The 461,373-nt window shown below is 62.3% G+C and carries 397 protein-coding genes, 4 tRNA genes and 5 pseudogenes (2 of these 406 running past the window's edge); 217 read left to right on the top strand and 189 right to left on the bottom strand.

What is annotated here, in order from left to right:
- From N008_RS01165 to N008_RS01190, 6 genes are all read right to left on the bottom strand, one after another.
- Window positions 1–4,179: the 5' portion of a LamG-like jellyroll fold domain-containing protein gene (locus N008_RS01165; protein ID WP_081910538.1), read on the bottom strand. The gene continues 2,043 nt to the left of window position 1, outside the view; 4,179 of the gene's 6,222 nt are visible here — the first part of the coding sequence; its start codon is at window positions 4,177–4,179; its stop codon lies off the left edge, out of view.
- Between the two features lie 74 nt (window positions 4,180–4,253).
- A complete protein-coding gene (locus N008_RS21155) occupies window positions 4,254–5,213 on the bottom strand; it encodes a methionyl-tRNA formyltransferase (protein ID WP_052381059.1) in 960 nt (319 codons plus the stop codon).
- A 122-nt stretch (window positions 5,214–5,335) separates the two neighbouring features.
- Window positions 5,336–5,872 carry a phage tail protein gene (locus tag N008_RS01175; protein WP_044013130.1) on the bottom strand — a complete coding sequence of 179 codons (537 nt, stop codon included), beginning with the start codon at window positions 5,870–5,872 and terminating at the stop codon, window positions 5,336–5,338.
- Window positions 5,873–5,914: 42 nt separating this feature from the next.
- On the bottom strand, window positions 5,915–6,466 hold the full coding sequence (locus tag N008_RS01180; protein ID WP_044013131.1) for a phage tail protein: 552 nt from the start codon (window positions 6,464–6,466) through the stop codon (window positions 5,915–5,917).
- A 36-nt stretch (window positions 6,467–6,502) separates the two neighbouring features.
- The gene (locus tag N008_RS01185; protein WP_044013134.1) at window positions 6,503–7,042 is read right to left on the bottom strand and encodes a phage tail protein; all 540 of its coding nucleotides are present in this window, start codon (window positions 7,040–7,042) and stop codon (window positions 6,503–6,505) included.
- Window positions 7,043–7,872: 830 nt separating this feature from the next.
- Window positions 7,873–8,427 carry a hypothetical protein gene (locus N008_RS01190; protein WP_044013136.1) on the bottom strand — a complete coding sequence of 185 codons (555 nt, stop codon included), beginning with the start codon at window positions 8,425–8,427 and terminating at the stop codon, window positions 7,873–7,875.
- 208 nt (window positions 8,428–8,635) lie between these two features.
- On the opposite strand from N008_RS01190, the gene N008_RS01195 reads away from it, so the two are divergent.
- Together N008_RS01195 and N008_RS01200 are read left to right on the top strand one after the other, a co-directional pair.
- The gene (locus N008_RS01195; RefSeq protein WP_044013138.1) at window positions 8,636–9,172 is read left to right on the top strand and encodes a GNAT family N-acetyltransferase; all 537 of its coding nucleotides are present in this window, start codon (window positions 8,636–8,638) and stop codon (window positions 9,170–9,172) included.
- A 111-nt stretch (window positions 9,173–9,283) separates the two neighbouring features.
- Entirely contained in the window at window positions 9,284–10,819 is a 1,536-nt protein-coding gene (locus tag N008_RS01200) for a malate:quinone oxidoreductase (protein ID WP_044013140.1), read from the top strand.
- A 187-nt stretch (window positions 10,820–11,006) separates the two neighbouring features.
- Here N008_RS01200 and ctlX read toward each other — a convergent pair whose 3' ends face one another.
- Window positions 11,007–11,930 (bottom strand): citrulline utilization hydrolase CtlX, encoded by a 924-nt coding sequence (gene ctlX / locus N008_RS01205; protein ID WP_044013141.1) that lies wholly within the window; start codon window positions 11,928–11,930, stop codon window positions 11,007–11,009.
- A gap of 107 nt (window positions 11,931–12,037) precedes the next feature.
- On the opposite strand from ctlX, the gene N008_RS01210 reads away from it, so the two are divergent.
- Window positions 12,038–12,442, top strand: a complete 405-nt coding sequence (locus tag N008_RS01210; protein WP_044013143.1) for a hypothetical protein — start codon at window positions 12,038–12,040, stop codon at window positions 12,440–12,442.
- Window positions 12,443–12,581: 139 nt separating this feature from the next.
- Window positions 12,582–15,158, top strand: coding sequence for an alpha-amylase family glycosyl hydrolase (locus N008_RS21160; protein ID WP_052381060.1), 2,577 nt, complete (start codon window positions 12,582–12,584; stop codon window positions 15,156–15,158).
- 163 nt (window positions 15,159–15,321) lie between these two features.
- Here N008_RS21160 and N008_RS01220 read toward each other — a convergent pair whose 3' ends face one another.
- Together N008_RS01220 and N008_RS01225 are read right to left on the bottom strand one after the other, a co-directional pair.
- The gene (locus N008_RS01220) at window positions 15,322–15,513 is read right to left on the bottom strand and encodes a cold-shock protein (RefSeq protein ID WP_044013145.1); all 192 of its coding nucleotides are present in this window, start codon (window positions 15,511–15,513) and stop codon (window positions 15,322–15,324) included.
- Between the two features lie 378 nt (window positions 15,514–15,891).
- A pseudogene (locus N008_RS01225) lies at window positions 15,892–16,233 on the bottom strand (BLUF domain-containing protein); the annotation flags it as partial.
- Window positions 16,234–16,508: 275 nt separating this feature from the next.
- Between N008_RS01225 and N008_RS01230 the strand changes: the two are divergent.
- Window positions 16,509–17,453 (top strand): NmrA family NAD(P)-binding protein, encoded by a 945-nt coding sequence (locus N008_RS01230; protein ID WP_052381062.1) that lies wholly within the window; start codon window positions 16,509–16,511, stop codon window positions 17,451–17,453.
- Between the two features lie 60 nt (window positions 17,454–17,513).
- Here the strand turns inward: N008_RS01230 and N008_RS01235 are convergent, their stop codons facing one another.
- Entirely contained in the window at window positions 17,514–17,705 is a 192-nt protein-coding gene (locus tag N008_RS01235) for a DUF2158 domain-containing protein (RefSeq protein ID WP_197062923.1), read from the bottom strand.
- Window positions 17,706–17,887: 182 nt separating this feature from the next.
- Between N008_RS01235 and N008_RS01240 the strand changes: the two genes are divergently transcribed.
- Window positions 17,888–18,730 carry an ion transporter gene (locus N008_RS01240; protein ID WP_044013149.1) on the top strand — a complete coding sequence of 281 codons (843 nt, stop codon included), beginning with the start codon at window positions 17,888–17,890 and terminating at the stop codon, window positions 18,728–18,730.
- Between the two features lie 15 nt (window positions 18,731–18,745).
- Here the strand turns inward: N008_RS01240 and N008_RS01245 are convergent, their stop codons facing one another.
- The 5 genes from N008_RS01245 to hutU form a co-directional block, all read right to left on the bottom strand.
- On the bottom strand, window positions 18,746–19,231 hold the full coding sequence (locus N008_RS01245; RefSeq protein ID WP_044013151.1) for a hypothetical protein: 486 nt from the start codon (window positions 19,229–19,231) through the stop codon (window positions 18,746–18,748).
- 125 nt (window positions 19,232–19,356) lie between these two features.
- Complete coding sequence (locus tag N008_RS01250) at window positions 19,357–19,713, bottom strand: hypothetical protein (RefSeq protein WP_156108948.1); 357 nt, start codon at window positions 19,711–19,713, stop codon at window positions 19,357–19,359.
- Window positions 19,714–20,010: 297 nt separating this feature from the next.
- Window positions 20,011–20,787, bottom strand: coding sequence for an NADPH-dependent F420 reductase (locus N008_RS01255; protein WP_262489713.1), 777 nt, complete (start codon window positions 20,785–20,787; stop codon window positions 20,011–20,013).
- A gap of 159 nt (window positions 20,788–20,946) precedes the next feature.
- Complete coding sequence (locus N008_RS22875) at window positions 20,947–22,161, bottom strand: hypothetical protein (protein ID WP_156108949.1); 1,215 nt, start codon at window positions 22,159–22,161, stop codon at window positions 20,947–20,949.
- Between the two features lie 47 nt (window positions 22,162–22,208).
- Window positions 22,209–23,972 carry a urocanate hydratase gene (gene hutU, locus N008_RS01260; protein WP_197062924.1) on the bottom strand — a complete coding sequence of 588 codons (1,764 nt, stop codon included), beginning with the start codon at window positions 23,970–23,972 and terminating at the stop codon, window positions 22,209–22,211.
- A 439-nt stretch (window positions 23,973–24,411) separates the two neighbouring features.
- On the opposite strand from hutU, the gene N008_RS01270 reads away from it, so the two are divergent.
- On the top strand, window positions 24,412–25,404 hold the full coding sequence (locus N008_RS01270) for an MBL fold metallo-hydrolase (RefSeq protein WP_052381063.1): 993 nt from the start codon (window positions 24,412–24,414) through the stop codon (window positions 25,402–25,404).
- Between the two features lie 103 nt (window positions 25,405–25,507).
- On the opposite strand, the gene N008_RS21165 is transcribed toward N008_RS01270, so the two are convergent.
- On the bottom strand, window positions 25,508–26,347 hold the full coding sequence (locus N008_RS21165) for a DUF4097 family beta strand repeat-containing protein (protein WP_052381064.1): 840 nt from the start codon (window positions 26,345–26,347) through the stop codon (window positions 25,508–25,510).
- Complete coding sequence (locus tag N008_RS01280; RefSeq protein WP_044013159.1) at window positions 26,344–27,291, bottom strand: arginase family protein; 948 nt, start codon at window positions 27,289–27,291, stop codon at window positions 26,344–26,346. Before N008_RS01280 ends, N008_RS21165 begins: the two co-directional genes overlap by 4 nt.
- Window positions 27,292–27,516: 225 nt before the next feature.
- On the opposite strand from N008_RS01280, the gene N008_RS01285 reads away from it, so the two are divergent.
- From N008_RS01285 to N008_RS21180, 25 genes are all read left to right on the top strand, one after another.
- Complete coding sequence (locus N008_RS01285; protein WP_044013160.1) at window positions 27,517–27,885, top strand: STAS/SEC14 domain-containing protein; 369 nt, start codon at window positions 27,517–27,519, stop codon at window positions 27,883–27,885.
- 27 nt (window positions 27,886–27,912) lie between these two features.
- Window positions 27,913–28,344 (top strand): hypothetical protein, encoded by a 432-nt coding sequence (locus N008_RS01290; protein ID WP_044013162.1) that lies wholly within the window; start codon window positions 27,913–27,915, stop codon window positions 28,342–28,344.
- Window positions 28,345–28,499: 155 nt separating this feature from the next.
- The gene (locus tag N008_RS01295) at window positions 28,500–29,234 is read left to right on the top strand and encodes a YebC/PmpR family DNA-binding transcriptional regulator (RefSeq protein WP_044013164.1); all 735 of its coding nucleotides are present in this window, start codon (window positions 28,500–28,502) and stop codon (window positions 29,232–29,234) included.
- Window positions 29,235–29,365: 131 nt separating this feature from the next.
- Window positions 29,366–29,860, top strand: coding sequence for a gliding motility-associated C-terminal domain-containing protein (locus N008_RS22170; protein WP_081910541.1), 495 nt, complete (start codon window positions 29,366–29,368; stop codon window positions 29,858–29,860).
- Window positions 29,861–29,967: 107 nt separating this feature from the next.
- The gene (locus N008_RS01300; RefSeq protein WP_044018158.1) at window positions 29,968–31,035 is read left to right on the top strand and encodes a proline iminopeptidase-family hydrolase; all 1,068 of its coding nucleotides are present in this window, start codon (window positions 29,968–29,970) and stop codon (window positions 31,033–31,035) included.
- 235 nt (window positions 31,036–31,270) lie between these two features.
- A complete protein-coding gene (locus N008_RS21170; protein ID WP_052381065.1) occupies window positions 31,271–31,627 on the top strand; it encodes a hypothetical protein in 357 nt (118 codons plus the stop codon).
- Window positions 31,628–31,750: 123 nt separating this feature from the next.
- A complete protein-coding gene (gene rluF / locus N008_RS23975; RefSeq protein ID WP_044013166.1) occupies window positions 31,751–32,869 on the top strand; it encodes a 23S rRNA pseudouridine(2604) synthase RluF in 1,119 nt (372 codons plus the stop codon).
- Between the two features lie 380 nt (window positions 32,870–33,249).
- On the top strand, window positions 33,250–33,672 hold the full coding sequence (yiaA, locus tag N008_RS01315) for an inner membrane protein YiaA (RefSeq protein WP_044018159.1): 423 nt from the start codon (window positions 33,250–33,252) through the stop codon (window positions 33,670–33,672).
- 124 nt (window positions 33,673–33,796) lie between these two features.
- Complete coding sequence (locus N008_RS01320; RefSeq protein WP_044013168.1) at window positions 33,797–34,342, top strand: sugar O-acetyltransferase; 546 nt, start codon at window positions 33,797–33,799, stop codon at window positions 34,340–34,342.
- 119 nt (window positions 34,343–34,461) lie between these two features.
- Window positions 34,462–35,469 carry a biotin synthase BioB gene (bioB, locus tag N008_RS01325; RefSeq protein ID WP_044013170.1) on the top strand — a complete coding sequence of 336 codons (1,008 nt, stop codon included), beginning with the start codon at window positions 34,462–34,464 and terminating at the stop codon, window positions 35,467–35,469.
- Window positions 35,470–35,603: 134 nt separating this feature from the next.
- Complete coding sequence (locus N008_RS01330; protein ID WP_044013172.1) at window positions 35,604–36,743, top strand: aminotransferase class I/II-fold pyridoxal phosphate-dependent enzyme; 1,140 nt, start codon at window positions 35,604–35,606, stop codon at window positions 36,741–36,743.
- A 227-nt stretch (window positions 36,744–36,970) separates the two neighbouring features.
- A complete protein-coding gene (locus N008_RS01335) occupies window positions 36,971–37,759 on the top strand; it encodes a class I SAM-dependent methyltransferase (protein ID WP_044013174.1) in 789 nt (262 codons plus the stop codon).
- 126 nt (window positions 37,760–37,885) lie between these two features.
- Complete coding sequence (locus tag N008_RS22880; RefSeq protein ID WP_156108951.1) at window positions 37,886–38,296, top strand: hypothetical protein; 411 nt, start codon at window positions 37,886–37,888, stop codon at window positions 38,294–38,296.
- Window positions 38,297–38,336: 40 nt separating this feature from the next.
- On the top strand, window positions 38,337–38,957 hold the full coding sequence (gene bioD / locus N008_RS01340; RefSeq protein WP_044013176.1) for a dethiobiotin synthase: 621 nt from the start codon (window positions 38,337–38,339) through the stop codon (window positions 38,955–38,957).
- 358 nt (window positions 38,958–39,315) lie between these two features.
- Window positions 39,316–40,647: an adenosylmethionine--8-amino-7-oxononanoate transaminase gene (gene bioA / locus N008_RS01345; RefSeq protein WP_052381066.1), complete on the top strand. Its 1,332-nt coding sequence runs from the start codon at window positions 39,316–39,318 to the stop codon at window positions 40,645–40,647.
- A complete protein-coding gene (locus N008_RS01350; RefSeq protein WP_044013178.1) occupies window positions 40,640–41,899 on the top strand; it encodes a beta-ketoacyl synthase N-terminal-like domain-containing protein in 1,260 nt (419 codons plus the stop codon). The genes bioA and N008_RS01350 overlap by 8 nt, the downstream gene beginning before the upstream one ends.
- Window positions 41,900–42,058: 159 nt before the next feature.
- Window positions 42,059–43,417: a M20/M25/M40 family metallo-hydrolase gene (locus N008_RS01355; protein WP_044013180.1), complete on the top strand. Its 1,359-nt coding sequence runs from the start codon at window positions 42,059–42,061 to the stop codon at window positions 43,415–43,417.
- An 88-nt stretch (window positions 43,418–43,505) separates the two neighbouring features.
- Entirely contained in the window at window positions 43,506–44,207 is a 702-nt protein-coding gene (locus N008_RS01360; protein WP_156108952.1) for a hypothetical protein, read from the top strand.
- A 141-nt stretch (window positions 44,208–44,348) separates the two neighbouring features.
- Window positions 44,349–44,747, top strand: a complete 399-nt coding sequence (locus N008_RS21175) for a DUF5958 family protein (protein WP_052381067.1) — start codon at window positions 44,349–44,351, stop codon at window positions 44,745–44,747.
- Window positions 44,748–44,941: 194 nt separating this feature from the next.
- The gene (locus N008_RS01370; RefSeq protein ID WP_044018162.1) at window positions 44,942–45,709 is read left to right on the top strand and encodes a slipin family protein; all 768 of its coding nucleotides are present in this window, start codon (window positions 44,942–44,944) and stop codon (window positions 45,707–45,709) included.
- Window positions 45,710–45,905: 196 nt separating this feature from the next.
- On the top strand, window positions 45,906–46,052 hold the full coding sequence (locus tag N008_RS22885; protein ID WP_156108953.1) for a hypothetical protein: 147 nt from the start codon (window positions 45,906–45,908) through the stop codon (window positions 46,050–46,052).
- Between the two features lie 149 nt (window positions 46,053–46,201).
- A complete protein-coding gene (locus tag N008_RS01375) occupies window positions 46,202–47,527 on the top strand; it encodes an aspartate kinase (protein ID WP_044013184.1) in 1,326 nt (441 codons plus the stop codon).
- Window positions 47,528–47,684: 157 nt separating this feature from the next.
- Window positions 47,685–48,833 carry a diaminopimelate decarboxylase gene (gene lysA / locus N008_RS01380; protein ID WP_044013186.1) on the top strand — a complete coding sequence of 383 codons (1,149 nt, stop codon included), beginning with the start codon at window positions 47,685–47,687 and terminating at the stop codon, window positions 48,831–48,833.
- A 198-nt stretch (window positions 48,834–49,031) separates the two neighbouring features.
- Window positions 49,032–50,519, top strand: a complete 1,488-nt coding sequence (locus N008_RS01385; protein ID WP_044013188.1) for an SDR family oxidoreductase — start codon at window positions 49,032–49,034, stop codon at window positions 50,517–50,519.
- Window positions 50,520–51,069: 550 nt separating this feature from the next.
- Window positions 51,070–52,926: a prolipoprotein diacylglyceryl transferase family protein gene (locus tag N008_RS21180; protein ID WP_052381068.1), complete on the top strand. Its 1,857-nt coding sequence runs from the start codon at window positions 51,070–51,072 to the stop codon at window positions 52,924–52,926.
- Between the two features lie 94 nt (window positions 52,927–53,020).
- On the opposite strand, the gene N008_RS01395 is transcribed toward N008_RS21180, so the two are convergent.
- A complete protein-coding gene (locus tag N008_RS01395) occupies window positions 53,021–53,956 on the bottom strand; it encodes a hypothetical protein (protein WP_044013190.1) in 936 nt (311 codons plus the stop codon).
- Window positions 53,957–53,966: 10 nt separating this feature from the next.
- Window positions 53,967–56,516, bottom strand: a complete 2,550-nt coding sequence (locus N008_RS01400; RefSeq protein WP_044013192.1) for a type IA DNA topoisomerase — start codon at window positions 56,514–56,516, stop codon at window positions 53,967–53,969.
- A gap of 279 nt (window positions 56,517–56,795) precedes the next feature.
- On the opposite strand from N008_RS01400, the gene N008_RS22610 reads away from it, so the two are divergent.
- Window positions 56,796–58,133 (top strand): T9SS type A sorting domain-containing protein, encoded by a 1,338-nt coding sequence (locus tag N008_RS22610; protein ID WP_081910542.1) that lies wholly within the window; start codon window positions 56,796–56,798, stop codon window positions 58,131–58,133.
- A gap of 80 nt (window positions 58,134–58,213) precedes the next feature.
- Here the strand turns inward: N008_RS22610 and N008_RS21185 are convergent, their stop codons facing one another.
- Entirely contained in the window at window positions 58,214–59,161 is a 948-nt protein-coding gene (locus N008_RS21185) for an SUMF1/EgtB/PvdO family nonheme iron enzyme (RefSeq protein ID WP_052381069.1), read from the bottom strand.
- A 191-nt stretch (window positions 59,162–59,352) separates the two neighbouring features.
- Here N008_RS21185 and N008_RS01415 point away from each other — a divergent pair, with 191 nt between their 5' ends.
- The gene (locus tag N008_RS01415) at window positions 59,353–59,781 is read left to right on the top strand and encodes an EamA family transporter (protein ID WP_044013195.1); all 429 of its coding nucleotides are present in this window, start codon (window positions 59,353–59,355) and stop codon (window positions 59,779–59,781) included.
- 84 nt (window positions 59,782–59,865) lie between these two features.
- Here the strand turns inward: N008_RS01415 and N008_RS01420 are convergent, their stop codons facing one another.
- The 5 genes from N008_RS01420 to N008_RS01440 all read right to left on the bottom strand — a co-directional run bounded on the left by N008_RS01420 (window position 59,866) and on the right by N008_RS01440 (window position 65,824).
- Entirely contained in the window at window positions 59,866–60,813 is a 948-nt protein-coding gene (locus N008_RS01420) for an NAD(P)-dependent alcohol dehydrogenase (protein WP_044013197.1), read from the bottom strand.
- 177 nt (window positions 60,814–60,990) lie between these two features.
- Entirely contained in the window at window positions 60,991–61,758 is a 768-nt protein-coding gene (locus N008_RS01425; protein ID WP_316963299.1) for a carbonic anhydrase, read from the bottom strand.
- A gap of 89 nt (window positions 61,759–61,847) precedes the next feature.
- Window positions 61,848–63,464 (bottom strand): SulP family inorganic anion transporter, encoded by a 1,617-nt coding sequence (locus tag N008_RS01430; protein ID WP_081910544.1) that lies wholly within the window; start codon window positions 63,462–63,464, stop codon window positions 61,848–61,850.
- Window positions 63,465–63,627: 163 nt separating this feature from the next.
- The gene (locus N008_RS01435) at window positions 63,628–65,028 is read right to left on the bottom strand and encodes a sensor histidine kinase (RefSeq protein ID WP_044013199.1); all 1,401 of its coding nucleotides are present in this window, start codon (window positions 65,026–65,028) and stop codon (window positions 63,628–63,630) included.
- Window positions 65,029–65,146: 118 nt separating this feature from the next.
- The gene (locus tag N008_RS01440) at window positions 65,147–65,824 is read right to left on the bottom strand and encodes a response regulator transcription factor (RefSeq protein ID WP_044013200.1); all 678 of its coding nucleotides are present in this window, start codon (window positions 65,822–65,824) and stop codon (window positions 65,147–65,149) included.
- Between the two features lie 294 nt (window positions 65,825–66,118).
- Here N008_RS01440 and N008_RS01445 point away from each other — a divergent pair, with 294 nt between their 5' ends.
- From N008_RS01445 to N008_RS21190, 10 genes are all read left to right on the top strand, one after another.
- Window positions 66,119–66,907 (top strand): polysaccharide biosynthesis/export family protein, encoded by a 789-nt coding sequence (locus N008_RS01445; RefSeq protein WP_044013202.1) that lies wholly within the window; start codon window positions 66,119–66,121, stop codon window positions 66,905–66,907.
- Window positions 66,908–67,042: 135 nt separating this feature from the next.
- A complete protein-coding gene (locus tag N008_RS01450) occupies window positions 67,043–69,436 on the top strand; it encodes a GumC family protein (RefSeq protein ID WP_044013204.1) in 2,394 nt (797 codons plus the stop codon).
- Between the two features lie 93 nt (window positions 69,437–69,529).
- Window positions 69,530–70,618: a hypothetical protein gene (locus N008_RS01455; RefSeq protein WP_044013206.1), complete on the top strand. Its 1,089-nt coding sequence runs from the start codon at window positions 69,530–69,532 to the stop codon at window positions 70,616–70,618.
- 90 nt (window positions 70,619–70,708) lie between these two features.
- Window positions 70,709–72,247, top strand: a complete 1,539-nt coding sequence (locus N008_RS01460) for a lipopolysaccharide biosynthesis protein (RefSeq protein WP_044013208.1) — start codon at window positions 70,709–70,711, stop codon at window positions 72,245–72,247.
- 102 nt (window positions 72,248–72,349) lie between these two features.
- Window positions 72,350–73,594, top strand: a complete 1,245-nt coding sequence (locus N008_RS01465; RefSeq protein ID WP_044013210.1) for a glycosyltransferase family 4 protein — start codon at window positions 72,350–72,352, stop codon at window positions 73,592–73,594.
- Window positions 73,591–74,838 carry an O-antigen ligase family protein gene (locus N008_RS01470; RefSeq protein ID WP_044013212.1) on the top strand — a complete coding sequence of 416 codons (1,248 nt, stop codon included), beginning with the start codon at window positions 73,591–73,593 and terminating at the stop codon, window positions 74,836–74,838. The genes N008_RS01465 and N008_RS01470 overlap by 4 nt, the downstream gene beginning before the upstream one ends.
- 79 nt (window positions 74,839–74,917) lie before the next feature.
- On the top strand, window positions 74,918–75,880 hold the full coding sequence (locus tag N008_RS01475) for a hypothetical protein (RefSeq protein WP_052381071.1): 963 nt from the start codon (window positions 74,918–74,920) through the stop codon (window positions 75,878–75,880).
- A gap of 37 nt (window positions 75,881–75,917) precedes the next feature.
- Window positions 75,918–76,916 (top strand): glycosyltransferase family 2 protein, encoded by a 999-nt coding sequence (locus tag N008_RS01480; protein ID WP_044013214.1) that lies wholly within the window; start codon window positions 75,918–75,920, stop codon window positions 76,914–76,916.
- A gap of 44 nt (window positions 76,917–76,960) precedes the next feature.
- Window positions 76,961–77,800, top strand: a complete 840-nt coding sequence (locus tag N008_RS01485; RefSeq protein WP_044013216.1) for a glycosyltransferase family 2 protein — start codon at window positions 76,961–76,963, stop codon at window positions 77,798–77,800.
- Between the two features lie 603 nt (window positions 77,801–78,403).
- Window positions 78,404–80,653, top strand: coding sequence for an Ig-like domain-containing protein (locus N008_RS21190; RefSeq protein ID WP_197062925.1), 2,250 nt, complete (start codon window positions 78,404–78,406; stop codon window positions 80,651–80,653).
- Window positions 80,654–80,754: 101 nt separating this feature from the next.
- On the opposite strand, the gene N008_RS01495 is transcribed toward N008_RS21190, so the two are convergent.
- The 11 genes from N008_RS01495 to N008_RS01545 form a co-directional block, all read right to left on the bottom strand.
- Entirely contained in the window at window positions 80,755–81,957 is a 1,203-nt protein-coding gene (locus N008_RS01495) for a glycosyltransferase family 4 protein (RefSeq protein WP_081910546.1), read from the bottom strand.
- Window positions 81,958–82,206: 249 nt separating this feature from the next.
- Complete coding sequence (locus tag N008_RS01500; protein ID WP_052381073.1) at window positions 82,207–83,436, bottom strand: glycosyltransferase; 1,230 nt, start codon at window positions 83,434–83,436, stop codon at window positions 82,207–82,209.
- A gap of 64 nt (window positions 83,437–83,500) precedes the next feature.
- Window positions 83,501–84,883, bottom strand: a complete 1,383-nt coding sequence (locus tag N008_RS01505; protein WP_197062926.1) for a glutamate-1-semialdehyde 2,1-aminomutase — start codon at window positions 84,881–84,883, stop codon at window positions 83,501–83,503.
- Window positions 84,884–84,901: 18 nt separating this feature from the next.
- A complete protein-coding gene (locus N008_RS01510) occupies window positions 84,902–86,260 on the bottom strand; it encodes a DUF4910 domain-containing protein (protein WP_231569764.1) in 1,359 nt (452 codons plus the stop codon).
- 96 nt (window positions 86,261–86,356) lie between these two features.
- On the bottom strand, window positions 86,357–87,622 hold the full coding sequence (locus tag N008_RS01515) for a class I SAM-dependent methyltransferase (RefSeq protein WP_044013221.1): 1,266 nt from the start codon (window positions 87,620–87,622) through the stop codon (window positions 86,357–86,359).
- A gap of 133 nt (window positions 87,623–87,755) precedes the next feature.
- A complete protein-coding gene (locus tag N008_RS01520; RefSeq protein WP_044013223.1) occupies window positions 87,756–89,099 on the bottom strand; it encodes an NAD(P)H-dependent oxidoreductase in 1,344 nt (447 codons plus the stop codon).
- 96 nt (window positions 89,100–89,195) lie between these two features.
- Window positions 89,196–89,750, bottom strand: coding sequence for a dTDP-4-dehydrorhamnose 3,5-epimerase (rfbC, locus tag N008_RS01525; protein ID WP_044013225.1), 555 nt, complete (start codon window positions 89,748–89,750; stop codon window positions 89,196–89,198).
- A gap of 61 nt (window positions 89,751–89,811) precedes the next feature.
- Complete coding sequence (locus N008_RS01530) at window positions 89,812–90,894, bottom strand: NAD-dependent epimerase/dehydratase family protein (protein ID WP_044013227.1); 1,083 nt, start codon at window positions 90,892–90,894, stop codon at window positions 89,812–89,814.
- Window positions 90,895–91,023: 129 nt separating this feature from the next.
- Entirely contained in the window at window positions 91,024–91,917 is an 894-nt protein-coding gene (gene rfbF / locus N008_RS01535; protein WP_081910549.1) for a glucose-1-phosphate cytidylyltransferase, read from the bottom strand.
- A gap of 270 nt (window positions 91,918–92,187) precedes the next feature.
- Window positions 92,188–92,970, bottom strand: a complete 783-nt coding sequence (locus N008_RS01540; protein WP_052381074.1) for a WecB/TagA/CpsF family glycosyltransferase — start codon at window positions 92,968–92,970, stop codon at window positions 92,188–92,190.
- A gap of 99 nt (window positions 92,971–93,069) precedes the next feature.
- A complete protein-coding gene (locus N008_RS01545; RefSeq protein ID WP_071884459.1) occupies window positions 93,070–94,467 on the bottom strand; it encodes an exopolysaccharide biosynthesis polyprenyl glycosylphosphotransferase in 1,398 nt (465 codons plus the stop codon).
- A gap of 505 nt (window positions 94,468–94,972) precedes the next feature.
- Between N008_RS01545 and N008_RS01550 the strand changes: the two genes are divergently transcribed.
- The 9 genes from N008_RS01550 to N008_RS01585 all read left to right on the top strand — a co-directional run bounded on the left by N008_RS01550 (window position 94,973) and on the right by N008_RS01585 (window position 102,366).
- A complete protein-coding gene (locus N008_RS01550; protein WP_044013229.1) occupies window positions 94,973–95,875 on the top strand; it encodes a helix-turn-helix domain-containing protein in 903 nt (300 codons plus the stop codon).
- Between the two features lie 121 nt (window positions 95,876–95,996).
- The gene (locus N008_RS01555; protein ID WP_044013231.1) at window positions 95,997–96,866 is read left to right on the top strand and encodes an SDR family NAD(P)-dependent oxidoreductase; all 870 of its coding nucleotides are present in this window, start codon (window positions 95,997–95,999) and stop codon (window positions 96,864–96,866) included.
- 33 nt (window positions 96,867–96,899) lie between these two features.
- Window positions 96,900–97,070, top strand: a complete 171-nt coding sequence (locus tag N008_RS22890) for an alpha/beta fold hydrolase (RefSeq protein ID WP_156108954.1) — start codon at window positions 96,900–96,902, stop codon at window positions 97,068–97,070.
- Between the two features lie 395 nt (window positions 97,071–97,465).
- Window positions 97,466–98,335, top strand: a complete 870-nt coding sequence (locus N008_RS21195; RefSeq protein ID WP_052381075.1) for a helix-turn-helix domain-containing protein — start codon at window positions 97,466–97,468, stop codon at window positions 98,333–98,335.
- A 138-nt stretch (window positions 98,336–98,473) separates the two neighbouring features.
- The gene (locus tag N008_RS01565; protein WP_044013233.1) at window positions 98,474–99,277 is read left to right on the top strand and encodes an inositol monophosphatase family protein; all 804 of its coding nucleotides are present in this window, start codon (window positions 98,474–98,476) and stop codon (window positions 99,275–99,277) included.
- Between the two features lie 79 nt (window positions 99,278–99,356).
- Window positions 99,357–99,983 carry an NAD(P)-dependent oxidoreductase gene (locus tag N008_RS01570; protein WP_044013235.1) on the top strand — a complete coding sequence of 209 codons (627 nt, stop codon included), beginning with the start codon at window positions 99,357–99,359 and terminating at the stop codon, window positions 99,981–99,983.
- A gap of 210 nt (window positions 99,984–100,193) precedes the next feature.
- On the top strand, window positions 100,194–101,027 hold the full coding sequence (locus tag N008_RS01575; RefSeq protein WP_044013237.1) for an oxidoreductase: 834 nt from the start codon (window positions 100,194–100,196) through the stop codon (window positions 101,025–101,027).
- Between the two features lie 55 nt (window positions 101,028–101,082).
- Window positions 101,083–101,994 (top strand): helix-turn-helix domain-containing protein, encoded by a 912-nt coding sequence (locus N008_RS01580; protein ID WP_044013239.1) that lies wholly within the window; start codon window positions 101,083–101,085, stop codon window positions 101,992–101,994.
- A 27-nt stretch (window positions 101,995–102,021) separates the two neighbouring features.
- Window positions 102,022–102,366: an antibiotic biosynthesis monooxygenase family protein gene (locus N008_RS01585; protein WP_044000322.1), complete on the top strand. Its 345-nt coding sequence runs from the start codon at window positions 102,022–102,024 to the stop codon at window positions 102,364–102,366.
- Between the two features lie 220 nt (window positions 102,367–102,586).
- Here N008_RS01585 and N008_RS01590 read toward each other — a convergent pair whose 3' ends face one another.
- The 4 genes from N008_RS01590 to N008_RS01605 all read right to left on the bottom strand — a co-directional run bounded on the left by N008_RS01590 (window position 102,587) and on the right by N008_RS01605 (window position 105,618).
- Window positions 102,587–103,534, bottom strand: coding sequence for a zinc-binding alcohol dehydrogenase family protein (locus N008_RS01590; protein ID WP_044013241.1), 948 nt, complete (start codon window positions 103,532–103,534; stop codon window positions 102,587–102,589).
- 144 nt (window positions 103,535–103,678) lie between these two features.
- Window positions 103,679–104,416, bottom strand: coding sequence for an SDR family oxidoreductase (locus N008_RS01595; RefSeq protein WP_044013243.1), 738 nt, complete (start codon window positions 104,414–104,416; stop codon window positions 103,679–103,681).
- 75 nt (window positions 104,417–104,491) lie between these two features.
- Window positions 104,492–105,061, bottom strand: a complete 570-nt coding sequence (locus N008_RS01600; protein ID WP_044013244.1) for a Crp/Fnr family transcriptional regulator — start codon at window positions 105,059–105,061, stop codon at window positions 104,492–104,494.
- Between the two features lie 182 nt (window positions 105,062–105,243).
- Window positions 105,244–105,618 carry a winged helix-turn-helix transcriptional regulator gene (locus tag N008_RS01605; RefSeq protein ID WP_052381076.1) on the bottom strand — a complete coding sequence of 125 codons (375 nt, stop codon included), beginning with the start codon at window positions 105,616–105,618 and terminating at the stop codon, window positions 105,244–105,246.
- Between the two features lie 237 nt (window positions 105,619–105,855).
- Between N008_RS01605 and N008_RS01610 the strand changes: the two genes are divergently transcribed.
- The 5 genes from N008_RS01610 (at window position 105,856) to N008_RS21200 (ending at window position 109,975) form a co-directional block, all read left to right on the top strand.
- Entirely contained in the window at window positions 105,856–106,452 is a 597-nt protein-coding gene (locus N008_RS01610) for an FMN-dependent NADH-azoreductase (protein ID WP_044013246.1), read from the top strand.
- A 390-nt stretch (window positions 106,453–106,842) separates the two neighbouring features.
- Window positions 106,843–107,847: an NADP-dependent oxidoreductase gene (locus N008_RS01615; protein ID WP_044013248.1), complete on the top strand. Its 1,005-nt coding sequence runs from the start codon at window positions 106,843–106,845 to the stop codon at window positions 107,845–107,847.
- Between the two features lie 106 nt (window positions 107,848–107,953).
- The gene (locus tag N008_RS01620; protein WP_044013250.1) at window positions 107,954–108,274 is read left to right on the top strand and encodes a putative quinol monooxygenase; all 321 of its coding nucleotides are present in this window, start codon (window positions 107,954–107,956) and stop codon (window positions 108,272–108,274) included.
- 175 nt (window positions 108,275–108,449) lie between these two features.
- Window positions 108,450–109,346: a helix-turn-helix domain-containing protein gene (locus tag N008_RS01625; protein WP_044013252.1), complete on the top strand. Its 897-nt coding sequence runs from the start codon at window positions 108,450–108,452 to the stop codon at window positions 109,344–109,346.
- 101 nt (window positions 109,347–109,447) lie between these two features.
- Window positions 109,448–109,975, top strand: a complete 528-nt coding sequence (locus N008_RS21200) for a Crp/Fnr family transcriptional regulator (RefSeq protein WP_052381077.1) — start codon at window positions 109,448–109,450, stop codon at window positions 109,973–109,975.
- A 109-nt stretch (window positions 109,976–110,084) separates the two neighbouring features.
- Here N008_RS21200 and N008_RS01635 read toward each other — a convergent pair.
- Window positions 110,085–110,161: transfer RNA gene (locus tag N008_RS01635), tRNA-Ile, on the bottom strand.
- A gap of 125 nt (window positions 110,162–110,286) precedes the next feature.
- On the opposite strand from N008_RS01635, the gene N008_RS01640 reads away from it, so the two are divergent.
- The 4 genes and pseudogenes from N008_RS01640 (at window position 110,287) to N008_RS22185 (ending at window position 113,703) form a co-directional block, all read left to right on the top strand.
- The gene (locus tag N008_RS01640) at window positions 110,287–110,964 is read left to right on the top strand and encodes an HAD family hydrolase (RefSeq protein WP_052381078.1); all 678 of its coding nucleotides are present in this window, start codon (window positions 110,287–110,289) and stop codon (window positions 110,962–110,964) included.
- Window positions 110,918–112,147, top strand: a complete 1,230-nt coding sequence (locus N008_RS01645; protein ID WP_231569765.1) for a site-2 protease family protein — start codon at window positions 110,918–110,920, stop codon at window positions 112,145–112,147. Before N008_RS01640 ends, N008_RS01645 begins: the two co-directional genes overlap by 47 nt.
- A 57-nt stretch (window positions 112,148–112,204) precedes the next feature.
- The gene (locus tag N008_RS01650) at window positions 112,205–112,846 is read left to right on the top strand and encodes a hypothetical protein (RefSeq protein WP_156108956.1); all 642 of its coding nucleotides are present in this window, start codon (window positions 112,205–112,207) and stop codon (window positions 112,844–112,846) included.
- 105 nt (window positions 112,847–112,951) lie between these two features.
- Window positions 112,952–113,703 (top strand): annotated as a pseudogene (locus tag N008_RS22185) (IS5 family transposase).
- Between the two features lie 167 nt (window positions 113,704–113,870).
- Here N008_RS22185 and N008_RS01660 read toward each other — a convergent pair.
- Window positions 113,871–115,062 (bottom strand): annotated as a pseudogene (locus N008_RS01660) (phosphoglycerate kinase).
- A gap of 165 nt (window positions 115,063–115,227) precedes the next feature.
- Here N008_RS01660 and N008_RS01665 point away from each other — a divergent pair.
- From N008_RS01665 to N008_RS01705, 9 genes are all read left to right on the top strand, one after another.
- Window positions 115,228–117,960: a D-alanine--D-alanine ligase gene (locus tag N008_RS01665; RefSeq protein WP_044013256.1), complete on the top strand. Its 2,733-nt coding sequence runs from the start codon at window positions 115,228–115,230 to the stop codon at window positions 117,958–117,960.
- A 94-nt stretch (window positions 117,961–118,054) separates the two neighbouring features.
- On the top strand, window positions 118,055–118,840 hold the full coding sequence (locus tag N008_RS01670; protein WP_044013258.1) for a PASTA domain-containing protein: 786 nt from the start codon (window positions 118,055–118,057) through the stop codon (window positions 118,838–118,840).
- A 217-nt stretch (window positions 118,841–119,057) separates the two neighbouring features.
- Complete coding sequence (locus tag N008_RS01675) at window positions 119,058–120,950, top strand: T9SS type A sorting domain-containing protein (RefSeq protein ID WP_197062927.1); 1,893 nt, start codon at window positions 119,058–119,060, stop codon at window positions 120,948–120,950.
- Window positions 120,951–121,043: 93 nt separating this feature from the next.
- Window positions 121,044–121,343 carry a rhodanese-like domain-containing protein gene (locus N008_RS01680; protein ID WP_044013262.1) on the top strand — a complete coding sequence of 100 codons (300 nt, stop codon included), beginning with the start codon at window positions 121,044–121,046 and terminating at the stop codon, window positions 121,341–121,343.
- 153 nt (window positions 121,344–121,496) lie between these two features.
- Window positions 121,497–121,949, top strand: a complete 453-nt coding sequence (locus N008_RS01685) for a MarR family winged helix-turn-helix transcriptional regulator (RefSeq protein WP_052381079.1) — start codon at window positions 121,497–121,499, stop codon at window positions 121,947–121,949.
- Between the two features lie 43 nt (window positions 121,950–121,992).
- Complete coding sequence (locus N008_RS01690) at window positions 121,993–122,430, top strand: organic hydroperoxide resistance protein (protein ID WP_044013264.1); 438 nt, start codon at window positions 121,993–121,995, stop codon at window positions 122,428–122,430.
- 85 nt (window positions 122,431–122,515) lie between these two features.
- Window positions 122,516–123,511 (top strand): NADP-dependent oxidoreductase, encoded by a 996-nt coding sequence (locus tag N008_RS01695; RefSeq protein ID WP_044013266.1) that lies wholly within the window; start codon window positions 122,516–122,518, stop codon window positions 123,509–123,511.
- Between the two features lie 26 nt (window positions 123,512–123,537).
- Complete coding sequence (locus N008_RS01700; protein ID WP_081910551.1) at window positions 123,538–123,858, top strand: putative quinol monooxygenase; 321 nt, start codon at window positions 123,538–123,540, stop codon at window positions 123,856–123,858.
- Between the two features lie 132 nt (window positions 123,859–123,990).
- Window positions 123,991–124,671 carry a type 1 glutamine amidotransferase domain-containing protein gene (locus N008_RS01705; protein WP_044013268.1) on the top strand — a complete coding sequence of 227 codons (681 nt, stop codon included), beginning with the start codon at window positions 123,991–123,993 and terminating at the stop codon, window positions 124,669–124,671.
- A gap of 245 nt (window positions 124,672–124,916) precedes the next feature.
- Here the strand turns inward: N008_RS01705 and N008_RS01710 are convergent, their stop codons facing one another.
- From N008_RS01710 to N008_RS01720, 3 genes are all read right to left on the bottom strand, one after another.
- Window positions 124,917–126,839 carry an ATP-dependent DNA helicase RecQ gene (locus tag N008_RS01710; protein ID WP_044013270.1) on the bottom strand — a complete coding sequence of 641 codons (1,923 nt, stop codon included), beginning with the start codon at window positions 126,837–126,839 and terminating at the stop codon, window positions 124,917–124,919.
- Window positions 126,840–126,933: 94 nt separating this feature from the next.
- The gene (locus tag N008_RS01715; protein ID WP_044013273.1) at window positions 126,934–127,737 is read right to left on the bottom strand and encodes a hypothetical protein; all 804 of its coding nucleotides are present in this window, start codon (window positions 127,735–127,737) and stop codon (window positions 126,934–126,936) included.
- A 460-nt stretch (window positions 127,738–128,197) separates the two neighbouring features.
- Window positions 128,198–128,860 carry an ABC transporter ATP-binding protein gene (locus N008_RS01720; RefSeq protein WP_044013274.1) on the bottom strand — a complete coding sequence of 221 codons (663 nt, stop codon included), beginning with the start codon at window positions 128,858–128,860 and terminating at the stop codon, window positions 128,198–128,200.
- 183 nt (window positions 128,861–129,043) lie between these two features.
- Here N008_RS01720 and N008_RS01725 point away from each other — a divergent pair, with 183 nt between their 5' ends.
- Both N008_RS01725 and sucC read left to right on the top strand, forming a co-directional pair.
- Window positions 129,044–130,177 (top strand): glycoside hydrolase family 113, encoded by a 1,134-nt coding sequence (locus tag N008_RS01725; protein ID WP_156108957.1) that lies wholly within the window; start codon window positions 129,044–129,046, stop codon window positions 130,175–130,177.
- Between the two features lie 241 nt (window positions 130,178–130,418).
- Window positions 130,419–131,621 carry an ADP-forming succinate--CoA ligase subunit beta gene (gene sucC / locus N008_RS01730; protein ID WP_044013276.1) on the top strand — a complete coding sequence of 401 codons (1,203 nt, stop codon included), beginning with the start codon at window positions 130,419–130,421 and terminating at the stop codon, window positions 131,619–131,621.
- 85 nt (window positions 131,622–131,706) lie between these two features.
- Here sucC and N008_RS01735 read toward each other — a convergent pair whose 3' ends face one another.
- Window positions 131,707–132,189, bottom strand: coding sequence for an Ohr family peroxiredoxin (locus N008_RS01735; protein ID WP_052381080.1), 483 nt, complete (start codon window positions 132,187–132,189; stop codon window positions 131,707–131,709).
- Between the two features lie 145 nt (window positions 132,190–132,334).
- On the opposite strand from N008_RS01735, the gene N008_RS01740 reads away from it, so the two are divergent.
- Window positions 132,335–132,406 (top strand) — tRNA-Arg (locus N008_RS01740).
- A gap of 66 nt (window positions 132,407–132,472) precedes the next feature.
- On the opposite strand, the gene N008_RS22895 is transcribed toward N008_RS01740, so the two are convergent.
- Together N008_RS22895 and N008_RS01745 are read right to left on the bottom strand one after the other, a co-directional pair.
- Window positions 132,473–132,640: a hypothetical protein gene (locus N008_RS22895; protein WP_156108958.1), complete on the bottom strand. Its 168-nt coding sequence runs from the start codon at window positions 132,638–132,640 to the stop codon at window positions 132,473–132,475.
- Between the two features lie 6 nt (window positions 132,641–132,646).
- Window positions 132,647–134,920, bottom strand: coding sequence for a heavy metal translocating P-type ATPase (locus tag N008_RS01745; RefSeq protein ID WP_044013278.1), 2,274 nt, complete (start codon window positions 134,918–134,920; stop codon window positions 132,647–132,649).
- Window positions 134,921–135,241: 321 nt separating this feature from the next.
- On the opposite strand from N008_RS01745, the gene N008_RS01750 reads away from it, so the two are divergent.
- The 13 genes from N008_RS01750 (at window position 135,242) to N008_RS01810 (ending at window position 156,025) form a co-directional block, all read left to right on the top strand.
- Window positions 135,242–135,940 carry a DUF305 domain-containing protein gene (locus tag N008_RS01750; RefSeq protein WP_052381081.1) on the top strand — a complete coding sequence of 233 codons (699 nt, stop codon included), beginning with the start codon at window positions 135,242–135,244 and terminating at the stop codon, window positions 135,938–135,940.
- A 123-nt stretch (window positions 135,941–136,063) separates the two neighbouring features.
- The gene (locus N008_RS01755; protein ID WP_044013280.1) at window positions 136,064–136,855 is read left to right on the top strand and encodes a hypothetical protein; all 792 of its coding nucleotides are present in this window, start codon (window positions 136,064–136,066) and stop codon (window positions 136,853–136,855) included.
- A gap of 147 nt (window positions 136,856–137,002) precedes the next feature.
- Window positions 137,003–139,831, top strand: coding sequence for a substrate-binding domain-containing protein (locus N008_RS01760; protein ID WP_052381082.1), 2,829 nt, complete (start codon window positions 137,003–137,005; stop codon window positions 139,829–139,831).
- Between the two features lie 182 nt (window positions 139,832–140,013).
- Complete coding sequence (locus tag N008_RS01765) at window positions 140,014–140,889, top strand: carbohydrate kinase family protein (protein WP_044013282.1); 876 nt, start codon at window positions 140,014–140,016, stop codon at window positions 140,887–140,889.
- 81 nt (window positions 140,890–140,970) lie between these two features.
- Window positions 140,971–144,186, top strand: a complete 3,216-nt coding sequence (locus N008_RS01770) for a SusC/RagA family TonB-linked outer membrane protein (protein WP_052381083.1) — start codon at window positions 140,971–140,973, stop codon at window positions 144,184–144,186.
- Between the two features lie 13 nt (window positions 144,187–144,199).
- Complete coding sequence (locus N008_RS01775) at window positions 144,200–145,702, top strand: RagB/SusD family nutrient uptake outer membrane protein (protein WP_044013284.1); 1,503 nt, start codon at window positions 144,200–144,202, stop codon at window positions 145,700–145,702.
- A gap of 287 nt (window positions 145,703–145,989) precedes the next feature.
- Window positions 145,990–147,426, top strand: a complete 1,437-nt coding sequence (locus tag N008_RS01780; protein WP_044013286.1) for a glycoside hydrolase family 30 protein — start codon at window positions 145,990–145,992, stop codon at window positions 147,424–147,426.
- 43 nt (window positions 147,427–147,469) lie between these two features.
- On the top strand, window positions 147,470–148,582 hold the full coding sequence (locus tag N008_RS01785) for a T9SS type A sorting domain-containing protein (protein ID WP_044013288.1): 1,113 nt from the start codon (window positions 147,470–147,472) through the stop codon (window positions 148,580–148,582).
- 244 nt (window positions 148,583–148,826) lie between these two features.
- Window positions 148,827–150,182, top strand: coding sequence for a glycoside hydrolase family 30 protein (locus N008_RS01790; protein WP_410471195.1), 1,356 nt, complete (start codon window positions 148,827–148,829; stop codon window positions 150,180–150,182).
- Between the two features lie 86 nt (window positions 150,183–150,268).
- Entirely contained in the window at window positions 150,269–151,744 is a 1,476-nt protein-coding gene (locus tag N008_RS01795) for a glycoside hydrolase family 30 protein (protein WP_044013290.1), read from the top strand.
- A 218-nt stretch (window positions 151,745–151,962) separates the two neighbouring features.
- The gene (locus N008_RS01800) at window positions 151,963–152,637 is read left to right on the top strand and encodes an SOS response-associated peptidase (protein WP_044013292.1); all 675 of its coding nucleotides are present in this window, start codon (window positions 151,963–151,965) and stop codon (window positions 152,635–152,637) included.
- Between the two features lie 364 nt (window positions 152,638–153,001).
- Window positions 153,002–153,517, top strand: coding sequence for a fasciclin domain-containing protein (locus N008_RS01805; RefSeq protein ID WP_052381821.1), 516 nt, complete (start codon window positions 153,002–153,004; stop codon window positions 153,515–153,517).
- Between the two features lie 189 nt (window positions 153,518–153,706).
- Complete coding sequence (locus tag N008_RS01810) at window positions 153,707–156,025, top strand: endonuclease (protein ID WP_044013295.1); 2,319 nt, start codon at window positions 153,707–153,709, stop codon at window positions 156,023–156,025.
- Window positions 156,026–156,109: 84 nt separating this feature from the next.
- Here the strand turns inward: N008_RS01810 and N008_RS01815 are convergent, their stop codons facing one another.
- Window positions 156,110–156,397: a GNAT family N-acetyltransferase gene (locus tag N008_RS01815; protein WP_052381085.1), complete on the bottom strand. Its 288-nt coding sequence runs from the start codon at window positions 156,395–156,397 to the stop codon at window positions 156,110–156,112.
- A gap of 194 nt (window positions 156,398–156,591) precedes the next feature.
- On the opposite strand from N008_RS01815, the gene N008_RS01820 reads away from it, so the two are divergent.
- The 4 genes from N008_RS01820 to N008_RS01835 all read left to right on the top strand — a co-directional run bounded on the left by N008_RS01820 (window position 156,592) and on the right by N008_RS01835 (window position 159,633).
- Entirely contained in the window at window positions 156,592–157,062 is a 471-nt protein-coding gene (locus tag N008_RS01820; RefSeq protein ID WP_044013297.1) for a hypothetical protein, read from the top strand.
- 37 nt (window positions 157,063–157,099) lie between these two features.
- The gene (locus N008_RS01825) at window positions 157,100–157,372 is read left to right on the top strand and encodes a hypothetical protein (protein ID WP_044013300.1); all 273 of its coding nucleotides are present in this window, start codon (window positions 157,100–157,102) and stop codon (window positions 157,370–157,372) included.
- A gap of 190 nt (window positions 157,373–157,562) precedes the next feature.
- On the top strand, window positions 157,563–158,381 hold the full coding sequence (locus N008_RS01830) for a universal stress protein (protein ID WP_044013302.1): 819 nt from the start codon (window positions 157,563–157,565) through the stop codon (window positions 158,379–158,381).
- 100 nt (window positions 158,382–158,481) lie between these two features.
- Window positions 158,482–159,633, top strand: coding sequence for a Gfo/Idh/MocA family protein (locus tag N008_RS01835; RefSeq protein ID WP_044013304.1), 1,152 nt, complete (start codon window positions 158,482–158,484; stop codon window positions 159,631–159,633).
- 168 nt (window positions 159,634–159,801) lie between these two features.
- On the opposite strand, the gene N008_RS01840 is transcribed toward N008_RS01835, so the two are convergent.
- Window positions 159,802–161,925 (bottom strand): TonB-dependent receptor family protein, encoded by a 2,124-nt coding sequence (locus N008_RS01840; RefSeq protein ID WP_052381086.1) that lies wholly within the window; start codon window positions 161,923–161,925, stop codon window positions 159,802–159,804.
- A 263-nt stretch (window positions 161,926–162,188) separates the two neighbouring features.
- Here N008_RS01840 and N008_RS01845 point away from each other — a divergent pair, with 263 nt between their 5' ends.
- From N008_RS01845 to N008_RS01855, 3 genes are all read left to right on the top strand, one after another.
- Window positions 162,189–162,821 (top strand): DUF3575 domain-containing protein, encoded by a 633-nt coding sequence (locus N008_RS01845; RefSeq protein ID WP_081910553.1) that lies wholly within the window; start codon window positions 162,189–162,191, stop codon window positions 162,819–162,821.
- 22 nt (window positions 162,822–162,843) lie between these two features.
- Window positions 162,844–163,521: a hypothetical protein gene (locus N008_RS01850; protein ID WP_044013308.1), complete on the top strand. Its 678-nt coding sequence runs from the start codon at window positions 162,844–162,846 to the stop codon at window positions 163,519–163,521.
- Window positions 163,522–163,588: 67 nt separating this feature from the next.
- Complete coding sequence (locus tag N008_RS01855; protein ID WP_044013310.1) at window positions 163,589–164,812, top strand: PQQ-dependent sugar dehydrogenase; 1,224 nt, start codon at window positions 163,589–163,591, stop codon at window positions 164,810–164,812.
- Between the two features lie 42 nt (window positions 164,813–164,854).
- Here N008_RS01855 and N008_RS01860 read toward each other — a convergent pair whose 3' ends face one another.
- Entirely contained in the window at window positions 164,855–165,409 is a 555-nt protein-coding gene (locus N008_RS01860) for an NUDIX hydrolase (RefSeq protein ID WP_044013312.1), read from the bottom strand.
- Between the two features lie 126 nt (window positions 165,410–165,535).
- Here N008_RS01860 and N008_RS01865 point away from each other — a divergent pair, with 126 nt between their 5' ends.
- Complete coding sequence (locus tag N008_RS01865) at window positions 165,536–166,099, top strand: hypothetical protein (protein WP_044013314.1); 564 nt, start codon at window positions 165,536–165,538, stop codon at window positions 166,097–166,099.
- Window positions 166,100–166,204: 105 nt separating this feature from the next.
- Here the strand turns inward: N008_RS01865 and N008_RS01870 are convergent, their stop codons facing one another.
- Window positions 166,205–166,708, bottom strand: a complete 504-nt coding sequence (locus N008_RS01870; protein ID WP_081910554.1) for an energy transducer TonB — start codon at window positions 166,706–166,708, stop codon at window positions 166,205–166,207.
- Between the two features lie 173 nt (window positions 166,709–166,881).
- Between N008_RS01870 and N008_RS21205 the strand changes: the two genes are divergently transcribed.
- From N008_RS21205 to N008_RS01910, 8 genes are all read left to right on the top strand, one after another.
- Complete coding sequence (locus N008_RS21205) at window positions 166,882–167,205, top strand: hypothetical protein (protein ID WP_052381089.1); 324 nt, start codon at window positions 166,882–166,884, stop codon at window positions 167,203–167,205.
- 490 nt (window positions 167,206–167,695) lie between these two features.
- Complete coding sequence (locus N008_RS01880; protein ID WP_052381090.1) at window positions 167,696–168,646, top strand: alpha/beta fold hydrolase; 951 nt, start codon at window positions 167,696–167,698, stop codon at window positions 168,644–168,646.
- Between the two features lie 81 nt (window positions 168,647–168,727).
- Window positions 168,728–169,315: a DUF7010 family protein gene (locus N008_RS01885; protein WP_044013316.1), complete on the top strand. Its 588-nt coding sequence runs from the start codon at window positions 168,728–168,730 to the stop codon at window positions 169,313–169,315.
- Window positions 169,316–169,327: 12 nt separating this feature from the next.
- Window positions 169,328–170,425, top strand: coding sequence for a sensor histidine kinase (locus N008_RS21210; protein WP_052381091.1), 1,098 nt, complete (start codon window positions 169,328–169,330; stop codon window positions 170,423–170,425).
- A gap of 58 nt (window positions 170,426–170,483) precedes the next feature.
- Window positions 170,484–171,242, top strand: coding sequence for a LytR/AlgR family response regulator transcription factor (locus N008_RS01895; protein ID WP_044013318.1), 759 nt, complete (start codon window positions 170,484–170,486; stop codon window positions 171,240–171,242).
- Window positions 171,243–171,318: 76 nt separating this feature from the next.
- The gene (locus N008_RS01900; protein WP_044013320.1) at window positions 171,319–171,582 is read left to right on the top strand and encodes a hypothetical protein; all 264 of its coding nucleotides are present in this window, start codon (window positions 171,319–171,321) and stop codon (window positions 171,580–171,582) included.
- A 495-nt stretch (window positions 171,583–172,077) separates the two neighbouring features.
- On the top strand, window positions 172,078–174,795 hold the full coding sequence (locus N008_RS01905) for a S8 family peptidase (protein ID WP_052381092.1): 2,718 nt from the start codon (window positions 172,078–172,080) through the stop codon (window positions 174,793–174,795).
- A gap of 234 nt (window positions 174,796–175,029) precedes the next feature.
- Window positions 175,030–175,278: a hypothetical protein gene (locus tag N008_RS01910; RefSeq protein ID WP_044013321.1), complete on the top strand. Its 249-nt coding sequence runs from the start codon at window positions 175,030–175,032 to the stop codon at window positions 175,276–175,278.
- Between the two features lie 112 nt (window positions 175,279–175,390).
- Here N008_RS01910 and N008_RS01915 read toward each other — a convergent pair whose 3' ends face one another.
- Entirely contained in the window at window positions 175,391–176,101 is a 711-nt protein-coding gene (locus tag N008_RS01915; RefSeq protein WP_052381093.1) for a carbonic anhydrase, read from the bottom strand.
- An 89-nt stretch (window positions 176,102–176,190) separates the two neighbouring features.
- Entirely contained in the window at window positions 176,191–176,904 is a 714-nt protein-coding gene (locus N008_RS01920) for a TIGR02117 family protein (RefSeq protein ID WP_044013323.1), read from the bottom strand.
- Between the two features lie 104 nt (window positions 176,905–177,008).
- Here N008_RS01920 and N008_RS01925 point away from each other — a divergent pair, with 104 nt between their 5' ends.
- Window positions 177,009–177,419, top strand: a complete 411-nt coding sequence (locus N008_RS01925; RefSeq protein ID WP_197062928.1) for a hypothetical protein — start codon at window positions 177,009–177,011, stop codon at window positions 177,417–177,419.
- 31 nt (window positions 177,420–177,450) lie between these two features.
- Here N008_RS01925 and N008_RS01930 read toward each other — a convergent pair whose 3' ends face one another.
- The 3 genes from N008_RS01930 to N008_RS01940 all read right to left on the bottom strand — a co-directional run bounded on the left by N008_RS01930 (window position 177,451) and on the right by N008_RS01940 (window position 181,824).
- Entirely contained in the window at window positions 177,451–178,311 is an 861-nt protein-coding gene (locus N008_RS01930; protein WP_044013325.1) for a toxin-antitoxin system YwqK family antitoxin, read from the bottom strand.
- 223 nt (window positions 178,312–178,534) lie between these two features.
- Entirely contained in the window at window positions 178,535–179,224 is a 690-nt protein-coding gene (locus N008_RS01935) for a hypothetical protein (RefSeq protein ID WP_044013327.1), read from the bottom strand.
- Window positions 179,225–179,529: 305 nt separating this feature from the next.
- Window positions 179,530–181,824, bottom strand: coding sequence for an aconitate hydratase (locus N008_RS01940; RefSeq protein ID WP_044013329.1), 2,295 nt, complete (start codon window positions 181,822–181,824; stop codon window positions 179,530–179,532).
- Between the two features lie 233 nt (window positions 181,825–182,057).
- Here N008_RS01940 and N008_RS01945 point away from each other — a divergent pair, with 233 nt between their 5' ends.
- On the top strand, window positions 182,058–183,401 hold the full coding sequence (locus tag N008_RS01945; protein WP_052381094.1) for a TlpA disulfide reductase family protein: 1,344 nt from the start codon (window positions 182,058–182,060) through the stop codon (window positions 183,399–183,401).
- Between the two features lie 169 nt (window positions 183,402–183,570).
- On the opposite strand, the gene N008_RS01950 is transcribed toward N008_RS01945, so the two are convergent.
- Together N008_RS01950 and N008_RS01955 are read right to left on the bottom strand one after the other, a co-directional pair.
- On the bottom strand, window positions 183,571–184,143 hold the full coding sequence (locus tag N008_RS01950) for a GNAT family N-acetyltransferase (protein WP_052381095.1): 573 nt from the start codon (window positions 184,141–184,143) through the stop codon (window positions 183,571–183,573).
- 42 nt (window positions 184,144–184,185) lie between these two features.
- Window positions 184,186–185,664: a cytochrome P450 gene (locus tag N008_RS01955; protein ID WP_044013331.1), complete on the bottom strand. Its 1,479-nt coding sequence runs from the start codon at window positions 185,662–185,664 to the stop codon at window positions 184,186–184,188.
- A 248-nt stretch (window positions 185,665–185,912) separates the two neighbouring features.
- Here N008_RS01955 and N008_RS01960 point away from each other — a divergent pair, with 248 nt between their 5' ends.
- Window positions 185,913–186,215: a hypothetical protein gene (locus N008_RS01960; protein WP_044013333.1), complete on the top strand. Its 303-nt coding sequence runs from the start codon at window positions 185,913–185,915 to the stop codon at window positions 186,213–186,215.
- Between the two features lie 200 nt (window positions 186,216–186,415).
- Here N008_RS01960 and N008_RS01965 read toward each other — a convergent pair whose 3' ends face one another.
- Window positions 186,416–187,396, bottom strand: coding sequence for a polyprenyl synthetase family protein (locus tag N008_RS01965; protein WP_044013335.1), 981 nt, complete (start codon window positions 187,394–187,396; stop codon window positions 186,416–186,418).
- Window positions 187,397–187,585: 189 nt separating this feature from the next.
- Here N008_RS01965 and N008_RS01970 point away from each other — a divergent pair, with 189 nt between their 5' ends.
- Window positions 187,586–188,455 (top strand): alpha/beta hydrolase family protein, encoded by an 870-nt coding sequence (locus tag N008_RS01970; protein WP_044013337.1) that lies wholly within the window; start codon window positions 187,586–187,588, stop codon window positions 188,453–188,455.
- Between the two features lie 15 nt (window positions 188,456–188,470).
- Entirely contained in the window at window positions 188,471–188,950 is a 480-nt protein-coding gene (gene folK / locus N008_RS01975; RefSeq protein ID WP_044013338.1) for a 2-amino-4-hydroxy-6-hydroxymethyldihydropteridine diphosphokinase, read from the top strand.
- A 41-nt stretch (window positions 188,951–188,991) separates the two neighbouring features.
- Here the strand turns inward: folK and N008_RS01980 are convergent, their stop codons facing one another.
- The 3 genes from N008_RS01980 to N008_RS01990 form a co-directional block, all read right to left on the bottom strand.
- Complete coding sequence (locus N008_RS01980; RefSeq protein WP_156108960.1) at window positions 188,992–189,963, bottom strand: hypothetical protein; 972 nt, start codon at window positions 189,961–189,963, stop codon at window positions 188,992–188,994.
- Window positions 189,964–190,184: 221 nt separating this feature from the next.
- Window positions 190,185–191,072, bottom strand: coding sequence for an ACP S-malonyltransferase (gene fabD / locus N008_RS01985; protein ID WP_044013340.1), 888 nt, complete (start codon window positions 191,070–191,072; stop codon window positions 190,185–190,187).
- Window positions 191,073–191,356: 284 nt separating this feature from the next.
- Window positions 191,357–193,438: a gliding motility-associated C-terminal domain-containing protein gene (locus N008_RS01990; RefSeq protein ID WP_052381096.1), complete on the bottom strand. Its 2,082-nt coding sequence runs from the start codon at window positions 193,436–193,438 to the stop codon at window positions 191,357–191,359.
- Between the two features lie 1,096 nt (window positions 193,439–194,534).
- Between N008_RS01990 and N008_RS01995 the strand changes: the two genes are divergently transcribed.
- From N008_RS01995 to N008_RS21215, 8 genes are all read left to right on the top strand, one after another.
- Window positions 194,535–195,206 carry a succinate dehydrogenase cytochrome b subunit gene (locus tag N008_RS01995; RefSeq protein WP_044013344.1) on the top strand — a complete coding sequence of 224 codons (672 nt, stop codon included), beginning with the start codon at window positions 194,535–194,537 and terminating at the stop codon, window positions 195,204–195,206.
- Between the two features lie 18 nt (window positions 195,207–195,224).
- Complete coding sequence (locus tag N008_RS02000) at window positions 195,225–197,159, top strand: fumarate reductase/succinate dehydrogenase flavoprotein subunit (protein WP_044013346.1); 1,935 nt, start codon at window positions 195,225–195,227, stop codon at window positions 197,157–197,159.
- Between the two features lie 125 nt (window positions 197,160–197,284).
- Complete coding sequence (locus N008_RS02005; RefSeq protein ID WP_044013348.1) at window positions 197,285–198,040, top strand: succinate dehydrogenase/fumarate reductase iron-sulfur subunit; 756 nt, start codon at window positions 197,285–197,287, stop codon at window positions 198,038–198,040.
- Window positions 198,041–198,191: 151 nt separating this feature from the next.
- The gene (locus tag N008_RS02010; protein WP_044013350.1) at window positions 198,192–198,719 is read left to right on the top strand and encodes an NADPH-dependent FMN reductase; all 528 of its coding nucleotides are present in this window, start codon (window positions 198,192–198,194) and stop codon (window positions 198,717–198,719) included.
- Between the two features lie 77 nt (window positions 198,720–198,796).
- A complete protein-coding gene (locus N008_RS02015; RefSeq protein ID WP_044013352.1) occupies window positions 198,797–199,177 on the top strand; it encodes a hypothetical protein in 381 nt (126 codons plus the stop codon).
- A 114-nt stretch (window positions 199,178–199,291) separates the two neighbouring features.
- A complete protein-coding gene (locus tag N008_RS02020; protein WP_044013353.1) occupies window positions 199,292–200,056 on the top strand; it encodes an MbnP family protein in 765 nt (254 codons plus the stop codon).
- A 21-nt stretch (window positions 200,057–200,077) separates the two neighbouring features.
- Window positions 200,078–201,130 carry a cytochrome-c peroxidase gene (locus tag N008_RS02025; protein ID WP_044013355.1) on the top strand — a complete coding sequence of 351 codons (1,053 nt, stop codon included), beginning with the start codon at window positions 200,078–200,080 and terminating at the stop codon, window positions 201,128–201,130.
- Window positions 201,131–201,271: 141 nt separating this feature from the next.
- Complete coding sequence (locus tag N008_RS21215; protein WP_052381097.1) at window positions 201,272–202,264, top strand: hypothetical protein; 993 nt, start codon at window positions 201,272–201,274, stop codon at window positions 202,262–202,264.
- A 234-nt stretch (window positions 202,265–202,498) separates the two neighbouring features.
- On the opposite strand, the gene N008_RS02035 is transcribed toward N008_RS21215, so the two are convergent.
- Complete coding sequence (locus N008_RS02035) at window positions 202,499–203,779, bottom strand: chloride channel protein (protein ID WP_044013357.1); 1,281 nt, start codon at window positions 203,777–203,779, stop codon at window positions 202,499–202,501.
- Between the two features lie 175 nt (window positions 203,780–203,954).
- Between N008_RS02035 and N008_RS02040 the strand changes: the two genes are divergently transcribed.
- Together N008_RS02040 and N008_RS02045 are read left to right on the top strand one after the other, a co-directional pair.
- Window positions 203,955–205,085 carry a cytochrome-c peroxidase gene (locus N008_RS02040; RefSeq protein WP_052381098.1) on the top strand — a complete coding sequence of 377 codons (1,131 nt, stop codon included), beginning with the start codon at window positions 203,955–203,957 and terminating at the stop codon, window positions 205,083–205,085.
- Complete coding sequence (locus tag N008_RS02045; RefSeq protein WP_156108963.1) at window positions 205,082–205,315, top strand: hypothetical protein; 234 nt, start codon at window positions 205,082–205,084, stop codon at window positions 205,313–205,315. The genes N008_RS02040 and N008_RS02045 overlap by 4 nt, the downstream gene beginning before the upstream one ends.
- 69 nt (window positions 205,316–205,384) lie before the next feature.
- Here N008_RS02045 and ftsZ read toward each other — a convergent pair whose 3' ends face one another.
- From ftsZ to mraZ, 13 genes are all read right to left on the bottom strand, one after another.
- Window positions 205,385–206,872 (bottom strand): cell division protein FtsZ, encoded by a 1,488-nt coding sequence (gene ftsZ / locus N008_RS02050; protein ID WP_044013360.1) that lies wholly within the window; start codon window positions 206,870–206,872, stop codon window positions 205,385–205,387.
- Window positions 206,873–206,954: 82 nt separating this feature from the next.
- On the bottom strand, window positions 206,955–208,334 hold the full coding sequence (gene ftsA / locus N008_RS02055) for a cell division protein FtsA (RefSeq protein ID WP_044013362.1): 1,380 nt from the start codon (window positions 208,332–208,334) through the stop codon (window positions 206,955–206,957).
- A gap of 96 nt (window positions 208,335–208,430) precedes the next feature.
- Entirely contained in the window at window positions 208,431–209,195 is a 765-nt protein-coding gene (locus tag N008_RS02060) for a cell division protein FtsQ/DivIB (protein ID WP_044013364.1), read from the bottom strand.
- Window positions 209,179–210,600 (bottom strand): UDP-N-acetylmuramate--L-alanine ligase, encoded by a 1,422-nt coding sequence (gene murC / locus N008_RS02065; protein WP_071884460.1) that lies wholly within the window; start codon window positions 210,598–210,600, stop codon window positions 209,179–209,181. Before murC ends, N008_RS02060 begins: the two co-directional genes overlap by 17 nt.
- A gap of 154 nt (window positions 210,601–210,754) precedes the next feature.
- A complete protein-coding gene (murG, locus tag N008_RS02070) occupies window positions 210,755–211,843 on the bottom strand; it encodes an undecaprenyldiphospho-muramoylpentapeptide beta-N-acetylglucosaminyltransferase (RefSeq protein WP_044013366.1) in 1,089 nt (362 codons plus the stop codon).
- 109 nt (window positions 211,844–211,952) lie between these two features.
- A complete protein-coding gene (locus N008_RS02075) occupies window positions 211,953–213,146 on the bottom strand; it encodes an FtsW/RodA/SpoVE family cell cycle protein (RefSeq protein WP_052381099.1) in 1,194 nt (397 codons plus the stop codon).
- Window positions 213,147–213,208: 62 nt separating this feature from the next.
- Window positions 213,209–214,594, bottom strand: coding sequence for a UDP-N-acetylmuramoyl-L-alanine--D-glutamate ligase (gene murD / locus N008_RS02080; protein ID WP_052381100.1), 1,386 nt, complete (start codon window positions 214,592–214,594; stop codon window positions 213,209–213,211).
- A 123-nt stretch (window positions 214,595–214,717) separates the two neighbouring features.
- Window positions 214,718–215,938, bottom strand: a complete 1,221-nt coding sequence (gene mraY / locus N008_RS02085) for a phospho-N-acetylmuramoyl-pentapeptide-transferase (RefSeq protein ID WP_044013367.1) — start codon at window positions 215,936–215,938, stop codon at window positions 214,718–214,720.
- A 240-nt stretch (window positions 215,939–216,178) separates the two neighbouring features.
- On the bottom strand, window positions 216,179–217,666 hold the full coding sequence (locus N008_RS02090; RefSeq protein WP_410471196.1) for a UDP-N-acetylmuramoyl-L-alanyl-D-glutamate--2,6-diaminopimelate ligase: 1,488 nt from the start codon (window positions 217,664–217,666) through the stop codon (window positions 216,179–216,181).
- 64 nt (window positions 217,667–217,730) lie between these two features.
- Entirely contained in the window at window positions 217,731–220,094 is a 2,364-nt protein-coding gene (locus tag N008_RS02095) for a penicillin-binding protein (protein ID WP_081910558.1), read from the bottom strand.
- 7 nt (window positions 220,095–220,101) lie between these two features.
- Entirely contained in the window at window positions 220,102–220,806 is a 705-nt protein-coding gene (locus tag N008_RS23685; RefSeq protein ID WP_071884461.1) for an FtsL-like putative cell division protein, read from the bottom strand.
- A 71-nt stretch (window positions 220,807–220,877) separates the two neighbouring features.
- Complete coding sequence (rsmH, locus tag N008_RS02105; protein WP_071884462.1) at window positions 220,878–221,834, bottom strand: 16S rRNA (cytosine(1402)-N(4))-methyltransferase RsmH; 957 nt, start codon at window positions 221,832–221,834, stop codon at window positions 220,878–220,880.
- Window positions 221,831–222,304, bottom strand: a complete 474-nt coding sequence (gene mraZ, locus N008_RS02110) for a division/cell wall cluster transcriptional repressor MraZ (protein ID WP_052381101.1) — start codon at window positions 222,302–222,304, stop codon at window positions 221,831–221,833. Before mraZ ends, rsmH begins: the two co-directional genes overlap by 4 nt.
- A gap of 312 nt (window positions 222,305–222,616) precedes the next feature.
- Between mraZ and N008_RS02115 the strand changes: the two genes are divergently transcribed.
- From N008_RS02115 to N008_RS02125, 3 genes are all read left to right on the top strand, one after another.
- Window positions 222,617–223,066, top strand: coding sequence for a hypothetical protein (locus tag N008_RS02115; RefSeq protein ID WP_044013369.1), 450 nt, complete (start codon window positions 222,617–222,619; stop codon window positions 223,064–223,066).
- Window positions 223,067–223,163: 97 nt separating this feature from the next.
- Entirely contained in the window at window positions 223,164–225,512 is a 2,349-nt protein-coding gene (locus tag N008_RS02120; RefSeq protein WP_044013371.1) for a TonB-dependent receptor domain-containing protein, read from the top strand.
- 101 nt (window positions 225,513–225,613) lie between these two features.
- Complete coding sequence (locus N008_RS02125) at window positions 225,614–225,997, top strand: heavy-metal-associated domain-containing protein (RefSeq protein WP_044013373.1); 384 nt, start codon at window positions 225,614–225,616, stop codon at window positions 225,995–225,997.
- A 57-nt stretch (window positions 225,998–226,054) separates the two neighbouring features.
- Here N008_RS02125 and N008_RS02130 read toward each other — a convergent pair whose 3' ends face one another.
- A complete protein-coding gene (locus tag N008_RS02130; RefSeq protein WP_044013375.1) occupies window positions 226,055–226,513 on the bottom strand; it encodes a hypothetical protein in 459 nt (152 codons plus the stop codon).
- Window positions 226,514–226,913: 400 nt separating this feature from the next.
- Here N008_RS02130 and N008_RS02135 point away from each other — a divergent pair, with 400 nt between their 5' ends.
- Entirely contained in the window at window positions 226,914–227,657 is a 744-nt protein-coding gene (locus tag N008_RS02135; RefSeq protein ID WP_044013376.1) for a LytR/AlgR family response regulator transcription factor, read from the top strand.
- Here N008_RS02135 and N008_RS24220 read toward each other — a convergent pair.
- The 14 genes from N008_RS24220 to N008_RS02200 all read right to left on the bottom strand — a co-directional run bounded on the left by N008_RS24220 (window position 227,632) and on the right by N008_RS02200 (window position 242,754).
- Complete coding sequence (locus N008_RS24220; RefSeq protein WP_197062929.1) at window positions 227,632–227,778, bottom strand: hypothetical protein; 147 nt, start codon at window positions 227,776–227,778, stop codon at window positions 227,632–227,634. The two genes, N008_RS02135 and N008_RS24220, sit on opposite strands and share 26 nt — an antisense overlap.
- Window positions 227,768–229,624, bottom strand: a complete 1,857-nt coding sequence (locus N008_RS02140; RefSeq protein ID WP_197062930.1) for a tetratricopeptide repeat protein — start codon at window positions 229,622–229,624, stop codon at window positions 227,768–227,770. The genes N008_RS24220 and N008_RS02140 overlap by 11 nt, the downstream gene beginning before the upstream one ends.
- Before the next feature lie 396 nt (window positions 229,625–230,020).
- Window positions 230,021–230,683, bottom strand: coding sequence for a fatty acid desaturase (locus N008_RS02145; RefSeq protein WP_052381824.1), 663 nt, complete (start codon window positions 230,681–230,683; stop codon window positions 230,021–230,023).
- Between the two features lie 173 nt (window positions 230,684–230,856).
- On the bottom strand, window positions 230,857–231,705 hold the full coding sequence (locus N008_RS02150) for a 4-hydroxy-3-methylbut-2-enyl diphosphate reductase (protein WP_044013382.1): 849 nt from the start codon (window positions 231,703–231,705) through the stop codon (window positions 230,857–230,859).
- A gap of 275 nt (window positions 231,706–231,980) precedes the next feature.
- Window positions 231,981–232,457 (bottom strand): hypothetical protein, encoded by a 477-nt coding sequence (locus N008_RS02155; RefSeq protein ID WP_052381102.1) that lies wholly within the window; start codon window positions 232,455–232,457, stop codon window positions 231,981–231,983.
- Window positions 232,458–232,529: 72 nt separating this feature from the next.
- Window positions 232,530–233,372: a phytoene/squalene synthase family protein gene (locus N008_RS02160; RefSeq protein WP_044013386.1), complete on the bottom strand. Its 843-nt coding sequence runs from the start codon at window positions 233,370–233,372 to the stop codon at window positions 232,530–232,532.
- A 124-nt stretch (window positions 233,373–233,496) separates the two neighbouring features.
- Complete coding sequence (locus N008_RS02165; protein ID WP_044013388.1) at window positions 233,497–234,978, bottom strand: phytoene desaturase family protein; 1,482 nt, start codon at window positions 234,976–234,978, stop codon at window positions 233,497–233,499.
- A 275-nt stretch (window positions 234,979–235,253) separates the two neighbouring features.
- A complete protein-coding gene (locus N008_RS02170; RefSeq protein ID WP_044013390.1) occupies window positions 235,254–235,769 on the bottom strand; it encodes a sigma-70 family RNA polymerase sigma factor in 516 nt (171 codons plus the stop codon).
- Window positions 235,770–236,069: 300 nt separating this feature from the next.
- A complete protein-coding gene (locus N008_RS02175) occupies window positions 236,070–236,975 on the bottom strand; it encodes a MerR family transcriptional regulator (protein WP_044013392.1) in 906 nt (301 codons plus the stop codon).
- Window positions 236,976–236,977: 2 nt separating this feature from the next.
- Complete coding sequence (locus N008_RS02180; RefSeq protein WP_044013394.1) at window positions 236,978–237,499, bottom strand: sterol desaturase family protein; 522 nt, start codon at window positions 237,497–237,499, stop codon at window positions 236,978–236,980.
- Between the two features lie 147 nt (window positions 237,500–237,646).
- On the bottom strand, window positions 237,647–238,435 hold the full coding sequence (locus N008_RS02185) for an enoyl-CoA hydratase/isomerase family protein (protein WP_044018209.1): 789 nt from the start codon (window positions 238,433–238,435) through the stop codon (window positions 237,647–237,649).
- A 180-nt stretch (window positions 238,436–238,615) separates the two neighbouring features.
- The gene (locus tag N008_RS02190) at window positions 238,616–240,874 is read right to left on the bottom strand and encodes a ComEC/Rec2 family competence protein (protein WP_044013397.1); all 2,259 of its coding nucleotides are present in this window, start codon (window positions 240,872–240,874) and stop codon (window positions 238,616–238,618) included.
- A 128-nt stretch (window positions 240,875–241,002) separates the two neighbouring features.
- The gene (locus N008_RS02195) at window positions 241,003–241,449 is read right to left on the bottom strand and encodes a GNAT family N-acetyltransferase (RefSeq protein ID WP_044013399.1); all 447 of its coding nucleotides are present in this window, start codon (window positions 241,447–241,449) and stop codon (window positions 241,003–241,005) included.
- A gap of 189 nt (window positions 241,450–241,638) precedes the next feature.
- A complete protein-coding gene (locus tag N008_RS02200) occupies window positions 241,639–242,754 on the bottom strand; it encodes a PhoH family protein (RefSeq protein WP_081910563.1) in 1,116 nt (371 codons plus the stop codon).
- A gap of 133 nt (window positions 242,755–242,887) precedes the next feature.
- On the opposite strand from N008_RS02200, the gene N008_RS02205 reads away from it, so the two are divergent.
- From N008_RS02205 to N008_RS02235, 6 genes are all read left to right on the top strand, one after another.
- A complete protein-coding gene (locus N008_RS02205; RefSeq protein WP_044013401.1) occupies window positions 242,888–243,664 on the top strand; it encodes an S-adenosyl-l-methionine hydroxide adenosyltransferase family protein in 777 nt (258 codons plus the stop codon).
- Window positions 243,665–243,775: 111 nt separating this feature from the next.
- Window positions 243,776–244,072 (top strand): putative quinol monooxygenase, encoded by a 297-nt coding sequence (locus N008_RS02210; protein ID WP_044013404.1) that lies wholly within the window; start codon window positions 243,776–243,778, stop codon window positions 244,070–244,072.
- Window positions 244,073–244,182: 110 nt separating this feature from the next.
- Entirely contained in the window at window positions 244,183–244,722 is a 540-nt protein-coding gene (hscB, locus tag N008_RS02215) for a Fe-S protein assembly co-chaperone HscB (RefSeq protein WP_044013406.1), read from the top strand.
- Between the two features lie 25 nt (window positions 244,723–244,747).
- Window positions 244,748–244,829 (top strand) — tRNA-Leu (locus N008_RS02220).
- Window positions 244,830–244,967: 138 nt separating this feature from the next.
- Window positions 244,968–246,284 carry a site-specific integrase gene (locus tag N008_RS02225; protein ID WP_044013407.1) on the top strand — a complete coding sequence of 439 codons (1,317 nt, stop codon included), beginning with the start codon at window positions 244,968–244,970 and terminating at the stop codon, window positions 246,282–246,284.
- Window positions 246,285–246,833: 549 nt separating this feature from the next.
- Entirely contained in the window at window positions 246,834–249,812 is a 2,979-nt protein-coding gene (locus N008_RS02235) for a DUF6493 family protein (RefSeq protein ID WP_044013410.1), read from the top strand.
- 111 nt (window positions 249,813–249,923) lie between these two features.
- Here the strand turns inward: N008_RS02235 and N008_RS02240 are convergent, their stop codons facing one another.
- Complete coding sequence (locus N008_RS02240) at window positions 249,924–250,118, bottom strand: hypothetical protein (RefSeq protein WP_044013412.1); 195 nt, start codon at window positions 250,116–250,118, stop codon at window positions 249,924–249,926.
- Window positions 250,119–250,267: 149 nt separating this feature from the next.
- On the opposite strand from N008_RS02240, the gene N008_RS02245 reads away from it, so the two are divergent.
- Both N008_RS02245 and N008_RS02250 read left to right on the top strand, forming a co-directional pair.
- Window positions 250,268–251,014, top strand: coding sequence for a hypothetical protein (locus tag N008_RS02245; protein ID WP_044013414.1), 747 nt, complete (start codon window positions 250,268–250,270; stop codon window positions 251,012–251,014).
- A gap of 118 nt (window positions 251,015–251,132) precedes the next feature.
- On the top strand, window positions 251,133–251,576 hold the full coding sequence (locus N008_RS02250; RefSeq protein WP_231569766.1) for a hypothetical protein: 444 nt from the start codon (window positions 251,133–251,135) through the stop codon (window positions 251,574–251,576).
- A 67-nt stretch (window positions 251,577–251,643) separates the two neighbouring features.
- Here N008_RS02250 and N008_RS02255 read toward each other — a convergent pair whose 3' ends face one another.
- From N008_RS02255 to nagB, 12 genes are all read right to left on the bottom strand, one after another.
- Window positions 251,644–252,957 carry an FAD-dependent oxidoreductase gene (locus N008_RS02255; protein WP_044013418.1) on the bottom strand — a complete coding sequence of 438 codons (1,314 nt, stop codon included), beginning with the start codon at window positions 252,955–252,957 and terminating at the stop codon, window positions 251,644–251,646.
- A gap of 64 nt (window positions 252,958–253,021) precedes the next feature.
- On the bottom strand, window positions 253,022–253,927 hold the full coding sequence (locus N008_RS02260) for an FAD-dependent oxidoreductase (protein ID WP_044013420.1): 906 nt from the start codon (window positions 253,925–253,927) through the stop codon (window positions 253,022–253,024).
- 294 nt (window positions 253,928–254,221) lie between these two features.
- Entirely contained in the window at window positions 254,222–255,439 is a 1,218-nt protein-coding gene (locus N008_RS02265) for a hypothetical protein (protein ID WP_044013422.1), read from the bottom strand.
- Window positions 255,440–255,584: 145 nt separating this feature from the next.
- Entirely contained in the window at window positions 255,585–257,006 is a 1,422-nt protein-coding gene (locus N008_RS02270; protein WP_044013424.1) for a T9SS type A sorting domain-containing protein, read from the bottom strand.
- 53 nt (window positions 257,007–257,059) lie between these two features.
- Window positions 257,060–258,913, bottom strand: a complete 1,854-nt coding sequence (locus N008_RS21220) for a family 10 glycosylhydrolase (protein WP_052381104.1) — start codon at window positions 258,911–258,913, stop codon at window positions 257,060–257,062.
- Between the two features lie 96 nt (window positions 258,914–259,009).
- A complete protein-coding gene (locus N008_RS02280; protein WP_156108964.1) occupies window positions 259,010–261,316 on the bottom strand; it encodes a family 20 glycosylhydrolase in 2,307 nt (768 codons plus the stop codon).
- Between the two features lie 128 nt (window positions 261,317–261,444).
- A complete protein-coding gene (locus N008_RS02285) occupies window positions 261,445–262,134 on the bottom strand; it encodes an SGNH/GDSL hydrolase family protein (RefSeq protein ID WP_044013427.1) in 690 nt (229 codons plus the stop codon).
- Between the two features lie 75 nt (window positions 262,135–262,209).
- On the bottom strand, window positions 262,210–263,742 hold the full coding sequence (locus N008_RS02290; protein WP_052381105.1) for a SusD/RagB family nutrient-binding outer membrane lipoprotein: 1,533 nt from the start codon (window positions 263,740–263,742) through the stop codon (window positions 262,210–262,212).
- Window positions 263,743–263,767: 25 nt separating this feature from the next.
- Window positions 263,768–267,409, bottom strand: coding sequence for a SusC/RagA family TonB-linked outer membrane protein (locus N008_RS02295; RefSeq protein WP_044013429.1), 3,642 nt, complete (start codon window positions 267,407–267,409; stop codon window positions 263,768–263,770).
- 119 nt (window positions 267,410–267,528) lie between these two features.
- A complete protein-coding gene (locus tag N008_RS21225; protein ID WP_081910565.1) occupies window positions 267,529–268,644 on the bottom strand; it encodes a FecR family protein in 1,116 nt (371 codons plus the stop codon).
- 167 nt (window positions 268,645–268,811) lie between these two features.
- Window positions 268,812–269,447, bottom strand: a complete 636-nt coding sequence (locus N008_RS02315) for an RNA polymerase sigma-70 factor (RefSeq protein ID WP_052381107.1) — start codon at window positions 269,445–269,447, stop codon at window positions 268,812–268,814.
- Between the two features lie 306 nt (window positions 269,448–269,753).
- Complete coding sequence (nagB, locus tag N008_RS02320) at window positions 269,754–271,679, bottom strand: glucosamine-6-phosphate deaminase (protein ID WP_044013437.1); 1,926 nt, start codon at window positions 271,677–271,679, stop codon at window positions 269,754–269,756.
- 259 nt (window positions 271,680–271,938) lie between these two features.
- Here nagB and N008_RS02325 point away from each other — a divergent pair, with 259 nt between their 5' ends.
- The 4 genes from N008_RS02325 (at window position 271,939) to N008_RS02340 (ending at window position 275,342) form a co-directional block, all read left to right on the top strand.
- Window positions 271,939–272,649: an N-acetylmannosamine-6-phosphate 2-epimerase gene (locus tag N008_RS02325; RefSeq protein WP_052381108.1), complete on the top strand. Its 711-nt coding sequence runs from the start codon at window positions 271,939–271,941 to the stop codon at window positions 272,647–272,649.
- 74 nt (window positions 272,650–272,723) lie between these two features.
- Window positions 272,724–274,202: a hypothetical protein gene (locus N008_RS02330; RefSeq protein WP_044013439.1), complete on the top strand. Its 1,479-nt coding sequence runs from the start codon at window positions 272,724–272,726 to the stop codon at window positions 274,200–274,202.
- An 11-nt stretch (window positions 274,203–274,213) separates the two neighbouring features.
- The gene (locus tag N008_RS02335; protein WP_156108965.1) at window positions 274,214–274,780 is read left to right on the top strand and encodes a hypothetical protein; all 567 of its coding nucleotides are present in this window, start codon (window positions 274,214–274,216) and stop codon (window positions 274,778–274,780) included.
- Window positions 274,781–274,790: 10 nt separating this feature from the next.
- Complete coding sequence (locus tag N008_RS02340) at window positions 274,791–275,342, top strand: GDSL-type esterase/lipase family protein (protein WP_044013443.1); 552 nt, start codon at window positions 274,791–274,793, stop codon at window positions 275,340–275,342.
- A gap of 117 nt (window positions 275,343–275,459) precedes the next feature.
- Here the strand turns inward: N008_RS02340 and N008_RS02345 are convergent, their stop codons facing one another.
- The 3 genes from N008_RS02345 to N008_RS02355 are packed head-to-tail and all read right to left on the bottom strand — an operon-like array spanning window position 275,460 to window position 281,564.
- Window positions 275,460–277,922, bottom strand: a complete 2,463-nt coding sequence (locus N008_RS02345; protein ID WP_081910566.1) for a GH36-type glycosyl hydrolase domain-containing protein — start codon at window positions 277,920–277,922, stop codon at window positions 275,460–275,462.
- Between the two features lie 40 nt (window positions 277,923–277,962).
- Window positions 277,963–279,411, bottom strand: a complete 1,449-nt coding sequence (locus N008_RS02350; RefSeq protein WP_197062931.1) for a hypothetical protein — start codon at window positions 279,409–279,411, stop codon at window positions 277,963–277,965.
- Window positions 279,408–281,564: a hydantoinase/oxoprolinase family protein gene (locus N008_RS02355; RefSeq protein WP_044013445.1), complete on the bottom strand. Its 2,157-nt coding sequence runs from the start codon at window positions 281,562–281,564 to the stop codon at window positions 279,408–279,410. Before N008_RS02355 ends, N008_RS02350 begins: the two co-directional genes overlap by 4 nt.
- Window positions 281,565–281,795: 231 nt before the next feature.
- Here N008_RS02355 and N008_RS02360 point away from each other — a divergent pair, with 231 nt between their 5' ends.
- The gene (locus N008_RS02360) at window positions 281,796–282,104 is read left to right on the top strand and encodes a hypothetical protein (protein ID WP_044013447.1); all 309 of its coding nucleotides are present in this window, start codon (window positions 281,796–281,798) and stop codon (window positions 282,102–282,104) included.
- Between the two features lie 235 nt (window positions 282,105–282,339).
- On the opposite strand, the gene N008_RS02365 is transcribed toward N008_RS02360, so the two are convergent.
- Together N008_RS02365 and N008_RS02370 are read right to left on the bottom strand one after the other, a co-directional pair.
- Window positions 282,340–284,178: a DUF885 domain-containing protein gene (locus N008_RS02365; protein ID WP_044013449.1), complete on the bottom strand. Its 1,839-nt coding sequence runs from the start codon at window positions 284,176–284,178 to the stop codon at window positions 282,340–282,342.
- Window positions 284,179–284,233: 55 nt separating this feature from the next.
- Window positions 284,234–286,057: a DUF885 domain-containing protein gene (locus N008_RS02370; protein ID WP_044013451.1), complete on the bottom strand. Its 1,824-nt coding sequence runs from the start codon at window positions 286,055–286,057 to the stop codon at window positions 284,234–284,236.
- 384 nt (window positions 286,058–286,441) lie between these two features.
- Between N008_RS02370 and N008_RS02375 the strand changes: the two genes are divergently transcribed.
- On the top strand, window positions 286,442–287,263 hold the full coding sequence (locus tag N008_RS02375) for an alpha/beta fold hydrolase (protein WP_044013452.1): 822 nt from the start codon (window positions 286,442–286,444) through the stop codon (window positions 287,261–287,263).
- A 182-nt stretch (window positions 287,264–287,445) separates the two neighbouring features.
- Here N008_RS02375 and N008_RS02380 read toward each other — a convergent pair whose 3' ends face one another.
- From N008_RS02380 to N008_RS02410, 8 genes are all read right to left on the bottom strand, one after another.
- A complete protein-coding gene (locus N008_RS02380; RefSeq protein WP_044013454.1) occupies window positions 287,446–287,766 on the bottom strand; it encodes a YegP family protein in 321 nt (106 codons plus the stop codon).
- Window positions 287,767–287,790: 24 nt separating this feature from the next.
- Complete coding sequence (locus tag N008_RS02385; RefSeq protein ID WP_081910932.1) at window positions 287,791–288,474, bottom strand: PD-(D/E)XK nuclease-like domain-containing protein; 684 nt, start codon at window positions 288,472–288,474, stop codon at window positions 287,791–287,793.
- Between the two features lie 83 nt (window positions 288,475–288,557).
- Window positions 288,558–288,692, bottom strand: coding sequence for a hypothetical protein (locus N008_RS23980; RefSeq protein WP_262489702.1), 135 nt, complete (start codon window positions 288,690–288,692; stop codon window positions 288,558–288,560).
- 170 nt (window positions 288,693–288,862) lie between these two features.
- Window positions 288,863–289,597 carry a hypothetical protein gene (locus tag N008_RS02390; RefSeq protein WP_052381109.1) on the bottom strand — a complete coding sequence of 245 codons (735 nt, stop codon included), beginning with the start codon at window positions 289,595–289,597 and terminating at the stop codon, window positions 288,863–288,865.
- Window positions 289,598–289,671: 74 nt separating this feature from the next.
- Window positions 289,672–290,004, bottom strand: a complete 333-nt coding sequence (locus tag N008_RS02395; protein WP_044013459.1) for a hypothetical protein — start codon at window positions 290,002–290,004, stop codon at window positions 289,672–289,674.
- A 55-nt stretch (window positions 290,005–290,059) separates the two neighbouring features.
- Complete coding sequence (locus N008_RS02400) at window positions 290,060–290,362, bottom strand: hypothetical protein (protein WP_044013461.1); 303 nt, start codon at window positions 290,360–290,362, stop codon at window positions 290,060–290,062.
- Complete coding sequence (locus N008_RS02405) at window positions 290,359–290,673, bottom strand: hypothetical protein (RefSeq protein WP_044013463.1); 315 nt, start codon at window positions 290,671–290,673, stop codon at window positions 290,359–290,361. Before N008_RS02405 ends, N008_RS02400 begins: the two co-directional genes overlap by 4 nt.
- Window positions 290,666–291,070: a hypothetical protein gene (locus N008_RS02410; protein ID WP_044013465.1), complete on the bottom strand. Its 405-nt coding sequence runs from the start codon at window positions 291,068–291,070 to the stop codon at window positions 290,666–290,668. The genes N008_RS02405 and N008_RS02410 overlap by 8 nt, the downstream gene beginning before the upstream one ends.
- 177 nt (window positions 291,071–291,247) lie before the next feature.
- Here N008_RS02410 and N008_RS02415 point away from each other — a divergent pair, with 177 nt between their 5' ends.
- The 8 genes from N008_RS02415 (at window position 291,248) to N008_RS22905 (ending at window position 297,855) form a co-directional block, all read left to right on the top strand.
- Window positions 291,248–291,604, top strand: a complete 357-nt coding sequence (locus N008_RS02415; RefSeq protein ID WP_052381110.1) for an SLOG family protein — start codon at window positions 291,248–291,250, stop codon at window positions 291,602–291,604.
- Window positions 291,605–292,448: 844 nt separating this feature from the next.
- Window positions 292,449–292,724: a hypothetical protein gene (locus N008_RS22900; RefSeq protein ID WP_052381111.1), complete on the top strand. Its 276-nt coding sequence runs from the start codon at window positions 292,449–292,451 to the stop codon at window positions 292,722–292,724.
- Complete coding sequence (locus N008_RS02420) at window positions 292,705–293,130, top strand: M15 family metallopeptidase (RefSeq protein ID WP_081910567.1); 426 nt, start codon at window positions 292,705–292,707, stop codon at window positions 293,128–293,130. The genes N008_RS22900 and N008_RS02420 overlap by 20 nt, the downstream gene beginning before the upstream one ends.
- 149 nt (window positions 293,131–293,279) lie before the next feature.
- Window positions 293,280–293,744, top strand: coding sequence for a LexA family protein (locus N008_RS02425; RefSeq protein ID WP_071884464.1), 465 nt, complete (start codon window positions 293,280–293,282; stop codon window positions 293,742–293,744).
- 222 nt (window positions 293,745–293,966) lie between these two features.
- A complete protein-coding gene (locus tag N008_RS02430; protein ID WP_044013470.1) occupies window positions 293,967–295,262 on the top strand; it encodes a Y-family DNA polymerase in 1,296 nt (431 codons plus the stop codon).
- A gap of 264 nt (window positions 295,263–295,526) precedes the next feature.
- A complete protein-coding gene (locus N008_RS02435; protein WP_044013473.1) occupies window positions 295,527–295,832 on the top strand; it encodes a hypothetical protein in 306 nt (101 codons plus the stop codon).
- 145 nt (window positions 295,833–295,977) lie between these two features.
- Complete coding sequence (locus tag N008_RS02440) at window positions 295,978–296,349, top strand: hypothetical protein (protein WP_044013474.1); 372 nt, start codon at window positions 295,978–295,980, stop codon at window positions 296,347–296,349.
- Window positions 296,350–296,442: 93 nt separating this feature from the next.
- The gene (locus tag N008_RS22905) at window positions 296,443–297,855 is read left to right on the top strand and encodes a competence protein CoiA family protein (protein ID WP_156108966.1); all 1,413 of its coding nucleotides are present in this window, start codon (window positions 296,443–296,445) and stop codon (window positions 297,853–297,855) included.
- A 56-nt stretch (window positions 297,856–297,911) separates the two neighbouring features.
- On the opposite strand, the gene N008_RS02455 is transcribed toward N008_RS22905, so the two are convergent.
- The 4 genes from N008_RS02455 to N008_RS02470 form a co-directional block, all read right to left on the bottom strand.
- Window positions 297,912–299,369, bottom strand: a complete 1,458-nt coding sequence (locus N008_RS02455; protein ID WP_044013479.1) for an ATP-binding protein — start codon at window positions 299,367–299,369, stop codon at window positions 297,912–297,914.
- Between the two features lie 230 nt (window positions 299,370–299,599).
- Entirely contained in the window at window positions 299,600–299,752 is a 153-nt protein-coding gene (locus N008_RS24225; protein WP_081910933.1) for a YgjP-like metallopeptidase domain-containing protein, read from the bottom strand.
- Between the two features lie 160 nt (window positions 299,753–299,912).
- Window positions 299,913–300,806, bottom strand: a complete 894-nt coding sequence (locus N008_RS02465; RefSeq protein ID WP_197062933.1) for a hypothetical protein — start codon at window positions 300,804–300,806, stop codon at window positions 299,913–299,915.
- Window positions 300,807–301,099: 293 nt separating this feature from the next.
- Entirely contained in the window at window positions 301,100–301,699 is a 600-nt protein-coding gene (locus N008_RS02470; RefSeq protein WP_044013484.1) for a hypothetical protein, read from the bottom strand.
- Window positions 301,700–301,900: 201 nt separating this feature from the next.
- On the opposite strand from N008_RS02470, the gene N008_RS02475 reads away from it, so the two are divergent.
- From N008_RS02475 to N008_RS22915, 6 genes are all read left to right on the top strand, one after another.
- Window positions 301,901–302,488 carry an HNH endonuclease gene (locus N008_RS02475; RefSeq protein ID WP_197062934.1) on the top strand — a complete coding sequence of 196 codons (588 nt, stop codon included), beginning with the start codon at window positions 301,901–301,903 and terminating at the stop codon, window positions 302,486–302,488.
- Window positions 302,489–302,621: 133 nt separating this feature from the next.
- Entirely contained in the window at window positions 302,622–304,415 is a 1,794-nt protein-coding gene (locus N008_RS22205) for an Eco57I restriction-modification methylase domain-containing protein (RefSeq protein ID WP_081910569.1), read from the top strand.
- On the top strand, window positions 304,415–306,472 hold the full coding sequence (locus tag N008_RS22210; RefSeq protein ID WP_081910570.1) for an ATP-binding protein: 2,058 nt from the start codon (window positions 304,415–304,417) through the stop codon (window positions 306,470–306,472). Before N008_RS22205 ends, N008_RS22210 begins: the two co-directional genes overlap by 1 nt.
- Before the next feature lie 32 nt (window positions 306,473–306,504).
- Window positions 306,505–306,807: an ATP-binding protein gene (locus N008_RS22215; RefSeq protein ID WP_071884467.1), complete on the top strand. Its 303-nt coding sequence runs from the start codon at window positions 306,505–306,507 to the stop codon at window positions 306,805–306,807.
- A complete protein-coding gene (locus N008_RS22910; RefSeq protein WP_156108968.1) occupies window positions 306,791–307,948 on the top strand; it encodes a hypothetical protein in 1,158 nt (385 codons plus the stop codon). The genes N008_RS22215 and N008_RS22910 overlap by 17 nt, the downstream gene beginning before the upstream one ends.
- Window positions 307,945–308,700: a hypothetical protein gene (locus N008_RS22915; RefSeq protein WP_156108969.1), complete on the top strand. Its 756-nt coding sequence runs from the start codon at window positions 307,945–307,947 to the stop codon at window positions 308,698–308,700. Before N008_RS22910 ends, N008_RS22915 begins: the two co-directional genes overlap by 4 nt.
- 15 nt (window positions 308,701–308,715) lie before the next feature.
- On the opposite strand, the gene dnaB is transcribed toward N008_RS22915, so the two are convergent.
- The 5 genes from dnaB to N008_RS02505 all read right to left on the bottom strand — a co-directional run bounded on the left by dnaB (window position 308,716) and on the right by N008_RS02505 (window position 312,273).
- Window positions 308,716–310,089, bottom strand: a complete 1,374-nt coding sequence (dnaB, locus tag N008_RS02485; RefSeq protein WP_052381116.1) for a replicative DNA helicase — start codon at window positions 310,087–310,089, stop codon at window positions 308,716–308,718.
- A gap of 70 nt (window positions 310,090–310,159) precedes the next feature.
- The gene (locus tag N008_RS23505) at window positions 310,160–311,023 is read right to left on the bottom strand and encodes a hypothetical protein (protein ID WP_044013489.1); all 864 of its coding nucleotides are present in this window, start codon (window positions 311,021–311,023) and stop codon (window positions 310,160–310,162) included.
- A 64-nt stretch (window positions 311,024–311,087) separates the two neighbouring features.
- Complete coding sequence (locus N008_RS02495) at window positions 311,088–311,627, bottom strand: hypothetical protein (protein ID WP_044013491.1); 540 nt, start codon at window positions 311,625–311,627, stop codon at window positions 311,088–311,090.
- 77 nt (window positions 311,628–311,704) lie between these two features.
- A complete protein-coding gene (locus N008_RS02500) occupies window positions 311,705–312,022 on the bottom strand; it encodes a helix-turn-helix transcriptional regulator (RefSeq protein WP_044013493.1) in 318 nt (105 codons plus the stop codon).
- 2 nt (window positions 312,023–312,024) lie between these two features.
- A complete protein-coding gene (locus N008_RS02505; RefSeq protein WP_156108970.1) occupies window positions 312,025–312,273 on the bottom strand; it encodes a hypothetical protein in 249 nt (82 codons plus the stop codon).
- Window positions 312,274–312,530: 257 nt separating this feature from the next.
- On the opposite strand from N008_RS02505, the gene N008_RS02510 reads away from it, so the two are divergent.
- The gene (locus N008_RS02510) at window positions 312,531–313,220 is read left to right on the top strand and encodes a helix-turn-helix transcriptional regulator (protein WP_197062935.1); all 690 of its coding nucleotides are present in this window, start codon (window positions 312,531–312,533) and stop codon (window positions 313,218–313,220) included.
- Between the two features lie 227 nt (window positions 313,221–313,447).
- Here N008_RS02510 and galB read toward each other — a convergent pair whose 3' ends face one another.
- Both galB and N008_RS02520 read right to left on the bottom strand, forming a co-directional pair.
- Window positions 313,448–315,916, bottom strand: coding sequence for a beta-galactosidase GalB (gene galB, locus N008_RS02515; RefSeq protein ID WP_044013498.1), 2,469 nt, complete (start codon window positions 315,914–315,916; stop codon window positions 313,448–313,450).
- Window positions 315,917–316,122: 206 nt separating this feature from the next.
- The gene (locus N008_RS02520) at window positions 316,123–318,720 is read right to left on the bottom strand and encodes a cellulase family glycosylhydrolase (RefSeq protein ID WP_156108971.1); all 2,598 of its coding nucleotides are present in this window, start codon (window positions 318,718–318,720) and stop codon (window positions 316,123–316,125) included.
- Between the two features lie 390 nt (window positions 318,721–319,110).
- On the opposite strand from N008_RS02520, the gene galK reads away from it, so the two are divergent.
- From galK to N008_RS02540, 4 genes are all read left to right on the top strand, one after another.
- On the top strand, window positions 319,111–320,265 hold the full coding sequence (gene galK, locus N008_RS02525; protein ID WP_044013500.1) for a galactokinase: 1,155 nt from the start codon (window positions 319,111–319,113) through the stop codon (window positions 320,263–320,265).
- Window positions 320,266–320,439: 174 nt separating this feature from the next.
- On the top strand, window positions 320,440–321,513 hold the full coding sequence (locus N008_RS02530) for a UDP-glucose--hexose-1-phosphate uridylyltransferase (RefSeq protein WP_044013502.1): 1,074 nt from the start codon (window positions 320,440–320,442) through the stop codon (window positions 321,511–321,513).
- An 89-nt stretch (window positions 321,514–321,602) separates the two neighbouring features.
- On the top strand, window positions 321,603–323,315 hold the full coding sequence (locus N008_RS02535) for a sodium:solute symporter family transporter (RefSeq protein ID WP_044013504.1): 1,713 nt from the start codon (window positions 321,603–321,605) through the stop codon (window positions 323,313–323,315).
- Window positions 323,316–323,553: 238 nt separating this feature from the next.
- Window positions 323,554–324,582 carry a LacI family DNA-binding transcriptional regulator gene (locus N008_RS02540; RefSeq protein ID WP_044013505.1) on the top strand — a complete coding sequence of 343 codons (1,029 nt, stop codon included), beginning with the start codon at window positions 323,554–323,556 and terminating at the stop codon, window positions 324,580–324,582.
- A 12-nt stretch (window positions 324,583–324,594) separates the two neighbouring features.
- Here N008_RS02540 and N008_RS02545 read toward each other — a convergent pair whose 3' ends face one another.
- Window positions 324,595–325,704 (bottom strand): aldose epimerase family protein, encoded by a 1,110-nt coding sequence (locus tag N008_RS02545; protein ID WP_052381119.1) that lies wholly within the window; start codon window positions 325,702–325,704, stop codon window positions 324,595–324,597.
- A 288-nt stretch (window positions 325,705–325,992) separates the two neighbouring features.
- Window positions 325,993–327,405, bottom strand: a complete 1,413-nt coding sequence (gene aspA, locus N008_RS02550) for an aspartate ammonia-lyase (RefSeq protein ID WP_044013507.1) — start codon at window positions 327,403–327,405, stop codon at window positions 325,993–325,995.
- 226 nt (window positions 327,406–327,631) lie between these two features.
- On the opposite strand from aspA, the gene N008_RS02555 reads away from it, so the two are divergent.
- The 7 genes from N008_RS02555 to N008_RS02585 all read left to right on the top strand — a co-directional run bounded on the left by N008_RS02555 (window position 327,632) and on the right by N008_RS02585 (window position 334,482).
- Window positions 327,632–327,985, top strand: a complete 354-nt coding sequence (locus N008_RS02555) for an S-adenosylmethionine decarboxylase family protein (RefSeq protein ID WP_044013509.1) — start codon at window positions 327,632–327,634, stop codon at window positions 327,983–327,985.
- Window positions 327,982–329,334 (top strand): DUF4178 domain-containing protein, encoded by a 1,353-nt coding sequence (locus N008_RS02560; RefSeq protein WP_044013511.1) that lies wholly within the window; start codon window positions 327,982–327,984, stop codon window positions 329,332–329,334. Before N008_RS02555 ends, N008_RS02560 begins: the two co-directional genes overlap by 4 nt.
- Window positions 329,335–329,346: 12 nt before the next feature.
- Window positions 329,347–329,529: a hypothetical protein gene (locus tag N008_RS02565; protein ID WP_044013512.1), complete on the top strand. Its 183-nt coding sequence runs from the start codon at window positions 329,347–329,349 to the stop codon at window positions 329,527–329,529.
- 186 nt (window positions 329,530–329,715) lie between these two features.
- Complete coding sequence (locus N008_RS02570; RefSeq protein ID WP_044013515.1) at window positions 329,716–329,931, top strand: DUF350 domain-containing protein; 216 nt, start codon at window positions 329,716–329,718, stop codon at window positions 329,929–329,931.
- A complete protein-coding gene (locus tag N008_RS02575) occupies window positions 329,924–331,486 on the top strand; it encodes a polyamine aminopropyltransferase (RefSeq protein ID WP_081910572.1) in 1,563 nt (520 codons plus the stop codon). Before N008_RS02570 ends, N008_RS02575 begins: the two co-directional genes overlap by 8 nt.
- Before the next feature lie 212 nt (window positions 331,487–331,698).
- A complete protein-coding gene (locus N008_RS02580; protein WP_044013516.1) occupies window positions 331,699–333,339 on the top strand; it encodes an FAD-dependent oxidoreductase in 1,641 nt (546 codons plus the stop codon).
- A 72-nt stretch (window positions 333,340–333,411) separates the two neighbouring features.
- Window positions 333,412–334,482: a hypothetical protein gene (locus N008_RS02585; protein WP_052381120.1), complete on the top strand. Its 1,071-nt coding sequence runs from the start codon at window positions 333,412–333,414 to the stop codon at window positions 334,480–334,482.
- A gap of 125 nt (window positions 334,483–334,607) precedes the next feature.
- On the opposite strand, the gene N008_RS02590 is transcribed toward N008_RS02585, so the two are convergent.
- From N008_RS02590 to N008_RS02610, 6 genes are all read right to left on the bottom strand, one after another.
- Window positions 334,608–334,886, bottom strand: a complete 279-nt coding sequence (locus N008_RS02590) for a hypothetical protein (protein WP_044013519.1) — start codon at window positions 334,884–334,886, stop codon at window positions 334,608–334,610.
- A gap of 128 nt (window positions 334,887–335,014) precedes the next feature.
- The gene (locus N008_RS02595) at window positions 335,015–335,926 is read right to left on the bottom strand and encodes a DUF6929 family protein (RefSeq protein WP_044013520.1); all 912 of its coding nucleotides are present in this window, start codon (window positions 335,924–335,926) and stop codon (window positions 335,015–335,017) included.
- Window positions 335,927–336,022: 96 nt separating this feature from the next.
- A complete protein-coding gene (locus tag N008_RS02600; protein ID WP_044013522.1) occupies window positions 336,023–338,074 on the bottom strand; it encodes an RICIN domain-containing protein in 2,052 nt (683 codons plus the stop codon).
- Between the two features lie 131 nt (window positions 338,075–338,205).
- Entirely contained in the window at window positions 338,206–338,328 is a 123-nt protein-coding gene (locus N008_RS23985; RefSeq protein WP_262489703.1) for a hypothetical protein, read from the bottom strand.
- Window positions 338,329–338,825: 497 nt separating this feature from the next.
- Complete coding sequence (locus N008_RS02605; RefSeq protein WP_071884468.1) at window positions 338,826–339,503, bottom strand: response regulator transcription factor; 678 nt, start codon at window positions 339,501–339,503, stop codon at window positions 338,826–338,828.
- Window positions 339,504–339,611: 108 nt separating this feature from the next.
- Window positions 339,612–341,468 (bottom strand): sensor histidine kinase, encoded by a 1,857-nt coding sequence (locus tag N008_RS02610; RefSeq protein ID WP_081910573.1) that lies wholly within the window; start codon window positions 341,466–341,468, stop codon window positions 339,612–339,614.
- 326 nt (window positions 341,469–341,794) lie between these two features.
- Here N008_RS02610 and N008_RS02615 point away from each other — a divergent pair, with 326 nt between their 5' ends.
- On the top strand, window positions 341,795–342,019 hold the full coding sequence (locus tag N008_RS02615) for a DUF2945 domain-containing protein (protein ID WP_044013528.1): 225 nt from the start codon (window positions 341,795–341,797) through the stop codon (window positions 342,017–342,019).
- Between the two features lie 83 nt (window positions 342,020–342,102).
- On the opposite strand, the gene N008_RS02620 is transcribed toward N008_RS02615, so the two are convergent.
- Entirely contained in the window at window positions 342,103–343,686 is a 1,584-nt protein-coding gene (locus tag N008_RS02620) for an amino acid permease (protein ID WP_052381122.1), read from the bottom strand.
- A 202-nt stretch (window positions 343,687–343,888) separates the two neighbouring features.
- On the opposite strand from N008_RS02620, the gene N008_RS02625 reads away from it, so the two are divergent.
- The 4 genes from N008_RS02625 (at window position 343,889) to sbcD (ending at window position 347,759) form a co-directional block, all read left to right on the top strand.
- Complete coding sequence (locus tag N008_RS02625) at window positions 343,889–344,308, top strand: hypothetical protein (RefSeq protein ID WP_044013530.1); 420 nt, start codon at window positions 343,889–343,891, stop codon at window positions 344,306–344,308.
- 208 nt (window positions 344,309–344,516) lie between these two features.
- Window positions 344,517–345,890, top strand: coding sequence for an MBL fold metallo-hydrolase (locus tag N008_RS02630; RefSeq protein ID WP_044013532.1), 1,374 nt, complete (start codon window positions 344,517–344,519; stop codon window positions 345,888–345,890).
- 127 nt (window positions 345,891–346,017) lie between these two features.
- Entirely contained in the window at window positions 346,018–346,401 is a 384-nt protein-coding gene (locus N008_RS02635; RefSeq protein WP_044013534.1) for a GxxExxY protein, read from the top strand.
- A 125-nt stretch (window positions 346,402–346,526) separates the two neighbouring features.
- The gene (gene sbcD / locus N008_RS02640; protein WP_044013535.1) at window positions 346,527–347,759 is read left to right on the top strand and encodes an exonuclease subunit SbcD; all 1,233 of its coding nucleotides are present in this window, start codon (window positions 346,527–346,529) and stop codon (window positions 347,757–347,759) included.
- 69 nt (window positions 347,760–347,828) lie between these two features.
- Here sbcD and N008_RS02645 read toward each other — a convergent pair whose 3' ends face one another.
- From N008_RS02645 to N008_RS02655, 3 genes are all read right to left on the bottom strand, one after another.
- Window positions 347,829–350,132, bottom strand: a complete 2,304-nt coding sequence (locus N008_RS02645) for a GH92 family glycosyl hydrolase (protein ID WP_044013537.1) — start codon at window positions 350,130–350,132, stop codon at window positions 347,829–347,831.
- A 54-nt stretch (window positions 350,133–350,186) separates the two neighbouring features.
- On the bottom strand, window positions 350,187–350,678 hold the full coding sequence (locus N008_RS02650) for a nuclear transport factor 2 family protein (RefSeq protein ID WP_044013539.1): 492 nt from the start codon (window positions 350,676–350,678) through the stop codon (window positions 350,187–350,189).
- A 131-nt stretch (window positions 350,679–350,809) separates the two neighbouring features.
- Window positions 350,810–351,166, bottom strand: a complete 357-nt coding sequence (locus N008_RS02655) for a DUF5713 family protein (protein WP_044013541.1) — start codon at window positions 351,164–351,166, stop codon at window positions 350,810–350,812.
- Window positions 351,167–351,326: 160 nt separating this feature from the next.
- Here N008_RS02655 and N008_RS02660 point away from each other — a divergent pair, with 160 nt between their 5' ends.
- Together N008_RS02660 and N008_RS02665 are read left to right on the top strand one after the other, a co-directional pair.
- Window positions 351,327–354,761, top strand: coding sequence for an AAA family ATPase (locus N008_RS02660; RefSeq protein WP_044013543.1), 3,435 nt, complete (start codon window positions 351,327–351,329; stop codon window positions 354,759–354,761).
- 71 nt (window positions 354,762–354,832) lie between these two features.
- A complete protein-coding gene (locus N008_RS02665; RefSeq protein WP_044013545.1) occupies window positions 354,833–355,828 on the top strand; it encodes a hypothetical protein in 996 nt (331 codons plus the stop codon).
- 134 nt (window positions 355,829–355,962) lie between these two features.
- Here the strand turns inward: N008_RS02665 and N008_RS02670 are convergent, their stop codons facing one another.
- A complete protein-coding gene (locus N008_RS02670; RefSeq protein ID WP_052381123.1) occupies window positions 355,963–357,072 on the bottom strand; it encodes a DUF6687 family protein in 1,110 nt (369 codons plus the stop codon).
- A gap of 106 nt (window positions 357,073–357,178) precedes the next feature.
- A complete protein-coding gene (locus N008_RS02675) occupies window positions 357,179–357,418 on the bottom strand; it encodes an HNH endonuclease (protein ID WP_231569768.1) in 240 nt (79 codons plus the stop codon).
- A gap of 298 nt (window positions 357,419–357,716) precedes the next feature.
- Between N008_RS02675 and N008_RS02680 the strand changes: the two genes are divergently transcribed.
- The 4 genes from N008_RS02680 to N008_RS02695 all read left to right on the top strand — a co-directional run bounded on the left by N008_RS02680 (window position 357,717) and on the right by N008_RS02695 (window position 362,032).
- Window positions 357,717–358,169, top strand: coding sequence for a hypothetical protein (locus tag N008_RS02680; RefSeq protein WP_156108973.1), 453 nt, complete (start codon window positions 357,717–357,719; stop codon window positions 358,167–358,169).
- A gap of 147 nt (window positions 358,170–358,316) precedes the next feature.
- Window positions 358,317–358,625 carry a thioredoxin gene (gene trxA, locus N008_RS02685; RefSeq protein ID WP_044013549.1) on the top strand — a complete coding sequence of 103 codons (309 nt, stop codon included), beginning with the start codon at window positions 358,317–358,319 and terminating at the stop codon, window positions 358,623–358,625.
- A gap of 123 nt (window positions 358,626–358,748) precedes the next feature.
- Window positions 358,749–361,076 carry a TonB-dependent receptor gene (locus N008_RS02690; protein WP_231569769.1) on the top strand — a complete coding sequence of 776 codons (2,328 nt, stop codon included), beginning with the start codon at window positions 358,749–358,751 and terminating at the stop codon, window positions 361,074–361,076.
- Window positions 361,077–361,198: 122 nt separating this feature from the next.
- Window positions 361,199–362,032 carry a DUF4249 domain-containing protein gene (locus N008_RS02695; protein WP_197062936.1) on the top strand — a complete coding sequence of 278 codons (834 nt, stop codon included), beginning with the start codon at window positions 361,199–361,201 and terminating at the stop codon, window positions 362,030–362,032.
- A gap of 121 nt (window positions 362,033–362,153) precedes the next feature.
- On the opposite strand, the gene N008_RS02700 is transcribed toward N008_RS02695, so the two are convergent.
- The 3 genes from N008_RS02700 to N008_RS02710 form a co-directional block, all read right to left on the bottom strand.
- A complete protein-coding gene (locus N008_RS02700; protein WP_044013554.1) occupies window positions 362,154–362,975 on the bottom strand; it encodes a purine-nucleoside phosphorylase in 822 nt (273 codons plus the stop codon).
- Between the two features lie 131 nt (window positions 362,976–363,106).
- Window positions 363,107–364,864, bottom strand: coding sequence for a signal peptide peptidase SppA (gene sppA / locus N008_RS02705; protein ID WP_044013556.1), 1,758 nt, complete (start codon window positions 364,862–364,864; stop codon window positions 363,107–363,109).
- A gap of 263 nt (window positions 364,865–365,127) precedes the next feature.
- Complete coding sequence (locus N008_RS02710; protein ID WP_081910575.1) at window positions 365,128–366,459, bottom strand: replication-associated recombination protein A; 1,332 nt, start codon at window positions 366,457–366,459, stop codon at window positions 365,128–365,130.
- A 130-nt stretch (window positions 366,460–366,589) separates the two neighbouring features.
- Between N008_RS02710 and N008_RS02715 the strand changes: the two genes are divergently transcribed.
- The 3 genes from N008_RS02715 to dinB all read left to right on the top strand — a co-directional run bounded on the left by N008_RS02715 (window position 366,590) and on the right by dinB (window position 369,308).
- A complete protein-coding gene (locus N008_RS02715; RefSeq protein ID WP_044013558.1) occupies window positions 366,590–367,525 on the top strand; it encodes a DMT family transporter in 936 nt (311 codons plus the stop codon).
- A gap of 142 nt (window positions 367,526–367,667) precedes the next feature.
- Window positions 367,668–368,216 (top strand): DUF6624 domain-containing protein, encoded by a 549-nt coding sequence (locus N008_RS21235; protein WP_156108974.1) that lies wholly within the window; start codon window positions 367,668–367,670, stop codon window positions 368,214–368,216.
- A 51-nt stretch (window positions 368,217–368,267) separates the two neighbouring features.
- Window positions 368,268–369,308 (top strand): DNA polymerase IV, encoded by a 1,041-nt coding sequence (gene dinB, locus N008_RS02725; protein ID WP_052381826.1) that lies wholly within the window; start codon window positions 368,268–368,270, stop codon window positions 369,306–369,308.
- 95 nt (window positions 369,309–369,403) lie between these two features.
- On the opposite strand, the gene N008_RS21240 is transcribed toward dinB, so the two are convergent.
- From N008_RS21240 to N008_RS02800, 17 genes are all read right to left on the bottom strand, one after another.
- On the bottom strand, window positions 369,404–370,075 hold the full coding sequence (locus N008_RS21240) for a sce7726 family protein (RefSeq protein ID WP_156108975.1): 672 nt from the start codon (window positions 370,073–370,075) through the stop codon (window positions 369,404–369,406).
- A gap of 121 nt (window positions 370,076–370,196) precedes the next feature.
- Window positions 370,197–370,493 (bottom strand): hypothetical protein, encoded by a 297-nt coding sequence (locus N008_RS02735; RefSeq protein WP_044013561.1) that lies wholly within the window; start codon window positions 370,491–370,493, stop codon window positions 370,197–370,199.
- Window positions 370,494–370,832: 339 nt separating this feature from the next.
- A complete protein-coding gene (locus tag N008_RS22925; RefSeq protein WP_156108976.1) occupies window positions 370,833–371,084 on the bottom strand; it encodes a hypothetical protein in 252 nt (83 codons plus the stop codon).
- Between the two features lie 94 nt (window positions 371,085–371,178).
- Entirely contained in the window at window positions 371,179–372,123 is a 945-nt protein-coding gene (locus N008_RS02740; RefSeq protein WP_044013563.1) for an acetylornithine carbamoyltransferase, read from the bottom strand.
- Window positions 372,124–372,222: 99 nt separating this feature from the next.
- Entirely contained in the window at window positions 372,223–372,717 is a 495-nt protein-coding gene (locus N008_RS22930; RefSeq protein WP_156108977.1) for a hypothetical protein, read from the bottom strand.
- Window positions 372,718–372,803: 86 nt separating this feature from the next.
- Window positions 372,804–376,034, bottom strand: coding sequence for a carbamoyl-phosphate synthase (glutamine-hydrolyzing) large subunit (gene carB, locus N008_RS02745; protein WP_044013564.1), 3,231 nt, complete (start codon window positions 376,032–376,034; stop codon window positions 372,804–372,806).
- 113 nt (window positions 376,035–376,147) lie between these two features.
- Window positions 376,148–377,230: a glutamine-hydrolyzing carbamoyl-phosphate synthase small subunit gene (carA, locus tag N008_RS02750; RefSeq protein ID WP_044013566.1), complete on the bottom strand. Its 1,083-nt coding sequence runs from the start codon at window positions 377,228–377,230 to the stop codon at window positions 376,148–376,150.
- A 188-nt stretch (window positions 377,231–377,418) separates the two neighbouring features.
- Window positions 377,419–378,666, bottom strand: coding sequence for a 5-(carboxyamino)imidazole ribonucleotide synthase (locus N008_RS02755; RefSeq protein WP_044013569.1), 1,248 nt, complete (start codon window positions 378,664–378,666; stop codon window positions 377,419–377,421).
- Window positions 378,663–379,181, bottom strand: a complete 519-nt coding sequence (gene purE / locus N008_RS02760) for a 5-(carboxyamino)imidazole ribonucleotide mutase (RefSeq protein WP_044013571.1) — start codon at window positions 379,179–379,181, stop codon at window positions 378,663–378,665. The genes N008_RS02755 and purE (N008_RS02760) overlap by 4 nt, the downstream gene beginning before the upstream one ends.
- A gap of 81 nt (window positions 379,182–379,262) precedes the next feature.
- On the bottom strand, window positions 379,263–379,763 hold the full coding sequence (locus N008_RS02765; RefSeq protein WP_044013573.1) for a hypothetical protein: 501 nt from the start codon (window positions 379,761–379,763) through the stop codon (window positions 379,263–379,265).
- Window positions 379,764–379,848: 85 nt separating this feature from the next.
- Entirely contained in the window at window positions 379,849–381,147 is a 1,299-nt protein-coding gene (locus N008_RS02770; RefSeq protein WP_044013574.1) for a dihydroorotase, read from the bottom strand.
- Between the two features lie 77 nt (window positions 381,148–381,224).
- The gene (locus N008_RS02775; RefSeq protein WP_071884469.1) at window positions 381,225–382,208 is read right to left on the bottom strand and encodes an aspartate carbamoyltransferase catalytic subunit; all 984 of its coding nucleotides are present in this window, start codon (window positions 382,206–382,208) and stop codon (window positions 381,225–381,227) included.
- 527 nt (window positions 382,209–382,735) lie between these two features.
- Window positions 382,736–383,899: an aspartate aminotransferase family protein gene (locus N008_RS02780; RefSeq protein ID WP_044013577.1), complete on the bottom strand. Its 1,164-nt coding sequence runs from the start codon at window positions 383,897–383,899 to the stop codon at window positions 382,736–382,738.
- Window positions 383,900–383,930: 31 nt separating this feature from the next.
- Window positions 383,931–384,335 (bottom strand): DUF6188 family protein, encoded by a 405-nt coding sequence (locus tag N008_RS22935; RefSeq protein ID WP_156108978.1) that lies wholly within the window; start codon window positions 384,333–384,335, stop codon window positions 383,931–383,933.
- A gap of 24 nt (window positions 384,336–384,359) precedes the next feature.
- Window positions 384,360–385,340 carry an N-acetyl-gamma-glutamyl-phosphate reductase gene (gene argC / locus N008_RS02790; protein ID WP_044013580.1) on the bottom strand — a complete coding sequence of 327 codons (981 nt, stop codon included), beginning with the start codon at window positions 385,338–385,340 and terminating at the stop codon, window positions 384,360–384,362.
- On the bottom strand, window positions 385,330–386,517 hold the full coding sequence (gene argG / locus N008_RS02795; RefSeq protein WP_044013582.1) for an argininosuccinate synthase: 1,188 nt from the start codon (window positions 386,515–386,517) through the stop codon (window positions 385,330–385,332). The genes argC and argG overlap by 11 nt, the downstream gene beginning before the upstream one ends.
- A gap of 158 nt (window positions 386,518–386,675) precedes the next feature.
- Window positions 386,676–387,245 carry a GNAT family N-acetyltransferase gene (locus tag N008_RS02800; protein ID WP_044013584.1) on the bottom strand — a complete coding sequence of 190 codons (570 nt, stop codon included), beginning with the start codon at window positions 387,243–387,245 and terminating at the stop codon, window positions 386,676–386,678.
- A gap of 603 nt (window positions 387,246–387,848) precedes the next feature.
- Here N008_RS02800 and argB point away from each other — a divergent pair.
- From argB to argH, 3 genes are all read left to right on the top strand, one after another.
- Window positions 387,849–388,631 (top strand): acetylglutamate kinase, encoded by a 783-nt coding sequence (argB, locus tag N008_RS02805; protein ID WP_044013586.1) that lies wholly within the window; start codon window positions 387,849–387,851, stop codon window positions 388,629–388,631.
- Window positions 388,619–389,686: a M20 family metallo-hydrolase gene (locus tag N008_RS02810; protein WP_044013588.1), complete on the top strand. Its 1,068-nt coding sequence runs from the start codon at window positions 388,619–388,621 to the stop codon at window positions 389,684–389,686. Before argB ends, N008_RS02810 begins: the two co-directional genes overlap by 13 nt.
- Before the next feature lie 193 nt (window positions 389,687–389,879).
- Window positions 389,880–391,178 (top strand): argininosuccinate lyase, encoded by a 1,299-nt coding sequence (gene argH / locus N008_RS02815; RefSeq protein WP_044013589.1) that lies wholly within the window; start codon window positions 389,880–389,882, stop codon window positions 391,176–391,178.
- A gap of 27 nt (window positions 391,179–391,205) precedes the next feature.
- Here the strand turns inward: argH and N008_RS02820 are convergent, their stop codons facing one another.
- Both N008_RS02820 and lpdA read right to left on the bottom strand, forming a co-directional pair.
- Window positions 391,206–391,427: a hypothetical protein gene (locus tag N008_RS02820; RefSeq protein WP_044013591.1), complete on the bottom strand. Its 222-nt coding sequence runs from the start codon at window positions 391,425–391,427 to the stop codon at window positions 391,206–391,208.
- Window positions 391,428–391,544: 117 nt separating this feature from the next.
- Window positions 391,545–392,939, bottom strand: a complete 1,395-nt coding sequence (gene lpdA, locus N008_RS02825) for a dihydrolipoyl dehydrogenase (RefSeq protein WP_044013593.1) — start codon at window positions 392,937–392,939, stop codon at window positions 391,545–391,547.
- A gap of 234 nt (window positions 392,940–393,173) precedes the next feature.
- Between lpdA and N008_RS21245 the strand changes: the two genes are divergently transcribed.
- Window positions 393,174–393,908 (top strand): tetratricopeptide repeat protein, encoded by a 735-nt coding sequence (locus N008_RS21245; RefSeq protein WP_052381126.1) that lies wholly within the window; start codon window positions 393,174–393,176, stop codon window positions 393,906–393,908.
- Between the two features lie 78 nt (window positions 393,909–393,986).
- Here N008_RS21245 and N008_RS02835 read toward each other — a convergent pair whose 3' ends face one another.
- Window positions 393,987–395,282 (bottom strand): geranylgeranyl reductase family protein, encoded by a 1,296-nt coding sequence (locus tag N008_RS02835; RefSeq protein ID WP_231569770.1) that lies wholly within the window; start codon window positions 395,280–395,282, stop codon window positions 393,987–393,989.
- A 116-nt stretch (window positions 395,283–395,398) separates the two neighbouring features.
- Here N008_RS02835 and fabG point away from each other — a divergent pair, with 116 nt between their 5' ends.
- Both fabG and N008_RS02845 read left to right on the top strand, forming a co-directional pair.
- Entirely contained in the window at window positions 395,399–396,148 is a 750-nt protein-coding gene (fabG, locus tag N008_RS02840) for a 3-oxoacyl-[acyl-carrier-protein] reductase (protein WP_044013594.1), read from the top strand.
- A 141-nt stretch (window positions 396,149–396,289) separates the two neighbouring features.
- Window positions 396,290–396,949 (top strand): YiiX family permuted papain-like enzyme, encoded by a 660-nt coding sequence (locus N008_RS02845; RefSeq protein WP_044013596.1) that lies wholly within the window; start codon window positions 396,290–396,292, stop codon window positions 396,947–396,949.
- 45 nt (window positions 396,950–396,994) lie between these two features.
- On the opposite strand, the gene N008_RS02850 is transcribed toward N008_RS02845, so the two are convergent.
- Window positions 396,995–397,534 carry a hypothetical protein gene (locus N008_RS02850; RefSeq protein WP_156108979.1) on the bottom strand — a complete coding sequence of 180 codons (540 nt, stop codon included), beginning with the start codon at window positions 397,532–397,534 and terminating at the stop codon, window positions 396,995–396,997.
- A 146-nt stretch (window positions 397,535–397,680) separates the two neighbouring features.
- On the opposite strand from N008_RS02850, the gene pta reads away from it, so the two are divergent.
- A complete protein-coding gene (gene pta / locus N008_RS02855; RefSeq protein WP_044013600.1) occupies window positions 397,681–399,771 on the top strand; it encodes a phosphate acetyltransferase in 2,091 nt (696 codons plus the stop codon).
- Window positions 399,772–399,885: 114 nt separating this feature from the next.
- Here pta and N008_RS22940 read toward each other — a convergent pair whose 3' ends face one another.
- Window positions 399,886–400,617, bottom strand: a complete 732-nt coding sequence (locus tag N008_RS22940) for a hypothetical protein (RefSeq protein ID WP_197062937.1) — start codon at window positions 400,615–400,617, stop codon at window positions 399,886–399,888.
- 426 nt (window positions 400,618–401,043) lie between these two features.
- On the opposite strand from N008_RS22940, the gene N008_RS02860 reads away from it, so the two are divergent.
- Window positions 401,044–401,973, top strand: a complete 930-nt coding sequence (locus N008_RS02860; protein WP_044018236.1) for a DUF808 domain-containing protein — start codon at window positions 401,044–401,046, stop codon at window positions 401,971–401,973.
- A 154-nt stretch (window positions 401,974–402,127) separates the two neighbouring features.
- The gene (locus N008_RS02865; protein WP_044013602.1) at window positions 402,128–403,321 is read left to right on the top strand and encodes an acetate/propionate family kinase; all 1,194 of its coding nucleotides are present in this window, start codon (window positions 402,128–402,130) and stop codon (window positions 403,319–403,321) included.
- A gap of 150 nt (window positions 403,322–403,471) precedes the next feature.
- Here N008_RS02865 and N008_RS02870 read toward each other — a convergent pair whose 3' ends face one another.
- Together N008_RS02870 and N008_RS02875 are read right to left on the bottom strand one after the other, a co-directional pair.
- On the bottom strand, window positions 403,472–403,933 hold the full coding sequence (locus N008_RS02870; protein ID WP_044013604.1) for a hypothetical protein: 462 nt from the start codon (window positions 403,931–403,933) through the stop codon (window positions 403,472–403,474).
- On the bottom strand, window positions 403,926–404,489 hold the full coding sequence (locus tag N008_RS02875) for a hypothetical protein (RefSeq protein ID WP_044013606.1): 564 nt from the start codon (window positions 404,487–404,489) through the stop codon (window positions 403,926–403,928). Before N008_RS02875 ends, N008_RS02870 begins: the two co-directional genes overlap by 8 nt.
- Before the next feature lie 189 nt (window positions 404,490–404,678).
- Here N008_RS02875 and N008_RS02880 point away from each other — a divergent pair, with 189 nt between their 5' ends.
- From N008_RS02880 to N008_RS02890, 3 genes are all read left to right on the top strand, one after another.
- Complete coding sequence (locus tag N008_RS02880) at window positions 404,679–406,718, top strand: hypothetical protein (RefSeq protein WP_052381828.1); 2,040 nt, start codon at window positions 404,679–404,681, stop codon at window positions 406,716–406,718.
- Window positions 406,719–406,873: 155 nt separating this feature from the next.
- Window positions 406,874–407,794: a pseudouridine synthase gene (locus N008_RS02885; RefSeq protein ID WP_081910577.1), complete on the top strand. Its 921-nt coding sequence runs from the start codon at window positions 406,874–406,876 to the stop codon at window positions 407,792–407,794.
- Between the two features lie 276 nt (window positions 407,795–408,070).
- The gene (locus N008_RS02890) at window positions 408,071–408,958 is read left to right on the top strand and encodes an alpha/beta hydrolase (RefSeq protein ID WP_197062938.1); all 888 of its coding nucleotides are present in this window, start codon (window positions 408,071–408,073) and stop codon (window positions 408,956–408,958) included.
- 201 nt (window positions 408,959–409,159) lie between these two features.
- On the opposite strand, the gene N008_RS02895 is transcribed toward N008_RS02890, so the two are convergent.
- Window positions 409,160–409,972, bottom strand: a complete 813-nt coding sequence (locus tag N008_RS02895; RefSeq protein ID WP_052381128.1) for a CPBP family intramembrane glutamic endopeptidase — start codon at window positions 409,970–409,972, stop codon at window positions 409,160–409,162.
- A 349-nt stretch (window positions 409,973–410,321) separates the two neighbouring features.
- On the bottom strand, window positions 410,322–411,119 hold the full coding sequence (locus N008_RS02900) for a helix-turn-helix domain-containing protein (protein WP_044013610.1): 798 nt from the start codon (window positions 411,117–411,119) through the stop codon (window positions 410,322–410,324).
- Between the two features lie 449 nt (window positions 411,120–411,568).
- Here N008_RS02900 and dnaK point away from each other — a divergent pair, with 449 nt between their 5' ends.
- Window positions 411,569–413,512: a molecular chaperone DnaK gene (dnaK, locus tag N008_RS02905; protein ID WP_044013612.1), complete on the top strand. Its 1,944-nt coding sequence runs from the start codon at window positions 411,569–411,571 to the stop codon at window positions 413,510–413,512.
- A 356-nt stretch (window positions 413,513–413,868) separates the two neighbouring features.
- Here the strand turns inward: dnaK and N008_RS02910 are convergent, their stop codons facing one another.
- The gene (locus N008_RS02910) at window positions 413,869–415,038 is read right to left on the bottom strand and encodes an endonuclease/exonuclease/phosphatase family protein (protein ID WP_071884473.1); all 1,170 of its coding nucleotides are present in this window, start codon (window positions 415,036–415,038) and stop codon (window positions 413,869–413,871) included.
- A gap of 50 nt (window positions 415,039–415,088) precedes the next feature.
- Window positions 415,089–415,571 (bottom strand): annotated as a pseudogene (purE, locus tag N008_RS02915) (5-(carboxyamino)imidazole ribonucleotide mutase).
- Between the two features lie 183 nt (window positions 415,572–415,754).
- Between purE (N008_RS02915) and N008_RS02920 the strand changes: the two are divergent.
- From N008_RS02920 to hemE, 3 genes are all read left to right on the top strand, one after another.
- Window positions 415,755–416,432 carry a MarC family protein gene (locus N008_RS02920; protein ID WP_231569771.1) on the top strand — a complete coding sequence of 226 codons (678 nt, stop codon included), beginning with the start codon at window positions 415,755–415,757 and terminating at the stop codon, window positions 416,430–416,432.
- Between the two features lie 38 nt (window positions 416,433–416,470).
- Window positions 416,471–416,995 carry a hypothetical protein gene (locus N008_RS02925; protein ID WP_156108980.1) on the top strand — a complete coding sequence of 175 codons (525 nt, stop codon included), beginning with the start codon at window positions 416,471–416,473 and terminating at the stop codon, window positions 416,993–416,995.
- A 119-nt stretch (window positions 416,996–417,114) separates the two neighbouring features.
- Window positions 417,115–418,149 carry a uroporphyrinogen decarboxylase gene (gene hemE, locus N008_RS02930; protein WP_044013616.1) on the top strand — a complete coding sequence of 345 codons (1,035 nt, stop codon included), beginning with the start codon at window positions 417,115–417,117 and terminating at the stop codon, window positions 418,147–418,149.
- 143 nt (window positions 418,150–418,292) lie between these two features.
- On the opposite strand, the gene N008_RS02935 is transcribed toward hemE, so the two are convergent.
- The 5 genes from N008_RS02935 to N008_RS02955 all read right to left on the bottom strand — a co-directional run bounded on the left by N008_RS02935 (window position 418,293) and on the right by N008_RS02955 (window position 424,167).
- Window positions 418,293–419,324 (bottom strand): bifunctional heptose 7-phosphate kinase/heptose 1-phosphate adenyltransferase, encoded by a 1,032-nt coding sequence (locus N008_RS02935; RefSeq protein ID WP_231569772.1) that lies wholly within the window; start codon window positions 419,322–419,324, stop codon window positions 418,293–418,295.
- A 180-nt stretch (window positions 419,325–419,504) separates the two neighbouring features.
- Window positions 419,505–420,725, bottom strand: coding sequence for a pyridoxal phosphate-dependent aminotransferase (locus N008_RS02940; protein WP_044013619.1), 1,221 nt, complete (start codon window positions 420,723–420,725; stop codon window positions 419,505–419,507).
- A 172-nt stretch (window positions 420,726–420,897) separates the two neighbouring features.
- The gene (locus N008_RS02945; RefSeq protein ID WP_044013621.1) at window positions 420,898–422,964 is read right to left on the bottom strand and encodes a glycosyltransferase family 2 protein; all 2,067 of its coding nucleotides are present in this window, start codon (window positions 422,962–422,964) and stop codon (window positions 420,898–420,900) included.
- A gap of 210 nt (window positions 422,965–423,174) precedes the next feature.
- Entirely contained in the window at window positions 423,175–423,789 is a 615-nt protein-coding gene (gene recR / locus N008_RS02950) for a recombination mediator RecR (protein WP_044013624.1), read from the bottom strand.
- A 96-nt stretch (window positions 423,790–423,885) separates the two neighbouring features.
- Window positions 423,886–424,167, bottom strand: coding sequence for an ATP-dependent Clp protease adaptor ClpS (locus N008_RS02955; RefSeq protein ID WP_044013626.1), 282 nt, complete (start codon window positions 424,165–424,167; stop codon window positions 423,886–423,888).
- 211 nt (window positions 424,168–424,378) lie between these two features.
- Here N008_RS02955 and N008_RS02960 point away from each other — a divergent pair, with 211 nt between their 5' ends.
- The 3 genes from N008_RS02960 (at window position 424,379) to N008_RS02970 (ending at window position 428,050) form a co-directional block, all read left to right on the top strand.
- Window positions 424,379–426,553: a S9 family peptidase gene (locus N008_RS02960; RefSeq protein WP_081910579.1), complete on the top strand. Its 2,175-nt coding sequence runs from the start codon at window positions 424,379–424,381 to the stop codon at window positions 426,551–426,553.
- A 114-nt stretch (window positions 426,554–426,667) separates the two neighbouring features.
- Window positions 426,668–427,225 (top strand): hypothetical protein, encoded by a 558-nt coding sequence (locus tag N008_RS02965; RefSeq protein WP_044013631.1) that lies wholly within the window; start codon window positions 426,668–426,670, stop codon window positions 427,223–427,225.
- 48 nt (window positions 427,226–427,273) lie between these two features.
- The gene (locus tag N008_RS02970) at window positions 427,274–428,050 is read left to right on the top strand and encodes a hypothetical protein (RefSeq protein ID WP_044013634.1); all 777 of its coding nucleotides are present in this window, start codon (window positions 427,274–427,276) and stop codon (window positions 428,048–428,050) included.
- Window positions 428,051–428,146: 96 nt separating this feature from the next.
- On the opposite strand, the gene N008_RS02975 is transcribed toward N008_RS02970, so the two are convergent.
- Both N008_RS02975 and N008_RS02980 read right to left on the bottom strand, forming a co-directional pair.
- Complete coding sequence (locus N008_RS02975; RefSeq protein WP_044013636.1) at window positions 428,147–428,794, bottom strand: YceI family protein; 648 nt, start codon at window positions 428,792–428,794, stop codon at window positions 428,147–428,149.
- A gap of 52 nt (window positions 428,795–428,846) precedes the next feature.
- On the bottom strand, window positions 428,847–429,305 hold the full coding sequence (locus N008_RS02980) for a MarR family winged helix-turn-helix transcriptional regulator (protein WP_316963300.1): 459 nt from the start codon (window positions 429,303–429,305) through the stop codon (window positions 428,847–428,849).
- 160 nt (window positions 429,306–429,465) lie between these two features.
- Between N008_RS02980 and N008_RS02985 the strand changes: the two genes are divergently transcribed.
- Both N008_RS02985 and N008_RS21250 read left to right on the top strand, forming a co-directional pair.
- Complete coding sequence (locus N008_RS02985; protein WP_044013638.1) at window positions 429,466–430,044, top strand: DUF6799 domain-containing protein; 579 nt, start codon at window positions 429,466–429,468, stop codon at window positions 430,042–430,044.
- 216 nt (window positions 430,045–430,260) lie between these two features.
- Window positions 430,261–431,505 (top strand): DUF6799 domain-containing protein, encoded by a 1,245-nt coding sequence (locus N008_RS21250; protein WP_052381129.1) that lies wholly within the window; start codon window positions 430,261–430,263, stop codon window positions 431,503–431,505.
- A 98-nt stretch (window positions 431,506–431,603) separates the two neighbouring features.
- Here the strand turns inward: N008_RS21250 and N008_RS02995 are convergent, their stop codons facing one another.
- Window positions 431,604–432,635: a dipeptide epimerase gene (locus tag N008_RS02995; RefSeq protein ID WP_044013641.1), complete on the bottom strand. Its 1,032-nt coding sequence runs from the start codon at window positions 432,633–432,635 to the stop codon at window positions 431,604–431,606.
- A gap of 255 nt (window positions 432,636–432,890) precedes the next feature.
- On the opposite strand from N008_RS02995, the gene N008_RS03000 reads away from it, so the two are divergent.
- The 5 genes from N008_RS03000 to N008_RS03020 all read left to right on the top strand — a co-directional run bounded on the left by N008_RS03000 (window position 432,891) and on the right by N008_RS03020 (window position 439,275).
- Window positions 432,891–434,309 (top strand): dicarboxylate/amino acid:cation symporter, encoded by a 1,419-nt coding sequence (locus N008_RS03000; protein ID WP_044013643.1) that lies wholly within the window; start codon window positions 432,891–432,893, stop codon window positions 434,307–434,309.
- A gap of 200 nt (window positions 434,310–434,509) precedes the next feature.
- Entirely contained in the window at window positions 434,510–435,160 is a 651-nt protein-coding gene (locus N008_RS03005; protein WP_156108981.1) for a hypothetical protein, read from the top strand.
- A gap of 159 nt (window positions 435,161–435,319) precedes the next feature.
- Window positions 435,320–436,171, top strand: coding sequence for a T9SS type A sorting domain-containing protein (locus tag N008_RS03010; protein ID WP_044013646.1), 852 nt, complete (start codon window positions 435,320–435,322; stop codon window positions 436,169–436,171).
- A gap of 115 nt (window positions 436,172–436,286) precedes the next feature.
- Window positions 436,287–436,829, top strand: coding sequence for a hypothetical protein (locus N008_RS03015; RefSeq protein WP_044013648.1), 543 nt, complete (start codon window positions 436,287–436,289; stop codon window positions 436,827–436,829).
- 112 nt (window positions 436,830–436,941) lie between these two features.
- On the top strand, window positions 436,942–439,275 hold the full coding sequence (locus tag N008_RS03020; RefSeq protein WP_052381130.1) for a GAF domain-containing protein: 2,334 nt from the start codon (window positions 436,942–436,944) through the stop codon (window positions 439,273–439,275).
- Window positions 439,276–439,355: 80 nt separating this feature from the next.
- On the opposite strand, the gene N008_RS03025 is transcribed toward N008_RS03020, so the two are convergent.
- The 4 genes from N008_RS03025 to N008_RS03040 form a co-directional block, all read right to left on the bottom strand.
- Complete coding sequence (locus N008_RS03025) at window positions 439,356–440,222, bottom strand: DUF4239 domain-containing protein (RefSeq protein WP_081910580.1); 867 nt, start codon at window positions 440,220–440,222, stop codon at window positions 439,356–439,358.
- A gap of 126 nt (window positions 440,223–440,348) precedes the next feature.
- On the bottom strand, window positions 440,349–441,002 hold the full coding sequence (locus tag N008_RS03030) for a phosphatase PAP2 family protein (RefSeq protein WP_197062939.1): 654 nt from the start codon (window positions 441,000–441,002) through the stop codon (window positions 440,349–440,351).
- Between the two features lie 81 nt (window positions 441,003–441,083).
- Window positions 441,084–441,165 (bottom strand) — tRNA-Leu (locus N008_RS03035).
- Between the two features lie 135 nt (window positions 441,166–441,300).
- Window positions 441,301–442,014 carry a phosphatase PAP2 family protein gene (locus N008_RS03040; RefSeq protein WP_052381132.1) on the bottom strand — a complete coding sequence of 238 codons (714 nt, stop codon included), beginning with the start codon at window positions 442,012–442,014 and terminating at the stop codon, window positions 441,301–441,303.
- Between the two features lie 91 nt (window positions 442,015–442,105).
- On the opposite strand from N008_RS03040, the gene N008_RS03045 reads away from it, so the two are divergent.
- The 3 genes from N008_RS03045 to N008_RS03055 all read left to right on the top strand — a co-directional run bounded on the left by N008_RS03045 (window position 442,106) and on the right by N008_RS03055 (window position 445,910).
- Complete coding sequence (locus N008_RS03045) at window positions 442,106–442,744, top strand: class I SAM-dependent methyltransferase (protein WP_044013651.1); 639 nt, start codon at window positions 442,106–442,108, stop codon at window positions 442,742–442,744.
- 130 nt (window positions 442,745–442,874) lie between these two features.
- Entirely contained in the window at window positions 442,875–444,011 is a 1,137-nt protein-coding gene (locus tag N008_RS03050; protein ID WP_044013652.1) for an outer membrane beta-barrel protein, read from the top strand.
- Between the two features lie 72 nt (window positions 444,012–444,083).
- Window positions 444,084–445,910 carry a M61 family metallopeptidase gene (locus N008_RS03055; protein WP_044013654.1) on the top strand — a complete coding sequence of 609 codons (1,827 nt, stop codon included), beginning with the start codon at window positions 444,084–444,086 and terminating at the stop codon, window positions 445,908–445,910.
- 83 nt (window positions 445,911–445,993) lie between these two features.
- Here N008_RS03055 and N008_RS03060 read toward each other — a convergent pair whose 3' ends face one another.
- Window positions 445,994–446,725: a Bax inhibitor-1 family protein gene (locus N008_RS03060; RefSeq protein WP_044013656.1), complete on the bottom strand. Its 732-nt coding sequence runs from the start codon at window positions 446,723–446,725 to the stop codon at window positions 445,994–445,996.
- A 114-nt stretch (window positions 446,726–446,839) separates the two neighbouring features.
- On the opposite strand from N008_RS03060, the gene N008_RS03065 reads away from it, so the two are divergent.
- On the top strand, window positions 446,840–448,093 hold the full coding sequence (locus N008_RS03065; protein WP_052381133.1) for an MFS transporter: 1,254 nt from the start codon (window positions 446,840–446,842) through the stop codon (window positions 448,091–448,093).
- Here the strand turns inward: N008_RS03065 and N008_RS03070 are convergent.
- Window positions 448,065–448,721 carry a hypothetical protein gene (locus N008_RS03070; RefSeq protein WP_052381134.1) on the bottom strand — a complete coding sequence of 219 codons (657 nt, stop codon included), beginning with the start codon at window positions 448,719–448,721 and terminating at the stop codon, window positions 448,065–448,067. The two genes, N008_RS03065 and N008_RS03070, sit on opposite strands and share 29 nt — an antisense overlap.
- A gap of 141 nt (window positions 448,722–448,862) precedes the next feature.
- On the opposite strand from N008_RS03070, the gene N008_RS03075 reads away from it, so the two are divergent.
- From N008_RS03075 to N008_RS03125, 11 genes and pseudogenes are all read left to right on the top strand, one after another.
- Window positions 448,863–449,453, top strand: a complete 591-nt coding sequence (locus N008_RS03075) for a hypothetical protein (RefSeq protein ID WP_156108983.1) — start codon at window positions 448,863–448,865, stop codon at window positions 449,451–449,453.
- A 90-nt stretch (window positions 449,454–449,543) separates the two neighbouring features.
- Window positions 449,544–450,560 (top strand): MBL fold metallo-hydrolase, encoded by a 1,017-nt coding sequence (locus N008_RS03080; protein ID WP_044013658.1) that lies wholly within the window; start codon window positions 449,544–449,546, stop codon window positions 450,558–450,560.
- A gap of 124 nt (window positions 450,561–450,684) precedes the next feature.
- Window positions 450,685–452,169 (top strand): sodium:solute symporter, encoded by a 1,485-nt coding sequence (locus tag N008_RS03085; RefSeq protein ID WP_044013661.1) that lies wholly within the window; start codon window positions 450,685–450,687, stop codon window positions 452,167–452,169.
- A gap of 158 nt (window positions 452,170–452,327) precedes the next feature.
- Entirely contained in the window at window positions 452,328–452,813 is a 486-nt protein-coding gene (locus N008_RS21255) for an energy transducer TonB (protein WP_052381136.1), read from the top strand.
- A gap of 105 nt (window positions 452,814–452,918) precedes the next feature.
- Window positions 452,919–454,745, top strand: a complete 1,827-nt coding sequence (locus tag N008_RS03095) for an ABC transporter ATP-binding protein (protein WP_044013663.1) — start codon at window positions 452,919–452,921, stop codon at window positions 454,743–454,745.
- Between the two features lie 245 nt (window positions 454,746–454,990).
- Entirely contained in the window at window positions 454,991–456,028 is a 1,038-nt protein-coding gene (locus N008_RS03100) for an RCC1 domain-containing protein (protein WP_052381137.1), read from the top strand.
- 21 nt (window positions 456,029–456,049) lie between these two features.
- A pseudogene (locus N008_RS24230) lies at window positions 456,050–457,354 on the top strand (T9SS type A sorting domain-containing protein); the annotation flags it as partial.
- 260 nt (window positions 457,355–457,614) lie between these two features.
- Entirely contained in the window at window positions 457,615–458,610 is a 996-nt protein-coding gene (locus N008_RS03110) for a cation diffusion facilitator family transporter (protein WP_044013665.1), read from the top strand.
- Window positions 458,611–458,629: 19 nt separating this feature from the next.
- Entirely contained in the window at window positions 458,630–459,181 is a 552-nt protein-coding gene (locus tag N008_RS03115) for a hypothetical protein (RefSeq protein ID WP_044013667.1), read from the top strand.
- A gap of 3 nt (window positions 459,182–459,184) precedes the next feature.
- Window positions 459,185–459,721, top strand: a complete 537-nt coding sequence (locus N008_RS03120) for a hypothetical protein (RefSeq protein ID WP_156108984.1) — start codon at window positions 459,185–459,187, stop codon at window positions 459,719–459,721.
- A gap of 135 nt (window positions 459,722–459,856) precedes the next feature.
- Entirely contained in the window at window positions 459,857–460,738 is an 882-nt protein-coding gene (locus N008_RS03125) for a DUF2911 domain-containing protein (protein WP_044013671.1), read from the top strand.
- Window positions 460,739–460,969: 231 nt separating this feature from the next.
- On the opposite strand, the gene N008_RS03130 is transcribed toward N008_RS03125, so the two are convergent.
- Window positions 460,970–461,373 carry the end of a sodium:solute symporter gene (locus N008_RS03130; protein WP_044013672.1) on the bottom strand. It continues 1,291 nt past the right edge of the window, so only the last 404 of its 1,695 coding nucleotides appear in the window; its start codon lies beyond the right edge, outside the window; its stop codon occupies window positions 460,970–460,972.

A 461,373-nucleotide genomic window follows, 5' to 3' on the forward strand; every position in this document is an offset into this window, starting at 1 on the left:
GGTGCTGCCTGCTACCACGCGCGCCGTGCTGGCCTGTGCGGCCGCGCTGCTGCTATAGGTAGCGGGTACCTGCACCGTGAACGTGTTGGTGGGGCTGGGCGCACTCACCAGCTGACCCGGAAGCTGGGCCGTGGCGTATATCGTGTGGGTGCCGCTGGTCTGGGCCGGCAGGCCGGAGTAGGTCCGGATCCAGGCGCCGCTCGAGTTGGGGGTGACGGCCGCGCCCACCTGCACGCCGTCGATGTACACCCGTACCGTGCTGCCGACTACGGCCGAGCCGAAGGAGTTAGGGGTGCTATTGGTCGTGCCGCCGTTGGATGGGACGGTAACAACCGGGGAAGCCGTCTGAGGCTGGTTGTAGGTAACGCTGTACGCGTTGCTGGCCGAGTTCAGGGTGTTGTTGGCATCCTGGGCCACACCGGCCGCTAGGCTCACCGTAGTGGCGGTGCCGAAGGTGGTGGGCGTCACGGTAAAGGTATAGGGCCCCGCGCCGCTGCCGCTGAAGCTGCCGGTAGTCACGGTGCCGTTCGTTACGGTCACGTCGGCATCGGTAAAGCTGGTGCCCACGCTCTGCGAGAAGCTCACCGAGAATGGAATTGGCGAGGTAACGGTGGTACCATCCGTGGCGGCGGCCGTGCTGCTGACGGTGGCCGTCAGGGCCGGAGCCGTCACGCTGAACGCGGCCGAGGTGAAGGCTTGGTACGTGGTAGCCGGCTCAAAGCTGCCAATGAACACGGTATTGCCGCCTTCCACGAGGAACATGTTCACCACTTGGTCGCTGGTCTGGTTGGTGCGCTGAACGGCCGTCAGGTTCACCTGGTAGCTGCCCGTAGGCACGGCCAGATTTTGCGCAATGCTGCCGTTGGTACCGTTGAAGGATTGCAGCAGGGCTACCGCGTCGCCGCCCCCGGCCGGTGCCGTCGACCCGAAGCCGCCGGCACCGTTGCGCGACACGCCGGCCTGGGTGCTAAACGTCCAGGGTGTGGCGGTAACACCATCTTGTTGGTACAGGAAGCTGCCCGCCGAGACGTTATTGGTTTCAAAGCTGCCGTTCTGCAGGCCGTTGGTCACGGTCGTGCTCGTGCCGCTCAGTACCACCTGCACTAGGTCCACGAAGGCCGTCACATCGTTGTTGCCGGTGGGCGAGCCTGCTCCCCGCAACGACAACTGCGGGGCCGCCGCGAAACTCTTGATGATGCTGTACTGCTCGCCGCTGGTGTAGGGCACGTTGGTCACCGTGGGCGAAATGCCGGTACCGTTCTGCACGTTCAAAGTCAGCGTGCCGTTGCCGGTGCCGGTGTTCGCCGTCACCGTGTACGTAGTGCCCGAACCCGATACGCTGCTGATGCCAGCACCCGTCAGGCCGCTGGTCGTCAGGCTGAAGTTGCTGGTGGTTATGCCCGTTATACTGGCCGCGAAGACTACCCGATATCTTACCTGAGTCGTGGCCGTGGGTGAGGGCAAGAGGCGCGTCACCGACGCTACCGTAGTGCTGGGTTGGTTGTAGGTGATGCTGTACGATGCGGGGGCGGCGGTGTTAAAGTTGCCGGCCGCATCCTGCGCTACGTTGGCGGGTACGGCTACCGTGGTAGCGGTGCCAGCCGTGGCGGGCGTTACCGTGAAGGTGTAAACGGTGCCGGGGCTGGTGCCGTTAACAGCGTTGCCCGTAATTGAGCCGTTTATCACGGTCACGTCACCGGCCACGAAGCCGCTCACGTTTTCCGAGAAGGTCACCGTGAACGGAATTGGCGTGGTGGTGGTCGTGCTGCCGCTGGTGCCGGCTGTGCTGCTGACTGCTACCGTGGGTCGGGTTTTGTCGATGTCGTAGGTCTGGCCATCGGTGAAGGGCAAGTTACTCACGCCGGGCGTGATGCCGGTGGCGTTGGGCATAGTCAGCTTGATGGTGCCGTCACCCGTGCCGGTATTCACCGTTACCGTGTAGGTGGTGCCCGAGCCCGATACGCTCGACACGCTGCCGAAGGTAGTGAAGCTGCCCGTAAACGTTAAGCCGAAGTTGTTGGTGTTCACGCCCGTTACGGGGTTGGCAAACGTTACCGTGAACCGCACGCTGGCGGCGTTGTTCGGGTTAGCGTCGGCCCGCACGATGGACACGACCGTCGTCGGGGTAGTGAAGCTTCGTACCACGCCATAGCTGGTGCCCGCCGTGTTGGTGGCGTAGGCGGCCACGTAGTACGTGGTGCCGGCCGTGAGTCCCGCAATGGTTTCCGAGAACGTGCCCGTGCCCGTACCATTGGCGTCCGTCGTGGTATTTGCGCCGCCCACGGTGGGGGTGGGGTTGGTGCTGCTGTACACCACGCCGCGGCCGGTCACCGTGGCACCGCCGTCGGAGGTGACGTTGCCGCCCAGCACGGCGCTGGTGGCAGTGATACTGCTGGCCGCGGCGGTGGTTACCGCCGGCGAGGCCGTTACTTCAATCTGGTCGAAGGCAAAGTCGTTGTTGCTGCTCGCGTTAACCAGCACCAGCTGAAACTCCACAATCGACTGCCCACTTAGGGCCGGCAGGGGGAAGTTGAAGGTGCTCAGGGCCGTCGTCAGCTGGGTGCCGGTGGGGGCCGCCGAGCCGGGCGCAGCATCCGGGTTCGTGTCCTGGCGCATTACGCCGGCTCCGCCGACGCCGGTGCCCGTGCCCCGCCAGGAGGCAAACGCCGTCCAGGCACCCGAGCCGCCCGTACGGTAGTACAGCTTGAAGTAGTCGGTGGTCTGCCAGGTGGTGGAGGCGGTGCTAGCACCCAGGCGGATGGCGAAGTTGATGCCGGTGAGCCCGGTAGCACTGATTTGTCGGGTCGTGAGCGTACCGTTCTTCACCGCCGAAGGGTTGTCGGTCTGCGCCGTGTTTTCGCCGAACCAGTATCCCGAGCCGCTGAGGCCGCTAAACGTGGTCGGGCTGTTGTTTCCCCCGGTGTTGTGGGGGTTGCTGGTCGTGCGCAGGAACTGAATCCCGGGGGAAGCAACGAAGGTGTTGCTCTGGTAAAGTTTGCCTTCCCCGTCGGTTTCTTCAAACGTCACGATGTAGGGCAGCGGGCCAATCGGGTCCAGCCCCGCGCTAATGCTGATGGAGCGGGACTGGGTATTGGACGCCGTGCCCGAGGGGTCGGTTACGGTGAAGGCTACCGTCCGCGGCGCGGTCGAAGCGTCGGCCGCGTCAATATTCTGGTACGTAACCTTCCGCAGGGCACTCTGCCACTGCGCCAGCGTAGCCGTCGAGCCGGCCGAGGTAAGCGCCAGGGTGCCGGTGGCGGAGTTGTAAGCGGCGGCGGCAATGTTGCCGGTCGTGCCGTCGCCGGTGAAGGCCAGACGGTCTTCGCTGCTGTTATTGCCGGAGCTGATGCGAACCGTGGCGCTGCTCAGCGTCGCGTTGTCCGCGTCAGCTACCGTCAGGCCGCTGGTAATCTGCGTAGCGGTTTGGCCCTCGGTGTAGGCCAGTGGTGAGCCTTCGATGCCGGCCAGCACCGGCGCACCGCTTGCGGCGGCAGCCCCGTACACCCGAATGTTGTCGAAGGCAAACTCCTCGCTGAAGCCTTCGAAGTCCAGCTCTACCCGCACCTCCAGGTTGTTGCCCGTGGCTGGAATGTCAAACCGATAGTCAGTCAGGGCCTGGGTCAGAATGGGGCCGCCTGCATCGGCGGTTCCGTCAAGCGGTGACTTATCCTGCTGTAAACGGTCAGGATTGGTGGGGTTGTTGCCCACAAACTGCCAGATGGTGATAAAGTTGCCCGTTCCTTCAAAGCGGTACTGCACCCGGATCTGGTCAGCTTTTTCCCAGGATACCGAGCTATTGGCATCAGCCATAGCTACCACCACGTACAGGCCGCTTTTGCCGGTTACGTTGAGCGGATTCAGCGTGACTGATTTCGCACCCGGCGACGCATTACGATTGACGCCCTCCGCCGCCCAGAGCCAGGAGCCGGCAGGATTGGCCGCTGTACCGCTAACGCCCGTCACGTTCGACGAGGCCAGCCAGCCAGCTACCGGCACCTGGGACCGTTTAAAGTAAACATTGGTGCTACCACCCGAATTTATGGCTGATGCGGTATAGCCGTTGGCCGGCAGCAAGTCGGTGCCCGTTTCTTCAAATGACTGCTGTTGCAGCAGGGTCTGGGCCCTTGCCCCCAGCGTAGTGAGCAGAAACAGACAAAATAGTAGTGGTTTGAATCTCATAGATGTCTCCAAAAAAGTGTTCGTGCGTGCTGCCAGCCCGGTTAGCGGGGCAAACAGCCTTCAAAGATAAGGGGTTAAGTCAGTTGGACTTGCGGGAGCACCGCGGCGGCCGTAGCCGGCAATGTACCCAGCACTTCTCCGGGCTGAATACCCAGGTTTGCCAGCTGACCACCCGTGAAAAAGCCCTCTTCAAGGGCTACCATGTCAAGTTGAAGTACCTGGCCCGCGCCGCAGGCGACTAGTAGGGCCTGGCCGGGCGTGGCCAGCACCACGGTACCGGGTGCCGCGTCCACGGTTTCGGGCCGGGGCGTAGCGCCCAGAACGCGTAGCGGCTGCCCGCGCAGGGCGGCCAGGGCCCCGCGGTTCCAGGGGTTGGCGGCCCGTACCAGTCGAGCAATGGCCTCGGCCGGTTCCTGCCAGACGATGCACAGGTCGGCTAGGGAGGGGCGCGGCCAGTAGCGGGCCGCGGCCTCGTCCTGCGGGTGGCCGGGGGCACCCGTGCGCAGAGCCTCCAGCAGCGCCCGGCCCGTAGCCACGGCGGCCAGGGCCAGCTGGGCGCGGTGCAGCCCGTGGGTGTCGTGCGGCCCGATGGGCACGGGCGTTGCCGCCAGCACCGGGCCTGTATCGAAATCGGCTTCCATGCGGTGGGCCGTCACGGCCCCGGCCGCTTCGCCGTTGCGCAGCTGCCAGAACGTGGGCTCCGGGCCGCGGTAGTCGGGCAGCGCCGCGAAATGAACGTTGATAAAGCCCTGAGGCGGCACCGCCAGCACGGCGGCCGGAATGCGCCAGGGAAAGGTGAGAACCAGCGCGGCCGTGGGCTGCAGGGCCGTGAGCCAGCTGGTCAGCTCCTCGGCCAGCCCGGCCCGCGACAACCGGCGCGGGGCCATGCCGGCCTGCGTCAGCCACTGGTGAATCTGTTCGGTTTCTTCGCGGCCACTGGCGGGCACCGCCACGCCGGCTACCACGCCCTGCGCGAGCAGGTCCTGAAGTAGGGGCCAGCCCAGTAGGCTGCTGATGATGACGGCTACGCGCATTGCAATTGGGAAAGGAAAAGGAAAAAGCAGAGGGCAAGGGGGCAAAACCGCATAACCACCCGCCGCAGCCCCGGCCAAAACAGCAGGGCAGGCCGCGCCGGGTGGTTGTCGGACGGGCGGAATCAGGAGCGCGAAGGGTACATGCCCACCAGCGCAATAACGTAGTTGAGGGCCAGCACCGGCATGCGGTTTTCGTGGCCCTGGCCGTTGCCCGTTACGCCCGTGCTGCCTGCCAAGGGGCCCGACAGCATGGTGGTGTCACCGGGGCCGGCGCTGTACTGCTGTGCCGCGCCTTTGGCCGGAAAGCCGCCCACGGGGCTGGTTTCTTCTACTTCAGCCGAGGTTTGCAGCGTGCCGGTAAAGGCGTGGGTATGGGTCGGAATCTGGTTGACCGTCAGCGACACCGCCTCGTTGCCGGCCGCCATGCCCTGCACGTAGCTGGAGCCGCCCGGTAGCTGGCCGGTGCCCACCGGAACGCGGCTGCGCAGGTCGGGCAGAGCAAAGGTCGACTGGCCGTTGCCGCCAAACTGGGTGCCCAGCAGCGAAAACAGGGCCTGATTGGAATTGACGGGCAGCAGCTGGCCGTTACAGAAGGCCCAGCCTTTGGGCGCGTAGCTGCTGGAAATGATGCGAATCTCGCCGAGGTATGGTTCGTCCATGAGGAAAAGTCAGAAGAGAGATGAGGGAATTCAGCCGCTTGCTTACTGCTGAGGTGGGTAAATGCCGTACAGGCTGATGATGTAGTTCAGCGCCAGCACGGGCTGAATGTTAGTGTGGGGCTGGCTGCCCGGATTGGGCTGGGCAATGCCGCTGATGGCATTGGGGCTGAGCGTTTGGTTTTCGCCCGCCGCAGTGGTGTAAGGGGCCGCAGGGTTAGGGGCGGGGTAGGCACCTTTAGGGTCGGCGGTGAGCGTGCCACCGGAGGCGGCCGCCATCTTCGAGGCAAACGGGTGCTGGTGGGGCGGCACGTTGGTGGTGTTCAGCGTCACGTTTTCGGTGCCGGCCTGCGCGCCCAGCGGGTACGCGCTCAGGCCCGGCCCGGCGGACCCGCCCTGGCAGCCCACGACCAGCCGGCTCTGCAGGTTGGGCAGGTTGAAGGTGGTTTGCCCGTCGCCGCCGTAGGTCGTGCCGATTAGGGTAAACAGGGTATCGTACTCGGAAATGGCCATGCTCTGGCCGTTGCAGAAAGCCCAGCCCTCGGGCGCGTAGTTGAAGGCGACGGCCCGAATCTCGCCGATGTAAGGAGTTGACATGCGCGGTAGCTTGAGAAGATAAGAGGAAGGCGCGCCTTATGGGCGCGGCGGGAACACGCCTTGCAGGGCAATGCAGTAGGCGAGCCCTAGGAAGGGCATGCGGTTTTCGTGCGGCTGGTTGCCGCCTACCGGGGCCGTAGTACCGCTGAGCAGGTTGGCCATGTTGCCGTTATCGGGCTCAGAGCCGTACTGCTCGGCGTTCGGCGCCGTCGAAGCATAGAAGTTGCTTTGGGGCGTGCTGGCAGTGCCACGGGCGCTATTGGCGGCCACCGGAGCCGTTAGGCCGTGGCTGTGCATGGCCAGTTCCAGCGGCTTCAGCGTAACGCTTTCCATACCCGTGGCCGTACCCTGCGGGTATTGTGACAAGCCCGGCCCCTGGCCCATGCCCACGATGGCGCGGCCGCGCAGGTCGGGCAAACCGAAGGTGTTTTGTCCATCACCGCCGTAGCGCGTGCCCAGCAGCGAAAACAGCGCCGTGTAGGAGCGAATGGCAAGCAACTGGCCCTGGCAGGCTGCCCAGTTATTGGTCGTGAAAGTGTAAGGCATCAGGCGAATTTCGCCTACAAAAGGGTCCATAAAGATGGTTTGGGAAAGAAGATGGAGGAAAGAAACCCTTCGCGGGTAGATACAATGCTTTGTCGTATGAGTCTCAGGTACCGGCCAGTGGGCCATGCAAGTCACCGGCGAATACCGCTGCTACCCGGGCTCTATGGGTCGCGGGTGCCACAATCACAATACTGCTCGCTGCTGCTGAAATGGCGGCGCGCCTGTATTTCGCCGCGGCAGAGGCCGCTTGTACTATCAGGGAGGAGAGAAGTGCCGGGCAGCAGCGCATCTTGATTATGTACTAAATACTACTATTCAAAAGAAACACCAGCGGGACCAATAGACAGAGCAAAACACGACCATACCGACGGAATAAATCAGTCAGGCACTGGCTTCGATAAAATTAGGTGTGGCAGGGTAGCAGCGCAGTACTCAGCAGGCAGTTCTGAAAACTGAATACTGCATTACATTCTCATTGCAAGAAACATACCTCCCATAATAGGAAATAGCGCAGGAACTATGTTCTTCCAAGAGGCTACAAATATGCCTAGAAATTTCTGCCTTGTGCTACGCAGTTTACCCATTGCCATATTGGTTTTTAAGTATTATTTATTAATGCCAACATATCATTATGCCAAGATTCTATAATTATACTTGTGGAAAATCTCGTTACCTAGCATTTATATTTTTGCAAACAAAGTTGTGCCCTTTTAGCCAGCTTTTCAGCAGGTGCTCATCAGCGGAAATACGGCCTACCACGCGGTATTTGGAACGTAAAGCCACAGAAGTAGTAGCATCCTCATTTACCACTTGCCCTTCGTCTAGATACGTGGAGTGAATGAACCGCACCTCTTGGCCCGTCACCCGCAGAACCCCACATGGAAGTCTAGCCCCACGATATACAAACCGTCGCCGAGTTGTTGCATTTGCGCCACGAAGCTCCGCTGGGGCACGAGGCGGTAGCGCCGGATGTGGGCTTCGTCGGTGAGGTTCTGGATCAGCTTTTCGGAAGTGGTTTTGGCCAGCGCCACCCGGTTTAGGCGCAGGCCGGCGTCGCGCAGGGTGGTTGTCACGAAGTAGCCGCAGGCAATGGAATTCTGCTGCGGTTGCTGGGTGGTGCCGTAGAACGCCCACGGCGTGCCGTACCACGCCGGCCAGATAACGGTATCGAGGCTGGCCACGAGCAGCTGCCGGGCCTGTTGCAGCACCGCCGCTTTCTGCGCGGCCGTGCGGGCCTGCCGGTAGCGCGCCGCCAGCGCCGTGCGCTGGGCTGCCAACTCAGCCACCCGCGGCCCATACTCGGCCGCCGCCGCCGGATCGGGGCTGGTGTGGGCCACAGTGGTGGCAGCCGGCGCATCAGAATGGCAGGCGGCGGCGAGCAGCGCCAATGGGAGCAGCAGATATTTCGGCAACATAGCAGAGGCGTATAGCGCGGAGTGATAAGGTAACGTGGGGCAGCGCCGTTATTGCATTATCGAGCCATCGGCTTTTACTATTCTACCGCTGCGCAGAATAATCCGGCACGGGCGAAGCAAGCTGAACAATCCGCCCGCTTGCCGCCTTACCTTCGCGTGGCCGCTGCGCTGGCCGACCTCGCCAGACGGCTTTTTTCCTGCTTATTTCATGATCCGACTCGAATACTTCACCCCGGCCGACTTTCCGCAGCTTATCGACTGGATTACCGATCCTAAGCTGCTTATGAACTGGTCGGGCTCTTTGTTTAGCTTTCCCCTCACCGAAGACAAGCTGGCCTGGTACCTCGAAGACACCAACGACCCCGCCACCTCCGACGCGCTGGTGTATAAGGCCATCGAAACCAAGACCGGTGAGGTGGTGGGCCACATTTCGCTGGGCGGCATCAGCCGCAAAAACAGCGCCGCCCGCATCAGCCGGGTGCTGGTCGGCAACAGCACGGCGCGGCGGCGCGGCATCTGCCAGGGCATGATGCAGGCCATCCTGCGCATCGGCTTCGAAGACTTGGGCTTGCACCGCATCGACCTGGGCGTGTACGATTTCAACACGGCCGCCATCCGCTGCTACGAGAAGGCCGGCATGCAGCAGGAAGGCCTCTCGCGCGACATTCTGCGCTACGAAGGCGAGTACTGGAGCCTCATCGAAATGAGTATGCTCGAGCACGAGTGGCGCGCCCTGCAGGGCTAAACCCAGCCCGGCAATACCTTTTTCCGGCCTCCGCACGTACCGTATCCGGGCCGCTCGGGCGGCAGCGCGCTGTTGCGTCTGCGCCGGGCGGCTGTTTCCGTCTCTATCCTCATGAGCACACCTGCCTCCGACCTTACTACCAACACTACTACTACCGATGTCGTCCTGATTGGGGCCGGCATCATGAGCGCCACGCTGGGGCTGATGCTTAAGGAGCTGGACCCCAGCCTGACCATCACCATCCTGGAGCGCCTCGACGTGGCCGCCGCCGAAAGCTCCGACGCCTGGAACAACGCCGGCACCGGCCACTCGGCCTTCTGCGAGCTGAACTACACGCCCGAAAAGCCCGACGGCACCATCGACATCAGCAAGGCCCTCAAAATTGCCGAGCAGTTCGAGGAAAGCAAGCAGTTCTGGGCCTACCTTACCGAGCAGTACAGCGTCAAGGAAATCCAGCGCTTCATCAACCACATTCCGCACATCAGCTTCGTGTGGGGCGAGGAAAACGTGGAGTACCTGCGCAAACGCCACGCGGCCCTTACGCAGTCGGCCTTGTTCGAGGGCATGGAGTTCAGCACCGACCCCGCCGAGCTGCGCGCCTGGATGCCGCTGGTGATGGAGGGCCGCGACCCGCAGCAGCCCGTGGCCGCCACCCGCATGGACCTGGGCACCGACGTGAACTTCGGCTCGCTCACGCGCGGCATGTTCTATCTGCTGCAGGAAAAGCCCGGCGTGACCATGCACTTCCACCACGACGTGCAGAAGCTGCGCCGCAAAGACGACGGCACCTGGAGCGTGAAAGCCGAAGACCGCACCACCGGCCAGACGATGAAAGTGCGGGCCCGGTTCGTGTTCATCGGGGCCGGCGGCGGCTCGTTGCCGCTGCTTGAGAAGTCGGGTATTCCGGAGGCCGACGGCTTCGGGGGCTTCCCGGTGAGCGGGCAGTGGCTGAAGTGCACCAATCCCGCCGTCATTGCCCGCCACGACGCCAAGGTCTACGGCAAAGCCAGCGTCGGCTCGCCGCCTATGTCGGTGCCCCACCTCGACTCACGCATGATTGACGGCCGCAAGGAACTGCTGTTCGGGCCCTACGCCGGCTTCAGCACCAAATTCCTGAAAACCGGCTCCTACCTCGATTTGCCCGGCTCCATCCAGCTCAGTAACCTGCGCCCCATGATTATGGCGGGCCTGAAAAACCTGCCGCTCACCAAGTACCTCATCCAGCAGGTGCGCCAGTCGCCGCAGGATCGGGTGGCGGCTCTGCGCGAGTATCTGCCCGAGGCCAAGTCGCAGGACTGGGAGCTGGCCGTGGCCGGCCAGCGCGTGCAGGTTATCAAGAAAGATGAAAAGCAGGGCGGCGTGCTGGAATTCGGCACCGAGGTAGTCACCAGCGCCGACGGCTCCATTGCGGCGCTGCTGGGCGCTTCGCCCGGCGCCTCTACGGCCGTCAGTATCATGGTACATCTGGTGCAGAAGTGCTTCCCGCAGCAGGCCGCCTCGCCGGAGTGGCAGCAGAAATTCCATGAGATGCTGCCCTCGTTCGGGCAGTCGTTGGCCACCAAGCCCGAGCTGGTAGCCGAAGTGCGGGCCCGCACCAGCAAGGTGCTGGGGTTGGTAGAGCCCGCCTCGCAACAGGCTGGCAGATAACCTCAGAACGTCCTTTAACCTTAGAACGTCATTCCGAGCGGAGCGAGGAATCTCGCGTGCTGATGTTGTGGTAGTAATCCCAACGTCAGCACGCGAGATTCCTCGCTCCGCTCGGAATGACGTTCTGTATTATGACGTTCTGCGTTATGACGTTCGGTGTTGCCTTTCCCAACTCCACCCCACCTACTTATACCCGCTCCGGCAGAAACACCTCAGCCAGCATGCACCGCACGCTGCCGCCGCCTATCGTTTCGATGGTGGGGATGGGCAGCGGCAGCAGCGTGGCGTAAGCGCTCAGCGTGTGGCGCTGGGCGGGCGTGAGGGCGTCGTGGGCGCTTTGCGAAAGGGCCAGCAGCGCCGGGCCGGCGGCGGGCTGCAGCGCCAGCATGTTGCCGGCGAAGCGCGCCACCTGCGCCAGCGTAATGTCCACGATTTCGTGGCCGGTTTCCTGCAGCGAGGCCACCACGGCGGCGCGCTCGGCAGCGGCGCGGATGCTTTCCAGGCACACCACCGCAAACCCCGGCCCGATGCTCAGCAGCACATTGGTGTGGTAGATTTCCTGCCCCTGCGCGTCCTGCGCCCGAAACGCCACCGGCCGGTAGCCCAGCTCGGCGCACACCTCCGCCAGCAGCGCCGCATCGGTACGGGGCGACAGGCCGGCGTAGGCCACGCGGTGCTCGTGGTCGAAAATGATGCTGCCGGTGCCTTCCAGAAACACGGCCTGCTCTTCCCGCGCTGAGTAGTCTAGCACTTCCGTCACGGCAAACTCTTGGGCCAGCGCGGCTACCAGGTCGGGGCGGCGCTCCAGGCGGCGGTTGGGGGCGCACATGGGGTAGAGCAGCACCCGGCCGTCGGCGTGCAGCGTGAGCCAGTTGTTGGGAAACACGGCGTCGGGCCTGGCGGGCGAGGGTGCGTCCTCGAACACCAGCACCCGCAGGCCGTGCCCCCGCAGCTGCGCCACGGCCGCGTCGAACTCCGCTACGGCCCGGGCCTGCAGCTCGGCGGGCGTGTGTCCGGCCATAAACTGCTGAAACGAATTGGAAGGCGCGGTTACGGGGTTGAAGCCGAAGCTGGCCGGGCGCACCATCAGCACGGTAGAAGCAGACTGCATCTGGAAGGAATAAGAGGTGAGGGCTGTAAATATGCAGCCCCGCCCCCAAACCCGCTGAACTATGCGCCTCCCACCCCGTAGAGCATAGTCCCTCACGTTCTTCCTGCATGTACCACGCCTTACCCGCCCGCGACTTTCTCGACCTCACCTATCGGGATGATGTCTGCTTCATTATCAACCGGATTCTGCGCCCGCTGGCGCCCACCGAGGCCCAGGAGGCCTACGCCCTGATGCTGGACGCCGCCAACCAACACGGCTGCCAGCACTGGCTCATTGACCTGCGCCGCCACAATACATACGAGCCTGAGATGCTGACCACGTTCTTTCCGCAGGCTGGCGACCAACCTGGTAAGCTGACCTACTTAGCCTATCTGGTGTCACCGATGCTACTGGCCGACATCGAAGGGCAAGAAGACACTCCCCTACCTTCGCACTACGACAACCTTCCGTTTCGCGTACAGCTGTTCGTCGACGAGCTAGCGGCGCAGGAGTGGCTGACCAGCAACCACTAAGCAGCAACTAAACCAGTCTGAACGTTCTGAATACCAGCTAGGCAGTTGCCGTCGGCTAATTTTCTGGGAATGGCATCCGTTGCGAAGCAGTAAGGAGCACGAGGGTGTACCTTTATGATTCGTCTCTGATAAAATTCCTATGAAACACCTTTTACTTCTTTTCACGCTGCTGCTGGGCTTTGCCAGGGCGCAGGCCGGCCAGCTCACCTTTCGGGTAGACCTGGGGACGCGCACGGTGCCCGCGGGCGGGGTGCACGTAGCGGGCACCTTCCAGGCTCCGGCCGGGTTTCCGGCCAACTGGAACCCCGCCACCACGGCCCTCACCGACCCCGACGGCGACCATATCTGGGAAGCAACCGTGACGGTGCCGGCCGGCGTGTATCTCTACAAGTTTGTGAACGGCGACACCTGGGGCGGCGCCGAGCTGGTACCCGCCGACTGCGGCCTCGCTGATGGCGGCGGCAACGTAAACCGGCAGGTGGTGGTGGGTGGCACGGCCGTGCGTCTGCCCATCGTGGCCTTCGGCGACTGCGCCACTCAGGTACGCTTTGCCGTGGACATGAACGGCCAGACCGTAGCGGCCGGCGGCGTGCATGTGGTGGGCAACTTCCAGACCCTGGCCGGCTACGGCGCTAACGACGACCCCACTGCCCTGCCCCTACGCGACGACAACAACGACGGCATCTTTGAGGCGCAGATTTCGCTGCCTGCCCCCGGCCGCTTTCAGTACCGCTTCGTGAACGGCAGCACGCTGGCTGCCGCCGAAACCGTGCCCGCCGCCTGCGGCACCCCCGACGCCGCCGGCACCCTCACCCGCGTGCTCGACGCCACCACGGCCGCCACGACTACGCCCGCCTTCTGCTTCGGGTCGTGCGCGCCGTGCAGCGGCGGGCAGCCCGGCACCAACTACGCCACGCACTGGTGGAACGACGCCGTATTCTACGAGATTCTGGTGCGCAGCTTCCAGGACAGCAACGGCGACGGCAAAGGCGACTTCGTGGGCATGACCCAGCGGCTGGACTACCTCAACGACGGCAACCCCGCCACTACCACCGACCTGGGCGTGACCGGCATCTGGTTGATGCCCATGATGGAGTCGCCGAGCTACCACGGCTACGACGTGAGCGACTACAAGGCCACCGAAGCCGACTACGGCAGCATGGCCGAGTTTGAGGCATTTCTGGCCGCCGCCCACCAGCGTGGCATCAAGGTCATCATCGACCTGGTGCTCAACCACTCTTCCAGCCGGCATCCGTGGTTTACGCAGGCCGTCGGCAACGCCAACAGCCCCACACGCGACTGGTACCGGTGGTCGAGCACCAACCCGGGCTACCTGGGCCCCTGGGGCCAGACGGTGTGGTACCCGCGCGGCGGCAGCTACAACTACGCCCTGTTCTGGAGCGAAATGCCCGACCTGAACTGGCGCAACCCCCAGGTGCGGGCCGCCATGTGGGACGTCAGCCGGTTCTGGCTGCGCAAAGGCGTGGACGGCTACCGCCTCGACGCCGTGAAGTATCTGGTAGAAGACGGCACTACGCTGCTGGACACGCCCGAAACCCTGGCGACGCTGGAAGAATTTCACGACTCCGTGCGGGCCGTAAACCCGGCGGCCCTGACGGTGGGCGAAGCCTGGAGCAACACCCGCCTGGTGGTGCCCTACGTCAGCAACGACCGGCTGGACCTGTGCTTTGAGTTTGATCTGGCCGAAAGCATCATCAACGCCGTCAACCAGGGCAGCGCCACCGGCCTGCGCACGCAGCTCAACCTCGTCAACACGCTTTACCCCAAGCTGCAGTACGCCACCTTCCTCACCAACCACGACCAGAACCGCGTTTTCGATGTGCTGGGCAGCAACCCGGCCCGCATGAAGCAGGCAGCGGCCCTGTACCTGACCATGCCGGGCGTGCCGTTTCTGTACTATGGCGAAGAGCTGGGCATGGCCGGCACCGGCCCCGACGAAGACAAGCGCCGCCCGATGCAGTGGACGGCGGGCACCCAGGGCGGCTTCACCACGGGCACTCCGTGGCGCGCCCTCAACGCCAACTACCGCCAGTTCAACGTCGCCAGCGCCCAGGCCGATCCGGCTTCGCTGCTCAACCACTACAAGAAGCTGATTGCCCTGCGCACCACGCACGAAACGCTACGCAAAGGCTACTATCTGCCGGCCGCCGCCTCGGTACCGGCAGTAATGGCCTATGCGCGGGTGTATGAGCAGCAGGCCACGGTGGTAGCCACCAACCTGAGCGGCACCGCGGCCAGCACTCCGGCGTTGTCGCTGGGCATTTCCACGCTGGCGGCCGGCACCTACCAGGTGACGGACCTCTACAGCGGCCAGGCAGCCGGCACCGTGGTGGTAGACGCGCAAGGTGGCTTCAGCAACTGGACGGCCACTCTGCCCGCGCTGGCGCCCAACGGCACCTGGATGCTGCAGCTGCGCGCGGCCACCGTCAACAGCACCGCCAGCGCCAAGCCGGCATTTGCCCTGGCCCTGTACCCCAACCCCGCCACAGGCCCGGTGCGCCTGGCCCTGGCCGCCGCCCCGGCCGCCAGCAGCCAAGTACAGGTTTTCGACCTGACCGGCCGACTGGTACACACTGCCCGGTTTGCGGGCAGCAGCTATATCCTGCCCACCACTCAGCTACTGGCCGGCACGTATTTCGTGCGGGTGCAGTCGGGGGCGGCAGTGGCCGTGCAGCGGCTGGTGCTGGAGCGGTAGGCTACAGGAGCAGCCAGCGCCGCTTCGGGCGCTGGCTGCCCTTAAGGCTTGGCAGCAATGGCTTTAGCGCAGAGATTCTACAAAGAGGCTTACGCAACCCAGCAACACAAAAAAAGGAGCATGCCGGGTGGCATGCTCCTTTTTCTATAGGCGGTGAGGGAAACTACGCGCGGCGTACTTTCACAGCGTTCAGACCTTTACGGCCTTCTTCTACCTCGAACTCAACCTTGTCGTTGTCGCGGATTTCGTCGATCAGACCGGTTACGTGAACGAATACGTCCTGGCCGGTGGCGGCGTCGTTGATGAAACCAAAGCCTTTGGTTTCATTGAAGAATTTTACTGTTCCTGTTGACATGATGCTTAGGAAATGAAAGGAAATGAAGCAACCGGCAACGAAACTCTACAATAATTCAGCATAGCGAATCAATGGTAGCGGTACGAGGCTATTTGCCTTTAACGATGTAAATATAGGGCTTATTTTCATTCCGCCGGACCTCGGCACAGAAGCAGAGGCTTGGTGGGTAGGTTACTGGTGCTGCAGATCCTGATTTTGCTAGTCTGTCTTGTTCTCATTTCCGCCATTCAGCAGCCAGAAAGGCATTTTCGAGGTTTTTTCCTTTCCTGCCGCTATTCGCCAAAATAGCCGCCGCGCTCAACCTCTCCCCCTCCCTTAAAACCGAAAACGGCGGAGTCATGGCAGCAGCCGGACAGCATTCCAGCTCGGCAATACGTGTCAAAACTGCCAGCCGTCTTCCACCACAAACGAGCGGAGCAGGTACAGCATGCCGTCGTCCATTGCGGGCAGGTGCTGGTCGAGAAAGTCGGAGCGGTGGGGGTTGATGTAGCCGGTCAGCCGAACGAAATCCTCCCCGGAAAGCGGCTGAAAGCCCATAGACCACTCGGGGAAGATGCGCTGCTGAATGAAGCCGTTGGAAAGCACCTGGATGCCAGTGTGACGGTGGTCGGCTTCGATGCGGCTAAACAGCGCCTCCGTAGTATGCGGCTCGCCTTCGAGCACCTGTAGATAGTTGTCGTTGCTGAAGAGCAACAGCCCCGTAAAGCCTAGTTGGCGGTTGCTGGCCCGCGCCTATCTGAGCAGCTGCCGGAGAGCAGCAGTGGTGGGGTGCCCTACGGCCATGCTCTGATAGACAATATGGTGCATACCGCAGCAGACTACAGCAGCAGCCCGCCGCAACTCTGAAAGTACCGATTTGCAGGAGCGAAAACAAGCTAAACCGTAGACAGGCCGGCCTTATCGGCACCTTGTACCCTGGCCGGCTACCAGCCAGCATAACCTTCGGGGGCGCAACCGGGTATTACGGCCTCACTCCGACCTCTTCTGACACCCGAATGGCTACTACCTCACAACCTGCCGCTGCGGCTCCTTCCTCTCCCGATAAGCCACTCATCGTGCTGGCCGGCGCTACCGGGCAGCTGGGTTTGCTGATTGCCCACTTCCTGCGCCAGCGCGGCGCCGCGGTGCGGGCCCTGGTGCGCTCCGGCGCAGTAGCCGGGGCCGAGGCGACTTCGCTGCGGCTGCAAGGCGTGGAAGTGGTAGCCGCCGACTACTCCGATCCAACGGCTCTTACAGAGGCCTGCGTCGGGGCAAGTTGCGTGGTATCGGCGCTTTCGGGGCTGCGGGAGGTAATTGTGGATGCCCAGACGCAGCTGCTCGACGCGGCCGTAGCCGCCGGCGTGCCGCGCTTCATCCCCTCCGATTATTCGGCCGATTTTACGCGGCTGCCCGACGGCTCGAACCGTAACTTCGATCTGCGGCGGGAGTTTCAGCGGCGACTGGAGCAGGCGCCCATTCAGGCCACATCCGTGCTCAACGGCATGTTCATGGACCTGCTGACCGGGCAGGCGCCCGTGGTGCTGCCGGGCCCGAAGCGCGTGGTGTACTGGGGCGACGCCGACCAGCCGCTGGACTTCACGACCATGAGCAACGCCGCCGAATTTACGGCCGCCGCGGCCCTCGACCCTACCACGCCGCGCTACCTGCGCGTGGCAGGCGAGGTGGCCAGCATCCGGGGGCTGCAGGCGGCGGCGGCGCGGGCGACGGGGCAGCCGTTCAAGCTGTTTCGGGTAGGCGGGCTAGGAGCCTTTGCCAAGATAATAAAGGTTACGAAAGCGCTGATGCCCGCCAGCAACGAGGTATTCCCGCCGTGGCAGGGCATGCAGTACCTGCACAATATGTTCAGCGGGCAGGCCAAGCTGGCTGAGCCGCTCGACAACGGCCGGTACCCCGAAATCCGGTGGACGCAGGTGCACGAAGTGCTGGCCGGGCGCCAGTAGCACTTGGCGGTCTGCGCCGACAATCCGGATTCGTTCAGCGCAGAACCTGCACCACCCGGCTTATGCCTTGGCCGTTGAGGAAGCGGCCGGTACATGCTGCACGGCGTCGCGCGGGAACGTGACGGGGCCCTGCAAGCGGTTCTGCTCATCAAACCAGGTACAGGTTGTTTCCTTAAGGGTGAGCTTCACGATTGTCATAACCGGACCACCGGACTGCAGCCGAACGGTGTCGCCTAGGGTATAAGCTGCCATTGTGTAGGTAGGAATGGATGATGGCGCCACGCTGACACGCATCAGGAAATAGGTAGCCGCAATACTACCAAATTCGGTGCAGCTGCGCCACATGCCAGGCAGTTCGGCCGGGCCGGGGCATTTTATCGTAAGCCCAAGGCTGTACCGGCTGCCTCGGCCGATCTGCCTCCCTCCTGCCGCCTATGGATATCCGCCCCCGCGAAAACGCGCCCGCCTGGAAGCAAAACGCCTACCGCATCATTTTCGAGTCGGATACGCGGGCGGGGCAGCTGTTTGATATCGTGCTGCTGGTGGCCATCGTGCTGAGCGTGCTGGCCGTGATGCTGGAAAGCGTCCGCAGCATTGAGGCGCAGTATGGGCCCGCGTTGCGGGTAGTGGAATGGGTGTTTACGGGGCTGTTTCTGGTGGAATACGGGCTGCGCCTGCTGGTGGTGCGGCGGCCGCTGGCCTACGCGCTGAGTTTGCTCGGCATCATTGATTTCCTGGCCATCGTGCCCACGCTGGCGGCGCTGGTGCTGGCCGGCAGCCGCTACCTGCTCGTGATACGGACACTGCGGCTGCTGCGGGTGTTCCGCATCTTCAAGCTGGGCCGGTTTGTGGGCGAAGGCGAGTTTATCGTGCAGGCGCTGCGGGCTAGCCGTTTCAAGATTCTGGTGTTCCTGACGGCCGTTTTCACCCTCACCATTGTGGTGGGCACGCTGATGTACGTGGTAGAAGGCGGGCAGAACGGCTTCACCAGCATCCCGAAAAGTGTGTACTGGGCCATCGTGACGCTGACCACAGTTGGCTACGGCGACATTTCGCCGGCCACAGTGCTGGGCCAGAGTTTGGCATCGGTGCTGATGATTATGGGCTACGCCATCATTGCCGTGCCGACGGGTATCGTGTCGGCCCAGATGGCGCTGCCGGCCGGCGCCACCCCCGCCGCCCCGCCCGCTTTCAAGCAGGTGATATGCCACGTGTGCCAGGCCCAGGAGCACCGCCCCGACGCCGAGTATTGCTGGCGCTGCGGCGAGAAGCTGTAGCGGGACGTACGCGCGCTACTTTGCGCCCAACTCCGGCGGCACTATCAGCCACTTGAAACTGACGCCTTTTGCGTCGTTGGGGGCTAGTTTCGGCCTGTCGGGCTTAGGTGCGGGTTTGGCGTAGGGGCGCTGCGAACCGTCGGCAGCTACTATCAGCAGGTTTTCATAGGGGATGAACATGAAAAGATGGTCGCCGGGCTGGGCTACGCGCTGCAACGCCCGCAGGTCGAGGCGGGACTGAGATACGAGCATGATGGGCAGCACTGGCCGGCCGGCCCGAACCAAGGTGACTTCGGCGCCGGTGGCGCGGTAGCTGCCGGCCGCCGGACAGCCGGGAGCGGGCACCAGGCGCATCTGCGCGCTGGCGGGCAGCGTGCTGCCGGTAGCTGGTATGGCCTGCCCGTTGTGCAGCACCTGCAGCACGGGGGCAGAGCAGTCGGTTTGGGCAGTGGCCACGTTGGCCGCCAGGCAGCCGAGTATTGTAAAGAAGACTTTATACATGGCCTAAGAACTAAAGATGCAACACCTAACAGCGCTGGGCTTCAACGTAGCGGCTGCCAACCAGCGTATTACTAGATAAAAATAATAAAGCCTCCTACAGGCATTCCACGCACCCACTTCCCTGCTTACCGCGGAGCACTCAACGGTGTGGGCAACGCGGCCCGTAGCTGGTCGCTGGTGAACTGGAAGCGGACGGCCCCGCCGGGGCAACTGATGTGGGTGGTGTAGGTTTTCACCCACAGAAACGTCTCTTCCTGCACCGGCCCAAAAGCCGACCAGGGAATGAACAGCGGCGGGTGACCCACGAAGAGGATTTTCCAGGTAGACAGGTAAAGGCCCTGCGGGGTGATGCCCATGCGGGCGGCATTGTTGTATTTCGCCACCCCAATCCGCAGGTGGGCCAGCGTCTGCCGGTACACGGCGGGTGCTTCGGTTGCGGCATACGCCTCGGCCAGGCGGCTCCAGCCCATGCGGGATATCATGAAAACTACCAGACACCAGAAGGCTCCAAAAACGAGGATAAATAGCAGCGGTAGCCAAGGCACGACAGGATGCATACTGCGGGATACGCGGAGACCCGCGCAGGGGTTGAAACTGGTGCTTTCGTGGTAATCACCTTAAACGAAAAGTGCCGCCCCAGTTTCCTGAGGCGACACTTTTCAGTTTGCTACTGTGCCTTCACTGCTTCGCACTTTTGTGATAGTGCTATCGGCGCAGAGACGCGAACTATTAAGTTCGCGCTACGGTGCGGCGGCTTTGGAAATGCTTCGGGCAGCAGGCTATTTTAGCTTGATGCCCTGGGCTTCCATGGCCTGCTCGGTCTTGGCATGGTTGGCCAGGTACTCGGCGTGCTGGGCCTCGGTGCGCTCGGTACCAAGGCTCTCGAAATGCTCCCGCAGCTTGTCGGCGGGCAGGTCGGCGCCGTAGGACGGGGTGCCGGGCTGCTGGCGCCACGACTGGTGCAGGGTGCCATCGTCCACGGCGTCGAAGCCCAACTCGTCAACCAGGGCCATTACCTTTTGCTTGGCGGCGGCATCGTCGCCGGCCACGGGCAGCGAGATACGGCCGGGCGTACCGGCGGCCTGTCCCTTGTTTTGCAGGTGGTCGGCGTAGATGTTGTTGAATACCTTCACCACGGGGCGGCCCAGGTGCTGCTGCACCCACTCACTTTCGGTCAACGAGCCGGTTTCCAGCTCCGCAATCTTGCCATCACGCAGGTGGGGGTAGTAGTTGCTGGTGTCGATGACGGGCACCTCGGCCGGCACGCTGGCGAACAGGTCTTTGGGCAGGTCGGGAATGTTTTTCAGCGGGATGGTTACTACGATGATGTCGCTGCCGTGGCGGGCGGCTTCCTCGGCCGTAACGGGCGTGGCGCCGGTTTTCTGGGCCACGTCCTTGAGCGTCTCGGGGCCGCGGGAGTTGGCGATATATACCGAATGGCCGAGGCTGGTGAGCCGCACGGCCAGGGCGCTGCCGATGTGGCCGGCGCCAATGATTCCGATGTTCATAGTTGCGTGGTTTTGGTTGGTGCGCCGGTGATGTGCCGGCGCAGGTATAGGTTACTGAACAGCGGAGGTGTAGGTTTTGATTTTTTGGGCGGGGTGCATAGAACGCGCAACGCCGCCAAAGCGGGGCTCAGGCGGCGTTGCTTTTGGATGCAAAGCACTTATAATTGACTAGTAAACACCAAGGGTAAGAACTTGCAGTTTTATCTATTAAATTTCTTCCACACCAGATTCACCATCTTTTCTCGCTAATATGGAATTCACCACTTCATGTAAACCTTCCAGCAACCCTTCAGATATATTTAATTCCTCGATTACATTAGTTGCCGCCTTATTCAACAGACGAGATGCTTTTGTTACACTTTTGGCCATGGGTGGAAATGAGCTTCCACTTTCTCGAAAAAACACCATAGAACCAACAGTATTTTTAATAATATCTTTAACATCAATCAAAGCGTCTGATAACTCAACCAATTCTTCCCGATCAATATTTTGTCCATTAGCTTCCGCAAGCGCTAAAGCATTGGAAAGAGCATCTATAGATTTAGAGAACAGATCGTGATATTTTGGCAAATCAATATTTGTCATATCAACATAATTCATTATATCATCAGCAACACGGTCAAGTAAAAGACGATAACTGTTAGGTGAACGTTTAGGAGACTTATTAAGACTCTCTATTCTAGAAGTCTTTTCATTTAATCTCCCGCCTAATTCTTCCATGTGCCCAGCTAATCTTAATAGAACCCTTTCTACTTCTGGCATATTATCCGAAAATATTTCCATTAAATCAAATATACCTTCCTCGTCTTCATCGATTTCCTTTCCTTCTAACACATTACCACTAATATTTTCTTCATTATTCTTCAATAACTGAATAGAATTATGAATCTTTGACTGAATCTCCAGCACATGTTTAGTTAAATGAATTTTTAATATTTTTTGAAATGAATCTATATCTACGAAAGTCCAATGAAGCACACCTAATTCCTGTGCCTTGCCTTTAAAACTTTTAACCTTAGCCATTTGATCTAGATCTATATCATCAGGCTGAATAGCTTTTGAACTAAAATACATCATTATCTTAGGATTCACCTTATCATTCTTAAATCTATCATATGCTCTCAAGAATTCTTCTTCAGTACCTGAACCTGCTCTTCCCGTTGGCGAACTGAATTTCTTCCACATAATCCCAATGAATATATCATAATCATCACCAATCTGATTATTTATCACATCTTGAGCATCTATTCCGACAGATGGGTATGCATGAGTTTCCCATCCGATAATATCCAAATGGATATTCGATGTTTGTCTTACTATAGAATTTAACTCATCGATTACCTGTCTGACTGCATTTCTCTCTTCTAAAACGTCAGATGGCGAGGCAAGAAAAACACTTATATGCGTGATTTGAGAAGGCATTTTATTTGTTTTTAGGTTTAATTAACACAAAGGAGTAAAATTGATAACTACGCCCGTCCCGGAATCTTCACCCCACGCTCCTCGGCTACCTGCTGAGCCAGCTCGTAGCCCGCGTCGGCGTGGCGAAAGATACCCATGCCGGGGTCGGTGGTGAGCACCCGCTTTAATCGTTCGGCTTTTTCGGGGGTGCCGGTGGCTACGATTACCATGCCGGAGTGGGTGGAGTTGCCGATGCCCACGCCGCCGCCGTTGTGCAATGAAACCCAGTCGGCGCCGCTGGCGCAGTTGGCCAGGGCATTGAGCAGGGGCCAGTCGGCTACGGCGTCGGAGCCGTCGAGCATGCCTTCGGTTTCGCGGTTGGGCGAGGCCACGGAGCCGCAGTCGAGGTGGTCGCGGCCGATAACGATAGGGGCCGATACTTCGCCCCGCGCCACCAGGTCGTTGATGACCAGGCCGAACTTCTCCCGCTCGCCGTAGCCCAGCCAGCACACGCGGGCCGGCAAGCCGATGAACGGCACTTTGGCCTGGGCCTTCTCAATCCAGCGGGCCAGCATCTTGTTGTCGGGAAAGGTTTCGAGCAGGGCACGGTCGATGCGCAAAATATCCTGGGGGTCGCCGCTGAGGGCGGCCCAGCGGAAGGGGCCTTTGCCCTCGCAAAACAGCGGCCGTATATAGCCGGGCACAAAGCCGGGATAAAGAAACTGGCCGTGCTCGTCGCGCACTTTCAGGCCGCCTTTCTCGGCCTGCCCGCGTAGGTTGTTGCCGTAGTCGAGGGCCACGGAACCAGCGGTCTGCATATCAATAATGGCCTGGCAGTGCTTCATGATGGATTGCAGCGCCTGCCGGCGGAACTCAGTGGGGTCATCTTTGCGCAGTTGCAATACCGCGTCGATGTCGCCTTCAGGGATATAGTCGAGCAGGTCGTGGGCCGAGGTCTGGTCCGTGACGATGTCCACTTTATAGCCCTGGGCCAGCAGTTCGGGAAGCACAGTGGCGGCGTTGCCGGTGAGGCCGATGCTCCAGCCGGTGCGGGCGGCTTTGTACTGCTCGCACAGGGCCAGGGCGTGCGGCAGGTCGCGGGCCTGCTCGTCGAGGTAGCCTTCGCGCACCTTCTGCTTCACCCGCTCGTCAATCGGCTCGATGACGAGGCACACGCCGTCGTTCATGGTCACGGCCAGCGGCTGCGCGCCGCTCATGCCGCCCAGCCCGGCCGTGACGGTCACGGTACCGGCCAGCGTGCCCGCAAAGTGCTTGTCGGCCACGGCCGCGAAGGTTTCGTAGGTGCCCTGCAAAATGCCCTGGGTGGCAATGTAAATCCAAGAGCCGGCCGTCATCTGCCCGTACATCATCAGCCCCAGCCGGTCCAGCTCATCGAAATACTCCTGGGTGCTCCAGGCGGGCACGAGGTTGCTGTTGGCGATGAGCACGCGCGGGGCGTGGGCCCAGGTACGCAGCACGCCCACGGCCTTGCCGCTTTGCACCAGCATGGTTTCGTCGGGCTCCAGGTTTTTGAGGGTCCTGACTATCGTTTGGTACTCTTTCCAGTTGCGGGCGGCGCGGCCGGCCCCGCCGTACACAATCAGCTCGTCGTAGACCAGCGAAACGGCTGGGTCGAGGTTGTTTTCCAGCATGCGCAGGGCCGCTTCAGCCTCCCAGGTTTTACAGCGCAGGGTGGTGCCGTGCATGGCTTTTACGGTTTCCTCAGGCTTGTACTCGTAGTACATGGGCCGGGTGGCGGGCGCAGTAGCCGGGGCCGATTGGCTGGTAGCTTCCAGGTTCAGCTCGGGGGTGTCGAGGGCGGAATGGGGCATGAGGGTGAAAAGTTGGGTGGGGAGCAGCAAGATATTGATTTTCGGCGGGCACCGGAATCGTTGCGGGCAGCCGCTTTTTCAGTTGCCGGATTGGACTGGCAGGGTCATTTCTCAGCTACACCATGATGCTGGCGCGGCGCAAGATGACGCGCCGCACCCTGGGCGCCGCCGTGGATGGCACGCGGGCCAGCCTATCTGTTCTCACAGGCACAGTCAACAAGTCCAGGACCATGCGCTTCAGCACACTGGAGGCCATCCGCCGGGACTGGAGCGCTAGCCCACCGACCTGCTGGAATATGTGCCCAAGCCGCCAGCGCCGCCTACTGAGTAGCCCGCGGACTGTGGGGCTGGCCGGGGCAGAATCGTGGCATTTGCGGCACTGGCGCAGCCCTGCGGCCGGCTTCTGCGTATGCAGGGCCAAACCTTACTGTTGTTTGCTATGAAACAGGTAGCCGCTGGCGTAACCCAGCTTCAGATTCAGCGCTTCGTTAATCTTTATTTCGTGGAAACCGGCCGCGCCGGCGAATGGGTGCTGGTAGACACCGGCCTGCCGGGCTCCGACAAGGATATCATTGCCGCCGCCAACAAGCTGTTCTATCCCGGCACGCATCCCGAAGCCATCATCCTGACGCACGGCCACATGGACCACTCCGGCTCGGTGCAGGCGCTGGCGGAACACTGGAAGGTGCCAGTGCTAGCCCACCCGCTGGAGATGCCCTTCCTTACGGCCCGCGCCGTGTACCCCGCCGCCGACCCGACGGTGGAAAACGGCGGCTCCCTGGCGTTTGTGGCGCGGTTTTTCCCGCCGCAGTCGTTCCAGCTCTCCGATTACGTGCAGGCCTTCCCCACCGATTCGGAAGAGGTGCCCTACCTACCGGGCTGGCGCTGGGTGCACGTGCCCGGCCACGCGCCCGGCCAGTTGGCTCTGTTCCGCGAGTCGGACCGCACGCTGCTGGGTGCCGATGCGTTTGCCACCGCCAACCACGAGTCGGTGCCGAAGCTGCTGCTGCAGGTACCCGAAATCAGCGTGGCCGGCGCGCCCTTCAACTACGACTGGCAGCAAGTGCGCGAGTCGGTGCGGAAGCTGGCCGCCCTGCGCCCCGCGGCCATTGGCTGCGGCCACGGCCCCGTCATTACCGGCCCCAAAGCCACCCAAGGACTTCAACATTTAGCCGATAACTTCCCCATGCCCACTAAAGGACGCTACGTACAGCAACCCGCCCGCCTCGACGCCAACGGCGTTGCCTCGGTGCCCCCCGCCCCTTCTGATCCGCTGCGCACCAAGCTCGCCATTCTGGGCGCTGCCTTGGGTGCCATGGCCGCTGCTGCGTACTTCATCAAGAAGCAGAAAACGCATCAGCAGAACGCCTACCCTACTACCGAGCCCGATGGCCCACGCCACGAGCGTACCGGCGAGGTAATCCGGCACTAGACGGACGTAAGGCCTCATTTATACCGTGCCCCGGCGGCGGGCAGGCGGCTACACCCATCCTAGTTGTAACCACTTGCCTGCTGTCGGGGCACGGTGTTTTCAGCTATTCTTTTCCCGGCACCGAAGATGAGCTGGCGTCCGTTTGCTGCACGTCTACGCTGCCATTTACGGTGGCCAGGCGCAGTTGCGGGCCGCCTTTGCCGAAGGTGGCGGTGAGGCTGCGGGGCATCTGCTGCTTGCGGGTGGCCGGGTCCAGCTTGGCTGTCACGCGGCCGTTGGTGGTGCGGGCCGTGAGGGTGGCGGCATAGGTGGCGGGCAGCCGGCACTGCACGCTGCCGCTGGTGGTTTGCACATCGAACCCGGTGCCGTCCCAGGTGGGGCCGCTGAGCGTGAGGGCCACACTGCCGTTGGTGGTTTTGCCGCGCACGTCGCCGGCCAGGTTCAGCAGCTGCACGCTGCCGTTGGTGGTTTCGAAGGTGATGGTGCCCTGTACGTTTTCGAGGCGTAGGCCGCCGTTGGTGGCGTGAAGCGCCAGGCTAGTGCGGGTGGGCACCAGTACTTCATAGCTCACACTCCAGTCGTCGAGGCTGCCGTTGGCGCGGGCAGCCTGCATTTGGTGGTTGGTGGTGCTGATGCGGACACTGGCCACTAGGGCCTGGGCAGCCGCCAGCTCGCCGGAAGACGCCCGTACCAGCGCCCGCACCCGCACCGTAGAGCCGTCCCATCCCCGCACCGTGATGCTGCCATTCAGGCGTGCATCCACGGAAAGCGCCGTGCCGGCCGGGGGCGCGGGCAACGTCAGGTCGCGGGTTTCGCAGTAGGTTTTGCGCAACTGCGTGTTGGCATTGGCTTCGCACTGAAGCTGAAAGGCCGGAGCCGCCGGCGTTTGGGCAGCCACCGGGCCGGCCAGCGCCAGCAGCAAAGCCAGGAGCGGATGTTTCATAGCACTGTCAGGTTGGGGTGAAGAAGGCCGGTGGTCGGTGCAGGCCCGGCCGCTACGCCGGTCAGATAGGCCGCCAGCACGGTAGCGGCTAGGCGGGCGGTCTGATTGTCGCGGTCAAACACTGGGTTAAGCTCCATAATTTCGAACAGCCGTACCTGCGGCTGGCGGCCCGCCAGGAAAGCTGCCTCCGTGGCTTGCCGGGGCGTGAAACCGTCGGCACTCGGGGCCGATACGGCCGGCGCAAATGCTTCGGCGCAACTGTCCACATCAAAGCTCACGAAGCAGGCCGCACTGCCGGCCGCTCGTGCCAGCGCGCGGCTCATGTACAGCGGCATACCGTCGGCCTGCACGTGGGCCAGCGGCACCACTGTGGCCTGCTGCTGGTGCAGAAACTCGATATCAGTCCAGGTGTTGAGGTTGGAATGCAGGCCGATTTCGGTGAAGTGCGGGCCGTGCAGAAACCCTTCGCGCAGCAGCCGGCCAAACGGCGTACCGCTGCTGATCACCGGCCGGTCTTTCACGTCGGCGTGGGCATCAAGGTTGATGCCACCAATTGCCTGCCCGCCGATGGCGTCGAAAAGGCCACGGGCCGTGCTGTAGCTGCCATCGTGGGAGCCGCCCAGCACCACCACCCGCGGATACTGCCGCAGCAGCGCCGCCAGCTGCTCGCGGATATGGGCGTGGTTGGCGGCGTGGTCGGGGTGGCGCAGGGCTAGGTCGCCGGCATCAGCAATGCGCAGGTGGTCGAGGCGCAAGTTGTGCTCCAGGTTATACGCTTTATGGTATCGGCGCAGCTCACGCCGGATGGCGGCGGGCGCGCCGGCCGCCCCGGCCCGCCCGCCTTCCAGCACCGTCCCGAAATCCAGGGGCAGGCCCACCAGGCAAACGTCGGCTTCGGGCAGCTCCGTGGCCGGCCGAATGAGCTCATGCAGAAAAGTTACCATTCGCCTAAAGTACTATCTGAGGGCATTGCAAATGTCTGGCTGTTATTTTTGCCGAAGAATACGGTTTTGCCACACCTAATCACTCTTTTCATATTCGCGGCAAGCTGAACGATTCCGGTTGCAAGCACGTTTACAAACAAGTTAAATTTCAATACTACTTTCCCGATATTGCCGATGGTACTTAGCTTACCGCAATTACACGTTCTACTGGATTCCGCTTCGCTGATGATCTACCACAGTCCGGAGCACAACTATCTGCTGGCGGAGTGGCGGGGCCACCACGATTCGGAATCGGCCCGGCTGGGCTGTCAGCGGTTACTGCAGGAAGTGTACAAGACGGGCAGCAAGCGCCTGCTCAATGATAGCAGCGAGGTGTTTGGCGAATGGAAGGAACTGGCCGCTTGGATTGGGGCCACCTTTATTCCGCAGTTGCAACAGGCCGGCATTGAGGCAATTGCTTGGGTGAATGCCATGGACTGGCCAGCGCGCAGCTGCGTAGCCTCTTCGGTGCATCACACGCCTCATCCAGTCGTGACCATCTTCGACTTTGACCAGCTGGAGGAAGCCCGGCACTGGCTGCAGGCTGGCAGCTAAGCCGGACCCGCACCGTATCTTCCGGCCATGAACAAGCTTCTTTTGCTGGCGGGCCTGCTGCTGGCGGCTCCGGCCGCGCAGGCGCAGCGCCGGGCAGCCGTTCCCCGGCTGACGCCTTCGTTTTTCAGCACCTACGCCTACCTCACTTATACTATTCTCGACAAGGGCACCAGCGCCACGCCCATGGCGGCGCAGGGCGTGGGCGGCACACTCACGCTGCGTCCCGATGGCACCTACCAAAAGGCCCTGACTATTGCCGGCAACGGCGGTACCATGCGCTTCGACCAAACGGGCCGGTTCCGCTTCACCGCCGACCGCATTGCCTTCACCTACACCGACAAGAAGGGCCAGCCCCGCACCGACGAGGGCACGTTCCGACTCACCAACGGCATCCTGACGCTTACCATCCTGGGCTATCCGGCCGGCAATCAGAGCGTGTACACGCTGCGGGCGCAATAGCCGACGGCAGCGCCACGGCCGGCTATTGCGCCCGGCCGGGCGGCGGCTGATGGCGGCCTGCGTTGCGCCCGGCCGGGCTTTCTGCTAACTTGCAGCCCGTTCGGCGCTGCCGGCCGGTTTGCTTACTTACCTAATCACCTAATCACCGCATATAGATGGGACGCGCGTTTGAATTCCGCAAAGGCCGCAAAATGAAGCGCTGGGACCGGATGTCCAAAGATTTCACCCGCATCGGCCGCGAAATTGTGATGGCCGTGAAGGAGTCGGGCTCCAACCCCGATACCAACTCGCGCCTGCGCACGGCCATGCAGAACGCCAAGGGCGTGAACATGCCCAAAGACCGGGTGGAAGCCGCCATCAAGCGGGCCAGCTCCCGCGAGGAGAAGGATTACTCCGAGGTGGTATATGAGGGCTACGCGCCCCACGGCGTGGCCGTGGTGATTGAAACCGCCACCGACAACCCCACCCGCACCGTGGCCAACGTGCGCATGTACTTCAACCGCGGCAACGGCGCCCTGGGCACCGCCGGCTCTTCCGACTACACCTTCACCCGCAAGGGCGTGTTCAAGCTGGCCGCCGAAGGCCTGGACCTCGACGAGCTAGAGCTGGAACTGATTGATGCCGGCGCCGAAGACGTGTACGCCGACCAAGACGAAGACGAGCACGGCAACGAAAAGCACTTTATCGTGGTGGAAACCGCCTTCACCGACTTCGGCCAGATGCAGAAGGCGCTGGAGGAAAAAGGTCTGAACGTGGTGTCGGCGCAGCTGCAGCGCATACCCAACACCACCGTGCACCTCGAAGGCGACCAGCTGGAAGAAGTGATGAACCTCATCGAGAAATTCGAGGACGACGACGACGTGCAGGCCGTGTACCACACGCTCGGCTAAATCACGGATTTAACCGGATTGTCCGGATTTCACGGATTTTGTACACGATTCAATCAGACAAGCGGGCCGCTCCATTGGGGCGGCCCGCTTGTCTGATTGAATCATCCATATTTACATAACACGCTACTTCTATGCCTTCACTACGCTTATGTGCAATGCTGGGCTTGCTATTGGTCATTGGCTGCCAAAAGAAAGACGCCCAACCTGATACAACGTGTGCTGACGAGGATTTCTCTCAGAGCATCGTGACACCCAACGTACAGTTGATGCTGCCAAACGGTATCAGCCCAAACGGTGACGGGCTAAATGACCGATTTATACCTTTTGCCTTCTATACTAATCTGCCTCCGGTTGGAGCACCGCCGTCCCCCACGTTTTCCAGTAGAACGCTGAAAGTGTACACAAATACGGGCCGGAAGCTGGTGTTTGAAGGGCTGAATTATCAGAGCGAATTTGATGGTCATGACAGCCAAGGAGCTGAGCTACCGGAAGGGAAATACTACTGCGAGCTGACATTGGATACCAACTCGGCTCGCGGTACTGTGGTGCTGGTAAGAAGTACCAAAACCTGCAATTGCCGAACAGTGGATTCAAACGACGACTATTTGGCCTCACGCTGCCAATAGAGTAAAGTATTAGTAACGGGCTGCTCCTGGTGGGGCGGCCCGCTTTGCGTTTGGTGGTGGTGGGGAAGTTAGGTAGGTTTAGCTTTCCCACCTTCACGCCTCTCTACGTGCTCCATCGACTTCTCGCACTCGCCACGCTTAGCCTGGCCCTGTTGGCCGCCTGCTCCGGCCCCGCCCCTACCGAAACCGGCGCACCGGAAACGCCCAGCCTCAGCAGCTACTTCCCGGCTCCCGATACCACGCAGCTGCAGACCGGCGGCGTGCAGATGGTGGCCATCAACACGCCCAAGGGCAAGTTCAACGTCTGGACCAAGCGCATCGGCAACAACCCGCGCCTGAAGCTGCTGCTGCTCAATGGCGGGCCGGGCGCCACGCACGAGTACTTTGAGTGCATGGAGAGCTTTCTGCCCCGCGAGGGCGTGGAAATCATCTACTACGACCAGCTCGGCTGCGGCAACTCCGACAACCCCAAAGACACCAGCATGTGGAGTTTGCCGCGCTACGTGGAGGAAGTAGAGCAGGTGCGCCAGGCCCTGAAGCTGGATAGCAGCAACTTCGTGCTGCTGGGCCACAGCTGGGGTGGCATTCTGGCCGCCGAATACGCCCTCAAGTACCAGCAGCACCTCAAGGGCCTCGTCATTTCCAACATGATGATGAGCGTGCCCGACTACGGCAAGTACGCCGAGCAGGTGCTGGCCCCGCAGTTCAAGCCCGAGGTGCTCAAGGAAATCCGGGCCATTGAGGCGCGCAAGGACTTCCAGAACCCGCGCTACATGGAGCTGCTGCTGCCCAACTTCTACGCCGAGCACGTCCTGCGCCGCCCGCCGGCCGAGTGGCCCGAGCCGGTGAACCGCTCCTTCGCCAAAATGAATCAGTCCTTGTACGTGACCATGCAGGGGCCGAGCGAGTTTGGCGTATCGGGCAGGCTGCTGAACTGGAACCGCGTACCTGACCTGCCCAAGCTGCGCGTGCCGGTGCTCAGCATCGGCGGCAAGTACGACACCATGGACCCCGAGCACATGCGCATGGTGGCCCAAAAGGTGCAGCACGGCACCGCCCTCATCTGCCCCAACGGCTCGCACATGAGCTTCTACGACGACCAGCCCACCTACATGCGCGGCCTGATCCGGTGGCTGAAAGGAGTGGACCGGGGCGAGAAAACGGTGAAGCTGTAGGCTTGTAGCTTAACCACCTGTCATCCTTCGCAAACTTAGGTGACAGGCAATTGGGCTGTTTAAGTTGCTGTCAAACGCTAATAGCACGGGGTAGAGACGCAATATTTTGCGTCTCATCGTTGAACAACTGGTCCCAAGGCCAGCAATTTCAGCAACGACGAGACGCAAAATATTGCGTCTCTACATCGTCTACTTCTAACTTAAACAGTCGCTTAGTACATAGCACACTGCCCCCATGACCTTTCCCTACCGCCCCCTCTTCCTCCTCTACGCCGATACGGCCAGCATCTTTGAAATCAAGCGGCTGGATGTGCAGAGCGACAACCCCGGCGACGTGTACTTCTGGCTGTATTTCGACCGCGCCAGCCGCCAGCTCCGCCACCTCACCTTCGTGGCTATGCACGCCGACGGCGACGAGCAGCAGCGCGAGTTTGCGCAGGGCCAGTTGCGGTTTAGCACCACCACGGGCACCTACACGCCTGCTGACGCCGGCCCGGCGCTGGCCCTGCAACCGGTAGTGCCGCCTGCGTTGCCCGCTGAGCTGGAAGCGGCCTTGTTTGCGCTTTTCCGGGAAACCCGGCCCGCGGAGTAAGGCCGCCGCCGCGCTATACCGTATCTTTGCAGGCTGCCGACCCTTCCGGGGCCGGCAGCCTGTTTTTTTACCCGCCTGCCCAAGTGCCTATGCACCCAGCTCCAGGCCCTACGCACTACCCCCATGGCGACCCGTCTCAATAAATACATCAGTGAAAGCGGCGTGTGCTCCCGGCGCGAAGCCGACCGCCACATCGAGCAGGGCAACGTGCTGGTGAACGGCAAGCGCGCCCACATCGGCGACCAAGTGACCACCAAGGACCGCGTAGTGGTCAACGGCATTGCCATCGAGCCGCGGGCCGAGGAAGACGCCGTGTACATTGCCTACAACAAGCCGCCGGGCATCGTCACGACCACCGACACGAGCGTGCGCGACAACATCATCCGCGACATCAAGCACTCGGTGCGCATCTTCCCCATCGGCCGCCTCGATAAGGAGTCGCAGGGCCTGATTCTGCTCACCAGCAACGGCGACATCGTCAACAAAATTCTGCGGGCCGGCAACCAGCACGAGAAGGAATACATTGTGATGGTCGACAAGCCCATCAACGACCAGTTCATCGACGCCATGGCCCACGGCGTACCCATTTTGGGCGTGATGACACAGAAATGCAAGGTCACGAAGGAAACGCCATACATCTTCCGCATCACGCTCATCCAGGGCATGAACCGCCAGATCCGGCGCATGTGCGAGCATTTCGGCTACGAAGTGGTGCAGCTGGAGCGCATCCGGGTGATGAACATCAACGTGAAGGGCCTGGGCCCCGGCGAGTGGCGCGAGCTGACGGAAAAGGAGCTGAAGGTGCTGTTTGAGATGATCGAGCACTCCAGCGGCACCGACGACGGCTCGGTACCGCGCCGCCGCAAAACCGTTTCCACCGCCGACAACTGGGCCGACCGGCCGTCGCGCAAAACCTCGCGCCCCGGCACCGGCCTGCCCAAAACCGTCATCCGCACCCCCGCCGGCCTCCCCGACGACGCGGCCCCGCGCAAGTCCAAAGCAGCCCCGGCCGGTGCCTGGGTGGAGAAACCCAGCGCGGGCCGCAAGCCCCGGCCAGCCGGCCCCGGCAAGGGCCTAGCCACGGCCGGCCGGACCGCCGGCTCAGGCCGCCCCTCGGGCAAGGCCGGCACCCGGCCAGGCCGCCCGGCCGGCCCCGGCAAGAGTGCCGCCAGTGGCCCGCCCACGGGCAAACCCTCCAGCCGCGGCTCCCGCGGCGCCAGCCGCCCCGGCAAGCGCCGCTAAGCGCCTAGCTTCCCGGGCCAGTACGGCTCCTGTTCTCCGAACGGCCTGCTCCGAAACGAGCAGGCCGTTTGTGTTTCTATCGGTGGCCTACGTGGGTGAAATCGAAAAGTAAAAAGTCTGATTTCGGCAGATTTTCGCAGGATAATTTCACGCTGACTAGTTGAATATTGATTGGCGCATCGGTGTCAAATCCACTGATAAACGCCATTTAACGCCCCTGGTGATAAGGAGGCAGCGAGGACTTTCGCTCTCTCCGGGTGTGCTTTGTAAAGTCTGATCATCGAAAAATATGCGTAGTGTATTCCATGCGTAACCGTCTATGTTTGAGGCGTCGGGGAGTTACCCCGGTTTTGTCTTCCTTTTTCAGCTACCTGATTGCCATGAACACCTCCAAACCTTCCAACGCCTTTATTGCCGCTTCCTGGTTTGCTTTGCTGGCCGGGATGGCTGCCTTCATCATCGGCCTCTGGAACGCCCAGATGGCGCTCAACGAAAAAGGCTACTACTTCACGGTGCTGATGTACGGGCTATTTTCGGGTATCTCGCTGCAGAAGTCGGTGCGCGACCAGCTGGAGGGTATTCCCGTGACGGGCATCTACTACGGGCTGAGCTGGTTTTCCACCATTCTGGCCATCGGGCTGCTCACGGTGGGTTTGTGGAACGCCACACTGCTGCTGAGCGAAAAAGGCTTCTACGCCATGGCCTTCCTGCTGAGCCTGTTCGGTGCCATTGCAGTACAAAAGAACACCCGCGACGCCAAAACCACTGCCGCCCCGGAGCCGGAATCAACGTTTCATAACTAGCCGCCAGCAGTAGCGCGAACTTTGTAGTTCGTGTCCCCGCGCCGTTCGAGTCGCGTCTCCGCGCCGCTCGAACAGTTCCGACGGCGCGGGGACGCGAACTACAAAGTTCGCGCTACTTTTAACCATGAGTCTGACCCCGAAACAACAGATGCTGGCCGGCGAGCCGTACTTCGCCAACGACCCCGAGCTGGTAGCTGAGCGCCGACACGCCAAGCAGCTCTGCCACCGCTACAACCAGGAGCCTGTGGACCTCAACCGGCAGGTGCTGGCCGAGCTGCTGGGCCGGGAAACCGACGCCCACATCGAGGCCCCTTTCCGCTGCGACTACGGCTACAACATCCAATTGGGCCGGAATTTCTACGCCAACTACAACTTCACGGTCCTCGACTGCGCCCCGGTCACCATCGGCGACAACGTGTTTGTGGCACCCAACGTGGTGCTGAGCACGGCCGGCCACCCGGTGGAGGTAGAACCCCGCGTGGCGGGCTGGGAATTTGCAAAGCCCATCCATATCGGCGACAATGTGTGGCTGGGCGCGGGCGTGCTGGTATTACCGGGCGTGACGATTGGCGCGGGCACGACCATCGGGGCCGGCAGCGTGGTTACGCGCGACATTCCGGCTGGTGTGGTGGCCGTGGGCAACCCCTGCCGGGTAATTCGGATGCTGTAACTGCCCGACAAATCCGCTTCTCCTGTATCTTGCGGGCCGCTGGCAGCTTTGGCTCCGGCGGCCCGCCCCGTTTGGCCCCGTTGCCACGCGACTATCAACCACCGAAACGCATCCCACCCATGACGCTCCGTACCGACTGGACTCTCGACGAAGTACACGCTATTTACAACCAGCCCGTGCTGGAACTGGTCACCCAGGCCGCCGCCATCCACGCCCAGACGCAGGCCACCGGCGAAGTGCAGGTGTGCACCCTGCTGAGCGTGAAAACCGGCGGCTGCCCCGAGGACTGCGCCTACTGCCCCCAGGCCGCCCGCTACCACACCGGCGTACAGGCCCACAAACTGCTGCCCGACGCCGAAGTGCTGGCCTCGGCCCAGCGCGCCAAAGACTCGGGTTCCACCCGCTTCTGCATGGGTGCCGCCTGGCGCGAAATCCGCGACAACAAGGACTTTGACCGCGTGCTGGGCATGGTGGAGCAGGTGAACGGCCTGGGCCTGGAGGTGTGCTGCACGCTGGGCATGCTGAACGAGTACCAGGCCGAGCGCCTCAAGCAGGCCGGCCTCTATGCCTACAACCATAACCTCGACACCAGCCGCGAGAAGTACGACGACATCATCACGACCCGCACCTACGACGACCGGCTGAACACGCTGGAGCACGTGCGCAAAGCCGGTATTTCGGTGTGCTCGGGCGGTATCATCGGCTTGGGCGAAACCGACGAGGACCGCATTGCCATGCTGCACACGCTGGCCACCCTGCCCGCCCACCCCGAATCGGTGCCCGTAAACGCCCTAGTGCCCGTGGAAGGCACGCCCCTGGCCGACCAGCCCCGCGTGAGTGTGTGGGAAATGCTGCGCATGATTGCCACGGCCCGCATCCTGATGCCGCACACCATGGTGCGCCTCTCGGCCGGCCGCCAGGAAATGCCCGTGACGGAGCAGGCCCTCTGCTTCCTGGCTGGCGCCAACTCCATCTTCTCGGGTGAGAAGCTGCTGACCACGCCTAACCCCGATTTCGACGCCGACAAGCAGATGTTCGCCCTGCTCGGCCTCAAGCCCCGCAAGTCGTTCAAAGACGTGCCCGAGGGCGCTACGGTGCTTGGCCGCACGGCGGCAGTAGAGGCGTAATCTGAGACGTACTCTTTAGTTCCGGCTGTCATCCTGAGCAAAGCGAAGGACCTTATTACGTTGTTACGTCCTTCGTTCCAGTGTAATAAGGTCCTTCGCTTTGCTCAGGATGACAGCTTTTTACCGGCTTCTCAATGTCCTCTCCTCTCCACCAACGCCTGCAGGCCGAGCTGGCCCGCCGCGAAGCCGCCGGCACCCGCCGCCGCCTGCCTGCCCCGCCCGCGTCCGGCCTCGTCGATTTCAGCTCCAACGACTACCTGGGGCTGAGCCGGCACCCGCAGGTACAAGCAGCGGTGCAGGCCGCCGCCCAGCTGCCCGCCGGCAGCACCGGCTCCCGCCTGCTCACCGGCAACTCCGCCGCGGCCGAAGCGCTGGAAACCACGCTGGCGCAGTTCCACGGGGCCGAGGCAGCGCTGCTGTTCAACTCCGGCTACGCGGCTAACATGGGCTTCTTCGCGGCCGTGCCCAAGCGTGGCGACACGATTCTCTACGACGACGCTTCCCACGCCTCCGTGAAGGACGGTATCCGCGGCTCCTTCGCCACTGCCTGGAGTTTCCGCCACAATGATGTAGCCGACCTGCGCCGCAAGCTGCTGCGCGCCACCGGCAGCGTATTCGTGGCTGTGGAGGCGTTGTATTCGATGGATGGTGACGTGGCCCCGCTGACCGAACTGGCGGAATTATGTCAGGAGCAGGGCCTGTATCTGGTGGTGGATGAGGCCCACACCAATGGCCTCTACGGCCCCCGGGGCGAAGGTCTAGTCACTGAATTGGGCCTTGAGGCCGACGTATTTGCCCGCATCCTCACCTTCGGCAAGGCCCTGGGCAGCCAGGGCGCGGCGGTAGCCGGACCGGCCGTGCTGCGCGACTATTTGCTGAGCTTCAGCCGGCCCTTCATCTACACCACCGCTTTGCCCCCGCTCACGGTAGCCGCCCTCACGGCGGCCTACGCCCTGCTGCCCCAACTCGGCCCGGAGCGCGCCCGGCTGTTTGCCCTCTCCGACTACCTGAAAGCCCGCCTGAACGCGGTGCCCGGCCTGCACGTCCCGGAAGCCAGTCACGTCATTCACCCCGTGTTCTTCACCAGCAACCCCGGCCCCGCCCACGTCCGCGCCGTGGCCGCCGCCATCCAGGCCGCCGGCTTCGACGTGCGCGCCATCGTCTCGCCGACGGTGCCGGTAGGCACCGAGCGGCTGCGGCTCATCATCCATTCGTATAATTCGGAAGCTGAAATTGACGGGTTGGCCGCTGTGCTGGCCGCAGGCACGGTGTAGAGACGCATAGTTGCGTCTCGTCGGGGATGTAGCGCGAACTTTGTAGTTCGCGTCCCCGCGCCGTTGCCGTTCTGGGGCGCGAACTACAAAGTTCGCGCTACATTCCGCACCGCAACGTCAGTCACTGCCGTGCCGACGACAACCGCTCCATAGCCTAGGGTTTCAACCCTGGGCTATGGAGCAGGAGAAATGCTAACAACCCGTTCATCACCACCCCCCAACCGCTTATGAACGACCAGGAAGTAGGTGAATTCTGGAACCGCAACGCTCCGGCTTGGACGACCCTGGCCCGCGCCGGCTACGATGTGTACCGCAACCACCTGAACACGCCCGCTTTCTTCGCCTGGCTGCCCCCGGTGGCCGGCCTGGCGGGCCTCGACATCGGCTGCGGCGAGGGGTACAACACGCGCCTGCTGGCCCAACAAGGCGCTCACGTCACGGCCCTCGACATTGCGCCGGTGTTCGTGGCGGCGGCGCAGCAAACCGAGGACGCCGAGCCGCTGGGCATCCGGTACCTGGTGGGCAGCGCCGCCGCGTTGCCGTTTGCGGCCGAAACGTTTGATTTCGCCACTTCCTTTATGTGTTTGATGGACGTGCCCGACCCGGCATTGGCTTTGCGCGAAGCCTTCCGGGTGTTACGGCCGGGTGGGTTTCTGCAGTTTTCCATCAGTCACCCCTGCTTCACCACGCCCCACCGCCGCAACCTGCGCGACGCCCAGGGCCGACCCTACGCCGTGGAGGTGGGCGGCTATTTCGACTACCAGCACGGCCAGCCCGAGGAGTGGATGTTTCACGCCGCTCCGCCCCAGGAACAGGCCCGCCACACCCCATTCCGGGTGCCAGTATTCAACCTGACAATAAGCCAGTGGGTGGCCGCCGTGGTAGCGGCGGGCTTCGTGCTGGAAGGAGTACAGGAGCCCTGCCCCACCGAGGAACAGATGGCGGTGCACCCGTTTCTGCGCAAGGCCCTCGTGGTGCCGTACTTTCTGCACCTGCGCTGCCGCAAGCCACTGTAGAGCTGTGCAAATTCGTTCTCTCGTCGAGCGAAACCCAGACTTGATGCACGGCCAGCAAGACGCCAATCTGCGCGTGTATATTGTGCTAACGGCATTTTTCAGACATAAACTCCTTAATAGGCATACATGAGACTCCGCTTTGTTTCCAGGTATTGGCTGGCCACGTTGCTCCTCGCCCCTAGCTTGTTAATGGGCTATGAATGGATGTTTGGCAAATTCGTAGGACAGGTCATGAGTTATCTGGAAATTCTGCCTGTGATACTGGTATTCTCATTTATTCTCTCACTGCCAACTTTATTGCTATGCTACCTTACGTTGTTTGTCTTACTTAAAAAACAAGTTCATCAGCGCATTGCCAGATTGACCTTAATTGGCCTCACCGTCGGTGGCGTTGTTCTTACTATGCAGTCACTTGGTGGCAGTTTAGGTGTTGCTCTCATGTCTGCTTATTCTGCGGCGGCTATTTTATCAGGTGCATTCTTGAGTATGCGAACAGCTCACACTACCTCACCTGCCACCTCATCCTCCTCGCAGTAGTGCAAGGCGTTGGCGGCTACTTTCACCTTACTTCCCCCTTTTGGAACGACTTTTCATTACCGGCATCGGCACCGACGTAGGCAAAACCTTCGTCTCGGCCATTCTCACCGAAGCCCTGCAGGCCGATTACTGGAAGCCCGTGCAGGCCGGCCTCATCCCCACCACCGACGCGGCCACCGTGCGCGGCCTCGTGCAGAACCCCGTCAGCCACTTCTGGCCCGAGCGGTACCGGCTGCAGTTGCCAGCCTCGCCCCACGCCGCCGCCGCCGCCGAGGGCTTCACACTGCAACCCGATGATTTCCAGCTACCCGCCACCGACAATCACCTGCTGGTAGAAGGCGCGGGCGGCCTGCTGGTGCCCCTGGCCCCGGGTTTCCTCATTGCCGACCTGGCCCAGCAGCTGGCCCTCGACGTAGTGGTGGTGTCGCGCAACTACTTGGGCAGCATCAACCACACCCTGCTCACGCTGGAAGCCCTGCAGGCCCGCGGCCTGCGCGTGCGCGGCCTCGTGTTTAACGGGGAGCCCACCCTCGCCACCGAGGAGTTCATTACCGCCCACACCGGCGTGCCCATCATGCCCCGCGTGCTGCTGGAGCCGGAAGTAACCCCCGCCGTAGTGAGCCGCTACGCCGCCGAATTCCGGGCGTGGTTTGGGCTGTAGAAAATTCGGCTGACGGCGTAGAGACGCAATATCTTGCGTCTCGTCGTTGAACGATCTGCTTGCTGACGCCCTCACGCAACGGCTAGGTCTGAATACCGAAGAATCCAGAGCTTTAAAGAACGTCATGCTGAGCTTGTCGAAGCATCTCTACCGCTTCGTATGAGCCGTCCAACGAAGCGGTAGAGATGCTTCGGCAAGCTCAGCATGACCGGCTGCGGGTATCTTGCCCAGCTGCAACATCAGCAACGATGAGACGCAAGATGTTGCGTCTCTACACCGCACCTACCCCGCCCCCAAACCACCGCCAGCGCGGGCGGTTGTAGCTTTGCAGCGGCCGGTCCCTCCGGCCCCACCCGTAATGCCTCAACCTACTTCCCTTGCCCTCCGCGACGCCGCCGTGCTGTGGCACCCCTACACCCAGATGCAAACCGCCCCGCTGCCCATCCCCGTGGTGCGGGGCGAAGGCAGCTGGCTGATTGCCGAAGACGGCACCCGCTACCTCGACGCCATTTCCTCGTGGTGGGTGAACCTGCACGGCCACAGTCACCCCGCCATTGCGGAGCGCGTGAGCGAGCAGCTGCGCACCCTGGAGCACGTGCTGTTTGCCGGCTTCACCCACCCCGCCGCCGTGGAGCTGGCCGAGCAGCTGCTGGCCCTGCTGCCCGCCAACCAGGCCCGCGTGTTCTACTCCGACAATGGCTCGACGGCCGTGGAAGTGGCCCTGAAAATGGTGCTGCAGTACTTCCACAACCAGGGCCAGCCCGCGCGCCGCACCTTCCTCTGCTTCCAGAACTCCTACCACGGCGACACCTTCGGGGCCATGGCCGTGAGTGCCCGCGGGGCCTTCACGGAGCCCTTCTGGCCGCTGCTGTTCGACGTGGAATTCCTCGACGTGCCGGTGCCGGGCCACGAGGCTACCACGCTGGCTCAGCTCGATGCGCTGCTGCTACGCCCCGATGTGGCCGGCTTCATCTTCGAGCCGCTGGTGCTGGGCACGGCGGGCATGGTGATGTACGAGCCCGAGGTGCTGAGCGAGATGCTGCGCCGCTGCCACCAGGCCGGGGTGCTCTGCATTTCGGATGAGGTAATGACTGGTTTCGGTCGCACCGGGCCGCTGTTTGCCTCCGAGCTGCTGACGGAGCAGCCCGATATCATGTGCTTCTCCAAAGGCCTCACCGGCGGCACCATGGCCATGGGCCTGACCACCTGCGCCGCGCCGGTGTACGAGGCGTTTCTGAGCCACGACAAGATGCGGGCCCTGTTCCACGGCCACTCCTACACCGCCAACCCCGTGGCCTGCGCCGCCGCCCTGGCGAGTCTGGAACTGACACGGGCCGACGAATGCACCCGGCAGCGCCAGCGCATCGAGGCGGCCCACGCCGCGTTCCGCCGGGAAATCGAGGGTCAGCCGTGTATCCGGGCGGTGCGGCACCGGGGCACCATCCTGGCCGTGGAGTACGACCCCGGCGAGGGCACCAGCTACTTCAGCCGCCTCCGCGACGCCTTCTACCAGCTCGCCCTCGACCACCGCGTGGTGCTGCGCCCCCTCGGCAACGTAGTGTACCTGCTGCCACCCTACTGCACCACCGACGAGGAGCTGGGCCTGCTCTACGACGTGCTGCGCCGCATGCGCCACCTGGTGCTCGACTTCACCCCCGCCCCCAACCTGCCCGAAATCCTGCATGACTAACTCCCGCACCGGTGCCGAGGCCGTTACCGTTATCCGGGGCCGGGGCCGGGTATCGGCGCTGGGCCTGGCGCTGCCAACTGCTAGCGACGCCTCAGTTTCTCCCTTCACCACCCACCCCACCGGCGTACCCGTAGCCGCCCTGCCCGCCCCCGCCGAAGCAGCCGTAGCCGAGCTGCGCCGCCACCCCAGCTACCGCCAGCTCGACCGCACCGTGCTACTAGCCCTGATGGCCGCCCGCCAGGCCACCGCCCAGGCCGGGTGGGGAAACGGTGAAATGGTGAGTGGTGAAATGGTGAATGATGGACAAGAACGTCACCTCACCAATTCACCAACTCACCAACTCACCAACTCACCCCTCGCCGTGAGCATCGGCAGCAGCCGGGGGGCGACGGGGCGGCTGGAGGAGTTTCACGCCGGGTTTCTGGCCGAAGGCAGCGTGCCGGTGGCGGCTTCGCCGCTTACCACGCTGGGCAACGTGGCCAGTTGGGTGGCCTACGATGCCGGCCAGCACGGCGGGGCGGCCCTGAGCCACTCTAGCACCTGCAGCAGCGCGTTTCAGGCCCTGGGCAACGCCCGGGCCTGGCTGAAAGCCGGCATGGCTACCCGGTTTCTGGCCGGCGGCACCGAGGCCCCGCTCACCGATTTCACCTTGGCCCAGATGCGCGCCATCGGCATCTACTCACCTTTGGCCGCCGCTGACTGGCCCTGCCGGCCGGGTGCGGGCCGGCCCTCCACGTTTGTGCTGGGCGAAGGTGCGGCCGTATTTGCCCTGGAGCAGCTTTCCGCCGCCCAGGCCGCGGCCGAAACCAGGCCCCTGCTGGTGCTGGCCGGGGTCGGCTTCGGCTTCGAGGCCATCGGCAGCAAAACCGGCCTCTCGCCCGACGGCCAACACTTCCAGCAGGCCATGCGCGAGGCCCTGGCCAGCCTCCCCCCCACCGACATCGACGCGGTGGTGCTGCACAGCCCCGGCACGCCCGCCGGCGACGCCGCCGAGCGGGCCGCCTTGCGCGCTGTGTTCGGGCCGGCGCTGCCGACGCTGCTGTCCAACAAATGGCTGGTGGGCCACACCCTGGGGGCCTCCGCCGCGCTCAGCCTCGATTTCGCCTGCCATGTGTTGGAAACCCAACAATGGCCGGCCGCTCCCTTCGCCACCGACCTGGCATCGACAGCTGACAAGCCTATCCGGCGGATTCTGGTGAATGCGGCTGGTTTCGGCGGCAACGCGGCCAGCGCGGTGGTGGAACTGCGGTAGTACAGTAGCGCGAACTTTGTAGTTCGCGCCTCCGCGCCGTTCAAACGAAACGACAGCAGGACCAATTGGCGCGGGGGCGCGAACTACAAAGTTCGCGCTACTGCTCCGCAACGCCAACCGAAATCCTGCGTCTATAGCCTTCCCAACCACAACCAACCTATGCGTCGTTTCTCCCCGTTGCTGCTGGCCCTCGGTTTATCCGCGCCGGCCTTTGCCCAAACCAAACCCGCCACCACGCCCAACCCGCTGATCCGGCAGATGGTGGAGGAAATCTCCGAAAAGAACTTGCGCGACGACATCGACAAGCTCGTGAGCTTCGGCACGCGCCACACCCTGAGCGACACCCAAAGCAAGAAGCGCGGCATCGGGGCTTCCCGCAACTGGGTGGAAGGTGAGTTTCGCAAGTACAGCAAGGCCAGCGGCGGCCGCCTCAAAGTCGAGCAGGACACGTTCACCATCAAGCCTGATGGCCGCCGCATCAACCGGCCCGTGCTGATGGCCAACGTCATGGCCACGCTGCCCGGCACCGACCCCACCGATAAGCGCGTGTTCATCGTGAGCGGCCACATAGACTCGCGGGTGTCGGACGTGATGAACGCCACCGCCGACGCCCCCGGCGCCAACGACGACGGCTCGGGCACGGTGGCCGTGATGGAGCTGGCCCGCGTGATGAGCAAGCAGCAGTTCCCGGCCACCATCATCTTCGTGGCGGTGCAGGGCGAGGAACAGGGCCTCTACGGCTCTACGCACTTGGCCAAACGCGCTAAGAAGGAAGGCTGGAATCTGGTGGCGATGCTCAACAATGACATCATGGGCAACTCCACCGGCCACGACCCCGAAATCAAGAACACCACCCAGCTGCGCGTGTTCAGCGAAGGCGTGCCCGCCACCGAAACGCCCGACGAGGCCAAAGTACGCCGCACGTTGTCGTCAGAAAACGACTCGCCCAGCCGGCAGCTGGCCCGCTACAGCCGCGAGGCCACCAAGCAATACGTGCCCGGCCACGAGGTAGTACTGGAGTATCGCCCCGACCGGTTCCTACGCGGCGGCGACCATACGCCTTTCAACCAACAAGGCTTCACAGCGGTGCGCTTCTCAGAAGTAAACGAGGACTTCCGCCACCAGCACCAGGACCTGCGCACCGAAAACGGCGAGGAATACGGCGACTACGCCAAGTTCATGGATTTCGCCTACCTGCGTAAGAACACTGGCGTGAACCTGGCTACCCTGGCCGCGCTGGCCCTGGCCCCCGCCGCCCCCGAGAATGTGGGCGTGCTCACGGCCAACCTTACCAACCGCACCGAGCTGAAGTGGGAAGCCCCGAAAGCCGGCGAGAAGCCGGCCGGCTACTACGTGCTCATGCGCGAAACCAGCGCCCCCGAGTGGCAGCAGAAGTTCTTCGTAACCGACACCAAAGCCGACCTGCCCCACAGCAAGGACAACTTCATCTTCGGCGTGGTCAGCGTGGACGCTGAGGGCCACGAGAGCCTGCCGGTTCTGCCCAAGCCAGTGCGGTAGCTACAAGGCAGCTGCTGGTGGCTTGCAACCTATTGCACTGGCCAAGAATCTAATAGATGTTGTCTTCTATCTAAATCCGTAACTGTCTATGAAAAATTCTTTTAGCTCTAGTTGGCTGATGCTGTTCTCGCTTTTACTGCTGGCGCTCACAGGATGCGGCAAAGACGAGCCCCGCCTGACGGAAGTTCACGGCACGGTCATCAACAAATACACCCGCCAGCCAGTGCCCAATGCTGTTGTGGGATTTGCCCGGTTCTATGGCGGCAGTTGGCTCGGGGGCAGCGGCCGGGCCGATTCGGTGAGCAAGACCCGCACTGATGCGGCCGGCCGCTACAGTGTCTCGTTTACGGGGCCGACGCAGGGCGAGTACATTGCTCGGATTGAAGGCCCGTTGTATGACCCGGTGTTGGGCTACGACGGCGGTTACCCGGTTAGCTATGGCGTGCGCAACGAGCTACATCTGGAAGTCACACCGCTAAAAACCGTAACGGTGAATGTGAACGTCAGCAAAGGTGGCAAGTCAGACATCCGGTTTCAATTTATGGCTACCGACCAGGGTCCTTGGTTTAATGCCGGTTTCATTTTTATAGACACCATAAGAGCTAACCAGACTTTGCGCTTCACGCGCCAGGTACCAGTAGTGCCCAACCGTCAGTATCGGTTTCACCAATATATCGCCAACCGCTATCTGGTTCCGGGCACCAATACCAGTCAATACAGGGATGAGTCGGGGGTGAGCATCGACCGTTTCGTTGGTTATAACGATACTACCGTTATCAACTTCAATTAAGCTGCCGGAAACGGCACTTCGCATTGCTTCAATTCACAGGACTTGCGTAGCTGAAGTTTTTAAAGCCACTTTTGCTTGCTACCGCCGGCCGAGTCCAGCACAACCTTCTGCGTTATTTTCTTTCTACCCGGCACGCACCTCATGCCGCCCATCCCCGACAACGTACTCAACCGCCTGGCCCAGCACCAGCTGCCGTGCAAATGGGCTTGGGCGTGGTTTGCCGTGTTGTCCGTAGAGGCGCAGCAGGCCCGGCTAACTGAACTGGCGGACTACATTCAGCAGGCGCACCCCACCCCGGCGCTGGTGCAGCAGGCCCTGACGGAAGCTCCCGTGAAGCCCACCGCCACCCCGCTGGTGTTGCTGAGAATTCACGGCCTGCCGGAGGCACTGCGTCGCATCCAGCAACTGCCGCCACCCGAATATCCGAATGCTTTCCGGGCGTTGTTGAGCCTCTTCAGAGTGGCCGACGCCCACCGCCGCCGCACCCAGTGCCAGCATGGCTGCACCCACGACTGGCATAACTTGCCGCCGCTGTCCTGAAGGGCCCTACCATTTCGGCGGCTTGCCCTACCAAAATGGGGTGGCAGGCCAACTAGCTCCCATTGCTGCTGCCGCTGAAAACCTCGTTTTTGAAGCGCAATCGACCTTCAAGCCAAGCCAACTACTGGCTGGCACGGCGCGTGTACCATCTGTCGCAACAGTTTCACTTTTGCGGCCCTGGGCCACTCCTGATTATGCTTACGCTGTATATTTTTCTTGCCTTGGGGCTGGTGTTGCTCTTTATGGGCCTGTGCATTGCGCAGGAATACGAACGGGCCATTGTGTTTCGGCTGGGCCGGTATGTAGGGCAGCGCGGGCCGGGGCTGTACTGGATTATCCCGTTCATTGAGCGCCGGCAAACCATCGACATCCGCACCAAAACCGTGGACCTGGAGCAGCAGGAAACCATCACTAAAGACAGCGTCACCATCAAGGTGAATGCCGTGCTCTGGTTTAAGGTGGTGGATCCAGCCAACGCCATCATCAAGGTGGCCAACTTCAACCAGGCCGTTTACCAGCTGGCCGTTACGGCACTGCGCAACATCATCGGGCAGCACCAGCTGGATGAGGTTCTGCGCGGCCGCCAGCAGATCAACGCCTCCCTGCTGCAGCTGGTAGACGCCGCCACCGAGCCCTGGGGCGTGAAGATTGAGCTGGTGGAAATCAAGGATGTGGAGATTCCCGAATCCATGCAGCGCGCCATGGCCCGCGAGGCCGAGGCCATCCGCGAGAAGCGGGCCCGCATCATCAAGGCCGAAGCCGAGCTGGAAGCCAGCGTGAAGCTCACGCAGGGAGCCCGCGAGATGGAAAATAGCCCTATGGCCCTGGAACTGCGCCGCATGCAGATGCTCTCGGAAATCGGCATTGACAACAACACGACCACCGTGGTGCTCATTCCGTCGGAGTTCACCAACCTGGCCCGCGGCTTTGCCCAAGGGCAGTCGGCTACCACGGTTTCGTAAGCCGGGCGGGCTGCTGCAAGCGGCCCGGGCGCTGTCCGTCAGTTGGCCGCTTGCAGCGCAGAAACGATGTGCTGCGGCCAGCTGTAGGGCCACTTTTTCCGGATCCGATTTGGAAGTTACCACAACTGCGGCCGTACTTGCGGCCGCAAAACGGCGCGGAAGCTTGTTCCTTACGCCAGCCGTTGCCCCTCCCATCATGCGCCTTTCCGCTGTTTCGTCTGCTTCCTGTGCCTCACTGGCTTGCGCCGGCGTGGTGTGCGTGGTGCGGAAGAACAGCAAGCGGGCCGGCCTGACCCTGGGCCTGATGATGGTCAAGAAATCGAAGAAACGCAACCCGACCTGACCGTCGCAACCGTTCGTCGTACCTCCCTACCACTGAACTTCCAAGCGCCGGTCCTTCCTAGGATCGGCGCTTTTTTTTCGCCTGATGTTTCACCTAGCCCGCAACCTGGCGGGCGCATTTCCCGACCTTCCGGTTCGGTTTCCTGCACTATGAAAGTTCTCAAGTTTGGCGGTACGTCCGTCGGGTCGGCGCAGCGGATGCGCGAGGTAGCCGAGCTGATTCATGCGCCCCATGAGCGGCGCATCGTGGTGCTGTCGGCCATGAGCGGCACCACCAACACGCTGGTAGGCATTGCCGAGCTGCTGCGCGCCGAGGACGTGGCCGCCGCCACGGCCCGCATCGAAATCATGCGCCAAGACTACCTGATGGTGGCCCGCGAGCTGCTGCCCGATGCCGCCCTGGCCGCCGCCGCCAGCAAAGACCTCGACACCGTATTCCGCACCCTGTTCGACCTCACGCGGCAGCCGCTGTCGGCCTCGGGTGAGCGGGTGATTCTGGCCCAGGGCGAGCTGCTGAGCACCTGCCTGTTTCACCACTACCTGACCAGCGTGCTGCACCGCGACGCCGTGTTGCTGCCGGCGCTGGAGTTCATGCGCCTCGACCACAACGACGAGCCCGACGCCGACTACATCCGGGAGCACCTGCAGGCGCAGCTGGCGCAGCATGAAGGCCGGCCGCTGTTCGTCACGCAGGGCTACATCTGCCGCAATGCGCATGGCAAAACCGATAACCTCAAGCGCGGCGGCTCCGACTACTCGGCCTCGCTGATCGGGGCCGCCGCCGATGCCACCGAAATCCAGATCTGGACCGACATCGATGGGCTGCACAACAACGACCCGCGCGTGGTGGAAGGCACCTACCCGATCCGCGAGCTGTCGTTTGACGAGGCCGCCGAGCTGGCGTACTTCGGGGCCAAGATTCTGCACCCCAGCTCCATTCTGCCGGCCGCCAAGCACGGCATTCCGGTGCGCCTGCTGAACACCATGCAGCCCGAAGCGCCCGGCACGCTCATTTCCAGTCAGACCGGTTCCGAGCCCATCAAGGCCGTGGCGGCCAAAGACGGGCTGGTGGCCATCAACATCAAGTCGAGCCGGATGCTGCTGGCGCACGGTTTCCTGCGCAGCGTGTTCGAGGTGTTCGAGCGGCACCGCACGTCCATCGACATGATTACGACCTCGGAAGTGGCCGTGTCGCTCACCATCGACGACGCCACCCACCTGCCCCAGATTCTGGAGGAGCTGCGCGGCTTCGGCACCGTGGAAGTGGACCGCGACCAGACCATTATCTGCCTCGTCGGCAACCTGATCCAGGAAACCAACGGCGCTGCCCGCCTCGTATTCGACTCACTGGCCGACGTGCCGCTGCGCATGATTTCGTACGGCGGCTCGCCCAACAACATCAGCCTGCTGGTGCACTCCTCCGACAAAGTACGCACCCTGAAAGCCCTGAACGCCGGCCTGTTTCAGCGAGCCTAACCCCCTCTCCAAAAGAGAGGGGGGACTAGCTGTAGAAAAATAGTTTTCACTCACCTTTTCATATCTCACTCCCAGCCCATTTCCAGCTTTCTAGTAGGCTAGAAACTAGTTCCCCCTCTCTTTTGGAGAGGGGGCTAGGGGGTGAGGTTTCGTTGACATGCCTTTCACCCTTGCCCCCGAGCTGCACGCGCAGCCCACCCCTTTCTACCACTACGACCTGGGTTTGCTGGATGCCACGCTCACGGCGCTGCAACAGGCGGCTCGGCCGCGCAACTTCCAGGTGCATTACGCCCTCAAGGCCAACGTCAACCTGCCTGTCCTGGCCCGCATCAAAGCCCACGGCCTGGGTGCCGACTGCGTGAGTGGCGGCGAAGTGCAGCGGGCTTTGGAAGCTGGTTTCGCGCCGGAGCACGTGGTGTTTGCGGGCGTGGGCAAGTCAGATGCGGAAATCCGGCTGGCGCTGGCGGCGGATATCTGGTGCTTCAATGCCGAGTCGGCGGAGGAGCTGGCGGTGCTGAATGAGCTGGCCTGCGCGCAGAACCGCACGGCGCGGGTAGCCCTGCGCATCAACCCCAACGTGGACGCCCATACTCACGCCTACATCACCACCGGCCTGGAAGCCAACAAGTTCGGTATCAGCCTCGCCGATCTGCCGGCCGTGGTGGCGCAGTTCGGCAGCTGGCCGCACCTGGAGCTGGTGGGCCTGCACGCCCACATCGGCTCCCAGATTACCGACCTCAACGTATTTGCCGAGCTCAGTCAGCGCCTCAACGAGCTGCAGACTTGGCTGGAAAGCCAGGGCCACCAGCTGCCGCACCTCAACGTGGGCGGCGGCCTCGGCATCAACTACGAGCAGCCCGACGGCCAGTTGATTCCGGATTTCGAGGGCTACTTTTCGATGTTTGACCGGCACCTGGTGCGCCGGCCGGGCCAGCAGGTGCACGTGGAACTGGGCCGCGCCGTGGTGGCGCAGTGCGGCACGCTGCTGAGCCGGGTGCTCTACGTGAAGCAGAGCCAGTCCACGCGCTTCGCCATTCTGGATGCCGGCATGACTGAGCTGATGCGCCCGGCCCTCTACGGCAGCTACCACCACATCCAGAACCTGAGCAGCACCGCCCCCGAGCTGCTCTACGACGTGGTCGGCCCCATCTGCGAGTCGTCGGACACGTTCCGCAAAGCCGTGCCGCTGCCCGAAACCCGGCGCGGCGACCTGGTGGCCATCCGCTCGGCCGGGGCCTATGGCGAGGTGATGTCGTCGGGCTACAACCTGCGCGAGAAGGTGGCGGCGGTGTACGTGGGCGGGTAAGGCTAGGCGTTTACAAGCCAAGGAACGTCATGCAGAGCGGAGCGAAGCATCTCGCCAGTGTAGTAGTTGTACCACACTGGCGAGATGCTTCGCTCTGCTCTGCATGACGTTCTACTTTCTGCGCTTGGAACATGCCACAGCACACGGCAACCTCTGCGCGCGCTGGGAGTTACATACTTACACTTACCGCGCCGCGCCATGAACATTCTGCTTACCGGAGCCAACGGCTACATTGGCCAGCGTTTGCTGCCGCTGCTGGTAGCGGCCGGCCACCACATAGTGTGCCTCGTGCGCGACCCGCGCCGCTTCGAGCTGTCGGACAGCCTTCGGGCCAGTGTGACGGTGGCCGAGGGCGACCTACTCAAGCCCGAAACGCTGGCGGCGCTGCCCCTGGAAATCGACGCGGCCTACTACCTGGTGCACTCCATGAGCGGCCACGACAAGGACTTTTTCCGGCTGGAGCAGCAGTCGGCCCTGAACTTCCGCGCCTACCTCGACCGCACGAGTGCCCGGCAGGTGGTGTACCTGTCGGGCATCGCCAACGACCGGGCGCTGAGCGTGCACCTTCGCTCGCGCAAGGGCGTGGAGAAGATTCTGGGCAAGGGCCGCGTGCCACTCACGGTGCTGCGGGCCAGCATCATCATCGGCTCGGGGTCGGCGTCGTTTGAGATTATCCGGGATTTGGTGGAGAAGCTGCCCGTGATGATTACGCCGCGCTGGCTGAACTCGCGCTGCCAGCCCATCGGCATCCGCGACGTGATGCACTACCTCATGGCCGTGCTCGATAACGATGCCTGCCTGGGCCGCTCCTTCGATATCGGCGGGCCCGACGTGCTGACGTACCGGCAGATGCTGCTGGAGCTGGCCGCCGCCCGCGGCTACCGGCGCTACATCGTCACGGTGCCGGTGCTCACGCCGCGGCTGTCGTCGTGGTGGCTGTTTCTGGTCACGCGCACCACGTTTTCGCTGGCCCAGAGTTTAGTGGAGAGCCTGCGCAACGACACCGTGGCCACCCCTAAACGCAGCATTACGGCCGTGGTGCCGCACACCTGCATGAGCTACCGGCAGGCCGTGGACCTGGCCTTCCAGCGCATCGAGCAGAACGAGGTGGTGAGCAGCTGGAGCGACGCGCTCAGCAGCGGCGTGATGCCCCGCAACTACATGGACCACATCCGGATTCCGCAGTACGGCCTGCTGCAGGACCGCCAGACCCTGCGCTTCACCCGCGACCCACAGCAGGTGCTGCAGAACGTGTGGAGCATTGGCGGCGAGCGGGGCTGGTACAAGGTGGACTGGCTTTGGCGCACCCGGGGCCTCATGGACAAGATGGTGGGCGGCGTGGGACTGCGCCGCGGCCGCCGCTCCCCCACCGACCTGCGCGCCGGCGACCCGCTCGACTTCTGGCGCGTGCTCGTGGCCGACCGCGCCCAGGGCCGCCTGCTGCTCTACGCCGAAATGAAGCTCCCCGGCGAGGCGTGGCTGCAGTTCCGCCTATTGCCCAACCCCGATGGCTCGCACACGCTGGAGCAGCTGGCCGCCTTTCGCCCGCGCGGGCTGGCCGGGCGCCTGTACTGGTATTCGCTGGTGCCGTTTCACTTCATCATTTTCAAAGGCATGATTGAGAACATCGTGCACTACAGCGACTCCGTGCCGCTGCCGGCCGTGGCCGCCAAGCAACCCGCGTAGGACAGCGCGCCCGCCCGCGGCACACACCATAGGCCTCATTCCGTCGTTGTGCTGGCCACCCTAGCCGGTGCGGCCCCAGCCGTTCGTTATCAGGATACGCAGGGTCGCGTTTCGGTGGTAATCATGAGCCTATGGAAACATAGGTGGCTCCCAGGCTTGTGCCTGCCGGCTGCCTATCCTATTCAGCTCACAAAAAGCCAGACGCAGGAGCCTGTTCCTTCGAGGGTTCAAAAATCCCTGATTCCACTTTTTAAACATCTTTATACCAACAATATATATTGCTATAAACCAATTTAAAAAGTCTGACAGTGCGGAATTGTGGTTGGTGGCAGATAAGGAGTAGGTAGTAGCTTTCCTTCAGTTACCACCCTATTCTTATTCAGCTGGTTTCGGAATGATCCAGCGCGTTGTCGTTAGTGAACTGCAAGGTGTGTGTGGCCGTCTTTCTTCTGGATTGACGGCCATTTAGTTTCCCCCCCTGCGGTTGCCCTGGCAGTGCGAATAGTGGTTGAATTGCGACCTGTAACCCACTTGTATTCCTACTACGCCTATGCTCTGTACTGTTACGCTGCCGCTGCCCACTGCCGTCGGGCACAGCTACTATACTACGTTCTACCTGCTGGCCTTCGGCTTGAACCTGGCGCTGCTGGTGTGGGAAGGCCACCGCCGGGGCTACGCCATGCGGCCGTGGCTGGTGGTGCTAGCCTGCACCACGCTTAGCTTTATTCTGGGCACCAAGCTGCTGGCCTTGTCGGGGCCGGAGTGGCAGGAGTTGCTGCAGACGGGGCACTGGCCGGGCTCGGGGGCGCGCACGGTGCTGGGCGGGGCGCTGGCCGGCACACTCACGCTGCTGGCGCTGCGGCGTCCGTTCGGGTTCAGCTGGCACGTGTTCGATGCCTTCACGCTGCCGATGTGCGCGGCGCTGGCGGTGCAGTGCGTGGGCTGCGTGCTCACCGGCTGCTGCTTCGGCGAGCTGACGGCCGGCAGCTGGGGCCTCACCTATGCGCCCGGCACGCTGCCCTACCTGTGGCAGGAGGCGCGCGGGTTGCTGGCGCCCGGGGCCGCGCAGTCGTTGCCGGTGCACCCCACGCAGCTGTATTCGCTGGGGCTGTGTGTGGTGGTGGGCGGCGTACTGGTGCTCACGCGGCACCGGGCGTGGCCGGGCGGCAGCCGCCGTCTGCTGCACCTGGGGCTGCTGCTGGCCGGCCGCTTCCTGATTGAGTTCTGGCGCGACCCAGCAGGCGAGCAGGTGGGCGCCGAGTTCCACAGCCACGCCGGCCTCGTCCTGAAACAGGTGCAATGGGCGCTGCTGCTGCTGGTGCCGCTGGTGCTGGGTAGCTGGGGCTGGCTGCTGTACTGCAGCCGGCACACCGCACCGCAGCCCGAGCAGCTGCCCACCCAGCACCCCGTGCGCAACCTGCTGGCGGTGGCCGGGCTGCTGCTGCTCACGGCCTGGCTGGGGCCGCAGGCTCTCACGCGCCCCGAGGTGCTGGTGGTAAAAACGCTGCTGCTCACGGTGCTGGTGCTGGAAGGCGGCGTCCTGCTGCTGGGCGCGGCCGGCACGCTACGGCCCGCCCGCGTGGCGCTGCCCCTCACGCTGGCCGCCGGCGTGCTGGTGCTCACCAGCCAGACGCCCGCCGATTCCAGCAGTGCGCCCTACTTCTCGTTTACGCCCGGCTACGTCGCCGGCCGCTACGATGAAGACGTTACTTATAGCCCGAGTGGGGGCTGCTCCGGCTCCGGCGGCCCTAGCACCCGCGCCGGCTACTACCACCAATATCGGGCGATGGGCGGCGAAGCTGCCTACACACGGCCCAGCCTCCACCGGCCGGGCCGCGTAACCTACGGCATGGGCATCTATGGCGGCAGGGAGTATGTGAATGCGCAGAGCCTTCTCCTAGGCAGCCCGTTTTTGACGGGCAATGCCACCGACGGACGGCGCTTTCCGCTGTTCGATGTAAACCCATTCATTGTGCGCGACCGTAGCCGGCCTGGCCGTTTCGGCTATGGCGTGCGAGTTGGGCTGCACATGGGCCATCTGGCCAACGTAGCGCCCGAAAACGCCGAGGACTCGCTAAGAACAGAATACGTCCTGCCCGATGCCAGTATCTGGCTGGGGGTGCGCCGCACGCTGTTTTTTCAGGCCGATTATGGTAATGGTCTGTTGGCGTTGGGCAACGGCACCGGCCGTTTGGCACTTGGCTCGGGCCTGGGCTCCGACTGGAACCGGCAGTTACTGGCTGGAGTGGCACTATCCAACCACACCCCTGGCTTGTGGATGGGTTTCCTGAGTGCCAGCTTCCCGGTCGGCCGCACCGGCCTGTGGCTGGAACCCTACGGCGCCACCGATTTCGGGCGGCATCGGCAGGTGTCGTTACGGGTGCAATACCGGCTGCAGGCACGCTAGTAGCAGGTGCGGCAACTTAGCCACTTGTAGTCTTCCAGCGCCCTATGCCTCAAATCAGACATAGGTAGAGTATTACCTGTAAGATATGGCAAGCTTACTTCTTGGCTGGCGCCCAATTCTGACTTTTGTGTAACGAATCCAACAGCCTATATAAGCGAGTCAACCCGAATGAACCTATTCCTCCCTTGTCGTCCACCTGCAAGTGGCGGCCATCTGCGTACGCTATGTGCAGCGTAATATATGGCACGTGGTTGTAACCAACCTGATATTCACGCTTCAGCTTGTCTGGTTGCAGATAATTCACCAACTCGACTAGTTGTTGTTGTGCACGGCTGGTGAGGGTAGTGCTCAGGTCCTCACACTTCTTTTTAGCTTTATCCAGTACCGGATATTCGCAGGAGTGATAGGTAACGCTGTCCTGAGGCCCAATGCGTATTGCTATTTCCTCAACTTCGTGATAGACGAAGTGAGAGGCATACAGCAGGCTGTCGACTCGTGTATTCGTGGGAGCAGGATTATACTCTATCAAACCGCCAAAACGGTAGGTCAGTAAGAATTCCTGGCGGCCGTCTTTCTCCAGCGGTTCCGTTATCAGAAAGGGCTTGTAATAATCGGAGTAAGCAATCAGCGGTTGGGTACCTTGATAGACGATGCGTGCTACCGGGCAATACCGGTAAAACTGTCGGCGGAAACGCTCCAGCACCAGACTATCGCCCATATCCAACACACAGATGACTTTGCTTTTGTTGTAATGGCTGCCGGTTATCAGCAGGTCTGTCAGCCCATTTCCATCAACATCTGCCTTCTCCCAAGCCTTGATTTTCTCTCGTTTATACAGTCTTTGTACTCGCTTATCTTCAAATCGAAGCTGAGAATCAACAACGAAATTTTTGTAATAATCATCCAATGACCTCACCATCTGCTGCACAGCAGAATCCGAGTCCAGCTTCGCTAGCTTTCCTTGCCTTTGAGCAGTAGCAGACCAGCTTGATAACAGCAAGAATATGAATACGGTATAGGCTTTCAGCATACTATGCGAGTTATCCTTGGCCAAACACCGGCTCAATCCGGCCTTCCGGATTGATCTGCAGAATGGCTTCGTAGTTCTTGCCGCTTTTTGCGGACACAAACCCGCGGATGACGCCGGTTTTGCCTTTGCGCAGTAGCTGATTCATCTGGGTGTCGGTTAGGGTTTTGCCGCCCCACTCGAAGGGCACGCGGAACTGGCAGTCCTCGCGGAAGCGGGAGCAGCCCCAGGCGCTTTTGCCGCGCAGCATCTGGCCCAGGCGGCACACCGGGCACGGAATCTGGCCGGGGTCCTGGGCGGTGGTGGGCTTGCTTTCGGCGGCGCGCACCAGTTCCAGCGTGCGAGCCGGCGTGAGGCGGATGGCGGCGTCGAACTTCTGGCCCATATCGTCCACGAAGCCTTTCATCACCGGCGTGCGGCCCTTTTTCAGTAGCTCGCTCACCTGCTTGTCGGTAAGCTTCTTGCCCTCGAACTCGGTGGGCAGCCGGAACTGGCAGCCTTCCTTCCAGCGCGAGCAGCCCAGCGCCGACTTGCCGCGCAACACGCGGCCGCTGCCGCAGGCCGGGCATGGCCCCAGCGCCCCTGGCACGGCCGGCGTGGCGGCGGCTTTCGGCGGACTGGCTTTGGCGGTGGCGCCGGCTTTCTGGCCGGTGAGGTCGGCCAGCTCGGGCTTGTGGATGCTGATGCCGCGGCCTGAGCCATCCTGCTTCACCTCGTGCACCATTTCGCGCACCAGCTGCTGCAGCTCGCCCAGAAACTGACTGGATTCCAGCTGGCCGCCTTCAATCTGGCGCAGCTTCCGCTCCCACTGCCCGGTCAGCTCCGCCGACTTCAGCGTGGGGTTACGGATCAACCCAATCAGTTCGACGCCAGTAGGCGTGGGCACAATTTTTTTCCGGTCGCGGCGGATGTAGCCGCGTTTGAACAGGGTTTCGATGATGGCGGCGCGGGTGGAGGGGCGGCCGATGCCGTTTTCCTTCATGGCCTGGCGCAGCTCCTCGTCGTCGACGTTGCGGCCGGCGGTTTCCATGCCGCGCAGCAGCATGGCCTCCGAGTACTCGCGCGGCGGCTGGGTCATTTTGGCGTCGAGGCGGGGCTTGTGCGGGCCGGTTTCGTCTTTCTGGAAGCTGGGCAGCACGGTGCTCACCACGTCGTCGTCGCCTTCGCCGGCCGCTTTCGGGGCCGAGGGCGCCTGCTGCTTCTCCGGGTCGCCGTACACCTCGCGCCAGCCGGGGCTGAGAATCTGGCGGCCCCGGACGCGGAACGTGCGCCCGGCCACGTCGGCCGTCACGGTGGTGTTCGACACCTCACAATCCGGGTAAAACGCAGCCAGGAAGCGGCGCACGATGATGTCGTACACGCTGCTTTCGGTGCCGTGCAGGCTGTTGGCGCTGGCCCCGGTCGGGATGATGGCGTGGTGGTCGGTGACTTTGTTGTTGTTGAAAACCTTGGTGCTCTTGCGGATTTTGCCGGCCGCCAGCAGCGGCGCGGCCAGCGCGGCGTGCGCCCCGCCCAGCCCGCGCATGATGCCCGCAATTTTGGGGTACTGGTCGTCGGGAAGGAAGGTGGTGTCGACGCGCGGGTAGCTCACCACTTTCTTCTCGTAGAGGCCCTGCACCGTCTTGAGCGTGTCTTCTGCTGAGAGGCCCAGCTGGTTGTTGCACTGCACCTGCAGCGCCGTCAGGTCGAACAGCGCCGGCGGGCTCTCCAGCGCCTTCTTGATTTCCACGTTGGTCACCGTCAGCGGCTGGCCGGTCACCTGGGCGAGGGCGGCATCAGCCTCTTCCTGGGTCACGAAGTAGCCGCGGGCTTTCAGGCGGGCCTTTTCGTCGGGCTCGTCGTCGTCTTTGCCCTTCTTCACCACGGCCACGTGGCTGAACATGGTGCCGCGGTACTCGGTGCGCAGCACCCAGTACGGCTCGGGCCGGAAGTTCTGGATTTCGTGGTAACGGTCCACCAGCAGCGCCAGCGTGGGCGTCTGCACGCGGCCGATGCTGAGCACCTGCCGCTGGCCGGGCGCGTACTTGAGCGTGAACAGGCGCGTGGCGTTCAGGCCCAGCAGCCAATCGCCGGCGGCGCGGCTTTTGCCGGCCTGGTAGAGGTTGTCGAACTCCGAGCCGTCGCGCAGGTTCTGGAAGCCTTGGCGGATAGCTTCTTCGGTGAGCGAGGAAATCCAGAGGCGCTTGAAGGGCTTGCGGTACTTGGCCTCCATCAGCACCCAGCGCTGAATAACTTCGCCTTCCTGGCCAGCGTCGCCGCAGTTTATCACCTCCTCGGCGTTGGCCAGCAGGTTCTTGATGACGTTGAACTGGCGCACTACACCGTCGTCGCGGCGCATGAGCTTGATGCCGAACCGCTCGGGCAGCATAGGCAGGTCGTGGATGCTCCAGCGCTTCCACTCGGGGCGGTAGTCCTCGGGCTCGCGTAGCTGGCAGAAGTGCCCAAACGTCCAGGTGACCTGGTAGCCGTTGCCCTCGTAGTAGCCGTCCATGCGCCGGTCGGCGCCCAGCACGCTGGCAATTTCACGGGCCACGCTGGGCTTTTCGGCAATGCAGACTTTCAAATTCGCAGAGGTTGCTGATGATATGGATTGCACGGCTGTTGGCGGTCCGTGCGGTGCTCAATCAACAAAGATACGCCGCAGAAAGGTCGGTTGCTGAGGCCTAAAACCACAAGGCAGCGGACTGCTCGTTTAGGCCTTCTATATGTCTGATGATTAAGTGTAATTTAAGACCAGAACGATTCACTTATTATCTCGCACCACCGTGCAACCCTACACCAGCCGGCCCGGTCATGCTCCTGAAAGTCACTTGCTATTTCCCACTCTTACTGTCCGGTTGTTATGCGCACATCTTCCCTGCTGTTCTCTTTTTTACTTAGCGCGGCCAGCGCCAGCGCACAGTGGCAACCGGTAGCCAATCCAATCCCGCTTGGCACGGGACTTTTTGGGGCGAAGCTGGATGCTATAGATTCGCAAACTGCCTGGTTTGCCAACACGTTCTACTTTTTGCCGCCCTTCACAACTCAGTTCTCGCGCACAGTAAATGGAGGCCAGAGCTGGCAAAAGGTCGGGCCGGCCGCCCCCGCCACTGGCCGTCTAACAATGGGCGTGCTGGAAGCCTTTGATGCGCAACATGCCTGGGTGATAAACGAGCTGACCCAAACCGATGGCTCAAAAACCGCACAGCTGCACTATACCGCCGACGGTGGCAGTACCTGGAGCGCCCGGCTACTGCCAGCCGTTACGGTGCGCATAGATATGCTTCGTTTTTTCAGTGCCACAGAAGGCATATTGCTTGATCGGGTAACCGGCGCGCTGTATCGCACCACTGACGCGGGACTGAGCTGGCAGCAGCAAAGGAGCTTTCCCAGCCTGCCAACCAACCAGCGCATCTCTGGGCTGAACGCAGCGGAAGGCGTATTCTGGGTCACTATCTTCTCGGCGGCGCTCGACCCACTGGCCGTCTGGACCAGCCCGGACCAAGGCCTGAGCTGGCAGGTGAAGCCGCTGCCCGCAGGCATCCCACCTTATAGATCAGTGGTATTTCGGGATGCTCAGCACGCACTACTACCACCAGTCTACCAAGGTGGCCCCTGCTATGCTACAGCTGACGCGGGCTTGAGCTGGCAGCAGGTATCATCTCCACCTGTGGGCGCACGAACTGTCACGGCAGTACCAGGAAGCCGGGCCTACGTAATCGGCACAAACTACTATGATGGCATTGCCACTTCCGACAAGGGCTCTGCTATTACCTACGATGACGGCCAAACCTGGACCCAGCTGGACAACACCAATAGTTACTATTCTATTCAGTTTACTTCCCCGACTTCCGGGTGGCATATATTATCTACTGTTGTGCCGGCGGCTGAAGATTTTTCGTACGAGGGCATGGCCCGCTACACCGGTTTGCCATTGGCCACGCGCAGCAGCCGGCAATTAGCGGCAGTGGAGGCCTTTCCCAATCCCAGCACCACCGGCTTCGTAACGGTGAAGCTACCAGCCGGCAGCGGCCAGGTCCGGGGCGTGCGGGTGCTGGATGCGCTGGGCCGCGCGGTATACCAGGCCACGGCCCTTCCCGCCGACCAGCGCCTGGACCTGCGCCAGCCGGGCCCGGGCACTTACACGCTGGAAATCCAGACTGATGCTGGCACCCTGCGCCGGCAGTTGCTACTGCAGTAGTCTACCTTACCGCAACGGCCCACCACCGCCCGGACGAGCATCCGGGTAGTGGTGGGCCGTTGCGGATAGAATGCTACTAACTACTCCACCCGCCGCACCATGCGCATGGTGGCCACGCAGCGGAAACCCAGCCAGCTCTGCGGCCCCTGGTAGCGCTGCTGCGACTCCAATGTCAAGCCCCGCATGGAGCTTTGGAACGAGCCGCCTTTCGCTATGCCTTTTGTAGCCGTCATTTCGGCGGCGTTGCCGATGATGTTGTAGAGGCCGAGGTAGTTGGTGGGGTTCACGTACACGTACTCCAGGCCCAGCTGGCCGGGCTTCGCCGGGCACTCAAACGCTTGGTTGGTTTCGGTCGTGTAATAGTTTTCGCGCAGGTTGTAGGGCAGCCTGTAGATGGCGCTGGCGGCCGGAATCTGCAGCGCAACTAGGCAGGAGTCGAGGCCGGGCTCTTTGCGCGTAGCTACGGGCTTTGGCCGGGCTTTAGGGCTGGGCGGCACCAAGGCGGCCGGCGTGTGGCCGCTGCCGAGCGGGCCCGCGGCAGCCTGTCGCCACTCCGCCTCGGTGGGCAGGCGGTATTCTACCGTCACGTCGTAGCCGCGCAGCTCAGGGTGCTTCTTCTGAAATTCGGTGGAATGCAGCACTGATTCGTTTACGACCATGCTGCGCCATTTGCAGTACGCCAGTGCCTGCTCGTAGCCGATACCTACTACCGGATAGTACCGGAACCCCGGATAGCGGAAATAGATAATGGCCGTGGGGATGCCCGCCACGGCCGTGGGCGGCGCGGCAGTCAGAGCTGTCCAGACCGTAGAATCGGGCAGCTGACTGCGGTAGTACGTTTCCGAGGAATCGAGCCGAATATGCTGCAGATACTCCAGCCAATGAATGTTGGCCACCTCCGATTCGTCGATAAACAGGTTTTCGGCCAGCCGGATGGTACCCGGGGGCTCTGGGGCCTGCGGGGCAGCCGCCCGGCCGGACTGGGCCGCTACGACCTGGCACCACAGGCTCAGGCAGAAAGCCAGCACAGAAGATTTTATCGATACACTATTCATTGGAGTAGACATGCTAAATAGCCCAAAAACGAGGCTAAGCTGAGGATAACAGAGGATTTTATACGACCTATATAGGCTGGCACACAAGGCTTTTGGCAGCAGCATACCCCCGAAGGTAAGCTCGGCTGCGTACGCTACCGGGTAGTGCTTTTTTTCTCTGATATATGTGGGTAGTTTTTTCGTTGCTGGCGGCGTTGTCTGCGGCGGTGGTGGTTACGCTTTCCAAGGTAGGCGTCAAGAACATTGAGTCCAGCGTGGCCTTTGCCATCCAGTCGGTGCTGATTGTGGGTGTGGCATGGGGTGTGGTAGCGTGGCAGGGCCACCTCCCACAAGTGGCGCAGATTGACCGCCGCACCTGGCTGTTTCTGATTGCGGCGGGCATTATCACCTGTGCCTCGTCGCTGTTCTCGTTTCAGGCTCTGAAGATGGGGCAGGCCTCGCGCACCTCGTCGTTCGACAAAATCTCGCTGGTGTTTTCCATCCTGCTGGCCGTGTTTTTCCTGAAGGAGAAAGTAACGTGGCAGGTTATTCTGGGCGCTGCCTTCATGGCCGGCGGCGCCATCCTGATAGCCTTCACCAAGCCCGCCGAGTAAGTGGTGGGTTGGTGGAGTGGTGGGTTGTCCAAATATCAACCCGCCAACCCACCACTCCACCAACCCACTACTCCACTAACCCGGCTACTCCACCGTCAGGACAATTTTGCCGGGCGCGCCGCCTTTTTCGCTCAGGCGGTGGGCATCAGCCAGGTCTTGCAGGGCGAAGGTTTTGTAGATGATGGGCTTGATGGTGCCCGCCTGCAGCCAAGCTGAAATCAGGGCCAGATCGGGGCCGCTGGTTTTGGCCAGGAACATGGATTGGCTTTTGTCGGAAAAGGCGGTGGCCAGCGCGCCCTTCACGAGGGCCGCCGGGTCGGGCATGGTGGTGACGTAGCGGCCCAGGCGGCGCAGGGCGGCTTTGCTAGCGCTGAAGCTGCTCTTGCCGGCCGCGTCGAACACTAGGTCGTAGCGGCTGTGGTCGGTGGTGAAATCGTGCTCTTTGTGGTTGAGCACCCGGTCGGCGCCGAGCGTGCGCACCAGCTCCTGGTTGTCGGGGCCGCACACGCCCGTGATTTCGCCGGCGCCCAGCGCCCGGGCAATCTGCACCGCAAACGAGCCCACGCCGCCCGAAGCGCCGTTGATGAGCACCCGGTCGCCGGAGAGCAGACGACCGTGGTGGAAGAGACCCTGCAGCGCCGTGAGGGCCGCCAGCGGCACTGCCCCGGCCTGCTCCATACTCAACTGCTGCGGTACAAACGCGGCGTTGCTTTCCGCCAGCACGGCATACTCGGCGGCCGCCCCGCCTACGCCATCGGCCGCCATGCCATACACCTTATCCCCGACGCGGAAACGCGTGACGTTGTCGCCGATGGCGGCTACTTCGCCGGCCACGTCGCGGCCCGGAATCTTCGGAAACGTGTGGCCCGTGAGCAGCTTCAGCTCGCCCTGCCGCACCTTCCAGTCGATGGGGTTGACGCTGCTGGCTCGCACACGCACCAGAATCTGGTCGGCTTTGGGCGTAGGGGTAGGCTGCTCGCCGTAGCGAAGCACATCGGCAGAGCCGTATTGGGTGTAGTAGGCAGCTTGCATGGTGACCGGAGCTAAAGAAACAGGGTGTAGCCCGCCTACGCAGCAATGGGGGTGGCAGGTTCGCAAAGGCCGAAATCAGCGGGCCGTAACCCACAAAAAAACCGCCGTAGCCAAGGGCTACGGCGGTTCCAACCACACTTAACTACGTAACTTGCCCGAGGGCAAGACTGGGAGCCATTAGCTGGCTTTTTGCAGGTGAGGACCTTTTTCCTCTTTCTTGTCTTTTCTGGTTTTTTGCGGCTCGTCCAGCAGCTGGCCTTTGTCGGCTCGGGGGTTGAAGCCGGGCTGGCTCTCCAGCACTTCCTCGGCGTGCTTCATGGCCTCGGTGCCGTAGATGTGCTGCAGCTCGCCAATGCCGTTATCCTCCACTTCCAGATTTTTGAGCAGCCCTTCCTTGATGTCATAAACCAAGCCGTGCAGGCGCGGCGGCTTACTGGTTTTGCGGGCGTTCTGGATGATGTTGGTTTTGGCCAGGTTGCGCACCTGCTCGATTACGTTCAGCTCCACGAGGCGGCGCAGGCGCTGCCCTTCGTCTTTGATGCGCAAAAACTCCATTTCATGCATCCGGATAACGTCCCGAATGTTGGTCAGCCAGTTGTCGATGAGGCCGTACTGCTTGTTGGCCGCCGCCGCCGCCACACCGCCGCAGCCGTAGTGGCCTACCACCAGAATGTCCTCGACGCCCAGCACTTCCACGGCGTATTGCAGCACCGACAGCATATTCAGATCGGTGTGCACTACCATGTTGGCAATATTGCGGTGCACGAACATCTCGCCCGGGCCGGTACCGGTGATGGCCGAGGCCGGCACCCGCGAATCGGAGCAGCCGATGAACAGATATTTGGGCTTCTGGCCGTCGGCAAGATTGTTGAAGAAATCCGGGTCGGCGGCTTTCATTTCGGCTACCCACGCGCGGTTGTTGTCTAGTATCTTGTCAATGCTCATGAGAAAGGGATTCAGGGAGTTGGCAAGCGGGCTACGGAGGCAGTGGTTGTGCCCGAAGGCCTGAAGAGATGGTCGTGGTAGAAAGCTCGTTAATGCCCCATCACTTCTACCTGCTGAATACCACGTAGCTCCAGCTTCAGGCCCCTGTCGGGCGCCGACTGGCGAAAGTTTTCAATGGCTTCCAGCACGTCGTAGTCAATCATTTCCGACTCTGTGCCATCCAGAATGACGTGGCTGCCGGGGCCAAATTGCTCCAGCATTCGGATGACACTGGCTTTGTTGAGGAAGGAAACATGCTCGCCCAGTTTCAGGTGGTAGACGCCGGCCGCTTGCAGCTCGGGGGTCTGGCGCAGGAAATAGGCCGACTCGTAGTGCGTTTTCAGAATGTAGAAGATGCCGACCACCAGGCCAATCGTGACGCCCTTGAGCAGGTCGGTGAGCAGCACAGCCACTACCGTAATGATGAACGGCAGAAACTGCTGCCAGCCCAGCTTCCACTGCGTGCGGTACAGGGTTGGCTTGGTGAGTTTGTAGCCCACCATCAGCAGCACGGCTGCCAGCGCCGACAGTGGAATCCGGTTGAGGATGGTTTCCAGAAACAGCAAACTTGTGAGCAGCAGCAGCCCATGGATGAAGGCCGACATACGGGTCTGGCCGCCGGCGTTGATGTTGGCTGAGCTACGCACGATAACAGCCGTCATCGGCAGGCCACCGAGCAGGCCGCTGATCATGTTGCCCGCGCCCTGGGCCATCAGTTCGCGGTTGGTAGGTGTAGACCGCTTGTGCGGGTCGAGCTTGTCCACTGCTTCCACACTGAGCAAGCTTTCCAGAGAGGCAACGATGGCAATGGTGAAGGCCACCATTGCAAAGCCCGGCTTCAGCACGGCCGCCCACTGCGGAAACGTAAACACGCCCACAAAATCCGACCACGAGTTGACGTTGGGCAGCTGCACCAGGTGCTCGGGCCGCACCTTCAGTACGGGCAGCGTAATGTTGAGCAGCGAGCTGAGCGCAATCGAGAGTACCACCACCACCAGCGCCGACGGTACCAGCCGGAATACGGCAACACGCCGGGCCAGCACGTTTTCCCAGAGCACCAGCACGCCCAGCGACACCAGCCCGATCAGGGCCGAGCCCCAGCCAAACGAGCGCAGTGCACCCGCCAAAGCCGAAAACGTGTTCTGGCCGTCGAACTGCAGAAAGGTCATATCCTCGAAGTAGTCGGTATCTACTCCGAGCAAGTGTGGAATCTGTTTTAAGATGAGAATCAGGCCAATGGCAGCCAGCATGCCCCGAATGACGGAGGTAGGAAAGTACAGCCCAATGATGCCGGCCCGTACAAAGCCCATCACCACCTGCAGGGCACCGGCAACTACCGTAGCGGCCAGTATTGCTTCAAAGGAACCCAGTGTCTGGAGCGCTGACAGCACGATGGCCGTCAGGCCGGCGGCGGGCCCGCTCACGCTCAACTGCGAGCCACTCAGCCAGGCTACCAGCAGTCCGCCTACAATTCCGGTAATGATACCGGCCATCAGCGGGGCACCCGAAGCCAGCGAAATACCCAGGCACAGCGGCAGCGCCACCAGAAACACCACCAGGCCGGCAGGTGCATCTTTACCCAGGGAACTGAACACGCCGCCAGGAGCAGCTGTCGGAACCGTAACGGACGCCACTTGTTGCGGCGGAGCCGGAGATATTTCGGGCATGAGTAGACAAGTGGAGTGGCCCATGCCGGCTATGCAACCGACACGAATAGAGAAGAGCAGTCTACAAGTCTAAGGCCGCGCAATTAAGACCCGGTTAAAAGGAAGTTAAAAGCACGTTAAATCACTAACGATCTATAAATCAGCTGCTTTTACAAGGAACTTCCTAACCCAGCGCAGGCCACTCCAGCCACACCTGCGTGCCCTGGCCCAGCTCACTATCCACCCGAATAAGGCCGCCATGCAGCGCCATGATCTTGGACGTAAGCGGCAGCCCGATACCGTGCCCGGGCACCGTGCGGATGGCTTCGGCCCGGAAGAAGGGCACGAACACCTGCAGCCGGTCGGCTTCGCTCATGCCCACGCCCTGGTCGCGCACTTCCAGCACCACGCGCGAGGAGGTGGTAGTGAGGCTGGCTACAATGGGGGCCGTCGTGTTCTTCGAGAACTTACAGGCGTTTTCCAGTACGTTGAGGAAAGCCGAAAGCAGCAGGGCCTCGTTGCCGCGCACTGCAAACGGCTGGCGCACCATGGCCGGCACGTCGCCGAACTCCAGGTCGACCCGGCAGGTGGGGTTGCGGCGCTGCACTTCTTCGTGGGCCTGCAGCAGCAGCTCGTCGAGGCGCAGGGTGGTGAGCGGCACCTGCGAGGGGTCGTCGGAGGCGCGGGCAATCTGAAGCAGGCCGTTGGTGAGGTCTTTGAGCAGGCGGGCCGCGTCGAGGGTGCTTTGCAGCACGCGCCGGTATTCCTGCGGGCTCCGCTCCTGCTGCAGCAGCGCCACTTCCAGCTCGCCAATCAGCACCGTGAGAGGCGTGCGCAGTTCGTGGGAGGCGTCGCGCACGAAGGTGCGCTGGCCGGCAAAGGCCGTTTCGAGCCGGTCGAGAAGCTGGTTGAAGCGCTGGGCCAGGTGGGCAATTTCATCGTAGCCGTCGGCCTGCGACAGGCGGCGGTGCAAGTCCGACACGGTGATACTGTCTACTTCGCGCACCACTTTCTGCATGGGCCGGAGCGCCATACCGGCAAAAAACCAGCCCCCGATGCTCACCATAATAAACGACGACAGCAACCCAAACGCCAGAATATTGCCCAGACTGGAAAGCTTGTCGCGGCTGTCCGTATCCACCGACGAGGCCACCACCACAAAGTCGCCCCGGCGGGCGTCGCGGTATAGCAGTCCCACTGTCTGGTGGTAGTTGGGGCGCAGTTGCACTTCGCGCCCCTCCTGCCGCACGGCGCTCAGCAAGCTCACAGGCACCGGCACGTCGGTCAGCTGCCCTTCCCGGAACACCACTTTGTTGCGGTTGTCATATACACGCACTTCTTCCTCCGGCAGCGTGCGGTAAAACTGGCGCAGGTAGCGGCGGTACGACGCCCGGCTGGCCTCGTCGGCCCGGCCGGTACCGTCGAGGTACACGTGGGCCACAATACGGGCCCGCGCAAACAGGTTTTCGGTGAACGACTCCTGCCGGGCCTGGGCCGTGAAGAAGTAGATAACCAGCGAAAACAGCAGCAGCGTAAAGGCCAGAATAGCTGCAAACTGCAGCGCCAGCCGAAGGCGAATCGTCATGTGGTTTTTTAGGAATTGGGGATTAGGGAATAGGAATTAGGAAGCAGGAAACAGGTCTAATCTGATGCAAAAATCCAGGCCCAATTTCTAAGCCCTAGTCCCTAATCCCTAAAAAAAGCTACTCCTCCTTCATCACATAGCCCATGCCTACCAGCGTGTGGATGAGCTTGGGGGTGAAATCCTTATCTATTTTCTTACGCAGAAAGTTGATGTACACGTCGATGACGTTGGAGCCGGTGTCGAACGAGGTTTCCCACACGTGCTCTAGAATATCAACCCGCGAAATAACGCGGCCCTTGTGGCGCAACAGGTACTCCAGCAACGAAAACTCCCGCGCCGTGAGCTGAATAGGCTGCCCGGCGCGCTGCACCAGCTTGCTACCCGGGTCCAGAGTCAGGTCGGCGAGCTGCAGCACGGCGGCAGCGGCAGCCGCTTCAGGACGGCGCCGAACCAGGGCGCGGACCCGGGCCAGCAGCTCCTGGAAGGCAAAGGGCTTCACCAGATAGTCATCGGCGCCGGCATCGAGGCCGCGGATTTTGTCGTCGGTTTCGCCTAGGGCTGTGAGCATCAGGATGGGTACGGCCGGGTTGTGAGCCCGCACCTGCCGGCACACCTCCAGCCCACTCAGGCCGGGCAACAGGTTGTCGAGGATGATCAGGTCGTGCTGGCCGGAGAGGGCCAGCCGCAGGCCGGTGGGTCCATCAATGGCCACTTCTACGTTGTGTTGTTGCTCCGTCAGGCCTTTATGCAGAAAGGCAGCCACTTTGGGTTCGTCTTCCACCAGCAGGATTTTCATGCAGCGCGAATGTTAGAGATGATGCCGGAATCCGACAGGCCGAAGGTACAGCCTTCGGCGTATCCGGCCCAGTACGCTGCCAGATCGGCCTAGGAGCCTGAAACATAGATTTTTATATATGCACACTTCTAAACTAGCTCTTATCAGTGCAATATTTTATTTAAAAAATTTAATAAATCCTTGCTTTTTCAATTTCAATCCAACATTTTTATAAAAAAGTGCCAGTTAACGAATTCTGGTTAATAACCTGTTAGTGGCCTTTTCCCGCTCCTCTCTCACTACGTTTTGCCAGCCATGCCGTATTCTGCCGTCTCGTCTGCTGTTCGCTTGGTGCTGTTGGGTGTGTTGCTGTTGAGTACTGCGCTGGTTTCGTGCGTTTCCACGCGCGACGTCAGCTATCTACAGGGTAACTATTCGGCCCAGCCCACCAGTGTGGTCAACCAGCCGGAAGAGTACCTGATTGTGCCAAACGATGTGCTCTACATCCGGGTGCAGAGTGCGCAGCCAGAGCTGACCAAAGCCTTCAACCTGCACGAGAACGAGATGCTGTTCGGCCAGTCGGACCCCGGCTCGCTGTATGTCAACGGCTATGTGGTCGACAATACCGGCAACATTCTGGTCCCGACAGTGGGCAAGGTGCTGGTGAAAGGGCTCACCATCAGTGCCGCCCAGGAAGTGGTGCAGAAATCGATAGCCAACTACGTACGCAATGCTACTGTGGTGCTGCGGCTGGTGAGCTTTCGGGTGACGGTGCTGGGCGAAGTGAAAACGCCGGGCCGCTACACCATTTTCAACGACCGGGCGACGGTGCTGGAGGCCCTGGGGCTGGCCGGTGACCTGACGCCCCTCGGCAACCGCCGCAACGTGAAGCTGATCCGGCAAACCAAGGATGGGTCGCAGGTGATGCTGCTCGACCTCACCCGCCCGGAGCTGCTTAGCTCTCCCTACTACTATCTGCTGCCTAATGATGCCCTCTACGTGGAGCCGGTGAAGGCCCTGACGCAACGGGGCAATTCCGTGAACCTGGGGCTGTTGTTTTCCGGCTTAGGCACGGCCGCCCTGCTCTACGGCCTGTTTCGATGAGCCTCACACAATTATGTTATTAAACCATTTTTAAATATAACTATAGTAAATTAAGGCTGTCTGCTCCTATACCGCGAAGCAGCCAAATTTCTGCTCGCCCTGTACTGCCACACCCTCTGCTTTTCCTCTGCTGCTATGGCTACTCATCAAACCCCTTCCACGGCCGACGAGCTAAATTTGAGTAACCTGCTATTCAAGCTCCGGGCACGCTGGTACTACTTTGTTGCTTCACTGGCATTGGCCATGGGCGCAGCTTTTTTCCTAGCACAGCTGCTACCGGTACGCTACGGCTTCAAATCGACGCTGATGCTGTCTGAACGTGCCACGGGTTCGCGCCATGCGCAGGATCTGCTCACGACTGATAACAAGGAGCACGAAACCAAAACGGAAGACGAAATCGGACTGTTGACCTCGGCCGGCCTGGTGAGCCAGGCGTTGCAGGGGCTGGACTTCGGCGTCAGCTACCACGTGGTGCCCGATGTATGGGTGAATGCGCTCCGGCCGCTTAAAACGCAGGAGCTGTACGGCGCCGAGGTGCCCCTGCGGGTGCTGGTCGACAGCGCCTCGCCCCAGGCAACCGGGGTGCGCTATTTTGTGGAGACGCTACCCGATGGCCGGCTCCGGGTACAGGCCGAAGGCAAACAGGTGCCGGTGGTGCAATACGAGACGGGGGCCATGCTCAATACCGTTCCGGAGTTCAGCTTCGAGCGGACAGTGAACCCAGGGGAAGCAGTGCAGGGCCCTTACTCGCGTTTCACTATCGAGGGAAACACGGCAGCGCTCGGCGGCCAGAAGTTCTTCTTTGTGCTGCATACGCTGCCGGAACTGACCAACACATACCGCAACGGCCTCATTGTAAAACCGATTGAGCGCTACTCGCGGGTGCTGAACCTGACCACCAAAGGAGCTGTGCCTGCCAAGGAGCTGCGCTTCTTGGATGCGCTGATGCACACCTACATTGCCAACGACCTCAACGACAAAAATCGGGACGGACGCACTGCGCTGTCATTCATCGACTCGCAGCTGGGCAAAGTAGGCGACTCGCTGCGGCGCTCCGAATCGGCCGTGGCTACGTTCCGGGGGCAGCGCGGCTTGGTAGACGCCTCGCAGCAGGCATCTTCTGACCTGCAGATGCGCAGCCAACTGGAAAATGAGCGGTCCAGAGTCATGAACGCCCGCTTGGCGTATCTCAACGTGCTTAACTATCTGCGGGCTTCTCCAGACGGCGACGCCGTCAGCTCGGCCACTGGCCTTGGGGTGGAAGATCCGGTACTCAACAGCCAGATTATGGAACTGGCCCAGCTTAACAGCCAGAAGGCCGGGCTGGCGGTGGAGGCGTCTGAAGACAACCCGGTAGTGCAGGCCCTCAACAACAAAATTCAGAATCGGCGGGCGGCGCTGCTGCGCAACCTCACCAACCTCGTCCGCTCCTCGGAAGCTGCCCTACGCGGCTACGACCAGCGGCTGGGCGCCGTACGGAGCAGCATCAGCCAGCTGCCGGAAAACGAGCGTCAGCTGGCGCTGCTGCGCAGCCAGGCCGACATCAACGACAAAAACTACACTTTCCTGCTGCAGAAGAAAACCGAGGCCGCCGTGACGCTGGCCACCAACACCAGCGACAAGAAAGTGGTAGACCAGGCCGCCATGGAAAGCAGCGACCCGCTGCCGCCGCTGCCCTCGCAGCTCTACCTGATTGCGCTGGTGCTGGGGCTGGCTATTCCGGCGGGCTTCATCCTGCTCCGCGACCGGGCCGACCAGACCGTGCAGACCGTCGACCAGATTAAGAGCGTGACGAGCGTGCCGTTTCTGGGGTTGATTGCCGATGCCGGCCGGTCGACGAAGCTGGTGCGGCACGAAATGCCCAAATCGGCCGTCACGGAGTCGTTCCGGACGGTGCGCATCAACCTGCAGTACGTGAGTGGCGGCACGCAGCAGAAGGTGATTGGCTTCACATCGTCGGTTTCGGGCGAAGGCAAGACGTTCTGCTGCGCCAACCTGACGGCAGAGCTGGCCTTGTCGGGCAAGCGTGTGGTGCTGATTGAGACGGACCTGCGCAAGCCCACCCTAAGCAGCTACTTCGACTTCCCGGCGCAGCGGCCGGGGCTGTCGGCGTATCTGCGGGGCGAAATCACGCTGGCTGAGGCCCTGCAGCATCCCGGCCACATTCCGAACCTGGACGTGCTGGCCGCCGGCCCCATTCCGGACGACGCCATGGCCCTGCTGGAAAACCCGCGCTTCAGTGCCCTGATCGAGCTGCTCAAAAAGGAATACGACTACGTGGTGCTGGATGCGCCGCCGGTGGGCCTGGTGTCGGAGTACCATATACTGCGGCAGTACATTGATGTATCGGTGTTTGTGGTGCGCCACCGCTACACGCAGCGCACCAGCCTGCAGCACCTGCAGGAGCTGGCCGATAGTGCGCACCCCGGCACGCCGGCCGGCCAGGTGTACGTGCTACTCAACAACGTGAATTTCCACGACACCTACGAGTATCACTACAAAAGCCAGGCGGCTTACTACTCGGTGTAGCAGTGCGCTGGCGGTGTGCCTTGGGTCCTGAACCTGCACCACGCGTAGGCCGGTCACAACTCCCCTCCTTTTCATCTCTCTCCCTCCAGCCTCATGGCCATCGTAACGAGCCTTTGCGTGGACACCGCCGGTATTCCGGCCTCGGTGTATCCGCAACTCCTTGATGTGGGCGCGCACGAACGGCGCCGAGTGTACTGGCAGTGTACGGTGGTGTTCTTTGCGACCTCCGTACGCTGCAACCCCGGCGTGACGCACCTGTTTTACACCAACGATGAAGCGCCCGCCTACTGGGAGGGCACCGATTACCGGGCGTTTCTGCTAAAGCTGGGGGTGCAGATCCGGCCGTTGGCGTTCGAGGAGTTTTGCCCGCCGCCGGCCTTCGGCACCGAGTTTCGCAATGCCTTCTACAAGCTGGAAGTTTTGCGTGAACTGGCCCGGCCGGAGGCAGAAGCCGGCAGTATCCTGCTCGACTCCGACTGCGTCTGGACGCGGCCGGTGCCGGCCCTGCTAGAGCTGCTTCGCCAGCCTGACACCCTGCTGCTACTCGATGCCGAACCCGACACCGGCCCCGACACCAAAGTGCACGGCCTCAGCCGCCGCGACATCGGCCATCTGTACCGGCAGCTTGACCCTGCCTATCCGGTAGCGGTGCCGCGCCACTACGGCGGCGAGCTGCTGGGCGGCAGCCGCCAGCGCCTCGCCGAGGTTGCCGCCGAGCTGCAGGCATTCTGGACGATGGTGCTGCGCGACTACCCCACGGCGGCGCCCCGCTTTGCCAGCGGCCGCAGCCTCTTCGATGGCGACGAGTACCTGACCAGCTTCGTGTACAACCGCTTGGTGCGGCCGGGGACGGATGCCAGCCCGTTCATTCGGCGCATCTGGACTTCGTACCGCAAAACCGACGTGCGCGCCACCGATATACAGCTGCCCATCTGGCATCTGCCCAACGAGAAAAACCAGGGGTTGCCCATTTTATGCCGCCGGGTGCTGGACCTACACAGCGCCTTCTGGCACACCGCTCCTACCGAACTAGCCGCGTACCTGGGCCGCTTTCTGGGCGTTCCGCGGCCGCTGTGGCACCCGCAGCGCCTGCTGATCCTGGCCCGGAAGCTGCCCCGGGTGTTGGTGGTGCTGCGGCGGCTTCTGTCGCCGCAACCCCGCCTGACGCTTAGCCCTGGCTAGGCGCGTAGTTGCGCTCTGTTTCCAATTAGTGTTGTCCGCCGCTCCTGCCTCCCGTTGTCTTCTGCGCAGCCCGTTGCTTTTGCTTCTGCTATGCCTGCTGTTTCTACGTCTGCCATTCCGGCCAGCACCCTTCGCGGACTGCGCTGGAGCCTGATTGCTACCGGCCTGATTGCCGTGCTGCAATTCGTGTATTCCGGGATTATGTCCCGCCTGCTCACTCCGGCCGACTTTGGGCTGATGGGCATGGCCATGGTCGTTATCAGCTTCGGGGGCTACTTTGCCCACATGGGGCTGGAGCAGGCGCTCATTCAGCGGGCCACGCTGGAGCCGGTGCACATCCGGGCCACGTCTACCGTAGCCATCGGGCTGGGCATCCTGGTTACTAGCCTGATGTGGGGGCTGGCGCCGCTGGCGACACTACTTTTCAAGGAGCCGGGAGTGGTGAGCGTGCTGCGCGGCATGTCGCTCACGTTTGTGGTAAACAGCCTTGGCGCCACGTCGCAGAGCCTGCTGCGCCGCCGTATGGCCTTTGATCTGCTGGCCCGCATAGAGCTGGGCGCCTTTCTGGTGGGGTATGGCGTGGTAGGCCTGGGCATGGCCTGGGCGGGCTGGGGCATCTGGAGTCTGGTAGGCGCCACGCTCTGCAACCTGCTGGTAAAGGCCGTAGCGGCCTGGTTGTGCGTGCGGCACAGCCTGCGCCCGCCGTTGCGCTGGGCCCACTATCAGCCCCTGGTCAATTTTGGCGGAGCGGTATCGGTGGTGAGCTTGCTGGAATACGTGGGCGCCAACCTGGACCGGCTCAGCATCGGGCGGCTGCTGGGCACGTACACGCTGGGGCTCTACAACCGCACCTTCTTTCTGGTACAGCTGCCGCTGTACCAATTTACCGACAGCATTTCGCGGGTGATGCTGCCCTCCTACAGCAGCCTGCAGCACGACCTCCCGCGCCTACGCCCGCTCTACCTCACCTCCCTCAGCCTGTCGGCGTGGGTGATGCTGCCGATGGCAGCCGGCATGGCTACCGCCGCCGACCCGCTGGTGCGGGTGGTGCTGGGGTCCCAGTGGGGCGCCGCCGTACCGTTGCTGGGGCCGCTGGCCCTGATGGTAGGCGCCCACCTGCTTACCATCTACAGCGGCTCACTCTGCGAGTCGTTGGGCAAGCTCCGGTTCAAGGTGTGGCTGCAGCTGGGCTTTATTGCCGGGCTGGGGGCCGGGCTGCTGCTGACGGCACCCTACGGGTTGCGGGCCATGGCCCTGACGGTGCTGCTGGCGGAGCTGCTGCGCCACGGCGCCTACCAGTTTGCCATCCATCGCTACCTGCATATTCCAGCGGCCGACTTATGGGGGGCTTACTGGCCGGCGCTCTGCACGGCGCTGGTGCTGGCCCTGGTGCTGGGCACCGCGCAAACTGGCCTGGCGCGCCTGCAGGTAGCCGCGCTGCCGCAGCTGATGCTGCTGATGGCGCTGGGAGTAGCCGCGCTGGTGGGCCAGCTGGCTATGCCCTGGAACCGCACGGTCCGGCTCTCGCTCTACCGCGAAGTGGACGCCCACCTCGGCAGCGGCCAGTTGCGCGACTGGCTGCTGGCCCTCTTGAACCCCTCAACTGCTGTACTTGGCAGCAAGCAATAGCCTGACTACCCAACCTGAATACCGCGCTATCTGACAGCTATTTATACCGAAACCCTACCGTCCTGCTGCCACCTATTGCTTCACTTCAGGCTTTCTCGCACCATGAAAATCGGTTTGGCCACTCCCATTGATATTGAAGTGCTGAGTCCGCACCTCAACCTGGCGGCCGGCACTGTGCTGCCGCAGGGCCTGGGCGGCAGCGCGACTACCCCCCTGGTGCAGGGCTTGCTGGCCGCCGGCCATACGGTATCGGTGTACACGCTGGGCCACAATATTTCAGATCCAGTGATACTGCGCGGCCCGCACCTGACCGTGTACGTGGGCAATTTCCGGCCTCGCGCCCGGCAGCACTGCCCCGACCTATTTGCCGCTGAAGCCGCGCTTGTCCACCAGTTCATTGACCTCGATGAGCCCGATATCGTGCACGCACACTGGGCTTACGAGTTTACCCGCGGTGCTCTGGCCAGCGGGCGGCCTCACCTTATCACCCTCCACGACAATCCGTGGAAGGTGCTGCGCTACCAGCCCGACTTGTACCGGGTAGTGCGGCTGGTGCTTAAGCTCTGGATGCTGCACCGAGGCCGCAATTTTTCGGCTGTGTCACCGTATCTGGTGGAGGCGCTGCGCAGCCGCACCCGGAAGCCGGTGCTGGTGCCCAATGCCGTGCTGCCGGCCCCTGGCGGCGTGCGCGCCTTCCCGAATGGGCCGCGGCGACGCATCATATCCATCATTACGGGCTGGTCGGAGCTGAAAAACGTTGCCACGGCACTGCGCGCGTTCCAGACGGTGCGGCATCAGCTGGGGCCCGGCCTCGAGTACTGGCTATATGGCCCCGATTATGGCCAAAATGAAGCAGCCCAGCAGTGGGCGCTATCCGAGGGCCTGGCAGAAGGCGTGCATTTCGGCGGCTGCCTGCTCCACGAGGAGCTGCTACAATGCCTGCCCGATTTCGATTTGCTGCTGCATCCTTCCCGGGAAGAATCGTTTGGCCTGACGCTGGTGGAAGCCATGCAGGCCGGCCTGCCCGTGGTGGCCGGCCGCCACTCGGGCGCTGTGCCCTGGGTGCTGGAGCAAGGCCGCTGCGGAGTGCTCACCGATATCAACTCGCCAACCGCCATTGCGGAAGCCTTACAGGAGCTACTTACGCAACCGGCCCGCTACGAGGAGTTGAGCGCCCGGGGAGTAAACCGGGTGGCCAAGCACTTCTCCCAGGCCGCCGTGACGGCAGCCTACGAGCGGCTCTATGCGCAGGTGCTCGGCTACCCGCCCAGTGCGCTTACCTCTGACCACGAAGGCTGGCCGTCGCCGGCCCAACGCTGTTCCCTTCCCTTGCTTGAGCTGCCATGAAAATCAGTCTACGCTATTGCTACATCGTGGGCATGCTGGTGCTGCTGCTCTCCGACCCGCTGTTTTCAGACCTGCTCACCGGCCACGCCCCCGAAGAAGACCTGGGCCCACATCCGGCCCATACCTTCACGCTGGTTTACACCCGCTTGTTCGCCCTGCTGTCGGTGGTGCTTAGCGTGCTCTATTACCGGTACCTACACGGCATGGCCCGGGGAATTTTCTGGGCCACAGTAGTAGCCACGGCGCTGCTGGCAGCAGAGTCCTACTGGTTCTACGACACGCCTATGGTGTATCCGCACGTGTTTCAGAAGCTGCTGATTCTGTTTGCCATTCCGGCCTTCTATGGCTTCTATGCGCGGGTGGGCCGCATCACACTCGCCGACCTTATTCCGCTGATCTGGGTGGCCCTGGCACTGAATCTGGTGCTGGTCAACTCCGATGTACTAAGCCTGGGGGCCTTCCTGGCCCACAACCGGGGGCTGTATGCCTCTTCGGCTTACCTGCTGATGCTGCCGCTGCTGTATCATTTCAACGAGTACCTGGCCGGCCGCCAGACGCGCCATCTGCTGCTGTTTTTTCTGGCTGCACTGGCCATCTTTTTCTTTCAACACCGCACAGTATGGGTCACCTCCGCGTTGGCGCTGGTTCTGAATGTGGTGCTGGTGACCCGCGCGGCTCCCCGCCGGCTGGGTGGCGCGGCCGGGCCCTTGCTTCTGGGCATTCCACTGCTGGCGGTGTCGCTGGCGGCTTCCTTCATTTTGGTGTCGTATCCGGAGGTGCTTGATAAGCTGGCCGCCAACTTCTCCGACATCGAAAACCACAGCACCCAGGGCACCGGGTCGTGGCGGGTGCTACAGTTCGAATCCTACTGGCCATTTGTGGAAGAACACCCGATACTGGGTATGCGCCTGGCAGGGTTTGAGCTGCCGGTGCAGTTCTACAACCCCGAAAGCAATCAGCCTTTCTTCGAGGATGGGCACGGCCACAACCTGCACAGCTTTTACCTCGAAACGCTCTTCTACTTCGGAGGCGTAGGACTGGTGTTGTTTGTGCTGCCTCACCTCGCCGTGATGCGCCAGCTGCTACAGCGCGTGCCCGTGGCACCCGAAGCCTTGACCTGGGCCGTGCTCATCGTCACGAACCTGGTATATGCCTACTCCTACTGCCTGCCGTCGTTTTTTCTACGGCTTCATCGGGTTTGGGCTGCTGCGTATCCGGCAACTGACGCCAGCGCCGCCGCCTAGCCTGCGCCCGAATACGCCACAGCAGCCTGCCACCCCAGCCCCGGCCACGCCGGCCCGCCTGCCTTTTCCTGTCTGAGCCATGCTGACTTCCGCTGCCCCTTCTGTTCGCCCTGCCCAGGCCGCGCCGCCACGGGCTGCGGTGCTGTTTATCGTCTTCAACCGGCCCGACGTGACGCTGCAGGTACTGGCCGCCATCCGGGCAGCAAAGCCGCCCCGCCTCTACGTGGCCGCCGATGGCCCGCGGGCCCAGCGCCCCACCGAAGCGGCCAGCTGCGCCACCCTACGCCAGCAGGTGCTGGCCGCTATCGACTGGCCTTGCACCGTGACTACGCTGTTTCGGGACGAGAACCTGGGGTGCCGCCGCGCTGTAAGTGAAGCCATCAACTGGTTTTTCGAGCACGAAGAATGCGGCATTATCCTGGAAGATGACTGCCTGCCACACGCCAGCTTCTTCCCCTACTGCGAAGAGCTGTTGCAGCGCTACGCCCACGATACCCGCGTGCTGCACATCAGCGGCAGCAATCTGCTGCGGGGCTGGCACCGCGACCCGGACTATTCCTACTTCTTCTCCCAGTATGTAGGCATCTGGGGGTGGGCCACCTGGCGCCGGGCCTGGCAGCTCTACAATGTAGCTACGCCGCAACTGCCGGAACTGGAGCGCAAAAACTATTTCTGGCGGCGCTTTTTCCACCAGTTGGAGCAGCGCATGGCCCTGCAGCCGCTCTGGGCCACGCACCGCGGCCAGCTTGATACCTGGGACTACCAATGGGCTTACACGCTGCTCAGCCAGTCGGGCCTGAGTATCACGCCGGGCGTCAATCTGATTGGCAACATTGGTTTTGGCGGCCAGGCCACCCACACCCACAATGTAGCGCACCCCTGGGCCAACCTGCCCACCCAGCCGATGCCGCTGCCACTGCGGCACCCGGCCTTTATGATGCGCGATACGCTTTCCGACTACCGGCAGTGGCGCTCCACCCTCCGCGACAAGGCCGTGGCGCGGGTGCGCCAGCTAGCCGCCGTTTTTTCCGTGACCCTGTAAGCCTTTTCCCCTCTCCTACCTTCTATTCCACTTGGCTATGGCTGCTCTTCAACTCTCCATCATCGTGCCTACCTACAACCGCCTGCCTGACCTGCAGCGCGTACTGGGGCAGCTACAGCGCATGTCGCGCCCGGCGGGCCTGAGTCTGGAAATTCTGGTCAGCGACAATTCCACCGAGGACGACACGCAGCAATGGTTTGCGCGGGAGCAGCCGGCCGGTATGATCTATCACCGCAACGCCCAAAATCTGGGCCAGTACAACAACTGCAACCTGGCCATCCGGCGCGCCCAGGGCGAGTGGGTGCAGATTCTGCACGACGACGACGAAATCACGCCCGACTACCTGCATGCCCTGCAGCCCTACCTCACCGATCCTGACCTAGTGCTGGTTACCGGGCGCAGCATCTTCGTGGGTACCAATGCCGCCCAGGTGCAGCAGCAGCACGACCTGCGCTTGCAGCAGTTGAAGTTCACGTATCCGGCCCGGCTCAATGGGCGGCATCTGTTTACCCAGACTCTACAGCTGGGCTGCCCGTTCATCATCTCGCACTCGCTCATGCGCCGCCAAGCGGTGCTGGCGGCCGGCAGCTTCAAGGAGCAGCTGCGCTATACCGGCGACTTCGACCTGTGGCTGCGCATGATGATGCGCGGTGATTTTCAGGTAGTGGACGCCGTGATGGGCAACTATCACCTGCACCCTGGCAACCAGATTTCCACCCGCACCACGCGGTGGGCCATGTATATGGAAAGCTACTGCCATGCCCTGTACTACCTGGCCCCTTTGCAGCACTACGACCCCGCAGGCGCCGCGGCCTTCCGCCAGACCCTTTCCCGGGAAGTGCCCAAACTACGCTTCATTTCCGGGCAGCTGTTGCAAAACCGTAGCCTGAGCCGGCGCCTCGATACGTTGCTGCAGCGCCACAAGCTACTGGCCCGCACCACACCGGCCTCACTGCCCTATATGGTGCTCAATGCCCTGCCCGCCGAACTGGGCGGCCAGCTCTACCGGGGCCTGATGAATGCTCTGCCCGCCTGACAAGGCCAGTTGCTTTTCTCTTTGCTGTTTTAATGTAATGCCCTATGCTTTACATCGTCATTCCGGTTTTCAACCGCCTGGCTTACACCCGAGCCTGTCTTGATGCGCTGCGGCAGCAGACAGAACAGGCTTTTCGCACCATCATCGTAGACGACGGCTCTACCGACGGCACCGCCGCCGTGCTGGCCGCCGAGTACCCCGAAGCAACGGTGCTGCCGGGTACCGGCTCCCTGTTCTGGACCGCCGGCGTAAACCTGGGGTTGCAGCACGCCCTCGACCAGGGCGCCGACTGGCTGATGACCATGAACAACGACGTGGTGCCCTACCCCGACTTTGTGGCCCAAATGATGCAGGCGGCCAATAGCCGCCCACCGGCCCTGTATGGGGCTTTTGAGCTGGATGCCCGCACCCAGGAGCCCATCTACGCCGGCGGCTGGCTGAACTGGCGCACCGGCAGCTTCCGGCGCCTGCTCGACGAAGTGCCGGCCGACCAGCGCCGGGGCCAGCGCCCCACCGAGTACCTGCCCGGCCGTGGGCTGCTCATTCCACGGGTTGTGTTTGAGCGCATCGGGCTGTTTGCGGCCGAGCTGCTCCCTCACTACTATGCCGACTACGATTTCACGCATCAGGCCCGGCTGGCCGGGTTTGAGGTGTATCTGAACTTCGATGCGCGCCTGGGCACCTACCCTGACGAAAGCGGGGACCAGAAAAACCGGCAGCAACGGACGTTGCGCAACTATTACCAGCACTTGTTCAGCATCAGGGGCGGAGCCAACCTGCGGGATTTCACGCAGTTTGCCCGCCGCAACTGCCCCCCGCGCGACCTGCCGCTGTGCCTGCTGACCGGGTATTCGCGGCGGTTGGTGGGATACTTTCTAAGATAGGCTTCTTGCTGGCTGTGGCTGGCTGGCCTGCTCGCCGCTTATGCGCGGGAGGCAGACCAGCCTTTTTTCAGTCCAGTAGCTGGTATTATACAGCTTCTTACTAGTAGAGAAGCAAGGTTTTACTTTCATTTTCAGGTATTTACTACTGCAAGGCGGCCGGTTTTTGTACATGATTTTGTCCTGCCCGCGCAGAGTGTGGCGCGAGAAACAAAAGTTGAACCTCCGAATGGGTAGCGTCAATCTTTCCCAGCAATAATTCAACGCTGATAAAGCTTATCCTCCAAATTCCTATTTGGCAGAAAAATACTTCAACTATCATCGCGCAATAGTTCAATTACGGCAAAAGCAATTACTAGCACCATTCCTTAATCTATACATGATTTTTTTAATATGTGAACTTATATACACTATTCATATGTATGCTATTACTACATCTTTACGCGTCTTATCAGGCTGTTGCCTACAAGACGATATAAGTTTTCTTTCCTAACTTTGCCGTAGTCAAAACATCCTTTTCGTCCTTTCACCTCTTAAAAAGTGCAAATGCTGAAGAAAAAGAAATTTGGAGTGTCTGCTTATGTGCAGACCTATGTGTCGTTGGTTGTGTTACTCTTTTTCACCACGTTTTGCGCCCACGCTCAATCAGATGGCGGCCTGACCGGCCTTACGGCCAGCGGCCCTGTTACAATGGATGGCCAGAGTAACCGGGTAATTGAGAATCTGGTGATTACCAATTTCTCTGCCACACCAGCCATCAAGCTCACAAACTGCTCCAACATCACCATTCGTCGGGTGTCGCTCCGGAATGGCCAGAAGCTGGGCGTTGACCTCTACAACTGCTCGAATATCACCATCGAGGATTCGTACTTCGAGAACCTGATTGGTGGTATTTATGCCCAGAACGGCACGGGTGGGCTTGTGGTGCGCCACAACAACTTCAAGAACATGAACATGGCCGATGCCCGCGGGCAGTTCATCCAGTTCAACAATTGCACGGGTGCCGGCAACCTTATCGAGTACAACTACGGCTTGAACATTGCAGGCCAGAGCAACCCGGAAGATGCCATCAACATGTTCATGACCAGCGGTACGTCTAGCAGCCCGCTGCTCATTCGCAACAACTACATCAACGGCGGTGGCCCTAGCGCTTCGGGCGGTGGTATTCTGGTGGGCGACACCGGTGGGTCGTACTGCACGATTGAAAACAACGTGGTTATCAACCCCGGTCAGTATGGCATTGCCAACACCGGCGGCACTGGCAACAAGATCCTCAACAACGTAGTATTTGGCCGTCAGCAGAGCTTCACCAATGTGGGCATTTACCTGTGGGGCGGTCCACGTCTGGTAGAAAACTCTACCGTAACCGGCAACAAAGTAAACTGGGTGAACAGCGCTGGCCAGCAGAACCCCTTCTGGACGCTGAACACGCCTGGCTTGGTGGAGAACAACAACAGCTGGGGCGACCAGTCGATTACGGCCAGCTACCCGGCACCTGCCGGCGCCGGTATTCGTCTGAACGGTGGCAGCACGCCAACTCCCACTCCTACCCCGACGCCAACCCCCACTCCGACTCCGACCACTCCTCCGGTAACCCCGGTGGCCGGCACCGGCGCCCTCTACCGCGCCATTGACTTCAACGGCAGCGCCAGCAGCATTGATGGCAACAACTGGGAAGGTGACAACGCGCCAAACGTAACGCACAACGGCCAGCGCTTCAGCAACAACAATGTTGCCCTGAACCCTGCCACCGATGCGGCTCGCACGAGCATGATCCGCTCTTCGATCTATAGCAATGCGCTGCAACTGACGGTAGCAAACGTGCCCGCCGGCCAGTACGCCGTGTATGCATACGTTTGGGAAGACAACTTTGCGGGCGTCGTGAACCTGAACATACAGGGCCAGCGTGTCCTCAGCAACTTCAACACGGGCTCGGCCGGTAGCTGGCAGCGGGTTGGTCCGTTTGCCGCTACGGTAGGCACCAACGGCCAGCTGCAGCTTACCTCGTCGGGTGGCGACCTGAACCTGTCGGGTCTGGAAATCCGCACGACCAGCACGGCTCCGGCAGCCAACGTAGCTCCCCGCGCCCAGCTGGCCACTTCGGCTTCGACTGTGGCTGCCGGCGGCAGCGTAACGCTGACGGCCACGGCCTCGGACGCGGATGGTACCGTAAGCAAAGTGGAGTTCTTCCGGGGCACCACGAAGCTGGGCGAAGACCTCACTGCCCCATACACCTTCACTTGGAGCAATGTAACGGCTGGCTCGTACTCGCTCACGGCTAAGGCTACCGACAATGCCGGTGCCAGCGCTACCTCAGCCGCTGTGGCTCTTTCGGTAACGGCTCCGGCTCCTGCTGCGGCCACGTTCTACCGCGCTGTAAACGTAGGTGGCGCGGCCACTACCCTCGATGGCAAAGCCTGGGGAGCTGGCAACAGTGCTAACTTCTCCGTGGTATCCGGTAACCCATTCACGGCCAACAACGTGACCCTGACGCCCGCCACCGATGCTACCCGCGCTAGCGTAATCCGCTCTTCGGTGTGGAGCCGCAACCTGGACGTGCGCATGACGGCCGTCCCGAACGGCACCTACGAGGTGTACCTGTATGTGTGGGAAGACAACTTCGCCACCACCTACAACATGGCCATCAACGGCCAGACGGTTGCCTCGAACCGCAACAGCGGCGCGGCTGGCAGCTGGTCTAAGATTGGTCCGTTCGTAACCAGCGTCACCAACGGCACCATTGCGGTAACCTCTTCGGGCGGCGACGCTAACCTGTCGGGTATCGAAGTGCACACCCGCCCCGCTGCCCGCACGGCCAGCACCACTACCACCACTTCGACCGGCGCAGGCCAGTAAAAGCAACGTAGTACCTGCCCCCTTGGTGGCAGCACAAAGAAAACGCCCGGCCTGATGGTCGGGCGTTTTTTTTGCTGCCACCAACGGGGCAATTGTGTTGGCTACAGCAGATACTGGTCGGCCATGCGGGTGAGCGACTTTTTAGCGGAAAACTTCTTCCGGTAGAAGGCAAAGGCCTTATCCCGCCAGTCCTCCAGGCGTCCGTCCTGCTTCATGGCGTGCATTTCCAGTAGCGCCTCGTCAAACCGCTCCGTGTCGGGATTGATCCAGAAGCCATAGTTTTCAGTGGGGTTTTCCGGGCGGAAGTCGTTCATGCCCCAGCCCTGATACAGGATAACGGGCACCTTGCACGCAATGGCCTGCAGGATGACGTTGCCGAGCCCTTCCCAGTGCGAAGAGAAAATGAAGCCATCGGAAGCCCAGAACACCTTGGGCAGATAGTCAATGTAGTCGAGGAAGATGACGTGCTGCTCGATACCCAGCTTCTGCACGTAGGCGCGCTCCTGCGGCAGGTTTTCGCCGGTACCGCGGTGCAGAAATACCAGGTTAGGCAGCCGGTCTTTCACGCGGGCCACGGCATCGAAGATTTCGTTGTGGCACTTTTTGTCGTTGCAGGTGCCCACCGTAAGCACCACGAAGGCGTCCGGCGCAATGCCAATTTCCTGGCGCGCCGCCGCTGCCTGCTCGGGCGTGGGAGGCCGAAACTCGTTTTCATCAATCCAGTTGTAGACGATGGTGGTTGGGTTGCGGAAATGCTCCTTCTCCACCGTCTGCACCGACTCGCCAATGGCTACGTGGCGGACATCGAGCACGTGCGTGGCCAGCCAGCGGTGAAATGTGCGCTTCAGGCGCAGATACGGGCCGTACTGAAAGTATACGTCATGGTGCGTGTGCACAATGCGCGCCTTCGGGAAAGCCAGCCGAATGGCCAGGCAGTGCCAGATAAACAGGCCTTCCAGATGCAGGTGCACCACATCGGCCGGATGCTGGCGCAGGTACCGATACAGCTCAATGAACGACCCGACGTTGCGACGGGCCGGCAGATGCTCTACGGGGTATCCGGCCCGGGCAAGCGTGGGAGCGTACGGCCCAAACTCCGGTCCGCGGGCCAGAATAGCCCCTTGCAGCCCACGCGACTCAAAGTATTCCTTGGCATCATACACCATTACCTCGGCGCCGGAGTAGCGCAGCTCCCACAGAATGTGCAGCAGGCGGTGCGTGGGCTGTTGCCGGACGGTGGCAGGTGGCACAAGAACTTCAGGCTCAGATAGAACCGGAGCAGAAGGATACGTCAGGGTTTCCATGCGGACAGGGTTAGCAAAGCAGTGAAAATTCGGCAATAGCCTACGCCGGACGGTTCCGGCCTGAGCAGCACTTGATTTAAATTTAGTGGAAGCGTATTCAAATACACAAACTATTATTATATTTTTTATAAATATATTTTAATATTAAACCCTGAATATAAATGGAGCAAAAAAGCAACGACCCGGCGGCCTCACGCCCGGCGCCGGGCACGCTGAGTATTCAGCAACGATTGTTCAGCGGTGTGCATCTCACGCGTGCTCGTACTGCATGGGCTTGGCAACGGCTGGTAGCTCATCACGCGCTTCAGCTACGGCAGCCTGGTAGAGGGCAAGCAGCCACGCGTAGTTGACGGCGGGGGTATACAGCGTTTCGTAGCTGGCCCGGCCGGCAGCACCCAGGCGGGCCGCCAGCGCCTCATCCGCGAGCAACGCCTGCGCGGCCTGCGCCAGGCCTTCCGGGTCGCCGGGCTCAAACAGCAGCCCGTTGACACCCGGCTTAACCATTTCGCCCGGGCCGCCGCGCCGCGAGGCCAGCACCGGCGTACCGCTGGCGAAGGCCTCCAGCACCACCATCGGCATGCCTTCCACGCATTCCGATGGCATCACCAGGGCGCGGCAGTGGCGCATGGCCGCTGCCACCCCGGCCGCATCAGCCGGCCCCTGGTAGCGCACGGAAGGAGCCGCGGACGCGCACGCCTCCACCGCCGCCCGCAAAGGCCCATCCCCGACCACCACCAGCGGCAGCGCGTGCGTGGCGGCGGCAGCCAGCAGGGTTTGCAGGCCTTTTTCGGGCGAGAGCCGCCCTACAAACAGCAGGTGTCCGGCACGCTGACTGTTAGGTTGCGGCGCGCCCGGATCGGCAATGAAGTTGGGTTTGTACGCCACCTGCTCCGCCCGCAGCCCCAGCGACGAGTCGAGGATGCGGCGGCGGGCAAATTCCGTGAGCACTAGGTAGCGCGCCACGCCGGTTTGCCAGGTTCCCAGTAGCTTGTGCAGCCCGGTCTGGGCAGCCACCGCCGCGGTTTGCAGCCGCGAGTTGCGGTAGAGGCCCCGCCGCACAGCATCCCACGGAAACAGCTGGTGCACGCTTTTTTCATACACTTGCCCATCGGCGTAGAGCAGAGCCCCGGGGCAGATAAGGCGGTAGTTGTGCAGCGTCATGACCACGGGCACGCCGGCTTGGCGGGCGGCCCATAGCACTGCCGGCGAGGCCACCGGGAACAGGTTATGGATGTGGATGATATCGGGTTGAAAATCCTCGATGGCCTGCCGCAGCCGGCGCGCGCTGGCGGGGTTGTAGAACCCAAGCAGGCCCGCCTTCAGCTTGGCCCAGATGCCGGTTCCCAGCGCCTGGTTATGAAATTCCAGGGTTTCCACCGGATGGCCGTGCGCCCGCAGCAAATCCCGCTCGGCCCGGAACACGGCGTCTTCGCCGCCGGGCTGCTGGTAATAGTTGTGCAGGAGCAGAATGCGCAGCATTGGGTTGAAAGCAGTTTGAAAGCAGGAAACTCACTGGCACGAACAGGTGGCGTGAGCGTGACAGTCAGTTGCGGGAACGGTACACCGATTTCACCGGCTCGCCATCCAGATAGTGCTCCACACCGTCCTCCAGCGCCCGGCGGTACACGCCTAGCACCTCGTACAGCCGCTCCAGCACCTGGTTGATGATGGCCGGCGTATGGGAGTAGTTGACAATCAGAGACGGCATGAGCAGGCCGCGGCGCATGGTTTCCTGCAGAAATAAGGTCCGCAGGGCGGCCGAATGCTGGCCGTGGGCGTCGCGGGTGGTGTAGATGAGGCCACAGGGCTGGCCCACGGCCTGCACCTGGGCGGCTACGCCCTGCTCGTGGGCGGCCTGCTGCAGACCGGCGGCCAGCTGCCGACCCACCTGCCACAGGTGGTCTACCACGGGCTGGGTGCGGTATTCGTGCATCACGGCGCGGGCAGCAGCCAGGGCGTGGGTTTCGGCCCCGTAGGTGGTGGAAAGCAGAAACACCCGCTCCTGCGCGTGGTGCAGCCCGCCCAGCTCCATCAGCTCGCGCCGCCCGGTGAGGGCGGCCAAACTGAAGCCGTTGGCCAAGGCCTTGCCCCAGGTGCTCAGGTCGGGCCGGACGCCGTGGTAGCCCTGCGCCCCCTGGTTGTGCCAGCGGAAGCCGGTGATGATTTCATCGAACACGAGCACCGCGCCGTGCTGGTCGCAGAGGCGGCGCAGGCCGGCCAGGAAGCCCGGCGCCGGCGGCACGTCTTTTTCCACTTCCAGCAGCAGGCAGGCAATCTGGCCGGGGTGCGCCGCAAACAGGGCTTCGGCGCTGGCCAGGTCGTTGTAGCGGAAGCCCACGGTGAGGGCCTGCACCGCCCGCGGAATGCCGGCGGCCAGCGGCGTAGTGCCCATGAACCAGTCGTCGCAGGAAAAGAACGGGTGGTCGTGGCAGATAGCCACCAGGTCGCGGCCGGTGGCGGCGCGAGCCAGCTTGACGGCGGCGCTGGTGGCATCAGAGCCGTTTTTGGCAAACTTCACCATGTCGCCGGCCTGGGTGAAGTCCAGGAAGTCTTCGGCGGTTTCCAGCTCCAGCACGGCCGGCCGGCCGAAGTTCACGCCCAGCTCCAGCTGCCGGCGGGCGGCAGCCACCACCGGGGCGTAGGCATGGCCCAGCGTCACGGAGCGCAGCCCGGCCCCAAACTCGATGAACTCGTTGCCATCTAGGTCCCAGACCCGGCAGCCCTCCCCCCGCACAATGTACGGGGCCATGTGCTCTGGAAACTGGTCGTCGCCTTTGGCGTAGGTGTGCGCGCCCCCCGGAATAGCGGCATGAAAGCGGGCCTGCAGGGCCTGGGAGCCCGCAAAGCAGGGGCTGGCCTGGGCCTGAACAGGTGGCGGAGAAAGAAAGTCGGTTTCCATGAGCAGCGGTACGGAGTGAAAGGGCAAAACCATACGGGCAAGGTGCTAGGCGGCTGGCTCGGGTGAAGCCACGGCCAGCAAATCGGTGGCGGCCAGGGCCTGGGCGGCGCGGTGCAGCAGCTCAAAGGGCAGCCCCGACCGGGCCGCCACGTCCAGCAGCGGGGTGCGGCCATCAGACAAACTCAGCACCCACAGCAGGGCCATTTGCCAGTCGTGGCCCTCGGTGCCGCCGCCCACACCTTTGTAGAGGCCGCGGCGGCCCAGCTGGGGCTCGCCATAGGGCAGCAGGTTGCGGTAGCAGCGGTTCTGGTCGAGCGTCTGGCACAGGCGCAACACTAGCTCCAGCGACTCCTGCAGCTGGGCAGGCTGCACAAACTCCAGGTTGTCGGCCGAGGTGTGGTACTCGGCAAACTCGCCGAAGGGCGTGCGCGACAGGCAGCCCACAGGCAGGTTGAAACCCGGTGAGCAGTACTGCCGCTCGTCGTAGCCATAGGGCAGCCAGGGCCGGATTTCGGCGCCGGGGGCGTGGCGGGCCAGCATTAGCGCGGCGGCGGCATCTACCGCGGCGGCGCCTTGCCGGCTTTGCTTGTAGGTGAAGTGGCCCGGCCCGCCCAGCAGCGTGAGCACCAGCCCGTGCCGGATGCGGGCCACGGCCTCGGAGTTGCGCGCCAGCCACGTGATGCTGCCGATGGTGCCCGGCCCAAACACAAACCGGTAGGCGTAGCGCCGCTCGGGCAGCGCGGCCAACTGCCGGGCCAGCGCCACGGCCACCACCAGCCCCGAGAGGTTGTCGTTGGCCAACGACGGATGGCAGCAGTGACACGAGAGCAGCACCTCGCCAGCATCGGGTTCGGGCGCGGTGGCGGGCAGCAGCAGCTCGGCGTATGTGAGCGAGCCGGCGGCGTCCAGCATACTATCGATGCACACTTCGTAGTAGTCGTCCTGGAGCTGCAGCCGGTCGTGGTGGCGCAGGCAGAAGCCCCAGGCGGGCTGGTAGTAGCTGGTGCGGTACGGAATGAGGTCGGGCTGCCCGGGCAGCGAGTACAGATGCTCTTCCAGCTCCGGCCTGGAAAACCAGCCCCGCACCGGCGTGCTGTAGCCCAGCACGTGCAGGTTGTGCTGCGCGAAGTCGATAACCCGCTCCCCGGCCGCGTTTTTCACCCATGCTTCCCGGATGTTCCACTCGGCCGGCACCGTCCAGTCGAGCACGGGCGTGCCGCTGGGCACCTCGTGCACCTGCAGCGCCGGCAGATACTCGCGCACGATGGCCAGGGTTTCGCGCACGCCGTCGCCCGTAATGCTCCGGCAGATCGGGAACAGGCGGCGCAGCAGCGCATGCATATCCGGGCCCGAAGCCAGAGCAACGGGGGCCACGCAGGAAGCAGGTGCGGCAAGTGCAGACACGAGGGGTAGCGTGAGGCGTGAAGAAAATGGAAATGGGGAAGATTGCTCTGAAATTCAACTAAGTACTCGATACTTACATCTTCCTACTTACCTGCCCTATTCATAGACCTGCACCTCCGGGATGGGCACCACAAACTGGCCGCCCCATTCCCGGATGCCGCTCATCTGCTCCATGATTTCCTCGCGTAGGTTCCAGGGCAGCAGCAGCACGTAGTCGGGCCGGGTGCTGAAGATGCGGTCGGGGTGGCAGATGGGAATGCGGCTGCCGGGCAGGAAGTTGCCTTGCTTGTGCGGGCTCACATCGACGGTGTAATCGAGGAAGTCGGTGCGGATGCCGCAGTAGTTCAGCAGCGTGTTGCCCTTGCCGGGCGCCCCGTAGCCGACCACCGTTTTGCCGGCCCGCTTGGCGTCAATCAGGAATTCGAGCAGCTTGCGCTTGGTTTCCTTGGCTTTCTCCTCGAAGTCGGCGTAGTAGGCCAGCTCCGTGATGCCTAGCGCCAGCTCCTGCTCCCGCAGCTCCGCTACGTGCGCCGTCACGGGCCACGCCGCGGAAGTGGCGTGCCGGGCGTAGATGCGCAGCGAGCCGCCATGCGTGGGCAGCTCTTCTACATCAAACAGCGTGAGGCCGTGATGCGCGAAGATGCGCTCCACGGTGTAAAACGACAGGTAGCTGAAATGCTCGTGGTAGATGGTGTCGAACTGGTTGCCTTCCATCAGCCGCAGCAGGTGCGGAAACTCCATCGTAATGACGCCATCGGGCTTGAGCAGCAGCTGCATACCGGCCACGAAGTCGTTGATATCCGGCACGTGGGCCAGCACGTTGTTGCCCAGCAGCAGGTCGGCCTGGCCGGCGGTGGCCGCCACGTAGGCGGCGGTTTCGCGGCCGAAGAACTTGCCGAGCGTGTTGATGCCCTTGGCGCGGGCCACTTCGGCTACGTTGTGCGCGGGCTCCACGCCCAGCACTGGCACGCCCTTCTCCACAAAATACTGCAGCAGGTAGCCATCATTGGAGGCCACTTCCACCACCAGGCTGTCTTTGGTGAGGCTAAACCGCTCGGCGGCCATATCAGTATAGCGGCGGGCGTGGCGCAGCCAGGAGGCCGAGTAGGACGAGAAGTAGGCGTAGTCGTTCTGGAAAATCTGCTCGGAGGTCACAAACTCATCCAGCTGCACCAGAAAACACTCGCGGCACACCCGGGCATGCAGCGGATAGAAGGCCTCGGCCCGGTTGAAATCGTGGGGGCGCACGTGGTGCTGGCACAGCGGCGACGTGCCCAGGTTCACGAAGGTGACATCGAGGGGCGCCCCGCAGAAGCGGCAGGGGCTGGCAGGAGGCTCTACCGGGCTGGCGGCTTGCGCCACAGGTTCGCCAAGTGCAAATGCATCTGCCGAATAAAGCGGGGCCGGAGCCGCTGCGGTAGTCGGATATGCAGGTAGCTTCGTCATCATAGCAGTAGTGTGGAGTGAACGGAATACTTGGTAATTGGCCGCCGACTTACTGCATCACCGGGGGCGCGGCCAGCCCGGCTGGCTGGGGTACATGGGCGGAAAAATGGGCAGCCTGCTCGGCCCGCAGCTGATCAATAAGGCGGCCTTCCGGCAGCAGCACATCATCGTAGGTTAGCACTTGGTCGCGCTGGACGTCGTGGCGCAGCACGCAGCCTTCGGCCACGCCGATGGGCAGCAGGTTGTCGCGCTCCGTGACGTCGGCGTTTTCGGCCAGGCCGTAGGTGTGGTAGTGTCCGATGCCGTCGAGCGTCTGGCCCGCAAACAGGGCTACTTTGGCGGCCGTCACCACTTCCACCCGCATGGGACCGGCGGGTGCCAGGGCGGCATCCTGAAACAGCACGGCGCGGGCCACCGTGGTAGGCGTTTCGAAGTGGCACAGGTGGTAGGGCGTGTAGAAGCAGTACAGCGGCCCCGGCCCCAGCTTGTAGAGCTTGAGGTAATGCTGCTGCACGGCGTCATCAATAGTGCCCAGCACGAATACGCCCGGGCCGGGCTCGGCGCCCACCACGTAATCTACGAGGCCAGGGCCGCCGCCAAGCAGCAGCTCCTGCGGGTACCACTCGGCCGCTTTGTTGATGGGCGTACCGGGCTCCACGGTGGGGCCCAGCATGCCGCGCCGCGCCACGCGCATGTCCAGCGCGTTGGCAATGACGGCCTGCTCGAAGCTGATTTTACTGCCGTCGGCAAAGCTCGTAACCATGCTGGGGTTCTGGCCCCACTGTCGCGCAAAGCCTTCCTGGGTGGTGGGGTTGCGGTAGGGGTCGTGCAGGCCTTTGATGTTGCCGCACAGCACCGGCGTCACGCCCAGGCCCTTCACGAAGCGGGCCAGGTTGAGCGTCACGCCCGGCTGGTCGCCGTCCGACACGGAGTAGATAACCCCGGCCCGGTCGGCGTACACCTTCAGAATGGGCCCCACGGTGCCGTCGAGCTCGGCATTGAGCAGGATGATGTGCTTGCCGTGCCGGATGGCCTCTAGCACCACCTGCGCGCCATGCTCCACGGCACCCGTCACCTCAATAATGGCGTCGATGCCGGCCGCGCGGCTCAGCAGCAGCGCATCGTCGGTGATGGCAGGCTGGCCCAGCGCAATGCAGGCTTCCAGTTGCGCTACCGACGCTACTTCGCGCACGTCCGGCACGCCAGCTTCGGCATAGATGGCGCGGGCCCGGTCGGGCGTGCGGTTGGCAATGGCCACGAGCTCCATGCCGGGCACGTAGCGGCAGATCTGCCGGGCCACGCCCCGCGCCATAAAGCCGGCCCCCACCATGCCCACCCGAATCGGGTTGCCGTCGCGCTGCCGCTTTTCTAGGGCTTTATCAATGATGAGCATGCTTCTTGAATTAGTAATTGAGAATTAATAACCAGGAATTAAGGACAGCTGGAACCGAGCCAATAGCCCGGAACCCCCATTATTAATTCTTAATTACTAACTGTTTACCTCCTCCTGCACGCGCAGTTGGAAATCCGGATGGCGCTGGTCTTTCTCTGACACCAGATTGGGCTGAAAAGGCCACTGAATCCCGATGGCCGGGTCGTTCCAGCGCAGGCCCCGCTCGGCGCCCGGCGCATACTTGGCCGACACCTGGTAGCAGACGTCGGTGTTGTCGGTGAGGGTGAGGAAGCCGTGGGCGAAGCGTCCCGGCACGAACAGCATCCGAAACGAGTCGGCGGTCAGCTCCACACCCAGCCACTTGCCATAGGTTGGCGACTCTTCGCGCAGGTCCACTATCACGTCGTAGATGGCGCCGCGCGTGCAGCGCACCAGCTTGGTTTCCTCGTGCGGCGGCAGCTGGTAGTGCATGCCACGCAGGGTGCCGCGCCGGGGGTTGGAGGAGACGTTGGCCTGCAGCGGCGGCATCAGAATGCCGTGCGCCGCAAACTCGTCCTCGCACCAGGAGCGCGCGAAAAACCCACGCTCATCGGACATGCGCTCCACATCGATGATGAAAGCGCCTGGCAACTCGGTTTCAGTGAAAATCATACGGGAGTCCATTGGAGTGAGGAGAAACGGTGGGGTTTCGGACAGATGAGCGCAGGATTTGTCAGACCAGCAGGGCGGGGCCGGGCACCGCCGCCGGCAGCGCCCAGGTGAGGTCGTCGGTTAGCTCGCCGGAGTCGCGCAGGGCCGTGAGCACCCGCAGGCGCATCAGCTGGGACGTGCGGAACGAGGCGTCGCGGAAGTTCATGGCCAGCAGGCCGTCGCGGAGCTCGGCAATGGTATCGGGCAGCGTCCGCCGGGGCTGGTGGGCGGGCGCCAGGTCGCGGTAGAGGCTGAAGTCGACGCGGTAAGAGCGTTTGTCGGGCGGGGCGGCGGCGTTCAGGCTCACTTCGGTGCCCGGAATGCTCTCGGCAATGGCCTGGGCCAGGTCGCGCACCTGGTAGTTCCAGCTGTCGGCCCCGGTATTGATGGCGAGAAAGGTGCCGCCGTGGCTGGCCTCGCGGCCGATGGCCCACTCAATGGCCCGGGCCATGTCCTGCACATGAATCAGGGGGCGCCAGGGCGTACCGTCGCTAAGGATGCTGATGGTGCCCGAAGCCACGGCCCCGGCCACGAAGTCGTTGACCACCAGATCCAGCCGCAGCCGGTCGCTCCAGCCGCAGGCCGTGGCAAACCGCAGGCAGGTCACGCAGAAGTCGTCGTCGGCCAGCGGGTGCAAATCCTGCTCGCTGCGCACCTTAGAGCGGGCGTAGGCCGTCAGGGGGTTTACTTCGGAAGATTCGGTTTTGGCACCTTCGCCCCCGGCCCCGTAGATGCTACAGGAGCTGGCAAACACGAAAGCGCGCACGCCGGCCGCTTTGGCCCGCCGCGCCAGCCGGACGCCGGCCTCGTGGTTTACCTGCATGGTTACGTCCTCGTAGGTTTGGCCCATGGGGTCGTTGCTGATGGCGGCCAGGTGCACAATGGCATCCACGCCCTGCAGCACGTCCGCGGGCAGCTCGCGCACGTCGCCAAACAGCTGGCGGTCCAGCCGCGACTCCGGCAGGCGGGTGGCGCCAGTCAGGCAGTGCGCAAAAAAACCCATGTCGTAGCCAATCAGCTCCGCCTGGGGAAACTGGCGGCGCAGGTGCTGTACCACGCCGGGCCCTACGTAGCCCATGTTGCCGGTGATGAGGATGCGGTTCATTGCAGAAGGTGCAGAGGAAGAGAAATAGAGCAGAAAAGAGAGTTCAAGAGGCCAGGCACGGCCCTTTCAGCCCCTGTAGAGTAGGAGCCGACGGAAGGCAGACGGTGGGAATTGGGGGTCGGCAGCGGGTTAGCTGGCGGGCATTATGGTGGCCGCGGCCACGCGCTGGCCCTGCGGGGCCTGCACCGGGGCGGCCATTATTTCGGCCAGCACGGGGTCGGGAGCCAGCACAGGTGGCGCGGCATTGTCCCAGACTTTCCACTTGGCCTCATTTTTCTGCCAGAGCTCTTCCAGCATGTTCCGGTCGCGGAGCGTGTCCATGGGCTGCCAGAACCCGTTGTGGCGGAAAGCAGCCAGGCGGTTTTCGCGGGCCAGACGCTCCAAGGGCGCCTTTTCCCACATCGTGCTGTCGTCGTCGATGTAGTCCAGCACGCCGGGCTCCAGCACAAAGAAGCCACCGTTGATCCACGGCGTTTCGCCGCCTTCAGGCTTCTCGGTGAAGCTCTCGATTCGGTCGGCGCTGTCGTGCAGGTTGAAGACGCCAAAGCGCCCCGGCTGCCGTACGGCCGTGAGCGTAGCCAGCACGCCCTGCTCCTGGTGGTAGCGCACCGCCGCGCTGATGTCCACGTCCCCTACCCCGTCGCCGTAAGTGAGGCAGAAGGTGCTGTCGTCGAGGTACTCGCGCACCCGGCGCAGGCGGCCGCCGGTCATGGTTTCCTGGCCGGTATCCACCAGCGTCACGTTCCAGGGCTCGGTGTTGTTGCGGTGCACCTGCATTTCGTTGCGGTCCATCCGAAACGTCACGTCGGCGTTGTGTAGGAAGTAGTCGGAGAAGTACTGCTTGATCATATGGCCCTTGTAGCCGCAGCAGATTACGAAGTCGCGGATGCCATGATGCGCGTAGATCTTCATAATGTGCCACAGAATAGGTTTTCCACCTATTTCTACCATCGGCTTTGGGCGCACCCCGCTTTCTTCGCTGATGCGGGTGCCATAGCCCCCCGCCAGAATTACCGCTTTCATGACTGCAACAGGTTAAGGAACAGGTGATAGTCCGAGAAAAAAGAGCAGAAAGAACTTCCATCAACCGATACACCCAAGCATAGAAGCTCATGAATATACCAGTTAGTGAAAGATATGTATATTTATAATATTGTCAATAATTTTTATGAATTATTTTTATAAAATAACAATAAAAATTAAACATAATACACAATTATCCACATTCCAAAGCCATGCACCTTGTGCAAAAGGAACCTGTGACGAAGCGGGTACCAGTGGCACCGCAGGCAACTACTCGCTATACATTGCAGGCATTGGACGGCCAGCGCTTTGTGCTACCAGGCGGCGGGCCACCAGATACAGAAAGCGGGAGTTGGTGACCAGATACCGCCGCCACAAACGCCGGGGCTCCAGCCACAGCCGGTAAGCCCATTCCAGCCACAGCCGCCGGGCCCACTCGGGCAGGCGGCGCTCCAGCCCGGCATACACCGGGAAAGCCTGCCCCACACCCAGCATGCAGGCCCGAATCCGGCCGCGGTGGGCCGCCATCCAGTTTTCCTGCTTGGGGCAGCCGAGGGCTACGAACAGCAGATCGGGGTCGGCGGCGTTGATGGCGGCGGTTTCGGCTTCGTCTTCTTCGGGCGTGAGTGGCCGGAACGGCGGCGCGTAGGCTCCCACAATCTGCAGGTTGGGCAGCTCCTGCCGGGCGCGGGCCACCATGGCCTCCAATACGCGCGGCGTAGTACCGTAGAAGTACACCGACTGCTGGCGCCGGGCGGCTTCGGTGAGCAGGGCCGGCAGCAAATCCATGCCGGCAATGCGGGCCTGCCGCTGGCCGGTGTTGAACCAGCCTACTGCGGCGGCCACCGGGCTGCCATCGGGCGCGGCAATGGTGGCTTGGTTGAGCACCTGCCGAAAGTCCGGGTCGCGCTGCGACTCCACCACCATGTGCACATTGGCAAAACACACATAAGCCGAGCACCGGGCGGCTCCCAGCTGCAGAATAGCGTCTACAAAATGGGCCGTGGAGCCGGTGGAAATCCGGGAGTCGAGGACGTAGCGCTTGGGTAGCATAGTGATTGAATGGTTGGATTGTTCAATGGGTAAATGGCGGGCTATTCTGCCAGACAACTCCGCACCACCAACCACTTCCCCCTGCAGCCCTCAAGCCATTCAATAGGCGTTTTTCTCGCCTCGCACCATGTTCCAGACAGTCTGCCCGATAATTTTCATATCCATCCCGAACGACCAGTTTTCCACGTACTTCAGGTCGTATTCCACCCGTTTTTCCATGGTACCAGCCTCGCGGGTTTCGCCGCGGTAGCCGTTTACCTGCGCGTAGCCGGTGATGCCTGGCGTAACGGCGTGGCGCATGTGGTAGGTGCGGATATGCTTGCTGTACTCTTCCAGCTGCGACACCATATTGGGCCGCGGCCCTACCACCGACATATGCCCCAGCAGCACGTTGAAAAACTGCGGCAGCTCATCCAGATTATACTTGCGCAGATACTGGCCCACCCGCGTTACGCGCACGTCGTGCTTGGTGGCCTGCAGCTCGGGGCGGCCGTGGCTGGCCTGCATGGTGCGCAGCTTGTAGCACGGAAACAGCTGGTTGCGCTTACCCGGGCGCATCTGCCGGAAGAACACCGGCCCCGGCGAGTCCAGCTTGATCAGCAAGGCCAGGATGGGCATGATAACCGGGAAGATGGTGCAGATGACCAGCCCCGAAAACACGATATCAAATACCCGCTTTACTACCTGATTGGTGCGCATGCCCAGCGGCTCGTGCCGGATGGTCAGGATGGGCAGATGGTCGTAGAAATACACGTTGACGTCTTTGCGCATGGTGCCGCGGAAGTCGGGCACGATGCGGAAGGAGAGGAAATTGTCGTCGGCGAAGCGCGAGAGGTCTTCGATGAGATGGCGCCGGTCAAGCGGCAGCGCAAAGTAGATATCGTTGATTTGCTCGCGCAGGCAGTAGGCCTTCAGATCGGCCAGACGGCCGCGCACCAGGCCCTGGAATTCCGCGGGCAGCGCCTCGTCGGAGAAGAAGCCCATGAACTCGTTGCCGATAGGATCGTGCGAGGCCAGAAACCGGTACAGCTCCTGGCCGCTGTCACCGGCTCCGATGATAACGAAGCGGCTGTTGGCCCGCGCAAAATGCCGGTGATACGAGCGGTATAGGAACGTCAGCAGAAACCGGCCCGAAACGACCCCCACCATGGCGAGACTGTACACCGAAAACAGATACTCGACCGGTGGCCAATGCACGCCACCCGCGGCCACCACCAGCAGCACCAAGGCCGCATGCAGCAGAAACGTCCGGATCAGATGCACCAGTTTCTCCGGGTATGTAATCAGCCGGTCAACCCGGTAGATGTTGGCATACTGGCCCGAAAGAATCCACCAGAGCAGCCCGAAGATGATAAAGAAAAACGGGTAGTATCCACTGAAGGACCAGTGGCCCAAGGTGATACGGCCAGCCAGTCGGAAGGCTCCGAAGATCAGGAGCACATCAACTAACAACAGAGTGACGCGTGAGGCGTCTGTGTAGTGTCTGTAGCGTTCCATGGAAACTGCTAAGTAAGAGAGGAGGCGCGGACAACAGGTGGGACGGTGAGCTAGTCTTCAGATCAGTGATAGAACAAATAAACAATATTTATTCTTAAATCAATAATTTATATAACTTTATTTTACAAATAGATAATAATATCTAAGAATGATTCCCGAATTTTCCCAAAACAGGATTTACTGTATCTTTTTCTCTCCTTTCTGCCCTTAACTCGCATTGCAGGCAGACTATAGGCTAAATCAGCCGAGATGCATGCGCCTCCGTCGGCGGCAGGATGGGCTACTTTATACATGTGCCGAGAATCATTCATTTCCATCACGCCCGACGGCTGCTCCGTGAGAATCCTGACCGGAAATGCGGCCGTCGTCAAGCCGTTCAGTAGTGAACTGGCACCAGAAGAACTCAGCCTACATGATGTTGTAGCCGCCACCGATGGCAGTGCCTGTTTACGCTGGGCGTGAGCCCATCTCAAAGCCGCTGGTTTGAATTCGGTAACTTTGCGGCATGTCCAAGCCTGAGAGCCTCCCCGACTTCTACCGGCACCATTTCAAGGATTTAGCCGCGCCACGCCCTTCAGAAAGGGGGCTTGTGAACGTGTTTCGGCTGGAGGACGTGCTGGCCCCCAGCGCCGAGCCGGTGCAGTACAGCCGCCGCGACTTTTACAAAATCACGCTTATCCGGGGCCGCAACGCCTACCACTACGCCGACAAAAGCCTGGAAATAACCGGGCCGACGCTGCTGTTTTTCAACCCGCAGGTGCCCTATACCTGGCAGCCCCTTTCGGACGACACCACCGGGTTTTTCTGCATTTTCCGCGAAGAGTTTTTTCACGGCTGGGGCAACCCGACCCTCATCGAATTGCCGCTGTTTCAGCCGGGCAGTACTCCGGCTTATCCCCTCACGGCCGCGCAGGACGAAGCAGTCAGTGCACTATACGCAAAGATGCTGGCGGAGCTTGATTCCGATTATCCCCTCAAATATGAACTGCTGCGCAACTACGCCTCGGAGCTGATTCACTATGCTCTCAAGCTGCGGCCCTCCGAGGCCCGCTACCAGCACCCCGATGCCAGGTCGCGGCTGGCTGCCGTATTTCTGGAGCTGCTGGAGCGGCAGTTTCCCATTGAGTCGCCAAGCCGCCGGTTTGCTCTGCGCTCGGCTAGCGACTTTGCCCGGGACCTGGCCGTGCACGTCAACCACCTCAACCGCTGCGTGCGCGACACCACCGGCAAAACCACCACCGCCCACATTGCCGAGCGCCTGGCCGCCGAGGCCCGGGCTCTGCTTCGGCACACCGACTGGAACATTGCTGAAGTCGGCTACAGCCTGGGCTTCGATGAGCCGGCCAACTTCAACTACTTTTTCAAGAAGCAGACCGGGCTGGTTCCGTCCGCTTTTCGGCGGGTTTGAATTTCATAAGTATCCGCTTGAATCTCATAAGGACCTGCCGGGATGGTGAGCTGACCTTTGCTGTAGTTACTCGAGTTGCTCGAGCTGACGCGCAAACTCTTACCCCAACCCTCATCTCCGCATGGACACTCACGCAAACAATCCGCAAGTCTGGTTTATTACCGGAGCCTCCAAAGGCTTCGGGCTCGAACTGGTGAAACAACTGCTGGCGCAAGGCAACCAGGTAGCGGCCACCTCCCGCAACGTTGATGAGCTGCGGGCCGCCGTCGGCTCCTACTCTGCTAATTTTCTGCCGCTGGCCGTGGAGCTGACGGCCGAAATCGGCGTAGCCCAAGCCATTGCGGCCACCGTGCAGCAGTTCGGCCGCATAGATGTGGTAGTCAACAATGCCGGCTATGGCCAGCTAGGCAGCTTGGAAGAAGTAACCGACACAGAGGCGCGCGAAAACTTCGATGTCAACGTGTTTGGCACGCTCAACGTCATTCGCCAGGCCATGCCACAGCTGCGCCGGCAGCAGCAGGGTCACATCTTCAACTTCTCCTCCATTGCTGGTATTCAGGGCGGTTTCCCTGGCTGGGGAGTGTACTGCGCCACCAAATTTGCGGTCGAAGGTCTCTCCGAAGCACTGGCTGCGGAGGTCGCCCCGCTCGGGGTAAAAGTGACGGTTGTCGCACCCGGCTACTTCCGCACCAACTTTCTGCAGTCCGGCTCCCTGAAACTGGCCGCCGACAAACTGCCCGCGTACCAGATAGTGCGCGACAACGAAGCGTACCACGACCAAGTGCGGGAAGCCAACTCCCAGCTCGGTGACCCGGCGAAAGGAGCCGCGGCCCTGATTCGGATTGCCGCCGAGCCCAATCCGCCCCTGCACCTGCTGCTGGGCGCTGACGCCTACGGCCTAGCCGAGGCGAAGATCAAGAGCTTGCAGGCAGATATGGCGACCTGGCAAGCCCTGTCGCACGCCACCGCTGCCGAGCCGGTCCACGCATAGCTTTTTCGCAAGGTGGAGAGCATGAAAAAATAGATGGCCGTAGACCTGCCCGGCATGGGCAACGATGACGCCACCCCGGTGGCCGATACCCGGACCGTGGCCCGGTTCCTGAAAGCCTTGTGCGACCAGTTGGGCCTGGGCCCGCTGCACCTGGTGGGACACGGTGTGGGCGCTTGGGTAGCCGTCACGTTTGGCCTTGGTTAAAAGTTTGGTATCAAGGCTAAACGAGTGGGCTGGTTGAGGGCTCTCACTGGAAGGCAAAAAGGGCCTCCACATCGAATCGGAGAGGCTCTTTCAGCACTTCGTCAGGACGGTTGTACTCGCCTTGCAGGTGACGTTCTGTTCGATATGGACCTGATTATCACCTGGCCGTCACCGAGCAAACTGGTGCAGGGACGAATCGGAGGTTTCTCCTTATTTGTTTAACAATACCCCAGGAGCTGGCTCCCAGCATGCGTTTCGGCCACCTGGTGGAGCAAGTAGTATCTGCGGGGGCGTGTGAGGGAGAATAAATACTGGCTGCTTGGTTGCGCAGCGGGTAAATCCCTTCCTTTGGGAGCCGAAAAACCTTCACCCGCCCCGCATGAAAGCCGCCCCGCATGAAAGCCGCCCCGCGCACCATCCAGCAGTTTGAGCTGTCGCCCCTGGCAACCCGGGGCGTGCTGGTTCGGGCCATTGAGGACCCGGCCGAGCGGCAGCCCGAGCACCCGGTGGCCATGCCCCACCGCGACGCGCACTACCTGCTGCTGCTGGCCACCGCGGGCACCTTCACCCTGAGCCTGGACTTCGAGGCCTTCCCCGGCACCGGACCCGCGCTGGCCGTGGTTTTTCCGGGTCAGGTGCACGAGTTTCGCGCGCAGCCGGGCCTGCGGGGCTGGATGCTCAGCTTCGACCCCACGCTGCTGGAGGCCGACCTGCAGCAGGCATTGGAGGAGGGCCTGCGCGGCCCGAGGCAACTTGAGCGGGATTCGGCGTTCTATGCCCAGGCTACGGCCCTGCTGGCATTGCTGACCAGTGTGCAACAGACCGAGGCAGCCAATGCCCACGCGGCCCGGGCAGTGCAGGCGTTGCTGGCGGCCCTGCTGAGCCTGCTGGCCGGGCTGGTGCAGCCCGCCGAGCCTGCCCGCCCCGGCCGCCAGCCCCGCGGACCCTGGCTGGCGCGCGCCTTCCGGCAGCTGCTCCGGCAGCATTACCAGCACTGGAAGCAGCCCGCCCGCTACGCCGCGGAGCTGGCCGTTTCGGTGGCTCACCTCAACGATACGGTGAAGGAGCAAACGGGCGTGTCCGTATCCGGCCACATCCAGCAGCAGTCCATCCTGGAGGCCAAGCGGCTGCTGTGCTTCACGGATAGCAGCATCAAGGAAGTGGGCTACGCGGCCGGCTACGAGGAGCCGGTATACTTCAGCCGCCTGTTCCGCAAGGTAGCCGGCTGCACCCCGCTGGCGTTTCGCCAAAAATTCCGCGAATAGGACTATCCTTCCCGCCAGGCGGCCTACTCCCGCCGCCACCGCTCCGGCTTCCTTTGTATGGTCAATCCGAAGCCCGCTGGCCGGCAGGCTGCCGTCCTTTCCGGGGTCGGCCGGCGGGCTTCCTTTTCCTCGTGTTCCATGTCATCACCTCTCAATGTAACGGCCGTGCTCACGGCTGTCAGACAAGCCGGCGACCTGTTTGTGCAAGGCTACAAACAGACGCCCATTCCGCAGGACTACGCGACCCTGCTCTCCCACCTGCAGCAGCAGAACGACCAGGCCCTGGCCTCGCTGCAGCAGCAGCTGGCCGCCGATTTTCCGGACACACCCTGGCTGGAAGGCGACGAGTTTGACAGCCAGGGGCAGAAACAGCCCCTCGACCAGCCCGAGTACTGGCTGTACGACGCCCTCGACGGGGCCGTGCAGTACCTGCAGCACCTGCCCGGCTGGACCCTGAACGTGGCGCTGGTACGCCAGGGCCGGCCGCAGCTGGCCGTTATCTACGCCCCGCTCGAGCGGGAGCTGTTCTGGGCGCAGGAAGGCGGCGGCGCGTTTCTGAACGGGGTGCCCCTGCACCCCAGCACCAAAACCGACCCGCGCCACATGGTGGCCGTGGTGAACTATGGCCACCAGGACGAGGCCTACCCCACGCCCGACCTGAACCGGAAAACCGGGGCCGCCGTCACCCGGCTGCTCGATACGTTTGGGGTGGTGCGCAACTACGGCCCCCACGGCCTGCAGCTGGCCCAGGTGGGGGCCGGTCGGCTCGACCTGTTTTACCAGGAAGGCCTCGATACCTACAACTGGCTGGCGGGCGTGCTGATTGCCCGCGAGGCCGGGGCCACCGTGCTGAACCTGGCCGGCCAGCCCTGGCAGTGGGGCGATGCGGGCCTGCTGGTAGCCGCCCCAAGCGCGGCCGAACGGTTCCTGGCCCCCCGTTAGGCCCCGGGCCGGCGGGATAAGTCATCCTTTTACTTCATCCAGAGGGCGGCTCCAGGCCGCCCCCTACGTTGCTTCTCTCATGCAGATTACCATTCTCGGGGCCACGGCCGGCGTCGGGCTGCAGGCCGTGCAGCAGGCCCTGGCCGGCGGCCACACCGTGACGGCGCTGGCCCGCACCACCGCCTCCCTTCCCGACCATCCCCGGCTGCGCAAGCTCAACGGCAGCGCCACGGTAGTGGCCGACGTGCGGCAGGCCATTGCCGGGGCCGATGCCGTACTCATCACCATCGGCACGAAAAACAAAAAAGCCACCACGCTCTACAGCGACGCGGCACGGGCCCTGCTGGCAGCCACAGCCGACACCCACTTCACGGCCCCCGTGCTGGCCATCACGGGCTTCGGCATTGGCCCCAGCGCCCCGTACCTGAACTGGCTGATGCGCCTGGTGGTGAAGGGGCTGTTGCGGAAGCAGTCCGCCGACAAGGAAATCATGGAGCAACTACTGGCCCATAGCGCGCTGAACTGGGAAATTGTGCAGCCCGGCATTCTGTCCGACGGCCCGCCGACCCACAGCTACCGGGTCCTCACCGACCTGCACCCCGGCATGAAGGTGGGCAAAATAGCGCGCGCCGACGTGGCCCACTTCCTGCTGCAGGAAGCCGCGCGGCCCCGGCGGCTGCGTCAGCGCACGGTGCTCACCAGTTAAGCGGCGCGCAGCGCGTGCCAGCTATTCAGGCCGGCCGGCGCCCGCAGGCGGCTTGGTGCCGCTGCGGGCACGTCCGGACTGGGAGGTAAGGCTCAAGTCAGGAGTCAAATTCTCCAAACCGTAAACGGGCTACAACTTCCCCGCTTTGGACTACAAAACCCGGACGGTGAGGGCGGAATTTTGCCTTCGTAAAACTTCGCGACGCTTCTCATGAACAAAGTATGGTTGATTACCGGTGCCAACCGCGGCATCGGGGCTGAAATTGCCCGGGCGGCCCTCGCCGCCGGCGACTACGTGGTAGCCGCCAGCCGCCACCCAGAAACCGCCGCCGACACGTTCGGCCACCACCCTCACCTCACCGCCCTGCACCTGGACGTGACCCGCGAGGCCGACGCCGCGCGCGCCGTGCAGCAGGTCATCGACCAGCACGGCCGGCTCGATGTGGTGGTGAACAACGCCGGCTACCCCCTGCTCGGGGCCCTGGAAACCACCACCGATGCCGAGGTGCGCCGCCAGTTCGATACCAACGTGTTCGGGCTGCTGCACGTGACGCGGGCGGTGCTGCCGCAACTGCGCAAGCAGCGGGCCGGGCATATTATTAACATCTCCTCCATGCAGGGCGTCATCGGGGCCCCGGCCTCGTCGAGCTACAGCGCGTCCAAGTTTGCCGTGGAGGGCCTGAGTGAGTCGCTGCAGCAGGAAGTGGCGCCGCTGGGTATCAAGGTCACGCTGGTGGAGCCGGGCACCTTCCGCACGGAGCTGCTCAGCGACAAGTCGCTGCACAAGGCGCAGGATGTCTTGCCCGACTACGCCCCGACCGTGGGCCAGACGCTCAGCTACGTGGACCAGCTCAGCGGCCAGCAGCCCGGCGACCCGCAGCGGCTGGCCGCCGCCATCGTCCAACTCACCAACGAGGCGGAACCGCCGCTGCGCCTGCTGGCCGGCTCGGATGCCGTACAATACGTAACCCAGGCGCTGCGCCACCGCCTGGCGGAAGCCGAAAAGTGGCACGCGCTGTCCGTGTCGACCGATTTTCCGACCTGATTTTTGTTCCTAAACTGGCCGGCGCCGGCCGGTGGTCCTGTTCTACTTTGCTCGTATGAAATCGTCCCGTCCGCCGCTGCATCATCTGCGCTCCATCTCGGCCCTGCACCAGACGCTGCAGGTACCCAAGCCCACGCACCCGCTCATCAGCGTGGTGGACCTGCGGGACATGCAGGCCCGCACCGAACAAACCATTTCCTACAGCTTCTATACCATTGCGTTCAAGAAGCTGACCGGGGGGCAGCTGCGCTACGGCCAGCAGCACTACGACTTCGACGAGGGCGTGCTGATTTTCACCGCCCCGCACCAGGCCGTGCGCCTGGAGTCGGAGGTGCCGGTGATGGTGGAAGGCTGCCTGGTGGTCGTGCACCCGGATTTTCTGCAGGGGTATCCCCTGGCCCGCAAAATCACGGAGTACGGCTTTTTCGGCTACGCGGTCAACGAGGCCCTGCACCTCTCGGCCGCCGAGCAGCGGCAGGTGCTGGACATGATGCAGCGCCTGGCCCAGGAGGTGGCCGCGCCCATCACGGCCTTCACCCAGGACCTGCTGGTGGCCCACCTCGACCTGCTGCTGACCTACTGCAACCAGTTTTACCACCGGCAGTTTCTCACGCGCCGGGCGGCCAATCACGACGTGGTGAGCCGTTTCGAGCAGCTGCTGGCCGAGTACGTGGCCGGCGACCAGCTCCCCAGCCGGGGGCTGCCCAGCATGCAGGAGCTGGCCGGGCAGCTGAACTTATCGGCCAACTACCTCAGCGACCTGCTGCGCACCCATACGGGCCTCACCGCCCGGCAGCACGTGCAGCAGAAACTACTCGACTACGCCAAACAGCTGCTCACCACCACCACCCTCTCGGTGGGGGAAGTGGCCTACCGCCTGGGCTTCGAGCATTCCCAGTCGTTCAGCAAGTTTTTCAAGCAGCACGCCGCCGTCTCACCCCTCCAGTACCGGCTGTCTGTTCACTAACCCCCGTGCATCTCCCTCCTTCATTCCATGGAAAACAAGACCGTTGATTTGATTTTTGCCTTCACCGTGCAGCCCGCCGACCAGGCGCGCTACGAGCAGGCGCTGGCCCAGCAGCTGGCCATCACCCAAACCGAGCCGCACGTGCTCAGCTACGAGATTTTCCGCCAGGCCGAGGGCAGCTACTGCCAGCACGAGCGCTACGCCGACGAGGCGGCCATCCGGCTGCACATGCAGAACACGGCCGTCCCGCTGAAAATCTGGGGCGAAGTCACCACCATCACCCACATGACGGCGCTGGGCCCGCTGAGCGACGAGTTCAAGCAGGAATTCGGGATGGACAGCTACCTGCCCTACGCGGCCGTTACGCGCTGATAGGCACTCTTCTTCCGGGAACAGCCTAAGGTGATTTCCCTCCCCGCTATCAGTAAAAAGGACGTGGTTGGAAGCCACTTCCTTAGCTGATGTACCAAAAAAAGTCAGCACAAGTAAGCCGGACTCATCCGGTCTGCTTGTGCTGACTTTTGTCGAATACTTCGGGTCAGCTCCACTCGTGGCAACGCCTGTCCAACGCCGGCTAGCCCAAGGTCGAAGCTCAAAAGAGCAGCGCCACCTTTCCCTGCGTTTGGCGGGCTTCCAGCTCGCGCTGCGCGGTCCGGACTTCCGCAATCGGGTAAGTCTGGACGGGGAGCTGCAGCGTACCGGCCCGAAAGTACCCCAGCAGCTCCTCGGTGTATTCCCCGAATCGGGCCATTTCGGCAAACACCGTGTAGCCCCGCACCAGCTGCCGCTGCCCGATAAGCTGCTGGGCGTCCAGCCGGGTAGGCTCGCCGCTGGCCGCGCCGTACACCACGGCGGTGCCGCCGGCGCCCAGGGCCAGCAGGGCCTCGGCCCCCACACGGCCGCCCACGGCGTCGAACGAGGCGGCCACGCCCTGGCCGGCAGTGGCCGCGCGCACTTGCTGCACCCAGTCGGCTTCGGCGTAACTCACCACGGCGTCGGCTCCACTGGCTTGGGCAGCGGCTTTTTTCGCGTCGCTGCCCACGGCGGCCACCACCCACAGGCCCCGGTTTTTGGCCACCTGCACCAGCAGCGAGCCCACGCCCCCGGCCGCGGCCAGCACCAGCACCGAGGCATAGCTTCCGGTGTTGAGCAGGCCCACGGCCGTGGGGCCCTGCGCCAGCAGGGCGGTGGCCTGCGCGTAGCCCAGCTCCGCCGGCAGGGGCATTGCCTGCGCGGCCGGGGCCACCACGTATTCGGCGTAGCCGCCGCGGGGGAGCATGGCCATCACCCGCTGGCCCGGCTGCCGCGTGGTTACGCCCTCGCCCAGGGCCTCGATGGTCCCCGCCACCTCGTAGCCCGACACGTAGGGCAGCGGGAGCGGCGTGGGGCTGCGGCCCTTGCGCTGCCAGATGTCGGCATAGTTGACCCCGGCGGCCGCCACTTTAATCAATACTTCGCCCTTCTGGGGGCGGGGCATCGGCGCGTCGACCAGCTGTAATACGTCGGTGTCGCCGTGGGCGGCAAATTGAACTACTTGCATAAGTGTGCTAGGGTAACCCTTCGGTTTCGGTTTGCTCGGAATGAATTCGGCCCGGGGTGGGCTTTCCGGCAGTGTCTGGCTTGGCCTGGCACTGCTGGAAAGTCGCTTCCTGGTCCGGCGGTAGGTAGTCAGTCATGCCCGGCGTTACCACGGAATTTCACCCGTTACGGGGGTGTTTTCTTCACTGATAAACCGGCCCGTGGGGCCGTCGTCGCCTACCAGCACGTATTTGGCAATTCGTATCCCAGCCTCCTGCACGGTGCCGGTGCCGCGGTGGCCGTTGAGGTCGGTGGCCGTGAAGCCCGGGTCCACGGCATTCACCTTGAAGGGCGTGTCGCGCAGCTCGTAGGCCAGCACGATGGTATACATGTGCAGCGCCGCCTTGGAGGCCGGATAGACGGCGCCCTTGTGGTGGTAGTATTTCCAGGCCGGGTCGCTGCTCAGCGTCAGCGAGGCACCGCTGGAGCCCACGTTGACGATGCGGGGCTGGGGAGCCGGGCGCAGCAAGTCGATAAAGGCCTGCGTGACCTGCACCACCCCGAACACGTTGGTGGCAAACACCTCCTGAAACGTGGCCACTGCGGCCCCCAACGCGGCTTGCGGCATCCCGCCGGTAATGGCGGCATTGTTGACGAGGGCGTCGAGCACCGGCGTTTTGCGGCCAATTTCGGCCCGGGCGGCCTGTACCGAATCGGCATTGGTGACGTCGAGCTGGATGGCTTCTACTTCGGAGAGGCCTTCGGCGTGGAGCTGCTGGGCGGCCTGCTGGCCCCGGGCCAGGTCGCGGCTGCCCAGAAAGACGTGGTAGCCCTGCCGGGCCAGCTGCCGGGCGGTTTCCAGGCCGATGCCTTTGTTGGCGCCGGTGATGAGGACGGTTTTCATGGTCGTTGCGGTTGGTTATGTCGCAAAGGTCCCCCGCCCGAAAAGCCCCGGAGTTGCCATTTGGCAAAAAGCGCGTCAGCGGATGTTGCGCCGAATCCGGCTCAGCGACGACTGCGTCATGCCCAGAAACGAGGCCAGGTAAGACAGCGGAATCCGGTTGGCCAGCTGCGGGTAGTTGGCCAGAAACTCCCGGTAGCGGGTGGTGGCATCCTGGCTGACCATGGGGCTGATGCGCGCCAGCTTCTCGTGCAGGTGCCGGGTGGTCATCTGGTGCACCATCTCGCGCCAGCCCACGATGGTGTGGGCCAGCTCGTCCCAGTCAGGCTTGGTGAACACCAGCAGCCGGCAATCGGTCACAGCCTGCACGTACTCGGCGGAGGCCAGGCCGTCTTCCAGACCGCGCAGGTTGGTGGTCAGGTGGTGCTCGTCGATGAAGTTGCGGGTGATTTCCTGGCCCTGGTTGTTGTAGTAGCAGATGCGCAGCACGCCCTCCAGCAGAAACCCGACCCGCCGCGACACCTGCCCTGCCTCCAGAAAGTAGGCGTCGCGGGGCAGCGCCAGCGGAGTGGCCTTGCTGGCAATCAGGTCCAGCTGCCGCGGGTTGAGCGAGCCGAACTGCAGCAGGTAGGTAAAGAGTTCGTCCATGGGGGCAAGGTACGCGGGCGCACCGGGGCATCAGTTGCCATTTGGCAAAAACGCTTTTGCGTGCCCGGCAGGTACCCGTACGCGACGATGCCGGCTACCCAGCCCGGCCGCATAGCCCGAAAATGCTGCTTGCGGATTGCTCCGTCCGCCTCGATTGAGCGCGCCCGCAGGAGCAGTGAAATTTAGGGTAGCGGTACGTGCGTCGGCAATCCGGAGAGGCTGTCCAGGCGCTGCTGGTGCTGCAGGCCCCACGCTTTGAGCACCTCAATCACGGGGTCGAGCGAACGGGCATAGGGCAAGAGCTGGTAGTCCACGACTACCGGCGGGCCGGGCGAAACCGTGCGGACGATGAACTGGTGGGCCTCCAATTCCTTGAGCTCCTTGGCCAGCACCTTGGTGGAGATGCCCGGCACGCTGCGCTCCAGGCCACGAAAATGGCGGGTGCCCGTCTGCAGTGCCACGATGATTTGCAGCTTCCACTTGCCATTCACAACCAGCAGGGCGTGGCGTAGGGCGTGCATGGTCTGAGCGCAGGAGGTCAGGTCGGAGTTGGTCATAGCAATAACGGCAAGATGAGGAGCGGTATACCCGCCTGATTACCCGCAGGTAATCAGGCTACCGCCACGTAATCTGTAGTGGGCGCAAGTTACAAACAAAGGCCGGGCTGATTACTTGAGGTAATCAGAGTACCATACCACCACGGGGCTACGCAGTGGCCGGGCAGTTGGCCCCGGCGGGCAGGCCCCGGGTGGCGGGCTCGTATTCTTCACTTTCTTCCCCCCTTCCCTACGTTTATGCAGATTCTGCAAATCATTTCCAGCGCCCGCGGGGCCGAATCGTACAGCACCCGCCTCAGCCAGGGCATCATCGACAAGCTGCTCGCGGCGCACCCCGGCAGCACCGTGGTGGTGCGCAACGTGGCGACCCACCCGTTTCCCCACCTCGAAGAGGCGCACCTGCAGGCCTACTTCACGCCCGCCGAAGGCCGCTCGCCCGAGCAGCAGCAGGCCGTGCGCCACTCCGACGAAGCCATTGCCGAGGTGCTGGCGGCCGACGTCCTCGTACTGGGGGTGCCGTTCTACAATTTCACCATTGCCTCGTCGCTCAAGGCGTGGCTCGACCACCTCACGCGGGCGGGCATCACGTTCCGCTACACCCCCACGGGTCCGGAAGGACTTATCACAGGCAAGAAAGTGTACCTGGCCGTGGCCAGCGGCGGCATCTACTCCGCAGGACCGCAGCAGGCCGCTGATTTTGCCGTGCCCTACCTGCGCTGGATGCTGGGCTTCCTGGGCATGACCGATGTGACGGTGGCCCGGGCCGAGGGCGTCAAATTGCCGGAATTCCAGGCTACCGCCCTGCAAAAGGGCATTGAAAGCGTTGCGGTATAAGCCCGGCTGGCCGCACGGCCAGTAGACGTCCCGGCAAGTGCCGGCCATTGGCCAGAGCACCTGCCGGGACTTTTTTTAGGCTGAAGAAGGCGGCTCTATCTCGCGCGGCAGCTTTCGAAGGCTCTTTGCGTGATATTCATACTTTTTAGTTTGAATGACATTTTTCGTCGTTGCCAATGGACTGGACCTTTGTAGAAATAATCTGAGTGGGCCGGTCAGCGCCTGCTACACGACGAAAGTCGCAGTGATTCTAGCAAGTAACCACAGTCAAACGCAACAACCATGGCAACCACAGAAATGAAAGCGCAGTCCGAGGAAGGGCAATCCTTCGAACGGGCGCAGGAAGCAGGCAATGAATCTTCTGCTTCCCCGAAGGCCCCAACCGGGGCGATGAATACGATGAAGGCGGTGCAGCAGCACGCGTTTGGCGGGCCCGAGGTGCTGCGTTACGAGGATGCGCCGGTGCCCGAGCTCCAGCCGGGCGAAGTGCTGGTACGGGTGCACGCCGTCGGCATCAACCCGCCCGACTGGTACCTGCGCGACGGCTACAAGGCCCTGCCGGCCGAGTGGCGCCCGTCGGTCACCTTTCCCCTCATGCTGGGCACGGACGTGTCGGGCGTCGTGGCGGCCGTGGCCGAGGATGTGACCGACTTCGCGGTGGGCGAGGAGGTCTTCGGCATGGTCCGCTTCCCAAGCGTTGGCGAGAGCCGCGGCTATGCCGAGTACGTGGCCGCGCCCGCCACGGACCTGGCCCGCAAGCCGGCCAGCCTCAGCCACGTACAGGCCGCCGGGGCTCCCATGTCCGGGCTTACGGCGTGGCAGTATCTCATCGAGCTGGGGCACACGGCTCCCAACCCGTTTCAGCCGGAGGCGCACCGGCCGGTGCCGCTGCGGGGTAAGCGGGTGCTCGTGAACGGGGCCGCCGGCGGCGTGGGCCACCTGGCGGTGCAGCTGGCCAAGTGGCAGGGCGCCTACGTCATTGCCGTGGCTTCGGGCGGGCAGGAAACGCTGCTGCGCGAGCTGGGCGTGGATGAGTTCATCGACTACGCCAAAACCCCGGCCGAGGACGCAGTGCAGGACCTGGACGTTGTGCTCGATACCCTCAGTGGCCCCACCACAGGCCGTTTCCTGCGCACCCTTAAGCGGGGCGGCGCGCTGTTTCCGGTATTTCTGGGCTTTACGGATGCCGAGGAAGCGGCCCGGCGGGGCATCACCGTGTCGATGACGCAGGTGCGCTCCAGCGGCGCGCAGCTGGCCGAGCTCGGGCGCCTGCTGGCAGCCGGGACGGTGCGCGTGGTCATCGACAGCACGTACCCGCTGGCCGAGGCACGCCAGGCCCACGAGCGCGCCGCCCGCGGGCACATCCAGGGCAAAATCGTGCTGACGGTCGCCTAAGCCCACACGCGGTACCGATAATCTGCCAACCTCTCCTACTGCCCCAAAGCGGCTTCACAGGGGTTGGCAGCTTATCGGTACCCTTCCCCTATCCAGTTCTACTCCGATGCCTACTTCCGATAAAGTCGCCGAACGGCACCTGCTCGTCACCGTGCAAAGCCAGCCCGCGCACCGCGCCCGTGTGCAGGAAATCCTGCTTGAACTCGTGGGCCTGGTGCGCGCGGAGCCGGGCTGCATCTACTACAATATCTTTCAGCAAGCCGAGGCCCCCGATACGTTCCTGATTGCCGCCGCCTGGCTCGATGACGAAGCCATAGCGGCCCACCCGACGCCGCCGCAGTCGCGCCTGGTCGAGCAGCTGCTGCCGTTGCTGACCGCCCCCATGCAGGTGCTTCCTATCCGGCGGGTGAGCGAGAACCCCGCTTAAACCACACCACTCGCAGCCAGGGCCCGGCTGGCTGGTACCGGACGTATCCGGTGCCGGCCAGTCGGGCTTTTGCCGGCTGAGCAGCTTGGCCAGTTGGGCAGCTTGGCCAGTTAGGCGGTACTGGGTTTTTGCCTTGCTGTCAATGCGCTCTACTTGATTTTCGTACTTTTGCCGCATGATGAACGCTGTTGCCAGCAGGCCGGCTCCGCGCCCCACCCGGGAGTTGAAACTGAAAGGGTTCAAAGTGTACGCGGTGGACCGCCCGTGCACCACCCCGCCCTACTTCACCCGGCGCGACTACTATAAGGTCATGCTGCTCACGACCCGGGCCCGGCTGCACTACGGCCACCAGCACTGGGACCTCGACGGCACGTACCTGCTGTTCTTCAACCCGCACATTCCGTATTCGCTGGAAATGCGCGGTGACCTCCGGCACGGCTTCATCAGCCTCTTTACCGAGGAGTTTATCACCTCGCTCGACCGGTCGGAAAGCCTCCCCCAGTCGCCCCTTTTCAAAATCGGGAGCCCGCCGCTCTACCCGCTCGGCGAGACGCAGATACCCTTCATGACCAGTATCTTCCAGAAGATGCTGACCGCGCAGGAAGGTGATTATCCCTTCAAGGCCGAGCTGATTCGCACCTACCTGCAACTTGCCATTCACGAGGCCCTGCACCGGCAGCCCGCCCACACCCTGGTCCAAGCGCACACGGCCGCCTCGCGCCTGGCGGCCCGGTTTTTGGACGTGCTGGAGCAGCAGTTTCCGGTAGAAACGCCCGAGCAGACGCTGGAGCTGAAAACGGCCCAGGAGTTTGCCGACCGGCTGGCCGTGCACGTTAACCACCTCAACAAGGCCGTGAAAGAGGTAACCGGCAAGCCCACCAGCGCGCACATCACCGCCCGCCTCACCGACGAGGCGAAGGCTCTGTTGCAGCACACCACCTGGAGCGTGGCCGAAATTTCCACCTGCCTGGGCTTTGCCTACCCCACCTACTTCAACAACTTTTTCAAGAAGCAGACCAGCACTACCCCGCTGGCCTACCGCAAGGGGACCGGGGCGGTGCTACCGAGCTAGCCAGCCACTGCGCTCCGTAATGCGTGAGCCTGGAAAACGCCTTTGAGCAACGTTTTCAGCCGCTAAATTCCTTTTTACCAAATGGCAAGCCGTGCTTACCCATGCCCGCGTACCTTGTCCTGATGGATGACTTTTTCGCCTATCTGCTGCAGTTTGGCTCGCTCAATCAACACCAACTGGATCTGATTGCCCGCAAGACCACGCCGCTATCCTTACCGAAGGAAGCCTATTTTCTGGAAGCAGGCCAGGTGTCGCGGCGGGTCGGGTTTCTGCTGGAGGGCGTGCTGCGGATTTGCTATTACGACAAGCAGGGCCGGGAAATCACCCGCAACTTCATCGACGAGCATCACCTGACCACCAACCTGTGCGGTCTGGAAGCCGGTTTGGCGTCCGCCGAGCGTGCGCAGACCTTGACCGTTTTCGGCCGGTTACAAAGAGGGATTGCCGCAGCAGTACCGGTCCTTGCTTCCAGGTTATTGAAGAAACGTGACTTGGCTTTAAGCGCTGAATCTAAAGCGAATGAGCAAGCCAAGTGGTTCGCTTGTTTGGTTTTCGCTTTGGTTACCATCATAAACACACGACCCTGGCAATTTAGCCTACCCGAAGCGGCATTTAGAGGTATGCATTAACAGTACTTGATGTTCGTTAGCAATTGATGCTACACGTATCGAAACTCATACAATAGTTAAAAAAAATACGCCAACAACCTGTTAATAAGGATGTTGGCGTATTCGCCTTTGGTGGGCCCAACTGGAATCGAACCAGTGACCTGCTGATTATGAGTCAGCTGCTCTAACCGATTGAGCTATAGGCCCTTGCCTTTACCGCCCACCGGATGGTTGGTTTCAGCCGTGCAAACTTCGACTTTTGCGGGCGGATTTGCAATTACACCGGGCAGGAAAAGCGTTGTTCCGGTGCCCAGCCTCAGATAGTCAGCCTCATGCCACATCAACTGCCCAACCTGCTCTTCGATTTTGGGGGCGTCATCATCAACATCGACTACCAGCGCACCCTGGCGGCTATGGGCCGCCTGCACCGGCACGGCAGCACCATCGAGTTTACGCAGGCAGCACAGGCCGAGCTGTTCGACCAGATGGAAACGGGCCGCCTGACGCCGGCGCAGTTCCGGGACGGCCTGCGCGCCACCTACGAGCTGGAGGCCACCGATGAGGAGCTGGATGCCGCCTGGAACGCCATGCTGCTGGACGTGCCGGCCGAGCGGCTGGCCCTGATTGCGGAACTGCGGGCCCAAGGCCACCAGACGGCGCTGCTCTCCAACACCAACCAGATTCACATCGACCAAATCAACCAGGTGCTGCGTGCGCAATATGGCTTCGAGCACGGCATTGCCGACTGCCTCGACCGGGTGTTCTACTCGCAGCACGTGGGGTTGCGCAAGCCGGGCGAGGAAATTTTCCGGCACGCGCTGCGCGAGATGAACTGGAAGGCCGAGGAAACTCTTTTCATCGAGGACAGTTTTCAACACATCGAAACGGCCCAACGCCTGGGCCTGCACACGCTGTTTCTGGCCCCGCCCCTCACGCTCTCCGACGCCCTACCCGCTGCCCTTAGTGCCTTATCCAACCGACGACCCGCCGCCGCTCCTCCCCTTTCCTGACGCGGCCAGCCCTGACCTGCCGCCGTCTGAACCGGACGAGCCCTGGCAGGATGGGTACGCTGAAAAACCAGAACCGCCGCGCTGGCGGCGCTATGCGCTGCACCTGGGACTGTTCCTACTGACGCTGCTGACCACCACCCTGGCCGGCGCTGAGTGGATGCATGACAAGTTCACGTTCGAGGGAGCGGGCCTGACGCTAGCCGAAATCCGGCAGGGCCTGTGGTTTTCGGTGCCGTTTCTGGGGGTGCTGACGGTGCACGAGTTTGGCCACTACTTCACGGCCCGGCACCACCGGGTGCGGGCCACGCTGCCTTACTACATTCCGTTCTTCACGGGCATGTTCAGCACCATCGGCACGTTCGGGGCTGTCATTCGGGTCAAGGACCGGATATTTTCGCGCAAGGAGTTTTTTGATATCGGGCTGGCCGGGCCGCTGGCGGGGTTTCTGCTGGCGGTGCCGGTGCTGATTTACGGCTTCACGCACCTGCCGCCCGCTGACTATATCTTCCAGATTCATCCGCAATACGCTAAGTATGGCTCTGAGTATGCTCGCTATGTATATAGTGCAGGCCAAGGCATCACGCTGGCCAAGCCGCTGCTGTACCAAGGCCTTGAATACCTGTTTGCTGACCCCGCCCGGCTGCCGCACCCCAACGAGCTGACGCACTACCCGGTGCTACTGGCGGGTTCACTGGCGCTGTTTTTCACGGCCCTCAACCTGCTGCCCATCGGCCAGCTCGATGGCGGGCACATTCTGTACGGGTTGCTGGGCTTCCGGCGCTTCAACCGGCTGTCGGGGGTGCTGTTTGTGGGGTTTGTGTTCTATGCCGGGCTGGGGCTGTTTTCGCTGCGCACGTCCGGCCAAACGTGGCTGTACTGGGGCGCGCCGTACTTTGCCTATCTGTGTGTGGTGCTGCGGCCGGTGGTGCCGCGGCTCTGGCAGGCGCTGCTGCTGGCGGTGGGCGTGTGGGCGGTGCAGCTGGCCTGCACGGTGGCGGTGCCGGGCATTCTGGGCAATCCGGGCTGGCTGGGGTTCGGGCTGCTGCTAAGCCGCCTGATGGGCGTGTTTCACCCGCCGGCGCCCGACGAAACGCCGCTTTCCGGCGGGCGCAAGGTGCTGGGCTGGTTGATGCTGGCTATTTTTGTGCTGTGTTTCTCGCCCAGCCCGTTCGCCTTTATCTGAGTGGCCTGATTTCCTGTTTGTTTTTCGGGGCAGTTTCGCCCGTCGTTTTACTATTCCATGCTTCTTGAACAACGCCGGTTGTGGGCCGGCAGTACCCTGGTGGCGTTGCGCCAGCATGGCCTCTACATCTGCCAGCGCGAAGCCGGCGGGCGGGCCGTGCTGGAAGTGGAGCTGCCCTACGAGGAAATTCTGCCCGTGCGGGTGGAGCGCCGCAACTTCGTGCCGCACAAAAAACTGCTTAGCCTGCTGGCCATTGTGGGCTGGTGCCTGTTCACCTTCACGCTCGACCACCGCCAGGAGGCCTCGTTTGTCGTCGACTTCTGGCTCTGGGCCCTGGGCCTCAGCGGCCCGCTGCTGGTATACGCCTGGTATGGCTGGCAGCACCGGTGGCGCGAGTTTGTGCTGCTCACGTCCCGCTCCAGCATCATCTTCGCCGACCGTTCGTCTGAGCAGGCCGCCCTGCAGGACTTTGCCGAAGCCCTGGACCGCCGCACCAAAAGCTACCTGCGCCACGAGTACGGCCAGGTGAATCCGCTCGGCCCCATCGAAATCCAACTGCACCGCCTGCAGTGGCTGCGCAACCTAGAGGTCCTCACCGATGCCGAGGCCCGCACTAGCGCCACCCGCCTCACCGGCCGCCTCTCCCTCGACACCATGCGCAGTATGGGCCAGGACCTGGAAACGCCTTACGTGAATTAGGCTGTGTCTGAAAAGGGGTGTTATGTATCTTAGGGTATGGCAGCACGGTATGAGTTAACAGATGCCCAATGGGCCGCGGTGGAAAGCGAATTGCCCCCACAACGTCTGGGGCGCCCCCGGCGCGATGACCGCCAGCAATGGAATGCCTTACTCTGGATCCTATGCACCGGAGCGCCCTGGCGGGATTTACCAGCACGCTACGGCCCCTGGCAAACGGCGTACGAACGATTTCGCCGGTGGGCCGCTGATGGCACCTTCGAGCGGGTGTTGCACCGCTTACGCCTGCGCCTGGATGCGGCCGGCTTGTTAGACCTGGACACGTGGCTGGTGGATTCGACCACGGTGCGGGCCACCAAAAGTGCGGCGGGCGGCACGAAAAAAAAGCCCAGTGCCTCGGGCGCAGCCGCGGCGGGCTGACCAGCAAGCTGCATGTAGTCTGTGATGGCGCGGGTACGCCGCTGGCCCTGCATCTGTCGGCCGGCCAGCGGCATGATGGGCCCCAGTTTGAACCGCTTTGTGAACAGGTGCGGGTGCGTCGACGCCCACGTCAACTCCTGGCCGACCGCGGCTACGACGCGGTCCACATTCGCCACTGGCTCCGTCGTCGTCGCATCCGGGCCGTCATTCCACGTCGGCAACCAGCCGCAGGCCGTCGCTGTCGGCGGCGAGGACGGCCACCCCGAATCGAGCCAACTCGCTATGCGCGGCGCAATGTGGTGGAACGCTTCTTTGGCTCGCTCAAAGAACATCGCCGCGTGGCCACGCGCTATGAGAAACACGACGCCCATTTCCTCAGCATGGCCTCGCTGGCCTGTATCCGCCGTATTTTGCAGCATCACTTTTCAGACACAGCCTAGTGTGAGTATCAAGTAGGAAGTAATGAGTATGAAGTAGCCTGTTGCTGCCGACGCACGCAAAAAGGGCCTTTCTCTTCGGCAAACTGCCAAAAAGAAAGGCCCTTTTCCTTGCTAATACTAAGCACTGACTTCTCAGTACTCAATACTAAATACTCGCTACCAAATACTTACCGGCCTTCCAGCGCCGCTACGCCGGGCAGCTCCTTGCCTTCCATGTACTCCAGCAGCGCGCCGCCGCCGGTGCTGATGTAGCTCACCTTGTCGGAGAAGCCCATCTGGTTGACGGCCGCGGCCGAGTCGCCGCCGCCGATGAGGCTGAAGGCGCCGGCCTCGGTGGCGTCGGCAATGGCCTGGGCCACGGCCTGGGTGCCTTTGGCGAAGCTGGGCATTTCGAATACGCCCATCGGGCCGTTCCAGAGGATGGTTTTGGAGTTGCGCACCGACCTCAGTAAACGCCTTGCTGGACTCCGGGCCCAGGTCGAGGCCCATCCAGCCGTCCGGGATTTCGCTGTTGGCAGCTACTTTGGTTTGGGCGTCGTTGGCGAATTTGTCGGCAATGAGGCTGTCGGTGGGCAGCACCAGGTTCACGCCTTTGGCTTTGGCCTGCTCGATGAGGCGCAGGGCCAGGTCCATCTTGTCGGCTTCCAGCAGCGAGCTGCCGATGTGGCCGCCCTGGGCTTTGGCAAACGTGTAAGCCATGCCGCCCCCGATGAGCAGGTTGTCGACCTTGTCGAGCAGCTTCTCAATCAGCTGAATCTTGTCGGAAATCTTGGCGCCGCCCATGATGGCCGTGAAGGGCCGCTCGGCGTGCTCCAGCACCTTTTTGGCGTTGTCGAGCTCACTCTGCAGCAGGTAGCCGGCCACGCGGTCAGCGGGCGCGAAGTGGCTGGCCATGACGGCCGTGGAGGCGTGCTTGCGGTGCGCTGCGCCGAAAGCGTCGTTCACGTACACGTTGCCGAGCGGGGCCAGCTTTTCGGCAAACGCGTCGTCGCCTTTCTCTTCCTCGGGGTAGAAGCGCACGTTTTCCACCAGCAGAATCTGGCCGGGCTGCAGCGCGTCGGCCTGGGCCTGGGCCTGCAGCGCATCGGTGGCAAACTGCACCTCGGTACCGTACTCCTCGCCCAGGCGGGCCACAATGTGCTTCAGCGAAAACTTGTCTTCGGGGCCGCCTTTGGGCCGGCCCAGGTGCGAGAGCAGCACCACGGAGCCCCCATCGGCCAGGATTTTCTTGATGGTCGGCGTAGCGGCCCGGATGCGGGTATCGTCGGTGATGGCGAAGCTCTTATCGAGCGGCACGTTGAAATCTACGCGCACCACGGCGCGCTTGCCGGCGAAGTTATACTGATCGAGAGTTTGCATGAGCGGGTTGGTTGGATGACGGCGCGAATGTAGCATAAGCTTTAGCTTGTGCCGTGCTGGCCGTGTACGAAAAACCGCCGGCCAGCGCTGACTGCTTTTTTCTGTTGGAGTGGTTTAGGGCACAAGCTAAAGCTTATGCTACATCCCCGTACCTTTGCGCTACCTATGAAAATCGGCATCTTCTTCGGCGGCCCGTCGCGTGAGCGGGAAATCAGCTTTGCGGGCGGCCGCACCGTATACGACAACCTCGACAAGGCCCTCTTTGAGGCCGTCCCCGTGTTTGTGGACAGCAGCGGAAACTTCATTCTGCTCGACTGGCACTTCATCTATAAAGGCACCATCCGCGACTTCTACCCGCCGGTATCGGCGCTGCCGCGCACCGAGCTACCGTGGCAGGTGTACCTGGAAAGCCTCGGCCACCTGAGCCTGGACGAGCAGGACCGCATTATCGCGGAGGTAGGCCGCCGCGTGCAGCCCCAGGAGCTGCGCGAGCTGATGGACTTCGCCTTCCTGGCCCTGCACGGCCCGGGCGGCGAAGACGGCGCCATTCAGGGCCTGCTGGAATGGTACGGCATTCCGTACTCCGGCTCCGGCATTCTGCCCTCGGCGTTCGGCATTGATAAGATTGCGCAGAAAAAGCTACTCAAGGCCCTGAATCAGCCTACCCCGAAGTTTCGGGTGTTGGAAGAGTCGTGGGCTCTGAATGCCACTCACCCCAAGTATCTACGAGGCTTGGTAGAGGAGCTTGGGCTGCCGCTGGTTATCAAGGCCCCACGCCAAGGCAGCAGCTTGGGCATCAGCATTCTGAAAGAAGAAGATCCGGCCGCTTTTGCCAAAGCTATTGAGCGGGCCTTGTTTCAGCACACCATCACGCGGGAGGAATGGGCAGCGCTGGACGAGCCGGCTCGCTTGGCTTGGGTGCGACAGGTGGCTGATATCCGGGAAGGCATTGGGTTGCCCGTTGCAGCGCATGCTGCCCAAGCCGGCTTCGGAGCCATCAGCTCCGACTATGTAATGCCGGTGCTGGAGCACCCGCAGGAACTGCTCACTTTCCTAAACGAGCACTTTCCGCAAGCCGATGTAGTTCACCTGCGCAGCACCACCGGCGAAACGCAGGTGTTGGTGGAAAGCTTTGTGGCCGGCCGCGAGTTCAGCTGCATTGTGGTGGAGAATGAGCGGGGCGAGCCGCTGGCTCTGCCTCCAACGGAGATTGTAAAGGGCGACGAAATGTTCGACTACCGCTCGAAGTATCTGCCGGGCTTGGCGCGCAAAGTGACGCCCATTGACCTGCCGGAAGCTGATATTCAGCGCATCCGGCAGCAAGCCCAGACGATGTTTAGCACGTTCGGCTTTCAGGTATATGCCCGTCTCGACGGCTTCATTCAGGCCGACGGCACGATCTTCCTCAACGACCCGAACACGACATCGGGGATGCTGCCAGCCTCGTTCTTCTTCCATCAAGCCGCTGAAATTGGCCTCAATCCGAGCCAGTTCCTGACGTACATCATTCGGACTTCCCTGGCGGCGCGGCGCCGCAGCGGGATGGCCCCAACCAAGCTGGAAGCACAGTTGCGCCAGCTGGACGCGGCCGTGGCGGCCCGGGCCAGCGAGGTGCGCACCCGCACGAAAGTGGCCGTGGTTATGGGCGGCTACTCGTCGGAGCGGCATATTTCGGTGGAAAGCGGCCGCAACATCTTCGAGAAGCTCAGCTCCTCGGTGAAGTACGAGCCGGTGCCCGTGTTCCTGACCGGCAACAGCGACGAGTTCCGCCTCTACGTGCTGCCCATCAACGTGATGCTCAAGGACAACGCCGACGACATCCGGGAGAAAGTGGAGCACATGGAGGCCGGCCACGGCCTGCACCCTATTTTGGAGCGCATCCGGCAGGAAGCTCAGGACATCACCCGCACCTTCGCGGGGCAGCTCACGGCCCAGCCGCGCCGCGTGTCGTTCGCGGAGCTGGCTGACATGGTGGACGAAGTGTTCATTGCCCTGCACGGCCGCCCCGGCGAAGACGGTGCCCTGCAGCGCGAGCTGGAGAAGTTCGGGTTGCCCTACAACGGCTCGGGCGTGGACAGTTCCTCGGTCACGATCAACAAGTTTGAAACCAACCGCCGCCTGCGCGAGGCCGGGCTGCGCGTGGCTGAGCACCGTATGGCCAGCCGCCTGGAGTGGGCCGCCGACGCCGAAAGCTTCTACCGGAGCCTGGAAACGCAGTTCCCCTACCCCTTCATCGCCAAGCCCGCCGACGACGGCTGTTCTTCGGCCGTGAAGAAAATTAAGTCCCGGCCGGAGCTGGAGGCCTTCACCCGCCTCATCTTCCGCGACCAGCAGGACCTGATGCCCGCCGAGGCCACCACGCTCAGCCTGGGCTTCAAGGAGGAATTCCCGCAGAAGGACGCCTTCCTGGTGGAAACCCTGATTTCGCGCGACGGCGCGGCCCACTTCCTGGAAGTAACCGGCGGCCTGCTCACGCACTACGGCCCCGAGGGCGAGCTGCAGATTGAGGTGTTTGAGGCCTCGGAAGCTCTGGCCACCGGCGAGGTGCTGAGCCTGGAAGAGAAGTTTCTGGCCGGCGAAGGCCAGAACATCACCCCGGCCCGCTACGCGCCGGAGCCCCAAGAGCGCCAGCGCATCTCGGAGGAAGTGAAGCAGGAGCTGCGTCGCGTGGCCGAAATCCTGAACATTCAGGGCTACGCCCGCATCGATGCGTTTGTGCGCGTCCGCGACAACGGGGCGGTGGAAGTGCTCATCATCGAGGTGAACTCCTTGCCCGGCATGACGCCCGCTACCTGCATTTTCCACCAGACCGCGCTGGCCGGCTACACGCCCTACCAGTTCATCGACCAGATTCTGGAGTTCGGCAAGCAGCGCAGTGAGCGGCAGATTGTAGCATAAGCTTTAGCTTGTGCCGTTAACCGCCTACCTCATTTTCATCTACCCTACCTGTCGCCAACTACCACCTGGCGGCGCAAGCTAAAGCTTACGCTACATGTCTTTTTTCAAATCTGATACGCCGCTTGATCTGGTGAAGCACCTGCTGGTGATTGGCCTGGCCACGGCGGCGCTGGTGTTCGGGTTCTTCTTCGTGTATCTGCCCCTCACCACCAACCACGGCGAAACCATCGTGGTGCCCAAAATCACGGGTATGAACCAGGCAGACCTCGAAGACTACCTCGATGAGCGCAACCTGCGCTTCTACGTCGACGACAGTTCCTATAATCCCGGCACGCGCCCGTTTACGGTGCTCAACCAGGACCCCGCGCCCGGCGAGAAGGTGAAGGAAGACCGCAAGATCTACATCACTGTGGCCATGAAGAACCCACCCGTCATCAAGATGCCCAAGCTGACGGATGGCTCGGTGAAAAACGCCCAGATGATTCTGAGCAGCTACGATTTGGTGGTAGGCCAGATCAAGCTGGTGCCCAACATTCAGCAGAACGCCGTGCTGCGGCAGCTGGTGGGCGGCAAGGAAATTGCGCCCGGCGCCGCCATTGCCAAAGGCACTAAAGTAGACCTGGAAGTGGGCGACGGCCTCGGCAACCAGGAATTCCCGGTGCCTAACCTCATCAACATGCCCGCCGACGAAGCCACCACCTTGCTCATCGGCCAGGGCCTGCAGCTGGGCGAAGTATTCTACCAGCCCGCCCAGGACGGCGAAACCGACGGCACCGTAGTGAAGCAGCGCCCCGTGGCCGCCCCCGACGCCACCATCCGCATGGGCCAGCTGGTCGACATCTGGGTGGCCGGCGACGAGCCAGTGAAACCAGTGAACTAGAATCGCAGATTTTGCAGATTTAAGGCTGATTTCACAGATTGATTTCCCCCGAAAGAGCCGCGCTGTTGCGCGGCTCTTTTGCGTTGTATTGCCACCAGCAGGCGCATACCTCTACCGCCTGAATCCGCGAAATCCTTTTTCAATCTGCAAAATCTGTGATTGAAATTTTAAGCGGTGCCGGCGCGTTTCAAGCCCATATCCTAACTTGCTTTCGATGATGTATTCCAAAGTTCTACGCGTTTCTGTCTTATCGATTCTGGGTGTGCTGCCCTTGGCCACGGTGGCGCAGGAGCTACACTCGCTGGGCACCGACCCGGGCCGCACGGCGCCGGCCGCCCGCCCGGCCACCGCCCAGCGCGGGCAGGCCCTGACGCTGCCCTTCTTCGACGACTTCACGACGCCCCAGGAGGGCACGCCGAAAGCGGCGAACTGGCTGCCCGGCGGCGGGGTGCTCGTCAACAACCGGTTTCCACTGGCGCCGCCCACCCGCGGCGTGGCCACCTTCGACGGGCAGCAGGCCAACGGCCGCCCCTACGGCAGCGGCTACAGCGACATCGACTCGCTGGTGTCGCAGCCCATCGACCTGAGCGGCCGCACCGCCACCGACCGGCTGTATCTGGGCTTCTACTGGCAGGCGGGCAACATTTTCCGGCGGCCGTCGGCCAATGCCAGCACGGCCGCGGTGCAGCTGCAGCTGGAGTTCAAAGACCAGAATGGCCTGTGGGTGCCGGTCTGGACGCGCCGCAGCAACGGCACCCGCGAGGACTTCCGGCGCAAGTTCGTGGCCATTGATCAGGCGCGGTTTCTGCACGGTGATTTCCAGTTCCGGTTTCGGGCCAAGGGCAGCCTGGCCAACAACGACGACTCCTGGAGCATCGACTACGTGAAGCTGGCCCCGGTGCGGGTGCGCGCCGATTCGCTGTATCAGGACGTGGCCACTAGCCGCCCGCTGAGCAGCTTGCTGGCCCGCGGCACGGCCATGCCGGTGGGGCAGTTCAACGCCGCCCCCAACCCGACCGCGCAACTCAACCCGGCCACCTTCACCACCATCAACAACCTCTCCGACAGCGGCTTTCCGGTGCCCGGCCGCTGGGTGGGCCAGCTGGACGTGCTGCCCAGCGGCCCGTCGGCCCTGTTCCGTACTACCGACTTCCTCTCGCTGAGCAGCCCGCAGTTTCAGTTTCGGATTGCGGGCGACCTGCGTAGCAGCCCGCTGCCGGTGTCGGCGGCGGCCAAAACGGTGCGGCACCGCCTCACGCTCATCACCAACGAAGCCAACACCGACCCGCGCACCCTGCCCAACGACACCATCTCGCGCGTGACCGAGTTGAGCGACTATTTCGCTTACGACGACGGCACCGCCGAAGCCTTCGTGAGCGTGCCGCCGTCTACCCTGAATCAGAGCTACTACGCTCTGCAGTTCGACCTCAACAAGCCCGACCAGGTGCGCAGCATCCGTATCTCGCCGGCGTATCCGAGTGCGGCGGGCCGCACCATCACCGTGAACGTGTGGGACGCCGACCCGGCCAACAGCGGGGCCCCTACCCGCTTGCCCAAAGCCACGCAGAGTGTGCAGATTCCGGCCTCGCTGCCGGCGGGCCAGACGTTCATGGAAGTTGCGTTTGCAGCGCCGGTGCCGGTGAGTGGGCGGTTTTATGCCGGCTACGGCCACGGCCTCATTACCACGCCGCTTGGCATCAACATCGACCTCAACAACGTGCCGCCCACGGATGCCTTCTGGCAGTTCACCCGCAACGTGTGGGAGCCGAGGCCCACGGTTTCGCCGGATGTGCCGCCGCAGTACGAGGGCTGGGCCCTGATGCTGCGCCCGGTGATGACCAACACGGTGCTCAGCAGCGCCCCGGCGTCGGTGGCCGACTCGTACAGCCTCTACCCCAACCCGGCCTCGCAGGGGCAGGTGCGGGTGCAGGGCCGCTACGCCCATGCCCAGGTGCTCGATGCCCTGGGCCGCGTGGCCTGGCAGCAGCCCGCCAGCCAGCACGGCCAGCCCCTGCTGGAGCTGGGCGCGCTGCCCGCCGGCCTCTACCTGGTGCAGCTGACACTGGCCGATGGCCTGACCGTGAGCAAGCGCCTGATACTGAACAAATAGATAATCTGCGGGCCCTTTTTGCGTGGTACTTATGTGGAGTTTTGCCACCTTTACGCTCCACAATTTTCCTTCCACAACCCTTCACATAGCCCTATGGCCGATATAACTCCTGCCGAGCTAAAACAACGCCAGGCCGCTGGCGAAAAACCTACCATTATTGACGTGCGCGAGCCTTGGGAAAACGAGGAAGGCCGCATCGAAGGCAGCCAGAATATTCCGCTTAACACGCTGCCGCAGAAGCTAGAAGAGCTGGAAGACCTCAAAGACCAGGAAATCATTGTGCACTGCAAAAGCGGCGGCCGTTCCACCTCGGCCAAAGCTTACCTCACCCAGCAGGGCTTTATGCAGGTTCGCAACCTGCTCGGCGGCTTCCAGGCCTACCAGCAGGCGTAGATTTTTCGGTTGTATCTATCGGAGTCGTTTCCTCGTTTGGGGAAACGACTCTTTTTTTATGCCTGTTTATCAACTACTTGACACAAAGTGCAATAATTAATTGTGCACAACTAAACATTACACAACCACAGGCAGTTCACTATTCTGAAACCCATGAGCGACACTCCATCCCTTCCTTCCGACGAAACGCTGCTGAAACTGGAAAGCCAGCTGTGCTTCCCCATCTATGCCGTTTCCAGGATGCTGACCAAGGCCTACCAGCCCTATCTGCAGGAGCTTGACCTGACCTATCCGCAATACCTGGTGCTGCTGCTGCTCTGGGAGCATGGCGAGCTGACCGTAAAGGCGCTGGGCGACAACCTGCTGCTCGACTCGGGCACGCTCACGCCGCTGCTCAAGCGGCTGGAGCAGAAGCAGTGGGTGAGCCGCCGCCGCGACCCGCGCGACGAGCGGTCCGTCATCATCGGCCTGCTGCCGGCTGGCCGCGAGCTGCAGAAGCGTGCTTGCCACGTTCCGGAGGCCCTGTTCGCCAGGCTGGGCATGCCGCCCGCCGAGTTTGAGGCCCTGCGCACCCAGCTTCAACAACTACTCATTCGGCTGTCCTGAGTCCTGGCCGGCTTTTTTTCTTCTTCCCTTCATTTTTTACCCGATGAAAATCAACAAAGTCTTCACCGCACAGGCAAAAGCCAAAGGTGGCCGCGACGGCCAGGTTACGTCCAAAGATGAGGTAATCAACATTCCGCTGAGCACGCCCAAGGAGATGGGCGGCCCCGGCAAGCCTAACTCCACCAATCCCGAGCAGCTGTTTGCCGCCGCCTATGCCTCGTGCTTCGAGGGTGCGCTGGGCGTAGCAGCCCGCCAGGCCAAAGTGAAGCTCGACGGCGTGACGGTGGAAGCCCTGATTGGTTTCGGCCAAGCGGAAGACGGCGGCTACGGCATTTCGGCCGATCTGCACATCAACATCCCCGGCGTAGAGCAGGCCCAGGCCGAAGAGCTGGTGCAGGCCGCCCACGGCATCTGCCCTTACTCGCGCGCTACCCGCGGCAACATCGAGGTGAACCTGACTACCACCACCGAAGCTGCATAACTGGCCTCCTGGCCTGAAGTACAACCGTCATCCTGAGCAACCTTGGGATGACGGTTAATTTTTTCCTCGCTCTTTTCCCCACGCTATGAAAACCCAAGCCATTGTGCTGGCCAGCCGCCCCCAGGGCACGCCGACCGCCGAACAGTTCCGATTTGAAACGCTGGAGCTGCCGCCGCTGGCAGCCGGTCAGGTGCTGCTGAAAACCCGCTATGTGTCGGTTGACCCGTATATGCGCGGCCGGATGAGCGCCGCCAAGTCGTACGTGGCGCCGTTTGAAGTGGGCCAGCCGATTGCAGGTGGCGTGGTGGCCGAGGTGGTGGAAAGCCAGTCTGACGCGCTGCCTGTGGGCAGCGTGGTGGTGGGCAACCTGCCCTGGCAGCAGCACAGCGTTGCGGATGGCAAGAGCCTGAACCAGATTCCGACGGACAAGGCGCCGGTGAGCTACTTTCTGGGGCTGCTGGGCATGCCCGGCCTCACGGCCTACTTCGGCCTGCTCGATATCTGCCAGCCCAAAGCGGGCGAAACGGTAGTGGTATCGGGTGCGGCCGGCGCGGTGGGCATGGTGGTGGGCCAGCTGGCCAAAATCCAGGGCTGCCGCGTGATTGGCACCGCCGGCTCCGACGAGAAGGTGGCCTACCTGAAAGAGCTGGGCTTCGATGAAGCCATCAACTACAAAACTGCCAACCTTGCCGAAGCCCTGGCTGCCGCCGCCCCCAACGGCGTCGACTGTTACTTCGACAACGTGGGCGGCCCCATCACCGACGCCGTGTACGACCTGCTGAATAAGCACGCCCGTATTGCGCTCTGCGGCCAGATTTCCACCTACAACAGCACCGAAGCGCCGGTGGGCCCGCGCCCCGAGGGCAAGCTGCTCAAAACCAGTACCAAGCTGCAGGGCTTCATCGTGAGCGACTACCTGCCACAGTGGCCCGAAGGCGTTGCCAAGCTCACGGAATGGTATGGCCAGGGCAAGCTGAAGTTCGAGGAAACCATCACCGACGGCTTCGACCAGATTCCGGCGGCGTTCCTGGGCTTGTTTCAGGGCGACAACACCGGCAAGGCCATCGTGAAGGTCGCCTAGCTTTTTCCTTTCAAATCCCGCTTTTCATGGCAACTCCAGCTGAAATCTATTGCGTGGCCGCCGAGTGGCTGGTACCCGCTGAGCACATCGACACCGTCCGCGACCTGCTGATGCAAGCCGCCGCCGCCGTGCGCCAGCACGAGCCCGGCAACCTGCTCTACATTGCCCACGAGTCGGCCGACGAGCCCGGACGCTTCTTCGTGTATGAGCAGTACGCCAACCAGGAAGCGCAGATTGCGCACCGCGCTGCGCCCCACTTCCAGGACCTCGTGCTGGGCCGCATAGTGCCGCTGCTGGCCGAGCGCAAAACCTCCTTCTACCGCCTGCTGCCCGTCCAGGGCCAGTAAAAGCCGTAGCGCGAACTGTGTAGTTCGCGCCCCCGCGCCGTCCACACGATTTCAACGGCGCAATGGCACGAACTACACAGTTCGCGCTACTGAAACCAAACACCCGTTTTTCCCCTCCTTTTTCCTACAACCATGAACATTCTGATGGTATTGACGTCCCACGACCAGCTGGGCGATACAGGACATAAAACCGGCTTCTGGCTGGAAGAATTTGCCGCTCCCTACTACGTGTTCAAGGATGCCGGCGCCACGCTCACGCTGGCCTCGCCGGCCGGTGGCCAGCCGCCCCTCGACCCCAAGAGCGACGACCCCAGCGCCCAGACCGACGCCACCAAGCGCTTCAAAGCCGACACCGACGCCCAGCAGGCCCTGGCCAGCACCGTGAAGCTGGATACGGTAAACGCCGCTGATTTCGACGCCGTGTTCTACCCCGGCGGCCACGGCCCGCTGTGGGATTTGGCCGAGGACAAAAAGTCCATCGAGCTGATCGAGAACTTCTACGCCGCCGGCAAGCCCGTAGCGGCCGTATGCCACGCCCCCGGCGTGCTGCGCCATGTGAAAGACGCCAACGGCGAGCCGCTGGTGAAAGGCAAATCGGTAGCAGGCTTCACCAACACCGAGGAAGAAGCCGTGCAGCTGACCAACGTGGTGCCATTCCTGGTGGAAGACATGCTGAAGCAGAACGGCGGCGACTACTCCAAAGGCGCCGACTGGGCTCCTTACGTAGTGAAAGCCGGCAACCTGATTACCGGCCAGAACCCCGCCTCGTCGGAGCCGGCCGCTGAAGAGCTGCTGAAACTGCTGAAGAAATAACTTCGAGCTTCCTCAAGAAAAAGCCGCCCCGGCTGTGCCTGTTTCAGGCGCGGCCGGGGCGGCTTTTTTGGGTGTTGGCACAGTGCATCGGGTCCGGTCCGGCGGCTTTTTTCAGCCGTCGGGCCGGTCGCTGTAAGCTGACGTTGCTTACTACTGTGCACCCTATATCGTTCAATCGGCAACCGGTCCGACGGCTGAAAAAAGCCGCCGGACCGGAGCCATTCCTGCAAGGCGCCAATAAATTTCTACCCCAGCCGCCCATCCGGCGCGTACGCCAGCTCGCCCAGCTCCACCAGCTCCCGCAGCTGCTCCGTGACGGCCGTGGCCTGGCCGGGCGCGAAGTGCTTTAGCAGGTCGCGGGGCGTTTGGGGCGTGGCTTTGAGCAGCGTGAGCAACTGCTGGCGCAGGTCGGCGGACGGGGCGGGCGTTTGGCGGGCTTTCTTCTCGGCCAGGCAGAAGTCGCAGACGCGGCAGGGCGGCGCGTCCAGCTCGCCGAAATACTCCAGCAGCAGCTGCTGGCGGCAGCGGCCCCCGGCGGCGTAGCGCACCACGGCCTCGGTTTTGTGCAGGGCCAGGTCGCGGGCCTGCGTCAGGCGCTTCTGGTCCAGCGGCAGCTTGTCGGCATCGAAGCGCGGCGTGGTGAACAGCGCCTGCGGCGACTCCTGCCGCGGCTGGTACTGGATGATGCCCGAGCGGTGCAGGAACACCAGCGTTTTGCGCACGTCCACCACGCTCAGCTTGAGGTGCTGCGCCAGGCTATTTTCCGAAATCCGCTGAAACCCGCTGAACAGTTCCCCGCCATTGAAGCGCAGCAGGCTTTTGATGAGCTGGTCGTGCTGGGCGTTGGCCACCTGGAACCGGTACAGGTCCTGGTGGTCGATGGGGATGTGCACCCGGGCCGGCGTGTTCACGGCCTCGTTCAACTGCACAAACCCTTCGCGGGCCAGGGTGCGCAGGCTGTTGTGGGCGTCGAGGGCCTTGATGCGGTAGGTTTCGGCGAAGTGCTGAATGTCGAAGTCGAAGGCCACCAGCTCGCCACCGCCCACGGCCGTGCGCGAGAAGTTGGCCAGCGCTTGGTACACCCGGCGCACAGTGTCCAGCGGCGGGTAGCCCTGCTGGGTGCGGCGGCGCAGCTCGGCGGCATCGTTGGGTCCCTGCAGCAGCACGGCAAAGGCGTATTTCTCGTCGCGGCCGGCGCGGCCGGCTTCCTGGTAGTAGGCCTCCAGGTTGTCGGGCGCTTCCAGGTGCACCACCAGCCGCACGTCGGGCTTGTCGATGCCCATGCCGAAGGCGTTGGTAGCTACGATGCAGTGGATGCGGTTCTGCATCCAGTCCTGCTGGGTGCGGGTGCGCTGGTCACTGGGCAGGCCGGCGTGGTAGGCGGCGGCGCGCACGCCCTGCTGCTGCAAATAAGCAGCAGTGTCCTCAGTCTGGCGGCGGGTGCGGGCGTACACGATGCTGGTTTTGCCGGCCCCCACGCCCCGCACCACTTCCAGCAGCCGGCGCAGCTTGTCCTCGGTGGCCAGCGCCGAATACGACAGGTTGGGCCGGGCAAAGCTCTGCTGAAACACGCGTTGGCCGGGCCGAAACAGCAGCTTTTCCACGATGTCCAGCTTCACCTGCTCGGTGGCCGTGGCCGTGAGGGCAATGCACGGCACGCCGGGCAGCAGCTCCCGCAGCGCCGCAATCTGCAGGTACGGCGGCCGGAAATCGTAGCCCCACTGCGAGAGGCAGTGGGCCTCGTCGATGGCCAGCAGACTCACCTTCATGCGGCCCACCCGGGCCCGGAACATGTCGGTCTGCAGCCGCTCGGGACTCACGTACAGAAACTTCACCGGCCCGTACACGCAGTTGTCCAGGGTCTGGTCGATTTCCTGGTGGCTCATGCCCGAAAACACGGCCTCGGCCTTGATGCCGCGCTTGCGCAGGTTTTCCACCTGGTCCTTCATCAGCGCAATCAGCGGCGACACCACCACGCACAGCCCCGGCCGGGCCAGGGCCGGCACCTGAAAGCAGATACTTTTGCCGCCGCCAGTGGGCAGCAGCGCCAGCGTATCCTGCCCCGCCAGCACCGACCGGATAATATCTTCCTGCAGCGGCCGGAACGCCGCATGGCCCCAGTGCTGGCGCAGTACGTGCAGAATATCGTCGGTGGCGTGCTCGAGCATGGCGCAAAAGTAACGCGAAGCGCCGCTTCGCCGGGCACAAAAAAAGCCCGGCACCAAGCGGCACCGGGCTTTCGATATATGTAGTGGGGTGTATTTAGGCGGCAGCGGCCTGGCCGTTCTCACGGTCCTCGATGGCCTTGCGGAGCTTGGCAATGGCCTGAGTGGCACGCTCCTCATCGAGGCGGTTGATGTTGAGCAGCATCTTGGTTTTCTCGGGGCGCGAGATAACCGGATGGTTCAGCAGCCGGATGATTTCCTCTTTCTGCGACGCCGAGGCGTAGGCCGGAGCCGAAACCTCAGCAGCAGGCGCGTCGGCGGCTACGGCTTTCATCGGGGCCGGAGCTTCAGCAGCTACAACGGCCGGCGCGGAAGCCGGCACCACGGCCATAGCGGGTTGCGCGGCAGCGGGTGTGTTTCCGCCGTAGTCCATTTCCTCAGCCGGCGTGGGCTCGTAGCCGGCGGCGCGGATAATCCAGGCCAGGATATTGCGGTAAGCCTTGCCAATGGCCCGGGTCTGGGCCATGCTCATGATGGCAAACTCCTGGTAGAACTTCTTGCCCTGCTCTTTATTGGAGCAGATGGCGAAGCCCGCCCCTACCGTGTGGCCCGACTTCATGTCGAACAGCGTCACCTTGGCCTGGTACTTAATTTCCTGGTCCGTAGACACGTTAATCACGTGGTCGACGATGGGCACGATGCCCAGGCGCGAGCCAGCATACTGCCAGCCTTCCACGTTCACGAACTCCTTGCCCTGCACGGTGGTCGTGAGCTTGTTTTCCTTGATGAACTTGGCCAAGTCAGTCGCCAAGTGCAGCGTCTCGTCGGAGCGCGAGATGTCAAAGCTCTCTACTTTGGTCTTGCGAACCGGCTCTTTGATGGTCTTGGTTGCTTCGCTCATGGCGTCTGTCGTTTTGATGTCCTGTAATACCGTTGTGTGTTCTGGATATGTAACGCCCCAGCCTTAGCAAAGGTGCAAAAAATGACAGATTTTTTATCAATTTTTACCCTTGATATTCAACAACTTACAAACAATATTTCCAACAAGGTTAGTCGACTAATATTTTTGGGCTTTCCCGGCCGGTTTTCCACCCTGTTTTGCTGCTTCCGCGGCAGCTTGGCGGGGCAAAAACAAACCCCTTGCTCCGTTCCGGTGACGGGGCAAGGGGTTGGGCTGCATGGTCCGGGGCGGGTCGGACGCATGACCTGAGCCGGGGCCAAAGCCCGCGGCGTCGTAGAAGGTTCTGGTAGCTTCAACGCCCAGCGCCGCGCCGGGGTTCCGCCGGCCCTGCCGCCCAAACGCAACAGCGCCTCTCCCTGCAGCAGGAAGAGGCGCCGAAACAAGGCAGGTGTGCAGCCAGCTAGTTCTGGCCTTCCCAGATGTAGCCGTCCTTCATGGTGATCTTGCGGTCGGCCATTTCCGCCAGCTGGTCGTTGTGCGTCACGATGACGAAGGTCTGGCCCAGCTCCTTGCGCAGCAGAAAGAAAATCTGGTGCAGCTCCTGGGCGTTCTGCGAGTCAAGGTTGCCGCTGGGCTCGTCGGCGAAGATAATTTCGGGCGAGTTGATGAGGGCGCGGGCCACGGCCGTACGCTGCTGCTCGCCGCCGCTCATTTCCGAGGGCTTATGGTCGGCGCGGCGCTCCAAGTTCAGCATCCCGAGCAATTCTCGGGCCCGCACCCGGGTTTCCTTCTCCGAGCGGCCGGCCAGATACGCCGGCAGACACACGTTTTCGAGGGCCGTAAACTCGGGCAGCAGGTTGTGAAACTGGAAGATGAAGCCGATGTGGCGGTTGCGGAACCGCGCCAGCTCCGACCGCCGTAGCGAGCTGACCGACTGGCCGTCGAAGAGGATTTCGCCGGAATCGGGGTTATCGAGCGTGCCCAGAATGTGCAGCAACGTGCTCTTGCCAGCCCCCGAAGACCCCACAATGGACACGATTTCGGCCTTTTCGATGGTCAGGTCGATGCCCTTGAGGACTTCCAGCGTATTGTATTTCTTACGAACGTTGATGGCTTGCAGCAAAACGGAACCAGGTAAAGTGAGCCGGAGTACGAAAAACAAATCTACAGTTTGCCGCGCAGATTACACCGGCTTGCGGCCGGCCCACCTGCCGTATATGCCGCTGGCCGGCCCCACCGGCCAGCCGCAGATGCAAGCGGATTTCTGCAATTTGAGCCCTATACGCTGACGCACCTCCTTATGGCTATGGCTGTTTTTCCTTCTTCCCCCCGCTGGTCGTGGCTTTGGCTGGGGCTGGTGGCGGTGGCCCTGCTGTCAGCCTTGAGCCTAGCCCGGCGCCCGGCGCAGCCGGCAGACCTGAATTTGCCAGCCAACCCCGGCCGCCCGGCACCTGCCGGCACCTCGCTGACCAAACCGGAGAACCGCCTGAAGGGCGTCAACTGGGTGGGGGCCGACTCGGTGGCCAGCCAGGACCTGGAGCCGCTGGTGCGGGCCCACGTCAACTGGATAGCCCAGACGCCGTTTGGCTGGCAGGCCGGCGCTGCCTCGCCCGAAATCCGGATGCACACCGGCGCCGGCAGCCGCCACTACTGGGGTGAAAGTGACCGGGGCCTCGTGCGCACCGCCCAACAGGCCCGGCAGCGCGGCATCCATACGCTGCTCAAGCCCCACCTGTGGCTGCGCGGCCCCGGCGGCACCTGGCCCGGCGACATCAGCATGACCAACGAAGCCGACTGGCAGACGTGGTTTGCGGCCTACACCACGTTTATCGTGCACTACGCCGAGCTGGCCGAGGCCAACGGCATGGAGGCGCTGTGCATTGGGACGGAGCTGGAAAAAACCGTGGGCCACGAAACCGAGTGGCGCGCCCTCATCGGGCGAGTGCGCCAGGTGTACCATGGCCCGCTCACGTACGCCGCCAACTGGAGCGGCGAGTTCGAGCAGGTGAAGTTCTGGGACGCGCTGGACTACATCGGGGTGCAGGCCTACTTCCCGCTCAGCACCACCGAGCGGCCCACCAAAGCTGCCCTCCTCAAGGCCTGGCGTGAGCCGCTGGCCCGCATTGCCGCCGTGCAGAAGCGCTACGGCAGGCCCGTGCTGTTCACCGAGGCCGGCTACAAAACCACGCCCGACGCGGCCATCCAACCCTGGGTGTGGCCCGACCGCAACGCCCTGCCCGCCACCCCCGACGAAACCACGCAACGCGTGTGCTACGAGGCCATGTTCGAGACGTTCTGGCCGCAGCCCTGGTTCCGGGGCATCTTCATCTGGAAGTGGTACCCCGGCCTGCAGCCCACCGGCCCCGCCCACCGCCACCTCGACTTTACCCCCCAGCACAAACCCGCCGAGCAGGTAATGGCGCAATGGTATGGCAGGTAAATGTCATTGCGAGGAGGCACGACGAAGCAATCCTTCTTCTCGTCGCCGACATTATCCTTACAGCAAAGCCCTCCGGCAACAGGTTGCTAATCCGGCGTTGGAGAGGTTATCGGAAAGGAAAGCTTCGAGCAAATAGAGGAAAGATTGCTTCGCTCCGCTCGCAATGACAGCGCGGTTCAGCCTATAATTGCCTACTTTCGCGCTCAGTAACCCACCCCGAACTTCTCTTTAACCGACCTTTATGAACATTCACGAGTATCAGGGCAAAGAAATTCTGAAGCGCTACGGCGTGCGCGTGCAGGAAGGCATCACGGCCGACACTGCCGAGCAGGCGGTAGAAGCGGCCAAGAAGCTGACTGAAGAAACCGGCACGAGCTGGTACGTTATCAAAGCCCAGATTCATGCGGGCGGCCGTGGCAAAGGCGGTGGGGTGAAACTCGCCAAAAACCTGGAGCAGGTGAAAGAAATTGCTGGCCAGATCATCGGCATGCAGCTCGTAACCAAGCAAACCGGCGCCGAAGGCCGCAAGGTGCACAAGGTGCTGATTGCCCAGGACGTGTACTACCCCGGTGCTTCGGAAACCAAGGAGTACTACATGAGCGTGCTGCTGGACCGTGCCACCGGCAAAAACGTCATCATCTACACCACCGAAGGCGGTATGGACATCGAGGAGGTAGCCGAGGCGCACCCCGAGAAAATCCACCGCGAGCATATCGACCCGCGCGTGGGTCTGCGTCCGTTCCAGGCCGCTAAGATTGCCTTCAACCTGGGCCTGACCGGCGCGGCGCAGAAGGAGATGGTGAAGTTCGTGCAGGCCCTGTACAAGGCCTACGACGAGACGGACTCGGCCATGTTCGAAATCAACCCCGTTCTGAAAACCTCGGACGACAAGATTCTGGCTGTTGACGCCAAAGTAACCCTCGACGAAAACGCCCTCTACCGCCACAAGGACTTCGTGGAGCTGCGCGACACCAACGAAGAAGACCCGCTGGAAGTGGAAGCTTCGGCCTCGCACCTGAACTACGTGAAGCTCGACGGCAACGTGGGCTGCATGGTGAACGGCGCCGGCCTGGCCATGGCCACCATGGACATCATCAAGCTGAGCGGCGGCGAGCCGGCCAACTTCCTCGACGTAGGGGGTGGAGCCAACGCCCAGACCGTAGAAGCTGGTTTCCGCATCATCCTGAAGGACCCGAACGTGAAAGCCATCCTCATCAACATCTTCGGTGGCATCGTACGCTGCGACCGGGTGGCGAATGGCGTGGTAGAAGCCTACAAGAACATCGGCGACATTAAAGTGCCGATCATCGTGCGTCTGCAGGGCACCAACGCCGAAGAAGGCGCCCGCATCATCGACGAAAGCGGCCTGAAAGTGTACTCGGCCGTGTTGCTGAAGGATGCCGCTGAGCGCGTGAAGGAAGTGCTGGCTGCCCAGGGCATCTAGTCTCTCCAGACCAACTGCTTAGCATAGAAAAGGCCCGTCCGGATATCCGGACGGGCCTTTTTCGTTGGGCTATTGAAAGCTGCGGTTAGCCTTTGGCAGCTACGCCGGCGTTTTCCTCGGCTTCTACGGGCAGGGCCTCGCCTTTCACGCGCAGCTCTACTTCCATGTTGCCGCGGGTGCCTACCGAGTATGGGCAGATTTTGTGGGCCTGGCGCACCATTTCCACGGTTTTCTGCTGGTCGAACGATTTCAGGTCGACGTCGAGCACAGCCGACAGACCGTAGCCTTCGCCTTCCTGAAACAGGGTCACCGAGCATTTCACTTCGGTTTGCGGGTCGAGCTTGTCGCCGGCGCGCTGGGCAATAACGAGAAGCGCCTGCTGGAAGCACGACGAGTAGCCAGCCGCAAACAGCTCTTCGGGGTTAGTGGCGTTTTTCTTGCCGCCCAGCCCTTCTGGCACCGACATATCCATGTCGATGATGCCGGTGGCGGAGCGCACGTGGCCGCTACGGCCGCCTACTGCGGTGGCGTCGGCGGTATACAGGTTCTTTTTTTCGGTGGAAGCCATACAGTAAATAAATTCGGGTTGTGTGGTTAGGCTAACTGCTTTACCGGCCGGAAGGTTGTGTGCGGGCTGAACATGATTTTGCAGAAAATGGCCTGTATTGTTTTGCGCGGCCGCATTTTCTCTCTAGTTTTGCGCCTCCTAACCGGGTCGCGTAGTACAACGGATAGTATAGGAGTCTCCGAAGCTCTTGATCCAGGTTCGATTCCTGGCGCGACCACAGAAAGCCCCTTAGCGCACCGCTAAGGGGCTTTTTCCATTTTTATCCAGCTGCTGGTAAAACAAGTCAGTCACGCCCTGGCTCAAGCGCAGAGCGGGGCGGGGTTTCCGGGCTTGTGGTGGTGTCGGGCGCAGGTGCGGCGGTTAGCCGGCGGGCAGCCAGAAAGAAATACCAGACCACGAACCCAATCAGGGCCGCGCCGCTCAGCGTTACGATGATTTCTGCGGTGTCCATGCGGAGTTAGGATTTGGAAGGCTTGAAGCCGCGCAGGCGCAGCGAGTTGGTCAGTACCGATACCGAGCTCAGGGCCATAGCCCCGGCCGCCAGCATCGGCGACAGTAGCCACCCGAAAACCGGGTACAGCAGCCCGGCGGCTACGGGAATGCCCAGCGCGTTGTAGAAGAACGCAAAAAACAGGTTCTGGCGGATGATGCGCATGGTTTGGCGTGAGAGCTGCAGGGCCGTCACCACGCCCTGCAGGTCAGAGCGCATGAGGGTGATGCCGGCCGCTTCCATTGCCACATCGGTGCCGCCGCCCATGGCCAGCCCCACGTCGGCGCGGGCCAGCGCAGGCGCATCGTTGATACCGTCGCCGACCATGGCCACCGTGCGGCCTTCGGCCTGCAGGGTTTGCACCTTGGCGGCCTTGTCCTGGGGCAGCACCTCGGCAAAGTAGCGCGTGATGCCCACCTGCTGGGCTATCTGGGCGGCCACCTGCGGGTTGTCGCCGGTCATCATCACCACTTCCAGGCCCATGCGCTGCAGCTGCCGGATGGCCGCGGCGGAGGTATCGCGCACGGTGTCGGCCACGCCGATAAGCCCGGCGGCCTCGCCGGCCACGGCCACGTAGAGCACGGTTTTGGCCTGAGCCAGCAGCACTTCGGCCTGCTGAAGCACGGCGGGCGGTAAACTGATACCGACCTCCGCCAGCAGCCGGGCATTGCCGACGAGCACCAGCTGGCCGTTTACGGTGGCCTGGGCGCCCTTCCCTTCCACGGCCCTGAAGCCGCTGGCCGGCAGCGCAGCGGCCTGCTGGCTGTCGGCGTAGCGCACCACGGCGGCGGCCAGCGGGTGCTCACTCTGCCGCTCTACGGCCGCCACCAACGGCAGCAGCTGGGCGGCAGCCTGGCCGGCAGCGGGCACAAAATCCGTGACGGTCGGCTCGCCGCGGGTGATGGTGCCGGTTTTGTCGAGCAGCACGGTGGTTACCTGATAGGCCTTTTCCAGCACTTCGGCGTTGCGGATCAGTACGCCGTGCTCGGCGCCATTGCCGGTGCCCACCATGATGGCCGTGGGCGTGGCCAGCCCCAGCGCGCACGGGCAGGCAATGATGAGCACGGCCACAAAGTTGACCAGCGCCAGCGGCAGCCGGGTTTCGATGGGGGCCAGATCAAACCAAAGCACGAAGGTGAGGATGGCAATGACGACCACCGTGGGCACGAAAATGGCGCTGACCTTATCGGCGAGGCGCTGGATGGGGGCACGACTGCCTTGAGCGTCTTCCACCAGCTGCACAATGCGGGCCAGCATGGTGTCGGCGCCGGTTTTGGTGACGCGGAAGCGGAAGGAGCCGGTTTTGTTGAGCGTGGCCCCGAACACCGGGTCGCCGGGCCGCTTTTCCACCGGCAGGCTTTCGCCGGTGAGCATGGCTTCCTCCACGGCCGAGTGGCCTTCTTCGAGGATGCCGTCGGTGGCGACTTTCTCGCCGGGCCGCACCAGCACCAAGTCGCCGGGGCGCACCTGCTCGATGGGGACGTCCACTTCCTGGCCGCCGGGCCGCACGAGGCGGGCCGTTTTCGCCTGCAGCCCCATCAGCGCCCGGATGGCGGCCGAGGTCTGGGTTTTGGCCCGCAGCTCCAGCACCTTGCCCAGCAGAATCAGGGCAATGATGGTGGCCGTGGTGTCGTAGTAGACTTCGGGCATGATGCCGCGCTGCCGGAAAAAGTTGGGCAGCAGCGTGGCGGCCAGGCTGTAGAGGAAGGCCGCGCCGGTGCCCACGGCAATGAGCGTGTCCATGTTGGCGGCGCGGTGCCGGAAGCCATTCCAGGCGGCGGTGTAGAACTCGCGGCCGCTGTAGAGCAGCACAGGCAGCGTGAGCAGCAGCAGGCCGTAGTTGAGCCATTGCATGTTGATACGCTGCATGGCCGCAGGCCACAGCATGAGCATGCTCAGGGGCATGATGACGAGCGCCAACCCGGCCGCCACCCAGAACCGGCGCTGCAGGTGCTGGTAGGCCAGGGCTTTCTGCTGGTCGAGCTCCAGCTGCCGGTCGGCGGCGCTGGTGTCGGGGGCGCGCTCCAGCACGCCGTAGCCGGCCTGCACCACGGCCTGCTTCAGGGAGGCCGGGCTGGCCTCGGCGGGCAGGTAGTCGATGGTGGCTTTTTCGGTGGCGAAATTCACGACGGCCCGCTGCACGCCGGGCGTGCGGGCTAGGGACTTCTCCACGAAGGAGGCGCACGAAGCGCAGGTCATGCCTTCGATGTCGAGGGTTTCGGTTTTAAGGTCGGGTTCCATAGGGTTGGGCACGCGTAACGCCGGCCGGGGTTGGGCCCGGCCGCAAGGCGGCAATGCACTTACAAAGGAACACTGCCAGAAGGTCCGGGACCGTACGGAATCCAACCGAATAGTTGCATAATTCTCCCTCGCCCGGATCGGCAACCGGCCCTGGCGTGGCCTGGAGGCCGTTTTCCTGTTGGCTCGGTCTACCGCCTGCCGCGCCCTGCGTATCGGCTGTATCCGAAGCTGCGTAAACGGGTGCAGCACACGTTGCGCTTCTGGCACCTGCTTTTTGCCGGGCGCTGGCCTTTCCTTCTTTTCGCCTTTCTGTCTTCTTCTATGAAAAAACCTGCTTTCCCCCTGGCCCTACTTTGCGCGAGCCTGCTGCTGGCTGGCTGCAACCCCGACGCCAAGACTCCCACCACCGCCGACTCCGCTCCGGCCGCCCACGATATGGCCGGCATGGACCACTCGGCTATGGCCCACAACACCGACAGCGCCGCCTCGCCGCAGCTCACGGCCATGAACGAGATGATGCAGCAGATGCACGCGGTGCCCATGCGCGGCAATACCGACCACGACTTCGCCCGCCACATGCTGGCGCACCACAAAGGCGCCGTGGTGATGGCCGACCTGGAGCTGCGCGACGGCAAAGACGCGACCATGCGCCGGCTGGCCGAGGAAATCAAGGCCGGCCAGCAGCAGGAAATAACGGCGCTGGAAGCCGCGGCCACCCGCCTCGCCGACGCCCCCACCAACTACAACCCGGAGCAGGCCACGGACCCGTTCGCCAGCAAAATGGCGGCTTCCATGAGCGGCATGATGCGCAACATGCCCCAGCCGGTGGCCGACCCCGACATGAACTTCAACATGCTGATGACCGTGCATCACCAGAGTGCCGTGGACATGGCGCAGGCCGAGGTGGCCCACGGCCAAGACGCGCAACTCAAGGCCCTGGCCCGGCAGATGATAGCCACCCAGCAAAAGGAAATTGCGGCGTTCAAAGCCTGGCACAATCAGAACCCAGAGAAGATGTAGCTGCATGCCCTCCCACGAAAAGCCCTGGTCCTGCGCTGGAACCGGGGCTTTTTCGTTTCTTGAAGGGGCTGTTGCACCTGCGGGGTGTGGCCGGCTGAATAGAAAACGTGTTAACCTGGCAGCATGCGGTACAGTACGTTCGAGGTTTTGTGGTTTGTGCTGGCCTACCCGGCGTCGTTGCTGCTGGCCGTGGCGGTGGGCTACCTGTTTGCCGAGGTGTACTACCGCCGCCGCCAGCGCGTCTGGAAGCCGTCGGGCATCGAAAGCGCCCTGATTACGGTGTTCGGCTTGCTGCTGTCGTTCACGCTGCTCTCGTCCAACAACTCGCTCAAGGAGCGCACCGGCCTCATTCACCAGACTTCGGATGCCATTGCCGAGCTCTACCGCGAAAGCCAGCTGCTGCCGGCTCCGGAGCGCGCCGCCGTGCAGCGGTTTCTGCTGCAGCTGCTGCAGCTGGAGCTCAACGAGCACCGCCCCCGCCGCCCCCACGACCCCGCCCACCTCCGCCGCCTGGAGCGCCTCGACCAGCAGTTCTGGCAGCAGCTCAGTGCCGCCGGGCGTACCTCCCCGGCCCGTGCCGACAGTGTGCGGCGGCTGTTGCCGGCCTTCAACAAGCTTGATTCCAACACGTTTCGGCTGCACTATTCTTACCGGGAGGGCACGCCCTATTCTATTCTGTCGCTGCTGTTTGTCTCGTCGTGGGCCATTGGCATTCTGGTGGGCTTCACCAACAGCGCCCAGGAAACCCGCCACTATTTCGTACCCATCCTGTTCGTGGTAATTTCCGTGCTGACCATCCAGTCGATTCGCGACCTGGACAATCCGGAGCTGGGCTTCATTCGGCCCGACTACGGCAACCTGCAGGATCTGCAGCGCATCATCTCCCGCAGCCACCCGCCCGCGCCGCGGCCCTGAAATCCCTGGGCGCCATCGTTCAGCTTGGTGGGTCTGGGGCTAGGCAGGCGTATGCGGGCGTTTCTATATTCTTGGCAGGGTGCAGAAGAATCCGGTATATTTGATTAGGCCGGGCCAGTTCCCACCCCTGGCAGGGCCTGTTGTTACTTGAGAAAAGCAGAACTCTTTCGGGAGCTTCAACTGCTGCTATGCCTGCTGACCGGGGCGCTGCTGGCGGGCTGTGCGGAGCCGGCCAAAACGCCGGCCTACCGCATCGGGTTTTCGCAGTGCAGCACGTCGGGGCCATGGCGCGAGGCCATGCTCAACGGCATCAACCGGGAGCTGAGCTTCCACCCCGAAGTGCAGCTGCGCACCACCGACGCCCACGACAACAGCGACCTGCAGCAGCAGCAGATCCGCACGCTGGTACAAGGCGGCCTCGACCTGCTGATTGTGTCGCCGTATGAAGCTGGGCCCGTAACGCCGGCCGTGGAGGAAGCCTACGCCCAGGGCATTCCGGTGCTGCTGCTTGACCGCCGCACGGCCTCGCAACGCTACACCGCCTACGTGGGCGGCGACAACCTGGAAGTGGGCCAGACGGCGGCCCGCTACGGCGCCCGCCTGCTGGGTCGCCCGCAGGGCGAAGTCGTTGAGATTGTGGGCACACCCGGCTCCTCGGCTACTTCGGAGCGCCACCAGGGCTTCGCCGAGGGCCTGAAAGCCTTTCCCGGCCTTCGGGTGGTGGCCCAGGTGACCGGCAACTGGCAGGAAAAAACCCTGAAGCCGGCCCTCGTGGAGGCGTTGCGCGCCCACCCCAACGTGGCGCTGATTTTCGCCCACAACGACGCCATGGGCCGCGGCGCCTACGAAGTGTGCCAGCAGCTCGGGCTGACCGGCAAGGTGCGCATCATTGGCGTGGATGGGCTGGTGGGCAAGGGTGAAGGCATTGACCTGGTGCAGCGCGGCATCCTTGATGCGTCTATCCTGTACTCGCCAGGCGGCGAGGACGCCATGCGCACGGCCCTGAAAATCCTCAACAAGCAGCCCTACGACAAGGAAAACACGCTCGGCACCATTGTCATCGACTCCACGAACGTGCTGACCCTGCAGCAGCAGACCGACAAGATGACCAGCCAGCAGCACGACATCGAGCGGCAGCAGGGCCTGCTGCAGCGGCTGCGCGCCACCTACGCCAGCCAGCAAACCATCCTCTACGGCCTGCTGGCGACGCTACTCGGGGCCTTGGTGCTGGGGGCGTTGGCCTGGCACTCGGCCCGCAAAAACCGGCAGATCAACCGGCAGCTGGCGCTGCGCAATGCCGAAAACGACAAAATCAACCAGCAGCTGCAGCAGCAGAACGAGGAAATCCGGCTGCAGCGCAACCAGTTGGAGGCCCTGGCCGAGCAGTCGCGCGCCGACACGGAGGCCAAGCTGCGCTTCTTCACCAACTTCTCGCACGAGCTGCGCACCCCGCTCACCCTGATTCTGGGGCCCGTGGAAGAGCTGCTCACCAGCACGCCCGACCTCACCGCCGCCCAGCACCAGGACCTGGCTTTGGTGCGTCGCAATACCCAGCGCCTGCTGCAGCTCGTAAACCAGCTGCTGGATTTCCGCAAAATTGAAGTGGGCAAAATGGCCGTGCGCGCCACCTACGGCAACCTGGTGGCCTTTGTGCGCGAAATCGTGGATGCCTTCGAGAAGCCGGCCCGGCTACGCGGCGTGCAGCTGCGGTTTCTGGCCGCCGAGCCCGAGTTGCTGGCCTGGTTTGATGGCAACATCCTCGACAAGGTGTTCTTCAACCTGCTCTCCAACGCCCTGAAGTTCACGCCCGAGCAAGGCCGCATTACCATCAGCCTGCAGGCTAGCCCCAACGGCCAGGGCCTGCGCGTGAGCATCGCCGACACGGGCCGCGGCATCAGCGACCAGGACCAGGCCCACATTTTCGAGTGGTTTTACCAAGGCGACCAGGGCGCCGTGGCCAAGGGCTCGGGCATGGGACTGGCGCTGGCCCAGGGCCTCGTGCGCCTGCACCAGGGCCAGCTCACGTTCAGCAGCCAGCCCGGCCAGGGCAGCACCTTTGTGGTGGCGCTGCCCCGCGAGCTGCCCGAAGCCCTGCGCTCCACCAGCGAGGCGCCCACCGCCAGCTTCCTGCTCGATGAGCCTGAGGCCATTGCCGCCACCTTCAGCCCCGAGCTGGAAGCCACCACGGCCGCCCCGGCCGATGGCGGCAGCGAGACACTGGTGTTGGTGATTGAAGACAACGCCGAAGTCAACGACTTTCTGGCGCGGCGGCTGCGCACCGATTTCCGGGTGCAAAGCGCCACCGACGGCCACACCGGCTTCCGCATGGCCACCGACCTGATTCCGGACCTGATTGTGTGCGACGTGATGATGCCCGGCCTGAGCGGTTTGGAAGTGGTGACCCAGCTGCGGGCCGACTGGCGCACCAGCCACATTCCGGTGGTGCTCCTCACGGCGCGCAGCGCGCCCGAGCAGCAGGTGGAAGGCGTGCAGGCCGGCGCCGACCTCTACCTCACCAAGCCCTTCAACCCCACCTTCCTGCTGGAAAGCGTGCGGACGCTGCTGGCTAACCGCGCCCGCCAGCGCGAGCATTTCCGGCGCGAGCTGTCCGTGGATACGGCCACGGTGGCCACCAACCCCGACCAGAAATTCCTGGCCGACCTCACGGCCATCGTGGAGGCCCACCTCACCCGCACCGACCTGAGCGTGGAAGACATTGCCCGCAGCCTGGGCATTTCGCGCATGCAGCTCTACCGCAAAGTGAAGGCCGTGCTGGGCACCGGCGTCACCGACTTCATCCAGAACCTGCGCCTCACCAAAGCCCGCGAGCTGCTGCTTGATGATGCCCTCAGCATTGCCGACGTCGCCTACGAGCTGGGCTTCTCTTCGCCCTCCTACTTCTCCACCAGCTTTAAGGGGCGCTACCAGATTTCGCCTTCCGAGTTCCGGGCCCTGCACATCACCCCGCACCACTGATACAATCCTGAAAGCCGTGTGCTAAAAACGAAACCGCGCCTGTAACAGGCGCGGTTTTTTTATTTTTAATCAATTGATATTCAATTTATTATACCACATTATGATACTGTTCGATTTTTGAAATAAATCAGCAAGCCTTCGGGGTAGCAGCAGACGACTTTTGTTGAAATCGTCCTGCGTCCATGAACCCATCTGCCCCCATTGTCTGCCTCGGCGAGTTCCTTTGGGACATGCTGCCCGATGGCCGCCAGCCCGGCGGCGCGCCGTTCAATGTGGCGCGGCACCTGCGGCAGCTGGGCCAGCCGGTGCAGCTCATCAGCCGCGTCGGCGACGATGAGCTGGGCACAGATCTGCTGGAGCAGCTGGCCGCGCAGGGTCTGGGCCAGGAGCTGATTCAGCGCAGCCAGACCCACCTGACGGGCGTGGTGAAAGTGACGCTGCGCCACGGCCGCACCACCTACAAAGTGGTAGAGCCCGTGGCCTGGGACTACCTCCAGCACACCGACGAGCTGCGCGATACCGTGGCCGGCGCCCGCATGCTGGTGTATGGGTCGGTGGCGGCTCGCAGCCTGGCTACCCGCGAAACGCTGTACCGCCTGCTGCAAGTGGCGCCCTACAAGGTGTTCGACGTGAACATGCGCGCCCCGCACTACACCCGCTCGGTGGTGCAGTACCTACTCCGCCAGGCCGATCTGGTGAAGCTCAACGAAGCTGAACTCACCGAAATAATGGGCTGGCTGGGCCAGCCCGCTACCCCGGCTACAGCGCTGCCGTGGCTGGCGGCGCACTTCGGGCTGCAGGCCGTGTGCCTCACCCGAGGCGCGGCCGGCGCCACTCTCTGGCACGGCGGCCACCTGCTGGAGCAGCCCGGCTTTGCGGTGGCTGTGCAGGACACACTGGGCAGCAGCGACGCCTTCCTGGCCGCGCTGCTGGCCGACTGGCCCACTGCCTCTCCTGCCGCCAGTTTGCGGCGGGCCTGTGCGGCGGCCGCGCTGGTGGCCACGCACCGCGGCGCCGCGCCGCTTTCGGAAACCGCCATTCTAGACCTTACCGGCTAACCCGGCCCGCAACGCCTGCCACCAGCAGGCGGGCGCCGCTTCTGCTCTTCCACTACTTCGTCTCACCTAACCCACTTTCTCATGTCGTTCCCTTTACAATCTCCGCAGGGCAACCGGCCCTTCCGGCGCCTGCTGCTGACGCCGGCCGTGGGCAGCTTGCTGCTCACGGGCCTGGCCGCCGCCCAGCCGGGCGCGGCGCTGGCCTACGCTCCCACCCTACCGGCCCCTACGGCCGGCAAAGACCTGACTGCCGCCTTCAACGGCCCCGTTTCGGGGCGGGTGGTGGATGCCAAGGGCGAGGCCCTGCCCGGCGTAACGGTGGTGGTGGAAGGCACTACCCTGGGTAGCGCCACCGACGCCAACGGCAACTACACTATCCCGAACGTGCCGGCCGGCCCGCACACCCTGGTTATTTCCTCCATCGGCTTCACCACGGTACGCCTGCCGATTACGGTGGTGGATGGCCAGACCACGCAGGTGGCCGCCGCCACCCTGGCAGAAAACACCCAGGCCCTGAACGAAGTGGTGGTGGTAGGCTACGGCACCCAGACCCGGCAGGAGCTGACCACGGCCGTTTCGTCGGTGGGGGCGCGGCAGATTGAGCGGCAGACGGTGGCCGGCTTCGACCAGGCACTGCAGGGCCAGACGCCCGGCGTGCAGGTGACCTCGCCGAGCGGCGCGCCCGGCGCGGGTATCAACGTCCGTATTCGGGGCAACTCCTCGGTGAGCTTGTCGAACAGCCCGCTGTATGTGATTGACGGCGTGCCGGTTTTACCCTCCTATAATCGGGAGCTGGGCGGCTTGAGCAACCAGTCGCCGAACCCGCTGAACGCCCTCAACCCCAGCGACATCGAAAGCATCGACGTGCTGAAGGACGGCGCGGCGGCCGCTATTTACGGCGTGCGCGCTTCCAACGGCGTGGTGGTGATTACGACCAAGCGTGGCAAGGCCGGCAAGGCCCAGGTCGGCCTAAGCATGTACTACGGCCAGCAGCAGCTGCGCAAAAAGCTGGACGTGCTCAACGCCCGCCAGTTTGCCGAGTACTACAACGAAGCCCTGATCAACGGTGGCCGCACCGCCGCGTATCCTGACCTCAACAACCTGCCCGCCAACACCGACTGGCAGGACGAGGTGTACCGCACGGCCGCCATCCAGAACTACCAGCTCAACGTGAGCGGCGGCTCCGACAAAACCCGCTATTATGTGAGCGGCGGCTACTTCAAGCAGGACGGTATCTTCCGCAACTCGGGCTTCGACCGGTTTAGCTTCCGCATCAACCTGGATCAGGAAGTGAGCAAGCGGTTCCGTATCGGCACCAATCTGAACCTGAGCCGCACCAACAACAACGGCTCAGTGCGCTCGGAGCGCGGCTCCGGCAACGGCGGCACGGTGCTGGGCACCATCACCCAGATTCCGACGCTGCCCGTGCGCAACGCCGACGGCACCTACGCCACCAACCCCTTCAACAGCAGCTTCGACAACCCTGTGGGCAACCTGCTGGAAACCCGCAACAAGGCCCTGATTTATCAGGCCATCGGCAACATCTACGGCGAGCTGGACATCCTCGACAACCTGCAGTTCCGCTCGTCGCTGGGCATTGATTTCCGCTCGCAGGTGGAGAATGAGTACGTGACCCGCGAGTACCCCGGCAACCGCCAGACCAGCACGCCCGACCCGGCCACGCTCGGCCAGGCCCGCACCGGCACCGACCAGCAGGTGATCTGGCTGAACGAAAACACGCTGACCTATAACCTCACACTGGGTGAGAAAAGCCGCCTGACGCTGCTGGCCGGCCAGTCGGTGCAGGCGTCCAACCGGTTCACGTCCAACGCCCGCGCCACGGGCTTCCCGTCCAACGCCGTGCCGTACCTCTTTGCCGGCACCGCCAACCGCTCGGTGAGCAGCTTCGAGTCGGAGTGGGCGCTGCTGAGCGCGTTCGGGCGCGCCATCTACAACTACGACGACCGGTACCTGGCCACCGTCAGCTTCCGGGCCGACGGCTCCAGCCGCTTTGCCAAAAACAAGCGCTTCGGCTATTTCCCGGCCGTCAGCGCGGGCTGGAACATCAGCAAGGAAAGCTTCTTCCCGCAGATTGACGCCATTAATAGCCTGAAGCTGCGCGCTTCCTACGGCGAAAACGGCAACCAGGAAATCGGTGACTACGTGCGCTTCTCCACCTACGGCTCGGGCTTCGGCTACCAGGGCAACGGCAGCATTTCGGGCGGTATCGCGCCGGAGCGCATCGGTAACGCCGACGTGAGCTGGGAGGTAACCAAGCAAACCAACCTGGGCCTCGACCTGAGCTTGCTGGAAGACCGCCTGACCTTCAACGCCGACCTGTACCGCAAGCGCAGCACCGACCTGCTGTTTGAGGTGCCGCTGCCGCTGAGCACCGGCGCCCAGACGCTCAACATCATCCAGAACCTGGGCGAAGTGGAAAATAAGGGCCTGGAGCTGGGCTTGAACACGGTGAACGTGCGCGCCGAGGACAACGGCTTCGCCTGGAGCACCAACCTGAACTTCACGCTCAACCGCGGCAAGGTCATCAACATCGGGACCGTGCGCAACGAGCAGGGCCAGGAGAGCGGCCGCCAGATCATCAACGACTACAACATTGTGCGCAATGGCTCGCCGCTGGGCACTTTCTACGGCCTGAAAGCCGACGGCATCTTCCAGACCGACGCCGAGGCCCGCGCCCAGAACCCTAATGCCCGCGCCGGCGACCAGCGGTTTGCGGACCTGAACGGCGACGGCCGCATCAACGACCAGGACCGCACGGTGATTGGCAATGCCAACCCCAACTCCATTGCGGGTGTCACGAACACCTTCTCGTTTAAGGGACTGGAGCTGAGCGTGTTCTTCCAGGGCTCGTTTGGCAACGACATCTACAACGAAAACCGCCGCACCACCGAGGGCATGAGCCAGGCCCTCAACCAGACCACCCGCGTGCTGAACCGCTGGACCCCGACCAACACCAACACCGACGTACCCCGCGCCGTGTTCGGCGACCCGGCCGGCAACAACCAGGTGTCCAGCCGCTTCATCGAGGACGGCTCATATGTGCGCCTCAAGAACCTGACGCTGGCCTACGGCCTGCCGCAGAGCGTGCTGCAGAAGTCCGGCATCAGCGGCGTGCGCGTCTACGTGACGGGCCAGAACCTGCTCACTTGGACCGACTACTCCGGCTATGACCCCGAAGTAAGCGCCGACCCCTTCTCCAGCACTGGCTTCGGCCGCGACCTGGGCGTGTATCCGCAGGCCCGCACCTACACGGTAGGTCTGAACGCCACTTTCTAACCGACTCCCACTCATGAAAAAGATACTGTACCCTATTCTGGCGGCCCTGCTGGTTACGACCAGCTGCGACATCCTCGACAAGGAGCCGCTGCCCAGCGTCACGCCCGTCAACTTTTTTCAGAACGCCGACGACGCCGAGGCCGGCATTTCGGCCGCCTACGACGCCCTGCAGCAGGAAGGCACCTACGGCCTGGATTTGATTGCCGTGGGCGAAATGCCGACCGACAACGCTAGCAGCACCAACGGCGACGTGACCGATCTGGACCGCTTCACGTGGCGCCCCACCACCAAGCAGGTGCGCACCGTGTACACGGCCTCCTACATCGGCATCAACCGCGCTAACGCTGTGCTGAAGTACGTGCCCACCATCACGATGCCGGAAGCCCGCCGCAACCAGATTCTGGGCGAGGCCCGCTTCCTGCGCGCCCTGCACTACTTCAACCTGGTGCGCCTCTACGGCGGCGTGCCGCTGCGCCTGGAGCCCACCGAAACCGGCGACCCGGCCGTGCTGAACCTGAGCCGCGCCAGCGCCGACCAGGTGTACGCGCAGATTGTGGACGACCTCACGCAGGCCGCCGAGCTGGCCCCAACGGGCAATGCCACGGCCCGCACCCGCGCCACGCGCGGCTCGGTGAACGGCCTGCTGGCCCGCGTGCAACTCACGCAGCGCAACTGGGCCGCGGCCGGCACTGCGGCCGCGCAGGTGGTATCCAGCGGCTTCTACGGCCTCGAAAGCACGCCCAAAGCCCTGTATCCGGCCAACAACCGCCGCGAGTCGGTGTTTGAGGTGCAGTTTGCGGGAGCTGACGACGGGGGCAACATCTTCCCCGACGTGGCCTTGCCCGCGCCGCCCGCTACTTTCTCGTTTCCGAAGTTCAACATCCCTACGCCTGAGCTGCTGGGTGGCGGCCCCAACGGCGCCGACACCACCACCTACGCCCCCAACAACCCGCAGCAGCGCCGCACCGACCTGCGCTGGGCCTATATCGGCAACGTGACGGGCGGCCGCGACCATGTGAGCTACGTAGACGGCGGCCCTGGCACCGGCAACGACGACGGCCCCTTCGTGTACAAGTGGCCCGGCAACCCCAACAGCTTCAACTCCGCCGACAACACCTACGTCATCCGCTACGCCGATGTGCTGCTGATGCAGGCCGAAGCTGCCAACGAACAGGGCCAGACGGCTGCTGCGCTGCCGCCCCTCAACCAAGTACGGACCCGCGCCGGGCTGGCGGCACTCACGGCTGCCTCGCCGGAAGCCGCCAGCCAGGCCACGCTGCGCAACGAAATCGACCGGCAGCGCCGACTGGAGCTGGCCTTCGAGGGCGAGCGGTGGTTTGACTTGCTGCGCTACACCCGCCACGAAGCCGCCCAGTCCGGCGTCAACCACCCCAAGGATGCCCTCGACGCCATCCAGGAGAAGCTGACCCGCCGCGACGTGAACTACCTGCTGCTGCCCATTCCGCAGCAGGAAACCAACACCAACCCCAACGTAACCCAGAACCCGGGGTACTAACAGCAGGGCTGCCGCTGTCATGCCGACGAAAAAAGGAGCCTGGTTGAATCTGCTGAACGACCCTGGTATGGCTTCAATTTTCGGCGGAAGGCAGCGGTAGCTTCCTGTGCTCGGGGCGCTGCAACGCCCCGGGACAAGCTGCGCGGTCCGGCGCATTTCCGGCCAACAGGAACCAGGGCCGGTTTCGTGGGGGGACACCTCGGAATCGGCCCTCGGGGCCTGGGCTGGCGGCGGAAGCCGCTGGGCCTGGCTGCCACTCCTGCCCTTTTCTGCTTTTCCGACTTGCTATGATTTCCACTTTCCGATCTACCAGCTTTTCGCTGCTGCTGCTGCTGGGCCTCGGCGCAGGCTGCCAGCGGCCACCCCAGGCCAGCACCGCCCCGGCTCCGGCCAGCACCAGCCGTTCGGCCGCATTCTGGCTCACCACTCCCGATAAATCGGCTTTGTTTCAGCTGCAGCCGGCGCCCACCTGGAGCGCCAGCCCGGCTGCCGGGGCGGTTATTGAAGTCGATGACAGCCAGACCTTTCAGCCGATTGACGGCTTCGGGTACTGCCTGACGGGCGGCAGCGCCGAGCTGCTACACCGCATGGATGCACCCAAACGCGCCGCGTTGCTGCAGGAGCTGTTCGGCACCACCGGCAACGCTATTGGCGTCAGCTACTTACGCCTGAGCATTGGGGCTTCCGACCTCGATGCCCAGGTTTTCAGCTACGACGACCTGCCCGCCGGCCAGACCGACCCTACCCTCGCTAAGTTCAGCCTCGCCCCCGACCGGGCCCACCTGCTGCCCATCCTGAAGGAGATTCTGGCCATCAACCCGGCCATCAAGCTGCTCGGCTCGCCCTGGTCGCCGCCGACCTGGATGAAAACCAACGGCAACTCCAAAGGCGGCTCGCTGAAGCCTGAGTTTTACGACGCCTACGCCCGCTACTTCGTGAAATACGTGCAGCAGATGAAGGCTGAGGGCGTGCGGATTGACGCCATTACCATCCAGAACGAGCCTTTGCACCCCGGCAACAACCCCAGCTTGCTGATGCTGGCCGAGCAGCAGGCCGAGTTCGTGAAGAAGCACCTCGGCCCCACATTCAAAGCGGCAAAGCTGGACACCAAAATCATCGTCTACGACCACAACGCCGACCGGCCCGACTACCCGATTACCATCCTCAACGACCCCGAGGCCAAGCAGTACGTGGACGGCTCGGCGTTTCACCTCTACGCCGGCCCCATTGAGGCCCTGAGCCAGGTGCACGACGCCCACCCCGACAAGAACCTGTACTTCACGGAGCAGTGGGTAGGCTCGAAGAGCAACTTCTCGGAAAACCTGCCCTGGCACGTGCGCACGCTCATCATTGGAGGCACGCGCAACTGGGCCCGCACGGTGCTGGAGTGGAACCTGGCCGCCGATCCGCAGCAGAACCCGCACACGCCCGGCGGCTGTACCGAGTGCCGCGGCGCCCTCACGCTGGACGGCAACACCGTCAGCCGCGAAGATGCTTACTACATCATTGCGCACGCCAGCAAGTTTGTGCGGCCCGGTTCGGTGCGCATTGGCTCTAGTGTAACCGGCAAGCTGGCCAACGTGGCCTTCAAGGCGCCCAACGGCGACCGGGTGCTGATTGTGCAGAACGACAACCCCACCGCCCAAACCTTCAGCGTGCGCCACGCCGGCCGCACGTTTGCCTCCACCCTGGCCCCCGGCGCCGTGGGCACCTATGTGTGGTAGAATTCTGACTTGAAACTACTTACACCAACCTTTCTTAATTCCCATGAAAAACCTATTTACCCTTTCTGCCACCGTAGCCTTGGCGGCCACGGCACTGAGCGCCCAGGCGCAGTTCACGGTTGATGGTACGCTGGCGCCCGCCGAGGTGGGCACCGGCGTAGGCAAATACCAATTGGTGGGCACGTACACCAACTCGCACTCGGTAGCCGACCGGGGCCTGAAAACGCTGTACATGGGCACAACGGCCACCACGCTCAACATTATGGTGGTAGCCTCGCCGGAGCAGACAGCCTACAGTGCGCTTTTGCTTTACCTCGATACTCCTAACCGCACGGGCACGCCTGCCGGCACCCGCCTAGCCGGGGGCTCCGACAACACCTCACAGTTCCGTATTCGGCCTACGCTGGACATGCCGGTTGATTTCGGCTTCCGCCTCACGACCTCGCCCCTGAACGGCAGTGACCAGAATGCCTACCATAGCAAAATCGACTATACGGCCACGCCCAACGCGGCCGGCCGCTACCCCGATGTGTATCTGGGCTCGACCAACAAAACGGGCACTGCCTTCACCGTAACGGATGCCAACAGCGGTGTAGTGGGCGCCAAGATATCGTTTAAGACCAGCGCTACGGGTAGCGTGGCCGCCAACACCACCACCGGCTGGGAAATAGAGTACCCCCTGGCAGCTCTGGGTGGCGCCGCCGCTAATGATGTTTTCCGGGCCATGGTGGCCTATGTGGCCGACAACGGGGACTTCTACTCGGACGTGCTGCCGCAGATTGCCGGCCAGACTACCGCCCTGGGTGCCGACCCTGACTTCTCCGCCATTGCCGGCAACCAGAGCTATGCCTATCAGGTGGGGGCGGGGCCGTTGGCTACGCGCACCGCCAGCGCCGCCCTGCAGGCCACGGCCTATCCTAACCCCCTGGCGGCCAACAGCCGCCTGACGTACGCTGTGCCTGGCACGGCGGCAGCTGTTAGCGTAGAGGTATACAACACGCTGGGACAGAAAGCCCTGACGCTACTTTCGGCCACCGAGGCAGCCGGTGCACATACGCTGGAGCTGGCACCGCTGCAGAAGCTGGCGGCGGGCACTTACCTGGTAACCTTGCGCGTTGGAAAGCAACTGAGCACCCAACGGGTAGTGGTTGAGTAAACGGTAGCGGGGTGGCGCGCTGCCGCCCCGCCATCAACCCATTCGCCGGGTTCTGCCGCTGAGGCGGTGCCTGGGCTATTTCCACGCATCTTCCTCTTTTAAATTTCTGTTTCCCTTTCCTATGCGCTTCCCTGGTATTTCTGCCCACCGCCTGCGTTCCGGCTTAGGCTTATTACTGCTTTCCTGTACACTATTGACGCAGTGCAAGTCGAAGCCGGATGAGACGCCAACTCCCAATCCGCCTGTGCCACCGACTCCGCCCACCGCCGGCCCGTCGCAGGTGGCGCTATGGCTGACTACCACCGACCAGTCGGCGCTGTTTCAGAAAAGCACGCTGGCGCTGAATTTCCTGGCGCCGGTGGGGCAGAATCCGACTATTGTAGTAGACACCACCCAGACGTTTCAGGGCATCGACGGCTTTGGGTACACGCTCACGGGCGGCAGTGCCCAGCTGCTCAACCAGCTGCCCGCCGCGAACCGCACCACGCTGCTGCGGGAGCTGTTCGGCACCGATGCCGGCAGCATTGGCGTCAGCTACCTGCGCATCAGCATCGGGGCTTCCGACCTGAGCAGCCGCGAATTCACCTACAACGACCTGCCCGGCGGCCAGACCGACCCCACGCTGGCCCGCTTCAGCCTGGAGCCCGAGCGCGCCGACCTGCTGCCGGTGCTGCGCGAGATTCTGCAGATCAACCCCGACCTGAAAATCCTGGGCTCGCCCTGGACGGCGCCCACCTGGATGAAAACCAACGGCAGCTTCGTGGGCGGCTCGCTCAAGCCCGAGTTCTACGACGTGTACGCCCGCTACTTCGTGAAATACCTGCAGCAGATGCAGGCCGAGGGCGTGCGCCTCGATGCCATTACCATCCAGAACGAGCCCCTGAACCCCTACAACAACCCCAGCATGCTGATGACGGCTGCGGAGCAGGGCAACTTCATCAAAAACAACCTGGGGCCGGCGCTGCAGGCGGCTGGGCTGACAACCAAAATCATCCTCTATGACCACAACACCGACCGTACCGACTACCCGCTCGCCATCCTGGCCGATCCGCAGGTGAGCCGCTACGTCGATGGCTCGGCGTTCCATCTGTACGCCGGCAACATCAACGCCATGAGCCAGGTGCACAACGCCTTTCCGGCCAAGAGCGTGTACTTTACGGAGCAGTGGGTGGGCGGCCCCGGCAACTTCGCCGCCGACTTCACCTGGCACATCAACAACCTGATTATCGGGGGCACGCGCAACTGGAGCCGCAACGTGCTGGAATGGAACCTGGCCGCCGACCAGAACTACGGTCCGCACACCAACGGCGGCTGCAGCACCTGCCTGGGTGCCCTCACCATCAACGGCAACACGGTTTCGCGCAACACGGCCTACTACACGGTGGCCCACGCGGCCAAGTTTGTGCGGCCCGGCTCGGTGCGCATTGGTTCTACTACCCCCGGCAGCCTCACCAACGTGGCTTTCAAGGCGCCGAATGGCCAGAAAGTGCTGATTGTGCAGAACACCAGCGGCACCACCCAGGCTTTCGACATCCAGTACCGCGGCAAGGCAGCCAGCACCACGCTGCCGGCCGGCGCTGTGGGAACCTACGTGTGGTAGCCCACGGCGCCACTCTCTAGCATTTTCATTTCTGCCGCTGCCCCCACGCCAGCGGCACTGGCGGGCCACCCGCCGCCACTTTCCTTATGCGCAAAACCCTCCTTCCTTCCTTGCTACTGGCTGCGCTGTGCGCCGGCAGCGCCGTGGCTCAGAAAGCTGCCAAAAAATCAGGTAATTCTCAGCCGTATTCGGCCGTTGGCAAAAAGGCCCAGGTGTTTACCACGGCCGCCAACACCGAGCTGCGGCTCTCGGCCGGCAACACCCTCACGCTGCAGCCGGTGGGCCAGCCGCTGGAAACGCAGGTCTGCATCTTCGTGGACCCCGGCAAGACGTTCCAGACCATGCTGGGCATTGGCGGGGCCCTGACGGATGCCGCCGCCGAAACCTACGCCAAGCTGCCCAAAGCCGCCCAGCAGGAGCTCATGCAGGCTTACTACAGCCCCACGGCCGGCATCGGCTACACCCTGGCCCGCACCAGCATCCACAGTTCCGACTTCTCCAGCGGCCCCTACACCTACGTGGCCGACAAGGACGAACAGCTGAAAACCTTCAGCGTGAAGCACGACGAGCAGTTCCGGATTCCGTTCATCAAGCAGGCCCAGGCGGCGGCCGGCGGCAAGCTCACGATGTACGTGAGCCCCTGGAGCCCGCCCGCCTGGATGAAGGACAGCAACGACATGCTGCGCGGCGGCAAGCTGCTGCCCCAGTACCGCCAGACCTGGGCCGACTACTACGTGAAGTTCATCAAGGAGTATGAGCGCCAGGGCATTCCGATTTGGGGGCTGAGCGTGCAGAACGAGCCGATGGCCAAGCAGAAGTGGGAGTCGTGCATCTTCTCGGCCGAGGAGGAGCGCGACTTCATCCGGGACTACCTCGGCCCGACGCTGAAGAAAGGCGGCCTTGGCGACCGGAAGCTCATTGCCTGGGACCACAACCGCGACCAGATCTACCAGCGTGCCAGCACCATCCTCGACGACCCCAAGGCCGCGCAGTATGTGTGGGGCATCGGCTACCACTGGTACGAAACCTGGACCGGCAGCAGCATGCTCTTCGACAACCTGCGCCGCGTGCACGAGGCCTACCCCAACACCAACCTGATTTTCACGGAAGGCTGCGTGGAGAAATTCAACTTCGATAAGGTGAACGACTGGGCCTTGGGCGAGCGGTACGGCCACTCCATGATCAACGACTTCAACAGCGGCACCGTGGGCTGGACCGACTGGAACGTATTGCTCGACCAGACCGGTGGCCCCAACCACGTGCAGAACTTCTGCTTCTCGCCCATCATCGGCGATACGCGCACTGGCAAGCTGATTTACACCAACGCCTACTACTACATCGGCCACTTCTCCAAGTTCATCAAGCCCGGCGCGCGGCGCATCATCAGCGCCTCCAACCGCGACCATCTGAGCACCACCGCCTTCCTCAATCCCGACGGCAAAGTGGCCGTGGTGGTGATGAACAACAGCGACAAAGCCCAGGATTTCCAGCTCTGGATGCAGGGCCAGGGCGCCAGCGCCAACAGCCCCGCCCACTCCATCATGACAATGGTGGTGAACTAGCCCGCTGATAGCAAAACGCCGTTGAGCGTTGTAGGACGTCATGCTGAGCTTGCCGAAGCATCTCTACCGCCACAGTAATAACATACTAGTGCGGTAGAGATGCTTCGGCAAGCTCAGCATGACGTTCTTTTTTATGTTGGAAGCCGCCGCCGGGCCAACTCCGCGGCGGGTGGGCCGTTTGCAGAGGAAACCGTTTCCTGACTTTTCCTCTCCTGATTATGTGCGGCCGCTATACCTTCATTACCCCGGCTCCGGCCATTGCGGAGCGCTTCGAGGTGGCCGTGCCAGCCGACCTCGCGCCCAACTACAATGCTGCGCCCTCGCAGCGCCTGCCCGTTGTCACGAACACCGAGCCGGGGCGGGTGCAACTCTTTCAGTGGGGGCTGGTGCCGGCCTGGGTGAAAGACCGCACCACCGGCCCACAGCCCATCAACGCCCGCGCCGAAACCCTGGCCGAGAAGCCTTCCTTCCGGCAGCTGCTACAGCGGCGGCGCTGCCTGGTGCTGGCCGACAGCTTTTACGAGTGGCAGCAGACTGGCGGCAGCAAAGGCCCCAAAACGCCCCACCGCATCCTGCTGCAGAACAAGCAGCCCTACGCCTTTGCCGGCCTCTGGGACGAGTGGCTAGACCGCGCCAGCGGCGAGGTGCTGCCCACCTTCACCATCGTCACCACTGAGCCTAACGCCCTGATGGCCCGCATCCACAACCGCATGCCCGTGATTCTGCCGGGGCGTGAGGCGGAACTGGCCTGGCTGGACGACGGCCTGGGCCCGGCCGCCCACCAAGACTTACTGCTGCCCTACGCCGCCGACCAGATGCAGGAGTACGTGGTGAGCACCCTCGTAAACTCGCCGGCCCACAACGAGCCTAGTGTTCTGCTTCCGGCTTCCTAAATCCCGATTTCAAGCAGCCAGAAGCCTTTATAGCCTTGGCAATATCTATTCTGGGCTAGAGCCCGTATAAGGCCCAAAATTGAATTCTCCTCACTCACTATATTCTCACACCATGTTCAAGAAATTCCTCTCCGTCGCCACGCTGGCCCTGGCCGTAAACGTTGGCCTCTCTTCCACTGCCGCCGCCCAGACCACCAAAACCAAGTCGGACGACGAGAAGACCAAAACCAAAGACGCCGAAATGACCACCAAAACCAAGGTAGGTGACGATGGCAAGATGAAGGTGAAAGGCGAAGCCGCCGATGGCTCGAAGATGAAAGCCACCACCAAGCCCCGCAAAGGCAAGGACATGAAGGAAATGAAGATGAGCGGCGACGCTTCCATGAGCTCCGGCAGCATGGGCGCTTCCACGTCGGGTGGGGTGATGGTAGGCGGCGCCATGATGACGCCCGATAAGGACATCGTCGACAACGCCGTAGGCTCGGCCGACCACACCACGCTGGTAGCTGCCGTGAAGGCCGGCGGCCTCGTGGAGACGCTGAAAGGCACGGGCCCGTTCACGGTCTTCGCTCCCACCAACGCCGCTTTCGATAAGCTGCCCGCCGGCACCGTAAACACGCTGGTGATGCCCGAAAACAAAACCAAGCTCACCACCATCCTCACCTACCACGTAGTGCCCGGCCGCCTGATGGCTGCCGACCTGAAGGACGGCCAGACCCTGACCACCGTGGAAGGCGAAAACCTGACCGTACACCGTAGCGGCAACACCGTAATGATTCATGACGCCAAAGGCGGCATGGCCAACGTTACCATCCCGAACGTGGTATCGAGCAACGGCATTACGCACGTAATCGACACGGTACTGATGCCTACCAAATAAAGCTGGTATTGCCACCCTCGGTGGTTTGCCTGCTTAAAGGAAAGACCTGCTTCTGATGGAGCAGGTCTTTTTTTATGTGGCTACAGCATTGACAGGCGGCAACTACTAGGCAGGTAACAATTTAACCAGGCAGCCATTGCTATAAATTCCCGACCTTAGCCAACGATTTCCTTACCTCTTTTTGCCAGCATGAAACACTTTTTCGCCCGTTTGCTGGGCGCGGCGCTGACTTTGGGCAGTGTCGTGGCTTCAGCGCAAACTTTACCGCCTGCCCCCCCTACCTCCCTGCAGGGCCAGGCCCTGAAAGACTGGCTGCGCCAGAACTGGTACGACGGCAAGCGCACGGAGCTCAGCTATAATACCGCCCGCGGCAAGATGTACAACTACGTTGACAACTTCCAGGGCCGCGTAACGTGCGTGTACTCGGGCTACCAGGAAACGGTGCGCATCGACTCGGCCAGCACCAACCCGGGCGTGGTGAGTGGCATCAATTGTGAGCACAGCATTCCGCAGTCGTGGTTCAACGAGGTAGTGCGCATGCGCTCCGATATCCACCACCTGTTCCCAACGTTCATTCAGTGGAACTCGGACCGCGGTTCCGACCCGTTTGCCGAGATTCCAGACAACCAGACCACCAAGTGGATGCGCGGCGCCACCAGCCAAACTTCCATCCCCACCAGCAACATCGAGGAATACAGCGAGGACACCAACTCGCAGTTTGAGCCCCGCGAAGACCACAAGGGCAACCTGGCCCGGGCAGCCTTCTATTTCTACACCATGCACCAGGGCCAGAATTTCGACTCTGGCAAAGACGTCATCACGGCGCTGGCCGACCTGAACACGCTCTACCAGTGGCACCTTGCCGACCCAGTAGACGCCCGCGAGCGGGAGCGAAACCGCCGCACCGCCAAAAGCCAGGGCAACTTCAACCCCTACATTTCTTTCCCCGACCTCGTGGCCCGCGCCTGGGGCTTCCAGGTGGTGCCTACATTCTCGTTTGCCTCCGCCACCGGCAGCATCGTGGAAGGCAATAGCGGCACTACTACGTTCACGGCTACCGTGAACGTGACGCCTGCGCCTACCTCGGCCCTCACGGTGCAGGTAGCGTTTGACGCGGCCACCTCCACCGCCACCAGCGGCCAGGACTTCACCTTCACCTCGCCCCAGACGCTGACCTTCGCAGCCGGCCAGACCAGCCAGACCGTGACGGTAACCGTGAACGGTGACACCCAGGCTGAAGCCGACGAAACCGTGGTACTGGCGCTGCGCGACGCCGCCAGTGGCGCGGCCATCGGCGGCCCGGCTTCGCAGGAGCTTACCATCACCAACGACGACGGCACGCCGCCTTCGGTACGCTTTGCGGCGGCTACGGCCAGCCTCACGGAGGGCAACAGCGGCACCACTACCTACTCGGTGAACGTAACGGCGGCCAGCATTCCGGCCGGCGGCATCACGGTGCCCGTCACGGTAGAATCGGCCGGCACCACGGCCGATGCCGCTGACTTCACCCTCACCACCAGCACCCTCACCTTCGCCGCCGGCCAGAGCACCCAGGCCGTGACCCTGACCGTGAACGGCGACGTGGCACCCGAGCCCAACGAAACGGTGCGCCTGCGCCTAGGTACGCCCAGCAACGCCGCTGTACTCGTTGTTGCGCCCACTACCCACACGCTCACCATCCTCAATGACGACCAGGCGCCGGCCGGCTCGCCCTGCACCGACCTCTACTTCTCGGAGTACGTGGAAGGCGCCGCCAGCAACAGCAAGGCAGTGGAAATCTACAACCCCACCAGCGCGCCCATCAGCCTGACCGGCATCCGCCTGGAGCTGTTTGCCAACGGCTCGAGCACGCCCACGGCCACCCAGGCCCTGAGCGGCACCATTGCCCCCGGCGACGTGTACGTGGTGGCTAACACCGGCGTGGTTTCCACGGTGGTGCTGGGCCAGACGGACCTGCAGTCGGCCGTGTGCTTCTTCAACGGCGACGACGCCCTGGCTTTGTTCGACGGCACCGATACGCTGGACGTTATCGGCGTGATTGGCACCGACCCCGGCACCACCTGGACCATTCCGGGCGGCGGCTCCACCACCGACAACACGCTGGTGCGCAAGCCCACCGTGGCCCGCGGCGAAACCCGCTGGAGCGTGGGCGCCAGCACCTGGCAGGCCCTCGGCACCGACGTGTACACCAACGTAGGCAGCCACACCAGCACCGCCTGCATCGTCAACTCGACGGTGAAAAACGCGCCGCTGAACACTGGCCTGGCCGTGTACCCCAACCCGGCCGCCACGGCCGTGCAGGTGCAGGTAGCCGGCTTGCGCGGCCGCCACGCCGCCGACATTCGCCTCTACAACGCGCTGGGCCAGCAGGTGCTGCTCCAGGAGCGTACCATCAGCGGAGCCGATGCTACCCTGATTGACGTGCAGAACCTGCCCGCCGGCCTCTACTCCGTGCGGGTAGTAGTAGACGGCGTGCGCTACACCAGCCGCATAGCCGTGAAGCACTAAGCTGCCACCGGTTTAAGCCCAAAAAGCCCCGGTTTCCTGACGGAAACCGGGGCTTTTTTTGTGGTCGGCAAGCAGTGCATTCAGCTATGCTCTAGCCTCTAGCAAATCCTGAAACTCGGTGTGCTGGCGCACAAAGGCGGCCATAAACTTACAGCTGGTGCGCACCCGTAGCTGGTGCTGGCGGGCGTGGGCCAGACCGGCGCGGGCCAGCGCCTCGCCTACACCTTTGCCGCGTAGCTCCTTGTCAACAAACGTGTGGGTGAAGTCGATGATGCCTTTCTCGGGCGTGCTGTAGGCCAGTTCGCCGGTGTGGCCGTCGGTGGTGGCAATGAATTCCTGGTCTTGCGCGTGGTGTTCGATGTGGATGGACATGTGAGCGAGAAAACGAGAGAAGCAGATAATGAAAAAGCGGCCGTTTGCAGTTGCTGCCATTGGCTAAGACACTACGCGAAGCAGGCTTTCCAGGATTTTTTAGTTTCCACCCTAACCACAACCGGGCCTGCCTGCGTATGCAACACCGCAAGCCTTCTGGCTGCCTCTCCCTTCATCTTAGTTCCGCTACTCCTATGCAAACCCATCCTTCCGACCAGGACGAAAACACCACCCCCAACACCACGGGCAACACGGCCAGCAGCACGCCTCAGTACGGCGAGTTCGGCCACGCCGAAGCCCCTGCCCCTACGCCTGAGCAGCTGGCCTCGCGCCCGGCCGGCACCAATCCGGGCGGCGTAGCGGCCCCCTCCTACGTGGAGCCTGAGCAGCGCGGTAGCGTGCCGCAGAACCTCGACCCTGAGGGTGTGCGCGACGTGAAAGAAGCTGAATACGAAGACCAGCGCGAAGGCTGGGCCAAAGACGACCCACGCTACGGCGGCGGCACCCGCAACTGGGCCACGGCTGAACCAGCCAATAAAACTACCGCCCCGGCCGAGCAGGAAGGCAACGACGGCCGCACGGTATCCAACGACGGCAGCAACGACAACCCCGACGAGTTCAGCGCCCTGCGCCACGACGGCGGCGAAGGTGTACCCGGCAAGTAGGCTTCCGGTCCATTCCACTCATTCCGCATCCAGCCCCATGGCCACTCCCGAAAACCAAAACCCCGCCGACGCCCTCGACCCGAAATCCGGTGCCAACCTCTCCGATGAGCAGCGCAAGCACCGCGAAGAGCTCTACGGCTACAAGCGCGACGAAGAAGGCACCCTCGATACCTCGGCTATGCTCGACGACGCCACCGCCGGCGAGCCGACCGATAGCCCCACCACCGGCCCCGACCCCGACAACTCCAGCATGACCGACGAGCTGATGAACCCGGGCTTCAACAACCCCATCGACGACAATAACCGCTAGGACTCCATCTTCCCGGCGTTGCAGAAAGGCCTTCCACAGTTTGTGGAAGGCCTTTTTCGTATACTGCGGAGCTACCTCGGTCAGTGGCAGACCAGCGGGCATGGCCCGCCCTGGCGCTAGGTGCAACCTTCTGGCGGGCCGCTACGCATAAGCACCATATATTCTCCCATCCACTCCTCTCATCCCGCCTATGTCCGCCCTGCTTGTCCTCACTGATTTCACACCCGATGCCGACCACGCCCTGGCCTACGCCGCCGCCCTGGCTGCCCCGCTGGGCGCTTCGCTGGTGCTGCTGCACATCCGCCGCGAGTCGCTGCTTGACCCCGACGCTTTTACCGGCAAAATCAGGCACATGAGTGAGGGCGAGGTAGCGGCCGCTCTAGCCGAGCGGGCGGCTACTGTGCAGGTGCCTATTGTGGTGGAAACCGCCGTGGAAAGTGTGGCCAACGGCGTGGAAGAAGCCGTGAGCCGCCACCGCGCCGTGCTGGTTATCTTGGGCAAGCCCAACACCGACGCCACCCCCGACGAGTTGGTGGCCAGCACCTCGCTCACGCTGCTGCGCGCCACCCAGGTGCCGCTGTTGGTGGTGCCCGGCCAGGCCACGGCTGCCGTGCCGCCCGCCCGCCTCACCCTGGCCGCCGACGGCCAGCCCTTCCGGCTAGCGCCCGCCATCATTGCTTCCACCCAAAAGCTGCTGCAGCGGGTGCACCCAGCCCTCACAGTAACCCACGTAGCCGAGCCCGAAGACAGCGACGACTGCCGTATGGCCCTGGCCAGCGTGCTGCACAGCGGCCTCGGCACCGACCTGCCGCACATTGATACACACGGCGTGCGGCACCTGCAGCCCGCGGGCGGCATTCTGCAGGCGGCCGCCGAAACCCGCGCCGACCTGCTGGTAGTAGTGGCCCGGCGGCGCAGCTTCCTGGGGCAGATTTTCAACCGCAGCGTGTCGGCGCAGGTGGTGCTGCACAGCGCCGTGCCGGTGCTGCTGCTCCCGGCCAACGAGTAGCCGGCGCGGCCACCAAGTTGGAGAAAGGCCAGCTGAACGCAACGCCTGGCCGCCGCGGGCCGTTGGGGAAAGGGGTAAGTCCATCCCAACATCTCCTTTTATGTCTTCTTCCAACTCCGCCGATTCGCGCCGGCAGTTTCTGCGCCAGCTTAGCCTGACCGCCGCGGCCACCGCCGTAGCCGGCCCCACGGCGGCATTGGCCACTCCCCCTTCCACTATGCAATACGATGATCAAAAAAAACTCGGTTTCGCCATTGTAGGCCTCGGCAAGTTTGCTCAGGAGCAGATGATGCCGGCATTCAAGGAGTGCAAGCACGCCCGCATCACGGCCCTCGTGAGCGGCTCGCCCGACAAGGCCCGCAAGCTGGCCCGCGAGTACGGCGTCGAGGAAAAGAACGTCTACAGCTACGACAACTTCGATTCCATCAAGGACAACCCAGCCGTGGACGTGGTGTACATCGTGTTGCCGCCCGGCCTGCACGCCGAGTACACCGTGCGGGCGGCCAAGGCCGGCAAGCACGTGCTGTGCGAGAAGCCCATGGCCAATTCCGTGGCCGATTGCCAGAAGATGATTGAGGCCTGCGAAAAGGCCGGCAAGAAGCTGATGATTGCCTACCGCGCCCAGTTTGAGCCGTTCAACCTCGACGCCATTGCCCGCATCAAAAAGGGCGAACTGGGCAAGCTGCGCCAGATTACGGCCGACCACGGCCGCAGCGTGAAGCCCACCGAGGAACCCGCCGAAGCCTGGCGCGTGCAGAAAAAGCTGGCCGGCGGCGGTTCGCTCATGGACATCGGCATCTACTCCCTGAACGCCACCCGCTACCTCACCGGTGAGGAGCCCGTGGAAGTCACGGCCCAGGAGTTCAGCGACAAGTCGGACCCGCGCTTCAAGGAAGTGGAAGACACCATCCATTTCACGCTGCGCTTCCCCAGCGGCGTGTTGGCCTCGTGCACCAGCTCCTACAGCATTCAGGAGGTGAAGCGGTTCCGGGCCTTCGGCGACAAAGCCTGGCTGGACCTCGACCCCGCCACCGACTACTACGAGCACCGCATGACCATCGGCGATAAAGACGGCCAGCACCAGCCCAAGCTCAAGGAAGGCAACCAGTTCGCCGCCGAGCTCGACCACATGGCCGAATGCGTATTGCAAAACAAAACGCCCAAAACGCCCGGTGAAGAAGGCCTGAAAGACATCCGCCTAGTCATGGCCATCTACGAAGCCGCCCGCACCGGTAAGCGGGTGAAGGTGTAAGGACCTCACCCCCTAGCCCCCTCTCCCAAAGAGAGGGGGAACTAGATTTCTAGCAGCTAAAAACTAGGTTCAGTAAGCACTAAAAAGGCCCGTCGAATACTTCGGCGGGCCTTTTTAGTACTAGAGCCCCTCTCTTTGGGAGAGGGGTTGGGGTGAGGCCCTTAGCACTTATAGCTTCCAGCCGACCAGCACGCCGCCGTAGCCGTTGCGGGTGGGCGCGGCTTGGAAGTAGCGGCCGCCGAAGGCGTTGAGGTCGTTGCCGAGGCTGTAGCGGCGGTTAGTGGCGTTGTCGAGGCCGCCGAATACGTCCAGCTCCAGGCGGCCGAGCGTGCGTCGCCAGCCGCCCCGCGTCCCGAATACCCAGTAGCCGGGCGCGGCTTCGGTGTTGGCATCATTGAGGAAGATGCGGGCCTGGTGGCTGGCGGTGGGGCTGAGGTAGAAACCGAGCTGCTGCGTGAAATCGAGGCCGGCGGTGAGCGTGTGCGGGGCGGTGCCGGTGAGGCGGTTGCCGCTGAAATCCTGGCCGCCGCTCTCATAGCTGCCGAAGCGGTAGTGGTTGTAGGCGTAGGTGGCAAAGGCGCGCAGACCGGTTTGCACCTCGGCGCCTGGGGTGCTTGAAGCTTGCAGCTTACGGCTTGAAGCTTTCTGCTCCCACAGCCAGCCGCTCAGGGCTACCTCCAGGCCGCGCTGACGGGTAGTGCCGGCGTTGCGGAACAGGCTGGTGCCCTGGTCGGTGGTGAAAGTGGTGATGGTCTGACGCAGGCGGAAGTCGTAGGCGGCCACGTCGAACTTGAGGCGCTGGCCCAGCAGCGTGCCGCGGGTGCCTACCTCGTAGCTGGTGCCACGCTCGGCCTGCAAATCGGTATTGAGGCTGCCATCGGAGGGGCGGATTTCCTCGGTGGTGGGCGGCGAGAAACCACGGCTTACGCTACCGTACACGGAAATCTGCGGCTTCAGCTCCTTGAGCAGCGCCACCCTTGGCGACACCACCGGCCGGAAGTCGCGCTGCACGGCGTAGCTGGTGGGCGTGCCGGGGCGCGTGGCATCAAGCAGGCGGCGCACGTCGTAGCGCAGGCGGCTGTAGCTGGCGCCGGCGGTCAGCAGGAAGCCAGCCGGCAGCTCGTAGTCGGCCTGCGCAAACAGGAAGCCGGTGCCGGACTTGATTTCGTCGTCGTAGCGCAGCGGGCCGGTTTCGCCGGCGCGGTTCTGGTAGCTACGGCCGCTCAGGAAGCCGACCTGGGTTTCGGCTCCACCCTGCAGGCGCAGCACCCGGCCGGCCAGGCGGCTCTGGTAGCGCAGTGCCACCCGGGCCCCGGTTTCTAGGCGCGTGTTGCGCTCAAAATCCACCAGAAACGGCGTCCGGATGGCGCTGCCGGTGCCGTAGAGCGTGGCCACCGAGCTCAGGCGCGGCGTAAACCGGAACTCGTGGGTGCCGCCCAGCAGCAGGGTGCGCGAGGCGTAGTAAGCGCGCTGGGCCACGGTGCCGGGCGCGGTGGCCGTACTGGGGCGGGCCTGCCGGGGGTCGGCCTGAAACTGGGCGCGGGTGAGGCCGCCGGGCAACTGGTAGTTGATGTCGGAGTAGAGGCCGTGCAGCGCCACGGTCTGGCGGGCCGAGGGCTGAAACTCGCCGTCGAGGGCCAGCACGTCGCGGCGCAGGGCGCTTTGCTGGCGGTAGCCGTCGAGGGTCTGGCGGGCGTACTGGGCGCGCACGTAGCCGGTGGCCGTGCCGCTTTCGGCGGTGGCGGTGTAGCGCCGCAGCCCGAAGCTGCCGGCCGTGAAGCCCACCTGGGCGCGGGCCTGGCCGGCCTCGGGGCGGCGGTTACGCAGCAAAATGGCGCCGCCGGTGCCGGCCCCGTACACGCTGGCGGCGGGGCCTTTCAGCACTTCGAGGCTGCCAATCTGGGCGGGGTCGAGGAGGTTGAGCGGGGTGCTGCCGCTGGCGTCGGTGAATGGCAGGCCTTCGTAGTAGAGCTTCACGTTGCGCACCCCAAACGGCGAGCGGAGCGTGCTGCCCCGCACGCTGAGGCGGTAGCTGGCGGTGGCGCGCTCCTCCAGCCGCACGCCGGGCAGCGTGTTCACGGCCTGCGTAAGGGCCTGCTGCCCGAACCTGTCGAAGTCGGCGGCGCTGAGCACGCCCACGGCGGCGGCGGTGCGGCGCAGCGGCAGCTGCTGGCCGTAGCCCGTGACGGTGGCTTCGGGCAGGGCCACGGCCCGGGTGGTATCGGGCGCGGCGGTTTGGGCAAGTACGGAAACGGGTAGCAGCAACAGCGGCGCGGCGTAGCGGTAAGGCATCGGGCAAGGAAAAGTATCGGTGTTGCTAACCTGAAAAGCGGCCTTAGGGTTGGGCTGAAACTGAATTGGCTGTTGGGGCGCGTTCCTTGATAAGAACGGCGGCGGCACACAACCACACTATGCCCCTGTACGTTCTCGTTCCAAAGCCGTCGGCCGCACAACAGGGTTTGTCGTCGGTTGCACTACCGATTGTGTCAACCGCGCGGCTATTCTAGCTAACTACCTATATTCAACGCCGACTAAGCACCTGTCTATCACCTGCTATGCTACCCGTTAAGCTCTACCTGCCCCGCCGCCGCCACCGGCCGTTGCTGTTCCCGCCGGGATTGCGGACTCGGCATTTTGCTAGCGTCACTCTGGCGGCCGGGCTATTGGTTGCTCTTGCCCATCCGGTTTCAGCCCAGACTATCACCGTGAAAGCCAGCATCAACCCGTTGCTTTCCGTGGAAGAACTGATTCCGTTGTCGGCCGGGCTGGGGCTGGAAGTGGGGCTGACGCCGCGCTCTGCCTTGCAGGTAGTGGGCAGCTACCGCCACTTTCGGGCGCAGGACCAGGAGCCGGATAGCGGCCCTAAACTGTACGTTGATTATCGATACTACTTCGCTGCGGAAAAGCCCCAAACGGGTTTCTTTGCTGGCCCTTTCGTAGGGGCGGGCCGGTTAAAGCTAGGGTTGGGGGATGACCCTCCACCCGGTGCGACGCGCGGCAAACTCACTGAAAAAGAAGCAGGGGTGCTGTTCGGCTATCAGCAGCTTTTTTCGCGGCTGACGCTGGAGGCCTTTGCCGGCCCGGCCTATCGGTGGGAAACAACCCGTAACGCTAACTATGCTACCAGCAGAACAGATTTCCTCTGGCTACGGGCAGGTGTTACGCTAGGCATGCGCGTAAAGCAGTGACCTGACCAAGATTCTGCCGCATATGCTACCCGTTAACCTCCACCTACCCCGCCGCCACCGCCGGCCGCTACTGTTCCCGCCGGGCCTGCTGGCCCTGGCATGGCTGCTGTGGCTGGGCTGCGTGGCGCTGCCGCAGATGCGGGGCATGGAAAAGCCGCAGGGAATTCTGCAGGTGACGATGCGCCCACTTCACACGTCCGAATATTGGCAGTTCGTTCCTCCTGTTTATTCCTCAGAACTGCAGTTGGCACAGTTTCGCCAGTGGCAGTCAACTGGTTTTTCCGGCAACCCGCTGGTTGATTATTTCGGTTATCAGCAAAGCCAAATCTATGCAGAACGGTTGCACGCTGACTCAACCTACCAATCAGGGCTTAAAATCTCATTTGATTCCGGTGCAACTTATGCGAGCTTGGTTTCGGCCATTGACCTGTTGAATGTGAATAACATTACTACATGGTGGCTCGATTTCCAGCCACGTTCCACTACACTATATGCCTTCAAAAACAAGCCTATCCCAGACCCAGGTCAATTCTTCTGTGGCACTGGCTATTACAGCAGGCATATACCTGAATCATACGCGCCCTTTTCTTTTCCACTGGCCGAGTTACTAGCTCCCGACTGGCGCAATTCCACGATGCTGTTGCTGCTGATGGCGCTGCTGTCTACCGTGCGGCTGGGGCGGCGCTGGCGGCTGGGATGAAAGCCGGGCTGTAACCCCGGCCCGCGAATGGGAGTTGAATAGGGACTATCCTTCCTTTCGACTTTCCATGACCAAAGCCCCACTCCTGCTCGCTACGGCCCTATTTGCCGGCCTCAGCTCCGCCACGGCCCAGAACGTGCCGCCCGAGGCCACGCCGTTTCAGATGACGGGCAACATCTACCTGCCCAAGAAGCTGCCCGCCACGCCCGAGCGGGTGGCCTCGCTGAAAGTGCCGGCCGGCTTCACGGTCAGCAAATACGCCGAGGGCCTCGACGCGCCGCGCATGCTGGCCCAGGCCCCCAACGGCGACCTGTACGTGAGCAACCGCGTGAAAGGCACCGTGACCTTGCTGCGCGATGCCAACAAAGACGGCAAAGTGGAGCTCACGCAGCAGGTGGCCCAGAAGCCGCACCTGCACGGCCTCGCCCTCCGGGACGGCAAGCTCTACATGGCCGCCGTGCGCGAGCTGTATGTGGCCGACGTGAAGCCCGACGGCACGCTGGGCGAGCTGAAAACGCTCTACTCCGACCTGCCCGACGCCGGCCAGCACGCCAACCGCACCCTGCAGTTCGGGCCCGACGGCCAGCTCTACCTCTCGGTGGGCAGCACCTGCAACGCCTGCGACGAAGACAACCCCGAAAGCGCCACCCTGCTGCAGGTGAACACCGACGGCTCGGGCCGCCGCATCTTCGCCACCGGCCTGCGCAACACCATCGGTTTTGACTGGCATCCGACTACGAAAGCCTTGTTCGGCATGGACCACGGCATCGACTGGCTCGGCGACGAAACCCAGCAGGAAGAGTTCAACCAGCTCAAGCAGGGCGCCAACTACGGCTGGCCGTCCATTATCGCCGACGGCAAGCCCTACCCGGCCAACAAGCCCAAAAGCGGCGAGTCGTATGAGCAGTTTGATGCCAAAGCCGTGCGCCCGCTGCTGCTCTACAAGGCCCACTCGGCGCCGCTGGGGCTGGTGTTCAACCGCAGCCAGCAGCTGCCCGCCGACTACCGGAACAGCGCCTTCGTGACCATGCACGGCTCCTGGAACCGCGCCCAGCCCTCGGGCTACAAAATCGTGCGGGTGCGCTTCAACGAGCAGGGCCAGCCCCAGCAGTTCGAGGATTTCGCCACGGGCTGGCTGGTGGAAAACGACAAGTCGCAGTTCGGCCGGCCCTGCGCCATCGTGCAGGCTGCGGATGGCGCGCTGCTGGTATCCGACGACGACAACGGCGTGATTTACCGCATTGCGTACGCTGCCGGCAAGCCCGCCAAGAAAGAGAAAAAGCGCGGGTAGGGTTGTAGCTGCTAGGCTAAAGTATTGCGCTGGGATACGTGGCTACGCCCCCAACTTGCGCAAGGCCAGCAGACACAGCGCCACAGAGCCGGAAACACAGATTTCGCCGCGCAGGACCTTGCCTTCCACCTCCGCCAGCGGCACCAGCACGACTTCGATATTTTCGGTTTCGTCGAGGTGCTGGGCGGCTACCAGCTGCACGGGCCGGGCGAGGAAAAAGGAAATGCTGTTAGTGTCTTTGGTAGGGTTGTCGAACACGTCGAGCAGCGGCTCTACCGTGTCGGCGGCGTAGCCGGTTTCTTCCAGCAGTTCGCGGCGTGCAGCATCCAGCGGTGCTGCTTCGCCTTCATCTACCACGCCGCCGGGCAGCTCCAGCAGGATGCGGCCGGCGGCGTGTTTGTATTGGCGCACGAACACCACCTGCCCGTCGGCGGTGAGCGGGAACACCAGCACCACGTGGGGCCGGACGCTCACGAAGTAGTCGTCGAGGACCTGGCCGCCGGGCAGCTGCACTTCGTCGCGGCGCAGCTTGTACCAGGGGTGGTTGAATACCAGCTCGGAGTGCAGCGTTTTCCAGGGTTCGAGGGGCTTTTTCATGGGCAGAAGGCTAACGCTACGGCTGATTCAACGGCCGCAAGATACCAACGGCCGTATGGTAGTGCCATATTTACTGCCCTGCCCGCATACTTCCGTTCGGCTTCCGCCCCGCCCAATCTGCCTGCCATGCCTGCCCTCGCCCCCGACCTCCGCAAAGCCCTACTGGCCCTGCCCCAGAAAGAAAAAGACCAGCTTCTCACGCGCCTCGTAGCCCAGGATGCCGTGCTGGTGGAGCAGCTCAGCTACCGCCTGCTGGAACTCGACGACGACACCGACGCCCTGGAAACCCGCCGCCAGCGCCTGCGCACCCAGGTAGACGACCCCGTGCGAGGCTACCACCAAACCCCCAACGACCTGCTCCACATTGTGCGCCAGCTGCAGACCCGCCTAGCGTATCATGCCAAAATAACGGGGGATACTTTCGGCGAGATTGAGCTGACCCTGCGGCTGCTGGGCAACGTGCTGCGCCACCAGCCCGAAGCCGTGGCGCGCCTGCATGGCCCCACCCAGCCGCTGCTGCAGCACCTGGCGCGCCGCACCCACGAGGTGCTGCGCCAGACCACCAAGCTCCACCCCGACTACCTCACCGAGCTGGAGCCGGCCCTCAATGACGTGCTGGCGCTGCTCTACGCCTCCGCCGCCGCGCCCCTGGCCCGGGAGCTGGGCGTGCCGGTGGCAATTAAAAATTGAGAATGGGGCTGTCATCATCAGCCTGACGGTTCGCCTCACCCCCCGGCCCCCTCTCCCGTGGAGAGGGGGCCGGGGGGTGAGGCGGCACGCGGGAGCAACTCTGCCCTACTCCAGCGCCCGGAACACGATGGGTAGCGTGTAGGCCACGCGCACGGGCTGGCCGGCTACGCGGCCGGGCGTCCACCACGGCATGATGCGCACCAGGCGCAGGGCCTCCTCGTCGAGGCCGCTGCCCAGGCCGCGCACCACTTTGGGGTCGAGGATGTGGCCCTGCTCATCCACCACGAAGCTGACGTGCACCTTGCCCGACAGATTGCGCCGCAGCGCCTCCTCCGGGTAGCGCAGCTTCTGGCGCAGAAACTGCTGAAACGCCGGCGCGCCACCGGGAAAGGCCGGCATTTCGTCGGCGGCGTGGTAGAGCAGCGGTGCTGCCGATGCGGCAGGTGCGGCGGGGCTGGCGCCGGAATCAGTGAGGGCGGTGGGGCTGGCCGACGCAGCCGGGCCGGCGAGGCTGGTATCGGAATCGGTGAGGGCGGCAGTGGCGGCGGTTTGGGCGGCCATCAGGCGGGGCATCAGGAGCAGAAGTACAAGCGTAACAAGACGAAGCATAAGCAGCTGAGCATATAGTGAAATGTGCGCAAAGCTAGGTCGCGGCCCAGGCGCCCCGGTAACGCCAGTATTATGCTTGCGTTGCGCTTATGTTGGTAACATGGGCTGTATCCTTTCGGGGCCGAAAGCTGTATCTTGAGAAGAACCTTCCTGCTCACTTCACTGCTACTGCTATGTCGACGCTGCCCTCCCCCGAACACGTACGCCCCCCGCAGAACCTGTCCGATGCCTCGCTCCGGCAGGCTCTCACGGAGCTGGAAAGCAAAATCCAGACGCTGCGCAACCGCGCCCACGCCACCACGGCCGGCGCACCCCACACCTACCACGAGCACATTGCCAGCCTCGAAGCCAAGCGCCACAAGCTGCAGGAGCGCCTCGGCACCGCCCCCACCACGCCGGACGGCCACACCACAGCATCCAGCTCCGACCGCAGCGCCTGGGATGAAATCTGGCAGGGCATCGAAAACCTGCGCCAGGACCTGCGCAACATCATTTAGAAGTTGCTGTGGAGACGCAATACTTTGCGTCTCGTCGCTGAACGGCCGGAACCGCTCCGTTTGAGCAACATCAGCAACGACGAGACGCAAAGTATTGCGTCTCTACATCGTTCTGATAGCCAAAACCTAACTACCTGTTACGCACTGGCCGCAGAATGCACAACGCTCGAATGAGAAGGAAAAAGACCTGCCCATCAGCAGGTCTTTTTTTGTGTGCGCAGACTCATGCCCCGGTCCGACGCCGCAGGCATCCGGCCGGTTGCCGCGTGCTGACGTTGCGGAGGTTCGGGCCGAGCGGCGCGTCCGGCCCGACACCGCGTCCGGCCCGACACCGCGGCCGGCTGGGGCAGAATCGGGCTGCCATTCAATCGGCAAAACCCGCAGCTCAGCCGCCGGATTTACCGTTCGCTGAAAAGTGGTTTCAGAAGGCAGAAAGCGCGGCTAGGTTTAAAGCAGAAATCAACTTCCAACCCTTCTTTCCTGCTTCGCTATGAACCTGACCGCCCGCCTCCGCCCTATCTGCCTCGCCCTGCTGATGGCCGCTTCCACCGCCACTGAAACGGCCGTTGCCGCCGCGCCGGCAGTAGCCGCTGCCGCCAGCGCCGCCGCCGACAACCCCGCCACCCACCCCAACTTCACGGTGCGGGTGGTGGGCAAGGGCCGCCCCATGCTGCTAATTCCGGGCCTCACCTGCCCCGGCGCCGTCTGGGACGAAACCGTGGCCCGCTACCAGCGCCAGTACCAGTGCCACATCATCAGCCTGGCTGGCTTTGGCGGCAACGCGGCTCCGGCTTCTACTGATAAGCTGCTGCAGAACGTGCGCGACCAGCTGCTGGCCTACATCAAAACCCAGCAGCTGAACAAGCCCATGGTGGTGGGCCACAGCCTGGGCGGCTTTATGGGCCTGTGGCTGAGCGCCACCCAGCCCGAGGCCGTGGGCCCGCTGGTGATTGTGGATTCGCTGCCGTTCCTGGCGGCCGTGCAGAACCCCGCCCAGACCGTGGAAGGCGCCCGGCCCATGGCCGAAGGCATGCGCAAGCAAATGGCCGCCGGCCAGATGACGATGGCCGCCGCCCGCCAGATGAGCGCCACCATGATGCAGGACACTGCCCACATCACCCAAACAGCCCGCTGGAGCGTGGCCTCCAACCCCGCCACCGTGGCCCAGGCCATGTACGACCTGTTCACGACGGACTTGCGCCAGGACATTGCCCGGGTGCAGCAGCCGGTGCTGGTGCTGGGCGCCTGGGCGGCCTACAAGCCCTACGGTTCCACTAAGGAAAGCACCCGCGCCGTATTCGAGCAACAGTACGCCCGCCTGCCCCAGCACCGCATCGAAATGTCGGAGGCCGGCCGCCACTTCCTGATGTACGACGACACGCAGTGGTTTTTTCAGCAAACCGACGCTTTTTTGCAGCAGCATTACGTGGCTAAAAAGTAACGTCCTGCCGCCGCCCGGCTCCTACCATCTGCTGCCTCTTTCCTTCTCACTCTTCCTAACCCTGTTTTCCGCTACCTGACTATGTTATCCGCCCAGGAATTTACCGCGCTCAAGCTGGAGCTCTCCGTGAAAGCCAAAAACGGCCTCGACTTTATTGTGGCCGCCAGCGTGGTGTGGACCGCCATTACGGCGGTGTGGCTGCTGCCGTACACCGTCGGCACTAAAAGCTTCCTCACGTTTTGTGTGGGCGCGCTTGTCCTGCCGCTGGCCTGGCTGCTGTCGAAAGTGTTTCGCACCACCTGGGTGCTGCCTCACAACCCGCTGCAGCCGCTGGGGCTGTGGCTGAACTTCGCGCAGCTGTTTTACTTCCCCTTCCTGATTTTCATCTATACCCGCTACCCGCAGCACTTTATCATGACCTACGGCATCATCACGGGGGCGCATTTCTTCCCGTATGCCTGGCTGTACAGCGCCCGGCCCTACGCCATCATGGCCGGCATTATTCCGGTGGGCTGCCTGGTGCTGGGGCTGCAGCTGGCCACGTCTGCGCTGTACCTGATTCCGCTTTTCATCACCGGGGCTCTGCTGGTGCTGGGCGCTTTGCTGGTGCCTGCTTACCGGCACAGCAAACAGGCGGCCCTTTCCCTGGCGGAGCTGCCAGCAGCTTAGGCAGACACTCTTATGACTACGTTTTCCTACGCCTCCGCCCCGGCCCCGAGCCGGCTGTACTGGCGCCTGCAGCTGCTGGGCTGGAGCCTGTACTTTGTATTCAACGTAGTGCTGTTTTCCGTCTTCGGACGGTTTTCCGGCGAGCTGGTACTGATTACCACGGCCATTGTGCTGCCCGTGATGGGGTTGTCGCACGCCTTGCGCTACCATATCCGAGCCAACGGCTGGGAGCTGCTGCCGCCGCTGCCACTGCTGGGGCGCCTGCTCGTGACCAATGCGCTGCTGTCGGTGCTGAGCCAGGTTATCATCTGGGCGTTGCTGATCTGGGTGGTGAAACCCAGCCCTGATGGGCGGCCGCACGGCTGGGCGCAGTTTATGGGCTACTCGCTCAACGTCAACTTTATGCTGTGGCTCTGGGCCGGCTTCTATTTCGGCTGGCACTTTTTCCACCGCTACAAGCAGGCCGAAGTGGACAAGTGGCGGCTGGCGGCGGCCGTGCGGGAAGCCGAGATGCGCACCCTCAAGGCCCAGATCAACCCGCATTTCCTGTTCAACGGCCTCAACAACATCCGGGCGCTGGTGATGGAAGACCCCACCCGCGCCCGCACCATGATGACCCACCTCTCCGACCTGCTGCGCTACTCCATCCAGCTCAGCGCGGCCGAGCAGGTGCCGCTGGGCCGCGAGCTGGAGATTGTGGAGCACTACCTGCAGCTGGAAGCTCTGCAGCTGGAGGAGCGCCTCACCTACGCTCTCGACGTGGACCCGGCAGCCGAACAGGTGCTTGTTCCGCCCATGACGCTGCAGCTGCTCGTCGAAAACGCCATCAAGCACGGCCTGGCCCCGCGGCCCGAAGGCGGCAGCATCAAGCTCACAGCCCAGCTCGACGGCGCCGGGCAGCTGCACGTAAGCATCCGCAACACGGGCCGCTACCAGCCCCGCCCCGGCCACGACGGCGTGGGGGTGCGCAACGCCCGCGAGCGGCTGGCCCTGCTATTCGGCCCCGCCGCCCACCTCGACATCGGCAACCACCCCACCGAGCCCGACACCGTGGTAGCCCACCTGCGCCTGCCGGTGCGGGCCGAAGCGCTGCCCGCAGCTCTCCGCTAACGCCAACATCCATTCCCCTCATACCTCCATCACCCCATCACCTCATCCCCCAATTCCCTTGGACGTTCTGCTCGTTGACGACTCGCGGCTGGCCCGCACCGAACTGCGCCACCTGCTGCAGGCCTTCCCCGACGTGACCGTGGTAGGCGAAGCCCGCCACGCCGCCGAGGCCCGCACCCGCCTGCAGGAGCTGCGCCCCGACTTGCTGCTGCTCGACATCCACATGCCCGGCGAAACCGGCTTCGAGCTGCTGGCCTCGCTGGAAGCCGCCCCGCACGTCGTCTTCACCACCGCCTACGACGAGTACGCGCTGCGGGCTTTCGAGGTAAATGCCCTGGATTATCTGCTCAAACCGGTGCAGGAGCACCGCCTGGCCGCCGCCCTGGAAAAAGCCCGCACCAAGCTGCTGCCTCCGGCCGATGCGCCCACCCTGCCCGCCCCGGCTGCCACTACCGCTGCCCCCGAGCCAGCTACCACCCTGCTCACCGAGCACGACCAAGTGTTTGTGAAGGATGGCGAGCGGTGCTGGTTTGTGCGGCTGGCTGATATCCGGCTGTTTGAAATCAACGGCAGCTACACCCAGATCTACTTCGAGCAGCACCGCCCCCTGATTCCGCGCACCCTGCAACACCTGGAGCAGCGCCTCGACCCGCGCGTGTTCTTCCGGGCCAACCGCCAGCAAATCATCAACCTGAAATGGATTGAAGGCATCGAGCCCTGGTTCAGCAGCACCCTCAAGATCCGGCTGCGGGGCGGCCCGGAGGTGGAGGTGTCGCGGCAGCAGTCGGTGCGGTTTCGCGAACTACTTAGCCTATAGCATAATACAGGGAAACTGTATCTTTTTACAGATGACGTTAGTACACGGAGAAGTACCATTTACCTCGTCTACTGCCATGAAAGCACTTTTTCCCATACTTGCCCTTGCTACCCTTATCGGCCTCGGCTCCTGCGCGCAGGACCGCACCGCCCAAAACGCCAACCCGCGCGGCTACGGCACGGTGAAGATAAAGTCTGAGCGCCGCGGCAACAACAAGGCCCGGTTCCGCAAAGAGCGTAATCCCATTGATTTGGGCATCGACCTGTCGCCCCGAAAGCCTACGCAATACGAAACCGTGAAAGCGCCCAAGAAATACAAATACAGTAAAGTGGGCTGGTAAGCTGCAAATGCTTTCCTACCAGCAAGGCCCTGCCGTACCATACGGCAGGGCCTTGCTGGTTTTACGGACTAAGTACAATACCTGATAAGGCGCTTACAACGCTGACCAGGTAGCCAGATCGGCTGCTCTACCAAGCCTGTGTCCATTTGCACTAAAGCAGGAAAACCAATTGTCCACGCCACATTCGCAGCATTGATGGCGAATTTCAGATTGTTGATCGAAAACGCTACCCAGAACTGCGGTGGCGCCTCCCGAAAGCGGTAGATTTACAGAAACCGACGATCTATCTGCGTGCTGTTTCCGCACATCCGAAGGCCACGCAGCTTCGTTTATGCCTTTACCTGTTTTACGCTGACTTTCTTTTCGTTTATGCCTTCATTTCTACGACTTTATCCTTTATTGGCCTTGTTACTGGGGGCCCCGGTAGCTTGGGCGCAAACGGCTGGCGCTCCTTTTGCCGCGGCCGCGCCGGAGGCAGTCGTTCAGCCGGGCCTGTTGGTATTCAAGCTGAAGCCCGAATACCGGGCCCAGGCGCACCCGGGCCGCGTAGCCGTGCCGCAGCTGGAAGCTACTTTGCGCCGCCTCGGGGCGTTGCGCCTGGTGCAGAAGTTTCCGAACGCGCTGCCGCCCGACCCAAAGAATCCGGAAGCCGTAGATCTGCGCCTAGTGTACCAGGTGTGGCTGCCGGCCACCACCGTGCTGCCCAAGGCCCAGTTGGCCCTTCGCCAGACTGGTGTTCTGGCGTACGTGGAGCCGCTCTATTACCGCGCGCCGCTCTACCAGCCCAACGACCCTCTGGCCGACTCCACCAATGCCAGCGGCCAGTATCACCTGCGCAACATCCGCGCCTACCAGGCCTGGGACGTGACAAAGGGCGACTCCAGCGTGCTCATCGGCATCACCGACACCGGTTTCCGGCTTTCGCACGAGGACCTCAACGGGCAGTGGCAGCGCAACCGCCAGGACCCGCCCGACGGCCTCGACAACGACAACGACGGCTACGTGGACAACTACCGCGGCTGGGACTTGGCTGACAACGACAACAATCCCTCGTCTGACTCCTACCAACAGCCTCGGCACGGCGTCCATTCGGCCGGGGCCGCCGCCGCCCGCCCCGATAACAGCCGCGGCGTGGCTGGCGCCGGCTTCAACTGCCGCTTTCTGCCCCTGAAAATCTACCCCAGCACGCCCGGGGGCAGCTTCGCGGGCTATGAGGCCATCGTGTACGCCGCCGACCACGGATGCAAGGTCATCAACATGAGCTGGGGAGCCGCCGGGGGCCGCTCGCAGTTCGAGCAGGACGCCATTACCTACGCGGCCGTCAACCGCGACGCCGTGGTAGTGGCCTCGGCCGGCAACACCAACGCCGAGCTGGATTTCTACCCCGCCTCCTACGAGCACGTGCTGTCGGTGGGCGCCTCCAACCGCTCCGATGGAAAGGCCCGCTACGCCACTTACAGCCACCGCCTCGACCTGGTGGCCCCTGGCGACGACGTGCTGACCGTGTGGGGCGACACCGACACCGACTACATTCCGGCCACCGGCTCGTCGTTTTCGGCGCCGCTGGTGGCGGGCGCGGCCGGGTTGGTGCGGGCCCGCTTTCCGCAGTTCACGGCCGCCCAGGTGCGGGCCCAGCTGCGCCGCACCGCTGACAACATTGATGCCCTGCCTGCCAATGCCGCTTACATTGGCAAGCTGGGCACCGGCCGCCTGAACATGCTGCGAGCCGTGCGCGCCAACGATCAGCGCGCCGTACGTCTTACTCAGCGCGTGTTCAGCCCGGCCCAAAGCGCCTACCAGCCCGCCGATACCATCCGGCTGGCTGTAGAAGTGCAGAACCTTCTGCTACCAGTCCAGAACCTGACTCTCACCATCACGTCCCTGTCACCTTACCTAACGGTGCGGCAGGGCACGTTTGCCGCCGGTGCGCTGGCCACGCTGGCCCGCACCGCCAATACGGCGGCCCCGTTTCGGTTAGCAGTGGCGGCGGCAGTGCCGCTGAATACCCGCGCCGTGCTGCGGTATCACTTCGAGGATGCAGCCACCGGCTATGAGGAAGACCAGTACAGCACTGTGCTGCTTAGCCCCGACTTCGTGGTGCTTAATGCTGGCGACCTAGCCCTTACCCTCACCAGCCGGGGCAGCCTTGGCTACGACGGTATTGGGTCTGACTTAGGCGAGGGAGTGACGTACCGAGGCGGCGCGCCGCTACTCTACGAAGGCGGCCTGCTGCTGGCCACCGGACCCAACCGCGTTTCCAGCCGCCTCCGCAACGAGCGGAACGTAGCCGACACCGACTTCTTCCGCCTGACTCAGGCCGCCCTGCGCCGCCAGCCTCTTCGCGCCGACCAAGAAGCCAGCAATATCCTGCAGGATTCCCTGCCCTCGGCCACCCGCAACCGCACCGTGGGCGTGCAGGTGCGCCAGCGCGGCTACGCCTGGGCGCAGGGCCCGCACCGCGACTACGTGGTGCTGGAATACCAGCTCCACAACGTCACACCCGATACGCTGAAGCCGCTGTACACGGGCCTGTTCATGGATTGGGACGTGGTACCGGAGTATGCCCGCAACGTGGTGGCCTGGGACTCGGTGCGCCATCTCAGTTACGCCTACGACGCTGGCAGCCCGGACGTATATGTGGGCCTGAAGTGGCTGCGTGGGGGCACCGCCACCACCTACGCCCTCAACGTGAATGCGCCAGCCGGCAGCCCGGTACAGCTGTCCAACGGCTTCAGCCGCCCTGAGAAGTACCTCACGCTTAGCAGCGGCACCCGCCAACGCAGCACCGGCCTGCCCGCCGGCACCGACATAGCGCACGTGCTTGGGGCCGCCCTGCCCCGCCTTGCCCCCGCCGATTCGGCCGTGGTGGCGTTTGCGGTGCTGGCCGCTCCCACTTTGGCGCAGCTACAGGCCGCTGCCGATGCCGCTCAGATCCGCTACAACCAGCTGCTGCCCATTCGCCCGGCTCTGGCCGCCGGCGCCTGGCAGCTTTATCCGAACCCAACTTCCGGGCGGGTACGGCTGGAAATACCTGCCAGCTTCGGTGGCTACCAAGCTCAACTGCTCAATCCGTTGGGCCAGCTGGTCCGCCTGTTCAGCCTCAATAGTACCATCACCGAGTTGGATGCTAGTGGCCTGCCGGCTGGCCTGTATGTCTTGCGAGTACAAGGAGACACAGGCCAAGTAACCCGGCAACTGCTGGTACGGCCCTAACCGACTTCATCAGGTTGTTGACAGCTGATTTTTCGGCATCATATTCCACTAATTATATTAGCATATATCGTTTCACCTCCACCTTATAGCAGCAATTACAGCAGCTACTTGATGCGCCCTCAATCACCACGCAAGAGGTTAAAATTCAATTAAAAACGCAATTGACGGCCATTTATCTCCGCAAAATAGAAGGCTAATTTTTTTGGAAAACAGGAAATATGCTTATCTTTGGATATGTCGAAAGTCAAGCTTCCCGTTTCGCCTCCCGTGCAGCTCTATGCCCGCTGTGTAGACGCCTCGCGCCGCCCCACCGACCACGTAGGTGACTGGCCTGAAGCCGGCCGCGTGTATCCCGTACAACTGCGCCGCAACGCCCGCACCGGTCAGCCGCAGGTACACGTATTGGGTTTTTATGCCGAGCGCCCGTACGGAGCCTTTGCCCGCCACCGCTTTGAAACCGTGGCCCAGGTGTGGCTGAATTAGGCCTCCCTTCTTCTCCACCACAAAGCCCGGCTTCTCCGCTCATTGGTAGCGGAAAAGCCGGGCTTATTTCTTTTCTGCGGTCAATGGGCGCTACCTATTGCCCAGAAAGATATTAGCGCTGTATGTCAGTCTTAGCTGCCTGGCCTATTTCGATGGCCGGCGTCGTTTTACCCTCTCCGAACAGCACTTGGTCGCCGAGATTGTAAATCTCCTGAATGTCATGCAGGATGTGCTCGAAATCCAGGTTCAGGTCTTTGAGCAGTCCGGTCTTCAGGTCGAACACCCAGCCGTGTACCGTAGGGTAGCCGTTTTTCAGGTACTGCTGTTGCACCACAGCCATCTTAATGACGTTGACGCACTGCTCCTGCACGTTCAGCTCTACCAGCCGGTCGTAGCGAGCCGTGGTGTCCTCGATTTTGTCGAGTTCCGGCTGATGTAGGCGGTAAACGTCGCGGATGTTGCGCAGCCACGGATTCATCACTCCCAGGTCTTTGGGTTGCATGGCAGCTTTCACGCCTCCGCAGCCATAGTGCCCGCACACAACAATGTGCTTTACGCCCAGGTGAGCTACAGCGTACTCAATCACCGAAGTGGCGTTCAAGTCGATGTTGATGACCAGGTTGGCTACGTTGCGGTGCACAAACACCTCCCCGGGCGCCACGCCCATCAGCTCTTCAGCCGTCACACGCGAATCGGAGCAGCCGATGTAGAGATAGTCGGGCTTCTGGTCGGAGGCCAAGTGTTTGAGGAAGTCGGCGTTGGTGGCCGTGCTGGATTCCACCCACTGGCGGTTGTTCTCGAAGATTTCGTCGTAGGTTATCATAGTCGCAGTATACGTTTTTCGGCCTTGAAGGATAGCTGGCACAGAATATTTTCACACCACATAATTACAACGCCCTGTTTAACAGACATCTACTTGCCAGTCCCAACAGCTCCTCGCTCCCGGTAGTGCCAGAAAATTCCGGCGTCGAAAGGCGTCCAGAAGGCGGCGCGCTGCCCGGCTGCCTTCAGCGCCTCATTAGCCCAGCTGTTGCAAGTGTAGAACAGGTTATACGTGCGTTTAGCTTCGTAAAATGCGTCGTACTGGCCGTAGCTATGGCCCGCAATGTGCTCCACGCGGCCCTGCGCATCGTAGTCGAAGCTCTGCTGAATGAAGTTGATCAACTGAGCATACTGCTCCTCCGACAGGTAGAGCCGGACGCAGTCTTTGCCCTCAGTGGGGCGGTGGTGAAACGTGGCGTGGATGGCTGATTCGCCCAGCCAGAACATGGCCTTGAAGGCCGTGCTGGGCTTGAGTTCGGCCCAGGTAGGCGTGTCGAGGTAGAAGCCCTTGTCGCCCCAGCCAAAGCCCACGAACTGCATGCTCGGGTCGGCGGCGGGCGTGTCGGCGTAGCGGATCTGCCGGGTCCAGTCCATCTGCGAGTTGCGCACGGGCACCACAATGTCGGTGTGCACGCCGTTGGAGAGGATGTACACCTCCACCCCATCGGGGGTGGGCTTGCCTCGCTCACCTACCGGCACGGCCGACAGCCCTACGGCGGCCACGCCATACAGCACCAGAATGCCGAGTATACTGCCGCCGGCATAGGCGGCTCCTTTGGCTATTTTCTTCAGCGTAACGGGCATGTAGCAACGAGGGACAGAGTGAGCAAAGAAGGGAAATGACCCCTCATACGAAAGAGCGCAAAGAAAGCCGTTCGCGGATTATATTTGGTGCTTATACCCGCACTATGCCTCAGCCCGACGACCAGACGTACACCATTCCGGCCCCGTACCGGCGCATGGAAAACCTGCACATCCTGTTCTGGCTACTCAAGGATATCGGCTGGTGTATGCTCTGGAAACCGCTGGGCATCAGCATGATTTTCCCGACCCTGACCATTGCCCTCGTTATCACCTGGCGCACCCGCCACATTGCCGCCGAGCTGGCCCACAACCTGGCCATCGTGTTCTGGATTTCGGCTAACTCCTACTGGATGATCAGTGAGTTTCTGGAATTTGATACGGTGCGGGTCTGGGGCAACGTCACAGGCAAGCACCTGGCGCTACTGCCATTCCTGACGGGCCTCCTGATTCTGCTGTACTACTACTTGGTGCAAAAGCCCCGGGAGAACCGGACGGAGCAGGTGGAAGCGCTGTAACGGCAATCCACGATCAGCCGCTAACCGCTACTTATTCACCAAGTGGCAGAATATCTGTCTGCACGGCTCGATTGCCACCAATAGCTTTTGTATGCGTGATGATCCTGGCTCGGTACTCGCCTGCTTGCAGGTTGCCATTCACACGCGGCGCCAGCCAAGCAACCGGAACCGTTGCCAGCGCCTGCAGAAGAACCTTTTCGTATCGTGTTGGAGGCGTGCTGCCAGCTAAGGTCACCCCGGTTAGCTGGCCGGCGGCATCTATGCTGAATACAAAATCGGATATGCTTTCACGGCCCTGGCTGATGACAGATATAATGGATCTACCAATGCTTTGGTGAATTTCAGCCATGAGCTGCTCTTTGCCGCCTGCATAAAGAGTTGGGTGGCTTTGCGCCGCTTCACCGATTAGCTCTGTTCCATCGGGTTTACGCCAATAGACAAGCTGGTTGGTGAAGTGGTTTATCTTCTGCACAACGTGTCCCTGCGCGCCGTAGTAGGTCCAGATTCCGACGCGCTTACCTGACGCATATTGGCCTTGGGCCTGCATTACGGCGGTGGTGTCATTGATATTCACCGTCACACCATTTTTCAGTGCTACTGTCTGAGCAACGGTAGTAGAGGTAGACGAAAAAGGCTGGTAGTAAGTCCACCAGCCATCAGGCTGCCCCGCGTGATAGGTGCCCTTGCTGATCAGCTTATTCCAGGGTCGATGCTGCGAAAATGTCAGCCATTCCCCTTCCTTTTTCCCCTGCTCATAACTGCCTGACTCGAATATGATGACGCCGCCGGCAAAAGCATTTTGCTGATAGCGTGCATACGCGCCATGCCGTATTCTTTTATCGGCTTTAAGCACCTGAAACTCTTCGACGCTCCCAGGTACAGTATTGCGCATGATTACTGTCTTTGTTTCTACTTGGGCGGAGGCAGTAAGTGAGAAGCCGAACAGGAAGAATAGGAGTAAAAACTTTGATTACATTGGCTGCCATAGGATAGTTCAGCTTCAAAGTAAACACTAAAACAGCTGCCTCCCGCAGGAAGGCAGCTGTCGTACTTTGGCTGTTCAGAATTGTCCCTGATACAGAGTTGTCAAGCTTTCCTGCACAGATAACGATGCCTTACCGCACCTCCTGCATTCCGGCCACAACCAGTTGCATCGGAGCCGGCTGAGCGGGGCGGCGGGCACTCCAGCGGCGCAGCACGAAGTGCGTGGGCAGATAGGCAACCACCAGCAGCGCCAGCAGCCAGCAGACCAGGTACACCGGGGCCGGCAGCCAGGTTTGCGGGGCGGCGTCATCGAAGCCGAACACGTAGTTGATGTTCACCGGAATCTTCGGGTCGGGCATGATGGCGCCGGCGGGTGGCAGCAGGAAGTACGCTACCAGGCACAAAGCCCAGGCCACGCCCGTCCAGGCCCAGAGGGCGCGCCGGTCGTAACCGAGGTGGCGCACCAGGTACACCAGCAGAAACGGCAGCCAGCCGTGGAAAAACGAGAGGCCGCGCAGAAACAGGCTGCGGTTTTCATCGAACATGTACGAGGTCATGCCCAGCAGCCGGACGCCCACTAGCTCGCCCACGAAGTCGGCACACCAGAGCACCTGCGGCAGCAGAATACCCACCGCCGCCATCGACGCCGGCAGGGCCTTCTCGGTCCAGACGCTGATCAGGCAGAGCAGCAACGATATGTCGCAGAAGTACAGGAAGTTGCTGGGACCGTAGTTGTACCAGTACACCGGCACCATCACGGCCAGGAAGGCGGTGAAGAGCACTTTCAGGGCAAGTGGCAGACGGGAGGCAGGGCGAAGCATGGCAGGAGCGTATGGCGGTGAGGATTGCTACCAGTCTTCCGGACTGATATGCTGCGACAAGTATAGCGCACCGCCCTCCTCCCCTGCACCCGAATTATTGCGTTTTCAGGACTTCATACAAATTGGCAAATCTGCTTTACAATCTCATTGAAGCTGTTTTTAGTCAGATATTCAGACTTTACAGACATCCTATTTCAGCATAGATTCAGCCGGTTTGCGGCGCATTTCCATCCTGATAAGGCACAAAAAAACGGCCGCCTCCCTTGTGGGAAGCGGCCGTTTTCACTTGCGGGCCGAAGCCGGAATTACTTCTGCGACAGCTGGGCTTCGCCCGACTCCTTCAGACGGATCAGGTTCAGGGCCGAGCCGGCTTTGAACCACTCGATCTGGCCTTCATTGTAGGTGTGGTTCACCGTGATGAGGTCGGTGTCGCCGTCGGCGTGGTGCAGACGGATCTGCAGGGGCTTGCCGGGAGCAAACTCCGTCAGGCCGAGGATGTCGAACGTGTCGTCCTCTTCCACCAGGTCGTAGTCGGCCTTGTTGGCGAAGGTGAGGGCCAGCATGCCCTGCTTCTTGAGGTTGGTTTCGTGAATCCGGGCGAAGCTCTTCACCAGAATGGCGCGCACGCCCAGGTGGCGGGGCTCCATGGCGGCGTGCTCACGCGAGCTGCCTTCGCCGTAGTTCTCGTCGCCTACCACAATCGACCCGATGCCCTGGGCTTTGTAGTTGCGTGCTACTGCCGGTACCGGCGAGTAAGGCGTGCCCTGCGTCAGGCCATCTTTCACGGCGTTGGCTTCGCCGTTGAAGGAGTTGATGGCGCCGATGAGCATGTTGTTGGAGATGTTGTCCAGGTGGCCGCGGTATTTCAGCCACGGGCCGGCCATCGAAATGTGGTCGGTGGTGCACTTGCCCTGGGCTTTGATGAGCAGGCGCAACCCTTTCAGGTCGGTGCCTTCCCATGCCTTGAAGGGGTCAAGCAGCTGCAGACGGTCCGACGTCGGCGCTACTAGCACCTCTACGCCCGAGCCATCGGCGGCAGGCGCCTGGAAACCGGCATCTTCCACGGCGAAACCAGCGGGCGGCAGCTCAATGCCCCGTGGCTCGTCGAACTTCACCTGCTGGCCGTCTTTGGTGGTCAGCGTGTCGGTGAGGGGGTTGAAGGTCAGGTCGCCGGCAATGGCGAAGGCCGTCACGATTTCAGGCGAAGCCACGAAAGCGTGGGTGTTCGGGTTGCCGTCGTTGCGCTTGGCAAAGTTGCGGTTGAAGCTCGTGATGATGGAGTTGCGGCGCTTGGGGTCGTCGGTGTGGCGGGCCCACTGCCCGATGCACGGACCGCAGGCGTTGGCCAGCACCACGCCGCCCATCTGGGCGAAGGTGTCGAGCAGGCCGTCGCGCTCCACGGTGTAGCGCACCAGCTCCGAGCCGGGTGTTACGGTGAATTCGGCGTTGACCGTCAGGCCTTTGCTTACGGCCTGGCCGGCAATGCTGGCGGCGCGGGTGATGTCCTCATACGAGGAGTTGGTGCATGAGCCAATCAGACCCACTTCCAGCTTCTCGGGCCAGCCGTGCTCTTTCACGGCGGCGGCGAACTGCGAAATCGGCCAGGCGGCGTCCGGCGTGAACGGGCCGTTCACGTAGGGCTCCAGCTCGTCGAGGTTGATTTCGATGAGACGGTCGTAGAAAGCTTCGGGGTTGGCATACACCTCGTCGTCGGCGCGCAGGTGCTGGGCCACGCCGGCGGCGAGGTCAGCAATGTCGGCGCGCTCGGTGGAACGCAGGTAGTCGCCCATCTTCTCGTCGTAGCTGAACACCGAGGTGGTCGCCCCGATTTCTGCGCCCATGTTGCAGATGGTGCCTTTGCCGGTGGCCGAGAGGCTGTTGGCGCCTTCGCCGAAGTACTCCACGATAGCGCCGGTGCCGCCTTTCACGGTCAGGATACCCGCTACTTTCAGGATTACGTCTTTGGCCGAAGTCCAGCCGTTCATTTTGCCGGTCAGCTTCACGCCGATTACTTTCGGGAACTTCAGCTCCCAGGCCATGCCGGCCATTACGTCCACGGCATCGGCGCCGCCTACGCCAATGGCAATCATGCCGAGGCCACCCGCGTTAGGCGTGTGCGAGTCGGTGCCGATCATCATGCCGCCGGGGAAGGCGTAGTTTTCGAGCACCACCTGGTGGATGATACCAGCGCCGGGCTTCCAGAAGCCGATGCCATATTTATTGGAAACAGAAGCCAAGAAGTCGTACACCTCCTTGTTTTCGGAGTTGGCGATGGCCAGGTCTTCGGTAGCGCCTTCTTTGGCCTGAATCAGGTGGTCGCAGTGTACGGTACTGGGCACGGCAGCCTGGGGCTTGCCGGCCTGCATGAACTGGAGCAGCGCCATCTGGGCGGTGGCATCCTGCATGGCCACACGGTCGGGGGCGAAATCGACGTAGGATACGCCCCGCTCAAACGCCTGCGAAACCGTGCCGCCGTACAGGTGAGCGTACAGGATTTTTTCGGTGAGGGTAAGCGGGCGGCCAACGGCGGTACGGGCGGCCTCGATGCGGGAGCCCATGCCAGCGTACACAGCCTTGATCATCTCTAAGTCAAACGCCATAATTCAAAAGGGAAAAAGTGGAGAGAACGTGCCTATCAAAGACAGGTACGCAAATATAGGTACAGGTCGTTGCGCAGCCCAACTTTTCGGTGGCCGGAAGCCCGGTGCGGGCGGCATTTAGAATGATTCCAGCCGGGGCCTGCCCAAAGTTGGCCTACATTCGCGGCCATTCCACTCTAAACTAATTTGGGCTTGCTGTAGTTTAGCCCCGAATCACCTTAACCCTCTTTTGTATGCCCGTTGCCATTGACATTCGCAAGGCAGTACTCGGGGCCGGACTCGCGCTGGCCGCCGCGGCCTGCCAGCCCAATTCCTCCACTTCTGAAAATCAGGCCGCTACCGAGGCCGGCAGCGCCGCCACTGCTTCGGCCCTGTCGGCCGGCACTTGGCGCGGCGTGCTATTGGCCCAGGGCCAGAAAATACCGTTTTTGTTCGACGTAAACACCGACGGCGGCAAGTCCACCGTGACGCTGCGCAACGGCGAGGAGCGTCTGAAACTCGACGAAATCAGCGCGGCAGGCGACTCCACCACCATTCGGCTGGGCGTGTTCGATGCCGCCCTGGTGGTGCGCGCCGATGGCACCGACAAGCTCAAGGGCACCTGGGTGAAGTACGACGGCAAGGAGCCGTACCGGGTGGCATTTGCGGCGGAGAAAGCCGGAGCTGATGCGGCCCTGTTCATGGGCACGGCCAAAAACACGTCGGTTTTCGGTGACCTGAAGAAAGGCGGCACGTTCCGCACGGAATTCAAGGGCAGCGACGGTGAAACGTACCCAGCCGTGGGCATTATCACCCAGGACTCGCTGAATCCTACCCAGCTGACCGGCACGTTCCTGACCACCACCGGCGACTACCGCTACCTGGCTGGCAACCTGGTAACCAAGGCCGACGGCGAGCATATCTTGCTGTCTACCTTCGATGGTAGCCACGGCTTCCTGTTTGATGGCAAGCTGGCCAAACCCGGCAACATCAACAGCATCAGCGGCGACTTCTACTCCGGCAAATCGGGCCACGAAACCTGGACCGCCGTGCTCGACCCCAACGCCAAACTGCCCGACGCCAACGCCCTGACCGGCATGAAGCCCGGCCAGAAAAAGCTGGACTTCAAGTTCCCGAGCATCTACGAAGGTGGCAGCATCTCCCCTTCCGACCCTAAGTACAAGGGCAAAGTGGTGGTGCTACAGGTGCTGGGCTCTTGGTGCCCCAACTGCATGGACGAAACCAACTTCCTGGCCCCGTGGTACGAGAAGAATAAAGGCCGCGGCGTGGAAATCATCGGGCTGGGCTACGAGCGCACCACCGACCAGAAAGTGGCCTCGCAGAAGCTGCTGAAGATGAAGGAGCGCATGAACATCGGCTATGATATTGCTGTGGCTGGGCAGGCGTCGTCGGCGGAGGCCAGCAAGTCGCTGCCGCAACTGCAGAAGGTACTGGCTTTCCCGACCACCATTTTCCTGGATAAGAAAGGTGAGGTGCGCAAGATTCACACTGGCTACTCGGGCCCCGGCACCGGCAAATACTACGAGCAGGAAGTGGCCGAATTCAACAAAACCATCGACCAGCTGCTGGCGGAATAAGGATCACGGTTTTTAGACGAATTGAGGCGGATTTCACGGATTTTGTGGACGGCGCTGGTTCGTTGCTCTCACCTGCACTTGCACTACAAACAGCAAAGGCTTGCCAGTTGGCAAGCCTTTGCTGTTTCACACGAAGATCAATCGTCCACGAAATCCGATAAATCCGTCTCTATCCGGAAAAATCCGTGCGCCTTTCCAGCAGCACAATCGGCTCGTTATGATACGTGGCGCGGGCGAATTCGTGGAAGTTGAACTTGCGGGCTACGGCCAGAGAGGCCACGTTGTCGGGGTCGATGATGCAGGTGAGGCGGGCCTGCGGGAAGCGGGGCTCAATCCAAGCTAGGGCGGCTTGCACGGCTTGGCTGGCGTAGCCACGGCCGTGCAGGCGCGGGGACAGGGTCCAGCCGGCTTCCAACGTGCCCTTGAGCGAGGGCGTCAGGTCGCGCCGGAAGTCGAAGAAGCCCACGCTGCCGGCGTAGCGGCCGGTGGCCTTCTCCTCAATGGACCACGCCCCGTAGCCGAACATGGCCCAGTGGCCCAGCTGGCCCAGCATCCGCCGCCACACTTCCTCCTCGGTCTGGGGTTTGTTGCCCAGGTAGCGGTAAAACGCTGGGTCGTTGGAGAGGGCCGTAAACTCGGGCAAATCGGTGGGCAGCGGGCCGCGTAGCAGCAGGTCGGGCGTTTCGAGGCGGGGCACCGCTACGGCGGGCGTATCGAGCAGGCTAAGCAAGGGCGGCGTCATAGTGAATAGCGGATGAGGTGGAATATGGACGGGAGGCGGAACTCAGGCACTGCCGACGGCCAGCCACAGTGGCCCCTTGGGGCGCAAGGTAATCAGCGGATCGGTGGCAGCCGGCGCTTCGGCAACGGGTACAAACGTGAAGTGGCGCAGGGCTTCCAGCAGCACCAGCTGAATTTCGGTGAGAGCAAAATGGCTGCCCACGCACAGCCGCGGCCCGCCCCCGAAAGGCAGGTAGGCATAGGCCGGAATGGGCGGCTCCTGGCCGGGCGCAAACCGCTCGGGCCGAAAAGCATTGGGCTCCGGCCACAGCCCCGGATGGCGGTGGATGCCGTGGATGTAGAGGGAAAACAGCGTGCCTTTGGGGATGGGCAGCCCCCGAAACTCGTCGTCCTCCAAGGCCACACGGTCCAGAATCCAGGCGGGCGGGTACAGGCGCATGGTTTCCTGCACCACCTGCATGGAGTATGGCAGCTGCGCCAGCTCCGCGAATTCGGGTGGGCGGCGGGCGAGGCCGGCGGCGGTCCGCTCCTGCCGCACCTGCGCGGCAGCCTCCGGGTGGCGGGCCAGCAGGTACAGCATCCAGCTTAGGGCGTTGGCGCTGGTTTCGTGGCCGGCCAGCAACAGGATGTTGGCCTCGTCCAGCAGTTGCTCCTCGCTCATGCCTTCCCCAGTGTCCTCGTAGCGGGCGTCCAGCAGCATCTGCAGCAGGTCGTTGGGGGGTGTTGGGGTGACAGGTGACAGGTTAGGGGTGACAGGCGGCGGGTTATTCGTGAAAGGGGCTGCTATTTCAGGTGAAGCCAGAGTACCCGGCGCTGCCTGACGCCAGCGGATGTAGCCGCGCACCAGCTCGCGCAGTTCCTGACTGAGGGCATCGTGCCGGCGAAACGCGCCCCGGGCCGTGAACCAGGGCCGCAGGTAGGGCTGCCGGATGGTGCGCACGTAGAAGGCCTGAATCTGGGTGAGCACCTCCGACAACCGGTCACGCTCGGCATCGGTCATGCTGGTGCCGAAGGTGGCCTGCGCGATGATGTGGAACGCCACGCGGGTCATTTCGGCATGAATATCCACCGTGAGCCGGCCGCCGGCCGCGGCCAGGCGGGCACGCAGTTCCTGGCTCCACTCCTCGGCGGCGGCCTGCATGAGGCGTGTGAGGGCCGCCAGCCGCTGCCGGTGGAAGCCGGGCTGAATCAGGCGGCGCTGCCGCAGCCAGTCGGCGCCCTCGTTGGTGAGCAGGCCGCGGCCCAGGTACCGGATCAGGCCGTGCGTAAGGTCGGACTTGAGGTAGCGGCGGTGGTTTTTCTGCAGGATGTGCTGGGTCAGGGCCGGGTCGCGGGTGACGATGCAAGGCCGCACGCCGCCCAGGTGCAGGCCCACCGTGTCGCCGTGGTGCGCGAGGGCGCGGTCGAGGTTGCGGATGGGCTGGCGGGCCATGGCCAGGGAGCCCAGCAAGGTGCGCCAGCGCGGCACGCGCGGCAGCGGCCCGGCCAGCGCCGCCGGGGGCAGTTCAGGGAATTCAGACATAGCAGGCAGGCAAACAGGCCCGGCGTTGGGCTCCGGAAGATACTGAGCCGGCGCGGTTGGGTGGCGCTACTGCCGTTTCAGCCGAAGCAAGCAACCTACCCGAGTGGCATATAAGCTGAACCGCCCCGAAGGCCGGCGGGCGGACGGCCGCGCTGCTGGCACAACCCGGCAAGGGGCTTCCCGCGTACAGCTACCTGGGCACCACGCCCCGCACCGGTCTTTCTCCAACAACCAAACCAGCAGTACTTATGTGGATCCAACAAAAATCTGATGCCCTGGCCCCGCTGGCCGACTTGCAGGGCCACACCGTGGGCCTGAAATTCGAGTGCAACCACTGCCACACCGAAGTCTTCACCGACTCGCTCGGCGTACCCGCCCCCGACCATCTGGCCAACTCCATGGAAGACGACGGCCAGTACGAAAAAGAAGAAGTGAAGTGCCCCGGCTGCGACATGACCCACGAAATCACCGTCAAAAGCACCTTCGACGGCGTAAAATTCGACGTCTCGGAAGTAGCCCCCGGCAGCGTCTCCTATCAACTGAATCACTAATTGCTCACGGATTAACGCGGATTTTTCGCGGATCCGTCGGATTTTGTAGATGATTGATTTTCGTGTAAAACAGCAGAGGCTTGCCGTTTGGCAAGCCTCTGCTGTTTTACAATATGAGTGAGTGCAAATGAAAGCAACGCATCAGCGCCGTCCACAAAATCCGTGAAATCCGCTTCAATCCATGCTAATCCGTGATCCGCTTAGTGATTCCGCTCGATGGTATAGTTGATGAGCTGCTCCAGCGAGGTGCGGGAGGCCGAGGCCGGAAAGGTATGCAGCACGGCCAGCGCCTCGTCGCGGTAGCGCTCCATTACTTTAATGGCGTAGTCGAGCCCGCCGGACTGCTGCACGAAGTTGATGACGGCCTGCACCCGGTCTTTGCGGCCATCGTTGTTTTTGACGTTGTAAATCACCTTGCGTTTGGTCAGCCAGTCGGCTTGCTGCAGGGCGTAGATGAGCGGCAGCGTCATCTTCTTCTCCTTGATATCAATGCCCACGGGCTTGCCGATTTCGGCCGTACCGAAGTCGAACAGGTCGTCTTTGATCTGGAACGCCATGCCCACTTTCTCGCCAAAGAGGCGGGCGCGCTCAATGGTTTCCTTGTCGGCGCCGGCCGAGGCCGCGCCCACGGCGCAGCAGGAGGCAATGAGCGAGGCCGTTTTCTGGCGGATGATATCGAAGTACACGTCCTCCGTAATATCGAGGCGGCGGGCCTTTTCGATCTGCAGCAGCTCGCCTTCGCTCAGTTCCTTCACGGCGTTGCTCACGATTTTGAGCAGCTCGTAGTCGTCGTTTTCCAGGCTCAGCAGCAGGCCCTTGCTCAGCAGGTAGTCGCCTACAAGCACGGCAATCTTGTTTTTCCAGAGGGCGTTGATGCTGAAAAAGCCGCGGCGGTAGTTGCTCTCGTCCACCACATCGTCGTGCACCAGCGTGGCCGTGTGCAGCAGTTCGATGAGGGCCGCGCCCCGGAACGAGGCTTCCGGTAGCGGGTCGCCGCCGCTGATTTTGGCCGTGAAGAACACGAACATGGGCCGGATCTGCTTGCCCTTGCGCTTCACGATGTAGCCCATAATCTTGTCCAGCAGCAGTTGCTTGGTCTGCATGGACGCGCGGAATTTCTGTTCGAATTCCAACATTTCGGCGGCAATAGGCGCCTGTATCTGGTCCAGCGTTACGGTCATGCGGGTATTTTGGGCGCTGCGAAAGTACGCGGAAAAAGGTGAGATGGTAAACCGGGGCCCAAATCAGCCCGGAAATAGTCCATGTGGCACGCGGCAGACTCTGGCCCGGCACGCGCTCCTGCCCCAAACATCCAACTTCTCCCCCTACTTGTTCACCAACTCCTCCCCCAGACTCGTTACCTTCGCTGCATGCCTCAGCAGCCTGTTCGCCTCGATTTTCCTCTGAGCTGTGCCCGCCACAGCCGGCCCTTCATGGCCGATGCCCGCTACGTGCCCACCGGCCAACCCAAGCCAGTAGTGGTGTTCGTGCACGGCTTCAAGGGGTTCAAAGACTGGGGCCACTTCAACGTGCTGGCTGATTGGTTTGCCGGGCAGGGTTTCGTGTTCGTGAAGCTGAACCTTTCGCACAACGGCCTGGTGGTAGGCGGCACCGGCGACCTGGAAGACCTGGACGCCTTCGGCCGGAACAACTTCAGCCTGGAGCTCGACGACATCGGGGCGCTGCTGGATTGCCTGCACACACCCGGCCAGTCGGGCATTCCGGCCGCAGAAATGGATCTGGCGCGTTTGGCCCTCGTGGGTCACAGCCGCGGCGGCGGGCTGGTGCTGCTGAAGGCGGCCGAAGATGCCCGCGTGCGCGCCGTAGTGACGTGGGCGGCCATCAGCAACGTGAACCCCGGCTGGCCCGAGCATCTGATGCAGCAGTGGCAGCAGCAGGGCGTTTTTCATGTGGAAAACTCGCGCACCGGCCAGCAGTTGCCTATGCACTACCAGATTGTGGAAGACTACCACCAGAACCGCCTGCGCCTCGACATCCGCCACAACCTGCGCCGCAAGCTGCGCCAGCCCCTGCTCATCGTGCACGGCGACCAGGACGAAACCGTGCCCCTGGCCCGGGCCCATGAGCTACACAGCTGGAAGCCCACAGCCGCGCTACAGGTGCTGCCCGGCGTGACGCACAACTTCGGCGGCGCGCACCCTTGGCCGAAAGCGGAGCTGCCTGCGGAGGCGCTGCAGGCCGCCGAGGCCACCGCGGACTTCCTCCGGCGCGTGTTGTAGTCCGTGGCCGTTACTATGATTCTCGCCTACCTGTTGCTCGGCTCCAACCTCGGCGACCGAGCTACAATTCTGCACGAAGCCCGGCAGTACTTGAACAAAACGGCCGGCCCGGTAGTGGCCGCCTCCGGCCTGTATGAAACCGCCGCCTGGGGCCTAGAAGACCAGCCTCCGTTTCTCAATCAGGCGCTCGGTATCCAGACCAGTCTCTCCCCTGACCAACTACTACAAGTTTGTCTGGCCGCTGAACAGGAGGCTGGCCGGGTGCGGCAGGTGCGCTGGGGGGCCCGCACCCTCGACGTGGACATTCTGCTCTATGGGCCGGAAGTAGTGACCTTACCGGACCTGCAGATTCCACACCCTCGCCTGCCAGAGCGGCGGTTTGCGCTGGCCCCGCTGGCTGAAATTGCCGGTTCGGCAGTACACCCTACGGTACAACAGACAATAGCTGGACTCCTGGCGGACTGCCCCGACCAGTTGGCGGTGAGGCGGCTTTAGTAAGTACCCAATAGTACTGCAGGCCATGGTTGACGGCCGCTCTACTTCGATGTTGCAGAAGCAATAATTGGAATCTGATGCAGGAAGATGCTGTTCCGAACCGCTCGGGCAGCTGGATAGGTGAGCCACAGCCCTAGCAGCACCAACAGCCACCGCGGATGCCGGCCTGCCACCGCCCGCACGGCCCCAAACAGCAGCAACATAACAGGCCCAAACACAACACCGGCATATCGCTCACCATCATGCAGACCAGCGGCGCCCCGGCTCATCACGTGCGCCACCACATGCCAACTGATATAAGTAGCCACCATGGCCAGCATCACCCAGCCGAAACGCCCTATGTTGCAAGCCCCTAGCACAAGCAGGCATAGCATCACGGCTCCTGCCAGCAGATAAGCCCACGACACCGCGGCGGTAGGCACTGGCAGCGGCACCACCCAACGCGCCAGCACGAAACTAAAGTCGCTGAGTGGCTGCAGCCCCCAAGCAGCTTGGGAGTACAAGACCAGTGGCTCATCCTGCTGCGAACGAGCTACCCATAGCTGCCACCCTACTCCGCCCACCAGGCTTATCAGCAGGTGCCAGGCAAGTAAGGCGTGGCGCTGCCGTACCTCTTGCCAGCCATAGGCGGCAAGCAGGCCAGCCGCAGTACCTAACAGCAGGAAAAGCCCGGATGTGCGCTGCAGCGGCAGTAGAAATCCAGCTACTGTAGCCAACACCAGCCAACGGTGTTGCTGATGGGTCAGGTAGCTGTACAGTGCCACCACATATGCCGTGAAAATCAGCAGAAACACCGATTCGGCCCAAATAAACTTGGCAGCCAGCAGCCACGGCGTGCTAAGCGCCAGCACCCACGGCACCACCGATTTCCAGGTGGCATCAGCACCCAACATCTTCCGGCCCAGCCAAGCCCAACCTCCCCAACTGCCCAACAGGCACAAGGCATGCAACGCTGCTACGGCCGCCGCAGGCTCGCGGACGGCCCCAACTGCTGCCAGCAACACCGGATACAATGGGCCCCAGAATACGTAGGCTGTGCCATCTGGATTAAGCAGGTGACGAGTGGCCGCCCAGCTGTGAGCTGCCGCCATGTAATAGCGCGAGTCTGGAGTCTGGGCGGGCCCGGGGTACATAGCATAGGCATACAGGAAGCCCAGCACAGCTAGTGGCAGCAGCCAGTTGCTATAATATACAAACCTGCTGATTGCCTCAGTCCCCGAGCCCGCCCTTATCCTCATACTACCGCCGAGCTGGCAGCAACTTCCGGCGCAATCTTCTTCACGAGACCCTGCAGCACTTTGCCGGGGCCGCACTCCACAAACTCAGTGGCGCCGTCCTGCACCATGCGCTGCACGCTCTGGGTCCAGCGCACGGGTGCCGTGAGCTGGCGCACCAGGTTTTCCCGGATTTCGTCGGGGTTGGTGTGCGGGGCGGCGTCCACGTTCTGGTACACCGGGCAGATGCCGGCCGAGAAGGTGGTTTTGGCTATGGCCTCAGCCAGCGCAGCCTCCGCCGACTGCATCAGGGGCGAGTGGAACGCGCCGCCTACCGGCAGCGGCAGGGCCCGCTTGGCGCCGGCGGCTTTCAGCTGCTCACAGGCCAGCTCGATGCCGCGCTGCGAGCCGGATACCACCAGCTGGCCGGGGCAGTTATAGTTGGCCGCCACCACTACGTTGCCGCCCGCCGTAATTTCCTGGCAGATGCGGGCCGTGGTGTCGTCGTCGAGGGCGAGGATGGCGGCCATGGTGCCGGGCTGCTCCAGGCAGGCGGCCTGCATGGCTTTGGCGCGTTGGGCCACCAACTGCAGCGCGTCTTCGAAGCGCAGCACCTTGGCTGCTACCAACGCCGAAAACTCGCCCAGCGAGTGGCCTGCCACCATATCGGGGCGGAAATCGGGCAGCACGGCGGCCAGCGCTACCGAGTGCAGGAAGATGGCCGGCTGGGTCACGTCGGTGCGGCGCAGGTCTTCTTCTGAGCCCGAAAACATGACGTCGGTGAGCGAGAAGCCCAGAATGTCGTTGGCCTGGTCCATGAGGCGCTTGGCCTCGGGGTGCTGCTCGTACAGGTCGCGGCCCATGCCGCTGAACTGGCTGCCCTGGCCGGGGAAAATTACTGCTTTCAAAGGATCACGGATTAGCACGGATTTTAGCGGATTACACGGATTTCGTGGACGGCGCCCGCAGCGCAACGGGTGTCTGGCGGGGCCTGTCTGTCCGGGTCTGCTTTTCCGGGCGGATGAGAGAAAAATCAGACGCAAGCTGCACAAAAATGTCTTCTGACGCCAGCATAGCCCCATGCGCCACACGTCTGCCCCGCCCATAAAAAAGCCGGGCGCCCCAAAGAGGCGCCCGGTAATCGGCCATCCAACTTGTGAAATCCGCTGCAATTCGTGCTAATGCGGGATGTTTAGCGGCTGATTTCCACCCACCCTTTATAGGTGCGCTTGGTGTTGTTAACGTCGCCGAACTCCACGTCGGCCTGGTAGAAGTAGACGCCTTCCACCACCGTCGAGCCGGAGTTGCCTTCGGCGCGGCTGCCGCCGTTCCACTTAATCAGCGGCTCCTTGTCGCTCTCGTAGATTTTTACGCCCCAGCGGTTGAACACCCGGAAGCTCGTACGGCGAATCGGGGTGAACACCTTGGGCCTGAAAGTATCGTTAAGGCCGTCGCCGTTAGGCGTAAACACGTTGGGCAGCAGGAACAGCTGGCAGTCTTCTTTGCACTCCACGTTACTGCGTACACTACGCGTGCCGCTGGAATCCACGGCCTGCACGGCGTAGCACCCGGCCTCCGACGTGAGGTTGCGGTGCAGGTAGCTCATCTGGGTGCCCGGCACCGACGTCAGAAAAGTCAGCGAATCGGTGCTGTTGGGCGCGTAGTAGATATTATACGAGACGATGGCCCGGCTGCAGTCCGGTGGCGTGGCGCCCAGCGTCCAGCTCAGCACATTGGTGTAAATCGGACCGGAAGCCGGCGTGGCCGGCAGATCGAACAGGCGCGTGGCGAGGCTGTCGCAGTTGGGGCGCTTGAGGCTCAGCACCGGCGGGCAAGGAATGGAGCGCAAGGCCACGCACTGCTGCTGGCTCAGGTTGATGAGCGGGTCGATGATGCCCGGGTTGCTGTACGTGCCGTTCGTCGAGACGTAGTAGCAGTAGGTCTGGCCCTTCACCAGCGGCCGGGCCGTGGTGCCCTGGTCGACGTAGGTGCCGCCGGTGGTCGTGCCCGTTACGGTAGCAATCTGCACAAACTGGCTGCCCGTACCCGGGTCGCGGCGGAAGATGGTGGCCGGCCGGCGGCTGTTGTCCCACGGCACGTTGTAAGTCCAGCGTAGCGTAATGCGGTTGTTCTGCGGATCAGGCGTGCCATCCACGCGCACGCTCGAAGCGGCCGTGGCGGTTTCCGTCACGATGCCGGAGCCGGGCTGATTGGTGGTGTTGCTGATGAACTCCAGCCGGTAGATGTAGGCCCGGTTCTGCGTATCAAGGTTATTGTCGACGTACACCGTGTCGTTGGGGCGGTCTACGATGCGGGCAATTTCTGTGAACGTGGCCGTGCTGCTCTGGCCGTTGGCGCGCAGCAGCCGGTATACCAGCGGCGCATTGAAGGTATTGATAGGGCCAGGGCGGGTCCACTTCACCGTGATGCGCCCGGCTGTAGTGGAAGTAGCATCCACCGTGACGTTGGTAAACACCGCCGAGCGGCCCGCAAAGCTTACGCAGGCTTCTTCCGAGGCCAGGCTCTTGCCGCCGGCCGGCAGCGGAAACTCCACATAGATGCGGTAGCAATACGTTTTGCCGCGTTGCAGCCCTAGGCCGTTGTTGGTATCCACGTACGAAAGCAGGTCGCCGGTAGCGGGCGGTGTCGGGTACGTTAGCGTCTCAATCAGCGTGTAGCCAGCAGAGGCGGGAATGCCGGTTACGCAGGGGCCAGCAATGGGAGGCCCTGGGTTTTCGCGGCGGAAGATGAGGATGCGCGCCCCCGGCCGCTGGCAGATGTACCGGTCCCAGGTCAGCACAGTGTTGTTGCCTAGTCGGCTAGCCTGCAGGTTCTGCGGCGCCGGCCCAATGACAGTGATGTTCCAGACGCGCTGGTCAATCAGCACCGGGTTGTTGCCGGTAGGCTGGTCTTCGGCCGTGAAGCTTACGCGTGTAGGCTGCGCGGCAATGTTGTTGCAGTCAGGCGTCCAGCGGAACGTGCCAGCGGCCGTAGGCGGTCCGAACGAGGTCTGCGTGAACGTGGCCGGCGGCAGAATGCCGCTGTTAGCCGTTATCCGCACCGGGTTGCGGTCGGCGTCTGTGGCCGTCACATTGCCCGTCACGAGTGTGCCGGCCACCACACAGATATCCGGCGGAATAGTGAGGATGGGGCGCTGATTGGTAGTACCCTTCACGTTGATCTGCATGTCGCGGATTACGGTGCCAACCCGCCGCCGACCGAACTGCGTGCGGCGCCATTCCTGTACTTCAAAGGCTATGTTATATTCCCCCACCGTGCCCGGCGAGTTCCAGATAATTGTGCCTGTGACGGGGTTTTGCTGGAAAATAGATGCTGCCCCACCCGGTACCCAATCAGGGTTGCCGCTAGGTGGGTCGCTATACTGCACCTGTACGCCGTTATTAGATCCTACCAGTTGGTTGGGCCGAACGTAGCCAGTTGCAGTAGTGGAATTTACCTCAAAACAAGGAGCGACAGGCCCGCCAATTCCTCCCGGCACTTGCTGGCTGGGGCGTAGCACGAAAGCAAGTGAGTCGCCATCAGGGTCGAATGCCGAAGGATTATGCAAAAAAACCTGCCCAACAGCCGCGTTATCAATGGCTGGCTTGGTCAGGATGGCTGAACGGTTGCGGCCCAAGCCTGGGTCAAGGGTAAATGTGGTAGAAATGAAAAAGCTTTGTTGGTCGGAGTTAGCCATATTCAACACTCCTCCGTTTCTATTCTCACCTATATAAGATACAGTATAAGTCCCAACCGCATTATACGTGTGCTCGAAAACATACACGTTCCGGTTGGTTTCGCCATTGATTACCGTTACCGACTGGCGGGGAATTACCTGTGGCGCTGTACAGTCGCCGAAGAAAATCGTGACGGTGCGCTCGTCAGGAATAGGGCCAACAGGCGTCTTCTGAAAGAGAATCATCTTAAAGAACACCCGATTGGGATTGAAACCGGGCCCAACGGTGGTATCTACTTTAGCCTGGATGTCTCCGGCCCGTAGGTGGGAGGCCTGCGCTTGAGGGGCGGCCCACATCAGGATGCCAATTAGTAATGCCAACAACGACCCACGCCGTGCCAGCCAGAATAGTAAGGAAGAATGCATAAAGGTGCGCGCTAAGAAGAAAACAAAAGCCCGGTTCAGAAACACCGGAAAAGACACCGGGAAAATCGTACAGGTTGTCCAACAAAAATCCTGCCCGGCAGGTTAATCACCCGAAACCTATCCGCCGGTTAGTGTAACGGCATTCCGGGTGGATAGATTCACGGAAGGTAACGCCTAATGAGGAGACTTTATTTGGATTGTTTCCTAGCGGGTCGGCCCGTACCTTTGGCTGATTCACCGACCCCACCAAACCCTTTTTCTCGCTCCTATGAGTTGGATTAGTAACACGTTTTCCAGCAGCATCGGCCGCAAAATCGTTATGGCCGCCACCGGCCTGTTTTTGTGCTCTTTTCTGGTAGTACACTTAGCCGGCAACTTCCAATTATTCAAAAACGACGGCGGTCTGGCATTCAATGCCTACTCCGAGTTTATGAGCCACAACACCATCATCCGGATCTTGGAAATCGGACTGGTGGCGGGCTTTGGCTTCCACATTTATGAAGGCCTGACGCTAGCCCTCAAAAACAAAGCTGCCCGCGGCAGCAACTACGTTTCCAACCACATCGAGCAAAACAGCCCCTGGCATGCCCGCAGCATGGCGGTGCTGGGCAGCATCGTGCTGTTCTTCCTGATTGTGCACCTCTACAACTTCTTTGGCACGCTGCGTTTCGGCGAGCCGATCAAGGATTCTCAGGGTAATGAAAATGCCTACGCCCTGGTGGTAGACGCCTTCCACAACCCGCTGTATGTAGCCCTGTACGTGCTGGCGCAGGCAGCTCTGCTCTACCATTTGCTGCATGGCTTCCAGAGTGCCTTCCAGACGCTGGGCCTCACTCACCGCAAGTATACGCCCGCCATCAAGCTGCTGGGCATCGTCTTTTCTGTTGTCGTCTGCGCCGGTTTTGCCGCTATGCCGATTTACTTCTACTTTTTCAACTAACTCCACCCCAGCACGCCTATGTTTCCGGAGTCCAAAATTCCCGAAGGTCCCTTAGCCGAGAAGTGGGAAAAGCATAAGTTTAACGTCAAGCTCGTCAACCCTGCCAACAAGCGCAAGTACGACGTAATCGTGGTGGGCACCGGCTTGGCTGGTGGTGCTGCCGCTGCCTCGCTAGCTGAGCTGGGCTACAACGTGAAGGCCTTCACCTACCACGATTCGCCCCGCCGCGCGCACTCAATTGCCGCGCAGGGTGGTATCAATGCCGCCAAAAACTATCAGAACGACGGCGACTCGGTGTTCCGCCTGTTCTACGATACCATTAAAGGCGGTGACTACCGCGCCCGCGAAGCCAACGTGTACCGGCTGGCGCAGGTGTCGGTAAACATCATCGACCAGTGCGTGGCCCAGGGCGTGCCCTTCGCCCGTGAGTACGGCGGGCTGCTGGCCAACCGCTCCTTCGGCGGTGCCCAGGTAAGCCGGACGTTCTACGCCCGCGGCCAGACCGGACAGCAGCTACTGCTGGGGGCCTACTCGGCCCTCTCACGTCAGATTGCCTACGGTAAGGTGAAGATGTATACACGTTCCGAAATGCTGGACGTGGTAGTAGTTGACGGTCAGGCCCGTGGCATCATCACCCGCAACCTAATTACTGGCGAAATTGAGCAGCATTCGGCCCACGCTGTGGTGCTGGCTACGGGTGGCTACGGCAACGTGTTCTATCTGAGCACCAACGCTATGTACTGCAACGCCACGGCTGCGTGGCGCGCCCACAAGCGCGGTGCCTACTTCGCCAACCCCTGCTTCACCCAGATTCACCCGACCTGTATTCCGGTTTCCGGCGACTACCAGTCGAAGTTGACGCTGATGTCGGAGTCGCTGCGCAACGACGGCCGCGTGTGGGTGCCCAAGACGGTGGAGATGGCTGAGCGCCTGCGCAAAGGCGAAATCAAAGCCTCCGACATAGCCGAAGACGACCGGGACTACTTCTTGGAGCGCAAATACCCTGCTTTCGGTAACCTCGTGCCCCGCGACGTAGCCTCGCGCAACGCCAAGCAAATGTGCGACGAAGGTCGCGGCGTAGGTACAACCGGCCTGGCCGTGTATCTCGACTTTGCTGACATCATCAAGCGTACCGGTGCCGAAGCGGTGAGCCAGAAGTACGGCAACCTATTTGCCATGTACGAGAAAATCACCGACGAGGACCCGTACAAGCAGCCGATGCGCATCTACCCGGCCGTACATTATACCATGGGCGGCCTATGGGTGGACTACAACCTGCAAACCACCATCCCTGGCCTGTACGCCACGGGTGAGTGCAACTTCTCCGACCACGGCGCCAACCGCCTCGGGGCTTCGGCTCTGATGCAGGGTTTGGCTGACGGTTACTTCGTAATTCCTTACACCATTGGTGATTACCTGGCTTCCACGCCGCCTAAACCTGTTACGACCGAGCACCCGGCCTTCAAGCAGGCTGAGGCCGACGTACGGGCCCGCGTGCAGAAGCTGATGAGCATCAACGGCACCCGCACGCCCGACGACTTCCACAAGCACCTGGGTCACCTGATGTGGGAGTATTGCGGCATGGCCCGCAACGCCGAAGGCCTTACCTACGCCAAAGGCGAAATTCAGAAGCTGCGCAAGGAGTTCTGGAGCGACCTGAAGCTGACTGGCACCGAAACCGAGCTCAACCAGGCTTTGGAGAAAGCCGGCCGCGTAGCCGACTTCCTGGAGCTGGGTGAGCTGATGATGGATGACGCCCTGAACCGCAACGAAAGCTGCGGCGGCCACTTCCGCGAGGAATACGCTACCGAAGAAGGCGAAGCCAAGCGCGACGACGACAACTATGCCTATGTAGCCGCCTGGCAGTACGTCGGCGACAACCAGCCGGAAATCCTGAACAAGGAAGAACTGACGTTCGAAAACGTGAAGCTCACGCAGCGGAGCTACAAGTAGTAGTGAGTATGTGGTACTGAGCGGGCGCCAAACCTGCTCAGTACTATTAGCCCCTCCCCTACTACATTCTCACTACTCAATACTCTCGAAATACAATGGCCGGAAGTAACCCCAACGCCAAACCAATGAACCTCACGCTGAAAGTGTGGCGGCAGAAAAGCCGTACCGCAGCCGGCGCGATTGTGGATTACCAGGTAAAAGACATTTCGCCCGAAATGTCGTTCCTGGAGATGCTGGACGTGCTCAACGAAGACCTGCTGCGCAAAGGCGACGAGCCGGTGGCCTTCGACCACGACTGCCGCGAAGGCATCTGTGGCTCGTGCAACCTGTTCATCAACGGCCGTGCCCACGGCCCTGAGACCGGCACTACCACCTGCCAGCTGCACATGCGCAAGTTCTCCGACGGTGACACCATCACCATCGAGCCCTGGCGCGCCAATGCCTTCCCCGTAAACCGCGACCTGAGCGTGGACCGCTCGGCCTTCGACCGGATTATTCAGGCCGGCGGCTACGTAAGCGTGAACACCGGCGGTGCCCCCGACGGCAACGAAATTCCGATTCCAAAGGAAATTGCTGACCGCGCCTTTGAAGCTGCTACCTGCATTGGTTGCGGCGCCTGCGTGGCCTCGTGCAAGAATGCTTCGGCCATGCTGTTCGTTTCGGCGAAGGTGAGCCAGCTGGCGCTGCTGCCCCAGGGCCACGTGGAGCGCAAAACCCGCGTGGAAAACATGGTGGCGCAGATGGACAAAGAAGGTTTTGGTGCCTGCACCAACATCGGCTCGTGCGCGGCCGAGTGCCCGGTGGGCATTTCGCTGGAGAACATTGCCATCCTGAACCGCGAATTCCTGGCTGCTAAAGCAACTTCCAATAACCTCGCGTAAGGTTTCCGGTTAGTAGTATCAGCGTCAACAAAAAAGCGAAACGGCCTGCCGTTTCGCTTTTTTGTTGACGCTTTGCTGAGCCGGCAGGTGGATATCCTTTTCCGTTGCGGCCTGGCGGCTCCGTTGTTTTCTCTCCTTCTTTATAGCTCTGATGATTACCATCATTGTCGGTACCAACCGCCCCGATTCCCGCGCCCGCCGCATTGCCAACCTCTACGCCGACCTGCTGCGCGAGCTGCAGGCCGAGCACCAGATTCTGGACCTGGTAGAGCTGCCCGCCGACGTCAGCGTGTCGGCTTTGTACGCCAATGCCGGCCGGCATCCCGGCTTCAACCGGCTGGCCGATCAGGCTTCGGCGGCCGATAAGCTGGTGTTTGTGGTGCCGGAGTACAACTGCTCGTTTCCGGGCGTGCTCAAGACGTTCATTGACGGCCTGCCCTACAAGGGCGGCATCCGGGGCAAGAAGGCCGCGCTAGTGGGCCTGGGCACCGGGGCGCAAGGCGGTTTGCTGGCTCTGAGCCACCTCACCGACGTGCTCATGTACCTCAACACCACCGTAGTGCCGGCCCGCGTACGCCTGCCCTTCATCGACCAGCACCTCACCGACGACGGCCAGCTGACCAATGAGTTCTACGCGCAACTGCTGCGGGAACAGGCAGCCCAGCTGGTGGCCAGCTAGGATATGCGGAGCGTGGCGGGCGGTATTTCAGGGCTCAACGCGTACATTTGCTCCGTACTGCGGGTTTCTCCCTTGCTATGACGCGCCTGCTGGCCCTTTTCCTGGCTGCTTTGATGCTCCTCCAGACGTTCAGTCGGGAAGTCATCGTCGTGGACTATCAGGTGCATAAGGCGCGCATCACGGAGCTGTTCTGCGTCAACAAGGATAAACCTCAGTTGAAGTGTAATGGCAAATGCCATCTGGCCAAGCAGCTGCGCAAAGCTTCCGATACGGAAAGCAAAGCGCCCGGCGCCGGCTTTGCTAAAGTGAAGTACGAGGTGGTAGTGCCTTTCCAGTTGCGGGTTGCCACACCCGTACGGGTGCCACTCTCGGCGCAGCGGTATGCCCCATCGGCCGAGGCGCGGTATGCGTTTTCGCCGGTACACGGCGTGTTTCATCCTCCGGCTTTCAGGGCCTGATTTTTCGATTTGGCGGAGCCTTTTTTCTGGGCTTCGTTCGTTTGTAGCACACTACCGGCCGCTGGCTGAGTAGCGGCTACGTCGTTTGCTTATCCCTGATTTACACCCTGAAAGATGAAATTTCTGCAATACGCCACCCTGTGCCTGTCCCTTTTTGCTGCCACTGCTTCGCTTTCCTCCTGCGACAAGGACGACGACGTGCCGAGCCTGGGCAAGATGAGCCTGGAGTTTGAAAACGTGGTGGGCACCTCGGCCCTGCAGCTCAACAGCGCCACGCCCTACCAGACGCCGGCTGGCGACCAGTTCACCGTCAGCACCTTCCGCTACTACATTTCCAACATCAAGCTGAAAAAGGCCGACGGCACGGAGTTCGTGCAGCCCGAGAGCTACTACCTAATTGATGAGGCGCTGCCGGCTTCCAAGACCTTCTCCATCCCCAACATCCCCACCGGCGACTACACCGGCCTCACGTTCACGATTGGGGTAGACAGCGCCCGCAACGTATCCGGCGTGCAGACCGGCGCGCTGGCTCCCGGCGACATGTTCTGGAGCTGGAACTCGGGCTACATCTACACCAAGCTGGAAGGCCGCTCGCCGCAGGCCAGCAACGGCGCCATCGTGTTTCACATTGGCGGCTTCAAGAGCCCCAACAACACCATCCGGACGGTTTCGCCCACGCTGAACGGGGCCACTATCCAGATCCGCGACGGGCGCACGCCGGAGGTGCACCTCAAGGCCAATGTGCTGAAGATGTTCTCGGGCCCCAACACCATCCGGTTTGCTACGCTCAGCAACAGCATGGGCGGCCCCGGCTCGGTGCTGGTCGCCAATAACCAGGCGGCGGGCATGTTCACCGTCGACCACATCCACGGCAACTAGCCGGCCCCGGTGCTTGCTTCCATGAAGAAGCCGCTACAGATCTGCTACGGCCTATTGATGCTGCTACTGGCTGGTGGCTGCCAGCCCGATGCCGATGTGGCCCCTGTGGGCGAAGTGCCCGGCACCCAGGTGCCGGGCAACTTCCCCGTGCCGGTGTATGGCCCGGAGAAAAACCCGCCGACCCGCGCCGCTTTTGAGCTGGGCCGCAGCCTGTTCTACGACCCGCGCCTGTCGCGCACGGGCGACGTGTCGTGCGGCAGCTGCCACCAGCAGTTCGTGGCGTTTGCCCACGCCGGGCACACGCTCAGCCACGGCGTCGACAACCGGCTGGGTACGCGCAACGCGCCGGCCCTGCAGAATCTGCGCTGGAAGCCCAATTTCTTCTGGGACGGCGGCCCGAGCAACATTGAAACCCTGCCGCTGGCCCCCATCACCAACCCCGTGGAGATGGACGAAACGTTGGACAACGTGCTGCGCAAGCTGAACGCCGATGCCAGCTACCGACGCCGATTTGCGCAGGTGTTCGGCGGCAGCGGCGCCATCGACTCCTACCAGTTTCTGCGGGCGCTGGCGCAATTCACGGCGGCCCTCACGTCGGCTAACTCCCGCTACGACCGGCACGTGCGGCAGGAAGCCGGTGGCACCCTCAGTGAGCAGGAACTAGGCGGCCTGGCCGTGCTGCGCCAGAAGTGCGGCAGCTGCCACGCCGGCGAGCTGTTCACCGACGAGTCGTTCCGCAACAACGGGCTCGACAGCCGCTTTGATGCAGATTCCGGCCGGGCGCACATCACTGGGCGCAGCATTGATGTGGGCCGGTTCAAGGTGCCGAGTTTGCGCAACGTGCTGCACACCGCGCCCTACATGCACGATGGCCGCTTTGCCACGCTCAGCGAGGTGCTCGACCACTACGACCACGGCATGAAGGAGTCAGCCACGCTGGACGCACAGCTGCGCCGGCCGGGCCAGGCGCCGGGCATTCCGCTCACCACTGCGGAGCGCACCCAGCTGCTGGCGTTTCTGGCCACCCTCTCCGACGAAGAGTTTCTGCGTAATCCGCAGCTTTCCGAGCAGTAGCCCCCGGCTGCCAGCTCCTGACAGGCAGGCATCAGGCCGATTTCCATACGGCCTGATGCTTCTGCACTGCGTGCCAGCCCGACGGCTTGAGGCGTCTGCCAAAACGGGTGCTGGTCGGCTTTCTTCCCTCTGAAATTTCCAATGAAAAAGATAGTACTGCTGCTGCTGGCGCTCCTGCCGGCTCAGACATTGCTGGCCTGTGACATCTGCGGCTGCTTCATGGGCATCACGCCCTACGACAACCAAAGCAGCTTCTCACTGATGCACCGCTACCGCATCTTCAACGGCTACCAGGCCCTGGGCCAAGACCCGCAGTTCTTCCCGAACGGCGCCCGCCCCTTGCTGGCCCGCCCCCTCAACGGTGCCGACAACGACTACACCCACTCCCACAAAGGCGACCCCACGGATTTTGAGGCCTTTCGGGTGGTGGAATTGCGCGGCAAATACTTCCTGGCCAAGCGCCTGGAGTTGAACGCCTTTGTCCCCTACGTGATGAACACCTCACAGATAAACGGCCGGCAGCTCAACCTCAGCGGCCTCGGCGACGTGACGGTTTTCGCGGGCTACCACCTGCTGCGTAACATCGAAACGGCCGGTGTGCAGAGCCGCCTGATTGTGGGCGGCGGTCTGAAACTGCCCACCGGCAGCTTCCAGCGCAGCAGTCCCGCCGGCCGGCGCTACCCCACCCTCACGCAGCCCGGTACCGGCACCACCGACGGGTTCGTGTACGCCAACTACATCGGCAGCTACCGCAGCTTCGGCCTGAGCCTTAACACCAGCTACCGCAGCGGAGCCAGCAACCGGTTTCAGGAAAGCCTGGCCCCCGGCGTAGCGGCTTTCGCCAACATCTTCTACCGGGTGCCGCTCGGCGAAAACTGGCAGCTATACCCATCAGCGCAGCTGTTCTACGAGAAAACCAAGGGCGAAATGTTCGAGGGCCGCCTCACTGGCGAGCACGCCATGAACAACGCCCTGCTGGGCCCCGGCCTGGATGTGTACTACAAAAACCTGTCGCTGAATGCCAGCGTGCAGCTTCCCGTCTACACCGCCCCCACCGACCACCCCGCCAGCGCCGGCCGCCTGGTACTGGCCGTCGGCTACAGCCTCAAGCAAACCAAGTATCTGTTGAGGTGATGGGGTGATGGGGTGATGAGGTGACAGGTGACAGGTGACAGGTGACAAAGGAAGAACGTCATTCCGAGCGGAGCGAGGAATCTCGCCAGCGGGCTAATCCCAAAAAACACTGTCGCCTGAGAAAAATCGTCTGGCTCCCCCTCTCCACGGGAGAGGGGGCCGGGGGGTGAGGCCCACGCAAGCTGTTCCGGCCGCGCCTCTGCATGACGTTTCACCTCATCCCCCCATCACCAATTACAGCAAATCCCGCAGGCGGCGGCCTTGCTGGCGCTGCCAGAGGCCGTGCTTAGCCTGGCCGACCACCTGCGCGCCGTAGATGCCGCGGTGTCCGGAGAACAGGTAGCTCACCACGCAAGCCAGCCCGGCGTAGAGGCCGCACTCGTGCCCGAACAGCTCCATGGCCAGCAGCGTGCAGGCCAGGGGCGTGTTGGCTGCTCCGGCAAACACCGCCGCGAAACCTAGGCCGGCGAGCAGCGGCATGGGCAGCGGCAGCACCAGCGCCAGGGCGTTACCCAGCGTGGCACCCACGAAAAACAGCGGCGTCACTTCGCCCCCTTTGAAGGCTGCCCCCAGCGTGAGGGCCGTAAACAGGATTTTCAGGGCGAAAACGTAAACCGGCAGCGGCTCTTGGAATGCCTGCACGATGGTGGGTACCCCCAGCCCACTGTAGCGCGTGGTGCCCGCCGCCCAAATCAGCAGCGCCACCACGGCCCCGCCCACCACCGGCCGCAACGGCGGCCAGGCAATGGTACGCTTGTAGAAGTCTGACACGACGTGCGTAGTGCCCGCGAACAAACGCCCGGCCAGCCCGAACGCCACCCCGGCGGCCGCCGCACTCAGCAGCGGCAACGGCGCCAGGGCGGGCACTGCCAGCAGCGGATACGCCGTGTGCCCCACGCCCCAGGCCCGCGTCACGTAGTCGGCGGCGGCGGCGGCCAGGAAGGCGGGCAGCAGCGCATCGTAGCGCAGGCGGCCCAGCAGCACCACTTCCAGCCCGAATACGGCCCCGGCCAGCGGCGTACCGAACACCGAGGCGAAGCCGGCGCTCAGCCCGGCCAGCAGCAGCAACCGCCGCTCCCGCCGCCGGATCAGGCGTGGCCAGCGGCTGAACTGGTCGGCGAGGGCGCCGCCCATTTGCACGGCCGTGCCCTCGCGGCCCGCAGAGCCGCCAAATAGGTGCGTGAGCAGCGTGCCCATCAGCACCAGCGGCACCATGCGCAACGGCACGAGATGGGTGGGCTGGTTGATTTCATCGAGCAGCAGGTTGTTGCCGCCCTCCACGCTTTTGCCCCAGTAGTGGTAGAGCAGCCCTACTAGCAGGCCGCCCGCCGGCAGCAGCGCAATAACCCAGGGATGCAGCTCGCGCCAATTGGTCACGAAGTCCAGCGCCACCAGAAAACCTGCTGACGCCGTGCCGGCCAGTCCCCCCACGATGGCGCTCAGCAGCACCCAGCGGAAGCTGAACAGCAGCAGCAAACGATATTCGCGCAACAGCGCTCGAGGCCGGATGATCATGTCAGCTAAAACACGCCTCCCACTGCGGTAGGCAGCCCCAAAGTACGCAAACTGCGCGCAGACCCTCCCGCCGCTACCGCGCGGCCTGCGCCGGGAAACGAAACTGGCCGGCGGATACGTTGAAGGCATATTCCGTATCTTGAACGTCTTCTTCCCCGCTTTCTGCCAGTTGCTGATGACTACCCGCCTGCGCTTCTGCTTGCCGCTGTTCGGTTTGTTGCTGTTGGCAGCCTGCGGTAAAGACCCGGACGATCCGGCCCCGCCTACTACGCCGCCGGCCCCGGCTACACCCTACACGCTGGTGCTGCCCTCGCAGCTGCCCCAAAGCGTGACGCTACCTGCCGACAACCCCCTCACCGTGGAAGGCATTGAGCTGGGCCGTAAGCTGTTCTACGAAACCCGGCTTTCCAGCACCAATACCATGTCGTGCGGGAGCTGCCACCAGCAAAGCAAGGCCTTCACCGATGGGCGCACCCGCGCCATTGGCGTCGACGGCATTCCGCACCCGCGCAACACCATGTCGCTGGTGAACCTGCTCTGGGAGCCCAATCTGAACTGGGACGGCTCGGCCACTACCCTCGAAGCCCAGGCCCGCACGCCCATCGAAAACCCGGTGGAGCTGCACCAGTCGCTGGCCGTGGGCGTGAGCAAGCTGCAGCAGACCAGCCTCTACCCACCCCTGTTTGCGCAGGCGTTCGGCTCGGCTACCATCACCGAAGCCAACGTGCTCAAGGCGCTGGCGCAGTTCGAGCGCACCCTGATTTCGTCGAATTCGCGCTACGAAAAGTCGCTATTGGGGCAGGCCGTGCTTAGTGCTGATGAGCGGGCCGGCCGCGTGCTGTTCTTCAACCACCCGGGCGAAGGCGGCATTGCCACCGCCCGCGGCGGCTCCTGCGACCATTGCCACAACGGTAACAACTTCCTGTTCACGGCCAGCCGCCTCGGCACCACCCAGTACTTCAACAACGGCCTCGACCTGACCTTCACCGACCAGGGCCGCTTCAACGTGACGGGCCAGAACGCCGACCGGGGCCGCTTCCGCGTGCCCACCCTGCGCAACATTGCCCTGACGGCACCCTACATGCACGATGGCCGGTTCCGGACGCTGGAAGAAGTAGTCGACCATTACAACGAGCACATCCTCACCAACAGCCCCAACGTCGACCCCATCCTGCTGCTGTCCAACACCGACGGCGGCACCAAACTCGACCTTACGGCCACCGAGAAGCGCCAGCTCGTAGCCTTCCTCAAAACGCTCACCGATTCTACGTTCATCCAGAATCCGCGCTTTTCCAATCCATTTTGAATCCGTCTTCTCGCCCCTGCAATAACGCTGGCCGCCATTTCCGCTTGATAGTCCGGCCGTTTGGCGGCGCACTGCTGGGAGCCGGGCTGCTGGCGTTGCTGCTGGGAGCCTGCTCGGTGGCCTCGCACAACCAGCTCAGCCCCGACCGGGAACCTGCCGCCCCGCGCTACTCCCCCACGGCCGACAGCACCCGGCTGGATTCCGTGCCGCTGCCGGCCCCGCACCGATAGCGCCCCTGCCAAGCAGAACGGCCCGCTGAGAATATCTCAGCGGGCCGTTCTGCTTGTGCTAGGTTTTCGTTAGTCGACGTTGTCGTGCAGGAAGCGGTTGTCGCCCAGCAGCTCGTTGTCGTCGGAAAGGTTGAAGCGGCTGATGTTGCGCTCCGAAGAAGGCGTCACGTTCTCCAGCTTCACCTGGCGGCGCAAGTAAGCCGGCGTTTCCAGCTGGTCCTTGATGGCGTCGTTGGTGAGGCCGTTGCTGAGCTCCTGCAGGCGGCGGCGGCGCTCATCGGCGCGGGCATCGATGGCGGGGCGGCCCGCAATAGGCGGCGCAGGCTGGGTGGCCTGGTACACCACCGGCTCGGGAGCCGGCGACGAAGGCGCGGCCACCGGCGGCACCTGCCCCGTATACGGCGACGTTTCCAGGTCGAACTTCACCGGCTCGGGCGTGGCAGCTACTGGCTGCGGGGAGCTGGTGAAGGACGGCACCACCGGGGCCGACGATACGTCCAGCGGCTCCTTGTTGAATACGTTCAGCTGCGGCTCGGGCTGCGGCAAAGCCGGCTCCTCTTCCCGCACCGGCACCGCCGTGATGGTGTGCGCCTCGCGGGCAAAGCCCGTGGCAATTACGGTCACGCGGATGCTCTGGCCCAAGGTGGCGTCGATACCGTGGCCGAAAATCACCTCGGCGTTCTGGCCCGCCTTGTCCTGGATGCATTCCGTAATTTCGGTCAGCTCGTCCATTTCCAGCTCGGCCTGGTCGCCGGACATGATGCTGAGCAGGATGCGCTGGGCACCGTGAATGTCGGTGTTGTTGAGCAGCGGCGAAGCCAGAGCCTCCTCGGCCGCACGGCGGGCGCGGTTCTCGCCCTCCGTGATGCTGCTGCCCATTACGGCGGCGCCGCTGTCCTTCATTACCGTTTTCACGTCCTCGAAGTCCACGTTCACGTCGGCCGTCACCGTAATGATTTCGGCAATGGACTTGGCGGCCGTGCTCAGCACGTTATCAGCTTTGGCGAAGGCCGAGCGGATGGGCAGGTTGCCGTAAATCTCGCGCAGCTTATCGTTAAGAATCACCAGTACGGTGTCGCAGTTCTCGCTGAGCTCCTTGATGCCGTGCTCGGCTTGCTGGCGCTTCTTTTTACCCTCGAACATGAACGGAGCCGTCACTATCCCCACCGTGAGGATGCCCAGCTCCTTAGCCACTTTGGCAATAACCGGCGCCGCACCGGTGCCCGTACCACCGCCCATACCGGCCGTGATGAACACCATTTTGGTACCGTTGCTGAGAAGCTCCCGGATCTGCTCGCGGCTCTCGATGGCCGCCTGCTTGCCTCGCTCAGGGTTGGCGCCGGCGCCGAGGCCTTCCGTCAGGTCCAGCCCGATTTGCAGGCGGTTGGGCACCGTAGAGGATGCCAACGCCTGCTTATCGGTGTTGCAGATGACGAATTCCACGTCCTTGATGCCCTGGCTGAACATGTGGTTGACGGCGTTGGAGCCGCCCCCACCCACGCCAATCACCTTGATGATGGACTTGGACTGCGCCGGGATGTCGAATTTATAATTCATGAAGTGAATGGCTAAATGGTTGCATGGTTAAATTGTTGGTCGTTCATCGACAACCATTTAGCAATTCAACCATTTAACACCTTTAGTACTGCTTATCGTCGAAATCGTCGATGAGCAGGCCTTTGGTGCGGCTGATGATGTCCGACAGGAACTTGCTGGCACCAGATGGCTTCTTGGGTTCAGCAGGTTTCTGCGGCTCTGCTTTGGCCACGGGCTGCGGGGCCGGAGTCGGCGTGGTGGCCTGGTAGTAAGGCACGGCCGCCGGACGAATTTCCTCCTGTTGCTCGTAGTTGCGGTTCAGGCGCTCATCAAGCGAGCGGTAGCCGGTCAGGACGAGGCCCACCGTGGTGGCGTACATCGGCGACTTCACGGCTTCGATCTTGCTCTTGCCCAGGTGCTCGTTGGGGTAGCCGATGCGGGTGTCGAGGCCCGTGACGTACTCCGTGAGCTGCACCAAGTTCTGGAGCTGCGAGCCGCCGCCGGTCAGCACGATGCCGGCCGCCAGCTTGTCAGCGTGGCCAGTGCGCTGAATTTCAGCATACACCAGCTCGATGATTTCCTCCATCCGGGCCTCGATGATGTAGGCCAGGTTCTTGAGGCTGATTTCCTTGGGTGCCCGGTCGCGCAGGCCGGGAATGCTCACGATTTCGTAGTCGGAAGCTTCCTCGGCAATGGCTTTGCCGAACTTCACCTTCAACTGCTCGGCCTGGTTCTGCATCACCTGGCAGCCCAGCTTGATGTCGCTGGTCACGATGTTGCCGCCAAACGGCAGCACCGCTGCGTGGCGGATGATGCCGTCCTTGAAAATGGCGAGGTCGGTAGTGCCGCCCCCGATGTCAATCAGGGCTACACCGGCTTCCTTCTCCTCATCCGACAGCACCGACATGCTGGACGCCAGCGGCTCCAGAATCAGGTTGTCGATTTCGAGGCCGGCCTTGGTGACGCACTTGTTGATGTTGTTAATGGCCGTGCTCTGAGCCGTGATGATGTGGAAGTTGCCTTCCAGGCGCACACCCGACATGCCCACGGGGTCCATGATGCCCTCTTCGTAGTCGACTTTGTAGTCCTGGGGCATCACGTGGATGATCTGCGAGCCGGGAGGCGTCACGAGGCGGTACATATCGCCGGTGAGGCGCTCCACGTCTTCCTGCGTGATTTCATTGTCGGCCGAGGCACGCGTGATGCTGCCGTTGTGCTGCAAGCTCTTGATGTGCTGGCCGGCAATGCCCACGTTCACCACGCCAATGTTGATGCCGGACTGCTCTTCGGCCTGCCGGATGGCCCGCTTGATAGCGTCTACGGTTTTGTCGATGTTGGACACGATACCGCGCACGACACCCTCCGACACGGCTTTGCCCATGCCCAAGATTTCGAGCTTGCCAAATTCGTTTTTGCGGCCCACCAGGGCGCAGATTTTGGTGGTTCCAATGTCGAGGCCGACTACAATCTTATCGTGCTGCATGGGGAGGATGTCGGGGAAAGCTGGCAGAGAGGTGCGTGTGGAGGCAGAGGTAGAAAGGCAAAAATAGCCTTTTCAAGCTAACAGAGTAAGAAAATCTCACTCACAGATTATCTGGTCTTTGAATTCGATGTTGACGCGGTGGTACGTGTCCCAGCCCAAGGCCGGGGGTATTTGTCGGTAAAATACCATCAGTTTCGCAAATTTCTCCGAAATATTCTCAGGAAAACCAAATTCTACCTGCTGGTCTCCTATTTGCTGGGTGAAGGAAACCTTACCGTTGGGGGCAATGAATACCTCGGCCACCTGGGCCCGCCAGAACGAATGCTCGTCGATGTAGCGCAGCAGCTCCAAGTAGCGCCGGCCGGTAGAGTCCTGGAAAAAGCCGGCCGAAAGCGGCTGGCCGCCCGGCCGCGCCACCGGTACCACCCGCGCCGTAAACAGCGACGACAGCGGCAGCTTGTGGCCATCGGCATCGAGGTAGCAGTCCTGGCGGGTGTCGGCGTGCACGAGGCGGGCGATGGGGCGGTTCTGGCGCACGTCGGCGTGCAGGTTGCCGGCCAGGTCGCGGTACACCTGGGCGTCCTTCACGAAGCTGTGCGCTTTTAGGCGGGCTTCCAGAGCCGGCAGATTGAGCTCGTCGGGCGTAGTGCCTTCTAGGCGCTGCCGGCCGTCGCGGGTGAGTAGGGCCGTTACTTCCCGCTCGCTGATGAAGAAGTTGTTGAACTCGTTGCCGATGGTCACAATTACCTGGCCCACGGGGCGGCTGGCTTGGCGCACGCCGGCAAACACGGCCAGCCCACCCAGCAGCACGAGGCAGCCGGTAGCAAACAGCATGTTATTGACCTTACGCTTGAGTTCCATGCCAACGAAGATGTAAAATATTCTTTAAACGCGGTACCAACTGGTCGATGTCGCCGGCGCCGACGGTGGCCAGCACGTCGAAATCCGTGCCTATTTCGGCATTTGCCAGAATTTCGTTGCGGGTCTGCAACGATTTTTTGGGTGCAGTTATTTGGGACAAAATCAATTCCGACGTGACGCCGGGCATGGGCAGCTCCCGGGCCGGGTAGATATCCATCAGCACCACCTCATCGGCCAGGCTCAGGCTTTCGGCGAAGCCCGGCGCGAAGTCGCGGGTGCGGGAGAACAGGTGGGGCTGGAAGATGACGCGCAGTCGGCGGCCCGGATAGAGCGCCCGCACAGAACGCAGGAAGGCCTCGATTTCGCGTGGGTGGTGGGCATAATCATCGAGATACACCTGGGGCGCGGCGGGCGTGCCGGCCGTCAGGATGAACTCGAAGCGGCGCTTTACGCCCCGGTAGGCCGCCACGGCCGCCTGCAGGGCCTGTGGCGCCACGCCTTCCAACTGGGCCACGGCGGCGGCGGCCAGCATATTCTCCACGTTGTGGAAGCCCGGCACGGCCAGCTTGAGGCTGGCCACGGTGCCCAGCGGCCCGTGCAGATCGAAATGGAACTCGTGGCCCTGGGCCGTGATGCCCGTAGCGTACAGCTCCGGCCCCTGCTCCTGCGACAAACCGTAGCGAATCACCCGCACGCCGGCCGGGGCGGCGGCGGCCACGCTGGGGTCGGCGGTGTGGTTGATGAGCAGGGTGCCGCCGGGCTGGATCTGGCCCACAAACTGCCGGAACGACTCCACCAGCGACTCTTTGTCGCCGTAGATGTCGAGGTGGTCGGCATCGGTGCTTGTGACGATGGCAATGATAGGGTGCAGCGTCAGGAAGCTGCGGTCGTACTCGTCGGCTTCTACTACTACCGGCGCCTCGGGGTGGCCGGCGGGCGGCAGCAGCAGGTTGGAGCCCAGGTTCACGCTGATGCCGCCCAAGAAGGCCGCACTGGGCACGCCGGCATGGTGCAGCAGGTGCGCCACCATGCTGCTGGTGGTGGTTTTGCCGTGGGTGCCGGCCACGGCGATGGTGCGGTGGCCCTGCGTGAGCACGCCCAGCACCTGGCTGCGCTTGCGGATGTCGAAGCCGTTTTCGCGCAGCCAGGCCCACTGCTGGTGGTCTTTCGGAATGGCCGGGGTCAGGACCACGAGCGTATTGCCGGGGTTCTGGCGCACTTCAACCGGAATCTGGTCTACGGCATCCTCGAAATGCACGGCAATGCCTTCGGCCTCCAGCGCGTCGGTTAGGGGCGTGCGGGTTTTGTCGTAGCCCGACACCTGGTGGCCGTTGGCCTGAAACCAGCGGGCCAGCGCCGACATGCCGATGCCGCCAATGCCAAGGAAGTAGACGAGCTGTTTCAAGTGTGAAGTGATGGGGTAATGAGGTGATGGAGTGAATCGTTGACCGTCATGCTGAGCTTGCCGAAGCATCTCTACTGCTGGCTAACCAATTGGCACTGCAACGAAGCGGTAGAGATGCTTCGACAGGCTCAGCATGACGGACGGGCTGTAGTTACTACTGCTTTACCAGCTTCAGCAGCTCGTCCACGATGGTGGTGGTGGCAGCCGGGCGGGCGAGCTGCAGCACGTTAGCCCTCAGTTGCTGCTGTTGCGTGGGGTTCTGCAGTAGCGCCAGCGCCTCGTCGTAGAGGCGGGTGGCGGCTTCGGTGTCGGAGACGAGCAGGGCGGCGTCTTTGCGCACCAGGGCCATGGCGTTTTTGGTTTGATGATCTTCGGCCACGTTGGGCGAGGGCACCAGGATGCTGGGCTTGCCCGTGAGGCACAGTTCCGACACCGACAGCGCTCCGGCCCGACTGACCACCACGTCGGCGGCCGCGTAGGCTAGGTCCATGCGCTGCACGAACTCCAGCGCGTGCTGGCCGGTAGCGGCGTAGAGTGCGGCCTGCTCCCGGGCCTGAGGGTAGTACACTTTACCGGTTTGCCAGAGCAGCTGCACGCCGGCAGCCTGCAGGCGCGGCAGCGCGGCGGCCGTGGCTTGGTTGAGCGTGCGGGCGCCCAGGCTGCCCCCAATCACGAGCAGCACCGGCCGGCTGGCGTCCAGCCCGAAGAAGGCCAGCGCCTCGGCGCGGTTGCCGGTGGCAATTTCGGTGCGGACCGGGTTGCCGGTGAGTACGAGGCGGTCGGCGGGGAAGAACTTGTCCATGCCGTCGTAGGCCACGCAGATTTTGTTGACCCGCTTGGCCAGCAGCTTGTTGACGAGGCCGGCGTAGGAATTCTGCTCCTGAATCAGGCTGGGGATACCGCGCGAGGTGGCCGCCAGCAGCACCGGCGCCGAGGCGTAGCCGCCCACACCCACCACCGCATCGGGCCGGAACTGCTCGATGAGCTTGCCGGCTTTGCGCACGGCGCGCATCACCTTAATGGGAAACATCAGGTTTTCGGGCGTGAGGCGGCGCTGCAGGCCGCTGATGTCGAGGCCCACGATTTTGTAGCCGGCTTCCGGCACGCGCGTCATCTCCATGCGGCCGTTGGCGCCCACAAACAGGATTTCGGCGTCGAGCAGGCGGCGGCGCAGCTCGTTGGCAATGGCCACTGCCGGGAAGATGTGGCCCCCGGTGCCGCCGCCGCTGATGATGAATTTCATTTTGTTAGTGCTTAGTTGTTAGTGCTTAGTGACTTGTGCTCAGTGTATAAGCCGTTCAGTGAAGTATCGCTCATGAACGGCCTATGCACTGAGCACAAGGCACCAGGCACTAAGCGTAGGCTGTTTTGCGCGGAATCCGCACGGTGTCGGCGGGCTCGCCGACTACGGGGCGGATTTCCCGCTCGCCGCGGCTTACACTCAGGATAATGCCGACGCTGATGCCGGTGAAGATGAGCGAGGTGCCGCCCATGCTCAGCAGGGGCAGCGGCAGGCCGGTAATCGGGCCCAGCCCCACGGCCACGCCCATATTCACCATGGCCTGCAAGACTAAGCTGAAACTCAGCCCCGCCGAAAGCAGCCCCCCGAACGCGCCGTGACTGTTCACCACCGTCAGCAGCCCTCGATAGAGGAAGGCTAGGTATAGGAAAAGCACAGCCACGCCGCCCACAAGGCCATATTCCTCGATGATGACGGCATAGATGAAGTCGGAGTACGGGTGGGGCAGGATGTTGCGCTCGGTGCTGTTGCCGGGGCCCTTGCCCGTAACGCCGCCCGTGGCAATGGCTATGTAGGAGTGCTCCAGCTGAAACGGCACCGGCTTGCTCTTGTCGGTGAAGCTCTCGATGCGCGAAAGCACCGTTTTGTAGCGCTGTCCCGAAGCCAGGCCTACGCCGCCGACTACCACGCCAATGGCCACCATCACAGCCATCTGCTTGAGCGGCACGCGGCCAATGAACATCAGCAGCAGACAGGTCACGAACAGCAGCAGCGCCGTAGAGGCGTTACTCATGATGATGATGCCGCAGATTACGCCCACCCACAGCATCACGGGCAGCAGGGTGGCTTTGTAGTCGTGCACGTTTTGCTGGCGGCGGCTGAGCATGGAAGCCAGGTGCGTAATCAGGGCCAGCTTGGCTAAGTCGGAAGGCTGGAAGGTCTGGTTGATGACGGGGATGGTCAGCCAGCGCGAGGCGTCATTCAGGGTGGTGCCGCCCATGAAGAACGTGAACAGCAGCAGCGGCACCGAGGCCAGCAGCGCGTACAGCGACAGGCGCGAGTAGTTGCGGTAGTCGATGCGGTGGGCCAGCCACATCAGGGCTAGGCCCGCGAAAATCAGGCTGGTGTGCTTGAACAGAATCATCTCCGACGACCCCGCCCGGCCGCGCAGCTCGTTCTTATACGCCAGCGTGCCCGTGGCCGAGTACACCACGGCCATACTAATCAGCGAAAACAGAATCACGATGCCCCAGAGCACCGGGTCGCCCTTCAGGTTCTGCCGCAGCCAGTTTTTGATGATGTCCATGATGATTGGGGCTTAGTGCTTGGTGCCTAGTGCTTAGGTGTCGGGCGCGTGGTGCGCTGCCGTTACTCGTTGGCTTCTTCCCGGGTGAGGTCGTCGGCGTAGCGGGCCACGGCGGCGGCAAACTGGCGGCCGCGGTCCTCGTAGTTTTTGAACAGGTCGAAGCTGGCGCAGGCCGGCGAGAGCAGCACCACGTCGCCGGCTTCGGCCAGGGCGGCGGCGCGGCGCACGGCCGTGTCCACGCTGCGGGTTTCTTCGAGGTGCGGCACCACGTCGCCGAAGGCTTCGCGCAGCTTCTCGTTGTCGGCGCCGAGGCAAATGAGGGCCTTCACGCGCGAGCCGGCCAGCGGCACCAGCGTGGAGTAGTCGTTGCCCTTGTCGGTGCCGCCCGCAATCCAGACGATGGGCTGCTGGATGCCGTCGAGGGCGTACCAGGCGGCTTCCACGTTGGTGGCTTTGGAGTCGTTGATGAAGCGCACGCCCTGGATTTCGCCCACGGGCTGCAGGCGGTGGTCGGCGTTGTGGAAGGTGCCGAGGCTGGCTTCAATCTGCGGCTTTTCCAGTCCGGCCAAACGGGCGCAGAGCACGGCCGCCAGCATATTCTGGCGGTTGTGCTGCCCGATGAGCGGCGAGGCCGCAATGCTGAGCTTCTCCGTCTTGCTGAAGTAGCCCGGCTGCATATCCACGCAGATGTCGGTTTCGTCGAGGTAGTAGGCGCCCAGCTGGTAGTCGGGGCGATGGTGCAGGCTGAAGGGCAGCTGGTTGACGGGCCGCAGCGCCGCCTTGAAGTGGCGCTGGATGGTCTCGTCGTCGGCGTTGTAGACGAAGAAGTTGCTGCTGTCCTGGTTGCGCACGATGCGCAGCTTGGCCTGGGCGTACTTCTCCAGCGAGTACTCGTAGCGGTCCAGGTGGTCGGGCGTGATGTTGAGCAGCACCGAAATCCAGGGCTGGAAGTCGTAGGTATCGTCGAGCTGGAAGCTGCTCAGCTCCACCACGTAGTACTCGTGCTGGTCGTCGATGACCTGCTCAGCCAGCGAGAAGCCCACGTTGCCGGCCAGGCCCACCTTGTAGCCGGCTTCCTTCAGCAGGTGGTAGGTGAGCAGCGTGGTGGTGGTTTTGCCGTTGGTGCCCGTGATGCAGATGCACCGGGCCTTGGTGTGACGCCCGGCCAGCTCAATCTCCGAAATAATGGGCGTGCCCTTTTCCCGCAGCGCCTTGATAACGGGCGCCTTCTCCGGGATGCCGGGGCTTTTCACTACCTCGTCGGCCTTCAGCACCTCGGCCATGGTGTGCTGGCCTTCCTCGAACGGAATGCCGGCCGCGTGCAGCTTCTCCTTATAGACAGGCTGAATCGGGCTTTGGTCGGACACGAATACGGTGTGGCCTTTGGCCTGCGCCAGCAGCGCCGCCCCTACCCCACTTTCCGCAGCTCCTAAGATGACGTAGTGCATGATTTCGTTCTTACTTTTTTAGCCCGCAGAGGCCGCAGAGGTTTTTCGCAGAGGACGCAGAGTCGTCCCAGAACGACTCTGCGTCCTCTGCGAAAACCTCTGCGGCCTCTGCGGGAACTATCATTAGCGCAGTTTCAAGGTCACAAGCGTCAAGACGGCCAGCATAATCCCCACAATCCAGAACCGCGACACGATTTTGGACTCGTGGTAGCCAAGCTTCTGGTAGTGGTGGTGCAGCGGCGACATGCGCAGCAGCCGGCGGCCTTCGCCGTATTTGCGCTTGGTGTATTTGAACCAGCTCACCTGCAGCATCACCGACAAGTTCTCAATCAGAAACACCCCGCACAGCACCGGAATCAAGAGTTCCTTACGCACGATGAGGGCCAGCACCGCAATGATGCCGCCGATGGCCAGCGAGCCGGTATCGCCCATGAATACCTGCGCCGGGTAGCTATTGTACCACAGGAAGCCCACGCAGGCCCCCACAAAGGCGGCGCAGAAAATCACCAGCTCCCCGGAGTTCGGAATGAACATAATATCCAGGTAGTCAGCCAGCAAGGCGTTGCCGCTCACGAAGGCGAAGATGGCCAGCGTGGTGCCGATGATGGCCGACGTGCCCGCCGCCAGCCCGTCGAGGCCGTCGGTGATGTTGGCGCCGTTGCTGACGGCCGTGATGATGAGGATGACGATGGGGATGTAGAAGAAGGCGTAATACTCGTTGAAGAAGTCGCCGGCCGTGGCGAACAGGTCGCCGTAGTTGAGCTCGTTGTTCTTGAGGAACGGCACCGTCGTAATCATCAGCTTCACATCCTGGTAGATGGTGCTGGCGTCCACGGCCGAGGCCTGGCCGTTGGCCAGCAGGTACTGGCGCACGGTCACGTCGTTGGAGAAGAACAGCACCCAGCCCACCGTGAGGCCCAGCCCCACCTGCCCCATGATCTTGAAGCGGCCGGCCAGGCCTTCCTTATCCTTCTTCACCACCTTGATGTAGTCGTCGACGAAGCCAATCAGGCCCAGCCAGACGGTGCTCAGAATCATAAGCACGATGTAGATGTTGTCGAGCTTGGCAAACAGCAGCACCGGCACCAGGATGGCCAGCAGGATAATCAGGCCGCCCATGGTAGGCGTGCCTTTCTTCTCCATCTGGCCCTGCAACCCCAGGTCGCGGATACTTTCCCCAATCTGCTGGCGCTGCAGCAGCCGGATCAGCGGCGCCCCAAAGTACTGGGCAATGATGAGCGAGGTAACAATGGACAGGGCCGCGCGAAACGAGCTGTACTGCATCACGCCCGTGCCGGGCACGTGGTGCACTTTATATAAGTAGTTGAACAGGTAATACAGCATGGGCGCGAGGTCAGCAGGTTGCGGTCAGTAGGGAGGCAAGCTGCAAAGGTTCCAGTTTTTCGGGGTTCGGCAAGCGTTGCGTTTGTGTTGATTTTGGTGTAGGGCTGGGCGTCAGCACGATGAGGAAGCGAGTTAACTCAGAACGTCATTCCGAGTGAAGCGAGGAATCTCGCCAGTGTGGTAAAATTGATTGCCACACTGGCGATATGCTTCGGCTGCGCCTATGCATGACGGTCTCACTTACTTCCCCAGCAGCTCAAACATCTCCTGCAATACCTTTTTATCGTCGAAATCGGCTTTCACGCCTTTCACTTCCTGGTAGGTTTCGTGGCCTTTGCCGGCTACCAGCACAATATCGTTGGGCCCGGCCAGCGTGACGGCGGTTTTGATGGCCTCGCGCCGGTCGGGGATGGTGAGGACTTTGGCCTGGTCCTGCACCTTCACGCCGGCCTGCATCTGGGCCAGAATATCGTTGGGGTCTTCGAAGCGCGGGTTGTCGGAGGTCAGCACCACCCTATCGGAGCCCTGGCAGGCCAGGTGCGCCATGATGGGGCGCTTGGCGCCGTCGCGGTTGCCGCCGCAGCCCACCACCGTAATTACCTGCTGGGTCGGCTGGCGGATGTCGGCAATGGTCTGGAGCACGTTTTCCAGCGCGTCGGGTGTGTGGGCGTAGTCCACGATGCCCGTCACGCGGGTTTTGCCCGATACCACCGGCTCGAAGCGGCCCGGCGCCGACAGCAGACCCGACAGCACGGTCAGCACTTCCAGCGGCTCCTCGCCCAGCAGCACGGCCGCGCCATACACGGCCAGCAGGTTGTAGGCGTTGAACACCCCAATCAGCCGGAACTGCGCGTCGTGCCCGTCAATTTCGAGGTGCAGGCCATGCACGGCGTTTTCAATCAGCTTGGCCCTGAACGTGGCGGCGCTGCGCAGCGAGTAGGTTTCGCGGCGGGCGGCGGTGTTCTGCAGCATCACCATGCCGCGCTTGTCGTCGGCGTTGGTGAGGGCGAAGGCCGTTTTGGGCAGACTATCGAAAAAGCCCTTCTTGGCTTTCAGGTAGTTATCGAACGTGCCGTGGTAGTCGAGGTGGTCGTGGGTGAGGTTGGTGAAGATGCCCCCGGCGAAGCGCAGCGCCGTGGTGCGGTGCTGCACTACGGCGTGGCTGCTCACTTCCATGCAGGCGTGGGTACAGCCGGCTGCCACCATGCGGGCCAGCAGCTCGTTGAGGCGGATGGCGTCGGGCGTGGTGTGGGTGGCCGGAATCACCTGCTCGTCAATCTGGTTCTGCACGGTGCTGAGCAGCCCGGTGTGGTAGCCCAGCTCACGCAGCAGCTTGTGCAGCAGCGTAGCGCAGGTGGTTTTGCCGTTGGTGCCGGTCACGCCAACCAGCGTGAGGCTGCGCGACGGGTGGCCGTAGAAGGCAGCCGCCATGTGGGCCATGGCCTCGGCTGAGTCGGGCACCTGCACGTAGGCGGTGGCCGGGTTCAGTTCGGCGGGCAGCACTTCGCACACCACCGCGGCCACGCCCTGCGCCACGGCCTTCTCAATAAACTGATGCCCATCGGTGGCAGCGCCACGCAGCGCGAAAAACACGGCGCCGGGCGCCGCCTGCCGCGAGTCCAGCGTGAGCTGCTGCACGGGCACGTCGGTGGGGCCTTGCTGCGCCGTCACGGTGACATCAGCGAGCAGGGCGAAAAGCGGAGGCGTTATTTCTTTCGGGGTAGTCAAGGTTGTTCGGTCAGTTTTAGCCCGCAGAGGGCGCAGAGGAAGGCGCAGAAGGCGCCGGGTCGGGCTAGCTCTTGGGCGGCTTGGTGGCAGCGGGCTGCTGCGCCGTGGGTTTGGGGTCGGGCTTTTTGCGGGCGGGTGCGGCCGTGGCCGGCGTGGTGCCGGTCAGGCGTGCCTTGGCTTTGGCAGCCAAGGCGCGGGCTTTGGCATCGAGGTCGGTGTCGATGGGCGTGAGCAGCTTGTTTTCAGCCAGCTGGCTGGGAGCCGGGGCCGCTACCGGCGCCGGACCGGCCGAGCGTTGCCCGATGGGCTCCATGGCCAGCACCACCACCGTGCCGCGCCGCGCCATCGTGCCCGCCGCCACCGACTGCGCCTTCACGCGGCCCGTGCCCTGGGTGCGCACGCGCAGACCCCGGTTTTCCAGCAGAAACAGCGCGTCGCGCAAGGTCAGGCCCGTGACGTTGGGCACGCGGCCGGGCTTCACGGCCAGCGGCTGCAGGGCCAGGGTTTCGGCGTTGGTGTCAGCGGCCAGCGGGGTGCGCACCCAGTCCTCGTCGGGGGCGGCGCCTTCGCTTTTCACCCCAATCTGCTCGCACACCAGCCGCAGCTCGTCCTGCATGCCGGCCGGGGCGTAAGGCAGCTTGGCTTTCTGCAAGGCAGCGGCCCGGGCCAGCAAGGGGCGCTGGCTGGCGGCGTCGCGGGCCATGGCTTTGTCGGCCACTTCGCGGAACACCGGCGCGGCTACGTCGGCGCCGTAGATGCGGCCCTTCTTGGGCGAGTCCACCACCACGATGCAGCTGTACTTGGGCTTTTCGGCCGGGAAGTAGCCGCAGAAGCTGGTGGAATACACCTTGGTATAGGCGCCGTTCTTGAATTTCCAGGCGGTGCCGGTTTTGCCGGCCATCGTGAAGTCTTCGCTGCGGATGCCGCGGGCCGTGCCTTCGGTCACCACGCCTTCCATCATGGCCTTCATCTTGGCCAGCGTCTCGTCGGAGCAGATTTTGGGGTTCAGCACCGTGGGCTCAAACCGTTCCAGCACCTTGTCGGCCTGCCGGATTTCGCGCACAATCATGGGCTGCACCTTCACGCCGTTGTTGGCCACGGCGTTGTAGAAGGCCAGCGTCTGCAAGGGGGCCAGCTTCAGCTCGTAGCCGATGCTCATGGTGGTGAGCGAGGTGCGGCTCCAGCTGCGGTCCTGGGGGTCTTTCACGTAGGGGCGCGCCTCGCCGGCCATCTGGAAGCCCAATGGCTTGTGCAGCCCGAAGCGTTTGAGGTGTTCGGCGTAGCGCTGGGGCTGTTTGCCGAACTGCCGGTCCACGAGCACGGCAACGCCGATATTTGAGGATTTCTCAAACACCTGCTTCACCGTAATCTTGCCGTAGCCGTGCGAGTCCGTCTTCACGGCCCCGCCGATGTACATGCGGCCGTTGCCGGTGTCCACGATGTCGTCGAGGGTGAGGTCGGGGTTTTCCTCGAACAGGGCCATCATGGAGGCCAGCTTGAACGTAGAGCCGGGCTCGGTGCGGCCCTGGTCGGCAATGGCGTAGTTGTAGTCTTCGCGGTACACGCCCTCGGCCACCTTGCCCAAGTTGGCCACGGCCTTGATTTCGCCGGTCTGCACTTCCATCAGAATCACGCAGCCGTACTGGGCGTTGTTGTCCACTAACGACTTGTAGAGGGCGTTTTCGGCCACGTCCTGCAGGTTGATGTCGAGCGTAGTCTGCACGTCGTAGCCGGGAATCGGCTTCACTTCGGTGCCGTCGTAGATGGGCTTGTTGCCGCCGGGCAGGCGCTCAAACAGGGCCTCGCCGTCTTTGCCGGCCAGGTGGCGGTTGAAGGTGAACTCCAGGCCCGCGCCGTTCTTGTCTTCGTTCACGAAGCCGATGGTGCGCTGCGCCAGCCCGCCAAACGGCCGGAAGCGCTTGTCCACCTTCTCGAAGATGACGCCGCCCTTGTTTTTGCCTTCCCGGAAGATGGGCCAGTTGGCCAGCTCCTTTTTCTCCTGGTAGTTGATCTGGCGCGAATTCAGCCGGATGTAGCGCACCGACGGCTTGGCCAGCCGGGCGTTCTTGAGCTTGCGCTTGTATTCCGATACGCTTCGGTCGCCGAAGAAGTGCGCCAGCTGAATCGCCAGTGAGTCCACCTTCTGGTCGAACAGCTGGCGGTCCACCACGCTCGGGTCCCAGGCTACCCGGAAGAAGGGCAGCGAGGTAGCCATGATGCTTTTGCCGTCGTCGGCGAGGATGGTGCCGCGGGTGGCAAACACGGGCTGGTACACCACGCGGCGCTCCTGCTCCAGGGCGCGCCACTTCTCGCCTTCCTTGAACTGGATGTTGGAAATCTTCCAGACCACCGCGCACGAAAACAGGCAGACGCCCAAAAACGCCAGCCGTACGCGGGTAACGATGGATTTTTTAACGCTTCCTTTCATAGGGCAGTTAGCGGCGGCGAGGCGTGGTGGGTTCCGGCGTGGCCGGCTCCCCGGTGGCATCCGTCCCGATGGGCACGGGCGGCGCCCCCACCTCAATGGACAGCGAATCAAACGGCCCGACGGGGCCGGCGCGGCGCAGCGAGTCGCGCAGGGTGCGCGCCGCCAGCGAGTCGGCCGTCAGCACGGGCACCAGGTCCAGGGCGGCCTCGTCGAGGCGGCCGGCCGGCACTTCAATGCGGAACGGCGGCGAGGAGCTTTCCACCAGCCCGTAGGCGGCCACTTTGCGGGCTACCTCGCTTTGCTTGCTGGCTTCCATGTAGTCAGATTTCAAGGTCGTGTAGTCGGCGCGCAAATCTTCGGCCTCCATTTTCAGGCGCTGAATGCTGCGGTTCATGCGGGTGGCGTAGTGCGTGTTGCCGATGTAAATCAGAATCAGCAGCATCACGAACAGCACGTGCGGCAGGTAGCGCACCGGCAGCCCTTCCCGAAACAGGCCATCCATGCGCGTGAGGCGCTCCAGCAGCGAAAACACGCTCCAGGAGTTGCGGGGCGCCGCCGGCCGCGGCGCCTTGGCGGCGTTTGGGGCGCGCGGAGCCGGCTCCGTTGGCGGCGCGGGGGCGGGCTCCGGCGTGGGCGCAGGCTCCGGCTCCACGTAGCGGGGCACGTTGGCGCGGGGCTGGCTGGCGACGGGTTTTATGGTATTAATAGCCACGGGGCGTGGGGAAGGTCAAAGGTGGTTTCTCGCAGTGTTTCGCAGTGGGTGACGCAGTGTCGCGTAGTGTGCTACCGACTTCGTTCCTCACTTTTGATACCGATGCGCAGCTTCGCCGAACGGGCGCGGCTGTTCGTGGCTACTTCCTGCTCGGAGGCCTCAATCGGCTTGCGGGTCAGGACCTCGAACGGGGTGTTGGTGTTGCCGAACAGGTCTTTTTCCGCTTCGCCGAAGAACCTGCCCTTGGCCAGGAAGTTCTTCACCAGCCGGTCTTCCAGCGAGTGGTAGCTCATCACCACCAGTCGTCCGCCGGGCCGCAGCACCTGGGCCGTTTGCTCCAGCATTTCCTGCAGGGCCTTCATTTCGTCGTTGGCCTCGATGCGCAACGCCTGAAATACCTGGGCCAGGTACTTGTTTTCCTTGCCGCGCGGCGTGCAGCTGGCAATGGCCTTCTTCAGGCCGGCAATGGTGCTGATGGTCTGGCCGCGCCGCGCCGAAGCCACGGTCTGGGCCAATGTGCGGGCGTTGGTGACCTCGCCGTACATGCCGAAGATGCGGTGCAGGTCGGCTTCCGGGTACTCGTTGATGATGTCGGCGGCGGTGGGGCCATCCTCGGCGTTCATGCGCATGTCCAGCGGCCCGTCGAAGCGGGTGCTGAAGCCGCGCTCCGGCGTATCAAACTGGTGCGACGACACGCCCAGGTCGGCCAGCAGCCCGTCTACGGGCAGGGCGCCGTGGCGCTGCAGCTCCTGGTGCAGGTCGCGGAAGTTGCTGCGAATGAACGTGAACTGCGGCCGGGCCAGCTTCTGCGCCTCGCGCTCAGCGTCGGCGTCCTGGTCGAAGCTGTAGAGATGGCCGGCGCCGCTCAGGTGCTCCAGCATGCGGGCCGAGTGGCCGCCGCCTCCGAACGTAACATCGACGTAGCGGCCCTCGGGGCGCAGCTCCAGCGCCTCCAGGCACTCGCGCAGCATCACGGGCCGGTGGTAGGCGGTATCGTTCAGGTAATCGTTTGCTGGGGTTTCGCTCATGCGGCCAGGGAGCCGCCAGGCCCGGTTTCGGTGGTGAGAAATTTCTGGGCCAGCTTGGAGAAGCTCTGCTGGTCCTTTATGAGGTATTCGTCGTAGCGGGTGGTGTCCCAGATTTCGCAGCGGTTGCCGAGGCCCACGATGATGGCCTCCTTCTCCAGGCCGGCGTAGCGCCGCATGGAACCCGGCAGCATAAACCGCCCGATACTATCCAGCTCCACCTCGGTCATGCCCCGGAAGAAGTTGCGCTGAAACTGCCGGTACTCCTCGTTGAACTCGTCGAGCGCCATCACCTTGTCGTGAATCACGCGCCACGCTTCCCGCGGGTAGAGCACTAGGCAGGGCTCGAAGCCCCGCACCAGCACCAGCTGATTGCCGGACGCTTCCGGCAGGCTGCCCTTCACCTTGGCCGGCAGCACCAGCCGCCCTTTCGGGTCCAGCTTGCAGTCGTATTCGCCGGAGAGCAGGTGCATGATTGGTGGGCACAGGTGAGGGATGATAGCAAAAGTACGCAATGCCTCAGAAAAGGCAACCACTATTTACCATTTTCTACCACTCCCCGAAAAGTGCGTTTAAACGCATTTAACCGCATATTTAGCGCATTACTAAGCCGGTTAGGCCCCGCCGCAAACCGCCTCTCCGGAATGCTTGACAGAATGGCAGAGTGGCGAGTTGCTGCTAACGGTTGCCGAAAGCCAAGCCTGCCAAGGGCCGGGTTTTGCACAATGGCCCGCCACATTCTGCACCTGCAACCCCGGCCTGGGTTGCGTATCTTTGCAGGAGTTATGCAGCGTCCTCTTTCCCACCGGCTATTCAGTGCGCTCCTGGCGCTGCTGGTGCTCACCGCCTCGGTGGGCATGGCGGTGCTGCAGCATACTTGCCGGCAGAGTGGCTACCGCACTACGGCTGTGGTGTTCAGCACGCCCAAGCACCGCTGCCCTGCCCCAGAGCCCACTCAGGAGGCCACGCATCATTCCACGAAAGCGCAGCTGACGAGTGCCTGCTGCGACTTCCAGGCCCACCTGCACAAGCTGGACGTGCCCGCGCCCGAGCTGGCCTGGGCGAAGCTGCTGCCGCCGCCGCTGATGGCCGACTGGCTTCCGGCCACCGCCTGGCCCACGCTGCCCCCAGCCCCGCTGGTGGCCCGCGCCGCCGCCTGGCACGCCTCCGACAGCTCGCCGCCGCCCCGGGCGGGCCGGCAGCTGCTGACGTTCATTCAGGTGCTGGTCGTCTAGCATTTCGTTCAGGCTGGTCTGTTTCAGGCCGGCTGAAACCGCCGCGTGCTGCTGCACCGGCTGCTTTCTTCTGAATGAATGCTAACTTCCTGACTGTATGAACCTTGTTTCTGCGCCTTCCCTGACGGCTGCGCTTGGCCTGGTGCTGAGCGCGGCCGCCACGGCCACGGCCCAATCGTCCGCCGATGTAATTGCTCCGGTGCGGGGCCAGGTGACGGATGTCGCCGCCGCCACCCCGCTTCCCGGCGCCGTGGTGCGCTGGCTCGGCACCACCGATGCCGCTACCACCAACGCCACCGGCCAGTTTTCGCTGGCCCGCCCGGCCCGCGCCGAGGCCAGCCGCCTCATCATCAACGCTCTCGGCTACCGCGCCGACACGGTGGCCGTAGCCGCCACCGGCACGCCCTACGTGCGCGTGGCGCTCAGGCCCGGCACCGAGCTGGGCGAAGTGAAGGTGGAAGGCCGCGCCGTGGCTTACTCGGCCCTCACGCCCACCAACACCCAGGTGATAACCAGCCGCGACCTGACCAAGTCGGCGTGCTGCAACCTGGCCGAAAGCTTCGAAACCAACGCCGCCGTGGAGGTTTCCACCACCGATGCCGTGTCGGGCGCCAAGCAGATTCAGCTGCTGGGGCTGGATGGCGCCTACTCGCTGCTGACCGTGGACAACCTGCCGGCCCTGCGCGGCCTGGCCACGCCCTACCGCCTGGGCTACCTCTCCGGCACCTGGATTGAGAGCATCGACATCATCAAGGGCATGGGCTCGGTGGTGAACGGCTACGAAAGCATTGCGGGCCAAGTGAACATCCGCCTCAAGGAACCGGAAAAAACCGAGCGGCTGCTGTTCAATGCCTACGCCAACGACCTGGGCAAATTCGACCTCAACCTGAACCTGGCCTCGCCCCTGAGCAAGAAAGTCAGCACGGCGCTGCTACTCCACTCCGACCACCTGGGCCGCCGCGTCGACCGCAACAACGACGGGTTCATGGACCTGCCGCTGGCCACCCAGTATAACCTGTTCAACAAGTGGAAGTATCAGTCGGGCAAGGGGCTGGTGAGTGAGGTGGGGCTGGGCGCGCTGCGCGAAACCCGGGAAGGCGGGCAGCTGGCTTTCCGGCCGGAAAACGCCGACGCCTACCAGCGCGACTACGGCTTCACGACCCGCACCAGCCGCTACACCGGCTACGCCAAAACCTCATATACCTGGCCCGGCCGGCCCTACCAGAGCCTGGGACTGCTGCTGAGCGGCACGTCGCATGACTTCAACTCCGACTACTCCTACGGCCGCGTCCTGACCCCGACCAGCACCCAGCGCACCCTCCGCCAGTACGACGGCACCCAGCGCACCGGCCTGGCCACGCTGCTGTTTCAGAGCGTGCTGGGCACCACGGCCCACACCTACCGCCTCGGCCTGAGCTACCTGCACGACGACTACCGGGAGTTTTTCAGCCAGGGCGTCGCCTACGCCACCGACACGCCCGAGGAGCGCTACGCCCGGGAGCACCGCAACCGCCTGGAAAACGTGCCCGGCGCCTTCGCCGAGTACACCTACCAGAACTCGCGCAACCTCACGCTGGTGGGCGGCCTGCGCCTCGACCGCCACAACCTCTACGGCTGGCAGCTCACGCCGCGCCTCAATGTGAAGTATGACGCCACCAAAAACACGGTGCTGCGGCTGGCGGCTGGCACGGGCTTCCGGGTGGCCAACCCCATTGCCGAAAACAGCGGCGCCCTGCTCAGCTCGCGCGAATTCCTGATTGCGCCCAACCTGCGGCCCGAAAAAGCCTGGAACGTGGGCGGCAGCTTCACGCAGTATTTCACGGTGGCCAGCCGCCCCGCCACCTTCGTGGCCGACTACTACCACACCGAGTTCCAGAACCAGGTAGTGTCCGATATGTACAGCTCGCCCAATCTGCTGCTCATCGACAACTTGGCGCCTGGAGCCCGCTCGTTCTCGCGCAGTTTTCAGACCGAAGTGCAGGTAGAACCGGTGAAGGGGCTCACCGCCAAAGCCGCCTACAAGTACCTCGACGTGCAAACCACCTACGGCGGCGAGTTGCTGCCTCGGCCGCTCACGGTGCCGCACCGCGTATTCTTCAACGTGGGCTACGCCACGGCCTTCGACAAGTGGCGCGCCGACCTGACGGTGCAGCTCTACAGCCGCCGCCCGCTGGCCTACAACCCCAGCGAGCCGGGCCACCAGCACGGCACCGACGAGATGCAGCTGCCGTACGCGCCCCGTTTTGCCCTGCTCAATACGCAGGTGACCCGGGCTTTCAAGCGCTTTGAAGTGTATGCCGGCATCGAAAACCTCACCAACTACCGCCAGCCCAACCCCATCGACGGGGCGGCGGCGCCGTTCAGTCCGGCCTTCGACGCCGCCATGGTCTGGGGCCCTACGTATGGCCGCCTCACCTACGCCGGCCTGCGTTTCCGGCTCGATTAACCGGGCATTTCCAACCCGGCGGCACACTTCTGGCGGCGTATTTGTTAGGAGGTCCGCAGTTCCCTTGTTTTCCCGCTGCCTGGCAGCTTTGCTTTCCTGATATGAACTCTCTGAAATTCCTTCTGCTCTCGGCTATCAGCCTCGTTTCCTTCAGCACCCAGGCCCAGACGGCCGCTTCCGCCAAGGCCAAAGGCCCAGGCACTGAGCAGGTGAAGCTGAAAACCTCGGCCGTGTGCGACATGTGCAAAACGCGCCTCGAGAAGGCCATGGCCTACGAAAAAGGCGTGCAGGCCGCCGTGCTCGACGTGCCCAGCCAGGTGCTCACCGTCAGCTACCGCCCCGACAAAACCACCCCGGCCGCCCTCCGCTCGGCCGTGCAGAAAACCGGCTACGACGCCGACAGCCAGCCCGCCGAAGCCCGCGCCTACGACCGGCTGCCCGACTGCTGCAAGAAAACCAACGCCGTGCACACCGGCGGCGAGTAATCAGCAAAAAGCCTCGCTGCCAAACGGCAGCGAGGCTTTTTGCTGAGTGCAGGCGGCCTACATACCCGCCAGCTCCGGATTCATCTGCAGGTCGAATTCCAGCACCGCGCTGAAGCCCAGGGGCCGGGTCAGGCGCCGCCGGTTAGTGCCGGATATTTCCAGCGTAAACCAGTCGGAGCGCAGATACTCCAGCAGATTGGGCTTCCCCTGCAACTCCATATTCACGCGGGTGGGATGCACGTCGGCAGCCGAGAACGAAGCAATGGGAATCTTGCGCGTATTGGCCGTAAGAAAGCAGCTACCGCTTTCCAAAGCGGCCAGCGTGGAGGTGCCCCGCCCGATCGGGTGGGCCGGGTCGGGCTGCCACTCCAGGTGCGCCTGCCGCAGGGTTACGGCCGTAATGCCGGGCCGCGTGAGGGCTGCCAAGCAGGCCAATGTGCCAGGCAGCGTAACTTCGCACAGGAAAATCAGGTCCATACTCGGGTCGATGCGCAGGTTGATGGCCCGGGTTTTCAAGCCAAATGCCGTGTGCAGCGACCGACGAAGTCCTTGATGTAAGCCAATCGTAAGCGCGACGCCCAGCACAACCGGGGGTAGCGCGGCAACAGGAAGTAGAGCCGGATTCATAGCAATAGGGAGAGGGTGCAGGCAGGAACGGAGCGCGGCAAACGACAGCCAACAAATCATGAACTCAAACAGCTTCAACTCTACAGCTGCTGAATATTCATAATTCTGACTACTCTATAAGTTAATTGAAGCACTTGATTATAAGTCTTTAAAGTAGAGCAATGAGGTCAAAAAGTAGACGTATATGGTAATATTTGCCGTTAAGATTGATTTCTTCTTATAGAAAATTCACCGTTTCCCTTCGAAACTCTTTATATTGACCCGGTCACCTGCTCCTTCCCGCTCCTCCATGAAGATTACCTGCCTGCTGCTTGACGATGATCCGCTGGTACTGGACCTCTTGCAGGCCTACGTAGCTATGACGGACATTCTGGACGTGAAAGCCACGTTCACAGATCCGCTGGAGGCCCACCGCTACCTGCTCACCAACGACGTGCAGGTGCTCTTTTCCGACGTTACGATGCCCCATCTGAGTGGTCTGGACTTGGTGCGCTCCTTGCACCACCCGCCGCTGGTAGTGTTCATGACGGCCCACCCGCAGTACGCAATGGAGGGGTTCAACCTCGACGTGATTGACTTTCTGTTGAAGCCAATCTCTTTGGACCGATTCCTGAAAGCCGTCAACAAAGTGGCGGGTATTCTGCGGGCTAATTCGCCGGAAAACGACCCCAAGCAGGATGCCCTGTCGGGCTGGGGCTCGTTTTTTATCCGCACCGATGCCCAGTTTGTGCGCCTGCACTACCGCGACGTGCTGTACATCGAGGCTCTCAAGGATTTCACCAAGATCAATACTGCCGACGGCCGCACGCACCTGACGCTGGTTAACCTTAAAAACCTGGAGGAGCAGCTACCGGCCGGCATGTTTATCCGTACGCATCGCTCCTACCTAGTCAACTCCGGGCAGATCGAGTCGATAAGCAACCTGGAGGTGCGGGTGGGTGGGCACGCGCTGCCGCTAGGCCAGACCTACCGCGAGCGGGTGACGGAACGAGTGGTGAACCGCACGCTTATCCGGCGGCAGCAGCAGCAATAGCCGGTACCGCTGCCGCGGACGGCACCGGCGCCTCGGGCGCGGCAGCAGGCAGCGTAAACCGAAAGGTAGTCCCCTGCCCCGGCACCGACTCAAAGCTGATGCGGCCGCCGTTACGCTCCACAAACTCCTTGCACAGGCGCAACCCCCAGCCCGGTTCCTTTCTCGTGAGCCGTGCCCAGCGTGGAATGCAGGCCGTCTTCGCCAAACAGGCGCGCCTGATCGGGCACAGCAATGCCCACTCCGGTATCCGAAACGGCTACTTCCCACACGCCCGCCTCCCGGAGGCGCGCAGAAAGCGTGACGGTGCCCTCGGCCGGCGTGAATTTTATGGCGTTGCCTACCAGATTGCGTAGCACCAGCCGCAGCATATTCACGTCGGCACTTACCAGGCATTGCGCGGGCAGCTGGGTGCGCAACTCGATGTTCTTGCGCTCGGCATCACCGGCCAGCAGCGCCAGGGCTTCCTCAACTGCCGTTTGCAACACCACTTTCTCGGGACGCACTTTGTCGCCCTGCATCTGCGCGGCTGACCAGTTGAGCAGGTTGTCGAGCAGGCGCAGCGTTACGTCGAGCGTGCGGCTGAGCCGCTGGGTGTGCGCCGCCATCCGTTCGGGCGGCAGATTGCCGATAGTCTGCAGCGTGAGCATGGAATACAGCGAGCTGAGCGGACTGCGCAGGTCGTGCGAAATAATAGAGAACAGCGTATCCTTAGTACGGTTGAGGTGGCTCAGCTCCTGCTTTTGCCGGTTGATGGCCCGGTTTTTCCGCTGCAGCAGCCGGTTGACCCGGGCCTGCTCGCGCCGCCCGCGGTACAGGGCGGCCACCGTCAGCAGTAGCAGCAGGGCACCCACGGCCATGGTGTTGCGCAGCAGCTTCTGGCGGTGCAGATTGGCATCCTGAATCTGCCGGTTCTTGAGGAGCAGTTGAATCTCCCGGCCTTTTTTCTCGGTTTCGTAGCGCGTCTGCAGCTCCGCTATCTGGGTTGAGCGGCGCTCGGCAAATACGCTGTCCTGCAAATCGGAATAGCGGCGTTGCGCTGCCAAAGCCTGCGGGTAGTTGTTTTCCCGCTGATACAGATCGGCCAGCTTCTGATACAGCGCACTCACCTGGATCTGGGAGCCCGCCTGCCGGGCCAGCGGCAGCGCCTGCTGAAGCGCCCGGATAGCGGCGGCCCGGTTGGCCATGGAGTCCTGCACGAGGGCCAGCGCCTGCAGCGCGGCCGCCCGCCGAGCCGGGGGCGTGTACTGAGGCAGCTGGCTGATGGCCTGAGTATAGAAACCCATGGCCACTTCGTAGTTGCCCACATCCTGATACACGCGGCCCGTGCTGGCCAGCGCCTCCCCGATGCTGGTGCTGTCGCCCAGCTGCCGGGCCTGCTGCAGCGAGAGCCGCAGGTAATACAGCGACCGGCTGTATTGGCGCAGCTGGTGGTGAGCCAGCCCTATGGCGTTCAGGGCCTGTGCCTGGCCTGGCAGGCTGCCGGCCTGTTGCCACTCGGAGTAAGCCTGCTCATGACTACGCAGCGCGCGCTGCCACTGGCCGCCAGCCCCCAACAGCTCCCCCAGGTTGCCGTAGACTTGTGCCTTGCTGCGCGGATCACGCAAGGCCATCGAAATAGCAAGTGCCTGCTTGTAGGTATCATAGGCCTGGCCGGTATCGCCCTGCAGATATTGGGCCCGGCCCAGCATACGCAACGCCCGAGCCCGGCCGGGCTCGTCGTGCAATTGCTGGTACAGCCGTAGTGCCTGTACAAACTGGCGCAAAGCCTCATCATACTGACGCTGGGCCTGATAGGCCGCGCCCATTGCCAGATAGGCACGACTCACTACGGCCGGCGGACCACCCACAGCAGCTAGGTGCAACGCCTGCTCGCCCTCTAGCAGCGCCGCGGCCGGGTTGAGTGGCAGCAGCAATTCACTCCTGCGCAGATGCTGCGTAGCTGCCGCCGCTGCGTTGCTACGGGGCACAGCGACTGGTTGTGCCACAGTTTGCAGAGCGGAAGCCAGCCACAGCATGAGCCCCAGTAGCGGCCACCAAACGGCGGATAACGTACGTGAGCAGTGAAATGGCATGGATGCTCAGGAAAGTTGAAATGAGTACCGCTACCAGTCAGTAAATGCAAAGCATTACGGGCAAGGTATTAATATATTAAATATCATATATTAAAACCGGCCCGGCATTCGTTTGTAACCTGCCCGGTTTGCCCTCTAGTACGTCGGCCCTCTCTCCCCGGCGCTATCAGCAACCCCCTTCCACTCTGTCAGCAGCGCGCTTTTAACCTACTGCTCTGCAGCTTGCATTATCTTTTCGTTAAGAACGCAGGCAACGCGGGAACGTTGCACAAGTGCGGGCGGGGTTTGGCCTTATGCGTGCTTGGTGCGCCAGAGCCGCCACCACGGCAGATAGGGCTGGTCGTGGTGCTCGTAGTGATACCCGAAAAAATAGCAGCTCACGAATGCCCACAGGTGATGGCGAAACTGGCTGCGCGACTTATGCACGTTGTCGGGGGCGTGCTCGCCCCGGTGCGGCAGGTAGGTGCCGAAGAAGAACAGCTGCAGCGTAGCCAGCACGGCCGGTATCATCCAGAACGCAATGACGTTGGCCTGCGGAAAAAACAGCTTCAGCACGTTGTAGGTAGCGGCCATCAGCAGCACCTGCCACACGGTTACGTAGTTCCAGGCGAAGCGCGCAAACCACGGCAGAAAGCCGGCGTGCTGCCCGTCGTGGTAGTCGGGGTCGTCGGGGGTGGCTACGTGGCGGTGGTGGTCGTGGTGCTTGGGCAGCATCCGCGGAAACCAGTTGTAGGCAAATAGCCCGGCGGCCAGAGTGCCCAGCGCGTTGTTGAGGCGCTTGTTGGCGCTGACCACGCCGTGCATGGCATCGTGCGCCGTAATGAACAAGCCGGTATAGAGATGCATCTGCAGCAGCGCCAGCAGGTACGGCCACGGCGTAGCCCAGTTAGGGCGGTAAAATGCCAGCAGAAACGCCAACAGGCTGCCCCAGCACAGCAGAATGCCCAGCGCCATCCACACACCCTTGCTGCCCAATGGAGCGGGTTTCACGCGCCGGGGAGTGGCTGAATCAGGAGTGGCAATAAGTGGCGGGGAGATACTGGCGGGCATATGAACAAAGCTACCTGATCTGGCAAACAGCCCGGCAGACATAAAAAATTCAGCGAAGGCTAACTATCAACCGGCTATCAGAGCGCCAGCAGGGCGTCGCGAACCTGCTCCATCAGCCACATGGGGGTGCTGGTGGCCCCGCAGATACCCACCGACTGACCCGGCCGGAACCAATCGGCCCGCAGCTCGTCGGTGCTGGAGATGAAGTGCGTGTGCTCGTTGGTTTCCTTGCAGACGTGGTAGAGCACCTTGCCGTTGGAGCTTTTGGTGCCCGACACGAACACAATCTGGTCGAACTGGGCCGCGAACCGGCGCAGGTCTTTGTCGCGGTTGCTCACCTGCCGGCAGATGGTGTCGTTGGCATTCACCTGGTAGCCGCGGCCTTCCAGCTCGCCCTTGATGCGGTAGAAGGAATCGGTGCTTTTGGTGGTCTGGCTGTAGAGCGTGATGTTGGCGGGCAGCTCGTGGCTCAGCAGCTCGTCGAGGCTCTCAAACACTACGGCGTTGCCACTGGTCTGGCCCAGCAGCCCGCGTACCTCGGCGTGGCCGTGCTTGCCATAGATGAAAATCTGGTCCTTTTTATCGTAGGACGTTTTGATGCGGTTCTGCAGCTTCAGAACCACCGGGCACGAGGCGTCGATGAGGGTGAGGTTGTTGTGCAGGGCCATCTGGTAGGTGCTGGGCGGCTCACCGTGGGCCCGAATCAGCACGGCCTCGTCGCGCAGGGCCGCAAACTGTTCGTAGTCGATGATGCGCAGGCCGCGCTTTTCCAGGCGCTGCACTTCTTCATCGTTGTGCACAATATCGCCGAGGCAATACAAGTACCCCTGCTCATCGAGCAAGTCTTCCGCCATTTGAATGGCATAGATAACGCCGAAGCAAAAGCCGGAATTGGGGTCGATACGGACGCTCAGGTGGTGCGGCATAGCTGACGAAGTAACCGCCGAAGCAGGCATAAGGTTATTGGATTGCTAACGGAGGCTGCAAAAGTTACGAAATTCAACACGACAGTAGCGTACCGGCTTCTCCCCTCTCTTGTTTCAGAAGCTACGCACATCTTTGGCGCGCCATAGCCCCTGCCGGCACTTGCGCCCAACTGAGCGGCACCCATAGCATGGCACTTTCTGGGCGGCAGAGCAGGCCACAAAAAAAGCGAAGCGCCACCAGGGCACTCCGCTTTCCACAGTCAGTCAAGTATTTACTAAGAGCTGATCCGGCCGAGCTTCTCGGCATCGGGACCCGACACGTGGCCGCGCTCCACCAAAAAGTCGCGCACTAGCCCAAACGATTCGGTGTCGAGGCCGGACTTGGGGTGCTGGAGCAGGGTTTGCACCAGAAACTGGCGGTCTTCGTCGACGTGGGTGCTCAAGCCCAGAAACGAGGGCAGGTTGCTTTCCACGCTCAGGCGCAGAAACCGCACTTCGGCGTTGTCGGCGTCCAGCTTCACGGCCTCATCAAACTGCTTGGTGGCATTCTGCACGTAAGTCAGCTTGTTGAAGATCGAGGCGTCGCGGGCCCGGATGGCTTCGGCGGCCGCCTTGTAGGCCAGCACCACGGCGTCGCGCTGGGTGTAGGCGCTCATCAGCTTGTGGAATTTCTCGCCGGCATCTTTGCTGGTGGCGGCTTCCTGGTATTGGCGGCGCAGGTTGGGCAGGGAATACGGAGTGGCGTCGGACACGAAAGAAGTAACAGTCAGAAGGAGAGTAAGAAGAAAGAGCAGCAGAAGCTTCACGCGGCGGCAGGTTCGTGACTAAATGGCCCGGAGGCGGTAGCGAAAGTACGAACCCATCAGCAAAAGCAGCTTGGTGTTGTCGGGCACGCGCACCCGCTCACCCAAAATTCGTGCCGCAGGCAGCTGCCGGATTTTATGAAACAGCTTCAGGTAATACACATAGGCCAGGTACACGCCCAGCCGCGCCGAGCGGGGCAGCTGCACGATGCCCGCATACGCCGCGTCGAAGTCGGCCCGGATGTCGGCCTCAATTTCGCGCTTCACCTCGTCGGTGAACCGCTCGTACTGCACGCCGGGGAAATACACGCGGCCCCGCTCCTCGTAGTCGGAACGGATGTCACGCAGGAAATTCACCTTCTGAAACGCCGAACCCAAGCGACGGGCCGGCTCGCGTAACTGCTGAAACTGGGCTTCATTGCCCTGGCAGAAGATGCGCAGACACATCAGCCCTACCACCTCGGCCGAGCCGTAGATGTACTTCTGATACAGCGACTGGTTGTAGGCCCGGTCATCGAGGTCCATTTCCATGCTGTACAGAAAGGCGTCGATAAACTCCCGGTCGATGCCGTAGGCCCGCACCACATCCTGGAAGGCGTGCAGCACGGGGTTCAGACTCAGCCCGATTTCCAGGGCCTCGTAGGTCTGGCGCTTGAAATCGGCGAACAGCGCCGCCTTGTCGTGGTCGTGAAACGTGTCCACGATTTCGTCGGCCCAGCGCACGAAGCCATACACGGCGTACACGGGCAGGTGAAACCGCGCATCGAGCGTGCGAATACCCAGCGTGAAGGACGTGCTATAGCGCTGCGTAATCAGCTTGCTGCACGCCCGGCTGGTTTCCGTGAAAAGGGCAATGTGGTCCACTTCGTGTCAATTAAAAATTGAGAATTAAAAATTAAAAACTGGCTTTGGAAATGGCCCAGCCTTTTCCTGCTCAGTCAGTTTTCAACGACAACTCTCAATGCCTGCAATTTTTAATTTTTAATTCTCAATTTTTAATTGAAAACTCCTTCTCCACTTCGCCGGCCACTACCTGCCCCGAGATGAGCGAGGGCGGCACGCCGGGGCCGGGCACGGTCAGCTGGCCCGTAAAATACAGGTTACTCACCTTATTGCTCTTAAGCGAGGGTTTGAGGATGGCCGTTTGGCGCAGGGTGTTGGCCAAACCGTAGGCGTTGCCCTTGTAGCTGTGGTAGTCCTGCTGAAAATCCTGGTGGGCGTAGCTGCGCTTGTACACTACGGCGTCGCGGATGCTGTGGCCGCAGTGGCGCTCCAGCCGGTCCATGATGAGGTGGTAGTAATGCTCGCGCGTGGCCTCGGGGTCGGGCAGGTCGGGCGCTACCGGAATCAGCAGAAACAGGTTTTCGCAGCCTTCGGGCGCCACGCTGGGGTCGGTGAGGCTGGGCGCGGAGGCGTAGAACAACGGCCGGCTGGGCCACTTGGGGTTTTCGTAGATTTCCTCGGCGTGAAGGCTGAAATCCTCGTCGAAGAACAGGTTGTGGTGGCGCAGCTTCTCAATCCGCCGGTTTACGCCCAGGTAAAACAGCAGCGAGGAAGGCGCCATGGTGCGCTTGTCCCAGTAGGCCTCGTCGTAGTGGCGCCACTCGGGAGCCAGCAGGTGCTGCTCGGCGTGGTGGTAGTCGGCACCGGCCACCACCACATCGGCGGCGTGGAAGCCGCTGGCGGTCTGCACGCCGGTGGCGCGGCCGTTTTCCACCACTATCTGCTGCACTTCCTGGTTGTAGTGCAGCGTCACGCCCTGCTCCTGGGCCAGGGCTACCATGCCTTCCACAATCTTGTGCATGCCGCCCATAGGGTACCAGGTGCCCAGTGCCAGGTCGGCGTAGTTCATGAGCGAGTAGAGGGCCGGCGTGTTTTCGGAAGTAGCGCCCAGAAACAGAATCGGGAACTCCACCAGCTCCAGCAGGCGCGGGTCTTTGAAGAACTTGCGCACGTGCTTGTGCATGCTCTGCAGAAGATCCAGCCGCACGGCATCCACCAGCAGACGCGGATCAGCAAACTCTAGCAGCGAGCGGCCCGGCATGTGCACAAACTTGCCGATGCCCACCTTGTACTTGTAGGCCGCCTGCCGCAGAAACTCGTCGAGGCGGGCGGCGCTGCCGGGCTCGTATCGCTCAAACAGCTGCCGTAGCTCGCTCATGGCCGCCGGAATGTCCACGGCCTCGGGGCCTTTGAAAATCACCTGATACGACGGGTCCAGGCGCACCAGGTTGTAGTAGTCGCTTACTTTCTTGCCGAAGCGGGCGAAGTACTGCTCGAAGATATCGGGCATCCAGTACCAGCTCGGGCCCATATCGAAGGTGAAGCCCTGGGTGCGGAACACGCGAGCCCGGCCGCCGGGGCCTTCGTTCTTTTCCAGAATAGTAACGCGGTAGCCGCGCTGCGCCAGCGAAGTAGCCGCCGAGAGGCCCGCAAAGCCGGAGCCGATAACCAGAACGTGTTTACTCACAAAGCGGAGATTGGGGCAAATGAAACGGGATTTCGCAGTAGCGAATGCGCAAAGGTGACTATTTGGGTTGGGACTCCCGCCTACCCTGCCGCAAACCTACCGTCCTCATGCATACCGCCAGCTTGGGCAGAGGTTTGCCGGCGGGCCCCAAAATCCCCCAAATTATATTCGTGCGGACGGCCCGGCCTCCAAACAAACGGGCCGCGAACAGCGCCCAGTGGCGTCATTCGCGGCCCGTGATACGCCCGGGGCGGGGTATACTCTCTCCCTATTCCCTACACGCCGGGGGCGTATACCTTCAACGCATCCTTAAGCTCCTTGCGGGCAATGTGAATGCGGTTTTTGACGGTTCCAATCGGGATTTGCAGCTTTTCCGCAATTTCCAGGTACTTGTAGCCGATGTAGTACATCATGAACGGGGTCCGGTAGTCGGCCGACAGCCCGGCAATGGCCTGGTTGATATCGGTTACTACGAAATCGGAGGTGGCTCCGTTGTGGGTGATGTAGTTTTCGTCGGTGTTGAAGTACTGGAAGTACTCGGTGGAATCAATGTTGCTGTTGCGCTTCGTTATCTTATTGTAATTGTTGATAAACGTGTTGCGCATGATGGTGTACAACCACGCCTTGAGGTTGGTGCCAGCCTTGAACTTGTCCTTGTTGAGCAGCGCTTTGAGCAAAGTTTCCTGCACCAGGTCTTTGGCATCATCGGCGTCGCGGGTCAGGTTCATCGCCACGGGCTTCAGCGAATAGGAAATCTTCTGTACTTGGTTGGTGAATTCCAGTGAGGTCATGCTGTTTAGCTTTTCGTGGCAAAAAGTTAAACAAATATACGCGCTAATCCGGAACTCGGATGCATGGCGCACAACTATTTTTTTTACCCTCCTGCCGCGTCCTTGCAACGCCAACCATCCCTTACGAACAGACTGATTATCAGGCTGTATTTATCTGAACAAGATTCGGCACTGTCCTGCTTCAGGCTTCGCTTTGCCGGCCAGTTTCAGCCTGGATTTCTCAGCCAAATGCCCCTGAAACAAGCATTTAGATGTACGTACACTGATTATTCTGTTTAACGGCGCACAGGTTATTTTTTGTTACGCCGGCTCGGCCATGGCTTCCTGCATCTGGTCGGCGAAGGCCAGAAAATCGGTCATGAGCTGCAGCCGGATCATGTGGGGCGGGAGCTGCACGCCCTCGGCCTGGGCGGCAGGCCCGTAGAGCAGCACAGTGGCGCTGCCGCATACCTGCCGCAATTCGTTTACAAAGCCCTGTAGCTCGTCGCGGTCGGGCCCGGCCGTGAGCACCGTGCAGACCGAGTGCGGCTGGTAGGCCTGGCATACCTCTAGCAGGCCATCGATGGGCAGGTTCTGGCCCAGGTACAGCACATGGTGGCCCCGGGCGCGCAGGGCGAAGTTCATGAACAGCAGCGCCAGCTCGTGCATTTCGCCTTCGGGCAGAAACAGCACCCAGCGGCGCACGCTGGCCGCGTTTACGGCCGGCAGTGCGTCGGTGGCGGCCATCAGCTTCTGGCGCAGCAAGTGCGTTACCAGGTGCTCATGGGCCGGGTTCACGCTACCGGCCTGCCACATCACCCCGATGCGCTGTAGAAACGGATACACTACGTTCAGCACCGCCTGCTCGAAACCCATCCGCCGGATGGAGCAGTTAAGCAGGTAGTTGAGCTGTACTTCGTCCATGGCCAGCATAGCGGCCATCAGGGCGTGTACCTGCTGGCAGTAGTTGTTGGCGTCGTCGTTGCAGGCCATAACGGCCTTCTCCATCTCCTGCTCGCTGAGCTGGGCTACTTTGGAAATGCGGTAGCCGCGGCCGCAGAGCGTGGCCACGTTCAGCAGGCGGCGCAGGTCGTCGTCGCAGTAGGTGCGGATGTTGGTGGCGGTACGCACGGGCCGCAGTATGCCGTAGCGCTGCTCCCAGATGCGGATGGTATGTGCCTTAATCCCGGAGAGCTGCTCCAGGTCACTGATGGAAAAATGTCCCACTGCTAACGGCCTCCTTCTTTGTCTTGTGGGGTGGATGCGGCCCGGGTCCGCAGGGTGCGGGTAGGCGCGGGCCGGCGCAAGGCCAGCTCAAAGTATTTCGGCGACACCCACAGCAGCCCGAATTCCTCGGACCCGTCGCGGGTGATGGCCTTGTGGTGCATCTTGTGAGCCATATTCAGGGCCCGCAGATACGTGTTGCGCGACTTGCGCCAGAAGCGCATGCGGCCGTGGATCAGCACATCGTGCACGAAGAAGTAGAGCGTGCCGTAAGCGGCAATGCCCACGCCCATCCAGAAGCGCCAGTCCTTGTCAGGCGCTCCGTAGATGATCAGCAGCGCCGACAGCGAGCCGTAGAAGAGAAAGAAAAAGTCGTTGCGCTCGAAGCGGTGCGGGTGCCGCACGTGGTGCGAGCGATGCAGAAACCACAACGGTCCGTGCAGCACGAAACGGTGCATAAACCAGGCAACGAATTCCATGCCCAGAAAAGTAGTTGCCGAAATGGCGAAGGCTGCCAGCGTCGTCATGCGGGGAAAACCACTGTTTAGCGGAGAAGGTTTGAGAAGCCTGTATCAGGCACGGTAATATTGCAAAAAAAGAACGTCATGCCCGGCAAGTAGTGCCGCGGGGCATGACGTTCTGTTGCTGAGATAGAGGAAGTTAATTGTCCCAGCTTATTTTTCTTTGGCCAGGAAAGCCGCGATGCCCCGGCGGCAGTCAACAGAGCCGCGGGCCTCGGCGTTGAGCTGGGCGGCGTAGCGCAGGCTGTCTTCCAGCGGCATCTCGGGCAGGCGGGCCAGCATCTCCTTGGTGATTTCCATGCTCTGGGTGGAGTTCTCGACGCACAAACGGCGAGCGAAGGCGTAGACGTGGGCGGCCAGCTCGGCCGGTTCCACTACGGCGGTGAGCAAGCCCAGCTCCAGGGCGCGGGCGGCGGGCAGCACGTCGCCGGTGAGCAGCAGCTGCTTGGTGCGAGCCTCCCCCACTTTGCGCAGCAGAAACACGCTCACGATGGCCGGCAGAAACCCGATTTTCACCTCGGTGTAGCCGAAACGGGCCTCGGGCACGCTGAACGCAAAGTCGCAGACCGTGACGAGGCCGCAGCCGCCGGCCAGCGCGTGGCCCTGCACCTGCGCAATCACCACTTTTTTGAGGGTATAGATCTGGTGAAACAGCTGCATCAGGTGGGTGGAGTCGGCCAGGTTATCGGTGTAGCCGAAGCCCTGCAGCTCCTGAATGTAGGCCAGGTCGGCGCCGGCGCAGAAGGCCGAGCCTTCGGCGCGCAGCACCACCACTTTGCAGGCGTCGTCGTCTTCGGCATATTCGAAAGCCAGCTTCAGCTCCGTCACCATGTCGGCGCTGAGGGCATTGCGTTTATCGGGGCGGTTGAGCGTGATGTAGCCGATGGCATCAGCCGCCTCGTAGCGGATGAAGCGCAGGGCCTCCAACTCTTGCGTGGGCATGTTATCCATAGAATACCAGGGGGTTGCAATGGTGAGCAGCAGCACGGGACTGGCTCTGCGCAGCAGAGCGGCCGGGCACCACCAAATCGGCATCGTCAGATCGGAACCAGCCAAACCTAACAAAATTGATGCGGTAAGTAAACTATATAGCGGGCTATGGGGCAAGCGAGTTTCGTTGAGCTAGCGGTTTGGCGCGTCAGTGGCCCCCACCTGCCAGATGAATGCGCCCTGCATGGCCACGTCATGTAGCTGCCAACCAGCTGGTTGCAGTTTTTTCCACATGGATTCCACGTACCAGGATTTGCAGGAAGAATCGAACACGATTACGGCGCCCCGGCCGAAAACGGCCGCCAGATCCTCGGGCCACACCCGGGCGTTGCGGCGCAGCACCACCACGTGCGCCGCCACCGGCTGGCGGGCGCCGGCCAGCGGCCCGCTCACGAGCGCCACCCGCACGCCACGCCACACGGCCAGCACCAGCCCGGGTCGGGCGGCCGTATCGGGCGCGGCCGGCACCGGCGACTCGCGCCAGCGGGTGTGGTAGCGCACGGCCCGGGCTTCGCGCTGGATAATACCCGGCACGATGCGGTAGGTGCGCTCGGTTTCGGTGAGCGGCAGTGAGTCGGCGCTGACGATGTGGGCCGCCGCGCCCTGCCAGAAGCCCAGTACCGACCGCCGCGGAATGCTGTACACGATCAGGCGCTCGTCGGGGGCGAGGCGGTGGGCGGCCCACACGCGGCTCCCGGCAAAGCCGCCCATCAGCAGGCAGGCCAGCCCCAGCCACACCAGCTTCTTCAGCTGGAAAAAGGCCAGCAGCGCCAGGATGATGCCGAACACCAGCCAGGCCTGCGGCGCCGTAACGTGAATTTCGGAAATCAGGGCGCCGGGCATGGTCTGCCCAATCCAGAAGATGTAGTTGTTGAACCAGCGAATCAGCATTTCAAACACGTACGCCACCGCAATCGGCCCGTAGTCAAGCACGGCGGCGAAGTCGGGTAGCAGCAGGGCCACACCGGCTACCACACCCTTCAGGGCCAGCAGCCCCAGTCCCACGTACACGGCTATGCTGGAAATGGGCACGGCCACCAGGTTGGAGAGCAGAAAGCTGAGCGGAAACTGGTGGAAATAGAACAACCCCAGCGGAAACGTAGCCACCTGCGCCGCCAACGACAGCGCCGTAGCCTGCCAGACTTTGTCGAGCGTCCAGCTGGTGGCTTTCCAGGCTTTCTGCACCGGTTTCGGCTGCCAGGGCCGTTGTTTTTCCAGGAAATAGTTCTTCACATCAAACCAGCCGGCAATGCGGGGCTGCAGGTACACGATGCTGATAACGGCCAGAAACGACAGCTGAAACCCGACGTCACAGAGCAAATAGGGGTCGTAGCAGAGCAGGCAGAAAGCCGCCACGGCCAGCGTGTTGAACATGTTGGCCTGCCGCTGCGAAGCCCGCGCCACAATGATAAACGTGAACATCACCGCGGCCCGCAGCACCGACGCCGACAGCCCCGTCAGGAAGGCGTAGCTCCAGATGACGGCCAGCCCCAGCAGGGCCGTGAGAAGCCGAAACAGCGGCCCGCGCTGGCCCGGCAGCCACCCCAGCAGCCACGACACGGCCCCGAACAGCAACCCCACCTGCAGCCCCGACACCGCCATAATGTGGGTGGTACCGGTGTTGGCGTAGGCCTGCCGGGTTTGCTGGTCCACATCGTCCTTGATGCCCAGCACCAGCGCCGACGCCAGCGCATACTCGCGCTTGGCCCGCACGTATTGCCTGAACACGCCATCGAGCACGCGGGCGGCCCGCATGGCGGCGGCCTTCAGCACACTGGGCGGCGCGATGCCGATGCGCTGGTACTGGTCGGGATGGATGAACTGCTGGTGGTAGACCTGGTGGTACTGCAGGTAGCGGCGGTAGTCGAACTCGCCGGGGTTGAGCGGGGCTTTACTGGGCGCGGGCGCGCCGCGCACCAGCCACACTTCTCCGTACTGCGGAGCCGCCACGCCCGAATCGCGCGGAACGGACACCCGGATGCCGCCTACCGCCGGCTGCCACTTCCCCCCTACCCGCACCGCCGATACCCGCACGGTGGTGGCGTACGTGGCCGGCCGCACCACCGTGTAGTCGTCCACCACGGCCCGGTAGAACTCGATATTCGCCCCAAAACGGTACAGGTGGTCAGCACGGCGCGACTCGGTGGCCTGTTGCATGAAGGCCGCCCCGGCCACGTATACCGCCACCAGCGCCAGCAGGCCGGCCTTGTCCGCCACGGCGGGGTTGGGGTGGCGCCACACGCGCGCCTGGATTATCAGGAACAGCCCCACCAGCGCCGCCAGCGGCCATACCAGCGCAGGCAGCCGTTCACCGACATATAAGTATGTGAGGATACCGGCCATGAGCGCCAGCGTCAGGCGCACAAACGCATAGGAAGCCCAGTGAAACATAGCAGCACATAATATAGTGGTATTCAATAGCCAATATATCAGAAAACCAGCTGCTACACCATAGGCACACCCCCACCCTTTCAGGCGCAATGCAGCCCGTTTGCAGCGCCTGTTCCGCCTCTGCTAGTCTAGGCCGGACGCTGCCAAACCATCTTGTAGTGCTGCAGGCCGCCTTCCTCAAACTGCGGCCCTTCCGCCCGGAAGCCATGCCGCTCATAGAAGCGCACGGCCGGCAATTGAGCGTTCAGGTACACGGTGGCGGTGGGATGGGCGGCGTCTACGTCCAGCAGCACCTGCCGCAGCAGCGCGGCCCCGGCCTGCTGGTTGCGGTAGTCGGCCAGCACGGCGAAGCGCTCCAGCTTCACGCCGTTGTCGGTGGGGCGCCAGCGGGCGGCGCCGCAGGGCGTGCCGTCGGGCGCTACGGCCAGGTAGTGGGTGGCGTCGGTGTGGTCGTGGGCATCCTGCTCCAGCGTGGCCGGCACGTTCTGGCCCAGCACAAATACGGTATGCCGGACTGCCAGCGCCGCCGCCAGGTCGGGGGCAGAAGTAACTCGGTGTACACGTGCAGTTTCCATGGTCTTGCGGTCTGGTGAAAAAAGAAGCTTTTCTGCTCTGAGGAAATGAGGCAGCGGCGAAAGTAGCCAACGCAGCCCATTGCCGGCGCAACGCCCAAACAAAAACGGCAGCCCACAAGGGCTGCCGTTTCTATAAGGAACCAACACAAACCGGCAGAATCAATACTGATAACCTGCCGAGTCCGGCCGCTATTGCTCGTGGTTGACGGGCAGGGCCGCCATGCCGTCGTCCTCGCGACGGGCGTCGGGGTGGCGGCTGGGGTCGGAGGAGGTGGAGCCGGGTCCGCCGGGGCGGCGGTAGGGCTGCGCCTGCCGGATGGGGCGATTGGCCTGGTTGGCCTGCTCCTGCTGGGTGTCCACGTCGAACTTGTCGTAGGCCAGCACAATCTGCTTCACCAGACGGTGGCGCACCACGTCCTCGGCGCTCATCTCCACGAAGCCGATGCCCGGCACGTCGCGCAGAATGTCCAGCGCCTGCATCAGGCCCGACTTCACCTTGGTGGGCAGGTCGATCTGGCTTCGGTCGCCGTTTACCATCACCTTGGCCGAAGGGCCCATCCGCGTCAGAAACATCTTCAGCTGCGAAGGCGTGGTGTTCTGGGCTTCGTCGAGCAGCACAAACGCGTTGTTGAGCGTCCGACCGCGCATATAGGCCAGCGGAGCAATTTCAATGGTCTTGTTTTCCAGGTACAGCTTCAGCTTCTCGGCCGGCAGCATGTCTTCCAGCGCGTCGTAGATGGGGCGCAGGTAGGGGTCGACTTTCTCCTTCATGTCGCCGGGCAGGAAGCCGAGGCTTTCGCCGGCCTCCACCACGGGCCGCGAGATGATAATGCGCTTCACCTCCTTGTTTTTGAGCGCCCGCACGGCCAGCGCCACCGAAATGTAGGTTTTGCCGGTACCGGCCGGCCCCAGCGCAAACACTAGGTCGTGCTTCAGCACGGCGTCCACGAGCCGCTGCTGGTTGGCGGTTTTGGCTTTGATGACGCCGCCCTTGTCACCGAACAGAATGACGTCGGGCGAAGCCGCCAGCACACGGTCCTGCTGGTCTTCATCGGCCGACGACAGGTATTGGGAAACCGTTTTTTCGCTGATCTGGCCGTATTGGTGGTAGTGTTCAATCAGGGCCGACAGAATGTCGTTGATGCGGCTGATTACCAGTGTCTGGCCCTGAATCTTAATCTCGTTGCCGCGTGAAATGATTTTGCTGCCCGGAAAGGCCGCCGCAAGCTGGCGGATATTCTGGTTGTCGGGTCCCAGGAAATCAATCAGGGACACGTTTTCGAGCGTGATGACTTTCTCGACCAATCTGTGGGGGTTTTGTAGCTAGGGAGTTAGGAAAAAGGTACCTGCTGGAAAGGGGGCAGTTCAGCTAAATAGCCTACTTTTGCCGCCCTTGAGGCACCTAAGCAATAGTACGAAGAACGCAGGATTTACGGCAATGGGGTTGATTACGTTTCTGTCTGACTTTGGCTACCGCGACCATTACGTAGCGGCAGTGAAAGCGCGGATTCTGCAGCTGGCACCCACCGTGCCGGTGCTCGACATCACGCACGCCATCGAACCCTTTAACATCGCGCACGCCCAACACGTTCTCCAAGCCGTGTTTCGTGATTTTCCGGCCGGCACGGTGCACCTGGTGGGCGTAAACGACCTGGGCGCGCCCCGGGCGGCCTGGCACGCGGCCCGCTTCCAGGGTCACTACTTCGTGGCGGCCGACAACGGCCTGCTCGCGCTGCTCTGCGACGGCCAGCCCGACGAGCTGGTCTCGCTGGCCCCGGCAGCAGCCCCCACCGCCTCCCCCACCCGCGACCTGCTGGCTCCGGCCGCCGTGCACTTGGCCCAGGGCGGGGCGCTGCAGGACCTGGGCCCGCTCACTACCGACCTCTACTCCTTGCTCAACCGCCAGGTGCGGCTGCAGGACCACCGCATCACGGGCCACGTGGTGCATGTGGATCACTACGGCAACCTCATCACCAACATCACCCGGTCGGCGGTGGAAGTCATCGGCCGCGACCGGCCCTGCGCCATCCACTTCGCCCGCGAAACCGTGCGCAGCATTGCGCGGCATTTTCAGGATGCCGACCCGGGCGAAGCCGTCTGCATCTTCAACAGCCAGGACCAGCTGTGCATCGGCATCAACCAAGGCAACGCGTCGGAACTGCTGGGCCTGCACTTCGACTCCCAGGTCGACGTTCGGTTCGCGCTGGACAGCTAACCCGACTGCCTGCATACCTTTCAGGAGCCTTGAAAATACGTTTTTCAGTCTATCTATTTATTATGTTAAGTAATGAATAGGTAACAATTTCCCCTTTCGCCAGCCGTCTGTATGTTGATTCGCATTGTGCGCATGACGTTTGCCCCGGAGCGGGTGCCTGAGTTTTTGCAGCTGTTTGAGGCCTCGGAAGACCAGATCAGAAGCATGCCGGGTTGCCGCTTCCTGGAGCTCTGGCAGGATGCTGACCAGCCGCACGTATACTGCACCCACAGTCACTGGGACTCCGCCGACGCCCTGAACGCCTACCGCCGGTCGGCGTTGTTTGGGCAGGTCTGGCCTGCCACCAAAGCGCTATTTGCGGCCCCGGCGCTGGCCTTTTCGGTAGCACCGGCCACACCAGACCACTAGGTAGCCGACAGCGAACAGTAACATTTTCCTGCTTGCGGGGCTTGGTTTCTTTCAAACCCACGTACAAGACGGCACCCGGCTACACCGGCGCTCTTTTCCTCCCCTCCCTCATGCCCGCCACCGATTACTTTGCCTTTTACGAACTGCCGGAGTCGTTTCAGCCGGACGAGAAGGCCATCAAAAGCAAATACTACGCGCTGAGCCGCCAATACCACCCCGATTTCCACGCTACGGCCAGCCCGGAGCATCAGCAGGAAATCCTGGCCCTGGCCACGCTCAACACCAACGCCTACCGCACACTTTCTGATGCCGACCGCCGGATGGCGTACATTCTGCAGCAACACGGGTTGCTGGAAGAAGGAAAGCAGGATCTGCCGGCCGATTTTTTAATGGAGGTAATGGAGCTTAATGAACAGCTGATGGAGTTGGAATTCGACTCGGATCCAGCCCTGGTCGGCCAGCTGCAAACCGACGTTAACAACCTCACTCACACCCTGGAAACCGGCATCGAGCCCGTCCTGGCCGGCTATGCCATGCTACCCGCTGACGCCCGCCCGCAGGCCCTGAGCCAGGTTCGCACCTACTACCTCAAAAAGCGCTATCTGTTGCGCATTCAAGAAAGTCTGGCTAAGTTTGCCACCCGTTCCTGATCTACCGACAGGTTCGGCGTAAAACGCCCGGATGGCGGAATCGGTAGACGCGTCGGTCTCAAACACCGATATCGAAAGATGTGCCGGTTCGACCCCGGCTCCGGGTACTTGGAATTACTGACGGAAGGCCCTAAAACCTGCTTCGCACTACGCAAAAGCAGTTTTTAGGGCCTTTTTGCGTCCGGGGCTTTTTGGTTTTGCACCCATTTGCGGCCGCAATTGTGTCACCAAATCTGTCACCAAAAATGACCGTCAAATTCGTCCTCCGGGAAGACAAAACCGACAAAAACGGGCTGGTTCCGGTATTCATTGATGCCATATTTGAGGGGCTACGGCTGCGCTGCTTCACCCGCGAAAAGTGCCAGCCTAAGGAATGGAACGCCGACAAGCAGCGGTTCCGGAAGGGAAAAGCCGGGGCGGAAGAAGCCAACAACGTACTCGAGGCCATGGCGGAGCGGGTGCAAAAGCGCTACCGCGACCTGCGTACGGCGGGCACCCCTCCTACCCTGGCGCTGCTACGGGAAGTGATAAATCCGGCAGCCGTCAAGCCGGAGCTGAGCATGGCGGAGGCTATGACGGCCTTTATCGAGGTGCTGCGCGGGCGGGGGTACGCCTTCCACACACTGCGGCACTACGGCACAGCCCGCAACCACCTGGCCGCATTCCTGGCCACGGGCCGGCGCCGCAAAATCAGCGTGGCCGACTACGACGGGGCCGTGCACGACGACTTCGTGAAGTACCTGCGCACCACCTGTGGGCTGGGCCCCAACGGCATCTACACGGTGCTGAAGGATGTGAAGACCTTCCTGCGGCATACTCAGGACGAGCGCCAGCAGAAGCTGGGGCTGGAACTCAAGCGCGTGGAAGTGCGCTACGCCGACCAGGCCAAGACCTACCTGACCGGGGCCGACCTGGCCGCCCTGTCGGCCGTGCAGCTGCCGCAGACGCTGGAGCCGGCGCGGGACGTGTTTTTGTTCTGCTGCTATACGGGCCTGCGCTACTCTGACGTGGCAGCTTTGCACGGCGGCAACCTGCACGCCCTGGGCGCCAACGGCGACGGGGACCGGGTGCTGCGGCTGGTGCAAACCAAGACGCGGGCCACGGTGAGCATCTACCTGAGCCGGCTGGCGGCCGAAATCCTGGACCGCTACGCCGCGGCGGAACGCACGGGGGAAGGTGCCAGGCTACTGCCGGTACTGGCCAACCAGCCCATGAACCGCTACCTGAAGAAAATAACGCAGCTGGCGGGGCTAAACCGGCTGGTGGAAGTGGTGAGTACGGTCGGGGGACGGGTGGTGAAAGGGGCCGTGCCGCTGCATGAGCTTGTGACCATGCACACGGCCCGGCACACGTTTGCCGTCCAAAGCCTGTTGCGTGGCATGCCGGTGGCCGTGCTGCAGCGGGTGATGGGCCACGCCAAGATTCAGAACACCATGAAGTACGCCCAGGTGGTAGAAGAACTGCAGCATCAAGCCATGCGCGCCGCCTGGGATGGACCTGCGACTAACAGCAACCAGGCAGCCCCCGATGGCACTGTCTGCTCGGTGCTGACAGCAGCTTAATATAGCGGCTGCCTACCTGGAAAAGCCCGGTCGGGGACTACCCCGCCCCGGGCTTTTTTATATACACCAACCTGGGTTGGTGGTGCCTTTGTCCTGCCTTTATCCTGGCTGGAATTTAATGTGTGGGCCATCTATTCATTGCTAATCATTCACTGCGACAAAGTGTGCTTTTTAAGGAAGATTTGGTAATCATTCAGCATGGCCGCGGGCGGGTTTCACCCAAGCGCGGCGGAGCCAGGGCAATTTGGTAGCTTGGTAGCCTGATTGATTCGTTGCCGCGTTCATGTCTGATTTCGCTTACACATACGCCCGACCCTCGGCCCTGGAGCAGCGCCCGGACGGCAACGCCCTCCTGCTTTCCGCATTCGCCGAGGAGGTCCAGACTGACACCTCCTGCTTTTTCTGGGGACGCCTGCGCAACTCCTGGCTCGCCGCGCGCCCCAATTTTGCGCGGGTGGCCAGCGCCGGGGACGTGCGCGGGGGCGGGGCTTCTCGGGCGAGGATTACTCCTACTTACTTCCTCCGTTCTTCTACCGATTATCTTAGCTGATGTCCTCTGTCGATACGTTCGAACTGATTATCCGCCGCCAGAATGCCGACCAGCTCGTGCCTTTTCTGTTGGCCCTCGACAAGAAAGACGTGGTGGCCGTTCGCGCCAAAACCAAGGCCCTGCGCCGGGAGCTAACTGAGATTCGGCAGCTGGGGATATCCACGTGGGGACGTACCGGCACGGAGCCCCAACTGGTCATGCTTCAACTGGCGGGGGTGGCGACGTACACGCGCAAGGAGATGACGGGACTGAACGAACGCCTGGGCATTCACTGGGGCGAAGGTGCTGTTCGGGCCGCCAACGAAGCGTATTTCTTCACCGTGGCCGAGCATGCCCGGCCTAATTGGTTGGCCGAATGGCTGGAGCGCCAAGGCCAGGGCGGCCCGTGGGGCCTGCCCGACTACCGGCTACTGCGGGAGCTGGAAGCCCGGCAGCTCGTGGCCTACGAACCGGCGTTCTTTGCCCGCACGCTGGCGAACTGGCTTACCGAGCAGAGCTACCACCGCCGCGAAAAGCAGCCCGTGCCGCACTACGGGGAAAAGCTGCTGCGCGAGTTCGAAGAGTCTGCCGACACCTTCCGCCGGGACCTGCTGGCTTTCTTCGACTACGACGCCTCCGTGGATTCTTCCCTGGCTTACACGGGCGTGGCCCAGCAGTACGTGCGGTGGCTCGACGTACTGCAGCACCTGGTGGCGGCGGGTCGCCTGGACCGGGCCGACCTGCTCACGCGCACCCTGGTAGCTATGCGGCGGGACTTTCGCCGGCCGCTGCTGACCTGGTTCAAGAACCTGTTTCTGGCCCTGCAGCCCACCGCGGAAGAACGCCTGGCCCGGCAGCAGGAGCTAGTGGAATTGCTGGCCCACGCGCAGCCGCAGGTGGTCAACTTCGCCCTGGACCAGCTAAAGGCGCTCTGGCTGCACCCCGAGTTCGAGCCGGCGCCGCTGCTGGTGTACGCGGAGTTGCTCGTGACGCGGCAGGACCTCAAGACGGCGCAGCGCACACTGCTGGGCAGCTTCGAGAAGCTGCTCAAGCGGGCTCCCTCCCTGGCGCCGGACCTGGGCCGGCTGGCCGTGGCCGCCCTGGCCAGCCCCGATTCCGCGGTGCAGGCCAAAGCCGGCAAGCTCCTCGTAGCTATTCTGCAAGCCAAGCAGCCGCTGCTCACTCCCGAGCAAGCCACGGATTTGACGGACTCGCTCGGCTTGTACGCCGACCTGCTGACCGCGGAAACCCGCCAGCACTTGGTGGGGTGGCTCAGCCCGGCCGCTGCGCCCCAGCCCACCGAGGCCGTCGCCTACGCGCCGCACGCCGCGTTTGTGCCCGATTTGTCAGCCGCCAACGCGGTGGCACCCGTCGCCGACTGGCACGAGCTGCTGTTTCTGACCGGGCAGGTGCTGCGCTATAACGACGTTCTGGCTTTGGAGCGCTGGGTGGATGGCCTGCGGCGGCTGCAGTCCCGGTACCCGGAAGACTACGGCCAGCAGCTGCTGCCCTACCTGGTGCAGGTGCGGCCGTCCCTGAAAGGCAAAGCGGATGAGCAGACCGCGGCCATTATTGCCAGCAACGGCCTGAGCGGACACCGCGGTCTGGTCGAAGCCCTGCTGCTGAGCTGGGCCCAGGGCTTCCTTGTGGCGCGCGTGGAGAAGGTGAATGTGCGCCACGACCAGGATGCCTCCGACCCGCTGGTGCTGGTGCAGCAGCGCCGCTTCGTAGCGGCGGAACACCACTTGCGCGCCCGCTCGGGCCTGCCCCTGCTCAGCACGCCCTCGCACGCCCCGCACTGGCTGGCGCCTACCACTCTGGTGGAGCGGCTCCTGACCTACGAGGCGGCGCACACCGAGCCGGACCCGGCGGACTTGGTCGTGGCCCTGGCCCGCACCGCCTACGCCGACGCAGCCGATGCGCAAGCTGCCCTGACCCAACTGCCCCGGCTGCAAAGCGCCGAGCTGCGGGCGCTGCTGCAATGGCTGCTGGCCCCGGCCATGCAGCCATTGCCTCTGCAGCCTAAGCATAAGCCTTCGGTGCTCAAACACCTGACCACGCGCCTAAGCCAGCTGCTGCCGGGCAACGCCATTTCTTCTTCCCTGGCTGACGCCTGGCCCTGGCTGTGGGCCGTGGCCGCCCGCACCCGCCAGCCCGAAGGAGTGTTTGAGGAGTTGACGGCAGTGGTGCCGACGGATTACATCGGCGTTGTTCGTCCTTGGGTACCCGGGTGGCACTTCGAGGTGAAAACCAACACCTGGGTGGAGCAGTGGAAGCCGGGCAAGCCCACGGTCACGCATCAGTACACGGTGCTGCAGTTTCCGAGCAAGTACACCAGCCAGACACCCCCGTCGCCGTTGCTGCTGTATTCGCAGCACGCCCGCTTCGCGGCCATGCAGCACGCTGGCTGGGTGCTGCCCCTTGACTACCGGTTCGTGGCCAGCCTGGTGCCGCACAACCCAGCGCCCCTGCACTGGCACGTAGTCCGTACCGCCGCCTGGGCCGATGGTTTAGAATCTTTGGAACGGGACGTAGTGCAGGCCGCCTTGCAGGAGCTGCTGGCCCCCGGCCCGGCCTTCACGGAACCTACCACCCTGCTGCTGGCACTGGGGCTGATGCACAAAGTCCCGGCGTGCCGGGCCCTGGCCCTGGAAGTATGGCTGGCGGCCTGCGCTACGGGTCGGCTGGTGCCCGCCACCCTGGGTACAACGCTGGGCCGCTTCCTGGCCAACGAGTTTGTTCCCGTGCAGCGCCTGGCCGACAACCTGCAGCAAGCCCGCGCCATTGATGCCGCCACGGACGACGCGCTGCAGCAAGTGTTGGATGCCCTGTTGCCTGAACTACCCGTCGCGCCACTGCGCAATACCAAGAAGCTGGTTGAACTGTATGCCGAGCTGGCCAGCCGTAGCGGCCGACTGCCAGCAGAAACTGCACAACCCAATTTGCGCCATTGGAAAGCCACTGCCACGCTGAAAAAAGCCATTGGTGAGCTGGTGTAACGCAGCCAGGCAGTACACCTGAGCCTCTTAACGACCGGCGACTCAGCCGTGCGTAGCCCTACTATGCTACGAGCGACCTTCGAGTACGGACGGAGGTGGCTGGAGCTGGACTTATTTCCTATTCAATGCAGCGGACACTTCAACAGTGTCGAGGCCGGTGTAAGCGCAGAAGTCCTGCACGGTGACCAGGGCGCCTTGCGGTTTGCCGGCGGCCTGGCGGGCGCGGCGCAGCAGGCGCTTGGCGGCATCATAGCTGCGGCCGGTGAGGGTGGCTACGTCTTTGGGATAGAGGCAGATGCGTGGCATGGAAGTATAGTGGGGTATGCGGGGTTCAATGGGGCAGCAAGCGAATATCAGCAAAAATAGTTGCACAACTTTGGTGTACACCAGCGCCGATATACCTGCTGCGCGGATCTGGTGAGCAACTTTTTTTCACCCTAACCCTTCTTACAACGATGGCACAACAAACCGGAATTCTGGGGTTGCGCGGCACGGTGGGCGGGTTGGTGTTCCGCAAAGACGGTTCGGTGGCGCAAAAGCCAGCGAGCAACAAAGCGGCATTCGCCAACAAACCCAGCATGGAGCGCACCCGCGAAAACGCCAACGAATTTGGCCTGGCGGCCAAATACAGCAAACTGCTGCGCGACGCGCTGCGGGTAGCCATTTCGGCGGCCAGCGACAGTCAGGTAGCGGCCCGCCTGACCAAGGTGATGCGCGAAGTTATCACGCTGGACGACACCAACGACCGGGGGCAGCGCGTGTTTGACGCGGCCAACTCGGCCCCGCTGCTGGGCTTCAACTTCAACGCCGGGGCCGGCATCGGGCAGACGATGTACTTCCCGTTTGAGGTGACGGGTAGCGGCGCGGACGTGACGCTGAGCATCCCGGCGCTGAATCCCGTCGCGGACATTGCCGCGCCGCAGGGCGCCACCCACTTCGAGGTGGTGTTTGCCGCGGCCGAGCTGGACATGGAGACGATGACCTTCACGGGGGGCCGCGTGGCGGCTCCGCTGGGGGTGCTGCCCATCAACACGGCCCCGCTGGCCGACCAGCAGGTGGTAGCCAGCTTCGCGGCCGTACCGGCCGCTGCTTCGCTGGTGGTGGGTGTGGTAGGCATCAACTTCTACCAGCAGGTGAACGGCAAAAACTACCCGCTCAACAACAACAGCACCAACCCGCTGGCCATTGAGTACGTGGCGTAATCGCGCCGCAGCATAGGAGAAGCGGCCGGCTGGCAACGGCCGGCCGCTTTATTTTTTCAACCTCGTAACACATTTTCTTATGCCTCTGACGGCGTATCAAACCCAATACAAGCGGCGCATGAAGCGCGCTATCAGCCAGCGGGCTTCGGCCGATAAAAAAGCCCGGCGCTACGCGCAACTGCTGGCCGATGCCCTCACGCTGGGCAGCAGCGCGGCCGCGCAGATGAACGCGCTGAACCAGCTCTACAACGTGGACGTGAGCACGCAGACGCTACTGGTGCACGACCTGCAGCAGCTGGTGACGCCGGCGCAGCTGACCGGCACCCTGGCGCAAAGTACCCCGGGGGAAGAAGTGGTGTTGTTCAACCAGGTGCCGGACGGCAACGGCGGGCAGCCCCTGCCCGATAACCCGGTGTTTGGGGAGTTGATAACTGGCTTGTCGTTTCCACTCTCTACTCCGCCAATTAAAGAGCCAACCATGAAGGCGGCATCTGCACCCGGTGCGCCTGTGGGAGAAAGAACCGTTCAGGAGGCGGAAACAGCGGTTCAACCTCATCCATAAGACGGAAACGAAGGAATATGAGAAAATTCTATGCAGGTGTAGGCACCATGAGATAATACTACGCTACCTAGTAATCCAAGCTGAGATTGTACGCTATTTCCGCTTTCAACCGCTCATAGGCAATATCCCGCAACAGTTGATTGTTGCGTACGGCCAAGGCCGCCAACGCCCCACAGGCTTCGCCGGTAGCCGAGGAAGTAGGCATGATGCGGATGGCGCTGTGGCCTTCCCGGGTGGAAGAGATGCAACGGCCAGCCACCAGCAGATTGTCGGCCTGCTGCACCAGCAGGGCGCGCAGGGGCACCTCATAGTACTCCCCTTCTTCTACGTGCTCCAGCACGGAATCCTCGCCCTTCTGCCCGTGAATGTCGATGCCGTAGCTGGAGCGCGCCACTGGGTCCGGAAACTTGTGCATGTTGCGTACGTCGGCTCCGGTTACGGCGTAGTCGCCGACGGCGCGGCGGGTTTCGCGCACGCCGACCTGCACGGCGGTTTCCACGAGGTAGGAGTTTTCAAAACCGGGTAGTTCCTGCTGAATCAGTTGCACCAGCTGGTTTACCTGATTGCGGCCGGTGAGCTCGGCGGCTGTAAGGTCGGGTGAGGAGGAGCCATCGAGGCCGAGCACATTGCTGGTATTGAAAGAGCCTTCGCCGGAGCCCGGCAGGGTAGTGAAAAAGATATACTCGATTTCCGGGGGCAGGCGCTTTTCGGCGATGGCGCGGCGCACGTTGCTCCAGTAGCCCGCCACCGACACGATTTTCGAGAAGTCGAAATCGTAGGTCATCCAGTCGAAGAAGTCATGCTTGTTGGCCTGGACGTAGTCGGTGGCCCGCTGAATATCGATACCGCCCATGCGAAAAAACAGTGTCAGGGCCTGCAGCAGGCCGGTTTTTTCGTCGCCCTTTACCCACGGAAAGTTGCCCAGAAAAACCAGTTGCGCGTCGCCGGTGGTGTCAATAAATACGTCTCCGGCCACTGTCACTTCGCGGCCATCAACGAGAACATCGAGGGCGGCGAGGCGGTTGCCTTCGCGCTGCGCCCGCGCAATTTCGCCGTGCAGCAGCACCGTAACACCCGCCGCCTGCAGCAGCTCATAGGCCGAGGAGCGGAAAGAACTGGCATAGAACCCGTTGTCAATCATACCGTTCTGACGGCGCATACCGTTTTCCAGGTCCTCGAACACCCCCCGCACCAGCGGCAGGCCGTGTACGGTGTGCTTCATGAACGGGCCTACCATCCCCGCCGTACTCATGCCGCCCACGAAGCCGTAGTGCTCCACCAGCAGCACCGAAGCGCCCATCCGCCCGGCCTTCACGGCTGCCGCAATGCCGGCAATACCAGCCCCAGCCACAATCACATCGTATTTCTGCTTCAGCTCCATAAGGAAAAGTCTCGTCTTAGGGGAAGGCCGTTACTGGGCGTTCCGTCTTTCGGCATTGGGTTGGTTACTGAACTGCTGGCTGCGCGGCTTGAGCGGCCACGACGGCAGCCTCCAGGTCGGCAGCGCGCTGCAGCCACTGGTGGGGCGCATAAGCGCGGCCGGGCAGCAAATCGGCGGCGCAGCTGAAGTAGCCACTGAAATCGGCTGGCGCAGCTTCATAAAGCAGCTGGGTTTCGGCCGGCACAATCTGCAGCCGGGCTTGCAGCGGCGCCAGCGCGGCGGTCAGGGTATCCAGCATATCGTTGGCCGTGGTTTCAACAAACGTGGGATGCGCAGCGGGCAGGCCCAGAGCCAGCCAATAGCGGCCATCGGACAGGCGTACGGCCTGCTGCAGGCCCGCCAGGGCCTGGATGGTAGCGGCGGCAGCTTCCGGCACGGGGCTGGTGAACACGCACAGCCGGGCCCCGGTGAGCTGGCCGGTGCGGCGCACCAGGCGCGTAAGGTGGCCGGCATCGGTGGCATCGAAGACGCGGCGCGCCCGCACGATGAATTCACCTTCCTTGCCAATCAGGCTAAGTGTGGCGTAGCCATCGGCGTCGGCCGGAGCCAGCGCGCGGGCCTTCACGTGAAACAGCAGCGCCACCGACGACGCTTCCAGCGCATGCTGCAAGCTGATTTTGAGAACTTCCGGGTTGAGCACGCAGCCCTCCGGCCCTTCGTGCACTAGGGCGTAGGGGTTGGCCAGCAGCGGCCCGAACAGCTGCCGGGCGTGCGGCGTGGCCGCCTCAGGCCGCTGCTGCAGGCAGCTCAGGCTTTCCGTGACGCTGCCGCCGGGAAAGCCGTAAGCGTTGAGCACCAGCACGTCGTAGCCGGCGGCCGCGTAGTGCAGCGCCAGCAGAATCCCGCCCACCGAGGCCCCGTACACGACGTAGTCGTAGGGCTGCGAACGATCCAGCGAATGAATTTGCATAGAGAAAATGAAAAGCGGCTCGAAGGCCCTAAAGCAGCGTTAGAGCGCGCCAGAACTGCTGCTACAGACCAGTGAAAGATGAATTCCCCCTAACTCCCGGTCCAGCCAGCCAGGGTTTTTACTAAGTCGCGTGAAGGCTCCGGTCCGTCATGCTTCATCTGGCGTCCGCCAAGCCGAAGCATCTCTATTACACCGGTTGGTTAGCATTGCAACGAAGCAGTAGGGATGTTTCGGCAAGCTCAGCATGACGCTTATGTAAGCTTCCAGCAAGTTTCCAGATGCAGCTTAGCGGCATTATTTGGCTTGCATATCTACCGGAACCAGCGTGATGGGCGTGGGCAGGCACGAGGCACCGGGCGGCGAGTACGTAAGGTGAATAAGCTGCTCCTGGCCGTCGGCGGGCGGGGCAAAAACCTGGATAACAACCGCCTCGGGCTCCTTTTTGGTGGCTGCTTTGTCGGAGGGCAGCTTCACAATGCCGCCGGGGTGCAGGCCGGCACTGACTACCACGCTGGTGGCCATGGCCCCACACCAGTTGTTGTTGGGTCCGCCGCCGCGGGCGTTGCGCGTGAGCAAGGCCAGGCCGCGGCCATCGGTGCTGCGCCAGCGGATGTTGATGTCGTAGAGCACGCCGTAGTTGCCCTTGAGCACGGCCGTTTCCGAAGTGTGACTGGCGGTGCCCTCCACCCACGGGTCGCGCTGGCCATCGGCCACGGTGATTTCGGCCGCGCCGTGGCGTGTGTCGAACACCGAGTCGGGCTGCACGCGGTAGTTGCTCACGCCAAACACGCCGCGGCCGGCCCCGCTCTTGCTTTTGCCGGGCAGCACCGGGGGGTTACGGGCCAGCGCCGTGGGGCCAGGAGTGCCGGGGCTGGTCTGCAGCACCGTGATTTCAGCGGGCTGGTCGATGAGAAACTCGTAGAAGCCGTGCACCAAGTCGTCGTAGCTGACTGTGGTCTTCTCCCATTTCTCGTCCAGGGCTACGGCCTGCCCGGCTTTCACCTGCCGTACCTTCGGGCTGGGCTGCGAGGCGAAGTAGTCGGCCAGGCCCTGGCTGCCAATCTTCAGGTAGTCGCCGCCGGGCGGCTGGGCCGAGTACTTGAGCATCTGCAAGCGCATGGGGCCGGGACCCAGGTTTCTGATAAGAGCCGTGATTTTGCGGTCCATCTTTTGGGGCTCCTTCACGCCGTTCACGTTGTAGAGGTAGAAGCGCACGGTGCCGGGCAGCACCCGCTCCCGGAATACCGCTGCTTCTGGCACCCGGATATACTCCGGGTCGTCGCTGATGAGAAACTGCGGGCCTGGCAGCACCAGCTTGCGGTAGCTTAGCTGCCGGGCCTTCTGAAAGGCAAACTCCGGCAGCTCCACGCTGGCCCCGGGCTTGGCCTGCAGAATACGGGCGCTGGTGGAGTCAGGCGGGGCAGGTTGGGTGGCCTTCACCGAAACGATGGCGCCGGCCAGCAGCACCGCCAAGCTGATTTCCTCTTTCCAGGTGTTGAAGGAAAATTTCATGGTAAAAATTTGGATGGGAAGGGAAAAACAGGGCAGTAAAAAAAGAAGAGAAACCAAGTTCCTCTTCTTTTTCGACCTAAAGTATACGTGGCGGCCGAAGCATATCCTTCGGCGCGCTTGCTGTCATAACTTATTATCAGATAGATTATTGAATCATAATTTTACGTACACCAACGCCGGCCGGGGCCTTCACCTGCAGCAAATACACGCCGGCGGCCAGTTGCGGCAGCGCCAACTGCTGGCGGCCCGGTTGGGCAGTGCCCTGCGCCACTACGCGGCCCTGCAAATCCTGCACCTGCCAGGTCTGCACGGTACGGTCCTGGATGTCGAGCGTGAAAGAGCCGGCGCTGGGGTTGGGGTGCACCTGCATGGCGGCAGTAAGGGCGGCCGAGCGGGTGCTCAGCACGGTGGTAGCCGTGGCTGTGGAAGCGGCTGACAGCGCTTCGCGCAACGCGAAGGCCTTGATATAGTAGGTGGTATTGGCGCGCAGGCCGGGAATATTGGCCGTGACGGTGGTGGTGCCGGCGGCCGGGCTCAGTACCTGCACGCGCCCATAGTCGGGGGTATTGGCCGTGGCCGTAGGGTTGAGGCCGAAGCTGGCGCCGCTGGTGCTATAGTACACCTCATAGGCAATTTCATCGGCGCCATCCGTGAAGCTCACGTTGAGGCTGGTGCCGGCGGCCGTGGCTGTCAGGTTGGCGGGAGCGGCCAGCGGGGCGGCAGCCGTGGGGGTTGGGTCGAAGGTGAAGCTGCGACGCTGGGCGGCGGTGCTGCTGGTGAGGGCCAGAATGGGGCCGGCGGCCTGGGCATTCACCCCCGAGAATGCCGCCACGTTGTAGCGGGCCTCCGGAATGCTGGTAGCCACGTAAATCGTATTGTAAGTGGGCGGCGTGGTGGTGGCGTCCACTTTGTGGGTCAGGCCCACCTGGAAGCCCTTATTGGCCCCCGTAGAACCGATGTTCATGCTGCCGTACACGTACTCGATAACGTTGCTGGTTTCGTAGAAGCGCATCTGGTAGGTGGCATCTACGGTGCCGCTGTTGGCCAGCACGCCCAGGTTCAGGTACTCCACCACCAGCACGCGGTTGGGCGCCGTGCCGGTAGTTTTGTAGTGAATCTTGCCCGTAGACGACGGCCCGATGGTGGCCACATCGGCGGCGGCGAAGGCCCGGTGGAAGGCCGCAAACCGCTCCAGCCCGCCCGTGAGGGTGGCGGCTACTACCAGGTTTTCCTCGGCCAGGCTTACCAGGCCGGTGGTGGTGGCGCTGAACTGGCTGAACCGCTGGCCATAGAACCAGAGGTCAAACCCGATAGGCTGAAACGTGGAGCCGGGCACGTTGGTGGCCCCCGGCCCGAAGAGCTGGGTGGTGCCTGTGCTCATGTCGATGGCGGCGCCGGTGCGGCTGGTGGCCAGGCTGGCGGCCGTACCGGTGGTCCAGCGGTAGCGGTTCATGTCCAGCTGGGCCTGGGCCGAGTGCGACGAAGCGGCCAGCAGCGCGGCCAGGGCCGTGAAGCGGGCCAGTCGCTTGGGAGCAGCTTGGTGGAGAAGAGTAGAAAGTGACTTCATAGGAGGTGGGAATTGGAGGTGAGAACTGTATGATAACTGGCAAACGAAGGACGCTAGCGGCGGAGCTGGACGTTGGCGCTGAGCCACTGCCCGCTGGCCTGGCGGGCCTGCACCACATACTGGCCTGCGGGCAGCGCAGTGCGCAGCTGCACGGTGTAGGCGGCCCCGGCCGCAAGGCGCACCGGCTGCTCGAACACCACGCGGCCCAGCTGGTCGGTCACGCGCACGGCCGTCAGGGCGGTTTCGGCCCGCACCGAGAAGGTGCCCGGGCTGGGGTTGGGGAAAGCCTGTAGCTGGCTGCCGGTAGCCTTGCGCGACTGGCGGGTGCTGAGCGGCGCGGCCCGACCATCAAGGCGGCGGTTGCGCACCAGCAGCACTGCGTCGGCACTCACGAAGCGGCCGGCGGGGGTGTTGTCGGCACTCAGGCGCACCACGCGCTGGCGGCCGGCGCGCAGGTAGAAGTCGCCGAGCTTCACGAAGCCGGCATTGCCCACGCGGGTCTGGTCTACCGTCACGGTGGTAGCAGCTCCGGTGGCGTCCGTCACCTGGAAGGGCGCGGCGGCATTGCGGTTGCTGGAAACCACCTGGTAGGCGTACACCTCGTACCAGGCATCAGCGGGCACGGTGAGGAAATAGTCCAGGGCATTGCCGGCAGTGTTGTCGGCGTAGAGGCTGGGGCCGCTGTAGCCGGGGTTGTTGCTGGTCAGCCAGGTGCCCGAGCGCACGGCATTGGCAGCGTCGGTGATGGGCACTAGCGTCCGGAACGTGCGCCAGTCGGCGGCAGCAAACGGCGCGGTGGCCGGCGTGGCATAGCGCGTGCGGCTCAGGTAGCGGAAGCGGCCGGCCAGATCATCAATAAACCAGATGGCGCTGCCCAGAAAGCCTTTGCTGCGCGCCAGATCCAGGTAGCTCACAAGCTGCTGATTGGTGAGCACCACCGACGAGCCGGGGCTGACGGCAAACGACGGATATACTTTTGTGGGGTCGTTGACCAGGTTTTTGGCGTAGGTGATGTAGCCGTCGTACACGGCCTGGGTGCTGGCGTAGCTCTGCACCTGCACGTTGTCGACCTTGTTGTTGTCGACCCACCACTTCCAGTCCTGCAGGTACTGGTTGTAGGCCGTGTAGGTGCTGGAGCCGTACTGGCTGGGCGCATTCGACACAATCAGGCGCGGATTCACGGCCTTGATGCTGTCGTACACGCGGGCATGGAAGGCGTTGATCTTGTCGGCCCGCCAGCGCATCCAGGCCGCGTCGTTGCCGGCCGTGGGCGGGGCCGCGCCGTTGTGCTCCTGCCGGTAGAGGCCGACGGTGAACGGGTCGTAGCCGTAGTCAAGGCTGGCGTAGCGGATGCGGTCTAGCTGAATGCCGTCCACGTCGTAGCGGCGGCTGATTTCAGTGGCCAGGCTGATGAGAAAGTTCTGGACGGCGGGGTTGCTCTGGGCCATCCAGTAGAAATTGCTGGCCGGGTCGAGCTGCTGGCCGCTGAGCTTGGTGGCGGTCCAGTCGGGGTGCACGTCCAGGATGGGGCCGCGCACGGCCCCGGGCGCCAGGTTGCCGGTCCAGCCGGCCACAAAGCCGTACTCAAACCAGGCCTCCACCCGCAGCCCCACGCGGTGGCCTTCGGCAATGGCTTCGGCCAGAATGTCGCGGTCAGCGTAGGTGGGGTCGGTACGCAGGCCGGTCTGCTGGAAGAAGCGCGTGCTCTGAAACAGCGGATAGCCGCGGCTCCACACATTCACATACACCGTGTTGAAGTTGGCCGAGGCCAGGCTGTCCATCTGCTGGGCAATGGCGGCGCGGCTGCTGTACTTGGTGCGCGTGAGCCAGGTAGCCCGCAGCTCCTGGGCCATAGTCGCGGCGGGCAGCAGCAAGGCCAGCACGGCGGTGAGGAAACGTTTTTTCATGGGAAGACAGTCGGCAGTAAGCGGCCCCGCTGCCGCTGCCGCGGGGTGTGTGCTTACAGACCTGTTTTCAACCTGAATCCCCTAAGAGTGCGGGAATTATCTGCGGGCCCCGACCACCACCTCGTCCACCATCAGGAACGCCGCGCCGCCGGCACCGGGGTGGCCGGGCGGGCACACGCCCACGCTACGGGCCTGAATGCGCACGTAGCGTACGGCCCGGCCTGGGCCGGCCGCGTGGTAGCTGCGCCGGAGTGGCCCCACCGCGCTAATCGGTTCGGGCGTGGTGGCTTCGGGTCCCGATGTATACGTCTGACCATCCGAAGAAAAGCTTGTCTGCACGGTGCGGGGCAGGAAAATCCAGGAGTTCCAGTCCTGCAGAAACGCTACCCGCACGGTATCCAGCAGCTGACGGCTTCCCAGGTCCAGGGTCACGTCGAGGTCGGTACGCTCAAACCCCTGCCAGGCGCCGTCGCGGTAGTCGAGGCTCCCCAGGCGGCCATCGGTGAGGGCACCCGCGCCACCCGCGGAGTAGGTCGGATGGAACGGCGCCGCCAGTGTCAGGGCCGCGCCTAACGCCGCGTGAGGCTGGAGCTGCACGGCAGGCAGCTCGGCCAGCACCTGCCCATCGCGCAGCGCCAGTACCCGCAGCCGGGCCGGCGTTTCGACCATCAGCGGCGCCGTGTAAGGGGCTGAAGCCGGTGTGGGTGTGGTACCATCCATGGTGTAGCGCAGCCCGATGCCGGGGCCGCCGGCCGTGAGCGTGGCCCGCAGGCCGGTGGCGGCAGGCTCGGTGGTAACGGCCAGCGGGCGGGTTTCGAAGCCATACTGTACGCCTAAGGCTGTCAGGCGCGGATAGTACTGCCGGGTGCGGTCCAGAAACTCCGGGTAGGCGCGGGCAGGAGCCGGGCCGCGCCAGAGCACTTCGGCCAGGGCCAGCAGGCGCGGGAATATGGCTTGGTCGAGCTGTGCCGGCAGCAGCCGCTCCGTCCAGACGGCGGCCTCGCCGCCCAGCACCCGGCTGCGCGCCGCCCCCGCCAGCCCGGCCGGCCGCGGATTGAACTGGTAGACTTTCGCCAGTTCCAGCAGGGTGGTGTTCTGGTCGAAATATGTGAAGCTGCCGGGAGAGGCAACCACCGGATAGCCGGCCTGGGCTGCTGCTGCTACGGGCCCGAGCCCGTGCCACGCCTGCACCACGGTGCCGGCCGGCGGGCGCAGCGCCAGCGCCTCATCCCAGACGATGCCGCGCCGCCCGCGCCGGGCCAGTACCGCCGCCACCTGCCGCAGGAAATACCCCTGCAGCTCCCGCTCCGACTGCAGCTGCTCGCGGCGCATCAATGCCTGGCACTTTGGGCAGGCCTGCCAGCGGGCCACGGGCGTTTCGTCGCCGCCGACGTGCACTAGCCGGCCCGGAAACAGGTCCAATACCTCGCCCAGCACATCAGCGGCAAATGCTGCGGTGCGCGGATTGCCCACGCACATCACGTCCTCGTGCACGCCCCAGTCCGTTGCCACGGCCAGCGGCCGGCCCCGGCACGACAGCTCCGGGTAAGCAGCCAGGGCGGCCCGGACGTGGCCCGGCATATCCACCTCGGGCACCAACTCGATGTGGCGCTGTCGGGCATAGGCTACCAGCTCACGTAACTCGGTTTGGCGGTAGAACCCACCGTAGGGTTGGCCATCGGTCCCGCGCCGCCAGGCCCCCACGCTGGTCAGGCGCGGCCAGGTGCGGCTTTCCAGGCGCCAGCCCTGGTCGTCGGTCAGATGCAGATGCAGGCGGTTGAGCTTGTGCAGGGCCAGCAAATCCAGGTAGCGCCGCAGCTGCGCCGGCGGCACAAAGTGGCGGCTTACATCCAGCAAGAGGCCCCGCCACTCAAACGCCGGCCAGTCGTGGATGCGCACGCCGGGCACCGGCAGCGGCCCGGCAGCCGGCCCTGGGTTTTCCAGTGCGGCGGGCAGGAGCTGGCGCAGTGTCTGCGTGGCCCGAAACAGGCCCGTGGCCGTGGAGGCCCGCAGCCAGATGCCGCGCGGCGTCACGCGGAGCTGATACCGCTCCCGCAGCGAGTCGGGCACAGCGCCGGGCGCAATGATAAGGTGCACACCGGTGCTGGTCGTATCGGCGCTGAAGCGCAGCCTCCCTCCTATCTGCCGGCGTTGCAGCCAGGCGGCCAGCTGCTGGCTGGTTTCAGCAGCGGTGGTGTCGGTAGACGGGGCTGTGAGGAAGAGCCGGGTACGGGCACTGAGCGTAAACCCGGCGCCGGTGTACTGCACTATTTGCGGCCGGGGCAGCAAAGCTGTAGCTGCCACTGCGGCCTCCACCTCAGCCGACTGCGGACGTCGGCTGCACCCCGACAGTGCGGCCAGAGCCATCCAGAGCACAGGGAGCAGAAATGAGCGGGCGGGCATCAGCAGCAGAAAAGAGCAAAAAGTGGGCAGCCGCACCGGGTCTCCCGGCAGAGCACCTGGCAGACCCTTGGAGCTGCAGCCTCAGCAACCGCCAGCTGACCAGGACCGGTGGTATTTTCCGTCATTAGTTATGGCACAAGATGTGGCTGCACCAATTGGGTCCAGAGCTCGTAGCCGGCGCGGGTCATATGCAGACTATCGGCTTGGTAGAGCGCAGGACGGGGCCGGCCATCGGGGCCAAGCATGGGAGTGCTGACGTCCACGAACTCCACGCGGCGGTGCCAGCGGGCGTAGCGCCGGATGCGGCGGTTGGCCTGCTGCATCAGCGGATACTGGGCCCAGCGGGCCGGGCTGGGCTTGGTGCTCAGGTACGTGAGTTGGGTGGCAGGCAGCTCGCGCCGCAGCCGCCGGGCAAACGTGCGAAATGAGGCGAAGACGTGTGCTGGCGGGTAGCCGGCGGCAATGTCGTTGTCGCCGGCGTAGAGCACTACCTGCCGCGGCTGGTAGGGCGTGACCAGCTGCGCGAAATAGTAATTCACGTCGGTGAGGCGCGCCCCGCCGAAGCCGCGGTTCAGCACGGGCTGCCCCGCGAAATCAGCGGCGAGGGTGCGCCAGCCCCGGACTGACGAGCTGCCGACAAAGACAATGGGCTGTCGGGGCGGCCGGGCACTACTGTCCTGCCGGGCGAAGGCAGTAATTTCCGGGGCCCACAGCTGCGGGTTGGCGGGCTTGGGGACAGCGGGCAGCTGCGCCCACGCAAAGGGGGCGGCTGCCAGCCCCAGAGCCAGCAGCACGCCCCCACTAGCATAGCGCATCATAGTGCAAGACACAAGGAATTGGCAGGTAGTAATCAGATGGAAGTAGGGCCGGCGGCCCGCTTAGCGCACCCAGCGCTACTGCTTGTCCCACCAGATGCGGGTGGTCATCAGGTCGGGACCCTGGCGGCCGAGGGCCTGCTGGTAGCCGTTAGGATTCTGCAGCGCCTCCGTGCTGGGGTAGCGCATGCGCCGGGGCACCTGGCCATTGGTTTCGCCCTGGTTGGGCACCTGCTGCAGCACCGGGAAGCCCGTGCGGCGATATTCGGCGTAGGCCTCGAAGCCACTATGGCCAAACAACGACAGCCACTTCTGGGTGCTGATTTGCTGCTGGGCCTGGGCGGGGTTGAAGCGCACCAGAGGCCCGTTCAGGTAGGCCGTAATGGCAGCCCCGTCGGTTACGCCGGCCAGGGCCATGGCTTCGCGCACACCCGTCTCGTACCAACTCTGGGCCGAGCCCTGGCTGTCCCAGCCGCGCAGGGCGGCTTCGGCCCGCAGAAAGCACACTTCCGAGTAGGTCAGCAGGTTCTGGTCGTTGCTGGTGTTTTTGTAGCGCGCCCCCCCCTGCGAGAAGCTGGCCGGGCTGTACTGCGGCTGGGCCAGCTGGGTGGCCGACAAGCCGTTGGGCAGCCCCACGCGGGCCGGGTTGCTGCTCGATACCGGGTCGGCGAAGATGTTCAGGCGCGGGTCGTTGTAGCGGGTCAGGTAGTCAACCAGCGTGGCGCTGATGCGGCTGTCGGCGAAGTTGAGCACCACGGCCAGCGGGTTCTGGTTGATACGGATGCTGCCGCCGGTGTTTTTCATAATGGCCGACTCGGCGTTGCTGGCCATCACGCCGCTGGCCAGCGCGTCGCGCACCTGCTGCTCGGCCAGCGCCGGGTTCACCTTGCTCAGGCGCATGGCCACGCGCAGGCGTAGTGAGTTGGCGAACCGGCGCCAACGGTTGTTGACGGCCGGCAGCGAGGTGCTGGCCGCGTGCGAGCCGGCGTTGCCAAACAGCAGGTCGGCCTGGCCGTAGTTGCCGCGCCTGGTATCGTCGAGCGCGGCGGCCGCTTCCTTCAGTTCCTTCAGGAAGTCTTCGTAGATAGCCTGCTGGGCGTCGTAACTGGGCTGGGTGTTAGCATCCGTCACGCCCTTGAACGCATCGAAATAGGGCATATCGCCCCAATAGTCGGTCATGCGCTGAAACAAGAACACCCGCCAGATTCGGGCCTCGCTGAGCTTGTTGACTTCCTCAGGCGAGTTCTGCACGTAGCGGATAGCCTGCTGCAAATCCATGCCGTAGCCGGCGTAGAAGTTGTTCCAGAAAGAAGTGGTCCAGGCCAGGTTGCTTTCATAGCGGTCGGTCTGGAAGGCGGCCGTGGAGTTGGCAAAAAACTGCACCCACATGTTGGCATGCAGGTGCTCGCCCAGCTGCTGGTCGTTGTCGTAGAGTGCACCATATTTCAGGGCGCGCGAAAACAGCAGGTTGGACGGCACGTCCACGGCCTTGGTGGGGTCGGTGTTGAGTTCCTCAAACCGGTCGGTGCAGGCGGGCGCCGTCAGCAGCAGCCCCAGCCCGGCCAGCAGGGCAGCGGCGCGGCGGCGGGAAAAGCGGAAAGTGGTGGTCATGTAGCAAATCGGGCCGTAGCCGCCGTTAGAATTCCAGGTTGAGATTGTAGCCCAGGCTGCGGCTGTTGGGGTAGCCGCCCGATTCCAGCCCTTGGGCCCGGCTCAGGTTGTAGCCCGATTCCGGGTCGAAGCCTTCGGTATCGCGCCGCAGAAACGCCAGGTTGCGGCCCACGATGGAGAAGCTGGCCCCACGGATGAACTTGGCCTTGCTCAGCAGCGCCGATGGCAGCCGGTAGCCCAGCGCCACCTCACGCAGCTTGATGAAGGTGGCATCGTACACGAATGGCTCGGACACCGTGCCCAGCCGCGCCCAATACGATTCCGGGTTCACGAAGCCCGCTTTAGGGGTAAACGAGCCATCGGCGTTCCTGATCACACCCTCCACATACACGCCGCCGGTGGGCGTCCAGGCGGCGGGAGTGGCGCCGGCCGCCAGCCGCGCCGTTTCCGACTCGTACCAGCCCTGCCGGCCATCCAGCGTCTGCCTGGCATTGCCGCGCACCGAGGCCACCTGCTGCGACACCGAGTAGATCTGGCCGCCCCAGCGCGCATCCAGCAGCACACTCAGGCTGAGTCCTTTGTAGCTGAACGTGTTGCTCAGCCCCCCAAACCAGTCGGGCTGGAAGTTGCCGAGCTTGTTGTTGTTGCTGGTGCTAGCCAGCGGAAAGCCGTTGGCATCCACAATCAGCTGCCCGTCGGGGGCGCGCTGCAGCACCGTGCCGAAGATGTCGCCGAAGGGTTTGCCCACGGCGGCCACCACCGACACGTTGTTGCTCTCGTTGCCGAGAAAGTACGATACCCCACCCTCGTTGAGGGCTACTACCTTGGATTGGTTCTTCGCCCAGTTAGCGGTCAAATCCCAGCGGAAGCCGTTTTCCAGCTTCACCGGCGTCACCAGACCGACAATTTCCAGGCCCTGGTTCTGAATGTTGCCGGCATTGATGAGCTGGCTGCGGAAGCCCGAGGCCGCCGTCACGCCGATGCTGGTTACCTGGTTGAAGGTGTTGGTGCGGTACACGGTCAGGTCGAGGCCGGCGCGGTCCTTGAAAAAGCGCATTTCTGAGCCAAACTCAATCGAGCGGGTGGTCTGGGGCTTGAGGTTGATGGTCGGCAACTGGTCCTGCAGGTTGGCGAAGGCCTGACCGAGGTGCGAGCTACCCACGCCGGGTGCTCCCGAAATTCCCGAGCCCAGGTCGTAGAGCGTGGTCAGCTCATAGGCGCTGGCACCCTTGCCCACACGGGCCCAGGAGGCGCGCAGCTTGCCCAGGCTCAAAACTTTAGAGTCCAGCTTCAGCAGATCGGTGTAGGCCACGGCCAGCGAGGTGCTGGGGTAGAAGTACGACCAGTTGCCGCGCGGCAGCGTGGAGTCCCAGTCGTTGCGGCCGGTGGCTTCCAGAAACACCGCGTTGCGGTAGTTCAGCTGGGCCCGCCCAAACAACGACTGCACTTCGGAGCGCGAGAAGTTATAGATGGGCACGCGGGCCGCCCCGTTGTCGATGGTGAACAGGTTGGGCACGTTCAGGCCCTGCGTGGACGCGCCAGCCTGCTCGTTGCGGCGCTGCAGCAGATTGCCGAAGGCCTGGGCCGTCAGCTCGAAGTCCTCGCTCAGGTTGCGCGTGCCGCTCAGGATGAAGTCCATGTTGGATTCCTTCACCCGGAACGTGCTTTCCGACAGGCCGCCCCGGTCGGGCACGGCCGTGGTGTTCCAGCTGGTCCAGCTTGCGTAGCGGTAGCCGGAACGCGAGGTGTAGAAGTCGGTGCCGCCGCGCACCTGCAGCCACAGCCAGGGCAGAATGTCGTAGCGGATGGCCACCGAGCCGTTCACCCGGTCCTGGCTCACTTCATTGGTGTTCAGGTAAGCCGCCCAGAAGGGGTTCTGGCGCTGCGTGCCGGAGGCCAGCACCCCGGCCGCCAGCTGGGTGTTCAGGTTCCAGAGCCGGGGCTGCAGCGTCACCGGGTCGCGGTAAGCACGCAGGTCGTCGATGTACACGCTGCGGGGCATGTACAGGAACTGCGTCATCACGTTGTCGGGGCTGGCGCCTAGCGTGGGGCGGTTAAAGGTGCGCTGAAACGTATAGTTGAGCTTGGTATCCACCGAGAGCTTGTCGCCCAGTGAAGTGGTGCCGCGCAGCGTCACGTTGTCGCGCACCAGCCGGCTGTTGGGGTAGGTGCCTTTGTTGCGCAAATCGCTCAGCGACACGCGCAGCGTTGACTTTTCAGTGCCGCCGGTCAGGGCTACTGTGTTGGAGGTGGTATAGCCGGTTTCGAAAAAGTCTTCGATGTTGTTGGGCTGCGGGCTGTAGGGCTTGATTTCACCGGTCCAATGGCGCACGTCCTGCCCGTCCATGCGCGCGCCCCAGCTGCCGATGTTCTCGCCGGCCTGCTGCAGCTGCGGGAAGCCGTCGGGCGTCAGGATGGGCTGGCCGGCGGTATTGCTCAGAAAACGCCCCTGCGTGCCCTGCCCGTACTCGTTCTGGTAGTCGGTGAGCACCTGCACCCGGTCGAAGGTGGTGTTGGAGTTCAGCGACACACCCAGACCCTGGTTTTTGCGGCCCTTCTTGGTGGTCACAATCAGCACCCCGTTGGCGGCGCGGTTGCCGTAGAGGGCCGCCGCGTTGCCGCCCTTCAGCACCGAGATGCTCTCAATGTCTTCGGGGTTGATGGTGGAGAGGCCGTCGCCGGAGTCGAAGCCGCCCAGGCGGCTGGCCTGCTGCAGGTTGGTGTTGTCGATGGGCACGCCATCTACCACCACCAGCGGGCGGCTGTCGCGGGTGAGCGAGGTGTAGCCGCGGATGATGATGTTGGTGGAGCCAGCCGGGCCCGAGCCGTTGCGGTTGATTTGCACGCCGGCCAGCTTGCCGCTCAGCGAGTTGATGATGTTGGGCTCGCGCGCCACCACAATTTCGGCGGCTTTCACGTCCTGCACCGAGTAGCCCAGCGACTTGCGCTGCCGCTCCAGGCCGAAGCCCGTCACGACCACCTCCGACAGGGTTTTGGTGTCCGGGGCCAGGGTCACGGCCAGCGTCGTCTGGCTGCCAAGCGCCACTTCCTGGGCCGCAAACCCGATAAAACTGAACACCAGCGTGGTAGCCCCTTCCGGCACTTCCAGCGTGAAGAAGCCCTGCGCGTCGGTAGCCGTGCCGACTGTTGTACCTTTCACTACCACGTTCACGCCGGGTAGCGGCCCACTGCCGTCGCGGGCTGTCACGGTGCCGCTGACGGTGCGGGCCGCTGCCAGCCGGCTCACTACCGGCGCAGGCGGGCCCGACAGCGCCACCAGGCTGCCGTTGGCCGGCGTCAGGGGTGCCGCCCCTGACGAATCGGGGCGGCGGGGCGTGAGAATGATTTGCTGCCCCACAATGTGGTATTCCATGCCCAACGGGCGCAGCACTTGGTCTAAGGCCGTTTCCAGGGGCACATTGGCCAGGCTGACAGTCTGACGGCGGCGCTTGTCGAGGCGGTTGTCGCTGTAGATAAAGACGTAACTGCTCTGGCGCTCGATTTCGCGCAGCAGATACGTGACCTCCTTATCCTTAGCCTTGAGCGTGATGGTAGCGGCCGTGGCACCGCTGGGCGCGGCCTGCAGCTGCGCGCCGTTGCCGGCCGACAGGTTAGCCAGCAGCAAAGAGCTGGCCACCAGCAGCGCCTTGCCGGCTGTGCGCGGCACAGGGTACTGGCGAAAAACAGAATCCGGGAGTAGCCTTGGGGTCATGTGGGGGAATTGGCGGGAAGGTGGGAAGCAAAACAGAGGACACACCAGGCCCGCACGCAGGCCACAGCATGTTATCAGATGGTCAGGCGCTCAGGGGCTTCACTGTCGCAGCCAAGGCCCTTAATGAGCAAGGAATTGTTATGCAGTTCAAAATCGAAGGCGCGGGTCATTTCAATCAGGCGCAGCACCTCCCGCAGCGACTGGTCTTTGAAGCGGCCGGTGAGGCGGCAGTTGCGCAGCCGCTCATCCTCGAAGCGCACGGTCACGTTGTATTGCCGCTCCAGCGTTTTGGCTACTTCCGCCAGCGGAGTGGCCTGGAAAATCAGGGAGCGTTGGTTCCAGGCGGCATAGTCGAGTCCGTTGACCTGCTCTACCCGCAATTCGTGGCTGGCTTTGGAGTACACCACCTTCTGGTCGGGTACCACGTAGATGGTGTCGCGCTCGGCCGCAGCAGGCAGAGCCGCGCGAATAAAGGCCACACGGCCCGTTACGACGGCCGTTTCTACGGCGTCGTCGTCCTGATAGGCCTTCACGTTGAAGGACGTGCCCAGCACGCGCACCTCGTGGCGGCCCACGTGAATGATGAAGGGCATCTGCTCGTTGCGCTTCACGTCGAAGAAGGCTTCCCCTTCCAGGTACACCTCGCGCCGCGCGCCGCTGAACGTGGCCGGAAACCACAAGTGGCTGTCGGCGTTCAGCCACACGGCCGTGCCATCGGCCAGCAGCACCTTGGACTTGGTGCCGCGCGGGTTGGTGCGCTCCTCGTAGCTGAGCGGGGCCGCACCGGTGTGCGCCGCTGCGTACTGGCGGTAGGCCACGGTGCCGCCCGTTGCCAGCACAGCCATCGAGGCCGCTGCCAGCCACAGGCGCCGCCACCGCGACGCACGCGGCATGGCTACTACTCTGCCACCAGTTTCGTCGGCTTCGGTAGCCTGCGGTGTGGGCTTACCAGCCGGGGCGGGTTGTTCTGCCTCGTCGATGCGGGCGAGCAGGCGGTCGAAGGCCCGGGCCGTGTCGGCGGGGTTGGCAACGGGCTTTGGCCCCTGCCAGAACAGCCTGATTTCATCGTAAACGAGGCGCTCCTCTTCTGTAGCCTGGGCCAGCCAGGCGTGCAATACTTCGCGCTCCACCTCAGAGAGTTCTCCGGCGAGTTCTTTCCCGATAAGATCGTATAGTTCGGAAATCTCCATCCCGTATTTACAGCTCAAATGACGTGTTTGATTTTCTAGACATGAGTGCGGCCCACATCCCCTAATTTCCCGGTAAAATTAGGCTGATACCGGACACCCGTACAGCAAAAAGGCGCGACCGGGGCCGCGCCTTGATAGAGGATGACAAGTAATTTGCGGCACCTGCTTTAGCTAGCCACTCCGGCCAGCAGCAGCGGAATCAGGGCCTGAGCGATACGCAGCACGCGCGGCGGAGCCTGCCGGGCCGTGAGGTGGGCCTGCAAGTCCACGCTGATTTTCTTGATGGCAATGCCGATCTGAACCTCAATGGTTTTAGTGGAAATCCCTAATATTTCGGCTACCTCCTTGTACTTGAGGCCATCTTCGCGGATCAGCTTGAAGATGATCTTGCACTGCGGCGGCAGCTTGTCCACGGCCCGATGAATCTCGGCCTGCAGCTCCGATACCAGCAGCGTGCGCTCCGGGGTGAGGGTTTCCACGCCCAAGTAAGCCGGCAGATCTTCCAGCGGAATAGCAGGCTGATTTTCTGCTTTCTGCAGGTAGTTCAGTGACTGATTTTTGATGGAAATGTAGAGGTAGCTATCCATGTTCTTCACCTCCGGCAGCGTGGCGCGCTTCTGCCACAGCTTGAAAAACACATCTGACACTACCTCCTCTGCCAGTTCCCGCGACTTCACGTAGAAATGGGCAAATTTCAGCAGCCGCGGATAATACAGAGTGAAGAACTGCTCGAACGCCCGCCGGTCGTCGTCGGTGGCAATCCGGTGAAGAAGCAGAGCGGTGGACGGGTGGGAGGAATCCATCAGAATCGTTTTGTTAAAAATGCCGGTTCCCCCGCGCCAAACCAAATTTCTTTACAAAAACTCTGTTTTTTTCTCAAATCTGGCCGTCAGGGGCTGTTTTTGCGCGACACCGACGAGAAAGCAACGCTTTTGCGCTTGTCGGCTGAAAATCACAGTTGACACACCTGCACCACTGCAATCAGCAAAAAAATCCTCCGCCAGCAATCTGCACCGGCGGCGGCCGAACGAGTTTCCGGATAGACTGACTGCACTAAAAGCCAAGGCAGGAAAACAGAAAGGACGCCGCATGTATGCGGCGTCCTTTTGTTAGAATTTCCAGCGCACGAAAGCTTCAATAGCTTCGTACTCGGGCAGGCCGAGTTGGTCATAGAGCTGGGCGGTGGTGCGGTTGCGCTCCTCGGCCCGCTGCCAGAACTCGCGCTGGTCGGCGCCCGGAAACAGCGGCCGGTCTTTCTGGCTCTGGTGCTTGAAGATGGCGCGGCGCTTGCGCGTGAGCTCCTGTGGGCTCAGCGGCACGGCCATTTCTATTTCGGCCACGTCCCACTCCTGCCAGGCCCCGCGGTAGAGCCACACCCAGCAGTCCTGCAGCCAGGGGGTGCCTGCCGCCTTCAGCCGGCGCACGGCCTCGAAGATGGCCGCCAAACACACGCGGTGCGTCCCATGCGGGTCGCTCAGGTCGCCGGCGGCGTAGATCTGGTGGGGCTGCAGGCGGTTGAGCAAATCAATGGTGAGCTGGATATCCTCTTCGCCGAGCGGCTTTTTGCGTACCCGGCCGGTTTCATAGAACGGCAGGTCCTGGAAGTGGGCGCGGGTGTCGGGGTCGAGGCCGGCGTAGCGCAGGGCGCTGCGGGCCTCGCCGCGCCGGATGAGGCCCTTAATCTGCTGCACCTCGTCGGAATCCACCTGGCCGGGTTGCTTGCTTTTGAGCGTGTCGGCCACGCGGCGGTACAGATTATCGCTGGGCGGCGCTCCGACCAGGCTGAAGGCCTCGTCGTACTCGGCCACGAAATCAGCGAAGCGGATAGCCTCGTCGTCGAACACGGCAATGTTACCGGAAGTCTGGTAGGCCACGTGCACCTCGTGCCCCTGGTCGACCAGCCGCAGCAGGGTGCCGCCCATGGAAATTACGTCATCATCGGGATGAGGCGAGAAGATGAGGGCGCGCTTGGGGAAGGGCGCGGCCCGCTCGGGGCGGTGGGTGTCGTCGGCGTGAGGTTTGCCGCCGGGCCAGCCCGTGATGGTGTGCTGCAGCTGGTTGAACACCCGGATGTTGATATCGTAGGCGCCGCCTGACTCGGCCAGCAGGCCGGACAGGCCGTGCTCGTTGTATTCCTCGGCCGTGAGCTTGAGGATGGGCTTTTGCAAGGTGCGCGCCAGCCATGTTACGGCTTTGCGCACCTGCGCATCGTCGTGCCAGTGCTGGTCCAGGCCTACCAGCCAAGGCGTTTTCACGCGGGTCAGCTCGGCGGCGGCGGCCTCGTCCAGGATGACGTGCACGCTGGCGTGCTTCTGCAGGTAGGTGGCCGGCACCGAGTCGGTCATGTCTCCTTCCACCATGCGCTTCACCACGGCGGCCTTGCCTTCGCCCCAGGCCAGCAGCATAATTTGCCGGGCCTCGAGAATGGTGCCCACGCCCATGGTGATGGCGCGGCGCGGCACATTCTCCTCGCCATAGAAGTCGGAGGCGGCGTCGGTGCGGGTGATATGGTCGAGGGTGATGAGGCGGGTGCGGGAGGCGGCGCCGGAGCCGGGCTCATTGAAGCCGATGTGGCCGGTGCGCCCGATGCCCAGCAGCTGCAGGTCGATTCCGCCGGCTTCGCGAATCTGCTCTTCATAGCGGCGGCAGAACTCGGCTACCTGGTCGGCAGGCACGGTGCCGTCGGGGATGTGCACGTTTTCGGGCTGGATGTCGATGTGGTCGAACAGGTACTCGCGCATGAAGCGCACGTAGCTCTGCAGCGAGTCGGGCGCCATCGGGAAGTACTCGTCGAGGTTGAACGTCACGACATTCTGAAAGCTCAGCCCCTCCTCCTGATGCAGCCGCACCAGTTCCTCATACAGGCGCGTGGGTGTGGAGCCGGTGGCCAGGCCCAGCACGGCCGGACGGCCTTCCCGGGCGCGCTGCCGGATGAGGGCAGCAATTTCCCCGGCCGCAGCGATAGAGGCCTGCTCCGAGTCGGAGTAGATGGTGGTAGGGATTCGCTCGGCGTGGAGCACGTCAGCAGCAGTCATGGTTAGGGGAAAGGCAGGTGAAACGTGTCTTATCAGGAAAATCGGGGCAGTGCAATTCCAGCGCGCCGGCCAGTGGGCCAAGCAAAAGCAAGTGGGCCCAAGCCGGGCCGTCAAAAAAGCTGGGTTTCGCTGCTAAAGACGCCTGCGGGTTGACTACCCCTTAATAATCCATCGAAAATTTCCTGAAAAAAAGCGGCAGCCCGCTACCAGCCGCCAATCATCCGGCGGGGCCTGCTCCCGCTTAAGTCCAACTAGCTGCATGAAGCACTATTCCCGTACTCTCCCCTGGCCCGCGCTGCGCGGCGGCCTCATCGTGTCCTGCCAGGCCGAAGGTGACTCGCCCTTTAATAGTCCCGACGGGGTGGCCCGGTTTGCCCAGGCGGCCGTGCTGGGCGGGGCCGTGGGCATTCGCTCCGAGGGCCTCGATAAAACCCGCCGCATCCTGACAGAAGTTAATGTGCCGGTCATCGGGCTGCTGAAGTCGTCCTTCGCCGATGGCACCGTGTGCATCACGGGCACGCTGGCGGGCGTGCGGGCCCTGGCCGAAATGGGCTGCGCTATAGTGGCCATCGACGGCACCCTGCGCACGCGGGAAAACCTGAACGGCCCCGACTTCATCCGCCAGGTGAAAACCGAGGTGGGCTGCCTGGTGATGGCCGACATTGCCACCGTGGCTGAAGGTGAAGCCTGCGTGGCGGCCGGCGCCGACTGCCTTTCCACCACCCTCAGCGGCTACACGCCCGAAACCGCGCACCTGAACGCCGCCGGCCCCGACCTGGCCCTAGTGCGCGAGCTGGCCGCGCGGGTGCGCGTCCCGGTTTTCGCGGAGGGCCGCCTGAATACACCCGCCGACGCGGCGGCGGCGCGGCAGGCCGGGGCCTGGGCCGTGGTGGCGGGCTCGGCCATCACCCGGCCCACGCTCATCACCGAATGGTACGTGCAGGCGCTGCAGGCCGGGCCGGCGGCTTAAGGGAACGGGCCACAATCCGGGTCTATCCGGCTACCACACTTCTTCTCCTGTCTCCCTCTCTCTTCCTGCTTCGGATGCAGACTCTCCAATTGCTGGCCCTGGTGGGCGTATTTGCCCTGATGGCGCTGCTCATGTTTCTGCGCAAGCTGCCGGCGCTGCTGGCCTTGCCACTCATGGCCGTGCTGGTGGCGCTGCTGGGCGGCATCCGGGTGCCCGACGTGCTGGAGCACGTCATCGGAGCCGGGGCCGTGAAGCTGCACGGAGCCTACACAGTGGCCATCTTCGGCAGCATGCTCAGCGTGATGCTACAGAAGACACGAGTGGTGGAGAGCTTCGTGAAGAAGGGTGCCGAGCTGTCGGGCGACAACCCCTGGATTATTGCCGTGAGTATGCTGGCCATTATTGCGCTGCTGTTTACTACCGTTACGGGGCTGGGAGCCATCATCATGGTGGCCACCATCGTGCTGCCCATCCTCTCTTCGGTGGGGATTGGGGGGCTGACGACGGTGGGCATCTTTCTGTTCGGGCTCAGCATCGGGGGCACGCTCAACGCCACCAACTGGGCCGTGTACGTGAGCGTGATGGGCCTTCAGCTGGAGCAGGTGCGGCCGTTTGCGCTGCTCATGTTTGGGGTGAGCACCACGGCGGCGCTCATCTACATCACCGCGCAGCTTTACCACGACGGGCAGGAGCTGAACCTGCGCCGCATCATCACGGGCAGTCTGCTGACGCTGGCTGTGGTGGCGGGGCTTATCGGCGGCTACCACTACGGCCTGACGCCGGCCGCGCAGCAGCAGCTGGGCACGGTGGCCGGGCGGGCCGGCACGGGCCTGAAATGGGCCACGGCGGCCGGCCTAGCGGCGCTGGCGCTGCTGGTAGCAGTGCGGGCCGTGCTTAGCGACAAAACAAAAGCTTCCGGCGAAGTGCACTGGTCGGCCTACTTCTCGCCCCTGATTCCGCTGCTGCTGATTCTGCTGTTTGACGTGAATTTTATTGCCGCTTTCATTCTGGGGCTGTTATACGCCTTTGCCAGCACTTATCGGCGCGGCAGCCTCAACCTGCTGGTGCAGGCTGCGCTGGAAGGCGGGGCGGTGGTAATGCCGGCCGTAGTGCTCATGTTCGGCATCGGCATGCTGCTGGTGGCCATTATGGGGCCGGGCGTGCCGCTGGCAGCTTACCCCGACGGCTGGCCGGTGCTGGGGCTGCTGCGGCCGCTGCTGGCGGTGGTGCAGCCCCAGCACGCCTGGTCGTACGTGCTGATTTTCACGCTGGCGGCCCCGCTGGCGCTCTACCGCGGCCCTCTCAACGTGTGGGGCATGGGCTACGGGCTGGCGGCCGTGTTCCTGGCATCAGGCTTCAACCCGCTGGCCATTATGGGCCTGCTCATGGCCGTGGGCCCCATCCAAAGCATCAGCGACCCCACCAACACCCAGAACGTGTGGCTGGCCAACGAAATGCGCGTCGACGTGCAGAAAGTGCTCTGGAATACGCTGCCTTACACCTGGGTGCTGGCTTTTGCCGGCCTGGCGCTAGCGGCGCTGCTGTTCATGTAAAAAACCGTAGAATGATGCCGACAAGTGAGTTGAAGCACGCCGTGGCGCTGCGGGGTCGCGGCCCGGTCCTGGCGCCGGCTCCGCAGGTGCGCTGGCAGCTGACCCCCGAGGGCTGGTTTGAGGCCACCTTCGACGTGCCCCTGCCGCCCGGCGCGGCCTGGAACGTAAACCCCTCCTACTCGCGCACCCGCTACCGCGACAACTGGGGCCTCTGGGAGCACGACGTGGTGGAGCTGTTTCTGCAGGCCCGCCCGTACCCGGACGTAACCTCCGGGCCGTACCTGGAGCTGCAGCTGTCGCCGCTGGGCCAGCCGTTCGCGCTGGTGGTAGAGGAGCCTGTCCGGCGCTATGCCGCCCCCGAAACGCTGGCTTTCCTGCACGAAAATGTGCCAGGCGAAGCCAGCTGGCGGGTGCGGGTGGCCGTGCAGGTACCCGGCTACGCGCCCGGGGCGCCCCTGTTTGGCAACCTCACGGCCTGTCTGGGGCCGGCGGAGGCGCGCACTTACTGGGGCCTGCAGCTGAACGCCGGCCCGGAGCCGGACTTTCATCGCCCCACCGATTTCAGGCAGCTAATCTGATGTTGGCTGAATGATGGCTCCTCTCCCCTGCTACCTGCTGCTCGGCGACTCCCTCACGGCCGGCTTCGACGTGGCCCGGCTGCTGCCGGAGCTGGCCATCCGCAACGAGGGCGTGTCGGGCGACAGCACCGTGGAGTTGCTGGAACGCCTGCGCCCTGACTGGCTACTGACGCCCGGGCTGCGGGCCGTATTCGTCTGCATCGGCACCAACGACCTAGCCCGCGACCGGACCGACCACTTCATTCTGCAGCAAATCACCCGCTTGGTGGCTGCTTTGCGCCCGGCCGCGGGCCCGGCCCGGCCCATTTACCTCACCTCGCTGTTTCCCACCCGCGACAACGAACCCCGCCCCAACCCACGCATCGTTGGCTTCAATCGACAGCTGGCGCTGCTGGCCACGCAGCTTGGTACCCGCTTCCTGAACCTGCACCCACACTTTGCCGATGCCGCCGGCCAGCTACATACCCACTACACGGAAGACGGGCTGCACCTCACCGAGGCCGCCTACGCGCAATGGGCCCGGCTGCTGCAAGCCACCATCGACGCCGATTTCCGCAGCTAGCCGACCGCTTCAGCGGGCGCTGCCCCCCGGTGGCGGCCCCGCCAGGCTAGCGGCAAAAAAAAGCCCTCCGCAGTGCGGAGGGCTTTTTCAATTCCCACATTTTTTGGTTACCCACCTTTATAAAGTCACGTCAATCAGCAGGTCCACGGCGGCATGCCCCGCTACGTCGATAAAGTTTCCGGCCACTACCACGCCATTCACGCGCATCTCGCGCACGCCTTGGTTGCGGCCGTCGGGGTTGGCAACCGTCAGTTTGAGGCGCTTGCCGCGGAACACCCGCTCGGCCGTGAACGAGGGCCAGGCCGCCGGAATGCGCGGGTCGATGGTGATGCCGTCCAGCGAGGTGCGGAAGCCCAGGATGTAGTCGAGGCCGATACGCAGCATCCAGACGGCCGTGCCCGTGAGCCAGGAGTGGCTGGCCTGGCCTTCGGTTTCGTGGTCGGGACTGGTCACGTACTCGGCAAACACGTAGGGCTCCACCTCGTAGCGGTCGATGCGGGCCGACGAGTTGGGCGGCAGCATGCGGCGGTACACGTCGAAGCCGGTTTCGATGTCGCCGTTGAGCAGCGCAGCCAGCGCGAACCACGACGAAGCATGGTTGAAAATGGCCCCGTTTTCCTTTTTGCCGGGCACGCAGCGGCTGATGAGGCCCATTGTCTCGTCTACTTCCGTGAAGCTGGGCCAGCAAATCTGGATGCCGTTGTCGCGGCCCAGCAGCTTGTAGGTGGAGGCCAGGGCCTGGTTGCCGCGCTCGGTGGGCGCCAAGCCCGAAATCACCGACCAGGTCTGGGAGTTGATAAATATCTTGCCCTCTCTGTGCGCGTTTGAGCCCACCGGGTCGCCACTATCCTTGAAGGCGCGGATGTACCACTCGCCGTCCCAGGCCACGGCATTGGTGACTTCGCCCAGCTTGTCGTAGGCGGCCTGCCAGCGCTGGCGGGTGGCCGTATCGCCGCGCTTTTCCAGCAGCGGGAAGCACTTGCGCAGCGCGTAGGCCAGAAAAAAGGCGCCCCACACGGTTTCGCCCTTGCCTAAGGGGCCAATCTGGTCGAGCGTGTCGTTCCAGTCGCCGTTCATCATCTTGGGCAGGCCCCGCTCCGTCGTCGCCGACAGGCAGAAGTCGAGCGAACGGACGATGTGCTCGTAGACCGTGGCCGGCTCGCCGCCGTCGTAAAACGGCACCAGCTCATCCAGCAGGCTGAAATCGGCGGTTTCGTTGAGGTATTCCACCACCCCGAAGCTCAGCCAGAGCGGGGTGTCGGAGTGGTTGGTTTTTTCGCCGTTGTTGGTGAATTTAAAGAAGTTGTGCAGCGTCGAGCCGTCCTGCAGCTGGAAGCGCAGGGCGTTGAGCAGGCGGGCCCGCACCCGCTCGGGGTGGGTGATGACCATGCCCAGAATGTCCTGAAACTGGTCGCGGATGCCGTTGCCGAACAGCAGCCCGCCGTGGTAGTAGCCCGAGTTGCGGGCCATGTCGAAGGTCACGGCGGCCTGGTAGGGATTCCACACGTTGAGCATGGTATTCAGGGCCGCATCCGGCGTCTGGGCCCGGATGTGGTCCAGGTAGTCATCCCAGTAGGCACGCACGGCGGCCAGCTTCTTATCCAGTACGGCCGTATCGCGCAGTTCCTCCCAGCGGAAGGCGGCGTGCTGGCGCACGTCTTCGTCCTTCTTCACCACGGCCATCACGGCGGCAAAGTCCACCGCCTGCCCGGCGGCCAGCGTGAGCTTGCTTTGCAGGGCCGCCACGGGGTCGCCGGCCGTGATTTCGGAGTTGTGCATGCGGCCGGTTTCCACGCACTCGGGGTTGGCCTCGGAGCGCCAGCGGCCAATGAACTTGTCGAGGCTGCCGTCGAAGCCCGTCACGGGCAGACTCAGGGTGAAGTACAGGTGGTAGTCCCAACCGATATTGGGCTGGGCCACCGACACCTTCTTATTCAGCACCCAGTAGCGGCGCGTGCACTCCAGCGCCTGCAGGTCCTGCTGAAAATGAATGTCGGTGAAGTGCTTGTCGTTGGGCTGGTTGATGATGTCGTTCAGGGCATTGCCCATCATCAGCTCGGTGAAGGCGTACACCTCCAGCGCCCGGTCACGCCCGCTCAGGTCAGTAAGCTTCACGCGCCACACTTCAGCATTCACGTCGGTGGGCACGAAGTAGGTCAGCTCGCCGCGCACGCCGTTTATTTCAGTGACGATGGTGGTATAGCCCTGGCCGTGGCGGCACTCATATTTGTCGTAGTGCAGCTCGATGGTCGGGGCCCAGCTCAACGACCAGTACTGGCCGGTTTCGGCATCCTTCACCAGAATATAGCGGCCCGGCCGGTCCCAGGGCAGGCAGTTGTAGCGCATGCGCGTGAGGCGGTTGTCGCGCGGCGACTCCAAAAAGCTGAAGCCCCCACCGGTGTGCGAGATGAGGCCGGCGTACTGCTCGTTCCACATGTAGTTAAACCAGGGGCGGGGCGTGCGCGGGTCGGTGATGATGTACTCGCGGGCGTCGGGCGAGAAGTGGCCGTAGGCCGAGCCAGGCGGCGTAGCGGCCGGCGCAATGGTTGGAGCAGCGCTGGGCGCAGTCAGGTCGTTCATGACAGGGAGGTAAGCGTAAGGGGGAGCAGAAACAGAGGTATCAGGCCGGCCAGAGCAGCTGCTGCCCGGCGGCCAGCAGCGCCACCACCTCGGCCGCCGACTGCCCTTCGGCGTAGAGGCGCATGAGCGGCTCGGTTTCGGAGGCGCGCAGCAGCAGCCAGCGGGTGTCGCCCGCCAGCCGGAATTTCAGGCCATTCACCACCCCGCGCGAGCTGTAGAAGGCGGCGGTGTGCGCCACCGCAAAGCCGGCCACCGTGGCCGGCCCGGCCGCGTGCAGGTCGGGCAGCCGGGTGAGGCGGTCGGCGTGGGGATAGTGCAGGTCGATGCGGTCGTAATGAATCGGGCCGAACTGCGCCCGCTTGGTCTGCACCAGCGCGCTCAGCGTGCGGTAGCCCGAGGCGGCCAGCATTTCCAGCACCAGCAGGGCCGAGAGCAGGCCGTCGCGCTCCGGCAAGTGGCCTTTCAGGCCGTAGCCGCCGCTTTCCTCGGCCCCGAAAGCCACATCGTGCGCGAGCATGGCCTCGCAGATGTACTTGAAGCCCACCTGCACGTCGTGCACCCGGCGCGTAGGCGTGGCCAGGGCCAGCAGCTTGTCGGTCACGGAAGAAGTCTTCACTAGGTCGCCGCCGAGACCCTTGCCGTTCACCACGAAATCGGCCAGCAGCAGGATGGTTTCCTGGGCACTGAGCCACTCGCCGGTTTCGAGCAGCACGCCCAGGCGGTCGGCGTCGCCGTCGGTGGCCACGCCCAGGGCGTAGCGGCCGGGCGCGGCGATTAGGGCGTCGCGCAGGGGCGTCAGGTTCTTCTCAATGGGCTCGGCCGCGCGGCCGCCGAAGTCGGTGCGGGCCTCACCGGCCAGCGTATCGGCCGGGCAGCCGTGGGCGCGCAGCAGCTGCTCCAGCAGGCGCTGCCCGGCCCCGTGCATGGAGTCGATGAGCAACGGCAGCCGGGCGGCCCGGATGCGCGCCAGGTCCACGAGCGTGGTCAGGTGGGCCAGGTAGGGCGCGTTGAAGTCCTCTACCTGAATGTTGACGCTGCTTTGCCTGCGGGGCGAATGGTCGAGCAGCAGCTCCACGCGGTGCGTGTCTTCGGTGAGGAAGGGGCCGCCGTAGCTAGCCTTGAACTTGACGCCGTTGTATTCGGCCGGGTTGTGCGAGGCCGTCACCATCACGCCCACCTGCAGGCCCTGGGCCCGCACGGCGTAGGCCAGCGCGGGCGTGGGCACGATGCTATCGGCCAAGTGCACGGCAATGCCGTTGCCGGACAGAATTTCGGCCAGCAGGCGGGCAAATTCCGCCGAGCGGTGGCGGCCGTCGTAGCCCACGGCAGCCGTACGCGGGCCGGGTGTGGTGCGCAGGTGGTCGGCCAGGGCGGTGGCCACGCGGGCCACGTTGGCGGCCGTCATGTCCACGTCGAGCAGGCCGCGCCAGCCGTCGGTGCCGAAAGCAATGGGCACAAAGGGAGTAGTAGCGGAGGGTTCAGCACTCATTTTTTCTCGGCAGCAATCACCACTACCTCATCCGTGGGCAGCAGCTTGTGTAACTCAATGTCCACCAGGGCCATAATCTGCGACTCCTGAATCAGGCCGGTCAGGTCCACCACGCGGGCGTCGGTGAGCAGAAAGATGTCGGGCACCAGGGCTCCGGCGTCGCCGAAGCTGGTGAGTTGCTCCACCAAAGAGCGGATGGTATTTTTCACGCCACTGCTCGCGTTGGTCGCCACCAGGCAGTCGGAGAGCTGCAGCCGGATGGTGCCCTCCTGGTCGATGACGCGCAAAGGCTGGCGCTGCTGGCGCACCAGGCCCAGCCAGGCGCGGTGCTCGTGCCGGTGCGCCACGGCCCACAGCGCCCGGGTGCGCCCGGCTACCGTCAGGGCTGCCGCCTCGCAACGCAGCGACTGGGCGCAGCGGGCGAGCAGGGTTGCTTCGGGCAGCGTTTCGGTGATGGCTTCACGGGCCCGCAGCTCGCTGGCGCCCATGGCCGTGGCAATTACCTTCTTGTTTTTGCTGTCAATCTCGATGGTTACTTCCACCGTGTCGGGCTCGGCGCCCATGCTTACTACTGAGGCCACGGCCTGCTGGCGCAGCGCAATCAGGTCGGCTTCGGTAGGGTTGAGGATGTTGCGTTCCACCGAGTCCCGAATCATAGCCAGGGCCGCGCCGATGGCTGAAATCACCTCACCATTATGGGTGATGGTGTGCTCCACGCCCAGCGCCTGGGCTGCAAACGGCACGATGGCCGAAGCTCCTCCCCCACCGCCCACAAACTGAATTAGGGTTGGGTCGAGCTTGTACTCGCGGCTGAGCTGGCGGATGACAGGCCGGATTTTGTCGGTGGCCAGGGTCAGCAATTCGGTGGCCAGCTCGCGGGGCGGGCGCTGCAGTAAGGCGCCCAGCGCCGCGAAGCCGCTTTCCACGGCCTGCTGGTTGGCCTGCCCGTGTCCGACGTCCTGCACCAGACCCAGCAGGTTGGAAGCACAGGTTGGCGTGAGCGTATAGTCGGCGCGGGCATCCTTGGGACGCTGCAGGGCCAGGTAGTCGGCAGGGTCGCCGGGCAGGGGCTGCACGGCGGTAGTCTGCAGGCCGCTGAAGTCGGCCTCGTTGGCAAAAGCCACATAATGCAGATGGGCAATGTGGGCGCTGCGTGGGCCCACATCCACAAACTTGCTGCCCTGCAGGCGCGGCACCGAGCCGCCGGCCACGCCCAGCGTGCGCACGTCCAGCGTATTCAGGTAGAGACGGTGGCCGCCAATCTGGGCGGTTTTAATCTGCGCCTTGCCGTTTTTGATAACTGAGATGTCGGTACTCGTGCCGCCTACTTCCAGGAAGATGCCGTCGGAGATGCGCGCATACATCAGGGCCGCTGCCACACCCGCCGCCGGCCCCGAGAGCATGGTCAGGATGGGCCGTCGGCGCATCTCGCTAATGTCCATGATGCCGCCATCGGAGCGCATAATCATCAGCGGCACTGTTATGCCAGCTTGGCGGATGCTGGCCTCGGTCATATTAGCCGTTTCCAGCATTTTGGGCATCATACTGGCGTTGATGACGGCCGTGCGGGTGCGCACCCGCAGGCCGTAAAGCTGCGAAATGCTGCTGGCGGCCGTGCCCAGCAGCCCCATTGCAGCTGCCACGCGTACCACCGTATTCTCGTTCCCCGGGTCATCCACGCCGAAGGCTTCGGAGGCGACAATTACCTGTGCCCCCTCAGCCACCAGTGCCTCAATGGCCGCACGGGCCTGGGCTTCGGTCACCGGCTGGCGGGTGTTGAGAAAGCGGAAACGGGTGGGCAGCAGCTTACCTGGTGCCAGCTGCACCTCGCGCAGATTAGTTTCGCTGCGGGCGCGGCGCCCTTCCAGCCCGTTGCCCATCCCGATGATGCCCACCGTGGCCACGTCGCCTTCCAGCAGCGCATTGGTGGCCTGGGTGGTGGAATGCGCGATGAGGATGACTTCAGACGGAGCAATTTGCGCCGTCTGCAGCAGCGCTTGCATCGACTCAACCACGCCGCGGGCCACGCCTTCAGCAGCGCTGTGCGTGGTAGGCACACAGGCTTTGCCCACCACCAGCAGGCCGTTTACGTCCAGCGCCACGGCATGCGTGAACGTGCCGCCTACATCAATCCCGATTTTGATTTTGCGCATAGAGCCTTACCCGAGGCCGCGGGCTATGACGAGCTGGTACCGGACCTCTGCTGCCTTAGACCTGTTTTTGCCTTAGTGCCCCTAAACGGCGAGTAGAACAGGCCAGAAAAAGAGAGGACTGGAAGCTGACGCGCAGGAGCTGCGCCGGGAGCAACAAGAGTTTGACTCGACCAGCGTCTCGTATCTGGTGCGCCGGCCAGTAAGTAGGCATCCAGTTTGCTCGTACGGGCAGTGGGGCTGCCCATCGCAACGCCACTCTACAACGTGGACGTGAGCACTAAAACTATTCTGGTACACGAACTGCAGCAACTGGCCACGCGTGTGCAGCTGACGACCACGCTGGCCGCCGGCACGCCGGGCGAGGAGCTGGTGATTTTCAACCGGATTCCGGACGGCAACGGCGGGCAGCCGCTGCCGGGCAACCCGCTGTTCGGGGAGGCGGTCAGCACGCCTCCGATTGTTATCGGGGTACCCAGTCCGCCGCAGGTGGTGGACAACGTGCCCCCGCCGACTTTGGCGCGGGAGCAGGTGGATGGGTAGCTGATGTTGCTGCTCAATCAGCAATTAATCAGGCCAGCCCCACAATAGGGCTGGCCTGTTTCGTTCTGGGCGGCTGTTGGGATGCTTTGCTGGGCTGGGGCGGTGCCGGCGACCAGCAGGGTAGCCAGCAAAAGGATACGTTGCCGCATGGAAGCGGGAAGTAGGCTGTCTGGAAGTATCCCTTATGCTTCAGGAAAAGGCGCCGGCTTACCGTTCCACTCGCAACTTGGATTACCTACCGCTGCTGGGCCGCCCAGTCATCCATTTTGCGTTCCAGCACCAGCAGGGGCAGCGAGCCGTCCTTGAGCAGCTCGTCGTGAAAATCGCGCAAACTGAACTTCTTGCCCAGCTGCTTTTCGTAGCGGGCGCGCAACTCCTGGATTTTGAGCGCGCCCACTTTGTACCCCAACGCCTGGCCCGGAATCACCATGTAGCGCTCGACTTCGGCCGTGGCTTCCGCCTCCGCAAAGCCCCCATTCGTCATCATGTACTGAATAGCCTGCTCGCGCGTCATCTGTCCCGTGTGCAGGTGCACATCAACCACTAGGCGCATGGCGCGGTGCATTTCCGAGCTGAGCATACCCAGGTACTGGTAGGGGTCGGTGTAGAGCCCGAGCTCCTTGCCCAGCGACTCGGCGTAGAGGGCCCAGCCCTCGATGTAGGGCACGTTACCGCCGAAGCGGCGGAACTTGGGCAGGGCGGTGTTTTCCGCCATCAGCATAATTTGGTAGTGGTGGCCCGGAATGGCCTCGTGCAGAAACAACGACTCCATGCCGCGCGTCACGTTGTACTGCGTCACGTCGGGAATGGGCACGTAAAAGATGCCCGGCCGCGAGCCGTCGGCCAGGCCGTCGCTGTACTGGGCCGAAGCGGACGCTTCGCGGAAGGCCTCGGTGCGGCGCACTTCAAACCCGGTTTTCGGCACATGGCCGAACATCGTCTTCAAGTTGGGTTCGATCTTGGCCTGCACCCCGCGGTACACGGCCAGCACTTCTTCGGGCGTTTTGAAGGGCCGGAACTGCGGATCGGTTTTCAAGTACGTGAAGAAGGCGGGCAGGTCACCCTTAAAACCCACCTGCTGCTTGACGCGCTCCATCTCGGCGCGCAGGCGCTTGACCTCCTGCTCCCCGGTGCGGGCCACTTCCGCCGGCAACACCTGCGTCGTGGTGACGGCGCGCACCAAAAACGCGTACATCCCCGGGCCGCCCGGCAGGGCATTGATGCCCGAGCTGCTGCGGGCCTTGGGCAGGTATTCAGTTTCGAGGAAGTCGGCTAGCTTCTGGTACGGGGCCGTGGCATAGCGGCCGATGGCCTCGCGATAGAGCGGCGTAAGGCGGGCCCGGTCGGCGGCCGACACGGCGGCCGGGAACGCCGCCACCGGCCCGTAGAACACGCTGGCGGTGGGGTCGGTGGGCGACAAAGCCCGCAGCTGGGGCAGCATCTTCACCACCACGGCCTTGGGCAGCACCACACCGGCGCGCATGCCCCGGCGGTGGTTGCTGATGGCCGAGTCGATCAGGGCCGGAAACTGGCGCAGGCGCCCCAGCCAGTTGTCGTAGTCCTGCGCCGTCTGGAAGGGCTGCCCGCCCTTGCCCGAGCCGAGCAAGGGAAAGGTGTTGGTGAAGGAAAACACGAACTGGTTGAAGGGCATCATCCAGTTGTTGAGCTTGTAGTACTCCGACCACGTTTTCAAATCGTACTCGCACACGTCGTAGCTCAGGCGGTCGTTGGCCGAGAGCTTGGCCCGGTCGAACTGCCGGAGCGCGGTCAGGTATCGCTGGCTGAAGGCGATGCTCTCGTTGCGCCACGCCTGGGTCTGGTTGTTGGGCATCTGGTCGTTGTAGCGGCTGTCGCCCCGGGCGGTAGCGGCGAGCGGGTCCAGGCGGGCCTGGTCTTCCCAGTACGCCTCAAACAAGGCCGCCAGCGGCGCCGAATCCTGCGGCTCAGCCCTAGCGGTTCGGGCCGACGCGGCGGGCTGCGCGGCGGTTTGGCCCCGACCTTTCTTCTGTTGGGCCTGAGCCGGGCAAGTCAGCACAACGGCCAGGGCGGTAATGAGTAAAGATATGCGGTGCATAGGGAGGGGGAATTTTAAGGCAAAGACGGTGACGGCGCGGGCTGGTAGGTCCGGTTTATTTAACGCTGGCGGCCCAGGCGTCCATGCGTTTTTCCAACACCGCCAGGGGCATGGCGCCGCCCGCCAGCAGCTCGTCGTGGAAGGCACGCAAGTCAAATTTGCGGCCCAGTTGCTTTTCATACCGGGCGCGCAGCTCGCTGAGCTTAAGCTGGCCGGTTTTGTAGCTCAGCGCCTGGCCGGGAGTGGCCATGTACCGCTCTACTTCGGCCGTGGCGGCCTGCTCGGTAATGGCCTCGTTGTCGAGCATGTAGGCAATGGCCTGCTCGCGGCTAAGCCGGCCGGTGTGCAGGCCCACATCCACCACCAGGCGTAGGGCCCGGTGCAGCTCGGCCCCCAGGTGGCCCATGAGTTGGTTGGGGTCTTGGAACACGCCCAACTCCGGGCCCAGGCTTTCGGTATAGAGGGCCCAGCCTTCGCTGAACACGCCGTATCTGCCGAAACGCCGAAAGCGGGGCAGGCTGGTATTTTCCTGTTGGAGTGAAACCTGGTAGTGGTGGCCCGGAATAGCTTCGTGCAGAAACAAGGTTTCCATGGCCGGATTGGCCACGGTATTGTACTTGAGCGGGTCCAGAATAGGCACGTAGAAGATGCCCGGGCGCGAGCCGTCAGCCGTGCCGCGGTTATACTGGGCGGAGGCGGAGGCCGCCCGGAATGCTTCGGTAGCGCGCACCTCAAAGGCGGTGTTGGGCGTGCGGCTGAACAGCTTGGGCAGGGCCGGCGCAATGCGGGCCTGGATGGCCCGGAATGCGTCGAGCACTTCCTGTTCGGTCTTGAAGGGCCGGAACTGGGCGTCGGTATCGACGTACTTGAAGTAAGCTTTCAGGTCGCCCGCGAAGCCGGTTTGCGCCTTCACCTGCTCCATCCGGGCCTGGATGCGCGCCACCTCGGTCAGGCCGGTCTGGTAAATCTGCTCTGGGGTGCGGGTGGTGGTGGTGGCCACCTGCACGGCATTGGCGTAGCGGGCGGCGCCCTGCGGCAGCGCCCCGATGCCGCTGCTGCTGCGGGCCCGGGGCAGGTACTCGGTTTCGAGGAAGTCGGCCAGCTTCTGGTAGGAAGCCGCCAGGTCGCGGCGAATGGCCTGCTCAAACAGCGGAGTCAGGCGGGCCTTGTCGGCGGCCGAAAAGCTGGCCGGGAAATTCCTGACCGGCCCGTAGAACAAGCTTTTGGCCGGGTCGGTGCCCGCCTGGGCCAGGGTGCGCAGCTGGCTGACCATTTTGGGCACCACTGCCTTAGGCAGGGTCACGCCCGATTTCGCGCCCTGGCGGAAGTTGGCAATGGCCGAATCGGCCCACACCGGAAACTGGCCGACGCGGCGCAGCCAGTGGTCGTAGTCGGGCACTGTTTTGAAGGGCTGCGCGCCGGTGCCCGCCCCCAGTTGGGCCAGGCTGGCGGGCAAGCCGCCAAACTGGTTAAACGGCATCAGCCAGTTGTTGAAGGCATATTCATTTAGGCGCTGAGTGAGCGTATAGGCCAGGATGTCATAGCTGGTCTGGTCAACGGCGCCAAGGCGGCGGCGGTCTATCTGGCGCAGCTGCTGGAGGTAGCGCTGGTAGTAGTCGCGCTCTTGCTGGCGCCGCGCGCGGGTCTGGTCGTTGGGCAGCTGGTCGTTGTAGCGGTTATCTCCTTGTTGCATGGCCACAAACGGAAACAGCCGGTTTTCCTCTTCCGAGTACGCCTCGAACAGGGCTGCCAGCGGGGCCGAAGCGGGCGGTTGGGCAGTTGGCGTTGTGGGTTTACTCGTTTGAGCGGCGGCTGGTGCGGGCGGTGAAACCGCCCATACCGAGCCGGCAAGAAGTAAGGCGCGTATAGAAGGAAGCATGCAGAAATTGGGGAGAAGCCAGGATAGTACAATCAGGATAGTGCAAAGAAGAATTGATTAATTATTATTTCCTAGTCCGCATGACTTATTCCAGAGGGATGGGTGTACGTCAGGTTCTGGCCGGTGTCGTGGGCGCCGTGGGCGCCAGTCTTGGAGCTGTCTTGGCAGTGATGTTCCTCGGCTCTGGTTTCGTGCCGCTGGTTGCTATGGCTGATTCGATTGCCCAGTTTGTGAGGGTGATTTCGGGTAGCATGGCTGAACGGGCTGAGTGGACGCCATCAGTGGGAAGCCGGTGCTTAACAGGGTCGGCCTTTTTATTGGTCTGGCTATATAATCATCAGCGATATTGGGGGACCATAAACGTAAGCCCAGCTAATTTCACCTATGCGCCTTTACCTTCTCGTATTCTGGTTGCTGTTTCCCGGGCTGCTCGCCGTGGGCCAGCCCGTACCGTACGGCAACAACCCGGCCGCGGGCCACTATCGGCTGGTGCGGGGAGTCAAGCTGTACTACGAGGTGTATGGCAAAGGCCAACCCTTGCTGCTGATTCACGGCAACGGGGGAAGTATCGAGAAGTTCAAGGCCAATATTCCTTACTTCGCCCAGCGCTACCAAGTAATTGCCGTAGATAGCCGGGCACACGGCAAGTCGGTTGACTTGGGCGACTCGCTGAGCTTCGAGATGATGGCCGATGACTTCGCGGGGCTGCTCACGGAGCTGCACCTGGACTCAGTGAATGTGCTGGGCTGGAGTGATGGCGGCATCAATGCCCTGGTGCTGGCCCTCCGACACCCCCGCAAAGTGCGGCGCCTGGCGGCCACGGGAGTCAACCTGTCGCCCGATTCTGCAGCCATCGTGCCGGCGGTGTGGAAAGAGGTACAGGCGGCCTACCAAGCCGATAAAGGCAAGGTCTTTTCCGACCCGCAGAAGCGCAATGACTGGAAAGTGTTCACGCTGGATGTGTTGCAGCCGAACATTCCGGTGGCGACGCTGCGGCAGATTAAGGCCCCCGCCTTCCTCATCGCCGGCGACCGGGACGTTATCACGCACGCTCATACCGTGGCTATTTACCGCAACCTCCGTCGCTCCTGGCTGTGGATAATACCCAACAGTGGTCACGCCACGCTCCGGGAGCATGCCGACGAGTTCAATCAAAAGGTGGATGAATTCTTTCGGGCTAACGCAATACCAGCCCTGGCGCACTGACGACGGGTAGCCTTCGGGCCGGACGTTTTGTGGTGCGGATAGCAGGCAATACTCTTTCGAAGCGGGCGCCGCAGCCGTGCGGAGTCAATGGATTGGTGATATAGCCCCTCGACGAATGCCAGATAAGTAAAAGCCCCATCAGCCACTGGCTGATGGGGCTTTTACTTGCGGCCGTAGTGCCGTTAGCTCAGGTCTTCGACTTGAGCGGAAGGAGCGGCCTGCAGCACTACATGCAGGCCGTGGTCGCGGGACTGGGCGGTGGTGTACTTCTCGCTGCGGCCAATGATTTCGCCGTTGGCGGCCACGTGGTTGAAGCCGTACTGGCCGCTGGCGAAGTAGGACTCGAAGCGGTGGGGCTGGCAATTGGCCTGCACCGACCGGATGCCGTGCCGGCAGCTGGTTTTGGTGGTATAGCCCTCGCCGGACTGGACGATTTCGCCGTTGTCGGCGCGCAGGCGGTACCAGTACTGGCCGCTGCTCTGGAAGATCTGGAAGGTTGCCATGGGTAGGAAGAAGTGGAATCTGGATTAAGCGGCTACTCGCGCGGCCAGCTGGCCACCGGACTGGTGAAAAGCCGGCTGCCCGGCGTAAGCCCGCAGCAGGCGGCGGTACTTGCGGCGGCCCTGCTCCATGAGGGCGGCATCGGCGCTTACTTCCACCACCCAGAGCTCGTGGGGGGCTTTCTTCTGCACCCCGATGATGAGGAAGCGGTCGGCCTGGAGCACGTCGCAGTAGAAGGCGGCCTGGCGGTCGTAGTCGTCCTGCTCGATGGTGGTCAGGAACCGGGCGCGGTCGGGGCAGCTGGTGGTTTTGAAGTCGATGAGGGTGAGGCGGCGGCCGGCGCGGCTGCGCACGAGCAGGTCGGGGCGCACCTTCACCGCAATGCCGGTTTCGGTGTGTACGGCGGTGTGGGTCAGCTCGGGCATGCCGCGGTAGAGCAGGTCGCGGCAGTAGCGCTGGCGGCGCACCCGGCGGGCCAGCATTTCGAGGTCGGCCCAGCGGACGCCGCGCTCGTTGGTGCGGGCGTAGGTGGCGGGTTCGAGGGTGGCGGCGTGGAAGGCGGTGCCGTAGGCCAGAGCCTGCGGGTTGAGGGCGCGCAGCTGGCCCAGCACCTGGCCTTTCAGCTCGGAGAGGTCGGTGTTGCTGACGTGGGGCAGGGCCCGGTGCTGGGCCTGGGTGAGGTCGGGGTGAGCGGTGAGGGAGTGAAACATGGCGTTGGTTTTTTGGGCTACAAGCTTCAAGCTGTCAGCGGCAAGTGTGAACGGGCTTGCGGCTGACAGCTTAAAGCTTGCCGCTAATGAATGATAGCTAGGCGCTGGGCTTCGCCGGCGCGGTGGAGCCAGATGTGGGCGCCGCCGCAACCGACGAGGTAGGCCGGGGGCGGGAACAGGGCGCGCACGGCCGGGGCCAGGTCGCGCAGGTCGGGCAAGGGTCGGCGGTTTCGATGAGGCGGGCCAATTCGGTGAGCTGGGCGGCTTCGACGGCGTCGCGGGCGGGCTGGTGCACGACCAGCTGCGGAATCTCCAGGTTGGAATCCATAGGATGGGGCGTAATGTGGCCGGGTGGCCCCCTACCCTGCCGGGCAGGGGGCCGGTGGGCTCAGGCGGCTTGCTGGGCTTCCGCTTCGGGAGCTTCGGCGGGCAGCTCCGGGGCGGGCACGGTATAGGCGTGACTGATGCGCAGGTCGGCGGTGCCGGTGCAGGTTTCCTGGCGCCAGATGGGAAAGTCGCGGGCGAAGTCGCAGCGGGCGGCCACCTCGGCCGGGTCGGCGGGCTCGTAGCTGAACTGGGCGATATAGTAGGTGGCCTTCTTGCCGTCCTTGGTGGTTTCCTTCTTCTCAGCGGTGACTTTTACCGTCACGTCGGCCAGGGTGAGGTCGTCGTAGAACAGCGGCTCAATCAACCGATAGAGGTTTTCGACGCTGTAGCCGTGGAATAGCACGGCGCATACGGCGCCCTTGTCGTCGGCGAAGAAAAGCTCGGCCCAGAGCTTGCGGCCCATGTTCAGGATGTCGTCCTGAAACACGCGCCAGGCCAGCGGGATAAAGCTCAGGGAGCTGCCCAACAGCGTAATGCCGCCGATGTTGAACTGACCGGCTTTGGCATCAAAACGCACCTGGCGGGGGTGGCCGGGCAGGTAACGGAAGCGCGGCACCTGGGTGACTTCGCCGGTGGCCTCGTCTACTTTGTCGATGAGGTAGGCAGCCTCACCCCCCGGCCCCCTCTCCTGTAGAGAGGGGGTGAGTTCTGGCGTATCCTTGGTGGGGCTGCTGGGGGCGTTAGTGGCCGGGAGTTGAGGGGCCGGGGTTTTGGGGGTTTTGGTGGCGGTTGCCATAATAGAAGGAAGTAAAAAGTAGGGCCAGTTGGCGGCCGGCCCCTTCGCCGTGGTTGCTGGTGAGGGTGCTAGGCCTAGCGGAACTGCTTGTCGTGGCAGAGGATGGCGCGGCCCACGATGCTGTCCTGGCCGCGGGCTTCGGGCTGGTGCTGGTACCAGAGGTAGGTAGCCAGCAGGTTCAGGTAGCAGGGCTGGCGGAATTTGCGCAAAGGCTTGATGCGCCTTACATCGTCGATAATCAAAATCAGCTCATCGGTGAGGCGTACCACGTCCACCGTCTGGCAGTCGAGCAGCCGGTAGAGTTCGGCCAGCCGGAAGCTGCGGCCGTTGGCGGGGTGGATGGGTTGCGGCTCGGCGCTGTGCGGGTCGAGCAGATGGGGCTGGTACGTGGTAGCGGTAGCGGGCATAAGGTGAGGTAGTGGGGCCCGCGCCACTGTGAGCTGGCGCGGGCCGGTGGATGGTTTATTGCAGGTCCCAGGGGTGCGGGGGGTACTCGTCGTCGTCCTCGTATTCGTCCCAGTCGGCGGGGTGTATGTCGTCCCAGCGGCTGGGCTCCGGGGGCAGATTCAGTGCCTCGGCGTAGGCGGTGGCGGCCTCCTGGGTGATGAACCGGCCGGGGCCGGCCTGCATCTGGTAGAGGCCGGGGCCGCCGGGCATCGTGCCGGGCCGGGCCACGTCGCGCACCACGGCCCAGCCGGGGCCGGCGGCGTAGAGGCAGGCCGCATACCAGCGGCCCGCCTGCTGCGGGAGGGCGGCGCGGCTCATAGCCGGCGGCCCTCCCGGCCCAGTAAGTCCTCCAACTGCTCGCGCAGGGCCTGCTCCTGGCGGGCGCCCACGTAGAGCGGCCGGCCGGTGCGCAGGCAGTACACGCCGCGCAGCTGCACATGGGGCGCCGTGCCTTTGTAGCTGTAGAACTCATCCGACACCCATTGCACGTAGTAGGCCACGGCCGCCGACACCTCGCGCAGGCCGCCGAACAAACTCACCGGCATTTCGCGCTCAGGATAGCAGCGGCGGCGGGTGTAGCTGCCCGCCCCGACCGGGGCGGGCGCTACTGCTGTGGCCGCGCTACGCATGGCGGGCCGACGTGAGAAGGCCGGACACTACGAAGAAGCCACCCCGCCGGAACCGGGCTACCCGGTGGCGGCGGGCCCGGCAGGCGAAGCCGGGACGAAGCAGCTGCACCCCGCACAAGGCGGCGGCGGTGCGGGCAATGGCGCGCTGGGCGTGCGGGCGGCTGACCGGCACCCCGGCCGCGGCGGCGGCGGCCACGGCGGCGGCTACGGCCTGAAAGGGGCAGGCCCCGCACAAGGGCGAGAGGAACATGGCCCCGCCCACGGTATAGGTAACCGTGTAGTAAGTGGCGAGCTGACCGGTGAATAGCTGGCAGGTGCTGATGGAGGCCTGCACGATGGGGGCGGGACCCGCCCAGGCGGCAGCGGCGAGCTGCGCGAACTGTAAAGGAGTGAGCATGGCTGTAGATGTTAGCCGTGGGGTGCGCTCCTGGCGGGCCGGGCCCTGCCTGCCTGTGCGCGTGTGCCCGGGCCTCTCCCGGACTACAATACTAATATACAACTAAAAACGACATTAACCAACAATAGTTTAATAATAGCTGATTGATTAACAACTAAAATACACGTATCTTATAACATGATAAAACACAATAACATAGTAGTAGCCGTGGTAGGCAGCCGGAGCGCCACCGGCAGCACGGCGCTGCAGCAGCGGCTGACAGAACTACAGCCGGCACTGGTGGTGAGTGGCGGCGCGGCGGGGGCTGACGCCCTGGCGGCCCGCTGGGCGCGGGCCCACGGGGTGCCGCTGCTGGAGCTACGGCCCGACTATGCCACCCACGGCCCGGGCGCCCCGCACGTGCGCAACGCCGAGATAGTGCGCCGGGCCGACCTGGTGCTGGCGGTATGGGACGGACGCAGCAAGGGCACCCTGAGCGCCCTGAAGGCCGCCCGACGGCTGGGCCGCCCCTACGAGCTACTGCCCCTGGACTGAGCACCAGGCGGCCGGGCACCCGTGGCGAGTGGTGAGCTACAGACCTTGAAAGCCTCGCCCAGGGGGTTTTGGGGGGCGGGCTGAGCACCCCCAATGAGCCGGCCCGAAGGGCACCTTATGAGGGTGTAGCAGCCTTTTTTACGGGCTGCGAAACCCGAGGCAATGCAGAGCAGCGCGGCGCATGATACGGGGGGGTACTTGGGGGGCCTCCCCCGAATAGACATGCGCCGCAGGCACCTTATGGTGCGGTGGGCAGAGGCGCGGGCTGCCGGGGGGTGGGACGTGCGGCGGGCAAGCGGCAGCTGGCGCCGGGGTGGCTGGTGAGGGGCGGCCGGCACGTGGCCAGCGTGGGTGAGCTGGTGGGCAGGCAAAGCTGGTGGCGGGGCGGCAGAGCGTGGGCGGAGCGTCTGAGGGCAGGCAGAGGCCGGGGCCTGGAGCGAAGCCGCGGGTGGGGTTGTGGGCAGGGTGGCGCAGTGGAAGGGCTGGGCCGGAGCGTGGTTTTTGGGTGGGCCGGACGGGCGGCCTGCGGGGCGGTAGGGTTGTGAGCCAGCCAGAGCAGGTGGCCCGGCCGGCGACGCGGGGCCTGGCTGAGGGATGGGAAGGGCGCGACCAGCGGGAGCGGTGCGTCAGCACGGGAGCATTCCGCGCATCGAGCGGCGACGGCCCCCTGGACAGCCCGACCCCGGACCGTAACAGAGCGAAGGGCCGGGGGCAGCCCCTCATTATCAATCTTCATAAAGTACATATTTAACTATAGCAGCTACAGATAATTTATGAAACTAAATTATAACAATGCGTACTTTAGCCATTGCAGCGGGTTCATCTATTATTTTCTACAAGACGCATGTTCAGTAGCACGAAAGCGGGCCACATGGCCCATATTCTTTTGACCTCGTTGGCCGGGCACGTGGCCAGCAACGAGCTAAGTCCGCCGGACCCGAGTGCCGTGGAGCAGTACGGGCACCTGATCATCCAGGCGGTGGTGGCAATTGTCACGCTGTGGGCGACAGTGCGCAAAGCGCTGCAGCGGCCGGAAACGGTGGTAAGGGTGTCGGCGGACGCGCTGACGAAAAGCGAACCGACGGTAACGACGGGGCAGCATGGCAGCGAAACTAACTGATGCTCAGGCGACCCGACAGGCGCAGCGGCTGGCCTCGGTGCGGCCGGAGCTGCGGCAGGCGTATGCCAGTGCCCTGCTGCGGTGGCTGCAGAACCCGGCCCTGGCGCGCCTGGGGCGCCCGATTGTAACCGAGGGCTACCGCAGCGCGGCCGAGCAGGACGCGCTGTACGCGCAGGGCCGGACGAAGCCGGGCCGGATTGTGACTTACAAGCAAGGCGGCGCGTCGAAGCACAACCGGCAGCCGGCAGAAGCGCTGGATGTCGCCTTTATGCTCAGCAACGGACAGGTGAGCTGGTCGGCGGAGCTGCTGCGGCGGTTTGCGCAGCTGATGAAGCAGGCCAATCCGGCAATCCGCTGGGGCGGGGACTGGCCGCAGTTCCGGGACAGGCCGCATTTTGAGCTGTAGAACAGTTGATTTCAGGACCCTGAAAAGGCCGTGTCTGTTTTAGTTGCTGCAGCTAACTGAATTGGTCTTTCACTAATTTTTTTAGCAGTAAGCAAACAAAGTTGGTTAGTTGCCGCGTATACTTGCGGTGACTAACCAATTTTAGTTTTATGAAAGACCATGTTGTATTGCTCGGGCAGGCGGGCTCATTGCTGAGGGCGCACCTGCTGCCCATGGTGGACGTGGGGCTGTCGTGCGGGTTTCCGTCGCCGGCGGATGACTACCAGACGGAACTGGTGGATCTGAACCGGCTGATGCTGCGGCACCCGGATGCATCGTTTCTGGCGCGGGCCGCGGGCGAGAGCATGACCGGGGCCGGCATCCACGACGGAGACGTGCTGGCCGTGGACCGCAGCATGCGGGCGCGGAACGGGGATATTGTGGTGGCCTGCGTGGAAGGGGAATACACGGTGAAGCGGCTGGAGAAGCGGCCGGACTCGGCGGCCCTGCTGGCCGCTAATCCGGCGTACCCGCCGATTGTGGTGCGCAACGCCGACGACCTGCGGATTTTCGGCGTGGTGGTGGCCGTGCTGCATCCGCTGGTGGGTGAAGGACGACGGGGGATTAGGGATTAGGGATTAGGGATTAGGGATTAGGGATTAGGGATTAGGGATTAGGGATTAGGGATTAGGGATTGAGTACCCGGCTTTGGGGTGCTGGGTTGCGGTTTTCGGCACTTGACTTTGGCCCCTCTTCTGCCTCCTGCCGTGTTACTCCCTATGCCAATCCAGCTATTCACCCATATGACCGTTCAGCAATTCAGCAATCCAACCATTCAGCAATTCAACCAATGAATCATGTTCGGGCTTGTTGACTGTAATAATTTCTACGCCTCATGCGAGCGGGTTTTCCGGCCGGAGCTGGAAGGGCGGCCGGTGGTGGTGTTGAGTAATAACGACGGGTGCGTTATTGCCCGGTCGCAGGAAGCCAAGGCGTTGGGGCTGAAGATGGGCGACCCGTATTTTCAGGTGCGGGGGCTGCTGGAGCAGCACGGCGTGGTGGTGTGCTCTTCGAACTACGAGCTGTACGGGGATATGAGCCGGCGCGTGATGTGGTACCTGCAGCAGACGGCACCGGCGGTGGAAGTGTACTCGATTGACGAGGCGTTTCTGGACCTGGCGGGCATGACGCGGCACTTCGACCTGGGCCGCTGGGCCGGCGAGGTGCGCGGGGCGCTGCGGCAGCGCACGGGCATTCCGACCTGCGTGGGCGTGGCGCCGACCAAGACCCTGGCCAAGCTGGCCAACCGGCTGGCCAAGACCGAATTCGTGGGCGGCCGCGGGGACGGGGTGCTGGTGCTGGACGGCGAAGCCGAGCGACGCGAGGCCCTGGCGCGGGTGGCAGTGGAAGACGTGTGGGGCGTGGGTGGGCGGTCGGCGGCGAAGCTGCACGCGGTGGGCGTGCGCACGGCCGCACAGCTGGCGGGCGTGGGCGACGCCTGGGCGCGCAAGAACCTGGGCGGCGTGGTGGGGGCCCGACTGCTGCACGAGCTGCGGGGCTTTCCATGCGCAGGTCTGGTGGTGGAAGACGAAGCGCGCAAGTCGCTGGCCTGCACCCGCTCGTTTGGGCAACCGGTAACGGCCTTGGCGGACATGGCCGGGGCCGTGGCCAGTCACGCTACGCGGGCCGGGGAAAAGCTGCGGCGGCAGGGCCTGGCAGCGCGGCTGCTGACGGTATTCGTGGAGACGAGCCGTTTTGCGGAGCTGCCTCCCCCCTACTCGTTTTCGGCGCAGCTGACTATGCTGGTGGCCACCGACGACACGCTGACGCTGGCGCAGGTGGCCCGCAAGGGTCTGGAGCGCATCTGGCGGCCGGGCAAGCGGTACGTGAAGGCCGGCGTGGTGCTGGACGGGCTGGAGCGGGCCGGGACCGGGGCGCAGGCCACCTTGTTCGGGGACGTGGGCGCCAAGCCGGAGCGGGCCAACCTGATGCGGGCTATGGATGCGCTGAACGGGCGGTTTGGAGCCGGGAAGGTGAAGGTGGCCGCAGCGGTAGCCGGGCCGGGCCAGCAGCCGGCCTGGGCCATGCGCCGGGACGCGAAAAGCCCGGCGTTTACGACTAACTGGGGGGAGCTGTGGACGGTGCGGTGCTGAAGGAAGCGGCAGGCTGGGAGCCATTAGCTGCAAGCTATAAGCCACAAGCTGCAAGCCGTCATCCACAAGCCATAAGCTGCAAGCTTCTGGCTTCAAGTCGGTTTGGACGGATTGCTGCTGACAACTTATCGGCTACGCTTTACCGAACGTCGAAGTACTGCGGAGTCTGACTCACCTCAACAACTCATTGGTAACTGATAACTCTATCTCAACCACACAGTAGCGGCGGCCGGGCGCAGTGGCCTGGTCGACGAACAACGGATTATGAACGAACTGACTTTTGTAGTGGCCGCTCAGGTGGTGGATGCCCGGACGGGCCCGGGGCGAGAAATCGTTTTGCTGCGGCCGGGGCTGGCGCCGGAATGGCGGGCGTCCCTCCCCCACCTGCTGGACCAGCGGCCGGCTACGGCGGCATTGGTGGAATACGTAGTGAAGCTGTACTTCCGCCAGTTGCCGCTGGAAGCGGAGCTGACCGGGGCCACGGCGTTGTCGGCGGCCGTGCGGCTGGCACTGGCACGGGCCAACGGGGAGGCCGATGAGGGCTGGGAATATGCGCAGGTGGTGGCCTGAATTGTGGGCAGCCACCTATGGCCGGCCGTTGCGGGCGGTTGGGGCCGGTTGGCGGGGCTTCCGGTTGACCGGCTACGGATTTTCAAGGCACTCTGGCCGGACGTTGTCCGGCCGGGCATTTCTTCATTTTCAGTACTCCACTCCCATGAAGCGAAACAAAACCTCTGCCGCGGCCAGCGGCCGCGCCCGGCGCAAAGCGTATCTGCAGCCGCCAGCCGAGCTACCGGGCACGCCTACCCACTACGAGCGGCGCCCGTGCTACACCCGCCGGCTGCACAACCGGCGCATTACGGTGCTGACCACACCCACCGGCGGCTACCAGGTGAAGCTGGCGGTGGTGCTGCCGCCCGGGCAGGCGGCGGAGCTGCGCCGGCAGGGCCACCACGACTCGATGCAGGACTACATCCTGCGGGACCGGGTGCGGTACTCGGTGGTGACCCTGTCGGCTGAGGCGTTTGAGGCCATGGTGTGGTGCTGGGCGCAGCTGCGGGAGCGGCAGCAGCGGAAGCGGGCGTGAGGTATTGCTTGAAAAGCCGCAATCAGTATCTTCACAACCTATTGTCTAGCTACACCGTGAGGATTCTGTCTTCGCGGATTATTTTAAAGAACAATGGCTACTGAGTGCGACCGAGCTTTAGATGCAAACGGCCTAGAAATTTCTATTGCACTAGCTCAGAGTGGCGCTAATGGCTATTTCTGTATAGGATGCGGCCGGGAGCTGGTCGCCCATATTGGACTGGTTAATCAGCCGCACTTCAAGCACCATCCACGTTACAGCGTGCAGGATAACCGCTGCACATATTCCACCGAAACGCACCGCCACCAGTTAGCCAAATCAATTTTGCAGCGGCTGGCGCGCGTGAAAGTACCCTCCGTGTACCAGTATGCGCTGGCTGGCTGGCAGCGGCACCAACTGCAGGCGACGCGGTTCGTGGAAGCGCATGAGGTACTCATCGAACGCAACATCTACGAGGATCAGCACGGACGTGTCCGCTGGGAGAGAAGCTCGGAACGGCCTTTTGATGACCAGGAAGGAACACGGGAGCTGCTGGTACGGCCGGATGTATTGTTTCTGAACGCTGAAAAAAAGCCCGTTCTGCTGATTGAGCTGTGCGCTACGCACGCCGTGAATGAGGCCAAGCTGATGAAGATTCGGCGGCTGGGTATAGATACCATCGAAATCTACATCCCCAAAACATTCACTCCAGAGGATATTGAAGGCCTCTTCACCTCCACCCAGCATACATCCTGGCTATACAACCGTGAGCAGTTTACTACCCCCATTGCCACCACCCAACCCGCACCTGGAGCGGGAAGTCAACTACCTGCTGGAAACGAAGGCGGACTTTCTGAACAACCCGAATCTTACCGGTGCCGCGCGCTCTGGCTTGGTGCGGCAATACGCGGAATTAGAAAAAGCCTGGGAGCAGCTGACTTTGCTGTCGCAACGGAAGCACATCGAGCAGTTACAGCAGAGCTTGGCGAGCAACTTCGAGACCGTAGTGAGCAAGCAGCTGGAGTTGCTCGTTTACAACTCGCAGACATCGAGGCCGAATACCAGCGGGATGCAGCAGCGCTTGCTGCGGAGGAAGCAGCTCTGGAGCAGTGGATTCGAGCGAAAGAAGAGCAGCTTGTTCGAGTCGGTAGCTACCTCAAGGAACGAGTGGCACGAGCTAAAGCTGAATGGAGCCGAGATAATCAGACAACGGAAGCAGAGCTACACGCAGCAGAGCTCCAGCTATCAATCGAGCGGGCAGGGCGGGCCGCTGAGCGCATCCGCCTTGACCGAGAAGCAAATGCTCTTGGAGCTGAGGAGGCAGAGCTCAGCCGAGCGGAAGCAAATCTTGAACGCCAGGCAGCAAGCGTTAGAAGCCGAGCAAAAGAACAACAGCATACTCTCGACGGAATCAGGGCAGCTGCAGCAGCAATTGACCAGGAAATCGGAGATGTTGCTGCACGAAAAAATCAGTTGCGCCAGATTAAGGAACAGCCTCATCAACGCCAACCGGATTCAGAAAACTGAATTCCTGGAGGTGGATATGGATGTTCTGAATCACCCGGAGGCCCGGTATATTTAAACTACGCCCAGAAGGGAATGTAACGAGCATGCTTGCGAGAGGCACCCTCGGGTTCGTCGTATTTGATGAGTTTAGCCGCCAAGGCATCGTTGAGAATGCGCGTGGCGGTGCTGTACGCCTCGTCGGCGATATTGAGCCGGGTGCGCAGGGTCTGATTGGTCATCTTCTGGCGCATGACATAGAGCAGGCAACAGTGCTGGTAGGCTGCCTGCACTCGTTCGCTTTTATCCATCTTCTCTAGTGGGCGCGGGGCAAACAGCACTACTTTGGTGTGCTTCTCGGTAGGCAAAAACTCCAGTGGAGGCAGTTGGTATAGCTCCACTTCCCCCACCGCTTTATCGATGCCACTACCACGCTCCTCACAGATGTGTGCCAGGCGCATGAGAGAAGCCAGCTGCTCGTTGCGAGACTGGTTTTCGTCGATGAAGCGCAGCGGGTCGATAATGGGTAAGCCGGGGTTGGTAATTTCGATGCGGTCGGAGTAGATTTCAACCAGTGGGCCAGTGCCTGTAAGCGCAAAGTCCTGGTGTACCAGAGCGTTGGCTACCAACTCGCGAATGGCCAGCTCTGGATAAAGCCGTACTTCCTGGCGAAGCGCCTGCCCGATGAGCTCATTGGCTGGGAGCTGACTATTGATCCACTCTATCAGCCCTTTGAAGCCAGCGGCGTATCCTTTCACGCCGGGCTGTTCGCGCAGGGTCTTGCTGCGCTTACTGGGCCCATCGTACACGATTACCCGCACGGCCTTACGTTCCAGGCCTTCAAAATCGGAGAGTCGGCGCGCAAAGAGAATGGCACCCAGATTCGTGATGCCATAGCTACCGGTGCGCGCAGTGACCAGCTTCTGATGAATGAGTTTATCGAGAATAGCCGTCTGCGTGCGGGGCAGGGGTTGCTCGATGAGCTCGAAGTAAGACTGGACATCAAGGCGCTGAATTACTTCATCGGCACTGAGCTGGCCAGCGGCTTCACCCTTCTCAAACACCTGCCGGGCGGGCGTGTGCCAGAGCTTACGCTCTTTGTCGGGATACTCACGAAGGGGCTTGGTTATGCTGTTTACGCGGATGTAGGGCTCATTTTGAAAGCGAACGGGACGGTCTTCGGCAGCCGGTATCTCAAACATAACGATGGCGTAGCCATCGTATTCGAACTCGACAATCCGGAAATCGATGCGTGGGTCCAGCATCCGGCTCAGCCACATTTCCAGGTCCTCGTTGCCTTTCTTGGCGGTGCGGGGGCTGAACTCCGTCCCGACTACGGCAATCGGCGCATCCTGGACCCCATACACCAGATAGCCGCATTCCCGCCCGTGGAGGCGGGCTCCGTTGGCCAGGGCCGAGAGGCGCTTGCCGATTTCGTCGGGGTTGGTGTTGTTTACCTTGAACTCAACCCACTCCCGCTCTCCCAGCTTCAGGAGGCGGTCAAGAAGGCTGCGGAAAGGAGAATGGTCTTCGTGCACGTAATTGGACTTGCTAGGTGGTTTGCTTCATAGCGCTTCATAAGAAAAGCGCGTTGGGAAGCGAATTTACGCGTCTTCAGCTAGAAATGGGACCTGAAAACAGCATAACCATTCATAAGCTGATTGCACGGGACAAGGTTATCCACATTATTGAAATACTGGATGGAGAAGACTTACAACCGTTTTATGTGTGTAGGTGGCACGGACGGGCCAAATATGCCCGTGAAAACTTATGTCAAAGCTTTTTCCAGCCTCTCCTTGCGGTGTTTCCAATCAGGCAGGATTGTAGCGAGGCGGCGGTAGAAGCGTCGGGAGTGGTTGGGTTCGATAAGGCGGAGACACTGGCTGAAGCTGCGGGAGCATTTGATGCTTTGGCGAGCCAGCCGGCATCTTCGGAAGGCTGAAAGCTCTGCAAGACGGGCGACGAAGCTCCCGAATAACCCGCCTCCCCCTCTACTCTACCCAAGTGCTTACGGGCCCAGGCCTCGGACACCCCTGCCAGCTACTAGGCGATACCGTAGGCAGCGAGCAACAGCAGCACCTCTATAATTTAAGGCCGGCGGAAACGCCTAGCCCCCAAAACCACTTGTTTTGGTACAGCCATTTGTCGGCGTATTTGCCGAACATACGGTCTTTGCCAACGGTGAAGATGATGCCAATGTCGTTGCGGGCGCCAATCAGGCTGAAAGCGGGTGACAGCACCAGATTGCTCGGGATGAAATCAGTTTTTAGCTTCTGCTTCAATGGCTCCTTGCTTATGGCAACACCTGAGAAGCCCAGATTGAAGCCGGGGGTAATGGAATAGCTGTTGGTGGAGCGGTGGGTGAACTGGGTCCACCCAAACGAATAGCCGACGTTCAGGCCCAGGTTGAAGTTACCGGAGGTGACGCTGCGGGTGTAGGTGCTGTCCAGATCGTCGGTGACGCGGGGGCGGACTTTGAGCCCGATGGCGTTGACGCCAAACAGCCAGGTTTGATAGGGCAGCCACATGGAAATGGTGGGGTCGCCGACGCGGGTACGCTTGGGCAGCTGAATGCGCAGGTCGTTGTCGATGGCCGCATTGATGATGCCGGTTTGGCCAAGGCATTCATCCGTCACGGCATCTTCCGGTTTCGCGCGCGGAGTGCACGGCTCGTTGATTTTATCGTCGGTAATACTCCAGGGATCCAGCAGGAGGGTACCTTTGTCGTTGGTGACCAGCGTTCTGAGACGGGGCTGCCGTTTGAAGAACAGGAACCGGGAAGGAGTTTTGGAGCAGAACTGATACGCGGTCTGCCCCAGGGCATCCGTCACGATCAAGGAAGGGCAACCCTTCTGGAGGGCAGTTATTCTATCCTGGGTAAGGATGTACCGAAACCGGGCCCGGTAGCTGGAAGTCTGGCCGGCGGCGGCTAGCACATGCAGGGTTAACAGCAAGGAAAGTAGAACGTGTTTCATAGGTAAGGCGAGTATAAGCTAAACTAAATATATTGTATTTTATATAAAACCTTTGCACTATACCCCATATTCAGGCTGTGTATCACGGCCACCGCAACGAATAAAGGTTTGCCTGGCCTTCTCACTACCCACAATAAGGTTCCTCCCTACAGCACCAGTCGCCCATGCTCCCTGGCAGCTACCGGGGCGGCAAAGCGGCCAGGGAGCTATCGAGGGGGCATGGGCGACTGGGTTGTGTGCCTGGGTTTACCTGTTCAGGCAGGGTCTTGGCGGCACTGGATGCGGCGGGCGGGTTATGGCACCCAGGTAACGGGAACGTTCTGGAAGCCGGAAACGAATTGCGTCTTGGTATCCATGCCGGGGATGGTCTTGCCGAATGCCAGGAGCACCGCGTTGAGGTTGGTGGTGGACAGCGGCACGTTACTTACCTCTATCGAGCCTTGCACGGGGGCTTTGGAAGGAACCCGCGCAGGGCCCAGACCATAGCCTACCCGCGTAGTGCCAATGGTCATGCTTTCGATGGGGAAGCTCTTGCCCTCCTGGTCGAGAACCGTTGATTTACTACCCGCGCTGCCCCAGGCATTCTGGTCGGCCCAGATGATGAGGTCAATGGGCTCATCGGTGTTGCGAATCATGAAGGTGAATACCGCCTTGTGGGTTGATTTTGACGCTTTGCAGGAGATAAAGGTAGCGGTGAGCTTGTCGTTGCCGTTAATGGTGTTCACGGTGCCGTTGATACCCAGGCGGGCTTCGTAGGCCACGATTTTCTCTTTGAGGGCCGCATTCTCCGTTTGCACTGCGGCACAGTTCACCGGCTTGGCGGTACCGCCCGTATTCTGGGCAAAGGCAGCAGTTGAAACAACCAACGCGGGTAGCAGCAAGAGCTTTTTCATATACTGAATTGGGGGTTAGATTGGGAGAAAATCAACTAGTTAATTCGCTGTAGAAAGGTCTGCGATTTACGGCAAGCTACTCATCGGTTTTCACATCACGACGCGTCTACAAAGAAGCTGTTTAGATAGTCGAGACATTTGTCATCCAGAGCACGGCGCACGTCGTTAAAGTCGGTGCGTAGCTTCAGGCATCTGCGGGACGTGATAAAATGCGACTCGTTGGATGCGGCGCTGTGGGAGTTGGTGCAGCAGCCGGCGCCAAGGGAGGAAATCCGGCAGGCATTGCTGGGGCGCTACTTCCCGCTTACGCGCAACTACTTCCGGCCACGGGCAGATCTGGAACGGCTGGATGAGCCGGCGGCCTTGTACAACCGCGCGGTGGACGTAGCTGATGAAACAGCCCTGGCGGAGCGCAGCGGCGTGTTTTTGCGGGAGGTGCTGCAGGCGTATCAATCGACGTGCGCGGTGTCGGGGCTGCAGCTGGTGAGCACCACGGGAACGGCACCGCTGCTGGATGCCTGCCACATTGTGCCGTGGTCGGTGAGCCAGGATGATACTATCGGGAATGAGCTGGCGCTGTGCCCCAACCTGCCCCGCGCCTTCGACCGGCACCTGTTCTGGATTGATAAAGATTACCGGGTACGCGTGGCCGAGGGGTTCGGGGAACTGGGCGGGCACGACTACGGCGTGCAGCGCTTCAACGGGCAGCCGCTGCGGCTGCCGAAGGTGCGGTCGTGGTGGCCACGACTGGAGAACTTGGCGGCGCAGCATATACCTAGCACAGGTTGAATTCTATCTAATAAGCATAGCAGACTAGAGCAGAGGCGGCTTTTTCGTAACTTAGCGCACTTATGTGCCTACCTAAAGCAGGCCGGGAAACGCCGCTTTCTGATTATAACCGCCTTTTAGCTTACTTCCAAGAGTGCTTGTTCCACCCCAAACAAATGTACATGATGAACTACCCCAGGTGGAAATACCTGTGGTTGAAATTTCGTCCCCACCCTCGGGCGATGCCTTAGACCTTTTGCCACCTAGTAAACGTGACCTATCTGATAAAAAGCGCAAAGGGGTTTTCTATACTCCGGATGCTGCTGCTCAACTGCTAGCTGAGTGGAGTATTCGTAATGCTAACGACATTATTCTTGAACCGAGCTTTGGTGGATGTGGCTTCCTCGAGGCAGCACTCAATCAACTGGGCTCCTTGGGTGCTGAAAATCCTCACGGCCAGCTTCTAGGATGCGATGTAGACCCCAATGCATTTGATTATTTAGTTAAACTGCTTGAGGGTTCAACAGCCCAACAGAATTTCAAGCTGAAAGACTTTCTAGGTGTAGTGCCCTCAGATTTCCAAGTAAACAGTGTTGACGCTGTGATAGGAAATCCCCCATATGTGTCTTGGCATAATATGTTACCAAGTCAACGGGAGTCGGCTTCAAAGGTGCTCTTACCCAATGGCGAATCCCTAAATAATAAGGGTAGCTTATGGACTTTCTTCTTGGCGCATAGTCTGCAATTCTTGAATACAGGGGGACGAATGGCTTGGATTCTGCCTGGAAGTTTCATTTATGCAGATTATGCCGCTCCTCTCCGGGCCATTATTTCGGAGCAGTTCAGCCGCACCCTAGCAGTAATGCTTGAACAGCGAATCTTTCTTAATGAAGGCACAGAGGAGAGTAGCATTATATTACTCTGTGAGGATTATAAGCCAAAGGCTAGAGGACAGTCAGGAGAACTAATGCGTTTGGCATTGGTAGCAACTCTGCCTGAGTTAAAAAACACAATTCAAGCGTGGACGGATAAGCTGCCTACGGGATTTGAGTGGGACCAAGAAGCCAATAGACTATTGCTTCCTGAGGCAGTAATGAGGGCCTATGACAGCCATTGTCATGTTCCGTCATACACAAATCTTGGAACACTAGTAAAAATCAGGATAGGGCTGGTGACAGGTGACAACTCGTTTTTTGTTCTGAAGTCGTCACAAGCCACTAAGTTGAAGATTCCAAAAAAAGCATTGCGCCCCATTATTGCGCGGCAAGCTCACTTTCGTGGTTTGCAAGTCACAGATGAGGATTTAAACCAGCTCGTGAATGATGATGTCAAGTGCTTGTTATTAAATACTAACTGTTATAAAGACAAGCGGATATCGTATTATATTTCACGCTACTTAAATACCTACCCTAAGGAAAACATTGCGGCAAATCGCACTTTCGCGAAGCGAAAGCCTTGGCACCAAATTGCACAAGAGCATACTCCTGATGGTTTCTTCTCTTGCATGAATTGGCATGGGCCAATGTTGGTTCTAAACCCCGCACAGGCAACTTGCACTAATACAGTGTATCGTATACAATTTGAAAGCACTTTGTTTACGCATGAATTTGTAAAACAGCATGTTGCTGTGAGCTTACAAAGCACATTTAGTCAATTATCTGCTGAGATTTCAGGCCGTAGTTGTGGATCTGGCGCACTTAAACTTGAGCCATCAGAAGCGGGTAGAATTGGTCTTCTGCTTCCTCCGGCCCATGCAGATGCCAGCCCTGTTTTTGACCAGATTGATACCCTTCTGCGGGAAGGTCATGTTGCTGAAGCAAGAAGGGCCGCAGACCAGTTCCTAATCGAATATGGTCTTTTGACTACAGAAGAGGTAGCCGTATTAGACCTGGGACTAAGGACCTTAAGGAAAATACGTCGTGGTGACCGAAGCCCAACTACAGACTAATGAGCAATACATCACTGGAGCAATTACAGTCCGAGTTAATAACTGCAGTAAATGTGGTTCCACCTGATGTTGACCTTATTCAGGAATTAACTAATAAAATCGCACGGTTGGATACCGACAATGTTCGGTTCACAATTGATGCTGGTATAATAAGCCGTTTGGGGCAAGAACTAGTTGGAAAGCAGGAGACTGCTGTAGCTGAACTAATCAAAAACGCTTATGATGCTGACGCTACAGAAGTAAGAATCGTATTTAACAATACCGATACTCCAGGAGGAACATTAAGAATTGAAGACAATGGGCTCGGGATGACACGCGAGCAGCTATTGAACGGATTCATGCGCCTGTCATCTAATGACAAGTTGATTAATCCTTTGTCTGAACGTTATCATCGTCGCCGTGCAGGAAAAAAAGGAATTGGACGCTTTGCGGTGCAACGGCTTGGGGAGGAGCTGATATTAACAACCCAAACGGAAAGCTCTGCTAAGGCCCTCAGAGTAACCGTAAATTGGGAGTCGTTTCGTGCTGGCCGCGATTTGAGCACTATAACTAGTCGTGTAGAAGAGATTGATAAGGAATTGCCATTTGGCACAATTCTGTTTATTAAAAATCTTCGCGAAGCATGGAGCAATGCCGAACAACGACGCGTCTATAGATATGTTTCTGAGCTACTACAGCCTTATGCGCTTACTAAGTTTAAGATTCCTTCGCTTTCAAGTAACTCAAAGGTACACCCTGGGGAGTTAGGCAGGTTTGACGTTGAATTAATACATCAAAGTGGGGAGAAGGAAACAGTTGTTGCATCGAAGGATGAAACGATTTTTGCAAACGCGTTAGGCGTAATTGAAGGCTATGTTGATGAAAAAGGGCATGGAATCTGGTCAATAGAGTCTAAAAAACTAGGTATTTCTGAAGAAACCTCTGATATAGGATTAGACCGCGAAAACAAGATACCCTTTCAGTATCTACGCAATGTTAGCCTTAAGGCGTACTACTATATATGGAATAATGATTTGTTTCCAAAATTGCTTTTTAGCACGCTCCAAGAAATTGGCAGACAGCAGGGTGGAATCCGTATCTTCCGCAATGGCTTTCGAGTATCGCCATATGGAGACCGGGACAACGACTGGTTAGAGCTAGATGCTTCGTATGCTGCGAGGCGTTTCTTGCCTGCCCATGCAAACAGCAATTTCATAGGCCTTATTGAGCTTAACGATATTAAAGGTCATATTTTCGAAGAAAGAGCCAGCAGGGAGGGATTGATTGAAAATGATGCATTTAAAGAGTTACAGAAGTTTGCTTATGGTGTGCTTACAGCTGGTATTCTTAGAATTGCTGAATCGAGAAATAAGAAGCAGACTGCTGGACAAACGAATTGGAAAAACAAGGATAATGAGAGCCCTGCGGAAACTTTAAAAGGAGCTGCCGATAAAATACGGAATACTGTTGCTATTACCCGAGAGAGACTGAAAGAGCAAAGCAATCATAGAACGAAAGAAAACCAAACTGATAGCATTGTTAGCGTTATAGATACTTTCGAGAAGCTTGAAGTCGCTGTGGCAGCTCAACAAGCCGAATTGGACGAGCTTGTAAAAGTCGCAGATGTATTGGATGACGCTGCTTCTAGGGCTCATTTATTAATACAAGAGAATCAGATGTTGCGGGTGTTAGCAAGTCTCGGACTGCTAATTGGTGAATTTACACATGAAATAGTTCACGTATTAGGATCTGCACAGCAGAATGCAGACTCACTAGGGGAGTTATTAGTAAATGGAACACGCGAACAAAAGGCATTCGACCACTTGGGTTCTAACATAAGTCGATTACGTGGCTATTTGAATTTCTTCTACCAAACTATTGCCAGTAACGCTAGTCGGGAGTTAGTGCCTCAAAACTTACGAGCAGTAGGCAGGCAATTTGAAGAATCTATGGGAGCAAGTATTAAACGTTCCGGTATCACATTTGAATTTGAACCGCTTGGATACGAATTGTTTACTCCGCCAATGCATGCATCTGAAATCAACTCTTTACTTTTAATTTTTACTCCAACTCATTAAAAGCTATTAAACGCGCTGGAACAGAGGGCCGAATGCTACTTCGTGTTGGTGCGGAGGGTAATAGGGTTTTCTTAGAGTTTGCTGACAATGGGGATGGCATCCCGGAAGCCATTCGTGACAGAATCTTCAACGCGTTTTTTACAACTGCATCCCCTGCTAGTAGAGATAGTACTTATGCTGAAGAAGCGCAAGGCAGTGGTTTAGGATTAAAAATTGTCTCTGACACTGTCGCTGTTTACGGCGGTGAGGTTTTTCTTTCTGCTGCGCCTTCTGGCTACACTACTTGCTTTAGAGTTGAGTTTCCTTCATATCTACCTGATGAATCAAACAGTTAAGTACCTCTGCGTCGATGACGAAGAGACAACATCAACAGAATCATTTCGAAACAACCTGAGTGGCGCTGAAGCTAGACTCTTAATTGAGCCAAGCTTGCCCGACATTTTCAGTGAAGAGGTCGATAATCTTAAGCGCAGTATTGTAGATAACGAATATTCTGGGCTATTGCTAGACCTACGCCTCGACGGGCCAGGAAGTAAAGCCCATTATAGGGCTCCGGCGCTTGTCCAAGAGATCCATACTAGGGCTGCTGAAAAAGACTTCCCTGTACTTCCGCTTATTCTATGGTCAAATGATATTAAACTAAACATATCATATTGGCCAGACGATACTAGCCACGACCTGTTTGACTTAACAGTTTATAAGGAAAAGCTGGCTGGTAATGATTTGCCTTACGCTACCGAGAAAGCGCGCAAGATGGTCGCCTTAGTCGATGGATACGAAATGATCAGGTCATGTAATGTAGAAGGAGTTGAGAGGGCAGCTACATTATTGCAAAAATCTGTTGAGTTCGTTTCACAACTTGACCCACGGCTTTTATACCCTATTACTAAGCCGCTTTCAGAATCGTCAATATTCGATCAAGCTCGCTTTATACACCGGCAGTTGCTAAATATACCAAATAGTGCATTAGTATCTAGTGAGATTTTGGCTGCACGGTTAGGGTTGGATATAAGGGAAGTGCCTAATTTTGATGATGCAGCGACTGAACTGTTTCCTAATGCACGCTACACAGGTGCTTTTGCGTATGGGTGGCCATGCTGGTGGATGCCCATAGTTGAAAAGGATTGGCAAAATATGCCAAAGTCTCCCGGTGTACTTAGGCAATTAACAGCAGAACAGCGTGTCGCATTTATCAATAGTTCACTAAAGCGTGATGATTATAAACCTGCTCAGGGCATTGAGTGGACTAAGTCGAAAGCATTTTGGACTGTCTGCCAAATCACCAGAAAGCCTCTAGACCCTCGAAATGGGTACGTTGTAAATAGGCAGCTATACCCATGGCAGTTAACTCAATACTTATCCCTGCATGGCAAGCTAGACGGCAGCACAGAAGCGAATCGCATTGACATTGACCCATTAGATATTGAACGTTTTGATGATGATAAAGCCACCACATTAGCTGCATTAAAAAAATGAAATCAGGTGGTAACTACGCTTCATCGCTCAGAAAATTAGTAACTTCTTTACGCAAAGCTGTTCCGGCTTTTGAATGGGATGAAATAGATGGCTTAGCAGGATATTGTCACGGAATCTCCAGTAAGCTCAAATTATGGGAATATGAGCTTAAAGATTTTTCCTTTCCATCCCAAACATTAAAAATTGCAGAATTAGATAAAGTTCATCCGGTTACAGTTAAGAATTACAAAGTCGTTTTGTCTATAGAAGCTAGCGGCACATTCATTGATGCAGGTACCGTTGAAGACCCTATCAAAGATTTGGAAGTGAATATTGTAGTAACTGATTTGCCGGGTGAAGAACCTGAGTCCATATACTGCGCTTGGCACCTAGATAGTCATCCGCCAAAAAACTCTAAGGGTCCAACGGCTAGTAAATTTGCTCATCCTCGTTATCATTGGCAGTACGGAGGGAAAAAGGTATGGGAAAATATCAATCCTGATTTTTATGGTTCTCACTTACTTTTAGAATCTCCACGACTTCCCCATCCACCTCTCGATATAATACTTGCCATTGACTTTGTTTTTGCTAATTACTATGCTAAACAATGGCAAACTTTGAGAGAAGATGACGAATACCAGAGAGTCATAGAAGAGGCGCAAGAGAGATTCTGGAAGCCCTATTTCTTAAAAATTCAGGATAACTGGATGAACCGTTCCGCTGCTGCCCCACTTGACCTGATGCCATTTTTCTTTCCTAAAATTTTGGATTAATGCAGACAGAAATAATTAAATAAGATTTGTGAACACACCTCTCCGCATCGAGCAAGCCACAATCACCTCGTCCGTAGCCCCGTTGCGGTGCTTGGCTACGTCGAACAGCACAGTGTCAGCAGTGGGGGTACCGTCCTCGTACTCGGCGATGCTGTAGTACTCGCCGCGCCAGAGGAAGATGATGCAGTCGGCATCCTGCTCCAGGCTGCCGGACTCGCGCAGGTCCGAGAGCAGCGGGCGCTTCTCCCCTCCCCTTTTCTCCACGTCGCGGCTGAGTTGTGACAGGGCAATGACGGGGGCGTTGAGCTCCTTGGCCAGCTCCTTGAGGCTGCGGCTGATACTGCCTACCTCCTGCTCCCGGTTGCCTTTGGTGTCGCCGCGCATGAGCTGGATGTAGTCGACCAGCACCAGGCTCAGGGGGTGCTGGGCGTGGAGGCGGGCGCACTTGGCGCGCAGCTGCTGAATACTCAAGCCGGGCGTGTCGTCGAGGTGCAGGGCGTGGCCGTGGGTGTGGAGGCGCCGGGCCTGCTCGCGGATGTGCGCCACCTGCTCCAGGCCGCCGGGGAGGTTGCCGCGGCGCAGGTCGGAGTTGGAGTAGCCGGGCACCTCGCTGGCAATCATGCGCTGCATGAGCTGCAGGGTGGGCATTTCGAGGCTGAAGATGGCGGTGTGGTGGCCGTGTTCGAGGGCGGCGGTGCGGGCGAAATGCAGCAAAGCGGCCGTTTTGCCCATGGCGGGCCGGGCCGCCAGAATGATCAGGTCGCCCGGCTGCCAGCCGCCGGTCAGGCCGTCGAGCTGGGTGAGGCCGGTAGGAATGCCGGTGAGGCCGTGCTGGCCGACTGACTGCGCGAGGCGGTCGAAGGCGGGGCCGAAAGCGGCGGCGGCCGTCTGGCCAGGGCGGGTTTCGAGGGTGCGGTGCAGGCTGGTGAGATGGGTCTGGGCGATGGCCAGCAGCGCCAGCGGGTCGCGGGTGTCGTCGTAGCCGTAGGCGGTCAGCTCGGTGCCGGCGCCGATGATGACACGGCGGGCGTACTGCTCCAGCAGGATGCGGCAGTGGGTTTCGAAGTGAGCAGCGGAGTTGATGCGGCTGGTGAGACCTGCCACGAAGGCGGGGCCGCCGGTGCGTGCCAGCGTGCCGCGGTGGCGCAGCTGGGCCACCACGGTAAGCAGGTCGGCGTGTTCGCCCTGCTGCACCAGGTCGCGGATGGCCAGGTAGACCTGCCGGTGCGCAGCGGAGTAGAACACGTCCTCGGTGGGCAGGGTGACGAGCAGGGTGCGCTGGGCACTGGCTTCGAGCAGCGCCGCGCCCAGGACGGCGGCTTCCAGGTCCAGAGCCTGGGGCGGCGTTTTATAGCTGTTAGCTGATAGCTGTTGGCTGTTGGCTTGCATAGCTGATGGCTGTTGGCTGATGGCTGTTAGCTTTTTTTACTGGTCAGGATATTGGGGGCGGAGCTAACAGCTAACAGCCATCAGCTAATAGCCAAAAACCTAGCTCCAGCGGGCGGGATCGGGGGATTTGGGGGCGGTGCGGGCGCGGGCCGGGGCAGGTGGGCCGGTGCCGGTGCGGGCGGCGGCCGTGGCCTGGAACTGGGGGCGGCGGCGCATCCAGTTGCGGAAGGCAGCGCGCCAGTCGGCCATGGGGGTTTTTGCCGCTCACGCGCCAGCCGTTGCTTTCGTAGTGGTCGCAGAAGGCGGCGGCTTCGGTCTGGGCGTCGGAACTGGCGGGGAACTGTTCGGTGGCAAAGGCCTGGACCTCGGCGGGCGAGGGCGGCGCCGCGGGCCCTTTCTTCCGGGCGTCAGCCGGTTTTTTAGCGGACTTCTCCTTCCTCATTTCTTCAACGAGGGGCGCGGGCGGGGTGGCGTCAGCCACCTCTCTCTCTATTATTGAAGATGTAGTTGAAGATGAAAATGAAGGGGTTGGAATTTGCTTAACCCGGGTGGTTGCCTTTTGCTTGGGCTTTTGGTTAAGCAAATGGGGGTTACCGCCCTTTTTACCCGCCTCCGTGCGTACCCGGCGCAGCTTCTCATCTTTGACCATGCGGCGGCAGAACAGCGCGCCGTCGGACTCGCGGCGGCTGGCCACGCCGAAGGTTAGCAGGGTGGTTAGAATTTGGTTGGCGGTTTGGTTATCCAAACCCAGGCGGCGGGCTATGACGGCATCGGGCATGGGCTGGCCGTTGACGAGCAGCACGCCGCGCTCGTCCGAGTCATGCATCATCAGCAGCAACTCAAACCAAGCCCCACGCTGTGCGAGGTCCAGGGCCTGCACGCCCTGGTCTTTGTGCCAGTCGCCGGGGTAGAATTGGATAGCCGGAAGTTTCATCGAGGTGAGCTGTTAGCTATTGGCTGTTAGCCGTTAGCGTCGTTCAAAAACCAGGAGCTATCAGCTAAAAGCTTAGAAGCAGCTGGCGGTCGGGGGCGCACTTGCCGCGCAGGGCAGCTTCGACTTCGGCTATGGTTTGTTGCACGGCGGTTTCAAGCAGGCCGGCGTAGGAATAGGCGTCGGGGGTTTCGTCGTCGAAGGCCACGTGAGGGCTGGTGAGGTTGAGCACTTTGCCGCCGGCCAGCTCGCGGCGGCCGATGAGGGTGATGCCGGCGCCGGCCCTGCTGAGCGAGAAGCCCGTGACGGCGAAGGGACGAAACAGCGCGGGCAGCTCCTCGGCCTCGTCGGGCCAGAAATCAGGCGTTTCCGGCAGCTGCTCGGTGAGCAGGCAGAGGTGGGGCACCAGGCGGGTGAGGCAGTGCAGCAGGTCGGGGTGGACGGGCTCGTGGCAGGTCAGGGCGAAGGCGCGGGGTGGCGCGTTGGCGGTGCGCTGCTCAGTGAACTCGCAGGTGAGCTGGCCTTCCCTGATTTTGGCCTTCTGTACGGTGATAAGAGACTGAAGGGCGGGGTTGTCGGGGCCGACAACGGGCAGTAGCGGGGACATAGCAGAATAGATTGACACCGGGTAGCCACGGCACGCAGGGGCCGATAAGCGCTGGCGCGGGTAGACGATGAAAACGACTAGGCGGCCGGGACTAGCAGCGCCGCTGCCTCCTCCCCTTCCAGGGGCAGGCGGTGGTAGCGGCGCAGGTAGCGCACGAGCTCGGAAAGGCGGAAGCCCCAGGACTTCTCGTTGATGCGTACGCCCTGCACGCGGCCCTTGCGGCGGGCTTTGCGCAGGCCTTCGGGGGTGAGGCGCAGGAAGGTGGCAGCTTCCCGGACCGTGAGGATGCGGTCGGGCGCGGGCGGGGGTGGCGCGGGGGTGGCAGCTTTCAGAGCCTGCACGTCGGAGAGCAGCTGCTGCCACTCTTGTTCGGAAACCAGGATGGCGTGCTGCATGGCTAGGCGGCGGTGACTTTGGTGACGCGCTTCTCCAGGTCGGCAATGCGCTTGCGCTCCTCTTCCACCACGCAGATAAAGGCCTCGGCCACGTCGGCGTTATGGTAGCGGCCGCTGAGTACGTTGTAGACCTGCTGCTTGGAAAACTCCTGACCCCGGGCGGCCAGATACTCGACCGTGCGGCGAGCGTAGTCGTTGCGCTTGGGCAAAGTGGCCCGCAGTTCCGAAATCTTCTTTGCCAATTGTTCCATTTTGTTTGCTGTTTTGTATCTTTGTTTAGACCTTAGTCGTACAAACCTGGCGAACAAACTTGATTTGTGCAACAAAAGTTTACACCAAAACAGCAAAAATAGTGGCACAAGAAATGCAAGTCGGGGACCGTATCAGCGCTATTTTGCAGCATTATAGCCTTTCTGCCTATAGTCTGGCGGCGAAACTAGGCTACGAGGGTCCCCAAAAGTTGTACAAGCTGGTCCAGAATAAGTCGAAGCCCGGCTACGAAACTTTAATGGACATCCTCAACCAGTTTCCGGAGCTGAGCGCCGAGTGGCTGATGCGCGGGGACGGGCCGATGGTACGGGACGAGCCGGCAGCCCCGGCGCCGGCGGCGGCGTATCCGGGCATCCCCTACGCCGTGGCCGTGGACGCCAGCGGCGAGGAGCTTATCAGCGTGTGGGGCATTAAGGCGCAGGGCGGCTATATGCTGGCGCGGGCCCAAGGCCAGGAAGCATCCGTCCCACTGGACACCATCAGCGTGCCGGGCTACAAAGGCCGCACGGTGCGGGCTTTTGAGGTAGCCGGGGACAGCATGCAGCCGATCATCAACCAGGGCGATTTGGTCATTGCCACCATTACGGAGCGGCTGGATTTGATTCAGCCAAAGCATGTGTACGTGGTGATTACCGACGAGCTGGTGACGGTAAAACGGTTACGCGGACCGGTGAAGAAAAACGAGCCGCTGGAGCTGCTCTCCGACAACCGCTACTACGACCCGTTTGTGCTGCCGCAGAAGGACGTGCGGGAAATCTGGCACGTGCAGGCGCTGCTCACGCGCAGCATCCCGGCCAACCGGGACGAGGCTTATGACCGGATGCTGGTGCTGATGGAAATGCTGGCGCAGGACTCGCAGCAGCTGCGCAACCTGCTGCTGGACGTGGCGGCCCGCTACGACGTGAAACTGATGGGCGAAAACGAGTAAAACTCAGCGCTGTCACCAATACTGTCACCAAGACCTTACTGCCTACTCTGAAACGCGGAGTTAATGGAAAGTAAATCAGGAAGTTAGGAGCTTTCCGAAAGTAGTTGCGAGTACCCCGGCTCCGGGTACTAGAATACAAGTCCAAAAAGCCTGAAAAGCTGCAAATCTGGCCCCAGATGCAGTTTTTCAGGCTTTTTGCTTTAACAGCCGCTGGTGTTCGGCCTCCCCTACTTCGCTGTCTTCAGCTTCAGCACGGCGCTTTTCAGGCCGGGGCTGCTGACTTCCAGCTGCGCTTTGCCGGCTTTATCGATGGCTTGCACCAGCACCGCCAGCTGGCCCTGAAACGCCTTCATCTGCGGCTCGTGGAACAACTCCAGGCTCGCGGCGTTGCCGTTGGCCGCGGCCCGGAACCGGCCGGCACCGCGCACGGCAAACTGCAGCTGGTTGGTGGCTTCGGGGCAGAGGTTCCCCTGGGCGTCCTCCACGCGGGCCGTCACGTAGGCCAGGTCCTCACCATCGGCGCGGAGGGTGGCGCGGTCAGTGGTGAGGCGGATGTGGTGCGGGGCGCTGGCGGTGTGTACTTCTTCGGTGGCTACGGGCTGGCCAGCGGCATCGTAGGCCACCACTTTCAGGGTGCCGGGCGCGTATTTCACGTCGTTCCACATCAGGCGGTAGCGGGCCTGCGGGGAGCCGGTGGTGGTTTTGCGGCGGCGGCCCTGGCTCTGGCCGTTCACGAACAGCTCGGCCTCGGGGTAGTTGGTGTAGCAGAACACAGGCGTGGTCTGGTTTTCGCGACCAGGCCAGGTCCAGTGGGGCAGCAGGTGCAGCGTGGGCGCGGGGTTCCAGCGGGCCCGGTAGAGGTAGTACCGGTCCTTGGGTAGGCCTGCCAGGTCCAGAATGCCGAAGTAGGAGCTGTGCGACGGCCAGGCCTCGTCGTAGGGCGTGGGCTCGCCCAGGTAGTCGAACCCGGTCCAGACGAACTCGCCCAGCACGTAGCGCAGCGAATCCTGCATCACAAACTCCTCGTCGGGCGTCTGCGACCACACGCATGATTCCAGGTCGTACGACGACGACTGGTTGTCGGGGTACTTCTTCTGCTTGGCCAGCTCCACCGGAAACTTGTACACGCCCCGGCTGCTCACCGTGGAAGCCGTTTCGGAGCCCAGCATCAAACCCTGGGGCAACTTGGCGCGGGCTTCTAGGTAGCGGTTGGGTTTGTAGTTGAAGCCCGGCACGTCGAGCAGCGCGGCAAAGCCGTTGTTCACGGCCGCATCAAACTGGTCCATGCCGGCCGTGACGGGGCGCGTGGGGTCCTCGCGGTGCACAATGTCTTGGAGGCGCTTGGCTATGGCCACGCCGCCCGGCGCCCACTGGTCGGGCACCTCGTTGCCGATACTCCATAGAATAACCGACGGATGGTTTCGGTCCCGGTGCACCATGTTCACCAGGTCCTTTTCGGCCCACTCGTCGAAGTACTGGCTGTAGCCGTTCTTCACCTTGGGCTTTTTCCACTCGTCAAACGACTCCACAATCAGCATGAAGCCCAGTTCGTCGGCCAGGCTCACCAGTTCCGGAGCCGGCATGTTGTGGGTGGTCCGGATGGCATCGGCGCCCAAATCCTTGAGCAGCGTGAGCTGACGGCGCAGCGCGGCTACGTTCACGGCCGCGCCCAGCGGGCCCAGGTCGTGGTGGTTGCACACGCCCCGGAACTTGCGCAACTGCCCGTTCAGGGAGAAGCCCTTGTTTGCCTCGAACTTGAAAGAGCGAATTCCGAAGCGCGTCACGTACGTATCCTTCAGCGTTTCGCCGGCAAACAGCTTCGAGGAAGCCGTGTAGAGCACCGGCGTTTCCGGCGACCAGAGTTTGGGAGCCGCCACCAGCAGGCGCTGCTCCACGGCCGCCGCGCCCGCCGCCAGCGGCGTGGAAGTGGTGGTCAAGACCCGGCCGGCCGCATCGCGGATTTCGGTTTCCAGCCGCAGATTGGCGGCCGAGCCCGCGCCGGCTACCTGCGTGCGCAGCTGCACGGTGGCTTGGCTGGCACTGATTTCGGGCGTGGTCAGGTAGGTGCCCCACACCGGAATGTGCACGTCGTCGGTGATGATGAGGTGCACGTTGCGGTACAGGCCGGCGCCGGGGTACCAGCGCGAGGCTTCGGGCTGGTTTTGCAGGCGCACGGCCAGCACGTTGTCGGCGCCGGTGGGTTTCAGAAAGCTGGTGATGTCGAAGGAAAACGAGTTGTAGCCGTAAGGCCAGAACCCTACCTCGCGGCCGTTCACGAACACGCGCGCGTTGCTCATGGCCCCATCAAAAAGCAGCACCGCCCGCCGGCCCGGCCCGAAGCCCGGCACCGCTAAGCGCCGCCGGTACCAGCCCGTGCCGATGAACGGCAGCCCACCGGTGCGGCCCGCTTTTAGAGTAGCCTTCTGCTCCTGGTTCTGCTCGATTTTCACTTCCTGCAAATCGTTGTTGCCATCGAAGGGGCCGTAAATGGCCCAGTCGTGGGGCACGCGCACGGTTTGCCACTGGGCGTCGTTGAACTCCGGCAGAGCCGCGTCGGGCAGCTCGCCCTTGCTGAACTTCCAGTCGGTGGTCAGCAGGGTTTCCTGCCGCACCTGGGCTGCCGTCGGGCCCGCAGCGGCCAGAACCAGCAGGCTCAGGGCACTCAGCAGGGATAGAGAAAAAGAGAAGAAGCGCATGAAACGAAAAGGGGTTGAAACGAAACGATTCGGCAGCCCGGGACCGGGCTACGCTATTTCCAGTTGTTGAATGGTAAGCAAAGCAGCCGACAGTGGTTGACCTGAATGCCACAACACCGCCGCCATTCCGGGCAGCGCCGCGCCTGCGTGCAACAACGAATCATCCTGAAGTATACCGGAACAATCCGGCACAGACTTCGCCGCCGCTACCGCAGCTGCACCGACTCGATGTCCACGTGCGCCGGGGCGCTACCGCCGGCCGGCACGGCATCGAGCAGCAGCTGCAGCACTTCCGTATCGGCCAGTTTCAAGGGCGTAGCAGCGGCGGCCGACTGGAACTGCAGCGGCAGAAAGCCCGGGTACGGCCGCGGACTCAGCAGCAGCGGCCCGGCCCGGAAGGCGCTGAGCGGCACCCGGATTTCCTGCATTTCGGTGCTGAGAGCCAGCGGGGCCACAAACGCGGCGGCATGCTGGGTGGCCAGCACCAGCTGAGCGCCCACCGGCTGGCTGGCGCGGGCGCGCACCACCACCTCCCGGAAGCCTGCCACGTCAGTCGGTCGGCCCAGCAGCTTGTCGGCAAAATACACGCGCAGGCTGGCGGCCGGGCCAGCCGCAACGGCGGCCGGCACGGCTGGCTGGTTATTCTGCACGAAACGCAGCGCCAGGGCACCGGTGGCCTCGGTGGTGACGTAGTCGGTCCAGGCGTTGCGGGCCAGGGCGCGGGCTTCCACCCGGTCCTGGTCGGTGGCGGCCCGGAACAGGTCGAGCGGAGCTTTGGGCCCTACCAGCGTCACCTCCCACCGCTCCCGCGCGGAGTAGTCCCAGTCGCGCGGGGCGCCGCTGAAGTCGCCCGGGAAGGTGCGCGTGCGGCCGTTCTGCCGCAGTTCAATCCAGTAGCGCAGCTGGCCGGCATATGTCAACTTGGCCGGCACAGTGGCTTCCACGGTGGCGTAGGCGGGCCGCTGCATGGGGAGCCGCACGGTGCGCCCGTAGTAGTGCTGGGCCACCAGAAACACGCTGTCGGCGGGAGCCAGGCCGGTGAGCGTGGCCCGGATGGTGAGGGGCTGGCCAGCGGTGGCCTGCGGCACGGGCGTGTGCCGCGCCTGCGGCCCCAGGGCCGTGGGCGCGGGTGCCGCAAACTCGCCCAGCCGCAGCGTGCCCAGCCGCGAGTCGGGCGTCCAGGCGGCGGTGTTTTTGCCGGCCGCCGCTACCAAGTACACGCCCGGCCGCACAGTCAGGCGGCCCGCCGTGGCCTGGAGCTGCGCGGTGTTGCCCGCGTTGAGGCCGCGCAGGCTGAAGGACTCGCCCAACTCCGGCAGCGTGAGGCGCAGCGGCTGGTCGTTCCACAGGATCTGAGTGACGTTTTTTTGCAGCGAGGCCGTCTCGAACGGGTCGCGGATGGCTACAGCATCGGGCAGCACCTCTAGGCGCCACACGCCGGGGGCCAGCCGGTCGAGGAAGTACGCGCCGGTGCCGCCATACTGCACCAGCGGCGAGCTGCCCACGCCGGCCAGGTGGCGCAGCCGCGCCGGGCGCCGGGCCCGGGTTTGGGTGGAGGTCGTGTAGTAAAACTCCTCGTCGGTGTTCATCTCGCTCAGCCCCTCGCGGTAGCTTACCCGAAACGCGCCGAACGTGGAATCGGCGGGGTAGCGCGGAAACGGCTGTTCCCGCCGCGTCTGGCGGAATACCTTGCCCGCAATGAGCAGGCTGATGGCCTTGCCGGGCGTGTAGGCCAGGTTGAGGTAGTGCGTCTGATACTCGGTGTTGGCGTGGGCAATTGCCAGCGGGTCGTAGGCAAACTGGGTGGCCCACTGAAAACCGGCTTCGCGGAAGCTGCGGGCCATAAACGGGTACATCACCGGCTGAATAATATCGGCCGACTCAAACTCGTACACCAGCTTGGCGCGGCGCTGAAACCGCGCGTCGGCGCGAAACGGAATCGGGTACTGGTCGACGTGGGGCAGCAGGTTGCCGCGCAGCGTGTGGCCGCTCACCAGCCCGGCCGGGTACCATTGGAACGTGAGGCCCTCCACGTTGGCATCCAAGATGGCTTCGCTCAGCTCCGGGTTTTCGGCGATGTTGTAGAAGATGGGTTTGCGGTAGCCGGTGGCGCGCATGGCGGCCACCATGCGGTTGGCAAAGGCTGTCACCTCGGCGGCCGGCGCCTGGTATTTGGGCTCGTTGCAGACTTCGTAGGCGATGATGTCGGGGTCGTCGCGGTAGAGCTGCTGGGTGTAGGGGTTGCGGTGGTTGAGGAACTGGGTCAGGTAGTTTCCCTGGGCCCGGATGGCGCGCGGGTTGCGGTAGGCCTGCAACTTGGAATAGATACTGGAGAAGCCCGTGCCCGAGTCGCGCTCCGGGTAGCCGTTGTTCCAGTAGGCAATGGGCGTGAGCACCAGCTTGATGCCGCGCTGCTTGAGTTGGGCCACCAGGTAATCGAAGAGGCGCAGGTGCTCGTTGGCCTGCAGATTGCCCAGCGTATCGGTGATTTCTACGTCCCAGACGTGCACCCGAAATGCATCCACGCCCAGGCGCGAGAGGTGGTACACGTCCTGCTCGATGGCCTTTTCGAGGTTGGCCCCCACCGCCTGGTGGGCCCGGTAGGCGTGGGCAAACGGAGCCGTGTAGTTCACCCCGAACAAGGCCACTTCCTGCTTATTCTGCTGCCAGCGCATCACGCCGCGACCGTCCACCACCACGTCGCCGGCAGGCAGCGGGGCGGCGGCGGGGGTTTGCGCGGCAGCAGGCCACGCGCTGGCCACCAGCGCGGTCAGGCCAAGAATACGACAAAGAGCACGGGACATGCAGAAGCGTAATTGGTGAGAAAGGTAAGCAGAAGCAGCATGAAACCGATTTTGCAAACGATTGCATAAAGATAGAAACGCCAGCCATAATCCCAACACGACCCTTCACTGCTTCTCACAGTCAGCTCTTTTTCAAACGCATACATACACAGCCTTTGCTCTTCGGCCCGGCCAAAGCATACTGGCTTGATGCTGACTGTACTTTCTGGCTATTCTCTTTCCCAGGCAATAAAGGCAGCCATGTAGGCCTGCGTGGTTGCACAGACAGACTTACCAGGGTTAATGAGGCAGTAAATTCCATGCGTTACGTCAGAACGATTTTGCTTTTGCAATCGATTGCATAGATTTGCGTCCATCTACCGAATCCCAGCTTCTTTACCGGCCCCTGCTATGTTGGCACAGCGCGTTCTTGCATCTTTTCAGCACCGTTACGGCACTAACCCGTTGCTGGTCAGGGCCCCGGGGCGGGTGAACCTCATCGGCGAGCACACCGACTATAACGAAGGCTTCGTGCTGCCAGCGGCTATCGACAAGGAAATCGTGTTTGCGGTGGCCCTCAACGGGCTGGACTCGGCCCGGCTGTTTTCCCTGGACAAAGCCGAAGCCTATGAGCTGCTACTAGGCGCGGCGCCGCTGCAGCCCGGCGCTACGCTCTGGGCCAACTACCTGCTGGGCGTGGTGGCCCAGCTGCAGCGGCGTGGCGTGGTGGTGCCCGGATTCGACTGCGTGTTCGGGGGCAATGTGCCGATGGGTGCGGGCCTCTCCTCTTCCGCCGCTGTGGAATGTGGCCTGGCTTTCGCCCTCAACGAGCTGCTGCACCTGGGACTTAGCCGCCTGGAGCTGGCTCGCCTGGCCCAGAAAGCCGAGCACGAGTTTGCCGGCGTGCAGTGCGGTGTCATGGACCAGTTCGCCAGCTTATTCGGGCAGGCGGGCCAGGTGGTGCGCCTGGATTGCCGCTCGCTGGAGCACCAGTATTTCCCCTTCGATTCGGCGGCTTACCATCTGGTGCTCTGCAACTCCGGCGTGAAGCACAGTCTGGCCTGCTCCGAGTACAACACGCGCCGCCAGGAGTGCGAACAGGGCGTGGCCGTACTTCGCCGCCACTACCCGCTGGTGCACAGCCTGCGCGATGCCACGCTGGCGCAGCTAACCCAGCACCGGGCCGAGCTGGGCGAGGTGGTGTACCGCCGCTGCCGCTACGTGGTGGAGGAAAACCAGCGCGTGGAAACAGCCTGCCAGCACCTGGCGGCCGGCAACATGGCCGCTTTCGGACAGCAGATGTACGCCTCGCACGCCGGCCTGCGCGACGATTACCAGGTGAGCTGCCCTGAGTTGGACTTGCTGGTGGAACTGGCCCAGAGCCAGCCCGCCGTGCTGGGTGCCCGCATGATGGGCGGCGGCTTCGGGGGCTGCACCATCAACCTGGTACCGGCCGCGGCCGTGCCGGGCTTCATTGCCGCCACCAGCGCCGCGTATCAGCAGCAGCTGGGCCGCCCGCTCGAAACCTACCAGACCACCATCGTCGGCGGGGTTTCTGTGCTGTAATGAGGACAGAAGAACATCATCTTAAGCAGAACGTCATGCTGAGCTTGCCGAAGCATCTCGCGTGCTGATGTTGTGATAGTAATCCGGCGTCAGCACGCGAGATGCTTCGGCAAGCTCAGCATGACGTTCTAAAAGTTTCTCAAACATCTCCGACACCCGCTCTACCCCGTTACCATGTCCTCACCCGCTACTTTCGACCTGGCCCAGCAGCCGCACCGGCGCTATAATCCGCTGAACGGGGAGTGGCTGCTGGTGTCGCCGCACCGGGCGCTGCGGCCCTGGCAGGGCCAGCAGGAAGCGCCCGACACGGCCCACCGCCCCGCCCACGACCCGACCTGCTACCTCTGCCCCGGCAACGGCCGCGTGAACGGCGACCAGAACCCCGACTACATCGGCACCTTCGTGTTCGACAACGACTTTGCGGCCCTACGCGAGGACGCGCCAGCCGGCAACGTTAACCTGGGCGGATTGCTGCGGGCCGAGGCCGAGAGCGGGCTGGGCCGCGTCATCTGCTTTTCGCCCCGCCACGACCTGACGCTGCCCGAAATGCCGGTAGCCGACCTGCGCCGCGTGGTGGACGTCTGGACCGAGCAGTTCCAAGAGCTGGCCGCCCGCCCCGACATCGGCTACGTGCAGATTTTCGAGAACAAAGGCGCCGTAATGGGCTGCTCGAACCCGCACCCGCACGGCCAGATCTGGGCGCAACGCACCGTGCCCGGCGAGCCGGCCAAGGAAAGCCGCCAGCAGCTGACCTACTTCCAAGAGCACGGCCGCACGCTGCTCACCGACTACCTGGCTCTGGAGCTAGCCGAGCAAAGCCGCGTGGTGCTGGAAAACGCGCACTGGGTGGCGCTGGTGCCGTTCTGGGCCAGCTGGCCCTTCGAGACGCTGCTGCTGCCGCGCCGCGCGGTGCAGGACCTCACCCAGCTCACCGAAGCCGAGAAAGACGCTTTTGCCGACGCCCTCCAGCGCCTCACCATCCGCTACGACAACCTGTTTCAGACCTCGTTTCCGTACTCGGCGGGGCTGCACCAGCGGCCCACCGACGGCCCGGCGTACCCGGAGTGGCACCTGCACATGCACTTCTTCCCACCGCTGCTGCGCTCGGCCACGGTACGCAAGTTTATGGTGGGCTACGAGCTGCTGGCCAACGCCCAGCGCGACATCACGCCGGAATGGGCCGCCGAGCAGCTGCGGGCCCAGCCGGAAGTGCACTACAAGGCAGCTGCCGCTAATTCTGTTACTTAGCACCAGTACCGTCCCGCAGCGTAGCGCAAACTGCGCTACGCTGCTCTGCTTCCCTTCTCCCCTCCCCTGTTTCCCACCCTTCCTCTCTGATGCGCAACGGCCTGACAACTTTCGACCTTCTGGTGTTCCTGTTCTACCTGCTGGGGGTGTCGGGCTACGGGTATTACATCTACAAGCGCAAGCAAAGCAAGGAGCTGGATTCCAAGGACTACTTCCTGGCCGAAGGCTCGCTGACGTGGTGGGCCATCGGGGCCAGCATGATTGCCTCCAACATTTCGGCCGAGCAGTTCATCGGCACTTCCGGGGCGGGCTTCACGCAGGGGCTGGCGGTGGCGGCCTACGAGTGGGTGGCGGCCATTGTGCTGCTGTTCGTGGCCGTGTTTTTCATGCCGATTTACCTGCGGCAGAAGATTTATACGATGCCGCAGTTTCTGGAGCAGCGCTACAATGCCACGCTCAGTTTGATTATGAGCATCTTCTGGCTGTTTCTGTACGTGGCCGTGAACCTGACCGTGATTCTCTACCTCGGGGCCCTGGCCATCAACAACCTGGTGGGCAGCGCCGACGGCGGCAGCTTCCACCTGATTCTGGTGGGGCTGGCCGTGTTTGCGCTCATCATCACGCTAGGCGGCATGAAGGTGGTGGGCTACACCGACGTGATTCAGGTGGCAGTGCTGCTGCTCGGCGGGCTGGCCACCAGCTACCTAGCCCTCACGCTGGTGAGCGAGAAGTTCGGGCTGGGCCACAGCGCCATTGCCGGCTTCCAGACCCTGCTGCACTCGGCCGACGACCATTTCCACATGATTTTCGCCAAGCCCACGCCCAACTCGTCGCAGGAATACGTGAGCAAGTACCTGGCGCTGCCAGGCTTAGTGATGTACGCCGGCGGCCAGTGGGTGGCCAACCTCAACTACTGGGGCTGCAACCAGTACATCACGCAGCGGGCGTTGGGCGCCAACCTCAACACGGCCCGTACCGGCATCCTGTTCGCGGCCTTGCTGAAGCTGATCATGCCGCTGGTGGTGGTGCTGCCCGGCATTGCGGCCTACGTGCTGCACCAGAACGGCAGCCTGCAGGCCGAAATGAGCGCCGGCGGAGCCGGCGTGAATCCCGACAACGCCTACTCGGCCATCCTCACCTTCCTGCCGAACGGGTTGAAGGGACTTTCGCTGGCGGCCCTCACGGCGGCCATTGTGGCCTCGCTGGCCGGCAAAGCCAACTCCATTTCCACCATCTTCACCCTTGATATCTACCGCCGCTACCTCAACCCACAGGCCACGGAGGCGAAGCTGGTGTGGGTGGGCCGCCTGACGGTGCTGCTGGCCATGCTGCTGGCCATCAGCTTCACCTGGGAAGATTTGCTGGGCGTGGGCGGCAACGGCGGCTTCACGTTCGTGCAGAAGTACACCGGCTACATTTCGCCCGGCATCGTGGCCGTGTTTCTGCTGGGTATGTTCTGGAAGCGCACCACCGCCACGGCGGCCGTGGCGGGCATGCTGGGCGGCTTCGGCTTCTCACTGTTCTTCAACGACCTGGCCCCGCGCCTGCTGGGCGCCGAAACCATCTTCTACACCGCTTTCCGCAATGCCAAAGGCGTGCTGGAAGTGCCGTTTCTGGTGAGCATGGGCTGGTCGTTTTTCCTGACCGTGGCCCTGATGGCGCTCATCAGCCTGGCCGGCCCGGCCGTGAACCCCAAGGCCCTGCACCTGGAGAAAGGCATGTTCCGGGTGGCTCCGCGGCAGCTGGCCCTCATCACTGTAATTCTGCTGCTGATTTCGGCCCTGTACGTGAAGTTCTGGTAGCCGAGTAGCGCGAAGCCTTTGCTTCGCGTTTCGTTGGGCAACGCAGCATTGGGCAACAAAACGCGAGGCAAAGGCTTCGTGCTGCAAGTTCTTCGCAGCCGGAAACCGGAAGCTACTTTCGCCACGAAACGCGAAGCAAAGGCTTCGCGCTACAGATTCGCGCTACACGCCCAGCCGCCGGTTTATTTTTATTTCTTCATTTTTAATCTTTAATTCTCTTCCCTTTCCCTCGCTTGCCGTGCAGAACCACCGCGCTTCTATTGCCGATCTGGCCAAGGCGCTGAACTTGTCGCCCTCCACTGTTTCGCGGGCGCTCAACAACCACACCACCATCAGCGCGGCCACCCGGCAGCGGGTGCAGGAGATGGCGGAGCAGCTCAACTACCACCCCAACCACCTGGCGGCCAGCTTGCGCACCGGCCGCAGCAAGCTGCTGGGCGTGCTGGTGCCGCACATCGAGGGCACCTTCTTCGCGTCGGTGGTGCACGGCATCGAGACGGTGGCCAGCAAGGCCGGCTTCCGGGTGATGATCTGCCAGTCGAACGAGGAAGTGGAGCAGGAAAAGAGCAACATCGACACGCTGATCAACGCGCAGGTGGAAGGCATACTGGTGTCGTTGTCGCGCACCACCCACGACACGCGCCACTTCGAAAAAGTCCGTAGGCGCGGCATTCCGCTGGTGTTTTTCGACCGGATGCTGGAAACGCCCAACGTCAACGCCGTAGTGCTCGACGACTACCAGGGCGCCTACCAGGCCACCACGCACCTCATCGAGCAGGGCTGCCGCCGCATTGCGCACTTTGCCGGCCCCCAGCACCTCAACATCTACCGCAACCGCCGCCTGGGCTACCTGGCAGCCCTGAACACCTACGGCCTGCCCGAAGACGACGCCCTCGTCATCACCTCCGACATGAAGCTGGCCGACGGCACCGCCGGCATGACCCAGCTACTGGCTTTGCCGCCCGCCCAGCGCCCCGACGGCCTGTTCTCAGCCAGCGACTTTTCTCTGGTCGGGGCGCTGCAGACGCTCAAAGCGCATGGCCTGCAAGTGCCGCAGGATATGCTGCTGGCCGGCTTCAGCAACGAAATCTTCACCTCCTTCACCGAGCCCCGCCTGACCTCCGTGGACCAGCGCTGCGAGCAGATGGGCCAGGAAACAGTGCGGCTGTTTCTGGAGATTCTGGAAGTAGGCACCGCCGAGCATCAGCCCCGCCGCGTGGTGCTGCCGCCCCAGCTGATGCCCCGCGAGTCGTCGGTGCGGCCGTAGCGGGTGCCTGCTTTATTTAGAGCGCACGCCAAAGCGGTAGACAGTGGTGGCGGAAAACGTCTGGCCCGGCTCCAGGATGGTGTTCGGGAACGTGGGCTGGTTGGGCGAATCGGGGAAATGCTGGGTTTCCAGGCACAGGCCGGCGTGCTGGCCGTAGGTGATGCCGGCTTTGCCGGTTAGGGAGCCGTCCAGGAAATTGGCGGTGTAGAACTGCACGCCGGGCTGGCTGGTGGTTACCTCCAGCGTGCGGCCGGTAGTGGGCTCGTACACGGAAGCCGCCGGGTGCGGGCCGGCGGGCTGGCGCAACACCCAATTGTGGTCGTAGCCGCCGGGCACCTGCGCAATCCGGCTGCCGATGGCCTGGGGCGCGGTGAAGTCGAAGGGCGTACCGGCCACCGGGCGCTGCTCGCCGGTCGGAATCTGGTCTTCGCCTACCACCGTGTAGCGGTCAGCCGCTAACTGTACTTCGTGGTTCAGCACGTCCGCATTACGCCCAAGGGCCAGGTTGAAGTAGGTGTGGTTGGTGAGATTGACGGGCGTGGCCTGGTCGGTGGTGGCGGTGTAGTCGAGCTGCAGGGCGTTGTCGTGGGTGAGCGTGTAGGTCACCGTCAAGCGCAGGTTGCCGGGGTAGCCTTCCTCGCCGTCGGGGCTCAGGTAGGTCAGGCGCAGCGTTGGGCCGGCGGGGCTGCTGCTGGGCTCGGCCTGCCACAGCACCTTGTCGAAGCCGCGGAGGCCGCCGTGCAGGGCGTTGCCGTTGTTGTTGGTCGCCAGCGTATACTGCTGGCCGTTGAGCTGAAACAGGCCGCCAGCAATGCGGTTAGCGTAGCGCCCAATCAGCGCGCCGAAATACGGGCCGGCCTTGCGGTACGCCGGGCTCTGGTAGCCGGCCAGACTGTCGAACCCGAGCACCACGTCGCTCAGCTGCCCGGTCCTGTCGGGTACGAGCAGCTGCGTGATGGTGCCGCCGTAGTTCGTGATGCTCACCTGCAGGCCGTGCGCGTTGCGGAGCGTGTAGAGCTGGGCCGTGGCGCCTTCTGCCGTGCGGCCAAAGTCGGTCACGCGAACCGGTTCTGGCTGGCTGGCGGGGGCAGCAGGCTTTGTGGAGGAAATGGAAGCAGCCATCAGAAACGAATGAGCGAGAGAGAGAGAAAAACCATTACGGTGTCTGGAAACTCCAGAACGTCATGCTGAGCTTGTCGAAGCATCTCTACCGCTTCGTTGCAGCGTCATTCCGAGCAGCGCAAGGAATCTTGCGTGCTGACGTTGGTGCATGACGCTGCAACGAAGCGGTAGAGATGCTCCGACAAGCTCAGCATGACGGTCGAAGAGCTTCAATCGACTTTTAAGATACCCCGCGACCGGCCCGACGGCTGGAAAAGCCGCCGGACCGGCAGACCTCCGCAACCTAGGCTAGCGGATAAAGCCCGGCCGGATTAGGTTTTCGAAGGTGAAGATTTCGTCCCACTTCTCCTGGGTGAGCAGCTGGCGCTCCGTAACGGCAATATCGTAGACGGATTTGCCGGTTTTGAGGGCCTCTTTGGCAATTTCGGCCGAAGCCTCGTAGCCCAGCACGGGGTTGAGCTGCGTAACGATGCCGATGCTGTTGCGCACGAGGCTTTCGGCGTGCTCCTTGTTGGCCGTGATGCCCACCACGCACTTTTCGCGTAGGGTGCGGCAGGCGTTGGTCATGTAGCTGATGCTGGTGAACAGCGCGAAGCTGATGACCGGCTCCATGACGTTGAGCTGTAGCTGCCCAGCCTCGGCGGCCATGGTCACGGTGAGGTCGGCGCCGATGACGTAAAACGCCGTCTGGTTTACCACCTCGGGCACTACGGGGTTCACTTTGCCGGGCATGATGCTGGAGCCGGGCTGCAGCGCCGGCAGGTTGATTTCGTTGATGCCGCAGCGCGGGCCCGAGGACAGCAGGCGTAGATCGTTGCAGATTTTGCTCAGTTTCACGGCCGTGCGCTTCAGCACGCCCGAGAGCTGCACGTAGGCGCCGGTGTCGTAGGTGGCCTCAATCAGGTCGCCTGCGAGGCTCAGGTCGAGGCCGGTGATGGTGCGCAGGTGCTCGGTAACCAGCTCGGCGTAGCCTTCCGGCGCATTCACGCGGGTGCCGATGGCGGTGGCGCCCATGTTGATTTCCGAAATCAGGCGGCGCGAGTCCTCGATGCGCAGCAGCTCCTCGCGCAGGTTGGTGGCAAAGGCCCGGAACTCGTCGCCCATGCTCATCGGCACGGCGTCCTGGAGCTGGGTGCGGCCCATTTTCAGGATGTCGCGGAACTCGGTGCCTTTGGCGGCAAAAGCTTCGGCCAGCTCGCCGAGCACGGCGCTGTAGCCCACCAGCTTGTTGCTGAGCGCAATGCGAAAAGCCGTGGGGTAGGCATCGTTGGTGCTTTGGGAGCAGTTGACGTGGTTATTGGGGTGGCAGAATTCGTACTGGCCTTTCTCGCGGCCCATGATTTCCAGTGCCACGTTGGCAATCACCTCGTTGGCGTTCATGTTCACGGAAGTGCCGGCCCCACCCTGAATCATGTCAGTCAGGAACTCGCCGTCGAACTCGCCCGAGGCCACCCGGTCGCAGGCTTGGGCAATGGCATCGGCGATGGCAGGATCCAGTACGCCCAGCTCGCGGTTGGTGAGGGCAGCGGCCTTTTTCACGTAAGCCAGTGCCTGCACAAACAGCGGTTCCGACCTGAGCGGAATGCCGGTGATGTTGAAATTTTCCAGCGCCCGCAGCGTCTGGATACCGTAATAGGCATTTTCCGGAATCGGACGCTCGCCAAGGAAATCGTGTTCAAGCCGGGTGGGAAGGTTCTGCATAAGAAAGTAGCAAGGAGTTTGGGAGCCGAAAGGTAGCAGGAGTGCGAAGCTTCCGCTGCCGGGCGAACAACTGGAAGTCTCACCGACTGATAAGCTGTCTGACCGGAACGGCAGGCTCCACAAATACGGCGCGGGCCTTGGGCGGTTCAGGGCCAGCTGCGTAATATTGCCTGTAGCCGGCCGCCGCCACGCGGGGCGCCCGGCCATCCTGGCCGCATTATGCTCTATGTCTGACTATTCCCCGGGCCTGCACGTGCTGGCCACCTTTGCGGCCGCCGCCGGCCCTCTCACCGATATGGATGCCTGCCGCCGCTTTTTCGAGGAGCAGGTGGCGGCGCTGGGCTTGCAGGAGGTGGGCGCCGCCTACCACCGGTTCCCGAACAGCTCGTTTACGGCCGTGCTGGCCCTCACCGAGTCGCACCTGAGCATCCACACCTGGCCCGAGCACGGCCGCGCCACCTTCGACGTGTTTCTGAGCAACTACCAGCGCGACAACGCCGACCGCGCCCGGCAGCTCTACGCCACCACCCTGGCGTTTTTCGAGGGCACCGAACTCACCAAAACGGAAGTGCGCCGATGAGCGAAACCACTACCGCCCCTGCCGTACCGGCCCAGTTGCCGTGCCCGCGCTGCCAGCACAGCGTGCCCTACTTCGACCAGCTCAACAGTGCCTTCTTCGTCTGCCCGAAGTGTCACACGTACTTTGAAACGCACGACCTCACCAAAAAGCCTCAGATTCTGGGCAAGTTCGAGGGCGAGTCCACGCTACCCATTGTGCTGCCGATAGGCACCGCGGGCACCTTGCGGGGCCAGCCCTACCGGGTGCTGGGCTTCCAGCTGCGCCGCGAAAAACACGCCGCCTACCAGTGGCAGGAGTATATGCTGCGCCACGAGCAGACGGGCGCTTACTGCCAGCTGGCGGTATACGAAGGCCACTGGCTGCTGCTGGAGCCCGCCGGCCGCGACTACCGGGTCATCGGCCACGCTACTGGCCGCGGCGCGTACATTGATGAGGTAGAGGACGACTACCACATCTACAACAGCTATCAGCCGAGGGTATTGTACGCGGCCGGTGAGTTCGACTGGGACTTTCGCGAAGACGAACGGCTCACCATCACCGAATACATTGCGCCACCCCGCATGCTGGTGCGCGAGAAGAACGGCCACCAGTCAGCGAAATGGTACAAGGGCGAACATCTGGAACCCGACGAAGTAGCCACGGCCTTCGGGGTGCCGCGCGACTCGCTGCCGTACCGCAGCGGCGTGGGTGCCGTGCAGCCTGCGCCGGGCCAGACTACCTGGCCGACGCTGCGCACCTTTAGCTTGCTGATGATGCTGCTGGTGGTACTTACGCAGCTGGCCCTGCTGTTCATCAAGCCCGAAAAGCAGCTGCTGCGCGAGGAGTTTTCCACGGGACGGGCGTCGCCGGGCGGCGAGGTGAGCCCAGCGGCCTCCGAGGCCATGGCCGCGGGCAGCAACACGGTGCTGGTGTCGAAGCCGTTTGAGGTGACCGGGCCGGCGGCGCTGCAGTTCGAGCTGGCCTCCACAACGCTCTACAACCAGTGGCTGGAAGTGCCCGTGACGCTGGTGAACGAGCGCACCGGCCAGAGCTACGAATTCACCAAAAACCTGGAGTTCTACACCGGCGTTGAGCAAGGCGAAACCTGGCGCGAAGGCGACACCGACCAAGAAGCTACGCTGGCGGGCATCCCGTCGGGCCGCTACCACCTCACGCTCTACCCCGTCACGGAAAACGGCATGGATTTGCCTCTGCGCCTCACGGCCAGCCAGCACACGCCGCTACAATCCAACGGGATACTGGCGCTGCTGCTGCTGGCGCTATACCCGGCCGTGCAGTACTGGCGGCGCCACTCCCACGACGCCACGCGCTGGCAGAACAGCGACTACGGCCCCACCGACAACTCCTAACGCCCATTTCCTATGGAATTTCTCCGCTCCCTGTCGGCCATCCGCTACTACGCGGTGGTGGCGCTGCTGATTTACGGCGTGTTTCTGTGGGCCGGCCTCAACGGCGTGCGCCTGCTCGGCGACGACAACGAAAACCCCGAAGGCAGCCGCACCACCAGCTCCCGCGGCGGCCACGCCCGGTTTTATCATAAGTAGCGTTTGGGCTTCACAACCCGTCATGCTGAGCGCAGCCGGAGGCGAAGTCGAAGCATCTCTACCTCTGACTAATCAACCAGCATTGCAACGAACAGCATTGCAACGAAGCGGTAGAGATGCTTCGGCAAGCTCAGCATGACGTTCTAGCCATTCACTTCATTCCCCATCACCTCATCACCTGGATTCATGGAATACCTCAACTTCAAGCTCATCATTGCCTCCGTCATCTACTCGGTGCTGGGCATTCTGATTCTGGTGCTGTCGTTCGTTGTCATCGAAAAACTCTCGCCCCGCATGCTCTGGAAGGAGATTGTGGAGGAGCACAACACGGCGCTGGCCATTCTGGGCGCGGCGTTTATGATTGCCGTGGCCCTGATTATCAGCTCGGCCATTCATGGGTAACGCCACTGCTGAAGCGCCCGGACCGGTGCGGCGCGGCACGGCGCGGCAGGAGGCGCAGTCGGTGCTGCTGCTGGGCTCGGTGTTCGTTATTGCCACCTGCGGGCTGATTTACGAGCTGATTGCGGGCACGCTGGCCTCCTACCTGCTCGGCGACTCGGTCACGCAGTTTTCCACCATTATCGGGGCCTACCTGTTTTCGATGGGCGTGGGCTCGTGGCTGTCGCGGTACCTGGGCGGGCCGCTGCTGAAGTGGTTTATCCGGCTGGAGATTCTGGTGGGGCTGGTCGGCGGCTTTTCGGCGCCGCTGCTGTTCGTGCTGTTCGAGTACGTGGCCTCGTTCCGGCTGATTCTGTACGCGCTGGTGGGCCTCACGGGCATTCTGGTGGGGCTGGAAATTCCGCTGCTGATGCGGATTCTGGAAAACCGCTACGAGTTCAAGGACCTGGTGTCGCGCGTGTTCACCGTCGACTACATCGGGGCGCTGCTGGCGTCGTTGATTTTTCCGCTGGTGCTGGTGCCGCAGCTGGGGCTGATGCGGACTTCGCTGCTGTTTGGCACCCTGAACGTGGTGGTGGCGGCCGTGGCGCTGTACCGCTTCCCCGAAACCCGCCCCTACCGCCGCGGCTTTGCCGCCCTGATGGGCGTGGCGCTGCTGGCGCTGGGCGTCACGTTCGCCTACGCCGGCCGCATCCAGCGCTACACCGAAACTCTGGCCTTCCAGGACCAAGTGATTTACGCCAAGAGCACCCAGTATCAGCGCATCGTACTCACCAAAAACCAGCGCGAGCTGCGCCTGTTTTTGAACGGCAACCTGCAGTTCAGCTCCCAGGATGAGTACCGCTACCACGAGGCCCTGGTGCACCCCGCCATGCAGGCGCTGCCCAAGGCGCGCCGCGTGCTGGTGCTGGGCGGCGGCGACGGCCTAGCAGTGCGCGAGCTGCTCAAGTATCCGCAGCTGCAGATCCGCCTCGTGGACCTGGACGCTGGTATGACGCAGCTATTCAAGCAGAATCAGCTGCTGACGGCCCTGAACAAGCGCGCCTTTTTCAGCCCCCGGGTAGAGGTCATCAACGGCGACGCCTACCAGTGGGTGCGCCAGGATACCACCCGCTACGACTGCCTGATTATCGACTTCCCGGACCCGGCCAACTACTCCATCGGCAAGCTGTATTCGGCGGCGTTCTACCAGGAGTTGCACCGGCTGCTGGCGCCGGGCGGCAAGCTGGTGGTGCAAAGCACCTCGCCCTACGTGGCGCGGCAGTCGTTCTGGTGCATTGCGCACACGTTGCAGGCCGCCGGCTTCCACACCACGCCCTACCATTGCTACGTGCCCTCGTTTGGCGAATGGGGCTACGTGCTGGCCGGCGAAAACGCGCACTGGCGCCCCGACGCCGGCCCCTTGCCGCGCGGCCTGCGCTACGTTACGCCCGTAACCATCCGCCAGATGCTGGACTTCCCGCCCGATATGGCCGAAGTCCCCACCGACATCAATCAGCTCAACAACCAGGCCCTGGTTCGCTATTTCGAGGAAGACTGGGGCCCGTACACGCATTGAGTTGTTAGTGCTTGGTTGTTGGTGCTTAGGCACGAAGAGAGACGCAATAGTTTGTGTCTCGTCGTTGAACGGCGGCATACAACGGCCTACTTCATCAACGACGACACAAAACGGCCAACCTCAGCAATGACGAGAGTCCAACTATTGCGTCTCTACACCGTTCCCAAGCCCTATTCCCTAAGCACTAACAACTAAGCACCAAGCACTAAAAAATGTCTTCCCGCCGACACTTTCTGCAACGGGCCGCGCTGAGTGGGGCGGGGCTGCTGCTGGCGCCGCTGGCGGGGCTGCATTCCTGCGCGCCGGGCACCGGGCGCAGCCACATCCGGGGCAGTTTGCACGGCGCCAACCACGCCACCGGCCACCTGCTGCGCGACCCCGCCCGCCTGCCCGCGCCCACCCGCACCCAGACCGTGGAGGTGCTGATTGTGGGCGGCGGCATTGCCGGCCTGGCGGCCCGGCGCGAGCTGCAGCGCCAGGGTTTGCGCCCCGAGCAGGTGCTGCTGGTGGAGCTGGACGAGGCGCCCGGCGGCAACTCCCGCGCCGGCCGCAACGCCAGCGCCGCCTACCCCTGGGGCGCCCACTACCTGCCCGTGCCCGACCCGCGCAACCACGCGCTGCTGGGGTTTCTGCAGGAAGCCGGCGTCATTACCGGCACGCACGCAGCCTCGGGCCTGCCCGTCTACAACGAGTACCACCTCTGCCACGACCCCGAAGAGCGCCTGTATCTGCGCGGGCAGTGGCAAAACGGGCTGGTACCGGAGCTGGGCGTGCCCGCCGAAGAGAAAGCGCAGATTGCCCGCTTCTTCCAGCTGATTGATGAGCTGCGCCAGGCCGTGGGGCAGGATGGGCGCGACGCCTTCCGGATTCCGGTGCAGGAATGCTCCCGCGACCCGCAGTTTCAGCGCCTCGACGAGCAGTCGTTTGACGCTTATCTGGACGCGCAGGGCTTCAGCAGCCCGCACCTGCGCTGGTACCTCAACTACAGCTGCCAGGACGACTACGGCGCCACCACGTCCCAGGTATCGGCGTGGGCAGGCTTGCACTACTTTGCGGCGCGCAAGGGCCGCGCCCACAACGCCACCGCCGCAGACGTGCTGACCTGGCCCGAAGGCAACGGCTTCCTGGCCGAGCAGCTGCGCCGCCAGGCCACCTCCCCCATCCTGCCCAACACCGTCGCCTACGCCCTGCACGACACCGCCGAGGGCCTGGCCGTGGATTGCTACGACGTGGTGCAGCACCGCAGCACCCGCGTGCAGGCGCGCCGCGTCATCATGGCCACGCCGCTGTTTGTCACCGAGCGGCTGCTAACCACGCTGCCCGCCGCCGCGCACCGCGTCCTGCCCTGCCACCGCGCCCCGTGGGTGGTCGTGAACCTGACCGTGACGGAGCTGCCGCAGGGCCCGGGCCAGCCGCTGAGCTGGGACAACGTGCTCTACGGCACCGATTCAGTAGGCTACGTGAGTGCCCGCCACCAGGAGCTGCGCCAGCCCGGAGCCGAGCCGCTGGTGCTCACCTGGTACCTGCCGCTACCCGCCGCCGACCCCATTGCCACCCGCCGCCAGGCCTACCAGACCAGCTACGACGAGTGGGTGCGCCGCGCCCTCACCGAGCTGGAAACCGCCCACCCCGGCCTCACGCCCCTGGTGCAGCGCGCCGACGTGTGGGTGTGGGGCCACGGCATGGTGGCGCCCACGCCCGGCTTCGTGTGGGGCCCGGCCCGGCCGGCGGCCGCGCAGCCCTGGCAGCAGAAGCTGTTTTTCGCCCACACTGACCTGAGCGGCATGTCCATCTTCGAGGAGGGCTTCTACCAGGGCCTGCGCGCCGCCGGGGAGGTGCTGGCGGCCGGTTAAGGCCCGCCGGTTCCCCGGAATCAGCCTGTTTGAAAAGCCGTATTTTCGGTCACCTTCTGGTTTTCTACCGCCATGCCCGTACTGTCACCGCCTGCCGTTGCGCCCCGCCGCCAGCCCTGGATTCGCTCCGCGGCGTTTGATGGGCTCTGGATTCTGGGGCCGCCGTTTCTGGCGCTGGCGGCCGTGGCAGCCCTGCCCGCCACGGCCCGCACCACCGCCCAGATGCCGGTATGGGCTTGGGTGGCGCTGGTGGTGCTGGTAGACGTGGCGCACGTGTACAGCACCCTGTTTCGCACCTACTTCGACCGGGCGCGGCGGCAGCGGTTCCGCACGCTGCTGTGGGCGGTGCCGCTGGGTTGCTACGCGGCCGGCGTGGCCCTGTACGGGCTGGGCAGCGCGCTGTGGTTCTGGCGGGTGCTGGCCTACGTGGCCGTGTTTCACTTCGTGCGCCAGCAGTACGGCTTCCTGCGCCTCTACGCCCGCCACGAGCCCGCCCCGCCCCTCGCCCGCCACTTCGACACGGTGCTGATTTACGCCGCCACGCTCTACCCACTGCTGTGGTGGCACTTGGCGCCGGAGCGCCACTTCAACTGGTTCGTGCCCGGTGACTTCGTGCAAACCGACTGGCCGGCCGGCCGCCAGCTGCTGACCGGCCTCTACCTGGCCCTGCTGACTGCCTACGCCGTCAAAGAGCGGTGGCTGTGGCGCCGCTCGGGTGTCGTCAACTGGCCCCGCAACCTGCTGCTGCTCGGCACGGCCGCGTCGTGGTATGTCGGCATCGTGCTCTTCAACGGCGACTTGGCTTTCACACTGCTCAACGTGGTGGCGCACGGCATTCCGTACCTGGCGCTGGTGTGGGCGGCCAGTGAGCCAGCCCCCACGGCGGCGCCGGCGGCGCGGCCCTGGTGGCACGGGCGCTACGGCGTGTCCCTGTTTCTGGGCGTGCTGGCCGGGCTGGCGCTGCTGGAAGAAGGCCTCTGGGACGGGCTGGTGTGGCGCGAGCACGCCGGTGTATTCGGCTGGTTTCAGCAGCTGCCGGCCGTATCCGGCGCCTGGGGCCTCACGCTAGTGGTGCCGCTGCTGGCCCTGCCCCAGGCCACGCACTACGTGCTGGATGGCTTCATCTGGAAGCGCGGCGCGTAACAGACATTGTCATCCTAAGTGAAACGAAGGACCTCATCACGCTTGAACGACTGTTTAAGGCAGTTAGCCAAGCGTGATAAGGTCCTTCGCTTCACTCAGGATGACAGTTGTAAAAAGGCAGGTGTTTACGCCACCTGCGCCAGCGGCTGCACTACTTCCGCGTCCAGAATCTCGACCACGAAGCCGCTGTCGGAAGAGTATGATTTGCGGTAGTATACCACCAGGTTGCGGCCGCGGGGCGAGGTGACGGTGGTGGCGCACACGTCGCCGTAGGCTTTTTCCTTTTCCAGAAAGGGCCGCAGCAGCTCAATGCTCTGCAGAAACTCCCGGGGCAGAATCCCCTGCTGCTCCTGCAGCTGCACGGCACTCACGGGGTACAAAAAACGGGTGTTGAAGACAATCATCGGAGAGAAATTTCAGGCGAAAAACAGCACTGAATTTCAACACCGTTCACCCCCTGCAAATTCCCGAAAAAGCACTATCCGTCAGATAAATTACCGTCTTCTCTCTCCACCCCGAAAGTCCCGCTTTTTCAGGCCTGAAAGTCCACGATGACGGCTGTGGAGCCGCCCTGGTCGTCGTCGGTGACAAGCAGCAGCTCGTAGCGGCCGGGACCGGAGCGGCGGCGTACGGCCACGCTTTCCACCTTGCCCCGGTAAGGCTGGCCGTCGGGCAGCGCCAGCTGCACAAACGTGGCAGGTTTGGTGCCCGGCTGCCGCGCATCCAGCACCCCCACGAAGCTGCCCAGCACGGCGCCATCTAGCACGGCATCCTGGGTGTCTTCCACCGAGGCCGTCACGAACAGCAGCTCCTCGAAGAACGTGCCGCCCGAAAAGCCGGCCGGTCGGCCCTCAATAGTGGGCAGCGCTACGTGGGTGGCCTGCACGGGCGGCACCTGGGCGGTGCGGTGGTGCAGGTAGTCGAGCACCGCCGCCAGCGGCAGCCGGAACAGCAGGTTGCCGGCCGCCGCCCCCACCGTGCGCTGAAACAGCAGCAGCTCCGTGGCGCTGGCCGCCGCCGCCTCCAGGTTGAGCGTGACGCCCGCCGGCAGCAGCTCCCGCAGGCGCGCATACAGGCCGGCCATACTCACCGGATACACCGTGCTGGCCGCCTGCCCGGCCGCCAGCGGTACCCAGAAACCGCCTTCCCGCGCCGAAGTAGCGCCCGAGCCAAAGGCCAGCAGCCCCGTTTCATGGGTACGCGGGTCGGTCAGGGCCGTCAGGCACTCCAGGTCGGGCTTGAGGGTTTTGGCAATGCGGCCGGTGCTGAAATGCGCCGTATCGAACAGCGTGATGTGCTGGCCGGGCTGCAGCTCCGCCGCCTCGAACTGATACAGCAAAGGCGAGTCGTCGCCGATAACGTACACCGTGCCGCCCACTATTTCCACCCCCGACGCGGACGGCAGATTAGGCAGTTCAAGCTGGCGAAGAATGGTAGCGCGCATCTGGTGGAGTGGTGGGGTGGTGGGTTGGTGGAGTGGTGGATTGGCAGAATGGCGGTCAGCTGATAATCCACCAACCCACCACTCCACTCATCCAGCTTACTTCACAATCGTGAATTCTACGCGGCGGTTGAGGCGGCGGGTTTCTTCTTTGTCGTTGCTGGCGCGGGGCTTGCTGCCGCCGTAGCCTACTACACTGAGGCGGCGCTCGGGCACGCCGCGCGTGATGAGGTAGCGGCGCACCTCAGCCACCCGGTCTTCGGAGAGCTTCTGGTTGAGGTCGGCGTTGCCCTGGTTGTCGGTGTGGCCTTCCAGGCGGATATTCACGGTTGGGTTGTCGGCCAGGGTGCGGGCCAGGCGGTTGAGCTCGGCGTAGGAAGCCGGCAGCATGGTGTATTTGCCCTGAGCAAAAATCAGGGTGGGCAGCTCCAGGCTGGAGCCCACGGCGGCCGGCACCAGCAGCAAATCGATGGTGCGCGAGCCGGTCATGCGCACCGTGTCGGTGGCCGTGAGGAAGCCGGGGCTGGTGGCCGCCACCCGGTAGCGGCCCGCCGGCAAGGTCAGCTGAAACGCGCCGCTGCCCGCCGCGCTGCGGCCGGTGGCATTGAAGGCAATGTCGTTGTCGAGCCGGATGACTTTCACTTCGGCAGCCAGCAGCTCGCGGGTTTTGGCGTTGAGCACGCGGCCGGTCAGCAGGGTGCGCGGCGCGGCGGCGGGCGGCGTCACGGCCACTGCCGGCGCCGCAGAGTCGACAGGGGCAGCTGTGGGCGGCACGCCGGCGGCGGTGCGGTAGAGGTCGGCGGGGCCGTTGGGCGTGCGGGCCGAAGCATAGTAGGCCTGCTGGCCATCAGCTGTGAGCGAGAAGTAAGCATCAAAGCCCGGCCCGTTGAGCGGCGTGCCGAGGTTGCGCGGCTCGCTCCAGCGCGTCCAGGAGTCATCGAGGCGGGTACTCACGAAAATATCGGAGCTACCGAAGCCGGCGTGGCCGTAGGAGCTGAAGTAGAGTGTTTTGCCATCGGGTGCCAGCCAGGGCGCAAATTCGAAGCCCGGCGAGTTGATGCTGCTGCCCAGGCTGCGCGGCTCACTCCAGATGCCGTCGGCGGCGGGCTGGCTGACGTACAGGTCGTTGGCGCCCTGCGAGTCGCTGCGCTCCAGCGAGAGCAGCAGCACCTTCTCATCGGGCGTCATAAAAAACGACGTGGCCGGGCCGGTGGTGTAATAGTTAGCTATTTCCAGCGGGGCCGGCCGGCTGCCCTTGCCCAGGCTGCGCGCCACTGTTGAGGCGCTTTCGTCGCGGAAGCTGTTGTCGCGCTCATACGTGCCGCGCACCAGCAGCCGGCTGCCCTGCGGCCCCACCACGGCCATCACGCCGTTGTGCTGGGGCGTGTTGAGGGCGTCGAGGCGGGTGGCCGGGCCCCAGGTGCGGCCCTGGTCGGCGGAAGTGCTCACCCAAGCGTCGCCCGATTCGGTGTTGCCCTCGGTGTTGCCGGCGAAGCGGGTGCGGGTGAAGTAGAGCGTGCTGCCATCCGGGGCCAGCACCGGGTGCAGTTCGTTGCCGGGCGTGTTCAGGGCCGCCACCGGCTCGGGCGTGCCGTAGCCGGGCTGCGAGGCATCCACGTTGAGGCGCAGCTTGAACAGCCGCCATTGCTGCGTAGCGCGGTTCTGGGGGCGCTGCACCACCACTGGTGTGCCGTTGAACTTGTCGGAATTGGCAATGGCGGCGCACTTCTCGTTGCCGCGCACCACCAGCTGCACGCTGCCAATGGGGCCGCCGGGCACCAGCTTCCACTGCTGGTAGAAGCTGCCCGACCACGGCCGCTGCACCAGCGGCGCGTTTTCGTCGGGTTTGTCTACGGTCAGGCACTTGCCGCTGTGGCGCGCCTCAATGCGGTAGTAGTCGCTGCCGGCCGCCACCCGCACAAAGCGCCATTGCTGGCTGTTGGGATGGGTGAATTCCCACTGCACCACCGCGGCGCCGGGGTCCTGCGAACCTTTGCTGACGTCGAGCGAGCGGCCGCTGCTGCGGGCCACGATGCCGTACCAGGCGTTTTCCTCGGGAGCAGTTTCGGCGTACTGCGCCCGGAGCGGGCCGGTGCAGAGCAGGGAAATCAGGAAGGCAACCAGGGAAAATCGGAACGGCAACTGAAGCATGGGCAACAAAACGGAAGGTAGGGCCCGCAAGTTAAGGCAAAACCCTCCGGCCGCCGAAAAGCAGCGCGCCGCCCCCCTTCAGCAGGAGTGCGGCGCATCTCAATCAAGCTACGGGCGCTGGCCCGGAGCGGCTACTGAGCGTTGTGGATATACTTGAACCGAACGAACCGGTCGTTTTCGTAAATGGCGGTGAAATGGCCGCTGCTCTGGGGCTTCTGTTCGGCTTTGCGCTCGGGCTTTGGTGTGGCGGGCATAGAAGTAGATGGGTAAATCCCGGGCATCATGCCGGGAACGTGACAGATGAAGGAGAGGATTTTTGAAGCCATGGTGTAGAGTTTGTTTTCGTGGTGCAGAGAGGTTTGAGCGGAGGAAAAGCAGCCGATCAGACGTAGCAGACGCTTTTTCTGATCATCGTTTCAAATGTAAAGATATTATCATTCGATTGAATGATGCTAAGGTAAATTTTTTATCAAATAAGTATAAATACCTACTTTCCCGTATATTTCCATCAGTGCCAACACGTAGCCCGCTCTACGTGCCAGCACGGACTCCGCAGGGGCCTATATGGCTTATAACATGCGCATTATGCATCACCGGCCGACCCGCCTCTCAATTTCGGATCTACCCCAAGAAGCCCTATTGCCGTCTGCCATCTGCCCTGGTGGGCAATACTATCATGGTTCAGCAGGCCGCTAGCCCGCCTACCAGTGCTAGCAGCGTACTCATATCAATACCGATAAAATCAGTGGCGCTAGTTGATCAGCCGGTGCCGCAACGCGTACTGAATCAGCCCTACCATCGATTTGCAGTTGGTTTTCGCCAGAATGTTTCTGCGGTGGGTTTCCACGGTTCGCTCACTGATAAAGAGCTGTTCGGCAATGTGGGAGTTGGAAAACTCCCGGGCCACCAGTTGCAGCACCTCCTTTTCGCGGTTGGTGAGCTCTGCCGGGTGGCCGGCGGCGGCGGAGCGCCCCTTGGCAGATGACTGCATGTTCTGCAGCAACATGGCCCCTACCTCCGGGCTAAAGAAGGTATTGCCGGCCGCCACCGCCCGGATTGCCTCGCTCAGCTCTGCTTTGCTGGTATTTTTCAGCAGATACCCTGCTCCGCCGGCTTCCAGCACCTCTGTCACGGAGGCCTGATCATAGAACATACTCAGGGCCAGCACCCGTACATCGGGGCGCTGGCTGCGAATCTGGCGGGTGAGTTCCACGCCGCTCATGTGAGGCATGTTCAGGTCGACGATGGCCACGCTCACTTCGGGGTGGCTGTGCAGGCTGCGCAGCGCCTCCGCCCCAGTGGTGGCCTGGGCCACTACCCGGATATCGGACTCCTGCCGCAGCAGCATCTTGATGCCTTCTATAACCAGCGGGTGGTCGTCGGCCAGCAGCACATGCGTACGAGCGGGGGAAAGCCGGGAGTCGTTCATAGGAGCAGATTGCAGCCAGTCGGCGGCATAACCAATTTATCGGGAATGCCACATGAGCGGAAGGTAAAGTACCGTAGCCAAGTAAGATACGGGAATCAGACTATGTTTTCAACCTGTCCGGACGGGCTTGTCAGCGCCTGCCTGGCCAAGCGGGATTTCCACTGTAATGCTGGTGCCACGGCCCGGCCGTGAGTCGATATATACTGCGCCAGACAGGTACGCCACGCGCGACTCGATATTGCGCAGGCCGATGCCAATATTCGGCTGGTTGGCCAGCTTGGTTGGGCAGAAGCCCACGCCGTTGTCTTCTACCAGCACCGTCAGGCGTTGTGGCTGGCGCAGAAGCTGCACCGAGAGGGTGGTAGCCTGGGCGTGCTTGAGAATATTTTGCACCAGTTCCTGCACTATCCGAAACACCACCACCTCCACGGCCGGGTCGAGCCGCTCCTCCAGGTATAATGCTTTAAAGTCGATGTGAAAGCGGCTGGCACAGCCAATTTTGTCGAGGAAGCTGCGCACGGCTTCGGCCAGCCCCCGCTTGATGAGCACGTAGGGCGCGAGGTTGTGCGAGATGCCGCGCACTTCCCGCACCGACTCGTCCACAATATCCAGCGCCGCCCCAAACTGCTGCTGCTGGCTTTTGCGGAGGCTAGGTTCCAGTTCGTTGCGCAGGGCGCCCAGATTGAGCTTCACCACGCTCAGCAGCTGGCCCAGTCCATCGTGCAGATCGGCACCAATACGTCTTCGCTCCCGCTCCTCGGCAGCCAGCACCTCCTCCGCCCGCAGCCGCTCTAGCTGCTGACGCTCCTGCGCAAATGCTACCTGCTGCTGCAGCCGACGCCGGTTCAGCAGCAGATAAACGCCCCCAATGCTGCCTGCCAGCAGCAGCAGCGCCACCCGAATCCAGTACTGCCGGCGGGCCGCCGAGGCTTGGCTGCTTTGCTCGGCCAGGGCCTGCTGCCGCAGATATTCGCTGAAATCAAGGGCCTGAATCTGCACCTGGCGGCTGTGGCTGAACAGACTGTCGCGGGTATCGGCCGCCATTACCAGAAACCGGTAGGCCTGGGCACTGTCGCCGCGCGCGGCCATCATCTGCGCCAGGTAGCCACTGGCCTCGAATACGCCTTTGGCGTAGCGCCCCTGCTCACTGGCTTGCAGCGCCTGCCGGGCATAGGCCAGCATCTGGTATGGCCGCTGCACCTGCGCCAAACGAGCCAGCCCCAGGTAGGAGCGGCACAGCGCATACGACACTGGCATACCGGCCGACCGGGCAATGGAGCGCAGGTAGTAGCGCCGGGCTTCCAGCTGCTGCCCACGCCGCGCCGCAATGTCGCCCAGCAGCGACAGGTCGCCGATTTCGCTGTGCTGGTCATGGTAGCGTAGGTCGTAGCGGTAGCCCTCCCAGGTGTAGTGCCACGCCGAATCCAGCCGGCCCTGCTCGAGGTACGCCTGCCCCACGTTGCCCAGAATTGGGGTGAGCAGCACGTTGTCGTGGCGCTGCCGAGCCAGAGCAATGGCCCGGAAATAGTAGCGCAGCGCCGACGAATACCGCCCCTGCTCGGCGAAGGCGTAGCCCAGTGCATTATCCGCGTGGATGATGCCGCCCGCGTAGGGAATTGCCTCGGCCAGGTGCCGCGCCTGCAGCTGCGTCTGCACGGCCGTGGGGTAGTTGCCGCTCCGCAGAAAGGCCCAGCCCAACATAAGCAGCGCCCGGCACTCTCCGGTCTTGAACCCGAGCTGCCGGGCCAGGCGCAGACTCTGGCGGCCGTAGCGCACGGCGGCCAGCGGGTCGTCGTCGGTTCGGTCCCAGGCTAGTAGCATCAGCAGGTGCACCCGCGTGGTGTCGGGGGGCGTGGTGGCCAGCAGGCGCTGCAAACTGTCGGCGCGGGCGCTGGGCTGCCGGGCCGCCAGGCAGCTGATGGCGGTGCTGCACAAAAGCCAGATAACAACTAAGGATTCGCGCATAGCATAGTGGGCGAGCGTACCATAGTGGACCTATCTACTGCGGCGAGCTGGGCGGATGGCAGCGCTACTGGTCAGGGCGATAATGCCAGCGGCTGAGTTGAACCCATACCGGAATCTGGCGGCGGCACCTTGGCTTACGCAACGGCTACCAGCACAACGGGCCGGCCCTGCCAGCATCAAACTGACAGGCATATATACAACTTTCACGATTAAAAGCAGAAACCGACCGGCAACATCTGTCTTCACTCCGCAGTACATACCCGTAGCGGGCCCGGCACTGCGACGCGACGCCTGCTTACGGTTCTCACTTCTGCCCCTCCCCCACCATGCGTAAAGGCACCACTGTCACCTGGAAATACGGCACCGGCACGGCCACCGGCAAAATCGAGGAAACCCACAAGGAAAGCGTCACGCGCAAGCTGAAGGGCGCCGAAATAACCCGCAACGGCACACCGGAAAACCCGGCTTTCGTTATCGTGCAGGACAACGGCGACCGGGTGCTCAAGCTGCAAAGCGAGGTAAAAGCGGCCTCGGCGGCCGACAAGAAATAGGCGTTTCACGTAACGAAAGCCCATAAAAAAAAGCCCGCCCGGATGCACATCCGGACGGGCTTTTTTGGTTAACAAGCGCAGCTTTAGCGGTTGTCTTTGTCGGGCTCGATGAAGGCTTGCTCGTCCATTTCGGTAGGCATTACCACAATGCCCTTTTGCAGCATGGAGTTGCGCTTGCCGTAGAGGAAGTACACGATGAAGCCGAGGATCATCCAGCCCAACGCCACTTTCAGCGTGAACGAGTCGAGGGCCAGAATCATGCTCGTGCACACCAGCACGCCCATTACGGGCACCAGCGGGAACGACGGCGACGACAGCGGCGCCCGGAACGGACGGTGCTGCGCGGGGTCGGAGCGGCGCATGATCCAGATGCCGGCCGATACCAGCACGAAGGCCAGCAGCGTACCGAACGAGGTCAGGTCGCCGGCCAAAGAGCCGGGCACGAAGGCCGCAAAACCACCAACAAACACCAGCAGTGCCAGGTTGGATTTGTAAGGCGTGCCGAAGCGTGGGTGCAGCTCAGAAAACGCTTTGGGCATCAGGCCGTCCTTGGCCATCGAGAAGAACACGCGGCTCTGGCCCATCAGCATCACCAGAATTACGGATGAGAAACCCAGCAGAATAGCTACCGTCACGGCCGTGCTCAGCCACTCGTAGCCGGGCATATGGGCCTTAATGGCGTACGTCACGGAAGCCTCGCCGCCCAGGGCTGGGTCGGCAAATTCGCGCCAGTTGGCAACGCCCGTCAGCACGTGGCCGAACAGGATATAAAGCACGGTGCACACGGCCAGCGAGCCGAGGATACCGATAGGCATGTCGCGCTTGGGGTTTTTGGCTTCCTGCGCCGCGGTGCTTACGGCATCAAACCCAATGAAGGCGAAGAACACGATGGCTGCGCCACCCAGCACGCCGCCCCAGCCATGCTTGTTCCAAGCGGTGTATTCGCGCACTACCACGCCGGCCGCGTTTTTCACAGGCTCGGCGTTTTCAGGAATCAGGTACGGTGTGTGGTTGGCGGGATTGATAAACTGCCAGCCCACTGCAATGAATACCAGCACGATAGCCACTTTCAGAAACACCACAATGGCGTTGAACATGGCCGACTCCTGGGTGCCTTTGATGAGCAGCAGCGACAAGGCCACAATCACCAGCAGCGCCGGCAGATTGATGATGCCGTGCTGCATTACGCCGTCAACTACCGCGCTTTCGAAGGGCGAGTGGCTCAGGTTGTACGGTATACTGGTGCCAAAGACTTCCAGCAGCTTATTAAGGTATTCGCTCCAGGCAATGCTCACGGTGGCAGCCCCGAGGGCGTATTCCATGATCAGGGCCCAGCCGATAATCCAGGCCACAAACTCGCCCATGGTGGTGTAGGCGTAAGTGTAGGCCGAGCCGGCAATCGGAATCATGGCGGCAAACTCGGCGTAGCAGAGGCCAGCAAACACGCAGCCGATGGCGGCCACGATGAAGGCCAGCGTCACGCCCGGACCCGAGGCCTGGGCAGCGGCAGCGGCGGTGCGCACAAACAGGCCGGCGCCGATGATGGCGCCCACGCCCAGGGCCACCAGGTTGCCGGCGCCCAGCGTGCGCTTCAGCGTGCCGTGCCCGGTGGAATTAGCCTCGCCCAGCAGCTGGGCCAGCGGTTTTTTGGCGAAAATATTTGCCATACAGGTTTGGAGAGAGAAGAAAATGTAGAGGTGTAACCATGGTACCAACGGCCTGCAAGCCGTTGCGAGGCCCCGAATATAGGCGATTCTGTGCTTGATAAGCTAGCCACTCCCGATTAGCAGGCGCGGCAGGGGCCGGATTAAACTCCGGTGCCTGCCGCCACTCTAACCAGCCGTAACCACCTACATAGACTTCCCCACCATGAAAAAGATGCTTGTCCTGTTAGCCGCTGTTATTGTATCGGCCAGCGCCGCTTCCGCCCAAACCACTCCCACCTCCCGCATGGGTGCGGGCCGCATGCAGGACGCCGCCCGTACCCCCGAGCAGCGCGCCGAAATGCAAACCAAGCGCCTCACCCAGCAGCTGGGCCTTTCCGCCGACCAGAGCGCCAAAGTGCAGACCATTGCCCTGGCCGAAAACCAGGAGCTGCAGGCCCTGCGCGGCAAATATGCCTCGGCCGCCAACCGCAAAGGGGCCGGCCAGGAGCTGAAAGCCGTGCAGGAAAAATACGATGCGCAGCTGAAAAGCGTGTTCACGGCCGAGCAGTATGCCAAGTACACGCAGATGCGCGAAGACCGCCAGGAAAAGCGCAAGGAAGGCCGGATCAAGCAAAAAAGCTAAGCCTCCGGTAAGCCACCCAAAAATCCCTGACCCACGCGGGCCGGGGATTTTTTTTGTTCTGGCCGAATGCCCGCCCGGCTGGCTGCTGGCCCCGAAAACGCCCGCCTCCGGCGGCGGCCCCGGCCTGCTTCTGCTTGTTCCACTTACCTTCGGGTGATATATTTGAAGAAGTACGCCTTCGTGGCGGCTCCACCACATCCTCCACCCCATGAGTCCTCTGCCCAGTAGTACCGGCTCGGTACAAATTCAGCAGTTCTACGACAAAGGCTTAGCCCACGCCAGCTACGCCATCCGCAGCGGCCGCCAGGTAGCCATCATCGACCCGGCCCGCGACCCGCAGCCCTACTACGATTTCGCCGACGAGCACGACGCTCAGATCGTGGCCGTTATTGAAACCCACCCCCACGCCGACTTCGTGAGCAGCCACCTGGAAATCTCCCAGGAAACCGGCGCCACCATCTATGTAAGCAAGCTGGTGAAGGCCACCTATCCGCACGACACCTTCGACGATGGTGACCGGATTACGCTGGGCGCTATGGAGCTGCACGCCCTCAACACCCCCGGCCACTCGCCCGACTCCATTAGCGTGCTGCTCATGGACGAGCTGGCCCAGACCCGCGCCGTATTCACCGGCGACACCCTGTTTGTGGGCGACGTAGGCCGCCCCGACCTGCGCGAGTCCGACCTGGTGGGCGGCCACAGCCGCGAGGCCCTGGCGGCCCAGCTCTACCACAGCACCCGCGAAAAGCTCATGACCCTGCCCGCCACCACCAAGGTGTACCCGGCACATGGCCCCGGCTCGCTGTGCGGCAAAACCACCAGCACCGACCTCGACAGCACCATCGGCAAGGAAGTGAAAACCAACTACGCTCTGCAGCCCATGTCGGAGGCCGAGTTTATCAAGGTATTGCTTGAAGACCAGCCGTTCATGCCCAAGTATTTCGGGCACGACGTAGTGCTCAACCGCCTGGGCGCGCTGCCCTTTGAGGACAGCGTCCGGGCCGTGCCGCGCCTGTTTCCGGATGCCGAGCTGGAGCCGGGCGTTTTGCTGATTGACACTCGGCCCGCCGCCGAGTTCCGGGCCGGCCACCTGCCCGGCGCCATCAACCTGATGGACGGCGGCAAGTTTGAAACCTGGCTGGGCTCCATCATCGGGCCGCAGGAGCCGTTCTACCTGCTGGCCGATTCGCAGATTGCGCTGGATACCGTGATTCGCAAAACCGCCAAAATCGGCTACGAAGGCAACGTGCGCGGCGCCATCCTCACCCCGCGGGAGATGCCGGCTACCTCGCCGGCCGTGGAGGTTGAGCAAGTACGCCAGCAGCCTCAGGACTTCACCATCGTGGATATCCGCAACCGTACCGAGGCCCAGCAGCCCGTTTTCGATAACGCCCTGGTGATTCCGTTGCCCGAGTTGCGCGAGCGGGCCCACGAAATCCCGACCGATAAGCCCGTGCTGGTGCATTGCGCCGGCGGCTACCGCTCGGCGGCCGGCACCAGCATCGTGCAGGCGGCCCTGCCCGGCGCCACGGTGTATGATCTGGGGGAGGCCATAACACAGATGACGCCGATTTTACACTGATTTCGCAGATCAGGCAGTACCCGACTTGAGACGGCGGCGCGTTTAGCGCCGCCGTTTTTTGCTTTTTCGGGTTGCTTTCTGCCTGGCTGTCTCGTTATTAGGTGCCCGGATTCATATTGCTCAGCTTATGGCAGAAGAATATAAGCATCAGGCTCTTACTCACCAGATTATAGGATGCGCTATGCGGGTACATAGTACACTGGGCGAAGGCTTTCCGGAAGTGGTGTATCAACGCAGTCTGGCGCAGGAGCTGACGCGGGCCGGCATTGCTTTTCAACGGGAAGTGAGCCTACCGATTTACTACCACGACGAAGTAGTGGGATACCGGCGTGTCGATTTTCTGGCAGCAGAAGCCATCCTGATTGAGCTGAAGGCCACGACTGAGCTAACCGCTTCTCACTTCAACCAGATCATCAACTACCTCAAGGCTTACCGTCTGGAAATTGGCCTGCTCATTAACTTTGGCGAACCAAGTCTTCGTTTCCGTCGGTTTATTAAAACCAGAAAGTAACACTTCCCCCGTTCAGGCAGCGCATACGGCATATCCCCGGGGACGCGAATTGTAAAAGTCGCGCTATGACATGCTGAACGCGCCGTTCGCATCTGCGTCATCTGCCTTAACATCAGCGAAAATCTGTGATAGTACTACACACCGCCGACTGGCACCTGGGCCAGCGCTTCATTCAGGGCCACGAGCGCACCGACGAGCACCGCCACTTTCTGGACTGGCTGGTAACGACCATCCGGGAGCAGCAGGTGGAAGTGCTGGTGATTGCCGGCGACATTTTCGATACTGGCTCACCTTCCAACCAGGCTTTGGAGCTGTACTACTCCTTCCTGCTCAACATCCGCGGCACCGGCTGCCGCGACATTGTGGTGGTGGGCGGCAACCACGATTCGCCGGCCACACTCAACGCGCCGGCCCGGCTGCTGCGCCACCTGCGTGTGCACGTGGTGGGCTGCGTACCCGACTGCTTCGAGGACCAGGTGCTGGTGCTGGACGATGCCGCCGGCCAGCCCGGCCTGGTGGTGTGCGCCGTGCCCTTCCTGCGCGACCGGGACGTGCGCCTCTCGGTGCCCGGCGAAACCGCCGAAGAGCGCGAAGCCCGCATCAAACAAGGCATTGCCGACCACTACAGCCGCCTCGCCGAAGTAGAGAAAGTGTGGCAGCTTAAAGACCTGGGCCTGCCCGTGCTGGCTACCGGCCACCTCTACGCCGCCGGCGCCGCCCCCTCCGACTCCGAGCGTACCATCCACGTTGGCAACCTGGGCCAGGTGACGGCCGACCACTTCCCTACCGTGTTCGACTACGTGGCGCTGGGCCACCTGCACCGGCCGCAGCGCGTGGGCGGGCGGGAGCATATCCGCTACTCGGGCTCCCCAATTGCGCTGTCGTTTTCCGAGCTGGATCATCCGAAGGAAGTGCTGCTGCTGGATTTTGCCGGGGGCAAGCTGGCGGGGCTGCAGCCGTTGCTGGTGCCGGGCGCCCGGCGGCTGGTGCGCTTCCACGGCACGCTGGAGGAAGTCACGCAGGGCCTCACCACCTACGACAACGCCGGCTACCTGCTCCCGGCCTGGGCCGACGTGCAGATTCATTCCGAACTCACGCAGCTGGAAGTGGCCGACGCGCTGCTGCAGGTGATTCAGACCCTGGACCGCCAGCAGCTGGAGGTACTGGCCCGCCGCCACCTGCGCCTGATCAAGCTGCGCGCCCTCGGCCCCGACGATTCTGACACCAACGAACCCCTCACGCCCAGCCTCCACGACTTCACGGAGCGCGAAGTGTTCGGCCAGCGCCTCGCCGCCGAGCCCGAAGCCGGCCGCGCCGAGCTGCTGCGCACCTTTGATGAGCTGCTGGAAGGAATGTAGGAAACCTTTGATACGCGTCGGTTCTAGCCTGCATCTAGGTACGTGCGGTCAGTCCCAAGCGCCTACCACTTACGGCCGCGCAGCCATTGTAAATACCAACTCCCCGCCACTCACGATATCCTGATGCGCCAGGAACGGGCGTGTCAGTACTTTCCCATTTAGTCGCGCTTCCTTCACATAGACGTTATTGTCGCTCTGGTTTTTCACCGTGATGCGGAAGCTTTTGCCGTTTTCCAACTGCAGCGTGGCACCATGCACGGCAGGGCTACCCAGGGCATACTCGGGGGAGCCGGGGCAGACGGGGTAAAAGCCCAGTGCCGAGAAGATATACCAAGCCGACATCTGCCCGCAGTCGTCGTTGCCGCCGAGGCCATCGGGGGTGGGGCGGTACATCCGGGGCAGGATCATCCGGACGCGGGCCTGCGTTTTGTATGGCTGGTCGGTCCAGTTGTAGAGGTAGGCGGCGTGGTGGGCGGGCTCATTGCCGTGCACGTAGTTGCCAATAATGCCTTCCCGGGTGATGTCCTCGGTTTCGGCAAAGAACTTATCTGGCAGGTTCATCGTGAACAGCGAATCCAGATGCTCGACGAAGCGTTTCCGGCCACCCATCCGCTCGATGAGCGCGGCCGGATCGTGGGGCACATAGAGGCTGTAGTTCCAGGCATTGCCCTCGATAAAGCCCTGGTTATGGGTGCTCAACACGTCGAACTCCTTGCGAAAAGAGCCGTCGGCGAGGCGGGGGCGCATGAAGCCGATGCGCGCATCGTACACGTTTTGCCAGTTTCGGGCGCGCTGGCTGAACTCCTGGTAGATGTCCGGGCGGTTGAGCTTTTGGGCCATCTGGGCAATACACCAGTCGTCATAAGCGTATTCCAGGGTTTTCGATACTGAGGAACTGCTCTTGTCCTCAGGCACGTAGCCCAGCTGCATATAGAAGCCCAGGCCGTCGTAGCGCTGCTGGCGGGCGGTGGTTACGCACGCGTCGAGGGCCTGGTTGGCGTCGAAGGGGGCGTTGCCTTTCAGCACGGCATCGGCCACCACGGGTACGCTGTGGTAGCCAATCATGCACCAGTTTTCGTTGGCATAGTGGCTCCACACGGGCAGCATGTGCTCCACACTCTGGCGGTAGTGGGCCAGCATACTCTGCACCATGTCGGCGTTGCGCTTGGGCTGAAGCAGGTTCAGGAGTGGGTGCAGGGCACGGTAGGTATCCCAGAGCGAGAAGGTAGTGTAGTTGGTGAAGCCCTCGGCGCGGTGGGTGTTCTGGTCGAGGCCACGGTACTGGCCATCGGCGTCCATGTAGGTGGTAGGGCTCAGGAAGGCGTGGTACAGGGCCGTGTAGAAGTTCTCCTTGTCCGTCCGCCGCGGCGACTCTATTACCACTTTGCTCAGCTCCTGCTGCCAGCGCTGCCGGGCCTGGCCGCGCACTTGCTCAAAATCCCAGCCTGGGGCCTCTGTACGCAGATTCTGGAGGGCTCCGGCTGTGCTTACGGGCGAGAGGGCAAACTTCAGCTTCAGTTTCTCCCCCGCCTTAGTGGTCTTGAAGTTGAAGTACATGCGCAGCTGCTCGCCGGCCAGGTCAGGAAAGTTGTTGGTTTGGTCGAACTTGCCCCAGAAACCGCGGTACACCGGCTTTTTGGCGTAGTTGCGGCTACCGTAGCTGGTGAAGGGCCGCGAAAAGGCCAGGGCAAAGTACACGGTGCGGGTGCGGGCCCAGCCGTTGGTTTGGCGGTAGCCGGTGATGAGCGTGTCGTTTTCCACCCGCACAAACGTCCAGACGTTTTTGTCGGGGTAGTTGTAGATACCGGCCATCAAATCCAGGATGATGTGCGCCTGCTCGGTGGGCTGCGGGAAGGTGTACTGATGCATTCCCACGCGGGTAGTAGCCGTTAGTTCGGCCACAATCCGGTGGTCATCGAGTTGCACCTTGTAGTAGCCGGGCTCGGCCACTTCGGTGGCGTGCGAATAGGCGGAGCGGTAGCCGCGTTCTGGGTGCTCGGCCGTACCGGGGTTGAGTTGCAAAGGCCCCGTGGTAGGCATCACCAGAAAATCGCCAAGGTCGGAGTGACCGGTGCCGCTGAAGTGGGTGTGGCTGAAGCCGACGATGGTTTTGTCCTGGTACTGGTAGCCGGCGCAGTACCGGTACACGTCGGGGTTGTACTTACCGTCCTGCTCATAGCTGAGCGTGTCAGTGTCGGGCGAGAGCTGCACCATGCCAAACGGCACCGTCGCGCCCGGAAACGTGTGTCCCATCTTCGCCGTCCCCACAATGGGCTTGGCGTACTGCGTCAGGTTTTCGGTAGGCTGGACCTTCTGGGCAAAACCAGGCAAGGCCGCCAGCAACAGCGCGGCGAAGTGGAGCAGGCGGTTCATCGGCTTCGGAGCAGGGAGTTGAGTTAGAGCCGGGAAGGTAAGCACTGGCAGAACTTAGTGGTCGTAACTCACTACTCGGGTCACTTGCCACCGCCCATCACGCAGACGCCACACCATCATGTTCTTGAACGTGCCACAGTCGTCCTTGCCGTTTTCGACGTGGCAGAACCGGTGCTGGTAGGTTTCCACCGCACCATAGCCGTTGATGGGATACACTTCCAGGGTACCGGGCACCAACTGGCGGTTCAGGCCGGTGGTTTTGTTTTGGTCGAACAGGCGCCGGAAGCCCTGCATGGATTGCTGATAGTTGGCCAGGCCGCCTTTATCGTGGTAAAATTCCAGGTCTTCGGCGAAGTAGGTTTGCAGCTGCGCGAGGTCGTGGCGGTTGAACGCCGCGAACATGAGGCTGTCTTGCCGGGCAATGGTGGCGTACAGCTCCGGCGAAACCGGCGAGTAAGCCGGCGCAGCGACGGCCGGAACGGGGCGCACCGGCGCACAGGCTCCGGAGAGCAGCAAAAGCAGCAAGGCAAGCGGCAGACGGTTCATCGGCTTCGGGGAAAGCAGTGGGTTCGTGAAGAAGTGAAATGCTTCAGGTTAGTGGTGCTGGCTTCTTTCGACTGTGGGCAGGGCCAGAAACACCTATTGTTAGCCGCAATAGTGGCGCTGGCTTAGAGGCGCTACCATTCTCTGGTAGCAATCAGCTCTTCCAGATCCGCCTCCGCGAAGCCGTACGCCTTTGCGATGAAGTCGAAATCCGCTGCAATACATTCTCGCGCCCCCGTCTCTATCTCACTATCCGCTTCCTCAAATGCCTCCTGCAGCTCGTTGAACTCATCGGTGGCCGCGTGGGTCAGCTCGTACAGTTCATCCAGTTCATTGGGTTGCTGCTGCTCGATGGCAAAGCACAGCGCCACTAACACCTTTTTACCCTTGTCTACCAGCCGTTTGGGGAAATAGGTATCTTCCGCCATTTCCTGCAGGAAAGCATACTTCCTGGCTGCTTCGTTTTTGAGGTCTTCCTGCTTTTTGGCCATGTGAGTCTGAGGCTGGGTGGAGGTTCAAATAACGAGGACCGGCGGTGCTTGTGCAAACGGAAAGCAACCAGCGCCGCGGCCCTACCCTGGCCTGCAAGCCGTATCTTGCCGGCTAATTGGGCCTGGTGAACTGCCGCGCCGGCCCTGGCTTTGCTTTCTCATGAAAATCCTCCGCGTCCGTTTCTTCAACCTCAACTCCCTGCGCGGCGAGCATACCGTAGATTTCAGCCAGACGCCCCTCTCGGACGCGGGCCTGTTTGCCATCACCGGGCCGACCGGCGCGGGCAAAACCACCATCCTCGACGCCATTACGCTGGCCCTCTACGGGCAGGTGCCGCGCCACGAGGCCACCGGCCCCGAGCACGTGATGAGCCACGGCACCGGCGAGAGCTGGGCCGAAGTGGAGTTTGAAGTGAACGGCCAGCACTACCGCTCCAAGTGGGGCCAGTACCGGGCCCGCAAGCGCCCCGAAGGCAATCTGCAGCCTCCAAGCATGGAGCTGAGCGAGCGAAAAACGGCCGACGATGGCACCGAAACCTGGCCTCTCATCGAGGAAATGAAGCGGCAAGTACCCGTGCGCGTAGCCGAGCTGAGCGGCCTGGAATACAAGCAGTTTCTGCGCTCGGTGCTGCTGGCCCAGGGCGACTTCACGCGCTTCCTGAAGGCCCCGGCCGGCGAGCGGGCCCAGCTGCTGGAGAAAATCACCGACACCAAAAAGTACTCCGATATCTCGCGGGCGGCCTTCGAACGGGCCAAGCAGGAAACCCAGTTGGTAGAGCAGCTGCGCGCCGGGCTGGCGGGCGTCACGTTGCTGTCGGCGGAGGAAGTGGCGTTTCTGGAAGGCGAAGCGCAGGAGCTCACCCAGCAGCTGGCCACCGCCACCGCCGCCCAGGAGCAGCTGCGCGAGGCCCGGCAGTGGCAATTGCGGCTGCAGGAGCTGCACCGCAATGTGCTGGCCACCCAGCAGCGGCAGCACCAGCTGGCCGCCGAGGCCGAAACGCTGGCCCCGCTGCGCCAGCGCCTGGCGTTGCACCAGCAGGCCGCGCCCTTCGCCACCGACTACGCTTTGCTGCGCCAGCTGGAAGCCCAGCTCGGCCGCCTGCGCCAGGAAACCCAGCAGCTCCAGACGCAGCTGCCGCAGCTGGAGCAGCGCCGCGCCACCGCCGAAACCACCCGTACCGCCGCCCGCCTCGCCTACGACCAGGCCACCCACCTCCGCTCCGAGCAAGACCCTAAGCTGCGCGAAGCCGAGCTGCTGGACCACCAGATAGCGGAAGCGCGCCGCCTGTTGGGGCAGGGCAAAACCGAGTATGAAGCTCAAAACGAGCAGTGCAAACGTCTGAAAGTCGCAGCCGAGCAGGCGGGCACACGTGCGCGCCTGCTGCAGGAGCAGGTCCGGGACCTCGACAAATGGCTGCTGCTGCACGCTACCGTTGGCGAGCTAGCCAATGGCCTGCCTGAGCTTTCCGCTAACCTGCAGCACTGGGAATACCTCAAGGCGGAGCTAGGCCAGCTGCGCCAGCGCCTGCACGAAGCCCGGTTGCGGTCTGGGCAAGCGGCCACGCAGGCGGCCACGCATCAGCAGGCGGCCGAGGCGGCCCGCGGCCAGCTTGCCGCCTCTACAGCGCAGTACCACTCCACCGCCACCGCCTGCCACAACTGGCTGCTGCAGCTGCGCCACCACGTGCAGACGCTTCACCAGCAACAGGAGCATGAGCAGCAGCACTGGGACGATTTGCGCCGCAGCCTGCACATGCAGCAGCTCATCCTGTCGCACACCGATACCCGCCAGCTGCTGGAAGACGGCCAGCCCTGTCCGGTGTGCGGCTCCCTGGAACACCCCTACCTGGCGGGCGTGCTGGGCGTGAGCGAAGACTCATTTCAGCGGGAGCGGCAGCGGGAAGAAGAGCTCAGCCAGCGCGTGCGGGCCCTGGGCACCCGCTTCAACCGTCTCAACACCTACGTCACGATGCTGGAGCAGGCAGTGCCCGAAACGCCTCCTGGCGCCTCAGCCACCATTCAGCTACTCCCCGAAACGGCCGAGAAGGAAGCCGCCGAAACCATCAAGCAGCTGTTGCAACAGCTCAAGCAACTGCAGCAGCAGTGTGCCGCCGCCGAGCAGCAGGTGCAGCAGGCCCACACCCACCAGCAAGCCGCCCAGCGCCAGCACCACGACTACGCCCAGGCTGTGGCGCAGCTGGAAAAGGAGCTGCAGGATGCTGAGGAACGCATGCCCGCCGCCCGTGACATGGTGGTAAGCCAGGCGCAGAGCTTCGGGCTGCCGTTTGCCGACGAGAACGGCCGCGCGCTGATGGAGCAGGCCCGCCAGCGCATCAATGAGTTTGAAACGACAAAGCAGCAGCTGGCCCAGGCGCAGCAGGAGCTGAGTGGCGTGAGCGTGGAAGCCAGTACCTCGGAGGCTGCCCGGCAGGAGCTGCAGGCTTGGCTGAGCGCCCGCAAGCAGGCCTTGCTGGATCAGAACGCCGCTATGCAGGCTCAGCAGCAGCAGCGCCACGCTCTGCTGCCCGATGCCGATTTGGCCGCCGTACGCCAGCGCCTGGAGCAGGCCGTACGCTCCACCGAGACCCAGCGCCAGCACGCCGAGCAGCAGTTTCAGCAGCACGACACGGCCGCCACGGTGGCGGCGGCCCGCCTGCAGCAGCTCACCCACGACACCCGGCAGCAGCAGCAGGCACACGCCGCCAGCACGGCGGCCCTCACGCAGGCACTGCAGGCCGCCGGCCTCTCCCCCGACCCAGCCACTCTGCCCGCCCTGCTTCTGCCCGAATCCGAAGCGGCCACCCTGCAGGCGCAGCTCAGCCGCCACGAGCAGGAAGTGGCGCTGGCCGCCCGCACCCTGCTGGACACCGAGCAGCAGTTGCAGCAGGAAGAAGCCCGCGCCCTCACCACCGAGCCGCTGGACGCCCTGAGCCATCATCTGGAAACCAGCAGCCAGCAGCTGGCCACCCTCAATCAGCAGCTGGGCCAGCGGCAGGAGCGCCTTGGCAGCCACCGCGCCGGCCAGGAGCGCCATGCCACGCTGGCCGCCCAGCTGGAAACCCAGCAGCAGGAAGCGCGCCGCTGGCGGCAGCTGGCCGAGCTGATCGGCTCGGCCGACGGCAAGAAGTTCAGCGAGTTTGCCCAGGGCCTCACCCTGGCCCGCCTCGTAGACCTGGCCAACCGCCACCTACACCGCTTCTCCGACCGCTACCGCATCCTGCGCAACCCCGACCAGCACCTCGACCTGCTCATCCAGGACGAGTACCAGGCCGGCGCGGTGCGCACCATGAACTCGCTGTCGGGCGGGGAAAGTTTTCTGGTGAGTCTGGCGCTGGCGCTGGGCCTCTCGGAGCTAGCCGGCCGCAAAACCCAGATCGACACGCTCTTCATCGACGAAGGCTTCGGCACGCTCGACCCCGACACGCTGGACATTGCGCTTTCGGCGCTGGAAATGCTACAGGGCACCGGCAAAACCATCGGCATCATCTCGCACGTGGAGGCCCTGCAGGAGCGCGTCAGCACCCAAATAAGCGTGCGGAAAGGCGCCGGCGGCATCAGCTCGTTGCAGGTCGTGGGGTTCAATGGGGCATTGTAGCAGAAGGCCGAAAAATCAGCATAGTGTTTCGCTAACTGGTATTTGCTTTCTTTGCTGCTGAGCCTTGATTTATGGCTTACAAAACCACTCTTCACCTCTTATTCCTTATTCTTTTGAAACAATCTTTACTGTTAGTGCTGCTGCTGCCGCTATCCTGCTTTGCTCAAACCGGGCGCAACATGATGCAGATAAATCAGCAGTCGCGCCAGGATTTCAACCGCATGGTAAATCAGCGGAACCAGGATTTTCAGAGCCGGCAGATGCTCAGGTCCCGGTCGGGTTCGGGCAGCGGGCTCATGACGGCGGAGCAGCTGGCGCAAGCGCAGGCCAAGCAGCAGCAACTAGAGCAGGCTGCCACCGATAAGCTTACCCAGCTAGCCCGGCAGCAGCAACAACGACGTGAACAGTATCCGGCTGCTAACCCCCAACAGGCCGCGCTTCAACAGAAAAAAGACGAGAAGCAGCTGAATATTCTCACGGTGAAAAACTACCGCGAGGTATTTCTGCCCGGCCAAGTTGTCAATGCACTGCAGGCCCAGCAGCTCCCGGCCAGGGCACAGCAGAACCTGCGCAATCTAAACGAAAGCCTAACGGACAAATTATGGTGGAAAAAGCAGGAAGGCGCCGGGTTGACGGCCAAGCTTACCGCATACAGCGACACCCTTTCTTCACTGACCACTAGCTTGTTGGGCTTTGATTTGGCCTCCCCACCGGCCATGCCGCCCCCCTTCTCCCTCACGGGCCTTACCGCGCAGCTAGCCACCCACACCTTCGACCAGACTGCCGCTACCCAGCTCGTCAGGGATGCGGCACTGAGTGACAAACTGGTGGCGGGCGAGCAACTGGCCAAGGCCGTCAATAACTTTCGCAGCCTTAGCACCGCTGCCGTCCAAAGCTCACCTACCAACTCCAAAAAGTTGAAGGAAGACGTGCAAGCGAGCCTGCGCACAGTAAACAAAGAAATGGAGCGCTATTATGCACGCATCAGCGCCGCGCACGCTCTTACCGATGCCCAAAAAGCATTGTTGAAATCCACGTCGGACTACTTGGCGAAAAACCGTAAATAACCCACCAGCCAGCCGGCACCCGACGGGGTACACCAAGCTGGTGTCCAACCACATCAGTAGCAGCAAAATGGCCACACCAGGCAGCAGGATGACCATCCTGCTGCCTGGTGTGGCCATTTTATACCGATATACGGCTAGGCCGAAACGGCCCTTATTTCCGCCCAGCTCCAGTATCGCCGGGGCGCGATACCACCATAGCCGGCCTCGAAAAACCGTACTACTTCCTGCTCCAGCTCTTCGGCAGGAACAGACGAAGTGTATAGCGGGCGCTGGTCGGGGTCGGCGTAGCGTTGGGGCTTGGTGAGGCCTTTGCCGCTCAGGCGCAGCAGCGGGCCGGTGTCGGTGATGCCGTCATGGGTCCAGCGGCGCGGGGTGGCTTCCAGCGCATTGAGGCGGGCCGCCAGGGCATCCAGGGGCAGGCGCGGCAGCGTCGGGCGGCTCTCCAGGTCGATCCAGGTGGTGTACTTGTACTCGAATTCGTAGCGCTGGCCGTCGTAGAGGCTCAGCACCATATCGGTGCCGCGGCTGGCGCTGAACAAGGCGTAGTACGGCAGCGGCTCTGGCGTGCGCACCACCGTCAGACCGATTTGTGGGTAGCGGCGCACGGTGGTGGCGGCGCTGTGCAGCACGGCCACGGCCTGCAGCACCCGGCTGTATTCCTGCTCCCAAATGGCCCGGTACGGGGCCGGGTTGTGCAGCACGGCCGCGAAACGGGGCAGAAACCACGCAAACTTCTCCGCCGAAGCCTCGTCTTCGCGGCGGCGGCGGGCCGGGGCGCCAAACGGCTCATAGAACCGGGCTTTCTCCTCGGCATTCAGCCAGCACACCAACTGCAAGGCGTGGTGCGCCTGCGGGTGCTGCCAGTCCAGCTCCCGAAAATCGCCCAGCGTGGCCACCAGACGCAGCAGCGCCTCGTGCTGCAGCGCCAGCTCCGGGTTCAGCAGCGCCCAGACGCCCACAAAGCCATCCACGTCAAAATGATTGGCCGTGACGGCGGCGGCGGCCAGCCCGGGCGTGTGGGTCTGGCGCAGGGCCCGCAGCACCGAGCCGGCGCTGGTATCGTCGCGCAGAGGCTCGGGGGTGGCCGCGCCGCGCCAGTGCGCCAGCGTGAGGGCCGCCCCCAGCCCGGTGCTGTCCACTACAATGGTCGGCTGCTGCCGCAACTGCTGAAACGGAACGAAGTATCGGAGCTGCAAAGAGGTGATGGGGTGATGAGGTGAATAGGTGATGAGGAAGAACGTCATTCCTCGCATGCTCGGAATGACGTTCTTCCTTATCACCCCATTACTTCATCCCCTCATCACCCCATTACTTCATCCCCTCATCACTCCATCACTTCATCACCAAAAGTCATCTTTTCCCCCGCCGGTTGCGGATGCGCTCTACTTTGCTGCGGCGCACCCAGTGCAGGTATTTCTGCAGCTCCTCGGCCGACCGCAGCAGTTCCACGGTGCAGTAGCGGCGGGCCAACTCGCGGTTGTCGAGCAGCAGGTGCACGGTGCTGTGGCACGGCTGGCAGAGCGGCACCGTGGGGCCGTGGCGGCCTCCTTCTTCGCGGGGTACCAGATGATGCCGCGAGGTATGCTGCACTTCCCGCTCGCAAAGCCCGCAGCGGGTTTCAGCAGACTCAGCATGCGGGCTTGGCAACGGAAGGGGAGCAATTTGGCGACGACGACGGGACATAGACAGCTGTGAAACCGCCAAAAACCAGGACCGGTTTCCGAAGACAGCAGAGATAAAAAAACTGTAAAAAATAAAATTTGGTCATGCAGCGCGTGTCGAAATACTTCTATATTTGGTTGGGATACAGATAGTCAGAAGGCTGTATTCTCATTTTTTTCCCTTTTGGCATCTTCCTTCGATACACTTCACTTCTACCTTGTTGCCCATGCGCATTTCTACTTCCTCTCCTTTCCATCATCTGTCGTCGCTGCTGCGGGGGGCGGGCCTGTTGGTGGCTCTGTGGTGCCTGGCTCCTTCCGAAGCAAAAGCTCAGACCTGGATGGTTTCCACGGACCCCTACCTTAAGCTGGGGGTAATGGACAAATTTGGCCAACTGGGAGGCTACACTGCTAAGTTTGTGGTAACCAATCAGACCACCGGCAAAGAGTACATCCTGGTGAAGCAGGTCACTGGTGGCCAGAACGGCGTCGACGTGGTTTTCCCGTCGGAGCCCTCGGAGCCCGACTATTTCAAGACTGAAACCGGCGAAGCAGCACGTGCCCTGCCTGGCCGCTACAGCTGGGAGTGCCAGGTGAGTGGCAAGAAAGTGGTGGGCGGCAAGTTCTCACTGCCCGAAACTGCCAACGACGTATCTGTAATCGAGCAAAAGAAGCCGTAACAGCCCGCTAAGGCTTTACCAGCATAGGCCCGCAGCTTCGGTTGCGGGCTTTTTTTATTGCTTGTTGTGTGACACCAAACGCCGGATTACGTATCAGGGCGTTGGCAGCTGTTGCCGCTTGTCTCTTTCACTTTCCGACTTTTCATCATGCCTAAGAAATCTTTCTCCGAGCTTATCAACAGCCCCGGCATGCCCGTGCTGGTAGACTTCTACGCCGACTGGTGCGGCCCGTGCAAAACCATGGCCCCCGTGCTGGAGCAGGTGGCGCAGCAGCACCAGGGCAAGCTCAAAGTCATCAAGATTGACGTGGACCGCAACCCCGCCGCCGCCCAGCAGTTTCGGGTGCAGAGCATCCCCACGCTGATACTGTTTCATAAGGGGCAGCCGGTGTGGCGGCAGGCCGGGGCCGTACCGGCCGGGCAGCTGACGCAGGCCGTACAACCTTTCCTGAGCTAGACGCCTCCTCCAAGAGGCCGGTCCAGGTAACAAACCATCTGGTCCGGCCCGATGTTGGGCAGTGCGGGGCGCGTACCTTTGCTGTCTCCGTCCTGCTTCGTACATATGCGCTACTTTTCGTATTTGATTGGAATACTACTGTTGTGGAGTGTAGCGGGCAGTTCTGCGGCGCAGGCCCAGGAGCGGTATCGGCTTAGCGGCTACATCCGCGACGCTAGCCGCGGCGCGCTGCCCGGCGCCTCAGTAGCGGTGCCGGCCCTGGCTACCGGCGCCACCGCCGACTCCACAGGCTTCTACTCGTTTCTGCTGCCCGCCGGCCGGCACCAGCTGGTCATCTCCTTTATCGGCTACCAGAGCCAGACCCGCGACCTGAACCTGACCCGAGCCCAGCGGCTGTCGTTTGCGCTGGCTGAGAGCAGCAACACGCTGGGCGAGGTGGTGGTGGAAGGCTCGGGCACGCTGGAGCAGAAGCTGCAAACCACCCAGATGAGCGTGGAGCGCCTCACGGCCGCCGAGGCCAAGCTGCTGCCCGCTTTGTTCGGGGAAGTGGATTTGCTGAAAACGCTGCAGCTCAAGCCCGGCGTGCAGAACGGCGGCGAGGGCACCTCGGGCCTGTTTGTGCGCGGCGGCTCCTCCGACCAGAACCTGGTGCTCGTGGATGATGCCGTGGTGTACAACCCGGCTCACCTGTTCGGGCTGTTTTCGGTGTTCAACCCCGATGCCGTGCAGAGCGTGGACCTGTACAAGGGCGGCTTCCCGGCGCAGTACGGCGGGCGCCTCTCGTCGGTGATTGACGTGAAGATGCGCGAGGGCAACAACCAGAAGGTGGTCACCAGCGGCGGCATCGGCCTGATTTCGTCCCGTTTGACCGTGGAAGGCCCGATTGTGAAAGACAAGGGCTCGTTTCTGCTCTCGGGGCGGCGCACTTACTTCGACGTGTTTACGCGCCAGATCAACAAAGCCAGCGAAAGCAACCCCGACTATAACCCCATTCCCGACTACTATTTCTACGATTTCAACGCCAAAGGCAACTACAAGCTCGGCGAGAAAGACCAGGTGTTTCTGAGCGGCTACCTGGGGCGCGACGTCTTCGGGTTCGGCTCGCAGGGCGGCTTCGACTTCAATTTCAGCTGGGGCAACACGCTGGGCGCGGCCCGCTGGAGCCACGTGTTCAACAAGCGCCTGTTTCTGAACACCACGGCCTCCTACACCAACTACAAGTACGACGTCACCAACAAGCTCGACCAGTTCAGCTTCAACCTAGCCTCCGACATCCGGGACCTAGCCCTGCGCTCCGACCTCGACTACACGCCCAACGACCGGCACGCTTTCAAGTTCGGGGCCCAGCTCATCAACCACCGCTTCGGGGTGGGCCGCCTGCAGGCCGGCTCTTCGGATGGGCGCCTGAGCATCGGCTCCGACGTGGCCTACCGCGGCCTGGAAGGCGGCATCTACGCCTCCGACAACTTCAAGGCTACCGACAAGCTGCAGCTGGAATACGGCCTGCGCCTGAGCGGTTTCCAGAGCGGCTCGAATAGCTACGGTGGGCTGGAACCGCGTGGATCGGCCCGTTACTCGCTCACGCCCAAAACCTCGCTCAAGGCCAGCTACGCCCTGATGTACCAGTACGTGCACCTCGTCACGAACTCCGGCGCTACGCTGCCGACGGATATCTGGTACCCGTCACGGCAGTCGGTGAAGCCGCAGCGGGCCCAGCAGGTGGCCGGCGGCGTGAGCTTCCTGCTTGGCAGCGGCAAGTACCTGCTCACCAACGAAGTATACTACAAGTGGGCGCAGAACCAGGTGGATTTCAAGGACGGCGCCCAGCTGTTCGTGAACCCCGACCTGGACTCGGAGTTTCTGTTCGGCAAAGGCTGGGCCTACGGCAACGAGCTGTATCTGGAAAAGAAAACCGGCCGCACCACCGGCTGGATCGGCTATACGCTGAGCTGGAGCAAGCGCCAGTTTCTGCCCCAGCGCGGCACCTCCGGCATCAACGAGGGCCGCGTGTTCTTCCCTAGCTACGACCGGCGCCACAACCTGACGGTGGTGGTGCTGCACCAGCTCACGGAGCGCCTCAACCTCACGGGCTCGTTTGTGTACACCACCGGCAACGCCACCACCCTGCCCGCCGCCCGCTTCGCCGTGCAGGACATCTTCGGCGGCGACCTGTCGGCGGTGCCCGTGTACCCCGACCGCAACACCTACCGCCTCGCGCCCTACAACCGCCTGGATTTGGGAGTGGTCTGGAAGCTGAAGCCCAACCGTTGGGTGCCGGAATCCGACCTGACCTTCAGCGTATACAACGCCTACAACCGCCGCAACCCCTACTTCGTGTACTTCGACCAGGTGCGGGCCGGCGGCGAGGATACGCCCGTGACCAGCTACCGGGCGCGGCAGGTATCCCTGTTCCCGGCCATTCCGGCCGTCACCTACAACTTTAAATTCTAATCACGGATTTAACCGGATTTTTCGGATTTCACGGATTCTGTGGTCGGTTCGGTTTGGGCTGATTTGCTTCTTAGCTGCTGCTCGCTCCTGTTCTTCTTCGCTCTTCGTTTATGCTTGGCATTATGAACCGCTTATCCGCTTTACGCGCCGCCGCCGGTTTGATGGCGCTGGCCGGGCTCACAGCCTCCTGCGACCTGCAGAAAGATATCGATGTGGAGCTGCCCGCCATTCCGGCCCAGTTGGTGGCCGAGTGCTACCTCGAAGACGGCCGGATTCCGCGCCTCACCGTGACGGAAACCGTGCCCTACCTGGCCAGCCCCGACCCGGTGCTACTCACCGACGTGACGGTGCGCCTCACGTTGCCCAACGGGCAGGTGGAGACCCTGCGCTTTCTACCGGGCATCGACCCCGAGACTGGTAAGGCCTACACCCACAGCGGCCGGCGGCCACTGACCGCCCGCCCCGGCGACGTGTTCAGCCTGGAAGTGGTCGACACCAAGGGCCGCCGCCTCACCGGCACGGCCACCGTGCCCACGCGTGTGCCCATCGACTCGCTGGAGTACAAGTTCAACGACCTGCCGCCCGACCGCCGCGAAGCCTACGTCCTCACCAACTTCCGCGACCCGGCCGGCCTGGGCGACTACTACCGCCTGCAGATTCACCGCGACAGTATTTCCCGGGAGCCGGAAATCGACTACGACGTGGAAGACCGTCTCAACGACGGCAAAACGTACACCCTCGGCACCAGCTACCGCTTCGACCCCGGCGACACGCTGCTGGTCACGCTTTACCACTTCGACCGGCCGTACTTCCTGTTCCGGCAGTCGGTGAACGATGCGCGCAATGCTAACGGCAACCCGTTTGCGCAGCCCTCGGCCATCAAAAGCACGGTGGAGGGCGGCGTGGGCGTGTTCACGGTGCTCAGCTACGACCGGAAGCAGATTATTATTCCGTAGGTGAGCCGAAGCCTTTACCAAACAAAACGGCCGTTGCATGATGCAGCGGCCGTTTTTTTATTGGCGTTGAAACAGTTCCGGGCGCCAGCGGGCACAGGCTGAAGCCTATGCTTCATGCGCGTTAGTCCTGCTGCGCGATGACGGCCTGCAGCAGCGCCGTGAGGCGGGGCTCGGCGGCGGCGGCCACACGCAGGATGTCGGCTATTTCCACCCGCTTGAGCTTGCCCGGCGAGCACAGGTCGGTGATGACGCTGACAGCCAGCACCGGCAGGCCCATGTGCACGGCCGCAATGACCTCGGGCACGGTGCTCATGCCCACCGCGTCGGCCCCGATGGTGCGCAGGTAGCGGTACTCGGCGGGCGTTTCCAGCATGGGGCCGGGCACGCTCACGTACACGCCGCGCCGCACTTTGTCGGCGAAGCCGAGGCTGCGGGCCGCTTCCTCAGCCTGGCGTAGCAGGCGGGCATCGTAGGGCTCCAGCATATCGGGGAAGCGGGCACCCAGCTCGTCGAGGTTCCGGCCGATGAGCGGGTTGCTGGGCTGCAGGTTGATGTGGTCGTCGATGAGCATGAGGTCCGAGTAGTTCATGTCGGGGTGCAGGCCGCCGGCGGCGTTGCTCACGAACAGCTTCCGGATGCCCAGCAGCTTCATCACGCGCACGGGCAGCACCACCTGCTCCATGGTGTAGCCTTCGTAGAAGTGAAAGCGGCCCTGCATCACCAGCACCTTACGGCCGCCCAGCTCGGCGGCCAGCAGGTTGCCGGAGTGGCTTTCCACCGTCGAAACCGGGAAGTTCGGGATGCTGGCGTACGGAATGGTGTGGTGAATGGTCAGGTCCTTGACCAGCGCACCCAGCCCGGTCCCGAGGATGATACCGAATTCGGGCGCAAAGCCCTGCAGCAGCGGGCGGATATGGTTGGCGGCTTCGTGAAGGTGTTGCATGTAATTGGAGATATAAAAAGACCGTCATGCAGAGGCGTAGCCGAAGCATCTCGCGTGCTGACGCAGGGTTAGTACCACAACATCAGCACGCGAGATGCTTCGGCTGCGCCTCTGCATGACGGTCAACGGGGTTACTGGATATTCAGCTCAAACGGCATGCGGGCTTGGGCGCCTTTCATTTCCGCGAGCTTCTTGTACTGCTCATACACCGGGAACAACGGGCCCATTTCCTGCTTCACCAAACTCATGCGCACTTCCTCGTTGAGGCCGCTGAAGATGTTTTCCATGAACGACTTCTGGCGCGGCAGGGCCTGCAGCGTGTAGTCGCCTTCCTTGAGCTTGGCGCGGCGGGCCGCAATGCGCAGCGCGTCGTCCATGGAGCCCAGCACGTCTACGAGGCCGCGGGCCTTAGCTTCGGAGCCTGACCACACGCGGCCGGAAGCGTAACCACGCAGACGCTCCACCGGCATGTTGCGGCCAGCAGCAGCTTTGGTGGTGAAGTCGGCGTAGATGCGGTTGATTTCATTCTGGAACTGGCTCTGCTCGAAGGGCGTGAGTGGGCGCGTGATGGTGGGGAAGTCCGAGAATTTACCCGTTGTCACACGGTCCGTCGTCACACCCAGCTTGTCGCGCAGCAGGGGTTGGATGTTGGGCAGCACGCCGAATACGCCGATGCTGCCGGTGATGGTGTTCGGGTGGGCCACAATGGTGTCGCAGCCCATGGCAATGAAGTAGCCGCCCGAAGCCGCCACGTCCGACATCGAGCAGATAATCGGCTTCACCTTTTTAGTGAGCAGCACTTCGCGGTAGATGATGTCGGAAGCCAGCGACGAGCCGCCGGGCGAGTTCACGCGCAGCACCACGGCTTTCACCTTGTCGTCGAGGCGGGCTTTGCGGATGGCCTCGGCGAAGCGGGTGCTACCGATGCTGCTGCTGCCGCCCTTGCCGGTCACGATGTCGCCCTCGGCGTAGATAACGGCAATCCGACTGCTGCCGCTGCTGCTTTCCTCGTCGTCGGCTTTGCTGTAGTCGGTGAGGCTTACGAGGCTCAGCTTCTCGTCTTTCTCCACGCCCAGCTTGCCTTTCATGTAGTCTAGGGCCTGGTCGTAGTAGCCGAGGTTGGTGACGAGGCCGAGGCGCTTGGCGTCGTCGGCGTTGTGCACCAGCATCGAGTCACTGATCGTTTTCAGGCGCTGGGGCGCGATTTTGCGGGCCGTGGCAATGTGGCCCAGCATGAAGTCGTTGATGGAGTTCAGGAACGACGACGTCTGCAAGCGGGCCGAATCCGACATGTTTTCGCGGAAAAACGGCTCCACGGCGCTCTTAAACGAGCCTACCCGGAAGATCTGAGGCTGAATGCCGGCCTTTTCGAACAGGTTTTTGTAGTACATCGTCTCGGAGCTGAGGCCGTTGAACTCCAGCGTGCCCTGCGGATTGAGGTAGATGCGGTCGGCCACAGACGTGAGGTAGTAGCTCTTCTCCGACTGCGCATCGGCGTAGGCCACCACAAACTTGCCCGACTTCTTGAAGTCCAGCAGCGCGTCGCGCACTTCTTCCAGCGAAGCCATGCCGGCCTGCACCAGCTCTACATTCAGGAAGATGCCCTTGATGTCGGAGTCGTTTTTGGCGCGGCGCAGGGTGGCCTTCAGGTTGTCGAGGCCGATGTTATCGGCCTGGGAGCTGACGATGGAGCCGAACGAGGTGCGGCTTTCGCGCTCGGCAATCGGCTTGTCGAGCTTGAGCTCCAGCACCGAGTCGCTGGCCACGGTTGCTTCGGTGTCGGACGAGGCCAGCGCGGCCACGAAGCCAATCAGCAGCACAAAGCCCAGCACCCCGAACACGAACAGGCCCGTGAGCGTGGCCAGCACGTACTTAAAGAATTGTCTCATGAATCACAGATTTTGCAGATTTTTCGCTGATTACGCAGATGCAGACGGCGCACACAGCGTTTTACTTTCGGTATAACAACCAGACGGCAAGATATTGATTCGGCTGCCTGTGTGGCTTGAATTGGTGGCTTTTAAATCACAGATTTTGCAGATTTTTCGCTGATTACGCAGATGTAAGATTGATGTAAAAGCCGCCAGACTATGGCTGTTCTATATCGATCCTGCAATCTGTGTAATCAGCGAAAAATCTGCAAAATCTGTGATTAATAGCCGTACTTCTCGCCCCAGAGCTGGCGCAGGCGCTCCTGGGCTTTGGCTTCGGCGGGGTTGTGGCCGGGGTGGTAGAACACGGTGCCGCTGAGGGCCTCGGGCAGAAACTCCTGGTAGGCAAAATTGCCGGGGTAGTCGTGCGAATACTGGTACTGGCCGCCGTAGCCGAGGTCTTTCATGAGCTTGGTGGGGGCGTTGCGCAGCGGAATGGGCACCGGCTGCACGCCTTGCTGCCGCACCAGTGCCCGCGCCTCCCGGATGGCCTTGTAGCTGGCGTTGCTCTTGGGCGAGGTAGCGAGATACACCACGGTCTGGCCCAGAATAATGTCGCCCTCGGGCATGCCAATCACGGCAATGGCCTGGAAGCAGCTCTGGGCCAGAATCAGGGCGTTGGGGTTGGCCAGGCCCACGTCTTCGGAAGCCAGGATGAGCAGGCGGCGGGCAATGAACTTGGCATCCTCGCCGCCCTCCAGCATCACGGCCAGGTAGTAGAGCGCGGCGTTGGGGTCGGAGCCGCGGATGCTCTTGATGAAGGCCGAAATGACGTCGTAGTGCATTTCGCCGCTTTTGTCGTAGCGGGCGAGGTGCTGCTGGGCCAGCTGCTGCACGCCTTCGTCGGTGATGATGACCTCGCCGGTTTTGGGGTCGGGGCGGCTGGCTTCCACCACAATTTCCAGCAGGTTGAGCAGCTTGCGCGCATCGCCGCCCGAAATGGTGAGCAGCGCGCCGTACTCCTGCATGCGCACCTTGCGCTGCTGCAGCTGCGCGTCTTCGGCCAGGGCCTTGTCGACCAGCTCGGTCAGCACTTCCTTGCTCAGCGGCTCCAGCACGTACACCTGGGCCCGGCTCAGCACGGCCGGAATCACCTCAAACGAAGGGTTTTCGGTGGTAGCCCCGATAAGCGTGACGATGCCCTGCTCCACGGCGCCCAGCAGGGCGTCCTGCTGGCTTTTGCTGAAGCGGTGGATTTCATCAATAAACAGCACCGTGCCGCGCTGCTTGCGGGCGCGCTCTATCACCTCGCGCACGTCTTTCACGCCGGCATTCACGGCGCTGAGTGAGGCAAACGGCTTGCCCAGCTCCTGCGCCAGCAGGTTGGCCAAGGTGGTTTTGCCTACGCCGGGCGGACCCCACAAAATCAGGCTGGGCAGGCGGCCGGCGCTGAGGTAGCGGCGTAGCACGCCCTCGGGCCCGATGAGGTGCTGCTGCCCGGCATATTCCTCAAGCGTACGGGGGCGGCGGCGCTCGGCCAGCGGCGCGTTGGCCGCGGCCGGCGGGATAAAGGCCGGCGTGGGGTCAGAATCGAAAAGGGAACCGGTGGACATAGGAGCGGGAATAGGGCGCAAACTTCAGGTGGCGCCGGATGTTGGGCAGAAACGACTGCTCCGGGGACTCGCTGTACGCGAACCACAAAATACACGAACCACAAAGTTCGCGCTACTACCTTCGTCTACAATGAAAAATTCCGTCAAGGTCCACTCGGCCCTCTTTGTGGTGGCGCTGATCTACGCCGCCAACTACAGTATTTCCAAGGATGTGATGCCGCAGTACATGGGGCCGTTTGGGCTGGTGCTGCTGCGCGTGGTGGGCGCGACGGTGTTTTTCGGCATCCTGAGCCGGCTGGTGGCGCCGCAGGACCGAATCCAAGGCCGCGCCGACCAGCTGCGGGCCGTGGCGTGCGGCATCCTGGGCATCGGGCTGAATCAGCTGCTGTTCTTCTCGGGCCTGAACCTGACCTCGCCCATTAACGCCTCGCTCATCCAGACCATTGCGCCGGTCGTGACGGTGCTGGCCTCGGCGGTGCTGCTGGGCGAGCGGCTGACGCTGCCCCGACTGGCGGGCATTGCGCTGGCGGGTGCCGGCGCGGCCAGCATCATCCTGAGCAAAGGCCCGGTGGCGGCAGGCGGGCAGGACGGGCTGTTGGGCAACATCTACATCCTGCTCAACGCCACCGCCTTCGGGGTGTATCTGGTGCTGGTGATGCCGCTCATGCGCAAGTATCACCCGTTCACGGTGCTGGCGCGCATCTTTCTGGTGGGCGCGTTTCTGGCGGTGCCGGCCGGCTGGCAGCAGGTGCAGCAGCCTGACTACGCCAGCTTCCCGGCCAGCATCTGGGCCGCCATTGCCTACATGGTGGTTTGCCTCACAATTCTGGCCTACCTGCTCAACAACTGGGCCCTGAAATACGCCTCCCCCGCCCTGCTGGGCGCCTATATCTACCTGCAGCCGGCCCTAGCGGTGCTCATCGCCGTGAGTTTGGGCAAAGACGTGCTGACCTGGGACCGGGCCTGGCAGGCGCTGCTGATTTTTGGGGGCGTGTTTCTGGTGAGCCGCAAGCCCAAGCCGGCCGTGGCGGCGGAAGCAGTGCCCCTGGAACCCGTGCAGGACTGATACGCCCAATCAGCCGCTGTTACGGTTGGCCGCTGGATCAGATAAATTAAGCCGATTTTTATGTTCTCCCATGACCACCCGCTTGCTTGCTATACTTCTGCTGCTGGCGGCCTGCGCTAGGCCGGCCCGACACGTAGCCCGTTTGGCGTCCCCCGTTCTTGCGGCCACGCTCGACTCGCTTAGCGCCGCTGACTGGCAGGACCGCCAGGTCATTTTTGCAGTGTTCCGGCAACATGGGTTTGCATCTACTGCGGCGGATACGGCCAACCGCTGGCTGCTGCGGCAGGATGCTGCGCGGCTGGCGGCCTTACAGCAGCTGGAGCGCCGCCACGGCTGGCCCGCAGTAACTCAGGCCGGTGCCGAAGCGGCCAGAACTGCTTTTCTGTTGCTTCAGCATGCTCCGGATTCTGTACAGGTGCGGTATTTGGCTCGCGTAGCGGCTCTTTACAAAGCTAAAAGGCTGCCGCCCTCCGATTACGCCACTTACCTCGACCGGGCGTTGCTCAACCAAGGGCAGCGGCAGCAGTACGGCACGCAGTCGGCCCGGGTGGTGCGCCCGTCCGGCGAAACCGTAGACTCGTTGCTGCCGACTGCGGAGTTTTTTGGGCTGGATAAGCGCCGCCGTGCCATGAAGCTGGAGCCGTTGCAGCAGCTACGACCGGGCACCATGTACTTCAAGACCAAACCGTAAGGTATCACCGTGGACACTTCGTCCGAAACCCGCAAAATCATCCACCTCGACATGGACGCGTTTTACGCTTCCGTGGAGCAGCGCGACAACCCGGCACTGCGCGGCAAGCCCGTGGCCGTGGGTGGCTCGCGGGCCCGGGGCGTGGTGGCGGCAGCCAGCTACGAGGCCCGGCAGTTTGGGGTGCGCTCGGCCATGCCCTCCAGCACGGCGCTGCGCAAGTGCCCCGAGCTGGTGTTCGTAAAGCCGCGCTTCGAGGTGTACAAGGAAGTGTCGCGGCAGATCCGGGCCATTTTTGCCGAGTATACGCCCCTCATCGAGCCGCTTTCTTTGGATGAAGCCTACCTCGACGTCACCGAGAACCTGAAAGGCATTGCGCTGGCCACCCAGGTAGCACGGGAAATCCGGGCCGAAATCCTGCGCCAGACCCAACTGACGGCCTCAGCCGGCATCAGCTACAACAAGTTTCTGGCGAAGCTGGCCTCCGACCACCGCAAGCCCAACGGCCAGTTCGTGATTCGGCCCGAACAGGGGCTGGCGTTTGTGGCGCAGCTGCGGGTGGGCGAGTTTCACGGCATCGGGCCGGCTACGGCGGCGCGGCTGAACCAGTTGGGCATCTTCAGCGGGCTGGACCTTAGGCAGCAGTCGGAGGCGTTTCTGCGCCAGCACTTCGGCAAGGCCGGTGGGCACTACTACCTCATCGCCCGCGCTCAGGACCACCGCCCCGTCGTGCCCGACCGGGTGCGCAAGTCGGTAGGCTCCGAAACCACCTTCGCCGAAGACCTGCACACGCCGGCAGAACTGCGCGAAGGCCTGCAGCCCTGCCTCGATTCGGTCTGGGACTACTGCCAGCGCACCGGGCTACTGGGCCGCACGCTCACACTCAAAGTCAAGTACGCCGACTTCCAGCAGATTACGCGCAGCCGCACGCTGCCGGCCCCGCTGGCCAGTATGGCCGCTCTGGCTCAGATCAGCCAGGATCTGGTGCAGAGCTGCCTGCCGCTGCCCAAGGGCGTGCGGCTGCTGGGGGTTTCGCTGTCCAACCTCGAAACGCCGGAAGATTTCATCGGCAAGCAGCTCACGCTCAGCCTTTGAGTGCTAAGAAATAAGTGCTGAGCTGGTAGATTTTCCTTCATCGGCCGTCTGACAGCAACCGGATGAGCGTCTACCTACTCAATACTGCTGTCTAATTACTTGGCCTTGGGCGTCTTTTTGGCAGGTTTGGTGGCCGCCGGCGCGGGCCGGGCTTTCTTGCGGGCGGCTTTGCGGGCTTGGCGACGCTTGCGCAGGCCGGCCAGCCGCTGCCGTTCCTCTTTGCGTTCGGCGCGGGCGGCCATGCGCTCGGGCAGGCGCGCCATCAGCCGCTCGCGCACATATTGGGCGAGGCTGGAAAGCGGCACCAGCTGCGTGGTGCGCAGAAAATGCAGCACCTCCGCCCGGCGCAGGCTGCTCACGCCGTGCAGGCCGCGGGCCAGCAGAAACTGCTTCACCTCTTCCAGCAGCAGCAGGCTGGCCAGCGGCGCGGGCTCCACGGTGGCATTGTAGCGGGCGGCGCGGTGCGGGCGCAGTTCCTCCCCTGTTGCCACCAATATGCCTACCCAGTCGGGCAGCAGCGGCAGCAGCTTGGGCAGGTGCTTTTCTGTCACCACAAACGTCACGAAATCATACACCTCAGCGTAGCAGCGCAGCTGATTGGGCACGCGCTGCAACGTGTCGGCGTCGCCTTTCACCTCGTAGCCATGCAGAAAGTCCGGCGTGATGTGCACTACGTCGGCGCGGGTGGTGCCGGTGGGCAGTTCGTCAATGTACACGCCACCCAGCAGCAGCGGGTACAGCAGGGCGCGGATTTCCGGGTCGTTCATAAGGGCCGGTTTGGGCTGGCTAAAGGTGCGAACGGCAGCGGCCACCAGCAAACAAAAAGAAAGCCCGGCCGCACTAAATGCAGCCGGGCTCAGGCAAGAACGCGGAAATTATCCGGTCTGCTTAGTTGGAATCGGTTTTCACTTTCCGCTTCTTCTTCTTGTCTTTTACCTTGGCATCAGCCGGGATGGTGGTAGTCGATGGGCTTACGCTGGTGCTGGACTGCGTTTCAACGGTGGTGGTGGTAGCCGGCACCGTAGTGGTCGTAGAATTGATGGTTCCATTCGCCGGATCCGGTACCGTGGTGGTCGTGCTCTGTTGGGTCGGCATCGTGGTCGTAGTGGTGGTGTTGGTGGTCTGGGCGTTGGCGGCAGACATACCAGTTACGAGCACGGCGGCAATAGCAAGTAGCTTTTTCATGTAAATCAAGTTGAAGGTGAACTACTTAAGTCAACCGCTTGGCTGTCTTTTGAATAGCCTCTAACGCAACTTTGCCACTCATGGTTCTGCATGGGCTCCACATTGCCACTAGGACCACTGGCTCACCTTTACTCCAAATGCCGCCGAAAAGCCATTCAGGCAACATTCTGCGCGAAATACGGCCCGAGAAAAAAACTACCAGATCCAGTTCAGCAATAGCCCATCACCACTGGTTTGATGCCGATTCAGGCAGCAAAACTTAGCCAGTTAAACAACTAAAAAAGGGTGGACTGCTCCGCAGAGTAGCCCGCCCTTTCAGGTGGCTGCAAGTCAAGCTACCTAGTCCGGAAAATTGGGGTTGGTACGCAGCCGAGTCCGCTTGCGCTTCTCCTTCACTTTGGTCGGTTGCGGCTCGGTGGTGGCCGGCGAAGCCATGGTTCCCTGCTGCTGGCTAGCATCGGGCGGTGTTGGCTTGCGCACTGAGTCTGTGAGAACCGGCGTGGCGGGTGTGCCCGGAGGCGGAGGAACCGTTTGCGCGGAGGCAGCCCCGGCTAGAAATAGAAACAGGGCGCAGACAGCTGGCATTTTCATGGCTAAGCGGTTAAGTGAAGCACAGGCTGGCAGAAACCACCCAGCCTGTTAATATACATAAAAATCTATGTAAAATTCACTTCTGTTACGCAGCCTACTTCAGCAGCTCGTGCAGCACCGTTTGCATGGAAATGGTGCGGTTGCCGGCTTCCTGGATGATGAGCGAGCCGGGCGCATCGAGCACGGCGTCGGACACTTCCACGTTGCGACGCACGGGCAGGCAGTGCAGGAATTTGGCGTCGTCGGTCAGGGCCATGTGGGCAGGGGTGAGCATCCAGGCGGGGTCGTTCTGGAGCACCTGGCCGTACTGCTGGTAGCTGCTCCAGTTCTTGGCCTGCACGTAGTCGGCACCTTCCAGAGCCTTCTTCTGGTCGTACTCGATGCGGGCGCCTTTCGTGAACTTCGGGTCCAGTTCGTAGCCCTCGGGGTGGGTGATGACGAAATCCACCCAGTCAATTTCCGAAAACCAGTCGCAGAACGAGTTGGGCACGCACTGGGGCAGGGCGCGCACATGCGGGGCCCAGGTGAGCACCACTTTCACGCGCTCCTTCTGCTTGGTTTCGGCCACCGTAATCAGGTCGGCGAAGCTCTGCAGCGGGTGCAGCGTGGCGCTTTCCAGACTGATGACGGGCACCGTGGCGTACTGCATAATTTTCCGGAAAACTTCCTCGCTGTAGTCGGCCTCCCGGTCTTTCAGCGTTGGGAAAGTGCGCACGCCCAGCACGTCGCAGTACTGGCTCATCACGGCAATGGCGTCCTTGATGTGCTCCTGGGTGCCGCCGTTCATCACCGCGCCGTCGGCCATTTCTAGGGTCCAGGAGTCGGCCCCGGCGTTGAGCACCCAGGCCTGCGCGCCGAGGTTGTAGGCCGCCTTCACCGAGCTGAGCCGGGTGCGCAGACTGGGGTTGAAGAAGATGAGCCCAACGGTTTTGTTGCGCCCGACGTGCTGGTAACCGTACGGGTTAGCCTTGATTTCCAGGGCTTGCTGCAACAGAGCTTTGTAGTCGCCCGCATCGGCGAAGGAAGTGAAGTTTTTCATGGATTGTGGTGTGTTAGAACGTCATGCTGAGCTTGCCGAAGCATCTCTACCGCTTTACTTAGCTAGCCGGTGTTTCCTGACACTGCTATTGCTGTATTACTATTCTTGACTGCGTGTTAAAAAGAACTGAATACCCTTCTCATCAGTCAATACCAACGCTTTTGTTAATCTGGAAAGCCTTCCTGGTGTAGCCCTTATAGCATATTTACCAGTTGGTAGCACTCCAGCCTTTTCTTCATCTGTGTTTTTATATCCAATAATTAATCGGCCTCCTGATACTCTCCAATTAAAACTTGTGGCCGGCCTGTAATCTGCATTATTGCACTCAGCAGCAGTAGACACGACAGCCGTATAGTCTTTATTAAATTTCATTTCCAGACATGGGTTGAGCTCTGCTCGAACTACCGCATAAGTAGTTTTTCCCTTGAGCACTTCGTGCTTTTGCTTGAATGCAAGAGAATGGTTTATCCATCTACCAACCAAGCTGAGCGCAATATTATTTTGCGTAGCATTCAGCTCAGCATTGATTTGTGATTCTGCACGTTGAGTGATTAAAGCCCAACAGAATAAACAAATTGCGAGAGCCATCTTCATGCTACAGTGGGAGTCAAGTCGAATAATTAAAGCCCCAGTGATATGGGGCTTTAATTATTCAACGGGTATGACACAAATACGCGTCTCTACATCGCCTTATACTCGTTCCAGCTCTTAATCTTCAGATCCTTCATTTCCAGCCGGCAGAAGGCCTGGATAAAGGCTTTGGCTAGGCGGGCATTCGTCAGCAAACCAACTCCGAAATCCACGGCCGTGCGGCGGATTTTGTAGTCGTTGTCCAGCTCGCCCTTCGAGAGGTTTTTGGGGATGTTGATGACTAGGTCGATTTTCTTCTCCTTCAGGTAGGTTAGCACGTTGGGTTCCTGCGGCTCGTTAGGCCAGAAGAGCAGCGTGCTGGGGATGTCGTTTTCGGTGAAGAAGAGGTGCGTGCCCTCGGTGGCGTAGATTTGGTAGCCTTTCTCCAGCAGCAACTCGGCGGCCGAAAGCAGCGTCACCTTCGACTTGATGGGGCCGCCGGAAATCAGCACCGTTTTCTGTGGAATCTTATAGCCCACGCTCAGCATCGATTTCAGCAGGGCTTCCTCGGCGGTATCGCCCAGGCAGCCGACTTCGCCGGTGCTCACCATATCCACGCGCAGCACCGGGTCGGCGCCGGGCAGGCGGGTGAAGGAGAACTGCGGGGCTTTCACGCCCACGAAGGGCAAATCGTACACCCGCTCGCTCTCGTCGCGCGCTACGTCCTTACCCAGCAGCACTTGGGTGGCCTTTTTGATGAGGTTGTTGCCCGATACCTTGCTCACGAACGGGAAGGAGCGCGAGGCGCGGATGTTGCACTCAATCACCCGGATTTCGCGGTTTTTCTCCAGGAACTGAATGTTGAACGGCCCGCTGATTTCGTAGCGCCGGGCAATCTTCTCGGCAATGATTTTGAGCTTGCGCACCGTGCCCACGTACACGCGCTGGGGCGGGTAGTACATGGTGGCGTCGCCGGAGTGCACGCCGGCAAACTCCACGTGCTCGGAAATGGCGTAGCTCACGATTTCGCCCTTGTCGGCCACCGCGTCCAGCTCAATTTCCTTGGCCTCCTGCATAAACTCCGACACTACTACCGGGTATTCGGCGCTTACTTCAACGGCGGCTTTCAGAAACGCTTCCATTTCGAAAGCGTTGGACACCACGTTCATGGATGCCCCCGACAGCACGTAGCTCGGCCGGATCAGCACCGGGTAGCCCACTTCGTTCACGAACTCAAACATGGCGTCGAGCGAAGTCAGCTCTTTCCAGCGGGGCTGGGCAATGCCCAGCTCATCCATGATGCTGGAGAACTTGTGGCGGTTTTCGGCCTCGTCGATGCGGGCTGGCGCGGTGCCCAGGATGGGCGCGTTGGCGTCGGCCAGGCGGGTGGCGAGGTTGTTCGGAATCTGGCCGCCGGTGCTCAGAATCACGCCCTCAGGCTGCTCAAACTCCAGAATGTCCATCACCCGCTCGAAGCTCAGCTCCTCGAAGTACAGCCGGTCCGACACGTCGTAGTCGGTCGAAACAGTTTCGGGGTTGTAGTTGATGATGATGGTTTTGTAGCCTTCCTCGGCGGCCGTCTGCACGGCATTCACGCCGCACCAGTCGAACTCCACCGACGAGCCGATGCGGTACACGCCCGAGCCCAGCACCACCACCGACTTATCGGTTTCGGGCGCTAGGTCGTTTTCGGTGCCGTGGTAGGTGCTGTAGAGGTAGTTGGTTTTGGCCGGAAATTCGGCCGCCAGTGTATCAATCTGCTTGATGACGGGCAGCACGCCCAGGGCCTTGCGGCGGGCGCGCACCAGCAGCTCGTCGGCTTTCACGTCGCCCTCGCCTAGCACCTTCACGGCAATCTGCTGGTCCGAGAAACCGGCCTTCTTCACGTCGCGCAGCAAACTTGTTTCCAGCGCGTCCAGCCCGTTCCCGCGCTTGGCCGCCAGCTGCTGGCCCAACTCGAAAATGGTGAGCAGGCGCTGCAAAAACCACAGGTCAATCTTGGTCAGGTCGTGGACCTGCTGGACGGTGTAGCCGGCTTCGAAGGCCAGGTTGATGGCGAAGATGCGCTCCTCGTTCGGCTCGCTCAGCAGTTGGTCGATGGTGGCGTTGTCCACCTGCTCGGGCTTGTTGGCCACGAAGCCGCGCTTACCGGTATCCAACATGCGCAGGCCCTTCTGGATGGCTTCCTCGAAGGATTTGCCAATGGCCATGACCTCGCCCACGCTCTTCATGGCCGAGCCAATCTGCCGGTTCACGCCCGCAAACTTGCCCAAATCCCAGCGCGGCAGCTTCACTACTACGTAGTCGAGGGCCGGCTCGAAGAAGGCCGAGGTGGTCTGCGTGACGCTATTTTTCAGCTCGGCCAGCGAGTAGCCTAGGCTCAGCTTGGCCGCCACAAACGCCAGCGGGTAGCCCGTGGCCTTGGAGGCCAGCGCCGAGGAGCGCGACAGGCGCGCGTTCACCTCAATCACGCGGTAATCCTCCGAAACGGGGTCGAGCGCGTACTGAATGTTGCACTCGCCCACGATGCCCAAGTGGCGGATGGTTTTGATGCCGATGCTGCGCAGCTTGTGGTATTCCCGGTTGCTCAAGGTCTGCGACGGGGCCACCACGATGCTCTCCCCGGTGTGGATACCGATGGGGTCGAAGTTTTCCATGTTGCAGACGGTGATGCAGTTGTCGTAGGCATCCCGCACCACTTCGTACTCCACTTCCTTCCAGCCCTTCAGCGATTCCTCCACCAGAATCTGGTCGGAAGTAGTGAAGGATTTCTGGGCCAAAGCGCGCAGCTCGTCCATGTTGTTAGCGAAGCCGCTGCCCAGGCCGCCCAGCGCAAACGCCGCCCGCACGATGATGGGGAAACCGATTTTCTCGGCTGCCGCCAGCGCGTCGTCCATGTTGGTTACGGCTACGCTGCGGGCCGAAAGCACGCCAATCTGGTCGAGCTTCTCCTTGAAGATGTCCCGGTCCTCGGTGTCGATGATGGCCTGCACGGGCGTACCCAGCACCTGCACGTTGTACTTCTCAAACACCCCGGCGCGATACAGGGCCACGGCGCAGTTCAGGGCCGTCTGGCCGCCGAAGGCCACCAGAATTCCGTCGGGCTGCTCTTTTTTGATGACCTCCTCCACGAAGTAGGGCGTCACGGGCAGGAAGTACACGTCGTCGGCAATGTTGTCCGACGTCTGCACGGTGGCAATGTTGGGGTTGATGAGGATGGTGCGGATGCCTTCCTCCTTCAGCGCCTTAAGGGCCTGCGAACCGGAATAGTCGAACTCCCCGGCCTCGCCAATTTTGAGCGCGCCGGAACCAAGGATGAGAACTTTGTTGGGTTTTTCCATCAGTGGAAAAGCGGGATGTAGAGACGCATAATTGCGTCTCAATCGTTGCTGATGTTATTTAAGCCGGACGAGCCGGTACTATTCGTTCTGACGGGAGACGCAAGGATGCGTCTCTACATCGTAGTGGTCTTATATTCTGCTACCGCCTTTAGGAAGTCATCAAACAGAAACTCCGTATCCTGCGGGCCGCCGGCGGCTTCGGGGTGGAACTGGGTGGAGAAGAACGGCTTGGTTTTGTGCTTGATGCCTTCGCAGGTGCCGTCGTTGAGGTTCTCGAACAGCATGTTCCACTCGGCGGGCAGGGTAGCGGTGTCCACTGCAAATCCGTGGTTCTGGCTGGTGATGTAGCAGCGCTGGGTGCCGGTGAGCTTCACGGGCTGGTTGTGGCTGCGGTGGCCGTATTTCAGCTTGAAGGTGTCGCCGCCTGCCGCCAGGCCCATGAGCTGGCTGCCCAGGCAGATGCCGAAAATCGGCTTGTCCTGTTGCAGGGCTTTCTGGAGGTTCTGGATGGTGGCCTCGCACATTTTGGGGTCGCCGGGGCCGTTGCTCAGGAACAGGCCGTCGTAATCGAGGGTCGTGAAATCGTAGTCCCAGGGCACCCGAATCAGCTCCACGTCGCGCTCCAGGAAGCAGCGGATGATGTTGGTTTTGGTGCCGCAGTCCACGAGCACGATTTTGTGCTGGCCGTGGCCGTAGTGCTGCACGCCGGCCGGGCTCACCTGCGCCACCAGGTTTTCGAGGTTGGGGTCGTGCAGGGGCACGTCGGTTTCGGCCACAATTTTGCCCAGCATGGCGCCTTTCTCGCGCAACTTCTTGGTGAGCATGCGGGTATCGACGCCGAAAATGCCGGGAATGTTGTACTCCTTCAGCCAGTCGCCGAGGCTTTTGGCGGCGTTCCAGTGGCTGTGCTCCTCGGAGTAGTAGTTCACCACCAGCCCGGCAATGTGAATCTTATCCGACTCAAAAATCCGGGAAACCGACTCGTAGAGCTCCTCGCCGGGCACGCCGTAGTTGCCCACCATGGGGTAGGTAAGCACCAGAATCTGGCCGGCGAAGGACGGATCGGTGAGGTTTTCGGGGTAGCCGGTCATGGCCGTGCTGAACACCACTTCGCCCGCGGCGGAGGTGAAGGCGCCGAAGGACTGACCTTCGATTTCGGTGCCGTCTTCGAGGATAAGTTTTACTGTTTGATCCATACGATTGGCCTCACCCCCTAGCCCCCTCTCCTGCAGAGAGGGGGAACTAGTTTCTAGTTTTTAGGCTAGAATCTTCGGCTGGTGATGAGGTGTAAAAGGGTTAGTTGGAAACTACTTTTTTAGAGCCAGTTCCCCCTCTCCTTTTCGGAGAGGGGGCTAGGGGGTGAGGCACACCGCCCAAACGGCAGCTAGATGTCGTCCTGGCCCGGCAGGCCCAGCAGCGCGGCCGCTTGGCGCGCCACGGTTCGGACGCCTTCCACCGTCGGGCCGGTGATGGTCAGGTGGCCCATTTTGCGGCCGGTGCGGGCCTGCTGCTTGCCGTAGAGGTGCAGGTGCGCGCCCGGCAGCGCCAGCACGGCGGTCCAGTCGGGCTCCTGCTGCTGGCCCTGGGCATCCAGCCACACGTCGCCGAGCAGGTTGAGCATGATGGCCGGGGAGTGCTGGCGGGGCGGCAGCAAGGGCAGGCCCGCCATGGTGTGCACCTGCAGGTCGAACTGCGAGGCGTCGCAGGCATCTAGGGTGTAGTGGCCGCTGTTGTGGGGGCGCGGGGCCATTTCGTTTACCACCAGGCCGCCGTGCGCACTGCCATCGGCTACCACAAAAAACTCCATGCACAGCACCCCCACGTAGCCGATATGCCCGGCAATGGCCACGGCGGCGGCGCGGGCCTGCTCGGCCAAAGCCGGCGGCACCGCGCCTTCGTAGGCGTGCGTCACGGCCAGAATGCCGGCCACGTGCACGTTGCGCTGGGGCGCGAAGCTCACTACCTGCCCGTCCCAGCCGCGCGCCACCAGCACCGAGCATTCGGCCGTGAGCGGCAGCATCTTTTCCAGCACGCAGGCCACGCCGCCCAGCTCCGCCCAGGCGGCGGCCAGCTCCTCCGCGGTTTTCACCCGGATCTGGCCCTTGCCGTCGTAGCCAAGGCGCGCCGTTTTCAGGATGCCGGGCAGCAGATCGGGCCGCTCAGTTGTCACGGTCTGCAGCTGGGCTTCCGTCTCCAGCACGGCGTAGGGCGCGCACGTCACCCCCGACACAGCGGCGCAGGCCGCGAAGTGGGCTTTTTCCTCGATGCGGTCCTGGGCAATGGCTACGGCGGCCGCGGCCGGCGCCACGGGGCGGGCCTGGGCCAGCGTGTGCAGCACTGCGGCGGGCACGTTTTCAAACTCGGTGGTGATGGCCTGGCACAAATCCGTGAGCTGCGCCAACCCGGTCGGGTCGTCGTAGTTGGTCTGGATGTGGTGGTGGCTCACCAGCCCGGCGGGGCTTTGCGCGTCGGGTTCCAGCACGGCGGTGCGGTAACCCAGGCGCTGGGCCGCGTGCACCAGCATGCGGCCCAGCTGGCCGCCGCCCAGCACGCCCAGCGTGGCCGGCCGGCCGGCAGCGTCGGTGCTGCCGGGGAAAACGGGCGTTAGTGCCACTTGCGGTTCGTGGCTCATACGGGCAGCGTCATGGCCCGGGCGGCTTCGGTTTGCTCGGCCCGGAAGGTGTGAAGTTGGGCGGCCAGGCGGGCATCGTGCAGGGCCAGCTGGCTCACGGCAAACAGCGCCGCGTTGGCGGCCCCGGCCTCGCCGATGGCAAACGTGGCGACGGGAATTCCTTTCGGCATCTGCACGATGCTGTGCAGCGAATCGACGCCCTGCAGGTGGCGGCTGGCCACGGGCACGCCCAGCACGGGCACGGTGGTTTTAGCGGCCAGCATGCCCGGCAGGTGGGCCGCGCCGCCCGCGCCGGCAATGATGGCCTGCAGGCCCCGCGGCCCAGCCTGCTCGGCGTAGGCAAACAGGTCGTCGGGCATGCGGTGGGCCGACACCACGCGGGCCTCGTGGGCTACGCCAAACTGCGTGAGAATCTGCACAGCGTGCTTCATGGTTTCCCAGTCGCTGCTGGAGCCCATCACCACACCCACCAGGGGCTGGTCGGCGGCGGGAGTATCGGAGGAAGGTGTATTCATTGAAGTTATTTAGTCGTCATGCTGAGTGAAGTCGAAGCATCTCTACTGCTTCGCTGGAGTCTGCTGTTCCACATTGGCAGGTCAATGGCTTGGTATATCCAGCCTGTTTTTCAATTCCCTGCTGGCATTCAGATACAGCTTGTTGAACGAGCAGGTGCAGTTACCGATTGGGGTGCCCCCAGAATTCCTGAACTCAATGGCCCAGGAAATATCCTCGATTTCAACCTCGCCCATCAGTCTCACTTTTAATCCATTTTGAAACCCAAGTATCAGCGTGCCTTCGTGTTCTTCTTCAACACTCTGAATTTGAGCCTGTGTTAGCAGACCCATCAGAAAAACTCTGGCCGGCTCCTCCGGACCGTTGTTGTTTTCAATGTTGAACGGAAATGAATGCACCCACCTATTCCATTCCACTTTATCGGCCAACTCAATGTCACTGAGGGTTAAATAGGCGCTGAGGCCAAGTTTATCGTTGAAAAGCTCGCACTCGAAAGCAGTAACATAGTATTTGAATCCGGTGTAGTAGGCGCCAACAAGTGCTGTTTTCAGTGCGCTTAGTATCTCGCCTTTATCCGTTGTCATGGCTACCGAAATGCTCGTTACGTGTCATGCCGATGCTTCATCAGGTGAATGCCAGATGAAGCATGACGTTCTGTAGTGCGACCAGCTAGCCGACGGCTACCGTGGCTTCCCGCTCCAGCAGGATTTCCGAACCCAGTACCACCATATCCACCCGGCCTTGCAGCGTCTGGTTGATGAAGGGCGTGTTCTGGGACTTGGACTTCATGAACTCCCGGGTGAAGGTGGTTTCGGCTTCCGTATCGAACAGCAGGCACTCGGCCGGCTGGCCGACTTCAATGGTAGGCACCGGCAGGCCCATCAGGCGGCGGGGCTCGGCCGAGTACCGCTTCACCACCAAATCCCACCCGAATTTCTCCGTCCGCACGAAGAAGTGGTAGAGCGACACCAGGGCCGTTTCCAGGCCGGTGATGCCGTTGGGGGCGCTGATGAAGTCCTGGGCTTTTTCGAAGGGCGTGTGCGGGGCGTGGTCGGTGGCAATGAGGTCGAATACGCCCTCCTTGAGCCCTTCGAGCAGCGCGTCACAATCTTCCTGGGTGCGCAGCGGCGGGTTCATCTTGTAGTTGGTGTCGTAGTCGCCGATGTGCTCCTCGGTGAACAGCAGGTGGTGCGGGGCCACCTCGGCCGTCACCTTCACGTCGCCGCGCGACTTCCACCACTTAATGGTTTCCATACCCATCTTGCTGGACACGTGCTGGATGTGCACGTGTGCCCCCGCCGCCCGGGCCAGCCGGATATCCCGGTCGATGATGATTTCTTCGGCGCAGGCCGGCGAGCCTTTGATGCCGAGCCGGTAGCTCATCACGCCTTCGTTGAGGGCGCGCGGCCCGGCCAGCTCCGGCACCTCGCAGTGGCTGGCGAAGAACATCCCGAACTCGGTGGCATACTGCATGGCCCGCAGCAGCACGGCCGGGTCGTTGGTGGTGTCGCCGTCGTCGGTCAGCATGGTCACCCCGAGCAGGCGCATCCCGTCGATTTCGGCCAGCTCCTTGCCCGCCCGGTCCTTGGTGACGCAGCCGGACGTGTACACCGGAATCCGGGACTTGCGGGCGGCGCTTTCCAGCACCGTGGACACCACCGCCGCCGAGTCGATGGCCGGACGGGTGTTGGGCATCATCACCACGCCGGTCACGCCGCCGTTGATGGCCGCTTCGCTGCCCGTGGTGATGGTTTCCTTGTTCTCGAAGCCCGGGGCGCGGAAGTGCACGTGGGCATCAAACATGGCCGGCATCAGAATGCGGCCGCGCGCGTCGATGACGCGGGCACCCTCCGGAACGGCCAGGCCGGGGCCAATTTGCTGGATGACTCCTTCGACAATCAGCACATCGCCTTCAGCAAGCACGGGGGAATTTTCGGAGGCGATGCGGGTGTTTTGGAGCAGAATCATGGGGAGAGAAGGGCTGTTAACGGGCAAGGGGTGGAAAGGAAATGCGGTTGGCAGGAGACGAAAAAAGCGGGCGGCGCTCAGGGCATAACCAGCGCCGGGGCAGCCCCGGACCGGGTGGCGTACGCCGGTTCGCGCCTGGGCAGGTCGCCGCCGGGCGTGAGCCAATTGAGCACGGCCATACGCACGGCAATGCCGTTTTCTGCCTGGTTGTTGATGAGGCTGCGCTCGTAGTCCATCACGGCGTCGCAGAGCTCCACGCCCCGGTTGACGGGGCCTGGGTGCATGATGTAGAGGCCCCGCTGGCGAATGTCCTCCAGGCGGGTGTTGGTGATGCCGTAGATGCGGTGGTACTCGCGCAGGCTCGGGAAAAACTGCACGTCCTGGCGCTCCATCTGCACCCGCAGCAGGTACACGAAATCGGGGCCCCAGGCCATGGCTTCGTCGTAGTTGGTGAAGCGGCGAATGGAGGCCGGGCCGAACTTGGGCACTAAGGAGCCCGGCCCGAGGTAGGCCACTTCCACGCCCAGCTTCTGCAGCAGCGTGCTGGTGGAGCGCGCCACCCGCGAGTGCAGCACGTCGCCGATAATCAGCACGCGCTTGCCCCGGGGGTCAGCAAACTTCTCCTTAATAGTAAAGGCATCCAGCAACGCCTGCGTGGGGTGCTCGTGCGCCCCGTCGCCGGCGTTGATAACCGAGGCCTTGGTGAGCCGGGCAATCATGCCCGGCAGGCCCGACCGGCTGTGGCGCACGATGATGTAATCGGTGCGCATGGCCTGGAGCGTCTCAATCGTCTCGCGCACCGACTCACCCTTGGTGATGGAGGAATGGGCCACGTTGAAGTTGGTGACTTCGGCGGAGAGGCGCTTGGCGGCCACCTCGAAGGAAGAGTGTGTACGAGTGCTGGGTTCGTAGAACAGCATCAGCACCGACTTACCTTCCAAAACGGGCACCTTTTTCCCGGAGCTGATGAGCAGCTGCTTGAAGGCAGTGGACTGATCGAGCAGGAGCTCAATTTCCTCACGCTGCAGGGAGGCGATGTCGAGCAAATCTTTACGGGCCATACGGGTAGGAAGAAAAAGTGAACTGCTAGAGGAAAGCCAACGAACTCAATGGGCATAAAAAAACCGTTTCGGAATCCGAAACGGTGGCGGGGCAATACCCAGAAAAAACAACGAAAGCGACAGAAGGAAAATCAGGAAAACCGATGGTATCGAAGACCTTCCGGTCCACTCGCGGTTCCTGGTTGAGCAAGGTTCCGCGCTTCATCAACAAGTTGTGTGCTTGAAGCATGGTGCAAAGCTACGGTATTGTTACGTTCGGCAACATACCGGCGGGGCTATTTTTTTCGCGCCGCTTCGCTCAACTCGTTCGGTTATCCTGTCTGGCTGAATGCGTTACTTTTTCTGCGGTATTCCCCCCACCGGTGTATCGGCAATCCGGGGTTTTCTACTTAGCAGGGTACTTAATCTATCGGGTGCCTCACCTCCTGGCCCCATCTCCTGCAGAGCGGGGAGCCAGACTTCATTGGTGAAAAGCTAGGCGGAGAAGTTCAACGACGAGACTCCACCTATTGCATCTCTACCCTGTTCTAATCCAGCGCTGAAGCTTGCGGAATGGCTTCTACTGATTTCGCAGTCAGCGCGTACAGCGCCTGCAAAAACCGGTCTACCTCGGCCTTGGTGATGTTGAGCGGGGGCAGCAGGCGCAGCACCGTGGGGTCGGAGGCATTGCCCACGAAGATGTGGTGTTCCGCCAGCAGCTGGTCGCGCAGGTCCTTGATGGGAAAGTCGTACTTGATGCCCACCATCAGGCCCCGGCCGCGGATTTCTTCGGCCCCGGCGTGGGCTTCCAACTCCGTGCGCAGGTAGTCGCCTTGCTCGGCGGCGTGCTGCACCAGGTTTTCCTGCTCAATAACTTCCAGCACGGCCAGCGCGGCGGCGCAGGCCAGGTGGTTGCCGCCGAAGGTGGTACCCAGCAGTCCGTAGGACGCCTTCAGCTCGGGCGCAATCAGGATGCCGCCGATGGGGAAGCCGTTGCCCATGCCCTTGGCCACCGAAATAACGTCGGGCCGGATGCCGGCGTGCTGGTGGGCGAAGAACCTGCCGCTACGGCCGTAGCCACTCTGCACCTCATCGGCCAGCAGCAGCGCGCCGTATTGCTGGCACAGCGCCGCCAGCCCCTGCAGAAACTCATCGGAAGGCATGATGATGCCGCCCACGCCCTGGATGGGCTCGATGATGACCCCGCACACGTCGCCGCCCTGCAGCACCTGCTCCACCGCCGCCAGGTCGTACTCCAGGAAGCTGATGTGGTGGTCGGCGTTGAAAGGCGCCACAATTTTGGCGTTATCGGTGGCGGCTACCGCGCCCGAGGTGCGCCCGTGGAACGCGCCTTTGAAGGCAATGACGCGCTTTTTGCCGGTATGGAAGGAAGCCAGCTTCAGCGCATTCTCGTTGGCCTCGGCCCCGGAGTTGCACAGAAACAGCGTGTAGTCCTCGTAGCCCGACACCCGGCCCAGCTTCTCGGCCAGTTCCCGCTGAATCGGAATCTGCACCGAGTTGGAGTAGAAGCCAATGTTGCCGAGTTGCTCGGTGAGGCGCTGCACGTAGTGCGGGTGGCTGTGGCCGATGCTGATAACGGCGTGCCCGCCGTAGAAATCCAGGTACTCCTGGCCTTTGTCGTCCCAGAGTTTCGCCCCCAGCGCTTTCACGGGCGTGATGTTGACGAGCGGATACACGTTGAAAAGCTCCATGGTATAGATGTGAGAGCTGAGAGGTTAGAACTTAGAAGTAAGTAATGCCCACTCCACCGTGGACAAAGAGGTTTTTGCTGGGAAATTGACGATTCAGAATGGTGAAGTGCCAGTTTTCAAATGGCCCGTCCTGAACTATCAATTCCTGCTGGTTACTAAGCTTCAGAAACAGTTGCCCTTGTTTATCAGCTTTTGCTTCCTCAATTGTGACATCAGCATGAAACCAGTCAAAAAAGAGCAACAGAGCTTCTTTTTGGCGCGGAGAAAACGTGGTTATGTGCCCCGATGCTTCAACCTGAAATTCTCCGTGGAGGTCGAGGAATACACGCTCGTCATCATCAGCATAGACCAGTCTTATCATGCCGTTATACTCAATCTGCTGAATGGCACAGCCCACTAATGGTAGTGCATAATAGCGGCCTATTTCCTTCAGCATTTTGGCGGCGGGTTGATTAGTCCTTTAAAACAGCCCGGCCTTCAAACCCAGCCCCGTCGTTTCAGGCAGACCGAAAACTAGGTTCATGTTCTGCACGGCTTGGCCGGAAGCGCCTTTCACCAGGTTATCGATAACCGAGGTGATGAGCAGCTGCTTGCCGAGCTTCTGCACGTGCAGCAGGCACTTATTGGTGTTGACTACCTGCTTCAGATGCACTTCCTTGTCCGACACCGTGGTGAACGGGGCATCCTGGTAGAACTGCTGGTACAGCGCGCGGGCCTCGTCCTGGGTCAGGTCCGACGGCGTGTAGACGCTGGCGAAGATGCCCCGGGTGAAGTTGCCGCGGTACGGGATGAAGTGTATGTCCACGTCCAGCGCGTGCTGCAACTGCGCCAGGCTCTCCCCTATCTCGCCCAAATGCTGGTGCGTAAAGGGCTTGTAGATAGACACATTGTTGGTGCGCCACGAGAAATGTACGGTTTCCGAAAGACTCTGCCCCGCGCCCGTGCTGCCCGTAATGGCCGATACGTGCACGTCGTCCTGGAGCTTGCCAGCCTGGGCCAGCGGCAGCAGTGCCAGCTGAATGGCCGTGGCGAAGCAGCCGGGGTTGGCGATGCTCTGGGCCTGCTGGATGCGGCTGCGGTTCAGCTCCGGCAGCCCGTACACAAACTCCCGGCCTTCAAACTCGGCATCGGCTTCCAGACGGAAGTCGTTGCTCAGGTCGATGATGTGGGTGGTTTCGGGTAGCGGGTTCTGGGTCAGCCAGGCCTTGGAGTTGCCGTGGCCCAGGCACAGAAACACCACGTCCTCGTCGCCCTGCAGCGCGGCCGCGAAACGCAGCTCCGTGTCGCCCACCAGGTCGTCGTGCACCTGGTAGATGGGGTTGCCGGCGTTGGAAGAGCTTACGATGCCGCCCAGCTCCACAAACTCGTGGTGCAGCAGAATCCGCAGCAGCTCCCCCGCCGTGTAGCCGGCCCCACCGACGATACCAGCCTTAATTTTCATCATTGAACGCGCTATGAATCCGCAGCTGGTTGCTGAAGATTTTGATGAATCCTTTCGCGTCGCGCGAGTCCCAGGCGTTGTTTTCCTCGCCGTAGGTAGCCACCTTCGACTGCATCATATCGAACGGCGACTCCACGCCCAGCAGCTCGAACTGGTAGGGCTTCAAGGTCACGTACACCGTACCCGACACCCGCTCCTGCGACGATTCCAGGAACGCCTCCATGTCGCGCATCACCGGGTCGAGGTACTGCGCTTCGTGCAGCAGCGTGCCGTACCAGTTGGCGATGTAGTCCTTGTGCAGCAGCTGCCAGCGGCTGGACGTGTGCTTTTCCAGCAAATGGTGGCCTTTGATGAGAATCAGCGGCGCGGGCGCCTCGAAGCCCACCCGGCCCTTGATGCCCAGAATCGTGTCGCCCACGTGGGTGTCGCGGCCGATGGCATACTGGCCGGCCAGCTCGTTGAGGGCCACAATCAGGTCCACGGGCTTCATCTGCTCGCCGTTCAGGGCCACCGGCTCGCCTTTCTCGAAGGTGATGCTGATTTCCTGCGGCTCGTGCTTGCTCAGCTGCGTCGGCCAGGCCGACTCCGGCAGGCCCTGGCGGGAGGTCAGGGTTTCCACCCCGCCCACGCTGGTGCCCCAGATGCCTTTATTGATGGAGTATTTAGCTTTTTCCCAGCTCATCTCCACCCCATTCTGCTGCAGATACTCGATTTCCTGCTGGCGCGAGAGGCCCAGGTCGCGGATGGGTGTGATGATTTCGGTATCAGGCGAAATCACCGAGAAGGCCACGTCGAAGCGTACCTGGTCGTTGCCGGCGCCGGTGCTGCCGTGGGCAATGTAGTCGGCCTTGTTCTCCCGGGCGTACTCGGCCAGCGCCAGGCTCTGGAACATGCGCTCGGCACTCACGCTCAACGGGTAGGTATCGTTTTTGAGCACGTTGCCTGCCAGCAGGTAGCGCAGGCACTGCTGGTAGAACCGCTCGGTTACGTCAATCACCTCGTGGCGCGTGGAGCCCATTTCGTAGGCGCGCTGCTCGATGCCGGCCAGCTCCTCCTGGGAGAACCCGCCCGAGTTGACAATCACTGTGTGGACTTCCAGACCCAGCTCGCGGGTCAGGTACACCACGCAATAGGACGTATCCAAGCCGCCGCTATAGGCGAGAACTACTTTTTTCATGAGGTGCTGAAAATTATGAGAACGTCATGCTGAGCTTGCCGAAGCATCTCGCGTGCTGAGGTTATTGGAAAAAGAACGTCATGCTGAGAACTCACTCGTGAGCACGAAGCGGCAGAGATGCTTCGGCAAGCTCAGCATGACGTTCTGGTGACTACTGATTACTGCTTCTGCTCCAGAATTTCAATGGATTGCTGCGTGAAGCTGTCGTCCAGCGTATCGTACACCATGCCGGTGCAGAGGCACATTTTGCGCTGGTTTTCCATCAGGATGCCGTAGTTTTTGCAGCTGGAGCAGCCCTTCCAGAAGTCGTCCGACTGCGTAAGCTCGGGGAAGGTGACGGGCCGGTAGCCCAGCTCGTTGTTGATCTTCATCACGGCCGCCGAAGTGGTGATACCGAAGATCTTAGCTGCCGGGTACTTAGTGCGCGACAGCTCGAACACGCGGTGCTTGATGGCGCGGCCCAGGCCCTCTTTGCGCAGCTCGGTGTTCACAATCAGCCCCGAGTTCACCACGAATTTCGCGTCCTCGAAGGTTTCGATGTAGCAGAAACCCGCCAGCTGGTCATCGATGAAGGCAATGATGGCATCACCCTTTTTCATCTTCTTAATCAGATAGTTAGGATCACGCTTGGCAATGCCGACGCCGCGGGTTTTGGCGGATTCGGCGTACCATTGGCAGAGGGTTTCCACATACTGCGCATCGGCAGCATCGGCGACTCGTAGGAACATGGTCAAAGCTCGGTGGGCTGCCTGAGTTGGGCAGCAGACTCGGAAAGACGAAAAAGCGGGAGGGGAACGGCGCGGGCCAGGCAAAGCCTATGCTCAGGCAGAAACGCCGATAGCGACAAAAACCCAAAAGAAGGTGGGGCCAGCAGGCCGGGGAGCGGGGCATCCCGGCGGATACCGGGCAACGTCACACGAAGGCTTACACTCGGACTAAGGTCGGTTGATTCGGAAGGTGTCTCTTGGGGTGGGCTCCGGAGGGAGGACCCGGCGTCGGTTCGCGGTAGAGGCGGAACCCGGACGTACTATTGCAGCCAGCGGTTAAGCTGGCATGATTCGCACGACCAGTCTAGGTCGTCGCAGAAGCGCAATAGAAGAGAGTTGAATCATGACGGGTGCCGCGGGGCGGCGAGGGAGTGTTTTCACGGTTTAAATCGTTTAAACCGCTAAATCGTTGCAAAACTAGAGGATTTTTTTCGGAAACTTTGCCGCTCCGGGAGCAAAATAAATTTCTTAACAGTGAGGCCGCCCGGTTGCGGCCGGGGCCCGATGAGCCTCCTTTTGGCAGCGTACGGCGCGCAATGCCGCATTTCTCCCTACTTGCATCCTATGAGCGAAGGCCTGAAAATTTTTAAAATCGGGGGCGGCATTATTGACGATGACGCCCAGCTGCAGCGGTTTCTGCGGGAACTGGCGCGGGTGCCGGGCCGCAAGATGCTGGTGCACGGCGGCGGCAAAGGCGCCAGCCAGATGCTGCGCGACCTGGGCCAGGAACCCCAGATGGTGCAGGGCCGCCGCATCACCGACGCGGCCACCCTCGACATCGTGACCATGTTCTACGCCGGCAAAACCAACAAGCAGGTGGTGGCTGGCCTGCAGGCCGCGGGCGTGCAGGCGCTGGGCCTCTCGGGGGCCGATGGCAACGCCATCCGGGCCGTGCGGCGGCCGGTCAAGGACATCGACTACGGCTTCGTGGGCGACCTGCCGGCCGATGCCGTGAACGTGCCGCTGCTGCGCCAGCTGCTGGAAACTGGCCTGCTGCCCGTGTTCTGCGCCATCACCCACGACGGCGCGGGCCAGCTGCTCAACACCAACGCCGACACCATTGCCAGCGTATTGGCCTGCGCCCTGGCCCCGCACTACGCCGTGGAGCTGCACTACTGCTTCGAGAAGGACGGCGTGCTGCGCGACGTGGATGATGACGCCTCGGTGATTCCGCAGATAACCGCCGCCGAGTACCAGCAGCTGAAGGCCGCGGGCATCATTGCGGCCGGCATGGTGCCCAAGCTGGATAACGCCTTTGCCGCCTTGGAAGCCGGCGTGGAGCGGGTGGTTATCGAGCACGCGCTGCGCATCAACGAGCCCGTAAAAACCGTGCTATGCCGGAGCTAACCGCCCTTACCGACGACGCCATTGAGCTGCTGACGCAGCTGGTGCAGACGCCCTCGTTCTCGCGGGAAGAGGACCAGACCGCCGAGCTGATTTTCCGGTTTCTGGCGTTCCGGGGGGCCCGCCCCCAGCGCGACGCCAACAACGTGTGGGCCGTTTCGAAGCACTTCGACCCGGCCAAGCCCACCATCCTGCTCAACTCCCACCACGACACGGTGAAGCCCGGCGCGTCCTGGACCGCCGACCCGTTCGGGGCCGTGGTGGAGGGCGACCGGCTGACCGGCCTGGGAAGCAACGACGCGGGGGCTTCGGCGGTGAGTCTGCTGGCCACGTTCCTGCACTTCCACGAGCGGGAGAACCTGCCCTACAACCTCATCTGCGCCATTACAGCCGAGGAGGAAGTATCGGGCGCGAACGGCATCCGGAGGCTGCTGCCGCTGCTGCCCCAGATTGACCTGGGCATCGTGGGCGAGCCGACGCAGATGGACCTGGCCGTGGCCGAAAAGGGACTGGTGGTGCTCGACTGCGTGGCCCACGGCCGCACCGGCCACGCCGCCCGCGAGGAAGGCGAAAACGCCCTTTACAAAGCCCTCGACGACGTACAGCGCCTGCGCGACTACCGGTTCGAGCGGGTGTCGGAGCTGCTGGGCCCGGTGAAGCTGACGGTAACGCAGCTGCAGGCCGGCACCCAGCACAACGTGGTGCCCGACCGCTGCACCTTCGTGGCCGATGTGCGCACCAACGAGCTGTACACCAATCCGGAAGTGGTGGAGCTCGTGCGCGGCCTCATCGGGGCTGAGGTGACGCCCCGCTCCACCCACCTCAACTCCTCTCGCATCCCGCTCACGCACCCGCTGGTGCAGCGCGGCGTGGCGCTGGGCCGCCGTACCTTCGGCTCCGTCACCCTCTCCGACCAGTCGATGATGCCCTTCACCACCGTCAAAATCGGCCCCGGCGACTCGGCCCGCTCCCACACCCCCGACGAGTACATCCTGCTCAGCGAAATCCGCGCCGGCGTGCAGGGCTACGTGGAGCTGCTGGAGGGGCTGAAGCTGTAAAAATATTGCCGATAAAAGAACGTCATGCTGAGCTTGCCGAAGCATCTCTACCGCTTCGTTGCAATACCAACTCAACGAAGCAGTAGAGATGCTTCGGCAAGCTCAGCATGACGTTCCAACGTCCATCAACCACCCCTAGCCCCTCCTTTCCAAGGAGGGGAACTAGCTTTTTAGCTTTTAGCAGCAACTGAACATGAAAATCTGGGATAAAGGCATTGCCGTTGACAAGAAAATTGAGCAGTTCACCGTCGGGCGCGACCGGGAGCTGGATATGTACCTGGCGCAGTTCGATGTGCAGGCCTCCCGGGCCCAGGCCAACATGCTGGCCGGGGCGGGGCTGATTTCCGCGGCGGAAAACCAGCAGTTGCAGCAGGGCCTGCAGGAACTGGCCGCCCAGCTGGAAGCCGGCACGTTCACCATCGGCGAGGACTTCGAGGACGTGCACTCCAAAATCGAGTCCTACCTGACCGAGCACTACGGCGACGCGGGCAAGAAAATCCACACCGCCCGCTCCCGCAACGACCAGGTGCTGACCGCCATTCAGCTGTTCCTGAAAGACTACACCCGGCGCGCGGCCACCAAAACTCTGGAGCTGGTGGAGGTGCTGCTGCAAAAGGCGGAAACGCATAAAACCGACCTGATGCCGGGCTACACCCACTTCCAGGCGGCCATGCCCAGCTCGTTCGGGCTGTGGTTTTCGGCCTACGCCGAGCACCTGCTGCTGGACTTGGCCCTTTTCGAGGCGGCCCACACCGTGGCCGACCAGAACCCGCTGGGCTCGGGCGCGGGCTTCGGCAGCTCCTTCCCCATCGACCGGCGGCAGACGACGCAGGAAATGGGTTTCGGCAACCTGGCCGTGAGCAGCGTGGGGGCCCAGATGCTACGCGGCAAAACCGAGAAAACTGTGGCCTTTGCCCTGGCCGGCATGGCCGCCACCCTGGCCAAGATGAGCTACGACCTGGTGCTCTACAACGGGCAGGACATGGCCTTCGTGGAGCTGCCCAAGGAGTTTACCACCGGCTCCAGCATCATGCCCCACAAGAAAAACCCCGACGTGTTTGAGCTCATCCGGGCCCGCTGCAACGCCCTGCAGGCCCTGCCCAACACGCTCATGCTGGCCACCGGCAACCTGCCCAGCGGCTACCATCGGGACTTCCAGATTCTAAAGGAAATCCTGTTCGAGCCGATGACACAATTCCTCGACATCCTTGACATCGTGCTGTTCGCTTTGCCCCAGCTGCGCATCAAGCCCGACCTGCTCAACCAGCCCAAGTACGACGCCGTGTTTACGGTGGAGAACATCAACCAGCTCATTCAGACCGGCACGCCCTTCCGCACGGCCTACAAGCAAGTGGGCCTGGCCGTAGAAGACGGCTCGTACGTACCCCACAAGGAGTTCCAGACCACCCACCTCGGCAGCGTCCACAACCTCGGGCTGGACGAAATCCGGGCGAAGGTGGCGCGGTTCCGGCAGGGCAGCCGCCTGACGTAGTCGGTAAGGAAACAGCGCCGGAAAGGGCTAGACTTTGCTATCCAGCCGCATGAAGAACCTCAGCGCCATCAATAGCGGAGCCAGCACCGTCAACGCCAAGCCGATTATCCCCAGAGCACCGGTCAGTTGGTACATAAACGGGGATTGTTGGCCCATGTGCTCGAACGACCAGATGGTGCTGCCCATGTAGAGAACGAAGCCAGCTATAGCCAGCAGAAACAGCATCGTAAAAGAGGGCAGCCACTTCATAATTGCAGGGGATTAACATTCGAGGATAAGCACGGGCAAGTATACTGAAAAGGCCCCGAAACCGTCTGGTTTCGGGGCCTTTCGTATGCGGCACAGCCTGAAGCCTGTGCTACAGTTTTACAGGTGAATTACCTCGCCGTAGGCGGCGGCGGCGGCTTCCATGATGGCTTCGCTCATGGTGGGGTGCGGGTGCACGGCCTTGATGATTTCGTGGCCGGTGGTTTCGAGCTTGCGGGCTACCACCACTTCGGCAATCATTTCGGTTACGTTGGCGCCAATCATGTGCGCGCCCAGCCACTCGCCGTACTTCTTGTCGAAGATGACTTTCACGAAGCCGTCTTTCACGCCGCCGGCCGAGGCTTTACCGGAGGCCGAGAACGGGAATTTGCCCACCAGGATGTCGTAGCCCTGCTTTTTGGCTTCGGCTTCGGTGAGGCCTACCGAGGCAATTTCCGGCGAGGCGTAGGTGCAGCCGGGAATGTTCTGGTAGTTGAGCGGCTCGGGGTGATGGCCGGCAATTTTCTCCACGCAGATGATGCCTTCAGCAGAAGCCACGTGAGCCAGCGCGGGGCCGGGCACGATGTCGCCGATGGCGTAGATGCCGGGCACGTTGGTCTGGTAGAAGTCGTCCACAATCACGCGGCCTTTCTCCACCTTGATGCCCAGCTCCTCGATACCGATGTTTTCGAGGTTGGTTTGCACGCCCACGGCGCTCAGCACCACGTCGCACTCAATCTGCTGGTCGCCTTTGGCCGTTTTCACGGTCACGAGGCAGCCGGCGCCGCTGGTGTCCACCTTGGTCACCTCGGCCGAGGTCAGCACGTTCACGCCGATTTTCTTGAAGGATTTCTCCATCTGGCGGCTCACTTCCTCGTCTTCCACGGGCACGATTCGGGGCAGGTATTCCACCACCGTCACCTCCGAACCCATGGTGCGGTAGAAGTAGGCAAACTCCACGCCGATGGCGCCGGAACCCACCACCACGAGGCGTTTAGGCAGCTCGGGCATCACCATGGCCTGGCGGTAGCCGATGATTTTCTTGTTGTCGACGGGCATGGTGGGCAGCTCGCGCGAGCGGGCGCCGGTGGCCAGAATGATGCTCTTGGCCTCCACAGTTTCCTTGGTGCCGTCGGCTTTGGTGAGCTCCACCTTGCCGGGGGCCAGCAGCTTGCCGGTGCCCATCAGGGCGTCGATTTTATTCTTTTTGAACAGGAAGTTGATGCCCTTGCTCATGCCCTCGGCCACACCGCGGCTGCGCTTGATAACAGCATCAAAATCGTAGCCCACACCTTCGGCCTTGAGGCCATAATCGGCGGCGTGGTTGAGGTATTCAAACACCTGGGCGCTTTTGAGCAGGGCTTTGGTAGGAATGCAGCCCCAGTTGAGGCAGATGCCGCCGAGCGACTCCCGCTCGATAACGCCGACTTTCAGACCAAGCTGCGAAGCCCGGATAGCAGCCACGTAGCCGCCGGGGCCGCTGCCGACAACGACCAGGTCGTATTGCAATGCCATGTTGTTGTACTTGAGGGTGAGATGGAGAAACCTACGCCGGGCACAAGCTGCTGGCGGGGGCCCGGCAAAGATAGGCAGGCCGCGCAACTCGCCAACTGACGGCCACCAGCCGCCGGCCAGCCCGGCAGGCTGCTTAAAACAACGGCGGGCCTATATCCGTTCGGGCCGATGCCCCGTAGAAGACCCGATTTACATTTACCGCGCCAGCACGGCGCCCCTCCTACTGCTTCGCTCATGAACCACCGTCTACTCTCCCTGCTTTCCATCACCGGCAGCCTGCTGTTTTTCAGCCAGTGCGCTACCACCGTCGAAACCGACAAGCCCGGCACCGCCCAGCGCGCCATGCGCCAGGAAACCGTTACCGCGCCGGCCGCTACCGCCAGCACCGGCACGGAGGCAGCAACGGCCGCCGCCACCGCGCCCGTGCCTGCCCCCGGCACCATGGAAGCCGCCGCCCGCAAATCCAGCGCCGACTACCGCAACGAAATCCGCATTGCGGATGCCACGCTCAAAGGCTCGCCCCGCAACTTCGACGCGCTGCTGACCCGCGCCAAAGCCAAAAGCCACCTCAAGGACTACGCCGACGCCATTGCCGACTACAATCTGGCCGCCCGCCTCAAGCCCACAAACGCCGAGGTGTACTACAACCGGGGCCTGAACCGCCTCAAGCTCAAGCAGTACGCCCCCGCCATTTCTGACTTCAGCAAGGCCACCAAGTACAACCCCACCGACAAGGAAGCCTTCTTCGGCCGGGGCGCGGCCCGTATGCAGATGTTCAACTTCAAAGGCGCCATCCCCGACTTCACCAAGGCCATCGAGCTGGACCCCACCTACGCCGACGCCTACGAGTACCGCGGCATCAGCTACTCTTCCATCAACAAGCCCGCCGAGGCCAAAACCGACCTCGAAAAAGCCACCCAGCTCAACCCCGAAGCTGCCAAAAGTCTGCGGCGGTATGCAGGGAAGTAGGAGATAATTCAATAGTCAGAACGTCATTCCTCGACTACGGCTCCGCCTTCGCTCGGAATGACGTTCTATTTTATCAGACTACTTGCCAAACAGCAGCTTCAGGTAGAAGCTGGGCTGGCGCAGCCGCTCGCGCATGTCCAGGTCCAGGAACATCATCGAGAGGGTTTCGGCCAAAGTGGGGTTGTTGGCGGCGCGGTTGGCCACGAAGTTGAACAGCCACGGGTAGTCGAGCAGCTTCTGCATGGCGCGGCTCAGGCGCAGCTCCTGGCCCAGGCGGTTGTACACGGCCGCGTCGTAGCCGCGCAGGAAACCTGCCGAGAAATCCTGCGCCGCCAGCGCCCGGCCGGCCCAATCGGCGGCGTGCCGCCCCGATACCATGGCGTGGCTGATGCCTTCGCCCGTGAATGGGTCGATGAGCGAGGCCGCGTCGCCGAGCAGCAGGTAGCTGGGGCCCGACAGCACGCGGCGCCTGGAGCCCAGCGGCAGCCCGAAGCCGCGCACCGGGCCCAGCCGCTCGGCCCCGGCGAACCGGTCTTTGAGGGCAGGGTGCGTCTGCAGGATTTCGGCCAGCCTTTCGCGCAGATTCACTTTCTTCTTCGACACGGCTTCCGTGAGCATGCCCACGCCCACGTTGGCCTCGCCGTTGGGCAGCGGAAACACCCACAGGTAGCCGGGCAGAAAGTCCTGGATGAAGTGCAGCTCAATAAAATTATCGGGGTGCAGGCCCTGCACGCCGCGGTAGTAGGCCCGCAAGCCGGCGCAGTGGTGGGCCGGCTCCAGCGCGTGCCCGGCCACCTGCCGCGCAAATCCCGACTGGGCACCGTTGGCTACCAGCAGCAGCCGCGCCAGCGCCACAGGCGTGCCAACGGCGTCGCGCACCAGCCAGCGGCCGTCGGGCTGCTGCTCGGGCAGGGCCACGTCTATGCCTTCGCGGAAGTCGATTTCGGGGCGGCGGCGCACCTCTTCTACTAGGAAGTTATCGAAGTCGAGGCGCTTGATGATGTGGCCGGCGGCGCGGTCAGCGGCTTTGTTGTAGTGCGGCTTGAAGGGCACCGCCAGCTTGCGGCCGTTGGGCGCGTAGAAGTCGATGCCCCAGCTGGGCACCTGGGCGGGGTCGGCGGCCAGCTGGGCGGGCAGCGCCTCCCCTATCCGGCGCAACTCGTTGATGACTTTGCCGCTGAGGGCGTCGCCACACACTTTGTCGCGCGGGAAAGTGGCCTTGTCCAGCAGCAGGCAGCGGTGGCCGGCGTTGGCCAGGTGCAGGGCCGCCGTGGCGCCGCCGGGCCCGGCGCCCAGAATGCAGATGTCGGTTTCGAGCAACTCGTTGTTCGTTATTGGGTTTTCGTTTTTCGCTCTATCCGTAGGCAGTACCAACGCGCCAGAGAAGCTGCAAGGTAACCGTCGACGCACTGGTTTCCGACGCCCCGGCTTCGCCAATGCCCTACGAGCAACGAACAACAAAAAACCAATAACGCGCCTATCTTCGCCGCATGACAAAACAGCTCGACGGAAAAGTGGCCCTGATTACGGGTGCTTCCAAAGGAATCGGCCGCGCCATTGCGGTATATTTTGCCCAGCAGGGCGCGCAGGTGGCTTTCACGTACCTCTCCAGCGTGGAGAAAGGCCAGCAGCTCGAACAGGAGCTGGCGGCCCACGGCACCAAAGTCAAAGGCTTCCGCTCCGATGCCTCGGTATATGCCGAAGCCGAAAAGCTGGTGGATGACGTGGTAGCCGAATTCGGTAAGCTGGATATTCTGGTGAACAACGCCGGCATCACCCAGGATGGCCTGCTGATGCGCATGAGCGAGCAGCAGTGGGACCAGGTTATTGCGGTGAATCTGAAGTCGGTGTTCAACCTCACCAAAGCCGCCACCAAGCCCATGATGCGCGCCAAAGCCGGCAGCATCATCAACATGAGCTCGGTAGTGGGCATCAAAGGCAACGCCGGCCAGGCCAACTACGCGGCCTCCAAGTCGGGCATCATCGGCTTCACGAAGTCGGTGGCGCTGGAGCTGGGCTCGCGCAACATCCGCTGCAACGCCATTGCCCCCGGCTTCATTGAAACCGAGATGACCGACGCCCTCGACCCCAAGCAGGTAGACGAGTGGCGCAAGGCTATTCCGCTGCGCCGCGGCGGTACCCCCGAGGACGTAGCCAAAGCCACCGCTTTCCTGGCCTCCGACGACAGCAGCTACATCAGCGGCCAGGTGCTGCAGGTAGACGGCGGCATGCTGACGTAGGGTTTTCAGCCACGCAAAATCGTTGTCATCCTGAGCTTGCGAAGGATCCTGTCAGGTTTGTACGAGTCATGAAACGACCCGTGCAAACCTGACAGGATCCTTCGCAAGCTCAGGATGACAGTCGTTATAGCCTAACCCACCATGCGCCGCTTCCTGCTGTTTCTGCTGCTGCTCACGGTGCTGGCCTACCCGCGCCTGCACCGCCGCTACGACCGGCTGCGCCAGGCCCAGGCGGCCCGTACCGCCGTGCAGCAGCTGGCCCCGCGCCTCTACGACGGCGACCTGATTTTTCAAACGTCCCAATCGGCGCAGAGCCGCGCCATTCAGTTGGCTACGCATTCCGCGTACAGCCACTGCGGCATTCTGTTCCGGAAAAACGGTGAGTGGCGCGTGTTTGAGGCCGTGCAGCCCGTGAGTGAAACCTCCCTGGCGGCCTGGGTGGCACGGGGCCAGGGCGGCCGTTTCGTGGTGAAGCGCCTGCGCGACGCCCAAACCGTGCTGACGCCCCCGGTGCTGCGGAAGCTGCGAGCCGCCGGCGAGCAATACCGCGGCCGCAGCTACGACCTGTATTTTGGCTGGTCGGATGAGCGAATCTACTGCTCGGAGCTGCTCTGGAAGATGTACCAGCAAGCCACGGGCCGCAAAATCGGGCAGCTCCAGCACCTGCGCGACTTCGACCTCTCCCACCCCGCCGTGCAGGCCAAGCTGCGCGAGCGGTACGGCCGCCGCCTCCCGCTCAACGAGCTGGTAATTTCGCCGGTGAGGATGCTGGAAAGCCCGGAACTCGTAACGGTGCGGTAGCTTAGACCCTTGCTGGCCCGCCACAGCGCCACGGGGCTTTACCGCTTATTCCCGCAGCTTGGCCTGAAGGCATTTTCTCAACTCCACCTCCGCTGCATCAACAGCGCGCAGCGCAGCCGGGCCGGTGGATTCGTACACCAGAAAATCCTGCGTTTCTCCGAAATCCTGCGGAAACGCAAGCGCCGATATGATGGCCTGGTTATCCTGCACGAAGCGGGCTTCTTGCTTTATTTCAGCCGAGTGCCGGTAGAAATGCAGCACGATATGCGGCTGGTACGTATTGCCGGGCTTCTTGCGCAATTGCCGGGCATACAGCGTATCCACTACCGAATACTGGGCCGCGAAATGCAGCTCAAAGTCTGCTTTACCAATATGTGCCAGGGCAGTCTTACTGCTGTCGGCCGCTACTTTCCGCACCGTCCAACGCTTGGGCAGGCAGCCGCGGAGCTTTGCCTCCGCGTAAGGCGCTGGGGCGCTGCTTGCAGCAGTGGGCTTGTTGCCGGGCGCGCAAGCGGTTAGCAGCCCTGCCAGGGCTGCGCCAAGCAGCCATATCCTTGTGGCGGAACGTCTGAATAGTACCCCCATAGCGGCTTAGCTGTTTTAGCGTAGAAGGATAGCAGGCGTCAAGATAAGCAATGCGGGTAGCTGCCGCTTTACGGCGGGCTTCTCTGCGCCGCTCGCCTTACCTTGCGCCGCATCCGTAAGCCTCTCCGACTACCTCCGACTTACTTATGAGCAAAGCCGTTTTCATTGCCACTGCCGAGCCCTACAGCGGCAAATCCGTTGTGACGCTGGGGCTGGTGCACCTGCTACTGGGGCAGGCGCAGCGGGTGGGCTACTTTAAGCCCATCATCACGCCCCTCGCCGACGGCCAGCCTGACTACCACATCCAGACGGTGCTACAGCACTTCCAACTGCCCCTCGCCTACCCCGATACCTACGCCTACACCGGCCAGGAGGCGCTGCGCATGGTGGAGGCCGGCCGCGCCGGCGAGCTGCTCGACACCATAATTCACCGCTTCAAGCAGCTGGAAGCCGCCCACGATTTTGTAGTAGTGGAAGGCACCGACTTCGTGGGCAGCAGCCTGGCGCTGGAGCTGGACCTCAACTGGCAGGTGGCCCGCAACCTGAGCGTACCGGTGGTGCTGCTGATTTCGGGCCTCGACAAAACCGTGGAGCAGCTCGTCAACGCCGCCCTGTCCATCCGCCGCGACGCGCTGGAAAGTGAGGTGCAGGTGCTGGCGCTGGTGCTCAACCGCGTGAGCCCGGCGCAGCTGGACGAGGTGCGCACCCTGCTCCGCGACCAGCTGCCGCCCGAAACCCAGTTGGCCCTTATTCCGGAAAGCCCGGCCCTGCGCAGCCCCACCATGCAGGAAATCCACGACCAGCTGGGCGGGGAGCTGCTGTTCGGGGCCGACCAGCTGGCTAACCCTGTCGACCACTTTATCAACGGCTCGATGCAGGTGCCCAACTTTTTGCTGCGCCTGGAGGAAAACGTACTCATCATCACGCCCGGCGACCGGGCCGACCTTATTCTGAGCGCCCTGCAGGCCAATATGTCGGCCAGCTACCCGCGCGTCGCGGGGCTAGTGCTTACCAGCGGCTACCGGCCCGAAGACTCGGTGCTGCGCCTGATTGAGGGTTTGCCCGTGGCCGTGCCGATGCTGCTGGTGGAGTCGGGCACGTTCCAGACCACCACCCGCATCGGTAACATTCAGGCGCGCATCGGGCCGCAGCAAACCAAGAAAATCCGGCTGGCCATCCAGACGTTTGAGCGGCACCTGGATGCGCCGCGCCTGCTGGAGCAGCTCAGCACGTTTGCGCCGCGCGGCCTCACGCCGCACATGTTCCAGTACCAGCTGCTGCAATGGGCGCGCAGCCAGCGCAAGCACATTGTGCTGCCCGAGGGCAACGACGACCGGGTGCTGCGCGCGGCGGCCCGCCTGCTGGAGCAGGACGTGGTGAGCCTCACCATCCTCGGCGACCCGACCCAGATTCTGGCCGCCGCCAAGCGCCTCGGCCGCCCCCTGGACCCGCAGCGCGTGCAGCTGCTCGACCCGGCCAATTCCGCGCTGTTCCAGGACTTCGCCGAAACCCTGTTTGAGCTGCGCCGCAGCAAGGGCGTGACCCTGGAAATGGCCCGCGACCTGATGACCGACGTGTCGTATTTCGGCTCGATGATGGTGTACAAGGGCCTGGCCGACGGCATGGTGTCGGGGGCGGTGCACACCACGCAGCACACCATTCGGCCGGCGCTGCAGTTCATCAAGACGCGGCCGGGCGTGTCGGTGGTGTCGTCGGTGTTCTTTATGTGTTTGCCCGACCGGGTGGCGGTGTTTGGCGACTGCGCCGTGAACCCCAACCCCACCGCCGAGCAGCTGGCCGAAATTGCCATTTCCTCGGCCGACAGCTCCCGGCGCTTCGGCATCGAGCCGCGGGTGGCCATGCTGTCGTACTCTTCGGGCACTTCCGGCGAGGGTGCCGACGTGGACAAGGTGCGCCTGGCCACCCAGCTCGTGCGCCAGCTCCGCCCCGATTTGCTGGTGGAAGGCCCCATCCAGTACGATGCCGCCGTGGACCCCGCCGTGGGCCAGCAGAAGCTGCCCGGCTCGCCGGTAGCCGGCCAGGCCAGCGTGCTCATCTTCCCCGACCTGAACACCGGCAACAACACCTACAAAGCCGTGCAGCGCGAAACCGGCGCCCTGGCCATCGGCCCGATGCTACAGGGCCTGAACAAGCCCGTCAACGACCTGAGCCGCGGCTGCACCGTCGACGACATCTACAACACCGTGCTGCTGACGGCCATTCAGGCGCAGGGCTAGTTTCGGCAGCCGCAAAATGCCCCGTTGCTTCAGGTGAAGCAACGGGGCATTTTTAATTATGCATTTTACAAGCATACCAAACAATAACAATAATTATTACGCATAAATAGTTATTTAACGTGTAATATTTTCCCAAATAAATGAAGCAATCAGAGAACCAATTACCCCCAATAATATTGCCACTAATGAGGAAATTATAAACGACCACATAGGGTATTTTTTTACAAATTCAGCAATTCTATAATATACTGGCTTTTGAATTTTAATCAATTCACCCTGTATTGAATCTAGTTTATTTTTAGGAACTTTATCTTTTGCTAAATCAATTAAGCAAGAGTCACATATTTGCGGCTTGTTCACAGAATAAATAATATCACTTTTGATTCCATTCATATCAAAGACACAACCACGCGTTTCATCATGTGTAAAATTAGCTCTTTCATTTTTCAATGGTATTCTATTGTCATTCCTTAAATAAATCAAAGAATAAGAGTATGCTAGTCTGTAAACTAAATTTTCCAAAGGTATATTATCATATTTTAAAAAATCAGCCATTTCGTGAAAGGTTATACAAATTCTATTATTACTGAACCTCCTTGCATAATAATTGCACTCGAGAGGAACGTGCGTCATTGCAATAAGAAAGTCTCCATCATATTGGCTTGGCAACATTTTTAAAATATTTTTGTCCATAAATTCCCAATTATCCCCATCCGCATTATCAGTTATAGGATAATTATCAATCGAATTATCTAATTCAAAAATACATGATTTATATTTTGTTAGTTTTATTTTATCTAGATTCACAGGCAATTGACCCAGAGTAACAAGTTTTATTTTCAGCATTCCCATTTATCAAAGTCTATTTTTTAAAAATTGAAAAAAATTTGACACAAACTTTTTCACACAAAACGCATTAGTTCAGTAAGCAAGTTGCGTGATGTCAACCTTATCCACCCATTATTGTATCAATATCTCTCAAGTGCTCAAGGCACGATACTGTGCAAGTTCTAGGCACCGCCAATATCGTCATCAATCTTCAATACGTACGCCTAACGCGTTGCTTGTGCGTCCTTTTTGCGGGAAAACCGTAATAGCACGTCGCCCCCCCGCAATTGATACGTACCAACTGGCCTGCCGAACTTCGGCTCCGTACCTGTAGCCAACGTACAGCTGCTCCGGATACCTTTGCAGCGGCCTGCCGCCTAGTAATCCGGGCAAGTGGGTCTGCTGCACGCTTTCAACTCTGCTTTTTTCACCCAACCAACCCACATGGCCTCCGGACTTTTTGCCTTACTAGATGATATTTCGGCTTTAGTGAAAGTCAGTGCCGCCAGCCTGGACGATGTGCCGGCACAGGTGGCCAAAACCACCGGCAAGGTGTCGGGCATCGTGATTGACGATACGGCCGTGACGCCCAAGTACGTGGTGGGCCTCGACCCCAGCCGGGAGCTGTCCATCATCTTCCAGATTGCCAAAAAGTCGCTGTTCAACAAGCTGCTGATTCTGACGCCGGCGGCGCTGGTGCTGGGCTACTTCGCGCCCTGGGCCATCACGCCCATCCTGATGCTGGGCGGGGCCTACCTGTGCTACGAGGGCTACGAGAAGGTGCATTCCATGTTCAGCAAGCACCCCGAGGCCCACGCGGAAACCGAGCAGCTGGAAACCATTACGCCGGAGGAGCTGGAAAAGCAGCGCGTGGCCGGCGCCGTCCGTACCGACATTATTCTGTCGGCCGAAATCATGGCCATTGCCTACAGCCAGGTAACCGACCAGCCCATCGTGAACCAGATTGTGGTGATGCTGGCCGTGGCGGTGTTCATCACGGTGGCCGTGTACGGCTTCGTGGGGCTGATTGTGAAGGCCGACGACATCGGCCTGCACTTGGCCGAGGGCGACAACAGCGCGGCTACCAAGAGCTTCGGCCGCGGCCTCGTGAAGTTCATGCCGAAGTTTCTCAGCATCCTGAGCTACGTGGGCACCGCCGCCATGCTGTGGGTGGGCTTCGAAATCATTGCCCACGGCATCCCCTTCACCGCCCACCTGCTGCACGACCTGGAAGTAGCCCTGGCCTCCATGCCCGCCGTGGCCTGGCTGGCCAAAGTAGTGGCCTGCGGCCTGGGCGGTCTGGTGGTTGGCTTCGTGGTTGACCAGATAGTACGGCTGGTGAAGAAGGTGCTACCGGCCAAAGACAGCAAGTAGGGTGCGGGGCTCGCCCCCGCCCGTCGTCCCTGCGCACCGGTTGCACAATAGAGGCCCAGGCCATTAAATCGGCGCGAACAGTGGGCGGGGACAAGCCCCGCACCCTACTCCGCCCATTCACCGATCAGCAGTTCCTCTCCCACTGCCTCTCCTCATGCACATCTTCGTCATCAACTCCGGCAGTAGCTCGCTGAAGTACCAACTATTTCGCTGGCCGCAGGAGCAGCCGCTGGCCCGCGGGCTGGTGGAGCGCATCGGCTTGCCCGATGGCCAGCTCACGCACACCACCCTGCTGCCCGATGGCCGGGAGCACACCGAACGCCACACCCTGCCCATCCCCGACCACCGCACCGGCCTGGAGGAGGCCATGCGCCTGCTCACCGACCCCGAAACCGGCGTTTTGCCCGATCCCGCCGACGTACAGCTGGTGGGCCACCGCGCCGTGCACGGCGGCGAGGAATTCCGGGAGCCGACACTGGTAACGCCGGAGGTGAAGGCCCGCATCCGGGAGCTGTTTCCGCTGGCCCCGCTGCACAACCCGGCCAACCTGCTGGGCATGGAAGTGGCCGAGCAGCTGTTTCCGCAGGCCCGGCAAGTGGTAGTGTTCGACACGGCCTTCCATAGCACGTTGCCGCCCCATGCCTACCGCTTCGCGCTGCCCGAGGAGCTGTACACCCGGCACGGGCTGCGCGCCTACGGCTTCCACGGCACCAGCCACCAGTTTGTGAGCCGCGAAACCCTGCGCTACCTGGGCCAGCCCGACGCCCGCGTGATTACGGTGCACCTGGGCAACGGCTGCAGCATGACCGCCACCGTAGCCGGCCGCGCCGTGGATACCAGCATGGGCTTCGGCCCGATGAACGGGCTGGTGATGGGCACCCGCGCCGGTGACACCGACCAGGCCGTCATTTTCCACCTGGTAGAGCAGTTGGGCTACTCGCTCGACGACGTCAAGAACCTGCTCAACAAGGAAAGCGGCATGCTCGGCCTCACCGGCCACAGCGACATGCGCGACATTACGCGCCAACTCAACGAAGGCGACCCGCGCGCCCGCCTCGCCTACGACCTCTACGCCCACCGCATCAAGAAGTACCTCGGCAGCTTCTTGGCCGTCCTCAACGGAGCCGATGCCGTGGTGTTTACGGGCGGCGTGGGCGAAAACGACGCGCTGGTGCGCCAGCTGGTGTGCGCCAACCTGGACTTCCTGGGCATCCAGCTCGATGAAACCGAAAACGCCCGCCGCGCCCCTGGCATCCGGGAGTTGTCGGCAGCCGGCAGCCGGGTGCGGGTGCTGGTAGTGCCCACCAACGAGGAGCTGGAAATTGCGCGGCTTTGCGCGGCCGTATAATGGTATAGCCGCCCCGGTCCGGCGGCTCTTTCAGCCGTCGGGCCGGTCGTCGTCAGAACGGTACGGCCACTGCACTTTATCGGCTACCCTGCCTCGTTCACGCGACGACCGGCCCGACGGCTGAAAGAGCCGCCGGACCGGAGCCGGTTGCTACTGCCGGGCGTGCACCAGACTATCGTATTTTTCGTGCAGGCGCTTGGGTATTGGGTGCAGCAGGAAATTTCCACGCTCCGTTGCTAGTGTCAGGTGCTGAGGGCCGCTTTTGCTGACAGCCACTATGGAGTATTTGCCCTGTTCACTGCGCAACAGGTTCAACCGGCTGCGGGTGTCCTGCCGGTTCCATTGCTGAATCAGGGCTTGTAGCTGACAGCTGTCGGGAATCCATGAATTGCCCAGTTGCTTTTGAAAGCGCAGGGCGCTGAAGAAGCTCATATCCGGAAAGCAGGCTATGACGTTTGACTGGGGAGGCGTCACGACGATTTCAGCCGGCACTTCCAGGGTGCCTCTTCTGCTCCACTCGTAGCCGGAGGCAATAATGCCGGTGCCTACTCCCAGGACAAACAGCAGAGGATACCCTGCCCAGAGAGGCACAGGACTTTTGAATTTAGTCATGGATGGTTGAGGGCTTGGCAAACAATTTTCCACGCAGTTCCTGGAATATGTCTTTCCCTGAACTCGAAAAGCTGAGTGCCGCAGGTTCCTCTCCTAGGACTGGAAGATAGACCACGTACGCATTGCCATTCATCATGTCATACAGCTGCCTGGCCTGTAGGCTGGCAGGCACAAAATCTTGAATATACCGTAGCACGGCAGCTTCCTGGGAGGAGGTCAGTGGCTGGCGTTTATGCAGCAGAAACTTTCTGTCTGTCCGGGAGGAACATTCCGTTGAGTCTACCCAGTATTCTGCCAGAAAGGGACGCTTGATTTTTATCATTTCCTCGTAGCCTATCTCCTGATGATCTACCTCTTCCTGATACACCTTAATCATTTCGCGGTGCCCACCCCACTCCCCACACCCGGCATACCCAACCTGTATGCGGATTGTGTCTTGATATCTGATGTTGGGTAAGCCCTGCAAAGTGTGGGCGGGCGTCGGAAGCAGCTTCGGCAACAGCACAAACGCCGCGCACACCAGCACAAACAAAACGGGAACTACCTTCTGGAGCATAGCGGGGCCTGATTACGCGCCAAGGTAAGCGGCAACACGATTCCTTCTGTCTTCTCCCCCCGCAACCTGCTACCTTCGCTACCCGGCCTTGGCGCGCTACGCAACTCTGTGGCGCTTGCCGGGGTTCTTAGCCTGCTCACCCGCTATTTCCGTCTTTTGATTTCTATAGCTGCTTCTCCCTGGTTGATTTTGCCGTGCCTGCTGGCGGGCGCGGCCTATGCGGCGCTGCTCTACTCGGCCAAGGCGCCCTGGAGCCGTCGCCTGAACTACGGGCTGGCGGCGCTGCGCTTCGTGGTGGTGAGCTTCCTGAGCTTCCTGCTCCTCTCGCCATTCCTCAATACCACGACCACCACCACCGAGAAACCCACCATCGTACTGGCCATCGACAACTCGCAGTCGGTGGCGCTGTTCACGCCCAAGCCGGTGCTGAGCCAGGCCACCGGCGGGCTACGGCAACTGGCCGCCGCCCTGCAGGCCAAGGGCTTCACGGTGGAAACCCGCCCGCTGGCCGGCCCGGCACGCGCTGCCGATTCCTTACGCTTCACGGCCCCGGCCACCGACCTCAACGCCCTGCTGAGCGGCATCCAGGAAAGCTACGATGGCCGCAACCTGGCCGGCGTGGTGCTGGCCTCCGATGGTATCGTGAACCAGGGCCAGTCACCGACTTTCGCGGAGTTCCGGTTCCCGATTTACAGCCTGGCCCTCGGCGACACGGTGCCGAAGAAGGATTTGAGCTTGCCCGCCCTCACCTACAACCGGGTGGCCTTCAGCGGCAACCGCTTCCCCCTCGAAGCCGACCTCACCTACGATGGGTTTGCAGGCGGTGCAGCCGTGGTGCAGCTGCGCGAAAACGGCCGCGTACTCCAGACCCGGCGCGTGGCGCTGCCCGCGGGCCAGCGGCGCACCAAGGTGGCCTTCACGGTGGTGGCTCCTGCCCCCGGCAAGCGCCGCTACGAGGTGGTGGTAGAGCGCCAGGCCGGCGAATTCACGGCCCTCAACAACAGCAAGTTTGCCTACATCGAGGTGGTGAAAGGCAAGCTGCGGGTGCTGCTGGCCGGCGCCGCCCCCCACCCCGACCTCAAGGCCCTGCGCGCCGCCATCCAGGGCAACGACAACTTCGACCTTGTCACCTACCTGCCCGGCATCAGCCCGCTGAAAGCCGGCCAGGACTACGATGTGGCCATTTTGCACCAGTTGCCGGCCCGCTCCGGCGTGGGAGCCGAGGTGCTGGCCGAGGTGCGCCGCCGCCGCACTCCGGCCTTGTACGTGCTGGGCGCGCAGTCTGATTTCCCGGCGTACAACGCCCTCAGCACCGGCCTCACGGTGCAGCCCCGCGGCTCCCAGACCGACGACGTGACGCCCACGCTCAACCCGGCTTTCTCGCGCTTCACTTTTGAAGAAGACGCCCTGCGCCGCTTTGCTGCCTACCCGCCCGCCCCGGTGCCGTTCGGCGACTACCGGCTGGGCGGCGGCGCCGAAGCTGCGCTTTGGCAGCAGGTGGGCCGGGTGCGCACCCAGAAGCCGCTGCTGGTCTTCGGGGGCACGCCGCAGCAGCGCCAGGCCACCCTGCTCACCGAGGGCAGCTGGCAGTGGCGCCTGCAGGAAGCCGTGGAGCACGACGACCGGCCCGAAGCCTACGACCGGCTAGTGAACCGCACGCTGCAGCTGCTCACCCAAAACGCCAACAAGAAGCGCCTCGACGTGTATCCCACCCAGGACGCCTTCAGCTCGCAGGACGACGTGACCTTCGCGGCCGAAACCTATAACACCATCTTCGAGCGCATCTACGGCCAGCAAATCACGCTCACCCTCACCGACGAGCAGCAGAAAACCCGCACCTTCACCTACACTACCACCGAAGACGGCGCCCCGCTGCACCTGGGCGCGCTGCCCGGCGGCCTCTACCGCTACGTGGCCCGCGCCACCCTCTCGGGCCAGCCGCAGCAGGACCGCGGCGAGGTGCTGGTGCAAGAGCAGCAGCTTGAAGCCCTGCAAAGCCGCGCCGACCACAACCTGCTCTACCAGCTGGCCCGCCGCAGCAACTCGCGCCTCTACTTCCCGCAGCAGTTTCAGCAGCTGACGGATGATATTCTGAAGGCCGACTACAAGCCCGTCATCTACTCGCAGGAAGACCTGAAGGACCTGATTAATCTGAAGTGGCTGTTTTTTGTGCTGCTGGCGCTGGCCACGCTGGAATGGGCCATCCGCAAGTATTCCGGTGGCGTGTAATGATTTGAACGGTGTAGAGACGCAATATTTTGCGTCTCGTCGTTGAATGGTCTGCGTCCTGTCTCCGGAACAACATCACCAACGACGAGACGCAAAATATTGCGTCTCTACTTCATTGTAATCTCTGGCGTAATAATGCGTGGTACCTTTGCGCCATGCGTTACATTCTGCTCAACAAGCCCTACGAAGTCCTCACCCAGTTCACCGACGAAGCCGGGCGCAAAACGCTCAAGGATTTCGTGGCCGTGCCCGACATCTACCCGGTTGGCCGGCTGGACTACGACTCCGAAGGCCTCGTGCTGCTCACCGACGACAAGCAGCTGCAGCACCGCCTGTCGGAGCCGCGCTTCAAGGTGCCGAAAACGTACTGGGTGCAGGTGGAAGGCATTCCGACCGAGGCCGCGCTGGAAAACCTGCGCCGCGGCGTCGACCTGAAAACCGGCTACACCAGCCCGGCCGAGGTGGCGCTGCTGCCGGAAGCGCCCGAGTTGTGGGAACGCAGCAAGCCGGTGCGCTTCCGGGCCGCCATCCCCACCAGCTGGGTACAAGTCCGGATTTCGCAGGGCATGAACCGGCAGGTGCGCAAGATGACGGCCGCTGTGGGCTACCCCACCCTGCGCCTCGTGCGCGCCAGCATCGCCGACCTGGCCGTAGCCCAGCTGCAGCCCGGCCAGTGGCGCGAGCTGACCGAAGCCGAAGTGCAGGCCCTGCGCGAAGACATGGCCGCCCAGACGGCCGCCGCCGGCACCTACAAGCCCACCACCAAAACCTCGGAATACTGGCCCGGCGGCGTACGCCCGGCCAACAGCAAAACCGGCCAGAACAGCGCAGGCGGCTACAATCGGGGCGGCTTCGGCGGCCAGGGCGGTACTAAAGCCGGCGCTGCCGATGGGCGCGCCGCCGGCAGCCGCGGGGCAGGCCGACCGGGCACGTTCAGCGCCAAGCCTTCCAACGGCAAGCCCAAAAACGCCTCGCCCGGCAAAACCGGCAGCAAGCCCGGCCCAAAATCGGCGGGGCGGGGCACGGCGGGCCGCAAGCCCGGCCCGGCCGGTGGCGGCCGTAGCAGCCGCGGCTAGTAGCCGATATTGTCTACTGGGCGTGCTATTAGAGCTAAAGCTAGTTCCCCTCCTTTGGAAAGGAGTGGTTAGGGGTGGTCGATCCTGTCAGAACGGCTTTATTAGATCTAACTCTAGTAAACCGTCCACCGATCATCAACCACCCCTAGCCCTCGCCGCTTGATGCGCGGAACTTTCCAAGGAGGGGAACTAGTCTTAGCGCTAGCTTTACATATGCCCCCTATCCTAAAGCGGCTCCTCGTCTGCTTCTTGCTGGCAGCCCTATCCCTAAACGCCGTGGCATTTTTCCATGCCTGGCGCTTCACGCATTTCACCACTGAAACCGGCTCCCACACCGATAACCCGGAGCAGCTGACGGCGCTGCAGAAAGTGGGGATTCTGCTCACGGGTATCAAAAACCCGAAGCCCGTCAACCAGCAGCGGCCAGCTTTTCCGTACCGTACGGTGTACCTCAGCAGCCCCAACGGCCGGCTGGAAACCTGGTACGCTACGGTGCCCCGGGCGCGCGGCACCGTGGCCCTGTTTCATGGCTACACCAGTTGCAAAAGCAAGCTCCTGACCGAAGCCGGCTACTTCCGTAGCCTCGGCTACAACGTGCTGCTCACCGACTTTGCCGGCAACGGCGGCTCCGAAGGCAACGTTTGCACCGTAGGCCACCATGAGGCCGACGACGTGGCTACGGCCGTGCGCTGGCTGCAGCGGCAACCCGGCCCGGTGTTCGTCTACGCCAACTCCATGGGCGCCGTGGCCACACTGCGCGCCGAAGCCGAGCTGGGCGTCCGGCCCGCCGCCAATATCCTGGAGTGCCCCTACGGCTCGATGCTGCAGACCGCGCAAAGCCGCTTCCGCTCCATGCACGTGCCGCCCTTCCCGATGGCCAACCTGTTGGTGCTGTGGGGTGGCGTGGCCAACGACTTCTGGGCTTTCGACCTCGACGCCACGCGCTACGCCGCCCAAGTCAGCACGCCCACCCTGCTGCTCTGGGGCGCCGCCGACCCGCGCGTGACCCGCCCGGAAACCGACGCCATTTTCGCGGCATTACAGGGTCCCAAGCAGCGGCAGGATTTTGTGGGTTCTGGCCACGAGCCGTACTGGTGGAAGCATAAGGCACTTTGGGAGCATACGGTGGCCCGCTGGTGTAGCCGCCACGCACCGGTTCGTTGAGCGCGCCGGCGGCCGTCACCACTGGGTACCCGAGCCAGTTGCGGCGGCGGGCAAGGAACGGAAGAAAACGCTGCCCGGCGAGGCGCAGCCGTTTAAGAAAGTGCCGGCAGTGAAATTGTCATCCGCTTCACAAAAAAAGCTCTGCCGACGTCGACAGGGCTTTTTTTGTGCTTTTATACGAGCCGCAGAAACCGGCCTGAGCTACCCTGCCAACACAACCTCGGCGGAGGCAGCGGGCTTGTGGTTCCGGCGTGGAATAATCAGGTTGCGTTTGGCTTTTTGCTGCAGCAGCGCGGCGGCCAGTAGCAGCAGCAACACGGCCTGGAAGCTGGCCTCCGGCCCAAACGCGCCCCCGGTTAGCAGCGGATGCCCCATTAGGTTGGTGGTGAGCAGGCTGCTGGTTTTTTCATTGCCGGAAGTCACGGCCCCAAAAATGCCCGACTGCACAAAATTCCAGGCGAAGTGAATGGCAATGGGCAACCACAGGTTGCGGGTAGCCACGTAGGCTAAGCCGAACACCGCCCCGGCCACCACCACACACAGTCCCGACAACAGCGTACTGCCCGGATTGGCCAGGTGCAGCAGTCCGAAAACGAGTGCTGAAATGGCCAGGGCCCAGTAGCTACCCAGCTTTTCTTCCGCAATTCTGAACAGGATACCGCGCAGCATCACTTCCTCAAAAATAGCCACCGAGAAAGCCACCGATAGGGGAATCAGTACGCTGGCCGCCGGCTTCACGGCTACCACCTGCACCTTGCCAAGCAACGCAATTACCAGGATAGTCAGACCTTGCAGAACCGCGCCCAGTGCCAGTCCGGTGCCAATAGTCCTGCCCCAGCGGCTCAGCGACAGTTCCGTAACGGCCCGGTGCTCGATGCGCCCGTAGAAGCTGCGGTAAGTCCAGACTACGGCCGCGGAAGAAATCAGCCCTTTGATGAGGTTGCGGGAGTTTCTGTCGACAGGAAATACATCGAAGAGGTTGGCGGCGAGCTGTTGGGCCAGGATAAATACCACGAAGCAAACCAGTATGCCACCGAATATTCTGGCTATCGACGTGCTCAATACCCTCTGTTTAAAAGATGCAGCGCTCATGGGAGTACGGGTTAGGGGTTGTTGTGACAAATGTGCCCCTTACCGACGGCCAGAAATAGAATGAAATTAGCCTCCCCTTTATTTTTTCACCGCACCCGTTTCCTGGTGTTTGGCCGCCGCGCCCGGTTTATCCCGCGCTATCATAAATGCCACGCCGGTGACGCACCACCTTCGTTGCATGACCCCCAGGCGCTTTAACCACGTAGCCGGGAAGCTCATCGGCTCATCAGCCGGGTTGACCCCAGCCGGCTGTTCGCCAGCCGAACGCCCGTTACAACTTCCTGAAATCCTTGGGCAGGAAACGGGTTTGCGCTTTGAACGTCCGGATAAAATGGCTCTGGTCAGCAAAACCGCACTCTAGGGCAACTTCCGTCAGGGAATGAGCCGGCCGGGCCAGCAGCCCCAGCGAGCGGCTGATCTTTAAGCGCCGCATATACTCGCCGTAGGTGCAGCCAAAGTATCGGGGGAAGTGCTTCGAAATGGAAACCGGACTAATACCAAGTGTTGCTGACAGCTGCCCCAAGCCAGGGTTTTCATTCCAACAATCATTCAGCAACTCAAACAAACTACTCACCCATTGCGGGTTGTGCACAAACCGTTGCGCAAAATTCGCATCCGCAGCGTAGTCGGCAAGCAGCATCTTGATGGAATCATCCGAAAACGAATCCTTCACCAACGACTCTTTGTACATCCGCAGAACCAGAAGCTGTGTCTTAACCAAATTAGCAGCACCCTGCTGAAGCTGCTCCTCGGTAATGCCGTGGGTTTTCAGAAAGTATTCATCAAACTCCACATTGATGTTTTTCGACGGGAACAGGGTATCCTGATTTAGATGCAGTTCGTCGCTGTGATAGAACAGCACGGAGCCCGGGTGCACGGCGTGGGTTTCGTGCCGCCTTTTTTCGAGCGTCCCGCCCTTCAGAAACAGCGTGATGTGCGCGTTCTGGTGCGAGTGCCAGTTCTCCGAAACCTTCTTCTTGTACTCCGCCTCAATCACCGAAACGCCCTGCCCGCTACTAAACTTGTGTTCGGTAGTGCCCAGATAGGTTTCCTTACTCAGATGATTCATCTAGTGGTGCGCATAGCGAGAGTGGCAACGCGGAGTAAGGTATAAAAAGTTGGGAAAGGCGCGGCAGTATGAATCGGAGCCGATCAAGCAGGCTATGAAGTAGCTTAGAAGTCAGCAGACCGTCATGCTTCGGAACTGGCTTGCTGGGCCACATGCTGTGCATGACCTTCCTGAAATTTTTAGACTTACTAACCAGCTTCTCCATAACGAGGCCACACCGCAGGTGACCGTCGCCAGTATTGCTCCTGCCCGCCTGTCAGGGAATCCCCACGGTGATTTTCCCGTAGAAGTCAGACCGTCCGGAAAGAACGGCCCAGCTTTGCCCAAAATGACAATCTGTCACGAAAAAGCAGGCTTTTTGCGGCTGGTACGCGTCTTGTAATTCCCCCAACGCGAGCAATTCGCATCCTACAACCTGACACTCCAACTCCTAACCGATAACCATTCAGATGGGCAAAATAATTGGTATTGACCTCGGCACCACCAACTCGTGCGTGGCCGTTATGGAAGGCAACGAGCCGGTAGTTATTCCGAACAGCGAAGGCCGCCGCACCACGCCTTCCATCGTGGCATTCCTCGACAATGGCAAGGGCGAGCGGAAAGTCGGTGATCCGGCCAAGCGCCAGGCGATTACCAACCCCAAAAACACGCTGCAGTCGATTAAGCGTTTCATGGGCCGCGGCTTCGGCGAAGTGACCGAAGAAAGCAAGCACGTTTCCTACGAGCTGGTGCGTGGCTCCAACAACACGGTAGCCGTGCAGATCGGCGACCGGCAGTACACGCCGCAGGAAATCTCGGCCATGGTCCTGCAGAAAATGAAGCAGACCGCCGAAGACTACCTCGGCCAGCCCGTAACGGAAGCCGTTATCACGGTACCTGCTTACTTCAACGACGCCCAGCGCCAGGCTACCAAAGAAGCTGGCGCCATTGCCGGCCTCGATGTAAAGCGCATCATCAACGAGCCCACGGCCGCTGCTCTGGCGTACGGCCTCGACAAGAAGCACAAAGACCAGAAGATTGCCGTGTATGACCTTGGCGGCGGTACGTTCGACATTTCCATTCTCGAGCTGGGCGATGGCGTGTTTGAAGTACTGAGCACCAACGGCGACACCCACCTCGGTGGTGACGACTTCGACCAGGTAATCATCAACTTCCTGGCCGAGACGTTTGCCTCGGAAAACGAAGGCCTCGACCTGCGCAAAGACGCTATGGCCCTGCAGCGCCTCAAGGAAGCTGCCGAGAAAGCCAAAGTGGAGCTGTCGTCGTCGACCGAAACCGAAATCAATCTGCCGTACGTGACGGCTACCGCCTCGGGCCCCAAGCACTTGGTGGTGAAGCTGAGCCGCGCCAAGTTCGAGCAGCTGGCCGATAACCTCGTGCGCCGCTCGATGGAACCTTGCAAAAAGGCTCTTCAGGATGCCGGCCTGAGCACTTCCGACATCGACGAGGTTATCCTCGTGGGTGGCTCGACGCGCATTCCGCGCATCCAGGAAGAAGTGGAGAAGTTCTTCGGCAAGAAGCCTTCGAAGGGCGTGAACCCCGACGAGGTAGTAGCCGTGGGCGCTGCCATCCAGGGCGGTGTGCTGACCGGTGAGGTGAAGGACGTACTGCTGCTTGACGTGACCCCGCTTTCGCTGGGCATCGAAACGATGGGCGGCGTGATGACCAAGCTCATCGAAGCCAACACCACGATTCCAACCAAAAAGTCGGAGACGTTCTCGACGGCTTCGGACTCGCAGCCTTCGGTGGAGATTCACGTGCTGCAGGGCGAGCGTCCGCTGGCTTCGCAGAACCGCACCATCGGCCGCTTCCACCTCGACTCGATTCCGCCAGCACCCCGCGGTGTTCCGCAGATCGAAGTAACCTTCGACATCGACGCCAACGGTATCCTGCACGTGTCGGCCAAAGACAAAGGCACCGGCAAAGAGCAGAAGATCCGCATCGAAGCCTCGTCGGGCCTGACCGACGCTGACATTGAGCGGATGCGCAACGAAGCCGCTGCCAACGCCGAAGCCGACAAGGCCGAGACGGAGCGCATCGGCAAGGTAAACGCCGCCGACTCGATGATTTTCCAGACGGAAAAGCAGCTGAAAGAGTACGGCGACAAGCTGAGCGCCGGCAACAAGACGGCCGTTGAAAATGCCCTCGCCGACCTGAAGAAGGCCCACGAGAGCAAAGACATCAGCCAGATTGATACCGCCATGGAGGCCATCAACACGGCCTGGCAGGCAGCCTCGCAGGAGATGTACGCCCAGGGCGGTGCCGAAGGCGGCCAGCCCGGCGCCGACGGTGGCAACCCCTTCGGTGGGGCCGGCCAGCCCGGCGGCAACGGCCAGCAAGGCGCCAACCACGACAACGTAACCGACGTGGACTACGAAGAAGTAGGCAAGTAACTCACTTATCGGCGCTGCTTGTTGAAAACAGAAAGGCCCGGAGCAGCTCGCTCCGGGCCTTTCTGTTTTTCAGCCGGGCTGGCTTCCGCCGCTTAGCTGCTGCTGCCGGCACCGGTACTGCGGCGGGCCTGAACGTAGGCGGCCGCCTGATTCTGCACAAGTGCGCCGAGTGGGCTGTGTGCACCAGTGCGCTGTAACGGAGCGGAAGATTCCCGGTCCCTTCCCTACGAAACCGCCATCTGGCAGTCGTTTTACAGCCCGCCAGTAACGCAAACAGCCCAGGCGCTTGCCTGGGCTGTTTGCGTTACTGGCCTTCGTATTTGTAAGCAGAAGATCTGCGGTTTGCAGACGACTCGTTAGGTAGTCAGCTCCTTTTTCTCGCCAGGGTTTTCGGCTTCCTCTGTTTCCTCTTCGTCTTCCTCCTCGAAGCCCTCCTTTATCTTCTCGGTGGCTTCGGCGTGGTCGTCGGCGTCGGCTTCCTCGCAGTTTTCTTCCTGCTCTTCCTTGTCGTGGGGCTCGTAGCTTAGCTTGATATAGATGGGGAAGTGGTCGGAGCCGACGTAGGGTAGGCGCTCCATGTCATCGACCTTGAAGTGGGCCGACACAAATACGTGGTCGAGAGGCCAGCGCAGCAGGGAGTAGTCGGCGTGAAAGGTGGGCAGCAGGCCGCGGCCCACACGCGGGTCCATGAGGCCGCTGATGCGCCGGAACAGCTCGGAGGTGTGCGACCAAGCCACGTCGTTCATGTCGCCAAACACAATGGTAGGCTCATCTTTTTTGTCGATGGCCTTGCCGACCAGCAGCAATTCGGCGTCGCGCTTGGTGCTGGTTTTGGACTCGGCCGGTGCTGGTGGCTTGGGGTGCAGGCCGTACACCCGCACCCAGGTACGGCCGTCGGCGAGCTGCACGCGGGTGTGCAGGCTGGGCACATCGTCATCCAGCAGGTACTTGATTTCGCAGCCTTCCAGCGGCAGACGCGAGAAGAACAGCAGTCCGTACGTGTTGTCGAGTGGCTCGTGACAGGTGTAAGGATGGGTGGTTTCCAGCGGCTTCAGCTGCTCGTACCACCACTGGTCGGTTTCGACGGCCATGATGATGTCCGGATCCATCTTCTGAATGGCCTGCAGCGCCTTTTTGCCCTGCTTGTTGAATTGCAGAACATTCATCATTACCAGGCTCAAGTGGCGCTTGCCGTCTTTGAGCGTGCTGTCGCCCACCTGCTTTTTCACCAGCGGGGTGTAAGGCACAATCCGGAAGAACTGATACACCACGGCGGCGGCCAGCAATAATAACGCCGCCACCCCCCACCAGCCCGGCAGCGTGTGCCAGCCCAGCAGCACCGCCCCCAGCATTGTAAGAAGGGTGATAGCCACAATCTGCAGACGCGGGAAGTCGAACACCCGGATCCACCAGGCCGTTGCGCGCAGCAGCGGCAGCAGCGTGGCCACAATGCTGGCCAGCGTCAGGAGCATTACCAGGCCATGAAGGGCAGTGAGCCACCAAGGCAACGAGTCGAAATCAGGCATCAGAGCAGAAAAGGTGTGGAAGGGAATCGGCGGGAGAGCAGGCAGGGTGGCTATTCGTCGTTGAAGCCGCCTTTTCGCAGCTCCTCGATGGTGCGCATCACTTTATCTTTAAGCGAAGTACGGTACTTTTCCAGTACGTCGTGCAGGCGGGCGTTGCTGAGAGCCAGCATCTGAGTGGCCAATACGGCAGCGTTGGTGGCCCCGTCTAGCGCTATCGTAGCTACGGGCACGCCGGCTGGCATCTGCAACATCGACAGAATGGAGTCGAGGCCGTGGATGGAAGCCGACGACTTGATAGGCACGCCAATGACGGGCAGCGTGGTGAAGGCCGCCACCATGCCGGGCAAATGGGCCGCTCCGCCCCCACCGGCAATGATAACGCGCAGGCCGCGCTTACGGGCCGTTTCGGCGTATTATACCAGCCGGTGCGGCGTGCGGTGCGCCGACACCAGCGTAATTTCATAGGGCACATTGAACTGGCGCAGCAGCTCGGCCGCCGCCGACATGATTTTCAGGTCAGACTGAGAACCCATGATGATGCCCACCAGAGGGGTTTCGGTGGCAGCAGCGGCGTCGGCGGCCGCCACCGTGGGAGGAAGCGTGGTATTCATGTGAGCGGAACGAGAGAGAGGGAAAAACAGGATAGGCCTGCCGGGGAATTGCTTCTACGGGCTGCCCGGGCTACGGTTGAGCCATAAACATAGCATTTTCCCTGCTTGCTGATTCTCAAAGGCTCGTACCTTTACCCGCAGCTACACGCCCGGCCCATGGAGATACTGCTCGCCACTTTTACCACGCTGTTCTCGGTTGTGAACCCCTTTGGGGCCATGCCGGTATTTCTGACCCTGACCGAGGAAGACACGCCGGCCGAACGCGCCAACATCGGCCTGAAGGCCTGCCTGTACATGGTGGGCGTGCTCACGGTGTCGTTTTTTGCGGGGCAATACGTGCTCAACTTCTTCGGTATCAACATCCACCACCTGCGCATTGCGGGCGGCATCCTGCTCATGCGCTCGGCCTTCGACCTGCTCACGCCGGGCGGCAACCGGGCCAAGGTGTCGGAGGAAACGCTGGAGGAAAGCATGCACAAAAACGACATCAGCTTCACGCCGCTGGCCATGCCCATGCTCTCGGGGCCGGGCTCCATGGCCGTGTGCATCGGCCTGTTTACGGGCAAGCTCAGCTACTCCGACATGGGCCTGATTGTGCTGGGCTTTGTGCTGGTGGCGCTGGCCGCTTATATCATCCTGATGTCGTCGCTCAGGCTTACGCGGTTTCTGGGGCGGCCCGGCATGGCGGCGCTGGCCCGCATCATGGGCTTCCTGACGCTGGCTATCGGCGTCAACTTTATGGCTACGGCTATTATAGCGCTGTTTCCGGGGCTGAGCCGGTAGCAATGAGTCTTTTATTGATACTTCTGCTTGCAGTCTTTTTGCTGCTGCTTGCCCCGATAAGCATCTGCTGGGGCATTTACCACTGGTTGGCTAAACGTTCCCGGAAAGCAGCCAGGCTGTTTCTGTTTTTGCCCATAACTACCTACCTGATAGCGGGCTACTTTATATATACTGCATTCTATCCGACCGACGACTTTTACGAGAAGGAATTTCACCAAATCACCTCTTTCCCCTTTCCCAAGGAAGGTCGCATCATAGATAAAGATGCAAGCTACCCTGACCAACACGGCGACTACAGCGCCTGCGCACGAATTAAGGTTCCGGCTTCTGTTTATCAGCATATTCTGCACGAGGTGGCTACTGATACAACCCTTTCACGGGTGACTTTCGCCCATGATTCCACATTTATCAGCAGCGAGCAATTTATTGCAGTGGCAGGCGGTATAGAGCCTGCTTTATTCGCGCATAGCTTAAGCGGAGGTAGTTCCGTCATGAATGCGTATCGGTTTATTGGCTTTTTAGCCGACCGCAAAACCATCATTATCTACCGGTGCAGTAGTTAGAAGAACCCTAATTCGGACTGCTGATGAGGCGTGTGCGGTTGCAAACTATGTAGCGTACCTTTGCGCCCCGGCTGCTGGCCTCGGCAGCGGCGGAATCTGCGAAATAATCAGCGAAACCTGTGCTTAAGAACGACCTCCTCCTCCGTGCCGCCCGTGGCGAAGAAACCGAGCGCACGCCCGTGTGGCTGATGCGCCAGGCTGGCCGCATCCTGCCCGAATACCGCGCATTGCGCGCCCGCCTCAGCGGCTTCAAAGAGCTGGTAGAAACGCCCGAGCTGGCCGCCGAAGTCACCATTCAGCCCATCGACGCGCTGGACGTGGATGCCGCCATCATCTTCTCCGACATTCTGGTGGTGCCCGACGCCATGGGCCTCACCTACGAAATGGTGGAAGCCCGCGGCCCGCTGTTCCCGGAAACCATCAAAAACGCGCAGGACGTGGCCCGCATGCGCATCGCCGACCCCGAGGAGCACCTCGGCTACGTGCTGGAAGCCATCCGCGTGACCAAGCGCGCCCTCAACGGCCGGGTGCCGCTCATCGGGTTTGCCGGCGCGCCCTGGACCATTCTGGCGTACATGGTGGAGGGCCACGGCTCCAAAACCTTCAGCAAGGCCCGCCGCATGCTGTATCAGAATCCGGCGCTGGCGCACGAGCTGCTCCGCAAAATCACGGCTACCACCATTGCCTACCTTAAGGCGCAGGTGGCCGCCGGCGCCAACATCGTGCAGGTGTTCGACTCGTGGGCCGGGATTCTGCCGCCCGCGCACTACAAGGAGTTCAGCACGCGCTACATTGCCGAAATCTGCGCCGCCATTCCGGAAGTGCCCGTGACGGTGTTTGCCAAAGGCGCTTTCTGGGCCGTGGAGGACTTCGCCCAACTCAACTGCCGTACCATCGGCCTCGACTGGAACCAGGACCCGCGCACCGTGCGCCCGCTCACCGGCGACAAAACCCTGCAGGGCAACCTCGACCCCTGCGCCCTCTACGGCACCCCGGACCAGGTGCGCGCCGCCACCATTGCCATGCTCGACCAGTTCGGGCCGCACCGCCACATTGCCAACCTCGGCCACGGCGTCTACCCTGACACCAACCCCGATAACGTGAAGGTGTTCATCGAAACCGTGAAGGAATACAGCACGCGGCTTAGGGCTTAGGGCTTAGGGCTTAGGGCTTAGGGCTTAGGGCTTAGGGCTTAGGGTGTATGAAAGAGGCCCCGCCGGGTTACGGCGGGGCCTCTTTTTCTCTCTACTTTTTTTCCATTCCCGGGCTCCAATCCCTAATTCCTAAGCCCTAAGCCCTACAACACCAACCCGGTTTCCTGGGCTTCGGCCAGTAGGAGGCTTTTTTCGATGGGCACTACGCCGGCCTGCTCGCACACGAGGCCGCCGCCGAGGTTGGCCAGCGCGGCCGTAACGGGCGCCGATATGCCCAGGGCCACGCACAGCGCCGCAATGCTGATAACCGTGTCGCCGGCGCCCGAAACGTCGGCAATGCTGCGTAGGTGGGCCGGCAGGTAGGTTTTGGCGAACTCGCCGTTTTCGATGAACACGCCGCGCTCCGACAGCGTCACAAGCACGTTGTCGGGCGTGAGCAGCTCGCGCAGGCGCGCCACAGCCGCCTCGAAGGCGGGCTGGTCGGCATCGTCAAAGGCCACGCCCAGGCCTTCGCGCAGCTCCTTCAGGTTGGGTTTGAACAGCGTGCAGTGGCGGTACGCTAGGAAGTTCTTCTTCTTCGGGTCGACGACGGTGGGGATGCCGCGCTGCCGGGCCAGGCTGATGAAGTGCTGAATGCTGGCCTCGCAGAGCACGCCCTTGTCGTAGTCCTCGAATACCACCACGTCGGCGCGGCTCAGCAACTGCTCGAAGCGGGCGGTGAGGTTGGCGTTTTCGGTGCTATTGAGGTCGGTTTCCACTTCGGAGTCGATGCGGAGCAGCTGCTGGCCGTGGGCCAGGATGCGCTGCTTCACGGTGGTGGGCCGGTGGCTGGAGCGCACCATGCCGTCGGGGGCGAGGCCGGTGGTGTGCAGCAGCTCCAGCAGCTGGTCGCCGCCCTGGTCGTCGCCGATGACGGCGCACAGCAGCGGCGTAGCGCCCAGGGCCTGCACGTTCAGGGCCACGTTGGCGGCGCCGCCCAGCCGCTGCTCGGTGCGGCTCACCGTCACGACGGGCACCGGAGCCTCGGGCGAGAGGCGCGCCGCCTTGCCCCACACGTAGGCATCCAGCATCACGTCGCCCACAATCAGGACGGTGAGGCCGTTGAAGGCAGCAAACAAATCGGGCAGGGACGTGGGCGCGGAGGCAGCAGCAGGCATTACAACAGGTTCGGGCATAAGAAGCCGCAAAGGTAGGAAGTAACGCGTTGCGCTGGCCGGGTGCCGAAAAAGCAGTAGCGCGAACTTTGTAGTTCGCGCCCCCGCGCCGCTTGAATGACTCCAACAGTGCGGAGACGCGCAAACGGCGCGGCGACGCGAACTACAAAGTTCGCGCTACTACCTGAGCTACTACCTCTACTACTTCAGCTTTACCAAGCTGTTTTTGATGCGGATGAAGGCTTCGCGCAGCTTCTCATCGGCGGCGGCGGTGCTGAACCGGATGCAGTTCGGAGCCCCGAAGGCGCCGCCATCCACTGCCGCTACGTGGGCATCGTGCAGCATAAACATGGCCAGGTCCGACGCGTTGCTGATTACCTTACCATCGGGGGTGGTTTTGCCGAAGCAGTTGCTCACGTCCGGGAAGACGTAGAAGGCGCCGCTGGGCGTGGGCGTGCGGAACCCGGGGATTTCCTGGCACAGGGCCAGCACCAGGTCGCGGCGGCGGCGGTAGGCAGCCACCATTTCGTCGGCGGAGCTGCGGCCGCCCAGCAGGGCCGCCAGGGCCGCGCGCTGGGCAATGGAGCAGGTGCCGGACGTAATCTGGCTCTGCATCTTCTCGCAGGCGCCGGCAATTTCCTTGTTGGCGGCCAAGTAGCCCACGCGCCAGCCCGTCATGGCGTAGCCCTTCGAAAAGCCGTTCACGGTAATCACCCGGTCTTTGATGGCCTCAAATTGGGCCATGCTCACATGCTCGCCCACGAAATTGATGTACTCGTAAATCTCATCGGCCAGCACGTGCACCTGCGGGTGGCGGGCCACCACCTCGGCAATGGCGCCCAGCTCCTCGCGGCTGAACACCGAGCCCGTGGGGTTGCACGGCGACGAGTACATGATGAGCTTGGTGCGCGGCGTAATGGCGGCTTCCAGCTCGGCGGCCGTCACCTTGAAGTCGTTTTCCAGTGAGCCCATCAGCGTGACGCTGGTGCCCTCGGCCAGGCGCACCATCTCCTCGTAGCTCACCCAGTAGGGCGCAAACACAATCACCTCGTCGCCGGGGTTGATGAGGCTGAGCACGGCGTTGGCCAGGGCCTGCTTGGCGCCCGTGCTCACCACAATGTTTTCGGGCTTGTAGCTGAGCTGGTTGTCGCGCTGCAGCTTGTCGCAGATGGCCTGGCGCAGCTCCGGGATGCCGGGCACCGGCGTGTAGAACGTGTAGCCGTCGTCGAGGGCCTTTTTGGCGGCGTCCTTGATGTACTGCGGGGTCTGGAAGTCGGGCTCGCCGAAGCTGAGGCTGATGACATCCACGCCCTGCGCCGCCAGCTCGCGGGCCTTTTTGGCCATGGCAATGGTCTGCGACTCCTGCATGGCCAGGATACGGTCGGAAAGAACAGAAGACGTGAGCGGGGCGGCGTCGGACATGCGGGAGGGGGAGTTTTGGGGTAGGGATGCGGGCAAAAGTACGGCGAAAGTAACGTAGGGCCTCAGCTGTCTGTCATTCCGACATTCCGCGAATCGAGCGGCGAGAGGAATCTGGACAACCTAGTTCAACCAGCTTTACCCAGATTCCTCCTGCTTCGGAATGACATACGTGCTACTCGGTGCCCAGCCAGCGGAAGCGGCGGAGCAGGATGCGCAGGTCGGTGCCGGGCTCGTAGTCTTTGGCATAGAGCAGCTCCAGGCGGCGGCGGGTGGCCTCGGTGAGCGGGCCGCGGGCCTGCACGCCGTCGGCCGGCGAGAGGATGGCGCGGGCCAGGCGCTGGGGCGCGGCGGCGTAGCGCAGCCCCACCCAGGTGCAGGAGCCGGCCAGCACCCGCCCGCAGTTGCGCAGAAAGCCGCCCTTATGCTGCTGAAACCCCAGCAGCAGCGGCGAGGCCAACAGTAGCACCAAGCTGGTGAAGATGTCGAGCAGGCGCTTGTTGCGCACCTGCTCGGGCCGGAACAGGTTCAGGGTGATATCCAGCGTGTAGTAGTCGCCAGGCGAGTCTTTGCTGGAGCTGCCGATGATGTACTCGCTGTCCTGGGGCAGGATTTTGTAGGCCACGGGCGGCTGCTGCGGCAAGCTTACCATCAGGCTGATAATCTGGCTGGCCGACAGGTCGCGGCCGCAGAAAATCAGCTCGTCGAGGGCGTAGATGCGGATGATGTCTTCCAGCTGCCGCACCTCACCCAACGCCTCGTCGGCGGGCCCGGCCGAAAGCAGCGGAGGCGCCGCCAGCGTAGCCGTGCTGCCCCCGGCCGCGTACGCACCTGGCGCGGCAGCCGCTACGGGCACGGCGGCTACTTCGGCGGCGGGCGTGATGAAGCCGATGATGCGGGCCTGCACGCCGGCCTGCTCCAGCAGGTGCCGCACCCGCAGGCTTTCCGCCCCGGAACCCACGATGGCCACGTTTTTCTGCCGCTTTTCACTCAGGCGCAAATCGTGGTAGCGCAGGAAGTGCGTGGCTAGGCGCCGCCCCACCAGCGCCACCACCGCCCACACGCCACCCAGGATAATGAGGGCCTTGGAGAAACGGTAGGCGTCGAAGAAGTTGCTGATGGCCGAAATCAGGACTGTGCCCACGAATATGCCGCGCACGATGCGGGCCGTTTTGGTGGGCTGGTCGTAGGCGCCGCTCAGGTAGGCCGAGGTCAGCCACACCACCAGGTAGGCCGGCACCGCCACCAGCATAAACTCCGGCGGGTAGTCGGTGCGCACGTATTTGTGGTTGTTTTCCCAGTAGTTTTTCAGGAAAAACATGCCGCCGTAAATCAGGCCGGCATCCAGCAAAATGGGCGCAGCCTGGGTGAGCAGCCGCATGGCCACCGCCGCTCCGGCCCGCAGCCAGATGGCGCCGTTGATGAGCAGCGAAAACAGGCCCGCCCGCCCGGGCGCAAAGTGCTTCTGCGCGAAAATCACCATGGCCCGGTAGAACACGAACACATAGTTGACGCTGGTGCGCTTGGTGCTTTCGCCCTTGTAATGGATGATGCGGGTGCCGGGGAAGTAATAGTTTTTCCAGCCGCCCTGCGTGATGCGGTACGAGAGGTCGATGTCCTCGCCGTACATGAAATAGTCTTCGTCGAGCAGGCCCACCTGGTCGAGGGTGGCCTTGCGCATGAGCATGAATGCCCCGCTGAGCACGTCTATTTCGTGGGACTGGTCCCGGTCGAGGAAGCCGAGGTGGTAGCGCCCGAAGCGGCGCGAGGCCGGAAACAGCCGCGCCAGCCCGAAGATCTTGTAGAACGCCACGCCCGGCGTGGGTAGGCCGCGCTTGCTTTCGGGCAGAAACTTGCCCTGGCCGTCCAGCATCTTCACGCCCAGCCCGCCGGCGTTGGGGTGCGCGTCCATAAACTCGCAGCAGGCCCGGAAGGTGTCTTCCTCCACCACCGTGTCGGGGTTGAGCAGCAGCTGGTACTCGCCGGTGGCCTGGCGCAGGGCCTGGTTATTGCCTTTGCTGAAGCCGGGATTGTCCTTGTTTTCGATGAGGATGACTTCCGGAAACCGGGCCTTCACCATAGCCACCGAGCCGTCCACGGAGTTGTTATCGACCACAAACACCTCCACCGGCTGCCCCAGCCGCTCCGTGGCCCGCCGCACCGACAGCAAGGCCTGCTCCAGAAAGTAGCAGACGTTGTAATTGACGATGACGACGGAAAGCTTCACGGATAGCGGCGGCATAGAGGGCCGAAAGGTAGCAACGATTGACCTCACCCCCTAGCCCCCTCTCCAAAAGAGAGGGGGGACTAGTTTCTAGTTTTGAAACTAGTTTTAGACTCGCTCATTAAAAAAACAAAAGCCCGTCGGAGTGTCCGACGGGCTTTTCTATGCTACTATTTTAAAGCTAGTCCCCCCTCTCTTTTGGAGAGGGGGCTAGGGGGTGAGGTCGGGCTACCGCGCCTGGCGCTGGCGTTCCACGATGCTGCGGCCCAGCGTGATTTCGTCGGCGTATTCCAGCTCGCCGCCCATCGGAATGCCGCGGGCAATGGTGCTGATGTGCACGCCCTCGAAGTCGCGGAGCTTGCGCGAGAGGTAGAAGGCCGTGGTGTCGCCTTCCATGGTGGGGCTGATGGCCAGAATCACTTCCTTGATTTCCGACTCCGGCCCGCTCATGCGCGCCACGAGGCTGTCAATCTGCAGGTCGCTGGGGCCCACGCCCTCAATGGGCGAAATGACGCCGCCGAGCACGTGGTAGGTGCCCTTGTACTGGCCGGTATTCTCGATGGCAATGACGTCGCGGATGTCCGACACCACGCACACGGTGCTATGGTCGCGGAGCTGGTTGGCGCAGATGGCGCACTCCGGCGTGTCGGAAATGTTGTGGCAGGTGTCGCAGTAGCGGATTTCGAAGCGCATCTTGGCCAGGGCCTCGGCCAAGGTGGCCGTGGTGTCGGCTTCGGCCTTAAGCAGGTGCAAGGCCAGCCGCAGAGCCGTCTTTTTGCCTACTCCGGGCAGCTTCGACAGCTCGCCCACCGCGTTTTCTATCAGCTTGGAAGGAAACTCCATTCAGTTGAATTGTTGGATTGTTTAATGGCTGGATGGCTGGCCGTTCTGCTCACGCGTTGAACGACCAGCCATCCAGCCATTAAACACTTGAGCCATTTAGAGGATATCCGCCGAAATTCCCCGGTCGTGGAGGGCGGTGCACATGGCGGCCAGTTCCTCGTATGCACCGTGCTTGACGGTGCACTGGCCTTTGTAGTGAATGAGGAGCGTGCACTGCTCGGCCTGTTCGGGCTGGTGGCCGCACACGTCCATCAGGGTTTTGATGACGTGGTCGAAGGTGTTGACGTCGTCGTTGTACACGATTAGGTCGCGCACATCGGTGGTTTCTTCCAGGAGCAGTACGTCTTCGTCGTACTCGATTAACGGCTTGCTGTTCATGGCGCAAAAATACGGAAAAACGGGCAGATAACCGGACTGCGGACACGTCACCCGGCCTGCTATAACCGATTCAGGCCCTGAATCGTTTCCGCATTTTGCCGGAACCTGCAGCGGGGCTGGCCGCCGCGGTGGCCGTGGGCGGACCGGCGCGGGGGCTCCGGGAAATCCGCCGTAATTTTCCGCTTTCCTACCCTCCTACCCTTCCCTACGCATGCGTAATTTCCCTTTGCGCCGGCTGCTGCTGGCGCTCCTGCTGGTAGCGGCGCAGCTGCCGGCGCTCCAGGCCCAGCAGAAGCGCCTGACCATGGCCGACGCCTTCCTCAACCGCAGCCTGCAGCCCGAAAACCTGCGCCAGCTCTCCTGGATTCCGGGCTCGAAAGACGAGTACAGCTACGTGCGCACCACCAACGGCCAGGACGAGCTGGTGCGCGGCAGCAACGGCACCGCCACCGCCGTTTTCTCGCTGGCCGAGTTGGGCCAGACACTACAGGCCGCCGGCGCCCCGACCGTAAAGGCGTCAGCGTTTCCGACCGTCACGTGGATGAGCCCACAGCAGGCGCTGCTGATGCGGGCCGGCAAAGTGTACCGCGTGGATGTGGCCAGCAAGCAAGCCACGGCCCTTTTCGGCTACGATCAGGCCGCCGAAAACGTGGAAATGGACCCCACCCACACGCGGGTGGCTTTCACCAAAGACCAGAACCTGTACGTGTCGCTGGCGGGCCGCGAAAACGAGGCCGTGACGCAGGAAACCAACCCCGCCATCGTGAACGGGCAGGCCGCGCACCGCTCGGAGTTCGGCATCACGAAGGGCACGTTCTGGAGCCCCACCGGCAGCCGGCTGGCCTACTACCGCATGGACCAGGCCATGGTGACCGACTACCTGCTGGTGGATGTTTCGGCCACGCCGGCGCAGGCCAAGCCGTTCAAATACCCAATGGCCGGCGACAAAAGCCACGAGGTGACGGTGGGCGTGTACGACCTGAACACCCGCAAAACGGTGTTTCTGCAAACCGGTGAGCCCAAGGAGCAGTACCTGACCAACATCAGCTGGAGCCCCGACGAGAAAAGCATCTTCGTGGCGGTGCTCAACCGCGGCCAGAACCAGATGCAGCTGCGGCAGTACGACGCCACTACCGGCGCCTTCGTGAAAACGCTGTTCGAGGAGAAATCCGACAAGGACTTCGTGGAGCCGCTGCACCCGCTGGAGTTCGTGCCCGGCCGCCCCGACCAGTTTCTGTGGCGCAGCCAGCGCGACGGCTACGAGCATATCTACCTCTACAGCACCAGCGGCAAGCTGCTGCGCCAGCTCACGAAAGGCCCGTGGCAGGTGACGGACGTGCTGGGCTTCGCTGATAACAACCGCGAAGTGGTGTTCCAGAGCACGGCCGCCAGCCCGCTGCAGCGGCGGGTGTACGCCGTGAAGCTCAGCGGCGGCAAGCTGCGCGAAATCACGCGGGAAACCGGCACGCACACGGCCACATTGAGCCCTTCGGGCCGGCAGCTACTCGATGTGTTCAGCAGTACCAGCACGCCCCGCATCATTCGCACGGTGAGCGTGGCCGACGGCAAAACCGCCCAGACGCTGCTCACGGCCCCCAACCCCGTGGCCGAGTACCAGCTGGGTGAAACCAAAATGGTGACCCTGAAAGCCGCCGACGGCCAGACCGACCTCTACGGCCGCCTCATCACGCCGCCCAACTTCGACCCGGCCAAGAAATACCCCACCGTGGTGTACCTGTACGGCGGCCCGCACGTGCAACTCGTCACGGACTCGTGGCTGGGCGGCGCCAACCTCTGGATGCAGCTGATGGCGCAGAAAGGCTACGTGGTGTTCACCGTGGATTCGCGCGGCTCTGGCAACCGCGGCTCGGCCTTCGAGCGGGCCACGTTCCGGCAGCTGGGCACCGTGGAAATGCAGGACCAGCTCAAGGGCGTCGACTACCTGAAAAGCCTGCCCTACGTGGATGCAACCCGCATCGGCATTCACGGCTGGAGCTTCGGCGGCTTCATGACCACCACGCTGATGACGCGCAGCCCCGGCACGTTCAAGGTGGGCGTGGGCGGCGGCCCGGTCATCGACTGGCGTATGTACGAAATCATGTACACGGAGCGCTACATGGACACGCCCCAGGAAAACCCCGACGGCTACGCCCAGGCCAACCTGCTCAACCACGTGGATAAGCTGCAGGGCAAGCTGCTGCTCATCCACGGCACCATCGACGACGTAGTGGTGTGGCAGCACAGCCTCGATTACCTGAAAACCGCCGTCGACAAGGGCGTGCAGCTCGACTACTTCGTGTACCCAGGACATCCGCACAACGTTGGCGGCAAAGACCGGGTGCACCTCTACCAGAAAATCACCGACTACTTCGACGACAAGTTGTAGCCCGGTGAGCATTGAGAATTAAAGATTGACTGGCTGCCTGCCATAAACCGCGTATGTTTCTGCTGCGGCCGGTCAATTTTTAATTCTCAATTCTTAATTTTTAATTCCCCAGAAATGCCCGTTCCGTCCGCCGAATTCAAGCGCGCCCTCAAGAAGCTGTCCGACAAGGAAAAGGAGGCCCTGCTGCTGCGCGCCGCCCGCCGCGACGCCGAGCTCTACGATACGCTCTGCTACGAGCTGCTGCCCGACATAACCACCGAAACCGTGTTCGAGCAGGCCTCCGACCAGATTCACGAGCTGTTTGCGGTGGGCGCTACCGGCCGTTTGCTCAACCGCAGCCTCACCAAGGCCCTGGGCAAAGCCACCAAGGAAGTGGCCCGCGCCCGCCGCATCACCAAAGACAAGCGCCTGGAAGTGGACCTGAACCTGTACACCCTGCGCCACATCTTTGAGAACTACACCGGCCAGTTTGAGAGCATGTACGCCGGCTTCTATACCGGCACGGCCCGGCTGGCGGCCCGCACGGCCCAGCTGGTGCTCAACAACCTGCACGAAGACCTGTGGCTGGAGTACAAAGCCGAAATCGACGACTTTTTGCAGCAGCTGCACGCCCGCGCCAAAAGCCGCAGCCTCAAGTTTGAGCTGCCCCGCGAGCTGGTGCTGCCGGAGTAGCTTGGCGGTATCGGAATAACCGGTTACTTGCCGGAAAATATCCGCACTATGCCCCTATTCCGCTACCTGCCGGCTTTGCTGCTGCTCGGCGCCCTCCCCTCCTGCTCGTCCGACGGCCCCGCTGGGCGCCCGGCCAACGCCCCGGCCACCCAGGCGGCGCCCGATACGGCCGCCGTGCGCAAAGCCGCCCAGCAGTACCGCGTGCACTACAACACGCCCGTCAGCCTCGACAGCACCGACTATTACTACCAGCCCGTGTCGGTGGTAGCGCAGGACAACAGCCGCACCACCCGCCTGCTGGAAAGCAGTTCCTATTATGACGGCGCAAGCAGCAGCTCCGACCGTATTCTGGGCACCTGCTACAACGTGCTGTTTTTTCGGCGGAGCAGTGCGCAGGCCGAGCAGGCGCTGCTGCCGCACGGTCGCTTCGTTGTCACCGAAATCGACGACGCAAAGAAGCCCGACAGCCGCTGGCCCTACCTGTTCTATACCATCCTGAAGGCCGATACCAACGCCGACGGCCACCAGGACCAAGAAGACGCCAGCGCCCTGTTTGTATCGGACCGCAGCGGCCAGCAGCTGCGCCAGCTCACCCCCGACGGCACCCACCTGGAAAGCCGCCTGCTGCTGCCCGGCACCAGCCTGCTGCTGGTGGAGGTGCGCCCCGACACCAACCACGACCGGGAATACACCCACGCCGACGGCACCTACTGGCTGCGTTTCGATTTGCGCAACCTAGCCGTGGCCCCCGTGCGGCAGCCTTCCCCGGCCCTCGCCAACACGCTGCACCAGCAGATGCTGGAACGCCAGAGCCGCAACCAGTAAAGACCAAACGCACAAAAAAAGCCCCTCCGGCAGCTGCCAGAGGGGCTTTTTAACGCAATGCCGAATCATCCATTCAACGGCATTCCGCCAGCAGAATTACTGCTTGGCAATAACGTTGAAGCTTAGCGTGAAGTCATCCATGATGGCCTTGTCGCCGATGCTTTCGAAGAACGACTTGGAGCCGTACTTGATGTCGAACTTGGTACGGTCGATGGTAGCCGTGCCGCTGGCCGAAGCTACGCCGCCTTTCACGCCTACTTTAGCGGGGAAGCTGATGCTCTGGGTGATGCCTTTGATGGTCAGGTCGCCGGTGATGGTGGCGTTGTTGCCGGCCGCGTCGCCTTTCAGGGCGGCTACTTTCGTGATTTTGAACGTCGAGGTAGGGTTCTTCTCAATGCTGAAGAAATCCTCGGAGCGCAGGTGGCCCACCAGCTTGCCGTTGTATTCGGCTTCCTTGATGTCCTCTACTTTCAGCGAGTTCATGTCCACCGTGAACATGCCGCCCACAATCTGGGTGCCGCGCACCAGCACGGTGCCGTCTTTGAACTGAATGTTGCCGTTGTGCTGGCCGGTTACTTTTTTGCCTACCCAGCCCAGCGTGCTCAACTGCGGCTGCAGCTTGTACGACTTATCGGCTGCTTTGCTGGTGCGGGCAGCGGCAGCAGCCGTGGCAGGGTTGCCAGCATAAGCCGGAGCGGCCAGCAACGAAACAGCAATAAGAGCGGGCAAAAGGAGCTTTTTCATGGTTTTTGAAAAAAGAAAGGTGTGTGGGGAGTAAACGAAACGAGTGGGGAGCCTAATCCCGGATTTTATCGAGCAGGGCACTGAGCTGCGTGGCCTCCTCTTCCGTGAGGTTGTGCAGCCCGATGGGCTGCTCCTGCATCACCAGGTCCATGCGCTGCAGCAGATCCAGGCCGGCATCGGTGATGCAGATATCCACGGCGCGGCGGTTGCTGGGGCATACGGTGCGCGTCACGAGGGCCTTGCTTTCCAGCTTGTCGACGATGCGGGAGGCGTTGCTGGTTTTGTCCAGCATCCGCTCTATCAGCAGGTTGACGGTGGATGGCTTGGGGTGCTGGCCGCGCAGAATGCGCAGAATGTTGAACTGGGGCAGCGTAACGCCAAACGATTTGAAAGCCGCGGCCTGCCGCTGCCCCAGCCAGCCCGCCGTGTACATCACATTGATGTGGGCTTTCTGATGGGAGTCGCGGAAAACTGTCTGCTTGATTTCGTCCTCAATTTTCATGGCCGGCATTCGCTGCGGGGAAATAGTGATGCAAATATATGTACATACATTTTATGTAGCAACACTTGTTCCCGTGAAATATTTTTCTTTTTGTGTGGCTGGGCGTTCCAGCCTTTTGGCGCAGGCTCTCGTAAGCAGAAGCCTTTCCCCATTCCAGGCACTCTATTATATGAAAAACCCTGCTTTCCTGGCAGTTGCGGCGTTACTGGCCGTGGCTGCGCCTCATGCCGGCACCGCCCAAACGAAAACCACGCCGAAAACCGCCGCCGCCAGCACCGACCAGTATGTGATGCACGATGCCGAAGTGCTGCTCCGGCAGGGCACGCGCCTCACGCCGCTCACCAAAAACGTAGTACTGCCCAACGGCACGAAGGTAAATTATAAGAGCGGCATTGTGGAATTTCCGACGGGCAAGAAAACCACGCTCCGCGAAGGCGACTACGTAACCAGCGCCGGCGACATCGTGTTTGCCACGCCCGCCAGTGCCGCCGCCGCCCGCGGCGACAACTCGGTGCCGGCCGGCGCGCAATACACGCCCTACGTGCAGAAAGGCGCCGCGCCAACGGCACCGGCCACCACCACCGTCACGGCCATCGGCACGCCCAACGACCTGACGTCGTTGCTGACCCGTAAGGTGCAGCTGCTCACCGAGAAGATCAGCCTGATGACCCCCAACCCGGCCAACCAGGCGGCCATCAACAGCCTCAACCAGCAGCTGCAGCAGCTGGATGCCCAGATCGGGCGCTGACAGCCGCTCCACGGCCAGCCTTGCCTTCTGAGTGGAAACCGCGCGCGGCCTGGGCCGGGCGCGGTTTTTTCGTTTCGGGCGGCGGGCAGTTGGTGGGGTCAGCGGGGGTATTCGTCCGGAAAACAGGGCTGCCAGGCTAAGAATTGTCGAATAGCTATGTTCTGCTGTACTATTCTTGTATCATTGTGCCATTATTTTCCGAACCCTACCAAACACATGCACCGTCACTTACTTTCTCTCTCCTTCCTGCTGCTGCTCTCTGCCCCCACGGCGCTGCTGGCCCAATCATCTGCCGGCACGGCAGCCTCCCCGGCCAAGGCCCAGTACTTTGTGGTACAAGACCACGAAGTGATGCTGCGCAAAGACGACAAGGTGATGCCGCTGTCCAAGAACGTGGTACTGCCCAGTGGCGCCAAGATCAACTACAAAAGCGGCATCATTGAGTATCCGGACGGCCGCAAGACTGCCCTCAAGGAAGGCGACATCGTGACGATGAGCGGCGACGTGGTGGCCAGCCTGCCAAACCGCCGGCCGGCGGAAGCCGTGGCCGCGGCCCCTGCCACGCCAGCTCCGGCTGCCGCCACCGCCCCTGCGGCTGCTCCCACGCCGGCCCCGGCTGCTCCCGCGCCGGCCGCCGCAACCGCCCCGGCCATGCCGGCCTTCACGTACAAGGCCGCCGAGCCGGTGAACGGCAAGCTGCGGGGCGTGGTGGAGCTGGGCGCCAGCGGCTTCAACTCGTTTATCGTGCGCATGGATGCCCAGCGCAACTGGAAGCTGGAGCGCGCCGACTTCGGCTACAGCCTGATCATGGAAAACCTGGCCACCAGCGACGACGTGCGCAAGGGCCTGAAAGCCTACATCGGGCAGATGCTCGACTACGGCGTACCGGGCAACAACATCTACTTCGTGGTTAGCTCGGGGGCGCAGAAGGCGGAGGTGACGCAGAAAATCATTCGCGGCCTCAAGGAGCTGAACTACGTGGTAAACACCGTGACGCCGGAGCAGGAAGGCCAGCTGGCGCTGCGTGCGGCCCTGCCGGCAGCCTACGCTTCCCGCGGTTTCGTGCTGGACATCGGCTCCGGCAACACCAAGATTTCCTGGCTGCAGAACGGCACGCCCCAGTCGGTGGAAGCCACGGGCTCGAAATACTACGAAGCCGGCACGCCCGACGAGAAAGTAGCCACCGAGGTGCAGGCCAAAGCCGCCCAGGTGCCGGATGCCCTGCGCACCACCTGCTTTATCATCGGCGGGGTGCCGTATGAGCTGGCCAAGCCGCTGCGCAAAGGCCAGGAGCGCTACACGGTGCTGAATGCGCCGGAAGCTTACAAGCAGCTGGAAAAAGCCAAAACCAAGGCGGGCGTGAACATCTACAAGGCCGTGCGCGAAGCCACCGGCTGCCAGCAGTTCGTCTTCGACTGGGATGCCAACTTCACCATCGGCTACCTGCTCTCGCTGAAATAGCCGTCCGGCCCAGCCCGGTATGGCCCGGCGCCCCTGGCAACCGCTCTGCAGCGGATTGCTAGGGGCGCCGGTGCGTTTAGGCGGGTGCAGCCCCGGCGCTACAGCGTGGCCGGCAGTACGGCCTGGGCGTGCAGCTGCCCGGCCTGCTCGCGCACCAGCCCAAACGGCTCGTCACGGAGGATTAGCAGGCCGTCCAGGTCGCAGATGCCAGCCAGCCCGCTCAGCTGCAGCGCCGACCAGATGCCCAGCGACGTTTCTACCATGCAGCCCATCATGGTTTGCAGGCCGTGGGCCTGGGTTTCGCGCAGAATGCGCAGGCCGTTGCGGTAGCCGCCGGCCTTCATCAGCTTCATATTGACACCGTGAAACTGCCGGGCAATGTCGGCGAAGTCGGCCGCGTCGGTCACCGACTCGTCGGCGAACAGCGGCCAGGGCGTGCGGGGGTGCAGGTAGCGGTAGGCGGCGGCCTCGGCGGCGGGCAGCGGCTGCTCCAGCAGGCGCACGCGCAGGCCGGGCAGCGGGGCGGCCTGCTCCACAAACCGCAGCAGGGCATCGGGGTCGGTCCAGGCCTCGTTGCCGTCGATGATGAGGGGCCGGCCGGGCAGCACGCGCGTGACTTCGCGCAGCAGCTCGTAGCCCATTTCCTGGTTCACCTTGATTTTGAGTAGCGCAAACCGGGCCATGTCGTGCTCCTGCAGAAAACCGGCCACGGCGCTCGGCTCCATGATGGGCAGCGTGAAGGCCGTAGGCACGGCTGAGGCCGGCGCCGGCACGCCCAGCCACTGCCATACCGGCTGGCCCGCCCGCGCCGCCTCCCAGTGCACCACCGCCGACTCCAGCGCAAACCGCAGCGCGTGCGCCACCGGCTGGCCGGCCAGAAACTCCTGCAGCGCGGCTTCCGAACTCACCCGGCCCAGGCCGCTTTGCAGCAGCGCCTCAAACTCAGCCTGCAAACCCGCTGGCGTTTCGCCGTAGCGCACGTTGGGAGCCGCCTCGCCGTAGCCTGCGGGGCCACCGGCCTCGTCGCGCACCTGCACCAGCAGGTTGGTTTTGGCGGTGGACGCGTTGCGTGAGATTTTCCAGGTGAACCGCAACGGCAGTTCGAGAGCAGTGAGCGACCAGATGGGCATACTTGTGTAATTATCAGGTGTTAGTTGTCAGTCGTTGCTTGACGGTTGCTGGTTGCAGAAAAAGTAGCCGTAGCCCATATCAGCCGACAAAAGCTAACCACCGCCTGTCGACTCACGACCGACAGCGAGCACCTGCCAGCTGACAACTATCCCTTGCTAATCGGGCGGCAATAACCGAAAACCAGAAACTAGAAACCAGAAACTACCTTTGTTGCTGTTCCCTGGCCCCCCACTTTTCTCCTTTTGCCGCCGCGCATGAAGTTTTCGCGACTCCTCCCTCTCGTTCTGTTGCTGGCCGTAGTGGCCGTGCTCCTCACCGTTTTGGCCTCCTACGGCGTGGGCGGCATCAGTCCTGGCGTGGCGCAGGCCACCCGGTGGGTGTTTCTGGCCGCCTTTGTGGCGTATGGCGTGCAGCGCCGCTCCCTCACCTTCTGGATTGTGGTGAGCATGTTCGTCGGGGCCGAAATCGGCAACGACTACCCTACCGTCGCCGTCAACCTCAAGGTGCTCAGCGACGCCTTCCTGCGACTGGTGAAAACCATTATTGCGCCGCTGGTATTCGGCACGCTGGTGGTGGGCATTGCCGGGCACGCCAACCTCAAGCAGGTAGGCAAGATGGGGCTCAAGGCGCTGGTGTACTTTGAAATCGTAACCACCTTCGCCCTGTTTATCGGGCTGGCAGCCATCAACCTCACCAAGGCCGGTGTAGGCATCAGCCAGGCCGGCGTTGCCGCCGACACCGAGAAGCTGCAGGCCGTGGAGCAATCTACGTCCGATATTATCCTGCACATCTTCCCCGAAAACATTGCTAAATCCATTGCCGAAGGCCAGGTGCTGCAGGTGGTGGTGTTTGCTATCATCTTCGCCATCGGGCTGGCCATGGTGCACCAGAAGCACCGCCGCCCCATGCTGGAGTGGGCCGAAAGCCTGTCGGAGGTGATGTTTAAGTTCACCAACGTGGTGATGTTCTTCGCGCCGCTGGGTGTGGGCGGGGCCTTGGCCTACACGGTGGGCAAAATGGGGTTCGGGCCACTGCTCAATGCCTTCCAGTTGCTCCTGACGCTGTATGCCGCCCTAGCCGTATTCCTACTGGTGGTGCTGCTGCCCATTGCTTTCCTGGCCCGCATTCCGGTGAAGCGCTTCGTGCAAGCCATTGCCGAGCCCGTGAGCATTGCCTTTGCCACTACCTCGTCGGAAGCAGCCTTGCCCCGGGCCATGGAAGCCATGGAAAGCATCGGGGTGCCGCGCCGCATTGTGGCCTTCGTGATGCCGACCGGCTACTCGTTCAACCTCGATGGCACGACCCTCTACCTGTCGCTGGCGGCGGTGTTTGTGGCGCAGGCTGCCGGCATTGAGTTGTCGTTTGGGCAGCAGCTGATTATGGTGTTCACCCTGATGCTGACCTCCAAAGGCGTGGCTGGGGTGCCGCGCGCTTCGCTCGTGATTCTGCTGGCTACGGTAGCTTCCTTCAACCTGCCGGCTTGGCCCGTATTTATCATTCTGGGCATTGATGCCCTGATGGACATGGCCCGTACCGCCGTCAATGTTATCGGCAACTGCCTGGCCACGGCCGTAGTGGCCCGCTGGGAAGGCGAGTTCATCGATAACTACGTGGCCCCGGAGCCCGTACAGGAGCTGGCCGAGCCCGACAGCAGCATTGCGCAGGCTCACTGATCTAAAGCGAAAGCCCACTTATTTCGCTGCTTTAGAAAGCCCCGGTCCGGTTTCGGACCGGGGCTTTGTGTTTCTATTTAAAAGAACATTTTAACGATGATATATTTTCACTTTTAAGTTATATTAGTAATGCCATTTTATCTGAACCCAAACGCCTACATTCGGGGTTCTGGCCTACGAAACCTGAAACGTCCAATTATATGATTGCACTTCTTCGCCTTCCATTATCCTTGCTGCTGGCCGCATCTGTCTTGGCTGGATGCAAATCCGTCGACCGGGTAATGTTCCAGACGCCCAGCCACCGCCTCAGCAGCCAGCTGCCGCCACTTGAAATCACCGTGGACAATGGGCCGATGGCCTTTACGGAGGGTGCCCTGCCCGAAGACCCGTTGCGGGTGTTTCGCCAGGAGGTAGGCCAAAACCTGATGGAAGCTGCCGATACCAGCCGCTACGGCTACGTGAAGCTGCTGGTGAAAAAGGCCGAAGTGACGCGCACCGGCCGGTTTTTTCAGGGCGTGCAGATGCTGACCATGATGGTCCCCAGCTTACTGGGGCTGCCAGTGGAGTACTACCGCACCAATGTACAGGCCGAAGTGCAGATCTTGAACGCGCAGAATGAGGTCATCGGGTCGTTTACCGGCGCGGGCCGCTCGAAGGTGCGCGTGGCCATGTACCACGGCTATTCCCAGGCCAACGCCCCGCGCCTGGCCGACATCCAGGGCCTGCGCCTGGCTCTCGACCAGATCCGACCCCAGCTGGAGGCCAGCGCCGATACGCTGCGGCAACAACTACTGGCTGCCGGCCCGCTCCAGGAAGATGCCGTTGACATCGGTACTTCCAGCGGGCAGTAGTTTGGTTGGTTGAGAATTGAAGAGCCGATTATCGTTTTATTAAGGCCGAGAACCGCTTCAGTGCATAACTGGAGCGGTTTTTTCGTTGAGGAAGTTAAACCTACAGGTGAGACGCGCATCTATAGCTGCATCTTCTCATTGATCTTCGCGCTTCGTCTTATGCACACAATTTCCTTCAAGTTACTGGCCGTTACCCTATTGCTGCTGCTGGCAGCCGGCACCGAAGCCCGCCCGCGCCGGCAGGGCCCCGGCAACCCCGCCCGCACCGAAATAAAGGCCTACCTCCAGCAAAACGTGCTGCCCGCGGTGCGGCAGCAGCGCCAGCAGATGGAAACCCGGCTCAGCCCCGCCGACCGCACGCAGCTGGCCAGCTACCGCACCCAGCTCCAGACGCTCCGCCAGCAGGCTCACTCGCTTCGCCAAGCGGCCAGGCCCACTGCCGGAGCCACTCGCCCCGACCTAACGCCTGAGCAGCAGCAACGCCAGCAGCTCCGCGCCGCTACCAAGGACGTGCTGCTGAACGTGGCGCAGTTGGCCCGGAAGTATGAGGCTGATATCAGCCAGCTAACCCAGCCCCTGCAGCCCCAACAAGAGAAATGGGCCGCCGACCTTGCTGCTATCCGCGCACGGCACACGCCTGCTGCCGGGGCAGCGTCACCTGCCGCCGGCCGGCACCACGTTGCTGCCAGCCACCTGTTGCGCCCGGTTCGTTTCCTGCTGCTCGACCCGGCTGGCCTAACTCAACCGCAATCAACTGCTGCCGCCAGCCTCTACCCCAACCCAGCCGTGGCTGCCAGCCAGCTGACCTATGAGGTGCAAAAGCCTGGCCCCGTTACTATTGAGCTGCTGGACGGCCGCGGCAACACGCTACGCACCGTGGCTCAGGAAAGCCGCCAGGAAAAAGGCCCGCACACGCTCTCCATCAACCTGAGTGACTTGCCGGCCGGCACCTACTTCTACAAGATCAGCACGCGCACCGGCGCCGAAACCCGGCGCTTCGTGAAAGAATAATGTAGCCTGTCGTTCGTTGAAAGCCAGCCCCAATGGGGCTGGCTTTTTTATGGAGGATGCTTTGCGCCGGGCCAAACCGCTGGCTGGCGCAAGTTGCTGCTTATCTTTACGCCCTATGCTGCGCAATCCGTTTACCTGGCTCCTGTTCTTTATTGCTGCTACGGCGCTGGCCGCCTGCTGCGGCTCTGTAGCCTGCGACTGCCAGGATTCGCTCGACGATGCTGTGTCGTTCAGCTTCAATCAGACGCCCGGCACGGCACGGCCTTTCACCTTGGAGGAGCTGGATTCGGTGTTTTTTGTGCGCGCGTTGCGCCGCGACACTGCCCGCCGGCCAATAATTGATACCGTGCTGCTGGTACGAATTGCCGAGCAGCGCGGCAGCAACGTGGTCCTCAACAACGCCCAACCGTTTGGACAGCGCGGCACCCGCAAGCTCGACCAGTATCGCTACCAGCTCTACCTGGGCAAGCGCCGCGCCCCCACGGTCCGCTTCGCCATCGACAGCGTGCAGCTCAGCAGCCGCCTACAGAGCGACGGCTGCTGCACCTGCAACAACAACACCCTTAAACGCGTGTTTCTCAACGGAAACCCGCAGCCTATCGACGCCACCGACCCCAGCGGCCAAGATAAGGCTGTGCCGGTGGTACTGACCCGCTAGCCGACCAGGCAGGGGCGCTCAACATACGTCCACGGGCCCGGCCATTACGTATAGCGTACTCCTGAAGGCTGGCTGCTATGAATTGGCTACCTTCGGAGTTGTTGCTGTTGCTATGCTACCCGAACCCACCGTTGCCCGTCCGGCCTCTGCCGCTTTTCCTTTCCAGACCTCGCTTAGCCTCGAGCCCATTATTGCCTACTGGCGGGCCCGCGAAGACCATGACAACCCCGGCGTAGCGCTGCTGGCCCGCTCCATCGGCGAGAAGGTGGCGGCCGAGCCCTGGTGCCGCGGCCCCATCACCGACATGAGCGTGCTGGAGTGCCACTGCGACCTGGTAGACACGCTGATGCTGGCTATGTTCCCGCCGGCTTCCTTCCGCCACGACATCAGCGGGGCCATTGTGCCGTTTCAGCGTTACAGCTTCTACCACACGCCACGCTTTGCCGAGGTGTTGCTCACGAGCGCCAAAACCGTGAAGCAGCCGCTCAACATCGACACGGCCACGCTGGAAGTGCATACCGCCCGCATGGCTTACCAGTTGATTCTGGATAAGGTGTACGGCGTACAGATGCCCGACAACGGCACCATCATCTTCACCGTGCCCGATTACAGCATTGGCCTGTACCGGCACTTCAGCGTGGTGTTCGACTCCACTTTCCTGGATGTGCGCGTGGTGGGCACGCGGCCGGAGCTGACCTCGGAGCAGGTGGAGTTGCTCACGCGCAACCCTAATCGCCCCGATATCTGGCAGGAGCTACTGCCGCCGATGCACTTTGTCCTGGAAGGCTTCAACATCCTGCATCTAGCCGATGTGACCGAGCAGGAAATCCTGTCGGAGCTGAAGTACGATCTGCTGGAGCGCGACGTGCTGCAGGCCTCCGACCGGCTGGAGCAGATCCAGGAAAAGCTGCGGGTACTGTTTAAGCGGCCTTTTCTGCAGCTAGGCATTGCGGCCTACAACGAGAAGAAGCGCGCCTTCGTGGACTTTGGCCGCAAAATCAACCACAGCTTCCTCACCAAGCAGCTCCACAGCCAGGATGCTGGCTCGGGCTTCCGCCAGATTTACTCGGAGCTCTGGCAAAACCGCCAGCCGCTGGTGCTGGAAGATGTGGAAACGGCCGCCATTCCCGAAGACCTGCGCCAGCAGATCCTGAGCATCGGCATCCGCTCGGCCATCCTGGCGCTGCTCCGCTACGGCGACGACACGGTGGGCTTGCTGGAACTGGGCTCGCCCAACGTCGGCGACCTAGACGAGTTTGATATCGAGACGGTAGCGCAGTTTGCCCCCCTGTTTGCGGTGGCTGTCAAGCGCAACGCCGAGGAAATCCAGACTCGGGTGCAGGCAATCATCAAGGAGAAGTTTACGGCCATCCATCCGAGCATGGAATGGCGCTTTACCAACGCGGCCGAAAACCTGCTCCAGAAGCAGGAAGACGGCAACCGCGGCGCCGAAATGGAGGACATTGTGTTCCATGATGTGTACCCGCTGCACGGCTCCTGCGACATCCGCGGCTCCAGCACGGCCCGCAACGAAGCCATCCAGGGCGACCTGGTGGAGCACCTCACGCTGGCCAACAAGGTGTTGAAGAAGGCCTCGGAGTTTCAGGCGCTGCCCATCCTCGACGAACTCAAGTTTTACGTCAACAAAAACCTGCGGCGCCTGCGACAGGGCCTGATTTCGGGCGACGAGGTGAGCATCTTCGAGTCGCTCCGGACGGAGGTGGAGCCGCTGTTTGAGTACCTGGGTCAGAATACACCCGAACTGCAGGCGGTTATCAGCCAATACTGGTCGAATATCGACCCGGAGCTGGGTATCCTGTACAAGCGCCGCAAGGCCTTCGAGCAGAGCACTACCCTGCTCAACGATGCCGTGAGCGACTACCTCGACGAGGAAGAGGAAAAAGCCCAGCAGATGTTCCCGCACTACTTCCAGCGCTTCAAAACCGACGGCGTGGAGTACAACATCTATGTGGGTGCCTCGCTGGTAGAGCACAAGCCCTTCGATCTGGTGTTCCTGAAGAACCTGCGTTTGTGGCAGTTGCTCACCATGATTGAGATTACGCGGCGCACGGTGGCCCTCAAGCCGCACCTCCCCGTGCCGCTCGACACCACGCAGCTCATCCTCATCCATAGCCAGCCGCTGGGCATCCGCTTCCGGCAGGATGAGCGCCAGTTCGACGTAGACGGCGCCTATAACATCCGCTACGAAATCATTAAGAAACGCATCGACAAGGCCACGGTACAGGGCACCGGCGAGCGGCTCACGCAGCCCGGCCGCATTGCGCTGGTGTACTCGCAGCAGCGCGAGGCCGACGAGTACCTCGAATACCTGGACTACCTCCAGGATCGGGGCCTGCTCGAAGATGAAATCGAGGAGCTTGAGCTGGAAGAGTTGCAGGGCGTGAAAGGCCTACTGGCTTTGCGCGTGAAAGTGAAACTGACTTAATCCAGCATAACGACATACAGCAAAGCCGCGCAACCACTCCCAGACAGGAGGTTGCGCGGCTTTGCTATGCAACAGCTAGGCTAAGGTTGGAGCGTGTCTGGCAGCGGCACCATCACCTTGTCCAGCACCACCTGGTAGGCATCAGGCGTAACGCTCACGTCGCCGAGATAAGGATGATCGAGGGCGGCAATCAGGAAAATCATGATGCCGACCATCAAGGCCAGCAGGCTGGTGAGCAGGGCGTGAAATTTCAGGTTTTCCACCACGAAGCAGTAGGAAAAGGCAATGGTGATAACAGCGCCCAGCAGCACCGCCGCCCACAGCACGCCCGGCACGCCTGAACTGATGCTCTCAATGCGCTGCCGCCGCAGTTCCACCAGCCGGTTGAAAGTTTCGATGGCCTCGCCGTGCAGCACCTGCTGGCTCATGGTGCGCACCTGGGTCCGCAGTAGTTGGGTCTGAAACCGGGTAAGCACTGTACGCTCGGTGTCGTTGGCCATGCCCCGGCGCTGGGCCGGCCACGATTTCTGCACGATAAATTCGGTGTAGCTGCGCAGCTGGGCCTGCAGGGGCTGGGCAGTGCTGTCGGGGTAGCCGCTCAGGTCGCGGTACAGCACAGCCAACGAGGCGGCTTCCTGCGAGGCAATGGCAGAGGCATCGGAGTAGTTCTGCCAGGTAGCTACCGTCAGCAGGCCCAGCGTGAGGCCGTAGAGCACCGTGACGCCCGAAAAAAACCAGCCTACGGTGCCGTTGTCGATGAGGGCCGCGGCGGCGCTGCCATGCAGGCGACGGTGGGCAAAGTACAGCCCGATCAGCGCCACCAGCACGGTGGTTCCCGTGATACAGAGCGCCAGCAGCCAAGTAGGCATTTCGTACATCCAGAGCATATACTGCAGGGAAGGATCAACAGAATAGAAAGAAGCTTCCCAGGAAGGAGCAGAAGCCATAAGGGCTGAAAAACAGGATGAAACCAGGGTACGGACGCTCGGGAAGCCGTATCATACCGCAAATGCCAGCATTTGGTTTTCAGCGGACAGCAGCAATAGTGTACTGCGTCGGTTTGCGCATCCAGTTTATGGAAGCAGTTGCTGCTTTTCGCGCCAGTAGAGGCGCAAGGCCGTGCGAAGCAATATCAGCCAGAGCAGGCCAGCAGCAAACCCGGCCAGCACATCGGTGGCGTAGTGCACCTGCAGGTAGATGCGGGTAAGGCCGATGAGCACGGCCCAGCCCAAAAGCAGCCCGGCCCAGGCTGGGTGGCGGCCGTGCCGCCAAAGCAGCCACGCCAGGCAGCCGTAAAGGGCCATGCCAATCATGGCGTGGCCGCTCGGGAAGCTCAGGCCCAGCTGGGGCAACAGCGCTGTAGCCGGGCGGGCCCGGTGGAAATGTATTTTGAGCAACTGGTTGAACAACGCCGCCCCCGCCACGGCCAGAAACACTTCCAGCGCCTCGCGCTTATGTCCCCACCACCGCATGGCGGCCGGTACCAACACCGCCACAGCCACCAGAAAGGGCAGGGACGCGAAGAACGTAATAAATAAGGCTACGCTGGTAATCGGCGGCCAAGCCCCGCGCAAAGCGTTGGCCTGCCCAATGGCCCAATAATCGAAGGTGAGCGAGTGGGAGCCGAACACCACCCGCGTGAGATAGAAAAACAGCGCCAAAGACGCCAGAAACAGGCTTCCCACCACCAACACTTCCAGCGTCAGGAAACTAAATAACGCAAGCAAACGGGCCGTCAGATTCTTCATGCAGTGGAGAGTGGCACGAATAAAAACGAAAAAGCCGGTCCATTTCTGGACCGGCTTTCGTGCGCTCGGGGAGACTCGAACTCCCACACCTTGCGGAACTGCCGCCTGAAGACAGCGCGTCTACCAATTTCGCCACAAGCGCATCTTGTGTGTCAGCGGCCGTTTGCCCTAACCGGGGTGGCTTTTGATGCTGCAAAGATAGGGGCATCTTTTGTCACCAGGCAAGCTTTGCTCAAAAAAAGTCGATAAATTTTTCTGTAGAAATTCGCTTTTCAGGCTATTCAGGCTGTTTTTCAGTGAATTGCGGTTGATGTTGAAACCGTTTTTTTACCCGATTTTCAATCTGCTTCAGCACCGGAATAGCCACTACCAGCCAGACCAGCCCGGCCGTGAAGCCGGCTATTACATCGGTGGCATAGTGCACCCGTAGATACACGCGGGTCAGGCCAATCAGCAGAATGATGCTGACCAGCAGGGCGGTAAGCAGCCAGCGCAGCCCCTGGGGCCGCACGTGCGTCTGCACCAGATATACCAGCAACCCATAAAACGAGGCCGAAATCATGGCGTGCCCACTCGGAAAGCTCAGCCCCGAAGCCGACACCAGCGGCAGCAAGGGCCGCGGACGGTTGTAGAACTGCTTCAGTACCAAGTTGAGGGTGATGCTGCCCAGAGCTACTACGGGCACCAACAGTGAGTACCAACGGTGCCGGCGCAGCAGTAGCAGCCAGTTGATGAGCAGCAGGCCGGCTATGGTAATGAAATTGCGGGAGGCCAGAAATGTCACGGCTTCCACCCACTGCTGCCGGGGCCCAAGTAGGCGCTGCACCCACCGAAACGCTGCGGCATCAAACGTGGCCGCATCCTGGTCGAATACCTCCCGCCCCAGCGCCAGAAACCCTACTACCCCCAGAATGCCCAGCAGCAACGTCACGGCAAACTCGGTCAGAAACAGCATACTGCCAGCCAGCAGCCGGCGCAAATGATTGGTCATACGCAATAAACTATAGTGCGGGCAGCGGTCCGGCCCGTACAACGGCAGTACCTTGCTCTGGCCTGTATACGTACGACACAAACCGCGGCCTATGCCACCTACTCTGCCAGATTCCGGCTTCGACCGGGTTGCAGCCTTCTACGACCCGCTGGCGCAACTGGTATATGGGCGCGCGCTGCTGGCGGCGCAGCAGGCGGCGCTGGTAGCCGGCCTGCCCGCCGGAGCGCCGCGGGTGCTTGTCATCGGAGGCGGCACGGGCTGGGTGCTGACCGAGGTGCTGCGCCAGCGACCTTGGGCGCAGGTGCTCTACCTAGAAGCCTCCCCCCGCATGCTAGACCGCGCGCGGCGGCAGGTGCCCACCGGCGCCGCCGCGCAGGTGGAGTTTCGGCTGGGCACCGAGGCGACGCTGGACCCGGCCGAGCGGTTTGAGGTAATCGTCACGTTTTTTCTGCTGGACTTGTTTGAGGCCGGGCGGCTGCGGCGGCTGGTGGCCCGCCTGCACCAGGCGCGCCAGCCCAACGCTCCCTGGCTGCTGGCCGACTTTGCAGCTCCCCGCACCTGGTGGCAACGGGGGCTGCTGGCGGCTATGTATGGCTTTTTTCGCGCCACCACCGGCATCAGTGCCCGGAGCCTGCCGCCCATTCATCAGACCATGGCCAGCCTGGGGTTGCGGCCAGTGCAGGAACAGCGCTTTTTTGGCGGGATGGTGGAAGCAGTGGTGTGGCAGTGAAAAGTTAGCCTGACCAGCCAATCTGCTATAGTTCGGTGGTTGTGCGGCCTTACCTTTGTCAGCCGTATTTTTTATTCTTCCTGTGTTCATATCCTCCCGATTGTCCCTGTTAGGCTTAGTTCTGCTAAGCGTGGCGCTACCCGCCAAGGCCCAGAAAAACTGGGAAGCCGGCTACCTGCTCCTCATTACCAATCCGACCGACACCCTGCGGGGCTGGGTGCGCTACCGGCAGCAGGCCGTGCAGTTTCAGCCCACTGCCGGGCCGGCCCGCACCATTCCGCTCACCGAAATCCGGCGCTGGCACACCAGCCGCGGCGAAGATCTGGTGCTGACGCCCAAGGCCCTGCAGCCCTACACCCCGGCCCCTATCCTGAGTGAAGTGGTGCAGGGCCGCACGGCGCTCTATTATGATGCCTTGGGCACCCAGCAGTACATTCTGGCGCCTGACGCCGGAGAGGCCCGCCCTTTGCTGCGCAACAGCTACCAAAAGCAGCTGCAGCAACTCCTGCCCGCCTGCTCCGGCCCCGATTCGCTTCTGCGGCCAGGGCGCCGGGTGGCGTACAAAGGCCGCGACCTGGCGCCGCTGGTGCTGCGCTACAACCGTTGCCGCTGGCCCCAGGAGCCTGCGCGTGCGGCCACGCTGCAAACCAATGCCCGGCTGGAAGGGGGCCTGCGGGTAGGGCCCCGCTCCTACCGCCTGCGCTACCGCTACGATGGGGAGCTGCAGGACACCGACTTCGGGCGCCAGGTGGGGCTGGCCGGCGCGGTGTTTGCGCGCCTCAGCTTCAATCAGCGGTTTTTCCTGCAGTCAGAGCTGGAATACGAGGGCCTGACCAGCTCCGGCCGCCTTTCGGTGCCCACCAACACGCCCAGCTTTGCCCGCCTCGTGGATACCAGCCTGAAGCGCCGGCAGACACTGGCTACGCTGCTGGTGCGCTACCACATGGGGCTGCCCGTAGCCGGCCGGTGGCGTCCGTTGCTGCTGGGCGGTATCTCGGCAGGCTATGCGCTGTCGTCGGAGTTCAGCGTGATTACCACCCTGTCGTTCCCCGACAGCCGCCCGGCCGTTGTACTGCCCGAAGACGCCACAGCGGCCCGATGGTCGAGGGGCTACGTGGCGGGGGCGGGCGTGGAAATCCCGGTGGGTGCCTACCGGCCTACGCTGGAGCTGCGCTACCATCCGATGCTGTTCCAGACTACGGGCGGCACCCTAGAGCGTCAGATGCAGGTACAGGCTACAGAGCTGCAGCTGAGCTGGGCCTGGTAAGTTTCGGGGCAGCGTGCTGACGGCTGGGCAAGGTTGCGTAGGTTCGCGGTGTCTTACCTGTCTCCTCTACCCATGCAAAAATTTGCCGCTCTGCTTTTCCTGGCGTCGTCGCTAACCCTGGCCCGGCCGGCGGCGGCGCAGGCGCCCGTTGCCTATCAGGTTGCCTTTCCGAACGCTGTTCACCACGAGGCCCGCATTACGGCCACGTTCCGGGAGCTGACCGCCGGGCCGCTGCAGGTACGCATGGCCCGCTCGTCGCCGGGCCGCTACGCGCTGCACGAATTCGCCAAGAACGTCTACGACGTGCAGGCCACCGACTCGAAAGGAAAAGCGCTGACCGTGACGCACCCCGACCCCTACGGCTGGGACGTGCCCGGCCACGACGGCACGGTGGTGTTCACCTACACCCTGTTCGGCGACCGAACCGACGGCACCTACGCCGGCATTGATGTCCGCCACGCCCACCTCAACATGCCCGCCACCCTGGCCTACGCCCCGGCGCTGGCCGAGCGGCCGGCGCAGGTACAGTTTGCGCTACCGGCCCGCTGGACGGTAGCCAGCCAGCTGCAGCCCGACGCGGCCGGCACCACCTGGCAGGCGCCCAACCTGCAGTACCTCATGGATTCGCCCACTTCTTTGGGCGAGCAGCAGGTGCGCACCTGGCAGGAAGGCGGCCGCACCATCGAGCTGAAGGTGCTGCACGATGGCACCGAGGCCGAGTTGGACGCCTACACCGCCAACACCAAAAAAGTGGTGAAGGAAGCCGCCGCCATCTTCGGCGGCCTGCCGGAGTACGATTTCGGCCGCTACACCTTCGTGGCCAACTACCTGCCCCAGACCAGCGGCGACGGTATGGAGCACCGCAACTCCACCTCCCTGACCAGCCGCCGCCCGCTGCGCGGCCCCGAGGCCATCGACAACCTGGGCACCGTGGCGCACGAGTTTTTCCATAGCTGGAACGTGGAGCGCCTGCGCCCCCAGGATCTGGAGCCGTTTGATTTTCAGCGGGCCAACATGAGCAGCAACCTGTGGTTTGCCGAGGGCTTCACCCAGTACTACGGCGAGCTGCTGCTGCGCCGCGCCGGCGTGTACACCGACGAGGAATACTGTAAGGAGGCCCTGACTGGCATCGTAGAGGCCATGCTGAATGCGCCGGGCCCTAAGCGCTACTCGCCGGTGCACATGAGCCAGCAGGCGCCGTTCGTGGATGCCGCCGCCGCCATCGACCCCAACAACCGCTCGAACACTTACCTGAGCTACTACTACATCGGGGCGGCCAATGCGCTGGCCCTGGACCTGGAGCTGCGCCAGCGCTACCGCACCGACCTCGACACCTACATGCGCACGCTCTGGCAGCAGCACGGCGCCCAGCAGAACTACGCCCCGGCCAAACCCTACACCCTGCGCGACCTGCAGCGCGTGCTGGGCGAAGTCACGCGCGACACGGCGTTTGCGGGCCAGTTCTTCCGCCAGCACATCACCGGCCACGAGCTGCCGAAGTACGACGAGTTGCTGGCCCCGGCCGGCCTGCTGGTGCGCCGCGCCCACCCCGGCCAGGCCACCCTGGGCGCCCGCCTGCAGTTCAACCCCGCCGACAGCAGCGCCATGCTGGGCACCACCCTGCTCGGCAGCCCGCTCTACCTGGCCGGCCTCGACCGCGAAGACGTGCTGCTGAAGCTCGATGGCCAGAAGCTGACCGGCAACGCGCAGGTGCAGAAGCTGCTGGCCACCCACAAGCCCGGCGACGTGCTGCAGGTGGAAGTGCGCGCCCGCGACGGCCAGCGCACCGTGCCGGTCACGCTCCAGGAAAGCACCGACCTGGAAGTGGTGCTCAACGACAAAGCCACCCGCAAGCAGCTGACCTTCCGCAAAGCCTGGCTGAGCGGCAAGGCGAAGTAGCCGACCATTTCAGCGAATTAGGACTATGCAAAAGCCCCTGCCGACACAATCGGTAGGGGCTTTTGTATGATGGACAGCGCCTATTAGCGGCGGCGGCCAAACAGGCGCAGCAGGAACAGGAACAGGTTCACGAAGTCGAGGTAGAGGGTGAGGGCGCCTAGTACGGCGGCTTTGCGGTCGGTGGCGTCGTCTTCGTAGCCGAGGAAGGCCAGCATCTTCACTTTCTGGGTGTCGTAGGCGGTGAGGGCCGTGAAGAGCAGCACGCCCACGAAGCTGGAAATCCAGTACAGTGCCGGGCTATTCAGGAAAATGTTCACCACCGAGGCCAGCACCAGCCCAATCAGGCCCATGAACAGCAGGTTGCCCCAGCGCGAGAGGTCGGTGCGGGTGAAGTAGCCGTAGAGGCTCATCAGGCCAAAGGTGCCGGCCGTGATGAAGAACGTGGAACTGATGGACTCCAGGGTATACACCATGAAGATGATGCCCAGCGTGAGGCCGTTGAGCGCCGAATAGCCCATAAACGCGGCCGTAGTCGTGCCCGCCGACCAGTCAAAGGCCTTGCGCGAGAGGAAACCGACCAGCGCAATTTCGGCGATAATCAGGCCCAGAAACACAAACCGGTTGCCGAACACCAACTCCTGCAGCGTGGCCGAGCCGGCTACCAGCATGGCCACAGCCCCGCTGACGGCCAGCGCGCCGGCCATCCAGCCGTACACCTGCGTCATGAAGCGCGACATCACCTGGGAGGCTTCCTCAGGCGAGAGGGTGAGCTGCGGTTGCGGCTCCTGATAGTTTTCAGAAGTAAAATCTTCCATCAGAATAGAGTGAGAGTTGGTAATAAAGTTGCGGCAAATTAGAGGTTTGCTGCTGGCTAACCTAACCCCGGACCGGCGCAGACGGCCATAGCGCAAAGCCTCTACCTTTGCGCCATGCCCGCCCCCAAGGACCGCCGCCTGCCCCACATCTACCTCATTATCCTAATCGACGTAATTGTGGGGGCGGCCATCGGGCCGGTGATGCCGGAGTTTGTGCGGGGCCTGCCGCAGCCGCAGCTGTGGCTGTCGGTGGGCACGGGGCTGTTTCTGGGGGTGCAGCTGTTTTCGGCGCCGGTGCTGGGCCGGATTTCCGATGGCTATGGGCGGCGGCCCATCTTCATATTTTCGGCGGTGGGTACGCTGCTGGCCAATGGGCTGCTGCTGCCGGTGCGGGCGGGCCTGTTTTTCGTGAACCGCGTTTCCGACGGCCTCACCAACGGCATGTATTCCACCGTCCGCTCGGCTCTCACCGATATTTCGCCGCCCGAAAAGCTGTTCAAGAACCTGGGCATCGAGGGCGCCATCATCTCGCTGGGGTTTGTGCTGGGCCCGATGGCGTCGGGGGTGCTGCTGACGCTGCTGCAGGTGGCGCCGGGCCAGGAAGCCGCCTACGTGGTGCGGCTGGCCGTGGTGCTGGCCGCCCTGAACGTGGTGCTGAGCGTGCTGCTGCGCGAAACCCACACCCGCCGCAACGGCGTGCGCGGCGCCGAGCTGCGCACCGAGCTGGCGCTGGCCCTCAACCCGCTCACGCTCTGGGCCCGACTGCGCGAGAAAGAGGCCACCACGCCCGGCATCCGGCGCATTGTGCTCACGCAGGTGGCTCTCACGCTCAGCACGGGCTATTATTTCTACTTCGTGCCCTTCATCAGCCAGGGCCCGATGCACCTGGATGCGCGCGGCATCTCCTACTTCTTCATGTTCTTCGGGGCCCTGAGCGTCGTGCTCAACTACGTGTTCTACACCTACCTCGCCGACCGCATCAACCAGCGCAAGGCCATTGTGTGGCTGGCGGCGCTGGGCGTGCCGGTGCTGGCCGCCTACGGGCTGGTGGGCACGTCGGTGGTGGCGCTCTACGCGCTGGTCGTCATCGACTGCTTCACGCTCTCCCTGATTCAGGGCTTGCTGGAAGGCCTGCTGGCCCAGCGCACCACCGATGCGGACCGGGGCGAGATTTTCGGGCTGAACCAGGCGTTTCAGGGGCTGGCCAGCTTTGCTACCACGCTGGTGTTCGGGGCCTTGTCGGTGCTGGACTTGCGGCTGCCGTGGGCCTGGTTTGCGCTGTGTTTGGCGGCCGTGGCGGTGCTGGCGGGCTGGAACCGCGCCGCGCCACCCGCCACCGCTACTCCCGCAGATACCAGCGCAGCGTAGTCCAGATAACGAGGCTGACGGCACCCAGCACCAGAATGCGGCGGCCGTGGGTTTGGTCGGCGGCGGCAAAGGCCGGCACCTGCCGGCCGTCGGGCAGCAGCTTTTTGTGCGACGACAGATGCCAGCCGATAAACAGCCCAATCACCCCGCCCAGCAGCGCCAGCGCGTAGCCGGCCATTATCCAGGCGCGCTGGCTTTCCTCGGGCCGGGCCAGGGCCGCCAGCCGGTTCTGGCGCAGTAGCAGCACGGTATCCTCCGATACGTCGCGGCCGCGCTGCTGCAGAATCCGGCGCGCCAGCGTCACGTCGAAGTTGCTCCATTCGTCGGGCTTGGCCAGGATGTCGAACAGCTCGTCGTCGGTGAAGCCAAACAGGTAGTGGTCGTCCTCCACTTCGGTGGTGCGCTGCTCGTTGATGGCCGCCTCCAGGCCGCGGGCCGTCAGGAAGTCCTGCTGCCGCAGCTTCACCGTGAACTGGGCGCGGGTGGCGTTGTAGGCAAAAGCGGGGTCGAAGCTGTGCTGGTCGGAGCTGGTTTCGAAGGGAATTTCCTGCTGTTTGAGCAGCAGGAGCAGCGGCTGGGCGGCTTCGGCCGTCAGGAAAGTCTGGTACTGGATAAATTCGGAAGGCATAGCGCAACGGGAATAATTCGGCGCTAGATACCAACTTTTTGGCGGGCTGGTGGTACCTTTTCAGAAGCGGCGCCGGCCCCGTGCCACTTTTCTGGGCCGGCGTGCGTCTATCGGTTGTTCGTTGTCTTGATTCCTTGCGCTATGGCTGTACTCCGTCTATCCACTTTCGCTGCCGGCTTGCTGCTGGCCGGCGGGGCCTTCGCCCAAAGCCCCACGCCGGGCACCACGGTTGGGCTGGGTACGCCGCTGCTTGGCCTGCGCAACCCGCGCCAGAACGTGCAGCTGAGCGCCGGCATGATGACGGCCGGCCGGCTGGGCACGGCGGCCTGGGTGAGCCCCATTGCCAGCTACCGCCTCACGCCGCGCCTGAGCGTGTTCGGCGGCCTCACCTACCTGCGCCTTACGCCCGGGGCGGCCTACTACCCCAGCGCCGCCGCCGACAACCAGCTGCGCCCCTGGACCGGCTACAACCAGTTTCTGATGCAAGGCGGCGCGCAGTATCTGGTGTCGCCGCGGCTGGCCCTCACCGGCAAAGCCTGGAAAGAAATTCCGGGCGCGCAGCCGCGCATCAACCCCTACGCCGGCTTTGGCAGCATGGGCTCGGGCATGAGCCTGCGGGCCGATTATCTGATTACCGAAAACCTGTCTATTTCGGGTGGGCTGCGCATGAGCAACGGCCAGAGCACCAACTTCCCGGGCTACGTGCCGGGGCTGTCGGGCGGGTTCTGGTAAGATTTTCTGGCCGCAGCTGCAACGCAAGAGCCCCGGAACCTTCCGGGGCTTTGTTGTTTCTTTGGCATCCTATCGGCTTCACTTCGCTCTATGGCCTCCGCCCCGCGCTACGTCAGCAACCCGCAGCTGCCCATCGTCAAACCCAACTACCCCGGCAACAAGATGATTGGCCGGCAATACTGCAACGGCGAGGAGCTGTACGAGCCCACGTTCGGTACCGTGCTGAAGTGGCAGCTGAGCGAGAATCCGCAGAAAAAGGAGAAGAAAGACGACCTCTGGACGCCGGACGTGGTGAACTGCACCGAATTCCTGCGCGGCCAAGACGACGGCTTGGTGTGGCTGGGGCACGCCAGCTTCGTGCTGCGGGTGAGCGGCCGCACGCTGCTTTTCGATCCGCTGCTGTTCTCGTCGCTGGGGCTGCGCCGCCGCCACGCTCTGCCCTGCCGCCCCGAAGACCTGACCGGCCTCGACTACCTGCTGCTCAGCCACGGCCACCGCGACCATCTCGACGAGAAATCCATGCAGCTGCTGGCCCGCCAGAATCCGCAGGCGCAGGTGCTGACTTCGTTGAGCATGACGCCGCTGCTGCGCCGTCTGGCCCCGGGCCTGCCGGTGCAGGAGGCCGGCTGGTGGCAGCAGTATGAGCTGGGCCCCGAAGCGCCGTTCGAGCTGTTCTACCTGCCCGCCTCGCACTGGCACCGCCGCGGCCTCACCGACCTGAACCAGGTGCTGTGGGGCAGCTTCCTGCTGCGCCTGCCCGACGGCCGCACCATCTACTTCGCCGGCGACACGTCCATGGCCGACCACTTCGAGGACATCGAGAAGCAATTTGGACCGCTGGATGTCGTGCTGATGCCCATCGGGGCCTACAAGCCGGCCTACATGATGCAGATGAGCCACGTGAACCCGCACGAAGCGGCCAAGGCGGCCAACCTGCTGAGGGCCGGCCACGTGGTGCCCATGCACTACGGCACTTTCGACCTCAGCGACGAGCCGGCCTCCGAGCCGCTGCGCGAGCTGCAGCAGGTGGCTCAGGGCGGCATGCTCCGCGGTGAGCTGCACGTGCCGGCCGTGGGCGAGGTGCTGCGCTGGCAGGACTGGGAGTAAGTTTATCAGGAATGTCATGCCGAGGCGCAGCCGAAGCCTCTCGCCCAAGTGGTAAAATCAGTTACTTCATAGGCGAGATGCTTCGGCTGCGCCTCTGCATGACGTTCTTTGTTAGCTTTGCCCTATGTCTCCTACTCTGATCCTGAGCCTGATTGCGGGCTACTTTGTCGTTCTCATTATTATTTCGATTCTCACGTCGCGCAAGGCCACGAGTGAGTCGTTCTTTATTGCCAACCGCAACGCGCCCTGGTACATGGTGGCGTTTGCCATGATTGGCACCTCGCTGTCGGGCGTCACGTTCATTTCCATTCCGGGCATGGTGGCCACGCAGAGCTGGAGTTACATGGCCGTGGTGCTGGGCTACATTGTGGGCTACCTCGTGATTGGCACCGTGCTCATGCCCATGTACTACCGGCTGCGGCTGGTGAGCATCTACACCTATCTGGAGCAGCGGTTTGGGTTCTGGAGCTACAAAACCGGCGCGTTCTTCTTCCTGATTTCGCGGGCCGTGGGGGCGGCGTTCCGGCTGTTTCTGGTGGCGGGCGTGCTGCAGCTGGCCGTGTTCGACGGGCTGGGCGTGCCGTTTGCCGTCACGGTCACGGTCAGCATCTTCCTGATTTACCTCTACACCTTCCGCGGCGGCCTCAAAACCATCCTCTGGACCGATACTTTCCAGACCATGGCCATGCTGGTGTGCGTGGCCGTGAGCATCTACCTGATGGCCGACGAGCTGAACCTGGGCTTTGCCGGGCTGGTGAAAACGGTGAAGGAAAGCAGCATGTCGCAGATCTACTTCTCCGACCCCAAAGACGACAAGTTTTTCTGGAAGCAGTTTGCCTCGGGCGCCTTCATCACCATCGTCATGACCGGCCTCGACCAGGACCTGATGCAGAAAAACCTGAGCTGCCGCAACCTCCAGGACGCCCAGAAAAACATGTTCTGGTTCACGATTGCCATTGTGGTGGTGAACGTGTTCTTCCTGTCGTTGGGCGTGCTGCTGTACCAGTACGCGGCCGCCAAGGGCATTGCGTTGCCTACCAACCCTGCCACCGGCAAAATCATCGGCGACAACGTGTTTCCGCTGCTGGCCACGGGCCACTTCACGCTGTTTGCGGGCATTGTGTTCATCCTGGGCATTATTGCCGTGACCTACGCCTCCGCCGACTCGGCCCTGACGGCCCTCACCACCTCCTTCTGCGTGGACATGCTCGACATCAAGCAGTACGAAGAGAAAAAGCAGACCCGCGTGCGGCAGCTCACCCACTTCGGCTTCTCTCTGGTGCTCATCGTCATCATCCTGATTTTCCGCGCCATCAACGACCAGAGCGTGATTACGGCCGTGTTTAAGGCCGCCGGCTACACCTACGGGCCGCTGCTGGGCCTCTACTCGTTCGGGCTGTTTATGAGCCGTGGCCTGCACGACCGGCTGGTGCCGGCCGTGTGCGTGGCCGCGCCGCTGCTCACGTGGTTTATCAACGCCAACTCCAAGGCGTGGTGGGGCTACGAGTTTGGGTTCGAGATTCTGATTCTGAACGGTCTGCTTACGTTCCTGGGGCTGCTGGCCATTTCGCGCCCCCGCGCCGCCGCCGAATTGAACCCTGCTTTATAAGGAGTGTTTACGGGGAAGTAGCCGTACCTTTGCGCCACGTACCGCGAAATTCTGTTTCGCGACGAGCAAAGCGAGTAGTTGCCATTTGCGCGGGCTGCGCAGTATCGGACACTCGCTCCGCTCGTCGCGAAACGGATTTTCGCGGTGCCCTTCCTCCTATGAAACATCTCTTCCTCTTTCTGCTGACGGTAGCGGCCACCCACGCCGCGCAGGCCCAGCAGCCGGCCGCGCCCAAAGCGCCCAAGGCCCCTATTGAGCTGAAAGCCGGCCGCATGCAGGCCCAGGCCCGCCCGGCCGCCAACCGCCCCGACGTGGCGCCCCAGTATCCGGGTGGTGCGCAGGCCATGGGCGCTTTTTTTCAGCAGAACATCCAGTATCCGGAGGCGGCGCGCGTCAAAGGTATTACCGGCAACGTGGAAGTCACGGCTACCGTCGGGGCCGATGGGCGCCTGACCAACCCGGTAGTAGCCAAATCCCTGGCCGCCGACTGCGACGCGGAGGCGCTGCGGGTGCTGGCCCTCATGCCGGCCTGGAAGCCAGCCACCCGCAAGGGCGAGCCGGTACCGGTGCAGGTGCGGCTGCCGGTCCCGTTCGGCAACTCCCAGATTCTGAAGGTAGAGCAAGGAAAACCCAAATTTGACTAACGAGTTGAAATAGAAGAAGTCAGGAGTGAGACTTGGCGGTTGTCATCTTGTTGACGCCCGACAAGTCTCACTTCTTACGTCTCCCGTCTCACTTCTATATACAGAATGGCCCGAAGCGGAATGAATACCAGCGGCGCGACTCTTGACCCGGACGTGCCCAAGAAGAAATTATCGAAGGAAAGCTTCCGGCAGGGGTTGCGGATTTTCCGCTTCACGCTGCCCTACCGCACCAAGTTTGTTTTGGGCACGGTCCTACTGACGCTGTCCAGCGCCAGCACCATGGCCTTTCCGTGGCTGATTGGCAAGCTGGCCGATGCCGCCAGCGGCAACCCGGTGGTACTGCCCAACGGCATGTCCGTTTCCATCAACCAGATTGCGCTGGGCTTTGGCGTGCTGATTTTACTGCAGGGCCTGTTTTCATTCGGGCGCATCTGGTTTTTCACGCAGGTAAGCGAGTTTACCGTCCGCGACATCCGGCAGGCACTCTACCGTAAGTTCGTGACGCTGCCCATTCCGTACTTCGAGAAAAACCGGGTGGGCGCTATCACCTCACGCATTACCTCCGACGTCGGTATCATTCAGGATTCCTTTTCTCTGACGCTGGCCGAGTTGTTCCGGCAGGTGACGACCCTGCTGGCGGGCATCGTGTTTATCATGGTGGTATCGGTGAAGCTGTCGTTGTTTATGCTGCTGACGTTTCCACCGATTGTGGTGCTGGCCATGGTCTTCGGCAAGAAAATCCGGGGGCTGGCCAAAACCACCCAGGACGAGTTGGCCAAAACTAACGTCATTGTAGAGGAAACCCTGCAGGGCATCAACACGGTGAAGGCCTTCACCAACGAGCAGTTTGAAACCCAGCGCTACACCGCCTCGCTCTCCAACACCGTGCGGGCCGCCCTGAAAAGTAACCTCTACCGCGGCGGCTTCGTGTCGTTCGTCATCATTGGCCTGTTCGGCGGCATCGTGCTGGTGCTATGGCGCGCCGCCACGCTGGTGCAGGCCGGCCAGATGACCATCGGCGACCTGACGCAGTTTGCCTTGTATACCATGTTCATCGGGGCTTCGGTGGCGGGTCTGGGCGAGCTGTACGGCAAGGTGCAAAGCACGCTGGGCGCCTCAGAGCGGATTCTGGAAATCTTGGACGAGCCCACCGAGCCCACCCACCAGCCGGGCGCGCAGCCGGTGCAGCTACAGGGCAACATTGCCTACGAGCACGTGGCCTTCCAGTACCCCACCCGCCCCGACCTGACGGTGCTGCAGGACATTACGTTCTCCATCCGGGCCGGCGAGAAGATTGCGCTGGTGGGCCCCTCGGGCGCCGGCAAAAGCACCATTGTGCAGCTGCTGATGCAGTTCTACGAGCTCAGTGGCGGCCAGATTACCATCGACGGCCGCCCCATCCAGTCGTATGACCTCACGGAGCTGCGCCGCCACATCGGCATTGTACCGCAGGAAACCATCCTGTTTGGGGGCTCCATCCGCGAGAACATTGCCTACGGCAAAACCAACGCCACCGACGAGGAAATCATGCAGGCGGCCCGCAAAGCCAACGCCTGGCAGTTCATCAGCTCCTTCCCCGAGGGGCTCGACACGCTGGTGGGCGAGCGGGGCATCAAGCTTTCGGGCGGGCAGCGTCAGCGCATCGCCATTGCCCGCGCCATCCTGAAAAACCCGGCCATCCTGCTGCTCGACGAAGCCACCTCGGCCCTCGACTCGGAAAGCGAAAAGCTGGTGCAGCAGGCCATGGACGAGCTGATGCAGCACCGCACCAGCATCATCATTGCCCACCGCCTGAGCACCATCCGCAAAGTCGACAAGATTCTGGTCATCGACGGCGGCCGCATTGTGGAGCAGGGCACGCACGAGGAGCTGGCCCACAACGACAACGGCCTCTACGCCAACCTGCTCAAGCTGCAGTTTGAGATGAGCTAGGCACGAATTTCCACTGCGCGCCCAGTTGCCGGGCGGGCAGTTCATCAGAGAGGGCGAAGCGGTGCTTCGCCCTTTTTTTGGGTCGATAACAGACTGGCTGACTTTTTTGCAGTGGACGGGTGATTCACCACCAACTTTCCGGGCGGCACTTTTATCTTCGTGCCTTTTCCGGGCTTATGCTATCCGGGCCTTATTCTTTCTTTTTCAACCTATTCTGCATGCGGCTACCTCTACTCTGCTGTTATGTGCTATTCTGGCTGCTTCCGTTTCTTGCGGCGGCCCAAAACCATTCCGCCGTCGTGCGCCCCGACGGCACGCTGTGGGCCTGGGGCAGCAATGAATACGGCCAGCTTGGCGACGGCACCACCATCGACCGGACCACACCCACGCGCATCGGCACGGCCACCAACTGGAAAAGCGTGGCCACCGGCCGGCTGCACACGCTGGCTATCCGGCAGGACGGCTCGCTCTGGGCCTGGGGCCTCAACAACAGCGGCCAGCTCGGCGACAACTCCACGACCAACCGGCTGGTGCCTACCCGCGTGGGGACCGACGCCAACTGGCAGCAGGTCAGCGCAGGCTTTATCCATTCGATGGGCATCCGGCAGGATGGCTCGCTCTGGGCCTGGGGCGGCAACAGATACTACCAGTTCGGCGACGGCACCAACTACTCCCGCACCGCGCCCACCCGCATTGGCTCCGACACCAACTGGCGGAGCGTGGCTGCCGGCAGCAGCCTCACACAGGCCCTGCGCCAGGACGGGACGCTTTGGGGCTGGGGCACCATCCCGACTGCCTTTCCCACTTACATAACGGTCCCCACCCGCTTCGGCACGGCCACCAACTGGCAGCAGCTGGGGGCCAGCTTCAGCACGGCCCTAGCTGTGCGCACCGATGGCTCGTTGTGGCAGCTCAACTACTCTGCCCAAGACCTGACGACGCAGCAGATCGGCACGTCGCTGGCCTGGCAGAGCATCAGCCCCGGCTATAGCTTTGTGCTGGGTGTGCAGCGGGATGGCACGCTCTGGGGCTGGGGCACCAACGACAGCGGGCAGCTCGGCAACGGCACTCAAACCATGCAGCCGCAGCCGGTGCGCGTGAGTGCCGAAACCACTTGGCAGACAGTGACAGCCGGCGACCAGCACGCCGTAGCCGTGCGCCAGGATGGCACCGTGTGGGCCTGGGGCAACAACGCCCACGGGCAGGTGGGCAGCTCGCAGCTGCGCCCCGCCTGCCAGATGACGCCCCGCCTGCTGGCCCAGCCCGGCGCGCCCACTTCCTAGAAAGTCAGCAGTGCAGGCAAGGGCTACACGCTGGCCATCGGCACCGACGGCTCGCTCTGGGCCTGGGGCAGCAATGAATACGGCCAGCTTGGCGACGGTACTACCACCTTCCGGGTCCAGCCCGTCCGTGTCGGCACCGACAATAACTGGCTCAGCATCAGCGCCGGCGAAACCCACAGCGTCGGTATCCGGCAGGATGGCTCGCTCTGGGCCTGGGGCAACAACAGCTACGGCCAGCTCGGCGACAACTCCACGACCAATCGGCTGGCGCCCACCCGCGTGGGGACCGGCACCAACTGGAAAAATGCCAGTGTTGGCATGCGGCATACGCTGGCCGTGCGCACAGATGGCACACTCTGGGGCTGGGGCGGAAACACCCAGTACCAGCTAGGCCTGCCGTCCGGCAACCCCACTCAGATAGTACCCACCCGCATCGGCACGGCCACCACCTGGCAGCAGGTTAGTGCCGGCGCCCTGCACGGCGCCGCCATCCGCACCGATGGTACCCTGTGGGCCTGGGGCACTAACTACGCCAACCAAGTAGGCGACCCGGCCAATGAGCTGTGGCAGGAGCCCATCCGGATTGGCACCGCCACCAACTGGCAGGCCGTGGCGGCGGGCAGCAACAGCACCACAGCTATGCAGCAAAATGGCACGCTCTGGCGCTGGGGCGGTGCCCTGGCCGTGACGAGCACCGGCAGTGAGCGGCCCGTGCAGTTTGGCGAAGGAGGCCAGTGGAGCAGCCTGACCAACGGCGCGGGCAACGCGGCAGTGGTTCGCGCCGATGGCACGCTCTGGACCTGGGGCAACAACGCCAACGGAGAACTGGGTATCGGCAATGCCTACAACGGCCCGGGTGGTCCTGGCTTAGCCCAGAACACGCCCAAGCCCATCGGGCCCGCGGCCGGCTGGCTGAACGTGAGTGCGGGGTTCAACCACATGGCGGCTGTGCGCGCCGATGGCACACTCTGGACCTGGGGCAACAACATCAGCTTCACCACCACCCACGACTACCCGAAGGCGTTGCTTTCTTCCTCGCCGCTACTGCTCGACTTTCAGCTGGCACCAGACCCGGCCGTAGTCAGCCAGCTGCCGCTGGCGCTTTGGCCCAACCCGGCCACCGCCCAGGTGCAGATAGCCACCAACGCTCCCCAGCCGGCCACGCTACGCCTGCTCAACCAATCGGGCCAGGTGGTGCATAGCCAGGCCGTTCAGGGGGGCCGGCAGCAGCTCACGCTGCCTACCGCCACCCTGGTCCGCGGCCTGTATCTGGTGCAGCTGGTGTGGTCTTCCGGTAGAGAGAGTGTGCGCCTGCTGCTGCTGTAAGGCCACTGGCAGAGCTGGCTGGCCGCCACGGCAATTATTTCTGACGAAGGCGCCACTTTTTTGCGGACCCAGGGGTTAGCCGATAACTTCGGCTGGCTGCCCTGCAACGGTATAGCACCCAGGTGGCTGGCTTCTTTAGTTGGCGGCCGCCGTGCAAAAGGAGCATACGTATGTCCGGCGGCGGGCCGTACTGGCAGCGTTGGCGGCCGCACATTCTCGGCGGCCTGGCCGTACCTTAGTCTGAATATTTCCTGCAGCTTATGACCACCAAGCGCCTCAAACAACGTCTGGCTTTGCTTTCGCTCGTGGTGAGTGTGGCGTTGGTTCTGGTCAAGTTCTACGCCTACTTCCTCACCCACTCGCAGGCCGTCCTGACCGACGCGCTGGAGTCTATCATCAACGTGGTAGCCAGCGGCTTTGCCCTGTACAGCGTGTACCTGGCCAGCTTGCCCAAAGACGAAAACCACCCCTACGGCCACGGCAAGATTGAGCACCTGTCGGTAGGGTTTGAGGGCGGCCTGATTCTGATGGCGGGCGGCTACATCTTCTACTCGGCCGTGAAGGCGCTGCTGGCGCCCCACGCGCTGGAGCAGCCGGGCTGGGGCATGGCGCTACTGGCGGCCACAGCCCTCGTCAACCTGCTGGTGGGCTTCGTGCTGGTGCGGGCGGGCCGCAAGCATCACTCGCTGGCGCTGGTCGGCGACGGGCAGCACCTGTACCTGGATGCCGTGAGCACGCTGGTGTCGTGCCTGGCGCTGGTGCTGGTGATTCTCACGGGCCGGGTGGTGTTTGATGCCGCGGCTTCGGTTATCCTAGGGCTGTTTATTGTGGTGAATGGCTACCGCATGGTGCGCCGCTCGGTGGGCGGGCTCATGGACGAGTCGGACGAGGCTACCGTGCTGCAGGTGATTACGGAGTTGCAGCAGCAGCGCCGCCCCGCCTGGATTGACGTGCACAACCTGCGCGTGCAGCGCTACGGCTCCAACCTGCACATCGACTGCCACGTGACCATGCCCTACTACTTCAGCCTGGAAGAAACCCACACCGAGGTGCACTGCATCGAGGAGCTGGTGCGCGACCGGTTTGAGGTGGACGTAGAAATGTTCGTGCACGCCGACCCCTGCACGTTCTCGGCCTGCTCGCACTGCCAGATGGCCGACTGCCCGGTTCGGCAGCACCCGTTCAGCCAGGAAATCCCCTGGACGCTGGCCAACGTGGTGAAAAACGAGCGTCACCAGCTAACCGAGCCGGTGTAGCCGCAGCAGCCCGCGCCTTATGCCGCCTTCCATCACCGTTTCGGCCACCCAACTCAGCGCCCGGGAGTTTGCGGCCATCCACCAGGAGCAGCAGCGGCAGCGGTATCCGCCCGACACGCGGCACCGGCAGATAGCGCCGTTGCCGACTCCGCATGGCTGGCACAGCGGCTGGTGGGATGCCACATGGCTACTGCTGCTGGCAGCCGGCAGCGCATGGGGGCCGCCCGGCGTGCGGGGATACATTCGCCTGCTGCTCATCGGCTCCCTCTTCACGGCGGCCGGCCTGTGGTACCGCGGGCGCGAATACCGCCGGGCGTTCCGGCAAAGCCCGACGGCGGGGCTGAATACGCGCTTCGAAATAATAGAATCGGGCGTAGTGGTGGAGCACCAAGGCAGGTTTACCACTTTTCTATGGCCCGAGCTGTACCGGGTCCGGCACCTCCGCCCGTGGCTGCTGCTGTATCCCAACCCCGAGTATTGCTACTACCTTGACCTGCGCAACGTGAACCCGCCGGCCTCGGCGGCCGACGTTTTACAGCTGCTGGAGCAGCAGCAGCTTCTTACCCGCTAGCTTGTGCCTACTACCTACCCGCTTTTGCTGCCCGGCGTCCAGATGACGGCCGATGAATTTGTGACCGTGAACTTCCGGCTGTGGCGGCAGCGGCCCCGCACCCGCTTCAACCATTGGCTGCTGGGGCTGGCAGTGCTGCTGCTGGCCGGCAGCGTGGCACTGGATATCTGCCGCACCGGCCACATCAGCAACCAAAGCACCGTTGTGTTTCTGGCCGTGGCGGTGCTGTATGCGCTGGTGCGGATGCAGCTGGTGCGCTACCAGCTGCGGCGCGGCTACGCCCGCAATACCGGCCTGCACGCGCCCATCAGCTTCGAGCTGGATGCCGAGCGGCTGCGCGGCCGCAGTGCCGACGGCCACTTTGAGGCGCGCTGGCAGGTGCTGCGCCGCGCCGTGTGGGTGCACCCCGACTGGCTGCTGCTCTACCCCACCGAAGCCGCCTGCTACTACCTGGATCTGCGCCGCCTGCAGGCCCCGGCCACGCCCGAGCAGGTACTGGCGCTGCTGCTGCAGCACCAGATTCCGGTGCAGGAGCTGTAGTTTCAGTAGCATGGCGGAATCCGCTCACCGGAGCATTTTTCCTTCTGACTACCTATCGAAACCTCACAAACCCTGCGTTGCAACGCGGGGTTTGCTACTTTTGGGCTGTTACCCCATTCCATCATTTCCCCTTTCATGAAAGCTCTTCTCTCGATTTCGGCCGGCCTGGTAGTGCTGGCGGCCCCGATGGCCACCCAGGCGCAGATTGCCACGCCCGCGGCCAGCCCCAAAAGCACCATCACGCAGCGCGTGGGCCTCACCGACATCACCCTCACCTATTCGCGCCCCAGCGTGAAGGGCCGCATGGTGTTCGGCGACTCCACCTCCAAAGCCATTGTACCCTACGCCAAGCGCTGGCGCACGGGCGCCAACCAAACGACCACCGTCAAATTCTCCGACGACGTGACCGTGGAAGGCAAGAAGGTGCCGGCCGGCGAGTATGGCCTGTACACGGTGCCCGGCAAAGCCTCCTGGAAGATGGTGCTGAGCAAAAACACCAAGCAGGGCGCCAACGTCGACGGCTTCAAGGCCGAGGACGACGTGGCTACTTTCATGGTGAAGCCCTACAAAACGGCTGCCAAGGTGGAAACCTTCACCATGAACTTCACCGACCTCACCCCCGCCACCGCCAACGTGGACCTGCAGTGGGAAATGACCGGCGTCAAGTTCAAAGTAGCTGCCGACGTGGAGCCCAAAGTAATGGCCCAGATTGCGGAGAAAGTAACCCAAAACGCCTCGCCCACCCCCAACGACCTGGCCGCCGCCGCCGTCTACTACTACGACAACGACAAGGACCTCAAGCAGGCCCTGGCCTGGATGCAGAAAGCCAACGAGAAGGAGCCCAAGTTCTGGAACGTCCACACCGAGGCTAAAATCCGCATGAAAATGAAGGACTACAAAGGCGCCCTCACCGCCGCCGAGCAGTCGCGCACCCTGGCCCAGACCGCCAAAAACATGGACTACGTGAAGATGAACGACGACATCATCGCCACGGCCAAGAAAAACGGCGCCAAATAAGCGCCTTACGTTGGCCTCCCCCCCTGGCCCCCTCTCCTGGGGGAGAGGGGAAACCAACTGCTGGTTTTTGAATCTAGCAGGAGCACAGTAAATCAAAAAAAGCCCTTCAGATTGTCTGACGGGCTTTTTTAGTGCTATGGTTTTAGAGCTAGTTCCCCCTCTCCCTTGGGAGAGGGGGCTAGGGGGTGAGGCAATCGTAAGGCCTATGCAAGACCCGGCACAAGCTGAAGCTTATGCTACAGTTTTCTTCTCTGCCATCGACAGCAGCACACTCAGCCCCACCACCAGCAGGCTGCCGATGATGTTGAACCACAGGTAGCCGATATCGGTGCGCCAGAACAGCAGCAGCACCACCGTCTGGGCCACGATGGCCGACCAGAACACGGCCGTGCCGCCCACACGCTTCAGGAAGAAGGCCACCATGAAAATCCCGAGGATGGTGCCGTAAAACAGCGAGCCAAGGATGTTGACGGCCTGAATCAGGTTTTCGAGGCGGGCAGCGAAGGTGGCGAAGCCGATGCCCAGCACGCCCCAGCCAATGGCCGCCCAGCGCGAAGCCCGCACGTTGTGGGCTTCATCTACATGGGGGCGGCTGGGGCGGTACAGGTCGATGACGGTGGTGGAGGCCAGGGCGT

This window comes from Hymenobacter sp. APR13 (assembly GCF_000737515.1).
Lineage (GTDB): Bacteria > Bacteroidota > Bacteroidia > Cytophagales > Hymenobacteraceae > Hymenobacter.

Coding starts and splice junctions, on each gene's coding strand:
- N008_RS01605 (WP_052381076.1), bottom strand. CDS start 105,618: ATGACCAACTCCGACCTGACCTCCTGCGCTCAGACCATGCACGCCCTA.
- N008_RS02015 (WP_044013352.1), top strand. CDS start 198,797: ATGACGCGCCTGCTGGCCCTTTTCCTGGCTGCTTTGATGCTCCTCCAG.
- N008_RS01920 (WP_044013323.1), bottom strand. CDS start 176,904: ATGCCCGTTACGCTGAAGAAAATAGCCAAAGGAGCCGCCTATGCCGGC.
- N008_RS02985 (WP_044013638.1), top strand. CDS start 429,466: ATGAAAAACCCTGCTTTCCTGGCAGTTGCGGCGTTACTGGCCGTGGCT.
- N008_RS02380 (WP_044013454.1), bottom strand. CDS start 287,766: ATGGCAACCTTCCAGATCTTCCAGAGCAGCGGCCAGTACTGGTACCGC.
- N008_RS02955 (WP_044013626.1), bottom strand. CDS start 424,167: ATGAACAGCAAGCCGTTAATCGAGTACGACGAAGACGTACTGCTCCTG.
- N008_RS01800 (WP_044013292.1), top strand. CDS start 151,963: ATGTGCGGCCGCTATACCTTCATTACCCCGGCTCCGGCCATTGCGGAG.
- N008_RS03015 (WP_044013648.1), top strand. CDS start 436,287: ATGCTGCGCAATCCGTTTACCTGGCTCCTGTTCTTTATTGCTGCTACG.
- N008_RS02650 (WP_044013539.1), bottom strand. CDS start 350,678: ATGAACCGTCTGCCGCTTGCCTTGCTGCTTTTGCTGCTCTCCGGAGCC.
- rfbC (WP_044013225.1), bottom strand. CDS start 89,750: ATGATTTTCACTGAAACCGAGTTGCCAGGCGCTTTCATCATCGATGTG.
- carA (WP_044013566.1), bottom strand. CDS start 377,230: ATGGATCAAACAGTAAAACTTATCCTCGAAGACGGCACCGAAATCGAA.
- N008_RS01820 (WP_044013297.1), top strand. CDS start 156,592: ATGCAAACCCATCCTTCCGACCAGGACGAAAACACCACCCCCAACACC.
- hutU (WP_197062924.1), bottom strand. CDS start 23,972: ATGCCCCATTCCGCCCTCGACACCCCCGAGCTGAACCTGGAAGCTACC.
- N008_RS01420 (WP_044013197.1), bottom strand. CDS start 60,813: ATGCAAGCTGCCTACTACACCCAATACGGCTCTGCCGATGTGCTTCGC.
- N008_RS01425 (WP_316963299.1), bottom strand. CDS start 61,758: ATGAGCATTGACAAGATACTAGACAACAACCGCGCGTGGGTAGCCGAA.
- N008_RS01970 (WP_044013337.1), top strand. CDS start 187,586: ATGCCTCAGCAGCCTGTTCGCCTCGATTTTCCTCTGAGCTGTGCCCGC.
- N008_RS01680 (WP_044013262.1), top strand. CDS start 121,044: ATGGCCGATATAACTCCTGCCGAGCTAAAACAACGCCAGGCCGCTGGC.
- N008_RS02145 (WP_052381824.1), bottom strand. CDS start 230,683: ATGGCGCTGGGCATTCTGCTGTGCTGGGGCAGCCTGTTGGCGTTTCTG.
- lpdA (WP_044013593.1), bottom strand. CDS start 392,939: ATGGCATTGCAATACGACCTGGTCGTTGTCGGCAGCGGCCCCGGCGGC.
- N008_RS02770 (WP_044013574.1), bottom strand. CDS start 381,147: ATGATTCTGCTCCAAAACACCCGCATCGCCTCCGAAAATTCCCCCGTG.
- N008_RS02440 (WP_044013474.1), top strand. CDS start 295,978: ATGAAGCGAAACAAAACCTCTGCCGCGGCCAGCGGCCGCGCCCGGCGC.
- N008_RS01190 (WP_044013136.1), bottom strand. CDS start 8,427: ATGTTGCCGAAATATCTGCTGCTCCCATTGGCGCTGCTCGCCGCCGCC.
- N008_RS01285 (WP_044013160.1), top strand. CDS start 27,517: ATGATCTACCACAGTCCGGAGCACAACTATCTGCTGGCGGAGTGGCGG.
- N008_RS01915 (WP_052381093.1), bottom strand. CDS start 176,101: ATGATAACCTACGACGAAATCTTCGAGAACAACCGCCAGTGGGTGGAA.
- N008_RS01880 (WP_052381090.1), top strand. CDS start 167,696: ATGAACCTGACCGCCCGCCTCCGCCCTATCTGCCTCGCCCTGCTGATG.
- N008_RS02430 (WP_044013470.1), top strand. CDS start 293,967: ATGTTCGGGCTTGTTGACTGTAATAATTTCTACGCCTCATGCGAGCGG.
- N008_RS02535 (WP_044013504.1), top strand. CDS start 321,603: ATGCGCAACGGCCTGACAACTTTCGACCTTCTGGTGTTCCTGTTCTAC.
- N008_RS03005 (WP_156108981.1), top strand. CDS start 434,510: ATGATTGCACTTCTTCGCCTTCCATTATCCTTGCTGCTGGCCGCATCT.
- N008_RS02265 (WP_044013422.1), bottom strand. CDS start 255,439: ATGAAATTTTCCTTCAACACCTGGAAAGAGGAAATCAGCTTGGCGGTG.
- mraY (WP_044013367.1), bottom strand. CDS start 215,938: ATGCTGTATTACCTGTTCAACTACTTATATAAAGTGCACCACGTGCCC.
- N008_RS01840 (WP_052381086.1), bottom strand. CDS start 161,925: ATGCCTTACCGCTACGCCGCGCCGCTGTTGCTGCTACCCGTTTCCGTA.
- N008_RS01710 (WP_044013270.1), bottom strand. CDS start 126,839: ATGCTCGAGCACGCCACCGACGATATTCTGCACGTACTGCGCCAGCAC.
- N008_RS01705 (WP_044013268.1), top strand. CDS start 123,991: ATGAACATTCTGATGGTATTGACGTCCCACGACCAGCTGGGCGATACA.
- N008_RS02205 (WP_044013401.1), top strand. CDS start 242,888: ATGGGGTTGATTACGTTTCTGTCTGACTTTGGCTACCGCGACCATTAC.
- N008_RS01835 (WP_044013304.1), top strand. CDS start 158,482: ATGTCTTCTTCCAACTCCGCCGATTCGCGCCGGCAGTTTCTGCGCCAG.
- dnaK (WP_044013612.1), top strand. CDS start 411,569: ATGGGCAAAATAATTGGTATTGACCTCGGCACCACCAACTCGTGCGTG.
- N008_RS02395 (WP_044013459.1), bottom strand. CDS start 290,004: ATGCCCGCTACCGCTACCACGTACCAGCCCCATCTGCTCGACCCGCAC.
- N008_RS02465 (WP_197062933.1), bottom strand. CDS start 300,806: ATGAAACACGTTCTACTTTCCTTGCTGTTAACCCTGCATGTGCTAGCC.
- N008_RS01610 (WP_044013246.1), top strand. CDS start 105,856: ATGCAGATTCTGCAAATCATTTCCAGCGCCCGCGGGGCCGAATCGTAC.
- N008_RS01455 (WP_044013206.1), top strand. CDS start 69,530: ATGGCCATCGTAACGAGCCTTTGCGTGGACACCGCCGGTATTCCGGCC.
- N008_RS02330 (WP_044013439.1), top strand. CDS start 272,724: ATGCAGACTCTCCAATTGCTGGCCCTGGTGGGCGTATTTGCCCTGATG.
- N008_RS21240 (WP_156108975.1), bottom strand. CDS start 370,075: ATGAACGACCCGGAAATCCGCGCCCTGCTGTACCCGCTGCTGCTGGGT.
- sucC (WP_044013276.1), top strand. CDS start 130,419: ATGAACATTCACGAGTATCAGGGCAAAGAAATTCTGAAGCGCTACGGC.
- N008_RS01475 (WP_052381071.1), top strand. CDS start 74,918: ATGCTGACTTCCGCTGCCCCTTCTGTTCGCCCTGCCCAGGCCGCGCCG.
- trxA (WP_044013549.1), top strand. CDS start 358,317: ATGCCTAAGAAATCTTTCTCCGAGCTTATCAACAGCCCCGGCATGCCC.
- N008_RS02255 (WP_044013418.1), bottom strand. CDS start 252,957: ATGGAGCTGAAGCAGAAATACGATGTGATTGTGGCTGGGGCTGGTATT.
- N008_RS01595 (WP_044013243.1), bottom strand. CDS start 104,416: ATGAAAACCGTCCTCATCACCGGCGCCAACAAAGGCATCGGCCTGGAA.
- fabG (WP_044013594.1), top strand. CDS start 395,399: ATGACAAAACAGCTCGACGGAAAAGTGGCCCTGATTACGGGTGCTTCC.
- N008_RS02600 (WP_044013522.1), bottom strand. CDS start 338,074: ATGCTTCAGTTGCCGTTCCGATTTTCCCTGGTTGCCTTCCTGATTTCC.
- N008_RS02365 (WP_044013449.1), bottom strand. CDS start 284,178: ATGCACCGCATATCTTTACTCATTACCGCCCTGGCCGTTGTGCTGACT.
- N008_RS02865 (WP_044013602.1), top strand. CDS start 402,128: ATGCACATCTTCGTCATCAACTCCGGCAGTAGCTCGCTGAAGTACCAA.
- mraZ (WP_052381101.1), bottom strand. CDS start 222,304: ATGCACCTGCTCTCCGGCGAATACGACTGCAAGCTGGACCCGAAAGGG.
- rfbF (WP_081910549.1), bottom strand. CDS start 91,917: ATGAAAGCGGTAATTCTGGCGGGGGGCTATGGCACCCGCATCAGCGAA.
- N008_RS02040 (WP_052381098.1), top strand. CDS start 203,955: ATGACTACCCGCCTGCGCTTCTGCTTGCCGCTGTTCGGTTTGTTGCTG.
- N008_RS01235 (WP_197062923.1), bottom strand. CDS start 17,705: ATGGCAGCTTATACCCTAGGCGACACCGTTCGGCTGCAGTCCGGTGGT.
- N008_RS02910 (WP_071884473.1), bottom strand. CDS start 415,038: ATGCCTGATTTCGACTCGTTGCCTTGGTGGCTCACTGCCCTTCATGGC.
- folK (WP_044013338.1), top strand. CDS start 188,471: ATGATTCTCGCCTACCTGTTGCTCGGCTCCAACCTCGGCGACCGAGCT.
- N008_RS02020 (WP_044013353.1), top strand. CDS start 199,292: ATGAAATTTCTGCAATACGCCACCCTGTGCCTGTCCCTTTTTGCTGCC.
- galB (WP_044013498.1), bottom strand. CDS start 315,916: ATGCGCTTCTTCTCTTTTTCTCTATCCCTGCTGAGTGCCCTGAGCCTG.
- N008_RS22890 (WP_156108954.1), top strand. CDS start 96,900: ATGGCCGTAGACCTGCCCGGCATGGGCAACGATGACGCCACCCCGGTG.
- N008_RS02120 (WP_044013371.1), top strand. CDS start 223,164: ATGAACCTTGTTTCTGCGCCTTCCCTGACGGCTGCGCTTGGCCTGGTG.
- N008_RS01775 (WP_044013284.1), top strand. CDS start 144,200: ATGAAAAAGATACTGTACCCTATTCTGGCGGCCCTGCTGGTTACGACC.
- N008_RS21180 (WP_052381068.1), top strand. CDS start 51,070: ATGCTCTGTACTGTTACGCTGCCGCTGCCCACTGCCGTCGGGCACAGC.
- N008_RS02025 (WP_044013355.1), top strand. CDS start 200,078: ATGAAGAAGCCGCTACAGATCTGCTACGGCCTATTGATGCTGCTACTG.
- N008_RS01355 (WP_044013180.1), top strand. CDS start 42,059: ATGCGTCGTTTCTCCCCGTTGCTGCTGGCCCTCGGTTTATCCGCGCCG.
- N008_RS02470 (WP_044013484.1), bottom strand. CDS start 301,699: ATGAAAAAGCTCTTGCTGCTACCCGCGTTGGTTGTTTCAACTGCTGCC.
- N008_RS01220 (WP_044013145.1), bottom strand. CDS start 15,513: ATGTCAACAGGAACAGTAAAATTCTTCAATGAAACCAAAGGCTTTGGT.
- N008_RS21170 (WP_052381065.1), top strand. CDS start 31,271: ATGACCTTTCCCTACCGCCCCCTCTTCCTCCTCTACGCCGATACGGCC.
- N008_RS01320 (WP_044013168.1), top strand. CDS start 33,797: ATGAGTCTGACCCCGAAACAACAGATGCTGGCCGGCGAGCCGTACTTC.
- N008_RS02660 (WP_044013543.1), top strand. CDS start 351,327: ATGAAAATCCTCCGCGTCCGTTTCTTCAACCTCAACTCCCTGCGCGGC.
- N008_RS01815 (WP_052381085.1), bottom strand. CDS start 156,397: ATGTCCATCCACATCGAACACCACGCGCAAGACCAGGAATTCATTGCC.
- N008_RS02765 (WP_044013573.1), bottom strand. CDS start 379,763: ATGACAACGGATAAAGGCGAGATACTAAGCGCACTGAAAACAGCACTT.
- N008_RS01670 (WP_044013258.1), top strand. CDS start 118,055: ATGTCTTTTTTCAAATCTGATACGCCGCTTGATCTGGTGAAGCACCTG.
- N008_RS01375 (WP_044013184.1), top strand. CDS start 46,202: ATGAAAGTTCTCAAGTTTGGCGGTACGTCCGTCGGGTCGGCGCAGCGG.
- N008_RS01665 (WP_044013256.1), top strand. CDS start 115,228: ATGAAAATCGGCATCTTCTTCGGCGGCCCGTCGCGTGAGCGGGAAATC.
- N008_RS03065 (WP_052381133.1), top strand. CDS start 446,840: ATGCCCGCCCCCAAGGACCGCCGCCTGCCCCACATCTACCTCATTATC.
- N008_RS03020 (WP_052381130.1), top strand. CDS start 436,942: ATGCTACCCGAACCCACCGTTGCCCGTCCGGCCTCTGCCGCTTTTCCT.
- N008_RS03085 (WP_044013661.1), top strand. CDS start 450,685: ATGTCTCCTACTCTGATCCTGAGCCTGATTGCGGGCTACTTTGTCGTT.
- ctlX (WP_044013141.1), bottom strand. CDS start 11,930: ATGCAGTCTGCTTCTACCGTGCTGATGGTGCGCCCGGCCAGCTTCGGC.
- N008_RS02390 (WP_052381109.1), bottom strand. CDS start 289,597: ATGGCAACCGCCACCAAAACCCCCAAAACCCCGGCCCCTCAACTCCCG.
- N008_RS02170 (WP_044013390.1), bottom strand. CDS start 235,769: ATGACCTCACTGGAATTCACCAACCAAGTACAGAAGATTTCCTATTCG.
- N008_RS01870 (WP_081910554.1), bottom strand. CDS start 166,708: ATGCTTCGTCTTGTTACGCTTGTACTTCTGCTCCTGATGCCCCGCCTG.
- N008_RS02870 (WP_044013604.1), bottom strand. CDS start 403,933: ATGACTAAATTCAAAAGTCCTGTGCCTCTCTGGGCAGGGTATCCTCTG.
- recR (WP_044013624.1), bottom strand. CDS start 423,789: ATGGAGTTTCCTTCCAAGCTGATAGAAAACGCGGTGGGCGAGCTGTCG.
- N008_RS01675 (WP_197062927.1), top strand. CDS start 119,058: ATGTATTCCAAAGTTCTACGCGTTTCTGTCTTATCGATTCTGGGTGTG.
- N008_RS01565 (WP_044013233.1), top strand. CDS start 98,474: ATGTCATCACCTCTCAATGTAACGGCCGTGCTCACGGCTGTCAGACAA.
- N008_RS02630 (WP_044013532.1), top strand. CDS start 344,517: ATGAGTCCTCTGCCCAGTAGTACCGGCTCGGTACAAATTCAGCAGTTC.
- N008_RS01885 (WP_044013316.1), top strand. CDS start 168,728: ATGTTATCCGCCCAGGAATTTACCGCGCTCAAGCTGGAGCTCTCCGTG.
- N008_RS01805 (WP_052381821.1), top strand. CDS start 153,002: ATGAGCGGCGACGCTTCCATGAGCTCCGGCAGCATGGGCGCTTCCACG.
- N008_RS02075 (WP_052381099.1), bottom strand. CDS start 213,146: ATGGACATCATCAAAAACTGGCTGCGGCAGAACCTGAAGGGCGACCCG.
- N008_RS02285 (WP_044013427.1), bottom strand. CDS start 262,134: ATGATGCGCTATGCTAGTGGGGGCGTGCTGCTGGCTCTGGGGCTGGCA.
- bioA (WP_052381066.1), top strand. CDS start 39,316: ATGCCTCAACCTACTTCCCTTGCCCTCCGCGACGCCGCCGTGCTGTGG.
- N008_RS02590 (WP_044013519.1), bottom strand. CDS start 334,886: ATGATTGTCTTCAACACCCGTTTTTTGTACCCCGTGAGTGCCGTGCAG.
- N008_RS02700 (WP_044013554.1), bottom strand. CDS start 362,975: ATGCAACACCTTCACGAAGCCGCCAACCATATCCGCCCGCTGCTGCAG.
- N008_RS22170 (WP_081910541.1), top strand. CDS start 29,366: ATGCCTTCACTACGCTTATGTGCAATGCTGGGCTTGCTATTGGTCATT.
- N008_RS03040 (WP_052381132.1), bottom strand. CDS start 442,014: ATGACCAATCATTTGCGCCGGCTGCTGGCTGGCAGTATGCTGTTTCTG.
- N008_RS01715 (WP_044013273.1), bottom strand. CDS start 127,737: ATGAGCGAAGCAACCAAGACCATCAAAGAGCCGGTTCGCAAGACCAAA.
- N008_RS02235 (WP_044013410.1), top strand. CDS start 246,834: ATGTCCTCTGTCGATACGTTCGAACTGATTATCCGCCGCCAGAATGCC.
- N008_RS01620 (WP_044013250.1), top strand. CDS start 107,954: ATGCCTACTTCCGATAAAGTCGCCGAACGGCACCTGCTCGTCACCGTG.
- N008_RS21160 (WP_052381060.1), top strand. CDS start 12,582: ATGAAACACCTTTTACTTCTTTTCACGCTGCTGCTGGGCTTTGCCAGG.
- N008_RS02635 (WP_044013534.1), top strand. CDS start 346,018: ATGGCAGAAGAATATAAGCATCAGGCTCTTACTCACCAGATTATAGGA.
- aspA (WP_044013507.1), bottom strand. CDS start 327,405: ATGCAGAACCTTCCCACCCGGCTTGAACACGATTTCCTTGGCGAGCGT.
- N008_RS02885 (WP_081910577.1), top strand. CDS start 406,874: ATGCGTTACATTCTGCTCAACAAGCCCTACGAAGTCCTCACCCAGTTC.
- N008_RS02610 (WP_081910573.1), bottom strand. CDS start 341,468: ATGCGCGAATCCTTAGTTGTTATCTGGCTTTTGTGCAGCACCGCCATC.
- N008_RS03075 (WP_156108983.1), top strand. CDS start 448,863: ATGGCTGTACTCCGTCTATCCACTTTCGCTGCCGGCTTGCTGCTGGCC.
- N008_RS01295 (WP_044013164.1), top strand. CDS start 28,500: ATGGGACGCGCGTTTGAATTCCGCAAAGGCCGCAAAATGAAGCGCTGG.
- N008_RS01860 (WP_044013312.1), bottom strand. CDS start 165,409: ATGAAAAAGCCCCTCGAACCCTGGAAAACGCTGCACTCCGAGCTGGTA.
- N008_RS02280 (WP_156108964.1), bottom strand. CDS start 261,316: ATGCCCGCCCGCTCATTTCTGCTCCCTGTGCTCTGGATGGCTCTGGCC.
- N008_RS01850 (WP_044013308.1), top strand. CDS start 162,844: ATGCTACCCGTTAACCTCCACCTACCCCGCCGCCACCGCCGGCCGCTA.
- N008_RS01940 (WP_044013329.1), bottom strand. CDS start 181,824: ATGGCGTTTGACTTAGAGATGATCAAGGCTGTGTACGCTGGCATGGGC.
- N008_RS01350 (WP_044013178.1), top strand. CDS start 40,640: ATGACTAACTCCCGCACCGGTGCCGAGGCCGTTACCGTTATCCGGGGC.
- N008_RS02850 (WP_156108979.1), bottom strand. CDS start 397,534: ATGGGGGTACTATTCAGACGTTCCGCCACAAGGATATGGCTGCTTGGC.
- N008_RS21210 (WP_052381091.1), top strand. CDS start 169,328: ATGACTACGTTTTCCTACGCCTCCGCCCCGGCCCCGAGCCGGCTGTAC.
- nagB (WP_044013437.1), bottom strand. CDS start 271,679: ATGACTGCTGCTGACGTGCTCCACGCCGAGCGAATCCCTACCACCATC.
- N008_RS02545 (WP_052381119.1), bottom strand. CDS start 325,704: ATGGCTGCTTCCATTTCCTCCACAAAGCCTGCTGCCCCCGCCAGCCAG.
- N008_RS02185 (WP_044018209.1), bottom strand. CDS start 238,435: ATGCCCACGCAAGAGTTGGAGGCCCTGCGCTTCATCCGCTACGAGGCG.
- N008_RS01700 (WP_081910551.1), top strand. CDS start 123,538: ATGGCAACTCCAGCTGAAATCTATTGCGTGGCCGCCGAGTGGCTGGTA.
- rluF (WP_044013166.1), top strand. CDS start 31,751: ATGGCGACCCGTCTCAATAAATACATCAGTGAAAGCGGCGTGTGCTCC.
- N008_RS01185 (WP_044013134.1), bottom strand. CDS start 7,042: ATGGACCCTTTTGTAGGCGAAATTCGCCTGATGCCTTACACTTTCACG.
- N008_RS01445 (WP_044013202.1), top strand. CDS start 66,119: ATGCCGTATTCTGCCGTCTCGTCTGCTGTTCGCTTGGTGCTGTTGGGT.
- N008_RS01200 (WP_044013140.1), top strand. CDS start 9,284: ATGAGCACACCTGCCTCCGACCTTACTACCAACACTACTACTACCGAT.
- N008_RS01855 (WP_044013310.1), top strand. CDS start 163,589: ATGACCAAAGCCCCACTCCTGCTCGCTACGGCCCTATTTGCCGGCCTC.
- N008_RS01230 (WP_052381062.1), top strand. CDS start 16,509: ATGGCTACTACCTCACAACCTGCCGCTGCGGCTCCTTCCTCTCCCGAT.
- rsmH (WP_071884462.1), bottom strand. CDS start 221,834: ATGAGCGAAACCCCAGCAAACGATTACCTGAACGATACCGCCTACCAC.
- N008_RS01770 (WP_052381083.1), top strand. CDS start 140,971: ATGTCGTTCCCTTTACAATCTCCGCAGGGCAACCGGCCCTTCCGGCGC.
- N008_RS02740 (WP_044013563.1), bottom strand. CDS start 372,123: ATGAAAAACTTCACTTCCTTCGCCGATGCGGGCGACTACAAAGCTCTG.
- N008_RS02800 (WP_044013584.1), bottom strand. CDS start 387,245: ATGTTCCTACGAGTCGCCGATGCTGCCGATGCGCAGTATGTGGAAACC.
- N008_RS01780 (WP_044013286.1), top strand. CDS start 145,990: ATGATTTCCACTTTCCGATCTACCAGCTTTTCGCTGCTGCTGCTGCTG.
- N008_RS03095 (WP_044013663.1), top strand. CDS start 452,919: ATGGCCCGAAGCGGAATGAATACCAGCGGCGCGACTCTTGACCCGGAC.
- N008_RS02670 (WP_052381123.1), bottom strand. CDS start 357,072: ATGACGTTCTTCCTCATCACCTATTCACCTCATCACCCCATCACCTCT.
- N008_RS03115 (WP_044013667.1), top strand. CDS start 458,630: ATGCCGCCTTCCATCACCGTTTCGGCCACCCAACTCAGCGCCCGGGAG.
- N008_RS01370 (WP_044018162.1), top strand. CDS start 44,942: ATGCTTACGCTGTATATTTTTCTTGCCTTGGGGCTGGTGTTGCTCTTT.
- N008_RS02565 (WP_044013512.1), top strand. CDS start 329,347: ATGGAATTTCTCCGCTCCCTGTCGGCCATCCGCTACTACGCGGTGGTG.
- N008_RS01570 (WP_044013235.1), top strand. CDS start 99,357: ATGCAGATTACCATTCTCGGGGCCACGGCCGGCGTCGGGCTGCAGGCC.
- N008_RS22930 (WP_156108977.1), bottom strand. CDS start 372,717: ATGAAGATGGCTCTCGCAATTTGTTTATTCTGTTGGGCTTTAATCACT.
- galK (WP_044013500.1), top strand. CDS start 319,111: ATGTTGGCACAGCGCGTTCTTGCATCTTTTCAGCACCGTTACGGCACT.
- N008_RS21245 (WP_052381126.1), top strand. CDS start 393,174: ATGAACCACCGTCTACTCTCCCTGCTTTCCATCACCGGCAGCCTGCTG.
- N008_RS01810 (WP_044013295.1), top strand. CDS start 153,707: ATGAAACACTTTTTCGCCCGTTTGCTGGGCGCGGCGCTGACTTTGGGC.
- N008_RS02945 (WP_044013621.1), bottom strand. CDS start 422,964: ATGCCGCCGCTATCCGTGAAGCTTTCCGTCGTCATCGTCAATTACAAC.
- N008_RS02935 (WP_231569772.1), bottom strand. CDS start 419,324: ATGCCCGAACCTGTTGTAATGCCTGCTGCTGCCTCCGCGCCCACGTCC.
- N008_RS01585 (WP_044000322.1), top strand. CDS start 102,022: ATGGAAAACAAGACCGTTGATTTGATTTTTGCCTTCACCGTGCAGCCC.
- N008_RS01470 (WP_044013212.1), top strand. CDS start 73,591: ATGAAAATCAGTCTACGCTATTGCTACATCGTGGGCATGCTGGTGCTG.
- N008_RS02595 (WP_044013520.1), bottom strand. CDS start 335,926: ATGCGCGCTACCATTCTTCGCCAGCTTGAACTGCCTAATCTGCCGTCC.
- N008_RS03045 (WP_044013651.1), top strand. CDS start 442,106: ATGCCACCTACTCTGCCAGATTCCGGCTTCGACCGGGTTGCAGCCTTC.
- N008_RS01530 (WP_044013227.1), bottom strand. CDS start 90,894: ATGAACCGCATCCTCATCACCGGCAACATGGGCTACGTAGGGCCCGGC.
- N008_RS21165 (WP_052381064.1), bottom strand. CDS start 26,347: ATGAAACATCCGCTCCTGGCTTTGCTGCTGGCGCTGGCCGGCCCGGTG.
- N008_RS02665 (WP_044013545.1), top strand. CDS start 354,833: ATGGCTTACAAAACCACTCTTCACCTCTTATTCCTTATTCTTTTGAAA.
- N008_RS01625 (WP_044013252.1), top strand. CDS start 108,450: ATGATGAACGCTGTTGCCAGCAGGCCGGCTCCGCGCCCCACCCGGGAG.
- N008_RS02225 (WP_044013407.1), top strand. CDS start 244,968: ATGACCGTCAAATTCGTCCTCCGGGAAGACAAAACCGACAAAAACGGG.
- N008_RS02410 (WP_044013465.1), bottom strand. CDS start 291,070: ATGCTCACTCCTTTACAGTTCGCGCAGCTCGCCGCTGCCGCCTGGGCG.
- N008_RS02190 (WP_044013397.1), bottom strand. CDS start 240,874: ATGTTTCACTGGGCTTCCTATGCGTTTGTGCGCCTGACGCTGGCGCTC.
- pta (WP_044013600.1), top strand. CDS start 397,681: ATGAGCAAAGCCGTTTTCATTGCCACTGCCGAGCCCTACAGCGGCAAA.
- N008_RS01360 (WP_156108952.1), top strand. CDS start 43,506: ATGAAAAATTCTTTTAGCTCTAGTTGGCTGATGCTGTTCTCGCTTTTA.
- N008_RS02435 (WP_044013473.1), top strand. CDS start 295,527: ATGAACGAACTGACTTTTGTAGTGGCCGCTCAGGTGGTGGATGCCCGG.
- N008_RS01925 (WP_197062928.1), top strand. CDS start 177,009: ATGCCTCAGCCCGACGACCAGACGTACACCATTCCGGCCCCGTACCGG.
- N008_RS02035 (WP_044013357.1), bottom strand. CDS start 203,779: ATGATCATCCGGCCTCGAGCGCTGTTGCGCGAATATCGTTTGCTGCTG.
- N008_RS22915 (WP_156108969.1), top strand. CDS start 307,945: ATGAAATCAGGTGGTAACTACGCTTCATCGCTCAGAAAATTAGTAACT.
- N008_RS01955 (WP_044013331.1), bottom strand. CDS start 185,664: ATGTCTGAATTCCCTGAACTGCCCCCGGCGGCGCTGGCCGGGCCGCTG.
- N008_RS21175 (WP_052381067.1), top strand. CDS start 44,349: ATGCCGCCCATCCCCGACAACGTACTCAACCGCCTGGCCCAGCACCAG.
- N008_RS01540 (WP_052381074.1), bottom strand. CDS start 92,970: ATGCTACCCAAGCGCTACGTCCTCGACTCCCGGATTTCCACCGGCTCC.
- N008_RS02645 (WP_044013537.1), bottom strand. CDS start 350,132: ATGAACCGCCTGCTCCACTTCGCCGCGCTGTTGCTGGCGGCCTTGCCT.
- bioB (WP_044013170.1), top strand. CDS start 34,462: ATGACGCTCCGTACCGACTGGACTCTCGACGAAGTACACGCTATTTAC.
- N008_RS02385 (WP_081910932.1), bottom strand. CDS start 288,474: ATGTTTCACTCCCTCACCGCTCACCCCGACCTCACCCAGGCCCAGCAC.
- N008_RS01900 (WP_044013320.1), top strand. CDS start 171,319: ATGAAAGCACTTTTTCCCATACTTGCCCTTGCTACCCTTATCGGCCTC.
- N008_RS02315 (WP_052381107.1), bottom strand. CDS start 269,447: ATGGATTCCTCCCACCCGTCCACCGCTCTGCTTCTTCACCGGATTGCC.
- N008_RS01960 (WP_044013333.1), top strand. CDS start 185,913: ATGTGGATCCAACAAAAATCTGATGCCCTGGCCCCGCTGGCCGACTTG.
- N008_RS01950 (WP_052381095.1), bottom strand. CDS start 184,143: ATGACGCCGCCCTTGCTTAGCCTGCTCGATACGCCCGCCGTAGCGGTG.
- N008_RS02060 (WP_044013364.1), bottom strand. CDS start 209,195: ATGGAACTCAAGCGTAAGGTCAATAACATGCTGTTTGCTACCGGCTGC.
- N008_RS02810 (WP_044013588.1), top strand. CDS start 388,619: ATGCCGGAGCTAACCGCCCTTACCGACGACGCCATTGAGCTGCTGACG.
- N008_RS22935 (WP_156108978.1), bottom strand. CDS start 384,335: ATGCTGAAGGAAATAGGCCGCTATTATGCACTACCATTAGTGGGCTGT.
- N008_RS01245 (WP_044013151.1), bottom strand. CDS start 19,231: ATGTATAAAGTCTTCTTTACAATACTCGGCTGCCTGGCGGCCAACGTG.
- N008_RS01450 (WP_044013204.1), top strand. CDS start 67,043: ATGGCTACTCATCAAACCCCTTCCACGGCCGACGAGCTAAATTTGAGT.
- N008_RS02755 (WP_044013569.1), bottom strand. CDS start 378,666: ATGAGCCACGAACCGCAAGTGGCACTAACGCCCGTTTTCCCCGGCAGC.
- N008_RS02530 (WP_044013502.1), top strand. CDS start 320,440: ATGTCCTCACCCGCTACTTTCGACCTGGCCCAGCAGCCGCACCGGCGC.
- argB (WP_044013586.1), top strand. CDS start 387,849: ATGAGCGAAGGCCTGAAAATTTTTAAAATCGGGGGCGGCATTATTGAC.
- N008_RS21195 (WP_052381075.1), top strand. CDS start 97,466: ATGAAAGCCGCCCCGCGCACCATCCAGCAGTTTGAGCTGTCGCCCCTG.
- N008_RS01755 (WP_044013280.1), top strand. CDS start 136,064: ATGCGGTACAGTACGTTCGAGGTTTTGTGGTTTGTGCTGGCCTACCCG.
- N008_RS02820 (WP_044013591.1), bottom strand. CDS start 391,427: ATGAAGTGGCTGCCCTCTTTTACGATGCTGTTTCTGCTGGCTATAGCT.
- N008_RS02520 (WP_156108971.1), bottom strand. CDS start 318,720: ATGTCCCGTGCTCTTTGTCGTATTCTTGGCCTGACCGCGCTGGTGGCC.
- N008_RS01465 (WP_044013210.1), top strand. CDS start 72,350: ATGAAAATCGGTTTGGCCACTCCCATTGATATTGAAGTGCTGAGTCCG.
- sppA (WP_044013556.1), bottom strand. CDS start 364,864: ATGAGACAATTCTTTAAGTACGTGCTGGCCACGCTCACGGGCCTGTTC.
- N008_RS22885 (WP_156108953.1), top strand. CDS start 45,906: ATGCGCCTTTCCGCTGTTTCGTCTGCTTCCTGTGCCTCACTGGCTTGC.
- N008_RS01330 (WP_044013172.1), top strand. CDS start 35,604: ATGTCCTCTCCTCTCCACCAACGCCTGCAGGCCGAGCTGGCCCGCCGC.
- N008_RS02715 (WP_044013558.1), top strand. CDS start 366,590: ATGAAAAATTCCGTCAAGGTCCACTCGGCCCTCTTTGTGGTGGCGCTG.
- ftsA (WP_044013362.1), bottom strand. CDS start 208,334: ATGCAGCACGATAAGATTGTAGTCGGCCTCGACATTGGAACCACCAAA.
- N008_RS03010 (WP_044013646.1), top strand. CDS start 435,320: ATGCACACAATTTCCTTCAAGTTACTGGCCGTTACCCTATTGCTGCTG.
- N008_RS02615 (WP_044013528.1), top strand. CDS start 341,795: ATGCGTAAAGGCACCACTGTCACCTGGAAATACGGCACCGGCACGGCC.
- N008_RS01825 (WP_044013300.1), top strand. CDS start 157,100: ATGGCCACTCCCGAAAACCAAAACCCCGCCGACGCCCTCGACCCGAAA.
- N008_RS02000 (WP_044013346.1), top strand. CDS start 195,225: ATGTTTCCGGAGTCCAAAATTCCCGAAGGTCCCTTAGCCGAGAAGTGG.
- N008_RS02710 (WP_081910575.1), bottom strand. CDS start 366,459: ATGTCCACCGGTTCCCTTTTCGATTCTGACCCCACGCCGGCCTTTATC.
- N008_RS01180 (WP_044013131.1), bottom strand. CDS start 6,466: ATGTCAACTCCTTACATCGGCGAGATTCGGGCCGTCGCCTTCAACTAC.
- N008_RS02150 (WP_044013382.1), bottom strand. CDS start 231,705: ATGCCGCACCACCTGAGCGTCCGTATCGACCCCAATTCCGGCTTTTGC.
- N008_RS22905 (WP_156108966.1), top strand. CDS start 296,443: ATGGCTACTGAGTGCGACCGAGCTTTAGATGCAAACGGCCTAGAAATT.
- N008_RS01640 (WP_052381078.1), top strand. CDS start 110,287: ATGCCACATCAACTGCCCAACCTGCTCTTCGATTTTGGGGGCGTCATC.
- N008_RS02325 (WP_052381108.1), top strand. CDS start 271,939: ATGAAGCACTATTCCCGTACTCTCCCCTGGCCCGCGCTGCGCGGCGGC.
- N008_RS01650 (WP_156108956.1), top strand. CDS start 112,205: ATGCTTCTTGAACAACGCCGGTTGTGGGCCGGCAGTACCCTGGTGGCG.
- N008_RS01480 (WP_044013214.1), top strand. CDS start 75,918: ATGGCTGCTCTTCAACTCTCCATCATCGTGCCTACCTACAACCGCCTG.
- carB (WP_044013564.1), bottom strand. CDS start 376,034: ATGGAAAAACCCAACAAAGTTCTCATCCTTGGTTCCGGCGCGCTCAAA.
- N008_RS01865 (WP_044013314.1), top strand. CDS start 165,536: ATGCCTGCCCTCGCCCCCGACCTCCGCAAAGCCCTACTGGCCCTGCCC.
- N008_RS01995 (WP_044013344.1), top strand. CDS start 194,535: ATGAGTTGGATTAGTAACACGTTTTCCAGCAGCATCGGCCGCAAAATC.
- N008_RS01545 (WP_071884459.1), bottom strand. CDS start 94,467: ATGGAACGCTACAGACACTACACAGACGCCTCACGCGTCACTCTGTTG.
- murG (WP_044013366.1), bottom strand. CDS start 211,843: ATGAAATTCATCATCAGCGGCGGCGGCACCGGGGGCCACATCTTCCCG.
- N008_RS02260 (WP_044013420.1), bottom strand. CDS start 253,927: ATGCAAATTCATTCGCTGGATCGTTCGCAGCCCTACGACTACGTCGTG.
- N008_RS02290 (WP_052381105.1), bottom strand. CDS start 263,742: ATGACCACCACTTTCCGCTTTTCCCGCCGCCGCGCCGCTGCCCTGCTG.
- hscB (WP_044013406.1), top strand. CDS start 244,183: ATGCCCGCCACCGATTACTTTGCCTTTTACGAACTGCCGGAGTCGTTT.
- N008_RS22210 (WP_081910570.1), top strand. CDS start 304,415: ATGAGCAATACATCACTGGAGCAATTACAGTCCGAGTTAATAACTGCA.
- N008_RS02400 (WP_044013461.1), bottom strand. CDS start 290,362: ATGAGCCGCGCCGCCCTCCCGCAGCAGGCGGGCCGCTGGTATGCGGCC.
- N008_RS01600 (WP_044013244.1), bottom strand. CDS start 105,061: ATGGACGAACTCTTTACCTACCTGCTGCAGTTCGGCTCGCTCAACCCG.
- N008_RS21215 (WP_052381097.1), top strand. CDS start 201,272: ATGAAAAAGATAGTACTGCTGCTGCTGGCGCTCCTGCCGGCTCAGACA.
- N008_RS23985 (WP_262489703.1), bottom strand. CDS start 338,328: ATGCCCGCCACACCAAAGCCCGAGCGCAAAGCCGAACAGAAGCCCCAG.
- N008_RS22875 (WP_156108949.1), bottom strand. CDS start 22,161: ATGCCTTCTCAAATCACGCATATAAGTGTTTTTCTTGCCTCGCCATCT.
- N008_RS01415 (WP_044013195.1), top strand. CDS start 59,353: ATGTGGGTAGTTTTTTCGTTGCTGGCGGCGTTGTCTGCGGCGGTGGTG.
- N008_RS02345 (WP_081910566.1), bottom strand. CDS start 277,922: ATGAACGACCTGACTGCGCCCAGCGCTGCTCCAACCATTGCGCCGGCC.
- dnaB (WP_052381116.1), bottom strand. CDS start 310,089: ATGCAAGCCAACAGCCAACAGCTATCAGCTAACAGCTATAAAACGCCG.
- N008_RS02115 (WP_044013369.1), top strand. CDS start 222,617: ATGCAGCGTCCTCTTTCCCACCGGCTATTCAGTGCGCTCCTGGCGCTG.
- N008_RS02335 (WP_156108965.1), top strand. CDS start 274,214: ATGATGCCGACAAGTGAGTTGAAGCACGCCGTGGCGCTGCGGGGTCGC.
- N008_RS01745 (WP_044013278.1), bottom strand. CDS start 134,920: ATGGAACCCGACCTTAAAACCGAAACCCTCGACATCGAAGGCATGACC.
- N008_RS01435 (WP_044013199.1), bottom strand. CDS start 65,028: ATGACGATTCGCCTTCGGCTGGCGCTGCAGTTTGCAGCTATTCTGGCC.
- N008_RS02195 (WP_044013399.1), bottom strand. CDS start 241,449: ATGGAAACTGCACGTGTACACCGAGTTACTTCTGCCCCCGACCTGGCG.
- N008_RS02995 (WP_044013641.1), bottom strand. CDS start 432,635: ATGCCCATCTGGTCGCTCACTGCTCTCGAACTGCCGTTGCGGTTCACC.
- N008_RS01385 (WP_044013188.1), top strand. CDS start 49,032: ATGAACATTCTGCTTACCGGAGCCAACGGCTACATTGGCCAGCGTTTG.
- N008_RS02245 (WP_044013414.1), top strand. CDS start 250,268: ATGGCACAACAAACCGGAATTCTGGGGTTGCGCGGCACGGTGGGCGGG.
- ftsZ (WP_044013360.1), bottom strand. CDS start 206,872: ATGAATTATAAATTCGACATCCCGGCGCAGTCCAAGTCCATCATCAAG.
- N008_RS02780 (WP_044013577.1), bottom strand. CDS start 383,899: ATGGAGCTTTTCAACGTGTATCCGCTCGTCAACATCACGCCCGTGAAA.
- N008_RS01210 (WP_044013143.1), top strand. CDS start 12,038: ATGTACCACGCCTTACCCGCCCGCGACTTTCTCGACCTCACCTATCGG.
- N008_RS01580 (WP_044013239.1), top strand. CDS start 101,083: ATGAAATCGTCCCGTCCGCCGCTGCATCATCTGCGCTCCATCTCGGCC.
- N008_RS03055 (WP_044013654.1), top strand. CDS start 444,084: ATGCAAAAATTTGCCGCTCTGCTTTTCCTGGCGTCGTCGCTAACCCTG.
- N008_RS01270 (WP_052381063.1), top strand. CDS start 24,412: ATGAAACAGGTAGCCGCTGGCGTAACCCAGCTTCAGATTCAGCGCTTC.
- N008_RS22910 (WP_156108968.1), top strand. CDS start 306,791: ATGAATCAAACAGTTAAGTACCTCTGCGTCGATGACGAAGAGACAACA.
- N008_RS02580 (WP_044013516.1), top strand. CDS start 331,699: ATGTCTTCCCGCCGACACTTTCTGCAACGGGCCGCGCTGAGTGGGGCG.
- N008_RS01945 (WP_052381094.1), top strand. CDS start 182,058: ATGCCCGTTGCCATTGACATTCGCAAGGCAGTACTCGGGGCCGGACTC.
- N008_RS01695 (WP_044013266.1), top strand. CDS start 122,516: ATGAAAACCCAAGCCATTGTGCTGGCCAGCCGCCCCCAGGGCACGCCG.
- dinB (WP_052381826.1), top strand. CDS start 368,268: ATGGACGCGTTTTACGCTTCCGTGGAGCAGCGCGACAACCCGGCACTG.
- N008_RS01935 (WP_044013327.1), bottom strand. CDS start 179,224: ATGCTTCGCCCTGCCTCCCGTCTGCCACTTGCCCTGAAAGTGCTCTTC.
- N008_RS02495 (WP_044013491.1), bottom strand. CDS start 311,627: ATGTCCCCGCTACTGCCCGTTGTCGGCCCCGACAACCCCGCCCTTCAG.
- N008_RS02210 (WP_044013404.1), top strand. CDS start 243,776: ATGTTGATTCGCATTGTGCGCATGACGTTTGCCCCGGAGCGGGTGCCT.
- N008_RS01725 (WP_156108957.1), top strand. CDS start 129,044: ATGGCTGTTTTTCCTTCTTCCCCCCGCTGGTCGTGGCTTTGGCTGGGG.
- N008_RS01795 (WP_044013290.1), top strand. CDS start 150,269: ATGCGCAAAACCCTCCTTCCTTCCTTGCTACTGGCTGCGCTGTGCGCC.
- murD (WP_052381100.1), bottom strand. CDS start 214,594: ATGCACTACGTCATCTTAGGAGCTGCGGAAAGTGGGGTAGGGGCGGCG.
- N008_RS03080 (WP_044013658.1), top strand. CDS start 449,544: ATGGCCTCCGCCCCGCGCTACGTCAGCAACCCGCAGCTGCCCATCGTC.
- N008_RS02625 (WP_044013530.1), top strand. CDS start 343,889: ATGAAAAAGATGCTTGTCCTGTTAGCCGCTGTTATTGTATCGGCCAGC.
- N008_RS02420 (WP_081910567.1), top strand. CDS start 292,705: ATGGCAGCGAAACTAACTGATGCTCAGGCGACCCGACAGGCGCAGCGG.
- N008_RS21220 (WP_052381104.1), bottom strand. CDS start 258,913: ATGAAAAAACGTTTCCTCACCGCCGTGCTGGCCTTGCTGCTGCCCGCC.
- N008_RS03060 (WP_044013656.1), bottom strand. CDS start 446,725: ATGGAAGATTTTACTTCTGAAAACTATCAGGAGCCGCAACCGCAGCTC.
- N008_RS01615 (WP_044013248.1), top strand. CDS start 106,843: ATGAATACGATGAAGGCGGTGCAGCAGCACGCGTTTGGCGGGCCCGAG.
- N008_RS03070 (WP_052381134.1), bottom strand. CDS start 448,721: ATGCCTTCCGAATTTATCCAGTACCAGACTTTCCTGACGGCCGAAGCC.
- N008_RS02415 (WP_052381110.1), top strand. CDS start 291,248: ATGATAAAACACAATAACATAGTAGTAGCCGTGGTAGGCAGCCGGAGC.
- N008_RS01195 (WP_044013138.1), top strand. CDS start 8,636: ATGATCCGACTCGAATACTTCACCCCGGCCGACTTTCCGCAGCTTATC.
- N008_RS02350 (WP_197062931.1), bottom strand. CDS start 279,411: ATGAGTGCTGAACCCTCCGCTACTACTCCCTTTGTGCCCATTGCTTTC.
- N008_RS01485 (WP_044013216.1), top strand. CDS start 76,961: ATGCTTTACATCGTCATTCCGGTTTTCAACCGCCTGGCTTACACCCGA.
- N008_RS02585 (WP_052381120.1), top strand. CDS start 333,412: ATGCCCGTACTGTCACCGCCTGCCGTTGCGCCCCGCCGCCAGCCCTGG.
- N008_RS02125 (WP_044013373.1), top strand. CDS start 225,614: ATGAACTCTCTGAAATTCCTTCTGCTCTCGGCTATCAGCCTCGTTTCC.
- N008_RS02505 (WP_156108970.1), bottom strand. CDS start 312,273: ATGGAACAATTGGCAAAGAAGATTTCGGAACTGCGGGCCACTTTGCCC.
- N008_RS02860 (WP_044018236.1), top strand. CDS start 401,044: ATGGCCTCCGGACTTTTTGCCTTACTAGATGATATTTCGGCTTTAGTG.
- N008_RS01765 (WP_044013282.1), top strand. CDS start 140,014: ATGAACCCATCTGCCCCCATTGTCTGCCTCGGCGAGTTCCTTTGGGAC.
- N008_RS02655 (WP_044013541.1), bottom strand. CDS start 351,166: ATGGCCAAAAAGCAGGAAGACCTCAAAAACGAAGCAGCCAGGAAGTAT.
- N008_RS02500 (WP_044013493.1), bottom strand. CDS start 312,022: ATGCAGCACGCCATCCTGGTTTCCGAACAAGAGTGGCAGCAGCTGCTC.
- N008_RS01735 (WP_052381080.1), bottom strand. CDS start 132,189: ATGGCTTCCACCGAAAAAAAGAACCTGTATACCGCCGACGCCACCGCA.
- N008_RS02575 (WP_081910572.1), top strand. CDS start 329,924: ATGGGTAACGCCACTGCTGAAGCGCCCGGACCGGTGCGGCGCGGCACG.
- N008_RS21155 (WP_052381059.1), bottom strand. CDS start 5,213: ATGCGCGTAGCCGTCATCATCAGCAGCCTACTGGGCTGGCCCCTACTT.
- N008_RS22895 (WP_156108958.1), bottom strand. CDS start 132,640: ATGGACACCGCAGAAATCATCGTAACGCTGAGCGGCGCGGCCCTGATT.
- N008_RS01685 (WP_052381079.1), top strand. CDS start 121,497: ATGAGCGACACTCCATCCCTTCCTTCCGACGAAACGCTGCTGAAACTG.
- N008_RS22900 (WP_052381111.1), top strand. CDS start 292,449: ATGTTCAGTAGCACGAAAGCGGGCCACATGGCCCATATTCTTTTGACC.
- argH (WP_044013589.1), top strand. CDS start 389,880: ATGAAAATCTGGGATAAAGGCATTGCCGTTGACAAGAAAATTGAGCAG.
- N008_RS01830 (WP_044013302.1), top strand. CDS start 157,563: ATGTCCGCCCTGCTTGTCCTCACTGATTTCACACCCGATGCCGACCAC.
- N008_RS02405 (WP_044013463.1), bottom strand. CDS start 290,673: ATGCGTAGCGCGGCCACAGCAGTAGCGCCCGCCCCGGTCGGGGCGGGC.
- N008_RS01590 (WP_044013241.1), bottom strand. CDS start 103,534: ATGCAAGTAGTTCAATTTGCCGCCCACGGCGACACCGACGTATTACAG.
- N008_RS21255 (WP_052381136.1), top strand. CDS start 452,328: ATGAAACATCTCTTCCTCTTTCTGCTGACGGTAGCGGCCACCCACGCC.
- N008_RS01520 (WP_044013223.1), bottom strand. CDS start 89,099: ATGCTCATCATTGATAAAGCCCTAGAAAAGCGGCAGCGCGACGGCAAC.
- N008_RS22925 (WP_156108976.1), bottom strand. CDS start 371,084: ATGAAAATGCCAGCTGTCTGCGCCCTGTTTCTATTTCTAGCCGGGGCT.
- N008_RS21225 (WP_081910565.1), bottom strand. CDS start 268,644: ATGGAGATTTCCGAACTATACGATCTTATCGGGAAAGAACTCGCCGGA.
- N008_RS22880 (WP_156108951.1), top strand. CDS start 37,886: ATGAGACTCCGCTTTGTTTCCAGGTATTGGCTGGCCACGTTGCTCCTC.
- purE (WP_044013571.1), bottom strand. CDS start 379,181: ATGAATACACCTTCCTCCGATACTCCCGCCGCCGACCAGCCCCTGGTG.
- N008_RS02680 (WP_156108973.1), top strand. CDS start 357,717: ATGCGCATTTCTACTTCCTCTCCTTTCCATCATCTGTCGTCGCTGCTG.
- N008_RS01240 (WP_044013149.1), top strand. CDS start 17,888: ATGGATATCCGCCCCCGCGAAAACGCGCCCGCCTGGAAGCAAAACGCC.
- N008_RS03025 (WP_081910580.1), bottom strand. CDS start 440,222: ATGGCTTCTGCTCCTTCCTGGGAAGCTTCTTTCTATTCTGTTGATCCT.
- N008_RS01395 (WP_044013190.1), bottom strand. CDS start 53,956: ATGCTGAAAGCCTATACCGTATTCATATTCTTGCTGTTATCAAGCTGG.
- N008_RS01910 (WP_044013321.1), top strand. CDS start 175,030: ATGTCGAAAGTCAAGCTTCCCGTTTCGCCTCCCGTGCAGCTCTATGCC.
- N008_RS01965 (WP_044013335.1), bottom strand. CDS start 187,396: ATGACCGTAACGCTGGACCAGATACAGGCGCCTATTGCCGCCGAAATG.
- N008_RS01250 (WP_156108948.1), bottom strand. CDS start 19,713: ATGATATCCCGCATGGGCTGGAGCCGCCTGGCCGAGGCGTATGCCGCA.
- N008_RS21200 (WP_052381077.1), top strand. CDS start 109,448: ATGCCCGCGTACCTTGTCCTGATGGATGACTTTTTCGCCTATCTGCTG.
- N008_RS01785 (WP_044013288.1), top strand. CDS start 147,470: ATGAAAAACCTATTTACCCTTTCTGCCACCGTAGCCTTGGCGGCCACG.
- N008_RS02135 (WP_044013376.1), top strand. CDS start 226,914: ATGAAGATTACCTGCCTGCTGCTTGACGATGATCCGCTGGTACTGGAC.
- N008_RS01440 (WP_044013200.1), bottom strand. CDS start 65,824: ATGAAAATCCTGCTGGTGGAAGACGAACCCAAAGTGGCTGCCTTTCTG.
- N008_RS02960 (WP_081910579.1), top strand. CDS start 424,379: ATGCGTAATTTCCCTTTGCGCCGGCTGCTGCTGGCGCTCCTGCTGGTA.
- N008_RS02270 (WP_044013424.1), bottom strand. CDS start 257,006: ATGAAGTCACTTTCTACTCTTCTCCACCAAGCTGCTCCCAAGCGACTG.
- N008_RS02555 (WP_044013509.1), top strand. CDS start 327,632: ATGTCTGACTATTCCCCGGGCCTGCACGTGCTGGCCACCTTTGCGGCC.
- N008_RS01500 (WP_052381073.1), bottom strand. CDS start 83,436: ATGCTGCGCATTCTGCTCCTGCACAACTATTACCAGCAGCCCGGCGGC.
- N008_RS01335 (WP_044013174.1), top strand. CDS start 36,971: ATGAACGACCAGGAAGTAGGTGAATTCTGGAACCGCAACGCTCCGGCT.
- N008_RS02370 (WP_044013451.1), bottom strand. CDS start 286,057: ATGCTTCCTTCTATACGCGCCTTACTTCTTGCCGGCTCGGTATGGGCG.
- N008_RS01690 (WP_044013264.1), top strand. CDS start 121,993: ATGAAAATCAACAAAGTCTTCACCGCACAGGCAAAAGCCAAAGGTGGC.
- N008_RS01430 (WP_081910544.1), bottom strand. CDS start 63,464: ATGCCCGAAATATCTCCGGCTCCGCCGCAACAAGTGGCGTCCGTTACG.
- N008_RS01845 (WP_081910553.1), top strand. CDS start 162,189: ATGCTACCCGTTAAGCTCTACCTGCCCCGCCGCCGCCACCGGCCGTTG.
- N008_RS02250 (WP_231569766.1), top strand. CDS start 251,133: ATGAAGCGCGCTATCAGCCAGCGGGCTTCGGCCGATAAAAAAGCCCGG.
- N008_RS02900 (WP_044013610.1), bottom strand. CDS start 411,119: ATGAATCATCTGAGTAAGGAAACCTATCTGGGCACTACCGAACACAAG.
- N008_RS23505 (WP_044013489.1), bottom strand. CDS start 311,023: ATGAAACTTCCGGCTATCCAATTCTACCCCGGCGACTGGCACAAAGAC.
- N008_RS02965 (WP_044013631.1), top strand. CDS start 426,668: ATGCCCGTTCCGTCCGCCGAATTCAAGCGCGCCCTCAAGAAGCTGTCC.
- argC (WP_044013580.1), bottom strand. CDS start 385,340: ATGAAAATTAAGGCTGGTATCGTCGGTGGGGCCGGCTACACGGCGGGG.
- N008_RS02775 (WP_071884469.1), bottom strand. CDS start 382,208: ATGGCCCGTAAAGATTTGCTCGACATCGCCTCCCTGCAGCGTGAGGAA.
- N008_RS02180 (WP_044013394.1), bottom strand. CDS start 237,499: ATGACGACGCTGGCAGCCTTCGCCATTTCGGCAACTACTTTTCTGGGC.
- N008_RS03125 (WP_044013671.1), top strand. CDS start 459,857: ATGAAAGCTCTTCTCTCGATTTCGGCCGGCCTGGTAGTGCTGGCGGCC.
- N008_RS01280 (WP_044013159.1), bottom strand. CDS start 27,291: ATGGTAACTTTTCTGCATGAGCTCATTCGGCCGGCCACGGAGCTGCCC.
- N008_RS22940 (WP_197062937.1), bottom strand. CDS start 400,617: ATGCTGAAAATAAAACTTGTTACTCTGGGTCAATTGCCTGTGAATCTA.
- N008_RS02510 (WP_197062935.1), top strand. CDS start 312,531: ATGGACATCCTCAACCAGTTTCCGGAGCTGAGCGCCGAGTGGCTGATG.
- N008_RS02940 (WP_044013619.1), bottom strand. CDS start 420,725: ATGTCCGACGCCGCCCCGCTCACGTCTTCTGTTCTTTCCGACCGTATC.
- N008_RS02980 (WP_316963300.1), bottom strand. CDS start 429,305: ATGCCGGCCATGAAAATTGAGGACGAAATCAAGCAGACAGTTTTCCGC.
- N008_RS01555 (WP_044013231.1), top strand. CDS start 95,997: ATGGACACTCACGCAAACAATCCGCAAGTCTGGTTTATTACCGGAGCC.
- N008_RS01175 (WP_044013130.1), bottom strand. CDS start 5,872: ATGGACGAACCATACCTCGGCGAGATTCGCATCATTTCCAGCAGCTAC.
- N008_RS02975 (WP_044013636.1), bottom strand. CDS start 428,794: ATGAAAAAGCTCCTTTTGCCCGCTCTTATTGCTGTTTCGTTGCTGGCC.
- N008_RS02355 (WP_044013445.1), bottom strand. CDS start 281,564: ATGCGCAAAATCAAAATCGGGATTGATGTAGGCGGCACGTTCACGCAT.
- N008_RS01575 (WP_044013237.1), top strand. CDS start 100,194: ATGAACAAAGTATGGTTGATTACCGGTGCCAACCGCGGCATCGGGGCT.
- N008_RS21205 (WP_052381089.1), top strand. CDS start 166,882: ATGTCGACGCTGCCCTCCCCCGAACACGTACGCCCCCCGCAGAACCTG.
- N008_RS03110 (WP_044013665.1), top strand. CDS start 457,615: ATGACCACCAAGCGCCTCAAACAACGTCTGGCTTTGCTTTCGCTCGTG.
- N008_RS03000 (WP_044013643.1), top strand. CDS start 432,891: ATGAAGTTTTCGCGACTCCTCCCTCTCGTTCTGTTGCTGGCCGTAGTG.
- N008_RS02560 (WP_044013511.1), top strand. CDS start 327,982: ATGAGCGAAACCACTACCGCCCCTGCCGTACCGGCCCAGTTGCCGTGC.
- N008_RS02570 (WP_044013515.1), top strand. CDS start 329,716: ATGGAATACCTCAACTTCAAGCTCATCATTGCCTCCGTCATCTACTCG.
- N008_RS02845 (WP_044013596.1), top strand. CDS start 396,290: ATGCGCCGCTTCCTGCTGTTTCTGCTGCTGCTCACGGTGCTGGCCTAC.
- N008_RS02875 (WP_044013606.1), bottom strand. CDS start 404,489: ATGCTCCAGAAGGTAGTTCCCGTTTTGTTTGTGCTGGTGTGCGCGGCG.
- lysA (WP_044013186.1), top strand. CDS start 47,685: ATGCCTTTCACCCTTGCCCCCGAGCTGCACGCGCAGCCCACCCCTTTC.
- N008_RS02095 (WP_081910558.1), bottom strand. CDS start 220,094: ATGAAAGGAAGCGTTAAAAAATCCATCGTTACCCGCGTACGGCTGGCG.
- N008_RS22215 (WP_071884467.1), top strand. CDS start 306,505: ATGCTACTTCGTGTTGGTGCGGAGGGTAATAGGGTTTTCTTAGAGTTT.
- argG (WP_044013582.1), bottom strand. CDS start 386,517: ATGAAAAAAGTAGTTCTCGCCTATAGCGGCGGCTTGGATACGTCCTAT.
- N008_RS01750 (WP_052381081.1), top strand. CDS start 135,242: ATGAAAAAACCTGCTTTCCCCCTGGCCCTACTTTGCGCGAGCCTGCTG.
- N008_RS01930 (WP_044013325.1), bottom strand. CDS start 178,311: ATGCGCAATACTGTACCTGGGAGCGTCGAAGAGTTTCAGGTGCTTAAA.
- N008_RS02425 (WP_071884464.1), top strand. CDS start 293,280: ATGAAAGACCATGTTGTATTGCTCGGGCAGGCGGGCTCATTGCTGAGG.
- N008_RS02970 (WP_044013634.1), top strand. CDS start 427,274: ATGCCCCTATTCCGCTACCTGCCGGCTTTGCTGCTGCTCGGCGCCCTC.
- N008_RS01495 (WP_081910546.1), bottom strand. CDS start 81,957: ATGGAAACCCTGACGTATCCTTCTGCTCCGGTTCTATCTGAGCCTGAA.
- N008_RS22610 (WP_081910542.1), top strand. CDS start 56,796: ATGCGCACATCTTCCCTGCTGTTCTCTTTTTTACTTAGCGCGGCCAGC.
- N008_RS02010 (WP_044013350.1), top strand. CDS start 198,192: ATGATTACCATCATTGTCGGTACCAACCGCCCCGATTCCCGCGCCCGC.
- N008_RS21250 (WP_052381129.1), top strand. CDS start 430,261: ATGCACCGTCACTTACTTTCTCTCTCCTTCCTGCTGCTGCTCTCTGCC.
- N008_RS02240 (WP_044013412.1), bottom strand. CDS start 250,118: ATGCCACGCATCTGCCTCTATCCCAAAGACGTAGCCACCCTCACCGGC.
- N008_RS02605 (WP_071884468.1), bottom strand. CDS start 339,503: ATGAACGACTCCCGGCTTTCCCCCGCTCGTACGCATGTGCTGCTGGCC.
- N008_RS02735 (WP_044013561.1), bottom strand. CDS start 370,493: ATGAAAAAGCTACTTGCTATTGCCGCCGTGCTCGTAACTGGTATGTCT.
- N008_RS02620 (WP_052381122.1), bottom strand. CDS start 343,686: ATGGCAAATATTTTCGCCAAAAAACCGCTGGCCCAGCTGCTGGGCGAG.
- N008_RS01550 (WP_044013229.1), top strand. CDS start 94,973: ATGTCCAAGCCTGAGAGCCTCCCCGACTTCTACCGGCACCATTTCAAG.
- N008_RS02005 (WP_044013348.1), top strand. CDS start 197,285: ATGAACCTCACGCTGAAAGTGTGGCGGCAGAAAAGCCGTACCGCAGCC.
- N008_RS01290 (WP_044013162.1), top strand. CDS start 27,913: ATGAACAAGCTTCTTTTGCTGGCGGGCCTGCTGCTGGCGGCTCCGGCC.
- N008_RS02340 (WP_044013443.1), top strand. CDS start 274,791: ATGATGGCTCCTCTCCCCTGCTACCTGCTGCTCGGCGACTCCCTCACG.
- N008_RS01460 (WP_044013208.1), top strand. CDS start 70,709: ATGCCTGCTGTTTCTACGTCTGCCATTCCGGCCAGCACCCTTCGCGGA.
- yiaA (WP_044018159.1), top strand. CDS start 33,250: ATGAACACCTCCAAACCTTCCAACGCCTTTATTGCCGCTTCCTGGTTT.
- N008_RS02375 (WP_044013452.1), top strand. CDS start 286,442: ATGCGCCTTTACCTTCTCGTATTCTGGTTGCTGTTTCCCGGGCTGCTC.
- N008_RS02695 (WP_197062936.1), top strand. CDS start 361,199: ATGAACCGCTTATCCGCTTTACGCGCCGCCGCCGGTTTGATGGCGCTG.